This window comes from Candidatus Kaistella beijingensis (genome assembly GCF_020084865.1).
GTDB lineage: Bacteria > Bacteroidota > Bacteroidia > Flavobacteriales > Weeksellaceae > Kaistella > Kaistella beijingensis.
This window is the reverse complement of record NZ_CP071953.1, coordinates 922,743-1,384,115: the sequence shown is the minus strand read 5'-3', so window position 1 is coordinate 1,384,115 and position 461,373 is coordinate 922,743. Positions and strand designations below refer to the sequence as shown.

The window sequence follows — 461,373 nt, the reverse complement described above, 5'->3', positions numbered from 1 at the left end:
TATGTACGCAAAAATGCAACTTTAACAATCGGAAGCGCATACTATAATTTTGTTCGAAATGCGACCTCCAAATTCACTGTTGAAGATGAAGGTTATGTTTTCATTAACAATTATTTACAAAATCTTTGGACAGGTGATGAGAATTTTGCAGGTCTATCGGTTTTCTCCTTTACCAAATGGGATCAGACGCAAAAATTATTTAATAATGAAGTTAATATTACCAATAATAGTTTAGGAACAAAATTCGGTTATTTAGATATTGACATAGGAACTTCTGGGATTGCTGGGAATTGGACGGTCTTCCCAAATGAAACCTTTAAATTGACAAATAAAGATTTTTCAATTAAGAGTGATGATACTTCTAATAATATGAATCTAAACGCCGGTACAATTGACATAGGTGGTGATTTTATTATAAAAGGTGCAGGTACTATACAGATCCAGACTACAACCGGTTCTTCAAAAAATATTAATGTTAATGGAAACTTATCAAAAAGTGGCTCTGGTAAAACAGTTTTACAACTAGCTGGTGGTAGTTTAAAAATGACACTGAACGTATTGAAAAATGTACAATTAGATGGAGGATCAATTATTTTAAGTCAAGTAGCTGGAGGTATAGGAGAACTGAATGTTTTGGGTGATCTAAACATTAATTCTGGTGATTTAGATATGAACAAAGCCAGTGGAACAGGTACGATAAACTTGAGTGGAAATTTAAATTTGAGTGGAAATTTATTTGCAACTTCTAATAGTACTAATACAAAATTTAATTTTGTGCGTAATGGTGGTACCGCAAGTAACGCACAAAATATCAATGCAATAAATCAATTAACTGCATCGAACATTGCGTTTAATGTCAGTAAAGGTTACACAAAATTAATTAATAATAATCTCACTTTGGGCGACAAGTCTACTTTTAGAGTAAGTACAGGCGCAACATTCGATTTTGGATTCAATAACCCTGTTGCACCAAATATTCCCGATCCACTTCTTATCAAATTCAACGGAACTTCGCAAACCTTTACTAATGAGGACAGTAGTACGCTTGTCATCACTTCCCCAGATGGTATCACGAATACTGCAAATACTGGAAATGTGCAAACCCCAGCTGCAGGTAGAACGTATGCAACAAATGCGACCTATCATTATAAAGGAAAAAAGAACCAGTTTACCGGGAATGGTTTGTCTTCTAATTCATCTAGCAAATACGTCATTGTAGAATTAGATACTAAAAATCCACCATTAAACGACGATCTTGAATTCAAATCAAACAACGGAATTATTAAATTTTCAAGTGCCGGAAAACTTGAAATCAGAACAGGAAAAGTTATTGATGATTCTGGTTATGGATTTGCTGATGCTACTGCGGAAGATGGTGAATTAATAATGTCGGGAGGGCGATATAAGATTTATCGAAGTGGTGTTCAGCCAAGTCTCGGTGGAAATTATACTTTGACAGGTGGGATTATTGAATTTGCTGGCGACAAGCCAATTCAAGCAAGAGCAAGCAACCCTCCAAAACAGTACCTCAATGTGGAAGTTTCTGGCTCCGATGTTTCCGCAGGAACCACCTCAACATCAGGACTTACATTTCAGTCGGGCGGTAAGTTTACGGTAAAAGGAATAGATCCTAATAATTCGGCAATTACAGGAACTTTCAAAGTTGCCAATCCCGATGGGTTTTCTGGTGGTTCTACTACAGCGATAAAAGCAACCAACAACCCAACGATAGAACTTTTACCAAATTCAATAATTGAATATAACGGTGTTACAACTTCACCTGTAGAACAAATTGTGACAAACAAAGCAGTTTCCAAACCAGCAGATGCTCATTACGCCAATTTGAAAATTTCAGGTAGTGGTACCAAAACCGCCACCGGCGAAACCATCGTCAACGAAATGACCACCGTCTCTGCAGCCGATGCAACGTTGAAAGTTCCTGCAACTGCCGATTTTAATGGTACAACCGCTCCACAACCCAATGTCTTTTGGGCAAAAGGAGGTATCGACAATACCAATGGAACCACCGGAAATTTCTTTTTAGATAACAACGCGATACTCATGCAGAATGATAATGCCGATAATTCCAAAGCCAAAATCGAGCAACACCGCTTCTCTTTAATGAAGCGGCAGGAATATACGTATTGGGGTTCGCCTGTACAGGGACAGATTTTCAAAGGTTTCTCGCCAAATACAATTTCTACGAGATTCTATACCTACAATGAGATAGACGGATCGTTTGCTTCTGTGCCGAATTATGCCACCACCTCGTTCGTTCCAGCCAAAGGATATGCGATTCGGGCACCAAACAACTGGAACACCAATACTCGAGAATTTTGGCAGGGAAAATTCATCGGAAAACCAAATAATGAGAATGATAATATTACTTTTCCACTGGAATATCATGCAGCAATCCCATCACCTAACGGTAGAGAAAGGGCTGGACTTAATATGGTTTCCAATCCGTTTCCTTCAAATATAGATTTAAGCAAACTAGTTGCCGAAAACACATCCGTGGTTGATGGAGTTTTCTATTTCTGGACAAATACCAATGCGGTAACCGGTACCGTTATATCTACAGGAAATGGCTCTTATAGCAATTATACTGCTAATAATTACGCAACTTTAAACTTTCTAGGGGGAGTTCCTGCGGCCGGTAGTGCAAGCGGCTCATCGGCATATCCTACTAAAATTGTGAAACCAGGACAAGGATTCCTTATTCTGGCAAAACCTGCAGTTGAAAATATGAATGCAGATGAGAAAAAGCTCAAGTTCAATAACAGCATAAGAACCAAGGAAAATATAGATGGTTCAAAGTATTCTGTGTTTTTCAACTCCAGATCTGCGAACAGCAATTCGACCGATCGTTTTTGGCTCTACCAAACTTCACCCGTTGGAAACAAGAATATATTGCTAATCGGTTATGCAGAGGGAAGCTCAAACGATTTTGATCTTGGATATGACGCACCTGCAATGAGCTCAAACGATAGCTTTTACAGTTTGGTGGATGATCAAAAATTGGCGATTCAGGGTAGAATTTATCCACTCTTAATTGACGATGTAGTACACCTGGGATCCAACAATTTCAGCGTAGGAACTTATACCATTGGAATTGAATATAAAGAAGGTATTTTTGCGACCAACCAGAAAATATATCTTAGGGATAAATTGCAAGGAATTGTAACAGACTTAAGTGAAGGTTCATACAGCTACACCGCAAATGAAGGCGAGTTGCTGAACCGGTTTGAGATAATCTACAAACCCCAAACTACTTTAGCAACTGGTGAAAATTCAAATCAAAATGTAATGGTGTACCGCAATGGGAAAGATTTTGTAGTGAAATCTTTGAATAAGCAGATCAACAGTGTTGAGGTTTTCGACACGGTTGGTCGCCTAATCATTCATAAACGAGGTAATAGCAAAGAAGTCATCATTAGCGGTAAAGATATCGCCGCCGGAGTTTATATTTTAAAAATTAATCAGGGTTCATCAACATCAATTAGGAAAATTAGAAATTAAAAGATGCATAATGGTAGAACACCTCCACCATTAGTATTTTATTGATTTTCTAATTGAAAGTAAAAAACAGAAATATAAAAAGTGTTATTGTAAAATTAATTAATAACATATTAAATGATTTAACTGATATAAAGACTCTAAACATCTTGATAAATACGTAATAAAAATTTTAATAAGAAAAAAAAGAATTTGATTTTTTTTTAACATTTGTTTTAGATTAATCATTATTTGATATATTTGCATCTGATTATTTACAATGAAAAAAACACTTTTTATATTAATATTGCTGATTTATGGGTTCTCCCATGCACAAGAGGAAACGAACCGATTTAAGGAGTCAGAAAGCACTGGAGCATCAGTTAGTGCAAACTCTTCGGCTCCAGCTGAAGAGTTTAAAGGCCCTCCGGGAGACGATGATTTACCCATCGACGACTACATCCCCCTTCTTGCCATTACGGCAATAGGCATTATTGTATATGTATCTTACCGAAGAAAATCGCTCGCTAGATAGACTCAAAAACCGAAATAAGGATCGGGTTTTTTCACCAAAATATCTAACCAAACCATACTGAATGTACGAATCTCAACTCAAACCCCTTATCGACTTTCTGGTAGCTTTTACTGCACTGATCATATTCAGTCCGCTGTTTTTGGTTATTGCGATTATGTTGACGGTTTGCAACGGGGGAACACCTTTTTTTCTACAGAAAAGACCTGGGAAAGACGGTAAGATTTTCAATATCATCAAGTTCAAGACCATGCGCGACCAGAAAATGGTGGGCGGTAGAATGCTTACCGATTATGAAAGGCTTACCTTTGTGGGAAAAGCCGTAAGAAAAACTTCGCTGGATGAGATTCCACAGTTGATCAATGTGCTGAAAGGTGAAATGAGCTTGGTAGGTCCACGTCCGTTGTTGCCGGAATATCTTTCGCTCTATAATGAAGAGCAGCGGAAAAGGCATTATGTAAAACCCGGCATTACAGGTTGGGCGCAAGTGAATGGCAGAAATGCACTTTCATGGGAAGAGAAGTTTAAATATGATGTGGAATATGTAGAGAAAATCTCGCCAAGTCTGGATGCTAAAATTGTTTTGGTGACCATGGAAAAGGTGGTAAAAAGACATGGCGTGAATGCCAACAACTACATGACGATGGAGGCCTTTAAAGGAAACGTAGCATGATCTTATACGGAGCGAGAGGTCAGGCAAAAGTCATTTACGACCTTATTCTTTCAAATAACCATCTTTTGGAATATTTGGTAGATGACCATCCACCAAAAACCTTTCCTCACAATCTAGCTGTTTACCAGCCTACAGACGATTTGCTTCGCAACCAAAAAGTGATCATCGCTATTGGAGTAAACAAAATCAGAGAGAAAATTTACGAGAAAATAAAAGACCTTTGCGAATTTGAAACCATGCAGCATCACAGCGCCTACGTTTCCAGATTTACAGAGATGGGAGAGGGAACGGTGATCATGCCTAAAGTCTGCATCAATGCCGAGGTAAAAATAGGTAAACACTGTATTATCAACACTGCAGCAGTTATTGAGCATGAGTGTGTGATTGGCGATTTCGTGCACATTTCGCCCAACGCTGCACTTGCAGGAAATATTACGGTAAAGAAGGGTGCACATGTTGGATTGGGTGCCAATATTATACAGGGAATTACAATTGGTGAACATGCGATAGTAGGAGCTGGAGCGGTAGTGTTGTGTGATGTGCCCGATCATGCGGTAGTGGTGGGAAATCCTGCACGTATTATTAAAATGAATGAAGCAGAACATGGATAAGAAAATATGGCTCTCTTCTCCCCACATGGGTGGAGCAGAGATGAAATATATTCAGGCAGCCTTTGATGAAAACTGGATCTCTCCTTTGGGTCCCAATGTAAATGGCCTTGAACAAGATTTGGAACGATTTCTTGATGCCAATGTGCATGTTGCAGCTTTAAGTTCCGGTACTGCAGCACTTCATCTTTCACTTATTTTGCTAGGAATTAAAGCGGGCGATTACGTGATCTGTCAGTCCCTTACTTTTTCAGCATCTGCCAATCCGATTATCTATATGGGAGCAATTCCAATTTTTGTGGATAGCGAGAAAGATACTTGGAATCTTTGTCCGAACGCAGTAGAAGATGCCATCAAATTTGGGATTTCAAAAGGGAAAAAGCCTAAAGCAATTATTGCAGTATCGCTTTACGGGATGCCCTATAAAGTGGATGAGATTAAGGAGATTTCCGAGCGTTATGAAATCCCGGTTATTGAAGACAGCGCCGAATCTTTGGGAAGCGCCTACAAAAACCAAAAGTGCGGAACGTTTGGAGATTTGTCGGTTTTAAGTTTTAACGGAAATAAAATCATCACCACTTCTGGTGGCGGTGCGTTGATCGTGAAAAACAAGGAATTTAAAAATAAGGCGGTTTTTCTTTCTACACAGGCGAAAGATGACGCTCCCCATTATGAGCATACCAACATTGGTTACAATTACCGCATGAGTAATATCTGTGCAGGAATTGGTCGCGGACAAATGGAAGTGCTGGAAAAGAGAATTGCGAAAAGAAGAGAAAATCACAACATCTACAAAAGAATATTTAAAGATGTTGAACATTTTACTTTACATACAGAACCGGATGCCGATTACTTCTCAAATCATTGGTTGAGTGTGGTATGCATAAATCCAAATGGTGATATCAACAGCGACGCCATTAGGCTTAAATTTCTTGAAAAAAACATAGAAACGCGACCAATATGGAAACCCATGCATCTGCAGCCTGTCTTTAAGGACACTCCTTATTTCGGATCAGGCCTTTCCGAAAGACTTTTCGAGAACGGTTTATGCCTTCCCTCTGGCTCTAATTTGGATGCTAATGATTGGGAGCGTATTAAAGATTCATTTGATATGGTATTTAAATCATAGTTATTAAATAATAATTATGACTTAATATTTCGTAAATTTGCCACATCATTAAAAAAATCACATAGAATAAGATGAAAAAAAATCTATGTTTCTAAACAAAAAAAATAACGGGTACTCAATATGAATTATCGTAAAAACTTTACTAAAAGAATCTACGGTGGCGATAATATTGTAAACCTTTCAGACGTAAGATATCTACCCCGATGGATCATTTTGGCAATTGATATTGGTCTTATATTTCTTGCCACGCTTTTTTCCTGCTACATTATTGAGAAATTAAGTTATAATAAGGATGTTTTTTATAACAATGTGAACATGTACGCTCTGATTATAGGAGTGAATTTAGTTTACATGTATTTATTCAGAACCTATGCGGGAATCATTCGACATTCTACTTTTATCGATCTTTTTAAACTTCTGTTAGCTACTTTCTGCAGTACTGTAACAGTTGCTGTAATTAGTTACGGTTACTACTTGTTATTTGGCATAAAACTCATCATTGCACACATTCCTTTTTTGAGTATATTTTTTGCCTCGTCGTTCATGATCTTATTTATGTTCAGACTTTTTGTAAAGGAGTTTTTCCATATCGTGCGTGAATTTAGACGAAGTACACTTAAGAAAAGGATTTTGGTTTTAGGTGTTGACGAAACCTCCATTGCCATTGCACGTGCTGTTTTGGATAATCCAAATTTGCCGTATCATATTGTAGGATTCCTTACCCAAAGGCACGATTCCAGGCGAGCTCACCTTTTGGGGAAACCTATTTTCAGTAAGGAAAAAATTGAACGCAACGATAAAGAAGATCTTGCATTGGACGGTGTTTTGATTATTAAAGAAATGATGTCCAAAGAGGAAATGAACTCTTGGGTGAATCTTTTTCTGGAAAAAGACTTGCAGGTCTTTAAAGCACCTTCTGTTCAGAAATTGCGCGACAGCGATTTAGGAGCTTCGATTAAAACGCTGCAAATCGAAGATTTGCTGAATAGAAAACCGATTAAGATTGAAAATGAAGAAGTAAAAAGAAGACATTTCGGCAAAAACATCCTTATTACAGGCGGAGCAGGCTCCATTGGAAGCGAAATTGTTAGACAGGTTTCGCAATTTGAACCTGAATTGGTTGTAGTACTGGATCAGGCCGAAACTCCCCTCTATGAAGTTGAGCTGGAAATGCGAGAAAAATTCCCAAACATTCACTTTAAATTTGTTTTGGCAGACATCTCGAATCGACACAGGATAGAACCACTTTTCCAGAAGTACAATTTTTCAATGGTGTATCATGCGGCGGCGTATAAACACGTTCCCTTGGTTGAACAAAACCCACATGAGGCTATTTTAGTTAATATTTTGGGAACTAAGAACTTGTCTGTACTTGCCAGCAAATATAAGGTCAACCGTTTTGTGATGATTTCAACCGATAAGGCGGTAAATCCAACCAACGTAATGGGCGCATCCAAAAGGGCGGCAGAACTTTTCGTTCAGGCATTACAGAAAACGGAGGGTAATACAACTAAGTTTATCACGACGCGTTTTGGGAATGTTTTAGGCTCAAACGGGTCTGTAATTCCCCATTTCAAAAAACAGATTGAAGCAGGCGGTCCTATCACGATCACCCACCCCGATATTGTACGTTATTTTATGACTATTCCTGAAGCGTGCGACCTGGTTTTACAGGCAGGGACAATGGGGAATGGTGGAGAAATTTTTGTTTTTGACATGGGGGAACCTGTGAAAATTCTAGATTTGGCAACCAGAATGATCAAGCTTTCCGGATTTGAACCCAATACCGACATTAAAATTATCTACACGGGTCTTCGTCCGGGTGAAAAACTTTACGAGGAGCTCTTAAGCGATGACGCTAAGACCTTACCAACGCACAATGAGAAGATCATGGTATCTAAAGATCCTACCATGGCGTTTGATGAAATTGAACAGTATGCAAACCGAATTACCAAAGCCGCTTTAAGAAGGGAAAAAGTAGAAGTGGTACAGATTTTGAAAAGCATTGTTCCCGAATTTAAAAGCAACAATTCAATCTACGAAGTTTTGGACAAGTAAGATAGAATCGTATATTTGCAAAATATTTTTTCTAAAAAATCATAATGAACAAAAACATAATATGGATGTTTGTTTGCTCATTTTTTTTGTTGACTTCTTGTAAGACAAAAGAAAAGACAAGTGAGCTGAACTACATGCAGAATGCGGAACAGATTGCTACTGAAGCATCATTGAAAAGTGCAGTCTCGACTATTCAGAAAGGGGATCAGCTGCTGATTATTGTCACTGCAAAAAATATGGAGGTGGTAAAACCTTTCAATCAGAATTACTATAATACTCAAGGGGTTACATCGCCATCATCGCAAAATGTTGAAAAACCCTATATCGTTGATTCCGAAGGAGAAATAGATTTCCCAGTTTTGGGCAAATTAAGTACTACCGGAAAAACGCTGGAAGAATTTAAAGGAGAACTCAACGGGAGAATTTCTCAGTATGTAAAAAATCCAACGGTTACCGTTCGTCTTGCTAACTTTAAAGTTACCGTACTGGGTGAGGTTGCCCGTCCCGGACAATATACAATTCCAGAAGGACAGACCACTTTGCTTAACGTTTTAGGTTTGGCTGGAGATTTAACCATGTATGGAAAAAGAGATGATGTCTTGGTTGTAAGAAATGTTAACGGTGAAGTGACCAAAGCAAGGATAAACATTTTGGATGCCAATTTTTTTAGTTCCCCTTATTTTAATTTGAAGCAGAACGACGTGATTTATGTTTCTGCGACGGAAGTTAAAGAAAAAACCGCACGCCTTGATCCTAATACAGGTACTTATATCGCTATTGCAAGTATGGTGTTGGGATTGGCCGGTATCTTCATCACCATCTTTAAAAAATAATTTTCATTTTATAAAAATATAAATGGCTCAAGTCTCAAATGCTGAAGTTGAAACTTCGAAGGATATTAATCTTAACGAACTTATAAAACCTTATTTGAAGAAATGGTGGTGGTTTGTGCTATCTGTACTTGCATTTCTCGTACTTGCCATTTTCTATATTAAAACTTCAACTCCAGTATACAGTGTGCAGTCCACTGTATTGATTAAAGATACAAAAAAGGCTCCTTCTTCTGAAATGGGCATGCTGTCTGAACTTGGTGGTTTCGGAAGCATGGGAACCAATAGCATCGAGAATGAAATGGAGGTCCTTAAATCTAAAAAATTGATGAAGGACGTGGTAAACGGTTTAGGGCTGCAAACTTCACTAATTTCTGAGAAAGATTTTAAAAAAAATGAACTTTACGGTAAATCTTCTCCTGTCATCATCAGAGTGATTAATGACAAAGAATATACAGAACCAATCAAGAAGCCATTGGACTTGAAGATTTCGGGTGATAAACTGGAGATTTCTTCGGAAGAACTTCCACAAAATATTGTTACCACTTACAATAAAACAATCAGCCTACCTTATGCCAATATCATGATTTCTAAAAATCCTGAGTACCGTCCCTCCAAAAAGGAAGATCTTGGCGACTTAAAAATTACCTACTCTTCTGCGGAAGGCGCTGTAAGCGGCTATCAAAAAATGACTAAGGTGACTTTGGTTAACAAAGACGCAACGGTAGTTAACTTGGCAATTAATCATCCAAATATCGATAAAGCGAAAGACATCGTCAATAAACTGGTAGAATCTTATAACAACGACGCTATTAACGACAAAAATTCTGAATCAAAAAAAACCAAGGACTTTATTGATGAAAGAATCACCATTATCGCTAATGAATTGGGTGAAGTCGAAAGTGAAAAAGAAAGATTTAAAGTTGCCAACAATATTACCGATATCCCAACAGAAGCGCAAATTAATTTGGGATCTTCCGCAAGTTCAAGAGCCCGTCTTTTAGATGTTGAAACTCAGCTGCAGGTTGCCAATGATTTAATTGGTTACATGAACAAATCTGGAGGTAACCAAACTCTACCATCGAGTGTTGGTTTAGGAAATCCCCTCGCAGCAGCCAATATTACTGCCTATAATCAGCTTATCCTGGAAAGAAACAAATTACTGGAAAATGCTACACCCCAAAACCCTTTGGTAATTGATCTTAACAAGCAAATTGCCAATTTGCGCGCTTCAGTAATGGATGCCTTGGTGAAAACCAGAGTAACTCTACAGGTAACTAAAAATCAGATTGAAGGCGAACAGAACTCAATTGCATCCAAAATTCGAAAAATTCCTGCACAGGAAAAACTTTTCAGAAGTATTGAAAGACAGCAGCAAATCAAGGAAAATCTATACTTGCTACTTTTGCAAAAAAGAGAAGAGGCTGCAATTTCTCTCGCCATTACTGCACCGAAAGCTAGAATAATAGATTATGCTTATGCTTCGGATCAACCTGTAGCTCCTAAGAAAATGATTATTTTGGCCGCCGCGCTGCTGTTCGGTTTGCTGTTGCCGTTTGCCTACATTTATTTAAGAGAACTGTTCAACAATAAGATTCGTTCTAAACATGATCTCGAGAAACTTACAACCGCTCCAATTTTAGGAGAGTTGCCACGTGTGGATAAAGGTGAAAGCGAGATTGTGGAGCTTAATGATCTTTCCCCGATGGCAGAAGCATTCAGAATTTTGAATACCAACGTAATGTTCATGCTCCCTAAAAGAGACAATGGAAAAGTTATCTTTGTTACTTCAACCGTTAAAGGTGAAGGTAAGACTTTTGCCTCTGTTAATTTGGCACTAACTCTAGCCACTCCTAAAAATAAGGTGATTATAATCGGAGCTGATATTAGAAATCCACAGTTGCAGAGATACAATCCGGCGAGAAAAGGATTAAGTGGATTGACAGAGTATTTATATGATGACAGTACCACGCTGGAAAGCATTACTCATGTTTCAAGTTTTAACCCTCATCTGGATGTTATTTATTCAGGAAGTATCCCTCCAAATCCTACAGAATTATTGTCAAATGGCAGATATGAACAAATGATTAATTTACTGAAGGATAAGTACGATTATATAGTTGTAGATACTGCTCCATTGATGCTTGTTACCGATACTTTCCTTACTTCTGATGTTGCAGATGCTACATTATATGTAACAAGAAGCGGATATACTGAACAGTCTTTGATTGATTTCGCAAACAAGCAAATCGACGCCAAGAAGATTAAAAACGTTGGATTTATTTTAAATGACGTAAGCAAAGACTACTTTGGCTATGGAAATAAATACGGTTACGGTTATACCAACGAGAACAGAACCTGGTTCGAAAAATTGAAAGACAAGCTGTAGAAAGGTTGTTTTAGATTGAAGGGATAAAGTATCATCCAACCTTTGTTTTAATAAAGAAACACCGCAAGTTTTTTTATTCAGTATTTCGAAAGCGGTTATTTATTTACATTATGAACAACAATAATTTTGGAATATAAAAATAAAGATTTAATCAGGGGTTTTGTTTGGAGCGGTTTAGACAAGTTGGGCGTGGTTTTCCTCCAGTTGGCTTTAGAGCTTATTCTTGCGAGATTGCTGTTACCTAAAGATTATGGTGTAATTGGAGTAGTTTTAGTATTCATTTCATTAGCCATTACTTTTTCGGAGGGAGGATTCAGCAATGCTCTTGTACATAAACTTAACCGTACCGAAACCGATTTTTCAACGGTGTTTTACTTCAACATGATTACATCATTTTTGATAGTAATCATCATCTTTCTTATTGCACCAACAGTTGAAAAATTTTTCAATATATCGGGTCTCACACTTGTTCTGCGAGTAATTTCGGTTAGCATCATACTTAATTCTGTTGTGCTGATTCACAAGGTGAAACTTAGTATCGCCATGGATTTTAAATCTCAGGCTAAATATTCTCTTGCAGCCGTGTTTTTGTCTGGTATTATCGGGGTTTATCTCGCTTATCACCAATATGGAGTTTGGGCCCTTGTTTTTCAGAATGTAGCGATGGCTTTTTTCAACGCAGTTTTTCTGTGGATTGGTTTTCGATGGTTTCCAAAGTTGGAATTTTCTGTAGAATCCTTGAAGAGTCTTTTTTCATTTGGATCAAAGATTTTGGCTTCATCATTATTGCAGGCTGCTTATTTTAATTCATACCCTTTCTTAATTGGAAGGGTTTTGTCGACAAGGGATTTGGGACTTTATGCCAAAAGCAACCAGTTTACACTGATGCCCTCGTCGGTTCTGACCACTGTACTGCAACGAGTTTTATTTCCTTATTTTTCTTCACATCAATCGGATGATGAAAGAATTTTTGGGCTTAATCAGCTTTATACGAAATTATCTTGCTTAATCTTCTTTCCACTTTTCTTTGTCATGGCAATGGTTGCGCAACCACTCATTATTATTTTGTTTTCTGAAAAGTGGCAGGATATGACGGGTATATTTGTAATATTTTGTGTAGCCTATACCTTTTATCCGTTGATAGTAAATAATATGATGATGTTCCAGGTGAAAAATAAAACGTCCCTTTTTTTGAAGATTGAAATCTTAACTAAAATTATAGGTTTAGTCTTTTTACTTGCCACCATAAACCGGGGTTTAATTGCAATTGCTTACGGAATTTTAGCGCAGCAAATCACCCAGTTTATCATCACCTCTTTCTTCGTTCAGAGTGTATTGAACAAAAACTGGTTGGAGCAGATTAAAATTATTTTGCCTTTCTTTTTCTTTTCAATTGGTTTGTTGTTTTTGATTCGTATAGGATTGGATGCGATCCCGCTTTCATTAATATGGAAGTTGTTCTTAGGTTTGGTTTTTGCCGTTGTGGGTTATATGGTATTTTATTTTATTTTTTACAGAAAAGACATTATGCTTATTCCAAAAATGATCCGTGGCAATTAAATTAATTAATTAGGAAGATTATGCTGGTTACCACCTTATTTTTAATAGGACATTTTTTTATTAATCAATTTCAATTGTTGGTTAACAGGAAGGTCGTTTATTACTTTTTTGGATTTATAGCCGTTGCCGTTTTTCTTTATTATGCAACACAAATTACCTATACTGCTGATTATGATATGTATAACAGTCTTTATGACTGGGAGTTTGAGGACACCGATATTTTGTTTCGCAATATGGTGTTGAGCTTTAAAGCCAACAGTTGGGGTTTCCACGCCTTGTTTGCCACCCATTTAGCGGCCTATACATTACTTTATTATTTTTTTGTACTTAAGTTTAATCCAAATGCATTTTACATTGTTACCATGTTTATTGCTTTGATGTTTGTTCCGTACATCAACCAAATAAGGTATTTTTTGGCATTTGCCTTCTTCTTGTTTGCCGCTTATTATCTTCTTTATAATCGTAAACTCATCCTTTTTGCCCTGTTTGCGGTTTTAGGGTTTATGTCCCATTCGGCTGTTGTCGTTTTATACATTTATTTTCTTGTATATCTTTTTGTACCTGAAAAGCTCTATGAAAAAGTGTTGAAGTTTAGTACCGTCATCCTTTTTGTTGCGAGTTATGTGGTTTCCAAAACCGCTATTGTGACTTACTTTGAACATTTCGGGGGCTATATGTCGGATGAAAACCAAAGTTCAGTTTTAGGTGGTATTTTCAACATTTTACCTGTCGTGGCGATTGTTTTTCCGATTTACTTATTGGATAGAAGATATAGGGGAGACCGCACGAACAAGACCTATATTTTCTTGAAGAAAAGCACTGTTTTTTCCGTGATCATGGTTCCGGCCTCAATTTTTATCCAAATCATCGGTCAACGCTATGTGTTTCCTTTTTTAATAATATGGATTATTTTCTTCCTTTTCCTGATTAAGGACAGAAGTTATCCCACAAGAGTCAGATATATCATTTTTTCCTATATCCTCATAGCTTTGGTGCTGTACTTGCAATATGGGCTTGCATACGTAATTTTTGGCGAATCATTTTTTGTGGAAGAACTTGTGAAATCTATTGAATCTATTGAGTCTTTAAAATAATTTGCAGAATTGCAGTTAAGAATTCAAACTTTTGAATTATGAAGAGCTTCTCTTTTGTTGTTGTTACTTACAATTCGAATCACTTGATTGAGAACTGTGTTTCTTCTATCCGTAAGTTTAGTGAAAAATATCTTGGGGATGTAGAGGTTATCATTGTAGATAACAGCACTACTGAAACTTATAACGAACTGACTCAAATCTGTGAAAGAATAAAACCCGATCAACTCATCCATAATTCAAAAAATGGAGGCTATGGTCAAGGAAATAACGTGGGGATAAATGCATCAAAAGGAGAAATTATAGCGATAATGAATCCAGATGTTATTCTTACCCAGATCGACTTTGATAAGGTGAGTAATTTATTTTTGAGAAATAAAAAACTTGGGATTGTGGGAGGCAGACAATTCGGTGGACAAAACCTCTCATTTTGGGTGCGTCCTGAATATGATTTTTCTGTCTTTTCAAGTCCTTTGTTTACAATACTTAATCGGCTGGGTTGGTTTTCAGATCGGTGGATGTTCCTTTCAGGTGCCTTTCTTCTGCTCGACAAAAAAAAGTTTAAAGAAATAGGCATGTTCGATGAGAACATATTTCTTTATTGTGAAGAATCAGATATTACCTTAAGAAACAATAGTAAAGGTTATAAGGCTGAATTTATAAAAGATGTTACCTATCAACATCTGATTAATGATAGGGAGAAACTAAATCCCAAAACACTTGAAATATTTTATAAAACCTTAAAATATTACATGTCTAAATATCACTTCAGTTTGAAGTCCTACCTTATGAGAAGAATAGTGTCCTATCAAATTATGCTATTTATTTTTAAAGTAACTTTTAGGAAGGATCTTTATCAGCAGTATAGTGAAAACCTAGCAGAGTTTAAAAAATTACTGTCCTATGATTTTAATTGATTCTGTATTTGTACATAATGGTGGTGGAAAAGTGTTGTTAAATTATCTCATGGCCGAACTTTCGAAACAGACTTTACATCAGATCTGTTTTCTATTTGATTCACGCATGAAAAGTGAAATCAATAAAATCGAGGGCTCTGAATATTTCTTTGCGGATGGTTTTAAAGACCGTTGCAAATTTTATGATCAACACGGTAATCGATTTAGAAAGATTTTCTGCCTCGGAAATATTGCACCACATAAAAAGCAAAGAGGGTTTGTCATCAATTATTTACACTCCAGCTTATATTTAACGGCAAACCTGCAAAAAGGCATTCTGGGCAATATCTCAATGTTTGCTAAAAAAGTGGTTTTTAATAAACTAAGAGGCAATGTAGATTTATGGATGGTGCAAACAGAAGTAATGAAAAGGATGCTTACTGAAAGCAAAAATGTAAAAAATGATAAAATCCTTGTGATTCCCTTCTATAAATCTTTGTTTTCTTTATATGGTGAAGAATCATTAAGCACTACAAAGAGAATAAAAGATACCTTCCTTTTTCCAAGTATTCCATCTGCACACAAAAATCATGATCGATTAATTGAAGCGTTCTGTAAAGCTTACGATCTAAATAAAAAAGGCGAGCTTCAGTTGACAATTGGTTCACAATACCCTGAGTTTTATCAAAAAATTAAGGAATTGAACGAGAAAGGTTATCCTATTACGGATTTAGGTTATTTGGATCGTCCATCTTTATCTAAACATTTTGCTGCTGCCGAATTTGTAATTAACCCCTCCCTTCGTGAAAGTTTTGGACTGATTCTTATTGAAGGATGTGAGTTTGGAAATAAAATAATTTCATGTGATGAACCTTATGTGGGCGAAATTTGCAAACCGTCACTAAATTTTAACGCACACGATGCAAATGACATCTCACGCGCCATTACAACCGCTATGGAAACGGAGCTTCCTGAAAGTAAGTTGCTTATACAAAACGAGATGGAGAAACTGGTTGAAAAGATATTGGAGAGTTAATGAATTTTTCACGTATTAAATGTTTTTGCAGTTATAATAAAAAGCGATAAATTTGGAGAAAAGGTTTTTAATTACATCTAAATAGGTCTTTAATATCCTGTAACTACACTTTATAAAATATAATTTTGAAAAATTTTAAAAAGATAGCTTTTATTTCAGCGCTACTTGTTTTATTTATGGGGTGTAAGTCTCAAAGTGATTTCCAGTACAGAAATATTCCTGCTGAATATGAATATCTTTATAAAGACACCCCAACAAAAAGAGCAGAGACCTTAAAGAATCTTAAGAATCCATATTATATTAAGACGGCGCTCCCAAAAAATTACGACACTACCGGTAAAAAAGATTATACCTCTATTTTTCAGTCTGCATTGTTTAATAATCGGGAAGTAGTGTTTCCGAAAGGAAAATTTTTTATCAATAAAAAGGGCTTAACGATACCCAGTAACACCAAAGTTTATTTTGAAGAAAATTCTGTGCTTCATTTCGAAAAGAACAATATGATACGGTATGAGATTCTGCGAATTCACGAGGTAGAAAATGTTCAGGTATATTACGCCAACATTGTTGGAGACCGCAATACGCATACTGGTAAAGACGGAGAGTGGGGATTCGGAATTTCTATTCAGGATTCCAAGAACGTGCTTCTTTACAAACCAATCGTTAAAGACTGTTGGGGAGACGGCATTTTCATAGGCTCTGAAGGAAAGATTAAGTCTCAAGATGTAACAGTGGATGGAGGTTTAGTAGATAATAATAGAAGAAATGGTGTTTCCGTAACATCAATTATAGGACTAAAGCTTTCCAATCTTATAGCAGCAAATTCCAACGGAACTTTTCCCAAATCGGGAATCGACTTTGAACCCAGCCTTAACTGGGAATTTATGGAGGAGGTAAATGTGAACAACATTGTGACTTTTAACAATCAAGAAGATGGTTTGCTTATTGTTCTCGTTAACTTGAAAGCTCCGCGAGAAAAGAACGTTTCTATAAATATCAACCAACACACTGATTTATATTCTAAATATGGAATGGGTTTAATGTTGGAGAAAAAAGAGTTACCGGGTAAACTTCCTTTAGGCTTTATCAATATCCAAAATGTAAATTATAAATACAACATCAATGGGGACATTCGAAATTATTCTCTAATTCCAGATAACAAGATAAAGATTATGATTAGCAACCTGAAGTCTAATAATAAAACGGATCGTGTTTTCAACAGCCAGGTCGTCCCAAACAACCTAACCATTAAAAATAGTGGCAAATAAAATCATTAGGGTAGCTACAATTCCCTTATCGCTCAACATCCTTCTCAAGAACCAGTTCAGTTTTCTGAGCCAATACTACAAAGTTATTGCAGTATCGAGTCATGGCAACGATTTGGAGGAGTTAGGATCTAGAGAAAACGTTAAGACTCACGCCATCGAAATCAAAAGAAAGATTTCGCTTATGGAGGATCTCAAGTCTTTATGGAAGCTGTATTTTTATTTTAAAAAAGAAAAGCCGCTCATTGTTCATTCCATAACTCCAAAAGCAGGATTGTTATCCATGATTGCCGCAAAAATGGCCAACGTACCCATTAGAATGCACACTTTTACCGGATTGATTTTCCCAACCAGAACGGGGCCTATGAAAAAGTTGCTCATCACTATGGATAAATTGCTTTGCTACTGTGCAACCCATGTTTATCCCGAAGGAAACGGCGTAAGAAACGACCTGATTAATTATAAAATCACCACAAAACCATTAAAACTTTTAGCCAACGGAAATGTAAACGGAATCGACCTAGAATATTTTGATCCCCAAATTATTTCAGCGGAAGAAAAAACTGAACTCAAGAGGAAAAATGATATTCATCCGCATGATTTTGTGTTCTTATTTATTGGCAGACTTGTAAAAGACAAGGGTATTAATGAACTGATTAAAGCATTCAAAAAATTTGACGGCAAAAATGTAAAACTCTTGTTGGTAGGTCCTCTGGAAACTGAACAAGATCCACTTTTGCCAGAAACGTTACGCGAAATCTCGGAAAATAAAAATATTGTCGCAGTAGGATTTCAGAAAGATGTGAGACCTTACTTCGCCATTTCGGATGTGTTGGTTTTCCCAAGTTATCGTGAAGGTTTTCCGAACGTGGTGATGCAGGCGGGAGCTATGAATCTGCCATCAATTGTAACAGATATTAATGGTTGCAACGAAATAATCATCAATAACCAAAACGGAATTATTATTCCTGCAAAAAATGACTTAATTTTGCAGCAGGCAATGAGCAAGATTTTTGAAGATGAAGAATTTAGAAACCTGCTTGAAAAAAACTCCAGAAAAATGATTGCAGACCGTTTTCAGCAGAAGGTTGTTTTAGAGGCATTGCTCAACGAATACCAAACTTTGGAGAATAATGTACAGAAATTTTCTTAAAAGAATTTTAGATTTTACTGCATCCTTATTTGGCTTAATCATTTTAAGCCCCATTTTTCTGATTGTTACCATCGGGCTTTTCTTTGCCAATGGCGGCAAACCATTTTTCTTTCAGAGAAGACCGGGGAAAGACGGGAAAATTTTCAACATCATCAAGTTTAAAACGATGAACGATAAAAAAGATTCCTCAGGAAAACTTTTACCGGATGCAGACCGTTTGACGAAGATCGGTGCTTTTGTAAGAAAAACTTCACTGGATGAAATCCCCCAATTAATCAACGTCCTTAAAGGTGAAATGTCGCTCATTGGACCCAGACCTTTGCTTCCGGAGTATCTATCTCTATATAATGACACCCAAAGAAGAAGAAATGAAGTAAGACCGGGAATTACAGGTTGGGCTCAGGTAAACGGAAGAAATACCATTAGTTGGGAAAAAAAATTTGAGTATGATGTTTACTATGTTGACCATTTGAGCTTTTTAATGGACTTGAAAATTTTGTTGATGACGGTAAAAAAGGTCTTTGTTTCAGAAGGTATTACTCAGGAGGGACACGTAACTTCAGAAGAATTTAAAGGTAATATTTTATGATAATTTTTGGAGCAAGTGGTCATAGTAAAGTGGTGTTGGATATTATTTTTGCCAATAACCAAACTGTAGATGTAATTGTGGACCATCACCCAAAAATTAGTGAATTATTTGGCATCCGTGTAACTTGCGATGATGAGATTGATGCTAAAGAAGATGCAATAATTGCGATCGGAAATAATAAAACCAGAAAAATAATATCGGAAAACTACGCTTTAAATTATGTTACTGCATTTCACCCTAATTCGGTAATCTCAAAATATGCAAAGATAAATTCAGGTACAGTGGTGATGGCAAACGTAGTAATAAATCCGGATGCTGAAATTGGCAGACATTGTATCATCAACACATCCGCGGTCATTGAGCATGATTGTAAAATTGGAGATTTTGCACATATTTCGCCCCACGCTGCTTTGGCCGGAAACGTCACCGTTGGTGAAGGTTCCCATGTTGGAATTGGTGCGTCTGTGATACAGGGTGTTACTATTGGCAAGTGGGCAACTATTGGTGCAGGTTCCGTCATTATAAAAGATGTCCCTGATTTTGCGACCGTGGTAGGAAATCCGGGCAGAATAATTAAAATAAATAAAAATATTCAGAATAATGAACGCTAAAATATGGCTCTCCTCGCCTCATATGGGAGGTACTGAACTCGATTATATTCATGAAGCTTTCGAACAGAATTGGGTTGCCCCACTTGGACCAAATGTAAATAGTTTTGAAGATGATTTGAAAACATATCTGAATGAAAATGTCGAAGTTGCTGCCTTAAGTGCAGGTACAGCAGCTTTGCATCTTGCTCTGATTATACTTGGAGTTAAGTATGACGACGAGGTTATTTGTCAGAGCTTTACCTTTTCCGCCTCGGCAAATCCCATAACTTATGTAGGTGCAAAACCAGTCTTTGTTGACAGCGAGCCAAAAACCTGGAACATGTGTCCAAAAGCTTTAGAAACTGCCATTAATGATAGAATTACTAAAGGTAAAAAGCCAAAAGCCATCATCGTGGTACATCTTTATGGAATGCCTGCGAAACTTAATGAAATTACAGAAATCGCAAATCGTTACGAAATTCCTTTGATTGAAGATGCGGCGGAAGCTCTAGGTTCTACGTTTAAAGGTCAAAAATGTGGTACTTTTGGTGAAATGTCCATCTTAAGTTTTAACGGTAACAAAATTATCACCACTTCAGGGGGTGGAGCATTGGTTTGTAAAACTAAAGAACAAAAGGACAAAGCTGTATTTCTTTCCACACAGGCAAGAGATAATGCACCGCACTACCAACATTCGGAAATTGGCTACAATTACAGAATGAGCAATATTTCAGCGGGTATCGGAAGAGGTCAGATGAAAGTTTTGAACGACCGAATTGAAGCAAGAAGAAAAAATCACCAGTTTTATCTGGACCTGTTTGAAAATTTTGAAGGCGTTACTGTTTTTAACGAACCCAACTCAGATTACTTTTCTAATCATTGGCTGTCTGCCATAGTGATTGATGAAGAAAAAGCAGGGTTCAACCGCGAACAACTGCGTTTAGCGCTAGATCAGGAAAATATTGAATCCAGACCTTTGTGGAAACCGATGCACCTTCAGCCGATTTTTGAAAGTGCACCTTATTTCGGTGGTAATGTTGCGGAAGAATTGTTTAAGAACGGACTGTGTTTACCATCTGGATCAAACCTCAATGAGGAAGATTTAGAAAGAATAAAGAATGTAATTTTAAGCTTTAAAAATTCATAATGAAAATTAAGGAAACACCTCTAAAAGATTGCTATATTATTGAACCCACCGTTTTCGAGGATGACAGAGGTTATTTCTACGAAAAATTCAATGAAAAGAAATTTGAAGAACTAACGGGAATGAACGGTCATTTTGTACAGGACAATATTTCAAAATCTTCCTACGGTGTTCTGCGCGGTTTGCATCTACAGAAAGGCGAACATGCACAGGCAAAACTGGTGTCCTGTCTGGAAGGTAAAGTTTTTGATGTGGCAGTAGATCTACGTGAAGATTCTCCCACCTTCGGTAAATGGTATGGTGTAGAACTTACCGCTGAAAATAAAATCCAGTTCTATGTTCCAAGGGGTTTCGGACATGGATTTTCAGTGCTCTCTGAAACAGCTGTGTTTGCCTACAAATGCGATAATTTTTATAATAAAGAAGCAGAGGGCGGCGTTTTGTGGAACGACCACGATTTAAATATTGACTGGCAACTTCCGGCAGAAGACGTGATTCTTTCTGAAAAAGACAAAGTTCAACCGACCTTTGCAGAGAAAAATTTTTAAAAAACATTTATGAAAAATATAATCATCACCGGTGGTGCCGGATTTATCGGTTCTCACGTAGTTCGGGAATTCGTAAAAAATAATCCAGAAAGCAAAATCATCAATCTTGATGCCCTAACTTATGCCGGAAATCTTGAAAATTTGAAGGATATCGAAAACGAACCCAATTACGTTTTCGAAAAAGCAGATATCACCAAAGTTGACGAGCTACGAAAAGTTTTTGAAAAATACAATCCCGATGCGATCGTACATTTAGCAGCAGAATCTCATGTGGACAGAAGTATCACCGATCCAAACGCATTTATCAACACAAACGTTATTGGAACTGCAAATCTTTTAAATTTAGCAAGAGAATTTTGGACTTTAAACCCAGATCATCAACACGGAAATTTTCCTGATGAGCCGAGAACCAACTTGTTCTACCACGTTTCTACCGACGAAGTTTATGGTGCTTTAGGTGAAACAGGATTCTTTACAGAAGAAACCGCTTATGACCCGAAATCTCCTTATTCCGCCTCTAAAGCGGCTTCTGACCATTTGGTAAGAGCGTACGGAAATACCTACGGAATGCCGTTCATCATTTCAAACTGTTCCAACAATTACGGACCGAATCATTTTCCGGAAAAATTAATTCCGCTTTGTATTCATAATATTTTGAATGAAAAACCGCTTCCAATTTATGGTGACGGGAAATATACAAGAGACTGGTTATACGTAATCGACCACGCAAAAGCAATCTACCAAATTTTCAACGAATCAAAAACGGGAGAAACTTACAACATCGGTGGTTGGAACGAATGGCAGAATATTAACCTGGTGAAAGAATTAATCAAGCAAGTTGACGAGAAAATCGGTAAACCTGCAGGTTATTCAGAAAAACTAATCACTTTTGTGAAAGACAGACCTGGACACGACAAACGCTATGCAATTGATGCTACAAAACTTGCCAATGATTTAGGCTGGAAACCAAGCGTAACTTTCGAAGAAGGCTTATCCAAAACTATTGATTGGTTCCTTGAAAACAAAGAATGGTTGGATCACGTGACTTCAGGTGATTACCAAAAATATTACAACAAGCAATATAATTAATATGAAAGGGATTATTCTTGCAGGAGGTTCTGGAACCAGACTTTATCCTTTGACGATTGCAGTTAGCAAACAACTCATGCCGGTTTACGACAAACCGATGATTTACTATCCGCTTTCAACCTTGCTTTTGGCGGGAATTAAAGATATTTTGATTATCACAACTCCGCATGACCAAGAAGGTTTTATTAAACTTTTGGGCGATGGTTCTTCAATTGGTTGTAATATTCAATATAAAGTTCAGCCAAGTCCGGATGGTTTGGCGCAAGCTTTTATTTTGGGAGAAGAATTTGTGGGTGATGATTCGGTTGCGCTCGTTTTAGGAGATAACATTTTTTACGGAGCAGGATTGCCGCAACTTTTATCTTCAAAAACCAATGTGAAAGGAGGCTGCGTTTTCGCTTACCAGGTTTCTGATCCTGAAAGATATGGTGTGGTAGAATTTGATGAAAATTTTAAAGCCATTTCCATTGAGGAAAAACCTGAACATCCGAAATCTAATTTTGCAGTTCCAGGTCTTTATTTTTATGATAATTCGGTGGTAGAAATTGCAAAAAATCTAAAACCATCACCAAGAGGAGAATTAGAAATTACCGATGTAAACCGAATTTATCTGGAAAAAGGTCAGTTAGAAGTCGGTGTAATGTCGCGTGGAACAGCTTGGTTGGATACCGGAACTTTCGATTCGCTTCATGAAGCTTCAGAATTTGTAAAAGTTTTAGAGAAAAGACAAGGTTTCAAGATATCTTGTATCGAAGAAATTGCCTACAAAAAAGGATTCATCAACAAAGAGCAACTTTTGGAAGCGGCAACAAAATATGGTAAATCAGGTTACGGAGAGTATTTGAAATCCATTATTTAACGAAATAAGAATTAAAATTGAAAAGACTTTAAACCAAAATTTAAAGTCTTTTTTTATTCCTAAATTTGCACCCTGAAAATCAAACTACTTCAAACGAAGACAAACAAAATCAAACTGAATTTAGATGCGAACAAAATCAACAGGAAAGAAAAAAATCAATATCGTGACTTTAGGATGTTCCAAGAATGTGTACGACTCCGAAGTTTTGATGGGACAACTCAAAGCCAACGGAAAAGAGGTGGTTCATGAAGATCGCGGCGACATTGTGGTAATCAACACTTGTGGATTTATTGATAACGCAAAAGAAGAATCAATCAACACGATTCTGGATTTTGTTGAGGCCAAAAACAGGGGAGAAGTTGAAAAAGTTTTCGTTACAGGTTGTCTTTCCGAAAGGTACAAACCAGATTTGGTGCGAGAAATTCCAGATGTTGACCAATATTTTGGAACAAGAGATTTGCCAATTTTATTGAAACATTTAGGTGCAGATTACAAACACGAATTGGTTGGGGAACGACTGACGACGACTCCAAGACATTACGCTTATCTAAAAATTTCCGAAGGTTGCGACAGACCTTGTTCCTTCTGCGCAATTCCTCTGATGAGGGGAAAGAATATTTCCACCCCAATCGAAAATTTGGTGATTGAAGCTGAAAAGCTCGCAAAAAAAGGCGTTAAAGAATTAATCTTAATTGCGCAGGACCTTACCTATTACGGGTTAGACATCTATAAAAAACGTGCACTCGGCGATTTGCTTTTAAGGTTGGTGAAAGTAGAGGGAATCGAGTGGATCCGTCTTCATTACGCTTTTCCAACGGGTTTTCCGGAAGATGTTTTAGAAATTATCAAGAACGAACCAAAAGTTTGTAACTATATTGATATCCCGTTGCAGCACATCAATTCAGATATTCTGAAAGCGATGAAACGTGGAACTTCGTATGAAAAAACGAATGCGCTTCTAGACAAATTCAGAACTCAAGTTCCGGATATGGCGATCAGAACGACTTTAATCTGCGGTTTTCCAGGAGAAACAGAAGAAAGATTTCAGGAAATGAAAGAATGGGTGCGTACACAACGTTTCGATCGATTGGGTTGTTTCACTTATTCCCACGAAGAAAACACTACTGCTTTCGAATTGGAAGACGATGTTCCGCAAGAAGTAAAAGAAAGAAGGGTAGAGGAAATCATGGAATTGCAGTCCCAGATTTCCTGGGAGAAAAATCAGGAAAAAATCGGAAAAGTTTTCCGCTGTATCTTCGACAGAAAAGAAGGAAACTATTTCGTGGGAAGAACAGAGTTCGATTCACCGGATGTTGACAACACCGTTTTGGTTTCTGCCGAAAACACCTATTTATCTATTGGAGAATTCGCTGATGTTAAAATTACTTCCGCGGAAGAATTTGATTTGTACGGCGAACTGGTTTAAGAAAAAGCAAAAATTCAGTTTATTTTTACTAAAAATACATATTTAATTAAGCAAAAAACTTTCAGAATTTCTGAAAGTTTTCATTTTGTTATCAATACTGATTATCAGTAGCTTTGCGTTGATTTAATGGTGTTGTTATGCGACAATTAGTTAATAATCTTAACATTTATCAATTGATTTTAACACTTTTTAACAATCTTTGTCGATTCCCATTATCAGCGGCGAAACACGGTTTGTTAACAAAATTTTAAGAATTCGTTAAGAGACTTTAACCAACAAAGTGTTGCAGGTTTAAAATTCAGGATAAATTTGCAGAGTCAAAACCAATAAAATAATTCAAAATGATGAAAAGAGCTATTCTCGTAATCATAATGATGATTTCAACACTTGGTTTATTCTCTTTCAAGAATAATGCCACAGATGCTAAAAAAACAAGTTTTGCATCGTACTACCACGATAAGTTTAATGGTAGAAAAACAGCAAGCGGAGAGATTTTCAGTAACTCGAAACTTACCGCAGCTCACAGAACGCTTCCTTTTGGTACTGAAATAAAGGTAACCAATTTGAGGACAGGAAAAAGTGTAGTAGTAGAAATTAACGACCGAGGTCCGTTTCATTCTTCCAGAGCACTTGATCTTTCGAAAGCAGCGTTCAATTCGATAGGTAATCATAAAAATGGTACAATGCCTGTTGAGTATGAAATTGTCGACAACGATTAACATTACGATTTAAATGTAAAGCCGGTTCAGTAGAGCCGGCTTTTTTTATTTCATCTTTTATTGTCTTAATGAAGTTCTACCATCACCGGACAGTGGTCGCTGTGTACGGCTTCCTTAAGAATTACTGCGCGCGACAGTTTCTCCTTTAACGTATACGACACGAAATTATAATCCAATCTCCAACCTTTGTTTCTTGCCCTGGAATTTTGCCGGTAACTCCACCACGAATAATTTTCGGGTTGATCATTAAAAAACCTAAAACTGTCAATCAATTCGCACTCATCAATAAATTTGCTCAACCATTCTCTTTCAATCGGCAGAAATCCTGAAACATTTTTCAAACCTTCCGGATTGTGAATGTCGATCGGCTTATGGCAAATGTTGAAATCGCCAGAAATCACCAAATTGGGAACTGTTTTTTTTAACTCTTTAATATAGTCTAAAAAATCATAGCAAAACTGAAGTTTAAAATCTAATCTTTCAATATTCGAAGCAGACGGAACATAAACCGAAATCACAGAAAAATCCTCGAAATCTGCACGAATAATTCTTCCTTCTGAATCGTAATGTTCAATTCCGCAACCGTATTCAATATGTTTGGGTTCAACTTTAGAGGCGATCCCAACTCCGGAATAACCTTTTCGTTGTGCAGAATGCCAATAACTTTTGTAACCGAGTTTTTCTAAACTTTCAATATCGATTTGGTCATTTCCCGCTTTACTTTCCTGAATGCAGATAATATCGGGATCAGCAACTTTAAGCCAACCCAACAAATCTTTCGTAAAGGCAGCACGAATTCCGTTGACGTTGTAAGAAATAATTCTCATTAAAAAAATTGTTTCTTCAAAAATACGGAAAATGATGGAAGGTGGAAGTTGGAATATGGACGATGGAAGCTGGAAGATGGAAGCGGATTTGGATAAATAGAATAGATGAGCTTCTATCTTATAATCCTCGAAACCCGAATCTATCACCTCTAATCAGGTAATTCGAATCTCGAAAACCGCACCTCGCAAAAAACAGGGCGGAAAAAACCGAAGCTTTTTCCGCCCAAAGAACCCAAATCAAATAAACTATGAAAAAAAACTATTTGGGCTCCAAAATACTGATCGGAATAATGCACTCCTCCAGTGAAATTCCGCCGTGTTGATACGTGTCTTTGTAGTAATTTACAAAGTGATTGTAGTTTTTTGGGTACGCCAAAAAGATGTTATTCTTGGCGAAAATATATTTAGAACTCAAATTTCCTTTGGGTAAAAACAGTTTTTCTGGGTTTGAAATCGCCCAAACATCGCTGTTTTCGTAAGTCAGACTTCTTCCCGTTTTGTACCGAATGTTGGTTGAGGTTTCTCTGTCGCCCACCACTTTGCTCGGTTTTTTCACGTAAACCGTTCCGTGATCAGTGGTAATCACCAACTTGAAACCGTTTTCAGCGGCAGTTTTGATAATCTTAATTAAAGATGAATTTTCAAACCAATTATAAGTCAATGAACGGAAGGTCTTGTCGTCACGAATCAACTGATTCACAATCACATTATCCGTTTTTGCGTGAGAAAGAATATCGATAAAGTTGTAAACAATAACGAGTAAGTCATTGTTTTTGTGTTGGTTAAAATCATCAAGAATTTTTCTTTCAAAATCCGCATTTAATATTTTCAAATATTTCATTGATTTGGAGGAAAGTCCCAATCTTTTCATCTGATCCTCTAAAAAGTCGCGTTCGTGCTCGTTTTTGTTACCTTCCTCATTGTCATTAAACCAATATTGCGGAAATCTCTTTTCAATTTCAGACGGAAGCAAACCTGCAAAAAATGAATTTCTCGCATATTGCGTCGCAGTCGGCAAAATTGAAAAATAATAGTCCTCCGAAGTTTTGTTATAAAATTTCGTAAAAAGCGGTTCAATTACTTTCCATTGGTCATAACGTAAATTATCAATCATTAACAATAAAACCTTTTCCTTCTCAACCTCGCTCTTCACCTTGTCCTTAAAAAGAGTATGGCTCATCATCGGTTTGTCACTTCCATGAAGCCAGTCTTCATAATTGTTTTCGATAAATTTGGAAAACTGAATATTCGCTTCCTCTTTCTGCGACTGCAACAAATCGGAAAAATCGTTATCAAAGACTTTGTCGAATTTAATTTCCCAATTCAGGATTTTCTTGTAATATTCCGCCCAATCTTGGTAGGTTTTCAGATAAGAAAGTTCCATGGAAAGATTTCGGAATTCCTGTTGATATTCCAAAATGGTTTTCTGCTCTACCAAAGTATCTTCCTGAAGATTCTTCTTTAAAGACAGCAAAACCTGATTAGGATTTACCGGCTTTAAAATATAATCGGCAATTTGCGAACCGATTGCCTGTTCCATGATTTGTTCTTCCTCGTTTTTCGTCACCATCACAATTTTGATGGCAGAATCGATATTTTTAATCATTGGAATCGCTTCCAACCCTGAAATTCCGGGCATATTTTCATCGAGAAGAGCCAACTGGAAGTTTTCTTTTTCAATCATTTCCAGAGCTTCGTTGACGTTGTTTACGGGTGAAACATCGTAACCTTTGTTCTCTAAAAATACAATATGGGGTTTCAGTAAATCTACTTCATCATCGATCCAAATCAGTTTTGACATATATTTTTGTTTAAAGTTTAAAGTTGAATGTTTAAAAAAAACAGCAGTTCCAACCTTTTAAATTGCATCAAAAATACAACCAAATTTTGCCAAGTTTTCTTTAAAAACACGTTAAAATTGAGTTAAAGTGAACGGTCTTGCAATTCCAATTGAAGTTAAAATCAAAATCATGGCATATTTATTTAAATTTGTGGCTGGAAGATGGAAGATGGATGCTGGAAGATTTACAGCTGCATATAAATTTCAAATTTCAAACATCAAATTTCAAAATCAAGGCATGACCAACAAATTCAAAATTATCAACGATCCTGTTCACGGTTTCATCCAAATTCCACACGAAATTATTTTTGATGTGATTGAACATCGCTATTTTCAGAGGTTGAGAAGAATTTCGCAAACCGGATTACTGAATTTGATTTTTCCGGGTGCGACTCACACGAGATTTCATCACGCTTTAGGAGCGATGCATTTGATGTTTACGGCGTTGGAAACTTTAAAATTGAAAGGTGTAAAAATTTCCAGAGAAGAAGAAAAATCTGCAATGTTGGCGATTTTGCTTCACGATATTGGTCATGGTCCGTTTTCGCACGCTTTGGAAAATATGTTGATGGACGATTGGCATCACGAAAAACTTTCGCTTTTGCTGATGAATAAAATGAACGGGGAATTTGGCGGCGAACTTTCAATGGCGATGGAAATGTTTCAGGGAAAATATCATAGAAAGTTTTTTAACCAACTAATTTCTTCCCAACTCGATGTTGATCGACTCGATTATTTAAAGCGCGACAGTTTCTACAGCGGCGTTTCCGAAGGAAATATCAACACGCAAAGAATCATTTCGATGATGAATGTTTCGCATGAAGAATTGGTGATTGACGCCAAAGGAATTTACTCGATTGAAAATTTCCTCACGGCGAGAATGTTCATGTATTGGCAGGTTTACTACCACAAAACTTCGGCTTTGGCGGAACATCTCTTGGTTAAAATTTTAGACAGAGCTAAAAAACTCGTTTCTCTCAGAAAAGACTTACCTGCTTCTGAAAATTTGAAATATTTTCTCCACAAGAACGATTTTGAGAGAGCTACCGAAGAAGACATCCGACGATTTACCGAACTCGACGACAACGACGTGATTCAGGCGATGAAATTTTGGACGAAAAATGAGGATTTTATTTTGTCTTATTTATGTAAATGTGTGATTCAAAGAAATTTCCCGAAAACGATGATTTCATCGAAGCCTTTTGATGAAGCATTTATTCAAGAAAAAGTTGAAAAAACCAATGAAAAATTTGGAATTGAAAACGGAAATAAATTGGTGGATGAAATTTCAAGAAGCCTGCTTCCCTACAATTCCGAAAAGCAGCCGATTTACCTTTTACAAAAAAACGGTGAAAAAATTACGCTTGAAAATTCTGAAAATCAAATCCTTTCTTCATCGATTAATCAGTTGAACACGAAGTATATTTTGTCATTTCCGAGAGAAATTTAATCCTTAAAATTCCCAAAATTATATAGCGTATTTCATAATTTCTTATCTTTGCAGGATATGGAATTTACTGCATCTCAAATTGCAAGTTATATCAACGGGAAAATTATTGGTGACGAAAATGCCGTGATTACAGGCGTTTCACCAATTGAAAGTGGCGAAGAAGGTCATCTTTCTTTTGTTGCCCAAGATAGATTTGCAGATTACATCGGCTCTTCGAAGTGTTCAGTTCTCATAGTTTCAGAAAAACTTTTAACCAAAAACAGTTACTCGAAAACCATTATCGCTGTTGAAGATGCTTATCTTTCTTTTCAGGTTTTAATGAACCTTTACAAAGAAATGCAGGGCAGAAAATCAGGCATCGAAGACGGAGCGGTTTTTCACGAGACTTCCAAAGTGGGTGAAAATGTTTATGTAGGAGCATTCACCTGCGTTTCAGAAAAAGTTAGAATCGGAGACGGAACACAAATTTACCCCCAAGTTTTTATCGGTAAAAACGTAAAAATTGGCAAAAACTGCATCATTTATAGTGGCGTTAGAATTTACGATTACTGCGTGATTGGTGACAATTGTATCGTGCATTCCAATACGGTAATCGGATCGGACGGTTTTGGTTTTCAGCCCACAAAAGACGGTTACCAAAAAATCCCGCAACTTGGAAATGTGGTGTTGGAAGACCATGTAGAAATTGGCTCCAATTGCAGTATAGACCGTGGTACAATCGGTTCAACGATTATTGGTAAAGGAACCAAAATCGATAATTTGATTCAAATCGCACACAACGTAAAAATCGGGCAGAACAACGTCATTGCTGCACAAGCTGGAATTGCAGGTTCAACTGTAATTGGTGATTGGAACCAAATTGGTGGTCAAGCTGGAATTGTGGGTCATATTCAAATCGGAAACCAAGTGAAAATCCAAGCGCAAAGTGGCGTAAATAATAGTACTAAAGACGGCGAAATTCTCTACGGCTCACCTGCAATCAATGCAAGTGATTACCGCAGAAATTATGTTCATTTCAGAAACTTCACCGAAATTGTAAAACGTTTAAATAATCTTGAGAAAAACTCAAAAGATAAAACTAATGAGTGATAAACAAAAAACTTTAAAAGAGGAAGTTTCACTTTCAGGAATTGGACTTCATACCGGAAGAGAAGTTACCTTAACCATAAAACCTGGAAAAGAAAACACAGGTTTTGTGTTCGTGAGAACCGATTTAGAAGGCAATCCGCAAGTGGAAGCCGACGTAAATTACGTGACTACAACTGAGCGCGGAACAACTCTAGAAAAATTGGGCGTAAGAATTCACACTTGCGAACACCTCCTTGCCGCTTTGGTTGGTTGTGATATCGACAATGCTGTTCTTGAAATGAACAGCGCAGAACCACCAATTTTAGATGGTTCTTCTAAATTTTTCGTTGACGCAATCGAGAAAGCAGGAATTGAGGAACAAAATGCGCCAAGAGAATATCTGGTCATTAAAGAAGTCTTAAACTATGTTGATCCCGTTACAGGTTCTGAATTAACGATCATTCCATCAGATACTTATGAAGTTACAACGATGGTCGATTTTGGAACGAAAGTTTTGGGCACTCAAAATGCAACTTTAAAAGACATCACTGAATTTAAGGATGAAATTTCAACGGCAAGAACATTTAGTTTCCTGCATGAACTTGAAATGTTGCTGGATGCAGGTTTAATAAAAGGCGGCGATATTTCCAACGCAATTGTTTACGTTGATAAAGAACTTACCGACGATACCGCCGAAAAATTGAAAAAAGCATTTGGCAAAGAACATCTATCCATTCGTCCAAACGGAATTCTGGATAACTTGACCTTAAATTTTCCAAACGAAGCTGCACGTCATAAATTGCTCGATGTAATCGGTGATTTGGCGTTGGTTGGGGTTAAAATTAAAGGGAAAGTCATTGCCAATAAACCGGGACATTTTGTGAACACCCAGTTTGCAAAAAAACTCAACAGACAGTGGAAACTGCAAAGAAAAAAGAACGTTCCAGATATTGATATTTACAAGGAGCCGGTTTTCGACATCAATGGAATTATGAGATTGATGCCGCATCGTTATCCGTTTCTTTTGATTGATAAAGTTTTGGAACTTTCCGATACACACGTGGTGGGATTGAAGAATGTAACATTCAATGAACCATTCTTCGTAGGACATTTCCCCAAAGAACCTGTAATGCCCGGAGTTTTACAAGTTGAAGCTTTGGCACAAACGGGAGGAATTTTGGTTTTGGCAAGTGTTCCGGATCCTGAAAATTACTCCACTTACTTTATTAAAATCGATAAAGTAAAATTCAAGAAAAAAGTCGTTCCAGGCGACACCATGGTATTTAAAATTGAATTAATCTCTCCCATCAGAAGAGGAATTGTTCACATGCAAGGTTACGGATATGTTGGCGATAGCGTAGTGGTTGAAGCAGAATTGATGGCACAGGTTGCAAAAAATAAACCCGAGTAATGGTACATCAGTTAGCTGCAGTTGATAAACGTGCAAAAATCAAGAAAAACGTAATCGTAGAACCATTTACCACCATCGCAGGTGATGTGGAAATTGGTGAAGGAACTTGGATTGGTTCCAACGTTACGATTATGGATGGAGCAAGAATCGGTAAAAACTGCAAAATTTTTCCAGGAACGGTTATTTCAGCAATACCGCAAGATTTGAAATTTGATGGCGAAGATACACAAACCATTATCGGTGATGGAACAACTTTAAGAGAATGTGTCACGATTAATCGGGGAACAAAAGCACTTGGCTATACAAAAGTAGGCAGCAATTGCCTGATTATGGCAACTTCTCACGTAGCACACGACTGCATCATCGGAAATAACGTGATTATTGCAAACGGTTGCGGAATTGCAGGTCACGTAGAAATTGGTGACTTTACAGTAATGGGCGGTTTATCCGCAGTACAACAATTCGGAAAAATAGGAAAGCACACGATGATTTCAGGTGGTTCTTTGGTTAGAAAGGATGTTCCGCCTTATATCAAAGTGGGACGGGACCCGATTTCTTACGCAGGAATTAATTCTGTTGGACTAAGAAGAAGAGGCTACACCAACGAGAAAATCTTCGAAATCCAAAAAATTTACCGATACCTTTTCCAAAGTAAAATGAATGTTTCACAAGCAACAAGCATCATCGAAAAAGAAATGCTTCCAACTGCTGAACGTGATGAGATTTTAGAATTCATCAAAAACTCACCAAGAGGAATCGTGAAAGGTTACGGAACAGGGAAGGAGTAGGGACAAATCGTGAAACCTAACCAAGTGGTTCGACGAAGTCAATTGTCCAGAACACAAAGTTTTCTAAACCCGAAACAAGAACATAATAATCAGTTCAAGACCTTAAACCTTGAACATCAAACTTTAAACAAAATTTTTTAGATGGCAACAAGCAACGATATCAAAAAAGGACTTTGCATTGAATACAGCAACGATATCTACAAAGTAATCGAATTCTTACACGTAAAACCAGGAAAAGGTCCTGCTTTCGTAAGAACAAAACTAAAATCAGTAACCAACGGAAAAGTAATCGACAATACCTTTTCAGCAGGTCATAGAATTGATGAGGTGAAGGTAATCACCAGAAAATTCCAGTATCTTTATGAGGATGATAATGGTTTTCACTTTATGAATAATGACGATTTCTCTCAGATCTACATCAACAAAGAAATGATTGAGAACGCACAGTTCATGAAAGCAGGTGAAGAAGTAACTATTATTTTGAAAGAAGCGGATGAATCTCCACTTTCTGCCGAAATACCACCAACGGTTTATTTGGATGTGGTAGAAGCTGATCCAGGTGTTAAGGGAAATACTGCAACCAACGCTTTGAAAAATGCCATCGTAGAAACCGGAGCAAGAGTAATGGTGCCTTTGTTCATCGAAGCTGGTGACAAAATCAAAGTAAACACAGAAGACGGAAGTTATTTAGAAAGAGTGAAATAGTTTAGCTGGAAGATGGGTGCTGGAAGATGGATGCAAATCACGATTCTTTTAGCACCCATCACCCAACTACCAACACCCAACATAGGAATGAGATTCAACCAAGCGCAGACTTTAAAGACCATTGCTGAATTAACCGGCGCCAAAAGGATTGGCGACGAAAATTTTCAGGTTTTGGGAACAAATGAGATTCACATGGTAAAACCAGGTGAAATTGTTTTTGTGAACCACCCAAAATATTATGACAAAGCATTAAATTCTCCTGCAACCATCATTCTCATCGATAAAGAAGTAGATTGTCCGGAAGGAAAAGCACTTTTGGTTTCAGACGATCCTTTCAGGGATTTTAATAAAATCAACACTCATTTTACAAGAATCTACAATTTTACAGAAGAACTTCATGATATAGAAGTGGGTGAAGGAACAAAAATTCATCCTTCCGCAGTTATTGGAAACGAAGTGAAAATTGGCAAAAACTGTCTGATTTTTCCAAATGTTGTGATTGGTGACCGGACCGTAATCGGTGATAATGTGATTATTCAAGCCAATACCGTTTTAGGAGGTGATGCTTTTTATTACAGAAAATTGAACGGAAATTTTGACCGTTTAATTTCAGTCGGAAATGTGGTCATTGAAAATAATGTGGAAATCGGAAATGGCTGTACCATTGATCGTGGAGTTACGGATTCAACGATTATTGGTGAGGGTTCGGTTTTAGACAATCAGATTCAAATAGGGCACGATACCATTATCGGAAAAAGATGTTTAATCGCTTCACAAACGGGAATTGCAGGTTGCTGTGTGATTGAAGATGAAGTTACGATTTGGGGACAAGTGGGAATGGCTTCTGGAGTTCGTGTCGAAAGCGGGACGGTTCTTCTGGCTAAATGTGGCGTGAACAGAGATTTGAAAAAGGGAACTTATTTCGGTTCAATTGCTGAAGAATTCAGAGAATATTTAAGAAAAGAAGTGAAGATTAAAAATCTGAAATAGATTTTTGTACTCGCAGGAAATCAAATTTATTGAGTAAATTTGTAAGCATTAAAAATTTTAAAATAAATTATAAAAAATAAAAAATGTCAGTATTAGTAAACAAAGATTCGAAAGTAATCGTACAAGGTTTCACTGGAAATGAAGGAACGTTCCATGCAGGACAAATGATTGAATACGGAACCAACGTTGTAGGCGGTGTAACCCCGGGAAAAGGTGGTTCTGAACATTTGGGAAAACCAGTTTTCAACACCGTTGCAGATGCCGTGAAAGAAGCGGGAGCAAATGTTTCCATTATTTTCGTACCACCTGCATTTGCTGCAGATGCGATTATGGAAGCTGCAGATGCGGGAATTAAAGTGATCGTGGCAATTACGGAAGGAATTCCTGTAGAAGACATGGTTAAAGTAAAATCTTACATTGCTGACAGAGATTGCAGATTAATCGGACCAAACTGTCCAGGAATCATTACTTCCGACGAAGCGAAAATCGGAATTATGCCTGGTTTCGTTTTCAAAAAAGGTAGAGTAGGAATTGTTTCAAAATCAGGAACTTTAACTTACGAAGCTGCAGATCAAGTGGTAAAAGCAGGTTTCGGAGTTTCTACTGCAATCGGAATTGGAGGTGACCCAATCATCGGAACCACGACAAGAGAAGCTTTGGAACTTTTCATCAATGATCCTGAAACTGATGCGGTGGTAATGATCGGAGAAATCGGTGGTGGATTAGAAGCTGAAGCTGCAAGATGGTATAAAGCCAACGGTTCTACAAAACCTGTCGTTGGATTTATCGCAGGACAAACCGCACCGAAAGGAAGAACTATGGGACATGCAGGTGCAATCGTAGGTGGAGCTGAAGATACGGCACAAGCTAAAATGGCAATCATGAGAGAAAACGGAGTCCACGTGGTAGATTCACCCGCGGAAATCGGTTCCACGGTTGCTAAAGTTTTAGGATAAAACCAAACACAAACAAATATGAAAAAAATTATTTTCAGCACTGCGATTTTAGCATCAACTTTACTCTCGGCGCAAATTGACTTAAGCAGTACGCGTTACGGAATTACAGCCGGTCCAACTTACTCCAGAGTAACAAATGCACATAATCCGTCCGGACCGAGATATTCACTGTATGCAGGACTTCTTGCGTTAATCCCGATTGATGACAGCTATCAATTCTATATTCAGCCTGAAGTGGAATATTTAGGAGCCGGTGAAAGTGGGAAAGACAAAAATGCAAAAGGGGTTGATGCCTACAACGCGATATACGGAAACCATTATGTAAGTGTTCCTATCTATTTTAAAGGGTATTTCTCGGAAGATGAATCGGAATTTTTTGGAATGGTTGGACCCAAGTTTAATTTTTTGGTTGGACAGAAATTTAACAGTTCCACTCCACAACGCTACACCGCTGAAGGCGATCCAACCACCGGAATAAATGGTAAAGCATCCAGTTTTAATTTTGCAGTTGGTTTGGGAATTGGATATTCTTACAAAAGACAATTGGAACTGGCTTTGAGATATGACTTAGGAATTACAAATACCTATAAAGGTTTGATGAATGAACTAACTAAAGATCCAAATACGGCAAAGAAAAAATCAGAACAGGTAATTAGTGTAGGTTTAAGCTACATTTTTGAATAATTAATTCTAAACTAAAAAATCCCGTCATAAGCTATTATGACGGGATTTTTTTATCTTACCCTCAACCTCAACCTCAACCTCAATTTCAACCTTAACCTAACTTCTAATCCATTTCCAAAGTTCTTTTGCACTGGCTTTGTTTCCGTACATTAAAATTCCTACACGATACACTTTCGCTGCGATGTAAATCATCAACAAAGTGGAAAGAATCAATAAGATCATGGAAAGCGCAATCTGCCAAATCGGTACTCCGAACGGAATCCTCGCAATCATTGCGACCGACGAAGTAAAGGGAATGATCGACAACCAGAATCCAAGCGGTCCTTCCGGATTATTCATGATGGTAAAACTTCCGTACATTCCCAACATTAAAGGAATAATTGCAAATAGGGTAAATTGTTGTGTTTCCGTTTCGTTGTCAACCGCAGAACCAATCGCTGCATACATCGAACTGTAGAAAATATAACCGAGTAAAAAGAAGACGATAAAAACGAAGATAATCAACGGAAAATTCATTTCCAAAAGAATGTGCGAAACTTCTGTCGCCATTTGTTTAAAATCAAATTTTTGAACCATTTCTGCAGATTGCGCACCACCGGGAATTTGGCTTTGCATCGCAGCAAATCCTGTATTCAAAAAAATCGCGCCAATCACAGCCATGGTAATCCAAACAGAAAATTGGGTCAAAGCCACTAAAGTCACGCCCAAAATTTTTCCCATCATCAGTTCAAATGGTTTCACCGATGAGATAATGATTTCTACGACTCGGTTGTTTTTTTCCTCCAAAACGCTGCGCATCACGCGAACTCCGTAGATGATGATGAACATGAAAACTGCATACATCAAAACCATACTTAATCCCGATTTCACACCGAAAGAAAGATCGTTATCGGCACCTTTTTCATCCACCACATTTTTGGTGTTGAGGTCGAAGTTTTTATCTAAATCTTTAATCTGATTTTCGGACAAACCAAGTGTTTTGATTTTTTCTTTTTTAATAACTCTGGAAAGATCGGCGATAACGCTCATTTTGGTGTCGAATCCAATCTTTTTGTTAATCAGGAGTTTAGAGTTCTTTTCAAGTTCGTCGTAATTATTGTCTTTTAGTTCAGGAATGATGAGTAGTCCTTCGATTCCGGTCATGTCTTTTAGCGTGGTGGTTAAAGCGCTCTCATTTTCCTGTGGAACGAAAACGTACTTTATTTTTTCATCACTTTTAAGATTTCCTACAAAAATTCCGCTTTTATCTACAATGTTAAAAGTATTGGAACTTTCATTCGCTTTGAACATAAACGCAATTAAAGCCCCAAAACCAATCATTAAAACTGGCGCAAGAAGGGTGAGAATAACGAAAGATTTCTTTTTTACCTGGGTAAGATATTCGCGTTTGGTGATGAGGAATATGTTTTTCATAATTATAATTGATAATCGATAATTGAGGAATGATAAAATTGACTGCTTTAAAATCAATGATCAGTCATCAAAAATCATTTATGATTGTACTGCATTGATGAACACTTCGTTCATGCTCGGAATTTTCTCGTCGAATGAGCGGATTTTTCCTATTTTCATCAACTCGTTTAGCAATGAATTTTGGTCTTTTTCATTTTTAATGTCGAAAGAGAGAAGTTGATTTTCAGTGGAATAATCTTCAATCTGAAATTGATTTTGAAAGTTTTTAAATAATTCGCCGTCCACATCAGAAAGTGTCACTCCAAAAATGTTTTTCTTGAATTTTTCGCGCACATCAAATACTCTTCCGTCCAGTACTTTTTTAGAATTATTAATTAATGCAACGTAATCGCACATTTCTTCCACACTCTCCATTCGGTGTGTTGAAAGAATAATCGTGGTTCCCTGATTTTTTAAATGAAGAATTTGATCTTTTATCAAGTTGGCATTCACTGGATCGAAACCAGAAAACGGTTCATCCAAAATCAGCAATTTAGGGCGGTGCAAAACAGTAACTACAAACTGGATTTTCTGTGCCATTCCCTTGGAAAGTTCGGCAAGTTTTTTCTTCCACCACTGATCGATCTGTAGTTGCTCGAACCAATATTTAGCCTGATTTAGAGCGTCGTTTTTGCTCATTCCCTTCAATTCGCCGAAATAAAGAATTTGGTCTCCTACCGTCATATTTTTGTACAATCCGCGTTCTTCCGGCATATAACCGATTTGCTTGATATGTTCCGGATTTAACTTTTGATCATTGATAAAAACCTCTCCAGAATCAGCCTGCGTAATTTGGTTGATGATTCTGATGAATGTAGTTTTTCCGGCACCGTTTGGTCCAAGAAGACCGTAAATGCTTGCTTTCGGAACATTGATGGAAAAATCGTCAAGCGCCAATTTTTTTCCAGCGTTGTAAGTTTTAGTTACATTTTCTGCTTTAAGCATGAAAGAATTTTAGAAAGTTAGTCGTTGAAATTTCTTGAAAGTTACCGTTTGGAACTTAAAATTCCAAAAGTTTAAAACAAAGATGTTTGCAGAAATTAATTGGCAAATTGAAAATTTCGGTAAAACTCGTCGGCTTCTGCAATTACTTGATCCATTTCTTCTAAAGTAAAGATTTCCAAGAACTTCATTCGCCATTCCTTGAAATGTGGAATTCCACGGAAATAGTTGCTGTAATGTTGACGCATTTCGATCAATCCAAGTCTTTCGCCTTTCCATTCTGCACTCCATTCTGCGTGTTGACGAACGGCTTCTAATCTCTGTGAAATAGTTGGTTCAGGGAGTTTTTCTCCAGTCTCAAAAAAATGTTTGATTTCCTCGAAAATCCATGGATATCCTATAGCGCCACGACCAATCATTATTCCGTCGCAATCATATTTTGTTCTGTACTCTAAAGCTTTTTCGGGAGAATCCACATCGCCGTTTCCGAAGATTGGAATTTCGATATTCGGATTGTTTTTCACCTTCGAGATGTAATCCCAATCGGCTTCACCTTTATACATCTGCGATCGCGTTCTTGCATGAATCGTCAATGCTTTAATCCCGGCTTCCTGAAGTCTTTCGGCGACCTCCATGATGTTGATGGTTTCGGTGTCCCAACCAAGTCGGGTTTTCACCGTTACAGGAAGATGGGTTGAATTTACAACCGCTTTCGTTAGACGTACCATTAAATCGATATCCTTTAAAACTCCTGCTCCGGCTCCTTTGCAGACGACTTTTTTTACCGGGCAACCAAAGTTGATGTCTACCAAATCTGGATTCACCGTTTCCACAATTTTGGCAGAAAGTGCCATTGCTTCTTCATCGCCACCGAAAATTTGAATTCCTACAGGCCTTTCATAATCAAAAATATCCAATTTTTTACGGCTTTTCATCGCGTCGCGAATGAGGCCTTCAGAAGAAATAAACTCAGAATACATCAAATCTGCACCATGCATTTTGCACAATCTTCTAAATGGAGGATCAGAAACATCTTCCATCGGTGCAAGCAAAAGAGGGAAATCCGGTAATTGTATATTGCCGATTTTTATCATGGTGCAAATGTAGAAAAACTTGGTGAGTTTTTACGAGTGGGGATTTGAGGGTTTGAGGGTTTGAGAGTTTTATTAACAAGACAATAAACTCATCATTTTTATCCCGAATCCCGTAACATAACTCGAATCCCGTAACTGGTATCTCGGGAATCAATCAAAATCGTGGTGGGTGTCGTCTTTGGAATTACGGTGTACGAACCACATTCCGATTGTCAATCCTACAACTCCTGCAACTGCGGTCATTAAGGCACGACTTGACTTGTCTGGGTAGTCGCTTCCGATGTAATTCATCAAAAATAAAATGATGAAGGTGATTACAGCGATTACTAAAAATTTTTTGCTTTTTATGTCCATTATTTTAATCGGTACGAAATCATTAAACCTCCTTTGTATGGAATAAATTCCCCACTTCTATTCCAAGGCCTTTCTGCGTCATCATATCTAATGTCTAAACCTTTAACATACCCGTGATAAAACCCTTCAGAGTGACCACCGCCCACAAAAAGATCAAGATTCCACTGGTCGTTGATTTGCCATTGGTAGCCAATTGTTGCACCTAACATAATTGAAAATCCTCTCTGGTATAGATCGGACAATCTGTAAAAAGGTGAATTTGGGTCGTATTGCGCTAACCTATCGCTCCAGTAGCTCCATTTTTGCATATTGAAAGCTGAAAAATGCAAATTACCACCAACATACCAATGTTTAAAAGCTTCATTAAAGTAATACCGTCCTTCAACACCGCCCATGTAAATTTGAGCATACTTCCCCATAAAAGATTTCCAGGGTGAAACGAAAACCTCTCCCTGAAGCGTCCATTTTTTGCTCAACTGGTGTTCTAGACCAAGATTCAGCATTCCTATGGGAAGAAAAAGTGCATTGGCTTTTAGGTAGGTTTTTTTTCCTGAGGCGGAATCCGATGTTTGAGCACTTGCAAATGTTACAAAAGAAAGGGCCAAAACAAAAATGAATTTTTTCAAAGTGACTTATTTTAATGTTTCTAAAAGTTTTTTTGCTAATGTGGCGTCTTTCCCCTGAGTTTCTGCAAGGTGCTTTGATAATTCGGCATACATTACTGCATTTTCTTTTTTTCCTGCTTTTGCATAAAGCTTAGCCAGAATGTAGGTGTTTTCTGCGGTTTCGGATTTCATGACCGATTTTTCAGCCCAATCCTGTGCTTGCTTTAGGGAAGAAGGATCAGATACATGTTCGCTAAAAATCCAAGCTGCCTTCAGCAATTCTTCAGGATCAAAATTTTCTGAATTTTTATAGTAACTCACGGCAGCTTTTTCATAGCCCGCAAAATTTCCAATATTGGGATATAGAGTTATCTTCATTCTGTTCAGAGCAGTTTCTGCCTCTGTTTTTCCTACTAATGGAATGGCGTCTTGGTAGAACAGTTCATCATTAATATTTCCTGTTTTCTGATCGAAAGATCGCTCCATCACACTTGAAAGCTTGATGTTTACATCAAATTGCTTGTAGATATCCTCGGACATAACAGCCACAATTTCAGCCCTTCTGCCGGTGAAAATTTTATAATTTTCGTCGGTCGGAGATTTCAAGAAATAAAGTAATAATCCAACTTCTTCCCGCGTCATTGGCTCATTTTTTCGGGTTGAAAAATACCTTTCCGACACTTTTTTTGCCAACGGATAATCGCTGTCGGAATATAATTTCATCATATTGATCAAAAATTCCGGATCTGTTTCGCCTTTATCGAAAAGTTCTTTGTAGGAATTGTTTTTCAGTTTGGGATTGTTGGCTTCTTTGGCAAAAGACAGGAATTGGTTTTCGTCCATATAACCATAAGATTTAGAAACTACCTCTCCGTCGCCATTCAGAAATAAGAAGGTAGGGTAGGAACGGATACCATATTTCATGGCAATTTCTCTTCCTTCTCCTTTTTCCATGTCAAATCTGGAATTAATAAAGTTGGCGTTGTAATACTCTTTGACCGACTTAATGGGAAAAATATTTTTTTCCATCATTTTACAGGGACCGCACCAAGACGCAAAAGCATCCATAAAAACGAGTTTTTTTTCTCTTTTAGCTTTTGCTAAAACTTCTTTGAAAGTGGTGGTTTGGAAATCAATGCTTTCCTGCGCAAAAAAAAGTACAGAAAAACTTAATAATATGATAGAAAATAGCTTTTTCATTGTAGAAGAAAAAATTTGTTGCGAAGATAATTATAAAAAAATTACCATACCCGAAATCTTAAAATTTATAATATAATTTAACGGTTTATGATGTTGAATCGCTATATTTTCAGAGTTGACAGATTCGGCGAGAATATTTTTTGTAGGAGCTGATCGTAAAGTTTCGATTGCTATATTTGCGGTATGGAAATCTTCGACATCATAATCATCGGTGGTGGACCAATTGGTTTGAACTGCGCTTTGGAAGCTGAAAAACATCAACTTAAATATTTGGTTATCGAGAAAGGGACGATTGTCAATTCCCTCTATCATTATCCACTTTATATGCGTTTTTTTTCGACGGCCGAAAAGCTTGAAATTGCTGAAATTCCATTTATCACTACTTCGCCAAAACCCGGAAGACAGGATGCTTTAGAATATTACCAAGGAATTGCAAGACAAAGAAATATTAATATTAAGCTTTACGAAAAAGTGCTTAAAGTTTGTAAAAATCAATTTTTTGAGGTGGAAACTTCCAGACAAACTTATTTGGCAAAAAATGTTGTGATTGCCACAGGATTTTATGATATTCCAAATTTTCTTAATATTAAAGGTGAAGACTTACCGAAAGTAAAACATTATTATACCGAACCATATCCTTACTCAAAACAAAAAATTGTCGTAATTGGAGCAAGTAATTCAGCCGTTGATGCCGCATTGGAAACCTACAGAAAAGGAGCAGAAGTTACGATGATTATTAAAAGTTCAGAAATTTCAAAATCCGTTAAGTATTGGGTAAAACCTGATATTGAAAATCGAATTGCAGAAGGAAGCATTCTGGCTCACTTTAACTCTGAAGTGGTTGAAATTAAAGAAGATTCCGTTATTTTTAAAGATAAAAATGGTGAAACTCATGAAATTAAAAACGATTTTGTTCTTGCGATGACAGGTTATTTGCCAGATTTTGATTTTTTAAGAAATAGTGGAATTGAATTAATAGGAGAAAATCTAAATCCAATTTACAATCCCGAAACCATGGAAACCAATATTGAAAACCTTTATTTGGCAGGCGTTGTTTGTGGTGGCAAAGACACTCATCTGTGGTTTATAGAAAATTCCAGAGTTCATGCAGAAATGATTGTGAATAATATTTTAAAATGTATTTAATTGATTATTAATATTTTCTTATCGTAAAGAATAAAAATTTTCTGTACATTTGAAATAACCAAATCAAAATTATTATGGAGACTTTTATTAAGGAATTAAAACGGAGTTGTGAAAATATTTTGAAAACAATTAAAAATGCTATTTTCGTAAAGGGCATCATTTAAAACAAAAAACTTCGGAATCCCGAAGTTTTTTTTATGTAATTTTTTCACAGAAATTTATTCTGGTTTGTAACCATCTTTTAAAGTCACCGTTCTATTGAAAACCAATTTTTCATCTGAAGAATCTCTATCCTTTGTGAAATATCCAATTCTTTGGAACTGATATGGTTGCCCAACTTCGGCATTTTTAAGGCTAGGTTCTGCGAATCCTTGGGTAACTTTCAAACTTTCCGGATTGATGAATTCCATGAAATCGACTTCTTTTTCTGCATCGGGTTGTGGAGTGGTAAACAATCGGTCGTAAATTCTTACTTCTATTGGCAAAGCATGTTTTGCCGAAACCCAATGCAAAGTTCCTTTTACTTTTCTCAGACTTTCCTCGGTTCCGCTACCAGATTTTGATTTGGGATCGTAGGTGGCATAAATCGTGGTGATTTCACCATTTTCATCCTTGTCAACTCTTTCGGCTTTAATGATGTATGCTGATTTCAAACGAACTTCACCGCCTAATTTTAAACGGAAAAATTTGTTATTGGCTTCTTCCTTGAAATCTTCTCTTTCGATATAAAGTTCTCTGCTGAAAGGAATTTCACGAGTTCCTGCGTTCTCATCTTCGGGATTATTTTCGGTTTCCAGCCATTCTTCAGCATTTTCATCATAGTTCTCAATTACCAGTTTTACGGGATCAACAACAGTCATCACTCTTGTTGAGATCTTATTCAAATCTTCACGTACAAAAAATTCCAATAACTGGATATCAATCAAGTTCTCACGTTTTGCGACACCCACTCTTTCAATGAATTTTTTAATGGAAGTGGGTGTAAATCCTAATCTTCTCATCCCAGAAATTGTAGGCATTCTTGGATCATCCCATCCTGTCACTACTTTTTCTGCAACCAATCGTTGAAGTTTTCTTTTGGAAGTGATCATGTAAGAAACGTTCATTCTTGCGAATTCGCGCTGTTTATTTCTCACTTTGGTTTCATCATAAACCTGATCCAAATACCAATCGTACAGTGGACGGTGATTTTCGAATTCTAAAGAACAAAGAGAGTGGGAAATTTGCTCGATGTAATCCGACTCTCCATGCGCCCAATCGTACATTGGATAAATTTTCCATTTGTCGCCTGTTCTGTGGTGAGGTCGTTTCAAAATTCTATACATCACCGGATCGCGCATGTTCATGTTCGGAGATTTCATGTCGATTTTTGCCCTTAAAGACATTGCTCCTTCTTCGAATTCGCCGTTTTTCATTTTCTCGAAAAGCTCCAAACTTTCTTCAACTGGTCGATTTCTGAAAGGAGATTCAATCCCTTCCTCAAAAGGATTTTTTCTTTGGGCGGTGATTTCTTCGGAAGTTTGCTCGTCAATATAAGCTTTTCCGTTCTTAATCATCTGGACGGCCCAATCGTAAAGTTGGTCGAAATAATCGGACGCATACAATTCCTTATCATATTTAAAACCCAACCAATCAATGTCCGCTTTGATGGAATCCACAAATTCCTGTTCTTCTTTTTCAGGATTGGTATCGTCGAAACGTAGATTTACGGGAGCGCCATATTTCTCGCCCAAACCAAAGTTGATGCAGATGGCTTTGGTGTGACCAACATGCAGATAACCATTTGGTTCCGGCGGAAAGCGGAAGCGGAGCTTATCTTTCCCAAGTCCGTTTGCTAAATCGTCTTCTATAATTTGCTCAATAAAATTGAGGGATTTTTTCTCTTCGTCCATTGTTTAGAATTGTTGGGTGCGAATTTACGGATTCTTGGGGAATAGAAAAAAGTTATTGGTTTTACATTCATCATGTTAGAAAATATTGATGTGATCATGTTTTTTTTTAAAAATACCGTGTTTTCACGGTGGTTTGTTTTGAAATTCAGTATTATTTTTAAAGAAAAATTAATATCATGAAATTTCTTTTTCTGTGGGTGGAAAAGCTCTATAATACCATTCGAGGGAATGGTTTGTTTATAGCCATTGCTGTATTTTTTCCTTTCGTAATTTATCAGCTTGATGCGGGACGAGAAATTTTGTATTTCCTCAACAATGATGAAAGCGGATTGAACTTATCATTGATCATTTTTTCTTTTTTTATGCTGAGTTTAAGTCTTTGGTGCATTCCAGCTTGGTCCATAAAACTTTTTCAGCAATTAACGGCTATAGATTTAAATGAGAAAGAGATTCATCGGTCGGTGAGCGATAATTATTATGGTTATACTTCGTATAAAGTTTGGATTAACAACTAAATTAAAAATAACCCATAAAACTTAAAAACATGTCAGTATTTATTTTAAGCAATAGAAAAATCATTAACGAAGCTGGTAAACAATCCTTCTCCAATGAAGAGTATTCAGTGCCCAACTTTCGAATTGCCAAGTGTAATTTCGATAGGTGGATAGAGCCCACCAAAGCTGAAATAAAAAAGAAAGATTACACCGGTAGAAAAATTTTGGACTACAAACTTCTCTCCGAACCGGAAATCCAAGGTTATCAGCAGGTTCTTGAAGTTTTAAGGAAAGAAAAGAACCTTGGCGACTCAAAATTAACCTCCGCAAATCTTGGTGGTACACAAAGAATGTTTTACGACCTCTATAAAGAAATGTCGGCTACGAAAGAACATAGTGATGTTTTGATTTTCATCCATGGATTTGCGTACACTTTTGATGATGAACTTAAAGCCATTTGTGCACTGAAAAAAATGTATATTGACGATCCGAAATGTCCAGTCAACCATATTCTCTTCATCAGTTGGCCGGCTTCAAGTACTGTTTTTCCTCTTACCTATTTTGATGATAAGGCAGCGAGTATAAATTCTGGAAACTCTTTACTTCGTCTTTTCTATTTATACACACAGTTTTTGAAAGATATCTTTTCCGACGGCGAATTGAATCCCTGCAACCAAAGAATTCATATCATTGCTCATTCTATGGGAAATCGTCTTTTGCAAAGTATGCTATACAGTCTGAAAACAAGTAATATTTCACGGGTAATCGATCAGGTGGTTTTGTTAAGCGCAGATGTGAGCTACCGTGTTTTTGATGAGGTTGAAGACTCATTTATAAAATTACCTCTATTGGCAAATCGAGTAAGTATTTATGTGAACCGTAAAGATGCGGTTCTAGGAATTTCGCAATTCTCAAAGAATATATTATCGCCCCGTCTTGGAAAAATAGGTCCAGCCGATATCTCTAAATTCAAAGCCGTAGTTTCTGTCATTGATTGTACCGGCACAAAAAACGATTTGGAAGATTCATTCAAATTTAAATACGGTAACCACTGGAATTACCTGTCAAGTTCGGCTGTACAATCTGATATTGTTTCTGTTTTGGGAGGAACCGACCAAAATCTTATCGCAAAAAGAGAAAAAGAAGGGACGAATATATTCACTTTAGCTTAAGTTCGGTTCCTTTTGTTATTGACCTGCAAACCAGTTTGGTTCGCAGGTTTTTTTATTTATTTTTTAGCTGAAGTTAATTTTATTAATGATAATTAATGGTTAATTTTTTAAACAAAACGTCTTTGTAAGCGGAAAATCATTAATTTTATAGACTTAAGAGAATTGTTAGGGCAAACCTCTGATAATCGCACCTGCAATTTTTGAGTAATTATTTTGAAAGAAGAGCTACATGAAATAAAACTTTATGTTTTCAACTTATCAGCAAATTGTTTATACGGTTATCATTTATCTATGTCTTTTTCTTTCATTCTTCTATAGAAACAGAAACGGAATCGATTTATTCATTTATTTCACGGTAGTATGCACCATAGAAATATTGCCAATTATACTGGGTAAAGAATGGAGTGGTAGAATCTACTCCGTTGCATCCTTGATGTACATTGGTTTTTTTACTTATTACTACGGCAAATTTATGCGAAACCAGAAGAAGCTAATCTATGTGTTGGGACTAATTTCAGGTTTAGTGTGTTTTTATTTTATGCTTGGTTCCTCAAAAAATTTCGCAGTTGGATTAGGGGTCACGCTTGCCTTATTTTATATATTCCTTTCGCTCAGTTGGCTTTTTAACGAGGTTAGAAATGTTGATGAGGATTTTATTGCCAAAAAGCAGGTTTTTTGGGTAAGTTCTGCCATTCTTTTATGGAGTGTTTTCTTCCTGTTCAGGATTGTGCCTATGTATTGGCTTGAAAAAAATGATCTTGCGTTTTTAATTATGCTCGACAAGATTTTCAGGATTGCTGTTACAGTCACCTATATTATTTTTATTATAGCAATAACCTGTAAGAAGTAGATGTAGTGAAAGAGATCCCGTTTGAGTTGAAGCTCGGTTATGTTCTTGCCATTGTTTTGATGGTCACTTTGGTGGTCTTCATGATTTTTATTGTTGTTCTATATAGCCGGAGACAAACGGTTTTGCAGAATGAAAGGAAACTGAAAGAGGTAGAATATCAAAACTTGCTTTTACAAAAGGAATTAGAATATCAAAAGATTGCAATTAAAGAACGAGAGCGAATTTCTCACGATATGCACGATGATTTCGGGGCAGTAATTTCTGCACTAAAATTGCAGATTAATTTTTTGAAGCACAAAATCAAAGATAAGGAAACAGTGAAAAACATTCATGAGCTTTTGGAAACTTGTGATGAACTGAATATCTCTATGCGAGAAATGCTTTGGAGCCTCAATTCCGAAAACGACAGTCTGTTCAATTTGATTGAATACATCTCCAATTATGCCGAAAACTTTTTCTCTAAAACCGATATAAAAGTTCATTTTAACAATAGCAGTACACTCGATATGATGATCTCATCTGAAGTGAGACGCAATCTGTTTCTGTGCGTTAAAGAAGGACTGAACAATGTCTACAAACACGGCCAAGCAAAAAATGTTTACCTCCACTTCAATCAAACCGAAAAAGAATTCTCAATCGATGTTATTGATGATGGAATAGGGATAAAGCAAAGTCGAAAAGATGGAAACGGTTTTTCCAACATGCATTGCAGAATGACTTCACTAAACGGAATTTTCAAAACCATGTCTGTGGAAAAAGGTGCGCACCTCAACTTTATTATTCCATTATTAAGCAAAAGTTAAGAAGTGAAGTAAATCTTGAAATTAAATTACTTTCACTTGAATATCATGAAAAATTTTAAGTGAAAAAACTGTTTATATTAATGGTGGTCTAAAACCTTTGTAGTAGGGTTGTTTTTGGCATCATTTTGGAAAGCAACCTCGCATCACTTATTAACACTTAAATAAAATTCTATGAAAGCGATGAAAAGAAAGTTTGCAAATATTTTGCAAAGTTTAAGAAGAAGTATCTTCGTAGAGAACGTAATTTAATCTTGAAAAAGTTAAATTAACAAAAGTCTGAAAATCTATTTTTCAGACTTTTTTCATGGAAAGTTGGTCGCCATTCAACTCCAGAACAGAATCAAAATTATTGGTGAAAAGTCCGCCTGTTCCCAAACCTTGAGGAATTTTTGGTTTTTTGGTGAAAGTATATTGCGCAATCGAATTCAAACCAATATTGCTTTCGAGCGCAGAAGTAATCCACCAACCGATCTCAAGATTTTCGGCTAAAGAAATCCATTCATCAGTTCCCGAAAATCCTCCGACCAAAGAAGGTTTCAGAATTATAAATTGAGGTTTTATAGTTTCTAAGAGTTGTTTTTTATCCTCAAAATCTACAATCCCAATCAATTCCTCATCCAAAGCAATCGGAACTGGAGTTTCCGCACAAAGTTGCGCCATCAAAGAATCTTCGGACTTCGGACTTCGGACTTCAGACTTTTTTATCGGCTGTTCAATGGAATGAATTTCCAAATTCGCGAGTTCTTTCAATACGTTTTTTGCTTCCTCAAAAGTAAAACCACCGTTTGCATCAACTCGCAATTCCAATTTTTCTTTCGGGAATTTTGTACGAAGTTTTTTTAAAATCTCTCTTTCAGAATTCCAATCCACACCGATTTTCAGTTTGATGCAGTCGAAACCCAATTCGAGTTTTTCCTCAATCTGTTGTTGCATGAAATCAGCATGACCCATCCAAATCAAACCGTTGATTTTTATGGAAGATTTTTCATCGGTAAATTCACTTGGAAAATAAAGGCTTTCGCCATGTTTTAAATTCAAAATCGCCTGTTCGTAGCCAAACCAAATCGATGGAAAATATTTCAATTCTTGTTTTAAAAATTCCGCATCTTCATTGATGTTTTCACAAAGCCAATTCAATTTTTCCTCATATTCAGGAACATCGTCGTAACTCAAACCACGGAAAAGTCCGCATTCCCCGATTCCTTTTTTTCCGTTTTCAGAAATTTCTAAGATGAATGTTTCTTTGGTGTGCAAAACTCCACGGGAAGTTCCGCTTGGATTTTTGAATTCTAAAATGTATTTGAAAAATTTGGCTGATTTCATTGCGGTTATTTCTCTTAATTCAGTAGGTCTTCCAGTGAATCATAAAGTTCAACAATTTCATCTTTTTGCGTATTGCTATTGTTGATGATTAATGAGGTGTACAACAAAATATCTTCAATTTTAAGAAGATGGTCAATTTTGCTTATTTGGTTTTTTAGTTCACTGTTCATGTACCATCTATTGAAAGTGTTGAAACGTTTTCGTTGTTTTTTGTCAAAACATGAGCAAAAGAAATATTGGCGTTTTTTCTTGGCTTAAAAATTTTTCGATAATATCTCTTATTGTGAGTGAAACGGCGGTGTCGAAAATATCTTCTTCGGGAGAAACTTTCGTGACTGCAATTTGAAAATTATTATTGAATTCTTCGCTTTTCGAAAAGGTGTTAAAGGTTTCGTCTCTTGAAAATGAAACTAAATAAGAAATACCATTTATTGTGGTAAAATGGTATTCAAATTTATTGCGTTCAATTATATTTATAGGGCTTTTTCAAGTGTAATTCCTTTCTTTTTCAAATCTTCAAGCGTAATTTTTCGCTGATCACAGTTCATTATCATCTCCTGTTTTAAAATCGCCTTCCTTAATAATTTCTACGGCTTCTTCACGAGTTACCGCCAATTTTGCTTTGCTCATATTATTGCAAAATTAATAATTATTTGATTATCAGCAAAAAGGAAACCGTTTCTATTAGTTTTCAGCATTCCTCATAAACTCCTCCGCTTTTTCCACCATTTCCAAACTTCCGCAGAAAAACGGAACTCTTTGGTGAAGTTCGGTTGGCTGAATTTCCAAAATTCTGGTGAAACCATCGGTACATTTTCCGCCTGCTTGTTCCGCCAATAAAGCCATTGGATTGCATTCGTACAACAGTCTCAATTTTCCGTTGGGCGATTGTGAAGTGGATGGGTAAATGTAAATTCCGCCTTTAATCATATTTCGGTGGAAATCGGAAACCAAACTTCCGATGTAACGCGAAGTATAGGGACGATCTTCTTCCTCTCTTTGACAATATTTAATATAATCTTTCACACCTTGCGGAAATTTCGCGTAATTTCCCTCGTTGATGGAATAAATTTTTCCTCTTTTAGAAAAAGTCATATTCGGGTGAGAAAGATAATACGTTCCCAAACTTGGATCGAGTGTGAAACCGTTCACGCCATTTCCAGTCGTATAAACAATCATGGTGGACGAACCGTAAACCACATATCCTGCCGCAGCTTGATTCACCCCTTTTTGCAAGAAATCTTCCAAAGTTACAGGAGTTCCGGGTTCGGTAACTCTTCGGTAAATGGAGAAAATAGTTCCAACGGAAACATTCACGTCGATGTTGGAAGAACCGTCCAAAGGATCGATCAACACGACATATTTGCTTAAATGTGCATTCGAACCACACTTGATTTCAATAAAATCGTCGCTTTCTTCAGAGGCAATTCCACAGACAACTTCTCTTTGAGAAAGTGCTTCGATGAAAATTTCGTTCGCTAAAACGTCGAGTTTCTGCTGTTCCTCACCTTGAATGTTTTCATTTCCCGCTTTTCCGATGATGTTTGCAATTCCCGCTTTATTTACTTCACGGTTCACCACTTTTGATGCAAGACGAATTGCACTCAACAATCTCGAAAGTTCACCCGTGGAATATTGGAAATCCTCCTGTTTATCGATAATAAATTCACCAAGCGTCTGAAAATTTTCTGCCATGTTTATACTTTTTGATTTCTTACAAATTTCGGAAAATTCTTTGGATTTTATCTCATTACTTTCAATATTAATGACCGAAATCAGTATTTTTAAACAAAACCATCATTAAATAAACTCATAATACAATACATCGTTTTCTAGTTCCGTTCGAAATTTATAATTTTGAAAATTGTAATTTTTTCTACGAAGGAAAAATTTGTTATTAAAATGTTGAATTTTAAATATTTAGATGAAGGTTTTTAAGTTTGGTGGTGCATCGGTAAAAGATGCGGAAGGTGTAAAAAACGTTTCCCTGGTTTTGGAAACTCAAGGTTTCGAAAACTGTCTCTTGGTAGTTTCCGCGATGGGAAAAACTACGAACGCACTAGAAAAAGTGGTGCAAAATTATTTTGATAAAAACGATTATCAAAGCGAAATCGAAAAAGTCAAACAAAACCATTTGGAAATTTCCAACGGACTTTTTCAAGAAAACCATCCCGTTTTTGCAGAAATATCTTTGTTTTTTGATGATATTGAATCATTTTTAAGAAGAAACAAATCCCCGAATTACAACTTCGTTTATGATCAAGTCGTGAGTTGTGGCGAAATGATTTCCTCTAAAATTTTAAGTGAATATTTGAATGATATTCAGTTTAAAAATACTTGGCTGGATGCGAGAGATTATATTAAGACCGATAATTACTACCGCGAAGGAAACGTGAATTGGGAAGAAACGGAAAATAAGATTGCGGAACTCGATAAAAATCTTTGTTATGTGACGCAAGGTTTCATTGGTTCAGAGGATAACAATTTTACCGTAACTTTGGGAAGAGAAGGGTCCGATTATTCGGCGGCGATCTTTGCGTACTGCTTAAATGCAGAAGCAATGACGATTTGGAAAGATGTTCCAGGCGTGATGACAGGTGACCCGAGAAAGTTTGAAAATGTTTCACTCTTGTCCAACATTTCCTACGAAGATGCGATTGAAATGGCATATTACGGCGCATCGGTTATTCACCCGAAAACTTTGCAGCCGTTAAAACAGAAAAATATTCCATTTTTTGTAAAATCATTTGTAGAGCCAAAGAAACCGGGAACCAAAGTTGGAAACGGAGGAAACTTTCAGAAAGAGGAATCCTATATTTTAAAGGAAAATCAAAACTTATTACGAATTTCGACACGCGATTTTTCCTTTATTGCAGAGGAACATTTGAGTAAAATTTTTGCACTTTTAGCGAAAAATAAAATCAAGATTTCTTTGATGCAGAATACGGCGATTTCTTTGGAACTTTGTTTAGAAGATAAATACGGAAACATTGATGAACTCAATAAAGAGTTGCAAAAAGATTTCCAGACCGAATTGCTAAAGAATCTTTCACTTTATACGGTGAGAAATGCAAAATTAGAAGATTTGGGCGATTTCTATAAAAATAAAAACATACTTTTAGAACAGAGTTCAAATAAAACCATTCAGGTCGTAACCAACTGATAACCAATGAGTCTAATTTCTAAAAACGATTTAATTAAAGCATCGGGATTAAGCAAAATCGGATTTCTTAAAAGTCCGGTCGCTTCCGCAATTATGCGCTTAACGAAAATCAATAAAGTAAACGAGCTTTATGATATTCTGAAAGACAAAAGTGGAAAAGACTTCTTCGATTCCTTCGTGAGAGAAAGGGATTTGAAATATGTCGTTTTTGAGGAGGATCTTGCGAAAATACCAAAAACGGGACCTTTTATTTTGGTTTCCAATCACCCATTGGGAGCGATTGACGGGATTTTGATGACAAAAATTCTCACGGAAATCCGTCCTGATTTTAAAATTATGGGAAATTTCCTTTTGGAAAAAATCAAACCAATGGAGCCGTTTGTGATTCCCGTAAATCCTTTTGAAAGTCGAAAGGAAATAAGAAACAGCTCAACCGGAATGCGTGAAACTTTAAAGCACGTTCAAAATGGTGGTTGTGTCGGAATTTTTCCTGCAGGTGAAGTTTCTAACAGAAATAATGAGTTCAATGAAATTCTTGACAAAAAGTGGGAAAAACCAGCTTTGAAATTAATCAAGATGGCAAAAGTTCCGGTGGTTCCAATGTATTTCCATGCCAAAAATAGCCCACTTTTTTATCAAGTTTCAAAGCTTCATCCTGATTTGCAAACGTTGATGTTGCCTGCGGAAATGATGAACAAACGTGAAAAACCAATTCGCATCAGAATCGGGAAACCTGTTTCTGTGAAAGTGATGGAAGAACATGATACGACAGAAGAAGTGGGGGAATTTCTTCAGAAGAAAATCTATATGTTGAAATCGTACTATGACAAAAGAAAAACAATTGCAGAACGCTTAAATATTCCGAATCTTAAACTCAACTTCCCCCTTTTAAAGGAAGAAAACGTTGTACAAAACATTATTGATGAAACGCCACAGGAAGATATCGTAAAAGAAATCGAAGCGCTTTATAAAAAAGATAAAATGCTTTTCCGAAACGGGAATTACGAAGTTTTCTTTTCGTCTTATTCGGAAATTCCTTCCATTATGAGGGAAATCGGGAGACAGCGTGAACTGACTTTCAGAAAAATCGGGGAGGGAAGCAATTTGCCTTTCGACCTTGACGAATACGATGAACATTATCACCACCTTTTCCTCTGGGATAATTCCGCGAAAAAATTAGCAGGAGCATATCGAATGGCACTTGGTGCAGAAGTCATGAAAAGATATGGGATTGATGGTTTTTACACCAGTTCACTTTTTGAATTTGATCCGGAATTGCAACCGTTTTTCCGTAAGGTGATTGAAATGGGGAGAGCGTATATTTCTACTGAATACCAGCAAAAACCTTTGCCTCTTTTTCTTTTGTGGAGGGGAATTGTTCATGTTTGTCTAAGAAATCCTGAACATAAATTTTTGATGGGCGGTGTAAGTATTTCTGATAAATTTTCCGAGTTTTCAAAATCCTTGATGATTGAATTTATGCGTTCTAATTATTACGATTCTGCAGTTGCGCAATATATTCACCCGAAAAAGGAATTTAAGGTAAAGCTGAAAGATCGTGACAAGCATTTATTCTTCGATGAAGTAGAGTCGGATCTCAACAAACTTGATAAAATTATTGACGATTTGGAGCCTGAAATGCGTTTGCCGGTTTTGATTAAGAAATACATCAAACAAAATGCAAAAGTGATTTCCTTCAACGTTGATCCAAGTTTCAATGATGCAATTGATGGTTTAATGTATATCCGCATCAGCGAACTGCCAGAAAGTACCATCAAACCTGTGTTGGAAGAAATGAGTGAGCAAATGCGTTCGGAAGAAAATAATTCATCTGAAAATCAATAGGTTTTTGATTTTAATTAAAAAAGTTTATGAAAAGTTTGTGTAATCCCGCAAAAGTTTCTATTTTTGCCGCACTCAATTACCAAACGGTTTCTTAGCTCAGTTGGTAGAGCAACGGACTGAAAATCCGTGTGTCCCTGGTTCGATTCCTGGAGAAACCACGAGAAACAACAACAATTTGTTACAAAAGCCCTTAAATCCTAGTATTTAAGGGCTTTTTTGTTTTTTGAGAATTTCAAAATAAATCAAATATTCTCAAAAATTAGGTGACCTTTTCGGTGACCTGCCATTTTTTGAACTTTATAGGTAACCGAATTCTTTGTGAAAGCCTATCAATAAAGGTGTAGAGCAATTGAACATCTTGTGTGATAGGTCACCAAAAGGTAATTTTAACCCCTAAAGTCATCACTATGAATGCAAAAGTTTCGGTATTATTTTATGCCAGAAAGTCAAAAGCGAAATCTAGTTCCAAAATCCCGATTTATATGCGGATTACTGTAGATGGACAACGTGCAGAGTTTTCAACAGGAAAAAGTGTTGAGATTAGCAAATGGAGTCCTGCACAAAGCCGTTTAAAGGGCAATTCCGAAGAATCAAGACTCATCAATAAACATTTCGATGTTCTGCAGGCGAAAGTCCTTGAAATTGAAAACAGACTTGTCTTTTTAGGCGAACCTTTCGATGCTTCGGATATCAAAAATCTATTATCTGGTAATAAAGTTGCCGAAAGAACTCTGATTCCTATTTTTGAGGAACACAATTCCAAAATGGAACAGTTGGTTGGAAAAGAATATGCCATTGCAACACTCAAAAATTTTAGAACTTGTTTATCTCATTTAAAAGATTTCTTATGGAAGTTCCACAAAAAAACGGATATCAATATTCAGAAATTGGAACCTTCATTTCTCAATGATTTTGATTTCTTTCTACGAACAAAAGCAAATATCAACAATAATTCTGCGGTAAAGCACACCAAAAACTTAAGTAAGATTTTAAAAATCTGTTATCAAAACGGTTGGATTGAAAAGGACTTGGTGATTTTTTACAAAGGCAGATTTAATGAAGTGAACGTAAATTTCCTCACTGATGAAGAACTTTCATCAATTCGCGAGAAAGAATTTTCGGGAAAAGGTTTGGAACTCGTTCGTGATATGTTTGTTTTCAGCTGCTATACAGGTTTGGCTTACATCGATATTTTCAACCTTACAAAAGAACAAATTTCCAAAGGAATTGATGGAAATCTGTGGATTATTACGAACCGACAGAAAACCGGAAGCGCGTCAAATATTCCTTTGCTTCTTGTTGCTGAAGAAATTATCAAGAAATACGAAAATCATCCTGTTTCATCCAATTCTGGAAAACTACTTCCAGTTTATACCAATCAAAAAGTGAATGAGTATCTGAAAACTATTGCGGAAAATTGTGGCATCCATAAGAAACTTACGTTTCACTGTGCAAGACACACTTTTGCTACTACCGTAACTTTAGGAAATAATGTTTCTATGGAAAGTGTGAGCAAAATGCTTGGACATAAAAGCATTAAGACGACTCAACATTATGCGAAAATTTTAGATAAAAAAGTGAGTGAGGATATGGGGAATTTGAAACTTGTATTACAGAAAAAACATGATGTTCAGACAGAAAATGATAAAAAACTCGGTTCGTAGCCGAGTTTTTCTAACCTCATATTTTTTCTGATTTTTACACTCAAACAACAAAATTTGATTATTTCACTAATATGATTTTGAAAAATCTCAATTATTTGATATTCAGATTTTTAATCAAATCTTTAAAATAATTCTTCGTCCAAATATCCAAAGTTTTTGGATCAGAAATAAATCTTTTTGCATCGTTTTTAGCGGTTTCAAGATTTACGGTTTCTATTCGATCATTCAATAATTTTAAGAATTCTTCTTCGGTCATTGTTTCTTTTTGCCAATCACCGCTGTCTTTTGCTCTCAAAAGAAAGTGTTCGAGATTTAAGGAAGTTCCTCGTCGGATATACCATTCCATATCGTACCAATCCCTGCCTTTTACATTTTTTCCCCACTTTCTAAAAAGTAAAGCATGCATCTTTCCTGCAAACAAATCTTCGATGACGAAACATTTTACGTAAAATGAAAATGGTTTCAGTAATAATTTTTCTTCTGTTGCAAAACCTAAAGGTGGTTTTGTATCAACTTCGATTTTAATTTTAAGTCCAATGGATTCTTTTAGTCCAAACTGAGGCAAAATGGTTTCTAAAACCAATTCGCTCCATAACGTTTCTGATTTTAAGAATGCAGATTCCACATTGGATTGAACAGATTTTACCTTAGTTTTAATAGAAACAGACATTCCTTGTGCAGTGAATTCGTCTTCTATTGCTTTCATGTAGTTTTCTAAATGAAAATTTTCATCGCTTTGCAATAGAGAAAAATCCAAATCTTCAGAAAAACGGTTCAACCCGTAAAATATCCTTAGAGCAGTACCACCATAAAACGCTGCCTTCTCAAAAAAACCACCACGATACAATCCAGCCAATGTAATTTGCTGCATAATCTCGCGCAATGCCTGTTTGTAGTCTCGATCCGTTTTCGGTTGATATTCGGCAATCCAATCTTTAATCATAGTTCTTCAATTGCTTTAATGACAAATTCTAATGACTCTCTTTTCGGTGCATCAGAAATCCACGATGCCATTTCTTTTGTATTTAATAATTTTAATTTATCCTCATCCATCCTCATATTTTCAATCAGAAAAACTCTTGCGGATTCAATGCTTCTGAATATTGTTGCCGAAGTTGTTACAACTTTATCTAAAATCGCTTTTTCTGCTTTTGCCATTAATGAAAATTGATTTTCCCGCAACTTAATCTGTTGAATTCCGAATGCATAATAAGGAGATTGAAGTTTGATATATTCGAAATTTCCAAAAGAATTGTTGAAGTTTTTGGAGTTTTTCAAGGTCATTGAAACGATGGAAAAAACCTGTTCAGGAATCAAACCATGATATGAAAGTGCCGATTCTGCAGAAACATAACTTGGGCCATACAAAACATTGGCAACAGAGAATGGTTCAGGTAAAATTTCGGAGTTCCAAAGGTATAAACCTCTTTTTAAAGAGATTAGATTTTCTTGTTTTATCAGCTCGTGGATTTTGTCGTTAGGTCTTTTATAGTCCTTTAAAAGTGAGACTAAAACCTGATGAGAAATCGGTTGTGATTGGTAGGATGATATTTGATTTTCTAAATTCACTATACAAATGTAAAAAAAATAATAGATAATCGGATTATTTCCGATTATCTATTGAAAAATTTACAGATTATATCTCAATTATCTGTTCTTTAACGTAACCATTGTCTGGTTCATCAAGATATCCATGTGGATTGCAAATTACTTCTGTTTTGTCAATTGAATATCCGTTGCGAGAATAGCAGTGCCTCTATGTTTTGTAAAAATAGTAAATATTCTAAAAAAAATCAACTATCCACAAAAACAATGACCAATTTAATCCAATCATTTCAGAAATCTGCGTAATTTGAACACAGGGTTCTACTGAACGTGAGTAAATCAGCCACACCCAACTTGCAAACCTGCGTAAAAAAGATACAACCAAAAGCCAATCTCTTTCTGTGTTTTTTCTTTAAAAGCCAATCAATTTTAAAATTAAGGAGACAAAGCCAAAAACTAGCGTCCATAAAGCATTTTCAGACCTCTGAAAAATCTTCATCTTGCTATAAGAATTTTATTGCAAGATGTGTCTTTGTATATACAACTTTTCAAGTTGCTGATACAAAAACAATCTTGCCTTTTGAAAAAGGGGAAAAACTGCGGAACTTGTTTTTTCTTTCAAAAATTGGGTTCAAGAATCTAAATTCATCTTAATTATTCTTTTTTAATCTTCCGAGATTCCAAACTCGTCTAAATTGTTCTTATTTAGCCCACACCGCATGAACACTATTGTTTTAGAATACAAATCGATTGAAATTTGCATAAAAAATATTATGGCTGTAGATATAATTACGAAAGAAGACCTAAAAGAATTTAAAATTGAACTTTTGGAAGATTTGAAGAAAATGCTCTCCCAAAAAGCGCAGGATAAAAAATGGTTAAAATCTAACGAAGTTAGAAAACTTCTGAAAATTTCCTCTGGAACTTTACAAACACTTCGCATCAATGGAACTTTACAGTATTCCAAAGTTGGCGGAACGATTTATTACAATTATCAGGACATTGAAAAAATGTTGAATCAGAAATAATTTTGGTATGAATTACATTTTTCATCTCACTGGTTTTTACGACAAGATACAGGAAGATAACCGACTGAATCCTACTCACATCAGTCTTTACCTTGCTTTGTTTCAGTTTTGGAATCTCAATCGTTTTCGAAATCCAATCAGTATTTCGCGAAACGAAATGATGAAACTGAGCAAAATTTCTGCTTTTGGAACTTACCATAAATGCATTAAAGAGCTGCAAGAATTTGGATATATTGAATACATCCCATCATTCAATCCATACAAAGGGAGTTTGGTGAACCTATTTAGTTTTGATAATTCTGAGGCAATTCAAAATTTGAATATGAAGCGTATCAAAAAACAATCAGCCTCTGAACAGGTAGAGAACAGGATGCATATCAAAATCGATACAGGTTCTGAACAAGCACTGATACCTTCTATAAACAGTATAAACTCTTTAAACAATAAACATTTTAAAGACAATGAGGACTCAAGAATTTTTGATGAAGAAAATTTGCTTTTAAAGAAAAAAAATAGGTCGGTTGAAGTTCCACCGAATATTTCAGAAGTTGAAATGTATTTTCTGGAAAAGGATTCCACAAAACTTGAAGCCGAAAGGTTTTTCAATCATTACGAAAGCAATGGTTGGCTCGTCGGCGGAAAATCCAAGATGAAAAATTGGGAAGCCGCTGCGAGAAATTGGCTTTTAAATTCGAAAAAATTCAATAATAACGCAAATTTCACAAGTTCCGTGAACGGAGTGGAGTTAAAAGCAAATCATCTCAATGCAACTACCAATAAATCCTACAAAGATGAGTTATGATTACTCTAAAATAGTGGAGTGGCTCTTAAAAGTGGGAACAGAACATCTAGGAAAAAATTTCGAAATTCCAAAAAACGAAAAAACCATCATTTTGTCAATGCTCGCTTGGTTTCTTGAGGACGAAATATTGGCGAAAGAAATGAATATCGACCTCAAAAAAGGCATTATGCTTTCGGGACCAATCGGCTGCGGAAAAACCACACTCTTCCAACTGATGCGAAAATTGCCTAAAGGAAGAAAAAATTTTCTGATGGCTTCTACACGCCAAATTGTTTCAGAATTTATGCAGTCTGGTTACGAAATTTTGGAAAAATATTCTCGTGGTAGTCTATACAATGATTATCGCACTCCAAAAAACTATTGTTTTGATGATCTTGGTAGCGAATCTGCCTCCAAATATTTCGGCAACGACTGCAATGTAATGGCGGAAATTCTCCTAACGCGCTACGATATTTTCAAGGAAAAAGGAATCATAACTCATCTCACCACAAATCTTACCGCCGGAGAAATAGAGTTGATCTACGGGAATCGTCTTCGCTCCAGAATGAGGGAGATGTTTAATCTTTTTGGGTATGATGAAAGCTCGGGTGATAAGCGGAGATGAAGTGAAGTATTTCCTGAGGTTCTTACTCCGAAAACACCACTTTTCCTCCTTCAAATTTCACTTTTCTTGCCAACGACATGGTCTTCTCATTAGCGAATAAACTTGCATCAAAATTTCTTCTCAGAAGTTCATTGTGCAGACTGCTCAAATACGCCGCTCTTGCATTTCCCCAGCCTTGATTTCCAACCTCAAGGTTGAAGCGTTCAGTCAGCTCCTGATTGGTGAGTTTTGCTAAAATTTCTGCGTATTTGTAGTTTTGATTTTCCATTTTATTTTCTTTTTTGCAATTTCTTTTTTTTCGTCGCAGTCATTTTTTTGGTCCGCAACTTTCTGAGTTTTTTCAAAGGGTTTTAAACCCGGTATAAATCTTTCTTTTACGGCATTTTCATTATCAGTATTTAACAAAAATTCTAAATCATCTTTGGAGCATTCACTTAACATTATGACGATCCCATCAGTTAATCGAATGGTAGCCTTATTTCCTGTGTTGGTAAATTTCATGAGTTTTTTAATATATTTTTTTTAAAATTTTCTTTTAAACTGTTCGTTTAGGCTTCATTTTCAATATCTGTTGAGCCACCATTGTTGCAAAAGATCATTATACCCTGTGTTTTTGCCATTGATCATTTGGTTATAAAGATTAACTTTTATTGTATCCTGCAATACGTTAAATTCTTTAATTCGCTTGTTATTCTGTAGCCATTCTTTGGCCAAATCGAAATACGGATTCCAATATTCCCTGTCTGTCCGTTCGTTATAAAATGATAATTTTTCGGCCATTGGCTTCTTTTCAAATTCCTTTCTTAATAGATCAGAATGGGTTGTTAAACATACATCGGGATAGGAATATGAAGATTCTGTCAAGGCAAGTGCGAGTTCATAATCAGGATCATCACCGCCCTTGAATTCTAATTTTTTGTGGAAATTTTTTAGTTCCCGGTCAAACCTCCTGTCGCATAAATAAATGTAAACTTCCTTTACTTTTTGTTTCAAAATAATGCTTTTCATCTTATTAATAGTCTTCTCACGCTCCATTTCAAAATCTTCTGCAATGAAATTTTGGGTAGGATTTTGAAGACAGTGATTGATTCGGGTCATCATGTTTTCAATGGTTTTCTTACTGAAGAACTTTATATAATCTTCTTCCCACCAATGATGTTTTTCTTGATGTACCAGTTCCACTAACTGTCTTCTTGTAGCCCCATTCGTAAACCAATTGGGATCCTGTATTTCCGTCTTCCATATCCTTTGTCCGGTGGCTATTTGCAGGTGTATAAAAACAACCCTGTTAATGAAATTCTTAATAATCCAACAGTTTTCTTCATTGGTGAAATCTACATCCTCACTGAAAAAGTCTCCCTTAATAACACTAAATGGATATAGTACTTCGAATTCCACAAAATGCTTTTTGTGATAGGTGACCTTGGCAACTAAAAACTGTCCGAACATCCATTGTACAAATATTTTTTCCATTGTTTTGACTATTATTGATTTTCGCTATTTCGTTCTTCCCACCATTCCTGAAGATATTCGTTGTATCCTGTATTTCTTCCAGTTATCATTTCGATATAAAGATTCATTTTTCGGTCTTCGGGTAAATTCAAAAACTCATTGTATTTCATAGTTTCCGCAAAACCGTCCAAATCAATTTCATCCATTTTTCCCATCAATAGAAAATTCTTTACAAATGATGCCGGATATTGCGCACGATATTCAAATTTGCCTTCTCTCAAAAGTGACCTAAGCATTTGGTCAATTTGTCTGCGGAGATGGACGCTGATGTGTTGAGGTTCAAAATGTCTTAGCATCCAATAGGCAAGACGTTTTCTGTGTAACTTTTCAATCTTAACCCTGCTTTTTTTTCCTTTGAACTTCTTGACAGCCTTTTCGAAATTTTCTTTGAATCTGATTGTATCGCCATTACCATAAATGAAATCAAAAGCGTAGAAAAGTCCAGTCATCAGGTCATAAACGGTTTGTGTTTTTTCAAGTAAATTGAAACCTTCTTCTCTATAAAATTCTACGGTCAAACCGTTGAAAGGACACAGAAATTGCAGTTCTATGTAGCGGTCGTCATCCGACTGATTGACGGCGTAACATTCTTCCGTTTCGCGCCAATAGCCGCTTAATGTCATTCGGTAAACCTGTTGTGTTTTGTTGATATTTTCTGTCATTATTATAAATTAATTGTTGATGAGAAATTCCTGTGATAAAAACCAACTGTATTTGCTTTTTTGATTGTTGATGATGTGCTGTGCAAGCAATTCAATTCTTTGTTCTTCGGATTTTGTAAGATATTCTTTCAGTAAATTTTCAAGTGATGCAAATGGAGGTGGTTCGGGTTGATTTTGCATCAAGGAAGAAAGATTCAGTTCCACACATTTTCCATTCAAAGCAAAATAAGTGTTGAGAAAAATAAAAATCTGCGTTCCGTAATCGTCTTGCATTGAATCATTTCCACAAAGTTCACTGAAGTGTGTCCGGAGAAAAACCCGCATCAATTCATCTCGGTTTCGTGCATAATCTTCAGATTTATGATTGTTAAAAGTGTTCAGATTATGAAGTAACTGATGAAAATCCGATTTGATCAACTGCTTTTTATTTTCCATCAATTGTGAAATTTTGAAACAGTCGAAAAGAAGTCTTTCAGCATTTTCTTTTTGTTGATCTTCGTTCCATTCTTCTTGATCCAAAGATGAAGCGCAGAGCGTTAATCCTGCATAAGGTGAAATTATTTTAACTTCCACCAAATGAGAAAGTCCGATATTGACGTTCCCGATGAGATGATGCTCCTCTTTTTTCACATAAATAATGCAGTCTTTCATAGGATTTTGTTTTAAAAAATCATTACAAAAATCATCAGGAAACCGCAGAAACATAAGGAAAATAACCTTTTTTTGGCAGGTCTGCCCTCATTCTTTACCACCGTGGAAGGTTAACTCTCGGTTGGTGTTCCGTCTTGGCGGAATCTCCTGATGATTACGTTGCAAAGATAAAGTGAAAATCCTTTTTTTGAAATATTGCAAGGTTACAAAGATAGTTACATTACGAAAAAAGTTTGGATTGTGCAAGGTGTTTTTCTTGTTTGTCAATTTTTATGCGGCAATTTGCAAAACATGTTGTTGATCTGACAATTGTTCATTTGCACAGCTTTCTTCTTCATTTTCTTGATAGTCATTAATAAAGTGCTTGATAAACTCATTTAATGATACTGATGTTTGTGACATCATCGAAGACGAAACATACAAGAAAAGGTCGTTTGTAAAAGAATCTAATTCTTCTTTAGATTTTAGAACTTCATTAATTTTGATTTTGTTTTCTGGGCTCAATTTTTCAATGAATCCAGTGAAACGAAAATACAAGTTTGTTATCTCACTTATGGTAAAAATAAAATTCGGTCTTCGCTTGTAGAAACCACTTTTAGCGGGATTAAACACATTGCTTGCTGTTCTGAATTTTAGCGTATTGCTTTGTCTTTTGCTCATAAAAGTAAATTTTGTGGTTAAATTTATTTTTATCAGCAGGAAAAAAGTAATGGGATGTTACCTTATATTTTGGCGGTTGCCCTCATACTTTACCACCGTGGATTTTGGATCTCTCGGTTGGCGTTCCGTCTTTGCGGAATCTCCTGATGATTGTTCTTGTTTTCTATTGCAAAGTAAAACAGATATTGTGCAGCAGAATTGCACTACAAAAATATTATTTGAAATAATGGTTGTGCTGATCTGAAACCCTCAGTTTCAAAGCGTCCACCAATGATTGTGGCTCCAAAATTTTAATTCGCTCTCCATAGGAAAGGAGCAAAGTCTCTAATTCCTGATTGTGTTTTACATTAAGTGTAAGAATATTATCTTTTATTTTTTGTGAACCATGCATCGGTTTAGTTACAATATATGGAGCAACTTGATCGCTTAACTCGATGATTACTTTTATAGGTTTTTTGCTTAAATCATTTGTTACGCCTATTATATCTTCGAAATATTCTTCGAAATCTACGGTAGATTCACAATATGGATGTTTAGACGGTGAAAGTTTTTTAATCCTGTCCAATGCAAGGTTTTGAATGCTTTTAAATTCGTGATTTTCACCAAATACAAACCATCGGTTGTTGTATTGTTTCAGATATTGGGGTGAAAAGATGATATGGATTGGCTTTTCGCTTCTGAAACTTTTATAGGATACTTTCAGTGCATTTTTGTTAAGTATCGATTGATAAAGAGGACTTAAAAACTCGGTTCCTACAAGGAATTCATTTTCTTCGAAACTTATAATTTTTCGCTCAGAGTGCTGCAAATCAAGGCCCGAGTTTATTTTAGCCGAAATAGAATCTACCCAATCGAAACCGGGCAAATTTTTCATCCTGTTCAAGATTTGAAGTGCTTCATTCAAACTCTCCATTTCTTTAGTGGAAAGTGGCTTTTTAAGAATTGAAAAATCAGGATCTTCATATTGATAATATACTTTTTTGCCGTCGGGAACCGAAATAATTGGAGCGTCGTATCCAGCCAAACTTCTCATGAATTTAATGTCATCCAGAATTGTTCTTCTTGAAACAGTGACTTCATACCCAAAATGTTCAGAAAGTTTTTCACCGCAAATTTTGATCAAATCACTAATGAAGAATTTCCTGTATGGATTTGAAAAACAGGAATCCAGAATCTTGTATCGTAAAACCGCATTTTTATTGGTTGCCATGGATTAGGATTTTTTGCCCAAGTGTTCTGTAAAGTTAATTATTTTTGTGCAGATATACCGCACAGGAGTTTTGTAAATTTGGAAGATTATGATTTGTATATCTCCAATTTTACTAAAACACTTTCATTCCGTATATTTACAGTTTTAAGTTTTTTCAAAAATGAGTTATAATCTTGGATTTACAGCGGGGGCATTGCTTTATAGTGAGGCAAAAATTTACGTGGAGAACATTTCCGATTTCACTGATTTTCTTGATGGAACAGAAAATGTGAATCAATTGGTTATCCCCACCAATTCTGAATCTTCCAAGAAAAGAATTAAAAGCGAACTCGATAAAAGACTGAAAAATTTACAAATCCATTATCTTCACGCATTCCAATCACTTTCGGTTGTAGATCAAAAAATTATTTTGTTTTTAGCCATTTGTAAAACTTACACCATAATTGCTGAATTTGCTTTGGAAGTCGTTTATCAGAAATGGAAAACTTTCGATTATGATTTGCAGACTTATGATTTTCAATATTTTTTATCTCAAAAGTTAAGTGTTGAGGAAATTGATAAAATCTCTGAGAACACAAGATATAAACTTTCGCAGGTTGCCATAAAAATTTTTAAGGAAGTGGGAATTTATAGTAAAGAAAAAATTATTGCAGTTGAGCCATCATATGATTTAATGAGAATCATTTCCGAAAATAATGAGCAATGGTTCTTAAACTGTCTGATGTTGAACAGTCAAATTCTAAAATAATTCATGCCAAATAATATCAACGATAAAATTTTTTCGCTTCTTTCCGAAGAAGAATTTAAGGATCCCGATACAGGTTTGCTTTTCTTTCCTGTATATATCTATACCTATAATCCCGAAAAGGAATTTCAGATTAGAGAAGAAATAAAGGAACTTGACCGTAAATTACAGCGTCCATCAAATAACCTCAATTGTCTTGTGTTGAACATTTATAACGAGTTTATAGATTATTTGAAGCACAATATATTTATGGGCAGCAGTCTTTTGGAACAAATTTTTGAACTGGAAGAAATTGATGAGGAAAACGCATTAGACTTTATCGCTGAAAAAGCGCAGGAAAAAAATGATAATGATGCGGTTGAAAAAGGATTTATCAATCATATAGGCGAGAAACTCAAAGCTTATTTTGACGAGAAATCTCCCGATCGAGTGTACCTCTTACTTTACGGATTCGGATCCATTTTTCCATATCTGCGGCTTTCCGAATTTTTGAAAAAGACGGAAGAATATGTGAGAAATTATAAATTAATTGCATTTTATCCCGGCGAACTCAAGAATGATCACTATTCACTTTTCGGTATTTTTGGAGATGAAAATGTGTACAGAGCCAATCACCTAAACCAACTGATATCACAATAAATTAGAATCGAATGAAGTTACAATCTATTTACTTAAAAGAAATTGATCGCCATATTAATCCTGCAGTGGTTGTAGGTGATATGGATTCCGAACATATCAAACAGGAAATTGAAGAATATGTTTTTACAAAAGACATCATCAAAAATCTTTATAAATTTCTAAATGCAGTTGTAAACAAAACCGAAGGAAAAACCGGAATTTGGATCAGCGGTTATTACGGAAGCGGTAAATCGCACTTCATCAAATATCTTTTTTATTGTTTGAATTTAGATACTCGCGAAAAAGCTTTTGCCTGTTATAAAGATGCAATTTCAAATAATAAGGAGCTCGATGTTTTAGATGAAGTTACACTTTCCAATGTTTCAGTTATCGAAAGTAAGCTGAACAAAATGGAAGTAGAAGAAATCATTTTCAATATCGATGCGGTTTCAGAATCGCAGAAGAATAATGATACTATTACTAGGATTTTGCTCAATCAGCTCAATGCAAAAAGAGGATTCAACTCTTCCAACATCACTTTAGCACAACTTGTAGAAAAACACCTGCAAAAAATTGGAAAGTTTGAAGATTTCAAAAACAAGATAAAAGCTGATTTTGGTGTGGAATGGAGAGATGGAAACATCAGCAATTTTGTAAAATTAAAAAGGGATTTACTAATAGATACTGCTCACTTTTTCGATGCCGAAATTGATAAAGAATCATTGAAAGAATCGCTAAAGGATAAAACAGATTTCACCATCGCAGATCTCATCCACGAGCTGAAAGAATACGTAAAAGAAAAACCGGAAAATTATCGTCTTGTTTTTCTGATGGACGAAGTTTCGCAATACATCGGAACCAACACTTCACTTTTGCTGAATCTTCAGACGATTGTTGAAGAAGTAGGCAAAGCACTCGGTTCCAAAGTGTGGATTGTGTGTACTGCGCAACAGGATTTGAGCAATTTGGTTAACAATACTGAAAACAAATCTGATGGTTTTGGGAAAATTATGGGGAGATTTGAAACGATGATTTCTCTCGATGCTCAGGATGCAGCTTATATTGCACAGAAAAGGCTTCTTGAAAAAAATGCTTCCGGAAGTACAGCATTGATTGATTATTACCAAGACAATAAAGGCGGCATCCAAAATCAGTTTGTGTTTGATCACGATTTGTATAAAAATTATCACAGTCCTGAAAATTTCTATTTGGCTTATCCTTTCGTTCCTTATCAGTTCAGGTTGATTTCGGATGTGTTTCAGTCCTTTTCTACGGTAGGTTTTGTAGGTGAAGGTGTAAGAAATACTGAAAGAGCAATCCTCGGAATCACTCATTTTACTGCAAAAGAACAAATGAATCAGGATGTAGGATATTTCATTTCTTTTGATAACTTCTTCAATGATCAGCTGAGCAAAAATCTTACACACGCTGCAAATTCAATCCTCAACAGAGGTTTTAATATCGATTTTGATGATAAAGCTTTTGCAAACAGAGTAATGAAAGTACTCTTTATGATCTCAAATTTAGATGAATCACTGAAAATAAATTTTCCTGCAACGGTAGAGAATCTTGCACTTTTGTTGATCAACGATATCAAGACGGTGAAAATTGAACTACAGCAGAGAGTTCAAAAGATTTTGGATATTTTGGTGGACAAAAACATCGTTCAAATGAGCGAAGGAAAATACCGATTTTTGGATAACGACGGTATTCAGGTCGCCAATTCCATCACCGCAACCACTGTTAATAACGGAATCCTTTTAAAATATTTTTACGAACAGTTCATCAAGAGGTATCTCAATCCGCAACAGAACATCAATATTGGAAACCGAAATATAAAAATAAACCTTTCCATTGATGACAAAGAGGAAAGTACAGGCGGCGAATTCAACGTGAAATTCGTGCTTTACGACGGTACCGATCTTCATCAAAAAGCAATGAATATTCCTTCGTCTGAACTGAATGTGAATATTGCAGAATGGTTCAATCAAAATCCCGATTTCAAAAAAGATTTCCTCACTTATGCAAGGACCACCAAATATTTGGAAGACAACCGTGGAAATGCAACAGGAGAAAGAGTGAAAACCATTGAAGAATTTGGAGTTAATAACATCAAATTACTTCGCGAACTGCAAACCCGTTTTGAGAAACTTTTTGCACAAACTTCTTATACGTCACAAAATCAGGTGATTGAAGGCAACAGAATTAGCACTTCCAATCCTGCAAACCGTTTTCAGGAAATGCTGCAAAACCACGTGAAATCGGTTTATAAAAATCACGATTGGAGCAACCAATTTGCAAATACCAATGACGATTTGAAAAACGCCATTGCAAAATCTTTGGTAATGCCGGAAACCGACAATTCCCTCAACCTTGCAGAACAGGAAGTTAACAACAGAATTACCAATTCCGGAAACGCTATCAATCTTTCAGAATTGGTGAAACAGTTCGAAAAAGCACCGTATGGATGGAAGGATTTGGCGACACTGCATATAGTTTTCAATATCGTTCGCAAAAAGCACCGCAGTTTTTACTACCTGAATGACGAACTCGAATTGAAAAACTTTTTTGATAAAGCCATCAATTCCGCTTCTAGATCAGGTATTGAAGTAAAAGCGGTGAAAGATTATAATCAGGATGAAGTAAAAGAGTTTCGCAATGCTTTGAAAGACATTTTTATCGGCTACCAAATTCCTGAAGGCGAAGAAGTGAACGAAACTGTACAAGGTTTCCATCAGTTTTTGGGAGATCAGTTATTGGCTGTAAATAAATATCGGGAGGAATACGAAGGTTATCCTTTCAGCAATTCCATCAGGCAATACCACAAGTCGCTTGCAGAACTACGGGAGACAAAAAGCAACGAAAAAGTAATCTCTAAAACCGTAGCCGAAAAAGAAATCCTTCAGCAGCAAAGAGACCGTTTCACTGCGATTAAAGACTTTATTGATCATCATTTTAATAATTATTCCGAAATCCGAAAGTATATTTCCGATGAGAAGGCAAATCTTGAAAAATTAGATGAAACGCACGAAAATGCAGTGTCCATCATCAATGCGTATATGGCGACAGATGCAGATCCCGGAATTCAGTTTCCTGCAATTCTGAAATATTATAAGGATCTGAAAAAAGCGGTTGCCCTTCTTTTAGAGGATTTCCGAACCAAAGTTTTGGAAAAATACAACGCCGTTTTCGATGAGCTTGAAGAACGAAAAACCGAATTAAAACTTGAGGAATCCCACATTTTTGCAGACCGAAAGACCATACTTCAAAAATTAGAAAACTCCAAAAGCATCAGCGAACTTGAAATTGCCGAACTGAGAGCGCACGATTTTAAGCTCGATAATATTAAGCTTCTTGTGGATGAGCACAATAAAAAGCAGGTCGCAGAAAAAGGTGGCGAATACGGAAAGCATATTACAACCTTCTCCGTCTCCAAAACCATTTCCGGCGAAACCGTTTCCACACCGGAAGAAGTAGATAAAATCATTGATAAGCTCCGAAGCAGGATAATGATAGAACTCTCCAAAAACAAAAACGGAAAAATTATTTTGAGTTAGAAGAAGACGGAAGTCCGAAGTCCGAAGACTGAAATCTCGAATCTCAAATCTCAAATCTCAAATCTCAAATCTCAAATCTCAAATCAGCATGAACACCGCCCCTATAAAATCTTTCGCCCGAATTTCCCGCCTCAATCTTTGTGAAGCTGTCAGCAATCAGCTGAAATATTGGGGATTTGATGAGAAAGGGAACATTCACGAGCAGCCGGTTTCTGTTGCCGGTGGTTATTCTTTCCGTGGAAATGTGTACAACGATGTTACGGTAGTTCCGAAATGGGAAAACTTGCGCCGAAAAGTCTCCGCTTCCAAAGAAAGCTTCAAAGATGTGGTGGAAGAAGCAGCATATACTTGGTTCAACCGATTGACGGCGATTAAGATTTTGGAAGAAAACCAATTTATCGCACCGGTTTTGCGTTTTCGCGAGGGCAGCACCGTTCCCGAAATTTTGCAGCAGGCAAAAGCAGGAAACCACACCGTAACCAATACTGCACAGCTCAAAAATCTGCAGGAAGCGTTGCTCAACAATCAGGATGAAAAAGCATTTGCCATTCTCATCATCGATTATTGCAGCAAAAACCAACTTCTAAAGGAAATTTTCGGAAAAATAAACGATTATACCGAAATCCTTATTCCGCAAAATTTGCTGTCACCCAATGGATTTCTGGGCTTGCTGAATGACGAGAAAAATATTTCTGAAGCCGATTTCCGGGAGGTGGAACTTATCGGTTGGCTTTATCAGTTCTATATTGCCGATAAAAAAGATGAGGTTTTTGCCGGTTTCAAAAAAAATAAAAAGGCGCGTCCCGAAGATATTCCCGCTGCCACACAAATCTTCACGCCAAAATGGATTGTGAGTTATATGGTGGAAAATACCGTGGGAAAAATGTATCTCGATTTTGAGGAGCAATCTGTGCTGAAAACAGAAATGAAGTATTTGGTAGAGAATGAAGACGACAAAAATCCTGCACTCATCAATGATATTACAGAGCTGACCTTAATAGATCCGGCTTCAGGTTCCGGACACATTTTGGTCACCGGTTTTGCGTGGCTTTTCAAAATGTACCGGGAACAGGGTTACGCCGCAAAAGCGGCGGTAGAACACATTTTGCATCACAATCTTTTTGGGCTCGATTTGGATGACCGTGCGATGCAACTCGCGAGATTTGCCGTTTTGCTGAAAGCCGCGCAACAGCTAGAACAAATTACTGCAGGACAGGGAACCGAATTTTTGGCACAAAAAGCCATCCCAATTCCTCATGTGTACGCATTTCCCGAAACGCATCATTTTACCTCGGAAGAAATTGCGCTTTTTACCGAAAACAAAAGCGTAAACGAAATTTTTACCGCCCTTAATCTTTTGCAGCAAGGAAAAAACATTGGTTCTGCCTTGAAACTTACTTTGAGCGATGAAGCGCGGGAAGTTTTAGAAACCAATCGAAAAATTTGGGATGCCGACGCCGAAAAAGGAATATTGGATATTGAAAAAACCGGTATTTGGGAAAACCTGAAAACCTATGTGGAAGTGGCTTTGGTTTTAACCAAAAAATATGCGGCAGTAGTGGCAAATCCGCCGTATATGGGAAGAAAGTCGATGAATGGTGAATTAGCAGGATATTTAGATAAAAATTATCCCAATTCAAAATCGGATTTGTTTGCGGTTTTTATTGAAAAGATGATGGAGTTGGTGAAAGATGATGCAAGAATGGGATGCATTACAATGGAATCTTGGATGTTTCTTTCTTCCTATGAAAAATTACGCAAATCGCTTATTGATAAATATTCTATCGTTAGTTTAGGACATTTTGGATGGCATATTTTAGGAATTGCTTTTGGAACTGCAATGGTAGTTTTAGAAAAATCTAAAAACATAAAAATTGGGGAATATTCTTATCTGAAAATTGAAGATGTTGACAGAGAAATAAATGTTCCATATGTTTTCCCTAAAAAGGACAACGGAAGGTATGCAAGAATCCCACAAACCAATTTTGATAAAATTCCCGGAAGTCCGATTGCGTATTGGGTGAGTGAAAAAATATTAAGTCTTTTTTCATCCAATCTTTTAGGAGATCAAGGTGAAATTATAACCGGTTTAACTACAGGAAATAACAATGTCTTTTTAAAGGTTTGGAGTGAGATTTCCAAGAATAGTATTGCTCTTAATCTTCAGGATATATCAGAATATACTGCTGATAGAAAGTGGATACCATATACAAAAGGAGGTGGTTTTAGAAAATGGTTTGGTAATCACGAATTTCTAGTAGATTGGAGCCGAAAGAATGAATTTAATCGATCTAAAACTACACTACAGTATTTATATTTTAAACAAGGCTTTACTTGGTCATTTATTACTGCAGGTAAATTTAATGCTAGATATTTACCATCAGGTTTTATTTGGGATGTTGCAGGATCTCCCGCAATTTTTAATAGTGATATTTTAAATAAGTATGCTTTAGCATTGGTTAATAGTTCATTTGCACAAGATATTTTAGAAATTTATAATCCAACAATGAATTATCAATCAATTGATGTCCAAAATATTCCCTTTAAAAGTAGTGACAAAATTAGTAATGCTGCAAACTTAACAACTGAGAATATTTTCCTCTCCAAAACCGATTGGGATTCCCGTGAAACTTCTTGGGATTTTGCCATAAATCCTTTGGTGGCGCAAAATACAGATTCGCTTCCTGCCGCATTTTCAGCGTGGCGGCAAAAAGTGTCCGCAGATTTCTTTCAACTCCACCAAAATGAGGAAGAACTCAACCGTATTTTTATAGAAATCTACGGGCTTCAGGACGAACTCACTCCCGAAGTCGCTTTAAAAGACATCACCATTTTGCAGGACGAACTAAAAGCAGATGATCTGAACGCTTTAGAAGATTCGTTTAGAAATTCAGAAAAAGAAGTCTTGCTTCCGTTCCAGCAAGATGTGGTGGTAAGTCAGTTGATGTCTTGGTTGATCGGGGTTTTACTCGGCAGATACCGTTTAGACAAAACCGGTCTTCACATTGCACATCCCAATCCTACAGAAGAAGAAACCGCAGCTTATCCTGTAGAGAATGTGGCAATTCCGTTCACTTTAGAAATAGATGACGACGCGATTATTCCTTTAATGGGAAGCAACTGTGCATTTCCGGATGATGCGGTGCGCAGAATTGAAGATTTGGTGTACCACATTTGGGGCGCAAAATCGCAACAGGAAAATATGAACTTCATCAACCGAAGTTTGGGGATGCCATTGGAAAAATGGATCACAGAGAAGTTTTGGGACCACCATATTTCCGGCAAAATGTATAAGAAAAAACCCATTTATTGGCTCTTCTGTTCCAACCCGAAAAAACCGCAGCAATCTGCTTTCCGCGTCCTCGTCTACATGCACAGAATGGACGAATATACGGTGCAGAAAGTGATGCGCCAATATTTGCATCCTCAACAGGAATACCTGCGTTCTAAATACGAGGAAATGCACGCAAGAGAAGCACTCCTCACCACTGCAGAAAAGCGAGAATTCGAAAACCTGCAAAAGCAGCAACACGAACTGAAAGAATACAACGAAGCCCTAAAAAAACTCGCCGACCTGCAAATTTCCTTCGATTTGGATGATGGTGTTTCGGTAAATTATGCCAAGTTTGCAGGAATTGTGGCGGTGATATAGGAAATGAAAATCAATTTCTTTTCCCCATCCCTAAAGGGCGGAAATTGATTTTCAATAAATTGGAATAAGAAAAGCTTATAAAAATTCACCAAAAAATCTCCCTTTAGGGTTGGGGAAAATTTTTTGGGGAATTTTGAATAAAGAAAATATTATTAAAGGTCTAATTAAAATTCCGTAATAAAAACGATATTTTGACAGATTTAAAGTTGTACTTAAAATATGTCAGTAAATTAAATAAAATGATCACCGAAAAAATAAAATCAAAATTCAACGAAATCTCCAACGATATCCTTCTTCTTTTCGATCCCGAAAAAGAATATGAGGAAGAACTGGATGCCTACAAAGGCGACGAATTCCGGATTTTGAGAGTAAACAACAACTATTTCCGCATCAAATACGAAGTAGAATTCCGACCGGAAAACGAAAAGATTTTGCTGTATCACGCATTCCCACAACCGGAACCAAGAGAATACAAAAATTATCCGATCACCGATTTGCTTCTTGCCGGAAATATTTTGGCAATCGACGAGATGTCGGAATTGATGGATCGTTACCAAATTCCGGTGCAGCAGAAAAACTTCATCGCTTCTCTGAAAAGGTGGATTAAGCCAAAAAAAAACGAAAGCAGACTGATGCCGTTTTTAGCCGCGAAACCTTTTAACGAAAATGCTTTGGCTTCTGCGGTAATCTCGATTATTTTAGACGAAAAGAAAACCGGAAAGAACACGTTCAACGCCATCCGAATTTTTGAATTGATGAATGAAAGTGAAGAGGATTGGGAAAACAAATATTTGCAGATTTACAAAGCCGGACTTCAGGAAAAATTGCTGAATCAACTCAACACACTTTTCAGCACCGATTTGGATTATCTTGGTTTCGAATCGTTGAAAACGCTTTTCCTGAAACTGAAATACAACGCAATCACCGCCTTTGTTCCGGAAGTAAAATCAGAAGATGAATACGGTAAACTAAGGTTTGGAAGCGAAATTTCGAAAACCAAAACGCTCAATTTTTTTAAGGATTGGGAAGACGATAAAAACAAATCGAAATTGGTTGAGCCAATTTTAGAAAATCTTGGGGAAGAAGTAAATGTTCAGAAAATCATAAACATCTACGGAACCGATCAGGAATATGGAATTACCACTTCTAAAAGTTTGGAGATGATTTTACTTTCGGCAGTGGAGAAATTAGAAATCAATCCTTCCGAAATTATTCAGCAGTACGGATCATGGAAGAACAGTCTGGATGATTATGCAGGTCACGAATACCAAATGGAATTCTTGCTGAATGCCGCGCACTTTTATGATCTCAGGAAAAGATATTCAGATTTTGTCTTCAATAAGGCAGATGATTATCTTTCCATTTATTCCAAAGAATTGTACCGCTTGGATTTGTATTATCGCAAAGCTTTTATCGCTTATCAGAAATTGGGAAGTTCTGTTCACGAAAAATACAGCAAAGTTTTCGATCGGTTAAATAAAGCTTATGATCAATATCTAATCGACCTTAATAATCCTTGGGTGAAGGAACTTGATGAGCTGGAGTTCAATATGCATCCTTTGAAAATTACAAAACAGTTTAATTTTTATAAGGAATTTGTAAAGCCGGTTTCCACCAAAAAAGTAGTGATTATTTCCGATGCATTTCGCTACGAATTGGCGCAGGAATTGGCGCAGGAACTGAATGCTGATGTGAATAATTCTGTGAGCTGCAAACCAATGCTTTCTGCGATTCCATCTTACACCAATCTTGGGATGTCTAATTTGCTTCCGAATGATGGAATTGTTGCTGAAATTTCTGAAGGAAAAATTGACTACAGCATCAACGGAATAAAGACCTTAAGCACTTACCGTGAAAAAATTCTTCAAAATTTTGACGAAAATACTTTTGTGATTGATTATGCAACCTTCAGCAAATTCAATCAGGAACAGGGAAGAGCATATCTGAAAGATAAGCACACGGTTTACATTTATCATAATTGGATGGATTCTGTAGGAGATAAAAAAGCATCAGAATTTTATACTTTTGAATCTTCGGAGCAATGCATCAGTCAATTGCACAGGCTGATTAAAAGTCTTTATACAAGTTTAAATATCACCACGGTAACGGTAACGGCAGATCACGGATTTTTGTTTAATTATCATAAAATTTCGGATGCTACTTCACAGCCATTTCCTGCAGTGAAAGATATTTTGAAAGAACACACACGGTTTTGTATTACCACTGATGAACTTACTACAAAAGACACCTATGATTTCTCCTTGGCAAATACCACAAATATTGAAACCAATGTGAAAGTGATTGTTCCCAAAGCTATCAACAGATTCAGAAAAAAAGGAAATTTTGGGGTACAGTTTGTTCATGGTGGCTGTTCTTTGCAGGAAGTGGTTGTTCCTGTTTTAGAATTCAAGAGAGGACGAAATGATAAAGCGCAGGATGTACCGTTTGTGCGGATAGATCAGTTGAAAACAATAACTTCGGGCATTGTAAAATTGAAATTTTTGCAGTCCGAACCGGTAGGAAATTTATATAAACCACTTGCGGTGAATTTCGGGCTATACAGTATTGACAATGAGTTGATTTCAACAGAAGCCGAGATCGACTTTAACGTCGCTGCGGAAAATCCTACAGACCGCCAATTTGAAATAAAACTGGAACTCACTTCAGCAGGATCCAAACAAAAAGTAGGTTATCTGAAAGCATTTAAAGCCAAAGAAAAGGACAAATTAAATACTTTGGTGAATGATATGATCAAAATTAATATTTTAGAACTTGATGATTTTAGTTAAATTGTGAATCTATAAACACATTGAATGAACGAACTCGACCAAAAAATAGTTGAACATTTCGAAGGAAAAGTAGTACGAAAAGATTTAACCAAGTCATTAAAGGGAAACGCCGTAGTTCCAACTTATGTTTTGGAATATCTTTTGGGACAGCACTGTTCTACAAACGATGAAGAAATCATAAAAGACGGCATCGAAAAAGTAAAAAATATTATTGCCGCTCACTTTGTACATCGTGATGAAGCGGAATCTGTAAAATCAAATATTCGTGAGAAAGGCAGTTTCCGAATTATCGATAAAATTTCTGTACGCTTAAATGACCGTTTGGACCGTTATGAAGCAAAGTTTACCAATCTTGGGTTGAACAATATTCCGGTTAATTCAGAAATTGTAACAGCAAATCCAAAATTATTGTCCGAAGGAGTTTGGTCGTTGATTAATGTGGCTTATGTTCCTGTAGAAGAAAAAAACACTTTGCCGTGGATCATTGAAAGTCTAAAGCCAATTCAGATTTCGAATATCGATTTGGATGAATATGTGAATGAGAGAAAATCTTTCACCCTGAATGAATGGATGGATTTGCTGATGCAGACCATTGGACTGAATCCGGAAGAGTTCTCACAGAGATCCAAACTCATTCAGTTAAGCAGATTAATTCCTTTCGCAGAAAATAATTACAATTTGATAGAACTCGGCCCGAAAGGAACGGGGAAATCACATATTTTTTCGGAAATGTCTCCGCACGGAATTTTACTTTCAGGCGCCGAAGTTTCTAAGGCCAAACTATTTGTAAACAACGCTACAGGAAACATAGGATTAGTCGGTTATTGGGATGTTGTTGCTTACGACGAATTTGCTGGCAATACGAAAAGAGTTGAAAACGGATTGGTTGACATCATGAAAAACTATATGGCAAATAAGTCCTTTTCTCGTGGAACTGATGTTTTGCAGGCAGAAGCATCCATGGTTTTCGTTGGAAACACAGATCGAGGCGTGGCGAATATGGTAAAACACAGCGATTTGTTTATCTCACTGCCGAAAGGTTATTATGATACGGCATTTTTGGACAGGATGCATCTTTATCTTCCGGGGTGGGAAGTTTCAAAATTGCGGAATGAACTTTTTACCAACGATTTTGGTTTTGTGGTAGATTATCTTGCCGAAATACTGAAACTTCTTCGTAAAAAAGATTTTGGAAAGTCATACCAAAAATATTTCACGCTTTCGGATACGATTTCTACAAGAGACAGAACCGGAATTGAAAAGACATTTTCAGGGTTGGTGAAAATCCTTTTTCCTGATGGTGATTTCACGAAAGAAGATGCTAAACTAATGCTCGATTTTGCTGTTGAAGGAAGAATGCGTGTAAAACTGCAGTTGCAGAAAATGGATGAAACATTCAGCGATGATGTGGTAAAGTTTGAATATAAAGATGCAGAAGGAAATATATATCAAGTAAATACTTTGGAGGAACAGGAATACGGAGAAATATTGGAAAATAATTCGGTTGAAACATCTTCACAAACTATTAAACAATCTCCAAGTGAAATTTCTGAAAAAAACTATGAAGCAGCATCTGAAAGTTTGTTTGGCATCAATAAAACCATCCGTGAAAATCAAACCAATATTTCCTACGACCGTTTATTCGGTCATTATTTGGAAGGAGCAACGGAGTTTGTTATTCAGGATCCTTATATCAGAATGCCACATCAATTTAAAAATCTAATAGAACTCTGCTCGCTTATCGTAAGAAAAAATGCAGAAGCAGAACAATTGAAAATTCATTTGATTACTTGGAATGAAATGGAGTATCAGGAAGTTTCAATCACATCTTTGCAAGAAATTCAGTCATCTCTTGAAGAATTGAATGTAGAATTTACTTATGAATTCAAGGAAAGCGCACACGATCGTTCCATCAGTTTGAATAACGATTGGAGAATTATTCTAGGTAGGGGTCTTGATATTTGGCAAAAATCTTCAGGAAAATATGATATTGCAGAAGTAATGCAGGAAAAGCGGAAATGCAGGGAGTTTGAATTAACTGTGATAAAATCTTAAGCCATTAAATTATTATTAAGGAACACTGCAAAAAAATTGCGGTGTTTTTTTATGCCTTATTTTGTTGTGCAGATATGTTGCATATATCGTTTTTTACTTTGCAGAATAATTTTAAAACGTATTGTTATGAAAGAGCATTTATCACATTTCCATGTTGCAGGTTTCACATTTTACGACGGCGTTGATGTTTTCAACAAACTGAAAGTCGGCAAAAAAGTAAAATTCAAACTCGAAGAAGACAACAAGTGGGATCCAAGAGCAGTCGCGATTTATTTCAAAGGCGTAAAAATCGGCTTCATCCCAAGAACCGAAAACCGAATTTTCTACAAACTTTTGAAAGTTGGAATTACCCAATTCGAAGCCCGAATTCAGAAGATTGATCCGCAGCAACACACCGAAAGACAGGTAGAAGTTGTAGTCCATTTAGTTTCACAAGAAGAAGTTGTTTACTAAAAATACCTTGTCAAGGTTGATTAAAAGCAAGTTCTAAATTAAATACAGTTCTTAAAATTTCTTTTAACCGTCGCAATTGTTGGAATAGTATTATTAGTTTTCACCATCATTTTTGGATTTCTGGTGGAAGCGTTTCCGGATTTTGGAGGTATTTTGGCAATTGTTGTGGCGTTATTTTTTGTTTGGCTATTCATAAAGGCAAATGAAAATGAGGATTTCACCAATCATTAAAAAACAAAATCATGAAAAAACAGCTTTATCTTGTTCTGCAAAAACAATGGTTCAACGAAATTCTCGCCGGAACAAAAACCGAGGAATACAGAAATTTCACTGATCATTTTATCAACCGTCTTTGCATTTTAGACGAAAAAGAAGAAATTATAGGTTTCAAAGATTATGAAACCGTGAAATTTCAAATGGGTTACAACAAAGACGCCCCTCAAATGATTGTGGAATGCAAAGAAATCTACATCGCCCAAGACGATGGCGTTGAAGAAAAGGATTTGAAGCCGGAGCATTTTTTCTTTGTAATTGTGCTGGGAAAAATCTTGGAGAGAAAGAATTGTTGAGGGATTAATTTGCTAATTTTATAAAATCATTAAGTAAGGCTTACTAAAATAAAATATGGATAAGAAAAAAATCATAGAAGTTAACACGATCATTACTTCATTTTATAGTCGAAAAGGATTTATTACACCAAATGATTATACACTTACACTTTTTTTACTTTGTATTTATAAAGATGAAGTGGTTGCTAAGAATAGGAGTATTTCAGAACTTGTTTACCAATTGAAGCAAGCGGCAGAATACAATAATCCTTCAGAATTGTTCAGATTATTACCGCACTTTCGTGTCTTAAGTTTTTTCTCAGCTGATGATCTCGCTCAAATATTTTCTTATTTTTCTTTGCTTGAAAAATCATATTTTGAAAATCAATTTCCGGCTTTGTTTGATTTTGTTTTTAAGGTAATTACGGAATCATTGTCTTTCAAGAACGGTGCATTTATCGTTCATCCTAAATTGATGAAATTGGTTTTGGATGTTGCGCATGTTGAAAATGCAAGACATGTTTACAATCCATTTGCATCTAATGTAGAAATTGTTTCCGAATTATCAGGAGAAACTGAATATTTTGGACAAGAATACAATCCGGAAATTTGGCGAGTTGGAAAGTTGCGACTTTGGGCACACCATAAATTAAATTTCGATTATGTTTTAGAAAGTAGTATTGAAAACTGGCCTTCAGAGGAAAAATTTGATCTTATTTTTTCTAGATTACCTATTCTTAACAGAATTGATGTAAAAAATAGTTTTGGTGATAAAGTCGATTTAGAGCATTTCGTTATAGAAGAATCGCTGTCATCTATTAAAATTGGCGGAAAGATTATTCTTTTCGTTCGACCGGCGTTCCTTTCCTCGGGACGAAAAACAGAAAAAGAACTTTTCAAAAAATTGGTAGATGAAAATCTTGTTGAAAAAGTACTTATTTTTCCGACAGGCGTATTCCGTCATACCAATATTGCAATAAATGTTTTGGTGCTAAATACGGAGAAACCAAGTACTAAAATAGAATTTATTGACTTTGATGATTATCTATCAAAGTCTAAAACTAGGAAATCATATATAGATTGGGACAACTTTGAAACGAACAACTTTCTTTTTCAACCTTGGGAATCGGTTCTCGTTGATGCGGAAGAGATAAGAAATAGAGATTATAATCTTCAAGGCAAAGTGTATTTTTTGGAAGAGTTGGAAGGAACTCCTCTCTACGAATTAGTAGAAGTTGCTAAGCGACAGAAACCAGAGAATTTTACTGATATTTCTAAGATTTTAAACGTTCGAGATCTGGGACATGATCCAAATATATTGCCCTCTATTAATTATGATTTGCTAGAACCCATCTCCACAATAGAAAATTTGATGTATTACACAGTTCTGGATGAAGAAGGTGTTTTGGTTTCATTAATCGGTGGAAATTTGAACGCAACCTACTTTTCGGGTAAAAAAGCTGTACTATGCCATCAACGAATTGTATTATTAAAAATTATGGATGAAGATGTTATTTCTTACAAGTATTTAATAAATGAGTTGAACAAAGATTATGTTCAAAAACAGATAGAAGCTCAGGTTTTTGGTTCAACTGTAAGAGATATACGAGTCAATGATTTGATGAATGTAAAAATCAATTTGGTTTCATCAGATTTACAAAAGGAGGAAATTGAAGAACAATTAAGTTCTGCAATTAAAGAACTTCAAGATGAGATTCAAAAAGTTGATAAAGACTTTCAAAGCATGGAAGCTGAAAAAAACGCAATACTAAGACATAAAATTGCAGGTTCAGTTTCTAATTTGGAATTTTTTGCGTCCAATATCAAACAGATTCTTGAAAGAAAAGTGTTGCCGAAATTTCCACAATTATTTTCTTTAAAGTTGAATGATAATCAATTGTTAAATCTAGGAGAATTGATTGATAACTTAATTAAGGATTCTAAAAGGATTACTGAAGAAGTCAGAAGCCAAACAGAAGACTTTATTCCAAGTGAATATCCTGTTTCACCAATTGAAATTGTGCCATTTCTGGAAAACTATTTTAAGAATGTAAGTGAGAAGAACCCCAATATTTTATTTGATATCAATTTGAATGATATTAAGAGTGATGACTTCAAAATCTTCACCTTTGCGAATGAAGATCTATTATGTTTTCTACTTGATAATCTAATCTCGAACATTAAAAAGCACGGGTTTAATTGGAACAAGGAGGAGGTAAGAAGAATTGAAATCTCGACTTCAATCCTTGAGGAATTTGAAACCTTTACAATCTTTATTTCAAATACAGGAAATCCAATGCCGGAAAATTTCACATTTGATGATTTTAGATCCAAGGGAATTAAAAAGGGAAAAAATGGAGGAAGTGGAATGGGAGGTTACATCGTTGATCAAATTATTAAATATTTTGGTGGTGATTGGTATATTGTTGACGAAACTGGTCCAGAAGGTATAGGCGAAACTGATCTTGCGACAACTTTTGAAGTATCACTTCCTTATCAGCAAGAATTTGTAAATTTAGACGATTTACAAATTGACAATGAAGAAATATAAAGTATTTTGGGTAGATGATGAATATCAGTCGCTTTTCAGTATCCGACAAATGGCAATTGATGCTGGAATTGAACTGATTCCTTTTGATAATGCAGAAACTGCAATTGCCGATTTGAAGGAAAATTTTCTTTGGTATGATGGAGCAATTCTCGATGGATTATTTTATAATACATCCGAAGAGGAAGGAGTTGCAACAAGACAAACAGCATTGATGAATGTGGTAAATTCTTTGAAAGAAATTCGTCCTAAAAAATATATTCCATGGTTCATTCTAACCGGTAAAGAAAAAATAAAAAATGATAACGACTTCATACAATCTGAAGGAAAAGAAGATTGTGTTTACGATAAATTAGACAATAATCAAATTCGGAACCTTTACGCAAGATTGAAAAGCGAAGCCGATCAACAATACGAAACCCAACTCATTCATCAATATCAAGATTCTTTCAAAATTTTTGAATCGCATTTAGAGTCTGAAACCAAATATGATTTATTGCAGATTCTAAAAAAGCTTTTTTCTGAAAGTACCATTCAGTTCGACGATTACAATTCAATACGAATGATTTTCGAGAAATTGTTTGATGAATTAAAGCTTTTAAGAATAATTTCTCCAGACATTAAATCGTTGAACGGTTGCAGTTTATTCTTGAATTGCAGACATAATGAATTTGAATTTTCAAAAGAAATCATACATCCTGTCATTGGAGAATTAATTTACCGCACCCTAAATTTAACTCAAGACGGATCTCATAGCGGTGAAAAACTTAATTTTCGGGTTCAAGAATATTGCTCAAAAAATCAAGCAAAACATCTTTATGCTTCCACCGTGCATTCCTTACTAGAAATTCTCAATTATTTTAATCTGTATTTGAATGATTGGAAAAAAACTACTGAAAATAAGGAAATAGCGTGGCTAAAGAAAAATATTCTTTCGGGAGAGATTACAGAAGTTTCCGCGAATGGTTATGCTACTTTTATTTCTGACAATAATCTTCGGTTTTCTGTTCCTCCAAAACTTGGTGAGCAATTTTCTCTTTATGTAGGTCAAAAATTAAAAATTGAACCTAAAGAAGATAATCCGCTTCATATTAAGTACATTTTTGTAGATTAAATCCATCTGTGCAAATCTATTGCACATGTCGTGCTCATCTTTGTACTGTTAATTTAAAAACGGTGCATTATGACAGATTATCAGAACTATTGGAATCAGGAAATTAGAAATTTACTTGATGAGTTGGATGCTCCTGCATCACTCCACACTAATATTGTGGATACGCTTGCAAATTCTCAAAGAACAGGTATTTTTGAGAATCAGATTATAAATGCTTTAAGATTGGGACTTTCCATAAAGGAAGGAAATCAAAATATAGCATTTGTTGCATCAATGCAAAGTGGTAAATCAAAGACCATTTATTTTCTATGCAATTATGTATTACCTGCAATCGGTTTGTTGAGCGGTCATGAAAATGTACTGTTTGTAACAAGCATGCGAGATACTGATTTGTATAATCAGAACAACCGAAATTTGGAAGCAGATTTTTATGACGCTTCCGAAGGACAAATGAAATATTCGCGAATTAAGGTGATTAAGATGAATGAGTTCTTTAATTATCCGAATCCGTTCAAAGCTGTACGCGATCTTAAAGTTCAACTTATAGTTAGAGATGAGGATCAGTACGGATGTGGCGAAGAATCTTCTTTCCAATTTGCATTTTTCGATAATTTAAGGAGCAAGCTGCCGGAAATTGGTCTGGTTGCTGTAAGTGCAACACCTTATGATATTTTAGATGCTCATTTTACCAAAAGTGCAGACATTGATGTTGTAGAAGGAGTAAGACCACCTTCCTATTTCGGAATTACAGAGATGTTGAGGGAAAATATGATTGATGATTTGCCATTAGATTTCTCACCACTGCAAGATAACAATGGAGAATATGTTGTTCATCCAAATGTTATTGAATATGTTCAGCATTTATTGAGTTTTGATGATGGATTGGGAATTATCAGAGAATCAACTACGTTGCGAGCATTGGAATTAAGAAACTTGTTGCGAACAAAACTGAAACACAATGTTGATGTTTTAGTTATTGGATCTGATTCTGCGTGTGATTTTTCAATAAATGAAGGTCTTTCTGAAGTAGCAAATTTAATTATGAGGATGGGAAGAAGGGTGATTCTAATAATTGTTCAAGCTTTAACCGCCGGAAAGGATTTAGGCAAATTAAAGGAAAAAATAAGGTTTGGAATTGAGCCGAGAGACAAACAACTTGCAAATGGTGCTCAAGGAATTGCAGGAAGATGTTGCGGTTACCATAATAACCGAACATTTAGAATAATGGCAAGTATTCCTTTGCTTAGTAATTATGCAAAATTTGAGCAAGATTGGGAGATTTTCAGCGATCCGGAATGGAAAGAAGAATTGATTGATAATTCAATTCGAGGACTGACAACACAAACCAAATTTGCGATCACTCAAGTTGAAGGAATCTTTACTTCTATAGACGATATTTTTACAGTTTCCGTAGAAGAGCTATCGACAGAAGAAGGAAGAAATAAGTTATCATTTCTTTCAGATGAAGTCTTTGATAGACTAGATGGGCTTTTTGATCCAAATGCCTACAATGGTTCTACAAAAGGAACGAGATTGAATGCGAAAGATGTTACAGTTCGTATTGCATCAAGTTATAATATGAAAAGCAATAGAGTGTATAAAAACTGGAACGCAGATTTAAGTGCCGATTTCGGCAGTGTATTCTTCAAAAAGAATGATTATAATTATGGTTTGTTGATTTCAAATTTTCCAGTTGAAGATGACCGAAATAAATTGGGTTTCTGTGGGATTAAAGTTTTTGTTTCCGGTGAGAAGGTATTTCGTGAAAGAGAAAGTGAAATTGTAAATACGTCCATGTATAATGCAGACTAATTCTAAGACCGTCTATTTGTTATGGACGGTTTTTTTTTTAGATTGAAGTTTAGATGATTAATGCAAATTGAAATATGACTCGATTTATGCTTGACAAGAAACAACTGATAATCTCGGCTTTTGAAAATCTAGATGTAAATTTATTGGATGTTCTATTGGATGATGACAAAACTTTTAGCAATGTCTCAAAGAAAACGTTTGTTGCAGTATATGCTCGTTTTGTTCGATTCATTAAAAGAATACCGGAATTCGACACTACATATAAATCCTACAAAGCATTCTGTGATCTTGAAGATGAAAGACGTGAAGGTATTGCATTTGTAAACAATGATGGCATTTGTTATATCAAGTTGATTTTCACCTATCATGAAGATGAAATTATAGACATTAGACAGTGTAAATCCTTGGAAACTTCAGAAATTGAAATTAGTAAAACAATGATTGGAATATCTTTTTATAAAGATGAGGAAAAGTGCTTTAAAGCTGACAAAGATTTTTATGAAATTACCACGACTTGTCAAGATGCTGTTAATATACTACAAAACCATATCGAGGAAGAAGGCGCATTGTCGATGAGTTCCATAAGGTCTTGGTTTTTAGCCCATGAAGATTTTTATATTGAAAAAGTTTTGCCTTGTGGTTATTCTTATTCAGAATGTGCGGAATTTATCAATTATTTTACTTTATTTCGAAAGTACAAGACTTCTGATGAGGTTGAAGAACTGTCAAAAAAGTTTTGCCATGAATTCTATTCTTTTCCAATTGTACATAAACGAAATATTAGTGATTGGCTCGAGAGAGTAAATAATGAAATTGTCAGAGCTCAAAAAGGATTTTGGCTGGAATGTGATTTTAGAAAAGGATTCTTTCTGGAATCACATGTCAAAGTTTTTTTACCAGATTTCTATTATACGCAGAATTTAGGAATAATCATGAATAAGTACAGGGAGTGGATTCCTGCATCATCATCATGTGAAATTAGAATGAAATGAGGGAGAAAATTCTTATAATTAAAATTGTAAAATGAATTCAATTGATGTGTGGAATCATTACGACATTTTTTTAATTATTTTTTACTTCTGAGAGCTGTATCTTTAATTTAAAGAAATAAAAAAAACAAAGCAAATTTCTGTTCACGAAAATATGCAGCAATATCAAGCCATAAAGGTTTTTCAGAAAACTTTTGTGGCGGTAAAATTTAGCCCCAAAATTTTTCTGAAAAAATATTGCATCACATTTTCCTTCCACGAGAGTGGACGACTTTCTTTTTTTTCTTTTTCTTTTGAAAAATTTTTGACAGATTATTGAAGTTAACTAATAAAATCTGAAAAAATCTCCAATTCTTACAACCTGCGAAAATGAAGTATCGTTTCAGAATTAACCTGCGTAATTGAACCACAGGGTTTTGCTCAACCTGGGTAAAATTGTTACACCCAGTCCCAGAACCTGGGTAAAAAAGATACAACCGAAACTCATCTCTATTCCTGATTTTTTTTCTTAAAAAAGCAAATCCGTCCTAATAATGTGTAAAAGCGCTAAAACGCCCATCCACATTACGTTTTCAGACCTCTAAAAAAATCCGACCTTATTACAAAATTTTTGCTGCAAGATGTGTCTTTGTACCCACAATTTTTCAAATTGGGCTTCAAAGAATTCTTGCCATTCCTATCGGAAGGGAGTAGAAAAAACTCGGAACTCGTTTTTTTTTTGAAAGGGTGATTTTTCAAAAATAAATTTCTGAAAAAAGGATTTAAGAAAAAGGAACTACCCACCACAGAAAATTGGAATATAAAATGAGATAAAGACATTAATTTTAAGTGCATTTAATTCAAAATATATTCTTAATTTTACATTCTAAGATTTAAGAAAAAAATTGTTGTATTTCACATGGTGGAATATTCGGTTACCTTAAGAATCTCCCTTTCTAGAAAATTACCTATTAATCGGTGTTTGGAAAGATATAAATATTCCTGGAGAAACCACTTTATAAACCCTTAATTAGCTCATTTGCAGTTCTTTAGGGGTTTTTTGTTTGTAATTGTGGCGACATTTGTGGATACATCTTTTAAGTCTGTCTAATCTAAGGCAATAACTTTAGCGATATTCTTTTCTTATTTTTATTTCTTTTTCACTATATTAGATATCAACGGTAAATAAAATCTAATAAAAATGGATGCAGACATTACATCACACAAAGAATTTCAAAAAGTATTAGAGGTATTAAAAGGTTACACCGATATTTTTTCGGGAATAAGCGAGAGTTTAAGTGCATCATCACAAATCACAGAAGCTATTAAAAAAGCCGCTGAATTAAACACTTTTCCTTTGTCTGACGAATTCATTGAACAGATGAAAAAACTTTCCTCACCATTAATAAAGAATGAGCAGGCAAAAGGTATGATCCCTTCAGGTGGATGTTCACTGCTTAATTATGAAAGTAATTTCAATAATTTTGAACCTTTACCAATGCGTATCAGGATTGTCATCGATAATGATTAAGATTTTTAATAGTATTCCGCTTTATTGTCTATAGGTCAAACCCAGAGTTATTGATTATACCAATAGAAACGCCATTAAAAACATTGTTCGATTTTAAGACAGGGATTTATTGTCGTAGTCGATGTGAACGCCTTAAATCAAACGTTTCGTAATATTTAGGAAACAAAACATAAAAATTAAACAAATGTTTGATATATAGTATAAAGGTTTTTAAAACTATAATCTATTTTATATTATTTCGGACTCAAGTCTGTATCACCACTAAGGAATATTTCATACATAAATTCGTCTTGAATTTTTTTATAAAGTTTTGGATTATTGAGTCTTAAACTGTCTAAAAATTTCTCCAAGTACTGTTGCTCTTTATTTTCTTTGAAAGACTTATAGATACGTAATGAATCTATAGTACGTTTTTTTAGAATCTCGTTTTGTTCTTTTAGTTCGCGAATCTCCTTTTTCAATTCAGCATTATTACATGATAGCAGCATTGAAAACGGAAGAAGTAAAAATGTTTTTATCATTTCTTTGGTTTGTATTTTTTACTTGTTGCATTTTTTATATCTACCTCTAAATATTTTTTGGTATTAAGTTCACCAAAATAAATCACGCCTGTACTTGTGTCAAAAATTACAACTCCATTAGATTCACTCTTTAAAAAATATCTTCCATTATCATTCTGTGTCTTGCCTAATAAGAACCCTACGCAAAACAATAGTAATGCAGCGATAAAATAAATAATCTCTTTTTTCATCGTTTAAGTTTTAAATTATATTTCCCTTTAATCATTTGGTGATATGCTTTGCCTAAATCGTCTTCGTTTTTAAATTTTTCCCATACATTATAGGGTAGTTCATCAAATATATAATCCTTTCCTTTCATATTAATAATTAGATAGCCACTGTTTTTATTATTCGCATAATATTTAGCTTCTCTAATCCAATTGTTTGCAGACCTTCCATCTGTTTCTGCTTCTTCTTGTATACTTAAATCAGCACTTCGCACTATTTGTTTAGCTTCGATATAAGAATTAAATTCATTAGGAATTTGGGGACTCTTTTTGCATCCCAAAAGAAGTAGAAGTCCAAAAAGAAAAATTTGTTTATTCATAAGATTATTGTTTTAGACAAACTTCATTATAAATAATTTTCTCCGATTCATATTCAATATCCTTCAAGCCTAAGTCAGTAAAATACTGCGGGTGAAAATTTTCACTTAACATATTGTTTTTACTATTATATGAGAATAAAACAATAGTGCCAATTTTATGGTTATTACAATCAATCATATATTTATTGATATGATATCCGGTTTCAAAAACCACATTCTCCATTTTCATCTGTTTTACCTTACCAGTCTCTGGGTCGAAAACTGTCATTTCCTGTCCTTCTTCAGGTATAAATCTATCTTCATTGGTCATACTTTTTATCCATGCAATTTTATAATTTCCGTTATCTTGTACTTTCCCTAAATAAAAATTAAAACCATCTTCGCTATTTCCAATTAATTTATTGTAAACCAAATCACTACAAGAAAAATCAAGAATTAATTGCTCGAGTGTTTCATTATCTACTCTTCTATAATTACCATCGTGTGTGATATTTTTAATTAAATTATCAGAACAATTACATCCGTACAATTCTTTTAACTCTTCGCCTTTTACCGTAGTGGTTTTGCCATTTTTTAATTTTATTTTTTTCTCTGGTTGTACAAATTTTACCCAAACTTCATTGTTGGACTCTCTTTTAGCATAAAATTCTCCCTCTTTTCCATTGCCATAAAGAAAATTGTAATCTATATCTTGACAACTAAACACTTGTCCGATTGATAAAAAGCATATAAAAATCATTTGAATAAATATTTTTTTCATATCATTTAGTTTTACACAAATCTACCTCTAATTTCTTATATACCAAAAGTTTAAATACATCTATACTGGCGGCATAAAAAAACGGGTGAAGAAGTTTTTAAAAGACCTCCTCCCCGTTGTTCCGTTGCGGTTTTAAATTTGAAATTTGAAACTGATTTATGTAGCCAGTTTCATTTCTCTGATATAGTTAATACATGATACAATTTTGTTTTGAGGTATCGCTTTCCATAAGTCCAGTAGTGAAGTATCTTTAAATGTCTCGTACCTCTCAGCGAACCTGTTAATAATAAAATTAACTTGCAGAATGGTTCTGACTTCCTGCATTGTTAAGTTTTCTTCTTCCGCAATTTTGAAAATTTCTTTCATTTTGTTTTGTTTTAAATTGTTATTATAATTTGTTTTTTGTGCATTTTCCACCTTTAACAGTATTGAAGATTAATTCTGTTTTATGCTTCCTCTGTATTAATGGGGATTTCCTCTGTGGAAAATGCATTTTCTGAAATTTCATTTATTTTGTCAATAATTGCACATTTTATTAAGTGATGCATGTTGTAATTTCTTTCAAGGTTATTGTAATATTTTTTCTTTTCATCATTTAATTTATTACGAATACGGGCATAGTTATTCCATTTGTTAAGGCATACCTCATCAGTATCATTAATGATTACAACCATCTCCCACTCATTTATAATTGATTGAAATAAATTTTTATAAACATCTATTTTTAATAAATCCGAAATAGTTTCAATCCCTAACTTGTTAATGTTTTTGCTTTCCTTGCTTCGGACTTCAAAACGAAAAGTGTCTGGGTGAATTTTATACTGTGGAAAATTTAGAAATTGTGCGCCTTTACCGTATGCCTTAATTTCTTTGTACTTTGTAGTATCAGAAATTTTATTTGTACTGTATCGGTTAGTTTTAAATTTTTTCGTTGAGGTAAAAAGTATCCCATCAATTATGTTCTGAATAGGTCTGTCAATTAATATATTTAATCCATATTCTACATTAATAACCTTGAAATGGCTTAAGTCCTCTTCTGTAAATCCCAACTTATTGAAGCTGTTTTTAATTGTTTTGATACAGTCAATAATTTTTAAATCATTTCCATTGTGTAAATCTCTATTAAATATATAATGAGGACTAAAGCAAAAATCCACGTGTCTAAACCCTTCAAATTTGCCCCTGTAAAATACCTTCTGAAATTCCAAACGGAAGCGGTTAAACCCATCGGAGAAACAAACAGTGTTATTTCTTTTGGTTTTGTGCGGTTTGAGATTAGATAAACCATACTCATATAAAATGCCTATATGAGTTTGGTTCTCGTTCCTTGCTTTCGTAAAGTCTATCAATGTGATTGTTATATAAGAAGTTCGTTTGACGGGCGTGGGGGTGTTTTTGGTGGTGATTTTGCCCACATAATCAATTCTTCTATAAAGCTGTCAATCGCTTCAGTTTGTGCGTTAAAACCCTCTCTTAATTCCAGTTGTAATAACTCAGACTTTAAGTTAATTATGTCTTCGTACTTCAATGGTATGTCGTGTCTTATTTCGTCCGTATCGGTGAAATACATAGACTGTATTTTATAAAGTAACATTGATAATTCCATTATTTTAATTTATTATCGTTTAAAATTTTTAAAATTTCTGAACGGAAATAATAATATGTTCCCGAGATATTTGATGGCTTGATGATTCCTTCGCTTCTCCATCTTCCTTCTGTGCTTCTGCTGATTTTAAGTAAAGTGCAGACCTCATCGATTGTAAGAAGCTCATCGGGTTGTTTAGGCTGAAATTGTTCAGCTAATTCAGCTTTAAGTTGAGGAAGTAGTGCAGCCGTTAATTGGTTTACTAAATCTTCTGGGGTGGTTTGTAAAAATTGAATTGTACTCATTATAAATTTTAATTGAGTGTTAATATTCTTTACAGCGATAACACTGCGATACAAACATACAGTAGTGATTAAATTTCAAATAGTTTGCTTAACTCGTTTTGCCGTTTTTTTACTCATTTTTTTCGCGAATAAATTAAACGCTTGTTTGTTTAATGGTTTTTTTATAGTATTACGTTTCTTTTTAAAATTTATTAATTTGTTGATATACAACGATATAAAAAGCCACCCTAAAATTAAGGTGGCTTTTGTGTGCGTGTTGATAACTTTTTTAATGCATTTCTATGCTCTGTAATTTTCCGTAAGCAAATCGGCTGAATATTATTTTTTTCAGTTAGTTAGCAATTTTTTTGTCTTCAATTTCTTTAAATGTTTTAGCGGTCTGCATTGCATGGTCTGATGAATTCTTGCCAATGTAGGACAAAAAGACTGTTTCAGTAGCATGTGAGGAAATAGCCATTAACTGTGGCGTTGTAAATCTTTTATCGCCATAGAAATTCGTACAAAAGCTGCGGCGGCAAATATGGCTCGATACCAACTTGAATTTCTCGGTTTCGGTAATTTCATTTCTTTTTGTATCATCATTAAATACTTTGCCCTTTACTTTGTTATCAATTCCTGCCAATTCGCAGACTTTTTTAATGTGCCTGTTAAACAGAACAAATTTGGAGTCTCCTTTTTTGCCAAAAGTTGGCGGGAAGTTTCCATCATACTTTTGTAATATTTCCTCAACTTCGTTATGTATTGGTATCGTAACCTCTGCGCCTGTTTTTTCCTGCGTTAATTCGATGAACCTGTACTGTTGCCCCTCAGAATCAGTTTTGGTGAAAATCATTTCTTTTGTCATTCGCAGAAGATCGGAAACTCTTTGCCCTGTATAGCATCCTATTATTAGCCAGTCTTTAGCGTTTTGTAGGTCAGCTCCAATAATGTGTGTGTTTTTGATTTTTTCAATTTCTGCAAATGATAAAAATATTTTGACGGCTGGAATGTTCTCGATGCTAAAGCTGTTAATTTGGTGGTTTATAATCTTTCCGTTATCTCTTGCATCTAATAATACTGTTTTGACATTCTTTAAGGTTCTGTTTGCGGAAGATTCCATCATTTTAAAATCATCAATCAAAAACCTTCTAAAATCTAATAAAAACTTTTTATCAATTTCAGATATGAGATATTTTGATGTCTTTTTTTTCTCATATTCTTTAAACTTGGTTTGAAGTTGTACAAATTTTTGGTCTGTGGATTTCTTTGTTCTTGAATCTATTTGTCTTTGGTCAGAATAGTTCTTTAAATAAACAGAAAACAAATTGTCGTCTTCTTCCGCTGTTTGGGTTGGTCTGTTGAAATACTCATTAATAGTGTCTTTCAGCCACTGATTAGAAAATCGAACTCCTTTAGTATAGTCTAAATTATATTGGTTCTCTATGTGTGAGCTTAATTTGGTTAAATCAGCTTTTAATTTATTGTTTTCCGCTAAATTTCGCGGTTTACCATTATCAATAACCTTTTTTACTTTATTGCCATTATTATCAGTTGTCGTCTTCTCGGTAAAATGCCATTTAGCAGAATCTATTTTTAAACCTGTTGCTGTGCGCATTCTTAAGGTTCTCGATAATTGATAAATTACTTGGATTGTGCAATTTTCACCAGTAGAACGAAGATAAAATTTAGGAGCAGCCATAATGTGTGATTTAATACATATCAAAACTAAACAATTTATATGATTTGTGGATACATTTGTGGATACATTTGTGAAACAATTTGCTGTAAGTTGAATTAATTTAGGATTATAATGTCTTTAAATCACTTTTAATAAATGGTTTGGAAGTATTTATTAATCCATTTGATTTTTCATTGTTTCATTGTTCGGGTTCTGGAGAAACCACAAACCACTCTATTTGTAGGGTGGTTTTTTGTTTTTTAGTCGTAGAAAATATCGCCGTTTAAATGTATACCGGCCGACATATCTGGCTTTATGATGAATTATTAAAAATTAGGAAAGTTTAAGATTTAACCTTTTAAGCCAATTTAAATTAAATTCTCTCGAGCTCATCTCCCGAAATTTGAGTCTTGAACGATCCGTAATTCACCGTCACCTTCTGGTTTTTATCAATTTTTTCAATCGTACCCACGGAAGTTGAACCTGCAATTCTCACACGTTGACCCACTTTCAGCCAAACAGCACGTTCTTTTTTACGGCGGTCTTCCAATTTTTCGTTGGTTTCAGCAATTTTTTCCTGAACGTTTTCCTTTTTCAGTTGTTGTGTGATTTTTCGCTTTATTACCTGAAGTTTCTTCGTCTCATCTTTATCAGAACCGAGTTTGCGGAATTTTTCCTGCTCGAGTATCTTCACGAAATCTTTCACGACATCTTTGCGCGATTTCCCTTTTACATAAGAATCGATGAAGCCTTCAATCTTGTTTCCAAACTGAAGTTTGCGGTGCTCTTCTTCGTATAATTTTTGAAAGTTAAAAAGTTTTTGCTGAAGTTGCTCGTTCAGTTTTTCTAGATTCTCTCGCTTGTTTTGGGTAGATTCTTTTTGCTCTGTTAAATTCGATTTTAATTTTTCGACCTCAAATTTTTCCTGCTGAAGTTTTACAATCGTTTTGTCAAGGTTCACAATATCATGTTCCACCTTTTTTTTGGCGGAATTAATGATGAAACGTGGGATTTTATTTTTCTCGGCAACTTCGAAAGTGAAGGAACTTCCGGCTTGTCCAACCTCTAATTTGTAAAGCGGCTCCAATGAATATTCATCGAAGAGCATCGCTGCATTTTGTGCGTTCGGAAGTTGCTCGACAACAAGTTTGATGTTCGTGTAATGCGTCGTGATAATGGCAAAACTTTTCTTGTCGTAGAAAAATTCGAGGAAACTTTCCGCCAAAGCTCCGCCCAATTCAGGATCAGAGCCGGTTCCAAATTCGTCAATCAATAAAAGTGTTTCTGAATCGGCTTCCCGAATAATTTTAGACATCTTTTTCAGTCGGGAAGAGTAGGTGGAGAGATGGTTTTCAATCGATTGATTATCACCAATGTCCGTCATTAAATTGTTAAAGAAAAACATTTCCGATTTTGGATGAACGGGAACGAGAATTCCGCTCTGAATCATCAGTTGCAGTAATCCAACCGTTTTTAGAGTAATTGATTTTCCGCCTGCATTGGGTCCGGAAATACACAAAATTCGGTTGTGTTCCGTTAAAGTTAAAGTTTGCGGAAAAATCTGCTTATTTTCTTCTTGATTTCTAATCAGCAAAAGAGGATGGAAAGCATTCAACAAACGCAAAGTTTTGTGACGGTTGATTTTAGGTAAAACGCCGCCGACCTTTTCAGCGAATTTTGCTTTGGCCCTTGCTAAATCTAAATCAAAAATATAGTTTTGATAATCAGAAAGTTGTGGTTGGAATTCGGCAATTTCTGCGGTAAGTTTTCTTAAAATTTTGTCGACTTCCTTTTTTTCTTCCTCTAAATTTTCTTTAAGTTTGAATTGATGTTTTACCACCGATTCCGGCTGAATGTAAGTAATGGAACCTGTTTTGGAAACACCCAAGACGCGCCCTGAAACTCTTTTTTTATAACCCGATTTTACCGCCAAAACTCTTTGGTCATCGATAATACTTTCACGAATATCATCCAGAAAATCGGTGGAAGAAAGTGCTGTCAAAGTTCGGTTGAAATTTTCCTGGATGGCTTTTCTGGCGTGTTGAATTTCTGTTCTGAGCGTTTTTAAGATAGGAGAAGCTTCACTTTTCACTTCGCCAAAACGATTGAAAACCTTGTCAATCTTGTCGATGACTTCTTTTCGGTATTCTAAATCTTTAACGTCATTATTGAGGTTCAGAAACAATTCTTCAAATGGCGGAAAAAATTTTTGAAGTTTTCCGACTTGTTCCGTCAAGCTTTTGATTTTAATGAAAGCTGAATTTTCCAACCGGAAATTTTCAATCATCATCAGTTTCAGTTCCGCTTCAATATCTTCATATTCATCAAAGGGAATGGGGTTTTCACTTTCAAAACTCGACAAATATTCTGCAACTTTTTTTAAAGAAATTTCCGCTTCGTCAATTGGAAGGGGACGAAGTTTTTCAATTTTTTCTGCGGTTTTGGCGGAATACGCAAAAGGCGAGATTTCCGCTAATAGCTCCGGAAACTCAAGTTCGTTTAAATCTTCTTTTTGAATGTGCACGAAGCAAAAATAGTGAATTTACAGCATCACAAGAATATATTAAGTTATAAAAACATATTTTTGAAAATCAATATCTGAAATTTGCCACTCAAACACTCAACCACTCAAACAAAAAATGACTTGGACTGAAATTCTTGCCCCCATCAAAAACTCCGAATATTATGAAAATCTTTGGCAGAAAGTAAATGCGGAATATGCTTCCACAAAATGCTTTCCACCAAAAAATCAGATTTTCAGAGCGTTGGAATTAACGCCTTTTGATGAAGTGAAAGTAGTGATTATTGGTCAAGACCCGTATCATAACGATTTTCAAGCAAATGGATTGTGTTTTTCGGTTTCCGAGGAAGTTGCGGCACCACCTTCTTTAAGAAACATTTTCACGGAATTGAAAGAAGATTTAGGAATTGAACGTACCAAAAAAGAACTCGATGATTGGGCGAAACAAGGAGTATTACTTCTGAATGCCACACTTTCTGTAAAGGCACATTCGCCAAATTCTCACAAAGATCTGGGTTGGGGAAAATTCACCGATTTCATTATAAAAGAAATTTCCGATAAAAAAGAAAACGTGGTTTTTGTTCTATGGGGAGCTTTCGCACAAAAAAAGGAGGTACTCATTAATTCCTCCAAACATTTTATTATTAAATCTGCCCATCCATCGCCGTTCTCGGTGTATCGTGGCTTTTACGGAAGCAGGCCTTTTTCTAGAATTAATGATCATTTAAAATCAAAAAATCTCCCACTTATTTCGTGGTAGTTCCACCTCTTTGAACGGTAGTATTTACGGGATCTCCTTTCTCGAATTTTAGTCCAATCTGGTAAGTTCCTTTTAAAGCTTTAAATCCCTTCTCCGACGTGGTTTCAGGAGTAACCGATACTAAAGTAATGTTGTAGCCGTTAAAACTTTGGGTTTTTGTGTAACCTTTGTTGGCATCGTTTATGGTGCTGATTTGCAACGTCATAGGTCGTGTTGCAACTCCCATAAATTCTACATCCGCTGTAGCGACTCCCGCCCAAATACAATTTACATCTTTTGGGCATCGGCTGTCTTCAGACATCTGCTTAAAGGTGACGTTCATTTGGTATTCTTTCACAAATTTATTTTCGCCTTCTTTCAAATAAACTATTCCTGTTTTGTTAGCATTAGTTTTCTCAGCTTCCTTTACTGCATCAGCATCGGGAGGTAATCCTACGGACATTTTCGGCTCCTCGGTTTTTGGGGTAGTTGTACCTGTTGCAGATGTGGAAACATTGGTGGAAGATTTTGTATCTGTTTTAACAGTAGTGGAATGATCTACTTTTTCATTTTCAGTAGAATTTTGAGTGGTTTGGCATGTCGCTAATGTCAAAAAACTGAATGTGGAAAGAACAAGTCGGTGTAACATCATTTTATTATTTAAATAGATCAATTATCACCACCAAAAACATTGCCAAAGCAACCATCAAATTAAATCCAGTTCCGTAAAGGAAACCAATTAAAGCGCCTTTAGTGGAATTCCAGGCTTTCTTTTTGTCGTTTGCGTCATGAAGTAATTCACCGATGAAAACGCCCAAAAACATCCCGATCAAAAAACCAAAAGGTACTGGAATAAAAAACATACCCGCAAAAGTCCCAATCACCGAACCCACGCTTCCCCATCTCGTACCGCCATATTTTCTGTTGGTTCGTGCAGGAATTACATAATTTAAAACTACTGAAATTGCTGTTAAGGCCACAAAAATCCAAACATAAACCATGGAAAGTGGTGCATCGGTACCAAATTTGTAGATGAGCAAACCGCATAAACTTAACAAAAGTCCGGGTAAAACAGGAATGAAAGTTCCCAAGATTCCTAAAATCATTAAAACGACGGTAATGAGATAAATGAAGGTGTAGTCCATCTGAAATTTTTGTTAAAAATACGCATTAATCGATTAAACACAAACAGATTTCTTATTTTTGCGACAATGAACAACGAACTGAAAGATACCAAAGATTTTCTGCAAACCATAAGTGACACGCTTCATTTTTGGTTGAGGGACAATTTTCCCGACAGTTGGGTATTGCTAAGTCAGATCGTGTTCAAGTTTTTACTTTTGATTGGGTTGGTTTACGCCATCGACTTTATGGTTAAACTTTTCTTGAATGGAATTTTCAAGATCTTTTTTAATAAAGATAAATATCCGGTTCTAAAGTCAATTTATCAGTCCCGAATTACCAATTCCTTCTCTCATTTGATTGCGCTTTTGTTCGGAAGTTTTGCGCTGTTTTCCATTTTTTACCGTCATCCCAAAAGTTTCACTTTTTTGGAAAGAATGGTTGGTTTGGCGATCGTTTTTGTGGTGGCAGGAATGCTTTACCGTGGTTTGAATGCTTTTAGAAATTATTTCATCATTCAACAGGATTTTTACAAGATTATTGCACTCAATGCGGTATCACAAACCGTAAAGATTTTTGGAATTTTTGTTTCTTCGGTTGTTGCAATTTGTGTGATTTTTGGGATAAGCGGTTCTGCAATCGTGGGTAGTTTGGGAGCAATTACAGCGGTCTTGGTATTGGTTTTCCGTGATACGATTCTGGGATTTGTAACGGGAATTCATGTGGCAACTTCCAAAAACTTAAAGGTTGGTGATTGGATCGGAATTCCGAAATATAATTTAGAAGGAAATATTGAGGACATCAATCTTCTGACCACAAAAATTCAAAATTTCGATAAAACCATTTCAACGATTCCGACTTATGATTTGTTGACGACGGAAATCAAGAACATTCAAGTGATGTCTGAAAGTAACACGAGAAGGATTAAACGGTCGATTATTTTTAACATCAACTCCTTTAAATTTTTAGGCAGAGAAAGCATCGACAAACTCGCAAAAATTAATCTCATCACTGATTATCTTGGAATTAAAAAAGAAGAAATGATTAAAGAGCGGGAACACATAAAAAATCCTGAACTTTTGATCAATGGAAGACAGCTCACCAACATCGGCGTTTTCCGCGAATATGTTTTTAATTATCTGAAAAATAATCAGTACATCGACCAAAACGGAACCATTATAGTAAGACAACTCGAAAATACTCCGCAAGGAATGCCGCTTGAAATATATTGTTTTACCAACAGTTCGGAATGGTCGAATTATGAAGATATCCAAGCCGATATTTTCGACCATCTTCTGGTGGCTTCCAAGGAATTTGAGTTGGAAGTAGTACAGTTTTCAAAAGTGTAACCAACGGATTTCAAGCTTCAAATCTTAAATGCAAATCATTCACGAACTTTAAAATTTAAATAAATCAATCGTGAGCAAACCTATAATCTAAACACCTCAAATCTCGAATCAAACAATGACAAAACTGAGCGTAAATATCAATAAAATTGCCACCCTTAGAAATGCAAGAGGCGGTGAATTTCCGAGCGTTACAGAGGCTGCTGTAAAATTGCAAAAATTTGGTGCAAAGGGAATTACAGTTCATCCGCGTCCCGACGAAAGGCACATCACAAGAATAGATGTCTATGATTTAAAACCTTTAATTACCACGGAATTTAATATTGAAGGAAATCCACACCGACCTTTTATTGATATGGTTTTGGAAGTAAAACCTGAACAGGTGACTTTGGTTCCCGATGCAGATGATGCGATCACTTCCAATGCAGGTTGGGATTGCGAAAAGAATTTAGAGTTTTTAAAATCGGTGATTTCTGAATTCAAAAATGCGGGAATTAGAACCTCCATTTTTCTCGACCCAAATCCTGAAATGGTGAAATTTGCCGCAGAAACAGGTACGGACAGAATTGAACTTTACACCGAAGCTTACGCAAAAAAGTATCCGATCAACAAAGAGGAAGCCGTAAAGCCCTATTACGAAACCGCAGTTGAAGCTGCAAAATTTGGTTTGGGAATCAACGCAGGTCACGATTTGAGTTTGGACAATCTAAAATATTTCGCAGAAAATATTCCCAACTTACTGGAAGTTTCCATTGGTCACGCCTTGATTTCCGAAGCTTTATATTTGGGGTTGGAAAACACGGTTCAGGCATATTTGAAGCGATTGGCTACTTGGTAATTCGGTAATTCTGCAATGAAGTTTTTGAAATTTCCCACCATTTTAATTTTCTTGTTTTTCTGCAGCTGTCAAGTCAATTATCCAATTTTACAGCCGTGGAAAAATGATGTTTCCAAAAGAAACTTTTCTTGGAAAGAACAAAAAGATTCCATCCATCTGAAAATTTTCAGGCGAAAATCTACAGCCAATTTTCTTTAAAAACAAAGACACTTTGCAGCGCGGTTTTACCATTGAAAGCTCTTATTTTCAAGGAAACCAAGGTCGGAAAATCAACGCATGGCTTTTAAAACCCAAGAAAAATAGTGCTCTAAAATCTGTCTTCGCACTGCACGGAAATTCGGGAAATATCAATACTCATTTCGAAAATTTCGCTAATTTGACGGATTTTGGGTTTCAGGTTTTTATTTTCGATTATTCGGGATTCGGTTATTCCGAGGGAAAAGCAAACAGAAAAAATGCTTTAGAAGATTCTTATATTGCTTTTGAATTTTTCAAAAATCTAAGCGAAGTAAAAAACACTCAAAAAATAATTTACGGGCAATCCATCGGTGGAAATTTCGCAATTCCTGTTGCAAAAAAAAATCAGAACGAAATCGAAGGTTTGGTTGTGGAGGGAACTTTTTTGCAAACCGACGATATTGCGAATCATTATGTGCCTGTTTTTGGGAAAATTATTGTTAAAAATAATTTCGACAACGAAGAAAATCTCAAAAATTTCAGAAAGCCAATATTGGTTATACACAGCAAGGACGATAAGATTGTTCCCGAAAAATTGGGCAGAAAACTTTTTGAAAAAGCTAATCCACCAAAAAATTTTACGCTGATAGAAAAATGCCATGTCTGTGGAATAAGATTTTATGCGGGAGAAATTGCAGAAAAAATAAACAAAGTCATTTTTAAAAATTAGTTTGTATTTTTGAAGAATGGATTCTACAATCACAGTTCATGATTTTTCAGCACACCTTTTTTGGGATGTGGATTTGGAGAAATTTGATTTGGACCAATACAAGGAATTTATCGTTCAGCGTGTTTTGGAATATGGAATGCTGAAGTATTGGATTTTGCTAAAAGATCTGTAGGGAAAAGAAGCTATTAAAGAGATTTCGTTTCTCTTGAAAGATATAATTCCTGTCACGCTTTCGTTCTTGTCAACTATTTTCAATAATGAGGAAAAAGAATTTAGATGCTACACACCCATAAAATCCGAACTGAACTTTTGGAACTCCTAGAAAAAATGGCAACTGAAGAAACTTACTTACCTATTTTCAACAAGCAGAAAATTCTCCAGAACCTGAAGTTTTTGGGGAATTTAATTGGGAAAATTGTAAAGAGGTAATTAGTAATGAGTACTTGAAATTAAAATTTTTATGAATAACATCCTCCACTCAAAAATATACGGACAAGAAAAATCAGGAACGCCGCTTCTCGTTTTCCACGGACTTTTCGGAATGCTCGACAATTGGGGAAGTTTCGGGAAGGAAATGGGCGAACTTTTTCCTGTGCATTTAATTGATTTAAGAAACCACGGCAAAAGTTTTCATTCCGAAGAAATGTCGCACGACGATTTGGCGCACGACATCACCCATTACATGGAACATTACGGAATACAGAAAGCCAATTTGCTCGGTCATTCTTTAGGCGGAAAAGCGGTGATGCAATTCGCCATCAAATATCCTTTAAAAGTCGAGAAATTGATCGTTGTAGATATCGGTCCAAAAGCTTATCCACCGCATCATCAAGGAATTTTGAAAGCGTTGGAAAGTGTGGATTTCAACCAAGTAAATTCACGCCAGGAAGTTGAGGAAATTTTACAGCAATTCATTCCCGAAAAATCTGTCATTCAGTTTCTTGCAAAAAATTTATATTGGAAAGAGGAAAAGAAATTAGCTTGGCGTTTCAACTTGAAAACTTTATCTGAAAAATACAGCGATTTCGTTTCTAATGCGATTAAATTTGGAGTTTTTACCGGAGAAACTTTAGTTATTGCAGGCGAAAAATCAAATTATATTTTGCCGCAGGATGAATTTCAAATCAAGCAGCAATTCCCAAATTCTTCCATTGTTAAAATTCCCAACGCAGGACATTGGGTTCAAGCAGAAAATCCAAAGGATTTTAATGAAGTGGTGAAAGATTTTTTAATGCATCAATTTATTGATTAATTTGAAGATGAATGCGATTGAAGGTTTGAAAATGCATTTTTAAAGCGTATTTTTGTAAAATTCACCATTCACCATTGACCATTCACTGAAGAATATGACACTCGTAACCGGCGCTACAGGAATTCTCGGCAGAGTAATCGTTTTGGAACTTCTGAAACGCGGAAAAACGGTTCGTGCCACGAAAAGAAAAACGAGCAATCTTGAAGAAGTTCGCCATTCTTTCAAATTTTATACGGAGAATCCCGACGAATTTTTCAATAAAATTGAATGGGTTGATATCGATTTTGATGACATAGATTCGTTAAAAATAGCGGTAAATGGAGTAGAAGAAGTGTATCACTGCGCCGCAAAAGTCAGTTTCCATCCCAATGCTCGTAAGAAAATGTATCATAGCAATATTGATGGAACTAAAAACTTGCTTTACGCTTGTGAAAACTCATCGGTGAAAAAATTCTGCTTCGTGAGCTCCATTGCGGTTCTCGACGGATTTAATGAAAAGGGTATGATGGATGAAGATTCCGATTTCAATTCAAAACTCGAACATTCAGCTTATGCAGAATCGAAACATTTTTCAGAAATGGAAGTTTGGCGCGCTTCGGCAGAAGGTTTAAACGTGGTCATCGTAAATCCTGGAATGATTATCGGCAGCGGAAACTGGAACGAAAGCAGTGGATTGATTTATGAAAACTTCACGAAAGGTTTCACTTTTTCGGGCGGAACTTCTTATGTTGATGTTCGCGATGTTGCGAAAATTTCCGTGGAATTGATGGAGAAAAATATTTTCGGGGAGCGATTTATATTGATTTCTGAAAATAAACGATACAGTGAAATGACCAATTTCGTGCGAAATAAATTAGGAAAATCTACTCCGAAAATTCTTTCAAAATTGGTGTTGAATTTTGCTAAAATTTTAAATTTCTACTTTGGATGGTTTATTCCATCTTTGAAAATGGCGAACAAAGTCAACATCGAATCGGTCACAAATTTGAATACCGTTTCCAATCAAAAAATTAGGGAACGTCTTGATTATCAATTTATTCCCATAGAAGAAAGTCTTGATTTTCACTTAAAAAACTATAGACAAGACAAAAAATTGTAGTTGAAAATAATTGAAATAATTCGCCATGAGCCGAATTCAATTTTAAAATGTAAAAATGAATTTCACCCAATTCCTCAATAAAAACACCAAAAGATTTCCCATGAAACCCGCAATAGGTTTCAAAAAAAACGAAGAATGGAAAGAACTTGATTGGAAAAATTTTCGAAGAATGGTTTTCAAAACAGCCAATGCTTTGAAAGATGCGGGAATTGCTGAAAATGACCGGGTTGCGATTTATTCCGACAACTCTGCGGAATGGATTATTTTCGATTTGGCCATCATTTCTCTCGGCGCAATCACGGTTCCGATTTATTCTACAAACAATCTCGAACAGGCGGAATACATTCTAAAAGAATCAGAATCGAAAATGATTTTGGTCGGAAATCAGGAACAGTATGATGCGGCGTTTGAAATTTTGAATAAAAGTCATATTCTGCAAGAAATCATTGTTTCTAAGAAATCGGTTTGGATCAAAACAGAGAACTCACAATTCTTGGAAGACTTCATTAAAAATGCTGATGAACGCTTCAAAATTGTCGAAAAAAATGACGATGATTTAGCCACCATTATTTACACTTCGGGAACAACGGGTGTTCCGAAAGGAGTGATGTTGACTCACGGGAATTTTCAAAAATGTTGCGATGCCCATTTCGATTTCTTTAAATTCAGAAATTTTGAAGGGGAACATTCTTTGGCGTTTTTACCTTTAACACATATTTTCGAGAGAAGTTGGACTTTGCTTTGCCTCTACGGCGGTGCGAAAGTTTCATTTTTGGAAAATACCAAACTCATCGCGACCGCTTTAACTGAAGTTAAACCAACCATGATGTGCTCTGTTCCAAGGTTCTACCAAAAAATTTATGCGGGAATCCAAGAAATGGTTGCAGAAAGTTCCGATTCGAAAAAGAAAATTTTTAATTGGGCCTTGAAAAATGGGGGAGAAGTTGCGGAGTTGAAACGACTTGATAAGTCGATTCCACTTTCATTAAACTTGAAGAATGCTATTGCCAACAAATTGGTTTTCAATAAAATAAAAAACAAATTGGGTGGAAATCTTTGGTTCATGCCATGTGGAGGAGCTTCAATTTCTTCCGAAGTCACAAAATTTTTTGATGCGATGGGAATTCACATTACCGTTGGTTATGGATTGACAGAAACTACGGCTACTTTAACCGCATTTCCCCTGCAAAATTACGAACACGGAACAGCGGGAATCACTCTTGGCGACACCCAAATTAAGATAGGCGAAAACGATGAAATTTTGGCAAAAGGAAGCGGAATCATGAAAGGCTACTACAAAAAACCCCACGAAACCGCCGAAGTTTTTACCGAAGATGGTTGGTTCAAAACAGGCGATGCAGGAGAATTTGACGAGAAGGGAAACCTTGTTATCACCGATAGAATCAAGGATTTGATGAAGACTTCTAACGGAAAATATATCGCACCGCAACCGATTGAAAATATGCTGTCCAACAATAATTTCATTACTCAAGCGATGGTGATTGCAGAGGGAAAACCTTATGTAACCGCATTGATAATCCCTAATTTTGAAGCGTTGAAAGAGCAGCTCCCAAAGATGAATATTAATTTTACCAATTGGGAAGAAGTTGTAAATTTAGATGAGGTAAAGGAATTTTACCACCAAAAAATCAACGAGATTCAACACTCGTTTTCAGGATTTGAGAAGGTGAAAAAATTTGTTTTAATGCCGTCAGAATTCGAGATTGCAAGTGGCGAAATAACACCAACTTTAAAGGTGAAACGAAATGTGGTGATGAAAAAATATTCTGACTTAATTGATAAAATGTACCATAATTAAACAATGACGTAAGAATTCGCTTCTTGGCGAATTCAAAAAATATAAAAATAAACCACAATAGGAACAAAAGAAATCTGTTTATGAATGTCCTACAATTGCAATATTTCTTTCTAATGAGCAGAACACAAAAGAATGAAAATCTGCGATTTTCACTATTGTGAACTTGTTGTGAGCAAATAAAATAAACGCATTAAAATCATAGAACTTTTGTGCCTTTGGTGGTTTTAAAAAGCATTAATCATAATTTTTTCTCAAGTTAATCAAATGAACGAATTTCAAGGAAATCCAAATTTCAATATCTCAAATCAAACCGTTTCTGCCAGCTGTCCCTCAAATATTGCTCTAATTAAATATTGGGGAAAATACGAGAATCAAATTCCTGCAAATCCGAGTATCAGTTACACGCTAAATCATTGTAAAACAAATACTTTTATGGAATTTTTTGCAGATGAAGAATTTTCTGTCCAAACCTATTTAGCGGGAAACGAAGAGAAGAAATTTGCCGAAAAGATTGAGAAATACTTCAAAAATATTGAAGATTTTTTACCTTGGATTTTAAAGGGAAAATATATCATTAGAACCGAAAACACTTTTCCGCACAGTTCGGGAATCGCAAGTTCTGCATCAGGTTTCGGTGCGATTGCAAAATGTTTGATGGATCTTGACGAACAATTTTCAGGAAAAATAGCAGACGATTTAAAAGCAAAAAAAGAAAGTTTTCTTGCACGTTTAGGAAGCGGAAGTGCGTGTAGAAGCCTCTACAACGGATTGGTTGTTTGGGGAAAAACAGACGAAGTGGAAGGAAGTTCGGATTTATACGCCGTTCAATATCCTAATGAAGAAATTCATCCGATTTTTAAAAATTTCAACGATTGGGTTTTGCTGATTCACGAAGGTGAAAAATCGGTGAGTTCTACTGTTGGTCACGGTTTGATGAAAACAAATCCGTATGCGGAAAGGAGATTTCAGGAAGCTCATGAGAATTTTACTATTTTAAAAGAAATCCTTAAAACAGGAGATTTGCAAAATTTCATCAAATTGGTGGAACATGAAGCTCTGACTCTTCACGCAATGATGATGATGAGCGAGCCCGCTTTTATTCTCATGAAAACAGGAACTTTAGAAGTCATCAATAAAATTTGGAATTTCCGTAAAGAAACGGGGTTGGCTTTGTTTTTTACTTTGGATGCAGGTGCGAATGTTCATCTTCTTTTCCCTGGAGATTCCGATTCCGACAAAATCAAGGAATTTATTGTAAAAGAACTTCTTCAACACACCCAAAATAATGGAGTGGTGAAAGATGAAATGAATTTCTAAAAATACGAAGTACGAAGTACGAAATTTGAATGTTGCAACTTGCACCAATTGCACACTGCACCAATTTGCACCTAAAGAAACTATTTTTTCACCGAAAGTTTGCTCATCGAATGCAGCACGAAAACCACGATAATTCCAAGGATTGCAGCCGAAATTGACAAAATAAATTTAGAGTTTTCTTCGTGCCAAAAACCTAAATCCCATTCCATTACGTAAAGGTTGAAGCCGATGAAAATAACGAAAATTGCTAAAAATATTTTATAAAAAAGTTGCATTGTTGAATTTTTTAGAATTTAATATACGTTGTAAACAATTGTGCAAAGTTAGCAGTAAATAATTTAATAGAAATCGCCAAAAGTACAATTCCGAAAACTTTTTGTAGAACTTGAAGCGTAGTTGGACCTAATTTTCGTTCCAGCCAATTGGCCGATTTTAGGACCAAATAAACAAAAAGCGTGTTCAAAAGAATCGCTGCAATGATATTGATGTCGTGGTAATTTGCACGGAGTGAGAGCAAAGTAGTCAAAGTTCCTGCCCCTGCAACAAGCGGAAACGCAATCGGAACAATTGATGCCGCTTTTGGTTCTGTATTTTTGTGGATTTCAATTCCTAAAATCATTTCCAGTGCGATGATGAAAATAACGAAAGCACCTGCAATGGCGAAAGAATTTACATCTACCCCAATAAATTTCAAGATTTTATTTCCGATGAATAGAAATGCAAGCATAATACTTCCTGCAACAAGAGCTGATTTTTCGGAATCTATTCTGCCAAATTTTTGTTTTAAGCCCACAACAATCGGCAGTGACCCTACAATATCAATCACTGCAAACAAAACCATGGTCGTCGTCAATGTTTCTTTTAATGAAAAATGTTCAAACATTTCTTGAAATTTAGAATTTCGCAAAAATATAAAAAATAATTGATTATTTATTAATTTCTGAAAATATGGTTGAAATCGAGTTGAAAAGTTCTTCAATCCTTTCTTCGCTGTGGAAAGGTGCAAATCTTTCAAACTGGATCTGTTCTGATAAAACTCTGTATTGGTCAGCGAACTGTTGACCTTTGTTTTGCTCAAGAAAACGGCGGAAATCGCTTTCAGATTGTATAAGATTTCGTTTTTTTGTTTCGTTTACCAAATCATTGTACACCGAAAAGAATGTTGCGAAATCTTTATTATCTTTTAATTTTTTTAGATATTCTATATTTTCTTCTACAGAATTGTTTAAATCTTTTCGGATTAGATCTTCGGTTTCCGCAATCGAAACAAAGTTTTTTTCGGCAACTTGAGGTTTTAATTTTCGCTTTTCACGTCTTTTTACCACCACAAAGAACATGGCAATAAAAGCCGTCAATAAAGCAAAATTTCCGAAAACAACTTTCCAATTGATGCTGTTTTTGTCTTTCACTTTTAGGTTGTGAGTTTGCAAAACAGGTGTGTTTACTGTTTCTAGAACAGTATTGGTATAATCATTTACTTTCTCTAAAGTCGATTTTGCAGCCGCAATTTCTTCAGGCGTTTTCACATCCAAAGAAATTGATTTTGCACCTAAATCCACATATTTTTTGATGGTTGGATTGAAGAAAGAAAAATCTTCAAAGTTAATAGAAACTAAACCTGCTTTTTTCGGAACTACCACATAATCAGCCGTTACCACTCCCGAAAGTTCGTTTTGATGCGTCGTTGTTCTCGCAGTAATTTTTGGTGGATAGAAAATATAGTCGTTGGAACTTACAATTTTCGGCAAATGCAGTGTCCCAAAGTTTCCTGCTCCCGAAACTTTCATCGTCACATTTACAGGTTTTTGAATTTCAGAAACTTCTGTAGAGTTGTTGTTGACCACTGCAATATCAAATTTCCCAACGGCATTTTTAAAAGTTTCCGGCATTCCGGCCGGAAGTTTTTTTACGTTTAATTTCACTCGGTTGGAGACGATTTTGGCTTCTCTATTGGAATTTGAAATTGAAGCTGTAACCGGATTAATCTCAATATTTCCCTCTTCGGAAGGGAAAATCATGAACACCGCAAGAACCTGCGAATTCATTCCTGCAGAGGACTCAATTTCAGATTTTGCAAAACTTATCGGCTTAATTCTAGCATTTTTTTGCTGCGGAACTTGGATGTTTCCAACATTTCTAAAACTTCCGTAATCGCGGCTGTGTGCTCGAAGAATGGCAATCGTGGATTCGTTCTTATAAACTTCACGGTCCTGAACTTCAAGACTTAAATACAGGTCGTTTGAAGTGGAATTGTCTGCAACAGAAGTTTTTTTCTCCACATCGCGAACGTTGATGTCGAAAGGTTCGGTTTTATAAATTTTACCGTTCACGGTCACCAAAACAGACCCGAATTTAATTTTTCCTGATTGTTTTGGAGATAGAACCCACTGATAAACCATTTGATTGAGAACGTCTCCTTTTTTTGCATCCAAAACAACCGTGTTTTGTTCAGAAGCAGTTCCAATGATGTCGAATTTTGACAAATCAGGCATTCTCAACGGAGTTTCCTGCTGCATGTTTTCACCGCTTATTTCGAGTAAAACAGTAAGATTAAGTCGTTGATTTACTTTGGCGTCTTTAACATCAGAAACCGCCAAAGTGACTTGACCGTGAGCAAAAATCGCGGAAAATAGAGATAATATGTATAAAAATTTCAGTTTCATTACCAATCCTTCTCGTTGCTTTGTGGCATGGAGTAGGAGTTTTTGTTGAGAATCCGTTTTGCGGTTTCCCGTTCTTTGTTTTCTACACGGTTTAAGATGGAGTTTTCTAAATCTTTCGGCATTTTATCGGCGTCGTTGTTCTTACTCTGATCGGGATCGTTTCCTTCACCTTCGCCTTTGTTTTGTTGACCGTTTCCTTGTTCCTGTTTTGGTGTGTTTCCTTTGTCCTGACCTTGGTTTTGGTCTTTGTTTTTATTGTCTCCGCCACCGCCGCCGGAATTGTTTTTTTGTTGTTGCTGTTGCTGTTTTTCCTTTTCTTTCAGCATCGCAATTTCATAATTTTTTCGGATGGTTTCGTTGTAAGGATCTTGTTTTAAAGCCTGTTTGTAAAGTTCAGCTGCTTTTTTGGAATCGTTTTTCTGCATGTACGCATTTCCTGAATTGTAAAGTGCTGCAGATTTGTCTGGAATCGTGGTCGCCAATTTTTCTGCTTTTTCGAATTCAGCTTTTGCTTCGTCGTACATTTTTCTTTTGTACAAAGCATTTCCGAGGTTGTAATGGGCAGTGAAATCTTTTTCGTTCAGTTTGGCAGCTTCCATATATTTTGAGGAAGCATTGTCGTAATTTTTCTTGTCGAACTGTTGGTTTCCTTTAAAAATCAAGGTGTTGTAATTTTCCTGCGCGGAAAAAAACATCAGTCCAAAAATCATTAATACTGCCGAGAAAATAGCATTCGTGTTCATTATTGCAAAATTATTCCTTTAATTGTTAAAGTCTATAATCGAAATTGTTAAATTTCGGTTAAAGTTGCCCTTAAACAGACTGATTTTGAGTTAAATATTAAATTCCCTCTTCGGATTAAAGAGAAAAATAATCAAAAAGAAAAAGATGGAAACCGCAAGAAAATATTGATAATAATGAATGGCGTTATTTGATTTCACGATGCTTTCCGACGAAGTTGAAGTTTTTCTCAAGCCATCGATAATTTGTGAAGTGGCGTTGTCTAAATTATTTCCGTCCACATAAGTTCCACTAGTTTCGTTTGCGATATTTTGGAGTGCACGAATCTGTCTTTTAGAAATCACGGTTTGTCCCGAAACGTCAGTTTTATAACCCATCAATTGTCCAAAAACATATTCAGGAATTGGTGCACCTTCTTCGGAACCGATTCCAACACTGATGACGGAAATTCCTTCTTTATTGGCTAATTTGATGGCTGCCTTTTCATTTCCTTCATTGTCTTCCCCATCACTTAAAAGCACGACTTTTCTAGAACCTTTTGCGACGTTTTTAAATTTATCGGCAACTGTTCTCATTCCGTTTAAAAAGTCAGTTCCCTGAATTTTCATCACGTTCGTTTCAATTCCGCCGATGTAAGTTTCAGCCGCTGTAAAATCCGTTGTTAAAGGCATAATCGAAGAAGCTTCACCCGCAAAAACCACGATTCCTACCTTATCGTTTCTCATTTTGTTCATGGTTTGAACCATGATGTTTTTGGCTTCATCCAAACGATTCGGTTCCACATCCTGCGCATTCATCGAGTTGGAAACATCGAGGAGGAAAATCACATTGTTCATTTTCTGTTTGGATTTCACTTCTTCCGAACCGCTCAATAAATCCACGATAGAAAGAATTAAAAACAAAGTCGCAATCAAATAAAGCAACGGTAAAATTTTAGAGAATCCCGATTTCTTTTCAAACAATTCATTTTGAAAACGAGCTTCGGCAAAAACATTTTTCTTGCGGTTTTTCCACTTCACGTAATTGAACAGAACAATCCCGAGCCACGGCAATAGCAGCAGCAAAAGTAAGTACCAATAATTTCCTAAATACCAATTCACACGTAATTGTTGTTTAAAGTTTGAAGTTTAAGGTTTCAAGTTCCATGTTCCAAGTTTTTGTCATTACTCATCAACTCAAGACTTTATAAAAAACCCACCTCAAAGCCGCATCCAAAATCAAAATTCCCAAAGCAATCCACAGGAAAAATCTAAAATATTCTTCGTAATTATACAATTTGGTCGATTTCAATTCGCTTTTTTCAAGTTGGTTGATTTCGTTATAAACATCCTCCAAACTTTGGTTGGAAGTGGCTCTAAAATATTTTCCACCCGTTGTTTGCGCAATTTCCCGCAAAACGGGTTCGTCAATTTTAACCTCGACTTCATTAAAAACCAAGTCGCCGAAAATATCGGTCTGTGTCGGCATCAAAGCATAGCCATTCGTTCCAATTCCGATGGAATATACCTTAATATTATTTGATTTTGCGAGTTGTGCACCAACTTGAGGCGGCATAGCATTTTCTATGGTATTTACACCGTCGGTCATTAAAATAATGATTTTCGATTTGGCTTTGCTGTTCCGCAAATGACTCACCGCAACAGAAAGTCCTTCTCCGATTGCAGTTCCGGGCTGTAATTCGAGCGGATTAAGATTCTCGAGTTCATCCAAAACTACGGCGTGGTCGGAAGTTACGGGAACTTTCGTAAAAGCTTCTCCCGAATAAGTCACCAAGCCAATTCTGTCGCCTGGTCTTTGATTGACAAATTTTTTGGCGATTCCTTTTAAAGCCGTTAATCGGTCGGGTTCCAAATCTTTTGCCAACATACTTAAAGAAACGTCAACAGAAAGCATGATGTCGATTCCTTTGCTGTCGTCATTGTCTTGCGAAATGGTGAAAGTTCTTGGACGAGCCATCGCAATAATCAACGCCGAAAGAATCATGTATTTTGAAATTTTCAGCAGAGAGAGAACGAAGAGAATTCCCTTGTTTTCCTGCATATTTTTGGTAGTAGGGACTTTTATTCCCGTTCGTCTTTTCTTCTTTAAATCTAAAATGAAGAGCGGAATGAACGCCAAAAACAGCAGCAAAAACCACGGACTGTAAAATTCAAAATTCAAAAAATCTAACGTCATTTTATACTCCTGTTCTTAATTGTTCGGCTTCCAAATCTTTTGAGGAACGTTTTACGAAAGCTTTCATATCTTCAAAATCCTTCGACATGGTTTGCTCATCAGGAAAAGTTTTGGCAAATTTCACCAAGTCGCTGCGAAGAAAAACATCTTCCACGATTTTTTCGTTTTCGGGTGAAATGGCATTGTTCACTTTCATTACACTAATCAAATCGTCGGTCAATAAAACATCTGCAGGGATTTTATATTGCTTCGTGATGAAGTTTCTTGCAATCTCAATCAATTCCACATAAAACGAACGGTAATTTCCTGATTCGATGTACTTTTTCTTCTTTAAATTGTCTAATTCTTTCAGCGTCTGATTCGTCATCACGACAGGAGAATTTTTTCTGCGTCGTCCGTATTTTACAATTTGCCAAATCAAGAAAATCAGAGCGAGAAGAATCAAAACACCCAGAATATACCATTTATAAAGTTCCCAATAATCTTTCACATCGAGTTTTACCTCTTTGTTTTTCATGATGTCGTTGATTTGGTCGCCTTTCTGTGCGGTGTTCAAGACTTCAACTTCGTACGGAATGGTGTGGTAAACTTGTCCGCCAATTTTAAAATCTAAAGCGGGAATCGTAAATTTTCCTTCCTCAAAAACTTGGAATTCAATTATTCTTTCGTATAAATCGGGTTGTTTGCTGATGCTGTCTTTGATTTCCTCAAAATGAAAAGGAAGCAACTCATTTTTCGGCGCTGCAACCACATCTTTCCCCTGAAGATTGGAGATATTGACTTTAAAAACCCCGACTTCTCCCAAAGCCAAGGTTTTCTTGTCGAGTTTGGAACCCAATGTTTGCGAATAAGCAAAAACATTGAGGAAACAGATAAGTAAAAATATAATCCTCTCCCCAAATCCCTCTCCAAAGGAGAGGGACTTGCAATGCATTTCACTCGTATTATTTATGTTAAGTTTCATATTTTTTTAATTTGCCCAAATTCGGAATTGTGTTCCGCGCTGCGTTTAACTCAATATCCCAACGAGATGATGACATGGAGATTGTATTATTCAATTTCTCTTAATATTTCCCTGTTTCGTAAAACAATATTTCTCCATCATCATTCATCAACGATTTTCGCAATAATTTTCAAATTAAACGATTCTCAAATTTTAAAATTCACTCACCGCTTCCTAAAATACTGATACAAAAACTTCGAGTAATCTTCTCCTGTATTGATATTCATAAAACTTGCCGAGGAATTTTCAAAATCTTCGGTTACCTCTTTTATTTTTTTCTTCTGATGTTCTGCATAATTATAGCGCCATCTCGAATTCGATGTATTTGCCCAAACTTGTTTTCCTGTTTCAGCATCGTGGAAAAGTGCATAACCAATATCGGGAATTTCATTGTCTTTGTCATCAAAAACACGCATTCCGAGAAGTTGGTGTTTTTTCGAGGCAACTCTTAAAATTTTTAGATCATAAGAATCCTCAAAATCTGAAAATATAAAAGCCATTGATTTTTTCTGGAAGACACTCATCATAAATTGCAATGCTTCATCGATTTTTGACTCTGCAGGAACGTATTCAGAAGTCAAAATGTTACTGATTATCGCCAAAATATGTTTTCTTCCTTTCTGTGGCGGAATCACTTTATACACTTTGTCGGCAAACAAAATCAATCCCACTTTATCGTTATTTCCCGCTGCGGAAAAACCTAAACTTGCACAGATTTCTGCTACAAATTCACGCTTCAATTGAGTTTTCGTTCCGTAATCCATGGAGGCTGAAATATCCACCAAAAGCATCATCGTCAATTCGCGTTCTTCTTCCATAACTTTCACGAAAGGTTCACGAAATCGGGCGGTTTTATTCCAATCTATTCTACGGATTTCATCACCAAATTGATATGGCCGAACTTCCGAAAAGGTCATTCCCTGTCCTTTGAAAGCGCTGTGATATTGCCCCATCAAAGTAGCCTCCGACTTTTTTTTAGTCCGAATCTCAATCTGCTTTACTTTCTTGATGATATCTTTAATGTCCATGATTGCTGACTGATAAATGATGATTGATAATTGAGGGTGGCTTGAAAAATTTCTCACCAACACACCCACAAAATTTACGGTGCCTGAACTTTCCCCAAAATCTGATTCACGATTTCATCGGCCGTAATTTCTTCCGCTTCCGCCTCGAAACTCAATCCGATTCGGTGTCGAAGAACATCTTTCGCAATCTCTTTCACATCTTCAGGAATAACGAAGGCGCGGTTTTTCAGGAAAGCCAAAGCTCTTGCTGCAATTGCCAAGTTGATCGACGCTCTCGGTGAAGCCCCAAAACTGATGTAATTTTTCAAATCGGAAAGTCCGTATTTTTCTGGATATCGTGTTGCGAAAACCATATCGAGAATGTATTTCTCAATTTTTTCGTCCAAATAAATTTGGTTGATGAGCTCTTTAGCCTCAATAACATTTTGTAAAGAAATCACAGGTTTAATCACAGGTTGGTGTGAAGTTGCCACCATCTGCATAATTTTTCTCTCGTCCTCGAAATCAGGATAAGAAATCGTGCATTTGAGCATGAAACGGTCACTTTGCGCCTCAGGCAAAAGGTACGTTCCTTCTTGGTCAATCGGGTTTTGCGTGGCTAAAACTAAAAACGGTTTCGGTAATGGCATGGTTTCATCACCGATGGTTACTTGCTTTTCCTGCATCGCTTCAAGCAACGCCGACTGCACTTTCGATGGAGCACGGTTAATTTCATCCGCCAAAACGAAATTCGCAAAAATCGGTCCCCGTTTAATCGAGAAATCGTTGTCTTTAATGTTATACATCATCGTTCCCACCACATCCGCAGGAAGCAAATCGGGTGTAAACTGAATCCTCGAAAATTCACCATGCACCGCATCCGCCAAAGTTTTAATCGCCAAAGTTTTCGCCAATCCCGGAACGCCTTCCAAAAGAACGTGCCCATTTCCGAGAAGTCCGATTAACAGGCGATCCACCATGTATTCCTGACCAATAATTGCTTTGTTAATTTCCTGCTTTAAAAGCGAAAAAAAGTAATTCTGTTCCCTTACTTTTTCGGTGAGTTGTCGTATATCTTCGGCTTGATGTAGTTCTGACATAGGTTCATATAAATTTAATCCGTAAATTTCTAATAAATAAGGACACTAATCAACACAATTAATGCCAATAATGAGTTAAAGTTTGTTAAAAGAAGGGAGATGGAAGCGCTAAGTCGCAAGTTTAAAAAAAATTGGCAAATTCTCAAATCCTCAAAACCCTCAAACTCGCAAACCCTCAAACAATTATTTGGAGCCGGGAACCTGCTTACGCTACTCGCTTTTTTTCGGCGGCGGCGAAGCCGCCGCCGAAAAAAGAGCTCAGACATACGGCTCAATGGCTAGTTACCATTCCGCTTCCGCCTAAAATTATTTGAAAATTGAAAATATTTTCTACCATCTTCGGACTTCCTACTTCCATCTTCCCGCTTTTTTCCCTACTTTTGAACATTAAAACACCCCAAAATGAACTATCATTTTCAGGCACACCGACAAGTACGAAAAAATCTTCTCGAAATTTTGCAGAATAATTCTTTGCAGGATTTAATGCTGATTCCCGATGGTTTCAACAATAACATGTATTGGAACATTGCGCACACCGTTGCAACGCAGCAACTTCTTTGTTATTATTTGAGCGGAAATCCCTTCCGAATCGATAAATATTGGATTGAAACCTACAAAAAAGGAACGCTTCCCAACTTGAACGTTCAGCAATCAGAAGTGGATGACTTGGCATTTCTATTAATAGAAACTTCAAAGATTTTGTTGAAAGATTACGACGCCGATTTTTTTTCAGATTACACTCCATACACCACAAGTTTCGGACTTGATTTGAAGAATATTCAAGACGCCATTATTTTCAACAACATGCACGAAAGTTTGCATTACGGTTACGCAATGGCGCAGAAACGGGCAATTTTAGGGGAAAAGTTTTAGAACAATTCATAATTAATAATTATAAATGAATAATTAATAATGAGAGCAAAAAGATTATTAATTAATTATTCATTATTTATGTGAAACACATGAAAGACGACTTTATATTTGGTTTGCGACCGGTAATCGAAGCCATCGAAGCAGGAAAAACCATCGACAAAATATTTTTGCAAAACGCTTTGCAGGGACCAATTTATGCCGAACTGAAAATACTTTTAAGCAAACATAAAATCCGCCCGAATTACGTTCCAGTAGAAAAACTGAATCGTTTCACGAGAAAAAATCATCAAGGAGTTGTTGCCTTTATTTCGGATGTTCCTTTTCATTCGATTGAAAATATTTTGCCCGAAATTTTCGAATCGGGAAAAACACCTTTTCTTTTAATTCTAGATAGATTGACGGATGTAAGAAACTTCGGTGCAATCTGTAGAACTGCTGAATGCGTTGGAATTGATGCAGTAATTATCCCCGAAAAAGGAGCTTCGCCCATTAATTCAGACGCGATAAAAACTTCAGCCGGAGCAATTTACAATATCAAAATCTGTAAGGAAAAAAATCTTGCACACACGGTGGATTTCCTTCAACAATCGGGAGTTCAAGTTTTTGCCGCGACAGAAAAAGCGCAAAAATTAATATACGACGTGGATTTCACACAACCTTGCGCTTTAGTAATGGGAAATGAAGAAACCGGAATTTCAAAAGAAGTTTTGCACCATTCCGACGAAAAAATCAAATTGCCGATTGAAGGAAAAACACAATCTTTAAATGTTTCCGTTGCTTGTGGGGCAATTTTGTACGAAGCAGTGCGACAGAAACTGTAGGGACAAATTGCGATTTGTCCAAGCGTGTGATTTGTCACATCCTGATAAGTATTGAAAACGGTATCAAACAATTTCAAATAATTTCAAACAAATTCAAATCAAACCCAAATTTCCGATTTAAAAAAGATTTTTATCTTTATTAAAAAATTGGGAAATATGCAGAAGAGTACTATTTCAAAAAGTGACGTTAGAGCACATATAAAAGATATCATCGTCGGGAAAATTGAGAAACTTGAAAAATTTATCGAGTTTACTTTAGAGGCGAGTCGCGAAATAAAGAAGACGCCAAAATACGATTCCATTCGTGAGGAAATGCAGGAAGAGATTTATCAGATGCAAAGACAACTTGCAGCACTAAACGATTTGCGAAGAAATCTCACCAAAGTTTTGAATAAACCCACCGATAAAATTCAGTTGGGTTCAATGGTTTTTACGAATAAGGCGAGATTTTATATTTCGGTTTCTTTGGGTGAATTTTTCTTTGAAGGAGACCGCTTCTATGCCATTTCCGAGGAAAGTCCGATGGCGAAAATTATGCACGGAAAAAAACCGGGAGATTCTTTTGTACTTAATAATATCAGTCAGACCATTGTAGATGTGATGTGAATTTTAGAAGTTTGTTTAAAAATAGTTTCAGCTATATATTAAAATTTTCTTCTATTAGTTCGATACCTTTGTCGTGAGACAAAAGTATCCAAAAAATCAAGACTGGATATTTTTGCTAAAAAATTAAAATTTCTTTCAAGAAAATTTGCAGAACTCGGGCGGAAAGTTAAGTTTCGATTGTAAGAAAATGTATTACCGCCACTCAAACAATGGAAATTTTAATTTTGTTATAATCAAGAGAATTCTGGCAGTAAGAAATTTCAATTTTTCTTAACGCAAAAATCTCCTAGGTCGTTTAGAACTAGTATTCTTGGAGAATTAAATGTAAAAGGATGAATAAAGCAGCAGTTTTAAAGGAAATTATAGAATGCAGAAGAAGTATTTTTCCGAAAGATTATTCCGGTGAAAAAATTGAAGAAGGGGTTTTAAATGAAATTTTAAACTCTGCCAATTTCGCTCCCAATCACAAGAAAACAAAACCGTGGCGTTTTCAAGTTTTTAGAAATGAAAAAAAATTAGAACTTGCCAACAAACTTGCTGAAATCTATAAAAACACAACTCGACCCGAAGTTTTTCTAGAAAAAAAATATCTGGACATTACGCACAAAATTTCAAACACAGATACGTTAATCACAATTTCTGTCAATTTCAGCGGCTTGGTTCCAGAATGGGAAGAAATTGCAGCAACGGCGATGGCTGTCCAAAACATGTATTTAACTTCCACCGTTCACCAAATCGGCTGTTATTGGAGTACACCAGGAATGATACAGCATTTGGGCGAATTTCTGAATTTGGAAGAAAATCAAAAATGCATCGGTTTGTTTTATTTGGGGAAAATAAAAACAGATTAAGTTTTAGCCAAAAATAATTGTGACCAAAACAAAAATCGGAACAGGAACTCCAATTGCGGCAATTAGGTAATTTCTATTATTCACCTTAAAAACTTTCCTGAAGATTAGAGCAAACAATTGCTGAACAAGAAAAATGATTGCCGCATAAATAATGAAAACGATCCAGTTTCGCCAAGATTTCATCCATTGAAAATTATAATAACCTTCATCAATGTAGAATACAAATAAGGATGCAACAAACTGAAATAATCAGAAATAAATAGGAACTTGAAAAATTTTTAATTGGTCGATTTTATTTAACAACGAAAAAATTTCATAAAATATTAGTGGTTTAAAAGAATCGCTGCTTCTTTCGCCGCATACGTGAAAATCATATCCGCACCTGCTCTTTTAATGCAAGTCAAGCTTTCAATAATTGCTTTGTCGTTATCGAGCCATCCGTTTTTTGCTGCGGCTTTTAACATGGCGTATTCACCACTTACATTATAAACTGCAATCGGCAAATCGATGGTTTCGCGAACTTTGGAAACGATGTCCAAATAAGGCATTCCTGGTTTAATCATGATGATATCGGCTCCTTCTGCAACGTCTTTCAACACTTCGTCAATCGCTTCACGGGAATTGTGAAAATCCATTTGATAGGTTTTTTTGTCTTTCGGAATTTCTACATTTTCTTTCGGCGCAGAATCCAAGGCACTTCTGAAAGGTCCGTAAAATGAACTCGCATATTTTGCGGCATAACTCAAAATTCCAACATCAGTAAAACCACTTTCTTCCAATCCCGTACGAATCGCGGCAACTCTTCCGTCCATCATGTCACTTGGTGCAACGATATCTGCACCTGCTTCTGCGTGAGAAACCGACATTTTTACCAAAGCTTCGTTGGTGGCGTCGTTGTCAATTTTTCCGTTGGTGATTATTCCGTCGTGACCGTAAATCGAGTAGGGATCGAGTGCAACATCGGGCATTACAACCATTTCCGGAACTGCGTCTTTAATAGCTTTAATCGTGTTTTGCATCAATCCGTTTTTGTTCCACGCTTCAGTTCCTTTGTTGTCTTTCAAATTTTCAGAAACTTTCATGTACAGATTGACCGCTTTTACTCCAAGTGAATACAATTCCTGACATTCTTTCACCGTAAGATCCAAAGTTCTGCGGTAAATTCCCGGCATCGATGGAATTGCTTCCTGATTATTTTTCCCCTCCATCACAAACATCGGCATTACGAAATCGTTGGTGGTTAAAACGGTTTCCTGAACTAGACTTCTAATAGAGGCATTGGTGCGTAGTCTTCGGTTTCTTGAATAGATAATCATTTTGGAATGGTATTTGAGATAACTTGTGCAAATTTAATTATAGTTTTATTAAAAAGCTATTGCATATTAATTTGAAATTCTTACTTTTGTAAGGATATTTCTAAATAAAAAGTTATTATCGGTGAAAAAATTATTCTTTTCTATAATATTTATCGGCAGTTTAACAGTTTTTTCGGAAAAAGTTTCCGCTCAATCTGTTCAAAGAGAACCGATGGCAACTTCTCAAAAATCTGATGACGGAGTGATGGTTGCGTACCCAAATCCAGCCAAAGATTTTATTATTGTGAAGTCAAAAGATGCTTCATTAAAAATAAAGTCGGTTACTTTTTATTCTATTTTAGGGATGGAAGTTGCTCAGTACGCTGTAAATATGAACTCGGGCGAAATCCGTTTGGATCGCTTGAGACCCGGAAAATACTTGATGAAATATACATTAAGTGACAATACTCAAAAAGTTACCCAAATCGTTAAACAATAACTCAATTCCCTGAAAATTTTTCAGGGTTTTTTTTTCGCATGCTTTAAACAAAATCAACTATAAAAATTTCAGTATTTTTGTTCCTATGGAAACAAGGGAGAAAATTGTGATTATTGGTGGCGGTTTTGCAGGGCTTCAACTTGCCAAGAAACTCAACAACAAAAACAAGAAAATTATAATCATCGACAAGGTAAATCACCACATGTTTCAGCCGTTGTTTTATCAGGTGGCAAGTGGAAGGATCGAGCCTTCTAATATTTCCTTTCCTTTTCGTAAAATTTTTCAGAATTCTAGGAACATCCGGTATCGAATGACAGAAGTTCTCAAAATTCTTCCCGAGGAAAATAAAATCATCACTTCAACCGACGCAACAGAATTCAGTTACGATAAATTAATAATTGCGACAGGTTGTAAAACCAATTTTTTCGGAAATGATAAAATGGAAACTCTCACCTTTGGGATGAAAAATACACAGGAAGCAATCGCCATTAGAAACCATGTTTTATTGACTTTCGAGAAATTAATTATTGAAAGAAAACGCAGTGATGACGGCAATTGGAACATCGTTATTGTAGGAAGCGGGCCAACCGGAGTAGAATTGGCTGGAGCTTTTGCGGAGATGAAAAAGGACATTCTTCCCCGCGATTATCCGCATATGAATTTTGATGATTTGAAAATCATTCTCATCAGTTCTACAGAAAAACCTTTAAGCGTGATGAGTCCGGAATCGCAGAAAATGTCTGAAAAATATCTGAAGGAATTGGGAGTTCATTTTATGAGCGATGAATTCGTTACAGGTTATGACGGAGACAAAGTGATGATGAAAAGTGGGAAGGAAATACCATCCAACAACGTGATTTGGGCAGCAGGAGTTACCGGAAATGTCATCGCAGGTTTGAATCCAGAAATAATGGTGAGAAATCGCTACAAAACCGACCGTTTCAGTAAAGTTTTGGGTTATAAAAATATTTTTGCAATAGGCGATATTTCTTACATGGAAACTCCGAAATATCCTCAAGGTCATCCGCAAGTTGCCAATGTTGCCATCAATCAGGGAAAAAATTTAGCAAAAAACCTTCTGAAAAAATCTGAAAAAGATTGGGTGGAATATGAATACGAAGACAGAGGAAGTATGGCAACCATCGGAAAACACAAAGCGGTTGTCGATTTGCCGAAGTTTAGATTTCAGGGAACTTTTGCATGGTATTTCTGGATGTTTCTGCATTTGATGCTGATTTTAAGTGTACGAAACAAACTTGCCATTTTCTTCAATTGGATGTGGAGTTACTTCAACAAAGATTCCTCCTTGAGATTGATTATCATCCCAACTAAAAAGAACCGAACCGAACAATGAGAATAGATATTATAAGCGTTTTACCCGAATTGATGGAAAGTCCGTTCAAAGCATCAATTCTGAAAAGAGCGATGGATAAAGGTTTAGCGGAAATTCACTTTCATCAGTTAAGAGATTTTGGTTTGGGAAAATACCGCCAAATCGACGACGAACCTTACGGAGGTGGAGCTGGAATGGTGATGATGATTGAACCTTTGGACAACTGTATTTCTCAACTGAAATCGCAAAGAGATTATGATGAGGTAATTTACCTAACTCCCGACGGAGAAACGCTTAACCAAAAAATTGTTAATACGCTTTCCATTAAAAATAATCTGATTTTTCTTTGCGGTCATTATAAGGGAATCGATCAGAGAGTTCGCGATTTACATATTACTAAAGAAATTTCCATAGGCGACTATGTTTTAACCGGCGGTGAATTGGCTGCCTGTGTTTTGGCAGATTCGGTGATAAGACTTTTACCAGGTGTTTTAAATGATGAACAATCGGCTTTGACCGACAGTTTTCAGGATGATTTACTTTCACCACCCATTTACACAAGACCCGATGAATACAAAGGTTTGAAAGTTCCCGAAGTTTTGTTGAGTGGTAATTTCAAAAAGATTGAAGATTGGCGTCATGATGAAGCAGTGAGAATTACCCAAAAAAAAAGACCAGACTTGTTGGAGTAAATTTAAACATAACCAATTATTTTTATTAAATTTACAATCCAAAAAAATGAAGGAGACAAAAACTCATTAATGACAAACAACGATTCCAAAGAGCTGATTGCTTTCTACAACGTAGAAAACCTTTTTCTTCCAGACCCACCTCCTGTTCACAAACTAGATCCAACAGTTTCTGGGTTAAGAAATTGGGACGAGAAAAGGTACAATAATAAACTCTTCAAAATTTCACATGTTTTTCAACTGATCAAAGAATCGGAAAATGCATTGCCGATGTTGATTGGTCTGTCCGAAATTCAAGGCCAAAAACCTTTGGACGAATTGGTAAAAATGGATCCGTTCAACTCAAATTATGGCGTGATACATTATGATTCCATGGATGAAAGAGGGGTGGATGTTGCACTGCTTTATGACAAATCTAAAATTGAAGTCATTTCTTCCGAACCCATCACTTATTTTTTCGAGATTGATGATGAAGATCCAGCGAATTATGATACAACAAGAGATATCTTATTTTGTAAAGTGAAATATTCTGGCGAAATGATCAACCTTTTTGTGGTTCACCTCCCTTCCAAAAGAGAACGTGACGTTAACAAACCAAAACGCGATTATATCTTAAAGGACATCAAGGAAAAAGTTTTGAAACTAAAATCAGAAAATGAAGCGGTCATTATTTTAGGTGATTTTAATGAAAATCCTGATGATGAAAATTTAAAGAATTTGCTTTATGATGAAAATTTTAATAAAATCTTAACAAATCCATACGTCGATTTATATAATAACAGAATATTTTCAACGTTCCATTTTAAAGATGGCTTACTTTTTGACCAAATTATTTTATCTGATGAATTTTATGATTCAAATTTTCCATTTTCATTTAAAGATGCAAAAGTTTTTAATTCCGAAAAATTGAGTACTTGGAATAGGAAATTTTCAGGAAGACCATTCAGAACTTATGCTGGAACTCGATATTTGGGAGGATACAGCGACCATTTTCCGGTATTGACAGAATTTATCAAGCGCAACAATTAAAGAAAAAAGAAAAAAAAGTAAAAAATTAGAAAATGAAAAATGCAGCAAATACGGGTTATCATCTAGATTCCGTAGATAAAGAAATCATTTATATGTTGATGGATAATGCAAAAACTTCATTGGCACACATTTCAAAAAACGTAGGGATTTCTACAACGGCGGTTCACCAAAGGATTAAAAAATTAGAATCTGCAGGAGTTATCGAAAATTCAATTTCCTTTTTAAATCCAAGAAAAATTGGTTTTAAAGTAGTTTCCTACATCGGTGTTTTTTTAGATCAACCCAGTCATTATCATGATGCAATTAAAGCGTTGAAGGATGTGAATGAAGTGGTTGAAGCACATTACACCACGGGAAATTATACCATATTTTTAAAAGTTTTATGTAGAGATAATGACCATTTAATGGAAATTCTTAATAAACTACAAAAACTAAAAGGCGTAACAAGAACAGAAACATTTATTTCACTGGAACAAAGCATCAACAGACAATTGAAAGTTTAATGCTGTTTTGAAAAGTAAAAGTGAAAAGACATTGTCGAAGAAGATGATGTCTATTCTTTTTTTTGGACTATATGTTAAAACTAATAATTCTTAAAAACAATTCCTTAATTGCCAAGAATTGGTTAATTTTACAATCCTTAATTTTAATAGAAATTTTCTGATTAAATTTATTCGTTTATGGAAAAAGTTTTGGAAAAAAATCATAAAAAAGTGAATCAAAATCATACCGAAGAAAGAAACGAAGGTTTACCTTTCAATACCAAATATTTTGACGCCATCAACATCAACCGAAGTGCGATTGAAAGACGCGTTGGAACTTTGACAGGTAGAAGAAGCGTGAAAAAGGAATTCCAGGCAGCATGGTTATTGAAAGCAATCTCTATGATTGATTTGACGACACTTGCAGGCGACGACACGCGCGGAAATGTTCTCCGTCTTTGCGAAAAAGCAAAACATCCTGTTCGTGAGGATATTTTACAAAAACTTGGAATGCAGGACGCAAATTTAACAACTGGAGCAGTTTGCGTTTATCACAACTTAATTCCCTACGCAAAAGAAGCTTTAAAAGGAACTAATATTCCAATTGCAGCGGTTTCCACTGGTTTTCCAGCTGGAAAGATTTCTTTGGAAGAGAAAATTACGGAAATTAAAAAATCTGTCGCGGCAGGAGCAAAAGAAATCGACATTGTGATTTCCAGAGATTTGGTTCTCGAATCAAAGTGGAAAGAACTGTATGAAGAAATTAAACTTTGCAGACAAGCTTGTGGAGATGCACATATGAAAACCATTCTCGCAACAGGAGAAATTCCAACGTACACGAAAGTGGCAAAAGCAAGTTGGGTCGCCATGATGGCGGGTTCCGATTTCATCAAAACTTCCACCGGAAAAGAATCGGTGAATGCCACTTTGGCGGTAAGTTTAGTCATGATTCGCTGCATCCGAGAATATTACGAATTGACAGGAGTAAAGGTCGGCTATAAACCTGCAGGTGGAATCCAAAAAGCAAAACAGGCACTCGACTATTTAATCCTAATTAAAGAAGAACTCGGAAACGAATGGTTAAATCCAGACTTATTCCGTTTCGGTGCAAGTTCACTTTTAGGAGATATCGAAAGACAACTCGAACATTACGTAACTGGAAGATACAGTGCGAATTTCCGTCATCCGATGGCATAAAAGGAGTTTGAGGTTTTGAGAGTTTGAGATTTTTTTTGGGTGAGTTGGTGAATGGGTGTGATGCAGGGTTTTATTTTCAAATTTTCAAATTGCTACATTTTCAAATTGTTACATTATTACTAAATCATTTATCAATCATCATTTATCAATTATATCGTGATGGAAATCAAAGAAATATACGACTCTATGGTTTACGGTCCCGCTCCTGAAACTGCAGCACCCGCTGTGGAATTTTTAGAAAATCACAAGAGAAGTTTCGACCTTTTTATTGGCGGAGAATGGGTAAAACCAAATTCAAAGAAATACATCGACTCCACCAATCCTTCCAACAAAGAATTTTTGGCAAAAATTGCAGAAGCTGACGAAAAAGATGTGGACAATGCAGTAAAAGCGGCTAACAAAGCACTTCCGGAATGGGTGAAAATCGGCGGTTTCGAGAGAGCGAAATATTTGTACGCTTTGGCAAGACAAATTCAAAAAAATTCTAGACTTTTTGCAGTTTTGGAAACTTTGGACAACGGAAAACCCATCCGTGAAACCCGTGATATCGACATTCCAATTGTGGCGAGACATTTTTACAGTCACGCAGGTTGGGCAAAATTGATGGATACCGAATTCAAAGATTACAAAGAAGTTGGAGTTATCGGACAAATCATTCCGTGGAATTTTCCATTAATGATGTTGGCCTGGAAAGTCGCTCCAGCTTTGGCAATGGGAAACACCATCGTTTTAAAACCTGCGGAATACACTTCTTTAACCGCACTTCTTTTTGGAGAAATCTGTGAAAAAATTGGACTTCCAAAAGGTGTGGTAAATGTAGTTACAGGAAAAGGAACCGTTGCAGGAACCGCTTTGGTAAATCATAAAGACATTCAAAAAGTAGCATTCACTGGTTCCACGAAAGTGGGGAAAATATTAAGAACAGAAATTGCGGGAAGCGGAAAGAAGATTTCCCTTGAATTGGGCGGAAAATCACCATTCATCGTTTTTGAAGATGCGGATTTGGATTCTGCGGTGGAAGGAATTGTTGATGCGATTTGGTTCAATCAAGGTCAGGTTTGCTGTGCAGGTTCCCGACTTTTAGTTCAGGAAAGTATTGCCGAAAAATTCTACAAAAAATTAAAGAAAAGAATGGAAACGCTCCGAATCGGCGATCCTTTGGATAAGGCAGTCGATATGGGCGCAATCGTGGATAAAGTTCAGTTGAAAACCATCGAGGAATTGGTAAAACTTGGCGTTGAAGAAGGTTGCAAAATCTATCAACCAAAAAACGGAGTACCAAAAAATGGTTGGTTTTTCCCACCGACTTTGTTCACCGACGTTCCGACAAGTTCCGTGATTGCGCAGGAAGAAATTTTCGGGCCAGTTTTGGTGGCGATGACTTTCCGTTCGCACAATGAGGCGGTTGCTTTGGCGAACAACACGAGATACGGTTTGGCTGCAAGTATTTGGACGGAAAACATCAACCTCGCTTTAGATGTCGCTCCGAAAATCAAAGCAGGCGCAGTTTGGATTAACTGTACGAATCAGTTTGATGCGAATGCGGGTTTCGGTGGGTACAGAGAATCAGGTTTCGGTAGAGAAGGCGGAAAAGAAGGACTTTACGAATACATGAAACCGAGAATTGAAGACGAGTTCGCTTCAAAACCGATTCTTCCGAAAGTTGAAAAGCAAAGTAAGGAAAAGTCGGGACTTGTCCACCAAAAATCAATACTTGCCAATATCGACCGAACCACGAAAATGTACATCGGCGGAAAACAGGTGCGTCCCGATGGAGGTTACAGCATGGAAATCAAAAATGCGTTCGGTGAATACATCGGCGAAGTTTCCGAAGGAAATAGGAAAGATCTCCGAAACGCCGTAGAAGCAGCGCACGCCGACAAATCGTGGAGCGGAATGACCGGTCACGGAAGAGCGCAAGTTCTTTATTATATCGCAGAAAATTTATCAATTCGTGCCGAAGAATTTGCAGAAAGAATTGTGGAAATGACCAACCAAAGTTTAGAATCCGCAAAAGAGGAGGTAGAAAAATCTATCGAAAGAATTTACACTTATGCCGCGTTTGCTGACAAATACGATGGCGCCGCTCATTCTACAGTTCAAAGAATGGTGACTTTGGCAATGCCTGAACCAGTGGGCGTGATGGCGATTATCTGTCCCGACGAAAATCCGCTTTTGGGCTTTATTTCGACGGTGATTCCTGCAATTTCCATGGGAAATAACGTGGTGGTGGTTCCTTCCGAAAAACATCCGTTTTCAGCGACCGATTTCTACCAGATTTTAGAGACTTCCGATGTTCCTGCCGGAACGGTAAATATCGTGACCGGACACAAAGAGGAACTCGCAAAAGAATTGGCAAAACATTACAACATCGATGGAATTTGGTATTTCGGAACGAAAGAAGGAAGCAGGGATATCGAATCGCTTTCCACCGATTCCATGAAACGTTCTTGGGTAAATTTCGGAAAATACAGAAATTGGCTCGATGTTTCCCATGGTGAAGGTCAGGAATTTTTAAGACACGCCACAGAAATTAAGAATATTTGGATTCCGTATGGTGCGTAGAAAATTCGAGATTTAAAATTCAGAATTCAATATTAAAAATCTGCAAAAGTTTTGCAGATTTTTCTTTCCCAAAAAATCATAATCCGCCAAAACTTAAAAATAAATAGCGGTTTGGCGGATTATATTTTAAGTTTAAAAATAGAAAGTAAAATTCTATTTTTGCAAACCCATGGCAAAACGCACCGTAAAAAGAAAAACCACCCGAAAAATCCACAAAAACCGCAAGAAACATTGGCTTTTGCGTCGGGAAATTCTGTTGCTCATTTTGGCGGTGGCTTTACTTGGAACGGGTTTTTACTTGAAAGAAAAAATTCAGTTTTATTATGCGATGTATTTCAACAAGTTTGAGCATAAAAAACTTTCCAACTCTGAATTTGAAGAAAAGAGAATCAACCGAATTATTGGAGATTATGCCGACAAAACTTTCGGAATCGATATGTCGCATTACCAAAGGAGGGAAGATATTGAATGGGATAGCTTAAGCATTGGAAACCGTTCAATCCCCATAAAATTTGTGGTATTACGTGGAACGATGGGCAATAAATCTACCGACAAACATTTCGACGAGTTTTGGAAATTGGCAAAAAAACACAACCTTATTCGTGGTGCCTATCATTTTTACCGAGCCGATGAAGATCCTGTAATGCAGGCTAATAATTTCTTGGCCAACGTAAAATTGGAAAGTGGAGATTTGCCGCCGATTTTAGACATCGAAAAAATTCCACGCCGTAAATCGAATGAAAAGTTGATCGAAGATTTAAAAATTTGGTGCAGAATTGTGGAGGAAACTTACGGCGAAAAACCGATTATCTACACCTATTATCATTATTACAAAGACTTTTTGAAAGGTCATTTTGATGATTATCCGCTTTGGCTCGCCAATTACAACGATGTTTCGCAACCTTCACCAAACGACGATTGGGATTTTTGGCAGTTCACCGAAAACGGTATCGTTTACGGAATCAATACCAAAGTGGATGTGGATATTTACAACGGCAGTTTGTGGAGTCTGAAAAGGATGACTTTGGATTAAATCATTCGAATCATTCCACGATTCAAAAATGATTTCCGTATTTTCGCAAACGCTAAACACCCAACACCAAACATCCATCATCCAACAAAAGAATGAATTACGTTTCCGCAGAAAATCTTTCCAAATCTTACGGAGTTAAAACTCTTTTTAAAGACATCACCTTCCACATCAACGAAGGCGATAAAATTGCGATTGTCGCCAAAAATGGTACCGGAAAATCGACTTTATTAAAGATTTTGATGGGAAAAGAAATCGCAGATTCGGGAACGGTTTCCATTAATAAAGACATTCAAGTCGTTTTATTTGACCAGGAAATTGATTTTGAAGGCGAATTGAATGTGGAGGAATTCATGATGACACTCGATTCTGCGCCGATTCTGGCCTTAAAAAATTACCATCATGCGCTTCATACCGAAAATCCAAACGATATGGAAAAAGCGCTGACCGAAATGGAAATCCACAAAGCATGGGATTTGGAAAATGAGATGAAGCAGATTCTTTCGCAACTGAAAATCACCGATTTGGAAGCAAAAATGAAAACGCTTTCAGGTGGACAAATCAAACGCGTTGCTTTGGCGAAACTCCTTTTGGAAACCCGTGCAGAACATCGTCACACGCTTTTAATCATGGACGAACCTACGAACCATCTCGATGTGGATATGGTGGAATGGCTTGAAAATTATTTGTCGAAAGCAATGGTTACCTTGCTTCTCGTGACACACGATAGATATTTTTTGGATGCGGTTTGCGACACGATTTGGGAAATGGAAGACTTTAATCTTTATGTTCACAACGGAAGTTACGCGACTTACCTCGAAAATAAAATGATTCGTGAAGATAACTTGAACTCGACCATCGACAAAGCCAACAATCTTTACCGAAAAGAATTGGAATGGATGCGGCGACAACCAAAAGCGAGAACCACCAAATCAAAATCAAGAATCGACGCGTTTTACGAAACCGAAAAAACAGCAAAAACCGATACAAGAAAACAAGGTTTGGAACTCGATTTCGAAATGAAACGTTTGGGGAAAAAGATTCTTGAACTGAAGAATATCGATAAAAAATTTGGTGAAAAAGTTTTGCTGAAAGATTTTTCCTACCAATTTCAACGTGGAGAAAAAGTAGGAATCGTCGGGAAAAATGGAGCAGGAAAATCAACTTTGCTTAATATTATTCAGGGTTTGGAACCTTATGACAAAGGCGAAATTGAAACAGGTGAAACCATAAAATTTGGGTATTTTTCTCAAAAGGGTCTAAATTACAATGAAAACGAAAGAGTCATTGATTTTATCAAAGAAATTGGCGAGAATTTTCCTTTGGCGAATGGAAGAACCATTTCTGCATCGCAGTTTTTGAGGTTGTTTTTGTTTGATGACCAAACGCAATATTCACCGATTTCCAAACTTTCGGGTGGTGAAAAACGTCGATTGCATTTGATGTATGTGTTGTATCAAAATCCAAATTTTTTGATTTTCGATGAACCGACAAACGATTTGGATTTGCCGACTTTGACTGTTTTAGAGAATTTCCTGCAAAATTTTCAAGGTTGTTTGATCATCGTTTCGCACGACCGATATTTCATGGATCGAATTGTAGATCACGTTTTGGCGTTTGAAGGCGACGGAAAAATCAAAGATTTTGTCGGGAATTTTTCAGAGTACAGAGAAAGCCGAAAGATGGAAGAGGGAAGATGGAAGTCAGATCATCTCAATCAAAAAATCGAGAATTTTAAGGAAGCGGAAGCTAAACTTCCAGCATCCAGCTCCCAGCTTCCAGCCAGAAAATTATCCTTCAAAGAACAACGCGAACTCGAATCCATCGAAAAAGAAATGCCCGAATTAGAAAGGAAAAGAAACGATATTCTTGAAAAGCTCAACAACGAAGCCGATTACGAAAAGATTTCTGTATTGTCCAAAGATTTAGAAACCATTTCCGAAAAATTGGAAGAGATGGAAATGCGTTGGCTGGAACTGCAAGATTAGATTTCAGATTTTATACTTTAAATTGCTCCTTACTAACTACACATTGCTCATTAAATATGACAGAACAAAAACTTGAAGCCAAATACGGACTTTTCACCGCCATCGCAATGGTCATCGGACAAGTCATCGGTTCCGGAATTTTCTTCAAAGTCGATGACGTACTTTCTGCAACGCAGGGAAATAATTTTGCTGGACTTTTGGGATTTTTAATTGTAGGAATCAGCGTAGTTTTTGCAGCGGTTTCGATGGCAAATTATGCGGAAGTATTGCCAAAAGACGGCGGAATAATAAGTTACGTGGAATACCGTTTCGGGAAAAAAGCAGCGGCGTTTGTGGGCTGGATATATTTGAGTTTGTTTTATCCTTTGCTCACAGCGGTTTTGTTTACGGTTTCGGGGATTTACATTGCGCATTTAATTGCGGAATTTGTCAATTTTAAGCCGACATTTTTGCATTTCACTTTGATTGGATTGGTCAACTCGTTGATTTTTTTGGCTTTAAATATATACCGTCCGAAATCAAGTGGAATTTTTCAGCAAATGACGGCAACTTTAAAACTGATTCCATTGATTTTAATTTCATCTTTAGGAATAATTCTTTTGCTGAAAGGAAATGTAGAAGAACAAAGAACATTTTCTTACGCAGTTAATCATCTCAAAGAAAGCCAAAGTTTCTGGCAATTGGTTGCGGCGAGTTTTGTCCCGATTGCGTTTGCTTTTGACGGATGGTACATTGCGACGCAAATTTCTGGCGAGGTAAAAAATTCTACCAAAAACCTTCCAAAAGCTTTGGTTATTGGAACGATTACGGTTTTAGTGGTTTACGTTTTATACTATTGCGGAATTGTTTTGGGAATGGGAAGTGATGAGGTTTTGAAATTGAAAGACACTTATATCACAGAATTTTCTAGAAAAATGGCTTCGAATTCGGGCGCGATTTTCATGCAATTGTTCATCATCATTTCAGTTTTGGGAACTTCCAACGGACTTCTTTTAGCGACTATTCGTGTTCCATTTCAGTTTTATAATCTCGATAATTCCAAGAAGTTTTTCAATTTGGGAAAAGTTGACGAGAAGACAAAAATGCCCATTAATAGTGCGATTTTTGCTTATGTTGTGATTTTATTTTACCTGCTAATTTATTATTTCACCAACACGAATCCTTACTTTACTGATATAGGATATGATGTTTCAGCCATTCCGATTGCTTTTATTTATATGGTGAATGGAGCGCTTTTCGTTGGTTTAATCGGACTTTTAAAGAAGAATATTTTTAAAGGAAATAAATTTCTAAAAACCGCAATGGTCGCAATTGCGATTCTCGGAGTTGCGATTGTTTTGATAGGAACGGCAACTGCTCCGAACGGAATTTCCTACATTTTAATCAGTGTTTTATTTATTATTGCGGGCTTCTTTGCGGTGAAAACTAAATAATGATAAAAGTCAGTTTTTCTAAAATCTCCTCATTTCCAAAGAATTAAACATTCGTTTTAATTTTTATTTAGAATAATTCAAAATAAATTTTGTCAGAAAAAATTCCTTTTCTACATTTGCAGCGTTATTTTAATTCATTCTAAATAAGAAATCGAAAATGAAGAAGCCAATTTTTACGCTTGGAATGCTTGTAATGGCAGTTTCTGCAAATGCGCAAATGATTTACAAAGCGGAAAACGACACTTTACGAGTTCAGGATATCGAAGATATTCAGATGCATAAAACGGGAAATCCAAATCAGGCGAGAATCTCTTCTTCAAAATCTATGATTTCCTCTATCGAAAATCCACAACCAATTTCTATTGTTGCTCACGAAATTATAGAACAACAACAGTCTAAACAGTTGAGCGATGTTATTAAAAATGTAAACGGAATTTATATAACTTCTTCAAGAGGCGGTTCACAAGACAGTTTTGGTGGACGTGGTTTCACTTTCGGAAACGAAAATATTTTTAAAAACGGAGCGAGGGTAAACAGCGGAATTTTCCCTGAAGTTTCTTCTCTGGAAAGAGTAGAAGTACTGAAAGGCGCAAATGCAATGCTTTACGGAAACGTTGCTCCCGGTGGAATTATCAATTTAATTACGAAAAAACCACGTTTCAATTTTGGCGGAAGTGTCGCTTTAAATGGCGGTAGTTGGAATACCTATAAACCGATTGTCGATATTTTTGGTCCGCTTTCAAAGAAAGTGGCTTTCAGAATCAATGGAACTTATGAATATGCAGACAGTTTCCGAGACGTGGTAAATTCTCAAAAACAGTATTTCAATCCTTCTTTTGCCTTTAATATTGGTGAAAACACACAGGTTATTGTGGAAGGTGATTATTTGAAACAACAGTTTACCCCCGATTTTGGGACAGGAAGTTTAATGGACAGTAAGACGGGAATTTCGTCTTTCGATACAGGAATTAACAAAAAAACATTTCTTGGCGAAGATTGGAACAATCAAACCAATCAAATGGCAACTGCGGGAATTACTTTGAATCATCAATTGAATGATAAGTGGTATCTGAATTCTGTGGCCTCTTATCAAAATTATACAAAGGATTATTTTTCAGTGGAAAGAATTCAGTGGGTTTATGACGGAACCAATCCAAATTCTAACCCGACTTGGAAAAGAGTGTTGAATAAAACCTATAACGAACAGAATTACAGTTCTTTACAGTTCAATTTGAATGGTGAATTCAGTACCGGAAAATTGCTTCATAAAATTTTAATCGGAGCGGACGGAGATTATGGAATTGCCGATGCTTACACGTTTTTTGACCCAAAGACAAATAAAACTTTTGGAACTTCTTACACCGTTGGAAATTGGATTTTGAATAATCCGAATACTTGGAATCATATCGAAATGGCTGATTCAGCCAAGGAAAAATTAACGCAGATAAAAACCCAACGTTACGGAATTTACCTTCAGGATTTTGTGGAGTTTTCGAAATATTTCAAAGTTTTGGCGGGAATCCGTTATTCGAATATTGAAAACAAAGACACTTTTGAAAAGAACTATAAAACTTCAACCGAAACAACCAAAGACAATACAGGAAATAAAGAACATGCGTTTTCTCCAAAAGTTGGTTTAATTATTACACCTACAGAAAACTTCACAGTTTACGGAACTTACACCAACTCATTCGCTCCCAATTCAGGATTTGATATGGACAATGCGTCTTTAAAATCTTCAAGAGTTGACCAATACGAAATTGGTTTGAAGAAAAATATTTGGAACAATACGGTGGCTTTCAATTTAAGCGCGTATCAAATCAATAACAATGATACTTACACTTCGCCTTATTTGGCTTCGGGAGCGACTGCGGCATATAAAGTTTATGCGGGTAATATCCGAAGTCGAGGTGTTGAACTTGATATCACGGGAAATCCAACTCCTCAATTATCGTTAATCACAGGAATATCTTACAACAATTCTGTTTACACGAAAACGCCTGAAAATGGTTTTGTAGAAAATCAAAGATTGGTTCGAACTCCCGCGACAACAGCGAATGCATCGGCTTTTTACAAATTCGACAAAGCACTGAAAGGTTTCATAGTAGGAGCGAGCGCATTTTATACAGGCGACCGACAAGCAGGATGGAACGACGTGAAAGGGCAGCCACAAACTACAAGAATGGTCGATTTGAAGGGATTTACAACTGTTGATTTTTCATTGGGTTATGATTACAAGAATTTCTTAATCCAGGCAAAAGTAGGGAACATTTTCGATGTTGAAAATTACAATGTTCACGAAAACTATTCTGTAAACCCGATTACGCCTAGAAATTTCTATTTTACTTTAACATATAAACTTTAAAAAGACCGTAGTCTGAAGACGGATGTCGGAAGAAATTCACACATCAACTTCGGACTCCCGTCTTCGGACTCCCGTCTTCGGACTTCAAACTATAAAAAGCTATGGACAGAATTCATAACACAAAATCTTTCATGCGAATCACGCACCGTTATCTCGGATATTTTATGGCGGGAATTATGACGATTTATGCAGTGAGCGGCGTTTTGCTCGTTTATCGCGACACCGATGTTTTGAAAAAAGAAAAAAACTACGAGAAAGTTTTTGAGAAAAATCTTGATGAGAAAGCACTCGGGAAAGAAATCAAAATTAAAGGTTTTGAAGTAGAGAAAACGGAGAATGGAATTTTGTATTTCAAAGGAGGAACCTATAATTCTGCCACAGGTGAAGCGAAATATGTAAAAAAGGAACTTCCGTATGTTTTAGATAAAATGACGAAACTTCACAAAGCCCCGTCAAAAGAAAAACTCGGTGGATTGAATACGTTGTTTGGAATTTCATTGTTCTTCTTTGTGGTTTCAAGTTTTTGGATGTTCAACCCGAAATCAAAAGCGTTCAAAAGAGGAATGATTTTCACGGGAATTGGACTAGTGGTTTCAATTATTTTGCTTTTGATTTAAATCTATTCAGATTAATTTGGTAAAAAACACCCTTTCAAAATCTTTGAAAGGATGTTTTTAATACTTGGCTCTTTTTACTTGGCTGACCCGTCCTAAAATAAGTTTACACCAAATAGACTTATTATGGAAAATCGAGAGAAGACAGTAGAAAAGCGTACACAACAAGATTACACAATGGCTTTTAAATTAGGTGTTGTGAGTCGTGTAGAAAAGGGCGAATTCACTTACAAACAGGCACAACAACATTACGGTATCCAAGGCAGAAGCACCGTTTTGGTTTGGCTCAGAAAATATGGTAATTTAGATTGGAGCAAACCCACCATTCATACCATGTTACAATCCAAAGAAACACCCGCCGAAAAGATTAAAAGATTAGAGAAAGAATTAGCTGATGAGAAACTGAAAACCAAAGTTCTCAATATGATGATTGATATCTCCGACAAGCAATACGGCACACAGATCCGAAAAAAGTTTACGCCCAAACAGTCAGACAACTCCAAGAAAAAGGATTGAGTTTATCCAAAATCTGCAGATTGTTTGGGATAAGCAGACAAGCCATTTACCAGCAGCGCCAAAGATTATGTGTTCGGGAAAAAGAATTGGAGAAAGTTAAACGATTTGTTGAGGAGGTTCGTTTAGAACAGCCCAGAATAGGAACAAGAAAACTTTATTATTTGCTTAAAAATAAGTTCAGGCTTGAAAACATAAAAATAGGCAGAGATGCGCTGTTCAATTATTTACGAAGAGAAAACCTGCTTATTTATCCTAAGAAAAGATATACAAGAACAACTTTCTCCAAACACTGGCTCAGAAAACACCCCAACCTTTTGAAAACGACTTGCCTAAAAAGAAAAGAACAGGTATTTGTAAGCGATATCACTTATATAAAAACCAAAACGAATGTCTGTTATTTATCTTTGGTTACGGATGCTTACAGCAGAAAAATAATGGGTTACGAATTAAGTGAAAATATGAATGCTGAAAATGTAGTCAAAGCTCTGAAAATGGCCGTTAAAAACAGAACAACACATCTTCCGCTTATTCATCACTCAGACAGGGGATTGCAATATTGCTCAGAAGTGTATCAGAAAGTACTTGTTAAAAACAAAATAAAACCTTCAATGACAGATGGCTATGATTGTTATCAAAATGCTTTGGCAGAAAGAATAAACGGAATATTGAAGCAAGAATTTTTAATTTATAAATGCAAAAACATTCAGGATTTAAAACAAATGGTTAAAGAAAGTATTTATATTTACAACAACAAAAGACCACATCTTAGTCTGAAGATGAAAACCCCGGAAACAATCCACAAAAAATCCGGAAAATCAATATCTTCCGGATTGGTATCTTAATGTAAAACTTGTAAACCTATTTTAGGATTAGTCAGGCACTTATTTATTCGGTTGCGGTGTATATCGCAAATATGGTTTCAGTTCCGTCACCCCTTTCGGGAAAATTCCGCGTGCATCTTCGGTGGAAATTGCGGGTGGAACAATCACATCATCACCATCGTTCCAATTTACGGGAGTTGCCACTTTGTAGTTGTCGGTTAATTGTAAAGAATCGAGCACACGAAGAATTTCATTGAAATTTCTTCCAGTTGAAGCGGGATAAGTAATGATTAAACGAACTTTCTTTTCAGGGTCGATGATGAGAAGCGAACGAACTGTTGCCGTTGCAGAAGCGTTTGGATGGATGAAATCGTACATTTCGGAAACTTTTTTGTCTTTATCTGCGATGATTGGGAAATCTACGGCGCAGTTTTGGGTTTCGTTGATGTCTTTAATCCAACCACGGTGGTCTTCTGCATCATCTACAGAAAGCGCGATGACTTTGGTGTTTCTTTTATCGAACTCACTTTTCAGTTTGGAAGTCATTCCCAATTCTGTGGTACAAACCGGAGTGTAATCTGCAGGATGGGAAAACAAAATCCCCCAAGAATCCCCTAAAAAGTTATAAAAATCGAGTTCTCCCAAAGAAGAATCAGCTTGAAAATTCGGTGCGATATCGCCTAATTTAATTGACATATTCTTGTATTTTTAAAAATTAAAAATCAAAATTAGTAAACACTTGTTTAAATTTGTAATCGAGGTGATTGATTAACATAAATTTAACTATGGATAAAGTAAATTATATTTAATTTAGAAAAAACTCTTCAAATACTGTAAAAAAATTGATTAGAAGTCGAATCGTAACCAGCCCTGATTGAACGACATGTTTGAGCTCTTTTTCTTAGAATGGCTTCGGTGATGCAAGAAAAAAGCGAGTAGTGAAAGCAGGTTCCCGGCTCCTAAAAAACTTCCATCTTCCCGCATCCATCTTCCCACAAAAAGTTTTGAGCAACAAAATTTTTTCATATCTTTGCACCCTTAATAATTAATCGGGACGAGCTCCCACAAAATCAAACATTTATGTCAGTAAAAATTAGATTACAAAGACACGGGAAAAAAGGGAAACCTTTCTTCCACATCGTAGTTGCCGATGCAAGAGCAAAAAGAGACGGTAAATTCATCGAGAAACTGGGAACTTACAATCCTGTTGCAAATCCTGCAATTATCGACCTGAACGTGGATTCAGCGGTAAAATGGTTGAACAACGGTGCACAACCGAGCGACACAGCCAGAGCAATCCTTTCTTACAAAGGCGCGCTTTACAAAAAACACTTGATGGGTGGAGTTGCTAAAGGTGCTTTCGACGAGGCTGAAGCTGAAAAAAGATTCAACGCTTGGTTGGAAAACAAAGAAAAACAAGTTGAAGACAAAAAATCTTCGTTGTCTCAATCTAAAGCGGATGCTAAAAAAGCAGCTTTAGAAGCAGAAGCTAAAGTAAATCAGGCAAGATTAGACGCCGTTGCAAAAGCAGAAGCTGATGCAAAAGCAGCTGAAGAAGCTCAATTGGCAGAAGCTAAAGCAGCAGAGGAAGCAGCAAACACTCCTGCTGTAGAAGAAACTACTGAAGAAGTTGTAGCTGAAACAACTGAAGAACCAACTGCAGAAGCAGAAGGAGCTGAAGAGCCACAAGCTTAATAAATTTTTTACAGAAATTGATGGAGACGCAAGTGATTGTGTCTCTTTTTTGTTGGATTGCAAAAAAAAAAGGGTTTATCAAAAAAAGATTCCTGGCTTAGCTTGGGATTAAAAATTACTCTAACTAAATTAGAGGTTCATTTGGAGCGGCGGCGAAGCCGCCGCTCCAAATGCAACCTTATATCAACAAAAACCGTGGTCATTCCGAGCGAAGCGAGGAATCTCATTGATTTTACATATTATTTTCTACATTTCAACAACAACTAATTAAGTCCTTACAAACCCACTATTTTTAATTATTTTTGCAAATCTTTGAAACTGCACCGTCTTTGTCACGCTGAGGTTCTCGAAGCGTCTTAAATACATAAAACTCCCAAACAATGAAAAAAGAAGACTGCTATTTTCTAGGAAAAATCACGCGAAGACACGGATTACAAGGAAATGTTTTCCTGAAACTAGACACCGACCAACCTGAAATGTACAACAAACTCGACTCTATTTTTATTGAAATCAATGGTTTGTTGGTTCCTTTTTTCGTTGCCAAACAATCTTGGAGTAAAGGCGATACGTTGATTATTTCGTATAAAAATTCCACTGAAGCTTTAGTTGACCAAACTATTGGTAGAGATGTATTTATGCCACTTTCTGCGCTTCCGAAACTTTCAGGGAACAAGTTTTACTATCATGAAGTAATTGGTTTTGAAATCAGAGAAGTAGACGGAAAAACTTGCGGTAACATCGTTTCAGTCAACGATCAAACTGCGCAACATTATTTCATCCTCGATTTGGCGGGGAAGGAAATTATTATTCCGATTATCAAGGACTGGATTCTTGAATTGAACCGTGAGCAAAAGTATTTAAAAATGCAGCTTCCCGAAGGTTTGATGGATGTTTTCCTGGTACCGTCGAAAAAGGATGAATAAAGATTTTAGTAAATTTTGAAGTCTTGATTTGAATCATTTTTTTGATGAAAATCAAGGGATAATTTTGCATTATCAATTTTAAAATTTACGATCATGAAAAAGCTACTCATTATTTCAACACTCATTTTTTCATCATTTTCTTTCGCACAAGATTCTCTTTCGATAAGGAAAACTAAAGTGATTGCCTTTTCGCCGAAGAAGTTTATCGCAGACAATGCAAACGGAATCAATTTTGGTATTTTGGATGAATATGACCATCAGAAAATCAACGGAATTAATTTTCAATTGAATCCTTTCGTTTTAATTTACCCCCTGCTTCCGAAAGGAATTGATGTTCCAACTGAACAAAATGCAACGGTCACCGTAAACGGTTTAAGCATTTCAACCGGAGGAATGACCGATGGAAAAAAACTGAATGGCTTTGCTATTTCTGCGTATCATCACGCAATGATTACCAACGGAATCAGTGCAAATTTCTACAACAATACTTCAGGAAAACTCAATGGAATCCACGTTTCAGGTTTTGCGAACAATTCCGACAAGGGAGCGGGAATCACGGTTGCCGCAATGGGAAATTATTCGGAGAACTTTAGCGGAATTCAGCTGGCTTTTTTCAATAAGGCAAAATCAATGAAAGGCGTTCAAATCGGTTTGTCTAACAAATCCGACAAGCTCAAAGGTTTACAAGTCGGATTATGGAACAAAAACGGAAAGCGCAGTTTGCCGATTTTTAATTTCTAGATCATTTACTTTTAAGGTTTATTACCATTAATTTACGAATTAGCTGCGTTGAAGCGAGTTTATCCGTGCATTAGTGGCATTTTAGCAAAAATAAATTCGTCGTCTGCATCAAAAATTACGCCAATTTTTTTTACATTTGCATCTATTGATACAGATATAAATGAGAACGACGATTAAAGAATTACTTACTGATTACAAAAAGCTTTTACATCACGACATCACCGTTCAAGGTTGGGTCAGAGCTTTTCGTTCGAACAGATTCATCGCTTTGAACGATGGTTCCACGATTAACAACATTCAAATCGTGGTGGATTTTGAAAATTTTGACGAGAATATCATTAAAAATATTTCAACCGCCTCTTCACTAAAGGTTGTAGGTGAAGTAATTGAAAGTCAGGGAAGTGGGCAAAACATCGAAATCATCGCTAAAAAAATTCAGATTCTTGGCGACAACTTTACCGAAGAAAGAGACAAAACCATTCTTCAGCCCAAAAAACACTCACTTGAAGTTCTTCGTGAGCAGGCGCATTTGCGTTTCAGAACCAATCTTTTCGGGGCAATTTTTAGGGTGAGAAGTGCGGTGAGTTTTGCAATTCATCAGTTCTTCAACCAACATCAGTTCATGTATATGAACACGCCGATTATCACAGGAGCCGATGCAGAAGGAGCAGGAGAAATGTTCGGAGTAACCAATTTCGATTTGAATGAAATTCCAAGAGATGAAAACGGTGATATCGATTTTGAACAGGACTTTTTCGGGAAGAAAACAAATCTTACTGTTTCGGGTCAGCTGAATGTGGAAACGGCGATGATGGGATTGGGAAGAGTTTATACTTTCGGCCCAACTTTCCGTGCCGAAAATTCTAACACAACGCGTCATTTGGCGGAATTTTGGATGGTGGAGCCCGAAGTTGCTTTCAACAATTTGGAAGACAACATTGATTTGGCGGAAGATTTCTTGAAGTACGTCATCGGCTACGTTTTGGAAAACTGTAAAGACGATTTGGAATTTTTAGATAAAAGATTTGCGGAAGAACAAAAGCAAAAACCTGAGAAAGACAGAGCTGCAGAAGGTTTGATTCAAAAGCTGGAGAACGTGATTAAGAAAAGATTTAAACGCGTTTCTTACACGGAAGCTATTGACATCCTTAAAAATTCAAAAGAAAATAAAAAAGGAAAATTCCAGTTCCCAATTGAAGAATGGGGTGCAGATTTGCAAAGTGAGCACGAAAGATATTTGGTGGAAAAGCATTTTGAAAGTCCTGTAGTTTTGTTCGATTATCCGAAAGAAATTAAGGCTTTCTATATGAAACTGAACGAAGACGGAAAAACGGTTGCCGCAATGGACGTGCTTTTCCCAGGCATTGGAGAAATTATCGGTGGTTCGCAGAGAGAAGACAAATTTGATGTTTTAACAGAGAAAATGAAGGCGATGAATGTTGATGCACACGAACTTTGGTGGTATTTGGATACGAGAAAATTCGGTTCCGTTCCACATGCAGGATTTGGACTTGGTTTGGAAAGACTGGTTCTTTTCGTGACGGGAATGACCAATATTCGTGACGTAATTCCTTTCCCGAGGACGCCTCATAATGCGGAGTTCTAAAAATTTTCTTATATTCATCTTCAATATTTTTAAAACTAAAAACCAATACTAAGTATTAAAAAATAATCATTCGGAATCGACGAAGGAGAAATAAAATCCAAAAATGTTAAAACAAAACCTACAATTACGTCTCGGGCAGAAATTGGCGCCACAGCAAATCCAACTCATGAAGTTGATACAGCTTCACACCTTGGAATTTGAGGAAGAATTGGAGCGCGAACTCGAAGAAAATCCAGCTTTGGAAAAAGTGCAGGAAGAATCAAAAGAAGAGGACTATTCATCTCTTGACGAAGGTTTTGAAGATGAAGGAACCGACAGCATCGACACCGATTTCGATGTTAATGAATATATTTTTGACGACGAACCTGCCTACAAAACCGCATCAAGTAATTATTCTGCGGATGATGAAGAGTTTGATAACCAGTCACTTTTAACGGAAGGTCAGTCGCTTTACGATTATCTTTTAGAGCAAATTCGCCTCATCAATATCGAGGACGAAGATTTGAAGATTGCAGAATACATCATCGGAAACCTTGATAACGACGGCTATCTTAGAAGAGAGGTAAAACAGATTGTGGATGATTTGGCATTTTCACAAGGTGTTTATTCGACGAAAGAAAAAGTAACCGATATTTTAGAAAATTACGTTCAGAAGTTGGATCCACCCGGAGTTGGTGCGCGAAATCTTCAGGAATGTCTGCTCCTTCAAATCGAGAAAAAAGTAAGTGCCGATAAAGCGGTGATTTTGGCGGGAAATATTCTGCGAAATCAGTTTGATGCATTGACCAACAAACATTACAATAAAATTATTCAGAAATACGATATCGAAGAAGAGGATTTGAAAGATGCATTGGAAGTCATTTCAAAACTTTCCCCAAAAGTCGGCGGAAACTTCGATACACAGACGATTACCATTAATCAGGAAATTATTCCCGATTTTGTTATTCAAGTTAAAGAAAATGGCAAAAAAGGAGTGGATGTTATTCCATTATTGAACAGCAAGAATGCTCCGACTTTGCGTGTGTCCGATGAATACAAAGATATTTTGACAACCTATTCCCACGATAAAACTTCGGCGGAACATAAACAGGCTGCACTTTTTATCAAGCAAAAATTAGATGCGGCGAAATGGTATATCGACGCGATTAACCAAAGACAAAACACTTTGCTTCAGACGATTTCTGCGATTGTAAAACTGCAAAAAGATTACTTCATTACAGGTGACGACAAATCTTTAAAACCTATGATTTTAAAGGATGTTGCAGATATTACAGGTTTCGATATTTCCACGATTTCACGTGTGGTAAAAAGCAAATATGCAGACACGCCGAATGGAATTGTTTACTTAAAAAATCTCTTCTCCGATTCTTTAACCAATGACGACGGTGAAGAAGTTTCTACCAAAGAAATTAAAACCCATCTTCAAGAAGTCATTAATAGCGAGAACAAGAGAAAGCCTTTAACAGACGACGCTTTAGTTGGTTTGTTGAAAGAAAAAGGGTACAATATCGCAAGAAGAACGATTGCAAAATACCGCGAACAGTTGAATATTCCTGTGGCGAGATTGAGAAAAGAACTGTAGTTTTTGTAGGTGAGTGGGTGAGTTTTTGTGTGGGTGAGAAAAGTTGTGATGATCGTGTGTGTTAAATTTAATGGCAGGAATTTTTTTACGGACCAATCGTGATTTGTCCATGAAACGAATTATCATCAATAAATTTCACCATTCTTGGCGAAGCGAATTCACAACATAGTTAATCGACTTTGAACAGAAATTATTCCACGCTTTCCATTTTCTTCAACTCATCCAGATTTTTCCCCAATCTCTTCATGATAATTCCGTACACAATTCGGTAATAAAGCCAAATCAAAACAATGCTAAGTATCGTCATTAAAACGGTTCCCACAATAAAACCAATTAAAGTTGGGTGACTTAACTGAATATGTTGTTGTGACAAGATATAAAAGGTAAAAACCGTAAGAACTGCGGTAAAGAAAACCAACAGTAAGATATTCGCAAGGATAAAAATATTCACCGTTTTCTTGAAACTGATGATTTGCAGTATGAATTTCTTGAGGTTCGATTCTACGTTAATTTTTTTATAATTTTGATAAAACAAAACCACGAAAACGCCTGTCAACACTAAACTGACGAATTTTAAAACAAAATAAAGATGGGCAAAATCTGCTTGTAAATCTACGGTGTTTTCAATGCCGAGTTTTCCAAGAATATTCATGAAACTTTCAGAGTCATCTCCGATAAAAGAGTAATAAAAGTTCAGACCCAGAATCACCAAAAATTCAGCAATACTAATCCACAAAATGTATTTCACATAATTTCGTGAGGATTTATTCAGCATCGCCTCAATTTGCGGACTGTCATATTTCGGCTGAACTTCCTGTTCCTGCCAAGTTTTCTTTAAGTGGTCTAAATCAAATTCAGCCATGTTTTTCCATCAGTTCTTTTAAAGTTTTTTTCAGTCGGTTCATTTTCACACGTGCGTTCACTTCGGTAATACCCAAGTTTTCTGCGATATCTTTGTAAGGCAAATCGTCGAGATACATCGTCACAATCGCTCTTTCCACGTTTGGCAACATTTTGATGACCTTGTAAAGTGTTGAGATTTGCTGTTGTTTTTCCTCATCGTCTTCCACAAAATCCTTATAATGAAAATCTTGCAGTTCGTCTGTTTGTGGTGATTTTGTTTTCTTTCGGAAAAGGGTTATTGCCGTATTTAAAGCGACACGATACATCCATGTCGAAATTTTCGACTGACCTTTGAATGTGTCGTAAGAACGCCAAAGTTGTAACACGATTTCTTGAAATAAATCCTGCTCATCTTCGATCGAATTGGTATAAAGCCGCGAAACCTTGATAATCAAACCTTGATTATCCTTGATTAATTGTGAAAATTCTTTTTCTTTCGCGCTCAAAACCCTTTCAATTTTTTCCGAAGCGAATTTAAGGAATTTGTTTAATCTTTCAGGTTTGATGTGGTTTGAAATTGTTTGATGTAATTTGAAATTATTTTACAAACACATTCACTCAAAAACTCCTCACTCAATCACTCCGACTCTCCAACTCTCCCACAAAAATTATATATTTGCCAAATGATTCTACGCGGAGAAAATTTAATCAAAGAGTACGGCCCGAAGAAAGTTGTAAAAGGCGTTTCAGTGGAAGTTTCACAAGGAGAAATCGTTGGACTTCTCGGTCCAAACGGTGCCGGAAAAACCACTTCTTTCTATATGATTGTAGGTTTGGTGAAGCCGACTTCCGGAAAAATTTTCCTCGATAATAAAGAAATTACCAACGATGCGATGTATCGCCGTGCTCAAAAAGGAATCGGTTATCTTGCACAGGAAGCATCCGTTTTCCGAAAACTTTCCGTGGAAGATAATATTTTGGGAGTACTGCAACTCACGAAACTCTCAAAGCGCGAACAGCAAATGAAATGCGACGAACTGATTGAAGAGTTTTCTTTGCAACACGTCCGCAAAAACCGAGGCGATTTACTTTCAGGTGGAGAAAGACGTAGAACTGAAATCGCGCGCTGTCTCGCAACAAGTCCGAACTTTATTCTATTGGACGAACCGTTTGCAGGAGTTGACCCAATCGCGGTAGAAGACATCCAAAAAATTGTGAGAAGTTTGGTGGATAAAAACATCGGGATTTTAATTACCGACCACAATGTTCAGCAAACTTTGGCGATTACCCATAAAACGTACATCATGTTCGAAGGTCGAATTTTAAAGGAAGGACTTCCCGCAGATTTGGCAAATGATCCGCAAGTTCGTGAAGCTTATCTTGGTGAAAACTTTGTTTACCAGGACATTTTGAACAAGCCGAAAAAGAGATCTTATGTTTATAATATTTGGGCAGGAAATTTCGACAACAAAAATCAGTTCCAAGATTTCGTGGATGAAAATTTTGTTGGACAGGATAATTTGCGTTTGATTTACGGTTTCGAGGACATCAGTTTTGCCTCGCTTTCCAATTCTGAGATTGAACATGTTTTCAATAATGTCGTGGATAAAACTGCGAATAATGCGTTTCTTTTCCAGCGAAAGGAAGTAAATTCCACTTATTCGCTCGAACAAGCCGAATCGGATTCGAAAGTTGCCAGCAAACCACAACTTCACTATTTGACGAGTTATTCGTTTGACGCGTAATTCCCCTTCTCTGAAAGGGTAAACTCTCTTTGGACGAAGACGGGGTAGTTTTTAATTCACAATATTTTATTTTCTCGCTGATTAAGCTGATTGCGCAGATTTTCTTTTACGTAATTCAACCATCCACCGCCGAAAGCCGAAAGCAGATTGCCGAAAGCCAAATAAATGGTTAGATTTTTGTTAAATTAGACCGTCAGTAAATTTATTTCGTTTTCAAAAATGCCGAAACCTTTCAACAGAACCATCACACTTTACCACATTTATCAGCAACTTATTCCGTTCATAAAAACTTATCGTTTAATGATTTACGGAACTTTGGTGTTGACTTTTTTAGGTGCGTTAATGGCGCAAGTGAATCCGTTGGTTTTAAAATATACCGTTGATGAAGTAACGCATTTAACCCAACTTCCGAATCCGATGCAGGAAGGAATTCACGTTTTGGTCATTATTTCCGCAATTTTATTGGGAAAAGAATTGTTGAATATTTTCATTCAGTTTGGGCAGAAATTTTATGGCGAGAAGATTAGGATAAATGTAAGTTCTGTTTTGGCACAATCCGCCATAGACAAAATTTTAACCTATCGTGTTGCCTATTTTAATGACGAGAACCACGAATCGGGAAAACTGCAAATCCGCATCGACAGAGGAATTGAGAGTTTGACGAAATTGGTTCAGAACTTTTTCATCGATATTTTGCCGCTCTTTTCCAATGCGATTATTGCGCTCGTTATTATGTATATGCAGAATGTGTACGTTGGTTTGGTTTCCACCGTGGTTGTTCCTATTTACTTCTATGTCAGTTCATTACAGGCAAAAAAATTGTCGGGAGTTCGTCGCCAGTTGAGAAATCAACGGGAACAGAAAACTTCGGGACTTTTAAATTTAATCAATTCAATTATGGTGATTAAAAGTTTCGTCCGTGAAAAATTTGAGGGAAAGAAGCAATACGATTTACAGATGCAATTGATGGAAAGTCAAATGTTTACACGAAGAACCAATTTTATTTATGATGGTTTAAAGACTTTTATCGAGCAATTCGGCGTGGTTTTAATTATTTTGCTCACCGTTTATCTCGTTCTCGATCAACAAATGACGATTGGTGCGATTATGCTTCATATTTTGTTGTTTAATAACGTTTCTGCGCCGATTCGGCAACTTCACCGAATTTATGATGATATGAATGATGCAATGATTTATGCAGAAGGATATTTCGACATTTTGAATGCCGATGAAGAAACCGAACCCAACGGAAAATTTATTGAAAATGACATCAAGGGAGAGTTTGAATTGAAAAATGTGGACTTCACGTATCCAAACGGAACGAAGGCTTTAAACAACGTTTCCATGCTCATTGAAAACGGAAAGACTACTGCTTTGGTTGGCTTAAGCGGTGCAGGAAAATCTACAGTCATTAACCTTTTGTGTAAATTTTATCTTCCCGATTCGGGCCAAATTTTGTTGGATGGCGTGAATTTGAACGATTACGAAAACACTTTTTTACGTGACGATATTGGTTTGGTTTTACAGAAAAACCATATTTTTAAAGGAAGTATCGAAGACAACATCCGTTACGGAAACATGAACGCGAGTTTTGAGGAAATTGAAACCGCCGCAAAAAAGGCCTATTTACACAACCAAATTTTAGAATTACCTGATCAGTACAACCACGATGCAACGCAACTTTCCGGCGGACAACAACAGCGGATTGCGATAGCAAGATTGTTCCTGAAAGATCCACCCATTATCTTTCTCGATGAACCTACTGCAAGTTTGGACGCGATTGCCACGGAACAAATCAAAAATTCTTTGGATGCTATTAAAGCTGGTAGAACGGTGATTATCATTTCGCATTCACTATCTCAAATTTTAGACAGCGACAAGATTTATGTAATGAAAAAAGGGGAAGTGGTAGAAAGCGGAACCCACGATGAATTGATCAATATGAACGGAACTTATCGCGAAATTTTTGATGCTTCGGCCAGAAGTTTGAACTTGGATAAACTCGTAAGTTCGTATCGGGAAAATTAATTTTGCCACTAATACCCAAATAATTTTATCTTTGGGTGAAATTTTTGAAGCGATACAGAAATCGACAGGAACGGACTTTATCAGTTTATTAAATTTTAGAGTCCAGTGGCTTTGAGCCGAAAACTTAAAATAAATGAAAAAAACACTTTTAGCAATCATTGCAGCAACAACCTTGATTTCTTGTAATAAAATAGAAGAGATATTCACTCAAAGTGTAGATTCTGCAAAAGAAAAAGCGCAACAGAAGGCGAATGAAATGATTCAGGAAACCGTCAGCGAACAACTCAATAAGTATGTCAACGCAAAATCTGTTAAGTTCGACAGCATTTTCCCCAATCAAAATAGTTTGCTCATTGAAAATGAAGTCGGGAAAAGAGTCGCATTCCCGAATGGAACTCCATTTTATGTTTTTAAATATAAAGCAACCCACAAAGATTTGCTGCTAAAAACTTTGGTGGAACAACCCACTTCCGACGAAGCAAAATCCAAAAAAGAATTTGAAAAAATCGACGGTTCCACAATCGTTGAAAAATTGACTTTCTTTGAAAAGTTCCTTCCCGCCAATACGATTGACACGAGTTTTTTGGATGATATTAAAAACGATAAAAACATCGAATATTATAAGGTGAAACGTTTCCCGAATTCGAGCACGATTATTTTTAACCCTAAAAATCAGATGGTTTATCAGTTTGTGGAGGTGAAGAAATAGGATAAGAAACTTTGATTATAAATCTTTTTTATTGAATTTTATCAAAGACAGAACAAAAGGAACAATCGCCCAAATCAACATCACGACAATCGAGATTCCCATTCCGCCTCCTGAACCGAAAACCTGTTGAAAAATCGCTCCCGAAGCTCCAAGCATCGCGGAAATATTAAGTTGCAGCAATACGAAAATTCTTGCCAAACCTACAGGATTTAATCCTGCCAAAGTCGCCATAATGCCCTCGATAGGATAATCCGCAAATTGGAACATCAAAACCAAAAGAATTCCATCATAAATAATGGCAAAAAAGACCCAAATGAAAATGGAAATCCCAATTCCTTTGGCTTTGTCTCGGCTTGAAATGGCAGAAAGCATCGCAAAAGAGGTGAAAATAGTAGAGAGCAAAATTCCTACAATCATTAACGAAAATCCTGTTTCAATCGAAGAATAAAGCAAAATCGGAACTCCGCAACCAATGATAAACGCCAATACCAATGCGCTCGAAAGTCCAAGGAAAATATTAAACCAAACCTTGGTTCTCGGAACGGGTTGACTTAAAAGCAACTCCACAAACTGACTGCTATTGTAAACATAAATTGTTGAAAATATAATACTTACTAAAGGAACAACCAACAAAACCACATTCAGCAAACTCAAAGTAGCTTTGGTATAATTACTTTCTAAACCAAGAACTGACCAAGAAAGAATGAACAGCAAAATGGTGTAGAAAATAATGATTTTGTTCTTTAAAATATCGAAAAATATAAAACGTGCGATTTTGTTCATTATCATATATTTTGGCTGATGCCAATTGGAATTTATTTTTTTAACCAGCGGGCTAAAGCCCGCTCCTATTGATGAAATAAGTATTTTACTTTTTCATTTCCTTTAAAATAGTCACAATCGATTCTGAAATTTTTTCCGAATTGGTTTGGTATAACAAATCTTCAACCGATTGATGGACAAGGATTTTCCCTTCGTTCATGAAGATGATTTCGCTCACAATGTCATCGAGTTCGCTTAATAAATGCGAGGTGATGATGATAAGTTTACCTTTGTTTTTTTCTTTGATGATTTTCTTTTTCAAAATTTCCGAAGCAAGTGGATCAAGTCCTGCAGTGGGTTCGTCGAGAATGATGATTTTCGGGTCAAACATAAACGCCAAAACGGCACTCACTTTTTGCGTGGTTCCCCCAGAAAGATTACCCATTTTTTTGTCATACATTTTTTCCAACTCGAAATCTTCAAGAAGTTCGGTGTCTAAATGTTCTTCCGATAATTTTCGGGTGTCCTTAATCATTTGGATGGTGTGACCAATCGTCATGTTTTCAGGGTATCGCCCGATTTGAGGCATATAACCGATGTTTTTTCGGTAAAGATAATCGTCTTTAACGCTTTTTTCGTCTACGAAAATATCGCCGTTTTCCACCACATTCAATCCTAAAATACATTTTATTAAAGTGGTTTTTCCGCAACCGTTCGGACCGATCAACGCGATGGAATGACCGTTTTGGAAAGACAGATTCACGTCATCAATAGCTGTGAATTTGCCGAATTTCTTGGTGAGATTTTTTACTAATATCATATCTTTTGGCTGGAAGATGGGAGATGGAAGTTTACAAAAGAACTTCTAAAACTCGCCCATTAATTTTCATTATTAATTTCTAAATGCAATTATTTGGTTCATTAAATTAAAACACTTGTCATAGTTTTCTTGAAAGAATTTCTTCGCCAAATTCCATCGACTTTTGCCAAATTATTAATTTCTCAGATTTAAAACTCATATCTCTAAATTTTTACTTTTTTTCTTCCCGCTTCCATCTTCCCGCCTTAAATTTTAATTTTCTTCATCAGTGGCTCCTCATCCACAAAACTTTCGGGAGTGAGACTTGGAATTATCTTTTCCGTTTTGTCAAGCAAATCCACAATAAATGTTTTAAATAAGAGCATTACCGACGGATTTTTTTCCACGAGATAAGAATATAGACTTAAAGGATGAAATTTCACGTCTCCTGTTCCGTCTTTGTTGAGGTCGTAACCTTCATATTTGTCCCAATAATTTTTCTTGAAATCGTTCATCACCATTGTTCCGTTGGTGCTTACATCGAAGGTGTTGTTGATGAAATTATTGTTGATGACGCGGTTTTCCATACAATTCGCATTGATTTTCATTCCCCATCCGTTGTTTTCGAAATCATTTTTATAGAAATCGATTTTTGTGGCTCCGTCAAGGAAAATGGCGACCGTGTTACTCTCAAAAATATTGTGTTTGATTTTACTGAAAGAAATGTCTTTTAATAACAACCCATAACTTCCATCGCCCCAATTGTTGACGAATCGGTTTCCTACCATTCCCACATTATTGCTGTACATCACGGCAACTCCAGCATTGTTGTTGTCGAAAGTGTTGTTCACATAAACATTGTCATTCGCAAACATAAAATGCAAACCATACCTTAAATTTTTTACCGAATTGTTGTGGTAAATGTAGGAATTGATGACCTTTTCAAGGTAAATTCCGTCTTTGTGACCTGAAATGTAATTATTTTTAATCCAAATTTCCTGACTTACCCATGCATGAATTCCATCGCCGCTCCCTTCTTGAGATTTTGCACGAGTGGAAGTGATTTTGTTGTTCTTAATCAAACATTTATAACCACGCTGAATGTAAATTCCAAAATAATTATTCTCGAAAATATTGTCTTCAATGGTGGTGTACTGGCTGTTGTAAAGACGAATTGCACCAATATTTTCCACCTCGTCTTCGCCTGAATTGATGATTTTAAACCCCTTCAAAACAATGTGATTCGCGCGGAAAGACAAAATTTCATATTTCATTTCGCCATCCAAGACAGGTCTTCCAATTCCAATAATTGTCAAAGGTTTGGTAATGTTGATGTTGCCTTCCTTGTAATGGCCACTTTCCACTAAAATACTGTCGCCACTTTGTGAGGAGGCGACAGCGCTTTGTATGGTTTTAAATTTTTCGTTCTTCCCGACTTTTAAAATGTTTGAAAAAATAAAAATGGGGAGAAACAGAAACAATACTCTGAACATCAATAACTTATTTGGTTAAACTTGCGCCCAAAGTTGCTGCTGCTTTTTCTGCTGCCGATTTGTTTTGATAAGCCTGTGTATTTCCACCCATTGGTGATTTGATGTTTCCACCTTTAATGAAAGTCGCTTTCGTGGTTTCCAAAAATTTTTCGGATGGGAAATCAATTACATATTTTTTGGCGTTGGTTGCTTTGTCGGGATTGGAGCTTTCGTACATCGTCATACAGCTGATGTCGTCGAATTTGTAAACCTTTCCTTTTTGGGTGATTAATTCTGCCGCATATTTCAGTTCGGTAATGGTCATTTTGCAGTTGTCGCATTGGTCTTTACCAAGAAGAAAATCTTTCGGACCTGATTGTTGACAAGACATAAATGCCAAAACTGAACCTGCAATGATCAAACTTTTTTTCAATTCCATAATACTTTGAATTATTTTTTAAGGGATTAATTTCATAAAATTTCAGGCAGTTTTCGCTTTTCTGAATTCAATAAAAGCTAAGATAATCAAAATCGCTGCAACTGCAAACATGATGATTCCGCCAATATCGGGATAAGAATATGCACCAAAATTGAGAAGCTGTTTAAAGCCAATCAATGGCGGCTGATAACTCATTCCAGGAACTACAATCGCTGCATTTGGATCGAGATTGTGACCATAATCGTACTCCCACATCCAAAAATCTACCATAAACGCAACTCCGAAAATCAGAAATAAAACAGTTGTAAGGTACAGCCAAATTTTCTTGTTTAAAAATGCTGCAACCAAACATATTATCGCAAAAAATCCGAGGGCATAAGGAAGAACTTTAAATTCCCAAAAATCTTCCTGATGAATGGTTTTCATTCCGATATAGTGATTCAAGCCGTTGATGATTTCGTAATCACCCGTGATTTTGTTGGACCATAGAAACATTCCTAATCCTTCCGGATATTGCGGAGCTTCTAGATAAATTGCCCACAATGGAACAAAAATGCTTACTATCAAACTTATTCCGCAAACGATAAGCAGTATTCTTGACAGTTTTGATAATGAATAATTTTTCATTGTTTTTTAATTTTACACTTTTAAAAGTGTGTTTTGTAACCTATGTTACAGAAGTAAAAAAGGGCAGTGAAAACCGCCCTTTATTTTTATTCTGTTTATTTGGTTTCACCTTGTTTTACAGGACCTTGTGCATTGTCTTTCTTATTATTCAGTGAATAAATTAAAGGAGTGCTGCTTCCTGCAGGTGATACTCTTACGTAACCTTGCATTTCTTGGTGTAGTGCAGAACAGAAGTCGGTACAATACATCGGATACATTCCTGCTTTTAGAGGTTTCCAAAGTAGGGTGCAAGTTTCTCCAGGCATAATTAAGAGTTCGGCATTTTGTGCGCCTTTGATTGCGAATCCGTGTGGAACGTCCCAATCTTGCTCAAGATTTGTAACGTGGAAGTAGACTTCGTCACCGACTCTGATTCCTTCAATATTGTCGGGAGCGAAGTGAGAACGGATGGAGGTCATATAAACATGAACTTTGTTTCCTTCTCTTACCACTTTGCTTTCCGCTTCACCTTTAGTTGCATAAGGGTGCTGATTTTCAGCAATCTTGAAGAATTTCACCTGATTTTTAGAAATTAAATCTCCCGGACAAGCTTGTGCATAATGCGGCTCACCAAAAGTAGGGAAGTCAAGCAAAAGCTTCATTTTGTCACCACTAATGTCGTACAATTGTGCAGATTGCGCCAATTCAGGACCTGTTGGTAAATATCGGTCTTTGGTAATTTTATTATACGCTACCAAATATTTTCCGAAAGGTTTTTTGCTGTCTCCACCTGGAATCATCAAGTGACCAACGGAGTAGAAAGTAGGCTGTCTGTCAAGAACTTTCAAATCTTTGATGTTCCATTTCACCACTTCAGAAGAAACGAACATAGAAGTGTAGGCATTTCCTTTTCCGTCAAACTCGGTGTGAAGCGGACCTAATCCCGGTTTTTGAACCTCACCGTGAAGAGCGGCTTCATATTTAATAACAGTTACACCGTCATAATCTCCACTAAACGCTTTGTCAGCAATTGCTTTCTGAATTTTATCAAAACTGAAAACAGGGATTAAAGCTGCCAATTTACCTGAACCAATGATGTATTCACCAGTTGGGTCAACGTCACATCCGTGAGGAGATTTTGGACAAGGAATTAAATACATTGCTTCCTTCATATCTTCCACAGAAAGTACAGTAACTTCTTTTTTCATGGTTGAAGTTGCGGTGTGTGTTTTCTCGTCGAATTTATTGTGAGCGTATTCAGTTTGAACTTTTCTACCTTTGCCTGCTTTCACCAATTCGGCTGCTTTTTTCCAGTTCACCGCCATGATAAAGTCTTTATCATTTTGGGAAGCGTTCACTTCAAGAAGCGTGTTTGCTTTCTCAGAATTGTAGCAAGAGAAGAAGAACCAATCAGTAGATTTTCCTTTACCTGCGTGAGAAAGGTCAAAGTTAATTCCCGGAGCTTCAATCTGGAAAGATAAATCCATATCTCCGCTGTCTTTATTAATTCCGATGAAAGATAAAACGCCTTTGAAATTTTCTTTCATGGTATTGATAGGAACGTCACCGTTTTTATCATCCGTTGGAACTGCGAAACGTGTTCCTGCAACAACATACTCTGTATTTTCAGTCAAGAAAGGTGAGGAGTGATTTCCCGCAGAATTCGGAAGTTCTAAAATTTCTACTGTTTTGAATGTTTTCAAATCAAGACGAGCCACTCGCGGTGTATTGTTCGCATTCGCAAACAACCATCTTCCGTCCACTTCACCGTTGGTTTGCGAAAGTGAAAGGTGGTGTTGGTCATCCCAAGGAATAAATCCGTGGGAAGTCTGAAGCATCGGTTTTGTTTCTTCGCTGTATCCATAACCGTTTTCAGGGTTTTGGGCGAAAACTGGAAGAACTTTTAGCAATCTTCCGCTCGGTAATCCGTAAACGTTTACCTGTCCGTTGAAACCGCCACTCACGAAGTTATAAAACTCGTCGTATTTTCCTGGAGCAACGTACACTTTTTCAGCGGCGTCGCCACTTACGGCGTTTTCGGTTCCTTTTGGTTTGCATCCTGTCAAAACTGTAATGGCAGCAATGACAGAAAGTCCAAATAATTTTAAACTTTTCATTATATATATTGATTAATTGTTTCTTGAGAAGGAATTACTTCGCTCCGTCGATTTCTCGCATGTATTCGAGAACTTCGCGTGCTTCAGTATCGTTCAAACCTTGGTTTGGCATTCTTACCAAACAAAGTTCTAGTTGTTTTTGTAATTCAGGATCTACATCAATCATTGGATCAGGATTAGAAATAAAATTCATAATCCATTCCGGAGTTTGTCTTGTAGTAACGCCTTTCCAACCCGGACCCACTAATTTTTCTTCCGTAGGTTTGTGGCAAGAAGTACATTTTACGTCAGCGATTTTTTTACCGGCTGCAGCCATTGCAGGATCGAATTTGCTTACATCAACATTTTCGTGGGGACCAAGACCTCTTTTCGGATCATAAGAAGAAGGACTGGAAGAACTTGCGGTAGTTTCTGTTGTAGCACTAGTTTCGCTAGATGCGGTCGGAATTGAGTCTTTCTTGTCGCCACCGCAAGATAGAAGAGCGAGAGTTACAGCTGCAAAAGCCAATGTTTTTAATGATTTCATATTTTTAATTTTTTATATAACCAAAAGTACCACGTTTTTACTTTACGGGGGTATGATTAGAATCATACACTTAATATGACTTTTATCGTGAATTTTGTTCTCGAAAAAAAGTCATAGATTTGTTAAAATTTAATAATAAAAAGATGAGAAAATTTCTAATTCTAGGCGTTTTAGCTGTTACATTTTCCTGTAGCAAAAAAGTGGAATCCAACGCAGAAAGCAACGTAATGCTTGAAGAACCTGCAGTGGTAGCAGTAGATTCAGCAGCAGCTGGAAAACATGAAGGTTTAGCCCTCATAGAGGGTGCAGATTGCTTGACTTGCCATAAAGTAGACGCTAAAGTTGTGGGTCCTTCATATCAAGAAGTTGCGGACAAATATACCGATGCAGACATCGATATGCTTGCCACAAAAATAATCGAAGGCGGTAAAGGAAATTGGGGCGAAATCCCAATGACTCCACATGCAGGAATGAGCAAAGAAACTGCAAAAAAGATGGTGGAATATATTCTGACTTTGAAGAAATAAGAACTTTATATACTTAAACTAAGCACTTCATTATTTTAAATGAAGTGCTTTTTCTTGACACCTATACAATAACCCCAAATAAAAAAAGAAGTTGTCCTCAGTGAAGACAACCCCTTTTCCTTTTTAAACTTAAATTTATCTCTTAATCAATTTTGCTGTTTTTACATTTTGACCATCATTTATTTTAAGAAGATAAATACCCGCAGAAAGTTTTCTAATGTCATAAGATTCACTATAGTTAAATGACTGTATTAGTTTTCCTGCGGCATCGTAAACGAAAACAATGGTGCTTGCCTTTTTGCTTTCAGGGGGTAAGTTCAGTTTAAAATAATCTTTCGCTGGATTAGGATAAAGCACAACTCTATTGTCGTATTGCAAGTTTTCATTAGTTCCTAAAACAGTATAATTGATAATAAAAGGCATATCCATTGTGTAATCTGGTGCCGATGATGGATTTCCAGCATCTATGAGTGGAGTCCAAGTTGAAGTTGCACTTTGGTATTGAACTGCATTGAAAGTAGCTAATCCTCTCGTTCCCGGCAAAGTTACCGGAGGAGCAAAGTTTCCTGTCGCACCTGCGTCCAATTGAAATTTCAACCAGTATGTTCCCGCAGCAAGAGTTTTTGAAGCGGTTCCTATCACTTTCCAAATTCTTCTCGTCGTTCCCACTGGATTACCTGGAGCAGGTACACTGGAATTGAAAATTCGATACATCATACCATCACTACTTGATGCAAATCGATTGGTGGTATCGTCCCCAAAAACACTAACCGCTCCTGCAGCCGAAGGATTAGAAGAAAAAATGTTTAGAGTAACCCCCGTAAAAGGGCTTGTTGTGCCGGAATAACCTGTTTGATATCCGAAAAGTTCAATGGAGCTTATTGTCCAACTTTGTCCTGCAGGAATAATAAAATCGTCCGCACAGAAATTGGAATTTGTTCCAACTTTTTGGCAGCCTACACCTGCAGTAGTATTAGATTCGGTACTGTTACCTGTATTGTTTTGTACTTCAGACCATGTGTAACCAGCGGGTGCGGCTGTACCATTGTTAGAAGTTGCGCCCGTGCTTAAGCCACCGTTGTTGTATTGTGCAAATGTGATGATTGGCAATAAAGCCATTAAAGAAAATAGTTTTGTTTTCATAGATAGGATTTTTTAAAATTAATGTAAAAATAATATAAATTTTTTAATATTTTATTGTATTGTATATTGATTTTGTATATTAATTTATAATTAATTATTGATAATATAAATAAAAACGAGGATGTTTTGATTTACAAAATATGAATAGTTTGATTTACTAATTCTAAAAATCAAAAAGAATGTCATTTTGTCACAAAAATTTCCTTGGTATAAAATTGGAGAAAGGATTAGCAAATCTTAAAATTAAAATTAAAAAATATAAATATTATGAGTAAAATAATTGGAATCGACTTAGGTACGACCAACTCTTGTGTTGCCGTAATGGAGGGTAAAGACCCTGTTGTAATTCCTAATGCGGAAGGTAAAAGAACAACGCCATCTGTTGTGGCATTCACGAAAGACGGAGAAAGATTGGTAGGAGATCCTGCAAAAAGACAGGCGGTAACCAATCCTCAAAATACGGTATATTCTATCAAAAGATTTATTGGAACGCACTTTAAAGACGATGCTTCTGAAATCGGAAGAGTAGCCTACAAAGTAGTTTCCGGACCGAACGATACGGTAAAAGTAAAAATTGACGACAGAGAATATACGCCGCAAGAAATTTCTGCAATGATTTTGCAAAAAATGAAAAAAACGGCAGAAGATTATCTTGGTCAGGAAGTAACAAGAGCGGTAATTACAGTTCCAGCTTACTTCAACGACAGCCAAAGACAAGCCACCAAAGAAGCCGGAGAAATCGCAGGTTTGAAAGTTGAAAGAATTATCAACGAACCAACGGCTGCAGCATTGGCTTATGGTTTGGATAAAGGACATAAAGACCAAAAAATCGCGGTGTACGATTTAGGTGGTGGAACTTTTGACATCTCAATCCTTGATTTGGGTGACGGTGTTTTCGAAGTTTTGTCTACAAATGGTGACACACATTTAGGAGGTGACGATTTTGACGATGTAATCATCAACTGGTTGGTTGACGAATTTAAAAATGAAGAAGGGGTAGATTTGAAAGCGGATCCAATCGCACTTCAGCGTTTGAAAGAAGCGGCTGAAAAAGCAAAAATTGAACTTTCTGCAACTACGCAAACAGAAATCAACCTTCCTTATATCACAGCGACTGCGACAGGTCCAAAACACTTGGTAAAAACATTGACGAGAGCGAAATTTGAGCAACTTTCCGAAGATTTGGTAAGACGTTCAATGGAGCCTTGTAAAAAAGCGTTATCTGATGCAGGTTTGCAAACTTCTGACATTGATGAGGTAATTTTAGTGGGTGGTTCTACAAGAATTCCAATCATCCAGGAACAGGTTGAAAAATTCTTCGGTAAAAAACCGTCAAAAGGCGTAAATCCTGACGAAGTTGTGGCTATTGGTGCCGCAATTCAGGGGGGAGTTTTAACCGGTGATGTGAAAGACGTTCTTTTATTAGACGTTACGCCACTTTCATTGGGTATTGAAACGATGGGTTCTGTTTTCACCAAATTAATTGAAGCGAACACGACTATTCCTACTAAAAAATCTGAGGTTTTCTCTACGGCAAGCGACAATCAGCCTGCAGTTTCCATTAGAGTTGGACAAGGAGAAAGACCAATGTTTAATGACAATAAAGAAATCGGAAGATTTGATTTGACCGACATTCCACCGGCTCCAAGAGGCGTTCCACAGATCGAGGTAACTTTCGATATCGACGCAAACGGTATTTTGAGCGTTTCCGCGAAAGATAAAGGAACAGGAAAAGAACAATCGATTAAAATTCAGGCAAGTTCAGGACTTTCTGACGCTGAAATTGAAAGAATGAAACGCGAAGCCGAAGAAAATGCTTCTGCCGATGCAAAAAGAAAAGAAGAAGTTGAACTCTTCAACAAAGCCGACGGTTTGATTTTCCAAACTGAAAAGCAATTGAAAGAATTTGGCGACAAACTTTCAGCTGACAAAAAAGCAGCCATCGAAACTGCCGTTGCAGAATTAAAAACCGCTTTCGAAGCAAAAGATGCCGATGCTACGAAAATCAAAACCGAAGCTTTAGACGCAGCTTGGATGGCCGCTTCAGAAGAACTTTACGCAGCAGGACAACAAGCGCAAGGTGCAGAACAAGCACAAGGAAATCCTACAGGAAACGCAGGAGCAGCAGAAGATGTTCAGGATGCGGATTTTGAAGAAGTGAAGTAATTCTGGATTGAATGACAGATTCTCATGAAGAATCAACAAATAATTGGAAGTCCCCACTTTGGTGGGGATTTTTTGTATTTTTAACGAAATAATTATCCATGGGGTTTTTGGCAATGAAGTATCCTAAATTCTGGAGGCCTTCAGGATTTCAGTGGAAAAGTTCAGAAATGTTCCTTTGGATGTAAGAATTGTAAGTTACGGAAATACAGATCCTAAAGTTGCCAATTTTATAGAATGTTATAATTGTTTTCAACTCAGTGCGAATCCTTTCGCCAACATTTCATACTCTTTCAGTTTTAAATCCTGTGCAAATTGGAATTGTACGGACTGTCAGTTCGTCAAACCGGTGCACTTGTTGTTTTTTTTGAGTTAATCAACCACCTCATTTATTTCTCCTCGGATGTGCCATTTTTTATTCTGCTCAATAAAGCCGTTCTCCATCCTGTAGGATTTGCGACCACATTCTGGTTGAAATAATCCTCACCGTTTTCATCGTTCATTAAATGTAAAGTTTCCGAGAATTTTTTATAAAGATCCTGAAAACGTGTGTCTTTGCCTTCAGATAAAGCCAAAATGGATTTTCCGTAGCCGCCCGGAGCGCGTCCTGCACCAAAATCAATTTTGCCCGGGGCGTAAGCGGATAAAGTTTTGAAAGTCTCCGCCATTTTGTACGGAGAATAATTCATCATCATTGTTCCGCCCGTTCCCAAACGAATTTTTCGGTTTGTGCAGTGAGCGTCGCGCATTTTTCCCAACGCTTTTTGTGGCGTTTTGTCCTTGTGAAATTGCACCTTGATCTGGTATGCAGAGTTTCATTTATCTATACGTTTATTGTATTTAAAAAAGGATTTTTTGATGCAATCAATTATTTTTTTGCTCTTTTAATCACATATTCTTCAAACCTTAAAAATTTTTGTGACTTTTTAGTTTTCCAGTATTTTTTAAGAAAGCAAATTTCAGGCAATTTTAAATGGCAATGAGTGGGTTGTTTCTAATTTAATCATTTATCTTTGCACTTCAAAAATCTAAAAATGCTCTCCAAAATAATCGTCCACAAAGTCGGAAACAAAATCAATCAGGAATCTTTAATTCTCTCACAAGAAGAGTTGAAACTGGAAGATGATATGAAAGTACTTCTGCAAGATTTTTTCCTGAAAAATTTCAAATCAGAAGAGCAGTTTCGTTTCTACAGCGATTCTTATTTGGTGAACAATCCCGTTTATTCCTCAGTTTCCGAAATTTTTGAAGACAAAAATAAATTCGTTTGGGAAAGCGAGAATTTGGCAAAACATCTTTACGAAATCACCGAAAATCCGCGTGTTCAAAGCGGTGAACTCTTCATCGTTTATTTTGAAGGGGAGGAAAACGCGGACGGAAATAAAATAGACTCTATTGGAATATTTAAAACAGAAAATAAAAATCCTTTCCTGAAAATTTTCCCTCAAAACGAAACCTTTGAAATTGAAAAAGATTATGGGATCGGACTTTCAAAACTGGATAAAGGTGCGTTGATTTATAATACGGGCAGAGAGACCGGTTATGCAGTCTCCGTGATTGACAACAACAAAAACGGCGACATCTATTATTGGTTCGAAGATTTTCTAAAAGTAAAACAACGCGACGACGAATATTTCCACACCCAAGAAACACTCGCAGTTTACAAAGATTTCATCACCAAACAATTGCCAACAGAATTCGAGGTTTCAAAAGCCGACCAAGCCGATTTCCTCAACAAATCCATCAACTTTTTCAAGGAAAAAGAAAAATTCGATTTCGAGGAATTTACCAACGAAGTTTTAGAAGACAAAAACGTCATCGAAAGTTTCAGCAACTTCAAATCCGATTACGAAAACGATATGCAGGTTTCAATTTCAGAGGATTTTGCGATTAATGAAGCGGCGGTGAAAAAGCAGAGCAGGGGTTTCAAAAGTGTCATCAAACTCGATAAAAATTTCCACATCTATGTTCACGGCGACCGAAAGATGATTGAGACAGGGCAGGACGAAAAGGGAAAATATTACCGACTTTATTTCGAGGAAGAAAAATAGCAGATTTTAAAAGATTAGCGGAATAATAATTTCTGTTGACCAGCAAATTATGTTAAATAAAAAGTTATCTTTGGTCGGTTAAAAAACTATGAAGGAATTTTTAGACTGTCACGAGGAAGAAATTCACATTCCGGGACACATTCAGAGCTATGGTTACCTGATTGGACTTGATGCCGAGACTAAGACCATAAAATTTTACAGCCAGAACATTGCAACGCTTTTTCAAATAGAAGGTGATATTTTTGGTGCGGAAATCGAAAGTTTACCTCAAAGTTTTTCACAAATTGCCGAATCTGAACTCTATCAGAACCTCGAAAAATTTACCCAGAAAGAAAATGATTATTTTGTTGATAAAATTATTGTCAACGGCATTCCGCATCATTTTTTAATCTATAAATTCAGTGGAAATATTTTCCTGGAATTTGAACGATTTATCGACAATAATTCCCAGAAAGTTTACCTTTCAAATAAATATGCCAATCCAAGCAGCCTTTTAAGTTCAGAAGAATTATGGAAAAATCTGGCGCGGTTGATTTACGATGTGGTGGGTTACGACAGAATTATGGTGTATCGTTTTTTGGAAGACGGCACCGGAAAAGTAATTGCAGAGCACATCAATCCCGGTCTGGAAAGCTACATGAATCTTCATTATCCGGAGAGCGATATTCCAAGACAAGCCAGAGCGCTTTATTTAAAAAAACGCGAACGTATTTTCAGCGATGTGTATTCTGAAATGGTCCCGATTTTTAGCAAAACCGACGAAAAAATTGATTTAACTTATTCTTCAGTTCGGGCAATGTCGCCAATTCATGGGCAATACTTGAAGAATACGGGTGTCGCTTCAAGTTTCAGCACTTCGATTATTATCGACAATCAACTTTGGGGTTTGGTAACGTGTCAAAATATTGAAGCCAAACATATCGATTTAGCCAACAGAATTCGGGCAGAAGTTTTTACCGCTTTGGCAGCAAACTCCTATATGTCATTCAAATCTCAACAGAAAATTGATGATATTAATGAGTTCAACAATAAAACCCGTTTTTTAAGGGAGCAGTTTCTAAAACATAACACTTTAAAAGATTCACTTTTTGAGAATATTGAAGTTTTAAAAAACATGGTGGAATCTGATGGTTTGGCGATTATCATGGGGGATGGGTTGAAGACTTTTGGAACGGTTCCGGCCGAAAATGCAATTCGCAAAATTGGTGAATGGATGCAAAGCCAACCGGAAAAAATGTTTTACAGTAATTCATTTTTGAAGGATTTTAAAGAGCAGTTTGATGTAGACCAAAATGCTGCAGGAGTTTTTATTGCCAATCTCGACAGTTTGAAAACACAAATGTTGATATGGTTCCGAAAAGAATACACCGAACACATCAATTGGGCAGGTTATGAAGAGAAAAAACCCGAAACCGTCAATCATTACGGTACAGAAAAAATCATGATTTCGCCAAGAAAATCTTTCGAGATATTTTCGGAAGACATCAACGGAAAATCTAAGCATTGGCAAAATAAAAACATCATCGCCGTAGAAAAGCTGATTCCCGTGATTTTGGAAACTTCGATAAATCTAAGCTCAAAAATCGTGGAACTGAATGACCAATTGAAAAAATTGAATGAAGAACTCGACAGTTTTTCACATACCATTTCTCACGATTTGGGAACGCCTTTAACCGTTATGAAGCTGAACGCACAGTTGCTCGAAAGAACCCAAAAAGAAAATCCAGACGTTCAGAAAAAAGTCAAGAAAATTATTGAAGAAATCAACAGCATGGAGGTGATGATGCGCAACGTTCTTGATTTAAGTCGTGCGAAAACCTCTGAAATCCATCTAGAAAACATGGAAACACTTTCGTTGATTGATAAAATTATGTACGATGCTAAATTCACTCTGCAAGCTGAAAGTACCGAAGTCATTAAAGGTGATTGTCCAAATGTTTTGGCCGATAAAACCATGTTGAAACAGGTTTTACAAAACGTAATCGGAAATGCGATAAAATATTCCTCCAAAAGTGAATCTCCGAAAGTGGAAATTCATGGTGAAGTTTCAGGCGAAAGCGTCATCTATAAAATCAAAGACAACGGAATCGGAATTGCGGATAAAAATAACGAAAAAATGTTCAAAATCTTCAGCCGAATGGAAAATGCGAAGTCATTCCAGGGAAATGGCGTAGGACTTTCAATCGTATATCGACTGATGAAAAGGCTTGGCGGAAATATCTCGTTTGAAAGCAAAGTGAACGAGGGAACTACATTTATCCTTACTTTTCAAAAACCTTGATTTATAGTAGCATTTATCAATAGGGACGGGCTTTAGCCCGTTTTTTAATATTAAAAATCCGAATCAGGCTTTAGCCGAAACTTACAAAACCATATGATTTCACAAACCTTAAAAGAAAAAACAAAATCCCTTCACGATAAGTTGGAACAGCAATTCCAATCCTCAAAAATCTTCGATAAAACGTATACTTTAGATAATTACCGAAAATTAATTCATTTCAATTACCTTTTCCTTTTGAATTTTGAAAGTGATGTTTTCAAAACACTTTCAAAAGAAACGGCGCAGAATTTACATTTAGAAAAAAGGAGAAAACTTCCTTTAATTGAAAAAGATTTGTCTTCTTTACATATAGAAAAATCCAAACCTGAAAATCTGCCAGAAATAGTAAATGAAGCCGAAGCATTCGGTTTTCTTTATGTGATGGAAGGTTCCACTTTGGGCGGAAATGTCATTGCAAAACAACTCGCAAAAAGTCCTGAATTTCAAAATATTTCTTTCCATTATTTTAATTGTTATGGTGAGGATACCGGAGTTTTATGGAAAAATTTCAAAGAGTCGCTTGATGAAAATGTTTCTGAACATCAATACGATGATGTTTTAAGGGGAGCCATGAGAGCTTTTGAATTTTTACTCGGATTATTTTGAGGAATATTTTATAATTCTAAATTGGCAGTAATTTCAATATTTCGTAAATTTGGAGTTCTAACAAAGACATTAAAAAAATATAAAAATAATAGTATTATGAAAGTTACCGTAGTTGGAGCAGGAGCAGTGGGCGCGAGTTGCGCTGAATACATCGCGATGAAAAATTTCGCTTCAGAAGTTGTTTTGGTTGATATCAAAGAAGGATTTGCCGAAGGTAAAGCAATGGATTTGATGCAGTGCGCTTCTTTGAATGGTTTTGATACCAAAATCACAGGAACAACAGGCGATTACAGCAAAACTGCAGGTTCAAAAGTCGCCGTAATTACTTCGGGAATTCCAAGAAAACCGGGAATGACAAGAGAAGAATTAATCGGAATCAACGCCGGAATTGTGAAAGAAGTAACGGCGAATTTGGTGAAACATTCTCCAGACGTCATCATCGTCGTAGTTTCTAATCCAATGGATACCATGGCTTATTTAGTTCACAAAACTTCGGGTCTTCCAAAAAATAAAATCATCGGAATGGGTGGTGCTTTAGATTCTGCACGTTTCAAATACAGATTGGCAGAAGCTTTAGAATGTCCAATTTCTGATGTGGACGGAATGGTAATTGCCGCTCACAGCGACACAGGAATGTTGCCATTGATGTCTAAAGCAACTAGAAACGGTGTTCCAGTTTCAGAATTTTTGAGCGAAGAAAAACAAAGCTACGTTATCGAAGAAACTAAAGTTGGTGGTGCGACTTTAACAAAATTATTAGGGACATCAGCTTGGTATGCTCCAGGTGCGGCTGTTTCTGTAATGGTTCAAGCAATTGCTTGCGATCAAAAGAAAATGATTCCTTGTTCATTGATGTTAGATGGTGAATACGGACAAAGCGATATTTGTCTTGGTGTTCCTGCAATCATCGGTAAAAACGGAGTTGAAAAAATTGTTGAAATATCTTTAACAGAAGCTGAAAAAGCAAAATTTGCAGAAGCTGCAAACGCTGTTAGAGAAGTTAACGGAGATTTAGGATTTTAAGATTTTTTCTAAACAAATACTGTAAGAAACGTACCATTTGGTACGTTTTTTTATTTGTTGCAAACAGCGTTTGAAAAACAAAAAGAATTAAATTTGCAAATAATTATTAAAAATGAAAAGATCTGTTTTTATTGCATTACTGTTTATAAGTCAATTGTTGTTTTCACAAAAAATTGGTTTTCAGGTTAAAATAAATCTGAAAGATGTAAATGAAGAAAAATTATACTTAAGTTACTATAACGGTTCATTGGGTAAAACTACAGCGGTCGACTCTGCTTTAGTCTCAGGAAAAAACGAGGTTGCATTTATTCAGCAGAAGAAAATTATTGGTGCGGTTTATCGGTTGAGTTTCAAAAAAAATGACAAACTTAATTTTGCAAATATTGATTTGGTAAACGGTTCAAACCTTGTCTTCAATCTTGATAATAGTGTTCTACGATCAATGACAACTTCAGACCCTTTGAATAAGGCATTATTGCTTTCCCAAAATGTCATTAACAGGGAACAAAGAGAAACAAACTTGAAGGCAATCGTCCAAAATTTTCCACTTTCAGCCGCAGCTTTATACGCAAAATTAGAACTGAAAGAATTGACCATCCCAACAGAAGAGTTACAACTAAAAAATTTCAGAAATCAATATTTTAAGGGGATAGATCTTAATGATAAACGTATTAAGTTACTTCCAAATATTTATTCATCGCTTTTCAATTATGTTAAAGTATTACCTATAACTAATGAAAACTATAAGTCAAACGTAGATATTTTACTGAAAGGTCAAACTTGTAAAAGCCCGAATTATTTGTACTACCTAAAATGGGTTTTCTTGAATTTGGATTATTTAAATAAATACAATCTGAATGAGACTTACAATTATGTTTTCAACAAATATCTTAATTCAGTTGATTGTATGAAAGCAGATGAAAAACTTTATCAAACGACCTTGGTTAAACTTAAACAGAATGAAAAATTACCATTGGGTTCTGTAATTTCGGATATTGCAATGACCGATTTTAGCGGGATAGATACGAACTTGAAATCAATCTATCCAAACCATGATTACACTTTGATTATTTTTTATGATCCTGATTGTGTACATTGCCAAGAGAAAATGCCTGAAATTCAGAAATTCCTAAAAGAAAATCAGTTTACAAAAGATGTTAAGATTTTAGCATTTCTAAACACAACAACTGATCTACAATGGAAAAAATTTGTCGAAGATCATAAGATGCAAGATTGGCAGAATGTTAAAAGCAAGAACAACAATGCAAAGTATCAAGAGGAATTAGGGGTTTTTTCTAACCCAAGTTATCTACTTTTGAACCGTAAAGGTGAGGTGGTCTTGAAGAGCTATAACACCGAAGAATTTAAGAAACTATTTCAATAATAGTTTTCTTAATTTTGTGAAAATTTATATAGAATAATATTTTAAAATTATGTTCAAAAAAGCGAGCCTTATTGCATTGGCTGTATTCTCCATAGGAATCAATGCGCAAAAAGCAAAAATTAACCAACCGAATCGTCCAAAATTAGTTGTAGGTCTAGTTGTCGATCAAATGAGATGGGATTATCTATATCGTTATTACAGCAAATATGGCAATGATGGCTTCAAAAGACTTTTGAACAAGGGTTTTTCCTTGAATAATGTTCATATCAATTATGTTCCTACAGTGACAGCTTTAGGACATACATCGATTTATACAGGTTCTGTTCCTGCAATTCATGGGATCGCTGGAAACGATTGGTATGACAAGGGCACAGGGAAAAATGTGTATTGTACAACCGATGAAACTGTAAAACCGGTTGGAACCCAGAATGTAAAAGTAGGAAGTCATTCACCAAAAAATTTGTGGTCCACAACAATTACAGATGAATTAAGATTGGCTACCAATTTTCAGGGAAAAGTTGTGGGTGTTTCTTTGAAAGACAGAGCCTCAATTCTTCCAGCAGGACATAATCCGACTGGAGCATATTGGTTTGATGACTCTTCAGGAAATTTTGTAACGAGTTCGTATTATATGAATGATCTTCCGCAATGGATGAAAAATTTCAACGCCCAAAATCTGCCTGAAAAATTAGTCGCAAATGGTTGGAATACTTTGCTTCCACTCAACCAATATACCGAAAGTTCACCAGATAATTCTCCGTGGGAAGGACTTTTAGGAAGTGCAAAAACACCAACTTTTCCATACAATAATTTAGCGGCTGATTATCAGGCCAAAAAAGATAACATCCGCTACACACCTTTTGGAAATACCTTGACTTTGAAAGTTGCTGAAGCTGCAATTGAAGGAGAAAGTTTGGGAAAAGACAATATTACCGATTTTCTTGCCATCAATATTGCTTCAACTGATTATGCAGGACACAAATTCGGACCCAATTCTATCGAGGTTCAAGATATTTATTTGAGATTAGACCAAGATTTGGCAGAATTTTTTAAATATTTAGATAAAAATATTGGCAAAAATGAATATACGGTTTTCCTTTCTGCGGATCACGGTGGAGCTCACGCCGTAGGTTTTATGCAGGAACACAAAATGGCGACAGGATTTTTTGGAGAAGGCGCAGAAAAAAGTTTGAACGAAAAATACAAACTCAAATATGGAGTTGAAAATCTGTTGACCTCAATTGATAATTATCAAATTTATTTGGATCAAAGCTTGGTTGAAAAAAACAAGCTAGACATGACCAATGTTGTTGATTATTTGGTCGATGAACTCAATAAAGACCAATCAGTTTTATTTGCAGTAAATCTTAAAAAATTAGGACAAGCTCCCATTCCTGAACCGATTAAAACTAGAATTATCAACGGTTACAATTGGCAGAGGAGCGGCGATATTCAATTAATTTCACATGATTCCATGCTTCCTCCTTATGCAAAGAAGGGAACGACTCACAGCGTTTGGAATTCGTATGATTCGCGTGTTCCATTGATTTTTATGGGATGGGGAATTAAAAATGGTGAAAGTAACAAAGAATACAATATGACCGATATTTCACCAACAATTGCATCACTTTTAAGAATTCAGTTTCCAAGCGGAAACATCGGGAATCCTATAGTAGAAGTGATCGGTAAATAATTTTTGAAGTAATGTTTTTCGGCGGCGGCGAAGCCGCCGCCGAAAAGAACTAAAGATTTTTTTAACAACAAAAAAACCGCCATCAAGCGGTTTTTCTGATATATAGAATTTGTGTTACTTCCCTTTCTGCGGTGGGTAATTGGCCATAATCTCGGCAACAATTTCAGGAATTTGTTTTTGTTTAGCTTTCGGGGAATCTACTGAAATTCCACTTCCGATTCCTTGCCAAACTAATTTTTGGGTTCTCGCATCGATTAAATCCAAAACCAATGCTCCTTCGTTATAATTTGAAGTCCAGGTTCTGTTCATCCCAACTCCCCAACCGAAAGGACCGCCCCATCCGTACATTCCGTAAGGTCTTGTCGATTGAACGTCTTGAATTTTTTTGTGGTTGGCTTTCACATTCACAATTAAATCAGGATTGTCGGAGACGCTTAAACCTTTTGACTGCAATTGTTTTGAAACCTCGTTCAGTACACGGTCTTTATCGATATCGTTCAGTTTTAAATCGTCAATTCTTAACTTATAAGTTTTGTACGTGTTGAAGTTTGCGGTTTCCGCATAGTCGGATCTCACCTGAAACGGACTGCAAGAAGTTGTAAGTCCCAAAGTTGCAGATGTGAAAAGCAAAAGAAAATATTTTTTCATTTTTTTAAGTTTGTTTTATTAATCTTAAGGAAAGTGTCTGTCTTTTTATCATAACCATAAGGACAGTGTTTGCAGCCGCTCTTACAGCAATAACCACGCTTTAAGTGGAATTTCTCCGTAAAAACTTTATAACCCTGTTCGTTATAATAAAAGTCTTCATGCTCTTTGATGATATTTGCGCTCATTGGTTAAAATAAATACCCAAAAATTTTATATTTGTCACATGATAATCGTGTGCCAAAATTTACTCAAAAATACAAAAATTAACGGCATTACTCTTTTTCCCTTTATTTTGCTGAAAAAACCGCAAGACAAGAACAACAAGATTCTCATTAATCATGAAAAAATTCACCTTCGGCAACAGCTAGAATTGTTGGTGATTTTCTTTTACCTGTGGTACGTCATCGAATATTATTATTGGTATTTTCGTTTGAAAGACAGTTTTCTTGCCTACAAATATATATCGTTCGAAAGAGAAGCTTATGCAATGGAAGACGACTTGAATTATTTGGAAACCCGCAAAATTTGGAGCTTTTGGAAATATTTAGCAAATTAATTACTTCATTTCCTTCGAAATTTAAATAAAAATGTTTTCAAATTGTATTTTGTTTGTAATTTAGTCACTACAAATATTTAAAATATGAAAACAAATTTACTTTTTTTAATCCTTGCATTTTTCTTTGGGAATGTGATTCTCAAATCTCAACAGTCAATTTTGGTAATGAACTCTACAGCCAAAACGGTAGCACAACTTAATGCTGCAGATGGATCGGTGATTAATTCTGGGTTTATCAACTTAACATCACTTTCGGCAGGAACCATAAAGGGTATTGTGCAGGTTCAGGACAAAATTTGGATTTCGGATCAGACTAATAATCGAATTTACACTTTCGCACTCGATGGGACTTATGTGTCCACAATCCCTTCAACGGTTGGTTTAAGTAACATTCGCGGATTGAATGTGGTAAATAACGAAGTTTGGGTAACCAATGCGGGAAGTACAAATGGAGCAATTGCCAATTCTGTGAGAAGGCTTGATTTTGCAGGCAATTCACTTGGTGCCTACAACACAATTGCGGATCCTTTTGATGCGATTGATAATGGCGCTGGGAAAGCATATATTACCTCTTTCGGAAGCAGTGGAATTCAAATGATGAATTATGACGGAACAGTGGCGGGAAATTTGGTTGATGCAGGAATTTTGTCAGGAATTGAACAAATCAATAAAACTTCGGCCGGAAATTATGTACTGGCCGTATTTAGTAGCAATGCAACCTCCGGAAACACAAGCGGACTGTATGTTATTTCGCCTACAGGAAATATCTTAAACAAATGGAATAATGTTACGGGTTTACGTGGAGCGATACAGACTTCTAATGGCAACTACTTGTGCTCCAACTCAAATGGTGTGCAAAAAGTGGACGCAGCTACGGGAGCATCAACACAGATTATTGCTGGAAATTACCAATACTTTACTTTGATTAACGGTAATTTGGCAGTTGATAACATTGCCGCAAAATATGTTTCAGTATTTCCAAATCCTACAACAGATTATATTAATGTAGAGACAGAAAGCAAAATAAATACGGTGCAATTATTCTCTGCTTCTGGTCAGCTGGTAAAACAGTTTAAAAATATTAATGAATCTAAAACAAAGCTGAACTTACACGATTTGCCGGTGAATGTTTACATTTTGAAAGTGGATACTCAACAAGGAGTCAAAACGCTGAAAGTTATTAAGAAGTAGTAGGATTTTATCTTCAAGCAGATTAAAGGGTGTATTGATATGCACCCTTTTTTGTTTTTGATTTTCTTTCGAATAAATTTGTAACAATGAAAATTCCTGATACTCAGATTCCAATAATCGAAATTCCTTTAAAGGGAAACATTCAACTTTTTATCAAAAGAGAAGATCTCATTCATCCCCAAATTTCAGGAAACAAATATTGGAAGCTTTTATATAATATCAACAACTACTTAGACGAAGATCCAACAAATCCTTCTATCATTACTTTTGGTGGCGCTTTCTCAAACCACATTTCCGCAGTTTCAGCTTTAGGAAAAGATTTAGAGATAAAAACTTTAGGGATAATTCGAGGTGAGGAATTGCAAAGTAAATGGCAGCAAAATCCAACCCTAAAATTCGCTCACGAAAACGGAATGGATTTCAGATTTGTTACAAGAGAAGATTTTCGTGACAAAGAGATTTTAACTAAAAACTTAGAAATAGAATTTCCAAACGCATTAATTATTCCAGAAGGCGGAACTAATGAATTCGCTTTAAAAGGCATTCAACACCTACTGAACAGCGATACGAAAAGTTTTGATTATCTTTGCACCGCAGTTGGAACAGGCGGAACCGTTGCCGGAATATCCAAATTTGCAGAGGAAAATCAGAAGGTTTTAGGTTTCAAGGTTGTTGATGATCATTCATTGAATGATAGTGTTTTAAAACTTTCCGAAAGAAATAATTTTGAACTCATCGAAGCACACGACGGAAGTTACGGCAAAATAACTGATGAAAATATCCGTTTTATCAATGATTTCTCGGAAAAGTTTGGAATTCAGTTGGAACCCATTTACACAGGAAAAATGATGAAGAAGGTTTTTGAATTGATAGAAGTAAGTTATTTTCCTGAAAACAGCAAAATTCTCGCATTTCACACCGGCGGATTACAGGGAATTGAAGGCGCCAACGAAATGTTGAGGAAAAAGAAAAGAGATTTAATAATCAATAGGAACGCACTTTAGTCCGTTTTAATAAAAGGTAAATAATTATTGGCTTTAGCCAAAACTTAAATCCATTTATGAAAAAAATATTTTTTGCATTCGCAATACTTATTTTATCAAAATTCCAAGCCCAAACTTGGAAAACTGAAGACCAATACATCCAAAGATTTGCAACCTACGCCGTCGAGGAAATGGAGAAATATAAAATTCCCGCCTCCATCACTTTAGCGCAAGGACTTTTAGAAACCGGTGGTGGACAAAGCCGACTCGCCATTCAAGGCAACAATCATTTCGGTATCAAATGTAAAGAAGAGTGGACCGGAAAAACCATGAAGCACACCGATGACGCTCCCAACGAATGTTTTCGTGTTTATGACGATCCGAGAGAGTCCTACGAAGACCATTCAAAGTTTCTGGCTTACCGAAAATATTATCAGAATCTCTTCAAACTTGACATGAAAGACTACAAAGCTTGGGCGCATGGACTGAAAAAAGCAGGATACGCTACAAATCCGCGTTACGCTTACATTCTTATCGATAAAATCGAGCGATACAAGCTTTACGAATTCGACAATACCAATTCAAAGGAAGTCCTTTACGCAGTCTTAAAAATGTATCCCGATTTGAGAAACGACAAAATGTTTATGGCGCAACTCGACCAAAACAAAGCCTCCTCAAAACCTGTCACAGTAACGGTTCCTTATCAACAGACTTCTTATGCTCAACAACAAAAAAACGTTCAGAAAATTGTTACAAAAGCAGAAACCCTCAATTCAATTTTAATTAAAAGTCATCCCAACGAAAACAAAAAGTTTGTCATTATTCCTGATAACGTTGATTTAGCTTCAATTTCTAAAAAATTCGGAATCAGTGAAAGTCGTTTGATGAAATGGAACGAACTCGATGGAAATCAATTGAAAAGAAACGATATTCTCTTTTTAGAATCGAAATCTTCGAACGGAAACATCGCTACTTACAAATCACAATCCGGAGAATCTATGCACGATATCGCGCAAAAATTCGGAATAAAGTTGAAAAAATTATATTCCAAAAACCGTATGGATTTCGGGCAACAACCAAAACCGGGACAATTAATTTATCTACAGGAAAAAAAACCAAGAGGATAATTTTGGTGTATGGTCAATTTGCTTCGCTGCAATTTCTTTGATCGAATTTTTCTGCGTACATGATCCATCACCCAACATCCAGCCAAAATATTACTCATTACTTATTACCCATTACTCATGATTTACCAAAGAAGTTCGGCCTTATTCCATGAAGCCCAAAAATATATTCCCGGTGGAGTAAATTCCCCGGTTCGCGCCTTTAAATCTGTTGGCGGAGTTCCAATTTTTATGAAATCTGCAAAAGGAGCATACATGACCGATGTGGACGATAATGTTTATATCGACTACATCAATTCTTGGGGACCCGCAATTTTGGGGCACACTCATCCCGAAGTTTTAGAAGCCATTAAAAAGCAGGCAGAAAATGGTTTTTCTTACGGAACTCCAACTGAATTGGAAACTGAAATCGCAAAATTCATCGTAGAAAATGTGCCAAACATCGATGAAATCAGAATGGTTTCTTCAGGAACTGAAGCATGTATGAGTGCGATTCGTTTGGCGAGAGGTTTTACCGGAAGAGACAAAATCATCAAGTTCGAAGGTTGTTATCACGGACATTCCGATTCTTTTTTAATTAAAGCGGGAAGTGGTGCTGCAACTTTCGGGAATCCAAATTCTCCCGGAGTTACCGCCGGAACTGCGAAAGATACTTTGTTGGCGAGATACAACGATTTCGAACAGGTTGAAGATTTGTTCCGTTTGAATCAAGGTGAAATTGCAGCAATCATCATCGAACCTGTTGCAGGAAATATGGGATGCGTTTTGCCGGAAAATAATTTCCTTCAAAAATTGAGAACCATTTGTGATGAAAACGGAGCATTATTGATTTTCGATGAGGTAATGACAGGTTTTCGTTTGGCTTTCGGTGGCGCACAGGAAGTTTTCAATGTGAAAGCCGATTTGGTGACTTACGGAAAAGTCATCGGAGGCGGACTTCCTGTTGGTGCTTTTGCGGGAAGAAGTGAAATCATGAATCATCTTGCTCCACGTGGCGCGGTATATCAAGCCGGAACTTTGAGCGGAAATCCTTTGGCGATGAGGGCAGGTTTAACGACTTTGCAGCTCATTAAAAATGATGAAAATTTCTACCAAAACATCAATAAAACGACAGAAACCTTAGATTTTGAAATTGGAAAAATCTTAAATTCTAAAAATATTCCACACCGAATTAACAGAAAAGGTTCGATGATGAGTGTTTTCTTCCACACGAAATCGGTTTCTAATTTTGATGAAGCGGCAGATTCCAATCATGCTCTATTCAACAATTTTTTCCACCAACTTTTAGAAAAAGGAATTTATCTTCCACCAAGTGGTTACGAAACGTGGTTTATTTCCGATGCGATTAAAGATCAGGAAATCGACAAGACTTTGGAAGTCATCAGAAAATTTGAATATTCGTAAAAGCATTTAGAATAAAAAGATCTGCGCAATACCCATAATTTCCGAGAAAATAAAATACAAATCCGCTTCAAATTTAGAAGCGGATTTTTTAGAAGGTTTCAAAAGTTGACAAGGTTAAATTCTCGCTCTTTCATATTGATGCGGAAAAAAACATTCTCCTTTTTCATTAAAAGAATTCTGTACCGCTAAATATGGATTTCTCAAAATTTCTCGTGCCACGAAAATTAAATCGGCTTCCTCTTTCTGCAGAATTTCTTCGGCTTGTTCAGCGGTTTTTATCAATCCAACTGCGCCGGTTTTTATTCCTGATTTTTTCTTGATTTCTGCCGCGAAGGAAACTTGATAACCATCAAATAAGGTGATTTTTGCGCCGTGAATATTTCCACCGCTTGAAACATCGATTAAATCGACGTTTTTAGTTTTCAGAATTTTTGCGAGTTCCACACTTTGTTCTAAATCCCAACCGTTTTCCGCATAATCTGTCGCAGAAATTCTTACAAAAAGTGGGTGGTTTTCATCTAAAACTTCATTCACAGCATCAACAATTTCCAATAAGAAACGAATTCTATTTTCAAAACTTCCGCCATATTCATCGGTTCTGATATTCGATAATGGCGACAAAAACTGATGAACTAAATAACCATGGGCAGCGTGAATTTCCACCAAATCAAAACCAGCATTAATGGAACGTTTTGCAGCATCTCTAAAACTCTGAACCAAACTTTTGATTTCTTCAGTTGAAAGTACATGTGGAATTCTTTCGCTTTCATGATAAGCAATCGGTGATGGAGCCACGGTTTTCCAACCTTCCTCCAAAGAAATCTGTTTTCCGTTCCAGGTTGAAGCTTTTCTTCCTGCATGTGCTAACTGAATTCCGATTTTGCTTTCCGAGTTTTCATGAACAAATTTTACAATTTTTCGAAATGCTTCAACTTGTTCGTCATTCCAAATTCCGGTGCATTTGTTGGTGATTCTTCCTTCGGGAACAACGCCGGTTGCTTCCACGATGATTAATCCAGTTCCACCTTGAGCACGACTTCCGTAATGAACGAAATGAAAATCATTCGGAACGCCATTTTCTGCTGAATACATACACATCGGGGACATTACCCAACGGTTTTTCAGTTCTAAATTTCTAAATTTTATTTTTGAGTATAACATAAATTGATGCAAGATGCAGTTGGTGCAAGTTGCAAAGGGTGAATATTGGTACAGTTAGTACAACTTTTCACAAAGTTACTAGTAATATCTTATTGACCAACAATTGAAATGATATTCAGTGAAAACTTATTAATGAGAACGCTCAAAACCATTTGCAACTTGCACCTACTGCACCGAATTATTACTAATTTTTTCCTATATTTACTCCCCGATTTTTAAAAATGGAAAAAGAATTTAAAATCACTTTCGAAGCCATCAGGAATTACGACGCGCTTGATGAAACTGAAAAAAAATTATTTGATGCCGCCAAAAAAGTTCGTGAAAATGCTTATGCTGCCTATTCCAACTTTCATGTTGGTTGTGCGATTCTTCTTCAAAATGGTGAAATTGTCACAGGAAGCAACCAGGAAAACGCGGCTTATCCTTCAGGTTTATGTGCGGAAAGGACTACAATTTTTTGGACATCCGCCAATTATCCTGGAGTGAAGATGAAAAAATTATTTGTAATTGGAGCACCGAAAGATGCCATTTCATCATCACCAATTCCTCCGTGTGGAGCTTGCAGACAGTCGATTTTAGAATACGAAGCGAAACAGAAAGAAGAAATCGAAATTTATTTTGCATCTCTTGATGGCGAAATTTTCAAAACAAAATCCATTAGAGATTTGCTTCCATTTTCATTTGATTCTTCTTATCTTTAGATATTAAATTTTTTCAGACTTATGAAAATCGCCGCGATCGATATCGGAAGTAATGCTGCACGACTTCTCATCAATGAAGTCATAGAACCTAAAAAAGGCAAACCCGAATTTACCAAACTCAACTTGTTGCGGATTCCGTTGCGATTGGGAATGGATGTTTTTACGAATGGCGAAATTGGTCCTGAACGGGAGAAAATGGTGGTCGATTCCATGAAAGTGTTTTCGGATTTAATGAAAATTTATGGGGTTGAACATTATCGAGCGTGTGCAACTTCGGCGATGCGTGATGCGAAAAACGGCGTGAAGATTCGTGAATTGGTAAAAAAGACTTCCGGAATTGATATCGAAATTATTTCCGGCGACGAGGAAGCTTCATTGGTTTATGAAAACCACGTTGCAGAGGGACTTGACAAAGATTTTTCTTATTTGTACATTGATGTTGGAGGTGGTTCAACCGAACTCACTTTCTATGAAAACGGAAAGATGAAATACAAAAATTCCTTTAATATCGGAACCATCCGGTTGCTGAACAATCTCGTTACAGAAGATCATTGGAAAGATATGAAAGAGGAAATACGCAAAAATATCAACAGTAAAAAAGCGGTTGTAGCAATTGGATCGGGCGGAAATATCAACAAAGTTTTCTCCATGAGCAAAACCAAGGACGGAAAACCTCTCTTTTTATCGGGCTTAAAAAACACCTACAAAGAATTAAGTTTGCTATCTGTAACGGAACGAATGGCGAAACACAATCTGCGAGAAGACCGCGCGGATGTTTTGGTTCCTGCCTTAGAAATTTTCACCAAAGTGATGACTTGGAGCGACATCAACAAAATCTTTGTTCCGAAAATCTCCGTTGCGGATGGTTTGATTCATCAGATTTATGATGGCTTAAAGAAGAAATGATTTGTGGGAAACTAATCTCCACCTTCATCATCTGATTCATCGTCATCATCTTTAAAATCAAAACCATCGAGATTAAAATCGTCAAGGTCAATTTCAGAGGCATCAAAACCGAAATCCAGTTCGTCATCATCTTCGTCTATCCAATTCAGTTCTACACCGTCCTGCACGTAATCTTGCGGAATTCCAGGCGGATTGAAAAGTCCCCATTCATCCACAATAAATTTTTTTGGGTCAAATGAAGCCACCCAATCTCTGAACAGCAAACGAAATTCCTCCAATTGTTTACGAACAATCAAGTAATAATGCGCTTCATCAAAACCGAAAGAGGTCAAACTGTGATACAAAACCACCAATTCTCTTGCGCATTTTCTAATGATGGCGGCGTTTTCCATTTTGATGTCCCAAAGATTCACTGCTTCTGCTCCCGAAATTTTCGCCTGAATCACCATCGTATTTTCCATCAAATGCATTTTGGTGTGCTGTAAATATTCGTTTTCTTCGGGAATTAAATCGCAAATTGTTTTTACAGTTCGGTAAATTTCTTCCGATTTTTGGTAAAGCGGCATTTCGCGCAGTTTCTTTCTCATGGCTTGTTATTTATTCAAAATTACGAACATTCAGAAATTTGTCATTAATCATTACTCATTACTTATTGCTCATGAAGTTAGCGTTTCCCCAACTCAATCACTTCCAAATTTTCGATCTTTTCCCCATTAATTTCAAACCGCATCATCGTTCTCACTTTATGCCATCCTTGATTTCCCGCTGCACCTGGATTCAAATGAAGTAATTGATTTTTTTGGTCAAACATCGCTTTTAAAATATGCGAATGTCCTGAAATAAATACTTTCGGCGGATTTTCTGCAATTTCTTTTTTGGCTAAAGGCGAATATTTTCCCGGATAACCACCAATATGAATCATCAAAACTTCCGCTTCCTCGCATTTAAATCTTAAAACTTCGGGAAAAATTTTTCGGATTTTTTCGTTGTCGATATTTCCGTAAACACCGCGAACAGGTTTAATTTTTTCTAATGCTTCAATCACTTCCAAACTCCCGAAATCGCCGCAATGCCAAATTTCGTCGGCATTTTTGGCATATTCAAGAATTCTTTCGTCCATATAAGAATGCGTGTCGGAAAGGAGTAAAATCTTTTTCATGGGAAAGCAAATTACTCGATTTTTCTTGAATTTTACGGATTAAATTTTAGAAATTTGCATCAATGAGATATTTCATCGAATTTTCATACCACGGTAAAAATTATTTCGGCTATCAAATTCAGCCAAGAGAAATTTCGGTTCAGCAAGAACTTGAAAAAGCTTTGTCTACAATCCTTCGCGAAGAAATCAAAACGACAGGAGCGGGGAGAACCGACACCGGAGTTCACGCCAAAAAAATGTTTGCGCATTTTGATACCGAACAGATTTTAGATGAAAATCTTCCACACAAACTCAACAGTTTTCTTCCACCCGATATTTCGGTGAAGACAATTTTTAAAGTCAAAGATGATTTCCATGCAAGATTTGATGCAACTTTCCGAACTTATGAATATTATATTTCTTTAGATAAAAATCCTTTTACTCAAGATTCTTCTTGGCAAATTTGGAAGCGGAATTTAGATATAGATAAAATGAATGAAGCCTGCAAAATACTTTTTGAATTTGAGGATTTCACAAGTTTTGCCAAACTTCACACCGACAATAAAACCAATAACTGCAAGATCTACAAGGCATTTTGGGAACAAAACGGAACCGAATTGAAGTTCACCATTTCAGCCGACAGATTTTTGAGAAATATGGTTCGATCGATTGTTGGAACCATGGTTGAAATTGGCAACGGCAAACTTCAACCCGAAGATTTACGAAAAATCATAGCAAAAAAAAACCGCAGTTCCGCAGGAACTTCCGCACCACCTCAAGGTTTGTTTTTGGTCGACGTGGGTTATGATTTTGTTTGAGAGTTTGAGCGTTTGAAAGGAAATAAACATCTCTACACAATCTTTTTTACCGAAAATCGCATCTCGAACCCCGTATCTCGAACCTCGCAACTTTTCCTTATTTTTGCACAGCAATTTTCTAGAATTTAAATGAAGAAACAAACGACTTGGGATATTATTAGGAGGCTTTTTGTGATTGGGATGAAATTCCGGTCTTGGTTTATTGTTACGCTTCTAATTTCCATTGTACTCTCAGTAATTTCCACGTATCGACCGTATCTCACGATGCAGATTGTGGACGTTGACATCATTCAGCTCAAAGACAAAGAGTTGATGATGAAACACATCTATATTTTGGTGGCTTTGGTTTTTGGGGAAACGGTTTTGAACTTTTTCTTGGTTTATTTTTCAAACTTTATTTCTCAAAATGTAATTCGTGATATTCGGGAACGGCTTTATCATAAACTCATCTATTTCCGAACTTCATTTTTTGACAAAACGGCAATTGGTCAACTCGTCACCAGAGCAGTGGGAGATGTAGAAACCATTGCGACGGTTTATACCGATGGATTTTTGATGGTTTTCGGGGATATTCTTCGAATCATTTTCGTTTTGGTCGCTATGTTTCAAGTTGATGTTCATTTGAGTTACATTTCATTGGCGATTCTTCCGTTAATGGTGATTATTACAAGATTTTTTCAGAAAAGATTAAAGAAAGCTTTTGGTGATGAAAGAACTTGGACGGCAAATCAGAATTCTTTCGTTCAGGAGCGACTTTCGGGAATGACTTTAATTCAGGTATTTAACCGTCAACAGGCGGAGTTCAAAAAGTTTGATGAAATCAACATTACCTTAAAATCGGCTTTATTAAGAACGGTTTTCATTTTCTCATTGTTTTTTCCTGTTGTTGAATTAATTTCTTCACTTTTCCTTGGATTTATCTTGCTTTACGGCGGATTTATTACCATCAAAGCAGGAGCGGTGATTGCCTTCATTCAATATATTTCGATGTTGATCCGTCCTTTAAGACAAATCGCGGACCGATTCAACAATATTCAACGAGGAATTGTTGGTGCAGAGAGAGTTTTGGGTGTGATGGATGAAGATTTCACATTACCGAATCAAGGAGAAATCGTTAAAAACCACTTCGACGGAAAAATTGAATTTCAGAATGTTCATTTTGCCTACGATGAAAAACAGGAAGTTTTAAAAGGAATAAGTTTTAAGGTAAATCCGGGCGAAACCGTGGCAATTGTTGGTGCAACAGGAGCAGGAAAATCAACGATTATCAGTTTGATTACACGACTTTACGACATCAATTCAGGGAAAATTTTGTTGGATGATGTGGATTTAAAAGATTATGAACTCTATAATTTAAGAAGTCACATTGGAGTTGTTTTGCAGGATGTTTTCTTATTCCACGGAAGTATTTTTGAAAACCTTTCTTTTGGCGATGACACGATAACTTTAGAAAAAATCAGGAAAATTGCGAAAGAAATAGAAGTGGATGATTTCATTGAATCACTTCCTGGAGGTTACGATTATGTTGTTCGTGAAAGAGGTTCCTCCATTTCTCTGGGACAAAGACAGCTTTTGTCATTTTTAAGAGCTTATCTTTCTGACCCGAAAATTCTGATTCTCGACGAAGCGACTTCTTCCATCGACCACGAAAGTGAGAAACTGATTCAAAGAGCGACAGAAAAAATCACCAAAAACCGAACTTCCATCATCATTGCACACCGACTTTCCACCATCGAAAAAGCCGATAAAATCATCGTCATGGAACACGGCAAAATCGTGGAAGAAGGTAAACACATGGAACTCCTCAACAAAAATGGCTATTACTCAACTTTGTACAAAGCGCAACTAAAGCATGAAGTAGAGGAGAGTGAGTAAAGAATTTGCGAATTGTTACTCACCCCAACACACCAAAATAATTTGGCTCCTGATTAATTTCCCACAACCGTCTTCACCGTCACAAACTCCTTCAAAGCAATCAGCGAAAGCTCCGTTCCGTAACCCGAAGATTTTGCTCCGCCAAATGGCAATCGTGGGTCAGAACTCGATTCCTTGTTTACACTCACCGTTCCAGATTCCAAGTTTTCAATAAAAAACTGCTGTCTTTTTTTATCCTTTGTCCAAACAGAATTTGAAAGTCCGAAAGGAATATCGTTCGCCAATTTCAGCGCTTCTTCATCATTTTTAGCAATCATCACCATTCCAAGCGGACCGAAAAGTTCCTCTTCCAAAATCGGATTTCCTGATTTTACTTTAATTAAACCCGGCATAAATTCATTGGGTGAGATTCTTTTCAACGGCAAAATAACTTCCGCTCCGTTCTTGAGAGCTTTCTTATATTGCATTTCCAATTCATCCGCCAAATCGGGACGAGCCATTCCTGCAATTAAGGTGTCTTTTTTCAAGGGTTTTCCGGGAATGTATTTTTGATATTCTTTAATGAAAATCGGCAAAAATTCTTTCTCAATATTCTTTTGGATGATGAATCGTTTTCCGGCATTACACGCTTGTCCGCAATTTTGAAGTCTTGCTTTAGCGCCACTTTCCGCCGCTTTTTTGAAATTAGCGTCATCCAAAACAATGAATGCGTCGCTTCCTCCTAATTCCAAAAGAGATTTTTTAATATTTCTTCCTGCAGTTGCTGCGACTTCAGCACCGGCTTTTTCACTTCCTGTTAAACTTACTCCACGAACAATGGGATTTTCTAAAACTTTCGTCACCTCTTCATGACCGATTTCCAGATTTTGAAAAATTCCTTTTGGGAAACCTGCTTCAAGAAATAGCTTTTCAATTCGGTTTCCACTTCCAAAACAAATTGAAGCGTGTTTCAAAACCACCGCATTACCTGCAAGAATCGCAGGAACTGCAAACCTTAAAACTTGCCAAAACGGAAAATTCCACGGCATCACTCCAAGAATAACCCCTTTCGGAACATAATGGATTTCGGAAATTCGATATTCGGTTTTTATTTTTTCGGGTTTCAAAATATTTTCTGCGTTCGCATAATAACTGCACATTAAAGCACATTTTTTAATTTCGGCAATAGATTGTGAAATGGGTTTGTTCATTTCTTTGGTAATAATTTTACCTAAAGACTCTGAATTCTTTTCAAGTTTATCGGCTAATTTCAGCAGAAGTTTCTGTCTATTTGAAAAAGGGACTTTCTTCCAACTCTCAAAACTTTTTTGAGCGGCATTTAATTTAGATTGTAAATTCATTGTTTGGAATTTTTGACCTTATTATATATAGGGTGTAAAAGTGATATGAACAAATATAGCAAAAACGATGCAAAGCACTTTTTGAAAACCAATAAATTCTCTTTTGAAAACATTGATGAAGAAAATCAGAGAATCGTTTGCCGTTTTATATATATCGAACTTTCAATGAAAAATGAAATATCTTAAATGGAGTTCATTTCGACCTAGGAGATTTTTGGGTTAAGAAAAATTGAAATTTCTTTCAGCGGTAATTCACTAAATTATAACTAAATAAAAATTTCCATTGTTTGAGTGGCGGCAATTCATTTTCTTACCATTCAAAACTTAACTTTCCGCCCGAGTTTTTCAAATTTTCTTGCAAGAAATTTTATTTTTTTTAACAAAAAATCCAGTCTTGATTTTTTGAATACTTTTGCATAAAGCCCAAAGTATTGAATAAAAAAAATATTTTAAATATCTACTATTTTAGGTAGAAATAGAATATTTTCTTTAATTTTGAAAAAATAATAAAAACAGATAAAAAATGAACACACCGTCTGAATTAAAGTACACCAAAGACCACGAATGGGTTAGAATTGAAGGAAACATCGCAACCATCGGAATCACCGATTTTGCACAAAGCGAGTTGGGCGACATCGTTTTCGTGGATGTAGATACTGTGGATGACGAACTTTCTGCGGGAGACGTTTTCGGAAGCGTGGAAGCTGTGAAGACCGTTTCCGACTTATTCTTGCCATTATCAGGAAAAGTTGTAGAATTTAATACAAAGATTGAAGACGAGCCGGAACTACTAAACACCGACCCGTACGGAAACGGATGGATTATCAAATTAGACATCGGCGAAGGTGCAGATACCTCACAACTCCTTTCAGCAGAGCAATACCAAGCATCACTTGGATAAAATATCAAAAATATTTACGAAGATTTTGCCCATTTATTGGGCATTTCTTACTTATATGCTCCTCAAACCCGGCGTGGAAAACATGGAGTATCCCTTTATGTTCCAAGGAATCGACAAAATCTTGCATTTAAGCATCTTCGCGTTATTGGGATTCTGTTTTATGGCAGCATTCCCAAGAACAAAATTCATCATTTACATTCAGATCATGCTCTGTTACGGCATTCTCACCGAAATCCTACAGGAAGAGATGGCTTTAGGCAGGTCTTTGGAAGGGCTCGATTTGGTCGCAGATACAATAGGAGTTCTCATCGGGTATTTTGTCTTTCAAAAGACTAAAGCAATCAATTTATAAATATTTTTTTTGGGCGGTTCCCTGGCCAATGCTTACCAACTTACTCAAAATTTTCCCTCAACTCGGGTCGGGCTATTCGTTGCAACTCCTCGTGCCACTGCCAAATTTCCATGCAACTGCGGGGTTTCCACTTCTATCCCTACCGCGGTTTTCCGCTAATTTGATAATGTGGATAACTTTTTGAACGATTATACGGTACTTAAAACCAATATTTTACGAACACATTTTTACACATCCCAAAAATTTACTTTAGTTTCCATTTGGAAGTTAATAATTAATTAACATACTTTTGCACCCACCATTTGAGATATAGTGGTAGCGAAGTAGAAAATATAAATAAAAAAGGAGATTTGTTGAGGAAAGAACCTCGGCAACTTTTTAAAAAAAAGTTTTGGTGTATTGAAAAATCTTATTATCTTTGCAGTCCCTAATCGGTAGAGTTTGGGGTAGCGGAGTAGAGGATTTGGTTATGAATTTGGTAGGAGTTAAAATCTCTGAAATTTTTCGCACTGAATTTTAAGCAGTTAGAAAATATTTTAAATTTTTCTCCAAAAAATTTTGCCACATCAAAAATAGTTCATACTTTTGCACTCGCAAATCGGAACAAACGACAGAGAGAGTTTCCGGGGCGCGAAGAGAATACAAGTTCATTGACATACAAATAACAACCAAAAAAGTAAGGAAAAAACTAAGGCGTAAACAACTTTGAGCGAGTCAAGACAAACATACAATGGAGAGTTTGATCCTGGCTCAGGATGAACGCTAGCGGGAGGCCTAACACATGCAAGCCGAGCGGTAGAATCTCTTCGGGGATTTGAGAGCGGCGTACGGGTGCGTAACACGTGTGCAACCTGCCTCTATCTGGGGGACAGCCTTCCGAAAGGAAGATTAATACCCCATAATATAATGATTGGCATCAATTATTATTGAAAACTTCGGTGGATAGAGATGGGCACGCGCAAGATTAGATAGTTGGTGGGGTAACGGCCCACCAAGTCGATGATCTTTAGGGGTCCTGAGAGGGAGATCCCCCACACTGGTACTGAGACACGGACCAGACTCCTACGGGAGGCAGCAGTGAGGAATATTGGACAATGGGTGGAAGCCTGATCCAGCCATCCCGCGTGAAGGACGACGGCCCTATGGGTTGTAAACTTCTTTTGTACAGGGATAAACCTCCCCTCGTGAGGGGAGCTGAAGGTACTGTACGAATAAGCACCGGCTAACTCCGTGCCAGCAGCCGCGGTAATACGGAGGGTGCAAGCGTTATCCGGATTTATTGGGTTTAAAGGGTCCGTAGGCGGGCCCGTAAGTCAGTGGTGAAATCTCGCAGCTTAACTGCGAAACTGCCATTGATACTGCGGGTCTTGAGTGAATTTGAAGTGGCTGGAATAAGTAGTGTAGCGGTGAAATGCATAGATATTACTTAGAACACCGATTGCGAAGGCAGGTCACTAAGATTCAACTGACGCTGAGGGACGAAAGCGTGGGGAGCGAACAGGATTAGATACCCTGGTAGTCCACGCCGTAAACGATGCTAACTCGTTTTCGGGCCGCAAGGCTCGGAGACCAAGCGAAAGTGATAAGTTAGCCACCTGGGGAGTACGTCCGCAAGGATGAAACTCAAAGGAATTGACGGGGGCCCGCACAAGCGGTGGATTATGTGGTTTAATTCGATGATACGCGAGGAACCTTACCAAGACTTAAATGGGAATTGACAGATTTAGAAATAGATCCTCCTTCGGGCAATTTTCAAGGTGCTGCATGGTTGTCGTCAGCTCGTGCCGTGAGGTGTTAGGTTAAGTCCTGCAACGAGCGCAACCCCTGTCACTAGTTGCCATCATTCAGTTGGGGACTCTAGTGAGACTGCCTACGCAAGTAGAGAGGAAGGTGGGGATGACGTCAAATCATCACGGCCCTTACGTCTTGGGCCACACACGTAATACAATGGCCGGTACAGAGGGCAGCTACCACGCGAGTGGATGCGAATCTCGAAAGCCGGTCTCAGTTCGGATTGGAGTCTGCAACTCGACTCTATGAAGCTGGAATCGCTAGTAATCGCGCATCAGCCATGGCGCGGTGAATACGTTCCCGGGCCTTGTACACACCGCCCGTCAAGCCATGGAAGTCTGGGGTACCTGAAGTCGGTGACCGTAAAAGGAGCTGCCTAGGGTAAAACAGGTAACTAGGGCTAAGTCGTAACAAGGTAGCCGTACCGGAAGGTGCGGCTGGAACATCTCATTTTAGAGCGTCGTTCGACGTTAAACAGACAAGTGCCTCGGCACGAAAGAACTTGCTTGAAGTTCGCTTTAGTTTTTTTACTTTGGTTGGTATTTAAAAATAAACCCACTAGAAATTAGTACAGGGAAGAGATTAATAGCAAGCAGTCTCGTAGCTCAGCTGGTTAGAGCGCTACACTGATAATGTAGAGGTCGGCAGTTCGAGCCTGCCCGAGACTACTAATTGATAGAGGGGAATTAGCTCAGCTGGCTAGAGCGCCTGCCTTGCACGCAGGAGGTCAAGGGTTCGACTCCCTTATTCTCCACAGTTTCGGGGGCCTGGTTTAAAGGTTACGGATGGAGCCAAAAACAACATCTGTTCATCAGGACGAAGAAAAGACATTAAGATCATTGACATTAACGGTAAAGACATCACAAAGAGAAAACCGAGCGCCTTCGGGCGCCGAGTATAAAAATATACTAATATAACAATTAGGAAGGAAATCGTTAAGGGCGTATGGCGGATGCCTAGGCTTTCAGAGGCGAAGAAGGACGTGGTAAGCTGCGAAAAGCCGCGGGGATCGGCACACACGAATTGATCCGCGGATGTCCGAATGGGGCAACCCAATACATTGAAGATGTATTATCCCGCAAGGGAAGCAAACCCGGAGAACTGAAACATCTAAGTACCCGGAGGAAAAGAAATCGAAGAGATTCCGTAAGTAGTGGCGAGCGAAAGCGGATTAGCCCAAAAGCTTTTATATGTTTAATAGAATGTTCTGGAAAGAACGGCCGTAGAGGGTGATAGCCCCGTACATGAAAGGCATACATAAGTGATAAATGAGTAGGGCGGGACACGTGAAATCCTGTCTGAATATGGGGGGACCATCCTCCAAGGCTAAATACTCCTGAAAGACCGATAGTGAACAAGTACTGTGAAGGAAAGGTGAAAAGCACTCCGAATAGGAGGGTGAAAGAGAACCTGAAACCGTACGCCTACAAGCGGTCGGAGCCCACAAGTTGGGTGACGGCGTGCCTTTTGCATAATGAGCCTACGAGTTAATTTTGCCAGCGAGCTTAAGCACTTCAGGTGCGGAGGCGGAGCGAAAGCGAGTCTGAATAGGGCGCTTAGTTGGCAGGATTAGACGCGAAACCTTGTGATCTACCCATGGGCAGGTTGAAGCTTTGGTAACACAAAGTGGAGGACCGAACCGGTTGACGTTGAAAAGTCTTCGGATGACCTGTGGGTAGGGGTGAAAGGCCAATCAAACTGGGAGATAGCTCGTACTCCCCGAAATGCATTTAGGTGCAGCGTCGCGATAAGTTTATTAGAGGTAGAGCTACTGATTGGATGCGGGGGTTTCATCGCCTACCAATTCCTGACAAACTCCGAATGCTAATAAATGTTGCGCGGCAGTGAGGGCATGGGTGCTAAGGTCCATGTCCGAAAGGGAAAGAACCCGGACCAACAGCTAAGGTCCCCAAATCTATACTAAGTTGAAACAACGCGGTTGGACTGCATTGACAGCTAGGATGTTGGCTTGGAAGCAGCCATTCATTTAAAGAGTGCGTAACAGCTCACTAGTCGAGCGGTCCGGCATGGATAATAATCGGGCATAAGTATAGTACCGAAGCTATGGATTTATATCGTAGGATATATCTGGTAGGGGAGCATTCTGTCTGCGCCGAAGCAGTGTCGCGAGGCATTGTGGAGCGGACAGAAAAGAAAATGTAGGCATAAGTAACGATAAAGGGGGCGAGAAACCCCCTCACCGAAAGACTAAGGTTTCCTCAGCCATGCTAATCAGCTGAGGGTTAGTCGGGACCTAACGCGTACCCGAGAGGGGAAGTGGATGGACAGCGGGTTAATATTCCCGTACTTGCTCACACTAAAAAGGGGACGGAGCGCCGTACCTGCTGGAGACTGACGGAATAGTCAAGGCCTAGCCTCCGGGCGAAGCTGCTGCAGGGAAAGCGCTTCCAAGAAAAGCCGAAGTGAAGCAACCCGTACCAAAACCGACACAGGTAGTCGAGGAGAGAATCCTAAGGTGCTCGAGTGAGTCGTGGCTAAGGAACTAGGCAAAATAGTCTCGTAACTTCGGAAGAAGGGACGCCTCCCCCAGGGGAGGCCTCAGTAAAGAGGCCCAGGCGACTGTTTATCAAAAACACAGGACTCTGCTAAATCGAAAGATGCTGTATAGGGTCTGACACCTGCCCGGTGCTGGAAGGTTAAGGAAGGAAGTTAGCGCAAGCGAAGCTTTTGACTGAAGCCCCAGTAAACGGCGGCCGTAACTATAACGGTCCTAAGGTAGCGAAATTCCTTGTCGGGTAAGTTCCGACCTGCACGAATGGTGTAACGATCTGGGCACTGTCTCAGCCACGAGCTCGGTGAAATTGTAGTATCGGTGAAGATGCCGATTACCCGCAATGGGACGAAAAGACCCTGTGAACCTTTACTATAACTTCGTATTGACTTTGAGTAAACAATGTGTAGGATAGGTGGGAGGCTTTGAAGCCGGCACGCTAGTGTCGGTGGAGCCGACGTTGAAATACCACCCTTTGTTTACTTGGAGCCTAACTTCCTAAGGGAAGGACACTGCGTGGTGGGTAGTTTGACTGGGGTGGTCGCCTCCAAAAGAGTAACGGAGGCTTTCAAAGGTACCCTCAGCACGCTTGGTAACCGTGCGCAGAGTGTAATGGCATAAGGGTGCTTGACTGTGAGACCTACAAGTCGATCAGGTGCGAAAGCAGGACATAGTGATCCGGTGGTTCCGCATGGAAGGGCCATCGCTCATAGGATAAAAGGTACTCCGGGGATAACAGGCTAGTCTCCCCCAAGAGCTCACATCGACGGGGAGGTTCGGCACCTCGATGTCGGCTCGTCACATCCTGGGGCTGGAGAAGGTCCCAAGGGTTGGGCTGTTCGCCCATTAAAGTGGCACGCGAGCTGGGTTCAGAACGTCGTGAGACAGTTCGGTCTCTATCTATTGCGGGCGTTAGATGTTTGAGAGGGCTTGAATCTAGTACGAGAGGACCGATTTGAACAAACCTCTGGTGTATCAGTTGTACCGCCAGGTGCACCGCTGAGTAGCTACGTTTGGAAAGGATAAGCACTGAAGGCATATAAGTGCGAAACCTGCCTCAAGATGAGACATCTTTTAAGGGTCGTGGGAGATGACCACGTCGATAGGCTGCAGGTGTAAAGACAGCAATGTCATAGCCGAGCAGTACTAATTACCCGTAGATTTATGGCCTGGTTGGGCACCCGGGGGCAAGCGCAGGTTTGCTCTTTGTGAAAGTTTTTATCGATAAAAATTAAGAATTTTAAAGATTGGTGTGTTGAGGGATTGCCAATATCCTGACACCCTAATCTCTTAATCTCCTAATTATAATAATATTTAGGGTGGTTTTAGCGGAGGGGCTCACCCGTTCCCATTCCGAACACGGAAGTTAAGCCCTCCAGCGCCGATGGTACTGCGTAAGCGGGAGAGTAGGCCGCCGCCAGTTTTTTTTCAGAGTCCCCAATTACGAATGTAGTTGGGGACTTTTTTTGATTTATGTTATATGTAAAGTTTTTATTGGACGAGAAGCTATACAAACAATCCGACGAAAGCTTTCATCGGATACAAAAAATGTATTTTAAAAGATTAATTAGTTATAAATTTCCTGCTATTTATGAGGTCTGCAATTGCTAAAATGTCGTCCCCAATCAAACGGTCGTCTTCTAGTTTTGCGACTTTAGATCGAATTAAATCATAGGTGTTTTCTACAAATTTTGAGCATTTTGCAGGTCTTCGGAATTCTAAACCTTGTGCACCGAACATCAGTTCAATCGCTAAAATATTTTCAAGATTTTCTAAAACCTGATTGAATTTTCTACCCGAAATACTTCCCATCGAAACATGGTCTTCCTGTCCCAAACTTGTAGGGATGGAATCTGAAGATGCAGGAAAGCATAGTGTTTTATTTTCAGTAACCAGTGCAGCTGAAGTATATTGCGGAATCATAAAACCTGAATTCAAACCCGAGCTTTCCACCAAAAGTTTTGGCAACCCAAATTGTCCTTCTAATAAAAGGTAACTTCTACGGTCAGAAATATTACCGATTTCCGCCGCGGCTAAAGTTGCGTAATCTAAAGGTAAGGCTAATAATTGTCCGTGGAAATTTCCTCCTGAAATAGATTCTTCGGCACTTAAAACGACTGGATTATCGGTTACGGAATTCAGCTCAGTTTCAGCTAAATTCTTTAAATGTTCAAAAGCATTTCTACTTGCACCATGAACTTGTGGAACACAACGCATCGAATAAGGATCTTGAACACGGTCGCAGAATTCATGAGCGTGAAGATTTTCTGAACCTTTCAAAAATTTCAACATTCTTGCCGCTACTTTTTTGCTTCCTGCAAACGGACGGATTTCATGAAGTTCCTTTTTAAATGGACTTGCTGAACCGCGATAGGCTTCTAAACTCATTGCCGCTGTCAAATCTGCCAAATCTAACAAGTATTCAAACTTATCGATGCCTAAAATGGCGTGAGCTAAAATAAATTGCGTACCGTTAATTAAACCCAAACCTTCTTTTGGACCGAGGACTAATGGTTTCAACCCGTGTTTTTCTAAAATTTTTGAAGTTTCAACAGGTTCATTATTTTCCCAAACTTTTCCCAAACCGAGAAGCGGTAGGACCAAATGCGCAAGCGGCGCCAAATCTCCTGAAGCGCCTACCGATCCTTGTTCGGGAACTACAGGAATGATGTCTTTTTGCAACATTTCGATGAGTCTTTCAATCACTTTCAAAGACACCCCCGAAAATCCTTTGGAAAGGGCGTGAATTTTAGAAATCATCATCACTCTAGATAAATTTTTGGAAATGGGTTTTCCAACTCCTACTGCATGGGATATAATTAAATTATGTTGAAGTTTCGCAGTTTCCTCTTCAGAAATTTTCACGTCGCAAAGCGGCCCAAATCCTGTGTTAATCCCATAAACAGTGCGGTCTGATTCCACAATTTTCTGTACATTTTTTTGGGATTTTAGGATTTTATCTTTGGCTTCTTTGTTGAGTTTTGCTTTTTTGGGATTATCTAAAATCGCCATCACATCGGAAATGGTGAAAGTGTCTACGCCGTAAATCATCATGAATTATTTGGTCTTAAAAGTAAGGAAATTTTGAAGATTACTAAAATTGAATATATGGAGTAAATTTCACTATCATAAAAAATAGAAAATGGCAAATGTATATTCAAAAATCATTTCCCTATTTTTGTAACATGAATTCCCACCTCGAACTTCAACTCAAAACTTTGCCTTCTGATCCCGGTGTTTATCGTTATTACGACAAAAACGGTCAACTTCTTTACGTGGGAAAAGCCAAAAATTTGAAGAAGAGGGTCCTTTCCTATTTCAATAAAAATCTTTCCGGTTACCGAACCAAAATCATGGTCGGAAAAATTTACCGCTTGGAGACAACCGTGGTAAACAGCGAATACGATGCACTTTTACTCGAAAATAATCTGATTAAGGAACATCAACCGTTTTATAACGTGATGATGAAGGACGACAAATCGTTCCCATGGATTTGTATTAAGAATGAAGATTTTCCGAGGATTTTCATGACGCGGACTTTAATTAAAGACGGTTCCGAATATTATGGTCCTTATGCGAAAGTTCGTCCTGCAAAGGTTTTGCTTGATACGATTAAACATATTTACAAAATCAGAACTTGTAATTTGAATTTGGCTCCATCAAAAATTGCGGAAGGTAAATATAAAGTCTGTTTGGAATACCACATCAAAAATTGTGAAGGTCCTTGCGAAATGTTGGAAAGCAAGGAAGATTACGACCGAAAAGTTGAGGCAATTCGTGGAATAATTAAAGGCGATTTTCGGAAAGCTAAAGAATATTTGGTGAAGCAGATGATGAGATTTGCAGAAAATTTAGAGTTTGAAAATGCGCAGGCTGTTAAGGAAAGAATGGATTTGCTCGAAGATTATCAACACAAACACACGGTGGTAAATCCTAATATTGATGAAGTGGATGTTTTTGGAATGACAAGCGACGAAACAGCGGCTTATGTGAATTATTTCAAAATTCAAAACGGAAATATCATCCAAAGTTATACTACGGAAATCAAAAAAGTTTTGGAGGAAAGTGATGAAGATATTTTGGAAGAAGCCATTATCGAAATTCGACAAAAATTTCTTTCAGATTCTAAAGAAATTTTAATTCCTTTTCATCTTTCATTTGAAATTCCGAATGTGAAATTAATTGTTCCAAAAGTCGGCGACAAAAAACGTATCGTGGAACTTTCCGAAAAAAATGCGAAAGAATATCGAATCGAAAAGTTAAAGCAAGTTCAGATTGTTGATCCCGAAAGACACACGAACAGAATAATGGCAGAAATGCAGAAATTGCTGCGAATGCCGACTGAACCGAGACATATCGAAGGTTTCGACAACTCCAATATCCAAGGAACAAATCCTGTTTCTGCATGCGTGGTTTTCAAAGATGGAAAACCAAGCAAAAATGATTACCGAATTTTTCACCCAAAAACCGTAGTTGGAGCGAACGATTTTGCGACAATGGAAGAAGTGATTTATCGCCGCTACAAAAGACTTTTGGATGAAAACGAACCGCTTCCACAATTAATTTTAATTGATGGTGGAAAAGGTCAACTTTCTTCCGCTGTGAAAAGTTTGAAACTTCTCGGTTTATACGGAAAAATAACCATCATCGGTATCGCAAAACGTTTGGAGGAAATTTATTTTCCTGAAGACTCCATTCCGCTTTACCTTGATAAGAAATCTGAGACGTTGAAGATTCTGCAAAGAGTTCGTGACGAATCTCACCGTTTCGGTGTAAAACATCACCGAACGAGAAGAAAGAATTCAACCATCAAATCCGAACTCGAAGAAATTCCCGGAGTGGGAGAAAAATCGGTGGAACTTTTGCTTTCCAAATTGAAATCGGTGAAAAGAATCAAAGAATCCTCATTGGAAACCTTGGAAGAAATCTTGGGAAAATCAAAAGGGAAAGTAGTTTGGGAGTATTTTAATGGAACGGAATAATTATTTTTTTGAAAAAACCTCTCTTTTGAAACTTCCATCAGAATTCGGGATTTCCACCACAATTTTGCCATCTTCCCAATAACCTAAAGTTGGAGTTCCGTTCTCAAGCTGCACCCGGAAAACATCTTTCTTAGCAGAAGCGTTAAAAACCGCATATGGAACAGAATTGTTTGGATTTGCAAGAATAAACTGGTTGGCTGAAATATTAATTTTAGTTAGATTCAAAAGTCCGTTGGTGTAGATTTCGGCTTTATTTTGAATGGTTGTATTGGTTTTCAATTCCGTTTTTGGCGCCGACTTTTCTGTGATCAAAATCTTTTCATCGCTTTCAACAGATTTTGGAGTTTCTTTTACAGCTACTGATTCTGTGGGTTTTAGATTTTCTTCCAACTTCTTTTCCACAGGATTGGAAGCAGCAATACCTTTCGCTGCTTTTTCCAGGGCATCAATCATTCCAGGCTCAAATTCTTTGATGAGCGATTTTCCGACAAATGAAGCCACTGTGATGTTTTTACAGTTCTTAAAGTCAACTTTCACCTTGTTGGTGAACATATTGCTAATGTCAGAAATTTCCGCATGTAAAATTTCACAGGGATTTACCTCAGAACTTTCATTGATGACGAATTTTTTGGTTTTCAGTTTGGAAGCCAGTAAACCGCCTAATCCATATTGATTGATTTTGGAATCTGCAAATTCTTGTGGTATGTAAATATGTTTGTAGTCGGAAATATTTTGGGCAAAAAGGATTAACGAAAAAAGCAATCCAAAAATCTGTAAAAACTTTTTCATAATTTTTTATTTAATTTCTGAAATCCCCCATATCCAATTTCAGGGAGAAAAAATTGGAGTAAAAGTTGGAGCCACCCACTCCGGAATTGGTGATTGCGTAATCTAATGTTAAGCCTTGATATTTAATGCCGATTCCTGCACTTGGCTGAAAGGAAAGTTTACGCTTCAAATTTTCAATATCGGTCACCGTTTGAAATCGGTTCAATCCAACGCGCACAAAGATCATATCCTGAAATTTCAACTCAGCTCCTGCATAAGGCGTAATGCTCGCAAAATCGGTAGAAATCAAAGCTGCAGTTTTCGCAAAATCAATATTTAATCCCGCTTCTGGAAGAAGTTCCAAGTCGCGGTTGATCTCAAAATTTCGGCTCATTCCTAAATTCAGTTTTGGCATCGTGAGTTCCATCCTGTCTTTCGGCGCAGGGTTGAATTCTTCACCATTTACAACGGCTGAAAGTTCTTTTTGATTCACTGTCCAAAAATTCACGGTTGTTGTGGCGTCTCGCAACATTGCGCCATATTTCCAACCTGTATCGGAATTATAGAGCATTCCCAAATCAAACCCAAATCCGAAACCGTTCGCAAATTTCCCTACATTTCGGTAAACCAATTTAGCATTTACACCTACGGAAAGTCGGTGATTTCCACCCGGACGAAACGCATAAGAAACCAATCCTGCATAATCCGACTGCGAAAAACTTGTAATTTTATCGTAATCAATATTTCCTTCCGCATCAATCATTTGGGTGGTGTTCAAAATATTGTCAACGCCTAACCGAACCACCGAAATCGCAAAAACACCGCCCTTGTTGTCGAGTGGTTTTGCATAGGCGAGATAATCATATTTGGCAATGGATTCAAAATATTCTGCGTGCATTGCAGCGCCCTGCCAATCACGGTCGATTCCGATCAATCCCGCGGGATTCCACATTGGGGAATAGACATCTTCTTGGTTGGAAATTACCGCGCCTCCCATCGCTAAACCTCTTGCTCCAGCTCCAATGTTTAGAAATTCGTTGGAATATTTTCGTATGATTTGTGCTTCAGAAAAAATCCCTGAAAGAATGAAAGCTGTAAAAAATATTTTTTTCATCAAAATTCTACTTTTTTGGTGGCTGCATTTTTTCTTGCCTTAATCACGCCGTTTGCAATAATTGCTAAAATCATTATTAATGAAGCGATATAAAAAATTGGGCTCATTTGTTCGGATTCCCCAAAGATAAAAAAAGCAAGGATAATTCCGTAAATAGGCTCCAAATTCACGGTTAAAATTAAGGTGAAAGGTGAAATATACTTCATCAAATTCACCGACTCCAACATTGGAAATGCCGTGAAAACACTTGCCAGTAATATGATTAACGCCAAATCACGGTAACTTATTTCATTCACCTGGAAAATTTGTCCCGTTATCAAATAAAAGACGCTTAAAATAAGAAATCCTGAAAAAATCTCATAGAAAATAATATTTCCCGAACTTGTCTTGCCAAAGATTTTCCCGTTAAAAACCGAGAAAATCGTTCCGAACAGTGCAGTGAGGATTCCGTAGAAAATTCCTTCCTTGTAATGAAACTCTGTTTTGAAAATCAGCCCCATACAAATCACAATCACGATTCCCATCACCACTTCCGAAATATCGATCTTCCTTTTAAAAATAATCGGTTCTAAGATCGAGGCAAAAAGTGTTGATAACGACAGACAACTCAACGCAATAGAAACATTGGAAACTTTGATGGAATAGAAAAAACACAACCAGTGAAAAGCCATAAACCCACCAATCGCCGCAAGTTGAATCAAAAGTTTTTTGGAAATTTTTAAACTTTCCTTTTTAAAAAATCGGATGAAAATATACAGAAACAGAGCCGCAAAAGACATCCTGTAAAAAACTAAAACCTGAGCATTCGCCTGAATTAATTTTCCTAAAATAGCTGTAAATCCCCACAAAAAAACAATGAAATGTAATCGAAAAAGTTCGGATTTGTTGACCATGATAGATGTTGCTTTAAGTTTGCGAATTTACGAAATTGCTTCGAGATGCGGGAGGCGAGTTTTTTTGTTTGAGGGTTTGAGGGTTTGATTGTTTGAGGGTTTGAGGAAACTGCTCATATTTGAGATGACTTTAATTAGCTTAGAAGAAATTCTTTACTTTTTCTTTATCCCGAATCCCGAATCTCGCAACGCGTATCCCGCATTTCGCATCTCCTACAAAAAACCCCGAAAATTTTTTAAACTTTCGGGGCCTTCAAATAATAAACTATTAAAAAAATAAACTAGGAACAGAATTTCAAAAAATTCATGAAACTATTTTAGGATTTGTATATTTAACGGAATCATCAACAAAATATTTTGAGATCTTTCGGCTGTATGTGTTAAATTTTCTTAACAGTAAATATTTATGCTTTAGCAGTTTTTGTTATTTTCTTTTTCCCCACATATCGCAGTAAAGAGTACCCTGCAAAACCTGAAATCAATGATGCTACAAGAACAGCAAATTTTGCTTCATCCTGAATTTCCGGATGACCTTTGAATGAAAGCAGGGCTATAAAAATCGACATGGTGAATCCAATTCCGGCCAGAAGTGCAGCGCCCATAACCTGCGTCCATGAACTTTGATCAGGCAAAGAACTGATTTTCAGTTTGATAAAGATCCATGAAAAAAACGTAATTCCAAGAAGTTTTCCTAAAAACAATCCTAAAATAATTCCGTACCCGAAATTGGTGAAAAGCCCGTCCACCATTCCCGACTGGAATGTAATGTTGGTGTTTGCCAGAGCAAAAATCGGCATGATTAAGAAGTTTACGGGAAGATGAAGTTTCTGTTCTAATTTTTCAAGCGGCGAAATTTCTGTTGTCGAGATGTTGGTAGGAATAGTAAATGCCAACAAAACTCCTGCAATGGTCGCATGAATTCCGGAGTGATGCATGAAGTACCACAAAAATAATCCCGGAATAATATAAAAAATGTGTTTTTTGAAGTTGAAGAAATTTAGTGCAACAAGAATGGTCACCATCAAAGCTGAAAGTCCCAAATAATCCCAATGAATTTGGTCGGTATAAAAAACCGCAATCACCAGAATCGCTCCCAAATCATCCACAATCGCAAGTGCCGCCAAAAAAATTTTCAGGGAGAGTGGAACTTTTCTTCCCAACATTGAAATAATCGCCAATGAAAATGCAATATCCGTCGCCATAGGAATTCCCCAACCTTTTGCGTATTCCGTTCCGTGATTGAAAAGGAAATAAATTGCTGCAGGAACTATCATTCCACCAATCGCAGCAATAATGGGAAGCGACGCACTTTTGAAATTAGAAAGTTCGCCTTCCACAATTTCACGTTTAATTTCTAAGCCGACCAGTAAAAAGAAAATCGCCATCAAACCATCATTAATCCAAATGCTTAATGGATAATTCAGGTGAAAAAGTTCGGTGCCAATATTTTTATCGAGCAAATTCTGGAAAGATTCGCCCAAAGAGGAATTGGCAATTAGCAACGAGATCGCAACGCAGAGAATCAATATTATTCCAGAAGATTGAGAACTGTGGAGAAATTTTTTAAAATAATTGGTGATGGTCAAATGTTTGTATTTTAAAAATTAATAATGAAAAATTAAAAATGGAGTACAAATACGAATTACAAATCTCGAACCTCGTATCCCGTAATTCGCTAAAGTCTTTTCACCCGCGAAACTCCATTAATGTTTTTTAGTTGTTTAAAGGTTTCCTCAAGCTGGCTTCTGTTTTTCACTTCAAGGTTGATATTCCCTAGAAAAACGCCGTTGTTGGATTCAATCGACATGCTTTTCATGTCCATGCTCATATTGTTGCTGATTACGGCGGTAATATCGTTGATCATCCCCATTCTGTCCAGACCTTCGATTTCAATTTTGATACGGTTTTTGAAACTTTCCTCATTCACCCATTTTGCGGGGAGAACTCGGTAATCGTACTGTGCACGTAGATTGATGGCATTGGGACAGTTGTCGTTGTGTACTTTAATACCATCCGAAATCGTGATAAATCCAAAAATTTTATCACCTGGAATCACGTTGCAACATTTCGCAAAGGAATAATTCATTTTTTCCTCATCTTTCCCGAAAACAATCATGTCGAGATTGGTTTCCGGAGCTTCCTCGTACAACTGATTTTTTGTTGGAGACTTTCTTAATCTGTTGAGAAGATTGTTGAAAACACTTTTGCTCTCAATGTATCTCCTAAGGTCTCCCGTATCCAAAGTTCCATCCTGAAAAGCCATAAACAATTCCTGCGAAGTCTTCAGGTTGAAAAATTTTTGCATCTTGTTGATTTCCTCATCATTGAAGTTTATTTTCGCATGCCGCAATTTTCGCTGCAGGGTTTCTTTTCCTTCTTGCGACGCCTCATTTTTATGGGAATTGAGGTAAGCCTTGATTTTAGATTTGGCTTTGGAAGTAACCACGATATCCAACCAATCCAATTTTGGTTTTTGATTTTGGGAGGAAAGGATATCAACTTGATCACCGTTTTGGAGTACATAAGAAATCGGAACGAGTTTCCCGTTCACTTTTGCGCCCAGACATTTTGTGCCTAAATCGGAATGAACTGCAAAAGCAAAATCAAGCGCGGTAGAACCAATCGGAAGAATTTTAATTTCACCTTTTGGCGTAAAAACAAAAACTTCTTTGGAATAAAGGTTCAGTTTAATATTATCTAAAAGTTCCGTGGTAGAAAGCTCTTGCTGGTTTTCTAAAACCTCGCGGATTTCTGTAACCCAACGCTCAAAATTTTTCTCGTCGGTGTTTTGCCTGAAACCTTCCTTATATTTATAATGTGCTGCGACACCTTTTTCAGCGATATCGTCCATTCTTTCGGAACGGATTTGCACCTCGATCCACTTTTTGTCGGGACCTAAAACGGTTAGATGCAAACTTTCATAACCGGTGGAACGCGGCTGCGAAATCCAATCCCGCATTCTTTGCGGATTACTGTGATAAAGGTCGGTTACGATGGAATAAATTTTCCAGGCAAGAAATTTTTCGTTCTTGGCATCCGATTTATAGATGATTCGAATCGCATAATTGTCAAACACTTCATCGAAAGTCACGCCCTGTTTAAGCATCTTTCTGTAAATCGAGGAAATTGCTTTTGCACGGCCTTTGATGGAAAAATTCAAGCCTTCTTCAGCAAGTTGTTCCGAAACTTCTTTGGTGAATTCCTGCACATATTTTTCACGGTTTTCTTTAGCAAGTTCTAACTTTTCAGAAATGTCCCAATAAACATCAGGATTATTAAACTTTAAAGATAAATCTTCAAGTTCCGATTTAATATTATAAAGTCCCAATCGGTGGGCAAGAGGAGCATAGATGTAAACCGTTTCCGAAGCAATTTTTTTCTGCTTTTCGGGCGTCATGCTTTCGAGCGTCCGCATATTGTGAAGACGGTCTGCAATCTTAATTAAAATCACCCGGAAATCTTCCGAAAGGGTAAGCAAGAGTTTACGGTAATTTTCTGACTGAATCGAAATATTCTGATGGTTCATCACCGAAATTTTGGTGAGTCCGTTCACAATATCGGCAATCTTTTTCCCAAATATTTTTTTGAGGTCTTCGTAAGTATAGTCGGAATCTTCAATAACGTCGTGAAGCAGTGCACAAGCAATAGAAGTCGCACCCAAACCGATTTCGTTCGCGACGATTTTTGCCACCTCAATAGGATGGTAAATGTATGGTTCGCCGGTTTTTCTGCGCTGATCTTTGTGTGCATCCAAAGCAATATCAAACGCTTTGCGGATGAGTTTGTTCTGTTCCTCATCTAACGTTCGGTACGTATTGGAAATCAAGTCTTTATAACGGGCGAGAATTTCTTTGTTTTCCTGTTCTAAATCGTAAACCATTTAAGAAAGCCAATTTATACACGAAAATAAGAAAAAATAGGGAATTTTTTGGATTAAATCTTTATAAAATGAATGCGGATTTATTTTCAGAAAGAATATTACCATTAATTATGATATTCGTCTTATTGATTTCTGATTTGAAATGATAAAGTCTCGCAGATTTAGCAGATAAAATGGCTTTAAAAAATATGCGCAATCTGCTAAATTTGGGAGAATAATGACTTGATATGCAAATTTTCGAGAAAAATTAAAACAATGAAAAATCCGCTTCAAAAATGAAGCGGATTAAAGAAAATGGTTACTTAATTTTTACCGAAAAAGACTTCCGAATTAATGCCTCTGGATGTTTTTCTTGTTTGTATTTCCGGTGAAGAAAATATTTCTGATTTCGCCCGTAACGAGGCAATTCTTTTCAGGTATTCCAGTGATTTTGCATCTTCAAACCTCATGTTTTCGAAATAGTTTTGATGAATGCTTTCGTTTTGCCTGAAAATATCCCGTGCAATTTCTGTCGAAACAGGGCCTCTCACTTTTACGCTTACCACCAAACTGTCGTCGTCCAAGATACGGTTGTCGTTAAAAAATGACTGCCAAACTGAGGTTTTTACCTCCTTGGAAATTCCTGCATCGGTAAGATACACAATGTAGTCGGAATTCCTAAAACCTGCACGCTCTAAATCATCAGAAATTTTCTGCGACTGACTTTGGCTTTTGAACAAGCCGGTAATAATTGAAGCCATAATAACATGTTTTTATATATTCCGTACAAAGTTTACGAAAAATTTATGAATTTAACAAATTTTTCAGCTATTATTTTTTAAAATTTTATTATTTTTTAAATATGTTGTGAATATTAATGATGCAACACAAAAAAGATTATTTCGTTATATTTGAAAATAAAATTCATACTATGAAGCTGATTCCTATTCTATTGCTCGGTTCACAAGTTTTCTTTGCACAAAATATCGCGCAAAAGTTAGATGCAGCCACCAAAGATCTATTGAATTCTACACCCGCTTATTCTGCAAATCTCTCGGTTTATGTTGCCGACGAAGCGGGAAATTTCATTTATGAATACAAAGGAAATCAGGGACTTTCAACTGCTTCCACACAGAAAATTTTCACGGCTGCAGCGGCTTTGGAAACTTTAGGAAAAAATTATCAGTACACCACGACGGCTTCTTATTCTGGAAATATTTCAGCTGGAAATCTGTCGGGAAATATTTTCATCAGTTCCAACGGAGATCCCACATTGGGAAGTTGGCGCTACGATAACTACAAACCAGAAAACTTTAAACAAAAATTAATTGATGCCCTTAAGCAAAACGGAATTTCAAAAATTTCCGGTGATTTGATTTTGGATGATTCTTACTTTGATTTTCAGACAACTCCCGGAGGTTGGCCGTGGAACGATATGGGGAATTATTACGGCGCCGGAGTTTGGGGATTGAATTGGCGTGAAAATCAGTTCGATATCAATATGAACGGTAAAGAAATTAAAAATTTGAACGTTGATTTGCCAAACGTAAAATGGGTAAATGAAGTGAAAACGGGAGGAAGTTCCGACCAAAGTTTGGTTTTTACAGCGCCTTATTCCGACGTCGCTTATATCAACGGAAATTTGCCTGCAAAAGCGGTTACTGTTTCGGGAGCAACACCCAATCCGCCTTTAACTTTAGGAAGCGAAATTAAAAATTGGCTGAAAGAAGCGGGAATTGATTTCAATGGAAAAATCACTTCCACCTCGATGCAGAAAATTAATGGTGAATATATTCTGGCTGCTCCGAAAAATAACGTACTACTCGAATACAAATCGCCGACTTTGGACAAAATTATTTTTTGGTTCATGCGAAAAAGTGTGAATTTTTATGGCGAAACTTTAATTAAAACATTAGGAAAAGAAAAGAAAAATTCGGGAAGTTTTGATGCAGGAATTTCTTATCTAAAAGATTTCTGGAAAGGAAAGGGAATCAATTCCGCAATGATTAATTTTGCCGACGGAAGCGGACTTTCTCCTCAAAATTATGTTTCAGCAAGAGCCGAAGTTCAGTCACTTTTATGGAGCAGAAAACAGCCTTGGTTCAATGAATTTTTCGATGGTTTCCCAACGCAGGGAAACGGCATGAAAATGAAAAGCGGCACGATGAAGGACACGAAATCTTTTGCAGGTTACCACACTTCCAAAGACGGTAAAAAATATGTTTTTGCAATTATCATTAACAATTATCAAAATTCAAACTTGAGCGACGCGTTGTACAAAGTGTTGAATGTATTGAAATAACAAACATGAGGAAACGGAGTTTTTTTTCGAAAATAAACAATTGGGTCCTTTATATCCTTTTTACCGCAATTGTTTTCGGGATTGCGCTCTATTCCGTGTTTCTGATTAATGAACTGAGACAGCGGGAAACCAACAGAATCAGTGTTTTTGCGGAAGCAATGAAAATTCAGCAAGCCAACAAGGTCATTGATTCAGATACCCAGAATTTACTGTTTACCATTTTTAGGGAGAACGACAAGCTTCCCATTATTGTTACAGATGGAAATCACAAAGCGATAATTGCTGAAGGTTTTTATAGAAATATTCCTGAAGAGATTGTTAACGACCCCAAAAAACTTCAGTGGTTGATTGCCGATATGGAAAGCCGCTACAAACCCTTTGAGCTGAAAATTTCGCAGACCCAGAAGCAGTTCGTGTACTACGACAATTCCCAACTGCTTAATAATTTGCGGTATTTTCCGTACATGTTGGGACTGTTTATTTTAACCTATATTTTCTTTTCGTTTTGGTTTCTTCAGACGATTAAAAAAACCGACGAAGGTTACGTTTGGGCGGGATTGGCAAAAGAAACCGCACATCAAATCGGTACGCCGCTCTCCTCGATGATTGGTTGGATTGAGATTCTGCGCTTGGAAAACGAAAACAGCGAAGGCGTAAAAGAAATCGAAAACGACATCAACCGACTGAAAACCATTTCTGAAAGATTCTCGAAAATCGGTTCTGTTCCGGAACTGAATGACTTGAACATCAATGAAACCTTGCAACAGAACTACGATTACCTGAAATCGCGAATTTCTAAAAAAGTGAAATTCATGTTGGTTCTGCCGCAACAAGAAATCTTGATTCCGCACAACCGAATCCTTTTGAGTTGGGTGATTGAAAATATTGTGAAAAATGCCGTGGATGCAATGAAAGGTGAAGGACGTCTTGAAATTAATCTATACGAAAAAAATAAAAACGTCCTAATCGATTTTAAAGACACCGGTTCCGGAATGACGAATTTCCAGGCGAGAAACGCCTTCAAGGCAGGATATTCTACCAAAAAACGTGGATGGGGATTAGGTTTGTCTTTGGCGAAAAGGGTGATTAAGGAATATCATAAAGGCGACATCAAAATTGTGCACACCGCCGTTGGAGAGGGAAGTACGTTTAGGATTTTGATGAAGAATGGGTGATGGAAAAGATTGTAAAAAAAATTAAATTGCGCCGGAAATTCTTTTTTCTAAAATAGGAAACGAAGAATCAATCCCCAAAAACTGATTTGCCAATTTTTTTAAAGTATTACATCTTTTTATACTCTACATAATAATTCCCGTCCAACTCCACCGCTTTTTTAGATTTCAATTTCAAAGTATGCCACTTTTCAGTCGGCGAAATTTTCTGATTTCCATTGATTATTAAAGGAAGTTTGAAGTTTTCCACTAGATTCGTATAGCGGTATTTTAATACTTTTCCTTTTTGAGAATATTCTAAAATTGGAATTTTGGTCGTCCTTAAATATTGGTTGAAAACAGAGGAGAAGTCGATTCCCGATTTTAGGTTGATATAATCTTCAATCTGTTTCGTGGTCACGGTTTGGTGGTAGAAATCTTTATTCAAACCACGCAAAATTTGTCGGAATTTTTCATCATCATTAATTACTTGGCGAATCGTGTGCAGCATATTTGCGCCTTTGTAGTACATGTCGCCACTTCCTGCTTTTCTCACGCCGTATTTGCCGATAATTGGGACGTCGTTTCGGATGTTGTGTCGCAATCCTTGAACATAAGTTTCTGCCGATTTTTTGTCCATGAATTTTTCAGTGAAAAGCGTTTCCGAATAACAGGTGAAACCTTCATGAATCCACATATCGGCTTGATCTTTTGCAGTGATGTTGTTCGCAAACCATTCGTGACCGCTTTCGTGAATGAGGATGAAATCCCAATTCAAACCAACTCCTGTTCCCGATAAATCTCTTCCCAAATAACCATTTTTAAAGCCATTTCCATACGCAACATTCGATTGGTGTTCCATCCCAAGATGCGGACTTTCAACCAATTTGTAGGAATCTTCGTAAAACGGATATGGGCCGAACCAATATTCAAATGCCTTCATCATCGGTTTTGCTTGGGTAAACTGTTTTTTTGCCTTGTCTAAATTGTAATCCAAAACCCAATAATCCATGTCGAGTTTTCCTTTTTCGCCATCATAAACTTCATTGAAATTCACATATTTCCCAACACTTGGAATAATGGAGTATGTGTTGATTGGATTTTTAACTTCCCAAGTGAAAATGTTTTTACCGTTTTCAGTAGCTTTAGAAATCAATCTTCCGTTTCCTACGCCGACCAAATCTTTTGGAGTAACAATTTTCATCGCGATTCCGTTGTCGGGTTCGTCGCTCCAAATATCTTTTATCGGCAGCCAAACAGAAGCTCCGATTCCTTCCTGTGCAGCGGTGATCCAGGGATTTCCGTTGTTATCTTTTTCAAAAATCCAACCTCCGTCCCAAGGTGCGCGTTTTGCAATAGTTGGATTTCCCGAATATTGAATGGTAAGAAAATGCGTCTCTCCTTTTTTTAAATTTTGATTGGTTTGTATGAAAATAAAGTCTACGTCGCGTTTTTCAGAAGAAATTTTCAAGTCAGAATCAAGGATTTTATATTCCATCGGTTGCTGCAAATCGATTTGAAATGTTGGATTTGAAACATTATTAATAATTGAAAATGTAATTTTATTGGTTCCTGATACGGATTTCTTTTCAAAATTCGGCTCCACGGAAAGTTCATATTTTTTGACATCCCAAAAATTTCTGAATTGCGTATCAGAACCTTTCAAAGTATCTTGTTTACTAAAATTCTGCGCTGAAATAAAGGTTGAAACGAAAACGAATAGAACAAGCAAATTCTTCATTGAAATAATTTTATTACAAAGATAAGATTTTTGTTTACGGTGAATGTACGAATTTAATTTTCAGTCTTTAATTAATTCCTGTATTGGAGGCACAAAAACCACAGCATTTCATTAAAAATTTTAGGCTTATTTTTTGTTGCTAAAAATCAGTATTTTTGGAAAAAATTTATTAATGAAAATCAGAGTTCTTTTAGCTGTTTTTGCTTTCACGTTTCTCATTTCCTGTAACAAGGACAAAGAAATTCTCAATACTTTAAACGAATACAACACCTCGATGGAATCGAAAGGTTATCATTTTGGCGACCGACTGAATTTACCTAAAGAAGTAACCGATAACGCGGAAAGCATTTCCATCAGTTTCGGCGATAAGGAAACCTCGAATTTGGTGGTTGATCCAAAATTTTTCACTTTGGGAGATAATGCCGTAACTTTTAACGTAAAGAAAAAAAGTGGTGAAATTTTGACTCAAGACGCAACCATCAACGTTTTTGCAAAAAATTCGGAAGCAAAACTCAATTATAAGATTGTGAAGGAATATCCGCACGATCCGAAAAATTTCGTGCAAGGTTTTCAGTTAGATGGAAATATAATCTATGAATCCGACGGACAAAACGGTGAGTCTAGAATTTTGAAATATACTTTGGGAAGTACCACTCCAATCGCGTCAACTTCTCAACCTGAAGATGTTTTTTCGGAAGGTGCAACCATTGTGGGCGACAAAATTTATCAGTTGACTTGGCAAAATAAGAAGGGATTTATTTACGATAAAAATTCCCTAAAACTTTTGGGCGAATTTGCTTATCCAAACGTGATGGGAGAAGGATGGGGTTTAACGTATGACGGCAAAAACCTTATCGCTTCCGACGGTACCAAAAATATTTATTTCCTCGACGTTTCTGATCCGTCAAAAATGGTTCGCTACATTTCGGTGGCAGGAAATACCGAAGCTTATGACCAACTCAACGAATTGGAATACCACAAAGGTTTCATCTACGCTAACGTTTGGCAAAAACCAATCATCCTAAAAATTAATCCACAAAACGGCGAAGTCGTGGGGAAATTTGATTTCACCGAAATTGCAAAACTGCACACCAAAGATCCAACAAACGACGTGTTGAACGGAATCGCTTTTAAAGGCGACAATATGTTGGTGACGGGAAAATTATGGTCGAAGATTTACGAGGTTTCGATTGATTAGTAAAAATGTTGGTGCGTAGGTGTGTTCGTGAATGGGTGTTTTAAGAGTGATTTCATTAAGCGGCGAAGCCGCGAAATGTTGGTAGAAAATAATTGGTCTATAATTTTGAGGTGCGAAGCACCGAAATGTTGGTTGAAAAAAATCTTTAAAATATTATCCATCTTTCTTTTCTGCACCATTTCTGCGCAGAAAATCACCTCGATTGATTCTTTGAAGTTAAAAGATGCAAACGATTTATTCGCCGACGATTACGGAAACATCTACCTCTACAAAAACAAAGATTTTTCCTTTACCAAATACGATTCTCTCGGAAAGCAACAGGGGAAATTGTTGCTCACTTTACCCTTTAAAATTCAATTGGTTCAAAATCCGTTAAATATTCCATCGTTTTCTGAAAATGCACAAGAATTGAAATTCTTTGACCAAAATTTGAATTTAATTCAAACCGTCAATTTTCGTCAAAAATTTGGTTTCATCAAAGAACTCTATGTAGAAGATTTACAGCAGGTTTGGCTTTTGGATGAAGCGACAAGAAGATTGATTCAGTATAATTTCAGGACCGACCAAATCATCAATTCTTTCTCGTTTAACATTGATTATGAAAATGTTGCCGATGTTTTGGTTTTTGACAATAAGTTTTATCTTTTGACTAAAAGACATTTTTCTGTTTACGACTTTAAGTCTACAAAACTCTTTGAATCGCCCCTCGAAAATGGAAAACAACTTCGCCGAGAAAACGAAAATATTTTAATCATTGGGAAAAATACCATTCAGAAACTTGAAAATAATTCACTGATAACCATTTTCAAAGCTGAAAATTCACAAATTGTGGATAAAAACTCTTCGGCTTATTTTGAAATCAAAGGCAACAAACTTTATCTTTACCGAATCAATAAGTAATGAATAATCAGCAATCGGTAATAGGTAAAATTCTGCTGAATTTCTTAATTTCTTAATCACTTAATTTTTATTTTAGGCATGCACATTGCGGTTACAGGAAATATCGGCGCAGGAAAAACTACTTTAACTACCATGTTGTCAAAGCATTACGGTTGGGATGCGCAGTTTGAAGATGTAGATCATAATCCTTATTTGGAGGATTTTTATGGCGACATGAGCAAATGGAGTTTTGCGCTTCAGATTTATTTTTTGGGAAGCCGTTTCCGGCAGGTAAAAGAAATTCGTGAGAGTGGAAAAAACATTATTCAGGATCGTACCATTTACGAAGATGCCCACATTTTTGCAGAAAACTTGAATGACATGAACCTGCTTTCTGACCGCGATTTCAAAAATTATTCTTCTGTTTTTGAACTGATGAAAAGTTTTGTTTCTGCGCCTGATTTATTGATTTATCTAAAATCGGATGTTCCTAACTTGGTAAAGAAAATTTACAAGAGAGGTCGTGATTATGAAGCGTCGATATCCATTGAATATCTCTCCAAACTCAACCAGAAATATGAGAAATGGATTTCCAGCTACAAAGAAGGAAAACTACTAATTATCGAAGTTGATGACTTAGATTTTGTGGAAAGACCTGAAGATTTCGGCTATATTTTAGAAAGGATAGAAACGGAATTGCACGGTTTGTTTTAATGAGCAATGAGCAATGTAATAAGTAATAAGCATTGGGATGATTCTTAAAAAACATCCAGCTTACATCACCCAACATCCAGTAATCCAATGATCAAAGTTCTTCACAATAACTCATGTTCAAAATCACGTGGAATTTTAGAATTTCTCGACGAAAACAATGTTCCGTTTGAAATTATCGATTTTGTTGAAAATCCTTTAACGGAAATTGAAATGAAAACCGTTCTGAAAAAATTGAATATGAATGTTCATGAAATCATCAGAAAAAACGAAGCTGTTTTCAAGGAAAAATTTGCGGATAAAACTCTTTCCGATGAAGAATGGATCAAGGTTTTAATTGAAAATCCCGAATTGATACAGCGACCAATTCTCATTAAAGGTTCCGTTGCCATGGTTGGCCGACCGATTGAGAATGTGAAATTTTTTATTGAAAAATGAGGGAAGTGAATTTGCTTCGCAGTGAATTTGAAAAATTTTTAAATTTCTTTTTACGATTTAAATTCACCATTCACAGCAAAGCGAATTGACATTTCACATCAAATCCTCAAACGCTTTTTTAATTTTGTCATATTTAAATTCAAATCCATTCGATTTGATTTTCTCGTTTGACGCTCTGGTTCCTTCCAAAATAATCGAACTCATTTCGCCGAATGCCAATTTCATCACAAAACTGGGAACATTGATCGGAAGAAAAAACTTCTTCGAAACTTTCGCCAATGTTTTCATGAACATTTCATTCGTAGGAATTTCATCGGCAACAGCATTGAATTTTCCATTGAGTTCCGAATTTTGCAACACGAAAATATACATGTTTACCAAATCTTCAACGTGAATCCAATTCATCCACTGCTTTCCAGAACCAACCGCAGAACCTATATTGAAATCAACCGTTTTTTTGAGCATCGGAAAAGCTCCGCCATTTTTTGCCAAAACCATTGAGGTTCTCAAACAAACGATTCGGTCGGAAATTTCAGAGAAATCTTCAGCAGCTTTTTCCCATTCAACACAAAGTTTGGCCAAAAAATCATGTTTTAAGATTCCTGAATTCTCATCCAAAACCTGATCGGAAGTAAAAGTTCCGTAGTAATTAATTCCCGAGGCGGAAATGAATGATTTCAGATGTATATTCCTTTTCTTACAATATTCTTTCAAAAGGTTTGCAGAGTCAATTCGGCTTGAAAAAAGTTGTTTTTTATAGCTTTCAGTCCATCTTTCGCTGATGTTTGCTCCAGACAAATGAATGATGGAATCAAGGTTTTCAAAAGCTTTTTCATCAATGAATTTCTCCTCAGGATTCCAATAAAACTCCTCAGGATTTTCAGTTTTCTTCCGAGTCAAAATTTTGACATTGTGATTTTTTTCTTTCAGTTTTTTAACCAAAGACTTTCCAATTAAACCGGTTCCACCCGTGATAAGGATGTTCATTTTTTATGAGTAATTAGTAATGAGTAATTAGTAATGAGTAATGAGCAATACGCAATGAGCAATACGCAATGAGCAATAAGTAATAAGTAATAAGTAATAAAGATTTTGAGGTAAAAAAAATTATCAATGCATAAGTTATCTTTAAATTTCGATCTCTAGACTTCCATCTTCCCGCTCTACAACATCATCACTCCCGGAATTTTGCCGACTTCTTTGTAGATTTTAATAACTTGATCCGCATCCAAAACAAAGGCATTGATGGTAATTGAAGTGTATTTCCCGTTTTTGCTTTCCTTGGTATTTAAGGTAAATTTTACGTTATCGAAAACACGATAAATTTCTGTGTGTTTGGAATCTTCATTTGTAACGATAAACTTAAACATGTAATCTTCAGGAAAATCGTGGGTTGCTTCCAATTTTTCTTTTAATGAAGCGTAAAATTCATCGGGATTTTGGTCTTTTTGATCTTCTAAAATATTCATGTGATTTGTTGATTTAAGGTTTAAAAAAAATTCCGGATAAAGCCCCGGAATTTCAAAAATAGTTAAATTATTTTATTTCATTCCTCCCAACGAATTTAGAATTTGAGTGGAATTTTGTTGCTCATGACTTTCAATAATATTAAAAAGTCCATTTACCATTTGCTCCGAAGCAAATTTGCTAATTCCGCCCGTAACTGAACTTCCAGAGTTTTGACCTCCTAAAATCGTACCCAAAATATTTGATCCAGCCAAAGCCTGATTAAGTGTTTTCACAATACCAAATTCATTGAGTTTGGCATCCACTTTGGGAGCGATTGCCGCCATTAATTGTTGAGAAGACCTTTCTTTTAAAATTTGTGTCGCAGCACCGCTTCCGCCTTGAACAATTCTTGCAGCATCTTCGGCTGTTAAAGAATTTACTGCATTCACCAATATTGGTTTTGAAGTTTCTACCGTGAAAGCTGCAGCTTGTGCGATATACTGTTTTTCTTTCTGTACCAAATTGCTCAATCCTAAATTGGTAAGCGTGTTGTTGATGCTCTTTAATTGCTGCGGCATTGCAGCTTCAATTAACTGGTTTGCCATAAAACTATTTGGATCACTGAAAATATTCAGTCCTTTAGTGATGCCCCCCAAAAGAATTTGCTTTAAAACGGCTAAACCTACACTTGAAGTTGCCAAAGCAAGGCAGGATTGTGTAGTAGTTCCTAAAGTTGCAATGGCCATGGTAGCAACTAGAATAGTATTTCGTCTCATTGTGATATTTTTTATAAAGTTAATGAATTTCAATCTTCTCAAATATTACGCCAAATATTAAATTGCTTTTGTTTGATGGCGTTTTAACAAAAAATCGCTGCAAGAAGGAAAAGTAACCCAGGCTGAAATCGATTTGGCGGCAAAAAGAATTCTGGAGGCTAAATATGATTTAGGACTTTTCGACAATCCTTATAAATATGGTGATGCAAAATTGGCTCAGAAAGAAGTTTACAGTCTAGAAAACCGAAATATCGCAAGAAACACTGCGGCACAATCGATGGTTTTGATGAAAAATGATAACAATGTACTGCCATTAAAAAAATCGGGAACAGTTGCAGTTATCGGACCTTTGGTAAATAATTCGCTGAACATGGCAGGAACTTGGAGCGTCGCTACAAAACATGCGAACGCAGTTTCGTTGATGAAAGGTTTGCAGGATAACTTTGGGAAAGACGTGAAGTTTCTATCCGCAAAAGGCGCAAACATTGATTACAGCGAAAAACTCGAAAGCATTTACGCAGCTCACGGAAAATTGACGGACAGAGATAATCGTCCCAAAGAGGTTTTGTTAAAAGAAGCTGTAGATATTGCCAATCAATCAGATGTCATTGTTTTGGCAATCGGTGAGTCTGCCGAAATGAGCGGCGAATCCTCTTCAAGAACAGAAATTACCATTCCGCAATCTCAAGTTGATTTGTTAAATGAGTTGAAAAAAACAGGAAAACCAATTGTAATGGTACTTTTCACGGGGCGACCTTTGGCTTTAACCAATGTTAAAGAAACTCCGGATGCAATTCTGAACGTATGGTTTGCAGGTTCAGAAGCCGGAAACGCAATTTCGGATGTACTTTACGGAAAAATAAATCCTTCTGCGAAATTGCCGGTGACTTTCCCAAGAAGTTTGGGGCAGGTTCCAATTTATTATAACCACAAAAATACAGGTCGGTCTTTAAGCCAAGAAAAAACGGACAAGTGTGAATTTGAAAGATTCCGCACCAGTTATATGGATGAATGCAACACGCCACTGTATCCGTTCGGTTATGGATTGAGTTACAGCAAGTTTACCTATTCGCCAATTTCTGTTTCCAATACAAATCCTGTCGGAAATCAAACGATTCAAGCGTCGGTAATTGTTACCAATTCAGGAAATTTTGATGGAGCAGAAGTTGTTCAACTCTACATTCGAGATTTGGTTGGAAGCATAACAAGGCCTGTAAAAGAGTTGAAAGGTTTCCAAAAAATCTACTTGAAAAAAGGAGAAAGCAAAAAGGTAACTTTCAATATTTCAACAGAAGATTTGAAGTTTTACAACAATTCCTTGAAGTACGACTGGGAATCGGGGGAATTCGACATCATGATTGGTACCAATTCAGAGGATGTTCAACACCAAAAAGTGACCTGGAGCAGATAATTAGCACAATTTTTTTCGTAGAGAAATATGCCCTTTCTTATGGAAAGTTAAATTTTTATATGCTTTACTCATGATTTTTTTTATGATTAATTAGAATCTTAAAATTTTCCTTAAATTACTGATAAACAATAAAATGCTTCTTTATGAAAATGTTTTTTTCATTGGCTTTTTATTATTAATTTTACGGAATTCATAAAAATTAGTTTTGTAATGAGAGACAAATTCATCAAGTGGGGAATTGTATTTCTAATTGTGATTTGGGCAATTTCGTTGCTAATCAAGGCGCATTATTGGATTCCTATTTTATTAACATGTATTTATGCATTGGGATTGTATAATGCATATCAAACAAAACATGCCATCCTTCGGAACTTTCCCGTTCTTGGATATTTCCGTTATTTCTTTGAAAGTATTTCGCCAGAAATGCAACAATACTTCATCGAGAGAGAAACCGATGGAAAGCCTTTTCCAAGAAATGAGCGTTCTGCGGCTTATCGTAGAGCAAAAAACATCAGTGATACCGTTCCTTTTGGTACGCAACTTAATATCAACAACAGAAAATACGAAGGAATCAAACATTCCATCTACGCAAAATCTCCGAAAGAAGAATTGCCTAGAGTCTGGGTAGGAAACGAGCAGTGTACTCAAAAATATCACGCCTCTATTTTTAATATTTCTGCAATGAGTTTCGGCTCGTTGAGTGACCGTGCGCAGATTTCTTTGAACAGAGGTGCGAAAAAAGGAGGGTTTTTCCACAATACCGGTGAAGGGGGGATTTCTCCTTATCATTTGGAAGGAGGCGATTTGTGTTGGCAAATTGGGACAGGATATTTCGGATGTCGTGATGAACAGGGAAAATTTTCACCTGAAATTTTCAAGAAAAATGTTTCCATTCCGAATGTGAAAATGGTGGAAATTAAACTTTCACAGGGAGCAAAACCAGGTCACGGTGGAGTTTTGCCGGGATCTAAAAACACTCCGGAAATTGCGGCGATTCGTCACGTGCAACCAGGATTGACAATTATTTCTCCGCCATCGCATTCCGCGTTTTCAAATGCTGCAGGATTATTGAAATTTGTGCAGGAATTAAGAGAATTATCGGGTGGAAAACCAATCGGATTCAAACTGTGTATCGGTGATACGAAAGAATTTGAAGACATCTGCGTTCAAATGAATGTGTTAAAAATTTACCCTGATTTCATCACCATCGATGGAGCAGAAGGTGGAACCGGAGCTGCACCGCCGGAATTCTCAGATGGAGTAGGAATGCCGCTTGAACCTGCCTTGATTTTCGTGAACCGTACTTTAAACAACTTTAACTTAAGAGATAAAGTAAGAATCATCGCAAGTGGAAAAGTTTTGACTGCATTGGATATTTTACGAGCCATCGCAATGGGAGCGGATATGTGTAACAACGCAAGAGGATTTATGTTTGCATTGGGTTGTATTCAGGCTTTAAGATGTAACAACAACAGTTGTCCGACCGGAGTTGCAACACAGGATAAAATGCTCATCAAAGGTTTGGATGTTACCGATAAAAGTGAGAGAGTTTACCACTTCCATAAGAATACGCTTCACACTTGCAACGAATTAATCGGGGCTGCAGGAAAAGATTCTTACGAAGAAGTAGATGCGTCGATGTTTATGAGAGGTGATGAATTCGAGAAATTATCTGATCTTTACTTCCCCGATATTTTAGGAAATGTAAAAATTCCTTCAACAAGATATTAAAACTAATTCTTAAAACCCTTTCAATTTTGAGAGGGTTTTTTATTTTTAATCATTTTTCCTCTTTTCGAAGTTCTTCGAGATAAGTGTTTTTCAGCGAATCGTATAAGGAATTTTTACTCACCATTAAAGAAATCAGCGACGAAACCATTCCTGCAAGCATCAAGTGAAAAATTAAGGAATGTCGATCCGTCATTTCCAAAACGATGATGGCAGAAGTAAATGGCGCTCTTGTAATTCCGGTGAGAAATGCGACCATTCCTGCTAAAATTACGACGTTGGTTTCATTTGGTGTTAAATGAATCCAACCGGAAATTACGGAACCAATACTTGCTCCCGCTGAGAGTGCAGGTGCAAAAATTCCGCCCGCTCCACCGGAGGTAAACGATAAAGCAGGACCAATCATCCTAAAAAAGGGAACGTACCAATCTTCATGTTTATTTTCAGTAAAAAGGGTTCGCTCCATAATTTCTTTTCCAGAACCTAAAATTTCTCGGTTCACAAAATAAGCGAGTGAAGCAATGATTAAGGCGGAAATGACCAGAAAAATAATGTGGGCTTTGTTGGTTTTCAATCTTTTTTTCCATGAACTTATTTTCAACATCACTACCGAAAGCTGACTTGCAAAAATCCCAGAAATTCCAGCCACTAAAATCACGGGAAACATTACAGTAAGGGCAACATCCGCCGTTTTGGGATAGCCTAAATAAAGGTAAGATCCTGCCAAAGTTTGCGCCGTTAAACCCGCAATTATTACCGCCGTAAACAAAGCGGTTTTAAAATAATTGATGTGTGTTTTGGATAGTTCTTCCACCGCAAAAACAATTCCGCCAAGCGGAGTGTTAAACGCCGCAGAAAGTCCTGCCGCAGCGCCCGTCATAATCATATTTTTCTTGGAAATTTTCGGCCACCAATCAGGAAGATATTCATTAACTTTACGGAAAACAGAACCTGCAATTTGAATGGTGGGTCCTTCTCGACCAATCGCTCCACCTCCGATAATTAAAGCCAAACTCGATAAAATCTTAAAAACAAGAATTTTTAAACTCAAAAGATTTCGGATTTTGGTGTGTTCTTTCGGATTTGCCAATTCTACTGCCGCCATCACTTGCGGAATGCCACTTCCTTTTGCATACGGTGCAAATTCTTTAACCAACCACCACGAAAGTACAAAACCAATCGGAGCTATAATAAAAATCATCCACGAATTCCAGTCCATGATGAGGTTCATCAGTTTTTCGCCCCACATGAAAATTTTGGCGTACATCACTGCGAAAACTCCCGTAATCAGCGAACCAATCCAAAACGGAATGGCCTGCAACAGGTTATGTTTCAGTTTTTCATTCCGAAGATTGTCGAATGATTTTTTTATACTTCGCCGGAAGTAAATGAAAAGTCGCAGCATCAAACAAATTTATCATTTATTTTTAGAAAATTCGACTGCTTAGATTAATAAACAAAATATCCGATAAAAATAATTTACCGGATTTATATTGATGGGTTCCCCTTTTTCAGAGGGGTTTCTATATCGGAGATTTAGACGAGTTGTCTTTAAGCTTCTTCAGTAGTGGCTTCAGTTTCTTCAACTTTTTTAGGAGCTGGAGCTGCTTTTGGAGCAACTTCAACCGGAGCGTCAGAAACTACGTCGAATTCGAAATTGTGCTCTACATTTCTGTGAAGTCTGATTAATGCAGCAAATTTACCTGTTCTCTTAATCGTGTTTCCAGGAATTTTGATGTATTTTTTATCCACTTCAACACCTGCTTTTGCCAATTCTTCAGAAAGGCTTGCATTGTTGATTGATCCGAAAAGTTTGTCACCTGCACCAACTTTGGTAGCGATCGTGATGTTGGTTTTCTTCAATTGATCTACGATTGCGTTTGCAGAAGCAACCAATTTAGCTTCCTCTTCTTTTCTTGCCTCTAAAGTAGCTTCAAGATTCGCTTTGTTTTTTGGAGTTGCCAAAACTGCCAAACCTTGCGGTAAAAGGAAGTTTCTTGCGTAACCAGGTTTTACACTTACGGTATCGAACTCAAGTCCTAAGTTTTCTACGTCTTTTTTTAGAATAATGTCCATTGTTGTCCTTTTTGTATTTAAAAGTTAGGTGCGTTTTTCGCAACCAACAAATTATTTAATAATTTTTAAAAGCTGACAGCTGATTGCCGAAAGCCGGTTGCATTTTACTTAAGCAAATCCGCTACATAAGGCATCAAAGCCAAATGTCTTGCCCTTTTGATTGCAGAAGAAACTTTTCTTTGGTATTTCAAAGAAGTTCCGGTGTATCTTCGTGGAAGGATTTTTCCCTGCTCGTTTACGAACTGAAGAAGGAAGTCTGCATCTTTGTAATCTACATGCTTGATTCCGTATTTTTTGAATCTACAGTATTTTTTTTCAGATTTTGTGTTGATATCAAGTGGAGTAAGGAATTTTACTTCAGATTCACCTCCAGCTGAGGCTTGTTTAGCCATATCGTCTATTGCCATTTCTTTAAATTTTTTAGAGGGTTAAAATTAAGCTTTTGCAGTTTTTACTTTGGTTCTTCTTGTTACCGCATAATCTACTGCGTGTTTATCAAGTTTTGTAGTAAGGTAACGAATTACTCTCTCATCACGCTTGTAAGCAGTTTCTAAATCTGCAACTACATTTCCTTCACCTTTGAATTCGATCAAAGTGTAGAATCCATTCTTTTTTAATTGAATCGGATAAGCCAATTTTTTCAGTCCCCAATTTTCTTTGGCAACGATTTCGCAATTGTGCGACTTTAGTAAGTCTTCAAACTTTTTTACTGCTTCCTCCACCTGTGCGTCAGATAGAACGGGAGTTAAAATGAAAACAGTTTCGTAATTGTTCATAATGTTAAATAAATTTGTTAATTATTTCGAGGTGCAAAAGTAGTAATTATTTTGTGATCTCACAAGGTTTCAGTACAATAAATAAAAAAATAAAGCTCTTAAGAAAATCAATTTCCACCGTTCAGGGTCGGGACTAAGAAATTGATTTTCAAAATTTATATAATAAAATTGATACTGACTTAAATACGATCACAAAAAAAGATCTGCATTTCTGCAGACCTTTCGTTGATATTAAGAGTTAAAGTTTATTTTTTAACAATTTTCACGGATTGCGTTCCGTTTTCAGTTTCAATGTTTACGATGTAAACTCCCGGTGATAATTTTGATAGATTAACCTGAGATTTCACAGCGTTCAAAGTGTGAGAAGAAACTGCTTTTCCTGAGAGATCATATACCGAAAGCGATATCACTTTAGAGGCCGATTCTACATTCAAAACATCAACTACAGGGTTTGGATAAACTTTTGCCTGTGCTTTGTTGGCATTAGAAACTGCCGCACTTCCAGAAACTACTAAGCTGTAATCTTCAGCCTGTCCGAAAGATGCACCTAAACAAGGATTGAGGAAATTAGTCGTTCCAAAAATCTTTTTAACTCTCAGTCTTGTTGTTCCATTGAGTGCTGTCGCAGGTACCGCTAAAGTTTGAACGGCCTGTACACCATCTGTTCCGTTGGAATTTACAATAGTTTGGGTAATTTCATAAACTTCACCTGGATCATTTAGAACGCCATTTTGATTCCAATCTGCAAATACCACGAATCTGTTGGTATAGTTTCCGTTGGTGTTTCCTTTTAATGTAATTGGATAAGAGTTCCCTGCAGTAACACTACCCGAAATGGTTGTGAAGTTTTCGTGTTGTGTCGCACCTGCTGTAGCTGCTGAACTGGTATTATCAATTCCTGCGAAATTTACCAAAGTAATAGGCTCAACGGTAAATGTAAATGGAAGTGGTCCACAATAAGGTGCAAATGGATTTGCTTTTGTAGTGAATTTGAATTCCGAACATCCTGTTGAATTTCCTGCGCCGTTTTTAGACTCTACTCTCCAGTAATAAGTTGTTGAAGGGGCGAGACTTGTAATTGGTACTGAAGCAGTTGTAGTGGTCACATTAGTTAACAATGTGGTCGGATTAGCTGTTGTACCGAAAAATACATCGTAACTTGATGCGGTTTGTCCACCCACAGGAGCGGTCCACGACAATGTAACAGGAGTCATGTAATCTACGTCAATTGCGTTATTTGATGGAGATGTAAGTGTTGGACAACCTGGAGGTGAAGTCGGAGCCAATTGAACAGAAATATTGTCAACCAACAACACAAACATATCATTGGAGTTATTCACGAACGCAATGCGCACATTTGTACCTGCGTAGGCAGCAAGTGAAATAGTTCTGGTTGTCCAAGTGGAATTTTCTGCAGCAATGCTGAAGAGCTGTACCGTAAAATCTGCCACGGTATTTCCTCCGTTGGGTGCAAGCATTACTTTATAACCATCTTTGTATTGTGGATCTTGTGCCTTTGCATCCCACTGTAAAAATGCTGCAGCAGCAGGGAGTGTAATTTGTGGGGAAATGAGCCAGTCGTTTGAAGTTCCTGCAGGATCATACCATGAGGAGCTCATTGCAGCAAAGTCTCCGTCGGGACCACCATAGTTTGGGGTGGGTCCACCTCTGTCTTTTCTAATCCATGCACCTGCATTAAATTCTGCTACATTCGCTGCGTGAGTAAGGCCGTCTACATCAATCAGGGTCCAAGCCGCGAAACCGGGACCTGCGCCATCAAAATTTTCCTGAAAAATCTGTCCGCTTCCGAAAAACGGGATTGCCAAAAACGAGGCAATAAGTAAAAGTTTTTTCATAATGTAATAATTGTTTTGGTTAAACTTGCTTTCAAAGTTAACAAACAAAAACGAATTATACAACATAAAATTTAGTTATTTGTGATATATGCAATTAAATTAAATTTTAAATATTAAAAAAGTAAAATTAAAACAATGCAATGCATATTATATTGAAAATCAAAAGATGAAATCTTTCACCCTGGAAGTCGCCAATTCATTTTCATTGATCCAACTTAAAAAACTTTCGAGTTTATCCTCCATTTTTCGTCCGTAATTGTACTTTCGGTAAAAAGGGATTTTAAACCCGAACTTATCAAAATCGGTAAACTGCCAGGAATTTAAATAAATAAGAACAAAATCATCCTTCTTAATGGTTTCAAAAACCATATTCTTATAATACGTCAACGGTGCTATTTGAAAAACAAAGTCATTATAAGGAATTTGGGAATAGGGAGAAATGCTTTCAGGGATAATACTGATGCCATTTTTTTCAATAATTTCCGTGCTTCTTTCTAATCTTTTAAACGGAAAAAGAATATTGGCATTATCGATGTTTGAAATGTAATTGAATCCCAAACTCTTGATTGCACTCTCTGAAAATTGAGCATCTTGTTGCCGGAAACCGCGAATAAGTTTTCCAGTGAATTTTTCGGTCTTGATTTTTGCGCTTTCAATTTCAAGTAAAGTGGAAAACTCGTTATAAAAAGCGATTTCATGACCTTTTGAAATGATTTTCTTTATTAGAAGTTGCGTTTTTTCTGCCAGTGAAACTTCAATGAAAAAACTAACCAAAATATTGTGGTTTTCTAGAATCCGCAGAATCGCTTCCGTGTTGTCTACCGTAATTTCGAGAATCTTTTCATCATCAATAGAGAAGTTATTTTTAAATTTCTTCTCGTTATTGGTAATGTTGAAACTCAGTAAAATCATTAATGTTTAATTGGCGTTCAGTTTTATCTTAAGATTTTTGAGCATGTCTTTCGTCATTTCAGAAATATCAAAATCATAGGAAAGTCCCCAATCTTTTTTGGCGACCGAATCGTCAATTGAAGCTGGCCAGGAATCTGCAATCGCCTGTCTGAAATCCGTTTTGTAGTCAATGCTAAAATCAGGCATCTCTTTTTTAATTTCCTCTGCAAGTTGTTTTGGAGTGAAGGACATCCCGCCCAAATTATAAGACGTGTGAACCGTGATTTTGTCTTTTGGAGCCTCCATTAATTTCAAAGTTGCATTAATCGCGTCGTCCATATAAAGCATCGGCATTGCAGTGTTTTCAGAAATAAAACTGGTGTATTTTCCTTCTTCCACGGCTTCATAGAAAATTTCTACTGCATAATCGGTTGTTCCGCCTCCTGCCGGAGTTTTCCAGGAAATTAATCCAGGATAACGGATGCTTCTTACATCTACGCCAAATTTATCGTGATAATATTCGCACCATTTTTCTCCCGCCATCTTAGAAATTCCATAAACCGTTGTCGGATTTAAAACTACGTCCTGTCCAACATTTTCTTTCGGAATTCCTTTCCCAAAAACAGCAATCGAACTTGGCCAAAATATTTTTTTAATCAAGCCTTCTTTTGCCAATTCACAGAAATGGAGTAGAGGTTCAATGTTTAATCTCCAAGCAAAAAGCGGCTGTTTCTCGGAAGTTCCCGAAAGCAAAGAAGCCAAATGATAAACGGTGGTAATTTCATAATCTTTGATGACTTGGCGAACGAGTTGGGTATTTGTTACGTCCATCCTTTCATAAAATCCTGCGGAAGTTAACTTTTTGTCCCATCGGTCAAGTCCGGAAGCGACTACGTTTTCTGCGCCGTGAATGGCAACTAATCTATTGGTAAGTTCGGTACCGATTTGTCCGAGTGCGCCTGTGATAAGAATTTTTTCCGTGTGGGATTCCATTTTCGAGATTTAGATTTACGCAAATTTAAAAAAATTGAAATGCTTTCCGAAACAAATCTGTAATTTTGATTAAATTTTAAAAATGAAAAAATTTCTCCTGCTTTCTGTTCTGTTTTCACACCTCGCTTTTTCACAATTTACTGATATCAATATTGTAAAAGAGATCAGGACGAAAGACAAAGGTTTGGTGGTTTCCGCACATCCACTTGCAAGTGAAGCCGGAGCAAAAATAATGAAAATGGGCGGAAATGCTTATGACGCTGTAATTGCGACGCAATATGCTTTAGCCGTAGTTTATCCACAAGCAGGAAATATTGGTGGTGGTGGTTTCTTGGTTGGTGTAAAAAATAATGGCGAAAAATTTACCATCGATTTTCGTGAAACGGCACCGGAAAAATCTTCAAGAGATATGTACCTCGACAAAAACGGAAAAGCCAATACCGACCTTTCCCAAAACGGAAGATTAGCGGTCGGAATTCCTGGTTCTGTTGCAGGATTTTTTGCCACTTTGAAATATGCGAAACTTCCGATGGAAAAATTAATTCAGCCTGCAATTGATTTGGCGGAAAAAGGTTTTGCGATCACCGAACGAGAAGCAAACTTGCTCAACAATCAGATGGAATTTTTTAACCAACATAATAAAAATAAAACTGTTTTTCAAAAAGATAAATGGAAACAGGCCGATATTTTGGTTCAAAAAGATTTGGCGGAAACTTTAAAACTCATTCAAAAAAATGGAGCGAAAGGTTTCTACGAAGGAAAAACAGCAGAATTAATCGTCGATGAAATGAAGCGCGGAAACGGAATAATCACTTTAAATGATCTAAAGAACTATAAAGTTGCCGAAAGAAAACCCATCGTTTTCGATTATAAAGGAAATGAAATTGTCTCGATGCCGTTACCTTCAAGCGGCGGAGTTTTGTTGGCTCAAATGCTGAAAATGTCTTCTTTTGAAAACCTTGAAAAATACCAACAAAATTCAACCGAAGCTGTTCAAATTATGGTGGAAGCTGAAAGACGCGCATTCGCAGACAGAGCCGAATTTATGGGCGATCCCGCTTTTATTAATGATCAAACTTCGATGCTGATTTCTGAAGAATATCTGAAAAACCGTTGGAAATCTTTCCATAAAAATCAGGCGACACCTAGTTCCGAAGTTGGAAAAATTATTCCTCAACCAAAAGAATCTACCGAAACTACACACATTTCAATCATCGACAAAGAAGGAAATGCAGTTGCAGTCACCACGACTTTGAACGGACTTTATGGAAGTAAAGTTGTCGTTTCTGGTGCAGGATTTTTCCTCAACAATGAAATGGACGATTTCTCCATCAAACCGGGCGTTCCCAATATGTTCGGCGCAGTTGGCGGTGAAGCGAATAAAATTGAGCCGGGAAAAAGAATGCTTTCCTCCATGACTCCGACCATTGTTTTGAAAAACGGAAAACCTTTCATCGTCGTTGGAACTCCAGGTGGAACTACGATTCCAACTTCTGTTTATCAGTCGATCGTGAATGTGGTGGATTTTAAACTGAATCCAAATTTTTCTGTCAATCTTCCAAAATTTCATCATCAATGGCTTCCGGAAATTGTTGCGGTAGAAAAACATTTCCCTGAAACCACCATTTCTAATTTAGAAAAACTCGGTTACAAAATTGAAAGATGGAACCAAATCGGCAGAACCGAAATGATTGTGATTGATGAAAAAGGAAACGCAACCGCAGTCGCAGATGGACGTGGCGATGATTCTGTCGCAGTGGAGTAGTGTTGTGTGAGAGTTTGAGCGTTAAAAGGGTATAAATCTAGTCAGCTTCAAAAATATTTTCAAGAATTTTAAATCGACTTTCAAAAATAAATTTCACCTTGTTTCTCACATAATTTCCTGCCAATAAATCCCCCAAAATTCCAAAAGGAAGTTTAAAGTTGACAATGTCGGTCATCAAAACTTCTCTATCAGAAATCTCTTGAAAATGATGTTCGTGATGCCACATTGCGTAAGGTCCGAAACGTTGTTCATCCACAAAGAAACTGCTTTTATGATCATTTTTATTTGGGCTTTCAAAATGGGTGATTTCGGTAATCCAATTGCTTTTAATAAAAGGTAAAATGCCGATTTTATAGGTGATGATTTGTCCGAGATACGTTTTTGCAGATGGATTGTTCGTGATTTCGAACTGCATTTCTTTCGGCGTAATTCTGTCCAAATTGGTAGGAAGCGTAAAAAACTCCCAAGCTTTTTCCAAAGAAATCGGAAGCTTCTGTTCGGAAGTCAAAGTATAGATTCCCGACTGTTTGGTAAGGTTGATTTTCAAAATATTTTTATTGATTTGTTAGGAAACCTATAAGGTTTAATGAAGTCAAATTTAAACATTTAATTCTTTATGCCATGAATAAAACTTTTGGCTTTTTCTTCAAAACCCTTATTTTCAAGCAATATTTTTACAAATGCAGTTCCGATAATACCACCTTCCAAATGTTCTGTAACAGATTCAAAGTCAATTTTGTTCTTAATCCCAAAACCAACATACACGGGATTTTTTAAGTTTAATGTTGAAAGTCTTTCCAAATATTCTTCATTCTTCACATTTGCATTTTCCTTCCCTGTTGTTGATGAACTTGAAACGGCGTACAAAAAGCCCGAACTCAAAGAATCCAAGTATTTAATGCGCTCTTCAGAAGTTTCTGGTGTTACCAAGAAAATGAAATTCAATCCATAGTGCTCCAAAATTTGCTGATACTTTTTTTCAAATTCAAAAGGCGGCAAATCAGGCAAAATCAATCCGAAAATCCCAACTTCCTGACATTTTTTGCAGAAATTTTCAAATCCAAACTGAATTACAGGATTTAGATATCCCATTAAAATTTTAGGAATCGTGACGGATTCTTTTATTTCCGCCAACTGCTCGAAAAGTTTTTTGATGGTCATACCGTTCTGTAACGCTAAAACGTGTCCTTCCTGAATTACAGGTCCATCAGCAACCGGGTCGGAATATGGAATACCTATTTCCATCATATCTGCACCTGAATCTTGGATTAATTTCGCAATTTTTCCCGTGTCTTCCAAATTCGGAATTCCTGCGGTGAAATATATATTGAGTTTTTTTTGAAGCCCGAAGTCCGAAGTCCGAAGTCCGAAGTTATCTTTGTTCATAAAATTTAGTTTTAAAAGTTTTTGGATTTCTTAATCTTTATTTTTCCATCTTCCATCTTGCATCTCCCATCTTTTGCAAATACGTTTCCATATCCTTATCACCACGTCCGCTCAAACAAATTACCAATACCTCTTTTTCTCCAAACTTTTTCTTGTCCAAAACCGCCAAAGCGTGCGCGCTTTCCAAAGCAGGAATAATTCCCTCCAACTTTGTCAGTTCAAAAGCGGATTTCAACGCTTCATCATCATTAATGCTGAAAAATTCCGCACGATTTTGCTGAAATAAATTCGCATGAAAAGGTCCGATTCCCGGATAATCCAAACCTGCGGAAATGGAGTGTGGTTCGATTACTTGTCCGTCTTTATCCTGCATCACCAAACTTTTGCTGCCGTGTAAAACACCGAGAGTTCCCAAAAAAGTCGTCGCTGCAGATTTACCCGAATTTATTCCAAAACCGCCTGCTTCTGCGGCAATCAACTTCACATTTTCTTCATTCACGAAATGGTAAAAAGTTCCTGCCGCATTGCTTCCGCCGCCAACGCAAGCGATGACATAATCAGGGTTTTCTCTGCCGATTTTCTCATTAAGTTGTTCCCTTATTTCCTTAGAAATCACACTTTGAAACCGCGCAACCAAATCAGGAAAAGGGTGCGGACCAACCACGCTTCCAATAATGTAGTGAGTAGTCACAGGATTATTAATCCAATCTCGAAGTGCTTCATTCACCGCATCTTTCAGCGTTTTTGAACCTGATTTTGCAGGAACAACTTTTGCACCAAGCATTTTCATTCGTGCGACATTTGGTGCTTGTCGAGCAATGTCGATTTCTCCCATATAAATAATGCATTCCAAACCAAGCAAAGCACATGCAGTAGCCGTCGCAACGCCGTGTTGTCCGGCTCCCGTTTCTGCAATTATGCGATTTTTACCTAATTTTTTAGCAAGCAAAGCCTGACCTAAAGCGTTGTTGATTTTATGTGCTCCTGTGTGATTCAAATCTTCTCTTTTCAGATAAATTTGGGCACCATATTTCTCGCTCAAGTTTTTGGCAAAATAAAGTGGTGTTGCGCGACCAACATAGTTTTTCAGCAAATCCTGAAACTCTTTTTGGAACTCTTCAGACTCAATAATTTCTAAATATTTTGATTGCAATTCGGCAACATTTGGATAAAGCATTTCGGGAATAAATGCGCCTCCAAATTCGCCGTAATAACCGTTTTCGTCGGGGTTTTTATAATTCATCTTGTAATAGTGTTTTAATTTTTTTTACTTTTTCTAAATCCTTAATTCCAGGTTCTGTTTCAAATTTTGAGTTGATGTCCAAAGCAAAAGGTTTTTGGTTTAAATCTTTAATGTTTTCAAAATTCTCAAGTGAAATTCCGCCGCTCAAGAAATAGGGTTTTGGAATTTCTAGATTATTTAAAATATTCCAATCAAAAGTTTGTCCTGTTCCGCCAAAAGATTGGGAATCGGTGTCGAACAGGAAGTAATCGGTTGGTTTCAAGTTCCAAGTTTCAAGTTTTAAGTTTTGTGTTCCGACTCTGAAAACTTTAATTATTTTGATGTTTTCATTTAATTTTTGTCTTAGATTTAAAATGAAGTGTTCGTCTTCATCGCCGTGAAGTTGAATATAGTTTAAACCACCCCTTTCCGCTATTTCAATAATTTTTTCAATGGATTCATTGACGAAAACTCCAACTTTTCCTTTATGATTTATAGATTTTATTTCATCAAAACTTAAATGATTTAAAACAAATCTCGGGGATTTTTCGTAGAAAATAAAACCAAGAAAATCTACATTCAAATAAATTAATTCCTGAATTTGATTCAATTTCGTTAAACCGCAAACCTTTAACTTGATTTGAGATTGGAGATTTGAGATTTGAGATTTTTTTTCCACAGTGAATTAATTAAGAAATTATCTCATTGGAAAATTCCGCAAATTTTTCCGCAGGATTTTGGTCTTTCATAAAATGTTCTCCCATTAAAAATCCGTCGAATCCTTTTTCCTTTAAATATTTAAAATCTTCAACGCTGTAAATTCCACTTTCGGCAACCGAGAGAGTATCTTTTGGCAAGAGATTTTTGAGATTAACCGAATGTTGCAAATCTACTTTGAAATCTTTTAGATTTCGATTATTAATGCCTACTAAATCAATGTTTTTATTGAAATGTTGCAACTCATCTTCGGTATGAATTTCCAACAAAACTTCCAAATTGAGTTCGTGCGCCAATGCTGTAAATTCCTGAACTTGATTTGGTGAAAGACAAGATGCAATCAACAAAACAACGTCTGCTCCGATTGATTTGGCTTCATAAAATTGGTATTCATCAATCATAAAATCTTTGCGCAAAATCGGAAGGTTGATGGAATTTCTAACTTTCAAAATATCCTGAAAATTTCCGCCAAAAAAGTCGGGATCTGTAAGAATTGAAATTCCGCTTGCACCAAATTTTTCATACGCAGAAACGACTTCCAAAGGCGACACTTTATCATTAATTATTCCTTTTGACGGTGATTTCCGCTTAAACTCGGCAATAATTCCTGATTTGGTTTTTAGGGTTTCTTTCAGGGAAAAAGTTGGCCTTCCAAAAAATTCTGAATTTTTTAGTTCTTCAATAGAAATTTTGGATTTTGCTTTTGCAATTTCTTCTTTTTTTCTTGCTATTATTTTATCTAAAATGGTCATATTTTCAATGCAAAGTGATTCAACATCTTAAAAATTATTAATTTTTCATTGTTAATTATTAATTATTTGTCGAAGACAATTCAACGCTTTTCCACTCTCCAAACTTTCTTTTGCAAGAGCAAGACAGTCTTCATAATTACCAAATTTTTCTGTGGTTTTCAGTGCCATTGCAGCATTTGAAATCACAACCGAATTCTGTTCATCCGTTCCATTTCCTTGTAATATATCCATAAAAATTTTTGCGGAATCCTGTTTGGAATTTCCACCGAAAATACTTTCAGGAACAATATTTTTAAACCCTAAATCTTGAGCAGAATGGATATGTTCACCCTTTTTGTCGAAAATTTTCGTGTCGGAAGTTAACGAGATTTCATCGTAACCGTCCAACGCGTGAACTAAGGTGAAATTTTGGCTGCCTTTCTGCAAAAGATACTGGTAAATCCTTGCGATTTCCAAATTGTAAACGCCAATAAGCGCATATTTTGGTTTAGCGGGATTTACAAGTGGACCCAAAATATTGAAAAAAGTGCGCAAACCAAGACCTTTTCGGAGTGGTGCAACCGATTTCAAAGCGGGGTGAAAAATCGGTGCATGGAGAAAACAAATGTTTCCCTTATCTAAATCCCTTTGCAAATCGACACTGTTATTTTTAAATTGATAACCCAATTCTTCCAAAACATTGGACGCTCCGGAAATCGTGGAAACACCGTAGTTTCCGTGTTTCGCCACCTTTTGTCCTGTTCCTGCCACCACGAAACTTGCCAAAGTAGAAATGTTGAAGGTGTTTTTTCCATCGCCGCCTGTTCCCACGATGTCGAGCAAATCATCTTTTTGCAATTCAACGGGAAGCGAAAGTGCAAGAAGCGCCTCGCGAAATCCTTCCAGTTCCTCCAAAGTAATACTTCTCATCAGGAAAACGGTGACAAAAGAAGTGACTTCATTTTCATTGAATTTGTTCTGCGCAATTTCAATCAGAATTGCTTTTGCTTCGGCTTTTGAAAGCGTGTTGTGGTTGAATAAATATTGTAAAATCTGTTTCATTAGAATTGTTAGTGGTTAATTGTTAATGATTGATTCAAAAATTCGAAATATTAACAATTAACAATTTATAATTAACCATTAAGAAAGTTTTCCAAAATCTGCTTTCCTTTTGGTGTTAAAATACTTTCGGGATGATATTGAACTGCGTGAACATCGTAGTTTTTGTGTTTCAAACTCATAATCATTCCGTCTTTGTCGATAGATGTGATTTCCAGTTCTTCGGGAAAATCATCGGGATTTACCGCCCAAGAATGATAACGCCCAACTTCCAATGTATCGGGCAAATTTTTGAAAATTTGATGTTCCTTAACCTGTTTGGATTTCGTTGCAACGCCATGAAAAATTTCGGAAAGATTAATCAGACTTCCGCCAAATGCTTCCGCAATCGCTTGCTGACCAAGACAAACGCCGAAAATAGATTTTTCAGGTGCATATTTTTTATTAAATCCAATAAAATACCTGCTTCTTCGGGAATTCCTGGACCTGGAGAAAGTATAATTTTGTCGTATTTTTCAATGTCTTCCAAAGAAATTTGGTCGTTGCGGAACACATCTACTTTTTCGCCCACAATCTGCTCAATCATCTGAACCAAATTGTAGGTGAAACTGTCGTAATTGTCAAAAACTAAGATTTTCATTATATTTAATTTACCAATTTACCAATGTAAAAATTTACCAATCCTAAATTTTCACATTGGTAGATTATTACATTGTTATATTATATTTTCTGCTTTACTAATCGCTTTTTTTAACGCACCTAATTTATTGTTCACTTCCTGCAATTCACTTTCTGCGGAGGATTTAGCAACAATTCCTGCACCTGCTTGATAAAATAGCGTGTTGTTTTTGCTTAAAAAAGTCCGAATCATAATCGCCTGATTACAGCTGCCGTCAAAACCGACAAAACCGATGCAACCTCCGTAATAACTGCGTGAAGTTTTTTCGTAACTGTCAATCAGTTCCATCGCTTTAAATTTCGGTGCACCGCTCAAAGTTCCCTGTGGGAAGGTGGTGGCAATCATTTCAAAAGGATTCTGATTTTCTGAAACTTCCGTCACGACTTCCGAAACCATGTGAATGACGTGTGAAAAAAACTGAATTTCCTTCAATTTTGAAACTTGAGTATTTTTTCCACAAATGCTTAAATCATTTCGCGCCAAGTCAACAAGCATCGTATGTTCCGCGTTTTCTTTTGGGTCTTTTTTAAGTTCTTCTGCAGAATCCAAATCCTTTTCTACATTTCCTGTTCGCTTGAAAGTTCCCGCGATAGGATGAATGATGGCTTGTTTATTTTTGATAATCAGTTGACTTTCAGGACTTGAGCCAATTAATTTATAATCACCGTAATCAAAGAAAAATAAATAAGGTGAAGGATTGATATTTCGCAAAGCACGATAAACATTGAATTCGTCGCCACGAAATTTTTGTTCAAATCGTCTGCTCAAAACCAATTGGAAAACGTCGCCTCGGAAACAGTGTTTTTTCGCCAACTCCACCGAATTTTTGTATGCTTCATCTGTTAAATTTGAAGTTTCGTTCCCCATGATTTCAAAAGGAAAAACGGGCGCATTTTTTTGGTTGATTAAATTTTCAATAGTTGAAATTTCAGATTTTAAACCCTTGATTTTGTTCTCAATCAAAAACATTTCGTCATTGTGATGATTGATGGCAATCACATACTGATAAAGTCGATACCGCAACAATGGAATTTTATTCTCTTCGGAAATCTCTTTGAATTTGATGTTTTCAAAAAAAGGAATCGCGTCGTAACTTGTATATCCAAAAAAACCTTGCGCCTGTTTCCCGATGTCATGTTTTGGGATTTCACACTCAAAAGTTTTTGAAAAATTTTGAAGCAAATCGGTAAGTTTTTCCTTTTCAATATTGATTTTTTGAGGACTTTCTAACGGGAATTTTATCTCGGCTTCCACAAAGTTTCGGATTTCAATTCCTGCAATGGCATTCACCGCGATAAATGAGAAAGAATTTTCAGAATTTTGGTTTCCCGCACTTTCCAAAAGAATCGTGTCACGAAAGTGGTCGCGAAGTCGCACATAAATCCCAATTGGCGTGAAAAGGTCGCTTAAGGTAGATTTTACGGTGGTTTTTATTTTGGTTTTTTGGATGAAATTCATTTTAAATTAAAGTTTAAAATATTTTAGTTGGGTTTGCTACGGTTCGCTCGCAATGACAAAAAAAAGGCTTCAACATATATGTCAAAGCCTTTTTCTAAATTTTTGGTTTCAATATTTTTAAGCAAAAGAAGAGTGTTCAAGACCTTGAGAGTTTTGAAGCCACCACCAATTGTTGTTTGTTGTTTTCATTGGGACAAATATAGAAATGATTTTTGATTTTGAAAACATTTTTTAAAATTTTTCATTCAAAATCTCAATTCATTAAGTTTTACGCAACATTCACCCCGAAAAGATATCCAACCAAAGCAGATAAAATCATTGCGATGGTTCCCCAAATAATAATTCTCATAATCGCTTTCATAATACTTGAACCACCAACTTTTGCGGAAACGGTGCCTAAAATTCCAAGGAAAACGATGGTAAATCCGTACAGCCAATATTCCATATTTTGAACGGGAGCAAAAAGGGTGACCAAAAGTGGAAGAACACCTCCAACAGTGAAAGCCGCTCCCGAAGCCAGAGCCGCCTGTAAAGGATTTGCCTGACTGATTTCGTTGATGCCCAATTCGTCGCGAACATGAGCTGCTAAAGCATCAGTTTCGGTGAGTTCTTTGGCAACAAGCAGTGCCGTTTCTCTTTTCAGTCCACGGTTTTCATAAATTTGTGCCAAAATACTGAGTTCTTCTTCCGGCATTTCTTTCAGTTCTATTTTTTCGCGTTCGATATCGGCTTTTTCAATGTCGGTTTGTGAACTTACGGAAACATATTCGCCTGCGGCCATCGACAATGCACCTGCAACCAAACCTGCAACGGTCGCTAAAAGTATCGGTTCCCGTGTTGAACTTGCCGCTGCAACACCAATCGCCAAACTCGAAATTGAAATAATTCCGTCGTTTGCACCCAAAACAGCGGCTCGAAGCCAATTGCTGCGGTGGATTTAGTGACTATCCATGTAGTTTTCAATTGTTAGTTTATTTTCCATTTTGTTTATTTTAATTGCAATTTAAATTATTTGAATGTATTTTCTTAGTGATTTTACAGATTTTCACAGATCATATAAAGTTAATTTTTCAGATTAAATTTTTCTAAAAATTCCTGCTCGTAACTAGCCCTGATTGAGCGGCGTGTCTGAGCTCTTTTTTCGGCGGCGGCGAAGCCGCCGCCGAAAAAAAGCGAGTAGCGAAAGCAGGTTCCCGGCTCCAAATTATTGTTTGAGAGTGGTAGTGTTTGAGAGTTTTTGAGATTTTTTAATCTTCAGATTTCGGTTTCCCGACTTCAAACTCTTTATTCTTCCACGTTTTTCAAAGCCATCAATAGGTGATAAGCGCCTTTGGTGACGAAGGTTTTGTTGGCGTTTCGGATGTGGAAATTGACCAATTGCGTGTAGCCGTTTTCGGAATTTCCGATCGTTATGGGAAACATTTTATAGGTTTTTGGCTTGATTTCCTCGAAAATATACTGCTTGTTTTCCCAAGTGACAATCGCGTCGTCGGGAATGATGAAACCTTCGGTTGCACCGACTTCAATCTCCGCATTCATAAAGGTTCCGGGAATGAGCGAGGCGTCCTTATCGATGAGCTGACAGTGCACCAAAACGCTGCGGTCTGGCGTGAAATCTTTGCCGATTAATGCGACGGTTGCGGCGTATTTTTTCTCCGGATTTTGGTTGGTAAAGCCGTAAACTTTTTGTCCGAGGGAAATTTTGTTCAAATCTTTTTCAAAAACTTTCAGGGCGAGATGTGTTTCACCGTTGTTCACGATTTCGTAGAGCACTTCCGCAGGCGAAACGAACTGTCCGAGCGTGACATTCACCTTGGAAACATAACCCGAAATTGGCGCAACAACTGCAACCGATTTGCGAATATTTCCATTGGAAACAGAACTCGGATTGATGCCGTAAGATTTTAATTTTGAGGCAATTCCGTTCACGGCGGCGCTTTGATTTTGGGCTTCACTTGCGGCGCGTTGCGTTGCTTTGTCGGAACTTGCCTGGTACTTGTTCAAATATTTTTGGCGTTCGTAATCTTTTTGAGCGTAACCGAGATTGGCTTTTGCCTGAAGATAATCCTGCTGAAGTTGCGCCATTTCAGGATTTTCCACCACCGCCAAAGTTTGTCCGCGCGACACATAATTTCCGGGCATAAAACGGGCAACTTTCACAATTCCACCTGTTGAAGCGGATACTCCCGCCATTCCTGTTGGTGGAACATCGATTTGTCCGGTGAGCAAAATTTTGTTGCCGATGTTTTGGTTGTTGAGGGTGGTTGTTTCAATTCCGGCTGTTTTTTTCTGCAAATCGGTGAGGGTGATTTGGTTGCCGGAAATGGCGAAGGTTTCTTCGGTTTTGGCTTCTTCTTTTTTCGAGCAAGCGAAAATTAGAAAGCCCGAAAGTATGATGATTATTGATTTTTTCATTATTATAAATTCTTTAGTTTAATATAATTTGAATTGGTTTGAAATTGTTTGATAATTGGCAATTCAATAATTCAAATTCTTATTTTTAAATTCACTATTCACAGCGAGACGGATTCACTATTCACTTTTCAAACTGTTCAGTTCTATAATTTTTTCGTTTAAAAGTTTCTGCGCATCAATGTATTTGTTTTGGATGTCCAAACTTTGGTTCACGAGCATTGTGTATTCCAAATAGTTGATTTCGCCTTCTTTTTGGAGTAAATTAGCGGTAAACATTATGGTTTCTGCGTTTTTTAAACCTTTGGTTTTGTAATATTCGATTTCTGATTTTAGTTTTTGATATTCTCCGTAGGTTTTTGCGTATTGGTTTTTTAGGTTGCGAACCGTCAATTGATAGTTGTTTTCGGCAATTTGTTGGTTGATTTTTTGTCCTTCAATCAACGATTTTTGGGCAGAATTGAAAATCGGCAAACCAACACCAATCACGCCTGATTGAAAGCGGTGCATTCCGTCGTAATTTTTGTCATCGGCTCCGTTTCCTCGCATTGTCATTGATTTTAGTCCGACATTAAAGCTTGGTAAAAGTTTCTTTTTTTCGGCTTCCAATCTGGCGTTTTCGATGTTTTTTTGCTGCTCCAACTGTTTTAAAACCAAGGAATTTCCGGCATAGTTTTCATCAAAAATTAAATTCATATTGTAGAAGTCTTCTTTTTGATTGGTGTAAATTTCGCCATCATTAATGAGGTAATTGAATTGATAAAGCGCAACGTCACGGTCTTTCAGAAGACTTTGGGTTTGGATTTCCGCCTGACTTCGATAATTTTCTGCTGTCGTTTTTTCTAAAATATTGCTTTCGCCCGCTTTCAAACGAAGTTCGGATTTTTTGTAATATTCTGAATAAATATCCTGCGCTTTTTTTAACAGTTTTTGCTTTTCATCATAATAATTTAAGCTGTTGTAAATCAAAGCAATTTCACGCTTCAGTTGCCATTTTTGAACATCTAAAGCCAGCGCTGCATTTTTCCATTCTTCCAACAAAACCTGTTTCTGACTTTTATAAAAAGCAGGTAAACGAAGCGTTTGATTAACAGAAATTCCATTATCCACATACGCCGAGTTCATCTGTCCGATTTCTCCGGAAATATTCAGCGGGTCCATAACGGCGTAGGAATTTTTTATTTTGTCCTGATAATTTATCCGTAATTGTCCTGATTTTACGTTCAGGTTGTTGTTAAGGGCTTTTTCATAGGCGGTTTCCAAGGAAATTGGAGTTTGCGAAAATCCAATTTTGAAAACCGAAAAAGTGAGTATTATTAATAGTTTTTTGTTCATTTTATTTTAGATTTTAAACCACAAAAGGCACAAAAGTTATTATTTTTTGAGGTGGAACGAATTGGTTTTAGAAGTGCACATAAATTTTAAAAATCGATTTTATTTCTAAAATTTTACTTTCAAAGACGGCAAAGAAGTTTTTCATCTTCCGTCTTCGGACTTCGGTCTCCCAACTTCCAACTTCCAACTTCCAACTTCCTTACAACTCATATCCATCCTCTGCATCACTGATTTCTTTTAATTTTCTGCGTTTATCCGGCAAATGGGTTTCAAACCAAATATACATTACCGGCAAAAGATAAAGCGTGAGATAAGTTGCGAGCAAAAGTCCGCCGATTACTACGGTTGCGAGTGGTCGCTGAACTTCGGCGCCTTCTCCGGTGGAAGTTGCCATTGGCAAAAATCCGAGAGAAGCAACGAAAGCCGTCATCAAAACGGGACGCAAACGTGTTTTTCCGCCGATTTTTACGACATCGCGCAAATCTTTGTGGAATTCTTTTTGGCGGTTAAATTCTGCAATTAATACAATTCCGTTCAATACAGCAACACCGAAAAGTGCGATGAAACCTACACCTGCGGAAATACTAAAATTCATATCGCGCAACCAAAGCGAGAGAATTCCGCCGATTGCCGAAAGTGGAATTGCTGAGAAAATCAGCAAACCGTATTTGATGGAATTGAAGGCGAAATACAGCATCAATAAAATTAATAATAAACTCACGGGAACAGCAATTCCAAGGCGTGATTTTGCCTGTTGAAGATTTTCAAATGTTCCGCCGTATTTTATGGAATAACCTGATGGAAGTTTCAGATTTTTTTCGACACTTGCCTGTAAATCTTCAACGGTGGATTGAATATCTCGCTCACGAACATTGAAACCGACGATAATTCTTCGCATTGCATTTTCTCGCTGAATTTGGTTGATACTTTCCTTCAACTCAACATTGGCGACGGAACTCAACGGAATTTCACTTCCCATCGGTGTTGAAATCAGCAAATTATTGACATCTTCTACATTTTTTCGTTTTTCGCCGCTCAAACGAACGACCAAATCGAATTTTTTCTCGCCCTCAAAAACGGAACCGGTGGCTTGTCCCGCAAATGCGGTGTTCACGATGTTGTTCACATCATTTACATTCAAACCAAACTGCGAAAGTGCTTCTCTTTTATAGGTAATTACAATTTGCGGCATTCCCGAAACGGGTTCCACATAAATATTTTGTGCGCCGTCGATTTTTTTTGAAATTTCGCCTAATTTTTCAGCGTAAACCTTCAATGTATCGAGGTTTTCACCATAAATTTTACAAACCACATCTTGTCTTGCACCCGTCATCAACTCGTTGAAACGCATCGCAACAGGATATTGAAAAGAGTAGGTAACGCCAATCATATTTTTCTTGAGTTCGGCGGACATTTTTTCGGAAAGTTCGTTGTAGGATTTCGCGGAAGTCCATTCATCACGAGGTTTTAGGATTATCATCATATCACTCGCATCAATCGGCATCGGGTCGGTCGGAATTTCGGAACTACCGGTTTTTCCTACAATTTTTTCGATTTCAGGGAATTTTTTCAATAAAATTTGAGAAGATTTCTGAACGGCATCCGTTGAAGTTTTCAAATTACTTCCGGGCAAAACTCTTGTATCTACCGCAAAATCACCTTCAGGAAGACTTGGAATAAATTCGCCGCCCAATCTCGTCATCACAAAAATCGCTACGAAAAACAATCCAACCACACCGAAAAACACGATGTTTGGAATTCTCAACACTTTATTTAATGAAAAATCGTAAAGCCTTTCCAATTTTTCCATCATTTTGTCGGAAAAGTTTTTCTTATGCTCAATTTTTTTGGAAAGAAACAGCGTACTCATCATCGGAATGTAAGTCAACGAAAGGATAAATGCACCCAACAAAGCGAAAATTACCGTTTGCGCCATTGGTTTGAACATTTTTCCTTCAATTCCTTGAAGCGTGAGAATTGGAAGGTAAACGATAAGGATAATGATTTGCCCAAAAACAGCAGAATTCATCATTTTACTAGCAGAAGTATAAACTTCATCATCCATAAATTTTTGGGAAATGGTTTTTCCCTGATAGATTTTTAAGTGCTGCAATCGGTGTAAAACCGCTTCCACAATGATAACAGCTCCATCGACAATCAACCCGAAATCGAGCGCTCCCAAACTCATCAAGTTGCCGGAAACACCGAAAATATTCATCATAATGATGGCAAAAAGCATCGCTAAAGGAATTACGGACGCCACCAAAAGTCCTGCACGGAAATTTCCAAGGAATAAAACCAACACGAAAACTACGATTAATGCACCTTCCATCAAGTTTTTTTCTACTGTTCCAATCGCGTTGTTCACCATTTTTGTGCGGTCGAGAAATGCGTCAATTTTCACACCTTCAGGAAGTGTTTTTTGAATTTCTTCAATTCGGGTTTTTACTTTGGCAATCACCTCGTTGGAGTTCGCGCCTTTCATCATCATCACAACTGCACCCGCAACTTCGCCTTCGCCGTTGTAAGTCATGGCACCGTAGCGAATGGCTTTTCCGTATTGAACGGTTCCGATATTTTTAACCAAAATTGGTGTTCCGTCGGGAAGATTTTTCACGACAATATTTTCGATGTCCGAAATTTTTCCAACCAAACCTTCGGTTCTAATGAACAAAACACTCGGACCTTTTTCAATATAAGCGCCGCCTGTATTTTGGTTGTTTTTGGAAAGTGCGTCGAAAACTTCGGTCATCGTAACGCCCATCGATTGCAGTTGGGACGGATTTATGGCGACTTCATACTGCTTCAAATCGCCACCAAAACTCGCAACATCGGCAACACCTTCCGTTCCCACAAGTTGTCGGCGAACTACCCAATCTTGAATAGTTCTGAGTTGCATCGAGTTATAACGGTGTTCGTAACCTTTTTTTGGACGAACAACATACTGGTAAATTTCTCCCAAACCTGTGGAAATCGGCGCCATTTGTGGAGTTCCCAAACTTGTGGGAATGTCTTTGGAAACCTGTTGCAATCGTTCTGCAACCTGTTGACGCGCCAAATGCAAATCAATATCGTCCTCGAAAACTATCGTAATGACGGAAAGTCCGAAACGTGAAAAACTGCGCATTTGTTTAATCCCCGCAATATTATTATTCGCCTGTTCCAACGGAAAAGTGATAAACCTTTCCACATCGGGAGCGCCCAAACTTGGCGAAACCGTGATGATTTGCACCTGATTATCGGTGATATCAGGAACCGCATCAATCGGTAATTTTTTAACTTCAAAAATTCCGTAAATAATTAAACCCAAAGTCATTAAAATGATGATGAGTTTGTTTTTTATGGAAAATTCTATGATTTTGTTTAACATTTTTTATAGTTTTTTGCTCACTGATGACACAGCTTTTCACGGATAATTTCATTTTAAATTTTTTCACTCAGATATTCTATCTAAAGGTAACTGTGAAAATCTGTGCAAATCCGTGAGAGGATTAATCTTCGTGGTTTTCTTCGCCTTTTTGATTGTTTTCGCCACCGTTTTCATCATGGTCGCCGTTTTGAACGGTTGCGCCGTTGCGAATTTCCGTGTGACGAATTTCTCCGCCTGTATTTCCTGCTTTTTGTGCAAAATATATGGCAGTAACTGCAACGATCAAAGTAATAAATGGGAAAAATTTTGAAAAAGTGAAGTTTTTGAAACTTGATAAAAGTCCAATCAGTGAAATTCCACCCAAAAGATAAGAAAATGCGGCGAAAAGTTCTGCGGCTTCTTCGTGAGTTTTTATCAAACTTTCGGAAACTCCGGAAATGTTTTCTACGCCTTCTTCAGCGCCTTCTCCGGTTGCCATCGCTGCAATAGAAGCGATTGCGCCAAGAATGAAAATTAGGTATGCGTTTCTTTTTGAAACCTCGGACTTTGTGAAAACTCCGATTAAGAGAATGATAATTCCTACGAATGGAAATATGATGGGCAAATGGTTGACAACCAAATGCAAGTGTGCGTTATTCATTTTGATAAAATTTAAAAATTTGCTTTTGTATAATTTTAAACGATGTCAAATCAATAAGATAAGACACAATTTATTATCGAAAAAATTTTTAAATTAAATCTTAGGCGGTTGCCAAATTTTTTGAAAAACGGAAGGATAGAATGTTTCAGAATAAGCGAAATTCTGCTTTTTCTCTACGAATAATTTTTTCTGTTCAAAATTGAACTCAATTTTCTTCGGCGGCACTACCAAATTGATAGAAATTGGCGATAAATCGTGCGTTTTAAACGGCAAAGACATATCCTGATTGTAATCTGAATCCTTCACAGGAGCATCCAAATAATGCATCTTGATAAAAGAATAAAGTGTGGTGTTTTTGTCGCGAAGTTCGTGGGAAATATAGTGTTCAATAAGGTTGGGAAGTTTCAAGACCTGTCTTGCTTCTGTGAAGGACAGAAGGTAAAGCGAAAGTAAAAAATAGGTCAGTAACTTTTTCAACGCTATGATTTTCTCCTACAAAGTTATAGAAATAAATTATTCAAAAAATATTTTCCATAGAAATTAGAATGATTAAAAACATGTTTACTAAAGTTTCTCTTATTTTTGCGCAAAAATAAATTTAAAATTATGAAAAAATCAGTATTTGTATTATTTGGAATTGCAGTTTTGGTAAGTTGTTCAAAGAAAAATAAATCTTCCGAAAGTAACGTGATGATGGAAGAACCAAAAGTAGAGGTTACAGATTCTGCATCAGCAGCGAAACCTTCAGACCAAGCGGTTGTTAAAACGGATGCTGTTGCAGTTAAAGTGGATTCAACAGCAAAAAAATAGTTTTTGTTGAGGTACAATCTCAATAAAGAGACGGCTTATTGCTGTCTTTTTTTATGAAAAAATCCGTATTTTTGCACGTTTAAAAAGATTAAGAAAAATGTCGTTATCAGAACAGGAAATTATCCGCCGCGAAAAATTGCAGAAACTCACTGAATTGGGGATTGATGCGTTTCCGGCAGCCGAATATAAAATCACCGATACCACAAAATCCATCAAAGAAAATTTCGAGGAAGGCAAGAAAGTCATCATCGCAGGTCGATTGATGAGCCGCAGAATTCAGGGAAAAGCAAGTTTTGCGGAATTGCAGGATTCGGAAGGAAAAATTCAGGTGTATTTTAACCGTGATGAAATTTGTCCGGGCGATGATAAAGAACTGTATAACGATGTTTACAAACATCTTTTGGACATCGGTGACATCATTGGTGTTGAGGGCGAATTGTTTAAAACTCAGGTTGGTGAAATGACGGTGATGGTGAAAAATTTCACGCTATTAACCAAATCTTTGCGTCCACTTCCCCAAGCAAAAACTGATGAAAATGGAGTAGTTCACGATGCTTTCAATGACCCGGAATTACGTTACAGACAGCGTTACGTCGATTTAACGGTAAATCCGCAAGTGAAAGAAGTTTTTGTAAAAAGAACAAAATTGTTCAATGCGATGCGAAACTTCTTCAATGACGCAGGTTATTTTGAAGTTGAAACCCCGATTTTACAGTCGATTCCGGGAGGAGCTGCAGCTAGACCTTTTATCACGCATCACAACGCTTTGGATATTCCTTTATATTTAAGAATTGCGAACGAACTGTATCTGAAAAGATTGATTGTTGGTGGTTTTGACGGCGTTTATGAATTCTCCAAAAATTTCAGAAATGAAGGAATGGACAGAACCCACAATCCGGAATTTACGGCGATGGAAATTTACGTTGCCTACAAAGATTACAGTTGGATGATGGATTTCACTGAAAAATTGCTCGAAAGTTGTGCAGTGGCCGTAAACGGAACGACAGAATCTCAATTTGGAGAACATAAAATCAATTGGAAAGCGCCTTATCCCAGAGTTTCGATGACGGAAGCTATTGAAAAATTTACAGGTTTCGACATCACCGGAAAGTCTGAAAAAGAATTGTACGATTTCGCAAAATCCATCGGAATTGAAGTGAATGAAACGATGGGCAAAGGAAAATTAATCGACGAAATTTTTGGCGAAAAATGCGAAGGAAATTTCATTCAGCCGACTTTTATCACCGATTATCCAATCGAGATGTCGCCTCTAACCAAAAAGCATAGAAGCAAGGAAGGTTTAACAGAACGTTTCGAATTGATGGTTTGCGGAAAAGAAATTGCAAACGCCTATTCCGAATTAAACGACCCGATTGACCAAAGAGAGCGTTTTGAAGCACAATTGGCGCTTTCAGAACGTGGTGATGATGAAGCGATGTTTATCGACAACGATTTCCTCCGCGCTTTGGAATACGGAATGCCACCAACTTCAGGACTTGGAATTGGAATGGACCGTTTGATTATGTTTTTAACGAATAATGCATCGATTCAGGAAGTGCTCTTTTTTCCGCAGATGAAGCCTGAAAAAGTCCTCACCCCGACCCTCTCCGAAGGAGAGGGAGTAAAGCACGTTGAATTGGGAGAAGACGAAAAAGTGATTTTAGAAATTTTAAATTCTCAAGAAGAGCCGATGGAATTGGCAGAAGTGAAGAACCGCAGCCAACTTTCAGGTAAAAAATGGGATAAAGCATCGAAGAATTTAACGAAGAATAATTTGGTGAAAGTGGAGAAAATCGACGAAAATTTATTGATGAGTTTGATTTAATTTTAAATTAGTACTTATTATCTATATATCTAGGCAGTCGTGAGATTGCCTATTTTTGTAGAATTATTTGAATATGGAATTAAGTAAAATTAGAGAATTGGTAAATCATTACGAAGACAAAATTATTACAAATTTTGAAGAAAATTTCAGTCGTCTAGTGTTAGAAGATTTTTATGAAGGAGGATTCGAAGAAAGGATTGAGGACGAATTTTATTACGAAGGATACTTTAGAACTTATGAACAAGGAATCATTAATTTGCTGTTGGAAATTGAAGATTGCTTTGATGATGAATGTCAATCAATGAAATTACGGTTAATCCGAATGAAGCGAAAAATAGATACTTATATGTCGAAAGTGAAGAAAACCGAAGATGAAGAAGTGAGTTTTAAATATAAAAGAAAATCTCAATTTCTTTTAAATTCAAATATTGATCAGGAGTTTTTTATTAAAACCTTACATCAGAAATTATCTGAAAACAAACTGCTTGTTGACGATTTTGAAACTTTCAAAAAACATTTCAGTATTGATTGGGACAAGAAAATTCAATGGTTAGGAACAGAGTTACAATTATCAAACTTAATTTTTCTTTTAATTCAAGACAAATATTTAGATTCAGAAACAGATACTTTTCGGCACAAATTAGTTTGCTCTCATTTCATTAATAAGAAAGGTAATGAGTTTAAAGAGAAACAATTGAGTTCAGTATTTGCAGAAAAGAAGGAAACGATTCCAAAAGACGATGTTGTTTACAAAATACTATATGAATTGGGTACTGAATTATGAGAAAATTAGCACTCATCGAAAATAATTATCTCAATATTATCTTTGTTTAACAAACTAATTTTTATCTATACAATTATGAAAAATTTTGATCAAAAAGAAATGATTGATAACGGTTTTACAGGATTTAAAACTATTGCTGAATTACTGGTTAATAAGAATTTAATTCCAAAAGAACATGGAGTTTATTTGATTCTTTGTTTGGAGAAAGAATGTAAGTTTCTTGAAATTGGTACGGGTGGATTTTTTAAAGGAAAGGATCCAAATGTTAACTTGGAGACTTTGGAACAAAATTGGGTAAATGCAAGTAATATAGTTTATATAGGAAAAGCAACAGATTTACAGAAAAGATTAAATCAATATTTTAATTTTGGAAATGGAAAAAATGTAGGTCACTATGGTGGTCGGCTTATTTGGCAGTTGGAAAACTCAAAAAATTTGCAAGTTTGTTGGAAAGTGACAAGCGAAGATCCAAGAATAATTGAAGCAGAATTGATACAAAAATTTTCAACAAAATTTGGAAAGCGACCATTTGCAAATCTTGTAGGATAAATAGTTTGTATTAGCGTAAAACTACGCTTTAAAGTAAAAACTCACTCCAACCAAATCCTCAAAATTCCGAGGATTTTTTTGTGGAAAACTTCTCCCTTTTCTAACACTTTTTAACTTTCATATCCCGATAATTTTCAGTATTTTTGTTGGTCTTTGCAAACCGCAAAAACAATCAGAAAATTTAAACAAAATCATCAATTGCTGAAGGCAGATAGCCGAAAGCAGATTGCAAAAATTATGAGTCAAAAACAATATACAGCAGACAGTATTCAAGCATTAGAAGGAATTGAACACGTTCGATTGAGACCTTCAATGTACATCGGTGATGTGGGGACAAGAGGTCTACACCACTTGGTTTATGAAGTAGTAGATAACTCTATTGACGAGGCTTTAGCAGGACATTGCGATACGATTGCGGTTACCATTCACGAAGGTGAAAGTATTTCCGTAAAAGATAACGGTCGTGGAATTCCCGTAGATTTTCACCAAAAGGAACAAAAATCCGCTTTGGAAGTAGTCATGACGAAGATTGGTGCAGGTGGAAAATTCGACAAAGATTCCTATAAAGTTTCCGGTGGTCTTCACGGAGTTGGGGTTTCTTGTGTGAATGCACTTTCAACTTCTTTGATTGCGACCGTTTCCCGAAATGGAAAATTATATCAACAAAAATATTCCAAAGGAAAAGCCTTGGCTGATGTTGATGAAATCGGAACTTCCGACCATACCGGAACTGAAGTTTTCTTTCAACCAGACGACACGATTTTCCAAGACTTGGTTTACAATTATGATACTTTGGCGGCAAGATTGCGCGAGTTGGCGTTTTTGAACAAAGGAATTACCATTACTTTAACCGACGAGAGAAATAACGACGAAAACGGTGAGCCAAGATTTGAAAAATTTCATTCGGAAGGTGGTTTAAAGGAGTTTGTTGAATATATCGATGGAAACCGTGAAGCCATTATGCAAAACGTCATCTTTATGGAAGGCGAAAAAGACAGCATTCCGGTGGAAGTTGCGATGCGCTACAACACTTCCTACAACGAAAATCTTCACTCCTATGTGAACAACATCAACACGCACGAAGGTGGAACTCACCTTGCAGGGTTCAGACGTGCTTTGACGCGTACTTTGAAGAAATTCGCGGACGAACTTGGACTTCCTGCAAAAGAAAAAGTGGAAGTTACCGGTGACGATTTCCGTGAAGGATTGACTGCCGTGATTTCCGTGAAAGTAATGGAACCTCAGTTTGAAGGGCAAACCAAAACAAAACTCGGTAACTCCGAAGTTTCGGGCGCGGTTGATAAAATCGTGGGCGAAATGTTGACCAACTTTTTGGAAGAACATCCAAACGAAGCAAAATTGATCGTACAGAAAGTAGTTTTGGCTGCAAAAGCGAGACAGGCAGCAAAAAAAGCGAGAGAATTGGTTCAAAGAAAATCTCCGATGGGCGGAAGTGGACTTCCCGGAAAACTTTCTGACTGTTCCTCCAAAGACCCTGAAATTTCTGAAATTTTCTTGGTTGAGGGTGATTCCGCAGGTGGAACCGCAAAACAAGGTCGTGACCGTCATTTTCAAGCGATTCTTCCGTTGCGAGGTAAAATTTTGAACGTGGAGAAATCAATGCTTCACAAAGTGTACGATAACGAGGAAATCCGAAATATTTACACCGCACTTGGAGTTTCCGTAGGAACTGAAGAAGATTCCAAAGCATTAAACATCAGCAAATTACGTTATCACAAGATCGTAATTATGACCGATGCCGATATTGATGGTTCCCACATTTCAACCCTGATTCTGACGTTCTTCTTTAGATATATGAAGGAATTAATTGAAAACGGTTACATTTACATCGCACAACCTCCTTTATATTTATTGAAAAAAGGAAATAAAAAAGTGTACGCTTACAACGAAAAAGAGCGTGAAGATTTCACTTTGGAAATGTCTCCCGACGGAAAAGGTGTTGAAGTTCAACGTTACAAAGGTCTCGGTGAAATGAATCCTGAACAGCTTTGGGAAACTACCTTAAATCCTGAAGGAAGAATTTTAAAACAAGTTTCTATTGAAAGTTTGGCAGAAGCAGACAACGTTTTCAGTATGTTGATGGGCGACGAAGTTCCACCAAGACGGGAATTTATCGAGAAAAATGCGATCTACGCAAAAATTGATGTTTAATTTCTTAATATAGAAAATTTAAACTTCGAAATATTTTTTTTAAAAACCGTTCAAACTTTTTGTACGGTTTTTTTGTGAACAAAATGTATTTTTTTATATTTAGAAATGCGAAAAATGAAATTACATTATCTATTATTTACAGCGCTGTTCATCGCCTGCAATAAAGCAAAAGTTGAAACAAAATCCGCCATTGAACCAGAGAAAATGGAGCTTCAAAAAACAGCTTTATCTGCAATTGATTCGGTGTCGGTAAACGATTCAGTGAAGGTTAATGAAAATTTAGTGGTTGCTTTCAAATCAAAAGCTTTGGTTTTTGAAAACATTAAAAACAAAGGTGTTCTTGACAGTATTTATGCCGTAAAAAATATCGATTTGGATGAATACACTTCAGAAAACATCCTTACAGCACTGAAAAAACAACAGCAGAATTATTTCGAGCAAAACAAAAAAGACGCAGCAGATTTGGTACGCGACTTTGCACAAACTTGGTACGAAAACTCAGACATGAAAGTCCATTCAAACGAAAATAATTTACTGACCATTCAATATACAAGTGACGGATTTTCAGGCGGTGCACACGGTTTCTACAACGAAATTTACAAAGTTTTCGACTTGAAGGAAAATAAAACGGTACAACTTTCAGATATTTTGATGACACCAGATTCTAATATTTGGAAACTCGCTTTGATGGACAATTTCCTGAAAAACGATGCCGGAAAAGGACAAAGCGAAATGCTTTTGGTAAAGGAAATTTCACCGAACAACAATTTCTATTTTGACAAAGAAAATTTGTACTTTCTCTATAACCAATATGAAATTACCGCTTATGCAGCCGGCCCAGTTTTGATCAAGATTCCATTTTCAGACATAAAACTGATGGTAAAGCCTGAATTTTTAAAAAGAATCGCAGTACAATAAATTTTCAAAAAGCAAATCAATTTGATTTGCTTTCTTTATTTTTGCAGTACATGGAAAAAGTTGCCTTCATCATTAATCCTTTTTCGGCGAAAAAAAATTATCAGCCTTTTCTGGCCTCGTTGAAGAAAAAGGTGCAAAATCCTTATTACATTATTTCCGAATCGATTGAAGATACGCAGCAATACATTCTGAATCATTTTGATGAGTTTGATATTTTTGTGGCAATTGGCGGTGACGGAACGATTTCTACCGTTGCAAAACACCTTATCAATACTGAAAAAATCCTCGCCATTTTTCCTGCGGGTTCTGGAAACGGATTTTCGAACGAGACCAATTTTCATAAAAATTTAGATGAACTCTTAGAAAAAATCAAAGGCAAAAAATCAAGAAAAATTGATACTTTCACCGTGAATGACAAATTATCCATCAATGTTTCGGGAACAGGTTTTGACGGAAAGGTGGTGAAAGAATTTGAAAAAACCGAGCGTGGTTTTAAAAATTACATCAAAGTTTCCATACAGACTTTCTTTAATTACAAACCCATTAAAGTGAAGTTTCTAGATGAAAATTACCGGCAATACAACGGGAAATATTTGATGTTGAATATAGCAAACACCCGCCAATTCGGAAACAACGCGTACATTGCACCAAAAGCCAGTAAAAGTGACGGTTTGGTAGATTTGGTTTTGGTGAAGAAATTTCCGATCACCTATTCTCCTTTTTTTGCGTTCCGAATGTTTACAAAACGTTTAAAGGACGACGATTACGTTACTTATCTCCCTGTTTCAGAAATCGAATTTAAAGTTTCCACAAAAAATTGGCATCTTGATGGTGAATTTAATAAGATAAAATCGCCGGTTCATGTGAAGGTTTTGCCGAAGAGTTTGAAGATTTTAATTTAAAAAAAACCTTATAGGTTTCCTAAATTTCAAAAATGACCATCACCCAAAATAAAAAGACAGAATTCCGCGAACTTGGTTTAATGGATTACGAACCGGCTTTCAATTATCAAGAAACTTTGATGAAATCCATCATCGACTTAAAATTGAAAAACCGTGACAGAACCGACGGAATTTACGAAGAAACACCTAATTATCTCCTTTTTGTAGAGCATCCACACGTTTACACGTTGGGAAAATCGGGACACGAAGAAAATATGCTTGCAAATACTGAGAAACTGAAGGAAATCAACGCCACTTTCGTGAAAACCAATCGTGGTGGAGATATTACGTATCACGGTTTCGGACAGATTGTGGGTTATCCTATTGTGGATTTGGATAACTTTAAATCTGATATTTTCAAATATATGAGAGATTTGGAAGAAGCGATTATCAGAACAATTGCAGAATACGGTTTGAAAGGCCAAAGAAGTGAAGGCGAAACTGGAGTTTGGTTGGATGTGGGAAAACCTTACGCAAGAAAAATTTGCGCAATGGGCGTGAAAACATCAAAATGGGTTACAATGCACGGTTTTGCGTTGAACGTGAATACCGATTTACGCTATTTTGAATACATTATTCCCTGTGGAATTAAAGATAAATCAGTAACTTCTTTGGCTAGAGAGTTGGAACGAAAGTTTTCTGATGTGGAAGTTTTGGAGGTGAAAGAGAAGATTAAGAAACATTTTTCGGAGGTTTTTGGAGCCGAGTTGGTTTAAGATATCAACAATTTCCTAAATAAAAAAGAGCGAAAATTTTCGCTCTTTTTATATTTTATTTAAAGATATTTACTGATAAACCCTTTGCAAATCAACTTTTCTTTTCCGTTATGTTAATGGTGATGTGCCACGGTTTCCTAAAGTTCGATGAGAAAAAAATAATTTAAATTATTGAATTCGTAATTTTGGTAGGGAAATTTTTAAATTCTTTAAAAAATTTTATCTTTGTGAAAATCCAATAACTAAAATGGCAGAATATAAATTATTACTTCCCTCGATGGGAGAAGGTGTGATGGAAGCAACAATCATCAGTTGGTTATTCAATGAAGGCGATATGGTGAAAGAAGATGATTCCGTTGTGGAAATCGCGACCGATAAGGTGGATTCCGACGTTCCGACACCGGTTTCGGGAAAAATTGTAAAGATTCTGAAACAAAAAGATGAGGTGGCAAAAATTGGGGAGGCCATCGCAATTCTAGAAGTTGCAGGCGAAGGTGAAGCCATAGCAGAACAACCACAAGAACCAAAATCCCACGCTGAAGTAAAAACAGAATTGCCAAATGTGGAACCAGAAATCGTAAAAGGCTTGGAAGAATCTATGGAAAGCGCAAAGATTTCTACAGGTCTTCCTGCAACCGATTTATATTTGTCGCCTTTGGTAAAATCAATCGTTCAGCAAGAAAATATTTCGGAAGCTGAATTAAACTCAATCAAAGGAAGCGGTTTAGAAGGAAGAATTACGAAAGAAGATATTTTGCATTTCGTGAAAAATAGAGGAACACAAAAGATGGAGGAAAAGGTTGAGGTTAAAGCAAGTCCAGTCGCAAAACCCACTTCGCAAACTTCTGCACCAATTGCAGTTTCAGAAGGTGATGAAGTGATTCAAATGGATAGAGTCCGCAAAATTATTGCAGACGCAATGGTGAATTCAAAGAGAACTTCTCCACACGTGACTTCTTTCATCGAATCCGATGTCACCAATGTTGTAAGATGGAGAGCAAAACACAAAGATATTTTTGAAAAAAGGGAAGGGGAGAAACTAACTTTCATGCCGATTTTCGTAAGAGCCGTAGTAAAAGCAATCCAAGATTTCCCGATGATCAATGTTTCTGTAGATGGCGACAAAATTATCAAAAAGAAAAACATCAACATCGGAATGGCAACTGCACTTCCTGATGGAAACTTGATTGTTCCCGTGATTAAAAATGCAGACCAATTGTCACTTTCAGGTTTGGCGAAGGCGATTAACGATTTGGCGTACAGAGCGAGAAACAAAAAACTTCGTCCGGAAGATACACAAGGAGCGACTTACACGATTTCCAACGTGGGAAGTTTCGGCAATTTGATGGGAACTCCGATTATTCCGCAACCACAAGTGGCGATTTTGGCGATTGGCGCTATTGTGAAAAAACCTGCAGTTTTGGAAACCAAAGATGGCGATGTAATTGCGATCCGTCAGTTGATGTTTATGTCGCATTCTTACGACCACCGAGTGGTGGACGGTTCTTTGGGCGGAATGTTCCTGAAACACGTTCACGATTATTTGCAGAATTGGGATATGAACACGGAAATATAAGTAATCAGCAATAAGTAATTAGATATTATTTATTAGTAATTAGTAATATGAAACCTTCGATTTTTTTTCGGAGGTTTTTTGTTATTTTTGATGAAAGTTTATAAATATGTTTGAGATCAGAAAGGCCATCGAAAAAGATATTCCCACGATTTTTGATTTGATTAAAAAATTGGCAGTTTATGAAAAGCTTGAAAAAGATGTCATCACTTCTGAAAATGAGTTGAAGGAAAATATTTTCACCAAAAATTTTGCAAAAGTCCTGATTGCCGAAGAAAACGAAAAACCTGTTGGTTTTGCTTTATACTTTTATAATTTCTCCACTTTTGTCGGAAAACCGGGACTGTATTTGGAAGACCTTTTCGTGGAACCAGAATGTCGTGGAAAAGGTTACGGAAAGGCCTTACTCATCGAACTTTCAAAAATTGCGGAAGCTGAAAACTGCGGCAGATTTGAATGGTCGGTTCTGGATTGGAATACGCTTTCCATCGAATTCTACAAATCACTTGGCGCAAAACCTATGGATGAATGGACGGTTTTTCGTTTGGATAAAGAGGGAATTTCAAAGTTGGCGAAAAAATAATTTCTACAAAATCCCCGCAACTTCCCCACACAACCATTCCAACATTTCTCGGTCTTCTTGCGTAAAAGGATTCAAGGTGTGCGAATCAATATCAATCTGACCGATGTTTTCTCCGTTTTTAATGATGGGAACTACGATTTCGGCTTTGGTATCGATGGAGCAGCTTAAATAATTGTCCTGCTCATGAACATCTGGAACCACGAAAGTTTGGTTGGAAACGGCAACCTGTCCGCAAATTCCCTTTCCGAAAGGAATCACGGTGTGGTCGGTTGCTGCACCAACATAAGGTCCTAAAATCAGTTCTTCCTTGTCACCGTTTTTAAAATAAAATCCCGTCCAGTTGAAATAAGGGATTTCCTGGTCGAGCAGGTGACAGATTTTCTGCAATTTATCGGTAGTATCGTGGTTGGGACTTTCAATAATTGAAGAAAGCCTTTTTTTAATTTCTGACATTTTTTTAATTTTTTAAATTTTAGGGATGATTCTTTGTATTGCTTTGATAAGCAAAAGCGCCTTTGTTTAGCATAAAAGCAGAATCATATTTTTTAATCCTTTGTTGATCGTTGCGTTATGTTTTTTCCACGCAAAAGAAACAGGGAATTGATGAAAAGGAAATTTTGATTTTAAAGAAAAGTTTTCCTTATTTCCTACGAAAACTCCTTCAGTTTAAGTTCTTCCTTATAACCAAACATTCCGCGCTCCTTAATCATCTCTGCAACGCCGAACGGAAGCTGTGTTTCCCAACCCTGTTCGTGGTTTGCAATCTTGTTGAGGATTTCACGGGAATAAATTTCGGAGTAATCTGGATTGTAGTTTTGGATATCGACAATCCTTTTGTTGAGTTTAAAATATTTGTAAAGTTCCTTCAAATTATCTTGAACTTTCAAGTTGTTGGAAGTCAATAACTCGTGTGTTTCCGGGTCTTTGTAAGGATAGAGGTAAACCCTCATATCCTGTCGGAAGAACTTACCGAACGCTTCCAAAATTCCACCCGAAAGATTTTTGTAATAGTTTTCATCGAAGACATCCAACAAATTGTTCACGCCCATTGCGACACCGATTTTTCCGTTGGTATAGGTTGCAAAATAATCAATCAGTCGGTAATATTCAGAGAAGTTTGAAATAATGACTGTATAGCCCAATTTCGCCAAAACATCCACTCTGTCAAGAAAATCTCTTTCATCAATATCACCGGAAGCTCTTAAATTAGAAATGGTGATTTCGAAAAGTACTTCGGTTTCCTCTTCCGTGCATTCCCAATCTTTTTTGAACATTTCCAAGCCTTTCATGAACATATCCGTATTTACCAACGTTACAGGACGGAAACTCCCGCGGACCGCAAAAATATTTTTCTTGTACAAAATATCGGCAGGAAGCATATTGTTTCCTTCGGAATTGAAAATCACGGCATCGGTCATTCCGTTTTTCACGAGCTGCAAACTCATCAAGCGATTGTCAACATAGGCAAAAGCGGGACCGCTGAAATCAATCATGTCGATTTCCACATTGTCGGTAGAAATGTCGTCGTATAAAGATTCAATCAACCTTCTCGGATTGTCGGAATAATTAAAGGCGCCATAAATTAAGTTCACGCCCAAACTTCCCAACGTTTCCTGCTGCAAAGTTGCATCGTTTTCATTGAATTTTACGTGGAGAACGATTTCGTTGTAATCCTCAAATTCATCCAACTGAAAACGCAACCCGACCCAACCGTGACCTTTCATGGTTTTGTCGAAATTGATGGTGGTTACGGTATTTGCATAAGAAAAGAATTTTCTTCCGGGATTGTTTTCGCGCGTTAATCTTTCCTCAATTAAGGCAACTTCATAACGAAGCATTTTGCGTAAACGGTTTTGGGTGACGTATCTGTTTTTAGCCTCTTTACCGTAAATAGCGTCGCTGAAATCTTTGTCATAAGCAGACATCGCTTTTGCGATTGTACGTGAAGCACCACCAGCTCTAAAGAAATGGCGCACCGTTTCCTGACCTGCTCCGATTTCGGCAAAAGTTCCATAGATATTTGCATCCAAATTTATCGCTAAAGCTTTCTGCTTGGGTGTCAATTTTTGCTTAATCACTGCCAATTTTTAATTTTTTGTAAATTTACCAAAATAAACACCAACCTCAAAAAATGAAGTTGAAATTTTTAGGAACGGGAACTTCGCAGGGAGTTCCTGTAATTGGTTGCCATTGTGAAGTATGTGCTTCTCTAAATCCCAAAGACAAACGTTTTCGGTCATCAGTTTTAATAACAACGGAAAATGATAAGAAGATTTTAGTCGATTGTGGTCCAGATTTTAGGTTGCAGATGCTTGATAATCACGAAGACCGAGTTGATGCCGTTCTCATCACACATGAACACAACGACCATGTAATTGGACTCGATGATATGCGACCTTTGATTTTCAGAAATGGAAACGATATGAATCTTTTCTGTAACCAGAGAGTTGGAATGGAAATCAAAAACCGTTTTCCGTACGCTTTCTCCGAGGTGAAATATCCGGGTGCGCCTTCTTTTGAGCTTCATGAAATTGAAAATAAGCCGTTTTCGTTATTCGATGCGGAAATTACGCCCATTGAAGTGATGCATTTCAGAATTCCCATTTTTGGTTTTAAACTTAAGTCGCTTGCCTATATTACGGATGCAAGTTTTATTGCTGAAATTGAAAAAGAGAAGCTGAAAAATTTGGATTATCTCATCCTAAACTGTATTAGAAGGGAAGAGCTTCATCCAGCACATTTCATTCTTCCACAAATTCTTGAACTGAATGATGAATTGAAGCCGAAACAGCTTTTTCTCACCCACATTTCCCATCATTTAGGTCTGCACGATGAAACAGAAAAGGAACTTCCTGAAAATGTGCATCTTGCTTTTGATGGGTTGGAAATTGAGTTTTAAAAGGAAAAAAAATTTGAAAATTTATTTTTCCGAAACAAAAATTAATTCTATATTTGCACACCAATTTAAGCCCAGGTGGCGGAATTGGTAGACGCGCTAGACTCAAACTCTAGTATCGCAAGATGTACCGGTTCGATTCCGGTCCTGGGTACCAAAATCCTCTGAAGAAATTCAGGGGATTTTTTTATTGGGCAGTTTCGATCGCTTTATTAATAATAACAAATTTTTTTTATCCGCAAGGAAATGTTTATATGACTTCTCTCAACATTTAATATCATGTATTTTTTGTTTGTTTAACGATAATTAAAATTTTGCTAAAATTCTTAATTAATAGTTAATAAAACGTTTGTTTAATTACTTATTTCTTAAATTTCGAAAAAGCATCTTCCAATAAAAAATTCAATGCCGTGGTTGAGGTCAGAATGATGAACGTGGTGAAGAAATACAGTGTAGAATTTGGCGAATATAAAAACAGTTTGGTTGGAAACAAAAGATTGAAATTTTCCGACTTCAACATTATTCCACCAAAGAAAATGGGCGGGGTGGTGTTTGTGAAAGACGATTTAGATTTATTTTTCAGTTTGGCGATCAAGGATTAAAAAACAACTCAATCTTCAAAATCAAATTTTTATTTTTTCATAATTTAATATGATGTTGTGTGGAACTCCCTGAAAATGGGAGTTTTTTTATTTTGCAGAATCTCAACCTCAACATCTATTGGTAATGCTGGAAAATCCCAAAATCGCTCGGCGTCCAAAGAGCCGCTTTCTGTCCTGCCGCTTTTAATCCGTTGTTTGACCAGGTGTTACAGGTGTCAAGGAAACTGTAACTTCCTTTCGCGTCATAAAAAGCGTCATTTTTTCCGTAAACCGCGTCGGTCTTAATGAGGATTGGTTTTCCGTTTTGGTCCCGGTCGAATTTATCATTGATGAATTTAATCAAATCCAAATATTGTTGATGTGTTAAATTCAATCTCACACAATCTTTTCCAACGGTCATTTTTTCGTAATATGTGAAGTGCATCGCCGATTCACTTAACCAAAATGCCGCTTTGAAGGCGGTTGAAAATTTCAAATCGGCCCAAGTTGGGGTGTCTAGGTAGAACCCTTTGTCACCCCATCCAATCGCCAAATATTTGAAGTCGGTTCTTTTGGACAAAGTGTTTTCAAAAGGGATTTGCTGACTCCAATCGATTTCGGGAGTTTTTACGGGAACCACCAAATCGGTATGAACACCGTTTGTGAGGATATACGCATCAATATTTTTGGGTTCAGAAACAGATTTTGCCGGAATTTCAATGAAAGGTATCAAATAGGCACAAAGCAGATAAAACGCCACGATTCCGATGATTGCCCAAATTGTTTTTAAAGCCGTCAATATAATTTTCTTCATGTTCCAAATGTAAATAAATTTAATATTTAATTTTTCGCACGATAGTTGTTTGTTTCGAAATAATTATTAAATTTATTAACGAAAATTTTATCATTTATGCAGAAGAAATCTAAATCTCAGAAAAGATTCAAAATTCGTGTAAAAGTTGCGCCCAAAAGAAACCGCTCAAAACGTTGATTTTCATAGAAATTCTTATTTCTTGAAGGTCAATTTTTCTTTTTAGGAACGTCTTTTACTAATAAAATAAATATTGGAATCCATCTTACAGGGCATCAATTTTTAGGTGTCCAAGGAAATTAACCCTCAAATTGGATCAACATCATAACGAAAAAGCAGACCTTAAAAGTCTGCTATTATTTTAGATGCTAATATGAAAATTAATCAACTTTAGTCCAGGTTTGTGACTTTCTTAAGCCCTCGATAAATTCATATACTGCCTGTAAATCTTCTGTTCCGTGTTTTCCGTAATCTTCAATGTGTTTTGAAGTTCCATCTGCAAAAGTAATTTTCAAGTGTGATGTTGGTAAGTCGGTCACGTTTTTGTCTCCGTAATAATTTTTTATAGACTTTAAGTTTAAAGAATCAAGCATCGAAACCAATTTGTTGTAATCGGCTTCTTTAATGGTCGCTTTGAAAACGCCTTCTTTAGTTCCTGAAAAGTCATCTTTGGATTTTCCGTCGGTAAAGGTGAATCTTTCTGCATCAATTACTGCGGTTCTGTCGGGATTAATCGTTATTTTAAACATGGGACAAAACCCGAAACAGGCACCTGCTTCATAGTGAATTTTGGAATAATTAGACTTGTTTTGAGTGGTGCATGAAAAAAGAAAAACCACTGCAATAAGTGCAAGTAAATATTTCATAATTATAAATTATATGAAATAAGGCGTTCAAGAACTGTTCCTAAATTATTTAAAACGATAACCTAAACCAATTTGGAAGAAGTTTGCGCGAACATCGATTCCATTCTCATGGATATTCGAAATGCCAAAATTGTAGCGTGCTTCAGCAAAAATATTTTTATTAAAATCAAACTCAGTACCCACAAACGGAAAAATATCAAGAGTTTTTTTATTCTCAACTTTTCCAGAATTTGGGAATGAACTGAAATCCGAGCTTACTTTACTGTTAATATTAAATGCAAAGTTAAAACCTCCTAAAACACCAAAATTTTTAATAATATGGTATTTCGCAGCTATTGGAACCTGTAGCTGTTGATAACTGTATTTTATATTTGCCGTTCCAATATCAATAATTTCACTGCCGACAAGCTGGTGAAGGTTTACCTTGGTTGTTCCACCCAATTGTGTATAGATTAATTCTCCCTGCACTGAAAATTTTTCAGTAACAGGTTGCAAAGCGAATCCACCGGCATAAAAAAAAGACTGGGAGCTGAAATCGCTATAATCTTCCCAAAAATTGCTTGGTGAAGATTGCCAATTGATGTTAGAATTAATATATCCTGCTTTTACGCCAAATTGAGTTTGTGCGGAAATTCCGGCAAAAAGACTGAGAGCAATGACTAATGAAATTTTTTTCATCGTTGTTTAAAAATTATCCGTGAAGTCTTTTCCAAATAACATCCTTTAATTCCGTCAAACCTTCTCCCGTAACTGCGGAAAAGAAAATGGGCTGTTTGTCTTCAGGAAATTCTTTTGCGATTTCTCTTTTCAGTTCATCATCCAATAAATCCGACTTTGAAATTGAAATAATGTACTCTTTATCCAAAAGTTCAGGATTATATTCCTTCAACTCATTTTCCAAAATTTTGAATTCCTGAAAATGTTCCTGTGAATCGGAAGGAATCAAAAACAGCAGGATGGAATTTCGCTCGATATGTCTTAGAAATCGGTGACCAAGACCTTTTCCTTCTGCCGCTCCTTCTATAATTCCCGGAATATCTGCCATTACAAAAGATTTGTAATTTCGGTAATCCACGATTCCTAAATTCGGAGTTAAGGTTGTAAAAGCGTAATCAGCAATTTTTGGTTTCGCTGCCGAAACTGCCGCTAAAAGTGTAGATTTTCCTGCATTTGGAAAACCAACCAAACCAACATCCGCCAAAAGTTTCAGCTCAAAAGTCACAAAACCTTCTTCGCCGGGAAGTCCGGGTTGCGCATAACGTGGAGTTTGATTCGTTGAAGATTTAAAATGCTCGTTTCCAAGTCCGCCTTTTCCACCCTGCATTAAAACGATTTCTTGACCGTCTTCCAAAATTTCACCGATGATTTCGCCGTCTTCATTTTTGGCAATCGTTCCAATCGGAACTTCGATGTAAACGTCTTCACCTGCAGCTCCGGTCAACTGATTCTTCGCGCCGTTTTCACCACGTTCCGCTTTGATGTGTCTCGTGTAACGAAGCGGAAGAAGTGTCCATTCGTGAGAATTTCCTTTCATGATGACGCTTCCGCCACGACCGCCGTCTCCACCATCGGGACCGCCTTTCGGAATATATTTTTCACGGCGAAGATGCGCAGAACCTGCACCGCCGTGACCACTTTTACAATGGATTTTTACGTAATCTACGAAATTGCTCATCGAGTTTCGGGATACGAGGTTCGTGTTTCGAGTTGATGCGGGACTGAACCTCGAAACTCGCATCCCGCAACTCCTATCTCTATTTTATTTTCTCTACTTCTGCGAAAAGTTTTTCGGAAATTTCTTCAATTCCACCAACGCCATTTACTTCAACATATTTTCCCTGTTGTTTGTAAAGTTCGGCAACTTCTGCGGTTTTTGCGTAGTATTCTTTAATTCTGTTTCGGATGATTTCTTCGTTGGAATCGTCGGTTCTTCCTGATGTTTCGCCTCTTTTCAAAAGTCTTTCCACTAAAATCTCATCATCTACCACCAAAGACAGACAAACGGAAATATCATCATTCAAAACTTCGCTTACGATTTTTTCCAAAGCTTGTGTTTGATTGGCTGTTCTTGGATATCCGTCGAAGATAAAACCTGCTGTTTCCGTAGGTTTTTTCACTTCGTCAATCAACATATCCGTGGTAACTTGGTCGGGAACCAATTCGCCTTTGTCGATGTAGGATTTTGCCAATTGACCAAGTTCCGTGTCATTTTTCATGTTGTAACGGAACAAATCTCCCGTAGAAATCTGCTTCAAATTGAATTTCTCAACTAAATTTTGTGCCTGTGTACCTTTTCCACTTCCCGGAGGTCCGAAGAGAACGATGTTTATCATTTTTATTTATTGATTTGAGATTTGAAATTCGATATTTGAGATTAATTCCGAATCTCAAACTTCAAATTTCGAATTATTTTAGTGATTTATCCTTCCTTCCGCCAATTGATATAAATCCGGAAGATTTCTTCCCAATTCATCATAATCTAAACCGTAACCTAGAACGAATTTGTTAGGGATTTCTTTGGCGACATAATCAATCGTGAAATCTTTTTTGAAAACTTCAGGTTTTAAAAGTAATGATGCTACTTTTAAAGATTTTGGACGTTGCGTGTTTTTGAAATATTCAAAGAGACTTTCAATGGTGTTTCCTGTGTCCACGATGTCTTCCATCAAAATAATGTGGCGACCTTCAACTTCTTTGGTGAGTTCCATTTTTTTGTAAACGATTCCCGTGCTTGTTAAACCTCCCATATAAGAACTCATTTGGATGAATGCGATTTCGCAGTTTCCCGGATAATGTTTCAAAAAATCGGAGAAAAACATAATCACACCGTTTAGAACACCGATGAAAACGGGAGTTTCGTCTTTGTAGTCTTCATAAACTTTGAGCGCTAAATTTTTGATGATTTCCTGAATTTCATCGTGCTTCAAGTACGGCACGAATTCTTTGTCGTGAATTTTGACTGTGTCCATAAGGTATTCCAAAAAGCAAATTTACGAAAAAGTTGGAAGATGGAAATTTTGTGTGGTTAAAATTTTCAGAGTGACGTTGAATTTTCGGCGCGAACCCGAAGTTTCGGGAGAGCGCCAATTTTGAGTTGTCGTAAGGAAAAGTCGCTACTTTTCCTTACGCGGCGTTATTGCGTGAGGGATTGCAGTGGAAATCCCGCAGTTGCGTTGGCTTCAGCTTTGGAACGAGGAATTGAAGCGAAAAGCCCGACCCGAGCTGCGGGAAACCTTGTAGGTTTGCAAAATCTATAAGGTTTAGCTTTGGCAAGGGACACGCCCAAAATATTTTTCCACAAAAATTGCCCGAAACTTTTATTAAAACTATTTTTGTAGAAATCTATAAAAAAAGTAAAATATGGCAACTTATGTGGTTGTGGGTCTTCAGTATGGGGACGAAGGAAAAGGGAAAATTACGGACGTTCTTTCGGCGAAATCCGATTATGTGGTGCGTTTTCAAGGAGGTGATAATGCAGGTCACACCGTTTATGTGGGCGACGAAAAATTTGTTTTGCACCTTCTTCCATCGGGAGTTTTGCAGTGTAAGGGAAAGTGTATCATTGCGAATGGAGTTGTGGTAAATCCAAAATCTTTCATAAAAGAAATTGAACAAATCGAAAGCAAAGGAATGAAAACCGACCATGTTTTTATTTCGAGAAGAGCGCACGTGATTATGCCTTATCACATTTTGCTCGACAAATATCGTGAGGAAGAAGAAGGCGGAACACAGATTGGAACCACAAAAAAAGGAATCGGTCCTTGCTACGAAGACAAAATCGCCAGAGTCGGAATTCGTATGATTGACCTTTTGAATCCTGAAGTTTTAGCCGAAAAGATTAGAAAGAATCTGAAAATCAAAAACTCACTTTTCGAAAAATATTTTGAAAAAGAAGGTTTGGAGTTTGATGAAATTTACAATGAATTCATTGAAATCGGGAAAAAATTGCAGGACAGAATTGTAGATACTGAACTAGAAATCAATCAAGCCATTCAAGACGGAAAAAATATTTTGTTCGAGGGTGCACAAGCTTTAATGTTGGATATCGATTTCGGGACTTACCCTTATGTAACCTCGTCGTCGCCAACAACAGGCGGTGTGTGTTCGGGAGCGGGAGTTCCGCCGACAAGTCTGCAAAATTTAATCGGCGTTGCAAAAGCGTATACCACAAGAGTTGGAAATGGTCCTTTCCCAACGGAATTGGATAATGAATTGGGTGAAAAAATCAGACAGATTGGTTTTGAATTTGGCGCAACCACAGGAAGGCCAAGAAGAACAGGCTGGCTCGATTTGGTTTCGCTGAAACATGCGACGATGATTAACGGAATCAACAATTTGGTCATCACAAAATTGGATGTCCTTTCGGGAATTTCTCCTTTGAAAATCGCCACAGCTTATAAGACAGAGGACGGAAAAATCATCGATTACTTTACATCTTCTACCACCAAATTATATAATTACGAGCCGATTTATGAGGAGTTAGAAGGTTGGGAAGAAGACATCACCAAAGCAAGAAGCTACGACGAACTGCCTGTAAATGCCAAGAAATACATCGAGTTTATCGAGGATTATTTAGGAATTAATGTGTATTTGGTTTCTGTAGGGCCTGAAAGAAGCCAAAATATTATCCGAAAAGAATTATTTTAATTAAATAGAATAATTTTTAGAATTTTTTAAGCAAAGCCATCTCGTTGGAGGTGGTTTTCTTTTGGTGCAGGTTTAAAATTTACATATTGTTATGGATAAAATAATTATTGTGTAAAATATTCAATAAAATGGTGTGTGTTTTGATAAAGTTTTAATGAATTTAAAAATTTAATATTAAACTGATAGTCATGACTAAATGATTACCGAACCAATTAAATAATTTAGTGATGCAAAATTTACTTCAAAACCAAGAAAGAAAGTTTACTGAAATTCTTTTTCAGGGAAGAAACAAAGATTACGGAGCGTATGTAATTCGTACAGAATACGGAAATACCATGATGAAGGCGATGTTTGCAGGTGTTGCACTTTTCGCAGCAGTTGCAATTTCACCTTTAGTTATCAATTCTATTAGAACTCCACCCGTTATTGTAGATAGAATCGGCGATGGTCACGTTTTAAAACCTGTAGATGAAATTCCTGAAACTCCGCCACAAGTAGTGAAACCGATTATTCCTGTAAAACCGATTGTAAACACAGTTAAAATTGAAATCCCTACTCCAACGCGAGATGCAAAAAAAGAAACTCCTGCAACCAAACTAAGCGATACGGAAGACGCAAAAATTGGTACAGAAACAATTGTAGGAACGCCACCTGTAACCAATTACACGCCACCTGTTGAACAACATGTTCCAACACAAGTTCCTGTGGTGGAAACTCCAAAACCTGTGGATAATTCACCTGTGTTAAAAGTTGATGTTTCAGCAGATTTCATGGGAGGAATTAATTCTTTCAGAAGCAAAGTGGTGAATAATTTTGATACTTCAATCATGGAAGGAACAGGAGATTTAGTGAAAACAACGGTGATTTTCATCGTGGAAAAAGACGGAACCATTTCCGATGTGAAAGCAAATGGACCAAATGCCACTTTTAATAAAGAGGCTGAAAAAACCATCCGTTCCGTAAAAGGAAAATGGATTCCTGCAAAACTCAACGGAGAAAATGTGAGAAGTTATTTCAAATTCCCAATTTCCATGCAGTTTGAGTAATTCATGAGCAATAAGTAACAAGCAATAAGCAATGTAAAAATCTGCTCAATCAGCGTAATCAGCGGGGAAATTAAATTTGTTTTTCCAAATGCATTTCAAGGAATTCACTTAAAAAAAATCACCGTTCACAGCAAAGCGAATTCACCATTAATAAGAAATAACACTTATCCACAGAAATCCAATTTTTGTGGATAATTTTTTTGTATGATAAACCATTAATTAACAGTATTTTAACCAAAACACTTTTATTCACATTCATCTAAAAATGATAAAAAAGTGTATTTTTGGAGATTAAAATTCAAAGAATGGCTAAAATTATAGGTGTTGCAAATCAGAAAGGCGGTGTTGGCAAAACAACTACGGCGGTAAATTTAGCAGCGGCACTCGGCGTTTTGGAAAAAAAGATTTTGATTATTGATGCGGATCCGCAAGCAAATGCAACTTCGGGTTTGGGAATCGAACAGTCGGAATTTTCCACCTACAATTTGTTGGAGCACAGTTCCGATGCGGCAAAATGTATCCAAAAAACTTCTTCTCCTAATTTAGACATCATTCCGTCACACATTGATTTGGTAGCCGCAGAAATCGAGTTGGTCGACCGTGAAAACCGTGAATACATGCTGAAAGAAGCATTAAAATCCGTTCGCGATAATTACGATTACATCATCATCGATTGTGCGCCAAGTTTGGGTTTGATTACGATTAACGCGTTAACTGCGGCAGATTCAGTGATTATCCCGATTCAATGTGAATATTTTGCTTTGGAAGGTTTAGGGAAATTGTTGAACACCATCAAAAATGTTCAGAAAATTCATAACAAAGATCTCGATATTGAAGGTTTACTTTTAACCATGTTTGATTCAAGATTACGACTATCTAATCAGGTTGTAGAGGAAGTAAATTCGCATTTTCCTGAAATGGTTTTCGACACTATTATCAGCAGAAATGTACGTTTAAGTGAGGCGCCAAGTTTCGGCGAAAGTATCCTAAACTATGATGCGGAAAGCAAAGGAGCGATTCAATACCTTCAGTTAGCCGAAGAAGTTTTATTGAAAAACGAAAACTTAGTAAAAAATTAAAGCCGAAAGCTGATTGCTGAACGCTGATTGCAATTTATGAAAGACAAGAAAAGAGCAATGGGACGTGGTTTGGGCGCCATTTTAAGTGCCGAATCTAAAGCGTCTGTAAACTCCGCAACCGATGAAGGAGCAGATAAATTTGTAGGAAATATTGTAGAGGTTGCTTTGGAAGATATTTATCCAAACGCTTCACAACCAAGAACTTACTTCGATGAAAAAGCGTTGGAAGATTTGGCGCAATCCATCAAAAATCTTGGGATTATTCAGCCGATTACGTTAAGAAAGGACGGCGATAAATTTGAGATCATTTCAGGTGAAAGACGTTTCCGTGCAAGTAAAATTGCAGGTTTGGAGACCGTTCCTGCATACATTCGTTTGGTGAATGACCAAGAATTACTCGAAATGGCTTTGGTGGAAAACATTCAGCGTGAAGATTTAGACGCTATTGAAATTGCTTTAACTTACCAAAGATTGCTTGAAGAAATCGGGATGACTCAGGAAAACTTAAGCCAAAGAGTAGGAAAAGAGAGAAGTACCATTACCAATTCCATACGATTGTTGCGATTAAATCCTGATGTTCAAAACGCAATCCGAAGCGGCGAAATTTCTGCAGGTCACGGAAGAGCCATCATCAGTTTGGACGATGCCGAAAAACAGGACGAACTTTTCAAGAAAATCATCAAGAATAATTTAAGCGTTCGTCAAGCGGAACAGGAATCCAATTTGCTGAAAACGCCAAAGAAATCTATTCAGAAAAACAAGGCAACTTTACCCAATCATTTCAAAAAAGCGGAAAAAAATCTTGCCGATATTTTGGATGTAAAAGTTGAAATAAAAACATCCGCAAACGGAAAAAAAGGAAAGATCGTGCTCGACTTCAAAAATGAGGAAGAGTTGGAAAACATCCTTTCACACTTTAAATAATGAAGAAACTTACGGTATTTTTCCTGCTGATATTTTCATTCAAAATTTTCGCTCAAGTGAATCCGAACGACACAATTCGTGTGGAGAATTATCCGAAAGATTCCATTTCTGTAAAGAAAAATTCCAAATCTGATGTTCAGGTTTTAACCGATATTCAGGAATCCAACGCTCCTGTTAAAACCGTAAAATATAACCCAACAAAAGCAGGTTTGTATTCTGCAGTTTTGCCGGGACTCGGTCAATATTACAACAAAAAATATTGGAAAATCCCCATCGTTTGGGGCGCAATTGGAACCGGAGTTGGAATTACGCTTTGGAATCAGAAGCAATACACAAGATACCGAAACGCGTTCATTGCACAACTCAACGGGCAGCCGCACGAGTTTTCTGAAATTCCCGGAATCACTGCCGAAGCTTTGGGAAGAACACAGGACAGAGCGAAAAGACAGCGAGATTACGCGATTGCAGTCACGGGATTAATTTACGTTCTGAATATTGTGGATGCCGTTGTTGACGCACATTTGTACGAAGGAAGAAAAGACCCCGATTTGGCTTTGAAACCTGCGATTATTTTTGATGAATTTGGAAATCAATCTTCAAAAGCGGGACTTTCCTTTAATTATAGATTCTAAATTATCAATGATGATTGATAAATGATAATTGATTTCAAACAACATCAAATAAGTTCAAATAATATCAAACAAAATATATGAAGATTGCATTAGTTGGATACGGAAAAATGGGTAAAATCATCGGTGAAATTGCCGAAAGTCGTGGTCACGAAGTTGTAGCAAAACTGAACGAATCTCCAACTTTGGAAAACCTGAACAATCCCGATGTGGTCATAGAGTTTTCTAATCCTGAAGTGGCTTTTAACAATATTAAAATTTGCCTCGAAAATAAAATTCCGGTAGTTTGTGGAACAACAGGTTGGCTCGACCAAAAACCTGAAATCGAAAAAATTGCAACCGAAAACGAGACTGCATTTTTATATGGTTCAAATTTCAGTTTGGGCGTGAATTTGTTTTTTGCCTTAAATGAAAAGTTGGCAGATTTGATGAAAAACTTCTCTGAGTATAAAGTTCAGTTGGAAGAAATTCATCACACCCATAAAAAAGACGCACCAAGTGGAACTGCGATTTCTTTGGCAGAAGGAATTATTAAAAACGACCATCGTTTCGACGCTTGGAAATTGGATGAAACCAAAGGAAACAAACTCGGAATTTTTGCCATTCGCGAAGATGAGGTTCCCGGAACGCACAGTATTTTCTACCGAAGCGAAGTGGATGAAATAGAAATCAAACACACCGCCTTCAATAGAAACGGATTTGCTTTAGGAGCAGTCATTGCCGCAGAATGGATTCAAGGAAAAAAAGGAAACTTTTCAATGAAAGATGTACTTTTTTCATAATTAATAAGCAATCAGCAATAGGTAATAAATTTGATGTTTTTAGAATATTGCTCATTACTAATTACTCATTGCTCATGTTTTGTAACAAAAGCCACAACTAATAAACTAATCTAAACACAACGCCGAAAGCAAATTGCTGAACGCTGAAAGCCAAAAAATATGAATTACTTTCTAATCTATTCCGTTTATGTTATCATTCTTTCACTATTGATGGGGATTTCAACGTGGAAATTGTTCAAAAAAATGGGTTACAATCCGCTTTTTGCGTTTGTGCCGTTTTACAATTATTTCATCATTCAGAAAGAAACCAAGCATCCGAAATGGTGGGTTGCAATGGCTTATCTTCCGATTGTGGGACCGATTATGATGACGGTTTTTCATTTGTTTTTAATGAAACATTTTGGGAAATCGGGTTTTACACAAAAATTATTGACCGTAATTCTTCCGTTTATTTACATGGCAATTGTGAATTATTCAAAAGATGCAGAAGTTGAAACCGAAGACGAACTTTATTTAACCGAAGACGAAAAAAAGGAGAAAAAGAAAGAATCCTTTCTTGGTTCCATCACCTTTGCGGTGGTTTTTGCAACCATCATCCACGTTTTCTTAACCCAGCCTTTTGGAATTCCGACAGGTTCAATGGAAAGAACACTTTTAGTTGGAGATTTCCTTTTTGTAAACAAATGGAGTTACGGTTATAGAATGCCGATGCGACCTTTAGCAATCCCTTTTTTGCAGGGAACAATTATGGATACAGGTCAAAAAGGAAATCCTAAAGACGACCCAAAATCTTACGTCGATGCGGTGAAGCTCCCATATTCAAGATTGTTGCAATTCAACAAGCCGCAGAAAAACGATATTGTCGTTTTCAATTATCCGCAAGATTCGGTGCACACAGCGATTGACAGAAAAGATCCTTATGTGAAAAGATGCGTCGCAGTTGCAGGAGACGTAATTGAAATGAGAGCGGGACGCCTTTTCGTCAACGGAAAAGCTGAAACCGTTTTAGGCGATCAAAAAGTACAGCACAAATACATTGCGCAAACTGGCAGTCAATTAGATGTTCCTGCTTTGTACAACAAATACGGATTTTTGCCGCTTCAGGAAATTCAAACTCAAAACGGTTACCTTTATGATTTTCAAGGTTTGACGGATGAAACTGCGAAAGAAATAAAGGCGCTTCCACAAATTATTAAAATGGAAGAACACGTTTGGCCAAAAGATTCTGCGGCGGTTGGTTATAAATTAAATGCAGAAAGAGATGCGTACACCAAGAAAATCGACACCACTCAATCGATTTTCCCCATCAACAAAAAGTGGAACCAAGATTGGTACGGTCCTTTAAAAATCCCGAAAAAAGGAGATGTGGTGACTTTAAATCAAGAAACTTTACCTGAATATCAGTGGATTATCTCCGAATACGAACACAACAAACTCGAAAACAAAAACGGAAAAATTTTTGTCAATGGTCAGGAAACCAATAAATACACCATCAAACAGGATTATTATATGATGATTGGTGACAACCGCGATGCTTCTTTGGATGCAAGATTTTTCGGTTTCGTTCCTGAAGAAAATATCGTCGGAAAGCCTATGTTTACTTGGATGAGCGTGGAAGGATTGTTTAAAGACGCCGGTTCGTCTTATCAAGCGCCGACCAAAATTCGTTGGGACAGAATGTTCAAGGCAACAAATACGGGAGAAGCCAACAAAACTTCCTATTGGTGGGTTGCTGTTTTGGTTTTGGTGCTGTTTTTCGGTTGGGATTACATCATGAAATTATTCAAGAAAAAAGAAACAGAAGAGTAGATTTTTTAGGAGCTGTTTCCCGCTTTCACTACTCGCTTTTTTGCGCCAAGCTAATATCATCGCAAGCAAAAAGAGCTCAAACACGCCGTTCAATCGGGGCTAGAAAGAAGTTCTGCGATTAAATGAAAGTTTGTCAATCATCAATAGGAACGGGCTTTAGCCCGTTTTTTTAGAAAGAAAAATCTTTGGCTTTAGCCAAAATTTATTAAAAAATGAAAATATTATTACCCCTATTTTATCTCCCGCCAATTTCATGGTTTTCCGAATTTTTAAAGGAAGAAAACGAAATCATTTTAGAACAGTTTGAAAATTTTCCGAAGCAAACTTATCGCAACCGATGCAATATTTATGGAGCAAACGGAAGATTGTCATTAATTATTCCAATAAACCATAACGGAAAAAGAGTGTTGAAAGAACTTGAGATTTCGGACAGAGAAAATTGGAGAAAACTTCATTGGAAATCGATAAAGACAGCTTATCAAAGTTCCCCTTACTTTGAGTTTTACGAAAATAAAATGGAAGATATTTTCAGTTTTCAAACAAATTCTTTAGTTGAATTTAACTTGAACGCTTTAAAAATCATCCAAAACATTCTGAAAACAGAAAAGGCATATTCTTTGAGTGATGAATATGTCAAAAATTTTGAAGGTGAAGATTTCAGGGAAAAATTTTCAGCAAAACAGGCGTCAGAATACGCAATGGATGATTATTATCAAACTTTTTCCGATAAGATGGGATTTGAGAAAGACCTTTCAATTCTTGACCTGATTTGTAACAAAGGACCCGAATCTTTGACTTATTTAAAAAATATCAAAACAAAATAATATAATATGAAAAAAATACTGATTGCGGCTTGTTTTATGACAGGTTTTGCATCTTTTGCACAAACTGCGGAAACGACTTTAGACCCGATGAAAGATAAGGATTTGATGACTTGGTATCATAAAGATTTTTCTGCGGCAAATGTTTACGGAGTAAATACTCAAAATGCATACAAATATTTGGAATCGAAAGGTTTGAAACCAAAACCCGTGATTGTTGGAGTTCTAGACAGTGGAGTAGAAGTTGACCATCCAGGTTTAATCAAAAACATGTGGAAAAATCCAAACGAAGTTCCAAACAACGGAAAAGACGATGACGGAAACGGCTACATCGACGATGTTTACGGATGGAATTTCGCAGGTGGAAAAAATGGAGATGTAGATGTTGATAACATGGAAGTTACGCGTGTCGTAAAAAAATACCAACCGATTTTTGAAGGAGCAAATTCAGCGGCCAACAAAGCAAATCAGGTAAAAATGCCAGAAGAATTTGCAATGTACATGAAATCCAAAGATCTTTTCAACAAGAAAAGCATTGAAGCAAAACAAGGTTACGAAACGTATTCAAGAATTCAGAAAATGATTCCGGGTATGGTTGCCATGTTAAATGGTCAAAATTTAACTCCCGAAGTTGTTGCTGCAATTAAACCAACCACTCAAGAACAGGCAATGGCAGCTTCAGTTTTGGGGCAAATTGCACAAGATCCCTCTGTGAAAGGAAAATCTCCTGCGGAAGTTCAGAAATTTTTGGATGCTCAAATGAAGGAAGCTTTGGATTATTATGGTCCACAAGCTACAAAACAGTATAATTTAGATTACGATCCACGTGCAGAAATCGTGGGCGATAATTACGAAGATTATACCCAGAAATATTACGGAAACAACCATTTCGAAGGTCCTGACGCAAAACACGGAACTCACGTTGCCGGAATCATCGCAGGTTATCCGCAAGGAAATGAAATCCAGTACGGAGTGGGTTACAAAACGGCAAAAATTATGACTGTTCGTGCCGTTCCAGATGGTGATGAAAGAGATAAAGATGTTGCAAACGCAATTCGTTACGCAGTTGACAATGGTGCGAAAATCTTAAACATGAGTTTTGGGAAACCTGTTTCACCGGGGAAAAATGTAGTTTGGGATGCTTTCAAATATGCTCATGACAAAGGTGTTCTTTTGGTGAAAGCAGCAGGAAACGAAAATGAAAATATTTTTGAGAGTCAGTATTTCCCAACCAACTTTAAAGATGTTAATGACGCGAAACCATTCATCAATAACATGATTGTTGTAGGAGCTTCCACCAATGACAATGAATTTTTGAGAGCAAATTTCTCCAACTATAACCAAAAAATGGTGAATGTTTTTGCGCCGGGAGAAAAGATTTATTCAACGGTTCCTGATGGAAAGTATGAATATCTTCAGGGAACTTCGATGGCTTCTCCGGTTGTAGCAGGAGCAGCTTCGGTTCTCTTAGCTTACATGCCGAATTTGAAACCGGAACAAATTATTGAATCTTTGGTAAAAACCGTAAATAAATCTTCTGTAAATGCGATGATTAATTCAAACACCAACAACAGATTCGATTTGATTTCTGAAGCAGGCGGAGTAATAGATTTGAGAAAAGCAGCGGAATATGCTTTCACAAATTTCTACAAAGCTTCACCATCACAGAATGATACAAAACCTACAATGGTTAAAAAAAATGTGAAAAAGCCAGTGAAAAAAGTGGTAAAAAGAAAATAAAGTGAAGATCACTATTTAATAAAGTCCGTTAATTTGGACTTTTTTTGTGGTTTTAATTAAAATGGCACGGTTTTTTGTAAATATTAAAACAATTAATATTACTACTATGAAAAATTTATTACTTAGCGGAATTTTGGCGGCGGCTTTCACCGTTTCTTGTTCCGGTGTGAAAAATGCAAAAACTGCACAGGAAAACAGAGCCGAATTTCTAAAATTGAAAGGTGATTGGGAACTCACAAGTATTGATTACGACAAAAACTTTAAAGTAAAACCATTTGATGAAGGTGCAGATGCACAATGTTTCGTAGGAAGTCACTGGACTTTAATCCCTAACAACTGGACTGGTTCCTACACTTTAAATGGTGGTGGTTCATGTCCAAGTGTAGTAATGCCAATTAAATTTGAGGTAGTAAACGGAAATGAATTCAAATTCAAAAAAATTCTTGAAGGTTCTAAAGCAAAAGCAGTAACTCAAGGGTATTCATTAACTTTACAAAACCAAACAACAGATCAATTTTCTTTGGTCGATAATGTAATGTCTGCTGGTCAAAACGTTACAATCGTATACAATTTTCAAAGAACTTCAATGAAAACAAAATAGAATGGTAGAAGTCTGTTTAGATTTCTTCATTTAATTAAAGAATAATAAAATTTCAAATTATGAAACTTTTTAACAAAACAAATATTGCTGCACTTTTCATCTCAACTTCGTTGGTAATGACAAGCTGTGAAGCAGTGAAAAATTCAAACAACCAACAAAGAGGGACCGTTATTGGTACTGCAGCTGGAGCTGTAATCGGAGGTGTTTTAGGGAATAACATAGGTAAAGGAGGAAACGCTCCAATCGGAGCTGTTCTAGGTGGGGTTGTTGGTGGAGTTGCTGGTAATGTGATCGGCAGAAAAATGGACAAACAAGCCAAGGAAATTAAGGAAACTTTACCAGGAGCGGAAGTAGAAAGAGTTGGTGAAGGTATAAAAGTGACTTTAAAAGAAAACATGGTTAACTTTGCCTTCGATAAATCAGATCTTCAACCATTGGCAAAGGCAAATTTGGATAAACTTGCAGAAGTTTTGATCAACAATCCGGACACTAACATCAATATTTATGGTTATACCGACTCTAAAGGTACCGATGAATATAATTTAAGTTTGTCGGACAGAAGAGCAGCGTCTGTAAAAGCTTACCTTATTTCGAAAGGTATTGCTTCAAGCAGAATGAACACAATGGGAATGGGTGAAGCAAGTCCAATTGCAAGCAACGATACCGAAGCAGGTAGAGCTCAAAATAGGAGAGTGGAGTTTGCAATTACCGCTAATGAAAAGATGATCAACGACGCTCAAGAAGGTAACTAAACCCCAAATTATATCAACAATACTTAAATCCGCTCGGGCGGATTTTTTTTATTTAAAATTCATTAATTTTGTAGCTGATTATAACACGGATGGCGAAATATCTCAAACTATTAAGGATTGAACAATGGGTGAAAAACTTTTTCGTTTTTGCACCTTTGTTTTTTTCCGGCAATATTACCAACTTAGGCCTTTTGATGAAAAGCATTTTTGCTTTTGTGGTTTTTTCGCTCGCAGCCAGTTCTATTTACATCATCAACGATTATTCGGATATTGAATCGGACAAAAAACATCCTGAAAAAAAGAATCGTCCTTTGGCAAGCGGTGCGATTTCCAAAAGCGGTGCAATAGGAATATTGCTTTTTGTTATTGCAATTGGTGTAGGCCTGATATTTTTTGGTGAACAATATTTCCATCAAAATTTCTGGAAGTTTGCCACCATCATTATTTTTTACTTTCTAATGAACATTGCTTATACTTTTAAGCTAAAGCATGTTGCCATTGTAGACGTCTGCATCATAGCTATTGGTTTTGTATTGCGGGTTTTAGCGGGAGGTTATGCAACTGGGATTTTCATTTCACAATGGGCGATTTTATTAACTTTTGTTCTGGCGCTGGTTTTGGCGATCGGAAAAAGAAGGGGAGAGCTCATCAATGCGCAGATTTCAGGCAGAACCAGAAAAGCTCTCGACGGTTACAATGTTCAGTTTGCAGACATTGCGCTTTCTATTAGCTGCGCTTTGGCGATTGTTTGCTATTTGATGTTTACGCTTTCGCCAGAAGTTCAGCAGCGTTTTCACCCACGTGTTTTTTATACGGTGATCTTCGTGGTTTTTGCTTTTTTACGATATCTGCAGCAGACTTTAGTGTATAATAAAACCGAATCCCCCACAAAAATTATCTATAAAGACAGGTATATTCAGGGCACTTTAGTACTCTGGCTGGTTGCCTTTTTACTTCAAATTTATTTCAAATAATGAAACCGAATTTTACACAGAAAGTCACGAATTGGGGAAATTTTCCGGTCGTGGAAAAAGAAGTAAAGTCTGAAGATTCTCTACAGAAAATCAAAGATTTCGTAAAATCAAACAACGAAATCATCGCACGAGGAAACGGAAGATGTTACGGTGACGCATCACTTTCAGAGCACATTTTTTCTACCAAAAGACTAAACAAGTTCATCAGTTTCGATCGCCTAAATGGAATTATTGAGTGTGAATCGGGCGTTTTGCTTTCAGACATTTTGGAGGTCGTTGTTCCACAGGGATATTTTTTGTATGTAACACCGGGAACAAAGTTTATTTCCGTTGGTGGAGCAATTGCATCCGATGTTCACGGTAAAAATCATCATGCAGAAGGCTGTTTTTCAGAGTATGTTATAGAATTTAGTTTGCTGAACGAAAACGGTGAAGTTTTAAAATGTTCCAGAGAAGAAAATTCTGAAAAATTTTGGTCAACAATTGGTGGAATGGGACTTACTGGAATTATCCTTTCCGCAAAATTCAAGCTAAAGAACATTGAAACCGCCTACATAAGACAAGAAAGTATCAAAGCGGAAAATTTGGACGAGATTTTCAAACTGTTTGAAGAAAGTGAATCCTGGACTTACAACGTCGCTTGGATTGATTGCTTACAAACCGGAAAAAATATTGGCAGAAGTATCATGATGCGTGGTGAACATGCATTTAAGCATCAATTGCCAAAAAAACTTCAGGAAAATCCTTTAAGACTGAAAAAGAAATTTAGCCCAACCGTTCCTTTTTATTTCCCCAATTTTGTTTTGAATAATTTGACGGTAAAACTATTTAACTTTCTGTATTTCAATAAACAACGCTCCAAAGAAATTAAGAATTATATTGATTACGAAACATTCTTTTATCCTTTGGATGCAGTTAATGACTGGAATAAAATTTACGGAAAAACAGGTTTCATCCAGTACCAAATGGTGATTCCGAAAGAAAAAGGAAAGGAAGGTATGAAGCGTATTTTAGAAACCATCGCCAAAAGTGGGAACGGTTCTTTTTTAGCAGTTTTAAAACTTTTCGGAAAAAATAATCCAGAAGCTTATAATTCATTCCCATTTGAAGGTTACACTTTGGCTTTGGATTTTAAAGTGAATTCAAAACTGAAAAATTTGGTAGAGAAACTTGATGCAATCGTGGAGGAATTTGGAGGAAGAATATATCTTACCAAAGATTCCATGAGCAAATCTTCGTTGACGAACTATCTGCAAAATGTTCAAAACCCGAAATTCGTTTCACTCCAACATAAAAGAATTATTAATAACAATTAGTAGGTATTGAGCAATTACCAAAATTACTCATTGCTTATTACGCATTACTCATGATTATACTCGGAAGCAATTCAGAAGTCGCACAATCCTTTGTAGAAAAGGTTTTGGAAGCAGGTGGAAAATATTCAACCATTTTTCTTTTTACTTCCAATAAGGAAACTACGGAGAAATTTGCAAAGCATATTGATGTAAAATATTTTCAGCAATCTGAAATCATCGAACTCGATTTGATGAAGGAAATCGACTACACGAAATTTGACGACATCACTTCTGACCTGCTTTTCTGCGCAACCGGTTATCTGGGCGAAGGAACAGAAGAAGGACTTTACGACAATAAAAATACAGAAAGAATCATCGATATCAATTACGCAAAACTTGTTCCCGTTCTCAATTTCTTTGCCGAAAAAATGGAAAGACAACGCTCAGGAAACATGATTGTTTTATCATCTGTTGCAGGTGATCGGGGAAGACAAAGCAATTTCATCTACGGAAGTGCAAAAGCGGGATTAACTGCTTATTTAAGTGGATTGAGAAATTATCTTTACGATAAAAAAGTCCACGTGATGACCGTAAAACCTGGGTTCATGGACACGAAAATGACAGAAGGTCTGCCTCTAAATCCCAAACTCACTGCAACACCAAAACAAGCAGCGGAAAGTATTTATAAAGCATATAAAAGTCAAAAAAACGTGGCTTATGTTTTGCCAATTTGGTCAATCATTATGTTGATTATTAAAAACATTCCAGAATTTATTTTTAAGAAATTGAAGCTGTAGATTCACAAAATATATTACTCATTGCTCATTGCTTATTACTGATGAAAAAGTTGTATTTTTTTGATTTTGACGGAACTTTAACCTACAAAGACACCATGTTTTTGTATCTTAAATTCTACAATTCCGCGAAATTTAATTTTCAGTTTCTGAAACATATTCCGCTTTTTATTTTATTGAAATTAAAATTAGCCAGTGCCGAAAAAGTTAAAAAAAGCTTTATTTCATCCATTTTAAAAGGGCAATCAAAAACAAAAATCGAAGAGAAATCTCAGCAGTTTTTTGAAAAATATTATCCCGAGATCATCAGAGAAAACGCCATAGAATTCATTCAAAATATTGACAGAGAACATACGGAAAGCTATCTCGTTACTGCTTCTCTCGATATTTGGGTAAAGCCATTTGCAGAAAAATTTAAGATGAATTTATTGGCAACAAGAGCAGAATTCAAGAATGATATTTTCACTGGCAATTTTGTGGGAAATAATTGCAACGGTGGAGAGAAAGTTCATAGGATTAAGGAAGCGCTTCAAGGCAAAAAATTCGATAAAACAATTGCTTTCGGAGATACTTCGGGAGACAAGGAGATGCTAGAATGGGCAAATGAAAGTCACTTTGAATTTTTTCATTAAATTAGTTCCCGAAAAATTTCACAAATAAATCAGTTTTTCAATAAAAGTAAAATGGATAAAATATATTTGGATAACGCAGCAACAACGCCGCTTTCCGAAGAAGTAATTGATGCAATGGTGGACGTGATGAAAGTGAATTTCGGTAATCCGTCATCAACGCACAGTTTCGGCCAGGAAGCGAAAATTCTTATTGAAAACGTAAGGAGAGAAGTTGCTGATTATCTTCACGTTACTCCCGCCGAAATCATTTTCACCAGCTGTGGAACCGAGTCCAATAATATGATTATCAAATCCTGCGTCAATCATTTGGGGGTGGAAAGAATCATTACTTCTCCAATGGAACATAAATGCGTTGCAGAAACGGTTTTGGACATGAAGAAAAGACGGGGAGTTGAGGTGGTTTACCTTCGTCCTGATCAGAAAGGGGATCTTGATTTAAATAAATTAGAGGAACTGCTGAAAAATTCTGAAAAGAAAACTTTGGTGAGTTTAATGCACGCCAACAATGAAATAGGAAACTTGATTGACCTAAAAAAAGTAGCAGAAATCTGCAAAGAAAACAAAGCGCTTTTTCATACTGACACGGTACAGTCGATGGCGCACATGAAATTGGATTTTTCTGAAATTCCTTTAGATTTTGCTTCATGCAGCGCGCACAAATTTCATGGTCCGAAAGGAATCGGTTTTGCTTTTGTAAGAAAATCTTCAGGTTTAAAGGGAATTATTACTGGTGGACCACAGGAAAGAACTTTAAGAGCAGGAACCGAAAACGTTTGCGGAATTGTAGGTTTAGGTAAAGCTTTGGAAATTTCATTGAACAATATCACCGAATACGCTTCATACATTCAAGCAATTAAAGATTATACAATTGAGCGATTAAGTGCAGAAATTCCAGGAATTAAATTTAATGGAAGAAGCGCGGAAAAAGATAAAAGTTTATACACTCTTGTAAGTGCATTGCTGCCTTTCAAAGACCCAATGATTGGATTAAAGTTGGATATGAAAGGAATAGCAGTTTCACAAGGAAGCGCGTGTTCATCTGGTGCGTCAAAACCATCTATGGTCATGATGATGATTCTGGATGAGGAAGAAATGCAGAATTCAACACCGTTGCGAATTTCTTTCAGTCATCTGACAACAACGGAACAAATTGATGTTTTGGTGGATGCCTTAAAAGAAATTTCTTCATCCTTTGAAATAGAAAAAACAAATTTTGAACATAGATAAACCGCGTTAAAAATTGGCAGGAAAGTTGTAAATTTGCGTAAGAATTATAATTAAAAAATAGAAAAATGGCATTAGAAATTACAGATCAGTCATTTCAGGAGATGGTTCTGAATTCAGATAAACCAGTATTGGTTGATTTTTGGGCAGTTTGGTGTGGACCATGTAGAATGTTGGGACCGATTATTGAGGAAGTAGCGGCAGATTTCGAAGGAAAAGCGGTAGTTGGAAAAGTAGATGTGGATAACAATCAACAAGTTTCTGTAGATTATGGCATCAGAAATATTCCCACAGTTTTGATCTTCAAAAATGGTGAAGTAGTTGATAAAATTGTAGGAGTTGCACCGAAAGAAACCATTGCGGAAAAACTTTCTGCACATTTATAGAAAATAATTTACTTGAAAATGAGTGCTTTCCTTTTTTGGAGAGCATTTTTTTTGGAAATTATTTGTGGGATATGATAAAAGTTGTATTTTTGCACTCACCAAAAAGAAAGAAACCATATTTCTTGAGGAAGATCCGGTAGTTCAGCTGGTTAGAATGCCGCCCTGTCACGGCGGAGGTCGCGGGTTCGAGTCCCGTCCGGATCGCCACTTAAAAGGCAAAACCTTACAAAACCCTTTAAATCGTATGATTTAGAGGGTTTTTGTTTTTTCGGCATCATAAAAATTACAATTTTTTGCATTTCGTAGGGGATAAATTCGGTTACCCAAAATATTGCCTTATTAGGGTAACCGAATTTATCAGAAACTACCTGTTTATGGGCTGTCCAATAATTGAACGTCTTGTAAATAGGAGTCTTTTGAATTAATTTTAATCCTATAAAGTCACCACTATGAATGCCAAAATTTCTATCCTCTTCTATGCGAAGAGAGCCAAAGCCAGCACTTCTGGTTTAGTCCCAATTTATTTGCGAATCACAGTTGACGGAACACGTATAGAAATCAGTTCCAAACGTTTTATAATGCCCGAAAAATGGAGCCAAAAGCAATGCAGGATGAAAGGCAATTCAGAAGAAGCAAGAGCTCTAAATGCGTATCTTGACATCCTTAAAGGAAAAGTATATGATGCACAGAGGGAAATCGTGCAGGGAGGAAACCTAGTTTCTGCAGAAACGCTCAAAAGTAAATTGCTTGGTACGGAAATTAAGAAAAGAATGCTCATCCCAATTTTCCAGGATCATAATAACCGAATGGAAAAATTAGTTGGTAAAGAATTTGCGAAGGGGACACTTGGGAGATATCAAACCTGCATAAGCCATACAAAGGAATTTCTGAAGTGGAAATTCAATATTTCTGATATTGACATAAAGAAAATTGATTATGCATTCCTTAATGATTTTGAATTTTATCTACGAACCGAAAAATCCTGCAATAATAATTCTGCAGTAAAGTATTTGAAAAATTTTGGGAAAATTATCAGAATTTGTTTGGCAAACGGTTGGCTTGAAAAAGATCCTTACCTCAACTACCCTTCAAAATTTAATGAAGTGTCCAGAGCTTTCCTCAATGAAAAAGAATTAGAAAGCCTTATGAATAAAGATTTCAAAAATGAAAGACTTTTATTGGTACGCGATATTTTTCTTTTCAGTTGCTTTACAGGTTTGGCTTATATTGATACTCAAAAATTAACTCAGGATAACATCAACCTTGGTCTGGATGGAAATAAGTGGATTTTCACCACTCGTCAGAAAACCAAAACAACTTCCAACATACCTTTGCTTCGGCAAGCGGAAGATATTATTCAAAAATACAAGGAACACAAAACCTGTCTCAATACCGGAAAGCTTTTGCCGGTTCTAAGTAATCAAAAAATGAATGCTTACCTCAAGGAAATAGCGGATTTATGTGGAATTAATAAAGAATTAACGTATCACATTGCCAGACATACTTTTGCTACTACGGTTACCTTATCAAATGGTGTTTCTATTGAAAGTGTAAGCAAAATGCTTGGCCATAAAAGTATCAAAACAACGCAGCATTATGCGAAAATCTTAGATGCAAAAGTGAGTGAGGATATGCAAAAACTTAAAAAAATCTTATATCAAAAAGAAGAGAAATCTGAAAAACTTAAACGAAAAATTTCTTTGTAGATGTAAACAAGTTATTTGTATTTGTTTTGCAATCAAACATTTAAACAGATTTATTTTTGAAATAAAAAATAATATGATTAATTCATTTTTTATTAGATTTTCACTTGCAGTTATAATGGCAATGCATGCAATTCCCTCATTTTTAACAGGAAGTGTTGTAGAGTTTGGCAATAATTTTTTAGCAGGACAAGGATTTGGCAGTTTTGGTTTACCCCTTGCTGTTTTAATAAAGTTAGTTCATCTTACTACCATTCCACTACTTTTTCTAAATAAATATATTAAATTAATTTCAGTCCTAAATATTCTTATTTTAGTAGCTGGAATTATTATGATTCATGCGGCTGAAGGTTGGTATGTTGTAGGTGGAGGAAGCAACGGTGTTGAGTTTAACTTTCTACTTATATTTTGCTTTCTGTCTTTCATTTTTCCAAAAGGATTATATAATCTCAAATTACATTCGTGGATTAAAAAACGTAGTTCGTAGATTTGAACCCTAATTTGAAGAAAGAAAAATCATTTTTGTAAGTTTAAATGTAACAGTAAGATATTTTGGAATTAAAGAGAAAAATAAAATATCATTTCTATTTTTGGTTGGCATATTTTGTATTTGAAATAAATGCCCAATTTCTTTATTTACAAGAAGTGTTTAAAAACTTTTCGTTGCAAAAGACTTTATATCTTTCTATCATATCCGAATTTTCTTTTTTGATTACTGAAATTCCTGCATTCTATTTTATTCTTGCGATTGTAGATAATAAATTTAGAAGTTTAAAAAATGTTTATTTAAAATTTTCTGCAACCATTTTAGTTTTTGTAATTTTCATAATATTATATAGGGTTTTAAGCCATGATTTAATATACCCTTACTATTTTAATGTTCAAGAGGAAATTTCTAGATTTTCCCAGTTTGGAATTTTTACTGCTTTAATGAATGTTGTTTTTGCAGTAGCTATAGGATTAGGTTTTGAGAAATTTATCCAGCAAAACGAAATGCAAAAAAAATTGACCGAAATTTCAAAAGAAAAATCAGATGCAGAACTTAAATTATTAAAAACGCAGATAAATCCACATTTTCTTTTTAATACACTTAATAATATTTACGGTTTATCTCTCAAAAAGTCAGAAGATACTCCAGAAATTATTTTGAAGCTTTCCAAAATAATGAGATATAATATTTTTGATTCAGCAAAAGATAAAGTTTCGGTGCAGAAAGAAATTGAAAATATACAGGATTTTATTGATATCCAAAAAATTAGGCATAAATCTGTAAATGTAGAATTTAATCATATCATTGATAATAGCTCACAGGAAATTTCACCATTAATTTTGCTTCATTTTGTGGAAAATGCCTTTAAACATGGAGCATCAGAAAGCAGGTTCAATTCTTTCATAAAAATTAATTTGAAACTTGAAAACCAGATTCTGTTTTATGAAGTAGAAAATTCTAAAGAACATAATGTTCACAAAGACAGTACAAAAATAGGGCTCAACAATATCAAAAGACAGTTAGAATTGTTATATCCCAAACATAGTTTATCAATTAACGACGCTGAAGATCTCTATTTTGTTACCCTCAAAATCCTTTTTGAATAAATGAACCCCCAAAAAAAATACAGCTGCATCATTGTGGAAGATGAGCCAATCGCAGCAGAAATTATAGAAAACTTTGTAAAGCAGGACAAAGAACTGAATTTGGTCGGGAAAAGCTCAGATGTAGTGCATGCAAGTAATCTTCTCCATATTCATAAAGTAGATTTGATTTTTTTGGATCTGCATTTGCCCGTCATAAAAGGATTCGATTTTTTAAGAAAAATGAAAAATCCTCCTTTCGTAATTGTTACTACGGCTTATCATGAATATGCAGTTGAAAGTTACGAACTTGACATCGTTGATTATTTAATGAAGCCAATTCCTTACAGTAGATTCCTTACCGCAATTGGAAAATTCAAGCACTTTGCAGAGGCAGAAGAAGCATTGTTGGAAATTGCTGACCGTGATTTCATCTATATAAATATCGGCAAAAAGAAAATTAAAATTTATTTGGATGATATTTTCTATATCGAGAGTTTTCGTGAGTACATCAATATCCATACTAAAGCCGAAATTTACATTGTAAAAATGCCAATAAGTAGAATTGAGGAGGTATTGGATAAAAAGTATTTTGTCCGCATCCATAAATCCTATATTGTTTCTACTTCCAAAATTCAAATGAAATCAGCATCCGAAATTCAGGTGGATGGTAAAAAGTTGCCAATTGGAAGAACCTACAAACCGGTAATTTTATAAATAAATCTTAACAATCAGAACACTTTCTAATATTCATAGCCAATTAAAGGCAGTTTGTAGATATTTTTTCTTTATTCCTTAACAAATTTTGAATTTTGGTTAACAATAATTTAACAAAAATTCAAAATCATGAAACATCAACTAAAGATTATTGGTATCGCTGTCAGTTTTTTTCTAGGACAAAATTTTACTTCAGCCCAAGAAAAGGACACTCTGAAAACCCAAAATATTGAAGGTGTAGTTGTAACCGCTTTAGGAATAAAACGAGAAAAAAAATCACTCGGGTATTCCACACAGGAAGTTAAAGGTGATGATCTTAACAAAACTCCAACTACAAATTTTCTAAACAACCTATCAGGAAAAGTTGCAGGACTTGAAATAAAGCAATCTACAAATTTTGGCGGATCCATTAATGCCGTTTCAAGGGGTTACAAAAGTATTTTGGGAAATAATCAGGCACTCTTTGTGGTAGATGGAGTCCCTATTATTAATAACAATATCAATTCAAATTTTCAGCAAAACGGAGGTGGTGGTTATGATTATGGCAGTCCCGTTTCAGATATTAATCCTAGCGATATAGAATCTGTAAATGTTTTAAAAGGTGCTGCTGCAACTGCATTGTATGGTTCTAGGGCACAAAACGGTGCAATTATTATCACAACAAAAAAAGGGAAAAAGAATAACACCGGCATAGGATTAGAGTTTTCTAGTTCTATTACAGTTTCTGCAGTCGATAAAGCAACTTTTCCGGAATATCAAACACAATATGGTCAAGGTTATTTAGGGGATGTTTTTGCAACTTATCAAGGAAGTCCAAGAGCATTATTTGGACATGATGCATCTTACGGTGCACCTTATGATCCAAATTTAATGGTGTGGCAATACGATGCATTTATTCCTGATTCACAAAATTACGGCAAAAAGACACCTTGGGTAATGGCAAAAAATGGTCCGATTACTTTTTTCCAGAAAGGAACTAACCAGGTAAATAATATCGCTTTTAGCGGAGGTACTGATAAAGCATCTTTTAGATTAAGCTATGCTAATACCAATGCCACCGATATTCTACCAAATTCTTCATTAATGAAGAATAATTTTGGTGGAAACGCATCTTACAAACTGACAGAAAAGCTTACTGCAAGCATCTTTGCAAATTACATCACTCAAAATACGAAAGGAAGAAATTCTACCGGTTATGGCGATAATATTATGACCAATTTTCGTCAATGGTGGGCTACAAATGTGGATTTAAAAACCCAGCAGTATCTATATGAAAATTTTAGAAAAAATTATACGTGGAACATTAAAAGCGTTTCTAATCTTGCCCCACAATATTGGGATAATCCATACTTTCAGAGATACGAGAATTATCAGACGGATAACCGCGACCGTTTTGCCGGAAATTTCAGTTTGAGTTATGATGTTTCGAAAGATTTTAACATTCTTGGAAGAATGGGCATTGATGGATATAATATGATGATTGAAGAAAGAAGAGCCGTGGGTTCTGTTCCCGCATTTTTTAGTTTTAATCCTTTGGAGCAACCATCTGGTTATGCGGTTACAAATTTAAGGTTCAGAGAAACAAATTATGATGTAATTGCAACCTACAAAAAAACGTTTTTAGATGATTTTAATTTGCAGGCAATTTTAGGGGGAAATATTAATGTCCAGACAAATTATTCAAACGCACAGACAACTTCTGGAGGTTTATATATTCCTAATCTTTATACAATTTCAAACTCTGCTGCAACTCCGGAAAAACCGATTATTTCGGACACATCAAAATATATTTATGGTGCTTTTGCACAGGCTTCTTTAGGGTATAAGAACACATATTATGTTGAAGGAACTTTTAGACGAGACCAATCAACGGCCCTGCCTTCGGAAAAATCTGTTTATTACTATCCATCCGTTTCGGCAAGTATTGTGTTTTCAAATTTAATCAAGGAAAAGTGGCTGAGTTTCGGAAAAATAAGAGCCGCTTATGCAGAAGTAGGCTCTGATACAGGAGCAGACCAGTTGCGAAACAGGTATATTGTGCAGTCGGCATTTGGAGAATCTCCGGTATATTCATTTAATACCACCTTAAGAAATGCAGATTTGTTGCCACAAAAATTAAAAAATTTAGAGGTGGGAACCAATGTTCAGTTATTCAATAACAGATTTGGTTTTGACGTTTCTTGGTTCCGCAATATTGCTTTTGACCAAATCTTGCCTTTGCCAATTTCGCTTGCTAATGGCTCAATCAGTAAAATACAAAACACGGGAGAACTTACAACGAAAGGTTTTGAAGTATCATTAAATATCACGCCTCTTAAATTCGATAACTTTAACTGGGATGTGAATCTCAACTGGTCTAACCCGAGAACTAAAGTTACACAGTTAAGAACTGGTATCGAAAATATCACAATCGGTAGTTTGCAGGGAGGAATTACGATAAATGCACCTTTAAACGGAGATTATGGAAGTATTTGGGGAGCAGACTTTGTATATGATCCAAATGGCAACAAAGTCGTTGGCGAAAACGGCGCTTATCTTTCAACTCCCGATACAAACCATGATTTGGGAAGTTTTCAGGCTGATTTTATTGCGGGTCTGAATAATAGTTTTAAATATAAAAACTTCAATTTCAGTTTCCTTATCGATTGGAAAAAAGGTGGTAAAATATTTTCTTTAGACCAATACTATGGCTACGGAACCGGTATTTATGCAGATTCTGTAGGTCTAAATGATTTGGGGAATCCTATCAGAAATGAATTGAGTAATGGAGGCGGTGTTATTCTGCCAGGTGTAATGGTAGATCCAAACAATCCGAATAATTATATTCCGAATACAATCCGTTTAGACAGATCTATGTCTAGTCAGGTTTTAGGAACGGATCCACCAACAGCGGCATTCGTTTACGATGCGAGCTATATAAAACTAAGAGAAGCGTCACTTTCCTATACTTTCGACAAAAAAGTTTTGGGTAACACCTTTATTCAAGGGTTCACATTAGGCCTATCAGGAAGCAATCTTTGGATTATTCATAAAAATCTTCCTTATGCCGATCCAGAAGCCGGGTTGTCTTCCGGAAATATCCAGGGATATCAATCTGGTGTAATGCCAACAACCCGAAACTATTCCTTTAATCTAAAAGTAAATTTTTAAAAGTTAAAAAAATGAAAAACAAGATAATTTTGTCAATCCTTTTGGGAATTTCACTCTCAAGTTGCACAAGGGATAATGTAAACGAAGATCAGCACGCAACATATGATGTAACATCTGAATCTCTTATAACTTATGCAGAAAAAGAATTGAGTGACTTCCTGAATACACCGAATGTAAATGAAAATAATTTCAGGCTAACCATGCAATATTGGCAAGAGACTACGTATGTAAATGAAAGCAATTACGATTTCACCAATAGAAATGTTGCCAACAATATTTGGACCGATAATTATGTAAATGTTCTCAATAACTTAAATAAAGCAAAGGAATTAATTGCGAACTACCAACCAACACCTTCAGAACTTGCTTCCTGGCCTGTTAAAAAACAAAACCAATTGGCAATCTCAGATATAATGATGGTTTTCACATATCAAACTTTGGTAGATATTCATGGTGATATTCCTTATACGCAGTCCTTAAATAATGCAGAATTTCCACTTCCAGTTTATGATAATGACTCCGATATTTACCCGAAACTCATAACGAGATTAAAAGAGGATATTTCTAAATTGCAAACTGGTGGCGCATTTGGAACGGGTGATGTTTTTTATAATGGAAATATCGGGAAATGGAAAAAATTTGGAAACTCTTTACTGCTCAAACTAGGGATTGCATTAGCAGATGTAAATCCTACTTTGGCACAGACTACCATTTCTGACGCGATTTCTGGCGGCGTTATTACTAATGTATCAGATAATTGTCAGTTTGCTTACTTATCAACTTCGCCAAACTACAGTCCAGTTTACGAAAATGTGTATGCAAAAAACAGAGACGATTATTTTGCCGGAAAACCATTTGTAGATTACCTTAACGCAACTTCTGATGCAAGAATTTCAAAATATTTTCAAGATGTTAATGGTTCTTATATTGGGCAGGTTATTGGCCAACCTGGAGAATTTGCCGATTTTTCTGCACCTGGAGAATTTGCTTATACTCCAACAACTCCAGGGAATATCATAACCGCTACCGAAGTTGCATTTTATCTATTAGAAGCATCTGCAAGATTTGGAATTGCAGGAAACCCCTCAGATTTATATACTTCTGCCGTTACTTATTCATTTTTGGAGTGGGGCTTTACATCTTCAGATGCACAAAACTATATAAGTAATCATCCATATAATTCTACAAATTGGAAAAAATCGATTGGTGAACAAGCTTGGGTTGCCATGTACAGTCAACCTTTAATCTCTTGGAATTTTTACCGAAGATTAGATTATCCACAATTGCAGGCGCCTTCTACAGCAAATCCAAATGCTGAAGGTAAAGTGCCGGTAAGATTGCAGTATCCAACTTTGGAAGCAACTACAAACGGAACCAATTACAGTAATGCTTCCGCGGCAATAGGTGGTGACAAACTAACAACAAAAGTTTTTTGGGATAAATTTTAAAATGCCATAGTTTCTTAATATCAAATTAAATTTTTCACCCACTATGGTTAATCCGCTCCGTAAAGCGGATTTTTTTAAAAATCTTGATTGAATAATGAGTACAATTGATTCGCAATTATATGAAAATAGCAATTCTAATACGGTTTTGATTATTGCTTCCGCAATGGGTGTGAAACAATCATTTTATCAAAATTTTGCAGAGTTTGCCAGCTCAAATTACATTTCTGTTATCACATTTGATTATAGCGGAATAGGAAAGTCATTATCTGGAAATATTAAAAAGCAAAAGGAGTTTCTACACGGTTGGGGGAATCAGGATTTAGAAATGGTAATTAGGAATGCCATTGAAAAATTTCCAAATCATAGAAAAGTAGTTTTGGGACATAGTGTTGGTGGTCAATTAATCGGCTTGGCTCCGTCATCAGTTCATTTAGATAAAATTATTCTGATTTCTGCACAATCAGGATTTTGGGGATTCTGGAAAGGATTTAACAAGGTTAAAATGTTCTTGAATTGGCATTTATTATTTCCTTTCCTGCCGGCTTTTTTTGGATATATGCCTTCTAAAAAATTTAGCAAAATGGAAAATTTACCTAAAAACGTTGCAAATGAATGGGCAAAATGGTGCAGAAACAGTGAGTATTTATTTCGATTTTTTTCTAAAGATCAGCTTTTCTTCAACAAAATAAAATGTGATCTTCTATCAATAAGTATTGATGATGATTTTTTTGCTCCTGAACAATCTGTTGATTGGCTTACCAAACAATATCAGAACACTAAGCTAACCAGAAAACATTTATTTCCTGCAGATTTTGATGTTTCTAAAATTGGACATTTTGATTTATTTAAAACTAAATTCAAAGAAAGTTTTTGGAAATTTTTATTAGAAGAAATTAAAGACAGAAAAATATGAACAAGAATATACGATTTGGAGAAATAGTGAATGGTTATGAAATCCCGGTTCTTAACAACCGCGAAATACGGGCAACTGCAGGAATAATGTTTCTTATGGCCTTTATTTCTTTAGTCTTAATCTTAAGCAATGGAAATTTCGTGCCTGTAAAATATGTATTATCGGTTTTTGTAGTAGAGTTTTTTATTCGCTTATTCATTAATCCGAAGTATGCGCCATTATTAATTATAGGTAGAATGATCGTAAGCAACCAAAACCCTGAATTTGTAGGTGCTGAACAGAAAAAATTTGCTTGGTTTATAGGCTTAACCATTTCTGTGATTATGTTTTTTCTCCTAGTCATTATGAATGCTTTCAGCCCTATTACAGGTTTTGCTTGTCTTATCTGTTTAATTTTGATGTTTTCAGAATCGGCTTTCGGAATTTGTATTGGTTGTAAAATGTATGGTTTTATCAAAAAAGATAAGGCACAGTATTGTCCCGGTGAAGTTTGTGATATTCGAAAGAAACATGATATTCAGCGGATTTCGCTGAGGCAATGGTTTGTAATTGGAGGACTTTTTTTAATGATTGTTTTGCTTTTCGTTTTATTTCAGGACTTTTTTGTCATAAAACCTCATAACCTTTTTATATAATGGATCAGAAAAAAACAGCAAGAATTGCAGGAATTCTTTATTTAATCGTAGTTATAACAGGAATTGTAAGTTTAGGATATATACCAAAACAATTAATAGTTTGGGGAGATAAAGTAGCAACTTTCAATAATATTCTCAAAAATGAAAACCTTTTCCGAATTGGGATTTTTTCGAGTGCACTCTGTTATTTGACTTTTATTTTTTTGCCTTTGGTTTTAAGAGAATTGTTGAAAAATGTCAGTCAATTTGTTGCCAATTTTATGGTGGTTTCTGTATTGGTGAGTATCCCTATTTCATTTTTTAATCTTTATAACAAGTATATTATTTTAGATATCCTTCACAAGGAAGAGTATCTAAAAATTTATAATGAATCTCAACTGCAGTCTTTGGTAATGTATCATCTTAATCAATATGAATATGGCATTTTTATTTCCACTTTTTTCTGGGGATTATGGCTGTTGCCTTTTGGCTATTTGGTTTACAAATCAGGTTTCATCCCTAAAATTTTCGGAATTTTTTTAATGTTGGGATGCTTCGGTTATGTTACTAATTTTTTCGGCAATACTTTATTTGCGAATTATCAAGATATAGGAATTTCAAAAATTATCGGCAAAATTCCTTCTGTTGCGGAGATTGGGATTTGTTTATGGCTATTAGTAATTGGTATAAAAAAATCAAAAAAAAATTATAATGAAAACTAAAAAAACAGAATTTGAAGACTTTAAAATTAATATTAAAATTTTACTGGCCGGTTTGTGGACTTCGGTAATGTTCCTCTACATTTACGGAGATTATTTTGAGCTGTATGTTCCCAGAAAAGTTGAAGGATTAATTAGTGGTAAAAATTTATTGAATACACCATACAAATTACTGTATGCAACCATACTTCTCACTGTTCCTTCATTGATGATATTTCTTTCATTGATTTTAAAACCCAAAATTAACAGAATTTTAAATATCTCAATTGCGGGATTCCTTGCTTTATTTACATTCCTTGTTGGTATTTCATCCATTTCAGAATGGCGAATTTTTTATGTAATGCTTGCTTTTTTGGAGAGTACTCTTACATTCTTCATTGTTTGGAAAGCGTGGACTTGGAAAAGAATCAGCTGATTTTTTGTAATCGAAATTCCCTTTGTATATTTTAAAATGTCTTTGGTAGATAGAATATCTTTTACAATTATGTTTAATTATAATTTTAACCTCAAATAAAAGGTATCAAATTCTAATCATTAAAAATTCTAAAAAATGAAAACATTCAAATCACTATCGGTAATTTTGTTAACCGTTTTTCTCGCGATTTTTTCTAATTCGTGCAGAAGCGACAGTAATGATGATAATCCAAGTGGAAGTACATATCCTAAACAGGTTTCTATAACTTACAAAGTAACCAGTGCAACAACTTCATCTGCATCAATTATCAAATACAAAAATGAAACTGGAGGTGATACTGATGTTGCAAATCCTTCATTGCCTTATTCAAAAACTATAAACAGAACAGTAAATAAAGGTGATGTCCTAACTCTTGCATATGGTACCAATACAAATCAAACTGTGAAATTGGAAATTTTGGTTAATAATGCTTCGGTTTTATCACAAGAATTTACAACCACTTCAGGCGCAATAGTATATCAGTTTCCTTAAAATAACCATCATAATTATGCAAAAAATAAAAAAATTATTTTTTAGTTTTGGTTTTTGTATTTGTGCAGTTTTATCTTTTGGACAAAATAAAATTCTGCCTGGCTCCCAATCAATTAACACTAAGTTAATTAAACTTGGTAACTATACCATGGGATACTATTTTGTAAAAGATGGAAATCCTATGGAAATTTGTAATTATCAAACAGAAGTTTCCACAAATGGAGACCAAGTTCTGTTTAGTTCAAAATTAATTTTCCTAAAAACAAATAAACTTTGGAAAGAACATATTGTTTTGGATAAAAATACACTGAAACCAATTAGCAGAAAATCTGAAAGAGATACACGCACGTTCAACATTAATTTTTCAAATATCAACACGGGAGACTATTTCGATATTGCCACTTATCCTTTACTTCTTTGCGCATTGCCTTTGAATACAGGTTATAAAGCCACAATTCCTGTGATAGATTATGATTCTCCGAATAAAGATAAAATACAGAATGTGAATATTACCGATGTAAAAAGCAATATCTACAATTCTGAACTTACAGGTGAGCATCAAGTTTGGAAAGTATCTGTAAACGAAGAAAGTACAGGAAACATCTATGATTATTTTATTGATAAAACTTCCCGAAAAATTTATAAAATCACGGTTTCTTCAAAAGGAAATAATTTAATGTTGGTGGATAAAGAAACTGATTTTAATCCTTTCAAAAATAAATTTGATAAAGAAGCCACGCTGAAAATGCTCACTAAAGGTAATTCTGTAATTTCGGGAGAAGCATTTGCAAAAGACGATCGTTCTGGTAGAGATGACAGCAAAATCAGGATTGATGTATTAAATATCAATAAAAAACAATTCGCGCCGAAAGGAACTAAAGTCGTTTTGTTGCCTTATACAGAATATTTCAAAGAATGGATGGAGCTTAATAAAAAGCAAAGAAAAATAAAAGGAGCAGCACCAATTCCTCTATCAGAAGACGCAAAATCCTGTGTTTTAACTACGGAAATTTATAACGACAAAGGAAATTTTGAATTTACTAATCTTATGGAAGGAGATTTTTTTGTATTCATTTCGTTCGGTTATACCGATACTTTTTCAAGAAGAGAAATCACTGGAACTTCTGATATTTATGTGAATGGACAATATGCCGGAACTCAACTTAACACCGATATTTTCGACTATGCGCAGACTGGAGATGCAAATTTTCAAAAAATCGTTACCATAAAATCAAATGGCGATACCGTGAAGATTAAACTGAAACGATGGTAATTATTAATTGATTTTAAAAAAAATGAAAACAAAAATTGTAGTAATTATTTTCTTTTTTTCTTATTCTCTGCTTTTTTTAATCAAAGCGCAATCACTTGCAAGCAACAATACTAAACTTGATGCAAGACTGAACAAGGAAAAAGTTTTTGCAGACAGTCAACGGAAAATTTTTAATATTACAAGTTGGGCGGGAGCAAATATTACAGAATTAATCAATAAATGGGGAAATTTTACCAAAAAAAACGAAACTCCAAATGGTTACACCGTTTACATCTATGAAACAAGATATTCTGGAAACGGTGGAAAATATGAACCAGGTTATGTAGTTTCTGACCAATTCGGGAATATTCTGCATCAAGAGGTCTCCAAAGATAATCGGTATTCTTACGACTTTACGGACTTCTATGATTTTTATGTGGATAAAAATAATGTGATTGTAAAAGTAAATATCGGGACAAGATGAAACAAAATTTGTTAATATTGCTTTTACTTTTTTCTGCTACCCTGTTAAAATCGCAGGAATCTTATTTCAAAATTGAACATTTTGGGGTTTATATCCCAAATAAAAGTATAATGCTTAATTTTCCTAATCTCAAAAAAGAGCAAATCAAGGACAAAATTTTCAGATTCATTAAAGACAAAAACTTTGTTTACAAGCCTTTTTTGTCGGGTGAAAGCAGAATAGTTTTCAGGGATTTTTCCTTCATCTGTAAAAAAGACAAATGTAAGGCTGATATTGTCGCCAAAAATTTTTTCTATTTGGATTACGGTGATGGCTTTGTGAAATTAAGTTTTGAAAACGAAATTTACTCTTCAATTGTCGGCGCAGAATTATCGATAAATAATAATGATGATGTGGCATCAGAAAATAATTTGCCATTTGGTTATTACGAATTTTCTGCACCTTACAGATATGAGGAAGTTTATCCAGAATCCATTTTTACCTATAACAAATCCGGAAAAGCCACTTTACGGAACCAGGATACTTTAAAAATATTTTCCGATTTCTATAGTCAATATATCATTGATTTGAATTTGTTTCTAAAGAAGTGACAAATACTATTCTTCTTTTAATATCTGAGACTTTCTTAAATAAAAAAAACTTTTACAATGAAAAAGATTTTAATCAACCTGCTTTTATCAGTTACAATGTTTTCCTTTTTTTCCTGCAGGGAAGAAAAATATATTAATCAACCCGGAAATTTGGTTCCTAAAACTGTAATTGAAGACAATACACTGCCATCTATAGTGGTAAATAATATAAAATTACATTCAGAAGCATTCGGAAATTCCTCAAACACTATGATTATCGCGGTTCATGGAGGACCTGGAGGAGATTACAGGTATATGCTGAATTGTAAAGAACTGGCTTATAAAGGCTACTACATCGTTTTTTATGACCAGCGTGGTTCAGGTCTCTCTCAAAGACTTAACACGGAAGAATACACGCAAAAAGGGGATCAGGCATTAGAAGATATGTATAAAGAGTTAAAAGGGGTAATTGAACATTACAGGACAAGCTCTAATCAAAAAGTAATACTCCTGGGACATTCTTGGGGAGGAATTTTGGTTAGTGCATTTGTTGGGAAATATCCAAATATGGTTAATGGTTTAATTGTTTGTGAACCTGGAGGTCTAAAATGGGAAGATTTGGAAAATTATGTAAAGAATTCCAGATCTTTCAAACTTTGGAGCGAAATATCCAATGACGCAACTTATTTGGATCAGTTTATGACAGGAAAAGAAAATCAACACGAAATACTGGATTACAAACTAAACATCCTGGCTTCAAAAAATGATATTACGGGTGAAGATAACACACTTCCACAAAGTTTTTGGAGATCTGGAGCAGTAATCAATACGGCTTTGTTTGAGTTAGGAGATTCATTAAAGCCCGACTTTTCGCAAAATGTGAAAACAAACTCTCCCAAAACACTTTTTTTATACAGTGAGAATAATAAAGAATATACGACGGAATGGGCAAATAAAATATCTTCCGCATATAGTTCAGTAATAATCCAAAAAATCACTGGAGTCGGCCACAACGGAATATTGAGCGACAAACAGGTTTGGCAACAACAAACGATGCCGAAAGTTATTCAATACATCCAGTCTTTATAAAAAATAAAATGCCTTTTAAATGAAAAGTTTACATGAAATAATCTTTGCACTTTTATTCACTTTATCACTACGTATTCATGCACAAGTTATTAACTGGGAAAATCTACCCCAAAATAACATTGCCAGTGTAAATTTCGGAACAGAGTACGGGATAATATCCGGGTTGACTTACGGGTACAAAATATCCGACGGAAAATTTCCCTTTCTAATAAATACAGAAGTTTCAATTCCTTTCGGTGAAAAAAGATTAGACGATTTTAAAGTGAAATTAGGTGGACAAATACGAGTGTTAAAAGTAAATAATTTTAATATGAGTATTAAAATGCAGGGTATTTTTAGAGTTTACAATAGCGATTTTGTTAAAATTTCAAATTTTGGAAGTGACTTCTCCACGACCATTGGGTATTATAGGGAAAGGTGGTTTACAGGAGCTGAGTTTGGCTTTGATAAAGCAATTGTTTCTCGTTATATACATACCGATTTATATAAATCAAACTTTCCCGATGTCAAAGATGGTTGGTATGAGCCATCTACAGGTGGAAATTACTATTATAATGTTAAAGGTGGTTACAGTTTTGGGGAAAACGACATCACTCTATCAGTCGGAAAAATTACATCTCAGGATTTCAAAACATCACCGTTATTTCCAATTTTTTCACAAATTGGTTATAACATAAAATTTTAGAATATCACGAATTAATTAAATAAAAAAAAATTAGATTACAAAATATTTTAATAGAATTATCAGAACAACTCAATTTCATTGACCTTGAGGTTGATGATATTATTTTACGTTGTGAAAAATCTGTTGAAATAATTCTTAAAAGTTTAGAAAAAATTAAGAGTATAATATACAAATCAGGCTTCAAGACTGAACAAGAAGAAATTACATTCTTCAAAGAAATAAAGCCACAGTTCACATCAAAACTTATTTACTACAATTCGCTTTATAAAATTGAAACAAAAAAACCTTTCGGTAGTCCAAGAATTCTGAAAAAATATTACAATAAGGAACTAGATAAACTCAAATTATATTTTGATAACAATCTTGATTTTTACAAATATTACCGTACCGGAAGCACTTATTTAGATTATAAGTAATTCGTAAGAGGTAAATTTGATATTAAGTTGAGTTTAGATAATTATTACTTTGAAACCGATACCAATTTCACTGCTTCTCACGATTTTAAAGTCGCAAAAATTCTTGCAAATGATTTAATACAACTGTATTTGGAAAATCAATTGGTTCTCTTGGAAAATAAAGAAGACAAACAAAAAACCCAACGCAATCCCAACGCGAAACTCACTTGGACTGGATCAAAAGTTGCACTCACAGAATTACTCTATGCATTGCAAACGGAGGGAGTTTTTAATAACGGAACTGCTGATTTAAAGGATATTGCAGAATACTTTGAAGAAAGTCTCAATATAGATTTGGGACAATACCGCAGAACCTTTCTTGAAATTAGAGTAAGAAAAGAAGACAGAACAAAATTTATTTCCACACTTCGCGAAAAACTTCTCAAAAGAATGGACGATACCGACGAATCCATTTATTAAAAGTCATTACGCTTGATATAAACAAACTTTTGTCATCCGAGAGAAACGAGGAATCTCATTTTTTTAGAAAAATGAATCCCAACGCAATCCCCGTTGTGAAATAAAACAATTCAAAACTTACAATTTTGAGCCATAATATTAAAATCAAATTTATGGCACTCGAAGTTTTAACCAAAGAAGATCTTCAGGAATTCAAAACAGAATTATTGGAAGACATCAAAAACCTGTTTCACATTAGAACCACAGAACAAAAATTGTGGCTTCGCTCTGCAGAAGTAAAAGAGCTTCTCAAAATTTCATCCGGAACGCTCCAAAATCTACGTATTAACGGCACACTCCGCTATTCCCGTGTCGGCGGAACGCTCTACTACAACTATCAGGATATAGAAAAACTCCTCCAATCTGAAAAATAGCAAATAATCTTTCCGACCTAGGAGTTATTTGCGTGAAGAAAAATTCAAATTTCTTCACAACTGCAAGTTCAACTTCCACCGAATAAAAATTCCCACTGTTTGAGCGCGCCAAAATCTCGTTAAGTAATGCAAATATTCAATCGCGCGAGTTTTGGGAATTTTCTTAAAAGAAATTTGAATTTTTTAGCAAATAAATCCAGTCTTGAATTTTTGATTCTTTTGTTTCAAGACAAAAGAATAATAAAGAAAAAAAAATGAACTACATCCGTCACCTTACCGGCTTCTACGACCGCATACAAGAAGACGACCGCCTCAATCCAACGCATATTAGTCTGTACTTGGCTTTATTCCAATTTTGGAATCTAAACCATTTTCAGAACCCAATCAGTATTTCCCGAAACGAAATGATGAGGTTAAGTAAAATCTCTGCTTTAGGAACGTATCACAAATGCATAAAACAACTGCAGGATTTTGGTTATATCGAATATTTACCGTCGTTCAATCCGTATAAAGGCAGTTTAGTGAACCTCTACAATTTTGAAAATTCAGATGTTCAAAGAGTGAACGGGAAGCGTATCAAAAAACAGACTGCTACTGAACAAGCAGTGAACAGCCACCGAATCAAAATCGACACAGGTATTGAACAAGCATTGATACCTTCTAAAAACAATACAAACATATTAAACAATAAACATAGTGTAAACACGCAAAAAAATATTGATGAATTAAATTATGAATTTTCAGAACCGGAAAAAGAAAAGTTGCGCGAAAAGAAAAAGGATTTTGTCATTGCGAGGAGGAACGACGAAGCAATCTATTCAAACGTCACCCAGTCTGTCACGCTGAGCGGAGTCGAAGCGTTACAGAAACCAGGCTCAAAAATTCCTCCGGAATTTCCCGAAGTCCAAATGTATTTTGAAGAGAAAGACTCCACAAAATTAGAAGCCGAGAAATTTTATAACCATTACGAAAGCAATGGTTGGCTTGTCGGTGGAAAATCCAAAATGAAAAACTGGCAAGCCGGCGCCAGAAATTGGCTTTTAAATTCCAAAAAATTCAATACCGTCATTACGAGCGGAGCGAAGCAATCTCACCTCAATGCCACCCACAACAAATCCTATCAAGAAAAATTATGAATCATCTAAAAATCCGACCTAGGAGTTATTTGCGTAAAGAAAAATTCAAATTTCTTGATAAAGGCAATTTCAACTTTCGCCAAATAAAAATTCCCACTGTTTGAGCGCGCTAAAATCTCATTAATCAAAACAAGTAATCAATCGCGCGAGTTTTGGGAATTTTCTTAAAAGAAATTTGAATTTTTTAGCAAATAAATCCAGTCTTGAACTTTTGGTTCTTTTGTTTCAAGACAAAAGAACTTAATAAAAACTCACCGCAACAATGCAACTTCCCAATCATGAAATAGAAATGTCCTACGATTACTGCGAAGTCGTAACCTGGCTCCGAAAAACCGGGAGAAAACACATCGGCAAAAACTTTGTCATTCCAGATAATGAAAAAGGAATTATTTTCGGAATGCTCGCTTGGTTTCTTCAGGATGAACTTGTGGCCAAAGAAATGAATATCGACCTCAACAAAGGAATAATGCTGAGTGGACCAATCGGCTGTGGAAAAACGACGCTTTTCAAACTGATGAGAAAACTACCTTCCGGAAGAAAAAACTTTATGATGGCTTCAACCCGCCAAATCGTATCAGAATTTATGCAGTCTGGTTACGAAATATTGGAAAACTATTCCCGTGGAAACCTTTATAACGACCATCCAGTTCCAAAGAACTTTTGCTTTGACGACCTCGGAACCGAAACCACTTCCAAATATTTCGGCAACGACTGCAATGTTATGGCTGAAATCCTGCTCACACGCTACGATCTTTTCAAAGAAAAAGGAATTATAACCCACCTCACCACCAATCTCACCGCCGGAGAAATAGAATTCATTTACGGAAACCGCCTGCGTTCCAGAATGCGCGAAATGTTCAACCTGTTTGGTTATGATGAAAACTCATACGACAAACGGAGATGATACGGACTTACAACGGACTTAAAGCGGAGGCTCATAGCAAAAAATCCAAGTTGTCACTTCCTCACCCTGCACATTCCGTCATCCTGAGCACAGGACTAGTCCTGCGAACGAAGTTCACGAAGGACGCAGTGTTTGGGATCCGTCATTCCTTTATTAGATTTTGCACACTGCTGAATAACACAAATGTTACATAAAAGTATACAAGTGTAACTAAGCTGTTATGATGTTGATTTCTGAAATTTCCTTTATTTATAAGGTTTAGGAATAATTAAGAGAAAAACTTATATACTTTGTTTAGTTATAAAAGTAACTAAGCTTATTAGTTTTATTGATACTAGAATGATGACACAGCAAATTCAAATATTTTCTAGCCAAATACAACGTAAGCGTACGTTCGTCTTGGTGAATATGAGCCAAGTAATGCTTTGTGATTAGTGACATCAATGGTGACATCACATCACAAACTCTTTAATAGTTGGGACACGACTCGAACGTCTGGCTGTTTACTTTTGCGCCCATCAGCAATTCCCAAATGGTGACATCAATGGTGATATTTTACAATATCTTCCATTCACCACTACGGTTGTTGCCAACTCTTGCAATAATTTTATTTTCCTGCAAATTTTTCAGAGTTCTTTTAATAGTTCTGTCCGTAACATTCAACTCTTCGGCCATTTTTAAAGCGGTTGTTTTGCTGTTAATCTGAATTAATTCTAAAACCCTCTGTTCAACATTTACTTCCTCAAAATTAAAAATCACATAAAAACCGTTATCGTCATATTTGAAAACCGGAATAGGGATTTTTGCAGTTTTCGCCTCATTCAGAATTTTTATTGTTCCGCGTCCCCAGGATTCTATGAGTCCGGCACGGAAAAATGCATTGGCAATGTCCGGATTGTAAGGACGGGACGGATGCTTTACTTTCAGTTTGGCCACAGTCCAGTTTTCAGGTAGTTCTCCTTCATTCCAAACAACTAGTTTGTTATCATAAACGCTGATTTGAATAGGAATTCCGCTTGCGTAATCTTTGTGGACAATTGCATTCAAAACCGCTTCACGAAGTGCAGCAGGTGGAACAGGATAACTTTCTTTTCGTTGCAGTCCGTAATAGGTAATCTGTGCTTTAAGGTATTTAGTCAGAAGCAAATCAATCACTTTTTCTGCCTGTTCTATTAATGGTCCTTTCACCTCATCCTGAAAAGCCAGATCATCATCACTTCTGAAGAACCCAATTTTGGTTGTAGAACCTGTAAAAAGTTTGTCCGGTTTAGGGTGAAAAAGAAGTACACCTGCTTTTTTTAGGTTTCCATCCGGAGCAATAAGATTCAGTTTTTCCAAAAGATCTTGCGAATTGTCGTGCTGTATGTTTTCATCAAACCGTTCGGTTTCAGAAGCCCGTTCTTTGAACAGATCAAAAGCCGCATCTGAAAGATCGGCCGCCTTGGTGTAAGGTTCTGGTGTTCCGTCCCATTTCAAGCCTTGCTTTCTCAGGAGAAACTTGTCCAGTGCGGCACCTTTCAGTTCCTGATTGGTGGCTCCGCTACGGTAAAAATAACTGCCTTTGTAATTTACAGGATATGGATAGGCGTCGGTAATAATTTCAAGGTAATTTTTTCCGCTTTCAGTTTTAATGTTGACATCCACCAACACGCCAAGAATATCTTTCACTTTATTAGGAAGGTCTTCAGCCAGTTTTTTAGCTTCCAAAATACCTTTCACCTTGCCTTTATCATCAATTCCTATATACATTATTCCCCCATTTGCATTGGCAAAACCGCAAATCCACTTAATGTATTCGTCGCGCCAGCTTTCTTTATATTCGGTATTCTGATTTTCCATATTCTGCAGTTTTACAAAAATAAGGATTTTACTTTTCCACAATGTTGCACAGTCACATTTATTTTGGTTATTTTTATACAATAATGTTTTTATAGAAAATGTATTTGCAAAAACTAATAATCGTGAATTATAGAAGTTGTAAAATTTTACAACTTGAACTAAAAGATAATGACCCAAATATTTTCATTGGATTAAACGATTGTGGAAAATCTACAATTCTTCAGGCTATTGATTTACTTTTAGGTGAAAAACCTAAATATAACTCTTTGCAAGAAGGAAATAATAAAAGTGATCTTTCTAATTCAAAATTGTCGTTAGAAGACTTTAATAAACTTCTTGCTGAAAATAATCTCCCCGATGGATTAGAATATAATGAGAATGAAACGATAATATTAGGAAAACTTGTTTATAATGAAGAAGAACTTGAAAGAATTCAGTCTTTAGATATATCAACTAATTTATCATGGTCTTTGGAAAATAACAGCGATCTTGAATTATGGATTTCTAAGAATTTTGACGGAAACACAGTTAGCACTTACATTTCTACCTTTGATTCATCAGGAAAGGATGAATTATGGAGCAAAACATCAACAGATCTTAATAAAATATTAAGGGAACATTCTGTATCTTCAGAAGATATTAGTAATGAGAATGGCAAAGGACGCTTTTCAAATTTGGAAAAACTAAGAGCATTTTATAACAAGGTTGAATTATCGAAAGTTTGGTCTTTGTATAAGCCCGCAAAAAATGATACTGAAATTTTGCCTGTATTTAAATATTTTGATTGGAATTGCTCATTTGAAGATATAAATAATCTAGCGGGAAGTTTAATGAAAGAATATATTGATCCATTTATATCTGATATTAAGAATTCGGCAATTTCAAAAGCTTTAGAAGCTGAAATGAAAATCAATGAAAAATTTGCAGAATTAAAAGATACGATAGCGGAAGTAGCTCCAGAAATAGAAACAATTGAAACAAGAGTGTTTTTTGATGTAAAAGAGAAAATATCTGATATTATGGTTAGAAAATTTTCGAGTGATGGATTAATACACCTTGAAAATCAGGGAGAGGGTTTGAAAAGAAAGATATGGTTTTCACTAATTAAATCAAAAGCCAAAACAGTAACTGAGCAAAATTTCAAGGAGTTTATTTGGGCATTTGATGAACCAGAAACTCATCTTTATCCTGGAGCTCAGAGAGAATTTTTTGATATATTACACTCATTATCAAAGTCTAATGTTCAAGTTTTTGTAAGTACACATTCTACGATTTTTATTGATAAATCAAAAATTGACAATATAAAAAGTATAGCAAAAGATCAATCTGGCTATTCGTATTCTGATCAATGTGAAAATATAGACTCTGTTTTTAGTAGTTTAAATGTTAAAAACAGTGATTTTTTATTCTTTGATAAGTTTCTCGTCGTAGAGGGTGATACTGAACAATATTTAATTCCAGAGTTATATAAATTGTACTTTGGAAAAACTATCTTAGAAGATAATATTCAATTGATAAACATTGGAGGAAAAGATAAGTGGCAGGAGAATAAGAAGATAATCGATAATGTTATGAAAGGTTTCCAAAAAACAGAAGACAAGATTGTGTATCTATTTGATAACGACATGAGTTATGAAATTGGTGAAGCCGCTAAAAGCCCAAGCATGTTTTTTGTAGGTATGCAAGACATTGAAGATAGTATTGAAACTCAAATTTGGTACGATAATATTAATGAATTTTATAATAAAGAAATTGTTACAGTTGCCGAAATAGAATCTATTAAAAGAGATATTCCGAATGTTAAATGTAATTCAAATGAAAAATTTTACAAAAAACTGAAAGCTAAAATTCGTCAAAATTATATAACCACAAATGGCGAAGCTGATTCATTAAAACTTATACCTGACAAGGGTAAAGATTCTGCAGAATTCATCCTGAAAAACTTCAAAGAGAAAAATCAGATCCCATCCAAAATAATAGAAGCATTCAAAAAATTATCAGAATAAAACGATTAGCCCTGTTAAGCACTAGGTGCTGTTGAAGGGTAGTTATAAGTATGACAAAGTTTACACTACTCCCTGTTGTTATTGTATTTTCCATAACAAATATAATAATTTGGAACGTACATTCGATTCATTTACGGAGCAATCCGCGCCGGGGCTAATCTATTTTTTATGGAACTAGAATATTTGTTTACGAGAAGAGAATTGTTAAAAATTTTGTGTAAGAAAAGATGCCTTCTTGCAAAAAAAGAGCATGATAGACAGTTCTATAAAAACATTTTAGTGAAAAGTTCACATGCTAAACAACACGAATTATATGAGATATTTCCACCAAGGAATACGTGGATAAGACTGAGAAAATCAGAAAGGTCTAGTAAAAATGCGACACAGATAAATTCTGAACAATTGGAAAGAACAGTTTTGCTTTCCACTAAAAGATTAACTAAATTTTCCTCTACTGGTTGGCAATCTAAGCTTCTAAGATTTATTGACGAGATAATTTCAAAAGCATTAAGTTCTTCATATTCAATACCAAAACCAAAAATTATTAGCCACTTTAAAGAAGAAAAAAATGGTATAAAAGTATTTCGTCCAATCGCTCATTTTGAATATGTTGATAGAATAATAATTAGTCAATTAAATAAATATCTCACGTATCATTTCGATAGAACTTTTGAAAATTGTTCTTATGCATTTCGTTCTCGAGCCTCTGTAGGAAAGTCATTTTCTCATCATGGGGCTGTGGAAGATATTATTGAGTTCAAAAGGAAAAATAACAAGAAAAACCTTTTTGTTGCTGAATGTGATATAAAGAAGTTCTATGACTGCGTCAATCATGCTGTAGTTAGGTCACACTTTTATGATAAAGTTTCTATACTAAAGCGTAATGGTACAATAATAAACCAGCGGGCTTTAGATTTATTTGAATCTTATTTAAAGTGTTATAGTTTTAATAAGGATGTACTAAGTATTAATCTTGGAAAAGATTGTGAATTTGGATGGGTTGATGAAATAGAACTCAGAGATATTCAATCTGATCCTTCAAAAGAGGAAATAGGAGTGCCTCAAGGTGGTGCAATTTCCTGTTTTATTGCAAATTTATTAATGGATTACGTTGATAAGAAAGTTTTGTCATATGATGACAAAAATTTGTTTTACGCCAGATTCTGCGACGATATGGTTTTGATACATACCAAAAAGAAAATTTCACAAGAAATATTAAATGTTTACGGCACTGCACTTAAAGATATTAAACTTTTGCATCATAATTTCACTACTATTAAGTATTATGATAAGGATTTTTGGAAATCGAAATCAAAGTCTTCCTATAAATGGGGAGATCCTGCTTTATCTAATAAGAATGTCCCCTGGCTTTCATTTGTTGGCTATCAAATTAAGTTTGATTTGAAGATTAGGGTCCGTAAGTCATCAATTAAAAATGAAATATTAAAACAATTAAAGGAAACAGATAAAATTATTGAATACGTAAAAACTAACAAAAAGTTTAAAGTTTCTGAACGTGCAATAAAATATAGGATTACACAGAGATTATTATCAATGTCCGTAGGCAGAAAAAGTATTTTCAATCCAAAGAAGGAAGGACAAATGTGCTGGTCTTCAGGGTTCCGTGTCCTCAAGCAAAACGATAATGTAAAATATCAATTAAGGCATTTGGACAAAAAAAGAGGCAAACAACTTGCAAGATTGGACCGCATAATAAAAAATATGAATAAAAATAATCGTCCAGATAAAAATAGGAAAGTATTGGCAACAAATGAAACTAAATATTATGGGGCACCTTTCAGCTACTACTTTCAATTAAATACTAATTAATTATGGGAAATATTTCACTAAACCAACAACTCAAACGAGTTGAAATAAAAGAATTCGAAATCGAAAACCAAATCGTTTTCAATTATTTTGATAGTCTTCCGGTAGTAGAGAGAGATGAAAAACTACTTCGTGCAATTTACATTGGTGTTCTTGCTATGATGGAAGACCGTATTTCTGCCTTTCTTTCAAAGACAAATAACGAACTCGGAACTGAACTTGAAAGTCTGAAAATGATTTTCGAGATGAAAAAGGAACTGTTTTATAAATCAACAATTAAAGGTGCTTTGGCAGAAGATGAAGTGGCGCAATATCTGAATGAGTTTTTCCAAAATAAAAAACTAAAAGATCGCGCTTATTTAACCGGTAATTCTGCAGGTAATCTTGCTAAAAACAAAACAGGAGATATTCTTTGTGAAATTAATGGAGATTCAAATCAAAGAATAGCCATAGAATGCAAGTTTGATAAGAGTATTAAGTTTGGGGAGATTGAAAACAAGGACATTTTTACTCGTAAATCTGATACCGCGTGGAGTCAGTTGATTGAAGCTCAGGCGAACCGCGGAACCAATACTGCAATTATCGTTTTTGATATTTCCCTTATTGACAATTCAATCTTAAAGAATTTTGACAATGTAGGTTATATTCCGGAGGTTGGATTTGTAGCAGTTATCAATTCGCAGGCAGGAGACTATTCTAATCTTGGTATTGCTTATATGCTGGCTCGCGATATTATTCTGAATGCAAAACAAGTTGATCTGAATAAAGATATTCTTTCAATGATTGTGAATCGGATCATCAAAGATATTGATCAAATTATGCTGATTCGAAACCTCGTTCACAGCAATATTGAAAACAATAAATCTATTCTCAAACAGCTTGAAAAATCAATGCTGTTAATGGAATTCAATCAGGAATATTTATTAAAATTTTTAAAAGATGGAAACTTAACAAAAGAAGATTTGCTTGAGTTTTATTCAGGCGAAGAAGTTAAAGACCGCTATAAACTGATTGAAAAAGAAATAAGTTCACTGTAATCCTCTATGTCAAAATCTCACCTTTCACCACGCCAGTCCCTCAATAAATCATTTCTAAAATTAAAGCCAAACCGCAAGGAAATTGAAAACTTCAAAAGTAGGTTTATTACGCTTTTAGAAGGTATTAATGAAAAAGAATCTGAAGAGTTTCAGAAGAATCTCATTTCAGATTTTCTGAAGAACATTGGCTTTGCACCCGATTATTATATCAACACCAAAGGCAGAAACGATTTGGTTATTCACAACGACAAGGCACATTCCAGTTCTGTTGGGGTGATTATTGAGACAAAACAGTCTGGGAATAATTCTGAGATGGTGAGTTCAAAAAAACTGAATTCAAAAGCACTGCAAGAACTGTTGCTGTATTATCTGAGAGAACGGATTACTCATAAAAATTTGGAAGTAAAACATTTGGTTGCGACCAATGTTTATGAATGGTTCATTTTTGATGCAAACATTTTCGAAAACTGCTTTGCGAAGGACAAAGCACTTATTAAGAAGTTTGAGGATTTTGAAAGCAAACGACTATCAGGCATTAAAACCGATTTTTTCTATTCAGAAATTGCAAAACCTGCTATTGATGACGTAATTGACAGTTTAGAATATACCCATTTCAACCTGAAAGATTTTGAAAAATTTGTCCGAAATGACAGCAAGAAAGACGATAATAACCTGATTGCACTTTTTAAAATATTATCGCCACAGCATTTGCTCAAACTTCCTTTTATCAATGACAGTAATACTCTCGACAAAAGTTTCTATAACGAATTACTGCATATTATCGGACTTGTTGAAACCAAAGATGGCGGAAAAAGATTAATCGAAAGGAATAAACCTGCACAAAGAAACTCCGGATCTTTACTTGAGGATACGATCATTCAACTCGACACTTTGGATAAAGTAAATCGTGTTAAAAAATCGTTTCTGTACGGTGAAACTACGGACGAGAAGTTATTCAATATTGCGTTGGAACTCAATATTACCTGGATTAACCGTGTTTTATTTTTGAAATTATTGGAAGGTCAGCTAATCAATTATCACGGTGGTGATAAATCCTATGCGTTTCTGAACTTTGATAAACTGCGCCAGTATGACGATCTCAACACTTTGTTTTTTCAGGTTTTGGCCAAAAAGTTTGAGGACCGGAATTCTGATGTCCGAAAAGCATTTGAAAAAGTTCCTTATCTGAACAGTTCCTTGTTCGAACCGACCGAATTGGAGCATACCACATTAATGATGAGCAATCTTCGGGATGATAAAAAAATTCCGTTGTTGGGAAATACCGTTTTGAAAGATGGACAAGGTAAAAAAAGAACAGGCGAACTCAATACCTTACAATATTTGTTCGAGTTTTTGGATGCTTATGATTTTGCAAGTGAAGGAACGGAAGAAATTCAGGAAGAAAATAAAACCATTATCAACGCCTCGGTTTTAGGACTTATTTTCGAAAAAATCAACGGTTATAAAGATGGAAGTTTCTACACGCCCGGTTCTATTACAATGTATATGAGCCGTGAAGTGTTGCGAAAAGCCGTTATTGAAAAATTCAACGCTGTAAAAGGTTGGAATTGTCAGGATTTTACTCAACTCTACAACAAAATTGAAGATGTCAAAGAAGCCAATGAGATTGTAAATTCAGTCAAAATTTGTGATCCTGCGGTTGGTTCCGGCCACTTTTTAGTTTCTGTTCTGAACGAGATGATTTCCATTAAAAATGATCTCGGGATTTTAGCGGATAAAAACGGTAAAAAGTTCAAGGACTATAATGTTGAAGTCGAAAGTGATGAAATTGTCATTACAGATACCAACACCAGCGAACTGTTCCGATACAATCCCAAAAACAAAGAAAGCCAGCGCGTTCAGGAAACCCTTTTTCACGAGAAACAGAACATTATTGAAAATTGTCTTTTTGGTGTCGATTTAAACCCGAATTCCGTTAAAATATGTCGCCTACGTTTGTGGATTGAGTTGCTAAAAAACGCCTATTACAAGTCCGAAAATGAGTTGGAAACTTTACCGAATATTGATATCAATATCAAAAACGGAAACTCACTCATAAGTCGTTTTCCTTTGGACAGCGATTTAAAATCCGCCTTCAAGAAATCGAAAGTTACGGTAGAAGATTACAAAAACGCAGTTCGCGATTACAAAGAAGCAGAAAGCAAGGAGAAGAAAAGAAGTCTTGAAGAATTTTTGGTTGCCCTGAAAAATGATTTCAGAACTGAAATCAGCCGAAACAGCAAAGAGATGAAAAATCTTAATCTGTTGCGCGGAGAGTACTTTACAAAATATGGTAGCGAACAACTTTTCGGTGAGGAATTAACCAAAGCACAGCAAAAAGACAAGAAAGACCTTGAAAATAAAATTCAGAAAATTGAAGATGTTATTGAGGAAGTAAAAGGCAATAAGATTTATGAAAACGCCTTCGAATGGCGCTTCGAGTTTCCGGAAGTGTTGGATGATGAAGGCAACTTTATTGGCTTTGATGTGATTATTGGGAATCCGCCGTATATCCAGTTGCAGAAAATGGGTGCAGAAAGTGATACTTTGGAAAAAGTTGGTTTTAAAACTTACGCAAAAACCGGCGACATTTACAGTTTGTTCTATGAACAGGGGCACAATATTCTGCGTGAAAATGGTCTGCTGATGTTTATTACTTCCAACAAATGGATGCGAGCAAATTATGGCGAAAGCTTACGCCGTTTCTTTGTGGAGCAAACCAATCCGTTAACTCTGATTGATTTTTCTGGAAATCAAATTTTTGATACTGCCACTGTGGATACCAATATTCTGATGTATGCAAAGCAAAAAAATCAGTTCAAAACACAGGCTTGCATTATCAAAGAAAAGCTGTTAAATAATTTGAGCGTTTTTGTTAGTCAGAACTCTGTTTTTTCAGATTTCAGAAATTCTGAGAGTTGGGTGATTCTTTCAACTATTGAAAGGCAGATTAAAGACAAAATTGAGAAAGTAGGCAAACCCCTGAAAGATTGGGATATTTCAATTAATTATGGGATTAAAACAGGTTTTAATGATGCGTTTATCATTACGGGCGAAAAGCGAAAAGAACTGATAGAACAGGATCCTAAAAGTGAAGAAATAATACGACCGATTTTACGTGGCAGGGACATTAAAAGATACGGATATGATTTCGCTGATTTATGGTTAATTAATACACACAATGGAATTAAGGAAAAAGGGATAAAGCCTGTAAATATCGAGGATTATCCTGCAGTTAAAAAACATTTGGATTCTTTCTATCCTCAGTTAGAGAAACGTTCTGACAAAGGCGATACCCCTTACAATTTGAGAAACTGTGCTTATATGGACGATTTTTCTAAACCAAAAATAGTTTGGAAGAGAGTTGGCTCAATACTTCGATTTTCATTTGATAATGAGGGAACTTTTGCACTAGATAGCACTTGTTTTGCTACAGGAAAGCATATTGAATATTTAGTTTGTTATTTAAATTCAAAAGTCGGAAATTATTTGTTAAAGGATTCACCTAAAACTGGCACAGGTGATCTTTTGATAAGTGTCCAAGCAATAGAGCCAATATTAGCTCCATTACCGTCCGAAAAATTTGAAAACAAAGTAAAAATTATTTTTGAAAATATGAATGGAAATAATATTTGCGAAGAAAAGCTTAACAATATGTTTTATGAACTGTTTGAATTAAACTCAGAAGAAATTGAATTTATAGAATCTCAATGAAGCCGATAATTTGTTTTTCTTCTTCTGTTAAAGAATAAAGATCAAATATGGCTTCATCTAGTTCTCTTTCAACATCTTTAGAACAAATCCCTTTTGAAGCCAAATCCTGACAACTTAGTACCATATCTTTAAATCTAATATTTTGAAATTCATCAACAGTAATTACCGGTATCTTATCAAGAAAAATTTTCCGTAATTCTCTTGTTCCACCTTGTAATTCTGGAAAATTATCTTTGAAACAAAATTTAAACAGTGATGAATTTAAAAATGCAGTAAGAAAGTAAAGATATTTGCCTGTAATCATAAACGATTTATCATTTTGCATAAAGCCTTTCTCATCAAAATAAAATGGTAAAAACTTGGTCATATTAGGATACATAATTTTCTGCTTAGAAAAATCGTCCTTATAACTTATCGTATCTTGTGTTTCAAACCATTGATTATTAGTCTTTTTCCTTGCGCCAGTATGACCCGTTTGTTTCAGTCGGTCATATCCAAAGCTTAATAAATGAGCCTTAACCGCAGGATACTGCTCAATGTCAATCTTTAGACTGGGAAATGTTGTGATAATATACAAATCAGCAAAATCATATGTATACCGCTTAATATCGCGTCCTCTGAGAATCGGTCGTATTATTTCGGCTGATTTTGGATCTTCCGCAATCAATTGGTTTTTCTTTTTTCCGTCTATAATAAATGCTTCGTTATAGCCAGTAAGAATTCCCCTGTAGATATTAATGTCCCAATCTTTCAAAGGTTTCCCAACCGCTTCTATTTTTCGCTTAATACTTTGCTCAATGGGACTTAAAATCACCCAACTTTCGCTGTTTGAAAAACTACAATTTTCTGAGTTCTGACTAACAAAAACGCTCATTTTCGTTGATGAAAAAATAGCTAAGTTTTATTTTATATGGTTTTGGTTTATTTTAAACACTTAAATTTTAAAAAATTAAACTATGATTTACGGTTACATTAGAGTGAGTACAGACAAACAGACAGTAGAAAACCAACGCTACGAAATTAACCAGTTTTGCGAAAAAAGTATTGTGGTGGTAGATAAATGGTTGGAAGAAACCATTTCCGGTTCCAAAAAACTCGAAGAAAGAAAACTCGGCAAGCTTCTCAAAAAAATGAAAAAAGGAGATGTGCTCATTTGTTCCGAACTTTCTCGTCTCGGAAGAAACCTTTTAATGATTATGGGAATCTTGAATGAATGTATGAACAAAGATATTCAGGTTTGGACGATTAAAGACAATTACCGTTTGGGAAGCGACATCAATTCAAAAGTTCTGGCATTTGCTTTTGGCTTATCCGCAGAAATAGAACGCAACCTCATTTCACAAAGAACCAAAGAAGCATTGGCAAGAAAAAAAGCAGAAGGCGTCATTCTCGGTCGTCCAAAAGGAAGAAAATCAGCAAAAACTAAACTCACAGGACAGGAGAAAAAAATCAAAGAACTTCTGGACAAAAAAGTTTCATATTCAGCTATCGGCAGAATCCTGAATGTTCACAGACTTACGGTTTCGGCTTTTGTTAAGGAGAAAATGAATTAATTCGTTAAATTTGATAAGTTTTAATAAAAATTAATAATGCTGTTATTTACAAACTCAAAAAATTCGCTTTTAGAGCTGAAAGAAAATTCTTTTAAACTCGAGAAGGATATCCAGGTGTTATTCGAAAAAAACCTTTGCTCAATTACCGGCCTTCACTTTGTGAAATCTGAATTTACAATAAAAAGTAATAGGATTGATACTTTGGCTTTTGATGAAGATAGTAAATCATTCGTGATAATTGAATACAAAAAAAGTCAGAATTATAGTGTGGTTGACCAAGGAGTATCTTATCTTAATTTAATGCTGGAATACAAAGCTGAATTTATTGTTGAATATAATGAATCTCAAAAGAAAAGTTTAAAAAGATCAGATGTGGATTGGTCCCAAAGCAAAATTATTTTTGTTTCTCCTTCTTTTAATGATTTTCAAAAGCAGTCTTCAAACTTCAAAGATTTGGCAATTGAATTGTGGGAAATTAAAAAATTTGAAAACGATGTGGTAGTAATTAATCCTGTTAAAAAATCTAAATCTGCACCAAGTATTAAGCAAGTTCAGAAAAATGATAGTTCAGAAATTAGCAAAGTAATTCAGCAAACGAAAGTATATTCAGAAGAAGATCATCTTGTAGGGAAGTCTGATGATACTGTTGAATTATACGAAACCTACAAAAGTGCCATTTTAAACCTGCAAAATGACCTGGATATTAAGCCTAAAAAATTAGAAATCGGATTTACTTCGAAAAATAAAATTTTTAGTGATGTCTGTATTCAAAAAAATGGATTGAAATTTTTTATAAATCTGAAAAAAGGAAAACTGGATGATCCTAAGAAGATTGCTCGTGATGTTTCTTCAGTGGGGCATTGGGGAAATGGCGATTACGAAATAATTGTTGAGGATACTAAAAATTTAGAATATATTATGAGTTTAATAAAACAGGCTATAGAAAAGTAATGGCAGAATTTCTAAATAAAAAGAAACTTTTGGAATGGATTCCAAAAATTATTGAAACAGCAGAAAAAGAACTTATAATAATTAGCCCCTATATTCAGGTTTCAGAAAAAATTTTCTCGTTACTCAAAGACGCTGAAAAAAGAGGTGTTGAAATCACCCTCATTTACAAAGAAGGTGAACTTTCCGACAAAGAAAGAAATAAATTTAATGAAATTGAGAACCTAAACTTACTTTATCATTCCAACTTACACAGCAAATGCCTTTACAATGAGAAATATTTAATGATAACCTCAATGAATTTATATGAATATTCTCAAAGGCATAACCGCGAAATGGGAATCCTTTTTAGAAGGACTGATGAATCCACCAATTGGGACGATTACCGAAATAGCCGTGATGATGACAGTGTCTTTCAGGATGCAATAGAAGAAATTCAGAGTATAATCAACAGTGCAGAATTTGAAAAAGAAAGTTTTGAAACAAAGACCATTGGTTTTGAAATGTCAATTATAAAATCCAACAAAGATTTGGCAATTGAGAAATGTAATCTTCTTAACAAATTTTCTAAAAATAAAAAATTTACAGCTTTCCAAGATGGTGAAGATTGGCTTTGTAGATGTGATGATTTTGTTGATGGAGTAGATTTAATTTTAGAAGGCCATAGGATTTCTTTGAAATTGAATTTTGAAGAAAATCGGATTGAAGAAATTTTCAATAACCTTAATACTACAAAATATTATAAAAACGAAGATTACAGAATAGTAGATTGTTTCAGGATGTTTTGGACATATCACAAATCTTCACCAACCTTATATTCATATTCAAGCCACAATTTATGGGATTATGATTTTGACAGCAAAGAATTTTTGCAGGGATACTTTAATGGATTGAACGAATTTTTTAAATTGTTAAAATTGGAAATTCAAAAAACGAAAAAATAATAGTTGATGAAGATAATGACTTTTAAAGAAGTAGATGAAAAAATTAATCATTATGAAATTGAGCTTAAAAAATGTGTTGATGAAATTGCACAAACCGAACTGTTTTTAGAAAATGATAATGATGAAGTAAAGAATTTGGCAAAAGCTCATAAACTCAAAGTTGAATTTTTTTGTTTTGTAACGACCAGTTATATAGATTGGCTATGTGTTTATAGAAATCTTCAGAGATCTAAATCTGAATGGGAAAATTATTATAACATTAAAATTGCTTATCTAATAGCATATGAGACAATTAATACATATTACAAATTTAAAGGAGAAATTTATAAAACTGTAAAAAAGGATTATGAACAGTTTTTTCATACTTTCTTTGATATGCTTAACAGAGAATTGGCAGAATTTAAATATGAATTTGATTATGACGAAATAATGCCTAAAATTAGAAATAAATCTGTTGCACATTATGACAGGAATTTTTTAGAGTATTATTCTACTTTTTCTTTAATTGAAGAATACAGCCATAAAGATATCATTAGAAGTTTTTTATATTTCTTGAACCCTCTCCATTATTTCACTTATGCATTGATGAATGACGAAATAGATAAGTTTCTCTATCTAAATAGTTGGATGTCTTAATAATCTCCGCTCTGCCACAGCAAGTTACATAATCAAAATTATACGCACATCCATCGCAAAACGTTGCCTTCCACTCCGCAGGCTTCGTTACTGGCAAAATCCATCAGTGCCTATAATTTGAGATTATGTAAAATGCTTTCCTTGCAACGGGTGAAGCCCTTTTGCGCTAACGCCTTCCAGCCGCTCGTGCAGTTATCATTTACACGTTCAGTCCTCCAATCAAAAACCAACAATTCCCCACCAACCCTGCTAAGGATGCAGAAAAATGGTGCTGAGAGTTTCGGGATTTCCCAAGTTCCTACAGCCACTGTATTGCTTTTTTTCAGCGGAAAAGTTTAGTGGCAATACAGTCGCTTTCGTCACCGCACACAGTAGTATTCCATACTGAAGAAAATACTTTCGGCAGCCACCATATTTTCACCACACACCAAAAACACTTCAGTTTCATAGGCAAAGGTTTGTAGTGTGTTTGTGGCGCGTGCTGAAAATTCCTAAGCAAAGCATTTTCTTTCAGCATTCCATACCACTGTCTTTGCAACCGCTTGTTACCATTCCGTCTTGCATCTCGGTTCTCGTATCTTGACTCTGATGTAAGGTACCATTTTCCTGCGAGTCTGTTTCCCCGGTTTGCCAACGCTTTCCCAAGTTCCTCCAGTATATAGCCGTCATTCACTTTACGGTTGCTGAACAACCGTTTTTCTCTGCCGTCTATACACTTCCGTCACCGCGCACAGGAGCATAGCACTGTTCCAAGTATTCACAGCACTATGCACCTGTCTTTTCCATCGCTTTTCCTCGCTTTGAGTGCAGTTGTCACAAGCAATTATCCCCATCAATCGATGTTTTGGAATTTCCTTCGTAGAAAGTTCGGAATAAGAAAAAATAAAAAAAAAGAAAGTAAATTTCTGTTGTCAGGAAAAATGCGCTGACAATATCAAGCCCTAAAGGGTTTTTTGAAAAAAAAGATAGCCGTGAAAAATAGTACGTCCATCTTTTTTGCAAAAAAATATTGCATCGCATTTTCCTTCCACGAGGGTGGAGCACTTTCTTTTTTTCTTTTTTTTCTTTTAGTTAATATTTCGCGGAGCAAAATTTTTTAAACCAAAATTATGCTCGCACACAAAGTACGGACGTACTCAGTCCACAGTCCAGCCCCGAAAACGGCTCTTTACATCCTTTCAAGAGGAAGAAATGCAGGAAAACCGATGTTTGAACCCTGCCCAAACTGCCACATCATTTATGTTACAAGTTCGCAGGAACTCGAAACCTACTATTGGACATTTTATGCATTTTGGAAGCACGGCTTCTTCCATCCACACCTTTGCGGAAGCGTCATCGAAATGCTCCGCCTTTGCGACCTGAAAAGCCTGATGCGGAACTTCATACAACCCGCCTTTGAAAAGTCCTGCAAAACGCCCGAAATGGTTCAGAAAATCAAGTCCACTTGGGAATTGGAGCAGAAAACGCACAAACAGATGCAACTCTTGCAGCAGTTGCGGCATTCGTTAATTAGAAAGTATTATTTATCAATCTAATTTAACAACAAAAGCCTTCCGAAACCGGAAGGCCTTTTTTGTTCCCAAGTCACCACAACTTTTGTTTGGAACGAATATTTTTTAGTTTGCAGATCAAAAATTTCACCACCAGCGTTGCCAAAAAACTTGAAGCGCCACCAACTGCTGCAAGAATCATGGTTTTCAGCAAATCGTTGTGACTGATATTCGCAAATATAGTGATTAATGTTCCGAAAGCCGTGCTCGCTTTCGTGGAGTTATCCACAACATTCATACACTTACTCGTCCCGATAAACCGCTGCCTGACTTACCGCGCTCGCAATTCCGCCTGCAACGGTCAAATATCCTGCAACCGTAACAACAACCGCAGGAAGCGATATTGGAGCCGTAGCAAGCACGCCACTTACAGCCGTGAGAGCCAAGCCCACATTTCTCAAAATCTTAAAAAATTTTGGCGTAGGTTCGAGCATTCTTTCAATTATTTTTCCCATTTCTATGGTCTTTTAATGGTTAATGCAATTACAAATCCTTTCTCCAAAAACGGAAACAGGATTTCCTTCAACTTATCAAAAGCAATCCGAGAGCGGATCCCTTTACCTTCTCCCGAAATTTCGCTTACGGGAGCAATACAGCCATTCAATTCTTTAAGTGCGTTATTGGCAGGATGAAACAGGATGAGGTCTCTGTTTTTAACATCAATAATTTCCAAATGCCACTTAAATCTTTGACTGAACCTTTTCCTGACTCTGTAAACTCCTTCCGGAACACAGGAAATTTTTCTGTGGTTTTCTTTCCAAGGCAACTCAATAGTATCGCAGACTTTTTTACCATTAAAGAAAAGTTCCCCATTCGTTCCGTTTGGAAAATATTGCCGAAATAATTCCAATTTCATGATGAAGAAATGAAATTAAGTTCCAACAACTTTTACAATCTGCAGCGCATTAAATGCTCCGTTTTTCAACGGATATTTTTCGCCATTCACTTCCTGATAGAATTCAATTCCCAAAACAAAAAACAACGGATGCGTTGAATTTGCCGTAAGGTTATTCTCTAGAGTAAGTGGGGCAACCGCAGTTCCATCCCAAGGATGAATAACGCTTTCGCTCAATTTTGCTTCGAAAACTTGGTTTTCAAAGTCAATTCCCATCGCACCGGAAAGAATTTTGAAGTGGGTAGTTCCTCCCGGAGCAGCGATAGAAACCTCCGGAGTAAATCCTTCAATTTCTGCTTTTGCATCACCGGTTACTCTGTCCAAGGTCACAGCAAACGGTGCAAAAAGAGTAGTCCCCAATTTTCCGTTCACATTAAATTCAAAACCCTGCAAAAGTTCTGCTTCGCCATCGATCACATTTCTTTGACCTCTCGGATTGGTCGCATCCATTTGGATAACCTTAACCATATCACGCGTCAATCTGCTTACCATTCTGTAATCAGAAGCCTTCAACAACAAAACCCTGATAGAGTTTCGCAAAACTTTTCCTGCATTTCCTGCACGCCCGAACTCCGAACCGTTTTCTCGGGTTCTTTGAAATGCAGGGTCATTCTTAATTCTAGATGCATCAACACCGCCTTTTTCCCTTGCCAAATAACCATCTTTGGACTTGTAGAAAGTTACACCGCCAATAGTGCCTTTCAGTTTGATAATACTACTTTGCCTTGCCATTTTGTTTAATTTTAAAAAATTGATAATAAAAATGATTTTCCTCTTTCTCCCTTCTCCTTCGGGGAAGGTTCATTTTCTCAAACCTTTGTGAATTCACAGGGCAAAATTTCGCAAAACAAAGATGTGGAGCAAGTTTCCGTGCCGATCACGACACTTTTTGCCGAAACCGCAAAAAGTTTCTATATCAGAAACAAAATGAATAATTTTACATTTGCAGAGTCACCGCAGAATCCGTATAGCAACTCCCAACCAAAAGCAAGGATAGAGTATGAAAAAGCCACCCCAAAGACTCTGCATCTACCCGAAAGACATCGTAAGAATCACCGGCAAAAGCGAACGCTTTTCCCGTGACCTAATCCATCGTATCAGAATTGCCTTGGACAAAAAAGAACATCAATTTATAACAATAGAGGAGTTCTGCCACTATGCAGGCTTCAAAGTTGAAAAGGTACAGGAACTCATAAAAAATTAACCTATGCAAAAAATGAATAAGTTCTTTGCAGAATTGAATAATTTTACTACATTTGCACTCATACGATTTGTATCCAATTGATAAAAAATAGGAGGGGTCAGTTTAGGTTACCTTAATTTTAATACTTTCTGAAAGTATTATGAATAAAGAAAAAATTAAGATAATACAAGTCCCGTCCGGATCGCAAAAGTTTTACAATTTACTTTTCAAAAAAAATTGATCCGGTAGTTCAGCTGGTTAGAATGCCGCCCTGTCACGGCGGAGGTCGCGGGTTCGAGTCCCGTCCGGATCGCAAATATTACAACAAAGTAATACAAAATGCAGTAAAATAGAGGTTTTACTGCATTTTTTTTATGTCGGTACCAAATTGAGCCAATTTTTCATAGTCTGAAAGTGATCTATTAAGTGACCTGTAAAAAGGTTTGATAAAGGTCACTGGAAAGTTTGAAAATGAACCTGTTCACGGGCTTATTCAGAGATTGAATATCTTGTGAGTGCTTTTGTTTAGGATTGGTTTTAAACTCTTTTTTCCAACCCCAACGCAAGTTTAAATTTTTCTCATATAAACGACCACCTCCGTTTCCCCGATTATCTTGTCGGAATTTACTTTGATTTCAGCGTTTATTGCTTTGCACAAATCCCGTATTACGTGCAGACCAAGACCGTTTTTGATGCCAATTTTTCCCTGATCGTTGTATAACGCGCTGAATTTTTCCAAATCGCTCCCGCCACCGTTGTCTTTTATGGAGATTTCCACAGTGTTTCCTGTGCTTTTTGCGGCGCAGACAATTTTTCCGTTTGTTTTATCTGTCAAAATTTTTGCCGAGTTGGCAATAAGGTTTCTCAAAATGGTTTTCAGAAATTCCTTGTCGGAATTTAATTCCAAATTTTCGGGATTTTGAAAGTGTATTATGGTTTCTTCGACCCAAGAAAACTCATTTTTCAGGTCTGAAAACAGGTCCGAAACTGCGAATATTTTTCTTTGGACTTCAAATTTTTCCATCTGACTTTTAGACCAAAGCAAAAGGTCTTCCATGTTTTTCAGCAGTTTTTCGGCAGAAGTTGTCGCCTGCAAATTAAGACGTTTTCTGGTTTCTTCATCCATCAATTCGGGACTGTTCTTCTGAATTTTCAAAAAATTTACCAAAGAAGCAACGGGACTTCGCAAATCGTGATTTAAGATTCCTAGAAATAGTGCTTTATTTTTATTTGCTTTATCCAATTCTGTGTTCAAAATTTGCAGTTTTTTATTTGCTATTTTCCGGTTCCTGCCTTGGTAAAAAAACATTCCTCCGATAATTGCTAATAGTAAACTTCCTATAATGAAGTACTTTTTGTTTTTTTCGGCGACTTCTATTTGCAGTTTTTGAACGTTTTTTTCGGCGGTAAGTGTTTTTATTTCTTGTTGTTTTTTTTCGGCTTCATATTTTCTTAAAAGATTTTCGGTGTTTTCCTGCGTCCTAATTTCGAATAACGAATCTTTGGCAGAAATGGAGGCTTGCTGAAATTGGTAGGCGCTTTTGAAATCGTTCTTATTGGCATACAATTTTGCCAAAACATCATTAATAGAATAAGAAAGTTGTGGATCCGAAGTGGTTTTGGAAATACGAAGTGCTTCGTTGTAATATTTCAATGCGAGTTGTTCTTTACCTTTTTTTTGATAAAGGTCTCCCAAATTTTGACACACGATTTTCAGGCTTGACTTGGCATCGAGTTCCCTACAAAGTTTTTCAGATTTCAACAGATATTTTTCAGCTTCCTTGTCATTATTTTGTTTCTGAAAAAGTCTTCCAAGATTGGTAAGCAAATCGGTTTGCAATAATTTATAGTCAATTTTCTGGGCATATTGCAACCCTTTTTTCAGGTGTGAAATTGCATCCGTGTTTTCATCCATATCCTCATAAAGAGTAGCAATATTGTTTTCGGAGATTGCCATTCCGCTGAGGTTTTTGTTTTGTGTTTCTATCAATAGAGATTTACTGAAATACACCAACGCTTCATCGTATTTTTTATAGAATTTCAAATTTTTCCCGATTTGGTCATAAGGACTGGTTTTCAGCGGATGCAACTTGTTTTTTTCCTGAAAATGAATGAGTTCCATGGCGTATTTCGTAGCGTTTTCCCGATCTCCCAATTGATCGTAGATAATTAAAATATTATTCAGAACATTTTGATAATATTTTTTTTCGAGCTTGTACTTTTTGATGATTTCTGAACATTGTTGAAAATAAAGTAAGGCATTTTCGGGTTTTTGCTTGCTGAACTCGATTACGCCTTTCATATTGGCAACTTTGTAAAAACCTGTTTTGTATTTTAGTTTTTGCGAAAGTTGCTCCATTTGCGAAATCATTTGTTCGGCTTTGTCGTAATCGCCTTCCTGAATGTTTATGAAAGCAAAATCATTAAGTGCCTGAATATAGAGTGTGTCTTTTGCTTGGGTATTGAGGTAAATTTGCAGAGAATCCTTGGATTTAGGAATCTGTGCAAAAATCAGATGGCTGAAAAAAAAGAAAAAGAAAATTTTTTTTAGCATCTTTTAAACAATTTTTTTAAGAACAGGTTTTATAAAAATTTTAAATTCTCGCGGTAACTTCTGCCAATTGGAATTTGAGTTCCGTTGTTAAGCAATAATTCCGAAGTCATCATCTTCTCAATAAAATTTTTCTGCACGGCAAAACTCCTATGGATTCTAATGAAAGATTGAAATTGTTTCTCTTTCAATAAATTTCCAATACTGGCAAGCACGCAGTGTTTTCTCTGTGGAGTAATAATTTTGGTGTAATCCTTCAAAGCTTCTAGATAGAGAATTTCATGCATTTTTACCTTTATTTGGTTGTGTCCTTCCTTTATGTAGATGATGTCGCCACCGATACTTGCTTCAAAAAGTTGGGCTTTTTCCCGCATTTCAAAAAAATCAAAAATTCTATTTGCGGTTTGCTCAAATCTTTGAAATTTAATGGGTTTTACTAAAAAATCCAATGTGTCCAGTTCAAAACTTTCTACTGCAAATTCCGGATGCGAAGTAATGTAAATACAAACGGGAATATCTGCAGCTTTTTTACGGAGTTCAATTCCTGACAAACCGGGCATGTCAATGTCCAAAAATAAGACATCAATCTTGTTTTGGTTGATAATTTCCAGTGCTTCTTCTGTGTTGGAGCAAAATCCCAGTATGTTGAATTCGGGAAACCTTTTGACGAAAGATAATGTCAAAAGCCGGTCTATTTCGTCATCATCCGCAATGATACAGTTTAGGGATTTCATTAGTTTTAGTTCTCATCAAATTTAGAAAAAAATATTAGAATTCATTCGTCTATTTTAAATGCGTTTTGTCTATTTCTGCTTTTGTTGAATTTTACGAAGGAATAATTTTGATGAAAAATTTTACGACATGAAAAATTTAGTAATCCTTTTTCTGATTTCAATAGTCAGTCAAATGCAAGCACAGCAAGCCATTGTTGCTTCTGGCGGAAACTCAAATGGAAGCGGCGGTAGTGCTTCTTATTCTGTGGGGCAAATCGCGTATCACGCTTACAGTTCGTCTTCAGGAATGGTAAGCGAAGGTGTTCAGCAAGCGTATGAAATCACCACATTGTCAACTTCGGAAACACAGAATCTTGTGAAAAACATTAGCCTGTATCCAAATCCCGTACAAGATGTACTGTATGTAGATTTCCATGAAGAGTCTTACAAGAATTCTGAATTTCTATTGTATGATGCACAAGGAAAACTCATAAAACAAGGACAGTTGAACCAGAAAAAAAACGAACTTAACTTGAGTATGCTTCCTCAATCTATGTACATTTTGAAGGTAATGCAAGATGGAAAAAACACCAAAACATTTAAAATTATAAAAAAATGACATCATGAAAAAATCAATTTCAATTATATTACTTTTTTTAGGAATTTTCTATTCCCTCGCGCAAGCACCTAATGCAATGAGTTATCAGGCTGTTGTTAGAAACGCTGGCAACGCACTGATTATTAATCAAAATGTGGGGATAAAAATCTCAATTTTGCAAACGTATGAAACAGGAACTGCAGTTTATGTAGAGAATCAAACCGCTACAACCAATCAAAACGGACTTTTTAGTATTAGTATTGGTTCTGGAGTTCCGTTAACAGGTAATTTTTCTACAATAGATTGGAGTACAAACGCACCGTATTTCATAAAAACTGAAATTGATCCTACTGGAGGAAGCAATTATACGATAAGTTCCACCTCAAGATTGTTGAGTGTGCCCTATGCTTTATATGCTAAAAATGCGGGGAACGCTTCTAATGGATTTTCTGTTCCTTACAGTGGAACTGTTTCTACGAATAATCCTGCTTTCAAAATTACAAATAATGGCATTTCTACTGGAAGTACGGCAATTGTAGGAGATGCTTCGGGAGCGGGAACTGCAGTTAGTGCTTCTGCGGAAAGCGGTAATGCTGTTCATGCAGAATCTTCAAGTGGAAGTGCTGTTTACGGATTTTCTTCCTCTGGAAAAGGCGGGGAATTTGAAACCGATGGAAACTATGCCGGAGTTTCAGGATTTTCCAGTGATGGTCCAGGTGGAGAATTTAGCAGTAATACAGGTCTGGCTGTTAAAGCCAATGGGAATATAGATATTGCTGGAACAGTTAAAATTGCTGGTGGAAATCCCGGTGCTGGAAAAGTGTTGACTTCTGACGCAAGTGGAAATGCAAGTTGGAAATCATCTGCTTATAACAATTTGGAAAGATTTCAATTCTTTTTGTATAAGAAAGCAGGAAATACAAATGATGGAATTCTAGAAACAATTTATAACACAGGAACTGTAATTGCAGGAAGCCAGGCGTCCTATTCCAACCCCAAAAAAAGTTTAATCGTAAATATCAATAACCCAGGGCTTTATCATTTCGAATTCAGTGGGTATGGGAATCCAACGGCATTGACATCTATTTTTTATAGTGTTTCTATGGATTCAAATTTCGTTTTAGATCAAATACCTATTGACAACACCAGTAACGTAAAATATTTTTATGCATCTCTCGAAGTTTATATTTCTTCTCCAAAATCCATTTGGTTTAATGTAAATAATTTTGATGGGGCTTCCACCATGTCATATTACAAATTTGTAGTTAGAGGACACAAAATATCTGACTGAAACAATTTATAAAAAAAAAATTAACAAAATTAACATCATGAAAAAATCAATTTCAATTATATTACTTTTTTTAGGAATATTGTTTTCCTATGCACAAGCACCTCAAAAAATGAGTTACCAAGCCATTATTAGAAATGCTTCGGGACAATTAATCCAAAACCAAAATGTATCTGTATATGTAAGTATTTTGCAGGGATCACCTACCGGAAATTTGGTATATGCCGAAACCCATAACGGAACTACCAACGTAAACGGACTTTTAACTTTGCAAATAGGCAGCGGAACCGTTTTTGCAGGAAATTTCTCTGCAATCAACTGGTCATCAGGAAATTTTTATCTGAAAACAGAAACCGATCCATCTGGCGGAACCAATTACACGATTGCAGGAACTTCGCAATTATTGAGTGTTCCGTATGCAATGTATGCCAATTCTGCAGGAAGTGCTTCCGGATCTTCGCAGTGGTATGTTTCTGGGAACAATATTTATAATGCCAACTCTGGAAACGTTGGGATTGGAATGACCAATCCTACGGAAAGACTGGTAGTTAGCGGAAAAACAAAAACCACCGATTTCCAAATGACCAACGGGGCTGGAGCAGGAAAAGTTTTAACATCTGACGCTTCTGGAAATGCAACTTGGCAAACATCCTCATCAGGATTTTCTTTGCCTTATTCAGGTTCTGGCAACACTTCCAATGTTGCATTTCAAGTTTCAAACTACTACAATAATGGTAATGGTGGAGTCGGAATAAGTGGAAGTTCGTCGGGTTCAAATAGTATAGGAGTACAAGGAAGTTCTAATACAGGAACTGGTGTGAAAGGAAGCTCTATTTTTGCAGGAATTGGTGTTTCTGGAACATCAGACGATGGAATCGGAGGATACTTCAGCAGCTTATCAGGATTGGCATTGCAAACCGGAACCGGAGGTACAGAAATCAACGGAGCGCTCAAAATTACAAGTGGTTCTCCTGGAAACGGAAAAGTTCTCACTTCTGACGCTAATGGAAATGCAACTTGGCAGGAAAATTATAGCAACACTTACCTGCTAATTGCAAAAAAATCAACTAACCAGATCTTCCAAAATAGTTATTATGGTACTGTACAATTTGATAATAATGGCGGTATTTTCCAAAACAATAAATATTACGTTCCCAAAAATGGCTATTATCATTTTGATGTGAATTTAAAATTAGTAAATAATTCTGGGATTGCTTCTGGTTCTGCTTGGAATGACTATGTAAGAATTACACTTTTAAAGAATGGTACAGAAAGCATACAAGATTACATTTTGCCGGGAACAGGAACTAACCAAGTCACGCTTCCTACGATAAGTTTTTCTGCTAATGCATTGCTAAATGAAAATGACTACGTAGAAGTACAGCTGACAAATATTTCTGGTGTTGCAATTACCATAGACGGATCTTATGGCGGTTACAATAGTTTTGGTGCATATTTACTAAGATAGACTATGTTAGCTGCAAAATCTTAAATCCCGAAAAAGATTTCCAATCTGCGGGGTTTTTGATTTTTTTGGTCTCAATAAAATTACTATTCTGAAATATAGACCATTTGTATAACGAGTTTTATAACAATTTTAGATATGCGCATACTATTCGCATATGATAGAGGTCGGGATTTTTAACTTTTTCTGCAACAAACTAAGTGAAGTTTATCCTATGCACGATATTGATAGGGAACTTTGCTATCAGTATTTTGAATATTTTGAGTTGCCAAAAAATACATTGTATGAAAAGCAAGGTGAAATTCCACAGTATCAAAATTACATTTTATCAGGGTTTATGCGTAAATTTCATACTGACGTTGATGGGAATGAAATTACGGTAGAAATCAATAGTGAACCTCGTTTTATTGCTTCTTACATGAGTTTGATGGAGAGGAAACCTGCCACAGAAACTCTGCAAACAATTACGGACTGCAAAATACTGAGAATTAAAAGAGACGATATGGATACTGTTTTTGAAAAAGGTATATCCGTAAAACAATACACCATTCAGTTATTTCAAAACATCATTGAAGAAAAAAATCGAAAAGCATTTGAGTTGGCTACTTTAAGTGCAGAAGAACGGTATGTGAAATTATTAAGAGAAGCTCCACAGATTGTTCAAAATGTCCCGATACAATACATTGCATCACTTCTAGGAATGAAACCCGAAAGTTTAAGCAGAATCAGAAAAAAATTAAACAAATAATAGCAAAATCTTCTAAAATTTAGAAGATTTTTTATTTTCCTAACAAAAGTCAAGAGCACTTTAAATTATATTCTTTCATTTTTGTATAGCGCATTATTTTTTGATGCAAAATGTTAAAACTTCGTGTAAAGATTGATTTTATTAATATAAAGGAATGGTAGGAATTTTTGAAAACGATACAAATTTCGGTTCAAATAAAAGGACAGCAAGAATTGCAGGAATTCTTTATTTAATCGTAGTTATAACAGGAATTGTAAGTTTAGGATATATACCAAAACAATTAATAGTTTGGGAAGATAAAGTAGCAACTTTTAATAATATTCTCAAAAATGAAAACCTTTACCGAATTGGGGTTTTTTCGAGTGTACTCTGTTATTTGGCTTTTATTTTCTTGCCTTTGGTTTTAAGAGAATTGTTGAAAACTGTCAATCAATTTGTTGCCAATTTTATGGTGGTTTCTGTATTGGTGAGTATCCCTATTTCGTTTTTTAATCTTTATAGTAAGTATATTATTTTAGATATCATTCACAAGGAAGAGTATCTAAAAATTTATAATGAATCTCAACTGCAATCTTTGGTTATGTTTCATCTTAATCGATACGAATACGGAATTTTTATCTCTACATTTTTTTGGGGACTTTGGTTGTTTCCTTTCGGTTATTTGGTTTACAAATCTGGTTTTATTCCTAAAATATTCGGAATTCTTTTAATGTTGGGATGCTTCGGTTATGTTATTAATTTTTTCGGCAATACTTTATTTGCGAATTATCAAGATATAGGAATTTCAAGAATTATCGGTAAAATTCCTTCTGTTGCGGAGATTGGGATTTGTTTATGGCTATTAGTAATTGGTATAAAAAAATCAAAAAAAATTATAATGAAAACAAAAAAAACAGAATTTGAAGATTTTAAGATTAATATTAAAATTTTATTGTCCGGTTTGTGGACTTCGGTAATGTTCCTCTACATTTACGCAGATTATTTTGAGCTGTATGTTCCCCGAAAAGTTGAAGGATTAATTAGTGGTGAAAATTTATTGAATACACCATACAAATTGCTTTATGCAACCATACTTCTCACAGTTCCTTCATTGATGATATTTCTCTCATTGATTTTAAAACCTAAAATCAACAGAATTTTAAATATCTCAATTGCGGGATTCCTTGCTTTATTTACATTCCTTATTGGTATTTCATCCATTTCAGAATGGCGCATTTTTTATGTAATGCTTGCTTTTTTGGAGAGTACTCTTACATTCTTCATTGTTTGGAAAGCGTGGACTTGGAAAAGAATCCTCTTTTGGGATAAGTTTATACTGATATGAGTACTCTATACAATGATTGTTGCTGTTCACGGAGAACCAAGTGGAGACTATAGAACATTACACCACCAATAGTGCCTTTCAGTTTGATAATACTGCTTTGTCTAGCCATTTTCTTAAATTTTAAAAAATTGATTTTAGAATGATGAGGTTCATTCTCTCAAATCTTGGTGAATTCACAAGACAAAATTTTGCAAAACAAATATGCAGAGCAAGTTTCCGTGCCGATAACGACGCTTTTTGCCGAAAAGGACACAAGTTTCCTATTTAGTAGGAAAAAGAATAATTTTACCTTTGCATAGTCACCGCAGAATCAGTATAGCAACTCCAACCCAAAACCAAGGATAGAGTATGAAACGACCGCCTCAAAGACTCTGCATCTACCCGAAAGATATCGTAAGAATCACAGGAAAAAGCGAACGCTTTTCCCGCGATCTTATCCAGCGCATCAAACAAAAACTAGGAGAGGAGGAACATCAGTTTATCACCATAGAAGAATTCTGCCAATATGCCGGTCTGCAAGCAGAAATCGTAAAAGAATTAATCCGCGATTAACCTATACATTTATTGCACATGTTTTATTAATTTCTTATCTTTGATAAACCTACAAGATGTTACAAAACGTAATAAAATAGGAGGGGGAAAATTCGGTGTCCTTTTAGAAACACAATTTATAAACGCCCATTGCAAAAGGCAAAACCAAACGTTTTTAAGTCCCGTCCGGATCGCAAAACTCCCTCATATTTAGACTGCACCCAAAAGTTTAGACAAAATTAAACAATATTATTAAAGGAAAGAGTTCGGTACTGTACCGGGCTCTTTCCTTTTAAATTAAGCCTTATTCTGTCGTTGTTGTAATAATCAATGTATTCTTTTATTTCTTTCCTGAGTTCGTCGATAGAACCAAACTTTTTGGTATAAAACATTTCAGACTTCAATGTTCCGAAGAAATTTTCGATTATGGCATTGTCCAGACAGTTCCCTTTTCGGGACATACTTTGAACAATTCCTTTTTCTTTTAATATATTTTGATAAGCTTTCATTTGATATTGCCAACCTTGGTCTGAATGTAAAATGATGTTTTCTGTATTTTTAATTTTCTTTAAACCCTTTTTCAGCATATCTGTAATCTGTGCAAAGACAGGCCTTTCTGAGAGATTATAGCTGATGATTTCACCGTTGAATAAATCGATTATCGGAGATAAATAGAGCTTATTTCCCGAGACATTAAATTCCGTTACATCGGTTGCCCACTTCGTGTTCGGCTGGTCGGCTTTGAAATTTCTTTTCAAAATATTGGGTGCTATTTTTCCTTGTTCTCCACGGTAAGATTTGTATTTCTTTACCCGTATAATGCTTTTCAGTCCTAGCGATTTCATTAATCTCAATACTGTTTTATGATTGATAATAATTCCTTTATCTCTCATTGTCAAAGTAATACGCCGGTATCCAAACCTTCCTTTGTGTTGATGATAAATCTGTTTTATCATTGTTTTTACGTCCGAATATTTGTCGGTTTGAGCCTTGTTTTGATGATAATAGAAACTGCTTCTCGCCATCCCGGTACAATCCAATAATACGGACAGATTGTATTTAGGCCTTAACTCTTCGATGGCTTTTGCTTGTTCTTTTTGAGAGTTAAGGCGTCTAACTTTTTTAGAAAATCGATTTCGGCTCGCAGTCTTTCATTTTCCAGTAACAATTCTTCTTCCCTGGTCAATGGTTTGCCAGACTTTTTCTTTTTACGTTGGTAATCGCTCATAATTGCTGGTCTTCCTTTGGGTTTATTCTGTAACCCTAAAATACCACTTTTTTCGTAAGCGCTCCGCCAATTGGTGATGCTGGATTCTGCAGCGATATTAAACCGTGCAGCAGCTTGCTTTAGAGATAAGTCTTGTGCCTTGATCGTTTCCAAAACTCTTAACTTAAATTTTACGTCATAACGGCGATTGCTTCTGCGTTGCAGTCCTTCAATTCCGTACAAATCATAAAACCTTTTCCATTTGCGAACAACCGTCGCATCCAAACCTACTTCCTGTGCCAAAGAGTGGATCGACAGATCATTTTTCTTAATCTTCTCCACACAACTCACCTTAAATTCTAAACTATACTTTGATTCTCCCATAATAAAAATGCCCCTAAAAAGTGTCTAACTTTTTGGGGGCAGTCCAATTTGAGGGAGTTTTTTTTGTTTGGTTATTCTGATGACTTTTCCGTGTTTTGTCTTAATTTTTTGAAATTAAAAGAGGGAGCGAAAAACCATGAATTATCATGTAATTTTATTTTGCTCAATGGCTAAAAATCAGTAATATTGTTATGTCTCAAGCTGATAAATTAATAACAAAAAAATAAACGATGAAACCCAGCGTAATCTCAATAGTTCTCGGTGGTGGAAGAGGGACACGATTGTTCCCATTAACGTATTCGCGTTCGAAACCTGCGGTTCCCATTGCAGGAAAATACAGGTTGGTCGATATTCCGATATCTAACTGTCTGAATTCGGGTTATAACAGAATTATGGTTTTAACGCAGTTTAATTCTGCTTCTTTGAACTCGCACATCAAAAATTCTTACCACTTCGATATTTTCAGTAAAGGATTTGTAGATATTTTGGCAGCAGAACAAAATGTGGAAAACGATCAGTGGTATCAAGGAACAGCCGATGCGGTGCGACAATCGATGAAACACCTTGATAAGTACGAGTACGACTATATTTTGATTCTTTCGGGTGACCAACTTTATCAGATGGATTTTCGCGAAATGATTGATTTCCACTGCAAAAATGAAGGTGATATCACCATTGCAACCATTCCCGTGAATTCACACGACGCTCCAGGTTTTGGAATTCTAAAATCGGATGATGAAGGAAATATCACGTCTTTTATTGAAAAACCTTCAACCGATTTATTACCCGACTGGAAATCTGAAGTTTCAGAAAAAAGCAAGTCTGAAGGTAAAGAATATCTCGCTTCAATGGGTATTTACGTCTTTAGCAAAAATGTCCTCAAAAAAATGTTTGCAGAAGATCCGGGCGATGACTTCGGTGGCGAACTGATTCCGAACGGTATTGGAACTTACAAAACTTTAAGTTTTCAATACGACGGCTATTGGACGGATATTGGAACCATTCAATCCTTCTTCGATGCAAACCTGGATTTGACGCGGGATTTCCCGAAATTCAATTTATTTACAAAAGCGCCGGTTTACACGAGAGCGAGAATGCTTCCGCCTTCAAAAATTTTGGGTTCTTATGTAAGTAAAGCCATTTTCGGCGATGGATGTATTGTGATGGCGGATAAAATTGAAAATTCGATTGTAGGCAACAGAAGCCGCATCGACAGAGGAAGTACCTTGATGAATACGTACATGATGGGAGCAGATTATTATCAGGACACAAATGAAATTGTTTCCAATGACAGTGTGGGAAAACCAAATCTCGGCGTTGGTAAATATTGCTACATCGAACGTGCAATTCTCGACAAAAACTGCAGCATTGGTGACAATGTGCGAATCATCGGAGGTAAACATCTTCCCGATGGCGATTACGAAACCCATTCTATCAAAGACGGAATTGTGGTGGTGAAGAAAAATGCACAAATTGCTCCGGGAACTCATATTCCCTAATCACAAAATTTTTAATAGAAAACAGCATCCATTCCGGGTGCTGTTTTTTTGATTTTTTCTATGGGTAATTTAAGCATGGGATTAAAATCTCGCGTCTTGTGTCTAAAAATCTCACGTCTATTTCTTACTTTTGCCGCATGCGATTTTTCAAGTTCGGAATTCTGATTGTTCTTTTTTTGGCGGCGGTTTATGCGGTTTCCATGACTTTTGTTGACGAAAGTAAAAACTTTACCATCGAGAAGGAAATCAATTATCCTGTCGACAAGGTTTTTCCTCAGTTCAACAATCTGCAGAATTTTGTAAGATGGAATGCTTTCTTTTCTGATAATAGTAATCTTTCTTTTCAGTTCTTCACGCCTTATGAAGGAAAGGGAAGTTCAATGACGTATCGTGACCGAAAAAGTAGCGGAACTTTCGGTGACGTTTTTATCCGTTACGAAAATCCCAACAGAACTTTGAGGTACCAACTTTTCGAGGGGAAGGAAAACAGTCCGTATCTGATCGACATCAAATTCAGAGGAGACGGTAACAAAACAAAACTCACTTGGTATATCCACACTCCAAAACAGCCGCTATTAAAACGTTCTTTAAACTTAATCTCCAAAGATTATATTGCCGATAATATTGATAAAAGTATGAAAAATCTTTACAATATTTTAGGAAATAAAGTGGATAAAGAAGAACAACGAAAAAATTTGAAGTTTGACAGTTTAATGGTTGAGAATCAGGAAGGTCAATTGCTTTTGGGAATCAACGTGACTACAAAAAATGTGAAAGACGCATTGTTTAAAAACATCGTGATGAACCACAATAAAGTATTAAATTACGTGAAAATGGATTTGGCAAAACGAGATGACGAATACGGCGAACCTGTCCTAATTACCGATGCCGATAACTTCAAAGATAAAGAAGTCTCTTATTATTATGGAATTCCTTTATCGAAAAGAGTAGGAGTTTCTGATAATAATTTCAGTTTCAGAACGTTGAACGCTTCGCGAATTTATGTGATTTATTATCAGGGAACTTATGCAGGAAGAGTGAAAGCAATTCAACAACTCTTGCTAAAAGCAAAACGAGACACGATGCGAACAGGCGATTTGCAGCAAACTTTCTTGGAAGGACCTTCTGTAGATAACAATACCGTAATGAAATTGTCACTGCCTGTTTTTAGATAGTTTTTCGAAAATTCTAAAAATATTTTCCCCATCTTTTTGTATCAAAAATAAGCGAAGCGGCTTTGTTTTATCTTAAAAATATGCAGTACAATTGCGGATAAAATCTTTGTTTTTCCTTGCGTGAAAGAAAGCATTTAGAAATGAGAGAATTGAATCAAAAGATATGATTTTTCATCAAATTTTTTTGATTGTTTTTCTAAATCACTCATCCAAATAAGAATCAATTCTTTTAACTATTTTTAAGGCAATTTCGGCTTTAATACTTCACTTATTTTTGTTAAATTTGTAGTTTAAATAAAAATCAACAGTTTAACCTGTAAATAATGGACAAATTTTCATTCCTGAATGCGGCGCATTCGCAGTTAATAGAAGACTTATACCAACAATATTTAAAATATCCCGACACTTTAGAGCCTTCCTGGAAAGCATTTTTCCAGGGATTTGATTTTGCTTTGGAGAACTATGGTGATGAAATCGGGGGAAATCAACCCGCTACAACTCCGCAAAACGCTGTTCAGTTTGCCAATCAACAAGCCGCAAACGGACAAATTCCGAATGATATTCAGAAGGAGTTTGATGTGATGAATTTAATTCAGGCATATCGGCACAGAGGTCACCTTTTCACCAACACCAATCCTGTTCGTGAAAGAAGACATTATGAACCGACTTTAGATATTGAAAATTTTGGTTTGTCTAAAGAGGATTTGAACAAAAAATTCAATTCCGCCACAGAAATCGGGATGGAAGGTGCAGCCACTTTAGCAGAAATCGTAAAGCGTCTTGAAAATATTTACTGCGAATCCATAGGTACAGAATACATGCACATCAACAATGTGGAGGAGAAAATGTACATCAGAAAATGGTTGCAAGTGAATGAAAACCGTCCGAAATTAAGTGCTGACGAAAAGGTAGAAATCCTCGGAAAATTAAATCAAGCCGTCGCTTTTGAAAATTATCTTCACACCAAATTCGTTGGACAGAAAAGATTTTCATTGGAAGGTGGCGAATCATTGATTCCTGCTTTGGATCAGTTGATTACGCGTTCTTCGCAATTAGGTGTTGATGAAGTGGTTTTAGGAATGGCACACCGTGGACGATTAAACGTTTTGACCAATATATTCGGGAAATCTTACAAACAAATTTTTTCTGAATTTGAAGGAAAAGAATTCGAGGAAGACGTTTTTTCAGGTGATGTGAAATACCATTTAGGTTCTTCAAAAACCATTAAAACGGCAAACGGCGAAGAAGTAATCATCAATTTAACGCCGAATCCATCGCACTTGGAAACAGTTGCAGCGTTGGTGGACGGAATTTGCCGCGCAAAAGTTGACGACAAGTATAAAGATTACAATAAAGTTTTACCAATCGTCATTCACGGCGACGGAGCAATCGCAGGACAAGGAATTGTTTATGAAGTTGCACAAATGATGACGCTTGAAGGTTATAAAACAGGTGGAACAGTACATATTGTGGTGAACAATCAGGTTTCTTTTACGACCAATTATTTGGATGCACGTTCCTCAACTTACTGCACAGATATTGCAAAAGTGACCGAATCTCCTGTAATGCACGTGAATGCAGACGATGTGGAAGCGGTTGTACATGCGATTCGTTTTGCGGCGGATTTCCGTGCACAGTTTGGGAAAGATGTGTACATTGATTTGTTGGGCTACAGAAAATACGGTCACAACGAAGGCGACGAACCAAGATTTACTCAGCCAAATTTATATAAAGTCATTTCAAAACACCCAAATCCAAGAGAAATTTATAAAAATGAATTGATCAAGGAAGGAGTTGTTTCTGATGAGGTTTTAAAGAAAATGGAAACCGAATTCAAAACGCTTCTTGATGCAGATTACGATGCTTCCAAGGAAATCGAAAAAAACACCATGGATATTTTCATGGCAGATGATTGGAAAAATTATCCGATCTGTGCAAAAGGAGCCGTTGAAATCCCTGTAAATACAGGATTTAACATCGATGAGCTAAAGAAACTAGCGGTGAAAATGTCAACTTTACCAGGAGACAAAAAATTCATCAATAAAATTACAAGACTTTTCGAAACCCGCTTAAAGCAAATCGAAGCCAACTCGCTTGATTGGGCTTTAGGAGAATGGTTGGCTTACGCCACACTGCTTACGGAAGGAAGCAATGTGCGAATTTCGGGGGAAGATGTGGAAAGAGGTACGTTTTCTCACCGTCATGCAGTCGTGAAAACGGAAGATACAGAGGAAGAATACATTCCTTTAAGACATATTTCAGACAGCCGTTTTGATGTGTTTAATTCGCATCTTTCGGAATATGGCGTTCTCGGTTTTGATTACGGATATGCGATGGCTTCACCAAATACTTTGACGATTTGGGAAGCGCAATTTGGAGATTTTGTGAACGGCGCTCAAATTATTGTTGATCAATATTTGGTCGCAGCAGAGGAAAAATGGAAAATTCAGGATGGTTTGGTGATGATGCTTCCGCACGGTTTTGAAGGTCAGGGTGCAGAACACTCTTCCGCAAGATTGGAAAGATTTTTAACGCTATGTGCGAATGAAAATATCATCGTGGCAAATGCGACAACTCCTGCAAACTACTTCCATTTGTTGAGAAGACAGATGAAGTGGAATTTCAGAAAACCATTGGTGGTAATGACGCCGAAATCATTGCTTCGTCATCCGAAAGTAGTTTCACCATTAGAAGAGTTTGCAGACGGTCAATTCCAGCCAATCATTGATGATGCAACTGCAAATCCTGAAAAAATTGAAAAATTGGTGTTGTGTTCCGGTAAAATCTACTACGAACTTTTAGCCAAAAAAGAAGAATTGAACTGTGATACGATTGCTTTGGTAAGATTCGAGCAGCTTTATCCGATTCAGCATGATAAAATTGAAGAGATTTTCGCAAAATATTCCAACAGAAAATCATTGCTTTGGGTTCAGGAAGAACCTGAAAATATGGGAGCTTGGAGCTATATTTTAAGAAATTTCAGAGACACGGGAATTCAGGTTGTTTCTCCGGTTCCGAGTGGTTCACCTGCGCCGGGAAGCCACAAAATGTTTGAGAGAAACCAAAACGCCATCATCAACAAAGTTTTCGACCGTGATGATGCACCTGCAAAAAGACCGGTTACGGCTTAATTCAATTAAAATTTTTAAAAATAATAAACAAAAATATTCACGATGTCAATATTAGAAATGAAAGTCCCTTCACCGGGAGAATCCATCACAGAAGTTGAAATCGCATCATGGTTGGTAAAAGACGGCGATTACGTAGAAAAAGACCAGCCGATTGCCGAAGTTGATTCCGACAAAGCAACCCTTGATTTACCTGCTGAAGAAAGCGGAATTATCACTTTAAAAGCCGAAGAAGGTGAAGTGGTACAAGTTGGTCAAGTAGTTTGTTTAATCGACATGGATGCCAAAAAACCTGAAGGTTCAGCTCCTGCTGCAGAAGCTCCAAAAGCAGAAAACGCAGAAGCTCCGAAAGCAGAACAAAAAGTGGTAGAAAAACCTGCAATCGTTCAGGAAGCGAAGAAAGAAGAAGCAAAACCAACGTCTTACGCAACCGGAACTCCATCACCTGCAGCGAAGAAAATACTTGATGAGAAAGGAGTAGATGCATCGCAAGTTTCCGGTACAGGAAAAGACGGTAGAATTACCAAACAGGACGCTGAAACAGCTTCTGTTCCTGCAATGGGTTCACAAACTTCTACAAGTGGTTCGAGAGCATCAAGCACCACGAAACTTTCAGTTTTAAGAAGAAAATTGGCGGCAAGATTGGTTTCCGTGAAAAACGAAACTGCAATGTTGACCACTTTCAACGAAGTGGATATGTCTGAAATTTTCAGAATCAGAAAACAATATAAAGACGAGTTTGCAGCGAAACACGGTGTTGGTTTAGGTTTTATGTCTTTCTTCACGAAAGCGGTAACTAGAGCCCTTCAAATGTATCCTGATGTAAATGCATCGATTGATGGAGATTTTAAAATCAATTACGATTTCTGCGATATTTCGATTGCGGTTTCAGGACCGAAAGGTTTAATGGTTCCTGTTTTAAGAAATGCTGAAACCATGTCTTTCAGAGGTGTTGAAGCCAACATCAAAGAATTGGCAGAAAAAGTAAGAGACGGAAAAATTACGGTGGACGAAATGACCGGCGGAACATTCACTGTTACGAACGGAGGAGTTTTCGGTTCAATGCTTTCGACGCCGATTATCAATCCGCCACAATCTGCAATTTTGGGAATGCACAATATTATTCAAAGACCGGTTGCAGTTGACGGACAGGTGGTTATCCGACCAATGATGTACGTTGCAATGTCTTATGACCACAGAATTATCGACGGTAGAGAATCTGTAGGTTTCTTGGTCGCCGTAAAAGAAGGAATCGACAATCCTGTCGAGATTTTAATGGGTGGTGATGAAAGAAAAGCGTTAGAACTTTAATAAAATTTGTAGATTTTTTCAAATATTTTAAGTCCCGTCTAAAAAAGGCGGGATTTTTGTATTAATTTCAAAAAGCACATGTTATGTTCTCTATAACTACTTTCAACATTAAGGTTTCCGTAATTCCGGAGTATGACATTAAGAATAGTTTTCCTTCCGAAAACCGTTTTGTTTTCCGTTACAATATTTTCATCGAAAACCTTGGTGAAAGCCCGGTCAAACTTTTGAGGAGAAAGTGGCTGATTTATGATGTTGGTTTCGGATTTACTCAAGTTTCCGGAGATGGAGTAATCGGATTGACTCCTGAAATACATCCCGGTGAAACTTTCAAATATTTTTCAAACGTTGCGCTGCGTTCCGGAGTTGGAAGTATGAGCGGAATTTACTTTTGTAAAAATCTTACCACAAATGAGAACATTGAAATTGAGATTCCAAAATTTAACTTAGTGGCGGAAGTTTTGAGTAATTAATTCGAGTTACGTGATACGAGTTATTTGGATTGAAGCAGACTATTATAGTTTGCTTTTTTTTTGTTGGAGAGCTACAAAGTGGCGAAATAATTAGCAAGGATGAAGCCCTTTGAACGGTAAGATGGAGATTATTAGAGAAGCCACGAAGTGCCGAAATAATTAGCAAGGACGAAGCCTTTTGAACGGTAAGATGGAGATTTTTAGAGAAGCCACGAAGTGGCGAAATCATTAGCAAAGGGTGGAGCCCTTTGAACGGTAAGATGGATATATTTAGAGAAGCCACGAAGTGGCGAAATCCTTTGCCTGTTATTTGAATGCATTATTAATTTCTTAAGTATTTCAATGAATAATAAAACTTATCTAAAATTTCCACATAAACTCTAATTTTTACTTTTTTATTCACATTTTCACTTTAAAGCGTAATAATTAATGCTTTTAAAATTCACTTTTCTGAATTATTGCCTCGAAAATTCGGAATTGCGGTTAATTACTGCCAAAAATCATATCCCCACATTCTTTATTTTTTTACAATTCTCTTTAACTTTGTATAACAGATTAAAGATTAAACTATGGCTGAATTACTCGATTTTCAAAGAATTAATACCAAATCGGAATTGTTGAACTTCCTTAATGAACACCGAGAGGAAAATGCAATTTATGATTCGGTTTTGGAAAAATATCTCTACGAAGAAGAACTTAAAAAGTTACAGGCTGAATTGGTAAATCTTCAGAATTGGATTCAAAAAAAAGGGAAAAAAGTCGCAATTATTTTTGAAGGAAGAGACGCTTCGGGAAAAGGCGGTACCATCAAAAGATTTTCCGAGCACCTGAATCCAAGAGCAATGCGACTTGTCGCCCTCAACAAACCGACTGATGTGGAACGTGGACAATGGTATTTCCGCAGATATGTGAAAGAACTTCCAAACCGTGGCGAAATTGTTTTCTTCGACAGAAGTTGGTACAACCGAGCCGTTGTAGAGCCGGTAATGGGTTTCTGTACACCCGAACAATACGAATCTTTCATGGTACAGGTTCCGGAGTTTGAACACATGCTTTATGAAGCGGGAACAATCATCATCAAGTTTTGGTTCTCCGTTAATAAAGATGAACAGCTTTACCGCTTTAACCGTCGTTTGAAAAATCCTTTAAAGATGTGGAAATATTCTCCGGTTGACGAAAAAGGACAGGAACTTTGGGATCAATTTACTTTTTACAAAGACCAAATGTTCAGCAGAACGCACAACGCTTTCTCACCGTGGGTGATTGTGAAATCCGACAATAAAAAGAATGCGAGACTTGAAGCGATTCGATATGTTCTTTCACTTTTCGATTATGAAGGAAAAGATCATGCAACGGTAAGTTTGAATCCTGATCCGAATGTGGTTCAGCGTTATTTCCGAATGGTAAAACAAATCGACCTTTAATGAGTTGCGAGATTCGAATTACGAGTTTCCCAGCGCACCGTCAATCATTATTTATCAATCATCATTTATAAAATTAAGTCATGAATATTTCCCCCGAAGAATTTGAAACTTTAAATACAAAAAAAGGAATTTATGCTTTACTGCAAAACGAAACTCCGGATGCAGAAAAAGCCCACAAATTCATTAAATATGAAAACCGCCTCGCAAAATTGCAGGCCGAACTCATCAAAATGCAGAATTGGGTTGCCGAAAATAGTAAAAGAGTAATCGTTCTTTTTGAAGGACGGGATGCGGCAGGAAAAGGTGGCGCAATCCGAAGAATTACAGAAAACCTAAACCCTCGTCAACACCGGGTTGTAGCGTTACCAAAACCTGATGAAGTGGAGCAGGGACAATGGTATTTCCAAAGGTACGTGAACCAGCTCCCTAAAGCGGGCGAAATCGTTTTTTTCGACCGAAGTTGGTACAACCGTGCTGTTGTAGAACCAGTAAACGGTTTTTGCACCGAGGAACAGTATAGAATTTTTATGGAACAGGTGAATGATTTTGAAAGAATGATCATCACTTCGGGAACCTATCTCTTAAAACTTTATTTCTCTATTTCCAAAGACGAACAGGAAAAACGTTTTGCAGAAATTATTGAAAGTCCGCTAAAAAAATGGAAATACAGTGATGTGGACAAAAATGCTTTAGAATTGTGGGACAAATACACGGAATACAAAGAAAAAATGTTCGATAAAACCAATACCGAATATGCGCCGTGGAAAATTTTCAAAGCCAACAGAAAATCGAAAGCAAGAATTGAATCATTAGAATATATTTTAGAAAATATTCCGTATCAGGTTAAAAATGAAGAGGTTTTAAAACACGAAGATATTGATTAAGCGTAGGAACGCGCCGAAAGGCGCGTTCAATTTTATAAATCATTAAGCTTCTAAACCTTCGCCAAAAACTCTTCAAACACAGGCATCACAGAAACTGTTCCGTCGTTTTCAACTTTATTGAGTTTTAAGAATTCAATTTGGTTAACAGAATTTTCCTCAAAAGGTTTTTGTACGCGAACATAATTTTCGGTAAAACCGTACATTAAACCACTCTTATTCTCATGTTCCCAAAGAACAGGTAAAGTCTTTCCAATCTGGGTTTGATAAAATGCCATTTTCTTTTTCTCGGAAAGAATGCGCAACATTTTGTTTCGCTTTTTTCTTTCGGAAATCGGGACGATTCCATCCATTTCTGCGGCCTCCGTGTTTTCTCTTTCCGAATAGGTGAAAACGTGCAGATAAGAAATCGGAAGCTCGTTCAAGAAGTTGTAAGTCTTTAAAAATTCCTCTTCCGTTTCTCCCGGAAAACCAACAATCACATCAACTCCAATACAGGAATCGGGCATCACTTCACGGATTTTTGCAACTCGGTCGGTGTAAAGTTTCGTCAGATAACGGCGTTTCATTTTCTTCAAAAGTTCATCGCTTCCGCTTTGAAGAGGAATGTGAAAATGAGGCACAAAACTTTTCGATTTGGAAACCAATTCGATGCTTTCGTCTTTTAAAAGATTGGGTTCGATCGAGGAAATTCGGATTCTTTCGATTCCATCCACTTTATCAAGTTCAGAAATTAAGTCAAGAAAAGTATGTTCGTGTTTTTTATTTCCGAATTCACCTTTTCCGTAATCTCCGATGTTTACGCCTGTTAAAACAATTTCCTTAATTCCTTTCGCAGCAATTTCCTGCGCATTTTTCACCACATTTTCGATCGTGTCGGAACGAGAAATTCCTCTGGCCAAAGGAATCGTGCAATACGTACATTTGTAATCACAACCATCCTGAACTTTCAAAAAAGCTCGTGTTCGGTCACCGATGGAATAACTTCCGATGAAAAAATCCGTTTCGTCAATTTCGCAGGAATGAACAATCCCTTGATTTTCAGATTTCTGCAAATCTTCAAGATAACTCAAAATATTGAACTTTTCTTTCGCTCCCAAAACCAAATCAACGCCTTCAATTTGAGAAATTTCTTCTGGTTTTAACTGTGCGTAACAACCTAAAATCACCACCAAACCTTCAGGATTGGCTTTCATGGCACGCTTTACGTGTAGTTTACATTCTCTGTCCGCATTTTCTGTTACTGAACAAGTGTTGATAACGTACACATTTGCTTTATCGTCAAAACTTACCTTTTCGTAACCTGCGGAAGTGAGTTGTCTTGCAATGGTTGATGTTTCCGCAAAATTTAATTTGCAGCCAAGAGTGTGAAAAGCAGCGGTTTTGGTGGTTGAATTTTCCATAAATTAAGAGTGCAAATTTAAGGAAAATTTTTAAGGGATTAATTTTTGAAATTATAAATAAACCATGCCACATAGGCACATAGATTTAAAATCTTTTCTATGCGATTATGTGTCTAAAAAAAATGTACTTCAAAAATATCTTCGAATTGAAAATAAACATTGCCACATAGTCACATAGGTTTAGACTCTTTTCTATGTGCCTATGTGGCTAAAAAAATTGTATTTGAAAAAAACTTCGAATTGAAAATAAACATTGCCACATAGTCACATAGGTTTAGACTCTTTTCTATGTGCCTATGTGGCTAAAAAAATTGTATTTGAAAAAAACTTCGAATTGAAAATAAACATTGCAACATAGTCACATAGTTTTAAACTCTATTTCTATGCGAATGTGGCTGAAAAATTATATTTCAACAACCTTTTGATAAGCCTCATTTTCCAAATTCCACGAACAGGAAGTCGCCTTGTCTGAAAGATAACCGATTCTGCGGTTTTCAGTATCAAAAACTCTTACGCCTTCTAAATTCAATTTATCGGTTCTGTAAATATGCAGACTTACCGAAATTTCATCTGCATTATTAATGATGGAATGAATTCCGCCAAATTCTTCGGGGAAAATGTCGCCTTCATGAGCAAAAGCGCGGGAATCATACTCTATAAAATTGGAATTTTCGCGGTAGCTTACTTCGGTTAGACTGCCTTTCAAAACTTTAATTCTGCCGTCATAATTGCTGTGGTCGTGAATCGCGGTGCAGTTATCAATTCCCCAAAGCATGAGAATTGCCACAAATTCATCATTGTAAACGGGAATTCGCACATAAGTCTCGTTGGGAACTTCCGTTTTCGAAAGTGGGAAAATTCTGTTGAAATCATCGTACTCGAACGTGAAAAGCAAATCACAAATTTCGTTGAAGCTGAGTCTTTTTTTAGTCTTTAAATCGTGTAAAACCTGTTCTAGATTCTGAACACCTGCCATTATTTTCATATCGCAAGAATTTGGTGACATAAAATTAATGACAACAACAAAAAGAGAAATAATAGAAAGTGTTGATTTATATCAGAAGTGATTTATATCAGAAATTTCAATTTTTAAACTCCTCCCGAACTTCATCGCTTTCAGCATAACAAACAGGCGAGGAGTTTTGTTGAATTTCTTCAGGATTTTGCCTTTTCAGCATTTCGATATTGAATTCCTGTGATTGGTTTCTAGCGATGGAAAGTGTTTTCCAATCGTCATTTTTCAACATTTTAGCGATGTAAATAATTTGTCCGACATGATAAGGATAATGCGCAAGTTGTCTCAAAACCGCATCCAAAACGGAATGTTTTTCACCCCGAATCGTGATTTCTTTTTGCCAAGTTTCTTCTTGAATTTGGTTTAAGGCCTCAAAAAAAACCGTCCAACCTTTTTCCCAAATTTCAAGCATTTCCTCTTTTGATTTGATGTTGTTTTCAAACTCGGAATCGCGGTTTCGCCAATTTTTTTCGCCGTCTTCCATTAAAAAATTAGTCCATCTTGAAAGCATATTTCCCGAAAGATGTTTCACAATGGTTGCTATGGAGTTACTTTCAGGATTATATTGCCACAAAACCTGTTCGTCACTGAGTTGAGAAAAAGTTTTGTCACCAAGTTCCTTGTAATATTGGAAACGTTTTGTGAAGAGGTTTTTCATTGGTTCGAGTTGCGAGTTATGAGATGTGGGATACGAGTTATGAGTGGCGTGATGCAAGGTTCGTCAAATGATCCAAATTTACGAAAAATCAATAATGAATTTTCAATATTTAAACTCAAATACGCAATCACTCAAACCCTCAAACACATACACTCACTTAATATTCGTCATATTCCCACACAAGTTTTCCAGGTGAAAAATTTTGTCGAAAGGTGATTGGATTTTTTGCAGGTTTTCTTTATTTTGAATGAAAGTATAGCGTGAAGCAAGGGAATTCATGTCGGAAACAATGACCAACCAACATTCATCCACACTTCGGTCGTAATAAGGGAATTTTTGGTTTTTCTTTTCGATAAGCTCGATGATTTTTTCGGAACAAAGTCCGTCAAAAAGGCCGAGGTTGAAATCATGGGTAATGAAAACATTTCGTCGATGAGGCGATTTCCTAATTTTTTTCACGTAACCGAATGCTTTCTTTTTCATGATGCATTTTTTGATGTTTTGCACCATATCGTCCTGCTTTTCGAGCAAATCGATTTTAGAAAGATTCTGAAATTCCAAAAAATAAACACCACGAAATTTCGAGGTGTCTTCCTGTTCAAGCAATAATTCAGCGTGACGAAAAATTTTATTTAACTGACTTTCTATCTTTTTGATTTCTAGATGATTGATGACTTCGGTAAGTTCAATTCCAATTTTTTTGTCATTAAATTTGGCGATAAAATCCGGACTTTCGCAGGTGAGGTTTTCAAACTGAACTTCGGGGAAATGATGAAGGAAGGAATTGAGTAAAAGTATTTCCGATTTTTTTCGGTATTTATCGCGGTCGTGAAGCGATGAACCGTCAATTTCGCGGTGATATTTTTCCATCGGCTTTTTTTTCAAATGCCCGTTCAAATAATACAGCGATAGATTTTTGGTTAAATCTTCCTCGGAAAATATCCTTTTCATAGTCTTAAATTTTGAAAATCAATATTTTACGATTTTAAAATTAATTAAAAAATCAATACAAAGTCATTTTATTTCAAAAATTTAAAGAAAAATTCACATTGCCCATTTTTTTTAATAACTTGAAAATCAGCTACAAACCTTTATCTGCCTAAATTCTTTAAATTTTTAAACGAATTATTGAAATAACTGAAACTTCGCAGGTTTTTTAAAATTTAATATGAAAAACTTTCAAAAAAATATAAATTCAATACATTTGCAGCTGTTAAAAAATATGTGAAGATGGATTTTAAAAATTTTCAGATGCCTTTCAGCATCAATCCCGATTACTCAAAAAAAGTTGCCTATTTTTCGATGGAGTTTGCTATTGATCAGGCTTTAAAAATATATTCAGGCGGACTTGGTTTCCTTGCTGGTTCTCACATGAGAAGTGCTTACAATTTGAAGCAAAATTTAGTAGGAATCGGAATCCTTTGGAAATTCGGTTACTACGATCAGGCGAGAAATCACGATCAAACCTTACAACCGACCTGGACGAAAAAAATGTACAGTTTCCTTCAGGATACTGGAATTAAATTTCAAATCGAAATTCATTCCGCTCCAGTTTGGGTAAAAGTGTTCTATCTTGATCCTGAAATTTTCCACACGGCGCCTATGTTTTTCCTTTCAACCGATGTTCCAGAAAACGACCACATCTCCAAAACAATTTGTCACCGACTTTATGACGCCAACGAATCTACCAAAATTGCACAATATATTTTGCTTGGAAAAGGTGGCGCGAAATTGTTGGACGTGATGAATTTCGAAAGAGATGTTTATCATTTGAACGAAGCTCACGGACTTCCTGCAGCGTTTTATTTGCTTAAAAAATTCGGTGGAGATTTGGCGAAAGTGAAAGAAAAATTGGTTTTCACCACGCACACTCCAGAAGAAGCAGGAAATGAGAAACACAACATTTTCATGTGTCACGACATGTCCTATTTTTCGGGGTTAACGATTGATGAGGTGAAAACGATTGAAGGAATTCAGGACGACCGTTTTAACCATTCGCTTTGCGCATTGAGAATGGCAAGAATTGCCAATGGTGTTTCGCAGCTTCATGGCGTTGTTTCGCGGGAAATGTGGAATAAATATCCTGGAATTTGTGAAATTAAAGCGATTACGAACGCTCAGGAATATAAATATTGGGCAGATAAACCGCTTTATGACTCGAAAGACGAAGATGATGCAACACTTTTCGATTTCAGAAAGAAACATTTGAAAAAGAGAATGTTCAGAATTGTTGCCGACCAAACAGGAAATTTATTCGACCCGAATGTTTTTACCATAGTTTGGGCAAGAAGATTTGCCGGCTACAAGAGAGCCGACTTGCTTCTTCACGACAAGGCAAGATTTGAAAGATTATTAAACAATCCAAAATATCCCGTGCAAATTATTTGGGCAGGAAAACCTTATCCGATGGATTATTCAGCGATTTCTACCTTCAATACTTTGGTGGAGGAAAGCAAATATTACAAAAATATGGCGGTTCTCACAGGTTACGAATTGGCGTTGAGTAAAGCGTTGAAACAAGGTTCTGATTTGTGGTTGAACAATCCGCGAGTTCCGCGAGAAGCTTCGGGAACTTCGGGAATGACCGCAGCAATGAACGGTTCGGTAAACTTGTCAACTGATGATGGTTGGATTCCTGAATTCGCAAAAAACGGAATCAACGGTTTCGTAACACCACAAGCGGATTATCATAATTTAAGCGTTTACGACCAAGATAATTTCGACCTGGAAAATCTGTATAACGTTTTGGAAAATGAAATTATTCCAACTTATTATGATGATAAGGACAGGTGGAGAAAAATTCAGCAAACCGCGATGGATGATGTCAAAAAGTACTTCAACTCCGATAGAATGGCGGATGAATATTATAAGTTGATTTATGACGACGTTCAGTAAGGACAAATCGTGAAACGTTACGAAGTGGTTCGACGAAGTCAATTGTCCGAAGCCACGAAGTGGCGACATCAATAGCAAAGGGTGAAACCCTTTGAACAAATGAAAAAACAAATTGGATGAAGCCACGAAGTGGCGAAATCAATTTTCTAATTCTAAAACATCAAAACCGTTGAATTAATTTCAGCGGTTTTTTGGTTAAATTTATGCATTAAAAATTTTGAAAATGAATCCAAGTATTTGGGAATTGGAAACCTTTTATAGAAAACGAGACGTCATCATTATTGGTGCAGGTTTCACGGGATTGTGGAGTGCGATTTCCATTAAAGAAAAATTTCCCGAAAAATCTGTTTTGGTAGTTGAAAGAAGTTCTGTCCCAATTGGTGCTTCTACCCGAAATGCAGGTTTTGCTTGTTTCGGAAGTTTTACGGAAATCATCGCCGATGGTGAGAAAATGGGATGGGAAAAAACATTGGATTTGGTGAAGATGCGTTTTGACGGTTTAAAGAAAATCCAAGAATATTTCAAACCCGAAGAAATTGATTTCGAATTATGTGGAGGTTTTGAAATTCTTAATGATGATAAACCTTTACAGAATATTGATGAAGTCAATGACAAATTAAAATCCATTACCAATTTAGACAAAACATACTTTTTAAATCAAGAAAAAATTGCAGAATTTGGACTGGGAAATTCAAAATATTTGATTGAAAATCCGATGGAAGGTTGTTTACATTCAGGGAAATTGTTGCAGAAACTTTTGCAAAAAAGTCAAAATTTAGGAATCGAAGTTCTTTTCGGAACGGAAGTTTTAAAAATTACTGAGGATGAAAATTCAGTCAAAATTCAAACAAAAAGTTTTGAAATCGAATCTGAAAAATTGGTGATTGCAACCAATGCTTTCACAAAAAATCTTCTTCCAAATATTGATTTAGTTCCTGCACGCGGACAAATTCTTTTAACCGACCCTGTTGAAAATTTAAAATTAAAAGGAACTTTCCATTACGACGAAGGTTTTTACTACTTCCGAAATTTGGGAAACCGAGTTTTGTTGGGCGGCGCAAGAAATCAAGATTTTAGAAATGAAGAAACCGATGTACTTGAAACCACAGAATTTCTTCAAAACCATCTTGAAAACTTTTTAAAAACAGTTATTCTTCCTCATCAAGAATTCAAAATCTCGAATCGATGGAGCGGAATAATGGCGATGGGAAATGAGAAATCGCCGATTGTTGAAAAAATTTCGGAAAGACAAATTGCGGCAGTGCGACTTTCGGGAATGGGAGTTGCTTTGGCTCCGAAAATCGGGGAGTTGGTTTGTTTGATGGTTTGAAAGTTTGAGGGTTTGGAAGTTTGAGAGATGAATTAATAGTTGTTTCACTTGAAGAATATTTTCAAATTAACAGATTTTCAAATCTTCAAATTTATATAAATGCAAAATCTCAAATTACTATTTTTGCAAAATGATAAACAGCGACCAAATTAAAGACGCACAATCCCGAATCGGGGAACTCTATAAATTTTTGCAAATCGAAAAAAAGAAAATCGAAATCATCAATGACGAGGAAAAAACCGTCGCTCCCGAATTTTGGGACAATCCAAAAGAAGCGGAAGCTTTTATGAAGCAGCTCCGTTCCAAGAAAAAATGGGTGGATGATTATGAAGAAATTTTTTCACGTTTTGAAGATATTCAGGTTTTATCAGACTTTGCTAAAGAAGATGCCGATTCTGAAAAAGAATTAGACGAATCGTTCCCAATTCTTTTAGAAAAAATTGAGAATCTGGAGTTCAAAAATATGCTCTCCAACGAAGGCGACGAACTTTCTGCCGTTCTACAAATTACAGCAGGAGCAGGTGGAACGGAAAGTTGCGATTGGGCTTCAATGTTGATGAGAATGTACACGATGTGGGCGCAAAATCAAGGGTATAAAATTCGGGAACTCAATTATCAGGAAGGCGATGTTGCAGGCGTTAAAACGGTGACTTTAGAAATCGACGGCGAATTTGCATTCGGTTATCTACGTGGAGAAAATGGTGTTCACCGTTTGGTGAGAATTTCGCCGTTCGACTCCAACGCGAAACGCCACACGAGTTTTGTTTCTGTTTATGTTTATCCATTGGTTGATGACACCATTGAAATCAACATCAATCCAGCCGATATTTCCTTTGAAACCATGCGAAGTTCAGGTGCAGGTGGCCAAAACGTAAACAAGGTGGAAACTGCGGTCCGTCTTCGTCACGCTCCAACTGGAATTATTATTGAAAACTCGGAAAGCCGCTCACAGCTCCAAAACAAAGAAAAAGCGATGCAGCTTTTACGTTCAAGATTATACGAAATGGAACTCGAAGAACGAATGAAGGCTAGAAACGAGATTGAAGCGGGAAAAATGAAAATTGAATGGGGAAGCCAAATTCGAAATTACGTGATGCATCCTTATAAATTGGTGAAAGACGTTCGTTCTGGTTACGAAACTTCGGATGTTGACGGCGTGATGAACGGAAATATAACTCCATTCCTAAAAGCATTTTTAATGGCGGACGGAACAGCAGTTTCAGATGACGATTTGGAATTATAATTTTCATAAACCATTTATTCATCGAAACTTTACGAAACTTTAACAGAAACTTATTCCGATAAGTTACGGCTTTTATTATCTTTGCAAATATGGAACATTTTGAAAGTTGGAAGGATTTATTGAATCCTGAATTTTACATTAAGATGGGTGGTTTTTGGCTCATCTTATTTATTGTTTTTGCCGAAACTGGCTTATTTGTCGGTTTTTTTCTTCCTGGTGACAGTTTACTTTTCGTATCTGGAATTTACGCTGTAGAGCTCGTCAGTGAAACATTTGGCAGTACTGGAAACGATTTCCTGGACACTACAATCTTGGCCACAGCTGTTGCAATTGCTGCAATTATTGGTAATGAAGTGGGATATTGGTTCGGAAGAAAAGCGGGACCTACATTATACAAGAGAGAAGATTCTTTTCTTTTCAAGAAAAAATATTTGTTTCAGGCTCATGATTTTTTTGAGCAACACGGCGCACTTGCTGTAATTATGGCGAGATTTTTACCTATCGTTAGAACTTTTACGCCTATTGTTGCGGGAATTGTGAAGATGGATAAAGGTAGATTTTTAATCGACAATATCATCGGAGCTTTTCTATGGTCATTCTCCCTAATTTTTGCGGGACATTACCTTGATGCACTTTTCAAAACACAATTTAACATTGATTTGAAGGCTCACCTGGAAATGATCATCATTATAATTGTCTTGATTACTACTGCACCAATTATCATCAAGTTTTTCTTTGGAAAAAAGAAGGAAGAAACTCAAGAATAGAAATATTTTATGAAAATAAAAAAAGCAATCTGTAAAGGTTGCTTTTTTGTTTATGAATTGGGAACTTTTTTATTCCTTTATGAATTTCACAATATTGGGATAAACCAAATTTTCCCTTTTCTTTTTAAAAAATCTCGGAGCGTGTCCCATGTTTTGCATGTATACAAATTGATGTGGAATTTTCTTCTCCGTTAAAACCGAATCCAAAGCTAAACCTTGCTCTTTATTAACCAAAAAATCATTTGTCCCCTGAAAATGATGTGTAGGAACATTTGCTGCAACATATATTGGACTTGCTTTTTTGAACGCCTCCAAATCGCTTCCATCATACTTTTCTCCCACCACTTTTTGAAAAGTTTTATATGAATTTTTATAATATTTTGAGTTAAGATATTTCTCTGAGTAAAAATCGGTTGGTCCACTTAAAGAAATGATTTTTTCCACTTTGTTGGGATTTTGATAACCGTAAAGCAAAGCCAAATGTCCACCTGCACTTTCGCCGAGAAGAATCAGTTTTTCCCGATTGAGATTCCATTCTTTTTGTTTAGAATGAAAGGTTTCAACTGCTTTCGAAATATCTTCCAATAAAGTTTTGTAAGTGGTATTTTTGTCAACCAATCTATAATTAATATTTACTGTTGGGATATGATTTTCCATTAAAAAATTTTGAATTGAGCGGACATGAGATTTGTTGCCAAAAACCCAAGCTCCACCGTGAATCAACATCACAATTGGAGTTTCAGAAGAATATTTTTCGGGCAGGAAAACATCCATAATGTTTCTTTTGTCTTCCCCATATTTCAAGTTGTAAATTTTCCTTGCTCCAGAATTTTCAGAAACCACTTTATATTTCGTGGAACAGGAATTAAAAATCATCGAAAGAATTCCAAGTAACCAAAAATGATAGTTAAGAATAAGTCTTTTCATAATATAATTGCTGGAAAGTTTGTGCCACAAAGCATTTTTAAACTTTAGTCGTTATGCTCTAAATAAAAAAAGAGATTTCCTAAAAAATCTCTTTATCGCTATTTAATTGAATAAGTCTCTTACTTTATCAAAAAATGTTTTTTCCTGTCCGGAAGGTTCTGCAACCATTTCGCCGTTGTTTAACTGGCTTTCAAAAAACTCTTTCTGTTCCTTTGAAAGTTTTTGTGGCGTCCAAACATTGATGTGAACGAACATATCGCCTTTTCCGTAACTGTCGATACTTGGTAAACCTTTGCCTGAAAGTCTTAAAATTTTACCGGACTGTGTTCCTGCATCTACTTTTATTTTTACTTTTCCACCAACGGTTGGGACTTCTTTAGTTGTTCCTAAAGCTGCTTCAGCGAACGAAACATACAATTCCTGATGAAGATTGTCACCTTCACGTTTGATGGTTGCATCAATTTCCTCTTCAACCACAACTAACAAGTCGCCTGGATTTCCACCAAAAGGTGCGTCATTTCCTTTTCCGCGAACATTGAGTTGAATTCCTTCTCTAGCTCCTGCAGGAATACTGATGGTTACCTCTTCCTCTTCTTTTACCAAGCCTTGTGCGTTGGCTCCCGAAGGAATTTTATCGGCAACTTTACCCATTCCTTGACAAGTTCCGCAATGAGTTTGGGTTTGCATTTGTCCGAACATCGTGTTCATCACTTTTACCTGAACTCCGCTTCCATGGCAAGTTGGACAAGTTTTGGAAGTTGCTCCAGCTGCCAATTTCATCTTCTTGACTTTAATGGTTTTTTGAGTTCCGTTTACCATTTCTTCAAGATTCAGTTTAATTCGCACACGAAGATTGGTTCCACGAACTTGCTGTCTTTGACCGCCGCCAAAACCACCAAATCCGCCGCCGCCGAAATGTCCACCAAAAATATCTCCAAATTGGCTGAAAATATCCTCCATATTCATTCCGCCGCCGAAACCGCCACCGAAACCACCGTTTCCGCCCACTCCTGCATGTCCGAACTGGTCGTAACGTGCACGTTTGTTAGAATCGCTCAAAACTTCGTAAGCTTCTGCGGCTTCTTTAAATTTTTCTTCGGCAACCGTATCTCCCGGATTTTTATCAGGGTGATATTTGAGGGCCATTTTTCGGTAAGCTTTTTTTATTTCTTCTCCGGATGCGGTTTTGGTAACCTCCAAAACTTCGTAATAATCACGCTTTGTCATAATTGATAAGTGAATTTCTGCGAGTGAATTTCTTTCAGAGTGAATAGTGAATTTTTAAAAATTGACTATTGACAGCGAAGCGAATTCACAATTCATTTTTAATTTCCCGTCACCACTTTTGCGAAACGGATTACCTTGTCGTTCAATGTATATCCTGTTTCAATTACATCTACAATTTTTCCTTTTAATTCAGGAGTCGGCGAAGGAATCTGTGTAATGGCTTCATGTAAATCTACGTTGAAATCGTCGCCTGGTTTTACCTCCATCGCTTTCAAGCCTTTTTCCGCCAATTTATTTTTGAATTTTTGATAGATGAGCTCTACGCCTTGCAAATCAGCATCATTACCGTGTTCAGCAATGTTTTTCAAAGCTCTTTCAAAATCATCCAAAACATCAAGCATTGAAATCATCATGTCTTGATTGGCGTATTGGAAGAAATCCATTTTTTCCTTTGCGGTACGTTTTTTATAGTTTTCAAACTCGGCAAACAAACGGATATAACGGTCTTTTTCTTCTGACAAAAGTTCCTCTGCAGACTGTTCGTTTGTCACATTTTCAACAGTTTCTTCTTCGATATTTGGATTGAATTCCTGCTCCGAATTCAAGTTTTCTTCGTGTAAATCTTTGTTTTCTGACATAATATTACATTTTAATATGCATCATTTCACAAAATTTTTGCCAAAGGAATTTTTAGGACAAAAGGGCAGTATTGTTATTCGTAGGGACAAATCGTGATTTGTCCAATACTGAATCTTTCCGGAATGTTTTTAAAAAATTAATTCCCGATAAAAGTTTGAAAAAGCAAAAAGAGATTCAAGACAATAATAATTCCCGAAATAACCCACGCAGAAATTTTTAAAACAGGTTTATTGACGAACCTTCCCATTTTGAGTTTATCATTTGTAAACATGACTAACGGAACTACCGCAAAACTCAGCTGCATCGACAAAATGACCTGACTTAAAACCAAAAGATTGGTCGTTCCTTTTTCGCCATAAAGTATGGTGACAATCAATGCGGGAATTACTGCAATTAACCTTGTAATCAGTCTTCGCAACCAAGGTTTTAAACGGATGTTGAGAAAACCTTCCATCACAATTTGTCCTGCTAAAGTTCCTGTTAAAGTAGAGTTCTGTCCAGAAGCGAGAAGTGCAATTGCGAAAAATATACTCGCAAAAGTTGTTCCAAGAATGGGTGTCAACATTTTGTAGGCATCGTGAATATCTGCAACATCTTTATTTCCTGTGGTGTGAAAAGTTGCAGCGGCAACAATTAAAATTGCTGCATTGATAAAGAAGGCTAAAAATAGGGAAAGTGTACTATCGATGGTCGCAAATTTAATCGCTTCTTTTTTCCCTTCATTGGTACGTTCATAATTTCTTGTCTGAACGATACTGCTGTGCAAATACAAATTATGCGGCATTACGGTTGCTCCCAAAATTCCAATGGCGATATAAAGCATGGAAGGGTTAGTTACAACTTCTTTCTGTGGAACAAGTCCGCTTAGAATCGGGAAAATATCGGGATTTGATAAAATAATTTCATAAGCGAAACATCCTAAAATAATGAAGATTAAACCCGCAACAATACTTTCCAAGATTCTGAAACCTCTCGCTTGAAGAAATAAGATCAGAAAAACATCAACTACGGTAATCACAACTCCCCAAGTTAACGGTATGCCGAACAATAGATTTAATGCAATCGCAGAACCGATGACTTCTGCCAAATCACATGCTGCAATTGCAATTTCGCAGAAAACCCAAAGTATAAAATTGGTGGTTGGATTGAAATGGTCTCTACACGCTTGAGCCAAATCTCGTTCAGCAACAATTCCCAACTTCAGTGATAAATGCTGAAGAATCATCGCAAAAATATTGGAAATAAGAATCACAGAAAGTAAAGTATATCCAAATTGTGCTCCACCTGCAATATCTGTCGCCCAATTTCCGGGATCCATGTAACCGACGGCAATCATCAGACCGGGACCTGCAAAAGCAAACAGTTTTTTCCAAAAACCCGCATCTTTAGGAATGTTAATGCTTGAAAAGACTTCAGGCAAAGAATTGATGTGCTTTTCTCTTTTCCAGCCGATATTGTTATTCTTCATTAATGTTAGATTAATCTAACAAATATAGTTATTTTAAACTAAAACACAATATTTTAACAAAAAAAATCCCGACAAATTTGTCGGGATCTGTTATTAAATATCTAGAAAGATTATTTTGTAAATCTAATAGAAGTTTTTCTGTCTGCTTCTCTTTCTTTGTCAGAAGCAGTTTCAGCAACAGTTGCAAATTCTTCACCGTAACCTTCAGCTCCTGTAACTTGAGCAGAACCTAAAGCAGCTTTTACAGCATCTGCTCTCTTTTGAGACAAAGCCTTGTTTCCTGCATCGTCTCCTTTTTTATCAGTGTAAGCTCCGATTTTTACTTTAGCATCTGGATAAGCAGCCAAAATCGCTTTCAAGTTATCCAACTGAACTTGAGATTCTGGAGTCAATTTAGTTGTTCCAAATTCGAAGTTTAAGTTATCAAAGTTGAACCACTTGTTTTTCAAAGCAGCTTCGTCTGCATTTTTGTACTCGTCAGAATTCAAGAAAGCGACTACTTGATCTTCGATACCACCTTTGTAAGCGTTCAAAGTTTTTCCACCAGGAAGAGTAACTGTAGTTGATTCTTTTGCAGTTGTAGCTACTACTGCAGAATCTCCAACTGGAGCAGTTACGGCAGCAGAATCGGTTACAACGGCAGCTGAGTCTGTAGTTGTAGTTGTTGTATCTGCAGGTTTGTTGCACTGTTTCCACAAGAACCAACCAGCAAGACCTAACAATAAAAGTGGCAATAACCATTTCCAAATAGAACCACCACCTCCGTTGTCATCATTTCTGTCAACGTTTACGTGAGTGTTTCCTCCTCTGTTTACTTCTACTTTCGGTTGGTCGTAAGACGAAACTCTTACTTTTTCAGTTTCCACGTTTGGTGCAGAATGACCTCCCCAATTTCCAAGACCTAAAGAAGCCAAAGAAAGACCTGCAGGAAGAAGTGAAGAAACAATTCCTTTTTGATCATTCAACAAAGAAGTAAGTCCGGAAGCTCCAAGATTGTTATCAGCAGAATATTTTCCTAAAGAACCAAGAGCTGCACCAGTTACCATATTCAACAAAGAATTAGATGATGAGTTGCTTACTCCTGAAAAACTGGAAATTGCATTTACCAATCCACCAACTTTATCTCCAAAAATTGCAGATAAAACAGTTGAAATTAAAGAATTATTAGAAGAACCTCCTAATAAGTTGCCAAGAAGACCACTAGAAGCAGCTCCCGTAATTGCATCAAGAACTCCTGGTTTATCTGCATTGTTTGCCAAACCACCTACAACAGCAGGAAGTAATCCGCTGATTGCTTTAGATACTCCTGATTCGCTTTCTCCTAATTGAGAAGCAGCTTGTGAAACTAACGCAGGACCTAACTGTCCTTTGATAAGATCAATAACGTTTAATGACATAATAGTTTATTTAAAGTTTAACTAAACCAAAGGTAAGTAAAATTCAATCCATTAATCTGAAAATTGTTAAATTTTATAAAAACATTAACATTTTCAGTACGCTTCGCATAATATTTTAAAATTTAATATGATTTTGCAAAGATAACACGCTGTTTTGAGGGTTTTCCCGTAATCATGGAGACGCCTTCTTCTAACTCATTTTTTAAAGGAATACAACGGATGGTTGCTTTCGTTTCATTTTTGATTTGTTCCTCTTCTTCAGCAGTGCCGTCCCAAGGAGCTGAAATAAATCCGCCTTTATCTTCTAAAACTTTTTTGAATTCTTCGTAAGAATCCACTTTTGTGATGTGGGAATCCCGGTAATTCAACGCTTTATTGTAAATATCTTTTTGAATGGTTGCTAAAAGTTGTTCGATGTAATTATCAATATTTTCGATAGGTTGAACCTCTTTGGTCAAGTTATCGCGTCTTGCAATTTCAACGGTTTTGTTTTCCAAATCTCTTGCTCCCATTGCGATTCTCACGGGGACGCCTTTTAATTCATATTCTGCAAATTTCCAACCTGGTTTGTTTTCTGTTCGATTGTCATATTTTACTGAAATTCCTTTTGCTTTTAATTTTTTCTGAATTTCATAAGCTACTTCATCAATTTGTTGTAGCTGTTCTTCTCCTTTAAATATAGGAACAATCACCACCTGAATCGGAGCTAAACTTGGTGGCAAAACCAAACCTAAATCATCGGAATGGGTCATAATCAAAGCGCCCATCAATCTTGTAGAAGTTCCCCAAGAGGTCGCCCATGCGTGTTCGATTTTCCCTTCTTTATTGGTGAATTTTACGTCGAAAGCTTTTGCAAAATTCTGTCCCAAAAAGTGAGAAGTTCCTGCTTGAAGCGCTTTTCCATCCTGCATCAAAGCTTCTATACAGTAGGTTTCGTCTGCACCGGCAAATCTTTCTGAAGCGGTTTTAATACCTTTAATCACAGGAATTGCCATGAAATTTTCTGCGAAATCTGCATAAACATCAAGCATTTTTTCGGTTTCTTCAATCGCTTCTTCTTTTGTTGCATGCGCAGTGTGGCCTTCTTGCCAAAGGAATTCAGCCGTTCTTAAGAACAGACGGGTTCTCATTTCCCAACGAACAACATTCGCCCATTGATTAATTAAGATTGGTAAGTCACGATAAGACTGAATCCAACTTTTATAGGTGTTCCAGATAATTGCTTCCGAAGTTGGACGAACAATAAGTTCTTCCTCCAATTTTGCTTCAGGATCAACTATTAACTTCTTTGGATTATTTGGATCCGCTTTTAAACGATAATGGGTTACTACAGCACATTCTTTGGCAAAACCTTCCGCATTTTGTTCTTCGGCTTCGAAATAGCTTTTAGGAATAAAAATAGGGAAATAGGCATTTTCGTGGCCGGTTTCCTTAAATTTCTTATCCATTTCGTCACGCATTTTTTCCCAGATTGCATATCCGTAAGGTTTAATTACCATGCAGCCGCGAACTCCGGAATTTTCAGCGAGGTCTGCCTTCACTACAAGTTCATTGTACCATTTACTGTAATCTTCAGCTCTTGAAGTTAATTTTGCCATTATTTTTATCTTTTATTTCTATCTTTGATTTAACTTTTTAGGAACGCCCTTATCTAATCTAAAAAGCGTAATTTTATCCGAGATTTCTACCATTAAATTGGTATAATTTTGGTAGAAAGTGCAAATATAATTCAAATTAAAACTTTTCACATTATCATGAAAAAATTTACCCATAAAAATTTACTTGGATTGCTTAAATCTAAAGCGGTTTTGGCAATTTCGAGTAGTTTGATATTAACTTCCTGCGTGATCCAAACTGGAGGTTACAGCGAAACTGATGGCGTTTATTACGATCCAAATAGAGATACTTTACCAGAAGGAACCGTGATGAACAGCGGAAACAGAGTTGGTGAGTATTACGACTATCAAGCCAATGATGATCAAAATAAATATCTAAATTCGGACAACAGAAATCAAAGTTGGAAAGACAATAAAAACTCTGATTGGGGAAATTATACCGGAACAGATACTTACTATTCCGATAATTGGGGTTATTCACCTTTCGGATATTATTCTGGATTTGGGTTGGGATTGAGTTTCGGTTGGGGTTCACCTTGGGGTTATGGTGGATATTATAGTCCGTGGGGATTTGGGTACAATCCTTGGTATGGCTATTATAATCCTTGGTATGGGTACTACAATCCTTGGTATTACGGATATAATCCTTATTATGGCTACAATCCTTACCATGGGTATAATCCTTATTACTACGGAAACGGATATGGATATGGCTACAACAGCTATCAAGGTGGATTCAGTTATAAGAGAAGCGGTTCTGATACCTCGTTCAGAGATGCTCAAAGAATTTCCAATAGCTCGGGTTTTAGAAATACCAACAATAATAATTCTGGATTCAGGACAAATTCATTGAATGATGCTGGTTTTAGAACTAATAGTTCTGGAACGAGAGCAAATCAAAGCACACAGCAATCTCAGCCAAGAATGAGAAATTATCCGCAACAAAACCAACAACAAAGTTCACCACGTTACGAGCAACCTGTCAGAAGCAATAATGGCGGTGGTTTCAGATCGGGTGGTGATGGTGGATTTAGATCAGGTGGTGACAGCGGTTTTAGATCTTCTGGAAATTCTGGAGGTGGATTCAACAGCGGTTCTTCTAATTCTGGTTCTAGATCTTCTGGTGGAGGAGGATTCCGAAGATAATTTTTTTGCTAAAAAGTATATAATATAAAATGATTAAAAAATCTTTAATGATTTTGAGCATTTCTGCGGCTTATTTTGCAAATGCTCAAGATGTTTCAACCATTCGCAACACTGCTGAAGTTTACTCTAATTCATCTTTGAATGGTTCATCAAAATATAATTCTATGGCTGGTTCGATGGGAGCTTTAGGTGGAGATTTCTCCGTACTTAATTCCAATCCTGCTGGAATCGGAGTAAGTATTGCGAGCGAAATTTCAGGAACATTATCCGTTGAAAACAGTAAAAATTCAACTTCGCTTTATGGAAGTACAATGGAGTACAAAATTAATAATACCGATGTCGGAAATGTGGGAGGTATTGCATCTTTTCAGATCGAAGGCTCCACACCTTGGAAGTTTGTGAACATCGGTGTAAACTATTCTAATCAATCTTTGGAAGATTACTCACAAAGTCCTGGAAATTCCGGGTTGGTTTATCCGATTTATGACCAAAATAATGTGTTGGTTACCAATTTAACTTTCGGTGGGCATGCTTACAACCGTTACGGTGACGTATCAAAAATGTCGATCGGGGTTGGTGGTAATTATGACAATAAATTTTATCTTGGTGCTGGTTTGAATTTTCATAATGCAAATCTTGAGCAATATGATTCTGCAAGATTTACTTCAAGCTCAAATAATGTGACGGAAACATTCAGCAAACAATACACTCCTTTTTCAGAATCTTCCAGCGGTTTTTCTGCGTCAGTGGGTGTTATTGGAAAAATTAATCCGCAATTCCGATTGGGAGCATCCGTTGAAACTCCAACATGGTGGAATATTGCAAGGGTTTACACGGAATATGAAAATCCTACCGATGGGACCTATTCTGAAGACCGCAATCTTACATCACCTATGAAAGCCACGCTAAGTGCAGCTTTTGTACCTAACAAAAATTTCGCTATTAACGTTGATTATTCTTTAGGTCTTACAAAACCTAAATATAAAGTGTATGGTGATGCAGAAACAGAATTGAACAAGTTCTTTTCAGACCATTCAAACAGCCTTTCAGAGATTAAAGTTGGTGCAGAATATAGAATTCAACAATTTCGCTTGAGGGGAGGATATGCATTTTCGTCAAGTCCATTTGACGCGATGACGATTTCTTCGCTTTCAAATATTGGCGACGTTTCGAACACTTCATACAGCAATTTGTTTTTAGGAAAAAGAAACACGATTGGCGCGGGAATTGGCTATGATTTTAAAGCATTTTATATCGATGCAGCTTATCAAAATGTAAGTTCAGAATACAACAGTCCTTTTATCCAAGGATCTTTTGCGAATAATACAGGATATTTTTCCAATAACTACATTGTTGAAGTAAATTCATCAATTGTATCAAACGTTAAAAACAAAAAAGATAATTTCTTTATTACACTCGGCTGGAAATTCTAGTCGGAATTAAGTGAAATAATGATAGGAGACTCCAAAGCAATTTGGAGTCTTTTTTAATGCTGATGAAATAAATGTCCCGTCATCGCCAACAAAATCCCCAAAATCACCAAACCAATTTTCTTCCAATCGATATTGTGATTTTTGCTTCCCTCAAAAATAATCACGGAGGAAATATGCAGGAAAATTCCACCAACCAAAGCAAGGAAATAAACTTCCCATTCAGGATTAAAATATTTGCCTAAAACCATTCCCAAAGGTGAAGCAAACGCAAAAACCGAAATAATAATCCACGCCGAAGTAGAAAATTTATTTTGCTTAATTAAAAAAGCTCCGAGAATAAACGAAATAGGAATATTGTGAACCAAAATTCCCGTTAAATAAGGACTTAAAGTTTGGTCCTGATTCGCAAGTGGAATTCCTTCTAAAAACGCATGAATAAACATCCCAATCATTAAAGCCATTGGGAGAATGCTTTTGCTTTCATGGTGGTGATGAAAATGACCGTGTTCGAAGCCTTTGGTTAAATTTTCAAGCAGGATTTGCAGCAAAACTCCCGCAATCACCCAAATTCCGATATTATGATGCTCGTTGGAATAAACTTCGGGGAAAACTTCGTTTAAACAGATGGTAATTAAAAATCCCGCACTTAAAATCAAAAGATTTTTGGCAAATTTCTCTCTTTTTCCGAAAAACTTTCCGAGAAAAACACCTGCTAAAACGCTTAAAACCAATAAGATGATAATCATTTTTAATAGTTTTAATTCATGTTGTTGTAATCTTCCGACTTCGGACTTCCATCTTCTAACTTCCTGAAAACAGTGATGCAACGTGGTGAGTTTTCAAGATTAAAATTTCCCAACTGATAATCTCCGTAAATTTTTACTTTTTCAAAACCGAATTCGGCACCATAATTTTCAATTTCTTCCATCGTGTGCAGCTTCACTTTTTCAAAAAAATGATAATCTTTTCCTTTGTCTTTAAAAGAAATATCTTTGATGATATGCTGGTTTTCAATTCGCTTTTTGATATGGAAATCGATCCCGCCTTTTGTTGTTACATATTCAGGAACCAACGTATTTTTCACCCATTGTTCATTTAAAAAATCGAGTACGAAATAGCCATGATCTTTCAAAGAATGGTGAATTGATTTGAAAACTTTTCGGTCATCATTTTCACTCTCAAAATATCCAAAACTGGTGAAAAGGTTGAAAACTGCGTCCACCTTTTCTTTAGAAACCGATGGATAAATCTCGTCACGCATATCGTGAACTTCAAATTTCAGATAAGGTTTTGTCAGACTGAGCGGAGCCGAAGTCTCGAATTCTTTATTATGGAAAATACTTTCCTTTGACAAATCGAGCCCTAAAACCTTGTAGCCCAATTTATTAAGATAGATGGAATGTCTTCCTTTTCCACACGCCAAATCAATAATTGCGGAATTTTTTGGAATCTCTAAATCGTTGACTAAAAGGGAAATAAATTCTTCTGCCTCTGCAAAATCCCTGTCTTTGTAAAGAATATGATAATAAGGGGTATTAAACCATTTTTCGAACCACGCCATTGTGCAAAAATAACTAAATTTGTCGATTAATCGCTTTCCGCGGTCAGCTTTCGGCAATCAGTATTTGCAGAAAGCAGAAAGCAAAAGCTGAATGCAATTTATGAATACAGAAAATCTCCTAATACAGATCAAAACTTTTTTCGGTCTCGAAGAAGTTTTGGCTGCAGAAATCAAAAAACTCGGCGGAACAAACGTCGAAGTGAAAAACCGCGCCGTGAATTGTGAAGGCGACCTCGGTTTTCTTTATAAAATCAATTATTCGGCGAGAACGGCGTTGAAAATTATCATTCCTATTCTCACTTTTAAAGCATGGGACGAGAACCGTTTTTACGATAAGCTTTTCGATTTTCCGTGGGATGAATATATGAATGTGGATCAAACTTTCGCGATTGATGCTACGGTTTATTCCGAAAGATTCAAACATTCAAAATTCATGTCTTTGAAAATGAAAGATGCAATTGCTGATTATTTCAAGTTTAAATATAGAAGAAGACCCGATGTTGATCCTAAAAATCCTGACATTAAATTTCATCTCCACATTGACCGAGAATTGGTGACGATTTCTCTCGATTCTTCAGGCGATCCGTTATTCAAAAGAGGTTACCGAAAAGAACAAGGTGAAGCACCATTAAATGAAGTTTTAGCTTCGGGAATGCTGCAGCTTGCCGGTTGGGACGGAAAAGGGAACTTCCTCGATCCAATGTGTGGTTCCGGTACTTTGTTGATTGAAGCCGCCATGATTGCGATGGATTTACCTGCACAGATTTTCAGAAAAAAATTCGCTTTCCAAAATTGGAAAAATTATGATGAAGAACTTTTTCAAAAAATAAAGGAATTCCGAATTAACAGGGTTAAAGAATTCACGGGAAAAATCGTTGGGTACGACATCGATTCCAAAATGTTGAATGCTGCGAAAATCAACATCGAAGCCGCAGAAATGGAAGATGTAATCGAAGTGAAAAAACAGGATTTCTTTGATTCCAGGAAAGAACTTTTCCCTTTGATGATGGTTTTCAATCCGCCTTATGACGAAAGAATTGAAATTAATGACGAAGAATTCTATAAAAAAATCGGCGACACCTTCAAGCAAGGTTATCCAAATACTTTGGCGTGGATGATCACTTCCGATTTGGAGGCGGTGAAAAAAATAGGTTTGCGGCCATCCCGAAAAATCAAACTGTTCAACGGAAAATTAGAGTGTCGTTTCATGCAGTACGAAATGTATGAAGGAACGAAAAAAGTACATAAATTAGAACAAAAGTAAAATTAGAAGGGATTCCCCTCTTTCAGAGGGGTGGCAAAAATTTAGCAGAAATTTTTGACGGGGTTTTTAAGAAATATTCAAACCCTCAAACACACCCACTTACCAACACACCCACAATTTGAAAAAAACCATCTCCCTCATCATCGCCATATTCAACCGCAAAGACGAACTTTTCGAGTTGCTCACTTCCTTGTCGCACCAAACCGACAAAGATTTCGAGGTGATTATTGTTGACGACGGTTCCTTGATTGATTTAAGACCAACGGTGGAACTTTTCAAAGAAACGCTAAATATTCAATTTTTCCGGAAAGACAATTCAGGACCGGGTTTGACGAGAAATTACGGTGCAAGAAGAGCAAAAAACGATTGGCTTGTTTTTGTGGATTCCGATGTGATTGTGGAAAAAGGCTACATCGAAAACATTAAAAAAAATATTTCTGAAATGCCGTGTGACGCGTTCGGTGGTGCAGACAAAGTGCACAAAGGTTTCAACCTCATGCAGAAAGCGATTTCCTATTCCATGACCTCGGTTTTCACAACGGGCGGAATTCGTGGAAGTAAAAAAGCCGTCACCAAATTTCAGCCCCGAAGTTTCAACATGGGCGTGAAAAAATCCGCCTTCGAAAAAGTGGGCGGTTTCTCCGAAATGCGAATCGGCGAAGATCCCGATTTATCCATGACACTTTGGGAAAACGGTTTCATTACTGCGTTTTTCGATAATATCGGGGTTTACCATAAACGCCGCGTCAATTTTGGAAAATTCTCGAAACAGGTGTATCAATTCGGTTGCGCGCGACCCATTCTCAATCAGCGACATCCAAATTATGTGAAAATTTCGTTCGCCTTTCCGTCGCTGTTTTTAATTGGCTACATTCTCGGATTCATCGAGTATTTCCTCTTCGGAAAAGGCTTTATCATGGCGATGTACGGACTTTACACGTTCCTCGTTTTCTTCCACGCACTCTACAAAACCAAAAATATCAGCATTGCTGCAATGGCGATTATTTCGACCTACATTCAGATGTTTTCTTACGGATACGGATTTCTAAAATCTTGGTTTTTACTGAATGTCTTAAGGATGAAACCTGAAGAAGCGTTTCCGACTCACTTTCACAAGTAGTTTTTGGGCGTACAATCAGCTCTCAATACTCGCTTTTTTTCGGCGGCGGCGAAGCCGCCGCCGAAAAAAAGAGCTCAAACATGCCGTTCAAAATGAGGAACGGGTTTAGATGATTCTATTAAAAATATAAAGTAAGAGAGTCAATCTGGGGCGCAATTTCATATTATTTGAAGAGTATTTTTTAAATCAATATCACTTTACATAAAGAAAATCTGCGCAATTCGCCAAATCTGCGAGAACCATAAAATTCTGTATTTTTGCAAAAATTTTCACATGAACAATTACCTAGAATTCAACTTCAAAATTTTCCCACTTCAACCTTGGAACGAAATCCTGATGGCAGAACTCATCGAAATCGGTTTCGACAGTTTCACCGAGGAACACGACGGAATTTTGGGATACATTCAAAAAGATTTGTTCAACGAAAATCAATTAAAAGAAATTAATCTCTTTAAAAATGATGAAGTGAAAATTTCGTATACGTTCCAAGAAATGCCAAACATCAATTGGAACGAGGAATGGGAAAAAAACTTTTCGCCAATCAACGTTGAAAATCAAGTTTCAATTCGGGCGGAATTTCATGAAAATCAAAACCTTACTCATGAAATTATTATTCAACCCAAAATGTCTTTCGGAACAGGTCATCATGCTACAACTTATTTGATGATTCAGCAAATGCTCGATTTGGATTTCCAAAATAAAGCGGTTCTCGATATGGGATGCGGAACTTCCGTTCTCGCTATTTTCGCCAAGCAAAAAGGAGCAGGAAAAACCCTCGCCATCGACATCGACGAATGGTCCGTTGAAAATTCCGTCGAAAACGCTGAAAGAAATGGAGTAGAGCTTGAAGTTTCTCAAGGAACTGCGGAAAATTTAGGCAAAGAAAAGTTCGATATTATTTTAGCAAACATCAATAGAAATATTTTGATTTCCGATATTCCGACTTACGTTTCCGTTTTGAATGATGGCGGTCAACTTCTTCTTTCAGGATTGTGTTTCTTCGATGTAGATGATATTTTAGAAGTTTGCACCCAGCAAAATCTGACTTTGAAAAAGAAACTTCAAAGAGAAGAATGGGTGAGTTTGCTTTTAGAAAAATAATAGTCGGCAAAATAAAATCTGCGTAATTTGCGAAATCTGCGAGAATAAGTTAAGCGTTTTTATTTTTCTTCTCAATCCATTTTCCCAAATATTTTGTACTTTGCAAGCTATGATGCTGCAAAATCTGCCCAAGAAAATTGGCGTTTCTGTGCTTTTCCAAATTGTTTGACATTTCATTTAGTCTTTCCGAAAATTTTTGAAGAAAATGCTCTTTTTTGAAACGTTTTTCAATGATTTCAAATCCTTTTTTCTGTAATTGAAGCCAGTCGGAATCCTTTTGATATAGTGAAACAGATTTTTCAACAAACTCATTTTCATCATCACAAACAAACCCGTTCCAGGGTAAATTTCCATTCATACCTTCTGCTCCAATCGTGGAAGTCACATTAGGTAAACCATATTGCATACTTTCCAATAATTTCCCTTTAATCCCTGCTCCGAAAGGAATTGGCGCAAGTAAAACTTTGGATTCGGAAAATACTTTTTCTACATTTTCAACTCTTCCTTTAATTAAAAAACCTTCTCTTTCATTATGAAGTTGTAACGCTTTGTGAGTGGCGTAAGCTCCGTAAATATGAAGTTCTGCTTCAGGTAATTTACTTTTAATTTTCGGCCACAATTTTTTTAATTTCAAAACGGTTTGCCAATTGGGTTCGTGCAAAAAATTCCCGATGCTGATAAAATTTTTCCTTTCCGAGAAAGAAAATGAAGACGGCTTTACTTCTGCAAAAAGTGGAAGATAGTAAAGAATCTGTTTGTCAATTTTAAATTTTTCGGTGAGCAAATCCATTTCATATTCCGAGATAATTAACGATAAATCACAACGAAGGATTGAAGCGATTTCTCTTTTAAAAATATCGTTCAGCAAATCTTGATCATCAAGTTTACGATTTTGTTTAAAGGCAGTTTCTCTCGCTTTTCGCAAAAAATGCAAATCTTCCGTATCCAAAATTTTCACGGCATTTGGACAGATTTCAGAAACTTTCCAACCAAACTGTTCTTCGGACGTAAACCGGTCAAAAATTACGATGTGGGGATTGAGTTCGGCAATTAAATTTTCAAATGAAGAGTCATTTAGTTTTATCGTGTAAGCTTCAATTTCTTTAGAATTTAAATCAAAACTATGCTCTGAAAAAGAAGCCGCCGATAAAAATGAAACCTTGAATTTTTCCTGTTGAAAAAAATCGATGAGTTGAAGCATCCGCTTTCCAGCAGCGGTAGAATTGGGTTCAGGAAAAACAGTTCCGATGATGACAAGATGCTTCATGAGTCAAAAATAAATAAAAAAACTTTGCAGATTCTGCAAAGTTTTTTGTGAGCTCGACAGGATTCAAACCTGTAACCTTCTGAGCCGTAATCAGATGCGCTATTCAGTTGCGCCACGAGCCCCGATTTTTGGTTTGCAAATATAACACTTTTTTGTTTTCTTTGATGAATGAAAACCTACTTTTTTCTATTTCTCGCACTTTTTTCACTTTTCTCGTGTAAAAAAGAATCCCCAAAAATTTCAAACGATTGGCAAAAAATCTCGGAAAATGTTCAGTTTAAGGAAGATGGAAATGTTCTTAAATTAAAATCAGGAAAGTTTGATTATGAGATTCCGAATTCAAAAATTCCTTTTAAAAAAGTGATGTTACTGAACGCAAGTTTAGTTGGTTATTTCACGGAACTTGGTTTGGAGGGTAAAATTATCGGGATTTCAAGTCCTGAATATGTTTTTTCAGATGAAGTTCATCAATTGATTGATGATGGAAAAATTCTTAACATCGGGAACGAACAGAAATATGATGTCGAAAAAATCATCGCCTTAAAACCTGATGCCATTTTCACCAATTACATCGCAACTTTTGAAAATACCTACGATTTGCTGAAAAAAAACGGAATCGAATTGATTTTTTTGGATGAATATTTAGAACAAAATCCTTTGGAGAAATCGAAATATCTTCTGGTTTTCGGGAAACTTTTAGGTGCGGAGAAAAATGCGTTTTCAAGATTTAACGAAATTGAAAAAAGTTATGATTCATTAAAAACTTTAGCTAAAAAATCCCAATCGAAGCCAACGGTTTTAACCAACGAAATTTATGGAAATCAGTGGTTTCTTCCCGGCGGAAAAACCAATTTTGCACAGTTGGTTTCCGATGCAAACGCCAAATATATAAATGCTGAAAATCGAGAATCAAAAGCGGTTCCGATGAGTTTTGAAGAAGTTTTTACTAAAGCGAAAGATGCACAGTTTTGGGTAAATGCAGGAAATCATCAAACCAAAAAAGAGTTGCTGCAAATCAATCCCAATTATGCAAAAATGAACGTATTTAACAAAGGAAAAATCTACACCGTTACAGGAAGAGAAAAAGGAAAATCCAACGATTATTTCGAAAGTGGTGTAGTTCGGGCCGATTTAATCCTGAAAGATTACATCAAAATTTTCCACCCCGAATTTCTTCCCGATTATATTTTAACTTATATGAAAGAATTGAAGTAATTCAAAATTTAATATTAAAGATTCAATATTCAAAATTTTGTAGCTTAACAAATTTCTTACTTTTGCAGTTATTGCCTATTACCCATTACTCATTACTCATTAAATATGTGGAATAAAATCAAAAAACTAATATACATCCTCATTCTAGCTAATATTCTCTTCATTTTTTGGGGTAAATTTTTTAATCCGCCGATTACTTTAACCCAAATTTCAGGGCTTTTTGAGTTTGGGAAACTGAAAAGAGATTATATTTCCTATGATGAAATGGGCGATCATGTGAAAAGAGCGGTTATTGCTTCTGAAGACCAAAATTTCTTTAATCACAACGGTTTTGATTATAAGGCGATTCAAAAAGCGATGGAGCATAACGGCGCAGGAAAAAAACTTCGTGGCGGAAGTACGATTTCCCAACAAACTGCAAAAAATATTTTTCTTTGGCAGGGTAGAAGTTGGATTAGAAAGGGTTTTGAAACGGTTTATACCTTTATCATCGAATTGGTTTGGGGAAAAGACGTGATTCTTGAACGATATTTGAATTCCATCGAAATGGGACGCGGAGTTTTCGGCGTGGAGGCTGCTTCCGAATATTATTTCAACAAAAAGTCTAAAGATTTAACCAAAAGTGAAGCAGCGTGGATTGCCACGATTTTACCTAATCCGAAAAAATACGACCCAAAAAATCCTTCAGCATATTTGAACAAAAAGCACAATTGGATTATTCGCCAAATGAACAATGTAAGTCTGAAATAATTTATCTTTGCGCAGATATGGCGTTCAAATTCCGAAATAGCGACAGTTTCAGCAACATTCTTATCAAATATTTCAGTTTTAAGAATGAGACCAAATCGATGGAGCCACTCATTGATTTGCTGCCAGTTTTGCGAAATTGCGATTTTGAAGAGTTTCTAAATTTTCTGAAAGAAAATCCTGAAGTTACTGAGAATTTCAGTTATTACATCAAAAATCTCTTTAAAGGGAAACCTTTTAATCTGTCGCTGACCGAAGCGAATATTCTTTCAGAAAACGCTTTCTATCCTGAACTTAAAAAACGTTTGCTCGATAAACTTTTGCCCAATATTGAAAACGAAGATACGATTTGGTATTTGGTGGACAATATTTCGGTGCAGCCAAAAAAGGATTTGGAATTTTTCAGAAGTCTTTCTGCGGAACAGTTTGATGAACTTTTCCTACTTTTAAAGCTAGATGACTATATTACGAAAAAGGAAGTTAAGCGTGAATTGCTGTTTTCTTTAAACATTTTAGCTTGGCGAATCATCGGAAACGCAATGGAAGTGGAGGTTTTGAACATGGCTCCTGAATATCGGAATTTTGACAATCCGTTTCTAGCACTGCAAAATGAAATTGATGTGCTGAATCAAGATTTTAAGGAAAATCCTGATTTTGTTATTGATTCCAAAGATGTCAATTTCAAGCAGATTAAAGTTTATTTGCAGCAATGTTTGGATTTTGTGACCGTTGCTTTTAAAAATTCTGCGAAATACGGAATTTCGGGAAAAATCAATCAGTCTTTGTTGAAAATCAGGCAACAGCTTGAAAGGATGAACGATATTCTTTCGGTGATGCTGATTAATGAAGAAAGTGATGTGATAAAAAATTCTAAACAATTGTTCCTCAATATTTTAGACTATAAATCTCACAAGAATAATTTAAAGGAACTTTTCGCCGATTCCACCACTTTGATGTCGCATTTGATTACCAATCACACCGCAGAAACAGGTTCTCACTACATTACTTCCAATCGGAGAGATTACCTGAAAATGTTTTTTCGAGCAAGCGGAGGCGGCATAATTGTGGGCGCATTGTGCGTTTTGAAGATGCTTTACAGCTATTTTCCAGGAAGTGATTTTTTGCACGCAATCCTGTATTCATTAAATTATGCGATGGGATTTGTGATGATTTATTTGATGAATTACGTTTTGGCGACAAAACAACCTGCAATGACGGCTGCGACGATGGCCAAAGTGCTTTCCGCAGGAGAAAATACAAAGAAAAATTATCAGGATTTTGCACATTTGGTTTCAAGGCTTTTCCGTTCGCAGTTTATCGCATTTATGGGAAATGTTTTGCTTGCTTTTCCTGTGGCACTCGCGATAATTTATGGTTTGGATGTATTTTTCAAACAGAATTTTGCTCTTGAAAAATCGGCAACACTTCTAAAGGATTTGGACCCGATTCAGTCGAAAGCGATTTTCCATGCGTGTATCGCGGGATTTTTCCTGTTTCTTTCGGGTATTATTTCGGGAAATGTTGGGAATAATTCGGTTTTTTATCACATTCCGAAAAGAATTGAGAAGAATCCGTTCTTGAATTATTTCTTTGGAAAGAATTTGGCAAAAGGACTTTCAGATTATTACGCTAAAAATTGGGCGGGAATTATTTCGAACTTTTGGTTTGGTATTTTTCTCGGAATTACAGGTCCAATCGGACTTTTCCTTGGTTTGGATTTGGATATTCGCCACATCACTTTTGCATCCGGAAATTTTGCGCTTGGTCTTTACGGTGCAGATTTTTCGGTAACTGCTTATACTTTTTGGATTTCATTCATCACCGTTTTTCTGATTGGATTTTTCAATTTTCTGGTGAGTTTTGGATTGTCGATGGTTTTGGCTTTCCGTTCGCGAAGTGTGAATTTCGGTGAGGTGAAGGAGATTTATAAAGAAATTTTCAGGTATTTTTGGAGAAATCCGCTTCGTTTTTTCTTCCCGATTCTTTCAAAGGATTTGGATATTCGTGCACAGGAAATGGTCGATACGGTTTCTACAAAATCTGAAGATCACTAATATTTTCCTCGCCAAATTTTTCTTTAAACTTATTTAAAAAGAAAGTTTTCCTCATTCTAAAATCGTTTTTTAAAAGCGGTGATTTTATTTTAATGGAAAGGATTTTCTTGTCCAAATTCACATCGCCAATTTCTTGAAAAAGAGCATCGTTAAGATATTCCTGTAAAAAATCTTTAATTTCGAAAGCCAACAGTTTATCCTCAAAACCATAGATTTTGGCGAAAGATTTTACAAGTTCGGAACTTTGGAATTCGCGTTTTTTTTTCATACGAGGTGCGGGATACTTGATTCGAGATACGAGTTATGTGATTCGAGTTATGAGTTATGGGTTATGAATAATTTGTAAGTTTTTGTCAGGGTTTTCTTTTCCTTTATTCCAATTTTCTCGAACCCATTTTAGTTAATTGTTGATTTTTCCTCCCAATAAATCATATACTGTTTTAAGGTCTTCAAAATTATTTATTATTTCGGGATAAAGCCGAATTATTTTCTCTAAATGTCCAATCGTCTAATCCTTGCTTAAAGGCAAAAAACTAAAAATCGTTCGTATTCTTTTTTATTAACGCTTCTGCCTTGGCCTTCAATAATATTGGCGAAAAGAAGTACGATGAGTTTTGATAAAAAGTTCAAAACTGCTTTAGTAAATATCAAGATTTCTGTAACTCATATCGAATATCTCTTTAAAATTAAACAAAAACTATAAAATTTATTTTATTTTAAATTTAACCCAATCTCGTACCGCGCACCACGTATCTCACATCAAATTTCAAAAATTTTACTTTCGTCAGTAATTTTCCTCACCACATTTTCTGTTCTTTCTTTATGGGTATCGGTAATAAAAATCTGTCCAAAATGTTCCTGATTCACCAATTCAATCAATTGTGAAACTCTGGAATCATCCAGTTTATCAAAAATATCGTCGAGCAAAAGGATAGGAGTTTTTCCTGTGATTTCTTTAATTCTGTTCATTTGAGAGAGTTTTAAAGCAATTAAAAATGATTTTTGCTGACCTTGACTTCCGATTTTTTTTAACAGATTTCCGTTCATCTCAAAAAGCAAATCGTCTTTGTGGATTCCTTTTGAAGTGTAGGTTAAAATACGGTCTTTTTCAAGGTTTTTATTCAGCAGGTTTTCAAAACTTTCTTCATTTAAATCTGAATTATAAATTACCGAAACTTTTTCTTTTCCGTTTGAAATAATCTCATAATAATTTTGGATTAAAGGTAAAATGGAATGTATAAACTCTTTTCTTTTCTCAAAAATTTTGGTACCGAATTTAATTAATGGCTCATTATAAATCTCCAAGCTTTCCGCATCGAAATATCGGTTTTTCGCGAAAGATTTCAAAAGCGCATTCCTTTGCTGAACCGTTTTTTGATACTGAATTAAATTAAAAAGATATTCCGAATCGGTTTGAGAAATCATCGCATCCAAAAACTTTCTGCGGCTTTCCCCTGAATCTGAAATTAAATTGGAGTCGTAAGGAGAAATAATCACGCTCGGTAAAAATCCGATGTGGTCTGCAATTCTGTCGTAAGATTTATCGTTTTTCTTGATGATTTTTTTGGCTTCTTTCGGTTGCTGAATTTTGATGATGTTTTCCTTTTCACCATCGAAAATTTCGCCTTCAATCGTGAAGAAATCTTCTGCCACACTGAGCGGAGTCGAAGTGTGAATGTTGTTTAAATCTGTATTTCCCAAAAAAGATTTCCCAACGGAAAGATAATGAAGCGCATCCAAAACATTGGTTTTCCCAACACCATTATTTCCCACGAAACAGTTGATTTGTGGTGAAAATTCAAATGATTTTGAAAGGTGGTTTTTGAAGTTTTGTAGGGTGAGTTTTTGGATGGTCATAAACCTAAAATATTTTCGAGTTTTTCATGATCTTGCTGATTCTCCCAAAATGCAACGATGTACACTTTTTCTTTATCGACAAAGTAAACCAAACTATAGTTTTTGAAAATTAGAATTCTTTAAGAGTTTGCAAATATTTTTTTTCCTGAAAAGGTTGATCTTTTAATTGGTTGGTCCTGCTCTTAATCAATAATCGTAGTTTCTTTGAATAGAAGGTGCTTTTATTTCGAATATTCCAAAAATGAAAAATTTCATCCCTTTGTTGTTTCGCAAATACGGTCCAAATAATTTTTAATTGAGCCATTCCTCATCCATTTTGTCCATTTCTTCTTCAGTTAGACCGTGTCCATTTCTAACATCTTCCATTCCTCGTTCAATCATTTTCATATAAACAGGATGCAGTTTTATTTCGTCTTCTTTAAAATCATTTTCAACTTCTTCATAGTCACTGCTTTTCACTCTTGTAAACAGATTGAGGTTCAGAAACAATGTTTTTATTTTCAGAATTCGGCATTTCTCAAAGTTTAGCAATCAATTCTCTATCAGAACTTTCGTTGATTGCCCTGATTAATTTATTTTTTAGAAACTCTAAATTTTCCATCGCCAAAATTTTAGTAAAGATAAAGAAAATCGAACTAATGGATTTTGAAATTGAAGTTCTAATTCCCGAAATTCACAAACTGCGGAACTTCCGTGCCAAAAGAACTTAACGGCATTCCGTCATTTCCAAAACTGTTGAATTCAAATCCAGGTTTATTGTCAATCGGAAGTTTCGGGTAATATACGAACGAAACCTTAATTCTGTTGAATACCAAATACGGATTGTCAATCAAGGCACCAATTCCAAACTTTGTCTCCGTTTTGGATTTGAATAAAGGGTCGCCATTTTGTGACAACCAACCCAATGTTGCATTCAAATATGGACTGAAATGGAAATTTTTCCAAGATTTATTGATGAACAATTGCAGTTGATAACGTAGAATGAATTTTTTAGTCCCAATATAATCTCCGTTGTACATTGGGAATTCGTCCCATCCTGAAAGATTCATTCGGTCTTTGTAGGAATATTGATAACGCCAATTTCCGATGGCGAAAGTGGGAGAGAGGAAATGGCGGACTTTGGCAAATTTCCAATCTTGCAGAGGGGTGAAGTAAGTTCCGTCTAAACGAAATTCGTTTTGTCGGTCTTTCTCTTTACTGAAAAATCTCCCATATTGAGCCTTTAAATTAAAATATCCCAAACTATTGAAATCTCCAATGGAAGCCGAGACTCCACCATAAGGAATGGCTTGGTTGCTTCTTGCTAAAAACCCACCTGTTAAACCAAATGATTTCCCATAAGGAATATCTTCAGGAAGATTGTATTGAAAAATATTTTTTTCCACAGAAAATTTCCTGTCCGTAAAAACTGCAGATGCTAAAAAACTATTGGTAGAATGAAAAAAATCTCCACCGTCAATTTCGGGTTTGTCTTTATATTGATAGTTTTGAAACCTTCCCAAAACCGCAATGTTTCTGGAAATTTTTCCATCGTTGCTAATGAATACCGGAAATTGATAACCTCCCCACAAATCTTGGCTGAAAACTTTGATTTGAACTTCAGGAATATTTGATGCATTTAATATTGGCAACCCAACCTTTCGTTTGAAATAATCAAATGTAAATCCTCCTGCCCATCTTGTGAGCGGAGAAAAGAAATCCCGTCTTGCACTGAAACTGACTCTTTCATTATTTTCGAAATCTTTTTCGCCCAAAATAGTCGCATTGATGAACGTTCCGAAAAGATTATTGGTGGTGTAGCTTCCAAAGAAATTATTTTTTTTCTCCTTAAAATTATTGGTGAAATAAAAATTTAATTCGTGACCCAAACCAAGAAGGTTTGCTTCTGTAATTCCTAACCCGATCTTACTTCCCGAGAAACTCATGCGCGGTTTCAAACTCCAGGAATCTAGAACTTTTACATGAACATCGAGAGAATCTTTAGAATCTTCGCTTTCCGAAACATTAATGTTTACACGGTTTATAAAGTTTACGCTTCTTAACATACGCTCAGATTCGTACAGTTTTTGGGAATTAAATTCTTCACCTTCCTTGAAAAAAAGATAATTCCGGATGGTTGATTTTCTGGAATCAATATGGATTTTTTCAGCAAGCCGATCGTACCATTTTGTGTCTTTATTTTTGTTGGAAATCGTATAACCAAAAGGATCCACCGTTTCAATTTCAATGTGCCGAATGAATTTTCCGTTGAATTGTGTCGTGTTTTTTTCTTTAGTATCCGTTTTTACAGAAACTGAATCAGCCTCTCTCCTAAAAATAAAACGGTGCAGAAATTTGGTAACTTTTCTTTTGTCTGAAAATTCTTCAATTTTAGTGTAAATCGAATCCTTTTTCTCTTGCGCCAAAACACAAGAAAAACAAGTAAGCAGAATTACAGTTAAAAGGTATTTTAATTGCAAAAGAATATTTTTTTCCGATAATCGATTATCAATTTATAAGCCAATTTACTAGCCAAAAAGCAAAAGGTAATCCGCTTAAACTTTCCACCCAAAACGAAAAGTAAGAATCTTTGTTAGAGTTTTCTGAAAAATAAATAAGGATATAGGTTAAGATTGAGGTTAAAGCAAAGGAAATTGCAAATTCAGTTTTTAGATAAAAAATGGAAATCATTAAACTCAAAAAAATAAGAAAATAAGCAAGATATTTCGTGTTTTCAACTCCTATTAACCTTGGAAAAGTCACGACATCATCCACTTTCATATCCCGAATATCGAATGGCAAAACCAAAGCCGTCACAAAAAATAAACTGATGAGAAAAATAGTGAAATGAAATTGTGGTAAAATCAGCCAGGAATTGATTAAAGCCCAGGTAAATCCTACATAAAAAACCTTTAATAATGGAACTTTTCTTATATAATTCTCCAAGAAATAACTATTGTAAAGCAATCCCAAAATCACGATGAAGAACCATTTTAAAATTCGGATTTCGTTATGATTAAGAATAATTAATGTTAAAGAAACGATTCCGCAAATGATGTTGAAAATCAATACTTTGCTAAATAAATAATGGTTTTGATATTTGGTGTAAAGATAGCCGCTGAAATACGTAATGAAGATTAAAATCACCGTCGGAAAGCGGAATACATTTTGCTCCAACATGAAAAAAATTGCCAAAAAAGTGCCCATCAAAGAAACATAGATTTCGCTGTCGATCACGTATTTTTTTAGTAATTTTAGAATCTGCATCAGTTGCAAATTTAACCAATTCAAATTTTTAAAATCCATGATATTGTAGAGACGCGATTTATCGCGTGTCACGAAATTATTAGAACATTTTTTATGAAAAAATTCACAACACTTTTCACTTTTTTTCTGTTGTTTATCATAGTTACGCCAATTTTTGGACAGAAATATTACGACGACCAATGGAAAAAAATTGAAACCAATTACAAGCAAGGTTTATACAAATCCAATCTCCCAATTATTTTAGAAATCCAAAAAACCGCCATGAAAGAAAGCAATGCCGTTCAACTCATACGCTCGCTGAAAGCTGAATTCAGTATTGTGAACCAAACTCGAGATGATGAAAAAAATGATTCTTCAAGTCAGTTTTTCAAAAAATTGTCGGAATTGGACCAATCGTTGAAAGGCGAAGAAAAACTGGTTTATCAAGTTCTGTTGGGTGAATTTATCAACGATCATTATCAAGAGGATCAATGGGAAATCGATCAAAGAACCAATATCAACAATCAGGATTTCGCACAAATCGAGACTTGGTCTAAACTGGATTTTAAAAATTATTTGAACAAACATTTTGCCGATTTAGAAAAGCAGAATTCTGAGTTGCAAAAAATTTCGATGTCGAAGTACAAATCTATTTTTGAAGGAACAGAAGATTTGGATTATTTCCCGACCTTGTTTGACTATAATTCGATGAAACAAATTGATTTTCTGAAAGATGAAGATTTATTTACACCGAATGAATTGAAAGTGAACCGTTCCAAAATCAATCAGATTTATGAAGAGTTAATTACTCAAAACTCGGGAAATTCAAAACTCTATTTTCAGCATCAAAAACTGAATTACAACTGCGAATTTACCAATTGCAAAGACCAACTTTCTCAACTTCAAAATCTTTACAAAACCACTACAGAAGGTGATTACAAAGTAATGATTGCGGGTGAAATCATTGACGAATTAACAGAAGACCAAAAATATAAGGAAGCATTAATTTGGGTTGAAAGCGTAAAAAAAGAATATCCAAAATCAAAATTTCTAAACAATATTCTCAATCGAGAAAACCAGATTGTCAATCCAAATCTCACAATTTATTACGAAACGCATACACAGGCAAATCTCCCGATTCATTTGGTGGCACAAGCAAAAAATGTGGACAAATTTTCATTGAATATTTATGAGGTGAAGGACGATTTTCAGAATTTCTTGAGATATATTTCTGATTCTTACGACAAAAATAAATTCAGTGCGGTAAAAAAATCTTTGGTTCGAAAGGAATCGTTTGATTTACAGGATTTAAAGGATTACAAAACACACAACACTTCTTTTGAAATCAAACCACTTCCATCAGGAATTTATTTGGTGGAATATGTGGTGGAAAACGCGATTCAGGAGAATTTTTATTTCATCGTTACAAATTCGCGAATTATTTACAACAAAAAAGATGATCGGAAAACCATTGAAAATCAACTAAAATTAGTCAATCGCGAAAACGGAAAATCAATCTCAAGCGAAGGTTTGAAAATTTATGAATATTCACGTGGAACTAGGATGAATACTTTTCCTTTAAACACGGATAATTCAGCAAACTTTAAGTTTCCAGTTTCCCAAGACAACGAATATTATCGATTTTATCTTGTTCAACAACCCAAAACCAATGATTTCAATTTGATGCAGGTTTATGGAAACCGTTATTATGGCGAAGATTTTAGAAATCAAAACCAAAATTCTGCACAAATATTTTTAGACCGAGCGATTTATCGTCCTGGACAAACCGTTTATTTTAAAGTGATTAACACTCAATTGGTAAATCAAAAGGAAAGTGTTGCATCTGGACTTTCTCAGAAAATATCGATTCACGATGCCAATGGAGAAAAAATTTCAGATCAAACTTTCAAAACGAATGAATTCGGTTCCTACAACGGAAATTTCATCTTACCGAACGGAAAATTGAACGGACAGTTTTCGCTTCAAATTCATGAAAACGGAATTGATACCTACAAAGATTTCCGTGTGGAAGAGTACAAACGCCCAAAATTTGAGGTGACTTTCGAGCCGATTAAAGATGAATACCAATACGGACAAACCATTGAACTGAAAGGGAAAGCGATGATGTTTTCGGGAGTTCCTTTGAGCAATGCGATGGTGAATTACGAGATCAAAAAACACAATATTAGGTGGATGTATTTTTGGTGGTTTCCACGAGGGAATTATAATGAAAACTCCATTCTCGGTGAAGTGAAAACCAATGAGAAAGGCGAGTTCATGATAAAGGTAAATTTGAAAAAAGATGAAACATTAGAAGGAATTCAGGTTGATAATTACGAAATCAATGCTTCGGTAACCGATATTAATGGTGAAACACAATCTGCAAACACAAATGTGAAAGTTGCTTCGGTTTCTCATTACATTAAAACTGATGATATCAAAGACGCTTTTGCAGATGAAAATGTAACGGTAAAAGTGGAAACCAAAAACTACAACGACCAAAATCTGAAGAAATCTTACAATGTGAAACTTTCGAAATTGCTTCCTGATGAAAGAATTTTCAGAAGTAATTTTGAGCAACAAATTCAGGATTTACCGAAATTTTCGAAATCAGAATTTGTTCAGAAATTTCCACACGATTATTATGAAAAAAAGGAAAAAGATTCAAAAATTGACAAAATAATTATCGAAAGAGTTGAAAATCAAACAACTTCAAACGATAGCAAACAACCTCAAACTTTAGATTTAGGAAAATTAAGTGCAGGAAAGTATAAACTCGAACTTTTCAACATCGAAGGAAAAGACACCATTAAAACGGAAAAAGAATTTGAAGTTTACGACAAACGATTTTTGAATGATTCGCAGAAACCTTTCTTAAAAGTGCTTCAACCAAAAGCAGAATTCAACCGAAATGAAAAAGCGAAAATTTATGTTTATTCTGCTGTTCCAAATGCTTTAGTGAATATCTACATTCAAAACGGAAACGGAGAAACGGTGACCGAACAAAAATCTTTCAAAAATGGTTTGGTGGAGTATGAAGTCGCTTTTCCAAAAGATGAAAGTATCGACCAAATCAATGTTCAGTTTCAATTGGTAGCTTTTAACGATGTTCAAACTAAGAGTGTCAATCTGAAAATTGCTTCCGACAAAAAACCACTGCGAATTGAAACCGTGACGTTCCGTGACAAATTGCAGCCGAACGAAAAAGAAAAATGGACGGTGAAAATTTTGGGCGACCAAAACGAAAAAATCAATGCTGAAGTTTTGGCGAATATGTACGATATGTCGCTTGATCAGTTTGCGGTGAACACGTATTCTTGGCAACAGCTTTACCAAAAATATTTCATTCTGAATTCTTACGGAATCAATGAAAATTTGGCGCAGGAAACTTTTAGCAAAAGATATAAATACTTGAACCAAGAAGGAATTCAGTTCCCGAATTTCAGTTGGTTTGATGGAGGGATTTACGGACGTCAATTACGAATTAGAGGTTATGCATCTGTTGCCGCACCAATGGCAGTTGCAAAGGAAGCAGTTGTAATGGATTCGGTTGCAGGTAATGTTTCTGGTGTGCAAGTTGAACAGCAAGGATTAATGGAAACAAAAACCGCATCACTGAAAACAAGTTCAAATGTTGTATCAACAAAAGAATTAGAGAAAATCCCCGTTCGCCAAAATCTGAACGAAACCGCATTTTTCTATCCAAATTTAATGACCGACAAAGACGGAAATGTTTCATTCGAATTTACTTCTCCGGAAGCATTAACACAATGGAAACTGATGTTTTTGACACACACGAAAGATGCAAGAGCCGCAACTTTGCAGAAAGAAGTCGTAACCCAAAAAGAATTTTCTGTAACGCCGAATTATCCAAGGTTTTTGAGAGAAGGCGATGAACTGAATTTGCAATCAAAACTCTCAAGTTTGGTCAATGAAAAATTGATTGGAACAGCGCAATTGCAGATTTTGGATGCTTTTACCAACGAAGATATTACACAAAAATTCGGAATTTCCCAATTGACGGCGGTTGCAGGTTACAACAAAGAACAGACTTTCTCTCTGCATGAAAACGGAAATTCAGTGGTGAATTGGAAATTGAAAGTTCCAAACGATGTTTCTTCCATCATCATTAAAATCGTTGCGAAAGCAGGAAATTTCAGCGACGGTGAGCAAAAAGCAATTGCGGTTTTACCAAACAGAATGTTGGTTACCGATGCCGTGCCGATTTTTGTGAAGGAAGGTCAAACCAAAACTTTCACTTTGGAAAATTTGGCTAAAAATACTTCGACTACGGCGACAAATTTTGCGAATACTTTGGAACTGACGACCAATCCTATTTGGGAAATTATGTTTGCGCTTCCAAGCTTGAAAAACGACCAGAATAATTCTGCGGATGTGGTTTTCAACAAATGGTTTGCCGATGTTTTGGCTTCCGAAATATTTAAAGCCAATCCAAAAATGAAAACTGTTTTTGATGAATATCAAAGCAAAGGCTTGTTGATTTCCAATTTGGAAAAAAATCAAGAGTTGAAACAATTACTTTTAGAAGAAACGCCTTGGGTTTTGGAAAGCAAGGATGAAACGGAACAGATGCAGAAATTGTCTCGAATTTTCGATGCGAACACGATGCGAAATTCCATTAAAAACGATTGGGCAGAACTGAAAAAACTGCAAAATCCTGACGGCGGATTTTCTTGGTATGCAGGTTATCCGAGTTCGTACTACAATTCGCTGTATATTCTGAAAAATTTAGGCAGAATCAATGAATGGTTGAAAGGAAATGTTGCTGATTATCAGGGAAGTGAGCAAAAAGAAATGGTTTCCAAACTGATTTCTTATGTGGATAATGAAGTGAACAAATATTGGGACGCTTCGGCTTCGCTCAGCGCGACAAAAGAGGTATGGAATAATTATGTTTTGGATTATCTTGATACCCGTCATTATTGGGAAAATCAATATCCATTAAAAGGAAAAGGCGCGACGTTGAAAAACTTGGTCATCAAAAAAGCATCAACTGCGAAAATCACCGATTTCACGTTCTTTGGACTACATCGTGCAGCATTGTTATTTGATCAGTATAAACTCACGAATTTGTCGAAAAAGTTGATGACTTATTTAAAGGAAACCTCGACTGAAACGGAAACTCAAGGAGTTTATTGGAAGCAAAATCTGAACGATTGGGGATGGTATTCTTCAAAAACCGTGAATCATGCGGGAGCGTTGGAAGCGTTTAACAAACTCACTCCAAACGACCAAAATTTCATTGAGGAAATGAAGATTTGGTTGGTCACTCAAAAAGAAGTGAATTCTTGGGGAACGTCGCGTGGAACAGCGGAAGTGATTTACACGATTATGAATTCAGGAAAATCTTGGACTTCCAATGAAAGTGACAAAGCAACTATTTTATGGGGAAAACCTAATCCAAATTTTGCACAAGGTAGAGAGCAAAGTGCGACTGGATATTACAAAAAATCAATTCAATCTGATAAAATCGACAAAAATTTAGGAACAGTCACCATTACAAAACCTGGTGCAGGAATTGTTCAGGGTGGTTTATTTTGGCAGTATTACGAAGATTTGGATAAAATAAAATCTTCTGAAAGCTATATTTCCATCACCAAAGAACTTTATAAAAAAATCAAAACTGAGAATGGGGAAGAGTTGTTGAAAATTACCGCTCAAACTCCATTGAAAGTGGGCGATAAAGTAACAGTAAGAATGATTTTGAACACAGACAGAAATATGGAATTCATTCACCTGAAAGATATGCGAGCTGCAGGTTTTGAACCTTTAAATGTTTTGTCCGGTTATCAATGGAAAAACAATTTAGGTTATTATCAATCCACAAAAGATGCTTCCACCAATTTCTATATTCAATACCTACCGAAAGGAAAATACGTTTTTGAATACGATTATGTGTGCAATGCTTCGGGAACGTTCAGCAACGGAATTACCACTTTGCAAAACTATTACGCACCGCAGATGAATGCGCATACGCAGGGAACGAAAGTGACGATTAATGAATAATTAACAATGAAAAATGAATAATTTAGATTCCGCTTCAATTTTTGGGGCGGAATTTTTGGTTTCATTTTCAAAAAGATATTTATCTTTGTTTTACTTCAAAATTTAAACTATGGAAAATATTTTTGACGCGAAAACCGCTCAAAATTATATCGACAGAATCAATAAGCTGACGCCAGAAACCCAAAGAAAATGGGGCAAAATGACGGTTGATCAAGTTTTAGCACACCTGAATGTGGCGTATTCTTTTATTTTTGAACCTGAAAAACATAAAAAACCGAGTTTCATTGCCAAATTTTTGCTTTCTAAATTTGTAAAGCCAAAGATTGTTAACGAAAAACCCTATAAACAAAGTTTGCCGACAAGTCCCGTTTTCATCATTGCAGATCGCAAAAATTTTGAGGAGGAAAAGAAAAAACTCGTTGGAAATATTCAGCGCGTTCAGCAGTTAGGAAAAGAAGCTTTCGAAGGCAAGGAAAACACCAGTTTCGGAATCATGACTTCCCAAGAATGGAACAATATGCTTGCAAAACATTTAAATCATCACTTGGAACAATTTGGAGTGTAGCGGTTTCCCTCTTTCAGAGGCGTGGCGAAAATTTCGTAGAATTTTTTGGCGGGGTGTCTAAATCAATCAAAATGAAAAAACTAATTTTTCTATTTATTTTCATAAGTTCTTTCGCATTTTCCCAAATGCCGAATATTGAAAAAGTATGGCTCAATAATTCCAAACCGTATGTCGGAACCATTGGCAACGACAAGACGGAAATGAAGATGAAAGTCAATATTTCTGAACAAAACAAGAAAAATGACCAGGAATATTTCCTTGCAGGTTATACTTTAGTAGATCGAAATTATACAAAATTCGAAGGGAAACTGACCATCACAAAATACAGAGACGGCAAAAGAAGAAACTTGGTTTTCGGAGAATATGAATTGGCAGAAGAACCAAGCGGAAAGCATTCTGGAATTTTGAAAGGGAAATTTATTTACACCTTTATGTGGAATAAGAAAACCGAAAAAATCGAAAGCCAGTTTATAGAATTAATAGGTGACTGGAAGAGTTATGACGGTAAGTCGAATTATAGAACCAATCTGAAAAACCTATAAAAGAAAAACGGACAGATAAGGGTAGATTTTGAATCTTACAATTAATGCCTTTTTTGAATAACCTTCTAATTTTATTGATACTGAATATCAAACAACATCGACTAATTCAAACAATATCAAACAAAATTCTATGGCACAAGTAAATGCGTACCTTACCTTCAACGGTAATTGCGAAGAAGCGTTCAATTTCTACAAATCCGTTTTCGGCGGAGAATTCCCTTACATCGGTCGTTTCGGCGATATGCCGCCTTCCGAGGACGGAAAACAAGTTCCCGACGAAGACAAAAACAAAATCATGCACGTTTCCCTACCAATTTCTCAGGAAACCGTTTTGATGGGTTCCGACACGGGCGGAGAATGGGCGTCACATCATGTTATAGGAAACAATATTTCAATTTCCATAAATACAGATTCCAAAGAAGAAGCAGACCGACTTTTCAACGGACTTTCCGAAGGCGGAACGGTGACAATGCCACTTGCAGAAACATTTTGGGGCGCTTATTTCGGAATGTGGACAGATAAATTCCGCATCAACTGGATGGTGAATTACGACGATCCTGCTAAAATGCAGCATTAAAATTTTTAGAAGCAAGACAGGATCAACTTCTTTGAGAAGGCAGTCCCGTTTTCCATTACAATCTTTTTTGCGGCGGCGAAGCCGCCGCAAAAAAGGATTTTCATTACAACCGGGGCTAAAAGTTGAGGCGGTTTTTTCTCTCGAAGGTTTACAAAATAACTTTTCGGCGCTCGCTTCGCTCGCGCTTTTTCCTTCATCAATTTAGAACATCCACTGCATCAGTATTTCCAGCATTTCAATATCGATAATGATGTTTCAGCAGAAAGTTCTTATTTCCTCCCAAAAACAAACCTTTCATTTCCTGAAATGTCCTTTTTCAACTCCACTACCGACAAAACATTTCTAAATAAATCCGCAGTTTCATTTCCCAATTTTTGGTTGATTTCCAAAAAAACCATTCCGTTTTCTGATAAATGATTTTTACTGTCTTCGGCTATTTTTTCATAAAAAACCAATGGATTAGCAGTTGGAGAAAACAGCGCCATTTTTGGCTCAAATTCTTTTACAGAATCAGCAATTTCATTTTCCTCATCAATTCCGATGTACGGCGGATTGGAAATGATTACATTATAAACTCCATCCAAATTTTCACACAAATAATCCTGATGAATAAAGTGGATTTCTGTCTTGTGAAAATCTGCATTTTTTTTAGAAACGTCAAGCGCCTTTTCAGAATAATCAATCGCCGAAATTTCCGCGTCAGGAAAATATTTTTTCAACACAATGGGAATAATTCCGCTCCCTGTTCCAATATCAAGAATTTTCAGACCTTGCAACTTGCACCCTGCAACTTGTACCTTTTCAATCGCCAACTCCAAAAGTTCCTCCGTTTCCGGACGTGGAATCAACACATTTTCATCCACAAAAAATTTCAGTCCATAGAATTCAGTTTCTCCTAAAATCTGTTGAAAAGGTTTCCCAGTTTTTAACTCATCGATGATTTTCCCAAATTCTTGAATAACATGTTCTTCAACAATTTCATCAGACGTCCTTCTCGATTCAAATTTACTTAAACCTAATTTTTTTTTGATAAAAATAGAGTAAAGCTCATCTATTTCCGACTTTGAATAAGCAGCCGAAAGTTCAGTTTTGAAAAGTGATTTTAACGCGGCGAAATTCATGTAAATAGAGATGGAATTATTTTTCAAAAATACTTCAAAACTTTTAATAAACCTTCACCAACTTCCGTTAATAAAGGAAAATCATCGCAAAGAACTTTATAATCCCAATAAAATCACTATTTTTGAAAATCAGTAAAGGTAAAATGAAAAATCTCTTTCTCGCAGTTCTCTTGCTTTTGTTTGTAATTTCCTGTGGCTCTTCGAAAAATGTAGTCGTGAAAAGAGAAATTCCAACGAAAACCGTCAAGAAAACCGCCGACTTAAAAACTTTAAATTCCAACTTTTCCGGAAAAGTAAACTCGCATGTTCAGGAAATTTTAAAAGACGCACAAAAATATCTTGGAGCACCTTACAAATATGCCGGAAATACTTCTTCGGGATTCGACTGTTCAGGATTGGTGTGCAAAGTTTTCGATGAAAATAACCTCAAACTTCCGCGCCGTTCTGAAGACCAGTCGAATGCTGGAAAAGAAATCAACATTCGCGATGCAAAACCCGGCGATTTGGTTTTCTTCGCAACTGCAGGTGGAACCAGAGTTTCCCACGTAGGAATTATTCACGATATAGGAAGCGACGGCGAAGTAAAATTTATTCATTCCTCGACTTCAAAAGGCGTCATCATTTCTTCCCTCAACGAAAAATATTGGAACAATGCCTATCTTTTCGTACGAAGAGTGCTTTAGAATCTTGAAATATTTTTTAGCCAAAATCCTGAATTGAATTTGTATTTTTGCACTTCAATCAATTATCAACCATCAATTATCATTTATGTTAAAGGAAACTATCGAAAATATTTGGGAGAACCGAGAATTATTACAGAACGAGGAAAGCCAAAAGGCAATCCGTGAAGTCATTCGTCAATTGGATTTGGGCGAGCTTCGAGTTGCAGAACCCACTTCAGAGGGCTGGAAAGTAAACGAGTGGGTAAAAAAAGCAGTCGTAATGTATTTCCCGATCCAAAAAATGGAAACGATTGAAGTGGGGCCATTCGAATTCCACGATAAAATGCCTTTGAAGAGAAATTATGCAGAAAAAGGAGTTCGCGTTGTTCCGCATGCAGTTGCTCGTGAAGGAGCGTACATCGCACCTGGAGTAATTTTGATGCCGTCTTACGTAAACATCGGTGCTTATGTAGATTCTGGAACGATGGTCGACACTTGGGCGACTGTTGGAAGTTGCGCACAAATCGGAAAAGACGTTCATTTAAGCGGTGGAGTGGGAATTGGTGGAGTTCTAGAGCCTCTTCAAGCCGCACCAGTTATTATCGAAGATAATGTGTTCGTTGGTTCAAGATGTATCGTTGTAGAAGGAGTTCACGTAGAGAAAGAAGCGGTTTTGGGAGCGAATGTTGTTCTCACTGCTTCAACCAAAATTATTGATGTTACCGGCGAAACACCTGTTGAAATTAAGGGAAGAGTTCCGGCTCGTTCGGTGGTCATTCCTGGAAGTTACACCAAAAAATTTCCAGCGGGAGAATATCAAGTTCCTTGTGCTTTAATTATCGGAAAAAGAAAAGAATCAACCGACAAAAAAACCTCTCTGAATGATGCTTTGAGGGAAAATAATGTGTCGGTTTAAACTTTTAATCATACCATCTTGAAAGATAAATTCCTCCAATTTATTTCGAATCCTAAATATATTTTTGGGATTTATCTTTTGATTTCAATAATTTCTGCGATTTCAAAATATCTAGGTGGACCCGGAAGTTATAATAACTATCTTATTTTCAGAAATGTTTTCACCAATACTTTAGCGGAAAAAAATATTTATCTGCAATATCCAGACGTACATTTTGATTCCAATCATTATGGCGTTTTTTTTAGTGTTTTAATTGCTCCGTTTGCGATTTTACCCGATTGGTTGGGAATGGTACTTTGGAACGTTGCGAATACTTTGGTTTTTCTTTTTGCCGTTCACAAACTCCCTTTTTCAAGCCAAAAGAAAGCTTTTTTTGCGTGGCTTTGTTTGCAGGAATTCATCACAGCGGCAGTAAGTTTACAGTTTAATGTTGCTTTGACCGGACTTTTAATTCTTTCTGCTGTTTACATTTACGAAAGAAAAGAAACCCAATCTGCCATTTCAATCCTCATCGGTTTTTTTGTAAAATTGTACGGAATTGCAGGACTTTCCGCATTTTTCTTCATTAAAAATAAAGGAAAATTCATCCTTTCATTGCTTGGATTCGGAGTTTTGTTTTTGATTTTGCCGATGTTGCTTTCAAGTCCGCATTTCGGGTTGCAATCGTATGCGGATTGGTTTCAATCACTTTCAGAGAAGAATATTTCAAATCACACCTTAGGAAATCGCCAAGATTATTCATTAATGGGAATCGTGCGACGGGTTTTAGGAAATCCGGATATTTCCAATATAGTTTTTTTAATTCCTGGAATTTTGGTTTTTGCTTTGCCTTATTTAAGGATTAAACAATACAAAAATTTGGCTTTTCAATTGATGATTTTGGCTTCAACGCTTTTATTCATCGTGCTTTTTAGTTCCAGTTCAGAATCTCCAACTTATATTATCGCAGTTTCGGGAGTGATGATTTGGTTCATCATGCAGAAAGAAAAATCGCCATTTATTATTGGTTTGCTGATTTTTGTAATCGTTTTGACGTGTTTTTCATTCTCGGATTTATTCCCGAAATTTATCAAGGAAAACTACATCATGAAATATTCCTTAAAAGCGTTACCTTGCTGTATTGTTTGGTTCCGAGTGATGTATGAATTAATGACCAAAGATTTCGAAAAAGATTATAAGCTCGATTAATAATTTCCGAAATGAAAAAGATATCCATCGTAATTCCCGCCCACAACGAAGAAGGCAATGTTTCTTTGATCCGTCAGAGAATTGCGGATGTTTTTTCTAAACTTGAACTTTATACGTACGAAATCATTTTTGTAAACGATGGAAGTCGAGACAACACCCAACGAAAATTAGAAGAACTCGCGGCGAAATTTGATGAAGTGAAATACATCGAATTTTCCCGAAATTTTGGGCATCAGCCTGCGGTAAAAGCAGGAATGGACTGTTCCAACGGAAACGCCGTAATCTCAATGGACGCCGATTTGCAACATCCACCGGAATTGATTCCCGAAATGATTAAACGATGGGAAGAAGGTTTCGACATTGTATATACGGTGCGAACTTACCCGAAACAGATTTCTGCATTCAAAAGGAAAACTTCCGATTTTTATTACAAATTTTTGGCAAGTATTTCCGATGTGAATTTAAGTGAAGGTGGCGGTTCAGACTTCCGATTGATGGATGCATCTGTTGTTGATGTCGTTCGAAACATGAATGAATCGGACATTTTTCTGCGTGGATTATCCAATTGGATGGGTTTCAAGCAAACCGGAATTCATTTTTTGGCAGGAGAAAGAGCAAGTGGTGAAAGCAGTTACAACCTGAAAAAAATGATGAAATTTGCGTTCACAGGAATTACCGCATTCAGCGTGAAACCGCTTTATTTGGCGGCTTATCTCGGTTTTCTTTTTTCAGCTTTTGCGATTGTGGGTTATGGAATCTATGTCATTCACTCTTTCTGGGCTAAAACGGAAATTTCAGGTTGGGCCTCCCTGATAATGACGGTGGTTTTCTTTGGCGGAATTCAGCTGATTATATTGGGAATTATCGGAATTTATCTGGGTAAAATTTTTAAACAGGTAAAGGAGCGCCCGAATTACATCATCCGCTCCAAAAATTTTTAATATAATTTTCAAAGAAAAATTTGATGACAAGATGAAGATTGCTTTTGACGGGAAACGTTTTTTCAGCAACAGTTCAGGATTGGGCAATTACTCCCGCGACTTAGTGAGGGTTTTGGCAAATTATTTTCCTGAAAATGATTATATTCTCTTGAACAAAAGCCAAAGTGAAAGAGGCAGGGAGATTCTTGATTTGCCGAATGTTTCTTTTAAACAAATTGCCAAAGGTAATTTTTCGCGACAATTAAAAATGGGAAAAGATGCCCAAAAAATCGATGCCGATATTTTCCACGGACTTTCAGGCGAGCTTCCTTTAAAATGGGACAAAAAACCGATGAAGAAAATAGTCACCATTCACGATTTAATTTTCGAAAGATTTCCGCAATACTACAGTTTTTTTGACCGAAAAATGCACCTGTGGAAATTTAGAAAAGCAGTTGAAAAAGCTGATGTCATAATTGCCATTTCCGAACAAACAAAACGCGACGTGATTCATTATTTAAAAGTTCCTGAAAGCAAAGTAAAAGTCGTTTATCAAGGTTGTCATCAGGCTTTTAAAGAATTTATTTTCCCTGAATTTTTAAATCAAACCAAAGAAAAATATAATCTTCCGGAAAGATTTATTTTAAATGTCGGAACCATCGAAGAAAGAAAAAATCTTCTGAATGTGATAAAAGCACTGAAAGCCACGAAGATTCCGTTGGTTGTTGTTGGGAAAAAGCAGAAGAAATATTTTCAAAAGATTGAAAAAGAAATCCGAAAAAACGGAGTAGAAGTTCAGTTTCTCGAAAATGTCAATATGAATGAACTGGCTGCGATTTACAGACTGGCAGATATTTTTATTTATCCAAGTTTATTTGAAGGTTTTGGAATCCCAGTGATTGAAGCTTTATTTTCGGGAACTCCCGTTATTACAAGTAATGTCAGCTGTCTTCCTGAAGCCGGCGGAAAAAATTCTACCTACGTTAATCCTTTATCGGTAGAAGATATCCGTTCAAAAGTTCTTCACCTTTGGGAAAACCAATCAGAACGAAAAAGACGCCGCGAAAAAAGTTTTGAGTATGTGCAACAGTTTAAGGATGAGGTAATTGCACAAGAGTTGATGAAAATTTATAAAGAAATTTTATAATTTTTCTTTTTAAATTCGGAATTATTTCTACATTTGTACCATAATTAGAACAATGAACACATTTTTTACACATCATCATTATCATTTCTGCTAAGACGGAGTGTTAATGTTATGTAGCTAAACTAAAATATTATAAAACCGTCTGAGTAAGGCGGTTTTTTGTTTTCTATTATTCCCCTTTACTCAGATACAATTTTTAGAAAAATTAAAATGAGTAACTTAAAAATTGCAGTACAGAAAAGCGGCCGGCTTTTCGAAGATTCAGTGAAACTTTTGAAAGACTGTGGTATCTCCTACAACGATGGACGCGACCAACTTAAAGTAGAAGCTGACAACTTTCCTATGGAAATTTTCTTGCTCCGAAACTCCGATATTCCCCAGTATTTGGAAGATGGTGTGGTTGATGTTGCGATTATTGGCGAAAATCTCTTACTTGAAAAACAGAAAAAAATCGATGTAGTTGAGAAACTTGGATTTTCAAAATGTCGTGTTTCTTTAGCCGTTCCCAAAGATGTTGAAAGTGATGATATTGAATGGTTTCAAAACAAAAAGATTGCAACTTCTTACCCGATAACGGTACAGAAATTTTTGGACAAAAATAACATCAAAGCAGATATTCACGTTATTTCCGGTTCGGTAGAAATCGCTCCAAATATTGGATTGGCAGACGGAATTTGTGATATCGTAAGTTCAGGAAGTACACTATTTAAAAATGGTTTAAAAGAGACCGTTACAATTTTAAAATCCGAAGCTGTTTTGGCAAAAAATCAAAATCTTTCTGAAGAAAAACAGCAAATTTTAGATAAATTTTTGTTTAGAATTCGTTCTGTTTCAACTGCAAAAAAATCGAAATATATTTTGATGAATGTTCCCAATGAAAAAATTTCTGAAGTAGCGGAAATACTGCCTGTTTTAAAAAGTCCCACAGTAATTCCTTTGGCAGAAGATGGTTGGAGCAGCATTCATTCTGTGATTGAAGAAAAACGGTTTTGGGAAGTCATCGATGAACTGAAACAAGCCGGAGCACAGGATATTTTGATTATTCCAATTGATAAAATGGTGATTTAAAATGAACATTTACAAATACCCAAATAAAGAATCTTGGGAAAGCCTTGCAAAACGTCCCGTTCTTGAAAAGTCAGATTTGCGAAACGTCATTTCTGAAGTTTTTCAAAACGTCAAAGAAAACGGTGATGAAGCTTTAAAATTTTACACCAAAAAGTTCGACGACACACATTTGGAAACATTTTTAGTTTCTGAAAATGAGGTAATTGAAGCATTGAATTCTTTGGATGATGAATTGAAAAAAGCCATTCAGGTTGCTAAACAAAATATTGAAAAATTCCACCAGTCTCAAGCCGAAAAATCTGAAAAAATTGAAACGGTTGAAGGTGTAATTTGTTGGCGAGAATCCCGACCAATTGAAAAAGTAGGAATCTACATTCCTGGAGGAACTGCGCCGCTTTTTTCTACGGTTTTAATGCTCGCAATTCCTGCACATATTGCGGGTTGCAAAGAAATTATTTTGTGTTCACCTCCTAATAAAAACGGGCAGTTAAATTCTGCAATTCTTTATGCTGCAAAACTTTGTGGAGTTACAAAAATCTTTAAAGTGGGCGGTTCTCAAGCCATTGCAGCCATGACTTTTGGTACAGAAAGTATTCCGAAAGCTTATAAAATTTTTGGTCCTGGAAATCAGTTTGTAACGGCTGCTAAAGAATTTTCTACGGAGTTTGGTGTTGCAATCGATATGCCTGCAGGTCCAAGTGAAGTTTTAGTTATGGCTGATGAACGGGCTATTCCGGAGTTTTGTGCGGCAGATTTGCTTTCTCAGGCAGAACATGGAAGTGACAGTCAGGTGATTTTTTTAGCAACTGCTGAAAATGTTTTTAATGAAACCATTTACGAGCTGGAAAAACAAATTAAGTTGCTACCAAGAAATGAATTTACCGAAAAATCAATTTCCAATTCAAGATTTATTCTTTTAAATTCTATTGAAGAATGTCTTGAATTCAGCAACTTATACGCTCCGGAACATTTGATTTTAGCAATAGAAAATCCTGAAAATCAGATTTCTAAAATTATAAATGCAGGTTCTGTTTTCCTCGGAAATTATTCCTGCGAAAGTGCCGGAGATTATGCTAGCGGAACCAATCACACACTTCCAACCAATTCATTTGCAAGGAATTACAGTGGAGTTTCTTTGGACAGTTTTGTAAAAAAAGTGACTTTTCAAAATCTTTCTGAAAAAGGAATTCAAAATTTGGGAAAAACGATAGAGTTGATGGCAGAGGCAGAAGGTCTTTTTGCACACAAAAATGCTGTGACTTTAAGATTAAATAAATTGAAAAATGAAAAACTTTAATCTCACATCCAAAATTAGAAAAAACATACAGGAGCTGGTTCCTTACGAAAGTTTTAGGGACCATAATAGTTTTGAAAATGCTGTTTTATTGGATGCTAACGAAAATCCTTTTGGTGAAAATAACCGCTATCCCGATTCCACTCACAAACTGTTGAGAAACAAACTTTCTGAATTTAAAAATGTTTCAGCGGAACAGATTTTTATTGGAAACGGTAGCGATGAACTTTTAGAAATCATCATCAAGATTTTTTGTGAACCGAACAAAGACTCAATTTTGATGATGAAGCCTTCTTTTTCGATGTATGAAGTTTACGCCAAAACCAATGCTGTAAATGTAAATTATCTTTTTTTGAATGAAGATTTTGAAATCAATCAGGAAGACTTTTTGAAACAAACTCAAAATCCATCTAACAAAATTTTGTTTTTATGTTCACCCAATAATCCAACAGGAAATTCAATAAAAGATATTGATTTTTATATTGAAAATTTTAACGGAATTGTGGTTGTAGATGAGGCTTATATTGATTTTTCAAGTCAAAATTCTACAATAAATCTGTTGGGAAAGTATCAGAATTTAATTGTGCTTCAAACGCTTTCAAAAGCTTGGGGTTTAGCTGGAGCAAGAGTGGGTTTTGGGATTTCTTCGGGTGACATTGCAAAATGGATTTATACGGTGAAGTCTCCTTATAACGTAAGTGCACTCAATCAAAATGCAGCCTTAAAGTGTTTAAACGATACTGAAATTTATCGCAAAAATTTAGCTGAAATTATTGACCAAAGAGAAATTCTAAAAGAAAAATTTAAAGGAATTTCCATCATCAAAAAAGTTTTTCAAACAGACGCCAATTTTTTCTTAATTGAATTTGAAGATGTAGAAAAAGTTTATCAAAAGCTGTTGAACAACAATATTTTAACAAGTTTCAGGCATCCTTCCATTCCGAATTGCATTCGAATCAATATTGGAACTTCCGCTGAAAATCTAAAACTTGTAGAGATTTTAAACCAAATGTAGCATGAAAAAAGTATTATTTATAGACCGCGACGGAACTTTAATTCTGGAACCACCAACAGATTTTCAGGTGGATTCTTTAGAAAAACTGGAGTTTTATCCTGGAGTTTTTCAAAACCTTTCTAAAATCGTGAAAGAATTGGATTATGAATTGGTTATGGTTACCAATCAAGATGGTTTGGGAACGGAAAGTTTTCCTGAAGAAACTTTTTGGCCGGCACAAAATAAAATGCTGAAAGCCTTTGAAAATGAAGGAATTGTGTTCAGTGATATTTTAATTGACAGAAGTTTTGAACACGAAAATCTCCCAACAAGAAAACCCGGAACTGGAATGATGGGAAAATATATCCATGGAAAATATGATTTGGGAAATTCTTTCGTCATTGGAGACCGAAAAACAGACGTGCAACTTGCAGAAAATCTGGGAACAAAGTCAATTTTTATTTCAGGTGAAAATTTCGAAAAAGCGACTTTAACAACGAAATATTGGTTAGAAATTTATCAGTTTTTAAAACAGATTCCGCGAAAAGCAATAGTAAAAAGAACTACAAAGGAAACCGAAATCGAAATCGAAGTAAATCTTAATGGAAGCGGATTATCTGAAATTTCAACCGGACTTCATTTCTTTGACCATATGCTGGAACAGATTTCAAAACACGGAAATTTAGATTTAAAAATCAAAGTCAATGGCGATTTACATGTTGATGAACATCACACGGTTGAAGACACCGCAATCACTCTTGGAGAAGCCATTTTAAAAGCTTTGGGAAGCAAAAAAGGAATTGAAAGATATGGATTTTTGCTTCCCATGGATGAATGTTTGGCGCAGGTTGCGATTGATTTTGGCGGAAGACCTTGGTTGGTTTGGGATGCCGATTTCAAGCGTGAGAAAATTGGCGACGTTCCTACGGAAATGTTTTACCATTTTTTCAAGTCTTTCACGGATTCTGCAAAATGTAATTTGAATATCAAAGTGGTAGGCAATAATGAACATCACAAAATTGAATCCATTTTCAAAGCATTTGCAAAAGCAATTAAAATGGCTGTAAATCAGACTGATATCAACTTTAATCTTCCATCAACAAAAGGGACTTTATGATTGCAATTATAAAATACAACGCCGGTAATGTTCAATCCGTTCAAACTGCTTTGAAAAGATTGGGTGTGGAAAGCATTGTAACAGATAATTTTGATGAAATTCGAAATGCTGAAAAAGTAATTTTTCCAGGAGTTGGTGAAGCATCGTCAGCAATGAAATTTTTGCAGGAAAAGGGTTTGGATAAACTGATTCCGACTTTGACGCGACCTGTTTTGGGAATTTGTCTCGGCCAACAATTGATGTGCAATAACATTGAAGAAGGCGACACTGTTGGAATGAAAATTTTCGATGTGGATGTGAAACTTTTTCCGCCAAAAGATTTAGTTCCACATATGGGATGGAATTCTTTGAAAAATTTGAAAAATTCTTTATTTGAAGGAATTTCGGAAGAAGATGATGTGTATTTTGTCCATAGTTATTATTGTGAAATTTCAGAATTTACATCCGCAGTTTGTGATTATATTTTGCTTTTCAGTGCTGGTTTACAAAGAGATAATTTTTATTCGACACAATTTCATCCTGAAAAATCTGGAAGTGTGGGAGCAAAAATTTTACAGAATTTTTTAAATCTTTAAATCAAAAAAATGCGAATTATTCCAGCAATAGATATTATAGACGGAAAATGTGTCCGTCTTTCCAAAGGTGATTATGCCACCAAGAAAATCTACAACGAAAATCCTTTAGAAGTAGCCAAAGAATTTGAAGATTTTGGCATAAAATATCTGCATTTGGTGGATTTGGATGGTGCAAAAGCCAAGAATATTGTCAATCAAAAAGTTTTAGAAAGTATTGCTAAAAATACCAATATACAAATCGATTTTGGAGGTGGTATAAAATCTGAAAACGATGTAGCATTAGCCTTTAATTCTGGTGCAAAACAGATTACAGTAGGAAGCATTGCGGTTCAAAACCCTGAATTTTGTTATGGATTGATTGAAAAATTTGGTTCAGAAAAAATTATTTTGGGTGCTGATTGTCTGGATAGGAAAATTAAAACTTCGGGTTGGTTAAAAGACAGTGATTTGGATGTTCTGGATTTCATCAAAAAATATCAGGAAAAAGGAATCAAAAATGTGGTTTGCACCGATATTTCAAAAGATGGAATGTTGCAAGGACCATCAAATGAACTCTACAAAGAAATTTTAGAAAAAACTGATATTCAATTAATTGCAAGTGGCGGAATTTCAAATATAGAAGATTTAAAAAAAATGAAAGAAATCGGCTGTTTCGGAACCATTCTCGGAAAAGCGATTTATGAAGGCAAAATTAGTTTGGTTGAATTAAGAAATTTTATTGAAAATGTTGAAGAATAGAATCATTCCGTGTCTCGATATCAAAGATGGAACAACTGTAAAAGGCGTCAACTTTGTAGATTTAAAAGACGCCGGAAATCCAATAGAATTGGCGAAAAGATATGAAGATGAAGGTGCTGATGAACTGGTTTTTCTGGACATTACAGCAACAGTTGAAGAACGTAAAACTTTTGCAGAATTAGTAAAGAAAATTTCAGAAGTTTTGAGTATTCCTTTCACAGTTGGCGGTGGAATTTCAACGGTTGAAGACGTTCGAATTTTGTTGAATGCAGGAGCAGATAAAATAAGTGTGAATTCTTCGGCTGTTAAAAATCCAAATTTAATTAAAGAATTGACGGAAGAGTTTGGAAGTCAGTGTGTTGTGGTTGCGGTAGATACAAGATTTGTAGATGGAAAAGACATTGTTCACGTTAAAGGCGGAAGAGAAGCAACGGAAATCGAAACTTTGGATTGGGTAAAAAGAATAGTAGAATTGGGAGCCGGAGAAATTCTTTTAACTTCGATGGATGGTGACGGAACGAAAAACGGTTTCGATATTAGAATTACAAAAATGGTTTCTGATACCGTAAATATCCCCGTAATTGCTTCTGGAGGTGCCGGAAAAGAGGAAGATTTTGTAGAAGTTTTCAATGAAACAAAAGTAACTGCTGCTTTGGCTGCGAGTATATTTCACTTTGGGGAAATTCCGATTCCGCAATTGAAAAGTTATTTGAAGCAGAAAAATATTAATATTAGATAAAACTCTCTCTGATTTTACAAGTTAGGCAGGTCTAAAATTCTGAGAAAATCTGTGAGAAATTATAAAACATTATGAATATAGATTTTGAAAAAGTAAGCGGTTTGGTTCCTGTTATCATTCAGGATGACAGGACTTTGCAGGTTTTAATGTTGGGCTATATGAATGAAGAAGCCCTTGAAAAAACCCAAAAAGAAGGAAAAGTCACATTTTTCAGCCGAACCAAAAAGCGACTTTGGACAAAAGGTGAGGAAAGCGGAAATTTTCTATATGTTAAAGATTTAAAAATCGATTGTGATAATGATACGATTTTGATTAAAGTTGTTCCAACCAATGTCGTTTGTCACAAAGAAACTTTTAGTTGTTTTGGCGAAAAAGAAAATAAAGGATTTCTGTATCAATTAGAAGAAAAAATTTCACAGAGAATTGATGAGAGTGATGAAAATTCTTACACCAATCAACTCTACAAACGCGGCATCAACAAAGTAGCACAAAAAGTAGGAGAGGAAGCCGTAGAATTGGTGTTAGAAGCTAAAGACAACAATGAAGATTTATTTAAAAATGAAGCGGCGGATTTGCTTTACCATTTTTTAATTTTATTGAAAACCAAAAATTTCAAACTTCAGGATATTGAAGAAGTTTTGATTTCGAGAATGAAATAGAATGCTTAGGTACGTAATTATTCTAATAACTTATATGAAATTAATTTATCCTTTTGCACTTTTTGCTTTTCAGACTTTTCAGCCTAAACACAACACGATTTATTGCTGTCCCAAAGAATTTACCACACTCAGGTTTCAAGCGCCACAAGTGTAGGAACTTTAAATAATATGAAAAACAGTGCAGAAAATAGCGAAAGATCAAAAATGAGATCGCTTAATGAAAGCTTTGAGCTAAATTATGCCAGAAAAGAAAGGCTTGAATCAAAACTCAAAAAATTGAATGAACAAAAAATCTCCCTGGAGAATAAATTAAGTAGTTCACCAGAGAAAAATAGCTCAACCTTTAATCAAAAACTGACACAAATTGCAACATCAATTGCTGAAATCAATGAGAAGCTCATCCAAAATGAAAAAGAACTGGAAGCTCTTCAAAAGCAATACAGAGAACAAATAATAAATAATCCCGCGTAAAAACACTCGGGATTATTTTATTTATTGATGATGATTTTTCTGGTGGTGGTTTGTCCTTCAACATTAAGTGTTCCGAAATACATTCCCGGTGATAGTTTAGAGACGTCGATCTTCCTGCTATTTTCAGATTTTAATAGTTGTTTGCCGTTCATATCAGTAATAGAAAAAGTGTAATCTCGTAAGTTGTTGTTCAACATTTCGATATTAATAAAATCTTTGGTTGGATTTGGATAAATTTTTAGGGATTCAAACATTTTTTCAGGAGGGCAATCTACAAGTGCAAGATTTTGAGTGCTTGCAACGGCAAAATGCTGTGTAGCTCCTAAAGCGGCTTTAGCGACATTATAAACATAAACAGGATCCATATTCGCATAAGTGTCGTTTGCGGTGTGTGGATAATTGCTCACATTGTACTCATAAAAACCGGTAATTATTTCATTGTTGGCTTGAAAAGGCATATAATCCGAAGCATAGGCATAGGAAAGATTCGTTTGCAGAGGCGAATAAAGTGTCACACAATTCATTAATTCCTGTGTGACTTGATTAGATGCTGCATTATTTGTAGAAGGGGAATTATTAGTATCTCTTTCGCAAGTGATGGTGTTGTTTATCTGTCCCGCAATTCCTCCTACTTCATCGATATTAAAGACCAGTTTGATGTTCATTTTCGGATTGGTAGAATTCACCACAGTGTTTACGTAGTTTTGGCTTCCCAAAAGTCCCTGTTCTTCACCACTGAAGTTGATGAACTTGATGGAGTAATCCGTGGGTACATCTTTCAAAATTCTGGCCATCTCCAGAATTATTGAAGTTCCGCTCCCATTATCATTTACGCCGGGACCAGCGATGGTGTCGTAATGTCCGCAAACAATTACATAGGTATTTGGATAAAGTGTGCCGGTTTTAGTAAGGATTAGATTCTTGGTGGAATTTCCACCGTAGTTAAAAGCATTTTCAGAAATCTGCGCCGCGGAATAACCAAAAGAAAGATATTTGTTTTTCAGCCAGTTGAAAGCATTGTTGTTGTTTGTACTTCCGGTACTTTTCACTCCGAAACTTGCAAATTCAGTAAGATAGGTGTTGATGTTGTTCTGTGTAATTTGATTTACGCGGTTTTGGTATGCTGCAGTAAAGGTCTGCGCTTGAAAACCAAATGACCAACAAACTGATGAAATGAGGAGTAATTTTTTCATTTTATATAAAGTTGCCCAAATTTAATTAAAAAATCCTGAACTTCATTGTTCAGGATTTAATATTGATAACAAAAAATTTTACATTATTTTACTTGATCTACAACCGCTTTGAACGCTTCAGGATGATTCATCGCTAAATCTGCTAAAACTTTTCTGTTCAATTCGATGTTGTTCTTTTTTAGAGCGCCCATAAATTGGGAATAAGACATTCCGTGTTCTCTGGTTCCTGCGTTGATACGCGTGATCCAAAGCGATCTGAAATTTCTTTTCTTCTCTTTTCTTCCGCGGTAAGCGTATTGCATCGCTTTTTCCACGGCGTTTTTAGCTACGGTCCAAACATTTTTTCTTCTACCGAAAAAACCTTTAGCCTGCTTCATTACTTTTTTTCTGCGAGCTCTAGAAGCTACTGCATTTACTGATCTTGGCATAATTTAAATTGTTTTTTTTGAATTGTGCGATGTTTGTTTCAACATTCTTTGGAGCCCCAATTCAGGGTTAAAATTTCTGAATTTTTTTGAATTCTTATAAACCGAAATGATTTATAAAAACTACTTGATTGCTAATTGACGCAAAACGCTTTTCTCGTCCACAGTTGCAACGTAGGAAGTCTGCGTAAGATTTCTCTTCTGCTTGGTTTCTTTCTTTGTCAAGATGTGGCTTTTGTAAGCATTTTTTCTTTTAATTTTACCGGTTCCGGTAAGCTTAAAACGCTTTTTAGCACCTGATTTCGTTTTTAATTTTGACATTTTTTTTGCTTTTATATCTTGTTATCAATGAGTTTGCAAAAGTACAATTTTTTTTTGGAATATATAAATATTACCCATTTATTACTATCATTACAAAAAGAGATTCCTTGCGAAATCTCTTTTACAGTTTGTACCAAATAGTTTAATTTTTATTAATTTAAAATTGCTAAACTGCACTATTTCGCCGCCTTCTTCGGGCTCATCATCATAATCATCCGCTTTCCTTCGAGTTTTGGCAACTGGTCAACTTTTCCTACATGTTCCAGTTCCTGCGCCAATTTCAAAAGAAGAATTTCCCCTTGATCTTTGAAAATGATAGAACGTCCTTTGAAGAAAACATACGTTTTCAGCTTGGAACCTTCTTCCAAGAATTTTTCAGCGTGTTTCTTTTTGAATTCGTAATCGTGCTCGTCGGTTTGTGGACCGAAACGAATTTCTTTTACGACTACTTTTACCTGTTTTGCCTTTAGTTCTTTCTGCTTCTTTTTTTGTTCGTAAAGAAACTTCTTGTAATCTAAAATCCGGCAAATATAAGGTTCCGACTTATCGGAAATTACCACCAAATCTAATTCCTGGTCTCTTGCAATTTCCTGTGCTTTCGCGAGCGGATAAACTCCCGGTTCTACATTGTCTCCTACCAAACGAACTTCTTTTGCCCTAATTTTTTCATTAATTTGGTGCAAATCTTCCTGAACGCGTCTTTGTGGACCTCTTCCTCTGTAGTTAAATTTCTGTGCTATGGGTTTATATTTTTATTGGTTAATTAAATGCGATCGGCTGTCTGCAATCTGCTTTCAGCTTTGTGATTGCGAACGAAGTGAAACTCATTTCGTTCAAACAATTCTTAATTTTATTTTTTTTCTCAATTCGCCGAAAGCTGATTACTGATCGCCGAATGCTTTGCAAAGTAATTGATGAAATCTTCCACGCTCATCGCTCCTAAATCGCCTTCGCCTCTTCTTCTTACAGAAACAGTTCCATTGGCTTCCTCGTTTTCACCTACAATCAGCATGAATGGCAATTTCTTGATTTCTGCGTCACGGATTTTCTTTCCGGTCTTCTCGTTTCGTTCATCAATTAAGCCGCTAATATCGTGATTTTCTAATAATTGTGAAACTTTTTTTGCATAATCCACATATTTTTCACTAATCGGCAAAATGATAAACTGATCCGGAGCCAACCAAAGTGGAAAATCTCCCGCCGTATTTTCTAGTAAAATAGCGATGAAACGCTCCATAGAACCGAATGGCGCTCTGTGAATCATCACCGGTCTGTGTTTTTCGTTATCGTTCCCGGTGTACCACAAATCGAATCTTTCCGGTAAATTGTAATCTACCTGAATGGTTCCCAATTGCCAACTTCTTCCAAGTGCATCTTTTACCATGAAATCGAGTTTCGGACCGTAGAAAGCGGCTTCACCATATTCAACCACCGTTTTCAAACCTTTCTTTTCAGCGGCTTGAATGATGGCATCTTCTGCTTTTTTCCAGTTCTCATCAGAACCGATATATTTGTCTTTGTTTTCCGGATCTCTCAAAGAAATTTGAGTCACAAAATCTTCAAATCCTAATGATTTAAAGACATAAAGCGTCAAATCAATCACGTTTTCAAACTCTGCCAAAAGTTGGTCGGGAGTACAGAAAATATGCGCATCGTCTTGAGTAAATCCGCGAACTCTAGTCAAACCGTGAAGTTCACCTGATTGTTCGTATCTGTAAACCGTTCCGAATTCTGCGAAACGTTTAGGCAAATCTTTGTAAGACCATTGTCCGACTTTGTAGATTTCGCAGTGATGAGGACAGTTCATTGGTTTTAACATAAATTCCTCACCTTCGTTCGGAGTTTTAATCGGTTGAAAACTATCTGCTCCATATTTATCCCAATGTCCTGAAGTTACGTACAAATCTTTTGCGCCAATATGCGGCGACATCACGAATTCGTAACCTGATTTTTTCTGTGCTTCGGAAAGGAACTTTTCTAATTTTTTTCTCAAAGCCGTTCCTTTCGGTAACCAAAGTGGCAAACCTGCACCCACTTTTTCAGAGAAAGCGAAAATCCCCAATTCTTTGCCAAGTTTTCTGTGGTCGCGGCGTTTTGCTTCTTCGAGTCTTTCTAAATATTCGGTTAAATCTTTCTGTTTTGGGAAAGATATCCCGTAAACTCGTGTTAACTGTTTGTTTTTTTCGTCGCCTCTCCAATAAGCTCCCGCGGCGTTTAAAATTTTTACCGCTTTCACAATTCCTGTGGACGGAATGTGACCGCCTCGACATAAATCGGTGAAATTATCGTGAGTACAGAAAGTGATTTCACCATCGTTGAGGTTGGAAATCAATTCTGTTTTGTATTCGTTTCCTTCGTATTCTTTTAATGCATCGGCTTTTGAAACTGCGTAAAGATTAAAAGATGCGTCTTTCTTCGCATTTTCCAACATTTTCTTTTCGATTTTCTCGAAATCTTTTTCGCTTAAAGATTCGTCACCGAAATCTACGTCGTAATAAAAACCACTTTCAATTGCAGGACCGATCGTCAATTTAGCGTTTGGATAAAATTCCATAATAGCCTGCGCCAAAAGGTGAGCCGATGAATGCCAAAATGCTCTTTTTCCCAAATCATCGTTCCACGTAAGAAGCTGAATAGTAGAATCCGTTGTGATTGGTGTAGAAATTTCGGTCTGCGTTCCGTTTACAACTGCAGATATCGTGTTTCTCGCTAAACCTTCACTTATTGATTTGGCTACTTCAAGCGGAGTGACCGGGTTTTCAAATTCTTTAATGCTTCCGTCGGGAAGAGTGATTTTAATCATTTTGACCTAAAAATTATAAGTGGCAAAAATACGGATTTTTTGTGAAACTGTGTTTTCGAGGGAGTTTTTTTTAATCCGAAAGAAATACTTGAAATTTTGGCTAAAGCCAAATTGAGTTCTGCTGTTAAAACGGGTTAAAACTTGTTTCTATTGATATTTTGATACTGCTACCAAAAAAACCTAAAAAAGTGAAAATTTTTCTCTCGCAGATTTTGTAGATGGCGCAGAATTTTTTCAAAAGAAGAACTGAAAAGACTTCTAGCCTCGATTGACTCTCTGATTTGTAAATTTTCAATGGTAATGGAAAGCGGGACTGCCCTTCAAACAAATCTCAAAACTTGATGCTTCTAAAAAAAATGAGATTGCTTCGGTTCGCTCGCAATGACAAAAAACCCTCCCAACAAAAGTGCTGAAAGGGTCGCGAAAAATTATGAAAACTATTTTTAGAAAGTGTCTCTATTTCCCATGGAATCCATATCGGAAGTCATCCCACGGTTGGTTAGGCTGTAAGTTCTTGTATCTTCCGTGAAATATAAATCGTTTTTTGCCTTGTTGATGATTCTTGCGCGTTCATCGGCGGTGAGATTGTTATCGGGAGAAACAAATTCTTCGTTATTGTAGCGGTCTTTGGTGAAATCGGTCACATTCACTGCGCCTTGTTCGTTCATGATGTCTCTCGCTTCTTCGGCTCTTTCTAAATCATCGGTGTAAACAGTTACCATGTTACTTTTTGTTCCTGCGTAGCTGTATTTTTGTTTTTCAGTCTCATCGTCGCCGAAAAGCCAATTCCAAAAACCTGTGGTTTTTTCGTCCTCTTCATAATCATATTCTGCATCAGTTTCGTGGCTGCCGGAAGTGGAGTAGCGCGAAACTCTGTAATCTTCCTTGGCAAATCCTGCATTATCTAATTTGTTTGAAGCTTTATCTGCATCCTCGTTGGTTGGGAACATTCCCACAATTGTGTAAGACATAATGTTAAATTTTTAAGTGTTAATATTTTGTGATTTGATAGTTGAAGTTGATCAAAAATGATGACAAAAGGAATGCATCGTATAAAATTTAGAACTATTTAACATAATACTTTTTATTCAAGTGCTGTCTTAACGATTGTTTAACAGCATATTATCTGAATCTGAAATTTTTTTGGATTTTATATTTTACGTTTTCTGAGAATGATCCATTGCGATAGGTTGCTGGTGATATTCCAAAAGATTATTCTGAATTTCATTTACAATTTTTTTGAAAATCGTAGTTTTTCAACTTTAATAATTTGTTGGGAAAACTGATGTTTCATTTTGATAGAAACCGCTCCAATTCTAGACAAAATATTTCTTGCTTTGAAGGCACGATTTAAATTCTTTGTAAAAACGGTCACATAATTTTTATCGATGTGATGGTCTTCAACCAAAGATTCGGGTTGAAGGTGTGCGTTTTGCTTATAACCAAGAAATTCTTTACGATAACCTGCAGCATGGAGTAGTGATGAAGCCGAATTCGCCTCGCTTTCAGTGGCGAAAATAGCTTGGATTTTATAATTCATAATTTTTGTAACAGGACTTTAAAACTTGTTATGTAAGTCATACTACAACGATAATCATGCATTTCAAAGCGTTTTGCAGAGTTTGTGATTAGTTTAACATTTAATAAAAAAAAGGCGAAAAAATTAATTTTCGCTTTTCTCTGTATTGTCGGTTTTTCCGTCATCATGAAGTTTAGAGGTTTCTTTAATTTCCTTTTTCGCCATTTTCTCCGAATGTATTTTTTCTGATGAGGCGGGAATGTTTGGGAAATCCTGATTTTCCTTTTTTATTTCTGCTTCTTTGGTTTTGGTTTGATGTTTCTGCTTATCCATAATCATTTTGTTTAAAGTTTTGAAGTGTCGATTTGACCGGTTTGGTCTTCAATTTTGTAGTTCAAAGCCTTTGCCAAAACAAATATATTATTGAGATTTTCTAAAAGTTGCTTTCTTCCCTCATTTCTTAAACGGTCCTGGTTTACCGTTTTGTAAGCGTTATCTTTCGCATTCTGAGTGATTTTTTTGAAATCGTTTTCATTAAAACGGTCGAAAAAAGAATCGTCCATCGACTGAATTTCCACGCTTGGCGTAATTTTGATGTCTGCATTTGGAAGTTCTTTAATGATGAGTTTTTTATTAACTGAATCCACATCGAGTTTCATTTTATTTAAATCATAAGAAACTTGTGCGTTGGTTTTGGTGAAGGTGATGAGTTCTTTCTCCATATTGGGAAGCATTCCGCCGAGAAGTTGGGAAGTCACTTTCGTTTTTTGCATGCTCGAAAAATCCTGTTCCATCACGACCATTTTGTTCATCTTTTTGATTTGGTTGGTGATGATGTAGAAGTCGTTTTGGATTTTGTCATCTGCTTTTTTGGTGATGGCGTTCCAAATAAAAAACAGGAGCAACATTGCAGCAGCTCCTAAAATGAACGGTAGTATTTTCTGTTGATTTTTCAATTTATTTAAATAAATCTTTGATGGATGAATTGTCTTTTTTAATGATTTCCAAAAGGTCTTTTTCTACATAAAAAGTTTTCGGCGTTTCTACAATTCTACCAATTTCTTTGCCATATTTTTGAACGATGATGGTTGGAACTCTCTGAATATTGTAAATCCCTTCTTCACCACTTGGTGATTCTTTTTTTCTATTTACGGCAATGATATTCAATTTTTGTTCCGGATATTTTAAAGTTTCCAAAAGCTTCATCAATCTGGGAACTTCGTGGTGGCTGTCTTCGCACCAAGTTCCCATCACCAAAGTTATATTATAGGAGTTTAATTTTTCTTTTTTCAATTGGGCAACTGTTGCCTCATCAAGTGTATATTGGTCGTGTTCTTTCGTGTACCAACTGCTGTATGGCTCCTTTAAAAGTTGGCTTTTAGTTTGAGTTCCCAAAAGCATTTTTCCGTCATTCGTAGTGTCTACTTCTCGGTTTACGACTACTTTCTGTGCTTCACAAGATTGTGCCACAAGAAGAATTGTTGCGGCAGCAAAAAGAGATTTTATTATTTTTTTCATTGCTTAAATTTAAAATAAATTAATTTTCTAAGATGGTTTTTAGATCAGCAGGAGAGTAGTATTTGTTCTTCAAAACCTTGTTGTCGGAAGTTCGGTGAACATTGATTTTGTCGCCCGAAACCTCGGAATAAGCATCTTGACCTTTTTCTTTATAGAATTCAATGGTTTCATCCGCTTCCTGTTGTGTTGAACATGCTTTCGACATATTCGAACGTTGAACTTCATTGAACAGTTCCACAAATTTTTCGCCCAAACCAAATTCCAAAACTGCTCCGCTTAAAACGTATTGCAAATCGCATAAAGCATCCGCAATTTCTACAATGTCGTTATCTGCAATGGCTTGTTGGAGTTCGTTTAATTCTTCCTGTAAAAGTGAAACACGCAGATCGCATCTTTCTTTCGACGGGATTTGCGGAGTATCTAAAATTGGGGCATTAAAGGTTCTGTGAAATTCTGCAACCTGATTCAGCGAATCTATTTTTTCCATTAAAATTTAAATTTAAGCAAATATAGAAAAAATGAAACTTTCCTGTACTTAAAAGAAACGAGTAATCTACCCACGCCTTTACCAAAGTTGAAGAAACCGCTTCAGAGTGGTGTAATGAAAAAACCGCCTCAAAAATTAATTTGGGGCGGTCTTAAAATAATTAATAGTACATGTTATTCTTTGATGAATTTTTTAGAAACATTCCCAACCTTGATGAGGTAGACTCCTTTTGGAAGAGCGTTTACACTTACTGTATTATCAGAAATTTTTCCGCTGCTGATTTTTTTTCCGCTCAAATCGTAGATGCTGAACTCGGAAGAATCTGCATTAGTAATATTCAATGTACTTCCTTTAACAGGATTCGGGTAGATTGAAAGTTCTCTCGTTGGATTAACAATTGCCGCGTTTTCTTTTGCCGTTGACATAATGTTTACGGTGTAATCTTCAACTTGTCCGTAAGTGTAAGTTCCACATGGTGAAGTTGGAGCAGTGCTGTATTTCATCATCACTCTCATCCTTGTTGCACCTAAAGTTGCGGTTGCAGGGATAGTAATTGAACCTGTAACAGGGGTTGTTGTTGAACCTGTTTTAGTCCAAACTTTTTCGCCTGAATCTGTGAAAACTCCGTTTCCGTTGTAATCGATATAGACAGAGTACGCTTCATTGTATTTAGATGCTGTCCAAGTCGGAGTAATCGAAATTGCGTAAGCTGTTCCTCGCGTTACGTTTGTAGAAATTGCAGTAAAGTTTTCGTAACCTGCAGCTCCAGTAGATGAATTGTTGATGGTTCCGAATTTTACGTTTCCAATTCTTTCGTCATTGGTATTCGTTGCAGCCGCAGTACAGTAAGTCACAGAATTTGCTAAAGTTGTTACTGAAACAGTGTTGCTTGCTGCTGAAACATTTCCTGCTGCATCTTTCGCCTTTACAGAGAAAGAATAAGTTGTTGAAGCAGAAAGTCCTGAAACTGCATAAGAAGTTGAGGTTGTAGCACCCAATAAAGTTGCTCCTTGATATACGTCATAACCTGTAACACCAACATTGTCGGTTGCTCCACTCCAAGAAAGGTTGGTTGAACTTGAGGTTGTTCCTGAAGCAGCCAAAGTTGGTGCTGTTGGAGCAGTTGTATCAGAAACAGGAGCTAGAGTTGTTACGGAAACCGCATTACTTGCTGCCGAAATATTACCTGCTGCATCTTTCGCTTTTACTGTGAAAGAATAGGTTGTAGAAGCAGAAAGTCCTGAAACTGCATAAGAAGCCGAAGAAGTAGAAACCAATAAAGCTGCTCCTTGGTATACGTCATAACCTATAATACCCACATTGTCGGTTGCGCCACTCCAAGAAAGATTGGTTGAAGTTTGCGTAGTTCCTGATGCGGAAAGTGTAGGTGCAGTTGGAGCAACGGTGTCTGAAGTTCCCGCGGTAACGGTAATGTTTGCTTTGTTTACGTTAAAGAAAACGTGATTGCTTCCTTTCACCATAATTCTTCCTGTGGAAGTCGCTGCATTTGGAATCACTACATTTTGTGAACCGTCATTTGGAGTTGCGGCTAAAAGTGTTGTCCAAGAATTTCCACTATCGGTTGACCAAAGAATATCAACATTGGCAGCGTTCACGCCGTTTGCAGTTGTACCTGCAACGTTCCAAGTCACTGCTTGTGAAGTTCCTCCTGTGTAAGTGGTTGCAGCAGATTGAGAGGTTACGGTAAAAGGTCCTGCAGTTGCATTTACGGTGATTACCGCATCATCAGAATTATTTCCGGAACCGCCTGCTCTGTTATCACGAACAGTATATCTGAAATTTAAAGTTCTTGCTACAGAAGAAAGTGCTTCAACGGTGATTTCCTGACCTGCAGTTGTTGTAGCTCCCGCTAAGACAGATTGCATTCTTGGGAAATATCTTGTTGGTGAAGCGGTTGCCGTCCAGGATCTGAAGTTAGGACCTGAGGTTTTTGTAGCACTTGCCGCAGAACTTGCTCCCGTTTGTGAAGTTGAAGCAACATCCATTTCTTCCCAAATATGGGTTAATGCGTCTCCATTTGCATCAGAAGCAGTTCCTGTTAACATAAATGGTGTGCTTTTCGGAATCGTATAGTCTGAACCTGCGTTTGCGGTTGGGATTGAGTTTCCTGTAGGTGTATTTACAGAGCAGGTTTTTGATTTCACATTATTCGTAATCTGCTGAATGGAAATCGCATGAAAAAGTGCATCAGAATGCGCTTGAATATCTTGCGATGTAATTCCTGCATAACCCATAATTGTTGAGCCAGAACCAGGTTCCATATTTGCACCTGTACTTTCATTGTTCATAGAAAAAGTGTGGTTTCCACCGAATTGATGACCCATTTCGTGGGCAACATAATCGATATCGAAATTGTCACCGGATGGAATATTGTCTGCAGGTGAAGTGATTCCTGAACCTTTTGATCCATTTACACAGATACAGCCGATGCAACCTGCATTTCCACCACCACCGGAAGCTCCGAATAAATGTCCGATGTCGTAATTTGCTTCACCAATTACAGATGTCAACGTTGACTGTAATTGAGAATTCCAACTGCTCATCGAAGAAGCCGCAGAATAAGGGTCGGTTGAAGCATTGGTGTAAATTACCGCGTCATTGTTCGCAATAAGAACCATTCTTACAGAGAAGTCTTTTTCGAAAACACCATTTACTCTCGTCATAGTATTGTTCATCGCCGCCAAAGCTTGCGCTTTTGTTCCGCCAAAATATACTGCATATTCCCCCGTACAAGAAAGGGCAAGTCTGAAGGTTCTCAAAAGACCATCATCTGCATTAGGTCTTGCTGTAATAGTTGTTCCTAATTGAGTTTTTACGTCGTCAATGGTTGTACATTCAAATTTATTTAGGTTGTCTTTCTTGTCAGATTTTTTGTAAACCACATAAGTTGAAGCGTCAGTGGTATAAGGTTCTATGAAAACTGCGGAATTGTCTGCATTGATTTCCATGGATGATAAACCCAAAGGAGAAACACTAAAATAAACTACCTTAGAAGGATCATCTAAACTTTGCCCAACATACGATTTGATGTCGGAATATTTCGCGGCTAAAACAGGATCAAAATTGGAGTGCTCAGAGACTTTGAAATTCTCCATTTTTCCATCTGCGGAAGGAAAAGAAATAATTTTTTCAGATTTTTGATTAACTGAAAGTTTCTGAGGAGCTCCCTTTAGTTGCTGTTTTAAGCCTTGAATGTCTAATTCAAAAAGTTTAGGTGTAGTAATGGAAGTTTTATTTCCAATTACTTGTGAACCTGCTTTTTTAGAAGCTTGAGTCCATAAAGAACCGGTTTGTCCGTAGGAAAAACCGGCAACTGCTACGAAAGCGAGCGACAATAGTTTTGTTTTCATAGATTAACTTTAATTTTTAAATTGTTAATTTCGTTAAAGAAAACCAAATGTATAATTTTTTTTAAAACGAAAATAAAAAAAAATTAAAAAAAATGTTATGATTTGCATAAACTGTTGAATTAAATATAAAATTGGTAGTTCTCATCTATTTTAAGAGGTTGATTAATTATTAGTTCGTAAGAATTTTATTGCCGATTTTTTGTTAAGAATTTTTTCTTGACTACCTAGGATTATCCCACCCACATTAAGGATTTTGATCTCGATATATAAAAAAGAATTCCTAATTAATTAGAAAGGGTTGAGGTTTATCATGTTTAATTTGAATATTTCATAAAATAGTGAGCCAATTCCTTGTTAAATTCTAAATATCTTTAATATCGGGTTTCTTATTTTATCAAATTCGCAATGTTCATAAAATTTGAATATATTAAATTTAAATTTTTTATTTAGAATTTATCATATTGACCAGAAATTATAGTAAATTTGTTTTTTTATTTAAAAACCTTTATACTATGAAGAAAATTTTCTTATGGTGTACCTTACTACTTACATCGTGGCTTGGTGCACAAACAATTTTAATTGATCCATCTGCGGGCGGAGGCTTTGAAAGTGGAACAACACTTTTAAGCAACGGATGGTCATCAGTAGTTCCAACTGCTGATATTTGGGTGGTAGGAGCTGCTCCAGCTCCAACAAGTGCAAATTGTGGATACATCTCCAATGACAATGGAACATCTTGGATTTATTCACAGTTATCTACTTACTCTCACTTATACAGAGATGTTACGGTTCCGGCAGGCGAATTGAAAGGAAAGTTAACTTTTGATTGGAAAGTAGGAGGAGAAGGTAGCACAACTTCTGACTGGGACAATTTAAAAATCTTTTTGGTTCCAGTTACTACTACACCTCTTTCTACGGCAGCCGTATCCACAACTGGTGGTATGCAGCTTTCTGGTGCAGGTGCTGTTAGTGGGATGTACAAGCTAAGTTCTACCACTTGGAATTCAGAGACCATTAATTTTGCGTTCCCTTCTTCGGGATCATGGAGAATAGTCTTCTCATGGAAATCTGATGTTTCAACAATAGCCAATCCACCAGCAGCGATTGATAATGTTTCATTAACTTCAAATGTTCCAGGCAATTTCACTTCGGTGGCGACAGGAAACTGGGGTACAGCCGCTACTTGGGATGCCAATGCTGTTCCAACAGCTGCAGATAATGTCACTGTAGATACTGGTCATACGGTAACCATTGATGCTGCATCGCAGGCTGCGAACAACCTCACAGTAAAAGGAACATTAAATTACGGCACAACTCCAGCTTCATTTGCAGTAAACAACGACCTCAACGTAAATTCCGGTGGTTTGGTTAGTGTTTTCAACGGTACAACCGGAAAAACATTGACTGTGAAGGGAAACATCGTGAATGATGGTGCAATGGATATTTCAGTGGGAGCAACCAGCGCAGGAAACCTTACCTTAAATGGTAGTAATGTACAAACTGTTTCTGGTTCGGGAACCTTCACAAACGGTAATATAAGGAATTTGACTTTTTCCAATACCAATACTTCAATTCCAAATATCAATTGGTCAATGAATGTTGCAATTGCGTACAACTTAAGCATGACCGGAGCAAGAGTAAATCTAGGAACAAGTAAAGTGACATTCGGTTATAATGCAGCAGGGAACACGCTTACTGCACCAAGTGGAACCGGTTTCTTACCAGGAGGAAAGTTTTCTAGATATTGGACAGCAACAGCTACTGGAACAGCAGTAACCGCTGGAGTTGACCCAACAAATACGACAAGTAGATACCCTTTTGTAAATAATTCAGGAAGGGATAGGTCAATGTACATTACGAGAACAAACGCAACTGGAGCTGCAGCTGGCGAACTTGCAGCTGTTTACACTGATGCGAATACAATGACAACCGGATTGAATATCACCGATGGAAGTTATACCATTACTGACCGATACGACGGAAACTGGAAAGTATCCAATGAGGGAACTTCAGTGAACGCATCTTCATATACCGTGGTATTACTTGCTCCAGGTGCTTATCAGGCAGCTAACGGAAATTCCCGAGTGATGGCAGCAAATGCAGCACTTAGTGGCACTCATCAAAATGGAACCACAACTCCGGGCGCTCAGCGAATCACAGTATCACAAACAGATTTATTGAGTGGACCACTTTATATAGGAGTTAATACTGCAGATACTTCATTTGTAAGTATTGCAAGCGGAAACTGGAACGATCCAACTACCTGGAATAAAGGAGTACTGCCTTCTTGCACCGATGGTATCGTTATTGCAAGTCCGCATAATGTAACAGTGAATTCTGCTGCGAATGTTTCTAAAAATATTACGATCGCTAATGGTGGAACTTTAACAGTTGCATCAGGAGATTTAACAGTGGGCTGTACATTAAACAATAATTTCCTTACCAATAATGGAACTTTAACCGTTTCTGGAGGAACATTAAATGTGAATGGTAACATTGCAAATACAGCGACTTCCGTATTTAACCAATCTGGTGGGGATATTAAAATAGACGGAAACGCAGCTGGTGCTGTAGCATCTTCTGTAGCATCAGGTACTCCACTATTTAGCAGTGCTTCAACAAATATCAATCTTACAGGTGGAACATTAACAATTGTTGACCCTCATACTGCAACAACAAATAGTAGTGCATATGCTGTTTATTACAATTTTGGTTCTAACTCACCAAACTCTATTGCTACCTCACCAAATCATACCATCAAGTTTGGCGATGGAATATCAACGGATGGTGGTGGAAACACAAGTGGTTTTTATGTTAATACTTGGAATGGCACTGGGTTTTTAAATTTTGGAAATATAATCGTTGATGGTCCATCAGGAACAAATCGTGGTGTAGTGTCGCAATATCAACTTGCAGCTACTGGAAATGTGGATATAAATTCTGGCGGAACTTTGACAGTAGCAAATACTTTTCTTGGTGGAAACTTAAATGTAAATACAGGAGGAAAATTTGTTAGTACCTCCGGATTGGCAACAGGAATTGTGACTGCAAGTTCAGCTTCAACTCTTACTACAGCTCCTGCTACTTCATCACAAACAATTAGCAATAATGGTACTTTGGGTAATTTGGCAACTGCACCTACAGCTAACTTAAATAATTTTACTGTAAATAATACGAGTACAGGTGGGGTTACTTTGAATTCGCCAGTATCAGTTGGGGGAACTTTAACACTTAACGCAGGAAAAGTAAATACCACTTCAACCAATTTGCTAACTTTAGGTACTGCAACTTTAGCAGGAACTTTAGCTGGAGGTTCAGACGCTTCTTATATCAACGGACCATTTGCCAGAACAATTGCAAGCGGAAATGCCAATACAAACTTCATTTTGTTCCCAGTAGGAAAAGCAGCTTATGCACCTGTTTCTTTAGCACCAACTACCACGGCGGTTGCAAATATGAAAGCGGAAGCTTTTGACAGCAATTCTGGTAGCGCAGGTTCAATGGTTCAAGCGGGAACTGTATCCACATCTAGAAGATGGGAAGCATTCTTAGTTTCTGGTACAATGACGGATATCCAATTAAGAATTGCAGATTCCGGAATTCAAAGTGACCACGTTCCTGCTCAAGCACCTTCTGCGAATGGAGCTTATGATCTAGTCTTTGGTAAAACAGCTACTTACACCGCTGCAACTGCCACAATGCCGAATTCTTTACAGACCGCAACAGCACTTGCAGCTGCTGATTATACAGGTTATTTATCTTATGCAAAATTGGATTCAACATTATCTGTTTCTGGCGATTATGCAGCAAATAAACTGGTAAAAGTTTATCCTAATCCATTTGGAGAGGTCATCAACATTACTAATATTAAGGATCTGAATATGATTTCAGTTGCGGACGCTTCAGGAAGAATTGTGAAAGTAATCAGAAACGCAGGTTCACTTTCCAATATCAACCTTGGAGAATTGAAATCTGGTGTTTATGTTTTGAAACTTGATTACAATACCGGATCAACCAAATCTGTGAAAGTAATTAAGAAATAATATTTAACATGATAACCAAAGAGGCAGCCATTTATTTAAAGTGGTTGCCTTTTTTTTCGTAAAACTCCTGATTGATAACTAATTTACTCTCTGAAAATAAAAATATGCGCGATGCTTTGCCGTTGGATTCCACCCAATCACGTAGCAGTTTGAGTTAATTTATAAAACGAATACCACCTTACTTGTTAGCCAAAATTCTAAAACAAAACAAAAAACACCGAAGATTTCCGGTGTTTTAAATAACATTTTTATGTTTATATTACTTTGAAATTTCTCTTCCGATTACCAATCTCTGGATCTCCGAAGTTCCTTCGCCAATGGTACAAAGTTTTGAATCTCTATAGAATTTTTCCACCGGAAAATCTTTGGTATAACCATAACCTCCGAAAACCTGAACGGCATTGTTGGCAATCCTTACACAAGCTTCAGAAGCGTACAATTTTGCCATAGCTCCCTCTTTGGTCATCGGTCTTTTTGCATTTTTCAAAGTTGAAGCTCTTTGGATTAGTAATTCAGCAGCATCGATTTCGGTCGCCATATCTGCAAGCATAAAGTTAATCGCTTGGAATTGGTTGATTGGTCGCCCGAACTGTTGTCTTTCCAAAGAATATTTTAAAGCAGCTTTGTAAGCACCTCTCGCTATTCCTAAACTTAAAGCTGCGATAGAAATTCTTCCGCCATCCAATATTTTCATTGCCTGTTTGAAACCTTCGCCAACTTCGCCGAGTCTGTTTGCATCAGGAACCCTTACGTTATCGAAAATTAATTCTGCGGTTTCCGAAGCGCGCATTCCCAATTTGTTCTCTTTTTTTCCTGAAGAAAATCCTGGCATTCCTTTTTCAAGTACAAAGGCCGTAGAATTATTTCTAGCTCCCTTTTCGCCTGTTCTTGTCATTACTACGGCAATATCTCCCGAAATTGCGTGGGTGATGAAATTTTTAGCTCCGTTCAAAATCCAGTCATCACCATCTTTTACAGCGGTTGTGCTCATTCCGCCCGAATCTGATCCGGTGTTGTGCTCAGTGAGTCCCCATGCTCCGATTACTTTTCCGGAAGCGAGTTGAGGCAGCCATTTATGACGTTGCACCTCATTTCCAAACTCATAGATATGATTGGTACAAAGTGAATTGTGTGCCGCAACAGAAAGTCCGATTGATGGATCAACCTGAGAAATTTCGTCCAAAATGGCAACATATTCGTGGTAACCTAAACCAGAACCGCCGTATTCTTCAGGAATTACAATTCCCATGAAACCCATTTCGCCAAGTTGGTGAAAAAGCTCAACGGGAAAAGTTTGGCTTTCATCCCATTCCATAATGTGTGGACGAATATTTTTTTCTGCAAAATCACGTGCAGTTTCAGCAATCATATTGATGTTGTGTAGAGTATCGCTATTCATAAATTTTATTTGTTTTCAAAGATAATTAAAATGTAGAAGTCTAAAAATATTTTTTGTGTTGAATTTTTCCAGTATTCATGATATTTTTTTGAAAATGACGACTTTACTAATATTCAATTTTAATAAAATTAACATGAGTTCGGATTTTTTGCATCACTTTATTAAGTAATTTAGCGACCGAAAAAATATTGTAATGAGGATAACTTTACTTTCGCTTTTTTTAGTTCCTTTTTTGGGCTTGGCGCAGATTCCTACAGGGTATTATGATGGCACTTCTGGATTAACTGGTTACGCTTTAAAAACAAAATTGCACGAAATCATATCTGCAAGATACATCAATTGGCATTATGGCGACCTGCAGGAATTTTATAAGCAAACCGATCTGGACGTTTATTATGATCATACACCCTCCAACAATCCCATCTTTAATTCTACAACAAATACGATGGATTATATTTTGTTGGATATTTATTCCGAAAAACCAGCTGGACCAGATGCCTACGAATATACTACTGCAAATTCAACTGGATCTGCAAGCGCCGAAGGACAAGGTTGGAACCGGGAGCACATGATGCCGCAAAGCACTTTTAATAGTAACTATCCTATGTATTCTGATTTGTTTTATGTGTTTCCTACGGATGCCAGGATCAATCAGCTGCGAAGTAATTATCCTTACGGAATTTCTTCTACAACACCGTCTTTGGTTTATTATAATTTTACCAATACGTCTAAAATTGGAAAGAATGCAACGCCAAATTCTGGTTATACGGGGCGTGTTTATGAACCTATTGATGAATTTAAAGGCGATATCGCAAGAAGTTTGCTTTATTTCGCTGTTCGGTATGAAGGGAAATTAAATAACTTCAATTTTTACAACGGAACTTCTGCTGCAAACGATACAAGCCCGCTCGACGGAACAGAGGAAAAAGCTTTTGAAGATTGGTATGTTGCGATGCTGCTGAATTGGCACAACCAAGATCCTGTTTCGCAAAAGGAGATCGACCGGAACAATGCGGTTTTTGGGATTCAAAAAAATAGAAATCCTTTTATCGATCATCCTGAATGGGTTAACTTAATTTGGAATCAGACGCCAAGTGTAGTTTCTCCGTCACAGGTTACCAACTTGAATGTTGCACAGAACAGCGCATACTTCGTAAATTTGAATTGGAGCACTCCATCTGATCCGTCGATTTTAGGTTTTAAAGTTTATCAGAACGGAACTTTGATCGGTACTGCTAAAAATAACTCTTTCGTTGCAGATCATCTTACGCCTTCAACTCCCTATACCTTTTCGGTAAAGGCTTACAATAATAATTATGCCGAATCTGCGGAAAGTAACCTAGTTACGGTAACTACTCTAGATGCTGATATTTATGCAAAAGATTTAATGATTACCAAATATTTGGAAGGTTCTTCCAACAACAAAGCCTTGGAAATTACCAACAAAACAGGACATGCCGTAACTCTGAATAAGTACCGAATGAGTATCCAGTTTTTTAACGGTACGCAATACTATTTTCCTGCACCCTATGAATTGGAGGGAATTGTGCAAAACAATGAGACTTTTGTTATATTAAATCCAAATGCGACTTTCACCTGTATAAACAATGATCAGGCAAGATTTGTTACTGCGGCGCCACAACTTACTTTCAGCGGAAGTAATTATATTGAGTTGCGGTATGCGTCAACCACGGTTGATGCGGTTGGAGTAAAAGATCAAAGCAATTCTGCAATATTGGGAAATGTTTCGCTCTACCGTCTGAATTCTGTAAATCAGCCAAATTCAACCTTTACACTTTCAGAATGGGAACAACATCCTTCCAATTATTGTGAAAATATTGGAACATTAGTGGTTTCCGATGCACAGATATATGCCGAAAATGATTTGTCAATTTATCCAAATCCAGTGGTTGGAAATGAATTGTTTGTTAAGGGTAAAAAAATCGGCAATATTAAAAACGCTTCAATTGTTGATCTTTCAGGAAAGTTAATTCAGCAGGAAAATACTCCTTTTAAAAATAAAAATTCCATCAATGTACAAAAACTAAATCCGGGAGTTTATATTTTGAAAGTGGATGATCAATCGGTTAAGTTTATTAAAAAATAATTGCCCTTATAGTTTAAAAAAATCAGCTTCCAAGGAAGCTGATTTTTTTTATTTTAAATACAGTTTCATTTTCTCTTCCGCTTCTGGTTTGATATTCATCGTTTTGAAGAACTTCTTTTCATTGGTAAAGGAAATTCGGTAATAGATAATTTTATCAGCATAATACTTGAAGTAAGGGTGATTTTTCAACCAAGATTCCGGCGCGTCCGCTAAAGTGTATTTTTGAACATTTTCCGTATTTAAGGGAGCTGTATAAACCAAACGTTGTGCTAATATTTTGTCAATATTATAAGTGTCGAGAATCTGATTTTTATTGATGAATCCACCCAGTTTATTTCGGAACCCAATGAAGCTTGCCGCGCTTTTATCATCAAAGCCATACTCGATAAGTTGTTTAAAAGTAATCACATTCAAGTCTGTTTTACTGAAATCGGTTTTGGCTTCATAAATTTTTGAGGATGAATTGTTATGAGGAGGGTTGCTGTTGTTTTGAGCCGGTTTAAACGTCTCCGCATTCAAAACGATGTACGGTTTCAACTCTTCAAATTTATCTGCGGAAATCACGAAGCATCTTTGAATGTCTTCTAAACTTTTGAAACTGCCCTTTAAATTTCTATCTCTATAATTGATGATAACTTGAGCTTGTTTTTCAGAGAATCCCAAATTTTTCCACCCTTCCAAATCAGTCATGTTTGGATCAAAGTTTTGATAATTGACTTTCGCTTTCTCTGTTTTGGCGTAAGAATCTTGGAAATTAGGTTTTGACATCACATACTTTTCCGGCGTTTTTTCCGGAAGCAAAAGGTAAGGCTCCATTTTCCGGTAATTTTCGTCACTAATGATAAAGCAATTTTTGAATTTTTCTTTGCTAATAAAACTTCCTCCCAAATAATTTTTGTATTTTAGAATAGAGTTTGCTTGATTTTCAGTGAACCCCATCTTAATAAAATCGGTCACTGAAAAGTGATCAGGATTAAATTTTCCGGGAACTGTTAATGACTTCTTAACATAATGATTTTTGAAGCTAGAATTTTGATAATAATTTCTACGATTATAATTCGATTCGTAATTTTTATAGGAAGAAACCGAAGTCTCAGGAAGTAAGATGTAAGGTTCCAACTCTGCGAATTTCTCGCCCGAAATGGCGTAGCACTTTTTTAATTGCTGTTTCGAAGTAAAATTCCCGCCAACAACATTTTTATATTTTAAAATGGTGGCAGTTTGTCTTTCAGAAAATCCCAGCATTTTCCATTCATTTTCGGTCAAACTATTTGGATCGAATTCCTTTAACTGAATTTTTTCTGCTGCGACATATTCCGCTTCCGAAAACTTGGTAGTTGATCCTGCATCTTCATTGCCTTTACCGCTAAAGTAGAGTAGCCCCGAGAATAAAATTGCTCCCGATGTAACGAAGCCTAAAAAGTAGTTCTTCGCTGCTGAAAGTTGGATGTGTAGATTCATGATGTGTTTTTTATGCAAACATATTGCATAAAGCATCTCGCACTATGGGTTAAAACACGGTATTTTTTAGGGTGAAATCACCCAATTTTGTAAAATCGTGTTAACGGATTAGAAGAAATGTAAACTTGCTAAAGTGGTAGAAAAAGTATTTATTCAGGCTTATCCACCAAAGATTCCTTGAGTTTTTGTAATTCTGCTTTTACAAATTCCAGGCGGTCGATCATGGTAATGGTTTCAGAAATTTTCGAGTTGGTGGTTAAAGCAATTCGGGCACCGTCTAAAGTATAGCCTTTCTCTTTCACCAAATGATAGATAATTTTCAGATTTTTTATGTCTTCCGGCGTGAAATATCGGTTCCCCTTCTTATTTTTTTTAGGTTTAATAATAGGGAATTCCTGCTCCCAATAACGAATGAGCGAAGCATTTACGTTAAACGCTTTTGCTACTTCACCAATAGAATAATAAAGTTTGTCCGGAAGATTAATTTTCATTTTTTAGTTCGAAAATTTGAATTTCAAAGATAGCAATTTTTGACAGAATTTTGGAGACTTAAATGTTTAATAAAAATTTCACTGAAACAGATTGTAACTCAAATATTTTCAGTAATTTTGCACCACTTTTTGTGGAAGCATTTGGCGAGGTTAAAACATTTACAATTAACATCTTCCGTATTTTTCGAGAGCCACATTAAGCCAAACATCGAAAAAGAAAGAATACAAATTATTTAATTATGTCAGAAACGACAGTAAAAGAAGAGGTTCTTTTGAACCAAAACGTAGCACCGGAACAATTTGACTGGGATTCATTCGAGTCTGGTCTTGATGCTGATGCAAGAAAAGAGAAAAGCGATCTAGAAGAAATCTACAACGGTTCTCTTAACAACTTGAGCGACAACGACGTTCTTGTAGGAAAAGTAGTAAGACTTACCGACAAAGAAGCGATCGTTGACATCAACTTCAAATCTGAAGGTGTTATTTCTCTTAACGAATTCCGTTACAACCAAGGATTGCAAGTTGGTGATGAGGTTGAAGTAATGGTGGACAGAAGAGAAGACAAATCGGGTCAGTTGCAACTTTCTCACAAAAAAGCTAGAACGCTTAAAGCTTGGGATAAAGTAAACGAACTTCACGAAACAGGTGAAATCGTAAACGGATTCGTAAAATCCAGAACTAAAGGTGGTATGATCGTTGACGTTCACGGAATTGAGGCATTCTTACCAGGTTCTCAAATCGATGTGAAACCTATTAAAGATTACGATCAGTTCGTAGGAAAAACAATGGAATTCAAAGTAGTGAAAATCAACCCAGAATTCAAAAACGTTGTAGTTTCTCACAAAGCGTTGATCGAAGCAGATCTTGAAGGTCAGAAGAGAGAAATCATTGGACAACTGGAAAAAGGACAGGTTCTTGAAGGAACTGTTAAAAATATTACTTCTTACGGTGTATTCGTAGATTTAGGAGGAGTTGACGGATTGATCCACATTACAGACCTTTCTTGGTCTAGAGTAAATCACCCATCAGAAATCCTAGAAGACGGACAAACTGTAAAAGTGGTAATCCTTGATTTCGATGACGAGAAAACAAGAATCCAATTAGGTATGAAGCAATTGGAAGCTCATCCATGGGATGCGCTTTCTGCTGATTTGAAAGTTGGTGATAAAGTAAAAGGAAAAGTGGTTGTTCTTGCTGACTACGGTGCATTCGTTGAGGTTGCTCCAGGTGTGGAAGGATTGATCCACGTTTCTGAAATGTCTTGGTCAACTCACTTGAGAAGCGCAGGAGATTTCGTAAAAGTTGGTGATGAAGTAGAAGCTGAAGTTTTGACTTTGGACAGAGAAGACAGAAAAATTTCTCTTGGTATGAAGCAACTTAACCAAGATCCTTGGGCGAACATCGAAACTAAGTATCCAGTTGGTTCTAAACATGTTGGAACTGTTAGAAACTTCACAAACTTTGGGGTTTTCGTAGAATTGGAAGAAGGAATCGATGGTTTGATCTATATTTCTGATCTTTCTTGGACTAAGAAAATCAAACATCCATCAGAATTCTGTGCAGTTGGTGATAAGTTAGACGTTGTAGTTCTAGAATTGGATACTGCAGCAAGAAGACTTTCATTAGGACACAAGCAATTGCAGGAAAATCCGTGGGATAAATTCGAAACTAAATATGCAGAAGGAACTGTACATACAGGAAAAGCTACTGAAGTTTTCGACAAAGGTGCACAAGTTCAGTTCGAAGACGCTGAAGTTGAAGCGTTCTGCCCATCAAGGTTGTTAGAAAAAGAAGACGGTTCTAAAATCAAAAAAGGAGAAGAAGCTCAGTTCAAAGTAATTGAATTCAACAAAGAATTCAAGAGAGTGGTAGTTTCTCACACGGGAATCTTCAGAGATGAGGAAAAGAAAAACGTGAGAGATAACGCTTCAAAACCTGCTGCATCTTCCAGCAACGAAGAGAAATCAACTCTTGGTGACCTTGACGTTTTAGCTGAATTGAAAAAGAAAATGGAAGGCGGAAACTAATTCTCGAATTCTTTTAAATATTTAAGCCACCGTTGAAAAATGGTGGCTTTTTATTTTTTCTAAATTGTAGTTTATTTGCGTTAAAATTAGTTGTAAGGTATTTGCGATATTTTAGTGTTAAAAATTTAAAACATATTAAAATATTTTATATATTCGATGCCAAATAATTAATATATATGAAAAATAGAAATTTACCCTTGAAAATTGCGGCGGTATGTTTGATGTTTTCTTTCGGTAGTGCAAATGCTCAGGATTTTAAATCCATCATTCAGAGCCACATGAATTCGAAGAATACCTTCATGAAACCCAACCTCAATAATTTTGAAATCATCAGCAAAGAGGTTTCAAAATCAATGAATTCGAATGTAGTTATGGTTCAGCAGTCCTATAACGGTATTCCAATTTACAATGCGGTAGGAACGGCTTTGATCAAAGATCAGAAAGTGAATTATTTCAATGATGGATTTACTAAAGATTTCAAATCTGTCTCTTTGCCGAGTTCAGCCCGAAGCAACAAAGCTGTTTTTGCTACTGTTGCGCAAACAATGAATTTGAAGAATTCCACAAATTATCAGTTAATTGCAATTGATGCAGCCGATTTAGATACTCCTTTTGCAAAAACAAGACTTATTTATTTTCCTGCTGAAAATGGTGATTTAAGACTTTGCCATGAATTTATGTTCGAAGAAAAAGGAACCTCAAATTATTGGGATGTACTTGCGGACGCAACAACTGGTGAAATATTGAGCAAGCAAAACCTTACTCTTACGTGCAATTTCAAGCATGATGCTTACCACCACGACTATTCAGCACATACGCCAGAAGGATTTGCGGTAAATTTCAATAATGATCAATCTTCAAATGGAGAAATAGCAAAATCTTTTGCCGCTGCAGCACCTTTGGATGCAAGTTATAACGTTTTTGCACTCCCGCTGGAAAGTCCGAATCACGGCTCCAGACAATTGCTGAGCAACCCTTGGTTTTTAGATGCTTCACCTGAAGGTTGGCATACCATTTTGGGAGGAACGTATGTAGGAAGTTATAATACAACACGAGGAAATAACGTAATGGCGTATGACGATAGAAACAATGCAAATGCAGCTGGTTCTTATGCCGATGGTGGAGCAAACAGAGTTTTCGATTTCCCTTTTGTAGTCAATGACACTCCAGGTAATTTGAATGCTGCAACAACTAACTTATTTTATGTAAATAACAAAGTTCACGATATTTTCTACCGTCTCGGATTTAATGAACTCGGAAGAAACTTCCAGGCATGGAACTTTGGAAAAGGAGGTTCTCAAAATGATTATGTGATGGCTGAATCCCAAGATGGAGGAGGAACAAATAATGCAAACTTTTCATCTCCTATCGACGGTTCAAGACCCAGAATGCAGATGTATCTTTGGGATCCGGGTGTAATTAGAAGGGTATTTTATAACGCACCTACAGAAGCGGTTAACAGAATTGTAGCCAGTCTTATTTCAACTACTTTTGGTCCAGCTCTTACACCAACCGGAGTTACTGCAGATGTTAAATTATCACCTGTTTTGGATGCATGTACACCTTTACCAGCAGGTTCATTGGCAGGTAAAATCGGTTTAATTGCAAGAGGAACCTGTGAATTCCAAGCAAAAGTACAAGCAGCACAAGATGCAGGAGCAGTTGCGGCAATTATTTACAGCCAACCAGATTCTACACCAACAGGAGGTATGGGCGGAACTAATCCTAATATCACAATTCCGTCCGTATTAATCGAAAATCCTGAAGGTGTTTATATGAAAGGTTTGTTAGATGCAGGAACCAACGTAAATATTACGTTGAGATACAATGCCAATGAACAGCCAACTAGAGACGGAAGTTTCGATAATGGAGTTATCATCCACGAATATGGTCATGGTATATCTAACCGTAGAACAGGAGCAGGTTATTCTTGTTTAAATTCTGCGGTAAGTAAAGAGCAGATGGGTGAAGGTTGGTCAGATTTCTTTGCAGTGATGCTTACCAACCAACCAAATGCGACAGCAGCGGTACCACGAGGAATCGGAACTTATGCCACATCAGAACCAATAGATGGACTGGGAATTAGACCTGCACAGTACTCTCCAAATTTTGCCGTAAATAATTACACTTATGGAAGAACTAACGGGATGGAATATACCAATACAGCAGGAGCAATTGTACCAGACGTGCATTCAATTGGATTTGTTTGGGCAACAATGCTGTGGGATCTTCATTGGAAGTATGCTGAAAAATATGGATATTCTTCAGACGTAATGTCAAATAATACAAACGGTAGTACAAGAGTATTACAACTTGTTTATAATGCTTTGGCTTTACAAGGCTGCAACCCTGGATTTATTGAAGGTAGAAATGCGATCCTGGCTGCAGAAGCTGCAAACACAGAAACAGGAGGAGCAGATAAATGTATGATTTGGAATGTTTTTGCAAAAAGAGGTTTAGGAGTTAATGCAGCTGCAGGCTCAAAAACCAACATCAATGACCAGGTGGAAGATTTTACTGTACCTACTGAATGTGCTACTGCTGCAACGAGTGAAACTGGAAACAATGCTGCATTAAGCATTTATCCAAACCCGGCTAAAAATGAGTTTTACTTCAAATCAGCTAAAAATATTCTAGGAAAAGTAAACGTTGAAATTTTCGACGCATCAGGGAAATTAGTTTCCAGCCAGAAAATGTCGGCTACAGAAGCTGTAAACACACAAAATCTTGCAAACGGAGTTTATGTGGTAAAAGTTTCAGGATTGGGCGTAAACTATTCTTCAAAACTGATGATTAAAAAGTAATTTTTTAATTCATAACTTTATAACCGCCTTGAGAAATCATGGCGGTTTTTTATTTCCCTTCTTTTAAGACGGGCTAGTTAAATCATCAACAATGAAAATTTCAAATACATCAAAATCAATCTCCAACCAGTTTCTACAATTGGACCTTTTCGATTTTTTCGCAGCAGCTGAATATGTTAAAAATTTACCTTACAAAAGAAATTTACAAAAAGAAAACCCGCTCTCCGTTTTCCAAGACAGCGGCGGAACTTGCAGCACAAAGCACGCTCTATTAAAAAGACTAGCCGATGAAAATAGTTTCGAAGAACTAAAATTAATGCTTGGAATTTTTAAAATGAACGGTTCAAATACTCGAAAAATCAAACCTATTCTAGAAAAGTACAGCCTAAAAGAAATTCCCGAAGCACACAATTATTTAAAAATAGAAAACCAAATCTTCGACTTCACCCGTAAAAACTCCAAACCCGAAGACTTCATCAACGACTTAATCGAAGAAATAGAAATCCAACCCGACCAAATCATCGACTTCAAAATCCACTACCACAAGAATTTCCTCAAAAAATATCTTAAAGAAAACCCTCAAATTCCCTACAATCTCGATGAGTTTTGGAAAATCCGCGAAGAATGCATCGCCGAGTTGCAAAAATGAAAAACCCATCAAAAAAATTCTGATGGGTTTCTCTATGGTTGTTGTCTGAATTACTTTTTGTAGGCAGCGTCTTTAATTCTCGCTTTTTTACCTCTAAGGTCTCTGAAATAGTAGATTCTAGCTCTTCTCACTTTACCTCTTCTATCCACCTCGATTTTTTGCAAAGCAGGCATGTTGATTGGGAAAACTCTCTCTACACCCACATCACCGCTCATTTTTCTGATGGTGAAAGTTTTGGTAGCACCCGTTCCTCTCAACTGAATCACCACTCCTTTGAAGAACTGTGTTCTCGTTTTCTGGCCTTCTTTAATTTCGTAATACACAGTGATGGTGTCACCGGCTTTGAATTCAGGGAATTCTTTTTTCGTAATGTACTTATCCTGTACGTACTTTAATAAATCCATTTTTATAATAAAAATTTTTTGTCAAGTCAAGCAACATTCACGTCCTTCGTCAGAGGTTGATTAACAGGCTGCAAAAATAAAACAATTTTTCCTCACACACAACAACTTACCAAAATTTTTGTTCAAAGTTCACTGTTTTTCAACTCTCAAACCCTCAAACTCGCAAACACACCCACTCCCAAACTCACCCATTCAATCGGGGCGTATCCTTCACACGGTCATTCCACTTCGTTGCAGTCACTCATTCGGGTCGGGCTTTACACTGCAATTCCTCGCTCCTTCGCTGAATCCATCGCTTGTTGTGGGATTTCCGTTTCAAATCTCATTTTATGAGATTCAACGATTTCTTTGAAAAAATATAAGAAATAGAGTTAATCCCTTACTCGGAAAGTCCGCATTCTTTTTAAATTAACAGAAAAAAAAAGAAATCAGCTTAATCTGCCAAATCAGCTAGAAAATCAAAAGTAAAATCCCATGAAAATTCCAAATTTCACCAACTCCCAAAAAAAACGTAATTTAAGGCCTCGAAATTTTAGTGAAAAATGATTGACAAAAGAGTAAAAAACGCCAAAGAAGCCATCCAGGGAATCCAATCCGGAATGACCGTCATGTTGGGCGGATTCGGACTTTGCGGAATTCCCGAAAACTGCATCAACGAAATGGCAGCAAGTGATCTAACCGATTTAACCTGTATCTCCAACAACGCTGGAGTTGACGATTTCGGTTTGGGTTTACTGTTGCAAAAACACCAGATCAAAAAAATGATTGCTTCGTACGTAGGCGAAAATGCCGAATTTGAAAGACAAATGCTTTCCGGCGAACTCGACGTAGAACTTACACCTCAAGGAACTTTAGCAGAAAAATGCCGCGCCGCGCAAGCCGGAATTCCTGCATTCTACACACCAACCGGTTACGGAACCGAAGTCGCGGAAGGGAAAGAGGTGAAAGATTTTAACGGAAAACCACATATTTTGGAACATGCTTATGAAGCTGATTTCTCTATTGTAAAAGCCTGGAAAGGCGACTATTCAGGAAATTTAATTTTCAAAGGAACTGCAAGAAACTTCAATCTTCCGATGGCGGGAGCTGCGAAAATTACCATTGCGGAAGTAGAAGAATTGGTACAACCGGGTGAATTGGATCCCAATGAAATCCATATTCCGGGAATCATGGTGCAAAGAATTTTCCAGGGAGAGAATTATGAGAAAAGAATCGAGCGTGTAACCACAAGAAAAAAAGAATCATAATGCTGACAAAAGAACAAATCGCACAACGCATATCCAAAGAAGTTAAAGACCGTTACTACGTCAATCTCGGCATCGGAATTCCAACGCTTGTTGCAAACTATATTCCCGAAAACCTTTCCGTAGAATTCCAAAGCGAAAACGGAATCCTCGGAATGGGACCATTTCCTTACGAAGGTGAAGAAGACGCTGATTTAATCAATGCAGGAAAACAAACCATCACCTCGCTTCCGGGCGCATCATTTTTCGATTCTGCATTCAGTTTTGGGATGATTAGAAGCCAAAAAGTGGATTTAACCATTCTTGGTGCAATGGAAGTTTCCGAAAACGGCGACATCGCCAGTTGGAAAATCCCAGGAAAAATGGTGAAAGGAATGGGCGGTGCAATGGATTTGGTTGCATCTGCACAAAACATTATCGTTGCCATGATGCACACCAACAAAGCCGGAGAAAGTAAGGTCTTGAAAAATTGTACACTTCCTTTAACGGGAGTTAAATGCGTTAAAAAAATTGTCTCCGATTTAGCCGTGATGGAAGTTACCGATAAAGGGTTGAAGCTTTTGGAACGAGCACCCGGAGTTTCGGTAGAAGATATCGTTAAAGCAACCGAAGCCAGATTAATCGTGGAAGGAGAAATTCCTGAAATGCAGTTTTAACACCAAATTAAATCATGATAGAAATCCCTTTCAATTCTAGACTGCACCCAAAAGTTTAGACAAAATTAAACAATATTATTAAAGGAAAGAGTTCGGTACTGTACCGGGCTCTTTCCTTTTAAATTAAGCCTTATTCTGTCGTTGTTGTAATAATCAATGTATTCTTTTATTTCTTTCCTGAGTTCGTCGATAGAACCAAACTTTTTGGTATAAAACATTTCAGACTTCAATGTTCCGAAGAAATTTTCGATTATGGCATTGTCCAGACAGTTCCCTTTTCGGGACATACTTTGAACAATTCCTTTTTCTTTTAATATATTTTGATAAGCTTTCATTTGATATTGCCAACCTTGGTCTGAATGTAAAATGATGTTTTCTGTATTTTTAATTTTCTTTAAACCCTTTTTCAGCATATCTGTAATCTGTGCAAAGACAGGCCTTTCTGAGAGATTATAGCTGATGATTTCACCGTTGAATAAATCGATTATCGGAGATAAATAGAGCTTATTTCCCGAGACATTAAATTCCGTTACATCGGTTGCCCACTTCGTGTTCGGCTGGTCGGCTTTGAAATTTCTTTTCAAAATATTGGGTGCTATTTTTCCTTGTTCTCCACGGTAAGATTTGTATTTCTTTACCCGTATAATGCTTTTCAGTCCTAGCGATTTCATTAATCTCAATACTGTTTTATGATTGATAATAATTCCTTTATCTCTCATTGTCAAAGTAATACGCCGGTATCCAAACCTTCCTTTGTGTTGATGATAAATCTGTTTTATCATTGTTTTTACGTCCGAATATTTGTCGGTTTGAGCCTTGTTTTGATGATAATAGAAACTGCTTCTCGCCATCCCGGTACAATCCAATAATACGGACAGATTGTATTTAGGCCTTAACTCTTCGATGGCTTTTGCTTGTTCTTTTTGAGAGTTAAGGCGTCTAACTTTTTTAGAAAATCGATTTCGGCTCGCAGTCTTTCATTTTCCAGTAACAATTCTTCTTCCCTGGTCAATGGTTTGCCAGACTTTTTCTTTTTACGTTGGTAATCGCTCATAATTGCTGGTCTTCCTTTGGGTTTATTCTGTAACCCTAAAATACCACTTTTTTCGTAAGCGCTCCGCCAATTGGTGATGCTGGATTCTGCAGCGATATTAAACCGTGCAGCAGCTTGCTTTAGAGATAAGTCTTGTGCCTTGATCGTTTCCAAAACTCTTAACTTAAATTTTACGTCATAACGGCGATTGCTTCTGCGTTGCAGTCCTTCAATTCCGTACAAATCATAAAACCTTTTCCATTTGCGAACAACCGTCGCATCCAAACCTACTTCCTGTGCCAAAGAGTGGATCGACAGATCATTTTTCTTAATCTTCTCCACACAACTCACCTTAAATTCTAAACTATACTTTGATTCTCCCATAATAAAAATGCCCCTAAAAAGTGTCTAACTTTTTGGGGGCAGTCCATTCTGTATTGAAGGGGATTTTTTAATTTTTGAAATTTTGAAAAGAAATTATTGCCGATACAAAAAATTATTATATCTTTATGATATCAAAATAATATCACAATTTAAAAATAAATAATTATGGAAAAAGTTTTAAAACCAATGTCAGGATATCTTGCGTTAGTCATCTGTCTTTTGCTTTTTGCAGCGGGACTTTACTTCCTTATCAATGGAGTTGACCAAAATGTAAGTTTCGTAATTTTGGGAGTTCTGTGTCTGATTACGTTTGTCTTTTTTATGAAAGGTTTGATGATTATTCAACCGAATCATTCACGAGTTCTGAATTTCTTTGGGAAATATGTAGGTTCTGTAAAAGAAAACGGTTTGTTTTTTATTAATCCACTTTATTCATCACAAAAAATTTCGCTCCGTTCGGAAAACCTGCAAGGACAAACTTTAAAGGTGAACGACAAAATGGGAAATCCCATCGAAATTGGTGTCGTAATCGTTTGGAAAGTCGGAGACACCTACAAAGCTGCTTATGATGTGGAACGTTACATGGATTTTGTTAAAATGCAGAGTGAAGCGGCGGTTCGTCATTTGGCGATGAGTTTTCCGTATGATAATTTGGAAGACGACCACGCTCCAATTACGCTACGTGAAGGTGGTGAAAAAATTAATCAAATTTTGGAACAGGAATTAACTGACCGATTGGCAAAAGCAGGAATCGTCATTCAAGAAGCGAGAATTTCGCATTTGGCGTATGCTTCCGAAATTGCAGGTGCAATGCTTCAACGACAACAAGCCACAGCAATCGTTGCAGCGCGAACAAAAATCGTTGAAGGTGCAGTTGGAATGGTGGATTTAGCCCTGAAAAAACTTTCCGAGGAAAATATTGTGGAATTGGATGACGAAAGAAAAGCGGCGATGGTTTCCAATTTAATGGTCGTTCTTTGCGGTGAAAAAGCGGCGCAGCCGATTTTGAATGCGGGAACGCTTTATAATTAATAAGGAACAATTAATAATTTATAATTAACAATTAATAATAATTTTGGGAAACTCGAAGCACGAATCACTCAACACGTAACTCGTATCTCGTAACTCGAACTCGATGGCAAAAAAAAGTTTTGTTTTAAGGATTGATGACGCCACTTACAAATTGTTGGAAAAGTGGGCAAATGACGAATTCCGTTCTGTGAATGGGCAGATTGAGTATTTGCTCCATGAAAATCTAATCAGTTCGGGGAGAAAAAAGAAGGAAATTCCGAAAGAGAAAAGCGAAAAAGAAAAATAATTCAGGCAGGAAATTTTCCTGCCGTTTTTATTAAATTTGAATTTCAAATTCCAAATTCAAAACTTTAAATCTCAAATGATATGAAATATAAAATCCAAAAATCACCTTTTGTAGTTCCCACAAACGATGGAAAACTCATTGAAGAAATTTGGGGAAATTCAACAGGAAATTCCAATATTTCAATTGCACACATGATTGCGCCACCGAACTGGAGCGAACCACACCAAACTCCAGAATTTGATGAATTTACCTACATCATCAACGGAAAAAAACAATTTGAAATCGATGGAGAAACGGTGGTTTTAGAAAAAGGACAAAGCATTCTGATTGAAAAAGGTGCAAGAATCCGCTACAGTAATCCGTTTGAAGAATCGTGTGAATATATTGCAATTTGTCTACCTGCCTTTTCAATGGAGTTGGTAAATCGGGAAGAATTGTAACTGCGAATGCCAAATAGAAAATATTTTGCCACGACTAAACGAATAATTTAATTCGTGCATTCGTGGCAATTTTAATCAATTAAAGTCAGTGCACTTCCTTTATGCGCCGCAATATGGTCAGATTTGTCGCTCTTGATTTCGTATTGAGGTTCGTCTTTTGTCGCGTGATGCGTTTAACCTTTACAAAGAAAATCTTTTGTGTGGATTTTGATAATTGTTCCTGAAACCATGCCTGCTTCGGAATTCCATTTTACGTGTCACCGATTTTGAAGTTTTTGCTCATGTGTTTAAATTAAGATGTTCATTTCCATCAAAAATAAAGCCTCAAAAAATCAATTTAATCTTTTTTCCTAATTAACCACAACCCAAAGAAAGTAATCAATCCATTAATAATCAACAATTCCAAACCAATTTTGAAGTCGCCAAAGAAATTTTCCTGATATTTATCGATGAAGAAAGAAATCAGTGGAGAAGCGATGCAAACGTAAGGAACCAACTTATCCTTCACCTTAAATTTCGTAAAAATTCCGAAAGAGAACAATCCCAGAAGAGGGCCATAAGTGAATCCTGCCATTTTCAGAATCAAGCCTATCATCGAATTGTCGTTGATGATTTTAAAGATAATCACCATCAGCAAAAATGCGGCTGCAACAATAAGGTGAACTCTTTTTCTAAATTTTTCCTTTTCTTTTTGTGAAATTTCTTTCTCCTTTAATCCAAAAATATCAATACAAAGAGAAGAGGTTAAAGCTGTCATTGCTCCGTCCGCAGACGGAAAAAGTGCCGAAATTAAAGCGATAATAAAAATGATTGAAATAAATGGCGGCATGTGATTCAGCGCAATATCCGGAAAAAGTTGGTCGCCTGAAGTTGCCACGTGCTCCACATTTCCGTAAAGATGTAAAAGTCCGCCCATAAAGAGAAACAGCGAAATTACCACTACCAAAATAAATCCGAGAGTCACCATGTTTTTCTGCGAATCTTTCAGTTTTGTTACTGAGAGTGATTTCTGCATCATTTCCTGGTCAATTCCGGTCATTGTAATGGTGATAAACGCACCCGCCAAAATTTGTTTGAAAAAGAAAGCCTTACTGTTTACATCAGTATTGAAAACTTCAGTATAACCAAGCCTGTTCATTTCTTTTAAACTTTCAAAAAATCCTAAATTCATGTGATTCAGCATATAAGCTGAACAGATAATCAGTCCTAAAAGCATACAGGTTGTTTGTAAAGTATCGGTCCAAACAATGGTTTTCACACCTCCTTCATAGGTGTAGAGGATAATCATCGCTAAAATCACCAATGTTGTTACAATAAAGGGAACGCCGAGTGAATCCAAAATCGTCATCTGCAAAATATTGACTACCAAATAAAGTCGCGCAGTCGCGCCCACCAAACGTGACACAATAAAAATCCACGCGCCCGATTTATAGGAGAGCTGTCCCATTCGATGTTGCAGATAACCATAAATTGAGGTGAGTTTTAAACGATAATAAAGTGGAAGAAGAATATACGCAATGACCACATACCCAATTAAGTAACCGATTGTAATCTGCAAATAATGGAATTTATCTGCACCAACTGCACCCGGAACCGACACAAAAGTCACGCCCGAAAGCGAAGTTCCAATCATCCCAAATGCAACGAGCATCCAGTTGGATTTTCGGTTTCCGATGAAAAAACTGTCGTTGTTACTGCCTTTTCCGGTTTGATAAGCGACCCAGAGTAAAAGTCCAAAATAGGCGATAATGATGAGCAACAAGACAATCGGATTCATAGAGTGATTTTTTTAATGTGAGCAAATATAGAGAATTTCGGCTGGATGTTGGAAAGTGGATGCTCGAAGTTTTTTTTAGTCAAAATAAAAACCGCCACGAATACACGAATTCTAAAATTTATTCGTGAATTCGCGGCGAAAAATAGTATTTAGTGAAAGCGTTTTAAGACAAAACATCCTGAAATTCAGGTGTTTTCGCAATTACTTTTTTTGCAAATGGACAAAGCGGAATCACTTTCACATTTTTTTCTCGAGCGTATTCAACTCCCGCTTTTACCAAATCTTTTCCTAGTCCTTTTCCGCCATATGCTTCATCAACTTCGGTATGGTCGATGATGAATTTGTCGTCTCCTGCCCAAGAATAGGTCATTAATCCTGCTTTTCCTCCGTCGTAATACAATTCGAAAACTCCTTTCGATTCGTTGTTGGTGTGTTTTATTTCTACCATTTTTTTTTAATTTTAATGATCAGTTTGTTTATTCATTTCATAACTCAAAGCTCCGGAAGGACAATTTTCAATCTGATTTTTGAGTTCTTCCGTGGCTGCATTTTCCGGTTTGCACCACGGTCTTTCTTTCGGGTTGTAAACATGTGGCAACATGTTCACGCGAATTCCCGAATGGATGCTCAATCTTGGTTGTCAAAACACGGTAAGTTCACCATTCGTATATTCATGCAGTTCCATAATTTTTGACTTTTATAAAGTTAATAAAAAAATAACAGCCAAATTTCTTCGGCTGTTACTTTAACAAAATTTATTAGAACTATGATTTCGTCGGCGCCCATTTATTATAAGGAGTTAAATCAAAAGCATTCACTTCATCCATCGAAAGTCCCAAAGCTTTTGCAACGCCTTCTCCGTATTCCGGATCTGCTTTGTAGCAGTTTCTGATGTGGCGGATCTGAACAAATTTTTCTGCTCCGCCAACTTGCGCCGCCGTATTTTTAAAGAGCAAATCGGCTTTTCTGTCGGCTTTAATGATTCGGAACAAATCTCCAGGTTGGGTGAAATAATCTTCGTCATCATCACGAAAATTGTACGCAAATGCATCGCCTTCTAATGCTAAAGGCGGTTCTTTTGCACTTGGCTGTTCCTGCCATTCGCCGTAACTGTTTGGTTCGTAATGTTTTGTGTCACCGTAGTTTCCATCAACTCGCATTTGTCCATCTCGGTGGAATGCGTGATACGGACATCTCGGTTTGTTTACTGGAATTTGAAAGTGGTTTACACCGAGACGATATCTTTGTGCGTCACCATAAGAGAACAATCTTCCCTGAAGCATTTTATCAGGCGAGAATCCAATTCCGGGAACGATATTCGTAGGATTGAAGGCGGCTTGTTCTACATCGGCGAAATAATTTTCAGGATTTTTGTTCAGTTCAAATTCTCCGACTTCAATTAAAGGGAAATCTTTTTTGGACCAAACTTTCGTTAAATCAAACGGATGGAAACGGTAAGTTTTCGCCTGTTCTTCCGTCATGATTTGAACGAACATTTTCCATTTCGGGAAGTTGCCTTTTTCGATGTTGTCGAATAAATCTCTTTGTGCGGATTCTCTGTCCATTCCGATGAGTTTCGCTGCTTCGTCATCCGACAAATTCTCTATTCCCTGCTGCGTTCTGAAATGGAATTTCACCCAATGACGAACATTGTCTTTGTTGATAAAAGAGTAGGTGTGACTTCCAAAACCGTGCATGTGACGGTATCCGTTCGGAATTCCGCGGTCGCTCATCACAATCGTTACTTGATGCAAAGATTCGGGAAGTAAAGTCCAAAAATCCCAATTATTTTGGGCACTTCTCATATTGGTTTTCGGGTCGCGTTTTACGGCGTGGTTCAAGTCCGGGAATTTCATCGGGTCACGGAAAAAGAAAACCGGCGTGTTGTTTCCCACCAAATCCCAAATTCCTTCATCGGTATAAAACTTTAAGGCAAAACCACGGATATCTCTCTCTGCATCGGCTGCTCCACGTTCACCTGCAACGGTAGAAAATCTTGCAAACATTTCTGTTTTCTTGCCGATTTCGTTGAAGATATTGGCTTTCGTGTATTGTGAAATGTCGTGAGTTACGGTAAAAGTTCCAAATGCGCCGGAACCTTTTGCGTGCATTCTTCTTTCGGGAATTACCTCTCTGTCGAAGTTTGCCATTTTTTCAAGAAACCAAAAATCCTGCATCAAAAGCGGTCCTCTTGGTCCTGCTGTCTGTACATTCTGATTGTCAGGAACTGGTGCTCCTGTTTGTCTCGTAAGTTTTTTCTTGTCTTCCATTTGAATATGATTTATAATTTGAGTTGTAAAGCTATTTAGATTTTATAAATCGATACGACAATCATCGATTGATAAATTTAATAACAATGATTTGTTTATCTGCCATGAATTTAGGAAATATTTTCGAGATTTTGTAATAGATGCAGATGATGTTTAACATAGTTTAACGAAAGCAAGATCCGTCTTGCATAGTTTCTCAAAATAAAAAAGCAGAAAATCGAAATTCTCTGCTTTATAAAAATTCATTAGTAAAAACTAATGATTAATACCTATTGATTTTGAATTATTCAAGATATCCAAACTTCCCATTATTAAAATCATCAAACGCCTGAATAATTTCTTCCCTCGTGTTCATCACAAAAGGTCCGTGCGGATAAATTGGTTCGTTTAAAGGTTCACCGCTCAAAATCAAAACGATGGAATCTTCTGCTGCTTCAATGGTGAAAGTTTCGCCTTCATTTTGGAATAAAACCAAATGGTCAGTTGGAACTTTTTCTTCCCCATTCACCATGATGTTTCCTTCGATAACCAAAGCTGCGGTGTTGAAATTTGCAGGAAAACTGAATTCCGCTTTTCCGCCTGATTTCAATTTGGCATTCATCAAATTCACCGGACTGAAAGTGGTTGCAGGTCCTTTTTCACCATTAAATTCTCCCGCAATCACTTCTATGAAACCGTTTTCACCCAAATCCACATTTTTCATCTCTGAATTTTTGATGGCTTGGTATTTTGGCGGGCTCATTTTATCTTTTGCGGGAAGATTCACCCACAGTTGCACCATTTGGAAAATTCCGCCTTCTTTTGCCCATTCTGTTTCGTGGAATTCTTTGTGTAAAACTCCCGAAGCTGCAGTCATCCATTGCACATCGCCCTGTCCGATGATTCCGCCACCGCCGGAACTGTCGCCGTGTTCTACGCGACCTTGATAAGCAATCGTCACGGTTTCAAAACCACGGTGCGGATGAACGCCGACTCCTCTCGGTGTATCGGTTCCCGAAAAATGGAATTTGGAATTGTAATCCAACATAATGAACGGGTCCATTCTCTTCATATCCAAATGATAACCGCTCGGAATGAAGTTGTGCACTCTGAAACCATCTCCTACGAAATGCGCAGGTTTTGGCGCTGCTATTAATTCGACTTTTTTTGTTGCCATTTTTTTATCTCATTTTTTTTTGATCAAAATTCAATCCCGAATTCTCGCGACAAGAATTCAATATTTGAGGTTCTGAATTTTATGGTACAAAAGTACGGGAGATAAAGTTGGAATACATTGATGTAGGGTAAGAATGAAACTAAAAACTTGACTGCAAATTTCTCAATGCTCCGTCTTCATATTCTCCCCATCTTTCTCATGCAACCTCCTAAAAACAAACCCCGAAAGTATGGTTAAAAATCCCACCACAAAAAAAGTGTAGCGAAAAGCGAGATGGGTATTTCCCTGAATTAAAGTCGGTTCATTTTCAAATAACTTCAAGACAATCAAGCCGAACGCGATTCCAAAACCAATCGCAATTTGTTGATATACTGCAAGTAAAGAGTTTCCGCTTGAAGTGTGGGAATTTCTCAAATCAGCAATTGCAATTGTATTCATAGAAGTAAACTGAATCGAGTTGAAAAATCCAAGAATAGAAATAATTGGAATAAACCAATAAATGTTAGTGTTAATCCCAGGAATTCCAAGGCAACAAATCAGAAATCCGATGATAAAAGTATTGGTCATCAATGTTTTTCGGTAGCCAAAATAATCGAGAATTTTAATGACATACGATTTTCCGAACATGGCGGTTAAAGCCATTGGTGCGACTATCCAACCCGAAATCACGGCACTTTCTCCATACGCAATCTGAATCATCAAAGGCAATAAAAGAGGTATTGAACTGATGCCCAATCTCGTGGCCAAATTCCCCAAAATTCCCACCCGAAAAGTTCTCACCTGAAAAAGATTTAAAGGAAAAATAGGGTTTTCAGTTTTTTTGGCGTGTCTGTAATAGAAATAAATCATCATGAATCCGCAAATGAAAATCACTAAAACAGGCGTAATATTTTGAGCGGTTCCAAAGCGTTCAAGTGCAATGGAAAGTAGGAGAGAAGCCGAAGCGAAAATTAAAAACCCCTTAAAATCAAACTTAATTTCTTCGGATTTATAATCGGGCATAAATTTTAAACTCAGGAAAATGCCAATCAATCCAATTGGAATGTTGATGAGGAAAATCCAATGCCACGACAGATAATCAACCATATAACCACCGACCAATGGTCCTAAAACAGGTCCGATAAGTGCAGGAACAATTGCGAAATTAAGCGCTTTCAGAAGTTCATTCTTATCATAGGTTTTGATTAAAGCCAACCTGCCGACAGGAGTCATCAAACTTCCGCCAATTCCCTGAACGACGCGGGAAATCACCAATTGTGTCAAGTTTTGGGAAACCGCACAGAATACGGAACCCAAACTGAAAACAACCAACGAAAAAATAAAGATTTTCTTTGTCCCAAATTTATCCGCCAAAAATCCCGAAACCGGCATGAACACAGCCAAAGTCAAAACATAACTGATAATGGCGTTTTGCATATTGAGTGGCGACTCGTTCAAATCTTTCGCAATAGAAGGGAGCGAAGTATTCAGAATCGTAGAATCGAGCATCTGCATAAAAATTGCCGTCGCTAAGATGAACGGCAGAATTCTTTTGGTCGTGGTATCAAATGTTTTAAAAGTATCGGGCATGAAATCTGTGGAACAAAAAGTGAACCTTTAAAATAAAGAATGTCCAAATTACGAAAAAATAATTGAAAAAAAATTCCGACAAAATCAATCAAAAAGTATCAATGAATTGTAATGTTTAACGCAATGACGCAAAGAAAAATGACTTAAAGACTCTTTATTTAGGGCGCAAAGGCGTTTCATTTAGCAATTGGAAACCTCCGAAGTTTTACTTTTTTTTTAAAAACACAAAAACATGCTTGACAATACTTTTAAGCAACTTCGCTTTGCTGAGTGAAACGCCGTTGCGAACATTTATACAGAATAAATTGAAGAAAGTCTTTACATCATTGCGTTTTAATAATTTAATTTCACTTTTTGACAAATGTCAAAGGAATTCATTTCTCGTCGTCGTAACTTTGCACCGTCAAAACAAACAAAAGAAATGAATACTTTTAAAAATAACTTTAGCAAAATTTTGGTTTTTCTGCCCTTGATTTTCTCGGCGCAAACTGCACCCGATTTGCAGGAACTCATCAATGCAGGTCTCGCAAAAAATCATTTGTTGGAACAGCAAAAATTAGAAACAAAATACACCGAACTCGACCAAGAAAAATTGAAAGACATTTTTCTTCCAAAATTGGAAATCAGTGGCAAGTTTGGTTATATGAATACGACCGCTCATTTAACTTCGCCTGAAATTTCAATTCCGAAAGTTCCGCCCGTTTTTCCCGGAATGACGGTTCCTGAAAATAAAAATTCCTACAATGTTTCCGGATTTTCGGGAAGTGCAAAAGCAGAAGCTAGTGTTTTGCTTTATTCAGGAGGAAAAGTAAAATATTTAAATCAGGCATTAAATGAAAAGAAACTTTCAGAAACCGCTTTGATGCAGAAAACGATAGATGAGGTCATCACCGAAATATCAAAAGCGTACGATCAATTTGCCCTTGTTCACGAATCGAAAAAAGTTTTAGACGAATCCAAAAAACGTTTGGACATCAACAAAAAAACAGCGGATAAAGCTTTAGGTTACGGATTAATCACTCCTTACGACCACAAAAAAATTGAATTGGCTCAAGCAAATTTAGACTCCAAAATGGTGGAATATGAAGGAAAAAAGGAATTGCTTATCACTCAACTTCAAATTCTTACAGGTTTGGAACGGGAAAAAATTGCACAAATCAATCCGGAATTGGTTCCCATTCAATACGAAGTTTTAAATAAAAATGTAGAAAACCGCGCTGAAATTCAAGCATTGGAACACGGTATCAAAGCATCGGAATTCAAGATGAAAGCCGAGAATCAGTGGTGGCAACCAAAAGTTCAGGCGGTGAGTTCTTTGTCCTATTTCGGATTGTATGATAACCTCATTACTTCTTCGGAAAATATAGCTCCGTTCATTCCAAAAAAATTGAATTGGGCACCGAAAGACATCAATATTTTACCAATGTTCCAAATCGGAATTGGCTTTAAATGGGAAATTTTTGATGGGAAAGAAGGAAAGTCTGCCGTTGAAAAAGCGAAAATCGACAAGGAAATTTTGCAAAGTAAAAAATCCGATGCAATAGACAAATTAGCCCTGAATTTAGCCAACAACCAAACCAACTACGACATCGCCAATTCGCAAATCGCAACCAAAGCAAAAGCACGACAAATCGCAAAATTGGCATTAACTCAAGCTGAAAAAGAATTCCGTTATGGAACCATCAAATCTTCCCAGTTAATCGAAGCCGAAAACGATTTGGAAACCGCCGAATTGGATTATCAAACCGCCGTTTTTAACCAACGAAGAAGCGCGGTGGAATTGATGAAATCGACGCAAAACTTACATATAGACGAGTTATAAGAGCCAAGTAAACAGAGCCAAGAGCCAAGGAAAGTGAATGGTGAATTCGCTTCGCTGTCAATAGTGAATTTTTTAATCATTGAACCTGAAACCTGAAACTTGAAACAAATTCAAACTATTTCAAATTACATCAAACAAACAAACTTTAAAATGAATACTTTATTAAAAACTTTATCTCTCGCAACTGCTTTCACGGTTGTTGCCTGTAAAGAACCCGCTTCCGAAAAACCTATTGACGGAAAAGCAAAAAAGGAAACCGTTTCATTCGCCCCAAAAGTGACGGGCAGAATTTTAGAAATCTATGTGGAAGAAGGACAAACGGTAAAAGCAGGGGACACGCTCGCAAAATTGGATATTCCCGAAGTTTCCGCAAAAATCTCACAGGCAACCGGAGCCGTAAAATCCGCAAAAGCACAAGCACAAATGGCAAAAAATGGCGCAACAGCCGACCAACTTCGTCAATTGAAAGCCAAACAAAAAGGTTTGCAGGAACAATATCAATACGCCCAAAAATCCTTCAGCAGAGCAAAAAATATGTACCGCGACTCATTGCTTTCGCCACAAAATTATGATGAATATTTTGCGAAATATCAAGGTGCAAAAGCACAATTGGATGCGGTAAACGCAGAATTGAACGACGTGGAAAAAGGAACCCGTTTTGAAAAAATCGAAATGGCTCAAGGTCAGCAAAATCAAGCGATGGGCGCGCTTCAGGAAGCGAATGTGGCGTATTCCGAAAGATACATCATCGCAACCAACGATATGGAAATTGAAACCATTTCCCTCAACAAGGGCGAACTCGCAACTGCAGGTTATCCGCTGTTTTCGGGCTACATTCCGCAAACATCTTATTTCCGTTTCACTATTCCGGAAAGTAAAATTGCGAATTATCAAAAAGGAATGCCAGTGAAAATGATGGTGAATTACAACAAAAAAGAAATCGCAGGAAAAATTGTTTCCATCAAACAGTTGACGAGATATGCCGATATCACCACTGCTTTCCCCGATTATCAACCGGAAGAAGCGGTTTACGAAATCAAAGTCGTTCCCGAAAACCAGACTTTGGCAGACAATATTTTGGTAAACTCAAACGTGACCTTAAAATAGTTATTAAACCACAAAAGTTACAAAAGATGAAAGGATATGAATGCTGTGGAATAGCGCACAAAAGTTCTGAAAATCTTCGATTTTCACTTTGTGAACTTCTAAAGCCCATTCAGTTCCATCTCTAATGTGAAAAAAAACTGTTGTGCCTTCCGTGGTTAAAAAAATGCAGTCAAAAGTCTGATATCTGAAATCTGCCAGCTAAAATCTAAACTAATGAAACAACTAAGATATTTACTAAAACGCGAATTCAAACTGTTCTTTACCAACAAGACATTGATTTCTGTCTTTTTTGTCGCGCCGATTTTCTACGCTTTACTTATCGGTTTTACCTACCAAAAAGGAAAAGTAGAAAACATTCCCGTCATCGTCATCAACCACGATAACTCCGCGATGTCCAACCAAATTGTGGAAATGCTTCAAGACAATAAAACCATCAATGTGCTGAACTACATTGATGAACCTTCCAATCTAAAAGATGAGGTCATCAAAACCGAAGCATCCGCAGTCGTCATCATACCCGAAAGATTTGAAGCAATGATGCTCCAAAAAAAATATCCCGAAATCAATGTTTATGTCAATACCTCCAATGTTTTGACCGCAAATTTCGCCACAAAAGCATTGCAACTCACTTTTGGAACATTTTCCGCAGGTGCTGAAATTAAGGCGTTACAAAAAAAAGGAATGAACGCTGAAATCGCCAAAACCCAATACGAACCGCTGAAAACCAATTACATCACGCTCTTCAACACCACGAGTAATTACTTGGTTTTTATGTGGCCTGCAATGATGGCGGTGGTTTTGCAGCAGGTGATTTTACTCGCAATGGCGGTTACATTTTCCGAAGAATTTAAAAGAGAATCTTTCATCAGAGATTTCGCCGGAAAACAAAAATACGCCGTTTTAGTAATGGCAATCAAATGTCTTCCGGTATGGATTTTCGCCAATTTCAACATCCTGTTTTTCTATTTGTGCAGTCTGTATTTCAAAATTCCGGTGCCCGAAAACGTTTGGAATTTTTTCCTCGTCACTGCCATATTCGTGGTTTCGGCAACCAATTTGGGAGTTTTGGTCAGCATCCTCATTCCCGATGCGCTCAAAGCCACTCAAGTATTAATGGTCATCGCATCTCCCGCGTTCATCATCAGCGGATTTACGTGGCCCACTTCTGCAATGCCCGAATTTATCAGGAATTTCACCGCAATTATTCCATTAACGCCTTATTTGGAGGCGCTCAAAATCATGCTCGTGCAAAAAGGTTCCGATTTTCTCACCAAAAAATACTTCCTGCACCTTTTTATTTTGGGATGGATTTACTTCATTTTGGCTTGGATTGCCCTAAAAATCAAAATCCATTTCCTCTTCAAAAAATACCGCATCAACGAAGAAACCGGGGAAGAAGAAACCGCCATAACTGCAACAACATAGTTTATTTTAATGTTAAAACAGTTTTCATTTACTGTTTGTTTGTTGGGAGCGTCCGAAGTATTTCGGGCGTTCTTTTTTTTCAAAATTAAGGGCCATCCCGATAAAAAATTCCAACCAATCCCAACGCCATTTTTTGTCGGGACCGCGCTTGGAGTTTTTGCTGAGCGAAGTCGAAGCATTGCAATCTTTTTGTTTTTTTCGCACCTTTTCCCATTCTAAAAAAACAGAAAGGATTTCCACTGCAAACCGAGTACGCGAGGTTCAACTATTCCATTAAAAAAATAGAAAAAGTATGAGTTAATCGCTTGTCCGTAATACCACGCAATCGTAGCACCCATCCATAAAAATGAAAATTCGTGAATTTCTGGGAATAAAAATTTAGAACCAAGATGTCGCACCTTCGGCGCTCCGCTATCTTCAAAAATGTGTCTTTCTAACAATATCTCGTCGCTCTGCAACTTTTTACACTTGCTTATTTTCACTTTAAAGAATCGTCTAGCAAAACTTTTGTGACTTTTGCGGTAGAAATAATAAAACCCTATTTTTGTAAAAAGTCAACACCGTGAAACTTCTCGAACAACTTTCTAAATACATAAAAACCGACTCCGAAACCGAAAATTTTTTCCGCAACGAAACCGAAACCAAAGTGTTCGCAAAAGGGGAATTGTTGAGCAAACAAAATACCTTTAACCGCACCGTTTTTTTTATGGAAGAAGGTTTGGCAAGAATGTTTTATTACGAAAAAGGAAAAGACATCACGACCAATTTTTTTTCCGACGGAAAAACATTTGCCAATCTCGACACTATTTTCGCAGCAGAACCAACGCGTTACAATATTGAAACTTTAGAAGAAAGCACCATCACTTTCTGCCATTACGACAAATTGGAAGCATTGTGTTCCGTTTCTTTGACTTCCGCCAATTTCAGCCGTTTCATCCTCGGAAATCTGATGTCGCAAATGGCGAAAAGAATCAACTCGCTACAATATATGACCGCGAAGGAAAAATATGCCCAACTTCTAGAAGAGAATCCCAACATTATTCTTCGAGCACCTTTAGGAATGATTGCAACTTACCTGGGAATTTCGCAGGAAACATTGAGTAGAATTCGTAGCGAAATTTAGCTGTCGGCTTTCGTCGATCTGCAATCTGCATTTGTAAATCGCAAAAATTTTGGAAAAAAAATCCTGCGAAAAAATAATCGCAGGATTTTTACTTGGCTCTTGGTTCTTTTTACTTGGCTCTTTAATAACTGTCCTCATGTACAGAAACCACCGCTCTTCCGCTCGGATCATTCATTTTTTTGAAGGCTTCATCCCATTCCAAAGCGATCGGAGTAGAACAAGCGACGGAAGGGACAGAAGGAACCGTAGCTGCCGCAGTTTCACTTGGGAACAATTCTTCGAAAATAGTTCTGTATCGGTATTCTTCCTTATTTTGAGGTGTGTTTAATGGAAATCTAAAACGTGCATTTTCCATCATTTCATCAGATACTTCTTCTTCCGCTTTCGCTTTTAAGGAGTCAATCCATGAATAGCCAACTCCGTCAGAAAATTGTTCTTTTTGTCGCCAAGCGATGGACTCAGGCAATAAATCTTCGAATGCTTTTCTCAAAACCCATTTTTCCATTTTTCCTTCAGCTTTGTTGACCATTTTGTCTTTAGGATTTATCGTCATCGCCACATCGATAAATTCTTTGTCGAGGAATGGAACTCGTCCTTCAACGCCCCAACTCATTAAGGCTTTATTAGCTCTCAAGCAATCATAAAGGTGAAGTTTTCCTAATTTTCTTACCGTTTCTTCGTGGAACTGTTTCGCATCGGGAGCTTTGTGGAAATAAAGATATCCTCCAAATAATTCATCTGATCCTTCACCGGAAAGTACCATTTTAATTCCCATCGATTTGATGACTCTTGCCAACAAATACATCGGAGTTGAGGCGCGAACTGTAGTCACATCATAAGTCTCCAAATGATAGATGACGTCTTTTACTGCGTCCAAACCTTCCTGAACGGTGAAATGAATTTCGTGGTGGATGGAACCGATGTGATCGGCCGCTTTTTGTGCCGCCACTAAATCAGGAGAACCTTCCAAACCAACTGCAAAACTGTGCAATCTAGGATACCACGCTTCTTGGGTGTCGCCGCTTTCAATTCTGTTTCTCGCATATTTCGCAGTTACAGCAGCAATAATCGAAGAATCCAAACCGCCGGAAAGTAAAACGCCATAAGGAACGTCGCTCATCAACTGACGGTGAACTGCGTCTTCCAAACCTTTTCTGATGGCGGAAATATCGGTTACATTGTTTTTTACGTTTTCAAAATCTTCCCAATCTCTGTGGTACCATTTCTGCATTTCGTAGCCGTCTTTGCTGTAAAGAAAATGTCCAGGAAGAAAAGATTCGATGGTTTTGCAAACGCCTTCCAGTGCTTTTAATTCGGAAGCAACATAATAATTTCCGTTTTTGTCCCAACCTTGATAAAGGGGGCAAATTCCCATGTGGTCACGACCAACCAAATAAACATCGTTTTCAGTATCATATAAAGCGAAGGCAAAAATTCCGTTGAGCTTTTCCAAAAAATTTTTACCATACTTTCTGTATAAAGCCAAAATTACTTCACAATCAGATTGGGTTAAAAATTCGTAATCAGGGAACTCTTTTCTTAGTTCTTGATGGTTGTAAATTTCGCCATTCACCGCCAAAACTACTTTTCCGTCTTTGGTGAATAGAGGCTGTTTCCCTGAAGTTGGATCCACAATCGCCAATCTTTCGTGAGAGAATATTACTTTTTCGTCCTGAAAAATTCCGCTCCAATCTGGGCCGCGGTGACGGATTTTTTTGGACATTTCAAGGATTTGAGGTCTTAAAAGCTCGGTTTTTTGTTTCGCATCAAACAGGCATACAATTCCGCACATATTTATAAATGATAAGTTATAATTGATAATAGATTAAAATTCTGATGCAAACATAAAGTTTTAGTTTACAAAACAAAATAAAAATTTTAGTCTAAAGAAAAATATTCTATAATTTAATTTAAAAAAGGAAAAATTTAAGTTAATAATGAAATTTTAACGATCTTGCTTGAAAAAATTCTTTAACCATTAATAAAAAAGCAGTCCAAATCTGAATTGCTTTCTTAGTTAATTTTTGTATTAAGTTTATTTCCTTCCAATCAACGCCATATAAAATCCGTCATAACCTTCACTCGGCATGATTTTTTCCTCTTTAATTAGAGAAAATTCAGGATTGTTTTTCAAGAAAATTTCGACTTGCTCGTTATTTTCAGAAGGTAAAATGGAGCAGGTTGCATAAATCATTTTCCCTCCCTTTTTCAAGATTTTAGAATAATCTTGAAGAATTTGCTGTTGTTCTTTTTTAATTCTGTCGATGAAATCTTGGTCGATTTTCCATTTAGAATCAGGGTTTCTTTTTAAAACTCCCAAGCCGGAACAAGGTGCGTCAATCAACAATCTGTCTGCTTTTTCATGAAGTCGTTTGATGACTTTATTATCTTCAATAAAACGGGTCTCAATATTGTGAGCTCCTGCTCTTTTTGCTCTACGTTTTAACTCTGCTAATTTCCATTCAAAAATATCTAAAGCGATAATTTGACCTTTATTTTTCATTAAAGCGGCCAAATGCAAAGTTTTTCCACCTGCACCTGCGCAAGCGTCAACAACGCGCATTCCTTCCTTCACGTCCAGAAGTTCGCCGATTTTTTGTGAGGAAGCATCTTGAACTTCAAACAATCCGTCTTTAAAAGCAGAAGTCAGGAAAACGTTTTTCTTTTCCTCTAGTTGAACAGCGTCTGGATAATTTCTAATTTGAAAACTTTCCACATTTTCATCCTTTAAATCAGAAACCAGTTCTTTTGCAGTGGTTTTTAAAGTATTTGCACGAAGAATTGTTGGCGCTTGTTCGTTCAACGCGTCCATTTCTTTTTCCCAATTTTTGCCGAGTTCTTTCTCCAACGTTTCAGCCAACCAATCGGGAATAGAGTATTCAATCGCTTTTGTGGGAACGGTGTTTTTTTTGAGTTTGGTTAAAACATCTGCAATTTTAATCCCGTCAAACTCCTCAAATTTCTTGTAATGGGTTTTGCTCCATAGACAATAAGTAAGGATGAGTTTGTAAACATTGTTCGGTTTCACGCCTTCTCCCATATAATATTCGAGTCGTTTTTTCCAGCGGATGATGTTGTAGAAAATCTCGGAAACCACTTTTCGGTCTTCGCTTCCCCATTTTCTGTGGGCTTTCAGAAGTCGTTCGATGACTTTGTCTGCGTATTTTTTATCCTGAAAAAAAGTTTCCTGTAATGCGTCGTGAATTCCGATAAGGAGATTGCGGTGAATAAGTTCCATAATTTTGCTTTCAGCAGTCTGCGATTGGCTTTTCTGCGATTAATTTGCAAAAATACGTTTTTTTGGATGGATGATTATTTCAAATTCTCCAAAAAAGAAATACAGTTATAAACCTGCATTTCCGAAAAATAAAAATCCGAAACGTCTTCGGTAATAATGATTTCGCAACCGGAATTGATGGCGGAATAATATTCCAAACCATCCTCAAAATCATATATTGCAGGATTTTCAGAAACTAAATCGACCGTTTTTGAATCAATTCTCGTTATTTTCAATTTTTTTGAAAGTATACTGATTTTATTTTTCGCCAATTCTGTCCCGCTTTTCTTTTCGGCAAAATAGAAAGCAATCGCAAGACAAATAGGAGAGGTGAAAACTTCAAATCTTGGATGGTCAACTAAACTGATAATTCTAGCCGCATAAGTAAAAAGCGGATATTCCCGATTCAAAACCGCAACCAAAACATTGGCGTCTAAAAAGATTTTCATTTCTTAGATTCAAAAAATTCTGACTTCATTTTTTTCCTAGAATTAGGTCTACCGTATTCAGGTCGTTCTTCTGCGACAGCATTTACCCAATCGGAAATCGGTAAATCATCGATAGTTTGGTGATTTTCTGCAGTCATCTGCCGAAAAATCATCTCTGTAAGACGCGACAAGCTCACGTTGTTCCTTTTTGCAAAGGCTTTTGCTTCTTTAATAACTTGTTCATCAAACGCTAATGTGATTTTTGCATCCATCATTTTAATCTATACGACAAAGATATAAAAATTATACGTAGTTTTAACAAACGTGTTTAAATTTAGAATTTTGTGCTTTAAACCATCCAGCATCCATCACCAATCATCCAACCAAATCTTTACCTTTGCAAAAAATTAAAAACAATGAGCGACGCGATAATTTGCCCAAAATGTCAATCGGAATTTACTTATGAACAGGACAATATGATGGTTTGTTCCCAGTGTTTCCACGAATGGGATCCAAAGGAAGTTGAGAATTCTGACAAAATTTTTGATTCTAACGGAAACGAACTTCAAAATGGAGATTCTGTAGTTGTGATTAAAGATTTGCCTGTAAAAGGTGCTCCAAAACCAGTGAAAGCAGGTACGAAAGTGAAAAATATTCGTTTAAGACCAGATTCCGATCACAATATCGACTGCAAAATTGACGGTTTTGGTTCTATGGCACTGAAATCGGAATTTGTGAGAAAGGCATAAAAAAAAGGAAAGATTTGGACAGGGTTCCATTTCGAAGACTTGGTTGTCGCGAAGATCCGGACTAATTTCGTCTTAAAGGCAGAAAGAGAATTAACCAAAAATTTCCTTAGTTGGGATAGGTAAAGTTAAGAAAAAATTTTCAAAATTAATGCCAACCTTATAATAAAAACAAAGTTGATTCTAATTTTAAAATTCAAGATGTGTTTTGCCGGATATGGGGTTTGTTGTAAAAATGACCAGGTTTTTTTCATTCAATAAAACCTTGTTCCAATAGTGGTTTCCTGCGAACCGACTTTCCAAAACTCGAGCTTCTTTTCCGTTTTCTGTAATTTTGATCTCGTTGGGATACCAAAATTTTTTGGATAGATTTAAAGAATTTTGTTCGTTATCAGAAAAAACATTCACTTCACCGAAAAGTTTGGCGACATATTCATTGTACGGATTTCTGTACGTTTCCTCCGGGTCGTCATTTTGAATCAGTCTTCCATCCTGAAGAACAATAATCTGATCCAGCCAGGGCATTACTTCCTGAATTTCGTGCGTGGAAATAATTAAAGAAATATTTTTCTCCTTTACATAATTAAAAAGTCTTTCGCGAAGTTCTACTTTTCTGCTAAAATCAATGTTACTGAAAGGTTCGTCTAGTAAAAGAAGCTTCGGCATCACAGAAAGCGCTCTTGCGATAGAAACTCTTTGCTGCTGTCCGCCGCTTAAATATTTAGGCAAAGTTTCGGCATATTCTTCAAGCCCTACGACCTGTAGAAGTTCTTCAATTTTTGCTTTTTTTTCGTTTAGATTAATGTTGGATATAAATTTGCCCACGTTTTCAGCAACCGTTGCGTACGGCATTAAATCGTAATTCTGAGCCACCAACTTCATTTCGTTTTCACCGGGAACAATGTTCTTTTTTGGACCAAAAACTGGTTTTCCATCAAAAATAATTTCTCCTTTTTCCCAATCCAAAAGTCCGTAAATCAAATTAATCAAAGTCGATTTTCCGCAACCGCTTTCGCCGGCAAGTGCTATAATTTTTCCGGCTTCAACCTTCAAATTGAAATTATGGAAAAGTCTTTTTTCAGGTGAATGTGAAAAATATAACTGGTTAATTTTTAAAAGCATGTTGCAAAAATAATATTTTTGTGATTAGTATTAATTTTTTTACTATTTTAGCCGTGAAATAAGAAAAAAAACCAAATTTTTGATGAATAAAATGTTTTTGAAAGCTGTATATCCAGTTCTGGTTTTAGGAACTTTAGTCGTTTCCTGTGGTAAAGATAAGCCTTTAGTAAGTGACAACACTGAAGTAACCACTACTAAAGATGGAAACGCCTTTGTGGTAGACACTTTAAATAGTAGGATAGAATGGAAAGGATATAAAGTTTTCAAAACCGATAATTCAAGTCATTTCGGAACCATAAAATTTGAAAGCGGCGATGTAACCATCAAAGACGGAAAATTGGAAAGCGGGAAGTTTGTTGCCGATATGAATTCTCTTGAAAATGTAGATTTGAAGGACGATGCAGAACAAAAAGCAAAATTAGAAGGTCATTTAAAAAGCGGTGATTTCTTTGAAGTTGAAAAATTTCCAACAGCGTCCTATGAAATTACAAAAGTTTCACCCAACGAAGCTGGAGATTACAACACCATTTTGGACGGTAATTTAACCATCAAAGGAATTACAAAACCAATGCAGTTCAACGCAAATGTGTCGGTGAAAGAAGGCGAGGTAAGTATCGCAACCGAACCAAAAGACATCAACAGAGAAGAATTTGGAGTGAAGTTCCAAATGCCTGTTGCAAACGGCGTAATCAAAGATGAGGTGAATATCCAAATTTTGATCAAAGCCCTGGAAAAGAAATAAAAATAAGTTTTTTATTTAAGTGTAATAAGTGATGTTAATCCGTTTCATTTTATGGAACGGATTTTTTATTTTGGCAGCGAATATCCAACAAATCCATCATCAAAAACACACAAATTTTCCTTAAATTTGCAATCTTATAAAAGCTTCCAGCACCCAGCTTCCAGCTTCAAACTTAATAATATGACTTCACAACAGATACGCCAACAGTTTTTAGATTTTTTCAAAGAAAAAGGACACCAAATTGTTCCTTCCGCACCAATTGTTCTGAAAGACGATCCCACTTTGATGTTCTCCAATTCGGGAATGACGCAGTTCAAGGATTTCTTTCTGGGCTACAAAGAACCATCGAATGTAAGAATTGCCGACACTCAAAAATGTTTGAGAGTTTCCGGGAAACACAATGATTTGGACGATGTTGGTCGCGACACGTATCACCACACGATGTTCGAAATGTTGGGAAACTGGTCTTTTGGAGACTATTTCAAAAAAGAGGCGATTGATTTTGCGTGGGAACTGCTGACCGAAGTCTATAAAATCCCAAAAGAAAACCTTTATGTGACCATTTTTGAAGGTGATGCTTCCGAAAATTTGGAACGTGACCAAGACGCTTACCATTTTTGGAAATCCCATATTCACGAGAGCAGAATCATCAACGGAAATAAAAAGGACAATTTCTGGGAAATGGGCGAAAGCGGACCGTGCGGACCTTGCTCCGAAATTCACGTGGATTTGCGTTCGGAGGAAGAAAAAGCAAAAGTTTCTGGTTTAGATTTGGTGAACAACGACCATCCGCAAGTCGTGGAAATCTGGAACCTCGTTTTCATGGAATTTTTAAGAAAAGCCGACGGAAGTTTAGAAAAATTACCGAAGCAAAATGTTGATACCGGAATGGGTTTCGAACGTTTGTGTATGGCTTTGCAAGGAAAAAAATCAAATTATGATACCGATGTTTTCACGCCTTTAATTGCCAAAGTGGAAGAACTTTCCGGTAAAAAATATACCGGAATTTTAGAAGACGAAAAAGATATTGCAATTCGTGTTGTGGTGGATCACATTCGTGCGGTGGCGTTTGCAATTGCTGACGGACAACTCCCTTCCAACGGCGGTGCAGGTTACGTGATTAGAAGAATTTTGAGAAGAGCGATTTCGTATTCTTACCGATTTTTGGGAATGAAAGAACCATTCCTTTATCAGTTGGTTGCCGTTTTGAAAAACGAAATGGGACAGTTCTTCCCGGAACTCATCAAACAGGAAAAATTGGTTACCGAAGTGATTAAGGAAGAAGAATCTTCATTCCTTAAAACCATTGAACACGGTTTGAAAAGAATCGATCTAATCATCAACGAAACCATTTCCAAGAACGAGAAAACGCTTCCCGGAACGGAAGTTTTCGAGCTTTACGATACTTACGGATTTCCTGCCGATTTATCAAGAATTATTGCAGAGGAAAAAGGTTTAACCGTAGATGAAAAAGGATTTGATGAAGAAATGGAAAAGCAAAAGCAGCGTTCCAAAAAATCATCCGCGTCCAAAGTTCACGATTGGGTAATCTTAGAGGAAAAACCTGAAACTTTCGTGGGTTACGACCAAACGGAAACAGAAACTTATATTACCCGTTACAGAAAAATAGAAAACAAAGACGGCGAGTTCTATCAAATCGTTTTGGCGAAATCTCCGTTTTATCCGGAAGGTGGTGGTCAAATTGGCGATAAGGGAATTTTAATTCCAAGTTATACGGAAGGTTTTGATATTTCCAACCCAAGTGTTTTTGACATCACAAATTGTTCGGACATCATCGAAGTTTTGGATACCAAAAAAGAAAACAACCTGATCATTTCATTAATCAAAGATTTGCCGAAAGATGCAGGTGCGGTATTCTACGCGAAAGTTAATCATTCCGAAAGAAAAAATACACAGGCAAATCACTCGGTGACGCACCTTTTACATGAAGCGTTGCGTGACGTTTTGGGAACTCACGTGGAGCAGAAAGGCTCTTTTGTGGGACCGGATTACCTTCGTTTCGATTTCTCACACTTCTCGAAAATGAGTGAAGATGAATTGAAACTGGTAGAGGATCAGGTAAATGCTAAAATCAAGGAAAATATTTCACTGCAGGAATTCCGTGACCTTCCAATCGCGGAAGCAACGGAAAAAGGGGCGATGATGCTCTTCGGTGAAAAATATGGTGACCACGTTCGAATGATTCAGTTTGGTAGTTCTAAAGAATTGTGTGGCGGAACCCACGTAAAATCAACGGGGGAAATCGGTCATTTCAAAATTCAGACAGAAAGTTCAACTGCGGCGGGAATTCGCAGAATCGAAGCGATTTCCGGTGATAAATCTTCGGAATACTTTAAAAATTTGGAAGCACAGCTGAAAGAAATTTCCTCCTTATTAAAGTCGAAAGATTTGACAAAATCTGTCGAAAGATTAATCGAAGAAAACCAATCCCTAAAATCCGAAATAGAATCCCTTAAAAAAGAAAAAGCAAAAGGAGAAACTGCCAACTGGAAAAACGACTTCCAAGAAAGCGGCGATAAAAATCTTTTGGTGAAAAAAGTTTCTTTGGACGCAGGTTCTGTAAAAGATATCGTGTTTCAACTGAAGAAAGAAATTCCGAATTCTGTGACGGTTATTATTTCTGATGCAGACCAAAAACCCATGATCACCGTGGGAGTTTCCGCAGATTTGGAATCGAAATACCACGCCGGAAATATCGTGAAAGAATTGGCTGCAGCAATCCAGGGTGGAGGAGGAGGAAACCCGGGTTTCGCCACTGCGGGCGGTAAAAATCTAGACGGAATTGATGCCGCTGTAAAAAAAGCGATGGAGCTGTAATTTCTCAAGTTTCTATAAAATTTTTACCGCACAATTATGAGCAACGAAAACAAATTCACAGAATTATCCAACGAAGAATTACAGAGCGAGTTTGCCACCAGCAAAAAATTATGCTATCCCGCAGTAGGGATTCTGCTGTTCATTTTTGCGATAGGGATTTACGCGGCAACGCATGGCGGAATGGGATTTTTCAAATTGATTCTCTTCATGGGTTCCTGTATGATCTGTTTTAAATACATCATCAAATATTCTAACCTGCAAAAGGAAATGAAAGCCAGGGATTTGTTACCCTAACATCTCTTCTAATGGGTGAAAACACCCTTTTTTAAAGACATTATGTTTTTGGTGCGAAAAAGTTTTTAACTTTAAATCACTAATTTAAAAAACACAATGTTATGCCACTAACCAACCTCAACAGCGCGCACCTTACCGAAGCACAGGTAACCGCCGCACAGAACGCCCTCACCGAACTGGAGAACGCACTTGCCATAATCACCGTGCAGCTCACCCCGGAAGACCGCCAAAAATACGGCAGCATCAACGAGCAGAACAAACTCCTGGTCAACAAGGTGAAAGATTTCCGCCAAAGCAACCCCAACCTTTCCGTATCGGATGTAGATTGGGACGAGTTCGACAAAGATTTTGCAAGCCGCAATGTTTTCGAGAGTCTCATCAACCGCCTGAATGCGTTGGCCATCAAACTGCAGGGAGCCAAAATCCTGCACGATTACGACAATTATCAGGCAGCATTAGACGATTATGCGTACACCACTTACCGCGCCGCGACAGGAGCAGATGGTTATGAAAACAAATACAACGAACTGAAGCAGTTTTTTGGAAGAACAACCAAAAACTTTAACCCGCCCCCACCAAATCCTTAAAAAACCGAACCGCCTACAAAAAGGCGGTTTTTTTTTAGGTGCATTCCGGTCTTTAACCGGTACGAACCACTAAAGAACCGAAACGGTAGGGTTCGGAACCCTAAACTTACGGTCCGGAACCGAAAATTTGGGGTTACCCAACCGGAAGTTTGGGGTTCCGGACCGCAATTTTTCGGTTGGCAACCGAAACGGAGGAGTAAAAGACCGAAACGATTGTGTTTTTTGAAGTAACCCAACAATTAATTATATTTGGGCATGGCAAAATCCCTCAACAAAAACCTGCACAGCGCAAAAAGCAATAAAAAAGACGAGTTCTATACCCAAATTGCTGATATAGAAAACGAACTGAAACATTACCGCCACCACTTTAAAGGCAAAACCGTTTTCTGCAACTGCGATGATCCCAGAGTTTCCAACTTCTTTCATTATTTCAGCCACCGCTTCGAGGATTTGGGGCTGAAAAAACTTATCACCACCTGCTACAAAAATCAGGACATGGATCTCTTCAGCACCCACGAAAGCGAAAAAGCCGTAATGTTGGTGTACGAAGGCGACAAAAATGGCGACCGCGTGCCCAATGCCGAAGAAATTGGGATTACCGAGCTGCAGGGCGACGGCGACTTCCGTTCGGCGGAAAGTGTTGCCCTTTTGAAAGAAGCCGATATTGTGGTAACCAACCCGCCGTTCTCGCTATTCCGGAAATATGTGGCGCAGCTGATGGAGTTTGATAAGAAGTTTATTATTATTTCAAACAAAAATGCCATCACTTATAAAGAAGTTTTTAAATTAATTAAAGAAAATAAATTATGGGTTGGCGTTACGCCAATGAGCACTGATCTACTATTTGACTTACCTAAAGATGAAATCGAATTTTTATTAAATAATAAAAAAGAAGGCAGTGCATATAAAGTTGTAAATGGTGTTGTAAAAGGTAGAGCACAAGCCATTTGGTTTACCAATCTCGATCATTCCAAGCGTCATGAAGATTTGGATTTATACAAAACCTATACTCCGGAAGAGTATCCGAAGTATGATAACTATGATGCTATTAATGTTAATAAAACTAAGGATATTCCCAAAGATTATGCCGGAGCTATGGGCGTGCCGATTACCTTTTTGGATAAATACAATCCGGAGCAGTTTGAAATTATTAGTTCAAATGATTATCGCATTAATGAAACAATTCCTTTCAAGGAACATGGATTAATTAAAGACAAAGATGGAGCTATAAATGGCAAGCCAACTTACGCAAGAATTTTAATCAAAAACAAAAAACTCTAAAAATTAAATCATGGATATCACTTTATTTGAAGTCAATGTTGCCGCCCTTGTCAAAGGTTATCAGGACAAAGGCGATGATGGTGTAATTGCCTATAAAGGCAAGCTGGATGTGCGGCCGCCTTTCCAGCGCGAGTTTGTGTATGATGAGAAGCAGCGTGCCATGGTCATCGATACGATATTAAAAGGTCACCCGCTGAACGTGATGTATTGGGCGGTGCGGGATAAAATTGAAGACGGCGAACCCGAATACGAAATTATCGACGGGCAACAGCGCACAATTTCTATCTGTCAGTATGTTGCCGGAGATTTTTCTGTAAATATTGGTGGCAAAATGCTCGCCTTTATGAACCTTCAGGACGATATGCAGAAAAAAATTCTCGATTATAAACTCCTCGTTTATCTATGCGAAGGCGAACCCAGCGAAAAACTGGAATGGTTTGAAACCATCAACATTGCCGGAGCCGTTCTCACCAAACAGGAACTTTTGAACGCCACTTTTGCAGGCCCTTGGCTGAGCGATGCCAAGAAATATTTCAGCAAACCGAGCGGTCCGGCTTTCAACAGAGCCCACGATTTGCTCACCGGTTCCGCAAAACGGCAGGATTATTTGGAAACCGTGTTGAAGTGGATTTCCAAAGACAACATCCAGAAATATATGGGCGAACATCAGCACGATCCCAACGCCAATGCACTGAAACAGTATTTTGAAGCCGTGATTGGTTGGCAAAGAAATACCTTCAAAAAATACCGCTCCTCCATGAAAGGAGTAGATTGGGGATTTTGGTATGACCGTTATAAAGATGAGATTTTAGATACCGACGCCATAGAAAAACAAATCGCAGAACTGGTGGAAGATGACGAAGTGAAAAGCGAGAAGGGAATTTATCCTTATGTTTTAACGGACGATGTGCGGTATCTGGATTTAAGGACGTTCGACATCAAAACCAAACGCAAGAAATATCAACAGCAGGAAGGGATTTGCCCGGTCTGCAAACAGCACTTTGAATTTGAAGAAATGGAAGGCGACCACGTCATTCCGTGGAAAGACGGCGGACTTACCGTTGAAGATAACCTTATGATGCTTTGCAAAAAAGACAACCGCATGAAGAGCGGCAAATAATCCATTTAAATAATATGAGCAACTTTATCCACTTCGGTATCGCTGAGAAGATGTACAGCGAAAATCAGAATAAAATCACCTCACTTTTCAATATTAAATATCCCATTATTCAGGGCGGGATGATTTGGCATTCCGGGTGGAGGCTGGCTTCGGCGGTTTCCAATAATGGCGGTTTGGGTTTGATCGGGGCAGGAAGCATGTATCCCGATATTTTGCGGGAAAATATTCAGAAATGCAAAAGAGCGACGGAGCAACCTTTTGGCGTGAATGTTCCGATGCTTTATCCTAACCTGGAAGAAATCATCCAGATTATTTTGGAAGAAGGGGTGAAGATTGTTTTCACCTCCGCCGGAAATCCCAAAACCTATACGGAAACTTTACAGAAAGAGGGAGTAAAGGTTGCGCATGTAGTTTCCTCCACCAAATTTGCCATGAAATGTGAAGAAGCCGGAGTTGACGCGATTGTTGCGGAAGGTTTTGAAGCAGGCGGTCATAATGGTAGAGATGAAACCACCACTTTTTGCCTGATTCCGAATGTGAAAAGGCACATTTCCAAACCCCTCATTGCTGCGGGTGGAATTGCGCTCGGTTCCCAAATGAAAGCGGCGATGATCCTGGGTGCAGACGGCGTTCAAATCGGTTCCCGTTTTGCGATGACCCAGGAAGCGAGCTCCCACGAAAATTTTAAAAATAAGGTGATTTCCCTAAACGAGGGCGATACGCAACTTACATTAAAAGAACTTGCACCGGTTCGTTTGGTGAAAAATAAATTCTTCCACGATCTGGAAAAACTTTACGAATCGGGAAGAAATGTTGAAGCTTTAAAAGAAACATTGGGAAGAGCCAGAGCCAAGCGCGGAATGTTTGAGGGTGACCTGGAAGAAGGCGAACTGGAAATCGGTCAGGTTTCCGCACTCATCGATGAGATTTTGCCGGTAGAGCAGGTGTTCAAGAATTTAATCAAGGAATTCCAACAGTCACAAACAGGCTTTGATTTCTAGACCGTTAAACCTTATCATTATCTATTGTTTTCGTAATACACTTTTGCACGGTTGGTTTTATAATCCAGCCAATTAAACCGCTCCAGGAAATCAATTGCCGATTCCACACCTTTCAAAAACAGGGCTTTTTTGTTTTCTTCGCTCATGTTGAAATCCAGCCAATTCGCTTTGGTGAGATAGGTGTCAATATCTGCGATGCTGTATTTTTCGTAGAAATTGTTTTTCGTAAGAAAATCTTTATCGTAGTTGCTTTTCATGGTGTTTAGAATTCTTCCGGCATAATTCCCGAGAGTTTTGATTTCGGTATCAGGATTGGGTTTTACGTCATTAATTCTAATTCCAAAAACAGGTAAGCGCGGAATAATAATTTTTTCATTATGGAAAATATTGATTGGAAAGTTTGAAATGGATCCTCCGTCCACAAAAATTCCCTGGTTAGGTATTTCGTGTTGGTTGACAAAAATCTTAGCCCAGTTTTCAATAATTTTGACATCTGAACGGTCAATCTGTTGGATAACCGGCTCGAAGAATAGCGGAATCGCCATTGAAGAACGAACGAAAACGGCAGGATTTACATCAAAGTTAGGATTGCTCCAGTAAAGTCCGGCTTGTGCAGGAAGTTCGATTTTTCTTTCGGAGGATATGTCCACCGTGATAAAGGTGTAATCTGCCTGTAAATTTTTGAGGGTAAAATTGTACTGACGGTTGGTGTGATATTCTTGATTAAGAACATCGATGATCTTTTGATTTTCGGCAACATTCTCACTTCTGCCGTAAAATTTATAGTTTGAATTTCCTTCCACAGAACCGTCCTCATTAATGATGAATTTTGCAATTCTATCCAGCTCAAGTTTGGTCGAAATATTTTTCTTCTCAAGATTTTTTACTAAAAATTTTAAGAATTCCTTTCCAGAGTTAACGCCATATTTTGCTTTTTTAAAACGCAGATAAAGATAAACATTGATTCCGACGAAAATAAGGAAGACCGCCAAACCAAGTAGATACACGCCGTTACCAATTTCGCCGAATATCGAAATGAGCGGATAAAAAATCATCAGAAACAGAACCAAAACCACAAAAGCGAAAATCGTACTCTTGAGCCAACCATCTTTGGAGATTAAACTTCTGATTGCTCTTTTAGCAATCCAATGTCCATCTACAAAGGAAAACATATCCATGTTCCTCACGATTTGGAAAAGTTCAGGTGTTGAACAACATTCCTTATTTTTACCCAATGCTGCCATAAAAAGAGTATTGATGGCTCCTGCGCTTGTTCCGGCAAGTTTCAGAAAACGGATACCGCAATATTCGAGAACAAAACAGAATCCAACCAGCGAAATTCCTAATGTTCCACCTCCTTCCTGAACCAATTCCACGAATTGTAGTGTGTTTCCATCTGCATCAATGGTATAAACGTCCGAAAAAATTTTATTTTGTTCTTTTACACTTTGCAGTTTTTGAAGTAAATCATCGCTATTGTGATCTTGGGAGATGTACTGCAGAATTTGTGTGAAATCAGATTCGTTCATGGCTTCAAGTTATCTATCATAAATCAAAATTACCAAGATGCTGTTGAAATCAAGCAAGTGAAATCACCCTTTTTTATTGAATGAAAAAAATGAAATGCAGTGAGATGAACTCTAGAAATAAAAAAAACCTCAAAAATGAGGTTTTACTTAAAGCGCTGTATTTTTCGCCATTGCTTTTTCCTGTTGTTTCTTTGCTTGTTTTTGCTCGTATTTTTTAACGATATAGCCAATTGCTAATGGAGCAACCCACATAAGGAGTCTTCTTAAAAGTACTGGATTCATAATTTTTTTTGTTTCTACAGTTTTAGCAATTAGTATTCCAAGTTTCAATTTTATGAAAATTTTTATTGCAGCTTCAAAGAATAGGGTGATTTCACGCTTGGCTATTGATTTTGTTTCTTTTTAAATTTGTTCTCGGGAAGTTGAAAATGATCAAACATTAGGAACCTACAGCAACTATAATAACCTAAAAACAAAATACTATGAGCTCAACACTTTTTAAGGAGGACATCGTCTTCTACCAAAGATTTTTAAAAGCAAACGGTTTCTATCCTTACGAAATCGATGGAAAATGGGGAAATAAAACTAATAATGCGGATATCGCTTTTACCCGAAAGTCAGATGAAATTAAGTCCGATTATGGCGCATTTGATGCGCGTAGCGAATCAAACATTATTACCTTGACGCCGAAAGTGCAGATTTTGGTCAGGAAATTTCTTAAAATTTTACGTACTGATCATCGACTGGATGTAAGAATTCTATCCGGTACCCGTACTTATTCGGAGCAAAATGCTCTGTACAGTATTGGAAGAACTACACAGAAAAACAGATCTGTAGTTACCAATGCTAAAGGTGGACAAAGCAATCATAATTTTGGCTTAGCATGGGACATCGGTATTTTTCAAAATGGCGAGTACATCAAAAAAGACCGGGAGTACAAAGATATTGCACCGTTTGTTTTGCCTTTTTTACCAAACCTGGAGTGGGGCGGGAATTGGAATTCTTTTAAAGATTTTCCTCATTATCAACACAAATCTTTAGAGCCCACTCTCGCTTCTACCAGAAGACATTTCGAAACAGGAGAAGTGTATGTCTAAAAAAATCCGCTTCAATTTTTTGAAGCGGATCTTTATTTTTAACCTTGCTGTTCAGGTTTTTGTCCTTCGTTATTTTGAGGCCTTTCTTCTCTCGGTTTCTGCTCCGGTCTTGGTGGACGCGGCAATAAAACTTTTCTGGAAAGTTTCATTTTCTTGCGGTCATCGTAACCCATGAATTTCACTTCCACTTCATTGCCTTCTGCGTAAGGAACTTTATCTAATCTTCTCCACTCGATTTCAGAAATGTGAAGTAATCCTTCAGTACCTTTTGCAATCGCTACAAACGCACCGAAATCCATCACTTTCACTACTTTTCCTTTGTAAACTTCGCCAACAACAGGAACGAAAGTGATTTCGTTAATCGCAGCAATCGTTGCGTTGATATTTTCTCTGTTTACGCCAGAAATTTCGATTCTTCCGATTTCGCCGATTTCTTCAATCGCAATCACCGTATCGAAATCTTTCTGCATCTGCTGAATGATTTTTCCACCAGGTCCGATCACTGCACCGATGAATTCTTTTGGAATTTCCAAAATTTCCATTTTCGGAGCGTGAGGTTTTACGTCGGCTCTTGGTTTATCGATGGTTTTCAAGATTTCATTTAGAATATGTAATCTTCCGTTTCTTGCTTGGTTTAATGCAGTTGTCATAATATCCATCGTCAATCCTTGAATTTTGATGTCCATTTGACAAGCCGTGATTCCGTCTGCAGTTCCGGTCACTTTAAAGTCCATATCACCTAAATGGTCTTCATCACCTAAAATATCGGAAAGAACGGTGAATTTACCTGATTTTGGATCGGTAATCAATCCCATCGCAATTCCGGAAACCGGTTTTGAAATTTGCACACCTGCATCCATCAAAGCCAAAGTTCCTGCACAAACCGTCGCCATAGAAGACGAGCCGTTTGATTCCAAAATATCGGAAACAATACGAATGGTATAAGGATTTTCGGCAGGAATCATGTTTTGCAGCGCTCTTTGCGCCAAGTTTCCGTGTCCTACTTCTCTTCTGGAAGTTCCTCTCAAAGGTCTTGCTTCACCTGTTGAAAATGGTGGGAAATTATAGTGTAAAAAGAATTTTTCGTCGTGTTGAGAAGCAACAGAATCCACCATGTTTGCATCTTTAATAGAACCTAAAGTTACTGCAGTTAAAGATTGTGTTTCGCCTCTTGTGAAAATTGCGGAACCGTGTGCTCCCGGAAGGTAATCGATTTCGCTCCAAATTGGACGAATAGTTTCCGGATCACGACCATCCAAACGGATTTTTTCGTTCAAAATCATTTGACGCATCGCTTCTTTTTCTACATCATGGTAATAAACTTTTGCGTATGGTTTTACAGTTTCCAATTCTTCTTCAGAATATTGATAAAGGAATTCTTCTAAAACTGCTGCAAAATTATCGTGTCTTTCTTCTTTTGTAGATGGCGTTTTTGCTACTGCGTAAACTTTATCATAAGTTTCTTTCCAAACTTTTTCACGAATTTCTTCGTTGTGATCTTCGTGGGAGTATTCTCTTTTTGGGAAAGCTTTTCCAACTCTTTCAGCCAATCTTTCCTGTGCTTGAATTTGAACTTTAATTTCATCGTGAGCGTACTGAATTGCTTCAATCATTTCCTGCTCAGAAATCTCGTCCATAATTCCTTCTACCATAACGATGGAATCTTTAGTCGCGCCAACCATGATATCGATATCTGCTTTTTTCCAGTTTTCAAAACTTGGATTTACGGAAAGTTGTCCGTCAATTCTCACCACTCTCACTTCAGACATTGGTCCGTTGAAAGGAATATCGGTAATTGCGATGGCTGCGGAAGCGGCTAAACCTGCCAAATCTTCCGGCATTGCTTCTTTATCATAAGAAATCAGGGAAATCATCACCTGAACTTCTGCGTGGAAATCTTCGGGAAAAAGCGGACGAAGAACTCTGTCCACCAATCTCATCGTTAAAATTTCCTCGTCTGAAGGTCTTGCTTCTCTTCTGAAGAAATTTCCAGGAATTTTACCTCCTGCGTAGAATTTTTCTCTGTAATCTACCGTTAATGGAAGGAAATCCACTCCCGGATTTGCGTCTTTGTTGGCTACAACTGTTGCAAGGAGCATTGTTCCGCCACATTTTACTACTACAGAACCGTTCGCTTGTTTTGCGAGACGACCTGTCTCAATGGAGATTTCTCTCCCGTCTTTTAATTGAAATTTTTCAATAATTGCTTCTGGAGCACTCATAAAATAAAAAATTTTGTTGCTTTCTGCCGTTTGCTTTCGGCTTTCAGCGAATCTGCGCAACTTCTTCAGGCAGATTTTCTTGTTAATACTTCGTTTTTAATCGGCGCAAAGATACGCATTTTTGTCGAGTTTGAATCAGTCTGAAGTCAGTTGATTTTGTTTTGAATGAAGTGAATTTAAATTCAAATATGGAATTTCAAATCTCGAAATATTCTATTTGTGGCATAATTTTAGAATTTAAGAAAATACAAATCATTAAAAATTTAAAGTTATGGGAATTTTATGGACACTTATTATCGGCGCAATCGCAGGTTGGCTTGGCGCGCAAATCTTTAAAGGCGGTAGTCTTGGATTAATCGGAAATATCGTAGTAGGAATCGTAGGCGGTTTTATTGGATATTGGTTGTTGGGAACAACTTTCGGTACTGAAATTATCGGACAGATTCTTACAGGAGCAGTGGGATCAATTATTTTACTCGCTATCGTGAATTTACTGACACGAGGAAGGGCGGTTTAAATTGACCCACTTCAATTACTACACCCCGTCTTCAAGAAGTTGAAGACATTCCAATTAAAGAGGAAAAAAAGCAACCCATTTCTGAGTTGCTTTTTTCTTTTTTTTCGGAAAAGATTATTTTCTTAAACCAAGTTCAGCGATAATCGCTCTGTATCTTGCGATGTCTTTGTTTTTCAAGTAATCTAGCAATCTTTTTCTTTTACCTACCAACTTCACCAAAGACTTTTCCGTAGCATAATCTTTGTGGTTTTTCTTAAGGTGTTGAGATAAATGATTGATTCTGAAAGTGAAAAGGGCAACTTGTCCTTCTGCGCTTCCTGTGTCTGCATCAGACTTTCCGTGTTTTGCGAAGATTTCTTTCTTCTTGTCAGTTGTTAAGTACATTCCAATATTATTTTAATGATTATTATGTAACGGGTGCAAAAGTACGACAATTTTTTCTACAGACAAAATATCGTGATTGATTCTGTGTATGGAAAGGCATAGAAAGAATGTTAAAAAAATCTTAAAATTTTCTTTGATAATCCGTTGAATGGCAGTATTTTTGCAACAACGCACATTAATGAGAAATCTTTATTTACTGAGTTTTACTTTTACGGCTTTCATACTTTTGACCGGCTTTCATTCTGTTTCCGCACAAAACAGTGTCTTTAATAGAGATTTAAAAATTCAGAATGTCATCTATTTCAATCCCGAAGTTTTTCCCGATATTGATGAAATAAAGGAGCCTACTTACTCCGCTTTTTACAGCGCAGTTTCCGATCGAATCAGCCATTTTAGAAATTATAAAATGTTGAGAGTGGATGCAAATCTAACCTTTGATTCTGCTGATGTAAAAACCTTGAAAGAATTTTGTGACAACAATAACGCACAATTCGCAGTAGTTCCAAAAGTAAAATATTTTAAGGTTGGACTTGGAAAATATGTGTTTTCAAATCAAGTGATTGTGAGCTTGAAACTGTATGATTCGGAAGGAAATTTCATCACAGAAACCGATTACGATACTTATAAAAAAAACGCGCGACTCCTAGGTTCCGCAGAAAACTCCATTAAAATTGGGACAACAGGCGCAATGAAAAGTTTGGGCAAAAACCTTAGGAAAATCAAAAAAGATTACGTTCTTCCTATTGAAAATTAAAGAACATTAATTTTTAAATCGTTCATTTATTCGGTAATTTTAAGTTTTTAGGCTAATTTTGCAATTCCCTAAAAAATAGAATTGTGGAAACTCAGGAACTTATTTTCAATCCGGCAGATATTGCCGAAAGACTGAGCGAACTGCCCGCAGATGAGCGGCTTTTGGCGTTTCTGAAAGTTCCGAAACAATACAAGGCAGAAGTTTTCTCACACCTTGATCCCGACTTTCAGGAAGAAACCATTCGAAGCATCGGAAGCGAAGAAGTTTCCGAGATTTTGAACGCGATGACTCCCGATGACCGAACCGCGTTGTTCGAGGATTTTCCCGATGAACTTATTAAGTATTCCATCAATCACCTTAATCCGCAAGAACGAAGAATTGCCCTGAAACTTTTAGGTTATCATGAAGATTCCATCGCTCGTTTGATGACGCCCTATTACATCCAAATCCGAAAAGAATGGACGGTGAAAAGATGTTTTGCACATATCAAAAAAGTCGGCAAAAAAGTAGAAACCATGAACCATCTTTACGTGGTGGATGAAAGAAACCGTTTGATAGACGACATTGCGATTGGTTCAATACTTTTGGCAGAAGAAGACACTTTGATTTCAGATATTACCGACAATCATTTTGTGGCGATTACCACAACGACTTCCAAAGAAGATGCAGTTCCTTATTTCGAAAAATATGACCGCGCTGCATTACCAATTGTCACTGAAAATGGCGTTTTGGTAGGGATTGTGACCGTGGATGACATCATTGACCAAATTGAGGAACAAAACACGGAAGACATTCAAAAATTTGGTGGGGTAGAAGCGTTGGACGAACCGTACATTCAAACTCCATGGTTTGAAATGATAAAGAAACGTGGATTGTGGCTGATTGTCCTTTTCTTTTTGCAACTCATAACCGCTTCTGTGATGGGGTTTTATGAAAATGAAATTGAAAAAGCGGTGGTTTTGGCGCTATTCATTCCATTAATTATTTCGAGTGGTGGAAACTCCGGTTCACAAGCTGCAACATTGATAATTCGTGCAATGGCGCTACAGGAAATCACTTTGAAAGATTGGTGGACCGTGATGCGAAAAGAATTGGTGACCGGTTTGTTTTTAGGAAGTTTGCTTGGAATCATCGGTTTTTTCCGAATTATGTTGTGGCACAAAATGGGTTGGTTCGATTACGGGCAATATTGGTTTTTTGTGGGAATAAGCGCAGGAATTTCTTTAGCAATGATCGTACTTTGGGGAACGCTTTCCGGTTCGATGGTTCCATTTATTTTGAAAAAATTCAATCTTGACCCTGCAACTTCTTCTGCGCCCTTTGTCGCAACTTTGGTGGATGTAACCGGTTTGATCATTTACTTTTCGATTGCGGCACTTTTTCTTACAGGGAAAATTTTGTAATAACGGCTTATAACCATTAAGAGATTATGGTTCATTAAGATTGAAGTTAAAAGTCTAAATTTATCTTTTCGGTAGTTGAATTATTAACAAAACTACCTTAACTTCTTAATGGTTTAAAACATAATTCTCATTGATGAAAATAATTTCTCTTGTTCCAAGCATCACCGAAACTCTTTTCGATTTTGGGTTAACTGATACCGAAATTATCGGTCGAACCAAATTCTGCATACATCCAAAAGGTTTAGTAAAAAACGTTGAAACTATCGGTGGAACCAAGAACTTGAATTTAGAGAAAATTAAGAATTTAAATCCTGATCTTATTATCGCCAATAAAGAGGAAAACGAAAAATTACAAGTTGAAGAATTGATGAAAGATTTCAAAGTTTGGGTAACTGCTATTGAAACTTTAGAAGACAATTCAAGATTTTTAACAGAACTCGGAACGCTTTTAAACAAAGAAAATACAGCCAAAAATTTCAATCAAAAAATTTCTGATATTATCAATGGTATTAAAAATCAAGAATCCAAAAAAGTATGTTACCTGATCTGGAAAAATCCGTACATGACGATTGGTTCCGATACTTTTATCCATGAAATTCTCGACAAACTTGGTTTTGAAAATGTTTTTAAAAATGAAAAAAGATATCCCGAAATTTTAGTTGAGGAAATGAAGAAGGCCGATTTTATTTTCCTTTCTTCCGAACCATTTCCTTTTCAGCAAAAGCATATTGATGAACTGCAAAAAGAACTTCTAAATTCAAAAATTGTTTTGGTAGATGGTGAAGCGTTTTCTTGGTATGGAACGCATTTGGCGAAATGTGGTGAATATTTTTTTGAATTGGTAAAATCATTGGACTGAATTTAACGAGAAGTCCCCAAAGTTTTATGACTATGCTGTCTTGCGTAAAACTTTTAAGTTCGCAAATCGAAGGTTAGCCATTCAATAAATATTGTTAAATAAGATGAGGCAAAGGCGTAACACTTAACAAAGTCCGCAAAGAATTCTTTTATTTAAGTCACATAAAAAAGAACTTTTGAAAAAAGTCCTTTTAAATTATGATATTCCCAAACCCGCGACACGAATCTCGTAACTCGAACCTCGTATCAAATCTTCGCCATTTCCGCCTTTATTTTTTCCTGCAAACCTGCGCTTGCTGCAACCAACGGAAGTCTTAAATAATTTTTGATAATTCCTTTTTCCGCCAAAACGGTTTTAATTCCTGCAGGATTTCCTTCAGCGAAAATCAATCGGGTGATTTCCACCAATTTATTGTGGATTTCATAAGCTTCTTTTACTTTTCCGTCAAAAGCCAATTGAACCATCGTTGAGAATTCTTTCGGGTAACCTTGTCCAATCACGGAAATTACACCGTTTCCTCCCGCTAAAGTTACGGGAAGTGTGTATTCATCATCACCGGAAACCAAATTAAAACCATCAGGTTTTTGTCTTAATATGTCGAAATATTGTAAAATATTGGGTGCGGCTTCTTTAATTAAAAATAAATTCGAGAATTCCTTGGCCAAACGCAAAGTGGTGGAAGCTTCAATATTTTGTCCGGTTCTTGAAGGAACGTTGTAAATAATGATTTTCTTTCCTGTTCCGGCCAAAACTTTATAGTGTTGATAAAGCCCTTCCTGATTAGGTTTGTTGTAGTATGGTGAAACAGAAAGAACTGCATCGAAAGCAGAAAGGTCGGCTTGCTCAATCTGTTTTTTAACTTCCATCGTGTTGTTTCCGCCAATTCCAAGAACCAAAGGAAGACGTCCGTTATTCACCTTTACGATATGTTCTGTAACCTGTTTTTTCTCCTCTTCTGAAAGCGTCGCCGCTTCTGCGGTTGTTCCCAAAACCACCAAATAATTAGTACCGTTCTCGATATTGAACTCGACCAATTTGGTCAACGAATCAAAATCTACCGACAAATCTTCATTGAAAGGCGTTACCAAAGCAACACCAACTCCTTTTAAATTGCTCATTCTGAATTAAATTAATGTTTTCAAAAATACGAAAATTTAGATGAGAATTTGTGAAAAAATACTGCATAAAAACAAAAAAATTATGTAAACCACAAAAGTCACAAAAGTTTAATTGTTCCTTAATTGGTGAAATTAGTACACAAAGTGAAAAATCAAAGATTTTTAAAGTTCTGTTTTCTAAAATTGTTGTGTTTTTTCAATTGGACAAATGAGATGACGTAGGAGATTTTTTAGGAAAAATATCCAGTCTTGATTTTTTGGATACTTTTGTATCAAGACAAAAGTATCTGAATTACTGAAAAACCTAACTTTTGATTCTGTATTTTGTATAAAAATATTTTCACCTACCTGGAAAAAATTATCACAACTTTATATTCATATCTTTATATTTGCAACTCAAGATTTTATCTCAATGAAAAACAGATTCCTCGTTCTTGGTTTGGCAATTTTGTCGCTTTCTTCGTGTAGAACCGCGTTGAGTGTGGCGAAAGTAAGTGCCGAGAAAAATATTTCCCTTTCCAAAGATTTACCGGAAGACGCAGCTTTTACAAAAGTCATCGAACCTTATAAAGCTGAGTTGGAAGGAAAAATGAATACTAAAATTTCTTATACAAATGTCGATTTGAACAAACAGGGAGACAACAGTAATTTGGGAAATCTTCTGGCAGACTTTACTTTTGAAGGTGCAGACGATTGGGCGAGAAAAAACGGAATCCCAAACGGAGTAGACGCAGCCGTAATCAATGTGGGCGGAATACGCTCTACTATTGGGAAAGGCGATATTTTGACTAAACATATTTACGAAGTAATGCCGTTTGAAAATGAAGTGATGATCGTGAAAATGAAAGGTTCGGATTTGAAAGGCCTTTTCGATTATTACTTGAAGACACAGAAAAACAATCCTGTTTCTAGACTTTATATTGAAACAGATAACGGAATGTCGGTGAAGGAATTAATCAACGGAAAAGAAGTTGATCCTGCAAAAACTTATTACATTGCAACTTCTGATTATTTGGCTTTAGGTGGCGATAATATGGCGTTTTTTGGCAAAGGTGAAATGATTTCGACCGGAATTAAATTGCGTGATTTGTTCCTTGAAAAATTTAAGGCAAATCCGGAAATTGTGGCACCGAAAGACGTGCGTTTACTTTTTAAAAACAAAAAAAACAAAACTAATGGATAGAAAGCAGTTTTTAAAAACGATTGGTGGCGGAACTTTGGCGATGACTTTAGCCCCGAATTTGCTTTTGGCTGAAAACCTGAACTTTTTAGAAAAAAATTCTGCCAACAAACTCACGATTCTTCATACCAACGATCAACACAGCAGAATCGAGCCGTTTGATTCTAGTTACAGCCGAAATCCGAATCAAGGTGGTTTTGCGAGAAGAGCAGCATTAATCCAAAAAATCAGAAAGGAGGAAAGTAATGTGTTGCTGCTTGATTCGGGAGATATTTTTCAAGGAACGCCATACTTCAACTTTTTCGGTGGTGAATTAGAATTTAAGTTAATGTCGATGATGGGTTATGATGCAGCAACGATGGGAAATCACGATTTCGACAATGGTTTGGAAGGATTTAAAAAAGTTCAGCCGAATGCGAAATTTCCTTTCCTCTGCTCTAATTACGATTTTAAAAATACCATTCTTGAGGGACAAACAATTCCGTACAAAATTTTTAATAAAAACGGAATTAAAGTCGGGATTTTCGGGGTGGGAATTCAGCTTGAAGGTTTGGTTGGGAAGAAACAGTATTTAGAAACGAAATACCTCAATCCAATTGAAATGGCGCAGCAATATTCCGATGTGTTGAGAAATGAGAAAAAATGTGATTTGGTGATTTGTCTTTCACACATTGGTTATGATTATAAAGATGACCCGAAGAAAGTTTCAGATAAAATTTTAGCTGCGCAAACCGAAGGGATTGATTTAATACTTGGTGGTCACACTCATACTTTCTTACCTGAACCACAAAATTTTATCAATAGAAAAGGCAAAAATGTTTTGGTGAATCAAGTGGGTTGGGCAGGACTTCTTTTAGGAAAAATCGATTTTTATTTCGATAAAAACAAAAACGTGAAAAATATTTCATGGAACAATCAAGTTATAGATGACAGTATATTAGTTTAAAAAAATGATGAAAAAAATAATACCTTTTTTACTACTCCTTTTTTCGCTGCAATTTTCCGCGCAGATTATTTCCTCGAGCAGATGGAGCGATTTGTTCTCTTATAATAATGTTTTGGCGATTCGAGAGGACAACGGAAAACTCATTGCTGCTACAGAAAACGGAATCTTCTTTTACACGCCTGCAACTGGCGAAATCACCAAGTTGTCAAAAGCGAACGGACTTCACGAGGTGAAAATTAGTGCATTTGATTACAACCCTGAAACAAAAATAGGTTTGGTTGGTTATAAAAATGGCGCGATGGATATCATCACACCTGAAGGAATCACGTACGTAGTCGACATTCCAATTGCGGCTGGTTATAACGGTGAGAAAAGAATAAATCATATTTCAATCACGGGCAATTTAGCAGTGATTTCGGTAAATTACGGTGTTTCGATCTTCCGTTTGGATAAAAAAGAATTTGGAGATTCGTCCTTTTTTATAAACAACGGTGTTTACGAGGCAGCGAAAGAAGCGGTGATTAAAGATAACTCCGTTTATGTGGCTACTGCAACCGGTTTGAAGTCTCACGAAATGAACGTGACATTTCCAATCTTTTCCTCGTGGAATACCGTAAATGCTGGAAACTTTAGCCAGATTTCTGTGGGAAGTACCATCGCTTATTCCAATCTAAATACGGTTTATTCCGGAAATGGGACAACTTTTACTGCTTTACCAAAAGGTTTCAATTCGATAAGGGACATTACAGTTACCCCACAAAATATTATCGTTGCAGACGCTCTGGAAATTTCAATTTTCACTTCCACCGGTGCTTTTGTGAAAAGCTTTGATTTCGGGGAACAGCTCAATACCGGATTCTTCAGCAATTCTAAAATTTTCGCAGGAACCAAGACTTCCGGGATCAAAAACGAAGCGGGCGACTTTTTGAAACCAGACGGACCGTACAGCAATACTTCCTATAAGATTGATTTGTTGGGAAATCAGGTGTTGATCTCCAGTGGAGGCAGAGATGCCTACGATACGCCGGTCTTCAATAATTTTGGCTACTATCACTTTAATGGAACCAATTGGGTGTACCCTAATTTTTTTAAAACTTTTCCGGGCCCACTAAACGTGATGGATGCAGTGATGAACCCTGCAAAACCTTCTGAAATATTTTTTGTGAACTGGACTCCGATCGACGGGCAAAAAGGTATTTACAGAATGGAAAATGATGAATATAAAAATATTTATGCGAGTACAGGTAACTGGCTTAACCGTGTTGCTGGATTAACTTTTGATGAAAATAACCAGCTTTTTGTCTCTTCTGCGGCCAATTCTGATAAAATTGGATTCTATTATTACATTCCTGCTTCCGACAGCTTTAATTTGGTGAATGTGATTAATTCTGGATCTACCCAAAAACCTTTTACCAAAAACGGAATTTTATACATTCCCGCTCCATTTTTTGGAGGAGGAGGTTTGCTGATTTACGACTACAAAAATACGCCTACACAACTTGGCGATGACCGTTTTAAAATGATTAGGAAAAATAATAATCTTCCTGCAGATGGTGTTGTTTCGGCTGCGATTGACAAAAATGATGATGTTTGGATCGGAACAAGAATTGGCCTCCGTATTTTGCAAAATCCTTCGGCAGCAATCGACGAAGATAATCCACGGACAGAACCGATCATTATAGAAGAAAATGGTGTGGGTGAAGAATTATTCAGGGATTCACCGATTTTACAGATTGAAGTAGATGGTGGGAACCAAAAATGGGTTTCTGTAGATGAAGGCGGCGTGTTTTATTTAAGCTCGGATGGCCAAAAAACGTTCAATCATTTTACCAAGCAGAATTCACCGTTACCAACAAACAGTGTTACAGACATTAAAGTCGATAAACAAACAGGGAAAGTGTATTTTGTGACCTTGGACGGTGTGATGGTTTACCAGGGAGATGTTTTAAATGTGAATGAAAATTTCGGGGAGGTCTTGGTATACCCAAATCCAGTTGTTTATGCTAATTACAAAGGAAATGTACGAATTCGAGGACTGGCTGAAAAAACAAATATAAGGATCACCGATGCGGCAGGAAACCTTGTTCACCAAGCGGTGGCAAAAGGAGGCTATTACGAATGGAATCTCAATAATCAGCGTGGAGTACGTGTTGCTTCGGGAATCTACTTTGTTTTGATGACCAATTCAGACGGAACCGATACTGCAACGGCAAAAATAGCGGTCGTAAATTAATGGTAAACATCAGCGGTTTTCTGCTTTCTTATCTTAAATATGGCGATAATCATGCAGTGCTGCATTGCTTCACCTCCGAAAATGGATATCAAAGTTTTTTTGCGAAAGGCATTTATTCCGCGAAAAGTAAGAAGAAGCCGTATCTTTTCCCATTAAATTTACTTAATATCACTGTTTCCAACAGTAAGGTTAAAACGAACGTGCAGTCGATTTCTAACATAGAGTTGATTTCGGGTTTTTCGGAAATGATGGGGGTGAAGAGCAGCTCACCACTTTTTTTTGTGGCCGAATTTTTAAACAATGTTCTGCGGGAAGAACAAAAAAACCGTGAACTGTTTGATGCTATCCTAAAACTTCAGAACGAGATTTTTCAAAACAACATCACTTCATACGCTTCTTTTCTCTTTCATTTTCTAATCATATCGGGTGTTTCTCCCTTACTAAAGAAAGGAGCTTACCTTAACCCTGAAACTGGAATTTTCGGAGACGAAATCTCTCATCATCTTTTTGATGAGCAAACATCAGCAATTTGGAAAAAGTTTTTAACCGAAGATATTTATCAGATCCAGTTGAAAAGAACTGATAGGAATTTATTCGTAGACTCTTTGATGGTGTACTTCACCTATCACTTTAGTGAATTTCGAGTTCCAAAATCATTGGAAATCCTTCGTCAAGTGTATGAATAGAAAAAAAGACTGCTTTTGATGCAGTCTTTTACGTTTTAAGAAGTCGAAAATTTTTAGTCTTCTGCCGCCGTTCTAGCTTTTGTTTTATATATCTGGACAGCAAAAACAAAAGATCTATTTCTATACGACATTCCGGAGCTATAATGTATATCTCTACCGTAAGCAGCCCTTGAAGGAACAATGATTACACCCTGCAGATTATAGCCCGCTTCATCGGATAAATCGAAGGCTTTAAATTTTTGTATCGCTTCACGGAATCCCTCAATCTCAAAAAAAGAATGGTCGTAACTTGTTTTGTATTTTGTATTGAATGCAGTGATGAAAGAGTTCTTTGTATAAAAATAATAAGGATCCGCTTCCGGAGTTCCTGTTGTGGAGATTGTATTTCGAAAATTTACTGCGCTTTCAAACGTAACCTTGTCATCTGTTTTCGCAGCAACATAAGAATTACTGATGCTCATTAATCTAATTACGTCATTCGTTCCAATAGGATTTCCGGGGGTTGGTTGTGCTCCAGCTCTAATGATATAAATGACCCCCGAAGGTAAAATTACCGGGTTAAGTTTTGATAGTTTTTTGTTTACCGTGTCAGTTTCCACGTAGTCTTTAATCTTACCCTTCTCATCAAGGTAATGTGTTTCTAGAAAATGTTGGGCGGCCTGATCGTCGTAGCTGTTCTGCGTATCGATACTTACTTCAGGAATCTCTTCTACGACACCATCTTTTCGGCAAGAAATGATTGCTAAGGAACAGAACGCCATATATAAAAATATTTTCTTCATTTTAATATAATTGTTAAATTGCTAAAATTTTAATCCAGCAAAAGTATAAATAAAATATGAGAATTGATAAATTTTTGTGGAGTATACGTTTTTATAAAACAAGAAGTATTGCCGCTGACGAAATTAAGAAGAACAAGGTTTCACTTGGGGGAAATGTGGTGAAATCTTCGAAAGAAGTGAAAGAGGGTGATGTGCTGAAAATCAAAAAAAATCAAATCGAATATCAAATCAAAATATTACAGGTGCCTAAAAGTAGAATAGGGCCAAAATTGGTTCCCCTGCACATTGAAGATAAAACTGATAAACAACAGTATGAAGTTTTGCAGCTAAGGAAACTTAATCAGGAATATTACCGCAACCGCGGAGAAGGGAGACCTACAAAAAAAGACCGCCGTGATCTGGAGGATTTTACCGGTGGCGTAGATGCTTCGCAAATGGATAAGGACGACTGGGAACTATTTTTCCGTGAGGTCGATGACAGCAATGAAGATTAAAGTAAGTCGCACAATTCTTCAACGACCATTTCCGGGGTTTTGTCGTCAGTATTTACGGTATATTTTGCTTTATTGTAGAAAATATTTCTTTCAAAAAGGTGCTTAGCGATAAATTCAGGCAGATCTTGGTCTGAAATATTTGCAATCAACGGTCTTTTGTGCTTTTGTTTCAATAGCCTTTCTGTAAGATTTTTTACAGACGTCCTCAAGAATATGCTTTCGGAATTTTGATTGATTAACTCCATATTGTTATAGTACGCAGGAGTACCACCACCCAGACTTAAAATGCAGCTGTCCTCGGTGGCAACAATCTCTTCCAAAAGTGCTCTTTCTTGCCTTCTGAAGAAAATCTCCCCTTTTTTTTGGAACATTTCAGCGATGGTCATTTTATTTTTTTTAGAAATTTCTTTATCTAGATCAATTAATTTGATCCCAAGTCTGTCGCTCAAAAGTTTGGCAATGTGCGATTTACCGCTGCCCATGTAACCGATAAGAGAAATTATCATTTTTGAATTTTTCACAAATTACTAAAAAAATTTTGAGATTTTAAAAAAAGCCTTATCTTTGCACCACTTTAAAAACAAAATGATGTTGAATTTAGTTTTAACAAATTGTTTAATGAAGTGGCCGACCTGGTAGCTCAGCTGGTAGAGCAATACACTTTTAATGTATGGGTCCTGGGTTCGAATCCCAGCCAGGTCACAAGCAAAAATTACCCGTAAATTTTACGGTTTTTTTTTGCCTGCGTGGTGAAATTGGTAGACACGCCATCTTGAGGGGGTGGTTTCCTATGGATGTGCTGGTTCGAGTCCAGTCGCAGGCACCAAAACCATAAATCATGGATGATAATTAATAAATGATGGCCGAAATTTGTCAATCATCGATTATCAATCATTATTTATAAAAAAAGACCGACCTGGTAGCTCAGCTGGTAGAGCAATACACTTTTAATGTATGGGTCCTGGGTTCGAATCCCAGCCAGGTCACAGATTTACTTTTTAGGAGTAAATTTTTTTCATATTAATATTTTGTGATTTGGTGTCCAAAAGCCTTCTTCTTGAAGGCTTTTGGCGTTTTTCTTAATCAAGATGCATATTGTCGATCAACCTTACTTCACCCACAAAAACCACAATAAAAGCCCTGTAATTTTTGTCCTTGTAGAAAAAATCGGTCTCTTTTAAAGTAGATTCTTCCGCAATCTCAAAGTATTCCAGGACCATTCCTCTTTGATCTTCAAATATTTCTTTTACTCGGTCATAGATTTCTGAAACTGTGATTACCCGAAACCAGTCGTTAACTTTTACTAAAGTCTCATGGATTATTTTGGCAGCATCTCTTTGGCTGGAGCTCAACCTTTGATTTCTGGAGCTCATGGCAAGTCCGTTATCTTCTCTATAAATTGGGACGCCATGGATTTGGATGGGCAATTTCAACTTTTCAACCAATTTTCTAATAATGGCTAATTGCTGATAATCCTTTTCTCCAAAATACGCATTGTCGGGATGTACTTGTCGTAATAATTCTTCCACTACCGTACCCACTCCGTTGAAATGTCCTGGGCGAAATTTCCCTTCCATCTCATTTTCCAATCCGTCGAAATCATATTCTTTGCTTTCTACTATTTCCGGATAGAGATCTGCAACTTCCGGGATATATACCGCATCTACAAATCCTGACTCCTTCAGTATCCTAATGTCATTTTCAATATTTCTGGGATATTTTTCCAGATCTTCAGGATTGTTGAACTGTGTAGGGTTGACGAAAATAGAGGAGATCACAAGATCGTTTTGCTTTCTGGCGGTTTCATAAAGTGAAATGTGGCCTTTGTGCAGCGCACCCATTGTAGGAGCAAATCCGATTTTTTTTCCCATTTCCTTCTGCCTTTCAATGTAATCCTGTAGTGTTTTACGGGTTCTGAAAATTTCCATAGTTTATCATTAATGTATGTAAAAATAATAAATTCAATTAAAAAAAATGCGATATGAAAAAAATATTTTGTCGATGAATCAAGCTTTTCAAATTATAATTATTAAAATGTGTTAATTAAAAAATATTAGCTTAAAATTTTGTAATTTTGCACCGTAGAATATTCTGCTTACAACTTAAGAAGAAG

Annotated in this window: 410 protein-coding genes, 10 tRNA genes, 3 rRNA genes, 8 pseudogenes and 2 riboswitches (1 of these 433 cut by a window edge); of the genes and pseudogenes, 262 read left to right on the top strand and 169 right to left on the bottom strand. The window is 36.5% G+C overall.

Annotation, left to right across the window (positions count from 1 at the left end):
• From J4771_RS06435 to J4771_RS06330, 22 genes are all read left to right on the top strand, one after another.
• Positions 1 to 3,519 carry the 3' portion of a YDG domain-containing protein gene (locus J4771_RS06435; protein WP_224137689.1) on the top strand. It extends 2,502 nt beyond the left edge of the window, so 3,519 of the gene's 6,021 nt are visible here — the last part of the coding sequence; the start codon falls outside the window, past its left edge; the stop codon is at positions 3,517 to 3,519.
• A gap of 256 nt (positions 3,520 to 3,775) precedes the next feature.
• The gene (locus tag J4771_RS06430; RefSeq protein ID WP_224137688.1) at positions 3,776 to 4,030 is read left to right on the top strand and encodes a hypothetical protein; all 255 of its coding nucleotides are present in this window, start codon (positions 3,776 to 3,778) and stop codon (positions 4,028 to 4,030) included.
• A 61-nt stretch (positions 4,031 to 4,091) separates the two neighbouring features.
• Positions 4,092 to 4,700: a sugar transferase gene (locus J4771_RS06425; protein ID WP_224137687.1), complete on the top strand. Its 609-nt coding sequence runs from the start codon at positions 4,092 to 4,094 to the stop codon at positions 4,698 to 4,700.
• Entirely contained in the window at positions 4,697 to 5,311 is a 615-nt protein-coding gene (locus J4771_RS06420; protein WP_224137685.1) for an acetyltransferase, read from the top strand. Before J4771_RS06425 ends, J4771_RS06420 begins: the two co-directional genes overlap by 4 nt.
• Positions 5,304 to 6,437, top strand: a complete 1,134-nt coding sequence (locus tag J4771_RS06415; protein WP_224137780.1) for a DegT/DnrJ/EryC1/StrS family aminotransferase — start codon at positions 5,304 to 5,306, stop codon at positions 6,435 to 6,437. The genes J4771_RS06420 and J4771_RS06415 overlap by 8 nt, the downstream gene beginning before the upstream one ends.
• A 120-nt stretch (positions 6,438 to 6,557) precedes the next feature.
• Positions 6,558 to 8,495: a polysaccharide biosynthesis protein gene (locus J4771_RS06410; protein WP_224137683.1), complete on the top strand. Its 1,938-nt coding sequence runs from the start codon at positions 6,558 to 6,560 to the stop codon at positions 8,493 to 8,495.
• A 44-nt stretch (positions 8,496 to 8,539) separates the two neighbouring features.
• The gene (locus J4771_RS06405; RefSeq protein WP_224137681.1) at positions 8,540 to 9,328 is read left to right on the top strand and encodes a polysaccharide biosynthesis/export family protein; all 789 of its coding nucleotides are present in this window, start codon (positions 8,540 to 8,542) and stop codon (positions 9,326 to 9,328) included.
• Between the two features lie 22 nt (positions 9,329 to 9,350).
• Entirely contained in the window at positions 9,351 to 11,714 is a 2,364-nt protein-coding gene (locus J4771_RS06400; RefSeq protein ID WP_224137680.1) for a GumC family protein, read from the top strand.
• A 126-nt stretch (positions 11,715 to 11,840) separates the two neighbouring features.
• Positions 11,841 to 13,274, top strand: a complete 1,434-nt coding sequence (locus tag J4771_RS06395; RefSeq protein ID WP_224137679.1) for a lipopolysaccharide biosynthesis protein — start codon at positions 11,841 to 11,843, stop codon at positions 13,272 to 13,274.
• 20 nt (positions 13,275 to 13,294) lie between these two features.
• On the top strand, positions 13,295 to 14,368 hold the full coding sequence (locus tag J4771_RS06390) for an EpsG family protein (RefSeq protein ID WP_224137673.1): 1,074 nt from the start codon (positions 13,295 to 13,297) through the stop codon (positions 14,366 to 14,368).
• 38 nt (positions 14,369 to 14,406) lie between these two features.
• On the top strand, positions 14,407 to 15,282 hold the full coding sequence (locus J4771_RS06385) for a glycosyltransferase (protein ID WP_224137671.1): 876 nt from the start codon (positions 14,407 to 14,409) through the stop codon (positions 15,280 to 15,282).
• Positions 15,269 to 16,297 (top strand): glycosyltransferase, encoded by a 1,029-nt coding sequence (locus tag J4771_RS06380; protein WP_224137669.1) that lies wholly within the window; start codon positions 15,269 to 15,271, stop codon positions 16,295 to 16,297. The genes J4771_RS06385 and J4771_RS06380 overlap by 14 nt, the downstream gene beginning before the upstream one ends.
• Positions 16,298 to 16,473: 176 nt before the next feature.
• On the top strand, positions 16,474 to 17,565 hold the full coding sequence (locus J4771_RS06375; protein ID WP_224137667.1) for a hypothetical protein: 1,092 nt from the start codon (positions 16,474 to 16,476) through the stop codon (positions 17,563 to 17,565).
• Entirely contained in the window at positions 17,555 to 18,715 is a 1,161-nt protein-coding gene (locus tag J4771_RS06370; RefSeq protein ID WP_317196375.1) for a glycosyltransferase family 4 protein, read from the top strand. Before J4771_RS06375 ends, J4771_RS06370 begins: the two co-directional genes overlap by 11 nt.
• Complete coding sequence (locus J4771_RS06365) at positions 18,696 to 19,304, top strand: sugar transferase (protein WP_224137665.1); 609 nt, start codon at positions 18,696 to 18,698, stop codon at positions 19,302 to 19,304. The genes J4771_RS06370 and J4771_RS06365 overlap by 20 nt, the downstream gene beginning before the upstream one ends.
• Positions 19,301 to 19,915, top strand: a complete 615-nt coding sequence (locus tag J4771_RS06360) for an acetyltransferase (protein WP_224137664.1) — start codon at positions 19,301 to 19,303, stop codon at positions 19,913 to 19,915. The genes J4771_RS06365 and J4771_RS06360 overlap by 4 nt, the downstream gene beginning before the upstream one ends.
• The gene (locus J4771_RS06355) at positions 19,905 to 21,041 is read left to right on the top strand and encodes a DegT/DnrJ/EryC1/StrS family aminotransferase (RefSeq protein WP_224137662.1); all 1,137 of its coding nucleotides are present in this window, start codon (positions 19,905 to 19,907) and stop codon (positions 21,039 to 21,041) included. The genes J4771_RS06360 and J4771_RS06355 overlap by 11 nt, the downstream gene beginning before the upstream one ends.
• A complete protein-coding gene (gene rfbC, locus J4771_RS06350) occupies positions 21,041 to 21,586 on the top strand; it encodes a dTDP-4-dehydrorhamnose 3,5-epimerase (RefSeq protein WP_224137660.1) in 546 nt (181 codons plus the stop codon). The genes J4771_RS06355 and rfbC overlap by 1 nt, the downstream gene beginning before the upstream one ends.
• 9 nt (positions 21,587 to 21,595) lie before the next feature.
• Positions 21,596 to 22,675, top strand: a complete 1,080-nt coding sequence (gene rfbB / locus J4771_RS06345; protein ID WP_224137658.1) for a dTDP-glucose 4,6-dehydratase — start codon at positions 21,596 to 21,598, stop codon at positions 22,673 to 22,675.
• Position 22,676: 1 nt separating this feature from the next.
• Entirely contained in the window at positions 22,677 to 23,534 is an 858-nt protein-coding gene (gene rfbA / locus J4771_RS06340; RefSeq protein WP_224137656.1) for a glucose-1-phosphate thymidylyltransferase RfbA, read from the top strand.
• A gap of 124 nt (positions 23,535 to 23,658) precedes the next feature.
• Positions 23,659 to 24,960, top strand: coding sequence for a 30S ribosomal protein S12 methylthiotransferase RimO (rimO, locus tag J4771_RS06335; RefSeq protein ID WP_224137654.1), 1,302 nt, complete (start codon positions 23,659 to 23,661; stop codon positions 24,958 to 24,960).
• Between the two features lie 341 nt (positions 24,961 to 25,301).
• Entirely contained in the window at positions 25,302 to 25,679 is a 378-nt protein-coding gene (locus J4771_RS06330; protein WP_224137652.1) for a septal ring lytic transglycosylase RlpA family protein, read from the top strand.
• A gap of 65 nt (positions 25,680 to 25,744) precedes the next feature.
• Here J4771_RS06330 and J4771_RS06325 read toward each other — a convergent pair whose 3' ends face one another.
• Positions 25,745 to 26,506, bottom strand: a complete 762-nt coding sequence (locus tag J4771_RS06325) for an exodeoxyribonuclease III (RefSeq protein WP_224137650.1) — start codon at positions 26,504 to 26,506, stop codon at positions 25,745 to 25,747.
• Between the two features lie 259 nt (positions 26,507 to 26,765).
• Entirely contained in the window at positions 26,766 to 28,307 is a 1,542-nt protein-coding gene (gene porX / locus J4771_RS06320; RefSeq protein ID WP_224137648.1) for a T9SS response regulator signal transducer PorX, read from the bottom strand.
• 277 nt (positions 28,308 to 28,584) lie between these two features.
• On the opposite strand from porX, the gene J4771_RS06315 reads away from it, so the two are divergent.
• The 8 genes from J4771_RS06315 to J4771_RS06280 all read left to right on the top strand — a co-directional run bounded on the left by J4771_RS06315 (position 28,585) and on the right by J4771_RS06280 (position 36,398).
• A complete protein-coding gene (locus tag J4771_RS06315) occupies positions 28,585 to 29,796 on the top strand; it encodes an HD domain-containing protein (RefSeq protein ID WP_224137776.1) in 1,212 nt (403 codons plus the stop codon).
• A 57-nt stretch (positions 29,797 to 29,853) separates the two neighbouring features.
• On the top strand, positions 29,854 to 30,885 hold the full coding sequence (gene lpxD, locus J4771_RS06310; RefSeq protein ID WP_224137646.1) for a UDP-3-O-(3-hydroxymyristoyl)glucosamine N-acyltransferase: 1,032 nt from the start codon (positions 29,854 to 29,856) through the stop codon (positions 30,883 to 30,885).
• On the top strand, positions 30,878 to 32,275 hold the full coding sequence (locus J4771_RS06305) for a bifunctional UDP-3-O-[3-hydroxymyristoyl] N-acetylglucosamine deacetylase/3-hydroxyacyl-ACP dehydratase (RefSeq protein WP_224137644.1): 1,398 nt from the start codon (positions 30,878 to 30,880) through the stop codon (positions 32,273 to 32,275). Before lpxD ends, J4771_RS06305 begins: the two co-directional genes overlap by 8 nt.
• Entirely contained in the window at positions 32,275 to 33,063 is a 789-nt protein-coding gene (gene lpxA, locus J4771_RS06300) for an acyl-ACP--UDP-N-acetylglucosamine O-acyltransferase (RefSeq protein WP_224137641.1), read from the top strand. The genes J4771_RS06305 and lpxA overlap by 1 nt, the downstream gene beginning before the upstream one ends.
• Before the next feature lie 141 nt (positions 33,064 to 33,204).
• Entirely contained in the window at positions 33,205 to 33,768 is a 564-nt protein-coding gene (efp, locus tag J4771_RS06295; protein ID WP_224137638.1) for an elongation factor P, read from the top strand.
• 87 nt (positions 33,769 to 33,855) lie between these two features.
• Positions 33,856 to 34,758 carry a UDP-3-O-(3-hydroxymyristoyl)glucosamine N-acyltransferase gene (locus J4771_RS06290; RefSeq protein WP_224137774.1) on the top strand — a complete coding sequence of 301 codons (903 nt, stop codon included), beginning with the start codon at positions 33,856 to 33,858 and terminating at the stop codon, positions 34,756 to 34,758.
• A gap of 83 nt (positions 34,759 to 34,841) precedes the next feature.
• A complete protein-coding gene (sucD, locus tag J4771_RS06285) occupies positions 34,842 to 35,714 on the top strand; it encodes a succinate--CoA ligase subunit alpha (RefSeq protein ID WP_224137634.1) in 873 nt (290 codons plus the stop codon).
• A gap of 18 nt (positions 35,715 to 35,732) precedes the next feature.
• The gene (locus J4771_RS06280; protein ID WP_224137632.1) at positions 35,733 to 36,398 is read left to right on the top strand and encodes a porin family protein; all 666 of its coding nucleotides are present in this window, start codon (positions 35,733 to 35,735) and stop codon (positions 36,396 to 36,398) included.
• Between the two features lie 96 nt (positions 36,399 to 36,494).
• Here J4771_RS06280 and J4771_RS06275 read toward each other — a convergent pair whose 3' ends face one another.
• The 6 genes from J4771_RS06275 to J4771_RS06250 form a co-directional block, all read right to left on the bottom strand.
• Positions 36,495 to 37,811, bottom strand: a complete 1,317-nt coding sequence (locus J4771_RS06275) for an ABC transporter permease (RefSeq protein WP_224137629.1) — start codon at positions 37,809 to 37,811, stop codon at positions 36,495 to 36,497.
• 78 nt (positions 37,812 to 37,889) lie between these two features.
• Positions 37,890 to 38,795, bottom strand: coding sequence for an ABC transporter ATP-binding protein (locus J4771_RS06270; RefSeq protein ID WP_224137626.1), 906 nt, complete (start codon positions 38,793 to 38,795; stop codon positions 37,890 to 37,892).
• Positions 38,796 to 38,890: 95 nt separating this feature from the next.
• Positions 38,891 to 39,886: a tRNA dihydrouridine synthase DusB gene (dusB, locus tag J4771_RS06265; protein ID WP_224137624.1), complete on the bottom strand. Its 996-nt coding sequence runs from the start codon at positions 39,884 to 39,886 to the stop codon at positions 38,891 to 38,893.
• A gap of 150 nt (positions 39,887 to 40,036) precedes the next feature.
• Positions 40,037 to 40,240, bottom strand: coding sequence for a hypothetical protein (locus J4771_RS06260; protein WP_224137622.1), 204 nt, complete (start codon positions 40,238 to 40,240; stop codon positions 40,037 to 40,039).
• Complete coding sequence (locus tag J4771_RS06255; protein ID WP_224137620.1) at positions 40,240 to 40,866, bottom strand: DUF3575 domain-containing protein; 627 nt, start codon at positions 40,864 to 40,866, stop codon at positions 40,240 to 40,242. The genes J4771_RS06260 and J4771_RS06255 overlap by 1 nt, the downstream gene beginning before the upstream one ends.
• A gap of 6 nt (positions 40,867 to 40,872) precedes the next feature.
• Entirely contained in the window at positions 40,873 to 42,045 is a 1,173-nt protein-coding gene (locus J4771_RS06250; protein WP_224137618.1) for a thioredoxin family protein, read from the bottom strand.
• Positions 42,046 to 42,228: 183 nt separating this feature from the next.
• Between J4771_RS06250 and J4771_RS06245 the strand changes: the two genes are divergently transcribed.
• Positions 42,229 to 43,191, top strand: a complete 963-nt coding sequence (locus J4771_RS06245) for a YpdA family putative bacillithiol disulfide reductase (RefSeq protein WP_224137616.1) — start codon at positions 42,229 to 42,231, stop codon at positions 43,189 to 43,191.
• A gap of 218 nt (positions 43,192 to 43,409) precedes the next feature.
• Here J4771_RS06245 and J4771_RS06240 read toward each other — a convergent pair whose 3' ends face one another.
• Positions 43,410 to 45,083 carry a glutamine--tRNA ligase/YqeY domain fusion protein gene (locus J4771_RS06240; RefSeq protein WP_224137615.1) on the bottom strand — a complete coding sequence of 558 codons (1,674 nt, stop codon included), beginning with the start codon at positions 45,081 to 45,083 and terminating at the stop codon, positions 43,410 to 43,412.
• Positions 45,084 to 45,259: 176 nt separating this feature from the next.
• Here J4771_RS06240 and J4771_RS06235 point away from each other — a divergent pair, with 176 nt between their 5' ends.
• The 4 genes from J4771_RS06235 (at position 45,260) to J4771_RS06220 (ending at position 48,402) form a co-directional block, all read left to right on the top strand.
• Positions 45,260 to 45,598 (top strand): hypothetical protein, encoded by a 339-nt coding sequence (locus J4771_RS06235; RefSeq protein WP_224137614.1) that lies wholly within the window; start codon positions 45,260 to 45,262, stop codon positions 45,596 to 45,598.
• 29 nt (positions 45,599 to 45,627) lie between these two features.
• Positions 45,628 to 46,749: an alpha/beta hydrolase gene (locus tag J4771_RS06230; protein ID WP_224137613.1), complete on the top strand. Its 1,122-nt coding sequence runs from the start codon at positions 45,628 to 45,630 to the stop codon at positions 46,747 to 46,749.
• 244 nt (positions 46,750 to 46,993) lie between these two features.
• A complete protein-coding gene (locus J4771_RS06225; protein WP_224137612.1) occupies positions 46,994 to 47,599 on the top strand; it encodes a hypothetical protein in 606 nt (201 codons plus the stop codon).
• Positions 47,600 to 47,604: 5 nt separating this feature from the next.
• Positions 47,605 to 48,402, top strand: a complete 798-nt coding sequence (locus tag J4771_RS06220) for a sensor histidine kinase (protein ID WP_224137611.1) — start codon at positions 47,605 to 47,607, stop codon at positions 48,400 to 48,402.
• A gap of 291 nt (positions 48,403 to 48,693) precedes the next feature.
• On the opposite strand, the gene J4771_RS06215 is transcribed toward J4771_RS06220, so the two are convergent.
• From J4771_RS06215 to fbp, 3 genes and pseudogenes are all read right to left on the bottom strand, one after another.
• A complete protein-coding gene (locus J4771_RS06215) occupies positions 48,694 to 49,725 on the bottom strand; it encodes an o-succinylbenzoate synthase (protein WP_224137603.1) in 1,032 nt (343 codons plus the stop codon).
• Between the two features lie 14 nt (positions 49,726 to 49,739).
• Positions 49,740 to 49,901, bottom strand: a pseudogene (locus J4771_RS06210) (hypothetical protein); the annotation flags it as partial.
• A 508-nt stretch (positions 49,902 to 50,409) separates the two neighbouring features.
• Positions 50,410 to 51,420, bottom strand: coding sequence for a class 1 fructose-bisphosphatase (gene fbp / locus J4771_RS06205; protein WP_224137600.1), 1,011 nt, complete (start codon positions 51,418 to 51,420; stop codon positions 50,410 to 50,412).
• Between the two features lie 229 nt (positions 51,421 to 51,649).
• Between fbp and J4771_RS06200 the strand changes: the two genes are divergently transcribed.
• The 4 genes from J4771_RS06200 (at position 51,650) to J4771_RS06185 (ending at position 56,397) form a co-directional block, all read left to right on the top strand.
• Positions 51,650 to 52,888: an aspartate kinase gene (locus J4771_RS06200; protein WP_224137598.1), complete on the top strand. Its 1,239-nt coding sequence runs from the start codon at positions 51,650 to 51,652 to the stop codon at positions 52,886 to 52,888.
• A gap of 6 nt (positions 52,889 to 52,894) precedes the next feature.
• Positions 52,895 to 54,733: a lysophospholipid acyltransferase family protein gene (locus J4771_RS06195; RefSeq protein ID WP_224137592.1), complete on the top strand. Its 1,839-nt coding sequence runs from the start codon at positions 52,895 to 52,897 to the stop codon at positions 54,731 to 54,733.
• A gap of 85 nt (positions 54,734 to 54,818) precedes the next feature.
• Positions 54,819 to 54,891, top strand: a tRNA-Phe gene (locus J4771_RS06190).
• Between the two features lie 249 nt (positions 54,892 to 55,140).
• On the top strand, positions 55,141 to 56,397 hold the full coding sequence (locus tag J4771_RS06185) for a site-specific integrase (RefSeq protein ID WP_224137590.1): 1,257 nt from the start codon (positions 55,141 to 55,143) through the stop codon (positions 56,395 to 56,397).
• Between the two features lie 91 nt (positions 56,398 to 56,488).
• On the opposite strand, the gene J4771_RS06180 is transcribed toward J4771_RS06185, so the two are convergent.
• The gene (locus tag J4771_RS06180) at positions 56,489 to 57,340 is read right to left on the bottom strand and encodes a nucleotidyl transferase AbiEii/AbiGii toxin family protein (protein ID WP_224137588.1); all 852 of its coding nucleotides are present in this window, start codon (positions 57,338 to 57,340) and stop codon (positions 56,489 to 56,491) included.
• The gene (locus tag J4771_RS06175; protein ID WP_224137586.1) at positions 57,337 to 57,966 is read right to left on the bottom strand and encodes a type IV toxin-antitoxin system AbiEi family antitoxin domain-containing protein; all 630 of its coding nucleotides are present in this window, start codon (positions 57,964 to 57,966) and stop codon (positions 57,337 to 57,339) included. Before J4771_RS06175 ends, J4771_RS06180 begins: the two co-directional genes overlap by 4 nt.
• Before the next feature lie 749 nt (positions 57,967 to 58,715).
• Here J4771_RS06175 and J4771_RS06170 point away from each other — a divergent pair.
• The 3 genes from J4771_RS06170 to J4771_RS06160 are packed head-to-tail and all read left to right on the top strand — an operon-like array spanning position 58,716 to position 60,376.
• Complete coding sequence (locus J4771_RS06170) at positions 58,716 to 58,970, top strand: helix-turn-helix domain-containing protein (protein WP_224137584.1); 255 nt, start codon at positions 58,716 to 58,718, stop codon at positions 58,968 to 58,970.
• 7 nt (positions 58,971 to 58,977) lie between these two features.
• Positions 58,978 to 59,772: a transcriptional regulator gene (locus J4771_RS06165; protein WP_224137582.1), complete on the top strand. Its 795-nt coding sequence runs from the start codon at positions 58,978 to 58,980 to the stop codon at positions 59,770 to 59,772.
• Entirely contained in the window at positions 59,735 to 60,376 is a 642-nt protein-coding gene (locus J4771_RS06160) for an AAA family ATPase (protein ID WP_224137580.1), read from the top strand. The genes J4771_RS06165 and J4771_RS06160 overlap by 38 nt, the downstream gene beginning before the upstream one ends.
• Before the next feature lie 22 nt (positions 60,377 to 60,398).
• On the opposite strand, the gene J4771_RS06155 is transcribed toward J4771_RS06160, so the two are convergent.
• The 6 genes from J4771_RS06155 to J4771_RS06130 form a co-directional block, all read right to left on the bottom strand.
• Positions 60,399 to 60,644, bottom strand: coding sequence for a hypothetical protein (locus J4771_RS06155; RefSeq protein ID WP_224137578.1), 246 nt, complete (start codon positions 60,642 to 60,644; stop codon positions 60,399 to 60,401).
• A 293-nt stretch (positions 60,645 to 60,937) separates the two neighbouring features.
• Positions 60,938 to 61,849, bottom strand: coding sequence for a hypothetical protein (locus J4771_RS06150; protein ID WP_224137574.1), 912 nt, complete (start codon positions 61,847 to 61,849; stop codon positions 60,938 to 60,940).
• Between the two features lie 11 nt (positions 61,850 to 61,860).
• Positions 61,861 to 62,550 carry a hypothetical protein gene (locus J4771_RS06145; RefSeq protein ID WP_224137572.1) on the bottom strand — a complete coding sequence of 230 codons (690 nt, stop codon included), beginning with the start codon at positions 62,548 to 62,550 and terminating at the stop codon, positions 61,861 to 61,863.
• A gap of 9 nt (positions 62,551 to 62,559) precedes the next feature.
• Positions 62,560 to 63,201: a hypothetical protein gene (locus tag J4771_RS06140; protein ID WP_224137570.1), complete on the bottom strand. Its 642-nt coding sequence runs from the start codon at positions 63,199 to 63,201 to the stop codon at positions 62,560 to 62,562.
• A gap of 58 nt (positions 63,202 to 63,259) precedes the next feature.
• A riboswitch (SAM-I-IV-variant riboswitch) is annotated at positions 63,260 to 63,360 on the bottom strand.
• A gap of 111 nt (positions 63,361 to 63,471) precedes the next feature.
• Entirely contained in the window at positions 63,472 to 63,861 is a 390-nt protein-coding gene (locus tag J4771_RS06135) for a hypothetical protein (protein WP_224137568.1), read from the bottom strand.
• Positions 63,862 to 63,916: 55 nt separating this feature from the next.
• A riboswitch (SAM-I-IV-variant riboswitch) is annotated at positions 63,917 to 64,016 on the bottom strand.
• 59 nt (positions 64,017 to 64,075) lie between these two features.
• Positions 64,076 to 65,071 (bottom strand): helix-turn-helix transcriptional regulator, encoded by a 996-nt coding sequence (locus J4771_RS06130; protein ID WP_224137566.1) that lies wholly within the window; start codon positions 65,069 to 65,071, stop codon positions 64,076 to 64,078.
• A gap of 160 nt (positions 65,072 to 65,231) precedes the next feature.
• Here J4771_RS06130 and J4771_RS06125 point away from each other — a divergent pair, with 160 nt between their 5' ends.
• The 13 genes from J4771_RS06125 (at position 65,232) to J4771_RS06065 (ending at position 87,461) form a co-directional block, all read left to right on the top strand.
• Positions 65,232 to 65,819 carry a BrxA family protein gene (locus tag J4771_RS06125; RefSeq protein WP_224137564.1) on the top strand — a complete coding sequence of 196 codons (588 nt, stop codon included), beginning with the start codon at positions 65,232 to 65,234 and terminating at the stop codon, positions 65,817 to 65,819.
• Positions 65,820 to 65,822: 3 nt separating this feature from the next.
• The gene (locus J4771_RS06120; protein WP_224137561.1) at positions 65,823 to 66,455 is read left to right on the top strand and encodes a BREX protein BrxB domain-containing protein; all 633 of its coding nucleotides are present in this window, start codon (positions 65,823 to 65,825) and stop codon (positions 66,453 to 66,455) included.
• 11 nt (positions 66,456 to 66,466) lie between these two features.
• Positions 66,467 to 69,991: a BREX system P-loop protein BrxC gene (gene brxC, locus J4771_RS06115; protein ID WP_224137560.1), complete on the top strand. Its 3,525-nt coding sequence runs from the start codon at positions 66,467 to 66,469 to the stop codon at positions 69,989 to 69,991.
• Between the two features lie 88 nt (positions 69,992 to 70,079).
• Positions 70,080 to 73,643 carry a BREX-1 system adenine-specific DNA-methyltransferase PglX gene (pglX, locus tag J4771_RS06110; RefSeq protein ID WP_224137558.1) on the top strand — a complete coding sequence of 1,188 codons (3,564 nt, stop codon included), beginning with the start codon at positions 70,080 to 70,082 and terminating at the stop codon, positions 73,641 to 73,643.
• Between the two features lie 239 nt (positions 73,644 to 73,882).
• The gene (gene pglZ, locus J4771_RS06105) at positions 73,883 to 76,432 is read left to right on the top strand and encodes a BREX-1 system phosphatase PglZ type A (protein ID WP_224137556.1); all 2,550 of its coding nucleotides are present in this window, start codon (positions 73,883 to 73,885) and stop codon (positions 76,430 to 76,432) included.
• A 24-nt stretch (positions 76,433 to 76,456) separates the two neighbouring features.
• Positions 76,457 to 78,487, top strand: a complete 2,031-nt coding sequence (gene brxL / locus J4771_RS06100) for a BREX system Lon protease-like protein BrxL (protein WP_224137554.1) — start codon at positions 76,457 to 76,459, stop codon at positions 78,485 to 78,487.
• Positions 78,488 to 78,613: 126 nt separating this feature from the next.
• Positions 78,614 to 78,940 (top strand): HIRAN domain-containing protein, encoded by a 327-nt coding sequence (locus J4771_RS06095; RefSeq protein WP_224137550.1) that lies wholly within the window; start codon positions 78,614 to 78,616, stop codon positions 78,938 to 78,940.
• Between the two features lie 242 nt (positions 78,941 to 79,182).
• Positions 79,183 to 79,509: an ASCH domain-containing protein gene (locus J4771_RS06090; RefSeq protein WP_224137548.1), complete on the top strand. Its 327-nt coding sequence runs from the start codon at positions 79,183 to 79,185 to the stop codon at positions 79,507 to 79,509.
• A 55-nt stretch (positions 79,510 to 79,564) separates the two neighbouring features.
• Positions 79,565 to 82,039 carry an N-6 DNA methylase gene (locus J4771_RS06085; RefSeq protein ID WP_224137547.1) on the top strand — a complete coding sequence of 825 codons (2,475 nt, stop codon included), beginning with the start codon at positions 79,565 to 79,567 and terminating at the stop codon, positions 82,037 to 82,039.
• Entirely contained in the window at positions 82,026 to 83,150 is a 1,125-nt protein-coding gene (locus tag J4771_RS06080; protein WP_224137534.1) for a response regulator, read from the top strand. Before J4771_RS06085 ends, J4771_RS06080 begins: the two co-directional genes overlap by 14 nt.
• Positions 83,151 to 83,219: 69 nt before the next feature.
• Positions 83,220 to 84,962 carry a hypothetical protein gene (locus J4771_RS06075; RefSeq protein WP_224137532.1) on the top strand — a complete coding sequence of 581 codons (1,743 nt, stop codon included), beginning with the start codon at positions 83,220 to 83,222 and terminating at the stop codon, positions 84,960 to 84,962.
• 86 nt (positions 84,963 to 85,048) lie between these two features.
• A complete protein-coding gene (locus J4771_RS06070) occupies positions 85,049 to 85,954 on the top strand; it encodes a hypothetical protein (RefSeq protein WP_224137531.1) in 906 nt (301 codons plus the stop codon).
• 1,177 nt (positions 85,955 to 87,131) lie between these two features.
• Positions 87,132 to 87,461 carry a hypothetical protein gene (locus tag J4771_RS06065; RefSeq protein ID WP_224137529.1) on the top strand — a complete coding sequence of 110 codons (330 nt, stop codon included), beginning with the start codon at positions 87,132 to 87,134 and terminating at the stop codon, positions 87,459 to 87,461.
• Between the two features lie 233 nt (positions 87,462 to 87,694).
• Here the strand turns inward: J4771_RS06065 and J4771_RS06060 are convergent, their stop codons facing one another.
• The 9 genes from J4771_RS06060 to J4771_RS06020 all read right to left on the bottom strand — a co-directional run bounded on the left by J4771_RS06060 (position 87,695) and on the right by J4771_RS06020 (position 95,399).
• Positions 87,695 to 87,982: a hypothetical protein gene (locus tag J4771_RS06060; RefSeq protein WP_224137527.1), complete on the bottom strand. Its 288-nt coding sequence runs from the start codon at positions 87,980 to 87,982 to the stop codon at positions 87,695 to 87,697.
• A complete protein-coding gene (locus J4771_RS06055) occupies positions 87,979 to 88,212 on the bottom strand; it encodes a hypothetical protein (RefSeq protein WP_224137525.1) in 234 nt (77 codons plus the stop codon). Before J4771_RS06055 ends, J4771_RS06060 begins: the two co-directional genes overlap by 4 nt.
• Positions 88,209 to 88,568, bottom strand: a complete 360-nt coding sequence (locus J4771_RS06050; protein ID WP_224137523.1) for a KTSC domain-containing protein — start codon at positions 88,566 to 88,568, stop codon at positions 88,209 to 88,211. Before J4771_RS06050 ends, J4771_RS06055 begins: the two co-directional genes overlap by 4 nt.
• A 4-nt stretch (positions 88,569 to 88,572) precedes the next feature.
• Positions 88,573 to 89,328, bottom strand: coding sequence for a hypothetical protein (locus tag J4771_RS06045; RefSeq protein ID WP_224137521.1), 756 nt, complete (start codon positions 89,326 to 89,328; stop codon positions 88,573 to 88,575).
• Between the two features lie 156 nt (positions 89,329 to 89,484).
• The gene (locus tag J4771_RS06040) at positions 89,485 to 89,694 is read right to left on the bottom strand and encodes a hypothetical protein (protein ID WP_224137519.1); all 210 of its coding nucleotides are present in this window, start codon (positions 89,692 to 89,694) and stop codon (positions 89,485 to 89,487) included.
• Between the two features lie 80 nt (positions 89,695 to 89,774).
• On the bottom strand, positions 89,775 to 90,743 hold the full coding sequence (locus tag J4771_RS06035) for a hypothetical protein (RefSeq protein ID WP_224137517.1): 969 nt from the start codon (positions 90,741 to 90,743) through the stop codon (positions 89,775 to 89,777).
• A 190-nt stretch (positions 90,744 to 90,933) separates the two neighbouring features.
• On the bottom strand, positions 90,934 to 91,218 hold the full coding sequence (locus tag J4771_RS06030; RefSeq protein ID WP_224137515.1) for a helix-turn-helix domain-containing protein: 285 nt from the start codon (positions 91,216 to 91,218) through the stop codon (positions 90,934 to 90,936).
• Between the two features lie 331 nt (positions 91,219 to 91,549).
• On the bottom strand, positions 91,550 to 92,896 hold the full coding sequence (locus J4771_RS06025) for a phage integrase SAM-like domain-containing protein (RefSeq protein ID WP_224137513.1): 1,347 nt from the start codon (positions 92,894 to 92,896) through the stop codon (positions 91,550 to 91,552).
• Between the two features lie 352 nt (positions 92,897 to 93,248).
• Positions 93,249 to 95,399: an endonuclease MutS2 gene (locus J4771_RS06020; RefSeq protein WP_224137510.1), complete on the bottom strand. Its 2,151-nt coding sequence runs from the start codon at positions 95,397 to 95,399 to the stop codon at positions 93,249 to 93,251.
• Positions 95,400 to 95,514: 115 nt separating this feature from the next.
• Between J4771_RS06020 and J4771_RS06015 the strand changes: the two genes are divergently transcribed.
• Entirely contained in the window at positions 95,515 to 96,156 is a 642-nt protein-coding gene (locus J4771_RS06015; RefSeq protein ID WP_224137508.1) for a uracil-DNA glycosylase, read from the top strand.
• Here J4771_RS06015 and J4771_RS06010 read toward each other — a convergent pair.
• The gene (locus J4771_RS06010; RefSeq protein ID WP_224137506.1) at positions 96,143 to 96,748 is read right to left on the bottom strand and encodes a hypothetical protein; all 606 of its coding nucleotides are present in this window, start codon (positions 96,746 to 96,748) and stop codon (positions 96,143 to 96,145) included. The two genes, J4771_RS06015 and J4771_RS06010, sit on opposite strands and share 14 nt — an antisense overlap.
• Before the next feature lie 43 nt (positions 96,749 to 96,791).
• A complete protein-coding gene (locus J4771_RS06005; protein WP_224137504.1) occupies positions 96,792 to 97,280 on the bottom strand; it encodes a DUF456 domain-containing protein in 489 nt (162 codons plus the stop codon).
• Positions 97,281 to 97,346: 66 nt separating this feature from the next.
• On the opposite strand from J4771_RS06005, the gene J4771_RS06000 reads away from it, so the two are divergent.
• The 8 genes from J4771_RS06000 to J4771_RS05965 all read left to right on the top strand — a co-directional run bounded on the left by J4771_RS06000 (position 97,347) and on the right by J4771_RS05965 (position 105,835).
• On the top strand, positions 97,347 to 98,606 hold the full coding sequence (locus J4771_RS06000) for a mechanosensitive ion channel family protein (protein WP_224137502.1): 1,260 nt from the start codon (positions 97,347 to 97,349) through the stop codon (positions 98,604 to 98,606).
• A gap of 115 nt (positions 98,607 to 98,721) precedes the next feature.
• The gene (locus tag J4771_RS05995) at positions 98,722 to 99,441 is read left to right on the top strand and encodes a pyridoxine 5'-phosphate synthase (RefSeq protein ID WP_224137500.1); all 720 of its coding nucleotides are present in this window, start codon (positions 98,722 to 98,724) and stop codon (positions 99,439 to 99,441) included.
• Between the two features lie 211 nt (positions 99,442 to 99,652).
• On the top strand, positions 99,653 to 100,348 hold the full coding sequence (locus J4771_RS05990; RefSeq protein WP_224137498.1) for an alpha/beta hydrolase: 696 nt from the start codon (positions 99,653 to 99,655) through the stop codon (positions 100,346 to 100,348).
• A 16-nt stretch (positions 100,349 to 100,364) separates the two neighbouring features.
• A complete protein-coding gene (locus J4771_RS05985; RefSeq protein ID WP_224137496.1) occupies positions 100,365 to 100,520 on the top strand; it encodes a DUF6922 domain-containing protein in 156 nt (51 codons plus the stop codon).
• Positions 100,521 to 100,808: 288 nt separating this feature from the next.
• Positions 100,809 to 101,600 (top strand): alpha/beta fold hydrolase, encoded by a 792-nt coding sequence (locus J4771_RS05980; protein ID WP_224137494.1) that lies wholly within the window; start codon positions 100,809 to 100,811, stop codon positions 101,598 to 101,600.
• 94 nt (positions 101,601 to 101,694) lie between these two features.
• Complete coding sequence (locus tag J4771_RS05975) at positions 101,695 to 102,699, top strand: NAD-dependent epimerase/dehydratase family protein (RefSeq protein ID WP_224137492.1); 1,005 nt, start codon at positions 101,695 to 101,697, stop codon at positions 102,697 to 102,699.
• A gap of 55 nt (positions 102,700 to 102,754) precedes the next feature.
• Positions 102,755 to 104,518, top strand: a complete 1,764-nt coding sequence (locus tag J4771_RS05970) for an AMP-dependent synthetase/ligase (protein ID WP_224137490.1) — start codon at positions 102,755 to 102,757, stop codon at positions 104,516 to 104,518.
• 264 nt (positions 104,519 to 104,782) lie between these two features.
• Positions 104,783 to 105,835: a diphosphomevalonate/mevalonate 3,5-bisphosphate decarboxylase family protein gene (locus J4771_RS05965; RefSeq protein ID WP_224137487.1), complete on the top strand. Its 1,053-nt coding sequence runs from the start codon at positions 104,783 to 104,785 to the stop codon at positions 105,833 to 105,835.
• An 80-nt stretch (positions 105,836 to 105,915) separates the two neighbouring features.
• On the opposite strand, the gene J4771_RS05960 is transcribed toward J4771_RS05965, so the two are convergent.
• The 9 genes from J4771_RS05960 to J4771_RS05920 all read right to left on the bottom strand — a co-directional run bounded on the left by J4771_RS05960 (position 105,916) and on the right by J4771_RS05920 (position 114,524).
• Positions 105,916 to 106,110, bottom strand: coding sequence for a hypothetical protein (locus J4771_RS05960; RefSeq protein WP_224137485.1), 195 nt, complete (start codon positions 106,108 to 106,110; stop codon positions 105,916 to 105,918).
• Positions 106,111 to 106,121: 11 nt separating this feature from the next.
• Positions 106,122 to 106,718, bottom strand: coding sequence for a MarC family protein (locus tag J4771_RS05955; protein WP_224137483.1), 597 nt, complete (start codon positions 106,716 to 106,718; stop codon positions 106,122 to 106,124).
• Positions 106,719 to 106,761: 43 nt separating this feature from the next.
• Positions 106,762 to 108,498, bottom strand: a complete 1,737-nt coding sequence (locus tag J4771_RS05950; RefSeq protein ID WP_224137480.1) for a BatD family protein — start codon at positions 108,496 to 108,498, stop codon at positions 106,762 to 106,764.
• Positions 108,498 to 109,241, bottom strand: coding sequence for a tetratricopeptide repeat protein (locus J4771_RS05945; protein ID WP_224137478.1), 744 nt, complete (start codon positions 109,239 to 109,241; stop codon positions 108,498 to 108,500). Before J4771_RS05945 ends, J4771_RS05950 begins: the two co-directional genes overlap by 1 nt.
• A 90-nt stretch (positions 109,242 to 109,331) precedes the next feature.
• Complete coding sequence (locus tag J4771_RS05940; protein ID WP_224137476.1) at positions 109,332 to 110,339, bottom strand: vWA domain-containing protein; 1,008 nt, start codon at positions 110,337 to 110,339, stop codon at positions 109,332 to 109,334.
• Positions 110,340 to 110,409: 70 nt separating this feature from the next.
• Positions 110,410 to 111,414 carry a vWA domain-containing protein gene (locus J4771_RS05935; protein ID WP_224137473.1) on the bottom strand — a complete coding sequence of 335 codons (1,005 nt, stop codon included), beginning with the start codon at positions 111,412 to 111,414 and terminating at the stop codon, positions 110,410 to 110,412.
• 1 nt (position 111,415) lies between these two features.
• Positions 111,416 to 112,348, bottom strand: a complete 933-nt coding sequence (locus tag J4771_RS05930) for a BatD family protein (RefSeq protein ID WP_394369786.1) — start codon at positions 112,346 to 112,348, stop codon at positions 111,416 to 111,418.
• 233 nt (positions 112,349 to 112,581) lie between these two features.
• Positions 112,582 to 113,445, bottom strand: a complete 864-nt coding sequence (locus J4771_RS05925; protein ID WP_224137469.1) for a DUF58 domain-containing protein — start codon at positions 113,443 to 113,445, stop codon at positions 112,582 to 112,584.
• A gap of 74 nt (positions 113,446 to 113,519) precedes the next feature.
• On the bottom strand, positions 113,520 to 114,524 hold the full coding sequence (locus tag J4771_RS05920) for an AAA family ATPase (RefSeq protein ID WP_224137467.1): 1,005 nt from the start codon (positions 114,522 to 114,524) through the stop codon (positions 113,520 to 113,522).
• A 402-nt stretch (positions 114,525 to 114,926) separates the two neighbouring features.
• Between J4771_RS05920 and J4771_RS05915 the strand changes: the two genes are divergently transcribed.
• The 4 genes from J4771_RS05915 (at position 114,927) to J4771_RS05900 (ending at position 117,675) form a co-directional block, all read left to right on the top strand.
• On the top strand, positions 114,927 to 115,397 hold the full coding sequence (locus J4771_RS05915; protein ID WP_224137465.1) for a DinB family protein: 471 nt from the start codon (positions 114,927 to 114,929) through the stop codon (positions 115,395 to 115,397).
• Positions 115,398 to 115,486: 89 nt separating this feature from the next.
• On the top strand, positions 115,487 to 116,218 hold the full coding sequence (rlmB, locus tag J4771_RS05910; protein ID WP_224137463.1) for a 23S rRNA (guanosine(2251)-2'-O)-methyltransferase RlmB: 732 nt from the start codon (positions 115,487 to 115,489) through the stop codon (positions 116,216 to 116,218).
• 156 nt (positions 116,219 to 116,374) lie between these two features.
• Positions 116,375 to 116,824 carry a GreA/GreB family elongation factor gene (locus J4771_RS05905; protein ID WP_224137461.1) on the top strand — a complete coding sequence of 150 codons (450 nt, stop codon included), beginning with the start codon at positions 116,375 to 116,377 and terminating at the stop codon, positions 116,822 to 116,824.
• A gap of 332 nt (positions 116,825 to 117,156) precedes the next feature.
• Positions 117,157 to 117,675, top strand: coding sequence for a nitroreductase family protein (locus J4771_RS05900; RefSeq protein ID WP_224137459.1), 519 nt, complete (start codon positions 117,157 to 117,159; stop codon positions 117,673 to 117,675).
• A gap of 323 nt (positions 117,676 to 117,998) precedes the next feature.
• Here J4771_RS05900 and hemB read toward each other — a convergent pair whose 3' ends face one another.
• The gene (gene hemB / locus J4771_RS05895) at positions 117,999 to 118,991 is read right to left on the bottom strand and encodes a porphobilinogen synthase (RefSeq protein WP_224137456.1); all 993 of its coding nucleotides are present in this window, start codon (positions 118,989 to 118,991) and stop codon (positions 117,999 to 118,001) included.
• 121 nt (positions 118,992 to 119,112) lie between these two features.
• On the opposite strand from hemB, the gene J4771_RS05890 reads away from it, so the two are divergent.
• The 13 genes from J4771_RS05890 (at position 119,113) to J4771_RS05830 (ending at position 135,552) form a co-directional block, all read left to right on the top strand.
• Positions 119,113 to 119,469: a T9SS type A sorting domain-containing protein gene (locus tag J4771_RS05890; protein ID WP_224137454.1), complete on the top strand. Its 357-nt coding sequence runs from the start codon at positions 119,113 to 119,115 to the stop codon at positions 119,467 to 119,469.
• Positions 119,470 to 119,554: 85 nt separating this feature from the next.
• Positions 119,555 to 120,823, top strand: a complete 1,269-nt coding sequence (locus tag J4771_RS05885; protein ID WP_224137452.1) for an NAD(P)/FAD-dependent oxidoreductase — start codon at positions 119,555 to 119,557, stop codon at positions 120,821 to 120,823.
• Entirely contained in the window at positions 120,820 to 121,494 is a 675-nt protein-coding gene (gene trmD, locus J4771_RS05880) for a tRNA (guanosine(37)-N1)-methyltransferase TrmD (protein ID WP_224137449.1), read from the top strand. The genes J4771_RS05885 and trmD overlap by 4 nt, the downstream gene beginning before the upstream one ends.
• 69 nt (positions 121,495 to 121,563) lie before the next feature.
• Positions 121,564 to 122,520, top strand: a complete 957-nt coding sequence (locus J4771_RS05875; RefSeq protein ID WP_224137447.1) for an endonuclease/exonuclease/phosphatase family protein — start codon at positions 121,564 to 121,566, stop codon at positions 122,518 to 122,520.
• A 32-nt stretch (positions 122,521 to 122,552) separates the two neighbouring features.
• A complete protein-coding gene (locus J4771_RS05870) occupies positions 122,553 to 123,023 on the top strand; it encodes an Lrp/AsnC ligand binding domain-containing protein (RefSeq protein ID WP_224137446.1) in 471 nt (156 codons plus the stop codon).
• Between the two features lie 177 nt (positions 123,024 to 123,200).
• Entirely contained in the window at positions 123,201 to 124,199 is a 999-nt protein-coding gene (gene deoC / locus J4771_RS05865; RefSeq protein WP_224137445.1) for a deoxyribose-phosphate aldolase, read from the top strand.
• A 159-nt stretch (positions 124,200 to 124,358) separates the two neighbouring features.
• Positions 124,359 to 126,764: an aldehyde dehydrogenase family protein gene (locus tag J4771_RS05860; RefSeq protein WP_224137434.1), complete on the top strand. Its 2,406-nt coding sequence runs from the start codon at positions 124,359 to 124,361 to the stop codon at positions 126,762 to 126,764.
• A gap of 169 nt (positions 126,765 to 126,933) precedes the next feature.
• Positions 126,934 to 127,797, top strand: coding sequence for a glycoside hydrolase family 25 protein (locus tag J4771_RS05855; RefSeq protein ID WP_224137431.1), 864 nt, complete (start codon positions 126,934 to 126,936; stop codon positions 127,795 to 127,797).
• A 92-nt stretch (positions 127,798 to 127,889) separates the two neighbouring features.
• Positions 127,890 to 129,782, top strand: coding sequence for an ABC-F family ATP-binding cassette domain-containing protein (locus J4771_RS05850; protein WP_224137428.1), 1,893 nt, complete (start codon positions 127,890 to 127,892; stop codon positions 129,780 to 129,782).
• A 56-nt stretch (positions 129,783 to 129,838) separates the two neighbouring features.
• A complete protein-coding gene (locus J4771_RS05845; RefSeq protein WP_224137425.1) occupies positions 129,839 to 131,215 on the top strand; it encodes an APC family permease in 1,377 nt (458 codons plus the stop codon).
• 157 nt (positions 131,216 to 131,372) lie between these two features.
• Entirely contained in the window at positions 131,373 to 133,580 is a 2,208-nt protein-coding gene (locus J4771_RS05840) for a TonB-dependent siderophore receptor (RefSeq protein ID WP_224137420.1), read from the top strand.
• Between the two features lie 101 nt (positions 133,581 to 133,681).
• Positions 133,682 to 134,197 carry a hypothetical protein gene (locus J4771_RS05835; RefSeq protein WP_224137419.1) on the top strand — a complete coding sequence of 172 codons (516 nt, stop codon included), beginning with the start codon at positions 133,682 to 133,684 and terminating at the stop codon, positions 134,195 to 134,197.
• A 123-nt stretch (positions 134,198 to 134,320) separates the two neighbouring features.
• A protein-coding gene (locus J4771_RS05830) for an IS3 family transposase (protein WP_224137418.1) occupies positions 134,321 to 135,552 on the top strand; the annotation gives its coding sequence in 2 pieces (ribosomal slippage) (positions 134,321 to 134,669 and positions 134,669 to 135,552; 1,233 coding nt in all).
• Between the two features lie 39 nt (positions 135,553 to 135,591).
• On the opposite strand, the gene J4771_RS05825 is transcribed toward J4771_RS05830, so the two are convergent.
• Positions 135,592 to 136,227 carry a peroxiredoxin gene (locus tag J4771_RS05825; RefSeq protein ID WP_224137417.1) on the bottom strand — a complete coding sequence of 212 codons (636 nt, stop codon included), beginning with the start codon at positions 136,225 to 136,227 and terminating at the stop codon, positions 135,592 to 135,594.
• Between the two features lie 150 nt (positions 136,228 to 136,377).
• Complete coding sequence (locus J4771_RS05820) at positions 136,378 to 136,557, bottom strand: hypothetical protein (RefSeq protein ID WP_224137415.1); 180 nt, start codon at positions 136,555 to 136,557, stop codon at positions 136,378 to 136,380.
• 54 nt (positions 136,558 to 136,611) lie between these two features.
• Here J4771_RS05820 and J4771_RS05815 point away from each other — a divergent pair, with 54 nt between their 5' ends.
• The 5 genes from J4771_RS05815 to rpoN all read left to right on the top strand — a co-directional run bounded on the left by J4771_RS05815 (position 136,612) and on the right by rpoN (position 142,078).
• Positions 136,612 to 137,226 (top strand): 30S ribosomal protein S16, encoded by a 615-nt coding sequence (locus tag J4771_RS05815; RefSeq protein WP_224137413.1) that lies wholly within the window; start codon positions 136,612 to 136,614, stop codon positions 137,224 to 137,226.
• Positions 137,227 to 137,606: 380 nt separating this feature from the next.
• Positions 137,607 to 138,149 (top strand): ribosome maturation factor RimM, encoded by a 543-nt coding sequence (gene rimM, locus J4771_RS05810; protein ID WP_224137411.1) that lies wholly within the window; start codon positions 137,607 to 137,609, stop codon positions 138,147 to 138,149.
• A gap of 93 nt (positions 138,150 to 138,242) precedes the next feature.
• Positions 138,243 to 138,890, top strand: coding sequence for an LA_2272 family surface repeat-containing protein (locus J4771_RS05805; RefSeq protein WP_224137409.1), 648 nt, complete (start codon positions 138,243 to 138,245; stop codon positions 138,888 to 138,890).
• Positions 138,891 to 139,050: 160 nt separating this feature from the next.
• Positions 139,051 to 140,496, top strand: coding sequence for an asparagine--tRNA ligase (gene asnS / locus J4771_RS05800; RefSeq protein ID WP_224137406.1), 1,446 nt, complete (start codon positions 139,051 to 139,053; stop codon positions 140,494 to 140,496).
• Positions 140,497 to 140,599: 103 nt separating this feature from the next.
• Positions 140,600 to 142,078: an RNA polymerase factor sigma-54 gene (gene rpoN, locus J4771_RS05795; protein WP_224137404.1), complete on the top strand. Its 1,479-nt coding sequence runs from the start codon at positions 140,600 to 140,602 to the stop codon at positions 142,076 to 142,078.
• Positions 142,079 to 142,268: 190 nt separating this feature from the next.
• Here rpoN and J4771_RS05790 read toward each other — a convergent pair whose 3' ends face one another.
• Both J4771_RS05790 and J4771_RS05785 read right to left on the bottom strand, forming a co-directional pair.
• Entirely contained in the window at positions 142,269 to 142,940 is a 672-nt protein-coding gene (locus J4771_RS05790; protein WP_224137402.1) for a beta-carotene 15,15'-monooxygenase, read from the bottom strand.
• Positions 142,933 to 143,427: an RNA polymerase sigma factor gene (locus J4771_RS05785; protein ID WP_224137400.1), complete on the bottom strand. Its 495-nt coding sequence runs from the start codon at positions 143,425 to 143,427 to the stop codon at positions 142,933 to 142,935. The genes J4771_RS05790 and J4771_RS05785 overlap by 8 nt, the downstream gene beginning before the upstream one ends.
• Positions 143,428 to 143,604: 177 nt before the next feature.
• Between J4771_RS05785 and lptB the strand changes: the two are divergent.
• From lptB to J4771_RS05770, 3 genes and pseudogenes are all read left to right on the top strand, one after another.
• Positions 143,605 to 144,330: pseudogene (gene lptB, locus J4771_RS05780) on the top strand (LPS export ABC transporter ATP-binding protein); the annotation flags it as partial.
• Positions 144,331 to 144,966: 636 nt separating this feature from the next.
• Positions 144,967 to 146,694 (top strand): ABC transporter ATP-binding protein, encoded by a 1,728-nt coding sequence (locus tag J4771_RS05775; RefSeq protein WP_224137772.1) that lies wholly within the window; start codon positions 144,967 to 144,969, stop codon positions 146,692 to 146,694.
• A 133-nt stretch (positions 146,695 to 146,827) separates the two neighbouring features.
• Entirely contained in the window at positions 146,828 to 147,403 is a 576-nt protein-coding gene (locus J4771_RS05770) for a hypothetical protein (protein ID WP_224137396.1), read from the top strand.
• A 15-nt stretch (positions 147,404 to 147,418) separates the two neighbouring features.
• Here the strand turns inward: J4771_RS05770 and J4771_RS05765 are convergent, their stop codons facing one another.
• The 7 genes from J4771_RS05765 to J4771_RS05735 form a co-directional block, all read right to left on the bottom strand.
• Positions 147,419 to 148,186 carry an ABC transporter permease subunit gene (locus J4771_RS05765; protein ID WP_224137394.1) on the bottom strand — a complete coding sequence of 256 codons (768 nt, stop codon included), beginning with the start codon at positions 148,184 to 148,186 and terminating at the stop codon, positions 147,419 to 147,421.
• Between the two features lie 85 nt (positions 148,187 to 148,271).
• Positions 148,272 to 148,985, bottom strand: a complete 714-nt coding sequence (locus tag J4771_RS05760) for an ABC transporter ATP-binding protein (RefSeq protein ID WP_224137392.1) — start codon at positions 148,983 to 148,985, stop codon at positions 148,272 to 148,274.
• 245 nt (positions 148,986 to 149,230) lie between these two features.
• Positions 149,231 to 150,457 carry a nitrous oxide reductase family maturation protein NosD gene (locus tag J4771_RS05755; protein WP_224137390.1) on the bottom strand — a complete coding sequence of 409 codons (1,227 nt, stop codon included), beginning with the start codon at positions 150,455 to 150,457 and terminating at the stop codon, positions 149,231 to 149,233.
• A gap of 7 nt (positions 150,458 to 150,464) precedes the next feature.
• Positions 150,465 to 150,875: a nitrous oxide reductase accessory protein NosL gene (locus tag J4771_RS05750; RefSeq protein ID WP_224137387.1), complete on the bottom strand. Its 411-nt coding sequence runs from the start codon at positions 150,873 to 150,875 to the stop codon at positions 150,465 to 150,467.
• A gap of 42 nt (positions 150,876 to 150,917) precedes the next feature.
• A complete protein-coding gene (locus tag J4771_RS05745; RefSeq protein WP_224137384.1) occupies positions 150,918 to 151,502 on the bottom strand; it encodes a hypothetical protein in 585 nt (194 codons plus the stop codon).
• 95 nt (positions 151,503 to 151,597) lie between these two features.
• On the bottom strand, positions 151,598 to 153,598 hold the full coding sequence (gene nosZ, locus J4771_RS05740) for a Sec-dependent nitrous-oxide reductase (protein WP_224137382.1): 2,001 nt from the start codon (positions 153,596 to 153,598) through the stop codon (positions 151,598 to 151,600).
• Between the two features lie 34 nt (positions 153,599 to 153,632).
• Positions 153,633 to 154,124: a c-type cytochrome gene (locus J4771_RS05735; protein ID WP_224137367.1), complete on the bottom strand. Its 492-nt coding sequence runs from the start codon at positions 154,122 to 154,124 to the stop codon at positions 153,633 to 153,635.
• 143 nt (positions 154,125 to 154,267) lie between these two features.
• On the opposite strand from J4771_RS05735, the gene J4771_RS05730 reads away from it, so the two are divergent.
• Complete coding sequence (locus tag J4771_RS05730; protein ID WP_224137363.1) at positions 154,268 to 154,651, top strand: c-type cytochrome; 384 nt, start codon at positions 154,268 to 154,270, stop codon at positions 154,649 to 154,651.
• A 135-nt stretch (positions 154,652 to 154,786) separates the two neighbouring features.
• On the opposite strand, the gene J4771_RS05725 is transcribed toward J4771_RS05730, so the two are convergent.
• Complete coding sequence (locus J4771_RS05725; RefSeq protein ID WP_224137359.1) at positions 154,787 to 155,794, bottom strand: T9SS type A sorting domain-containing protein; 1,008 nt, start codon at positions 155,792 to 155,794, stop codon at positions 154,787 to 154,789.
• A 267-nt stretch (positions 155,795 to 156,061) separates the two neighbouring features.
• On the opposite strand from J4771_RS05725, the gene dnaK reads away from it, so the two are divergent.
• Positions 156,062 to 157,960, top strand: a complete 1,899-nt coding sequence (gene dnaK / locus J4771_RS05720) for a molecular chaperone DnaK (protein ID WP_224137356.1) — start codon at positions 156,062 to 156,064, stop codon at positions 157,958 to 157,960.
• 386 nt (positions 157,961 to 158,346) lie between these two features.
• Here dnaK and J4771_RS05715 read toward each other — a convergent pair whose 3' ends face one another.
• Positions 158,347 to 158,751: an LLM class flavin-dependent oxidoreductase gene (locus J4771_RS05715; RefSeq protein WP_224137353.1), complete on the bottom strand. Its 405-nt coding sequence runs from the start codon at positions 158,749 to 158,751 to the stop codon at positions 158,347 to 158,349.
• A 240-nt stretch (positions 158,752 to 158,991) separates the two neighbouring features.
• Here J4771_RS05715 and J4771_RS05710 point away from each other — a divergent pair, with 240 nt between their 5' ends.
• The 6 genes from J4771_RS05710 to pafA all read left to right on the top strand — a co-directional run bounded on the left by J4771_RS05710 (position 158,992) and on the right by pafA (position 167,034).
• Entirely contained in the window at positions 158,992 to 160,008 is a 1,017-nt protein-coding gene (locus J4771_RS05710; RefSeq protein WP_224137349.1) for a nucleoid-associated protein, read from the top strand.
• An 88-nt stretch (positions 160,009 to 160,096) separates the two neighbouring features.
• Complete coding sequence (locus J4771_RS05705; protein ID WP_224137346.1) at positions 160,097 to 162,289, top strand: ATP-binding protein; 2,193 nt, start codon at positions 160,097 to 160,099, stop codon at positions 162,287 to 162,289.
• A 93-nt stretch (positions 162,290 to 162,382) separates the two neighbouring features.
• A complete protein-coding gene (locus tag J4771_RS05700) occupies positions 162,383 to 162,934 on the top strand; it encodes a biliverdin-producing heme oxygenase (protein ID WP_224137342.1) in 552 nt (183 codons plus the stop codon).
• A 96-nt stretch (positions 162,935 to 163,030) separates the two neighbouring features.
• A complete protein-coding gene (locus J4771_RS05695) occupies positions 163,031 to 163,957 on the top strand; it encodes a malate dehydrogenase (protein WP_224137337.1) in 927 nt (308 codons plus the stop codon).
• 112 nt (positions 163,958 to 164,069) lie between these two features.
• Positions 164,070 to 165,341 carry a TlpA family protein disulfide reductase gene (locus tag J4771_RS05690; protein WP_224137335.1) on the top strand — a complete coding sequence of 424 codons (1,272 nt, stop codon included), beginning with the start codon at positions 164,070 to 164,072 and terminating at the stop codon, positions 165,339 to 165,341.
• Between the two features lie 49 nt (positions 165,342 to 165,390).
• On the top strand, positions 165,391 to 167,034 hold the full coding sequence (gene pafA, locus J4771_RS05685; protein ID WP_224137332.1) for an alkaline phosphatase PafA: 1,644 nt from the start codon (positions 165,391 to 165,393) through the stop codon (positions 167,032 to 167,034).
• Positions 167,035 to 167,148: 114 nt separating this feature from the next.
• Here the strand turns inward: pafA and J4771_RS05680 are convergent, their stop codons facing one another.
• Both J4771_RS05680 and J4771_RS05675 read right to left on the bottom strand, forming a co-directional pair.
• The gene (locus tag J4771_RS05680) at positions 167,149 to 167,682 is read right to left on the bottom strand and encodes a DUF4136 domain-containing protein (protein ID WP_224137329.1); all 534 of its coding nucleotides are present in this window, start codon (positions 167,680 to 167,682) and stop codon (positions 167,149 to 167,151) included.
• On the bottom strand, positions 167,679 to 167,867 hold the full coding sequence (locus tag J4771_RS05675; RefSeq protein WP_224137324.1) for a DUF5522 domain-containing protein: 189 nt from the start codon (positions 167,865 to 167,867) through the stop codon (positions 167,679 to 167,681). Before J4771_RS05675 ends, J4771_RS05680 begins: the two co-directional genes overlap by 4 nt.
• Before the next feature lie 38 nt (positions 167,868 to 167,905).
• Here J4771_RS05675 and J4771_RS05670 point away from each other — a divergent pair, with 38 nt between their 5' ends.
• From J4771_RS05670 to hemL, 5 genes are all read left to right on the top strand, one after another.
• Positions 167,906 to 168,238, top strand: a complete 333-nt coding sequence (locus J4771_RS05670; protein WP_224137306.1) for a hypothetical protein — start codon at positions 167,906 to 167,908, stop codon at positions 168,236 to 168,238.
• Between the two features lie 84 nt (positions 168,239 to 168,322).
• Positions 168,323 to 169,429 carry a T9SS type A sorting domain-containing protein gene (locus J4771_RS05665; protein WP_224137301.1) on the top strand — a complete coding sequence of 369 codons (1,107 nt, stop codon included), beginning with the start codon at positions 168,323 to 168,325 and terminating at the stop codon, positions 169,427 to 169,429.
• Positions 169,430 to 169,515: 86 nt separating this feature from the next.
• Complete coding sequence (locus J4771_RS05660; protein WP_224137285.1) at positions 169,516 to 170,433, top strand: 1-aminocyclopropane-1-carboxylate deaminase/D-cysteine desulfhydrase; 918 nt, start codon at positions 169,516 to 169,518, stop codon at positions 170,431 to 170,433.
• A 56-nt stretch (positions 170,434 to 170,489) separates the two neighbouring features.
• Positions 170,490 to 171,539 (top strand): glucosaminidase domain-containing protein, encoded by a 1,050-nt coding sequence (locus J4771_RS05655; RefSeq protein WP_224137280.1) that lies wholly within the window; start codon positions 170,490 to 170,492, stop codon positions 171,537 to 171,539.
• A 117-nt stretch (positions 171,540 to 171,656) separates the two neighbouring features.
• Positions 171,657 to 172,940 (top strand): glutamate-1-semialdehyde 2,1-aminomutase, encoded by a 1,284-nt coding sequence (gene hemL / locus J4771_RS05650; RefSeq protein ID WP_224137278.1) that lies wholly within the window; start codon positions 171,657 to 171,659, stop codon positions 172,938 to 172,940.
• 114 nt (positions 172,941 to 173,054) lie between these two features.
• Here the strand turns inward: hemL and namA are convergent, their stop codons facing one another.
• Positions 173,055 to 174,101 (bottom strand): NADPH dehydrogenase NamA, encoded by a 1,047-nt coding sequence (gene namA / locus J4771_RS05645; protein ID WP_224137275.1) that lies wholly within the window; start codon positions 174,099 to 174,101, stop codon positions 173,055 to 173,057.
• A gap of 221 nt (positions 174,102 to 174,322) precedes the next feature.
• On the opposite strand from namA, the gene cdd reads away from it, so the two are divergent.
• Together cdd and J4771_RS05635 are read left to right on the top strand one after the other, a co-directional pair.
• The gene (gene cdd / locus J4771_RS05640) at positions 174,323 to 174,802 is read left to right on the top strand and encodes a cytidine deaminase (RefSeq protein WP_224137273.1); all 480 of its coding nucleotides are present in this window, start codon (positions 174,323 to 174,325) and stop codon (positions 174,800 to 174,802) included.
• A 21-nt stretch (positions 174,803 to 174,823) separates the two neighbouring features.
• Complete coding sequence (locus tag J4771_RS05635; protein ID WP_224137270.1) at positions 174,824 to 175,708, top strand: Ppx/GppA phosphatase family protein; 885 nt, start codon at positions 174,824 to 174,826, stop codon at positions 175,706 to 175,708.
• Positions 175,709 to 175,719: 11 nt separating this feature from the next.
• Here the strand turns inward: J4771_RS05635 and J4771_RS05630 are convergent, their stop codons facing one another.
• Positions 175,720 to 176,295 (bottom strand): hypothetical protein, encoded by a 576-nt coding sequence (locus tag J4771_RS05630; RefSeq protein WP_224137268.1) that lies wholly within the window; start codon positions 176,293 to 176,295, stop codon positions 175,720 to 175,722.
• Between the two features lie 77 nt (positions 176,296 to 176,372).
• Positions 176,373 to 176,867, bottom strand: a complete 495-nt coding sequence (locus J4771_RS05625; protein WP_224137266.1) for a metallophosphoesterase family protein — start codon at positions 176,865 to 176,867, stop codon at positions 176,373 to 176,375.
• A gap of 62 nt (positions 176,868 to 176,929) precedes the next feature.
• Between J4771_RS05625 and truA the strand changes: the two genes are divergently transcribed.
• The gene (truA, locus tag J4771_RS05620; protein WP_224137264.1) at positions 176,930 to 177,664 is read left to right on the top strand and encodes a tRNA pseudouridine(38-40) synthase TruA; all 735 of its coding nucleotides are present in this window, start codon (positions 176,930 to 176,932) and stop codon (positions 177,662 to 177,664) included.
• Between the two features lie 129 nt (positions 177,665 to 177,793).
• On the top strand, positions 177,794 to 179,539 hold the full coding sequence (locus J4771_RS05615; protein WP_224137259.1) for an ABC transporter ATP-binding protein: 1,746 nt from the start codon (positions 177,794 to 177,796) through the stop codon (positions 179,537 to 179,539).
• 53 nt (positions 179,540 to 179,592) lie between these two features.
• Here the strand turns inward: J4771_RS05615 and J4771_RS05610 are convergent, their stop codons facing one another.
• Positions 179,593 to 180,879: an aldehyde dehydrogenase family protein gene (locus J4771_RS05610; protein WP_224137256.1), complete on the bottom strand. Its 1,287-nt coding sequence runs from the start codon at positions 180,877 to 180,879 to the stop codon at positions 179,593 to 179,595.
• Positions 180,880 to 181,402: 523 nt separating this feature from the next.
• On the opposite strand from J4771_RS05610, the gene gcvH reads away from it, so the two are divergent.
• From gcvH to rrf, 7 genes are all read left to right on the top strand, one after another.
• On the top strand, positions 181,403 to 181,780 hold the full coding sequence (gene gcvH / locus J4771_RS05605; protein WP_224137254.1) for a glycine cleavage system protein GcvH: 378 nt from the start codon (positions 181,403 to 181,405) through the stop codon (positions 181,778 to 181,780).
• Positions 181,781 to 181,805: 25 nt separating this feature from the next.
• Positions 181,806 to 182,132 carry a VanZ family protein gene (locus J4771_RS05600; RefSeq protein WP_262900193.1) on the top strand — a complete coding sequence of 109 codons (327 nt, stop codon included), beginning with the start codon at positions 181,806 to 181,808 and terminating at the stop codon, positions 182,130 to 182,132.
• A 727-nt stretch (positions 182,133 to 182,859) separates the two neighbouring features.
• Positions 182,860 to 184,376: ribosomal RNA gene (locus J4771_RS05595) — 16S ribosomal RNA — on the top strand.
• A 141-nt stretch (positions 184,377 to 184,517) separates the two neighbouring features.
• Positions 184,518 to 184,591, top strand: a tRNA-Ile gene (locus J4771_RS05590).
• A 12-nt stretch (positions 184,592 to 184,603) separates the two neighbouring features.
• Positions 184,604 to 184,677, top strand: a tRNA-Ala gene (locus J4771_RS05585).
• 171 nt (positions 184,678 to 184,848) lie between these two features.
• A 23S ribosomal RNA gene (locus tag J4771_RS05580) occupies positions 184,849 to 187,605 on the top strand.
• 145 nt (positions 187,606 to 187,750) lie between these two features.
• Positions 187,751 to 187,858 (top strand): 5S ribosomal RNA (rrf, locus tag J4771_RS05575).
• Together the 16S, 23S and 5S rRNA genes with 2 tRNA genes alongside form the textbook arrangement of a ribosomal RNA operon.
• A gap of 140 nt (positions 187,859 to 187,998) precedes the next feature.
• Here rrf and hutH read toward each other — a convergent pair.
• Entirely contained in the window at positions 187,999 to 189,486 is a 1,488-nt protein-coding gene (gene hutH / locus J4771_RS05570; RefSeq protein ID WP_394369782.1) for a histidine ammonia-lyase, read from the bottom strand.
• Between the two features lie 134 nt (positions 189,487 to 189,620).
• Between hutH and uvrC the strand changes: the two genes are divergently transcribed.
• Complete coding sequence (gene uvrC, locus J4771_RS05565) at positions 189,621 to 191,417, top strand: excinuclease ABC subunit UvrC (RefSeq protein ID WP_224137247.1); 1,797 nt, start codon at positions 189,621 to 189,623, stop codon at positions 191,415 to 191,417.
• On the opposite strand, the gene J4771_RS05560 is transcribed toward uvrC, so the two are convergent.
• The 6 genes from J4771_RS05560 to J4771_RS05535 form a co-directional block, all read right to left on the bottom strand.
• Positions 191,418 to 192,206: a hypothetical protein gene (locus tag J4771_RS05560; protein WP_224137245.1), complete on the bottom strand. Its 789-nt coding sequence runs from the start codon at positions 192,204 to 192,206 to the stop codon at positions 191,418 to 191,420.
• Between the two features lie 10 nt (positions 192,207 to 192,216).
• Positions 192,217 to 193,299 carry a putative type IX sorting system protein PorV2 gene (locus J4771_RS05555; RefSeq protein ID WP_224137244.1) on the bottom strand — a complete coding sequence of 361 codons (1,083 nt, stop codon included), beginning with the start codon at positions 193,297 to 193,299 and terminating at the stop codon, positions 192,217 to 192,219.
• Positions 193,299 to 194,192, bottom strand: a complete 894-nt coding sequence (locus tag J4771_RS05550) for a DMT family transporter (protein WP_224137241.1) — start codon at positions 194,190 to 194,192, stop codon at positions 193,299 to 193,301. Before J4771_RS05550 ends, J4771_RS05555 begins: the two co-directional genes overlap by 1 nt.
• A gap of 404 nt (positions 194,193 to 194,596) precedes the next feature.
• The gene (gene nhaA / locus J4771_RS05545; protein WP_224137239.1) at positions 194,597 to 195,778 is read right to left on the bottom strand and encodes a Na+/H+ antiporter NhaA; all 1,182 of its coding nucleotides are present in this window, start codon (positions 195,776 to 195,778) and stop codon (positions 194,597 to 194,599) included.
• Between the two features lie 89 nt (positions 195,779 to 195,867).
• Complete coding sequence (locus tag J4771_RS05540) at positions 195,868 to 198,072, bottom strand: RelA/SpoT family protein (protein ID WP_224137236.1); 2,205 nt, start codon at positions 198,070 to 198,072, stop codon at positions 195,868 to 195,870.
• Between the two features lie 302 nt (positions 198,073 to 198,374).
• A complete protein-coding gene (locus J4771_RS05535) occupies positions 198,375 to 198,812 on the bottom strand; it encodes a DUF5312 domain-containing protein (protein WP_224137234.1) in 438 nt (145 codons plus the stop codon).
• Positions 198,813 to 198,982: 170 nt separating this feature from the next.
• Between J4771_RS05535 and dacB the strand changes: the two genes are divergently transcribed.
• Both dacB and J4771_RS05525 read left to right on the top strand, forming a co-directional pair.
• Entirely contained in the window at positions 198,983 to 200,353 is a 1,371-nt protein-coding gene (dacB, locus tag J4771_RS05530; RefSeq protein WP_224137231.1) for a D-alanyl-D-alanine carboxypeptidase/D-alanyl-D-alanine endopeptidase, read from the top strand.
• Between the two features lie 5 nt (positions 200,354 to 200,358).
• Positions 200,359 to 201,528, top strand: coding sequence for a sensor histidine kinase (locus J4771_RS05525; protein ID WP_224137229.1), 1,170 nt, complete (start codon positions 200,359 to 200,361; stop codon positions 201,526 to 201,528).
• A gap of 106 nt (positions 201,529 to 201,634) precedes the next feature.
• Here the strand turns inward: J4771_RS05525 and J4771_RS05520 are convergent, their stop codons facing one another.
• Positions 201,635 to 203,245: a M1 family metallopeptidase gene (locus tag J4771_RS05520; RefSeq protein ID WP_224137227.1), complete on the bottom strand. Its 1,611-nt coding sequence runs from the start codon at positions 203,243 to 203,245 to the stop codon at positions 201,635 to 201,637.
• Between the two features lie 172 nt (positions 203,246 to 203,417).
• On the opposite strand from J4771_RS05520, the gene J4771_RS05515 reads away from it, so the two are divergent.
• From J4771_RS05515 to J4771_RS05500, 4 genes are all read left to right on the top strand, one after another.
• Positions 203,418 to 204,443 carry a glutaminyl-peptide cyclotransferase gene (locus tag J4771_RS05515; protein WP_224137225.1) on the top strand — a complete coding sequence of 342 codons (1,026 nt, stop codon included), beginning with the start codon at positions 203,418 to 203,420 and terminating at the stop codon, positions 204,441 to 204,443.
• A 132-nt stretch (positions 204,444 to 204,575) separates the two neighbouring features.
• Positions 204,576 to 205,343 (top strand): hypothetical protein, encoded by a 768-nt coding sequence (locus J4771_RS05510; RefSeq protein WP_224137223.1) that lies wholly within the window; start codon positions 204,576 to 204,578, stop codon positions 205,341 to 205,343.
• Between the two features lie 78 nt (positions 205,344 to 205,421).
• Positions 205,422 to 206,036, top strand: coding sequence for a deoxynucleoside kinase (locus tag J4771_RS05505; protein ID WP_224137221.1), 615 nt, complete (start codon positions 205,422 to 205,424; stop codon positions 206,034 to 206,036).
• An 87-nt stretch (positions 206,037 to 206,123) separates the two neighbouring features.
• A complete protein-coding gene (locus J4771_RS05500; protein WP_224137219.1) occupies positions 206,124 to 206,471 on the top strand; it encodes an ArsC/Spx/MgsR family protein in 348 nt (115 codons plus the stop codon).
• A 93-nt stretch (positions 206,472 to 206,564) separates the two neighbouring features.
• Here the strand turns inward: J4771_RS05500 and J4771_RS05495 are convergent, their stop codons facing one another.
• The 3 genes from J4771_RS05495 to J4771_RS05485 form a co-directional block, all read right to left on the bottom strand.
• The gene (locus tag J4771_RS05495; RefSeq protein WP_224137217.1) at positions 206,565 to 207,458 is read right to left on the bottom strand and encodes a TIGR01777 family oxidoreductase; all 894 of its coding nucleotides are present in this window, start codon (positions 207,456 to 207,458) and stop codon (positions 206,565 to 206,567) included.
• A gap of 176 nt (positions 207,459 to 207,634) precedes the next feature.
• Positions 207,635 to 207,940 carry a DUF493 domain-containing protein gene (locus J4771_RS05490; protein ID WP_224137215.1) on the bottom strand — a complete coding sequence of 102 codons (306 nt, stop codon included), beginning with the start codon at positions 207,938 to 207,940 and terminating at the stop codon, positions 207,635 to 207,637.
• A gap of 72 nt (positions 207,941 to 208,012) precedes the next feature.
• Positions 208,013 to 208,696 (bottom strand): DUF4197 family protein, encoded by a 684-nt coding sequence (locus tag J4771_RS05485; protein WP_224137214.1) that lies wholly within the window; start codon positions 208,694 to 208,696, stop codon positions 208,013 to 208,015.
• Positions 208,697 to 208,784: 88 nt separating this feature from the next.
• On the opposite strand from J4771_RS05485, the pseudogene J4771_RS05480 reads away from it, so the two are divergent.
• Both J4771_RS05480 and J4771_RS05475 read left to right on the top strand, forming a co-directional pair.
• A pseudogene (locus tag J4771_RS05480) lies at positions 208,785 to 210,107 on the top strand (glycoside hydrolase family 3 C-terminal domain-containing protein); the annotation flags it as partial.
• 210 nt (positions 210,108 to 210,317) lie between these two features.
• Complete coding sequence (locus J4771_RS05475) at positions 210,318 to 211,838, top strand: FMN-binding glutamate synthase family protein (RefSeq protein ID WP_224137213.1); 1,521 nt, start codon at positions 210,318 to 210,320, stop codon at positions 211,836 to 211,838.
• A gap of 49 nt (positions 211,839 to 211,887) precedes the next feature.
• Here the strand turns inward: J4771_RS05475 and J4771_RS05470 are convergent, their stop codons facing one another.
• The 7 genes from J4771_RS05470 to J4771_RS05440 form a co-directional block, all read right to left on the bottom strand.
• The gene (locus J4771_RS05470) at positions 211,888 to 213,240 is read right to left on the bottom strand and encodes a chloride channel protein (RefSeq protein ID WP_224137211.1); all 1,353 of its coding nucleotides are present in this window, start codon (positions 213,238 to 213,240) and stop codon (positions 211,888 to 211,890) included.
• 146 nt (positions 213,241 to 213,386) lie between these two features.
• Positions 213,387 to 213,911, bottom strand: a complete 525-nt coding sequence (gene rplI / locus J4771_RS05465; RefSeq protein ID WP_224137209.1) for a 50S ribosomal protein L9 — start codon at positions 213,909 to 213,911, stop codon at positions 213,387 to 213,389.
• Between the two features lie 104 nt (positions 213,912 to 214,015).
• Positions 214,016 to 214,318: a 30S ribosomal protein S18 gene (gene rpsR, locus J4771_RS05460; protein WP_034675795.1), complete on the bottom strand. Its 303-nt coding sequence runs from the start codon at positions 214,316 to 214,318 to the stop codon at positions 214,016 to 214,018.
• 27 nt (positions 214,319 to 214,345) lie between these two features.
• The gene (rpsF, locus tag J4771_RS05455; RefSeq protein ID WP_224137207.1) at positions 214,346 to 214,687 is read right to left on the bottom strand and encodes a 30S ribosomal protein S6; all 342 of its coding nucleotides are present in this window, start codon (positions 214,685 to 214,687) and stop codon (positions 214,346 to 214,348) included.
• A gap of 245 nt (positions 214,688 to 214,932) precedes the next feature.
• Complete coding sequence (locus tag J4771_RS05450; RefSeq protein WP_224137205.1) at positions 214,933 to 216,543, bottom strand: T9SS-dependent choice-of-anchor J family protein; 1,611 nt, start codon at positions 216,541 to 216,543, stop codon at positions 214,933 to 214,935.
• 159 nt (positions 216,544 to 216,702) lie between these two features.
• Positions 216,703 to 217,455, bottom strand: a complete 753-nt coding sequence (locus tag J4771_RS05445) for a polysaccharide deacetylase family protein (RefSeq protein WP_224137203.1) — start codon at positions 217,453 to 217,455, stop codon at positions 216,703 to 216,705.
• 6 nt (positions 217,456 to 217,461) lie between these two features.
• Positions 217,462 to 218,427, bottom strand: a complete 966-nt coding sequence (locus J4771_RS05440; RefSeq protein WP_224137201.1) for an NAD-dependent epimerase/dehydratase family protein — start codon at positions 218,425 to 218,427, stop codon at positions 217,462 to 217,464.
• Between the two features lie 82 nt (positions 218,428 to 218,509).
• Between J4771_RS05440 and ggt the strand changes: the two genes are divergently transcribed.
• Entirely contained in the window at positions 218,510 to 220,192 is a 1,683-nt protein-coding gene (gene ggt / locus J4771_RS05435) for a gamma-glutamyltransferase (protein WP_224137199.1), read from the top strand.
• Between the two features lie 37 nt (positions 220,193 to 220,229).
• Here ggt and J4771_RS05430 read toward each other — a convergent pair whose 3' ends face one another.
• From J4771_RS05430 to J4771_RS05365, 14 genes and pseudogenes are all read right to left on the bottom strand, one after another.
• Entirely contained in the window at positions 220,230 to 220,739 is a 510-nt protein-coding gene (locus J4771_RS05430; protein WP_224137198.1) for an SRPBCC family protein, read from the bottom strand.
• Positions 220,740 to 220,798: 59 nt separating this feature from the next.
• Positions 220,799 to 221,578, bottom strand: a complete 780-nt coding sequence (gene trpA / locus J4771_RS05425) for a tryptophan synthase subunit alpha (RefSeq protein WP_224137197.1) — start codon at positions 221,576 to 221,578, stop codon at positions 220,799 to 220,801.
• Positions 221,579 to 221,615: 37 nt separating this feature from the next.
• The gene (gene trpB / locus J4771_RS05420; protein ID WP_224137196.1) at positions 221,616 to 222,821 is read right to left on the bottom strand and encodes a tryptophan synthase subunit beta; all 1,206 of its coding nucleotides are present in this window, start codon (positions 222,819 to 222,821) and stop codon (positions 221,616 to 221,618) included.
• Positions 222,811 to 223,410 (bottom strand): phosphoribosylanthranilate isomerase, encoded by a 600-nt coding sequence (locus tag J4771_RS05415; RefSeq protein ID WP_262900192.1) that lies wholly within the window; start codon positions 223,408 to 223,410, stop codon positions 222,811 to 222,813. The genes trpB and J4771_RS05415 overlap by 11 nt, the downstream gene beginning before the upstream one ends.
• Before the next feature lie 79 nt (positions 223,411 to 223,489).
• Entirely contained in the window at positions 223,490 to 224,269 is a 780-nt protein-coding gene (gene trpC, locus J4771_RS05410; protein ID WP_224137195.1) for an indole-3-glycerol phosphate synthase TrpC, read from the bottom strand.
• A 51-nt stretch (positions 224,270 to 224,320) separates the two neighbouring features.
• Complete coding sequence (trpD, locus tag J4771_RS05405) at positions 224,321 to 225,310, bottom strand: anthranilate phosphoribosyltransferase (protein ID WP_224137194.1); 990 nt, start codon at positions 225,308 to 225,310, stop codon at positions 224,321 to 224,323.
• A 71-nt stretch (positions 225,311 to 225,381) separates the two neighbouring features.
• Positions 225,382 to 225,947 (bottom strand): annotated as a pseudogene (locus J4771_RS05400) (anthranilate synthase component II).
• A 75-nt stretch (positions 225,948 to 226,022) separates the two neighbouring features.
• On the bottom strand, positions 226,023 to 227,444 hold the full coding sequence (locus J4771_RS05395) for an anthranilate synthase component I family protein (RefSeq protein WP_224137193.1): 1,422 nt from the start codon (positions 227,442 to 227,444) through the stop codon (positions 226,023 to 226,025).
• Between the two features lie 268 nt (positions 227,445 to 227,712).
• Positions 227,713 to 228,381, bottom strand: a complete 669-nt coding sequence (locus J4771_RS05390) for a VIT1/CCC1 transporter family protein (RefSeq protein ID WP_224137770.1) — start codon at positions 228,379 to 228,381, stop codon at positions 227,713 to 227,715.
• Between the two features lie 347 nt (positions 228,382 to 228,728).
• Positions 228,729 to 229,859 carry an efflux RND transporter periplasmic adaptor subunit gene (locus J4771_RS05385; RefSeq protein ID WP_224137192.1) on the bottom strand — a complete coding sequence of 377 codons (1,131 nt, stop codon included), beginning with the start codon at positions 229,857 to 229,859 and terminating at the stop codon, positions 228,729 to 228,731.
• A gap of 117 nt (positions 229,860 to 229,976) precedes the next feature.
• Positions 229,977 to 231,191, bottom strand: a complete 1,215-nt coding sequence (locus tag J4771_RS05380; protein ID WP_224137190.1) for a TolC family protein — start codon at positions 231,189 to 231,191, stop codon at positions 229,977 to 229,979.
• A gap of 199 nt (positions 231,192 to 231,390) precedes the next feature.
• On the bottom strand, positions 231,391 to 234,561 hold the full coding sequence (locus tag J4771_RS05375; RefSeq protein ID WP_224137188.1) for an efflux RND transporter permease subunit: 3,171 nt from the start codon (positions 234,559 to 234,561) through the stop codon (positions 231,391 to 231,393).
• A gap of 121 nt (positions 234,562 to 234,682) precedes the next feature.
• On the bottom strand, positions 234,683 to 235,201 hold the full coding sequence (locus J4771_RS05370) for a hypothetical protein (protein ID WP_224137186.1): 519 nt from the start codon (positions 235,199 to 235,201) through the stop codon (positions 234,683 to 234,685).
• Between the two features lie 93 nt (positions 235,202 to 235,294).
• Positions 235,295 to 235,678, bottom strand: a complete 384-nt coding sequence (locus J4771_RS05365) for a hypothetical protein (protein ID WP_224137183.1) — start codon at positions 235,676 to 235,678, stop codon at positions 235,295 to 235,297.
• A 129-nt stretch (positions 235,679 to 235,807) separates the two neighbouring features.
• Here J4771_RS05365 and J4771_RS05360 point away from each other — a divergent pair, with 129 nt between their 5' ends.
• The 10 genes from J4771_RS05360 to J4771_RS05315 all read left to right on the top strand — a co-directional run bounded on the left by J4771_RS05360 (position 235,808) and on the right by J4771_RS05315 (position 246,072).
• A complete protein-coding gene (locus J4771_RS05360; protein ID WP_224137182.1) occupies positions 235,808 to 236,011 on the top strand; it encodes a hypothetical protein in 204 nt (67 codons plus the stop codon).
• 97 nt (positions 236,012 to 236,108) lie between these two features.
• On the top strand, positions 236,109 to 237,836 hold the full coding sequence (gene lysS, locus J4771_RS05355; RefSeq protein ID WP_224137181.1) for a lysine--tRNA ligase: 1,728 nt from the start codon (positions 236,109 to 236,111) through the stop codon (positions 237,834 to 237,836).
• A gap of 73 nt (positions 237,837 to 237,909) precedes the next feature.
• The gene (locus J4771_RS05350) at positions 237,910 to 238,620 is read left to right on the top strand and encodes a hypothetical protein (protein WP_224137180.1); all 711 of its coding nucleotides are present in this window, start codon (positions 237,910 to 237,912) and stop codon (positions 238,618 to 238,620) included.
• Between the two features lie 75 nt (positions 238,621 to 238,695).
• Positions 238,696 to 239,169 carry a GIY-YIG nuclease family protein gene (locus J4771_RS05345; RefSeq protein WP_224137179.1) on the top strand — a complete coding sequence of 158 codons (474 nt, stop codon included), beginning with the start codon at positions 238,696 to 238,698 and terminating at the stop codon, positions 239,167 to 239,169.
• A gap of 237 nt (positions 239,170 to 239,406) precedes the next feature.
• Positions 239,407 to 241,341, top strand: a complete 1,935-nt coding sequence (gene gyrB / locus J4771_RS05340) for a DNA topoisomerase (ATP-hydrolyzing) subunit B (protein WP_224137178.1) — start codon at positions 239,407 to 239,409, stop codon at positions 241,339 to 241,341.
• Positions 241,342 to 241,455: 114 nt separating this feature from the next.
• Entirely contained in the window at positions 241,456 to 242,259 is an 804-nt protein-coding gene (locus J4771_RS05335; RefSeq protein WP_224137177.1) for a DUF3298 and DUF4163 domain-containing protein, read from the top strand.
• 50 nt (positions 242,260 to 242,309) lie between these two features.
• The gene (locus J4771_RS05330) at positions 242,310 to 243,161 is read left to right on the top strand and encodes a diacylglycerol/lipid kinase family protein (protein ID WP_224137769.1); all 852 of its coding nucleotides are present in this window, start codon (positions 242,310 to 242,312) and stop codon (positions 243,159 to 243,161) included.
• 32 nt (positions 243,162 to 243,193) lie between these two features.
• On the top strand, positions 243,194 to 243,916 hold the full coding sequence (gene lipB, locus J4771_RS05325; protein ID WP_224137175.1) for a lipoyl(octanoyl) transferase LipB: 723 nt from the start codon (positions 243,194 to 243,196) through the stop codon (positions 243,914 to 243,916).
• A 247-nt stretch (positions 243,917 to 244,163) separates the two neighbouring features.
• Positions 244,164 to 245,492: a dihydrolipoamide acetyltransferase family protein gene (locus tag J4771_RS05320; protein ID WP_224137174.1), complete on the top strand. Its 1,329-nt coding sequence runs from the start codon at positions 244,164 to 244,166 to the stop codon at positions 245,490 to 245,492.
• A 106-nt stretch (positions 245,493 to 245,598) separates the two neighbouring features.
• Entirely contained in the window at positions 245,599 to 246,072 is a 474-nt protein-coding gene (locus tag J4771_RS05315) for a GNAT family N-acetyltransferase (protein ID WP_224137172.1), read from the top strand.
• A 3-nt stretch (positions 246,073 to 246,075) separates the two neighbouring features.
• Here the strand turns inward: J4771_RS05315 and J4771_RS05310 are convergent, their stop codons facing one another.
• Complete coding sequence (locus J4771_RS05310; RefSeq protein ID WP_224137171.1) at positions 246,076 to 246,525, bottom strand: GAF domain-containing protein; 450 nt, start codon at positions 246,523 to 246,525, stop codon at positions 246,076 to 246,078.
• 194 nt (positions 246,526 to 246,719) lie between these two features.
• A complete protein-coding gene (locus J4771_RS05305; RefSeq protein ID WP_224137170.1) occupies positions 246,720 to 248,156 on the bottom strand; it encodes a TonB-dependent receptor in 1,437 nt (478 codons plus the stop codon).
• Between the two features lie 47 nt (positions 248,157 to 248,203).
• Between J4771_RS05305 and J4771_RS05300 the strand changes: the two genes are divergently transcribed.
• The 3 genes from J4771_RS05300 to J4771_RS05290 all read left to right on the top strand — a co-directional run bounded on the left by J4771_RS05300 (position 248,204) and on the right by J4771_RS05290 (position 249,570).
• A complete protein-coding gene (locus J4771_RS05300; protein ID WP_224137164.1) occupies positions 248,204 to 248,971 on the top strand; it encodes an MBL fold metallo-hydrolase in 768 nt (255 codons plus the stop codon).
• Between the two features lie 69 nt (positions 248,972 to 249,040).
• Positions 249,041 to 249,125, top strand: a tRNA-Leu gene (locus J4771_RS05295).
• A gap of 253 nt (positions 249,126 to 249,378) precedes the next feature.
• The gene (locus J4771_RS05290) at positions 249,379 to 249,570 is read left to right on the top strand and encodes a hypothetical protein (RefSeq protein WP_224137161.1); all 192 of its coding nucleotides are present in this window, start codon (positions 249,379 to 249,381) and stop codon (positions 249,568 to 249,570) included.
• A 115-nt stretch (positions 249,571 to 249,685) separates the two neighbouring features.
• Here J4771_RS05290 and J4771_RS05285 read toward each other — a convergent pair whose 3' ends face one another.
• The 6 genes from J4771_RS05285 to J4771_RS05260 form a co-directional block, all read right to left on the bottom strand.
• Positions 249,686 to 250,363, bottom strand: coding sequence for a TIGR02117 family protein (locus J4771_RS05285; protein ID WP_224137158.1), 678 nt, complete (start codon positions 250,361 to 250,363; stop codon positions 249,686 to 249,688).
• A 377-nt stretch (positions 250,364 to 250,740) separates the two neighbouring features.
• Positions 250,741 to 251,226 (bottom strand): DUF6438 domain-containing protein, encoded by a 486-nt coding sequence (locus tag J4771_RS05280; RefSeq protein ID WP_224137156.1) that lies wholly within the window; start codon positions 251,224 to 251,226, stop codon positions 250,741 to 250,743.
• Positions 251,227 to 251,271: 45 nt separating this feature from the next.
• Positions 251,272 to 251,904 (bottom strand): porin family protein, encoded by a 633-nt coding sequence (locus J4771_RS05275; protein WP_224137154.1) that lies wholly within the window; start codon positions 251,902 to 251,904, stop codon positions 251,272 to 251,274.
• 13 nt (positions 251,905 to 251,917) lie between these two features.
• The gene (gene obgE, locus J4771_RS05270; RefSeq protein WP_224137152.1) at positions 251,918 to 252,901 is read right to left on the bottom strand and encodes a GTPase ObgE; all 984 of its coding nucleotides are present in this window, start codon (positions 252,899 to 252,901) and stop codon (positions 251,918 to 251,920) included.
• Between the two features lie 79 nt (positions 252,902 to 252,980).
• Positions 252,981 to 253,559, bottom strand: a complete 579-nt coding sequence (locus tag J4771_RS05265) for an adenylate kinase (protein ID WP_224137151.1) — start codon at positions 253,557 to 253,559, stop codon at positions 252,981 to 252,983.
• A gap of 78 nt (positions 253,560 to 253,637) precedes the next feature.
• Positions 253,638 to 254,195 carry a phosphoribosyltransferase gene (locus J4771_RS05260; RefSeq protein WP_224137149.1) on the bottom strand — a complete coding sequence of 186 codons (558 nt, stop codon included), beginning with the start codon at positions 254,193 to 254,195 and terminating at the stop codon, positions 253,638 to 253,640.
• Between the two features lie 391 nt (positions 254,196 to 254,586).
• Here J4771_RS05260 and J4771_RS05255 point away from each other — a divergent pair, with 391 nt between their 5' ends.
• The 38 genes and pseudogenes from J4771_RS05255 to J4771_RS05070 all read left to right on the top strand — a co-directional run bounded on the left by J4771_RS05255 (position 254,587) and on the right by J4771_RS05070 (position 290,550).
• Positions 254,587 to 255,873 (top strand): adenylosuccinate synthase, encoded by a 1,287-nt coding sequence (locus tag J4771_RS05255; RefSeq protein ID WP_224137147.1) that lies wholly within the window; start codon positions 254,587 to 254,589, stop codon positions 255,871 to 255,873.
• A 227-nt stretch (positions 255,874 to 256,100) separates the two neighbouring features.
• Complete coding sequence (locus J4771_RS05250) at positions 256,101 to 256,919, top strand: energy transducer TonB (protein ID WP_224137145.1); 819 nt, start codon at positions 256,101 to 256,103, stop codon at positions 256,917 to 256,919.
• A 305-nt stretch (positions 256,920 to 257,224) separates the two neighbouring features.
• The gene (locus J4771_RS05245; protein ID WP_224137143.1) at positions 257,225 to 257,998 is read left to right on the top strand and encodes a ParA family protein; all 774 of its coding nucleotides are present in this window, start codon (positions 257,225 to 257,227) and stop codon (positions 257,996 to 257,998) included.
• A 36-nt stretch (positions 257,999 to 258,034) separates the two neighbouring features.
• Positions 258,035 to 258,922 carry a ParB/RepB/Spo0J family partition protein gene (locus tag J4771_RS05240; RefSeq protein ID WP_224137142.1) on the top strand — a complete coding sequence of 296 codons (888 nt, stop codon included), beginning with the start codon at positions 258,035 to 258,037 and terminating at the stop codon, positions 258,920 to 258,922.
• A complete protein-coding gene (locus tag J4771_RS05235; protein WP_224137141.1) occupies positions 258,922 to 259,554 on the top strand; it encodes a DUF5683 domain-containing protein in 633 nt (210 codons plus the stop codon). Before J4771_RS05240 ends, J4771_RS05235 begins: the two co-directional genes overlap by 1 nt.
• A 77-nt stretch (positions 259,555 to 259,631) precedes the next feature.
• On the top strand, positions 259,632 to 260,333 hold the full coding sequence (gene dapB, locus J4771_RS05230; protein WP_224137140.1) for a 4-hydroxy-tetrahydrodipicolinate reductase: 702 nt from the start codon (positions 259,632 to 259,634) through the stop codon (positions 260,331 to 260,333).
• A 159-nt stretch (positions 260,334 to 260,492) separates the two neighbouring features.
• Positions 260,493 to 262,142 (top strand): signal peptidase I, encoded by a 1,650-nt coding sequence (gene lepB / locus J4771_RS05225; protein WP_224137139.1) that lies wholly within the window; start codon positions 260,493 to 260,495, stop codon positions 262,140 to 262,142.
• 212 nt (positions 262,143 to 262,354) lie between these two features.
• The gene (locus J4771_RS05220) at positions 262,355 to 262,966 is read left to right on the top strand and encodes a WbqC family protein (protein WP_224137138.1); all 612 of its coding nucleotides are present in this window, start codon (positions 262,355 to 262,357) and stop codon (positions 262,964 to 262,966) included.
• 6 nt (positions 262,967 to 262,972) lie between these two features.
• Positions 262,973 to 264,703, top strand: coding sequence for a S8 family serine peptidase (locus J4771_RS05215; RefSeq protein ID WP_224137137.1), 1,731 nt, complete (start codon positions 262,973 to 262,975; stop codon positions 264,701 to 264,703).
• A 106-nt stretch (positions 264,704 to 264,809) separates the two neighbouring features.
• Positions 264,810 to 265,304 (top strand): lipocalin family protein, encoded by a 495-nt coding sequence (locus J4771_RS05210; RefSeq protein WP_224137136.1) that lies wholly within the window; start codon positions 264,810 to 264,812, stop codon positions 265,302 to 265,304.
• A gap of 59 nt (positions 265,305 to 265,363) precedes the next feature.
• Positions 265,364 to 266,056: an OmpA family protein gene (locus J4771_RS05205; protein ID WP_224137135.1), complete on the top strand. Its 693-nt coding sequence runs from the start codon at positions 265,364 to 265,366 to the stop codon at positions 266,054 to 266,056.
• Between the two features lie 89 nt (positions 266,057 to 266,145).
• Positions 266,146 to 267,030: a decaprenyl-phosphate phosphoribosyltransferase gene (locus J4771_RS05200; RefSeq protein WP_224137133.1), complete on the top strand. Its 885-nt coding sequence runs from the start codon at positions 266,146 to 266,148 to the stop codon at positions 267,028 to 267,030.
• A complete protein-coding gene (locus tag J4771_RS05195; RefSeq protein WP_224137131.1) occupies positions 267,030 to 268,346 on the top strand; it encodes an FAD-binding oxidoreductase in 1,317 nt (438 codons plus the stop codon). Before J4771_RS05200 ends, J4771_RS05195 begins: the two co-directional genes overlap by 1 nt.
• Before the next feature lie 50 nt (positions 268,347 to 268,396).
• On the top strand, positions 268,397 to 269,122 hold the full coding sequence (locus J4771_RS05190; RefSeq protein ID WP_224137129.1) for an SDR family NAD(P)-dependent oxidoreductase: 726 nt from the start codon (positions 268,397 to 268,399) through the stop codon (positions 269,120 to 269,122).
• Positions 269,123 to 269,163: 41 nt separating this feature from the next.
• Positions 269,164 to 269,751 carry an HAD-IB family hydrolase gene (locus tag J4771_RS05185; RefSeq protein ID WP_224137126.1) on the top strand — a complete coding sequence of 196 codons (588 nt, stop codon included), beginning with the start codon at positions 269,164 to 269,166 and terminating at the stop codon, positions 269,749 to 269,751.
• A 51-nt stretch (positions 269,752 to 269,802) separates the two neighbouring features.
• Positions 269,803 to 270,978 carry a cysteine desulfurase family protein gene (locus J4771_RS05180; RefSeq protein ID WP_224137116.1) on the top strand — a complete coding sequence of 392 codons (1,176 nt, stop codon included), beginning with the start codon at positions 269,803 to 269,805 and terminating at the stop codon, positions 270,976 to 270,978.
• Positions 270,979 to 271,043: 65 nt separating this feature from the next.
• Positions 271,044 to 271,361 carry a thioredoxin gene (trxA, locus tag J4771_RS05175; protein WP_224137113.1) on the top strand — a complete coding sequence of 106 codons (318 nt, stop codon included), beginning with the start codon at positions 271,044 to 271,046 and terminating at the stop codon, positions 271,359 to 271,361.
• 130 nt (positions 271,362 to 271,491) lie between these two features.
• Positions 271,492 to 271,568, top strand: a tRNA-Asp gene (locus J4771_RS05170).
• 242 nt (positions 271,569 to 271,810) lie between these two features.
• Positions 271,811 to 273,067, top strand: coding sequence for a site-specific integrase (locus J4771_RS05165; protein ID WP_224137111.1), 1,257 nt, complete (start codon positions 271,811 to 271,813; stop codon positions 273,065 to 273,067).
• Between the two features lie 73 nt (positions 273,068 to 273,140).
• Positions 273,141 to 273,551: a DoxX family protein gene (locus J4771_RS05160; protein ID WP_224137108.1), complete on the top strand. Its 411-nt coding sequence runs from the start codon at positions 273,141 to 273,143 to the stop codon at positions 273,549 to 273,551.
• Between the two features lie 65 nt (positions 273,552 to 273,616).
• Positions 273,617 to 274,660: a sensor histidine kinase gene (locus tag J4771_RS05155; RefSeq protein WP_224137106.1), complete on the top strand. Its 1,044-nt coding sequence runs from the start codon at positions 273,617 to 273,619 to the stop codon at positions 274,658 to 274,660.
• Positions 274,661 to 275,353, top strand: coding sequence for a LytR/AlgR family response regulator transcription factor (locus J4771_RS05150; protein ID WP_224137104.1), 693 nt, complete (start codon positions 274,661 to 274,663; stop codon positions 275,351 to 275,353). It abuts the gene before it with no gap.
• Between the two features lie 129 nt (positions 275,354 to 275,482).
• On the top strand, positions 275,483 to 278,503 hold the full coding sequence (locus J4771_RS05145) for a SusC/RagA family TonB-linked outer membrane protein (protein ID WP_224137102.1): 3,021 nt from the start codon (positions 275,483 to 275,485) through the stop codon (positions 278,501 to 278,503).
• An 11-nt stretch (positions 278,504 to 278,514) separates the two neighbouring features.
• Positions 278,515 to 279,951: a SusD/RagB family nutrient-binding outer membrane lipoprotein gene (locus J4771_RS05140; protein ID WP_224137100.1), complete on the top strand. Its 1,437-nt coding sequence runs from the start codon at positions 278,515 to 278,517 to the stop codon at positions 279,949 to 279,951.
• 94 nt (positions 279,952 to 280,045) lie between these two features.
• Positions 280,046 to 280,864 (top strand): alpha/beta hydrolase family protein, encoded by an 819-nt coding sequence (locus J4771_RS05135; protein ID WP_224137098.1) that lies wholly within the window; start codon positions 280,046 to 280,048, stop codon positions 280,862 to 280,864.
• Positions 280,861 to 281,499 carry a DUF4395 domain-containing protein gene (locus J4771_RS05130; protein ID WP_224137096.1) on the top strand — a complete coding sequence of 213 codons (639 nt, stop codon included), beginning with the start codon at positions 280,861 to 280,863 and terminating at the stop codon, positions 281,497 to 281,499. Before J4771_RS05135 ends, J4771_RS05130 begins: the two co-directional genes overlap by 4 nt.
• Complete coding sequence (locus J4771_RS05125; protein WP_224137094.1) at positions 281,499 to 282,200, top strand: DUF4386 domain-containing protein; 702 nt, start codon at positions 281,499 to 281,501, stop codon at positions 282,198 to 282,200. Before J4771_RS05130 ends, J4771_RS05125 begins: the two co-directional genes overlap by 1 nt.
• A complete protein-coding gene (locus J4771_RS05120) occupies positions 282,190 to 282,612 on the top strand; it encodes a DUF6326 family protein (RefSeq protein ID WP_224137092.1) in 423 nt (140 codons plus the stop codon). The genes J4771_RS05125 and J4771_RS05120 overlap by 11 nt, the downstream gene beginning before the upstream one ends.
• Before the next feature lie 135 nt (positions 282,613 to 282,747).
• Complete coding sequence (locus J4771_RS05115) at positions 282,748 to 283,143, top strand: hypothetical protein (protein WP_224137090.1); 396 nt, start codon at positions 282,748 to 282,750, stop codon at positions 283,141 to 283,143.
• A gap of 148 nt (positions 283,144 to 283,291) precedes the next feature.
• Positions 283,292 to 284,416, top strand: a complete 1,125-nt coding sequence (locus J4771_RS05110; RefSeq protein WP_224137088.1) for a DUF3108 domain-containing protein — start codon at positions 283,292 to 283,294, stop codon at positions 284,414 to 284,416.
• Positions 284,417 to 284,438: 22 nt separating this feature from the next.
• The gene (locus J4771_RS05105) at positions 284,439 to 284,879 is read left to right on the top strand and encodes a hypothetical protein (protein ID WP_224137086.1); all 441 of its coding nucleotides are present in this window, start codon (positions 284,439 to 284,441) and stop codon (positions 284,877 to 284,879) included.
• Positions 284,880 to 284,989: 110 nt separating this feature from the next.
• Complete coding sequence (locus J4771_RS05100; RefSeq protein ID WP_224137085.1) at positions 284,990 to 285,469, top strand: hypothetical protein; 480 nt, start codon at positions 284,990 to 284,992, stop codon at positions 285,467 to 285,469.
• A gap of 57 nt (positions 285,470 to 285,526) precedes the next feature.
• Positions 285,527 to 286,537, top strand: a complete 1,011-nt coding sequence (locus tag J4771_RS05095) for an alpha/beta hydrolase (RefSeq protein ID WP_224137083.1) — start codon at positions 285,527 to 285,529, stop codon at positions 286,535 to 286,537.
• A 19-nt stretch (positions 286,538 to 286,556) separates the two neighbouring features.
• The gene (locus tag J4771_RS05090; RefSeq protein ID WP_224137081.1) at positions 286,557 to 287,222 is read left to right on the top strand and encodes a hypothetical protein; all 666 of its coding nucleotides are present in this window, start codon (positions 286,557 to 286,559) and stop codon (positions 287,220 to 287,222) included.
• A 29-nt stretch (positions 287,223 to 287,251) separates the two neighbouring features.
• Positions 287,252 to 288,097: pseudogene (locus J4771_RS05085) on the top strand (RteC domain-containing protein).
• A gap of 152 nt (positions 288,098 to 288,249) precedes the next feature.
• Positions 288,250 to 288,510, top strand: coding sequence for a helix-turn-helix domain-containing protein (locus J4771_RS05080; protein ID WP_224137079.1), 261 nt, complete (start codon positions 288,250 to 288,252; stop codon positions 288,508 to 288,510).
• A gap of 254 nt (positions 288,511 to 288,764) precedes the next feature.
• Positions 288,765 to 289,646 carry a transcriptional regulator gene (locus J4771_RS05075; protein WP_224137076.1) on the top strand — a complete coding sequence of 294 codons (882 nt, stop codon included), beginning with the start codon at positions 288,765 to 288,767 and terminating at the stop codon, positions 289,644 to 289,646.
• 262 nt (positions 289,647 to 289,908) lie between these two features.
• On the top strand, positions 289,909 to 290,550 hold the full coding sequence (locus J4771_RS05070; RefSeq protein WP_224137074.1) for a P-loop NTPase family protein: 642 nt from the start codon (positions 289,909 to 289,911) through the stop codon (positions 290,548 to 290,550).
• Between the two features lie 555 nt (positions 290,551 to 291,105).
• On the opposite strand, the gene J4771_RS05065 is transcribed toward J4771_RS05070, so the two are convergent.
• Positions 291,106 to 292,389 (bottom strand): ATP-binding protein, encoded by a 1,284-nt coding sequence (locus J4771_RS05065; RefSeq protein WP_224137072.1) that lies wholly within the window; start codon positions 292,387 to 292,389, stop codon positions 291,106 to 291,108.
• Positions 292,390 to 292,511: 122 nt separating this feature from the next.
• On the opposite strand from J4771_RS05065, the gene J4771_RS05060 reads away from it, so the two are divergent.
• From J4771_RS05060 to J4771_RS05045, 4 genes are all read left to right on the top strand, one after another.
• Entirely contained in the window at positions 292,512 to 294,395 is a 1,884-nt protein-coding gene (locus tag J4771_RS05060; protein ID WP_262900191.1) for an AAA family ATPase, read from the top strand.
• A 168-nt stretch (positions 294,396 to 294,563) separates the two neighbouring features.
• Positions 294,564 to 296,225, top strand: a complete 1,662-nt coding sequence (locus J4771_RS05055) for a reverse transcriptase domain-containing protein (RefSeq protein WP_224137057.1) — start codon at positions 294,564 to 294,566, stop codon at positions 296,223 to 296,225.
• A 2-nt stretch (positions 296,226 to 296,227) separates the two neighbouring features.
• The gene (locus J4771_RS05050) at positions 296,228 to 297,259 is read left to right on the top strand and encodes a hypothetical protein (RefSeq protein WP_224137055.1); all 1,032 of its coding nucleotides are present in this window, start codon (positions 296,228 to 296,230) and stop codon (positions 297,257 to 297,259) included.
• Positions 297,260 to 297,265: 6 nt separating this feature from the next.
• Positions 297,266 to 300,973, top strand: a complete 3,708-nt coding sequence (locus J4771_RS05045; protein ID WP_224137053.1) for a DUF7149 domain-containing protein — start codon at positions 297,266 to 297,268, stop codon at positions 300,971 to 300,973.
• On the opposite strand, the gene J4771_RS05040 is transcribed toward J4771_RS05045, so the two are convergent.
• A complete protein-coding gene (locus J4771_RS05040) occupies positions 300,957 to 301,847 on the bottom strand; it encodes a TaqI-like C-terminal specificity domain-containing protein (RefSeq protein WP_224137051.1) in 891 nt (296 codons plus the stop codon). The genes J4771_RS05045 and J4771_RS05040 overlap by 17 nt on opposite strands.
• Positions 301,848 to 301,929: 82 nt before the next feature.
• Here J4771_RS05040 and J4771_RS05035 point away from each other — a divergent pair, with 82 nt between their 5' ends.
• From J4771_RS05035 to J4771_RS05020, 4 genes are read left to right on the top strand one after another with little or no spacing between them, the layout of a single operon-like run.
• Positions 301,930 to 302,526, top strand: coding sequence for a master DNA invertase Mpi family serine-type recombinase (locus J4771_RS05035; RefSeq protein ID WP_224137048.1), 597 nt, complete (start codon positions 301,930 to 301,932; stop codon positions 302,524 to 302,526).
• Between the two features lie 36 nt (positions 302,527 to 302,562).
• On the top strand, positions 302,563 to 303,477 hold the full coding sequence (locus tag J4771_RS05030) for a DUF5655 domain-containing protein (RefSeq protein WP_224137046.1): 915 nt from the start codon (positions 302,563 to 302,565) through the stop codon (positions 303,475 to 303,477).
• On the top strand, positions 303,477 to 304,418 hold the full coding sequence (locus tag J4771_RS05025; RefSeq protein WP_224137044.1) for a phospholipase D family protein: 942 nt from the start codon (positions 303,477 to 303,479) through the stop codon (positions 304,416 to 304,418). The genes J4771_RS05030 and J4771_RS05025 overlap by 1 nt, the downstream gene beginning before the upstream one ends.
• Before the next feature lie 6 nt (positions 304,419 to 304,424).
• A complete protein-coding gene (locus J4771_RS05020) occupies positions 304,425 to 305,054 on the top strand; it encodes a hypothetical protein (RefSeq protein ID WP_224137042.1) in 630 nt (209 codons plus the stop codon).
• 322 nt (positions 305,055 to 305,376) lie between these two features.
• Here the strand turns inward: J4771_RS05020 and J4771_RS05015 are convergent, their stop codons facing one another.
• On the bottom strand, positions 305,377 to 305,745 hold the full coding sequence (locus tag J4771_RS05015; protein ID WP_224137040.1) for a hypothetical protein: 369 nt from the start codon (positions 305,743 to 305,745) through the stop codon (positions 305,377 to 305,379).
• Positions 305,746 to 306,163: 418 nt separating this feature from the next.
• On the opposite strand from J4771_RS05015, the gene J4771_RS05010 reads away from it, so the two are divergent.
• On the top strand, positions 306,164 to 306,589 hold the full coding sequence (locus J4771_RS05010; RefSeq protein WP_224137039.1) for a DUF6943 family protein: 426 nt from the start codon (positions 306,164 to 306,166) through the stop codon (positions 306,587 to 306,589).
• A 49-nt stretch (positions 306,590 to 306,638) separates the two neighbouring features.
• On the opposite strand, the gene J4771_RS05005 is transcribed toward J4771_RS05010, so the two are convergent.
• The 4 genes from J4771_RS05005 to J4771_RS04990 are packed head-to-tail and all read right to left on the bottom strand — an operon-like array spanning position 306,639 to position 308,231.
• Positions 306,639 to 306,842 (bottom strand): hypothetical protein, encoded by a 204-nt coding sequence (locus J4771_RS05005; RefSeq protein ID WP_224137037.1) that lies wholly within the window; start codon positions 306,840 to 306,842, stop codon positions 306,639 to 306,641.
• Positions 306,843 to 306,846: 4 nt separating this feature from the next.
• Complete coding sequence (locus tag J4771_RS05000; RefSeq protein ID WP_224137035.1) at positions 306,847 to 307,059, bottom strand: hypothetical protein; 213 nt, start codon at positions 307,057 to 307,059, stop codon at positions 306,847 to 306,849.
• A gap of 2 nt (positions 307,060 to 307,061) precedes the next feature.
• Complete coding sequence (locus J4771_RS04995) at positions 307,062 to 307,460, bottom strand: DUF5675 family protein (protein WP_224137033.1); 399 nt, start codon at positions 307,458 to 307,460, stop codon at positions 307,062 to 307,064.
• 15 nt (positions 307,461 to 307,475) lie between these two features.
• On the bottom strand, positions 307,476 to 308,231 hold the full coding sequence (locus tag J4771_RS04990) for a hypothetical protein (RefSeq protein ID WP_224137031.1): 756 nt from the start codon (positions 308,229 to 308,231) through the stop codon (positions 307,476 to 307,478).
• A 690-nt stretch (positions 308,232 to 308,921) separates the two neighbouring features.
• On the opposite strand from J4771_RS04990, the gene J4771_RS04980 reads away from it, so the two are divergent.
• Positions 308,922 to 308,995, top strand: a tRNA-Asp gene (locus J4771_RS04980).
• Positions 308,996 to 309,250: 255 nt separating this feature from the next.
• On the opposite strand, the gene J4771_RS04975 is transcribed toward J4771_RS04980, so the two are convergent.
• Together J4771_RS04975 and J4771_RS04970 are read right to left on the bottom strand one after the other, a co-directional pair.
• Positions 309,251 to 311,236, bottom strand: a complete 1,986-nt coding sequence (locus tag J4771_RS04975) for a tetratricopeptide repeat protein (RefSeq protein ID WP_224137027.1) — start codon at positions 311,234 to 311,236, stop codon at positions 309,251 to 309,253.
• A gap of 29 nt (positions 311,237 to 311,265) precedes the next feature.
• A complete protein-coding gene (locus J4771_RS04970) occupies positions 311,266 to 311,967 on the bottom strand; it encodes a LytR/AlgR family response regulator transcription factor (RefSeq protein ID WP_224137025.1) in 702 nt (233 codons plus the stop codon).
• 127 nt (positions 311,968 to 312,094) lie between these two features.
• Between J4771_RS04970 and J4771_RS04965 the strand changes: the two genes are divergently transcribed.
• The 6 genes from J4771_RS04965 to J4771_RS04940 all read left to right on the top strand — a co-directional run bounded on the left by J4771_RS04965 (position 312,095) and on the right by J4771_RS04940 (position 317,921).
• Positions 312,095 to 312,565: a T9SS type A sorting domain-containing protein gene (locus J4771_RS04965; RefSeq protein ID WP_224137023.1), complete on the top strand. Its 471-nt coding sequence runs from the start codon at positions 312,095 to 312,097 to the stop codon at positions 312,563 to 312,565.
• A gap of 4 nt (positions 312,566 to 312,569) precedes the next feature.
• On the top strand, positions 312,570 to 313,835 hold the full coding sequence (locus J4771_RS04960) for a hypothetical protein (RefSeq protein ID WP_224137021.1): 1,266 nt from the start codon (positions 312,570 to 312,572) through the stop codon (positions 313,833 to 313,835).
• 37 nt (positions 313,836 to 313,872) lie between these two features.
• On the top strand, positions 313,873 to 315,300 hold the full coding sequence (locus J4771_RS04955) for an autotransporter outer membrane beta-barrel domain-containing protein (protein ID WP_224137019.1): 1,428 nt from the start codon (positions 313,873 to 313,875) through the stop codon (positions 315,298 to 315,300).
• Positions 315,301 to 315,454: 154 nt separating this feature from the next.
• Entirely contained in the window at positions 315,455 to 316,045 is a 591-nt protein-coding gene (locus tag J4771_RS04950; protein ID WP_224137017.1) for a Crp/Fnr family transcriptional regulator, read from the top strand.
• A 154-nt stretch (positions 316,046 to 316,199) separates the two neighbouring features.
• The gene (locus tag J4771_RS04945) at positions 316,200 to 317,369 is read left to right on the top strand and encodes a DUF4386 family protein (RefSeq protein ID WP_224137015.1); all 1,170 of its coding nucleotides are present in this window, start codon (positions 316,200 to 316,202) and stop codon (positions 317,367 to 317,369) included.
• Between the two features lie 348 nt (positions 317,370 to 317,717).
• Positions 317,718 to 317,921 (top strand): hypothetical protein, encoded by a 204-nt coding sequence (locus tag J4771_RS04940; RefSeq protein WP_224137013.1) that lies wholly within the window; start codon positions 317,718 to 317,720, stop codon positions 317,919 to 317,921.
• Positions 317,922 to 318,139: 218 nt separating this feature from the next.
• On the opposite strand, the pseudogene J4771_RS13300 reads toward J4771_RS04940, so the two are convergent.
• A pseudogene (locus tag J4771_RS13300) lies at positions 318,140 to 319,491 on the bottom strand (IS3 family transposase).
• Positions 319,492 to 319,721: 230 nt separating this feature from the next.
• Between J4771_RS13300 and J4771_RS04925 the strand changes: the two are divergent.
• The 7 genes from J4771_RS04925 (at position 319,722) to ppk2 (J4771_RS04895) (ending at position 329,382) form a co-directional block, all read left to right on the top strand.
• On the top strand, positions 319,722 to 320,990 hold the full coding sequence (locus tag J4771_RS04925) for a glucose-1-phosphate adenylyltransferase (RefSeq protein ID WP_224137011.1): 1,269 nt from the start codon (positions 319,722 to 319,724) through the stop codon (positions 320,988 to 320,990).
• Positions 320,991 to 321,127: 137 nt separating this feature from the next.
• Entirely contained in the window at positions 321,128 to 322,165 is a 1,038-nt protein-coding gene (locus J4771_RS04920; RefSeq protein ID WP_224137009.1) for an SRPBCC family protein, read from the top strand.
• Positions 322,166 to 322,488: 323 nt separating this feature from the next.
• Entirely contained in the window at positions 322,489 to 325,296 is a 2,808-nt protein-coding gene (locus J4771_RS04915) for a 2-oxoglutarate dehydrogenase E1 component (protein ID WP_224137008.1), read from the top strand.
• Positions 325,297 to 325,338: 42 nt separating this feature from the next.
• A complete protein-coding gene (gene odhB, locus J4771_RS04910; protein WP_224137006.1) occupies positions 325,339 to 326,604 on the top strand; it encodes a 2-oxoglutarate dehydrogenase complex dihydrolipoyllysine-residue succinyltransferase in 1,266 nt (421 codons plus the stop codon).
• 83 nt (positions 326,605 to 326,687) lie between these two features.
• On the top strand, positions 326,688 to 327,074 hold the full coding sequence (apaG, locus tag J4771_RS04905) for a Co2+/Mg2+ efflux protein ApaG (RefSeq protein ID WP_224137004.1): 387 nt from the start codon (positions 326,688 to 326,690) through the stop codon (positions 327,072 to 327,074).
• 569 nt (positions 327,075 to 327,643) lie between these two features.
• Positions 327,644 to 328,498, top strand: a complete 855-nt coding sequence (ppk2, locus tag J4771_RS04900; protein ID WP_224137001.1) for a polyphosphate kinase 2 — start codon at positions 327,644 to 327,646, stop codon at positions 328,496 to 328,498.
• A gap of 80 nt (positions 328,499 to 328,578) precedes the next feature.
• On the top strand, positions 328,579 to 329,382 hold the full coding sequence (ppk2, locus tag J4771_RS04895) for a polyphosphate kinase 2 (protein ID WP_224136999.1): 804 nt from the start codon (positions 328,579 to 328,581) through the stop codon (positions 329,380 to 329,382).
• A gap of 50 nt (positions 329,383 to 329,432) precedes the next feature.
• Here ppk2 (J4771_RS04895) and mtaB read toward each other — a convergent pair whose 3' ends face one another.
• From mtaB to J4771_RS04875, 4 genes are all read right to left on the bottom strand, one after another.
• Entirely contained in the window at positions 329,433 to 330,782 is a 1,350-nt protein-coding gene (gene mtaB / locus J4771_RS04890; protein WP_224136997.1) for a tRNA (N(6)-L-threonylcarbamoyladenosine(37)-C(2))-methylthiotransferase MtaB, read from the bottom strand.
• A gap of 403 nt (positions 330,783 to 331,185) precedes the next feature.
• Positions 331,186 to 331,758: a cysteine dioxygenase gene (locus tag J4771_RS04885; protein ID WP_224136995.1), complete on the bottom strand. Its 573-nt coding sequence runs from the start codon at positions 331,756 to 331,758 to the stop codon at positions 331,186 to 331,188.
• A gap of 106 nt (positions 331,759 to 331,864) precedes the next feature.
• Positions 331,865 to 332,455, bottom strand: a complete 591-nt coding sequence (locus J4771_RS04880) for a DUF1572 family protein (RefSeq protein WP_224136994.1) — start codon at positions 332,453 to 332,455, stop codon at positions 331,865 to 331,867.
• A gap of 153 nt (positions 332,456 to 332,608) precedes the next feature.
• Positions 332,609 to 333,406, bottom strand: coding sequence for a hypothetical protein (locus J4771_RS04875; protein ID WP_224136991.1), 798 nt, complete (start codon positions 333,404 to 333,406; stop codon positions 332,609 to 332,611).
• A 279-nt stretch (positions 333,407 to 333,685) separates the two neighbouring features.
• Here J4771_RS04875 and glgP point away from each other — a divergent pair, with 279 nt between their 5' ends.
• From glgP to J4771_RS04855, 4 genes are all read left to right on the top strand, one after another.
• Positions 333,686 to 335,350, top strand: a complete 1,665-nt coding sequence (gene glgP / locus J4771_RS04870; RefSeq protein WP_224136989.1) for an alpha-glucan family phosphorylase — start codon at positions 333,686 to 333,688, stop codon at positions 335,348 to 335,350.
• A gap of 223 nt (positions 335,351 to 335,573) precedes the next feature.
• Positions 335,574 to 336,680, top strand: a complete 1,107-nt coding sequence (locus tag J4771_RS04865; RefSeq protein ID WP_224136987.1) for an NAD(P)/FAD-dependent oxidoreductase — start codon at positions 335,574 to 335,576, stop codon at positions 336,678 to 336,680.
• Positions 336,681 to 336,810: 130 nt separating this feature from the next.
• Entirely contained in the window at positions 336,811 to 337,923 is a 1,113-nt protein-coding gene (prfB, locus tag J4771_RS04860) for a peptide chain release factor 2 (RefSeq protein ID WP_224136986.1), read from the top strand.
• An 89-nt stretch (positions 337,924 to 338,012) separates the two neighbouring features.
• Entirely contained in the window at positions 338,013 to 338,690 is a 678-nt protein-coding gene (locus J4771_RS04855; protein ID WP_224136985.1) for a DedA family protein, read from the top strand.
• 69 nt (positions 338,691 to 338,759) lie between these two features.
• Here J4771_RS04855 and J4771_RS04850 read toward each other — a convergent pair whose 3' ends face one another.
• The 6 genes from J4771_RS04850 to proS all read right to left on the bottom strand — a co-directional run bounded on the left by J4771_RS04850 (position 338,760) and on the right by proS (position 345,946).
• Complete coding sequence (locus J4771_RS04850) at positions 338,760 to 339,617, bottom strand: alpha/beta hydrolase (RefSeq protein ID WP_262900190.1); 858 nt, start codon at positions 339,615 to 339,617, stop codon at positions 338,760 to 338,762.
• Positions 339,618 to 339,719: 102 nt separating this feature from the next.
• On the bottom strand, positions 339,720 to 340,844 hold the full coding sequence (gene dnaJ, locus J4771_RS04845; protein WP_224136983.1) for a molecular chaperone DnaJ: 1,125 nt from the start codon (positions 340,842 to 340,844) through the stop codon (positions 339,720 to 339,722).
• 98 nt (positions 340,845 to 340,942) lie between these two features.
• Positions 340,943 to 341,482, bottom strand: a complete 540-nt coding sequence (locus tag J4771_RS04840; protein WP_224136982.1) for a nucleotide exchange factor GrpE — start codon at positions 341,480 to 341,482, stop codon at positions 340,943 to 340,945.
• A 137-nt stretch (positions 341,483 to 341,619) separates the two neighbouring features.
• Positions 341,620 to 342,951 (bottom strand): Nramp family divalent metal transporter, encoded by a 1,332-nt coding sequence (locus J4771_RS04835; protein WP_224136981.1) that lies wholly within the window; start codon positions 342,949 to 342,951, stop codon positions 341,620 to 341,622.
• Between the two features lie 110 nt (positions 342,952 to 343,061).
• Positions 343,062 to 344,348 carry an OmpA family protein gene (locus J4771_RS04830; RefSeq protein ID WP_224136980.1) on the bottom strand — a complete coding sequence of 429 codons (1,287 nt, stop codon included), beginning with the start codon at positions 344,346 to 344,348 and terminating at the stop codon, positions 343,062 to 343,064.
• Between the two features lie 122 nt (positions 344,349 to 344,470).
• Positions 344,471 to 345,946 carry a proline--tRNA ligase gene (gene proS, locus J4771_RS04825; protein WP_224136978.1) on the bottom strand — a complete coding sequence of 492 codons (1,476 nt, stop codon included), beginning with the start codon at positions 345,944 to 345,946 and terminating at the stop codon, positions 344,471 to 344,473.
• Positions 345,947 to 346,102: 156 nt separating this feature from the next.
• Between proS and J4771_RS04820 the strand changes: the two genes are divergently transcribed.
• Positions 346,103 to 347,110 carry a DUF5320 domain-containing protein gene (locus J4771_RS04820; protein WP_224136976.1) on the top strand — a complete coding sequence of 336 codons (1,008 nt, stop codon included), beginning with the start codon at positions 346,103 to 346,105 and terminating at the stop codon, positions 347,108 to 347,110.
• 29 nt (positions 347,111 to 347,139) lie between these two features.
• Entirely contained in the window at positions 347,140 to 348,543 is a 1,404-nt protein-coding gene (locus J4771_RS04815; RefSeq protein ID WP_224136974.1) for an OmpP1/FadL family transporter, read from the top strand.
• 53 nt (positions 348,544 to 348,596) lie between these two features.
• On the opposite strand, the gene J4771_RS04810 is transcribed toward J4771_RS04815, so the two are convergent.
• Positions 348,597 to 349,289 (bottom strand): ZIP family metal transporter, encoded by a 693-nt coding sequence (locus J4771_RS04810; protein ID WP_224136973.1) that lies wholly within the window; start codon positions 349,287 to 349,289, stop codon positions 348,597 to 348,599.
• Positions 349,290 to 349,300: 11 nt separating this feature from the next.
• Positions 349,301 to 350,104: a class I SAM-dependent DNA methyltransferase gene (locus J4771_RS04805; protein WP_224136972.1), complete on the bottom strand. Its 804-nt coding sequence runs from the start codon at positions 350,102 to 350,104 to the stop codon at positions 349,301 to 349,303.
• Between the two features lie 100 nt (positions 350,105 to 350,204).
• Between J4771_RS04805 and J4771_RS04800 the strand changes: the two genes are divergently transcribed.
• The 3 genes from J4771_RS04800 to prmA all read left to right on the top strand — a co-directional run bounded on the left by J4771_RS04800 (position 350,205) and on the right by prmA (position 353,589).
• Positions 350,205 to 351,368 carry a THUMP domain-containing class I SAM-dependent RNA methyltransferase gene (locus tag J4771_RS04800; protein WP_224136971.1) on the top strand — a complete coding sequence of 388 codons (1,164 nt, stop codon included), beginning with the start codon at positions 350,205 to 350,207 and terminating at the stop codon, positions 351,366 to 351,368.
• A 118-nt stretch (positions 351,369 to 351,486) separates the two neighbouring features.
• Positions 351,487 to 352,488, top strand: coding sequence for a glycosyltransferase (locus tag J4771_RS04795; RefSeq protein WP_224136970.1), 1,002 nt, complete (start codon positions 351,487 to 351,489; stop codon positions 352,486 to 352,488).
• A 273-nt stretch (positions 352,489 to 352,761) separates the two neighbouring features.
• Positions 352,762 to 353,589: a 50S ribosomal protein L11 methyltransferase gene (gene prmA, locus J4771_RS04790; protein ID WP_224136969.1), complete on the top strand. Its 828-nt coding sequence runs from the start codon at positions 352,762 to 352,764 to the stop codon at positions 353,587 to 353,589.
• A 49-nt stretch (positions 353,590 to 353,638) separates the two neighbouring features.
• Here the strand turns inward: prmA and J4771_RS04785 are convergent, their stop codons facing one another.
• Positions 353,639 to 354,856, bottom strand: coding sequence for a glycosyltransferase (locus J4771_RS04785; protein WP_224136968.1), 1,218 nt, complete (start codon positions 354,854 to 354,856; stop codon positions 353,639 to 353,641).
• 48 nt (positions 354,857 to 354,904) lie between these two features.
• Positions 354,905 to 354,978, bottom strand: a tRNA-Arg gene (locus J4771_RS04780).
• Between the two features lie 46 nt (positions 354,979 to 355,024).
• On the opposite strand from J4771_RS04780, the gene J4771_RS04775 reads away from it, so the two are divergent.
• The 3 genes from J4771_RS04775 to J4771_RS04765 all read left to right on the top strand — a co-directional run bounded on the left by J4771_RS04775 (position 355,025) and on the right by J4771_RS04765 (position 358,872).
• Positions 355,025 to 356,071, top strand: a complete 1,047-nt coding sequence (locus J4771_RS04775; protein ID WP_224136967.1) for an ABC transporter substrate-binding protein — start codon at positions 355,025 to 355,027, stop codon at positions 356,069 to 356,071.
• A gap of 105 nt (positions 356,072 to 356,176) precedes the next feature.
• Positions 356,177 to 356,821, top strand: coding sequence for a monofunctional biosynthetic peptidoglycan transglycosylase (gene mtgA / locus J4771_RS04770; RefSeq protein WP_224136965.1), 645 nt, complete (start codon positions 356,177 to 356,179; stop codon positions 356,819 to 356,821).
• A gap of 17 nt (positions 356,822 to 356,838) precedes the next feature.
• A complete protein-coding gene (locus tag J4771_RS04765) occupies positions 356,839 to 358,872 on the top strand; it encodes a site-specific recombinase (RefSeq protein ID WP_224136954.1) in 2,034 nt (677 codons plus the stop codon).
• Here the strand turns inward: J4771_RS04765 and J4771_RS04760 are convergent.
• The 5 genes from J4771_RS04760 to J4771_RS04740 all read right to left on the bottom strand — a co-directional run bounded on the left by J4771_RS04760 (position 358,850) and on the right by J4771_RS04740 (position 363,975).
• The gene (locus J4771_RS04760) at positions 358,850 to 359,140 is read right to left on the bottom strand and encodes a hypothetical protein (RefSeq protein ID WP_224136953.1); all 291 of its coding nucleotides are present in this window, start codon (positions 359,138 to 359,140) and stop codon (positions 358,850 to 358,852) included. The genes J4771_RS04765 and J4771_RS04760 overlap by 23 nt on opposite strands.
• Before the next feature lie 491 nt (positions 359,141 to 359,631).
• Complete coding sequence (gene recF / locus J4771_RS04755; protein WP_224136951.1) at positions 359,632 to 360,729, bottom strand: DNA replication/repair protein RecF; 1,098 nt, start codon at positions 360,727 to 360,729, stop codon at positions 359,632 to 359,634.
• A 291-nt stretch (positions 360,730 to 361,020) separates the two neighbouring features.
• Positions 361,021 to 361,218: a hypothetical protein gene (locus tag J4771_RS04750; protein WP_224136949.1), complete on the bottom strand. Its 198-nt coding sequence runs from the start codon at positions 361,216 to 361,218 to the stop codon at positions 361,021 to 361,023.
• Between the two features lie 170 nt (positions 361,219 to 361,388).
• The gene (locus J4771_RS04745; RefSeq protein ID WP_224136947.1) at positions 361,389 to 363,188 is read right to left on the bottom strand and encodes a BamA/TamA family outer membrane protein; all 1,800 of its coding nucleotides are present in this window, start codon (positions 363,186 to 363,188) and stop codon (positions 361,389 to 361,391) included.
• A 28-nt stretch (positions 363,189 to 363,216) separates the two neighbouring features.
• Positions 363,217 to 363,975 carry a UbiA prenyltransferase family protein gene (locus tag J4771_RS04740; protein WP_224136945.1) on the bottom strand — a complete coding sequence of 253 codons (759 nt, stop codon included), beginning with the start codon at positions 363,973 to 363,975 and terminating at the stop codon, positions 363,217 to 363,219.
• A 93-nt stretch (positions 363,976 to 364,068) separates the two neighbouring features.
• On the opposite strand from J4771_RS04740, the gene J4771_RS04735 reads away from it, so the two are divergent.
• The 4 genes from J4771_RS04735 to J4771_RS04720 all read left to right on the top strand — a co-directional run bounded on the left by J4771_RS04735 (position 364,069) and on the right by J4771_RS04720 (position 371,665).
• Positions 364,069 to 369,981, top strand: coding sequence for an alpha-2-macroglobulin family protein (locus tag J4771_RS04735; RefSeq protein WP_224136943.1), 5,913 nt, complete (start codon positions 364,069 to 364,071; stop codon positions 369,979 to 369,981).
• A 109-nt stretch (positions 369,982 to 370,090) separates the two neighbouring features.
• Positions 370,091 to 370,546, top strand: coding sequence for a DUF1569 domain-containing protein (locus J4771_RS04730; RefSeq protein ID WP_224136941.1), 456 nt, complete (start codon positions 370,091 to 370,093; stop codon positions 370,544 to 370,546).
• Positions 370,547 to 370,617: 71 nt separating this feature from the next.
• The gene (locus J4771_RS04725) at positions 370,618 to 371,088 is read left to right on the top strand and encodes a hypothetical protein (protein WP_224136939.1); all 471 of its coding nucleotides are present in this window, start codon (positions 370,618 to 370,620) and stop codon (positions 371,086 to 371,088) included.
• Between the two features lie 130 nt (positions 371,089 to 371,218).
• Positions 371,219 to 371,665, top strand: a complete 447-nt coding sequence (locus tag J4771_RS04720) for a VOC family protein (protein ID WP_224136938.1) — start codon at positions 371,219 to 371,221, stop codon at positions 371,663 to 371,665.
• 5 nt (positions 371,666 to 371,670) lie between these two features.
• Here the strand turns inward: J4771_RS04720 and J4771_RS04715 are convergent, their stop codons facing one another.
• Both J4771_RS04715 and prmC read right to left on the bottom strand, forming a co-directional pair.
• Positions 371,671 to 371,862 carry a hypothetical protein gene (locus J4771_RS04715; RefSeq protein WP_224136937.1) on the bottom strand — a complete coding sequence of 64 codons (192 nt, stop codon included), beginning with the start codon at positions 371,860 to 371,862 and terminating at the stop codon, positions 371,671 to 371,673.
• A gap of 72 nt (positions 371,863 to 371,934) precedes the next feature.
• Positions 371,935 to 372,786, bottom strand: coding sequence for a peptide chain release factor N(5)-glutamine methyltransferase (gene prmC, locus J4771_RS04710; protein ID WP_224137768.1), 852 nt, complete (start codon positions 372,784 to 372,786; stop codon positions 371,935 to 371,937).
• Between the two features lie 143 nt (positions 372,787 to 372,929).
• Between prmC and J4771_RS04705 the strand changes: the two genes are divergently transcribed.
• The 14 genes from J4771_RS04705 to J4771_RS04640 all read left to right on the top strand — a co-directional run bounded on the left by J4771_RS04705 (position 372,930) and on the right by J4771_RS04640 (position 385,274).
• The gene (locus J4771_RS04705; RefSeq protein WP_224136935.1) at positions 372,930 to 373,469 is read left to right on the top strand and encodes a C40 family peptidase; all 540 of its coding nucleotides are present in this window, start codon (positions 372,930 to 372,932) and stop codon (positions 373,467 to 373,469) included.
• An 85-nt stretch (positions 373,470 to 373,554) separates the two neighbouring features.
• The gene (locus J4771_RS04700) at positions 373,555 to 374,364 is read left to right on the top strand and encodes a 2,3,4,5-tetrahydropyridine-2,6-dicarboxylate N-succinyltransferase (RefSeq protein ID WP_224136934.1); all 810 of its coding nucleotides are present in this window, start codon (positions 373,555 to 373,557) and stop codon (positions 374,362 to 374,364) included.
• Between the two features lie 18 nt (positions 374,365 to 374,382).
• The gene (locus tag J4771_RS04695) at positions 374,383 to 375,552 is read left to right on the top strand and encodes a glycosyltransferase family 87 protein (RefSeq protein ID WP_224136933.1); all 1,170 of its coding nucleotides are present in this window, start codon (positions 374,383 to 374,385) and stop codon (positions 375,550 to 375,552) included.
• Positions 375,553 to 375,563: 11 nt separating this feature from the next.
• The gene (locus J4771_RS04690) at positions 375,564 to 376,493 is read left to right on the top strand and encodes a glycosyltransferase family 2 protein (protein ID WP_224136932.1); all 930 of its coding nucleotides are present in this window, start codon (positions 375,564 to 375,566) and stop codon (positions 376,491 to 376,493) included.
• Between the two features lie 31 nt (positions 376,494 to 376,524).
• Positions 376,525 to 377,619: a glycosyltransferase family 4 protein gene (locus tag J4771_RS04685; protein ID WP_224136926.1), complete on the top strand. Its 1,095-nt coding sequence runs from the start codon at positions 376,525 to 376,527 to the stop codon at positions 377,617 to 377,619.
• Positions 377,620 to 377,829: 210 nt separating this feature from the next.
• Positions 377,830 to 378,687, top strand: a complete 858-nt coding sequence (gene hisG, locus J4771_RS04680) for an ATP phosphoribosyltransferase (protein WP_224136923.1) — start codon at positions 377,830 to 377,832, stop codon at positions 378,685 to 378,687.
• Between the two features lies 1 nt (position 378,688).
• Positions 378,689 to 379,984, top strand: a complete 1,296-nt coding sequence (gene hisD, locus J4771_RS04675) for a histidinol dehydrogenase (RefSeq protein WP_224136921.1) — start codon at positions 378,689 to 378,691, stop codon at positions 379,982 to 379,984.
• Positions 379,971 to 380,996 (top strand): histidinol-phosphate transaminase, encoded by a 1,026-nt coding sequence (hisC, locus tag J4771_RS04670; protein ID WP_224136919.1) that lies wholly within the window; start codon positions 379,971 to 379,973, stop codon positions 380,994 to 380,996. The genes hisD and hisC overlap by 14 nt, the downstream gene beginning before the upstream one ends.
• Position 380,997: 1 nt before the next feature.
• Positions 380,998 to 382,092, top strand: coding sequence for a bifunctional histidinol-phosphatase/imidazoleglycerol-phosphate dehydratase HisB (gene hisB / locus J4771_RS04665; protein WP_224136917.1), 1,095 nt, complete (start codon positions 380,998 to 381,000; stop codon positions 382,090 to 382,092).
• Positions 382,089 to 382,667, top strand: coding sequence for an imidazole glycerol phosphate synthase subunit HisH (gene hisH / locus J4771_RS04660; protein ID WP_224136914.1), 579 nt, complete (start codon positions 382,089 to 382,091; stop codon positions 382,665 to 382,667). Before hisB ends, hisH begins: the two co-directional genes overlap by 4 nt.
• Before the next feature lie 9 nt (positions 382,668 to 382,676).
• Positions 382,677 to 383,405, top strand: coding sequence for a 1-(5-phosphoribosyl)-5-[(5-phosphoribosylamino)methylideneamino]imidazole-4-carboxamide isomerase (gene hisA / locus J4771_RS04655; protein ID WP_224136912.1), 729 nt, complete (start codon positions 382,677 to 382,679; stop codon positions 383,403 to 383,405).
• Positions 383,392 to 384,144, top strand: a complete 753-nt coding sequence (gene hisF / locus J4771_RS04650; protein ID WP_224136910.1) for an imidazole glycerol phosphate synthase subunit HisF — start codon at positions 383,392 to 383,394, stop codon at positions 384,142 to 384,144. Before hisA ends, hisF begins: the two co-directional genes overlap by 14 nt.
• A gap of 71 nt (positions 384,145 to 384,215) precedes the next feature.
• Positions 384,216 to 384,803, top strand: a complete 588-nt coding sequence (gene hisIE, locus J4771_RS04645; protein ID WP_224136908.1) for a bifunctional phosphoribosyl-AMP cyclohydrolase/phosphoribosyl-ATP diphosphatase HisIE — start codon at positions 384,216 to 384,218, stop codon at positions 384,801 to 384,803.
• A gap of 168 nt (positions 384,804 to 384,971) precedes the next feature.
• Positions 384,972 to 385,274 (top strand): hypothetical protein, encoded by a 303-nt coding sequence (locus J4771_RS04640; protein ID WP_224136905.1) that lies wholly within the window; start codon positions 384,972 to 384,974, stop codon positions 385,272 to 385,274.
• A 17-nt stretch (positions 385,275 to 385,291) separates the two neighbouring features.
• Here J4771_RS04640 and J4771_RS04635 read toward each other — a convergent pair whose 3' ends face one another.
• The 12 genes from J4771_RS04635 to J4771_RS04580 all read right to left on the bottom strand — a co-directional run bounded on the left by J4771_RS04635 (position 385,292) and on the right by J4771_RS04580 (position 396,911).
• Entirely contained in the window at positions 385,292 to 386,467 is a 1,176-nt protein-coding gene (locus tag J4771_RS04635; protein WP_224136903.1) for a M28 family peptidase, read from the bottom strand.
• 83 nt (positions 386,468 to 386,550) lie between these two features.
• Positions 386,551 to 386,895: a 50S ribosomal protein L20 gene (gene rplT / locus J4771_RS04630; protein ID WP_048498227.1), complete on the bottom strand. Its 345-nt coding sequence runs from the start codon at positions 386,893 to 386,895 to the stop codon at positions 386,551 to 386,553.
• A gap of 120 nt (positions 386,896 to 387,015) precedes the next feature.
• A complete protein-coding gene (rpmI, locus tag J4771_RS04625) occupies positions 387,016 to 387,213 on the bottom strand; it encodes a 50S ribosomal protein L35 (RefSeq protein ID WP_048498226.1) in 198 nt (65 codons plus the stop codon).
• 176 nt (positions 387,214 to 387,389) lie between these two features.
• Positions 387,390 to 387,896, bottom strand: coding sequence for a translation initiation factor IF-3 (infC, locus tag J4771_RS04620; RefSeq protein WP_224136901.1), 507 nt, complete (start codon positions 387,894 to 387,896; stop codon positions 387,390 to 387,392).
• A 179-nt stretch (positions 387,897 to 388,075) separates the two neighbouring features.
• Entirely contained in the window at positions 388,076 to 390,016 is a 1,941-nt protein-coding gene (thrS, locus tag J4771_RS04615; protein WP_224136899.1) for a threonine--tRNA ligase, read from the bottom strand.
• A gap of 443 nt (positions 390,017 to 390,459) precedes the next feature.
• A complete protein-coding gene (locus J4771_RS04610; protein WP_224136897.1) occupies positions 390,460 to 390,987 on the bottom strand; it encodes an SIMPL domain-containing protein in 528 nt (175 codons plus the stop codon).
• A gap of 257 nt (positions 390,988 to 391,244) precedes the next feature.
• Positions 391,245 to 391,556 (bottom strand): hypothetical protein, encoded by a 312-nt coding sequence (locus J4771_RS04605; RefSeq protein ID WP_224136895.1) that lies wholly within the window; start codon positions 391,554 to 391,556, stop codon positions 391,245 to 391,247.
• Between the two features lie 123 nt (positions 391,557 to 391,679).
• Positions 391,680 to 391,874: a hypothetical protein gene (locus tag J4771_RS04600; protein WP_224136893.1), complete on the bottom strand. Its 195-nt coding sequence runs from the start codon at positions 391,872 to 391,874 to the stop codon at positions 391,680 to 391,682.
• Positions 391,875 to 391,879: 5 nt separating this feature from the next.
• Positions 391,880 to 392,491 carry a DUF4230 domain-containing protein gene (locus J4771_RS04595; RefSeq protein ID WP_224136891.1) on the bottom strand — a complete coding sequence of 204 codons (612 nt, stop codon included), beginning with the start codon at positions 392,489 to 392,491 and terminating at the stop codon, positions 391,880 to 391,882.
• A 1-nt stretch (position 392,492) separates the two neighbouring features.
• Positions 392,493 to 393,053: a TlpA family protein disulfide reductase gene (locus J4771_RS04590; protein WP_224136889.1), complete on the bottom strand. Its 561-nt coding sequence runs from the start codon at positions 393,051 to 393,053 to the stop codon at positions 392,493 to 392,495.
• Between the two features lie 19 nt (positions 393,054 to 393,072).
• Entirely contained in the window at positions 393,073 to 393,540 is a 468-nt protein-coding gene (locus J4771_RS04585) for a pyrophosphohydrolase domain-containing protein (protein ID WP_224136887.1), read from the bottom strand.
• Between the two features lie 173 nt (positions 393,541 to 393,713).
• On the bottom strand, positions 393,714 to 396,911 hold the full coding sequence (locus J4771_RS04580; protein ID WP_224136885.1) for a reprolysin-like metallopeptidase: 3,198 nt from the start codon (positions 396,909 to 396,911) through the stop codon (positions 393,714 to 393,716).
• Positions 396,912 to 397,423: 512 nt separating this feature from the next.
• Between J4771_RS04580 and J4771_RS04575 the strand changes: the two genes are divergently transcribed.
• Positions 397,424 to 400,954 carry a beta strand repeat-containing protein gene (locus tag J4771_RS04575; protein WP_224136883.1) on the top strand — a complete coding sequence of 1,177 codons (3,531 nt, stop codon included), beginning with the start codon at positions 397,424 to 397,426 and terminating at the stop codon, positions 400,952 to 400,954.
• Between the two features lie 259 nt (positions 400,955 to 401,213).
• Here J4771_RS04575 and J4771_RS04570 read toward each other — a convergent pair whose 3' ends face one another.
• A complete protein-coding gene (locus J4771_RS04570) occupies positions 401,214 to 402,353 on the bottom strand; it encodes an acyl-CoA dehydrogenase family protein (protein WP_224136881.1) in 1,140 nt (379 codons plus the stop codon).
• Between the two features lie 193 nt (positions 402,354 to 402,546).
• On the opposite strand from J4771_RS04570, the gene J4771_RS04565 reads away from it, so the two are divergent.
• Positions 402,547 to 404,460 carry an endonuclease gene (locus J4771_RS04565; RefSeq protein ID WP_224136879.1) on the top strand — a complete coding sequence of 638 codons (1,914 nt, stop codon included), beginning with the start codon at positions 402,547 to 402,549 and terminating at the stop codon, positions 404,458 to 404,460.
• A 48-nt stretch (positions 404,461 to 404,508) separates the two neighbouring features.
• Here the strand turns inward: J4771_RS04565 and J4771_RS04560 are convergent, their stop codons facing one another.
• The gene (locus tag J4771_RS04560) at positions 404,509 to 405,921 is read right to left on the bottom strand and encodes a helix-hairpin-helix domain-containing protein (protein ID WP_224136877.1); all 1,413 of its coding nucleotides are present in this window, start codon (positions 405,919 to 405,921) and stop codon (positions 404,509 to 404,511) included.
• A gap of 149 nt (positions 405,922 to 406,070) precedes the next feature.
• Positions 406,071 to 406,412, bottom strand: coding sequence for a MerR family transcriptional regulator (locus J4771_RS04555; RefSeq protein WP_224136876.1), 342 nt, complete (start codon positions 406,410 to 406,412; stop codon positions 406,071 to 406,073).
• Positions 406,413 to 406,651: 239 nt separating this feature from the next.
• On the opposite strand from J4771_RS04555, the gene rpsA reads away from it, so the two are divergent.
• From rpsA to J4771_RS04540, 3 genes are all read left to right on the top strand, one after another.
• A complete protein-coding gene (rpsA, locus tag J4771_RS04550; protein WP_224136875.1) occupies positions 406,652 to 408,439 on the top strand; it encodes a 30S ribosomal protein S1 in 1,788 nt (595 codons plus the stop codon).
• 176 nt (positions 408,440 to 408,615) lie between these two features.
• Entirely contained in the window at positions 408,616 to 411,243 is a 2,628-nt protein-coding gene (locus tag J4771_RS04545; protein ID WP_224136874.1) for a T9SS-dependent M36 family metallopeptidase, read from the top strand.
• Between the two features lie 91 nt (positions 411,244 to 411,334).
• The gene (locus J4771_RS04540) at positions 411,335 to 411,892 is read left to right on the top strand and encodes a hypothetical protein (protein ID WP_224136873.1); all 558 of its coding nucleotides are present in this window, start codon (positions 411,335 to 411,337) and stop codon (positions 411,890 to 411,892) included.
• 50 nt (positions 411,893 to 411,942) lie between these two features.
• Here J4771_RS04540 and rplS read toward each other — a convergent pair whose 3' ends face one another.
• Positions 411,943 to 412,296, bottom strand: a complete 354-nt coding sequence (rplS, locus tag J4771_RS04535; RefSeq protein ID WP_224136872.1) for a 50S ribosomal protein L19 — start codon at positions 412,294 to 412,296, stop codon at positions 411,943 to 411,945.
• A 542-nt stretch (positions 412,297 to 412,838) separates the two neighbouring features.
• Here rplS and J4771_RS04530 point away from each other — a divergent pair.
• Together J4771_RS04530 and J4771_RS04525 are read left to right on the top strand one after the other, a co-directional pair.
• Positions 412,839 to 413,543, top strand: coding sequence for a CoA transferase subunit A (locus J4771_RS04530; protein WP_224136871.1), 705 nt, complete (start codon positions 412,839 to 412,841; stop codon positions 413,541 to 413,543).
• The gene (locus tag J4771_RS04525) at positions 413,543 to 414,196 is read left to right on the top strand and encodes a CoA transferase subunit B (protein WP_224136869.1); all 654 of its coding nucleotides are present in this window, start codon (positions 413,543 to 413,545) and stop codon (positions 414,194 to 414,196) included. The genes J4771_RS04530 and J4771_RS04525 overlap by 1 nt, the downstream gene beginning before the upstream one ends.
• Positions 414,197 to 414,261: 65 nt before the next feature.
• On the opposite strand, the pseudogene J4771_RS13295 reads toward J4771_RS04525, so the two are convergent.
• Positions 414,262 to 415,613, bottom strand: a pseudogene (locus J4771_RS13295) (IS3 family transposase).
• A gap of 165 nt (positions 415,614 to 415,778) precedes the next feature.
• On the opposite strand from J4771_RS13295, the gene J4771_RS04510 reads away from it, so the two are divergent.
• The 3 genes from J4771_RS04510 to J4771_RS04500 all read left to right on the top strand — a co-directional run bounded on the left by J4771_RS04510 (position 415,779) and on the right by J4771_RS04500 (position 417,371).
• Entirely contained in the window at positions 415,779 to 416,645 is an 867-nt protein-coding gene (locus J4771_RS04510; protein ID WP_224136866.1) for an SPFH domain-containing protein, read from the top strand.
• 103 nt (positions 416,646 to 416,748) lie between these two features.
• Positions 416,749 to 416,931, top strand: coding sequence for an Arc family DNA binding domain-containing protein (locus J4771_RS04505; protein ID WP_224136864.1), 183 nt, complete (start codon positions 416,749 to 416,751; stop codon positions 416,929 to 416,931).
• A gap of 80 nt (positions 416,932 to 417,011) precedes the next feature.
• Positions 417,012 to 417,371 (top strand): cupin domain-containing protein, encoded by a 360-nt coding sequence (locus J4771_RS04500; protein WP_224136862.1) that lies wholly within the window; start codon positions 417,012 to 417,014, stop codon positions 417,369 to 417,371.
• A 71-nt stretch (positions 417,372 to 417,442) separates the two neighbouring features.
• Here J4771_RS04500 and J4771_RS13290 read toward each other — a convergent pair.
• The 7 genes and pseudogenes from J4771_RS13290 to J4771_RS04465 form a co-directional block, all read right to left on the bottom strand.
• Positions 417,443 to 417,601, bottom strand: a pseudogene (locus tag J4771_RS13290) (DUF2945 domain-containing protein).
• Positions 417,602 to 417,708: 107 nt separating this feature from the next.
• On the bottom strand, positions 417,709 to 419,148 hold the full coding sequence (locus J4771_RS04490) for a sodium:solute symporter (RefSeq protein ID WP_224136860.1): 1,440 nt from the start codon (positions 419,146 to 419,148) through the stop codon (positions 417,709 to 417,711).
• 163 nt (positions 419,149 to 419,311) lie between these two features.
• Positions 419,312 to 419,596, bottom strand: coding sequence for a GNAT family N-acetyltransferase (locus J4771_RS04485; RefSeq protein ID WP_224136859.1), 285 nt, complete (start codon positions 419,594 to 419,596; stop codon positions 419,312 to 419,314).
• Between the two features lie 12 nt (positions 419,597 to 419,608).
• Positions 419,609 to 419,779 carry a (4Fe-4S)-binding protein gene (locus J4771_RS04480; protein WP_224136857.1) on the bottom strand — a complete coding sequence of 57 codons (171 nt, stop codon included), beginning with the start codon at positions 419,777 to 419,779 and terminating at the stop codon, positions 419,609 to 419,611.
• A 133-nt stretch (positions 419,780 to 419,912) separates the two neighbouring features.
• Positions 419,913 to 421,418 carry a catalase gene (locus J4771_RS04475; protein WP_224136855.1) on the bottom strand — a complete coding sequence of 502 codons (1,506 nt, stop codon included), beginning with the start codon at positions 421,416 to 421,418 and terminating at the stop codon, positions 419,913 to 419,915.
• Between the two features lie 283 nt (positions 421,419 to 421,701).
• The gene (locus J4771_RS04470) at positions 421,702 to 422,574 is read right to left on the bottom strand and encodes a pirin family protein (protein ID WP_224136852.1); all 873 of its coding nucleotides are present in this window, start codon (positions 422,572 to 422,574) and stop codon (positions 421,702 to 421,704) included.
• Between the two features lie 162 nt (positions 422,575 to 422,736).
• Positions 422,737 to 424,143, bottom strand: a complete 1,407-nt coding sequence (locus J4771_RS04465) for an MFS transporter (protein ID WP_224136850.1) — start codon at positions 424,141 to 424,143, stop codon at positions 422,737 to 422,739.
• Between the two features lie 421 nt (positions 424,144 to 424,564).
• Here J4771_RS04465 and J4771_RS04460 point away from each other — a divergent pair, with 421 nt between their 5' ends.
• The 3 genes from J4771_RS04460 (at position 424,565) to J4771_RS04450 (ending at position 428,497) form a co-directional block, all read left to right on the top strand.
• Entirely contained in the window at positions 424,565 to 425,965 is a 1,401-nt protein-coding gene (locus J4771_RS04460; protein ID WP_224136848.1) for a TolC family protein, read from the top strand.
• Between the two features lie 150 nt (positions 425,966 to 426,115).
• Positions 426,116 to 427,072, top strand: a complete 957-nt coding sequence (locus J4771_RS04455; RefSeq protein WP_224136837.1) for an HlyD family secretion protein — start codon at positions 426,116 to 426,118, stop codon at positions 427,070 to 427,072.
• A gap of 213 nt (positions 427,073 to 427,285) precedes the next feature.
• On the top strand, positions 427,286 to 428,497 hold the full coding sequence (locus tag J4771_RS04450; RefSeq protein ID WP_224136835.1) for an ABC transporter permease: 1,212 nt from the start codon (positions 427,286 to 427,288) through the stop codon (positions 428,495 to 428,497).
• A gap of 24 nt (positions 428,498 to 428,521) precedes the next feature.
• Here J4771_RS04450 and J4771_RS04445 read toward each other — a convergent pair whose 3' ends face one another.
• Entirely contained in the window at positions 428,522 to 428,737 is a 216-nt protein-coding gene (locus J4771_RS04445) for a hypothetical protein (protein ID WP_224136833.1), read from the bottom strand.
• A gap of 322 nt (positions 428,738 to 429,059) precedes the next feature.
• On the opposite strand from J4771_RS04445, the gene J4771_RS04440 reads away from it, so the two are divergent.
• Positions 429,060 to 429,620 carry a Crp/Fnr family transcriptional regulator gene (locus J4771_RS04440; protein ID WP_224136831.1) on the top strand — a complete coding sequence of 187 codons (561 nt, stop codon included), beginning with the start codon at positions 429,060 to 429,062 and terminating at the stop codon, positions 429,618 to 429,620.
• Between the two features lie 121 nt (positions 429,621 to 429,741).
• Here J4771_RS04440 and asnB read toward each other — a convergent pair whose 3' ends face one another.
• From asnB to J4771_RS04420, 4 genes are all read right to left on the bottom strand, one after another.
• Complete coding sequence (gene asnB, locus J4771_RS04435) at positions 429,742 to 431,412, bottom strand: asparagine synthase B (protein WP_224136829.1); 1,671 nt, start codon at positions 431,410 to 431,412, stop codon at positions 429,742 to 429,744.
• Positions 431,413 to 431,655: 243 nt separating this feature from the next.
• Positions 431,656 to 432,858 carry a methyltransferase domain-containing protein gene (locus J4771_RS04430; protein WP_224136827.1) on the bottom strand — a complete coding sequence of 401 codons (1,203 nt, stop codon included), beginning with the start codon at positions 432,856 to 432,858 and terminating at the stop codon, positions 431,656 to 431,658.
• Between the two features lie 74 nt (positions 432,859 to 432,932).
• On the bottom strand, positions 432,933 to 433,346 hold the full coding sequence (locus tag J4771_RS04425) for a PIN domain-containing protein (RefSeq protein WP_224136825.1): 414 nt from the start codon (positions 433,344 to 433,346) through the stop codon (positions 432,933 to 432,935).
• A complete protein-coding gene (locus J4771_RS04420) occupies positions 433,343 to 433,600 on the bottom strand; it encodes a DUF6364 family protein (RefSeq protein ID WP_224136823.1) in 258 nt (85 codons plus the stop codon). Before J4771_RS04420 ends, J4771_RS04425 begins: the two co-directional genes overlap by 4 nt.
• A gap of 141 nt (positions 433,601 to 433,741) precedes the next feature.
• Here J4771_RS04420 and J4771_RS04415 point away from each other — a divergent pair, with 141 nt between their 5' ends.
• On the top strand, positions 433,742 to 434,074 hold the full coding sequence (locus J4771_RS04415) for a zinc ribbon domain-containing protein YjdM (protein WP_224136821.1): 333 nt from the start codon (positions 433,742 to 433,744) through the stop codon (positions 434,072 to 434,074).
• Positions 434,075 to 434,260: 186 nt separating this feature from the next.
• On the opposite strand, the gene J4771_RS04410 is transcribed toward J4771_RS04415, so the two are convergent.
• On the bottom strand, positions 434,261 to 435,193 hold the full coding sequence (locus J4771_RS04410) for a sulfate/molybdate ABC transporter ATP-binding protein (RefSeq protein WP_224136819.1): 933 nt from the start codon (positions 435,191 to 435,193) through the stop codon (positions 434,261 to 434,263).
• An 82-nt stretch (positions 435,194 to 435,275) separates the two neighbouring features.
• Between J4771_RS04410 and J4771_RS04405 the strand changes: the two genes are divergently transcribed.
• The 7 genes from J4771_RS04405 (at position 435,276) to J4771_RS04375 (ending at position 443,056) form a co-directional block, all read left to right on the top strand.
• Positions 435,276 to 435,935: a YceI family protein gene (locus J4771_RS04405; RefSeq protein ID WP_224136817.1), complete on the top strand. Its 660-nt coding sequence runs from the start codon at positions 435,276 to 435,278 to the stop codon at positions 435,933 to 435,935.
• Positions 435,936 to 436,115: 180 nt separating this feature from the next.
• The gene (gene alaS, locus J4771_RS04400) at positions 436,116 to 438,773 is read left to right on the top strand and encodes an alanine--tRNA ligase (RefSeq protein ID WP_224136815.1); all 2,658 of its coding nucleotides are present in this window, start codon (positions 436,116 to 436,118) and stop codon (positions 438,771 to 438,773) included.
• Positions 438,774 to 438,809: 36 nt separating this feature from the next.
• Entirely contained in the window at positions 438,810 to 439,067 is a 258-nt protein-coding gene (locus J4771_RS04395) for a hypothetical protein (RefSeq protein ID WP_224136813.1), read from the top strand.
• Positions 439,068 to 439,168: 101 nt separating this feature from the next.
• Entirely contained in the window at positions 439,169 to 439,654 is a 486-nt protein-coding gene (locus J4771_RS04390) for a hypothetical protein (RefSeq protein ID WP_224136811.1), read from the top strand.
• A 255-nt stretch (positions 439,655 to 439,909) separates the two neighbouring features.
• Positions 439,910 to 440,935, top strand: coding sequence for an adenine-specific methyltransferase EcoRI family protein (locus tag J4771_RS04385; protein WP_224136809.1), 1,026 nt, complete (start codon positions 439,910 to 439,912; stop codon positions 440,933 to 440,935).
• Positions 440,936 to 440,945: 10 nt separating this feature from the next.
• Positions 440,946 to 442,055, top strand: a complete 1,110-nt coding sequence (locus J4771_RS04380; protein ID WP_224136807.1) for a GmrSD restriction endonuclease domain-containing protein — start codon at positions 440,946 to 440,948, stop codon at positions 442,053 to 442,055.
• A 14-nt stretch (positions 442,056 to 442,069) separates the two neighbouring features.
• Positions 442,070 to 443,056 (top strand): NAD(P)H-dependent flavin oxidoreductase, encoded by a 987-nt coding sequence (locus tag J4771_RS04375; protein WP_224136805.1) that lies wholly within the window; start codon positions 442,070 to 442,072, stop codon positions 443,054 to 443,056.
• A 17-nt stretch (positions 443,057 to 443,073) separates the two neighbouring features.
• On the opposite strand, the gene J4771_RS04370 is transcribed toward J4771_RS04375, so the two are convergent.
• The gene (locus J4771_RS04370; RefSeq protein WP_224136799.1) at positions 443,074 to 444,585 is read right to left on the bottom strand and encodes a patatin-like phospholipase family protein; all 1,512 of its coding nucleotides are present in this window, start codon (positions 444,583 to 444,585) and stop codon (positions 443,074 to 443,076) included.
• Positions 444,586 to 444,732: 147 nt separating this feature from the next.
• Complete coding sequence (locus J4771_RS04365) at positions 444,733 to 444,915, bottom strand: hypothetical protein (RefSeq protein WP_224136797.1); 183 nt, start codon at positions 444,913 to 444,915, stop codon at positions 444,733 to 444,735.
• 152 nt (positions 444,916 to 445,067) lie between these two features.
• On the opposite strand from J4771_RS04365, the gene J4771_RS04360 reads away from it, so the two are divergent.
• Positions 445,068 to 445,682, top strand: a complete 615-nt coding sequence (locus J4771_RS04360) for a M15 family metallopeptidase (RefSeq protein WP_224136795.1) — start codon at positions 445,068 to 445,070, stop codon at positions 445,680 to 445,682.
• Between the two features lie 38 nt (positions 445,683 to 445,720).
• On the opposite strand, the gene J4771_RS04355 is transcribed toward J4771_RS04360, so the two are convergent.
• On the bottom strand, positions 445,721 to 447,904 hold the full coding sequence (locus J4771_RS04355) for a polyribonucleotide nucleotidyltransferase (RefSeq protein WP_224136793.1): 2,184 nt from the start codon (positions 447,902 to 447,904) through the stop codon (positions 445,721 to 445,723).
• Between the two features lie 271 nt (positions 447,905 to 448,175).
• Between J4771_RS04355 and J4771_RS04350 the strand changes: the two genes are divergently transcribed.
• Complete coding sequence (locus J4771_RS04350) at positions 448,176 to 448,421, top strand: GlsB/YeaQ/YmgE family stress response membrane protein (RefSeq protein WP_224136791.1); 246 nt, start codon at positions 448,176 to 448,178, stop codon at positions 448,419 to 448,421.
• Positions 448,422 to 448,535: 114 nt separating this feature from the next.
• Here the strand turns inward: J4771_RS04350 and rpsO are convergent, their stop codons facing one another.
• Positions 448,536 to 448,805 carry a 30S ribosomal protein S15 gene (rpsO, locus tag J4771_RS04345; RefSeq protein WP_224136788.1) on the bottom strand — a complete coding sequence of 90 codons (270 nt, stop codon included), beginning with the start codon at positions 448,803 to 448,805 and terminating at the stop codon, positions 448,536 to 448,538.
• Positions 448,806 to 448,983: 178 nt separating this feature from the next.
• Between rpsO and J4771_RS04340 the strand changes: the two genes are divergently transcribed.
• The 3 genes from J4771_RS04340 to J4771_RS04330 all read left to right on the top strand — a co-directional run bounded on the left by J4771_RS04340 (position 448,984) and on the right by J4771_RS04330 (position 451,821).
• A complete protein-coding gene (locus tag J4771_RS04340; protein ID WP_224136786.1) occupies positions 448,984 to 449,559 on the top strand; it encodes a pyruvate decarboxylase in 576 nt (191 codons plus the stop codon).
• Between the two features lie 83 nt (positions 449,560 to 449,642).
• Entirely contained in the window at positions 449,643 to 450,962 is a 1,320-nt protein-coding gene (gene mgtE, locus J4771_RS04335) for a magnesium transporter (RefSeq protein ID WP_224136784.1), read from the top strand.
• 133 nt (positions 450,963 to 451,095) lie between these two features.
• Complete coding sequence (locus J4771_RS04330; protein WP_224136783.1) at positions 451,096 to 451,821, top strand: ABC transporter substrate-binding protein; 726 nt, start codon at positions 451,096 to 451,098, stop codon at positions 451,819 to 451,821.
• A gap of 245 nt (positions 451,822 to 452,066) precedes the next feature.
• On the opposite strand, the gene dapA is transcribed toward J4771_RS04330, so the two are convergent.
• On the bottom strand, positions 452,067 to 452,939 hold the full coding sequence (dapA, locus tag J4771_RS04325) for a 4-hydroxy-tetrahydrodipicolinate synthase (protein ID WP_224136782.1): 873 nt from the start codon (positions 452,937 to 452,939) through the stop codon (positions 452,067 to 452,069).
• A gap of 412 nt (positions 452,940 to 453,351) precedes the next feature.
• Between dapA and J4771_RS04320 the strand changes: the two genes are divergently transcribed.
• Genes J4771_RS04320 through recO form a run of 4 tightly spaced genes read left to right on the top strand, consistent with a single transcriptional unit; the run spans position 453,352 to position 457,984 of the window.
• Entirely contained in the window at positions 453,352 to 454,122 is a 771-nt protein-coding gene (locus J4771_RS04320) for a 5'-nucleotidase C-terminal domain-containing protein (RefSeq protein WP_224136781.1), read from the top strand.
• Positions 454,115 to 455,065, top strand: coding sequence for a bifunctional metallophosphatase/5'-nucleotidase (locus J4771_RS04315; protein ID WP_224136780.1), 951 nt, complete (start codon positions 454,115 to 454,117; stop codon positions 455,063 to 455,065). Before J4771_RS04320 ends, J4771_RS04315 begins: the two co-directional genes overlap by 8 nt.
• Positions 455,066 to 455,069: 4 nt before the next feature.
• On the top strand, positions 455,070 to 457,298 hold the full coding sequence (gene porZ, locus J4771_RS04310; protein ID WP_224136779.1) for a type IX secretion system anionic LPS delivery protein PorZ: 2,229 nt from the start codon (positions 455,070 to 455,072) through the stop codon (positions 457,296 to 457,298).
• A complete protein-coding gene (recO, locus tag J4771_RS04305; RefSeq protein ID WP_224136778.1) occupies positions 457,298 to 457,984 on the top strand; it encodes a DNA repair protein RecO in 687 nt (228 codons plus the stop codon). The genes porZ and recO overlap by 1 nt, the downstream gene beginning before the upstream one ends.
• 53 nt (positions 457,985 to 458,037) lie before the next feature.
• Here the strand turns inward: recO and J4771_RS04300 are convergent, their stop codons facing one another.
• Complete coding sequence (locus J4771_RS04300; RefSeq protein WP_224136776.1) at positions 458,038 to 458,745, bottom strand: hypothetical protein; 708 nt, start codon at positions 458,743 to 458,745, stop codon at positions 458,038 to 458,040.
• A 77-nt stretch (positions 458,746 to 458,822) separates the two neighbouring features.
• On the opposite strand from J4771_RS04300, the gene J4771_RS04295 reads away from it, so the two are divergent.
• Positions 458,823 to 459,260 carry an RNA-binding S4 domain-containing protein gene (locus J4771_RS04295; RefSeq protein WP_224136774.1) on the top strand — a complete coding sequence of 146 codons (438 nt, stop codon included), beginning with the start codon at positions 458,823 to 458,825 and terminating at the stop codon, positions 459,258 to 459,260.
• On the opposite strand, the gene J4771_RS04290 is transcribed toward J4771_RS04295, so the two are convergent.
• Positions 459,257 to 459,766, bottom strand: coding sequence for a shikimate kinase (locus tag J4771_RS04290; RefSeq protein ID WP_224136772.1), 510 nt, complete (start codon positions 459,764 to 459,766; stop codon positions 459,257 to 459,259). The two genes, J4771_RS04295 and J4771_RS04290, sit on opposite strands and share 4 nt — an antisense overlap.
• 123 nt (positions 459,767 to 459,889) lie before the next feature.
• Between J4771_RS04290 and J4771_RS04285 the strand changes: the two genes are divergently transcribed.
• The 3 genes from J4771_RS04285 (at position 459,890) to J4771_RS04275 (ending at position 460,246) form a co-directional block, all read left to right on the top strand.
• Positions 459,890 to 459,962 (top strand) — tRNA-Lys (locus J4771_RS04285).
• A gap of 38 nt (positions 459,963 to 460,000) precedes the next feature.
• Positions 460,001 to 460,086: transfer RNA gene (locus J4771_RS04280), tRNA-Leu, on the top strand.
• Positions 460,087 to 460,173: 87 nt separating this feature from the next.
• Positions 460,174 to 460,246 (top strand) — tRNA-Lys (locus J4771_RS04275).
• Between the two features lie 93 nt (positions 460,247 to 460,339).
• Here J4771_RS04275 and panC read toward each other — a convergent pair.
• Positions 460,340 to 461,188, bottom strand: a complete 849-nt coding sequence (gene panC, locus J4771_RS04270) for a pantoate--beta-alanine ligase (protein ID WP_224136770.1) — start codon at positions 461,186 to 461,188, stop codon at positions 460,340 to 460,342.
• Positions 461,189 to 461,373: the final 185 nt, after the last annotated feature.

What these genes read in the sequence shown, in the direction of transcription:
- J4771_RS06430 (WP_224137688.1), top strand. Translation starts at nt 3,776, where the DNA reads ATGAAAAAAACACTTTTTATATTAATATTGCTGATTTATGGGTTCTCC.
- J4771_RS06425 (WP_224137687.1), top strand. Translation starts at nt 4,092, where the DNA reads ATGTACGAATCTCAACTCAAACCCCTTATCGACTTTCTGGTAGCTTTT.
- J4771_RS06420 (WP_224137685.1), top strand. Translation starts at nt 4,697, where the DNA reads ATGATCTTATACGGAGCGAGAGGTCAGGCAAAAGTCATTTACGACCTT.
- J4771_RS06415 (WP_224137780.1), top strand. Translation starts at nt 5,304, where the DNA reads ATGGATAAGAAAATATGGCTCTCTTCTCCCCACATGGGTGGAGCAGAG.
- J4771_RS06410 (WP_224137683.1), top strand. Translation starts at nt 6,558, where the DNA reads ATGAATTATCGTAAAAACTTTACTAAAAGAATCTACGGTGGCGATAAT.
- J4771_RS06405 (WP_224137681.1), top strand. Translation starts at nt 8,540, where the DNA reads ATGAACAAAAACATAATATGGATGTTTGTTTGCTCATTTTTTTTGTTG.
- J4771_RS06400 (WP_224137680.1), top strand. Translation starts at nt 9,351, where the DNA reads ATGGCTCAAGTCTCAAATGCTGAAGTTGAAACTTCGAAGGATATTAAT.
- J4771_RS06390 (WP_224137673.1), top strand. Translation starts at nt 13,295, where the DNA reads ATGCTGGTTACCACCTTATTTTTAATAGGACATTTTTTTATTAATCAA.
- J4771_RS06385 (WP_224137671.1), top strand. Translation starts at nt 14,407, where the DNA reads ATGAAGAGCTTCTCTTTTGTTGTTGTTACTTACAATTCGAATCACTTG.
- J4771_RS06380 (WP_224137669.1), top strand. Translation starts at nt 15,269, where the DNA reads ATGATTTTAATTGATTCTGTATTTGTACATAATGGTGGTGGAAAAGTG.
- J4771_RS06375 (WP_224137667.1), top strand. Translation starts at nt 16,474, where the DNA reads ATGGGGTGTAAGTCTCAAAGTGATTTCCAGTACAGAAATATTCCTGCT.
- J4771_RS06365 (WP_224137665.1), top strand. Translation starts at nt 18,696, where the DNA reads ATGTACAGAAATTTTCTTAAAAGAATTTTAGATTTTACTGCATCCTTA.
- J4771_RS06360 (WP_224137664.1), top strand. Translation starts at nt 19,301, where the DNA reads ATGATAATTTTTGGAGCAAGTGGTCATAGTAAAGTGGTGTTGGATATT.
- J4771_RS06355 (WP_224137662.1), top strand. Translation starts at nt 19,905, where the DNA reads ATGAACGCTAAAATATGGCTCTCCTCGCCTCATATGGGAGGTACTGAA.
- rfbC (WP_224137660.1), top strand. Translation starts at nt 21,041, where the DNA reads ATGAAAATTAAGGAAACACCTCTAAAAGATTGCTATATTATTGAACCC.
- rfbB (WP_224137658.1), top strand. Translation starts at nt 21,596, where the DNA reads ATGAAAAATATAATCATCACCGGTGGTGCCGGATTTATCGGTTCTCAC.
- rfbA (WP_224137656.1), top strand. Translation starts at nt 22,677, where the DNA reads ATGAAAGGGATTATTCTTGCAGGAGGTTCTGGAACCAGACTTTATCCT.
- rimO (WP_224137654.1), top strand. Translation starts at nt 23,659, where the DNA reads ATGCGAACAAAATCAACAGGAAAGAAAAAAATCAATATCGTGACTTTA.
- J4771_RS06330 (WP_224137652.1), top strand. Translation starts at nt 25,302, where the DNA reads ATGATGAAAAGAGCTATTCTCGTAATCATAATGATGATTTCAACACTT.
- J4771_RS06325 (WP_224137650.1), bottom strand. Translation starts at nt 26,506, where the DNA reads ATGAGAATTATTTCTTACAACGTCAACGGAATTCGTGCTGCCTTTACG.
- porX (WP_224137648.1), bottom strand. Translation starts at nt 28,307, where the DNA reads ATGTCAAAACTGATTTGGATCGATGATGAAGTAGATTTACTGAAACCC.
- J4771_RS06315 (WP_224137776.1), top strand. Translation starts at nt 28,585, where the DNA reads ATGACCAACAAATTCAAAATTATCAACGATCCTGTTCACGGTTTCATC.
- lpxD (WP_224137646.1), top strand. Translation starts at nt 29,854, where the DNA reads ATGGAATTTACTGCATCTCAAATTGCAAGTTATATCAACGGGAAAATT.
- J4771_RS06305 (WP_224137644.1), top strand. Translation starts at nt 30,878, where the DNA reads ATGAGTGATAAACAAAAAACTTTAAAAGAGGAAGTTTCACTTTCAGGA.
- lpxA (WP_224137641.1), top strand. Translation starts at nt 32,275, where the DNA reads ATGGTACATCAGTTAGCTGCAGTTGATAAACGTGCAAAAATCAAGAAA.
- efp (WP_224137638.1), top strand. Translation starts at nt 33,205, where the DNA reads ATGGCAACAAGCAACGATATCAAAAAAGGACTTTGCATTGAATACAGC.
- J4771_RS06290 (WP_224137774.1), top strand. Translation starts at nt 33,856, where the DNA reads ATGAGATTCAACCAAGCGCAGACTTTAAAGACCATTGCTGAATTAACC.
- sucD (WP_224137634.1), top strand. Translation starts at nt 34,842, where the DNA reads ATGTCAGTATTAGTAAACAAAGATTCGAAAGTAATCGTACAAGGTTTC.
- J4771_RS06280 (WP_224137632.1), top strand. Translation starts at nt 35,733, where the DNA reads ATGAAAAAAATTATTTTCAGCACTGCGATTTTAGCATCAACTTTACTC.
- J4771_RS06275 (WP_224137629.1), bottom strand. Translation starts at nt 37,811, where the DNA reads ATGAAAAACATATTCCTCATCACCAAACGCGAATATCTTACCCAGGTA.
- J4771_RS06270 (WP_224137626.1), bottom strand. Translation starts at nt 38,795, where the DNA reads ATGCTTAAAGCAGAAAATGTAACTAAAACTTACAACGCTGGAAAAAAA.
- dusB (WP_224137624.1), bottom strand. Translation starts at nt 39,886, where the DNA reads ATGATAAAAATCGGCAATATACAATTACCGGATTTCCCTCTTTTGCTT.
- J4771_RS06260 (WP_224137622.1), bottom strand. Translation starts at nt 40,240, where the DNA reads ATGGACATAAAAAGCAAAAAATTTTTAGTAATCGCTGTAATCACCTTC.
- J4771_RS06250 (WP_224137618.1), bottom strand. Translation starts at nt 42,045, where the DNA reads ATGAAAAAGCTATTTTCTATCATATTATTAAGTTTTTCTGTACTTTTT.
- J4771_RS06245 (WP_224137616.1), top strand. Translation starts at nt 42,229, where the DNA reads ATGGAAATCTTCGACATCATAATCATCGGTGGTGGACCAATTGGTTTG.
- J4771_RS06240 (WP_224137615.1), bottom strand. Translation starts at nt 45,083, where the DNA reads ATGGACGAAGAGAAAAAATCCCTCAATTTTATTGAGCAAATTATAGAA.
- J4771_RS06235 (WP_224137614.1), top strand. Translation starts at nt 45,260, where the DNA reads ATGAAATTTCTTTTTCTGTGGGTGGAAAAGCTCTATAATACCATTCGA.
- J4771_RS06230 (WP_224137613.1), top strand. Translation starts at nt 45,628, where the DNA reads ATGTCAGTATTTATTTTAAGCAATAGAAAAATCATTAACGAAGCTGGT.
- J4771_RS06225 (WP_224137612.1), top strand. Translation starts at nt 46,994, where the DNA reads ATGTTTTCAACTTATCAGCAAATTGTTTATACGGTTATCATTTATCTA.
- J4771_RS06215 (WP_224137603.1), bottom strand. Translation starts at nt 49,725, where the DNA reads ATGAAATCAGCCAAATTTTTCAAATACATTTTAGAATTCAAAAATCCA.
- fbp (WP_224137600.1), bottom strand. Translation starts at nt 51,420, where the DNA reads ATGGCAGAAAATTTTCAGACGCTTGGTGAATTTATTATCGATAAACAG.
- J4771_RS06200 (WP_224137598.1), top strand. Translation starts at nt 51,650, where the DNA reads ATGAAGGTTTTTAAGTTTGGTGGTGCATCGGTAAAAGATGCGGAAGGT.
- J4771_RS06195 (WP_224137592.1), top strand. Translation starts at nt 52,895, where the DNA reads ATGAGTCTAATTTCTAAAAACGATTTAATTAAAGCATCGGGATTAAGC.
- J4771_RS06185 (WP_224137590.1), top strand. Translation starts at nt 55,141, where the DNA reads ATGAATGCAAAAGTTTCGGTATTATTTTATGCCAGAAAGTCAAAAGCG.
- J4771_RS06180 (WP_224137588.1), bottom strand. Translation starts at nt 57,340, where the DNA reads ATGATTAAAGATTGGATTGCCGAATATCAACCGAAAACGGATCGAGAC.
- J4771_RS06170 (WP_224137584.1), top strand. Translation starts at nt 58,716, where the DNA reads ATGGCTGTAGATATAATTACGAAAGAAGACCTAAAAGAATTTAAAATT.
- J4771_RS06165 (WP_224137582.1), top strand. Translation starts at nt 58,978, where the DNA reads ATGAATTACATTTTTCATCTCACTGGTTTTTACGACAAGATACAGGAA.
- J4771_RS06160 (WP_224137580.1), top strand. Translation starts at nt 59,735, where the DNA reads ATGCAACTACCAATAAATCCTACAAAGATGAGTTATGATTACTCTAAA.
- J4771_RS06155 (WP_224137578.1), bottom strand. Translation starts at nt 60,644, where the DNA reads ATGGAAAATCAAAACTACAAATACGCAGAAATTTTAGCAAAACTCACC.
- J4771_RS06150 (WP_224137574.1), bottom strand. Translation starts at nt 61,849, where the DNA reads ATGGAAAAAATATTTGTACAATGGATGTTCGGACAGTTTTTAGTTGCC.
- J4771_RS06145 (WP_224137572.1), bottom strand. Translation starts at nt 62,550, where the DNA reads ATGACAGAAAATATCAACAAAACACAACAGGTTTACCGAATGACATTA.
- J4771_RS06140 (WP_224137570.1), bottom strand. Translation starts at nt 63,201, where the DNA reads ATGAAAGACTGCATTATTTATGTGAAAAAAGAGGAGCATCATCTCATC.
- J4771_RS06135 (WP_224137568.1), bottom strand. Translation starts at nt 63,861, where the DNA reads ATGAGCAAAAGACAAAGCAATACGCTAAAATTCAGAACAGCAAGCAAT.
- J4771_RS06130 (WP_224137566.1), bottom strand. Translation starts at nt 65,071, where the DNA reads ATGGCAACCAATAAAAATGCGGTTTTACGATACAAGATTCTGGATTCC.
- J4771_RS06125 (WP_224137564.1), top strand. Translation starts at nt 65,232, where the DNA reads ATGAGTTATAATCTTGGATTTACAGCGGGGGCATTGCTTTATAGTGAG.
- J4771_RS06120 (WP_224137561.1), top strand. Translation starts at nt 65,823, where the DNA reads ATGCCAAATAATATCAACGATAAAATTTTTTCGCTTCTTTCCGAAGAA.
- brxC (WP_224137560.1), top strand. Translation starts at nt 66,467, where the DNA reads ATGAAGTTACAATCTATTTACTTAAAAGAAATTGATCGCCATATTAAT.
- pglX (WP_224137558.1), top strand. Translation starts at nt 70,080, where the DNA reads ATGAACACCGCCCCTATAAAATCTTTCGCCCGAATTTCCCGCCTCAAT.
- pglZ (WP_224137556.1), top strand. Translation starts at nt 73,883, where the DNA reads ATGATCACCGAAAAAATAAAATCAAAATTCAACGAAATCTCCAACGAT.
- brxL (WP_224137554.1), top strand. Translation starts at nt 76,457, where the DNA reads ATGAACGAACTCGACCAAAAAATAGTTGAACATTTCGAAGGAAAAGTA.
- J4771_RS06095 (WP_224137550.1), top strand. Translation starts at nt 78,614, where the DNA reads ATGAAAGAGCATTTATCACATTTCCATGTTGCAGGTTTCACATTTTAC.
- J4771_RS06090 (WP_224137548.1), top strand. Translation starts at nt 79,183, where the DNA reads ATGAAAAAACAGCTTTATCTTGTTCTGCAAAAACAATGGTTCAACGAA.
- J4771_RS06085 (WP_224137547.1), top strand. Translation starts at nt 79,565, where the DNA reads ATGGATAAGAAAAAAATCATAGAAGTTAACACGATCATTACTTCATTT.
- J4771_RS06080 (WP_224137534.1), top strand. Translation starts at nt 82,026, where the DNA reads ATGAAGAAATATAAAGTATTTTGGGTAGATGATGAATATCAGTCGCTT.
- J4771_RS06075 (WP_224137532.1), top strand. Translation starts at nt 83,220, where the DNA reads ATGACAGATTATCAGAACTATTGGAATCAGGAAATTAGAAATTTACTT.
- J4771_RS06070 (WP_224137531.1), top strand. Translation starts at nt 85,049, where the DNA reads ATGCTTGACAAGAAACAACTGATAATCTCGGCTTTTGAAAATCTAGAT.
- J4771_RS06065 (WP_224137529.1), top strand. Translation starts at nt 87,132, where the DNA reads ATGGATGCAGACATTACATCACACAAAGAATTTCAAAAAGTATTAGAG.
- J4771_RS06060 (WP_224137527.1), bottom strand. Translation starts at nt 87,982, where the DNA reads ATGATAAAAACATTTTTACTTCTTCCGTTTTCAATGCTGCTATCATGT.
- J4771_RS06055 (WP_224137525.1), bottom strand. Translation starts at nt 88,212, where the DNA reads ATGAAAAAAGAGATTATTTATTTTATCGCTGCATTACTATTGTTTTGC.
- J4771_RS06050 (WP_224137523.1), bottom strand. Translation starts at nt 88,568, where the DNA reads ATGAATAAACAAATTTTTCTTTTTGGACTTCTACTTCTTTTGGGATGC.
- J4771_RS06045 (WP_224137521.1), bottom strand. Translation starts at nt 89,328, where the DNA reads ATGAAAAAAATATTTATTCAAATGATTTTTATATGCTTTTTATCAATC.
- J4771_RS06040 (WP_224137519.1), bottom strand. Translation starts at nt 89,694, where the DNA reads ATGAAAGAAATTTTCAAAATTGCGGAAGAAGAAAACTTAACAATGCAG.
- J4771_RS06030 (WP_224137515.1), bottom strand. Translation starts at nt 91,218, where the DNA reads ATGAGTACAATTCAATTTTTACAAACCACCCCAGAAGATTTAGTAAAC.
- J4771_RS06025 (WP_224137513.1), bottom strand. Translation starts at nt 92,896, where the DNA reads ATGGCTGCTCCTAAATTTTATCTTCGTTCTACTGGTGAAAATTGCACA.
- J4771_RS06015 (WP_224137508.1), top strand. Translation starts at nt 95,515, where the DNA reads ATGACTTGGACTGAAATTCTTGCCCCCATCAAAAACTCCGAATATTAT.
- J4771_RS06005 (WP_224137504.1), bottom strand. Translation starts at nt 97,280, where the DNA reads ATGGACTACACCTTCATTTATCTCATTACCGTCGTTTTAATGATTTTA.
- J4771_RS06000 (WP_224137502.1), top strand. Translation starts at nt 97,347, where the DNA reads ATGAACAACGAACTGAAAGATACCAAAGATTTTCTGCAAACCATAAGT.
- J4771_RS05995 (WP_224137500.1), top strand. Translation starts at nt 98,722, where the DNA reads ATGACAAAACTGAGCGTAAATATCAATAAAATTGCCACCCTTAGAAAT.
- J4771_RS05985 (WP_224137496.1), top strand. Translation starts at nt 100,365, where the DNA reads ATGGATTCTACAATCACAGTTCATGATTTTTCAGCACACCTTTTTTGG.
- J4771_RS05980 (WP_224137494.1), top strand. Translation starts at nt 100,809, where the DNA reads ATGAATAACATCCTCCACTCAAAAATATACGGACAAGAAAAATCAGGA.
- J4771_RS05975 (WP_224137492.1), top strand. Translation starts at nt 101,695, where the DNA reads ATGACACTCGTAACCGGCGCTACAGGAATTCTCGGCAGAGTAATCGTT.
- J4771_RS05970 (WP_224137490.1), top strand. Translation starts at nt 102,755, where the DNA reads ATGAATTTCACCCAATTCCTCAATAAAAACACCAAAAGATTTCCCATG.
- J4771_RS05965 (WP_224137487.1), top strand. Translation starts at nt 104,783, where the DNA reads ATGAACGAATTTCAAGGAAATCCAAATTTCAATATCTCAAATCAAACC.
- J4771_RS05960 (WP_224137485.1), bottom strand. Translation starts at nt 106,110, where the DNA reads ATGCAACTTTTTTATAAAATATTTTTAGCAATTTTCGTTATTTTCATC.
- J4771_RS05955 (WP_224137483.1), bottom strand. Translation starts at nt 106,718, where the DNA reads ATGTTTGAACATTTTTCATTAAAAGAAACATTGACGACGACCATGGTT.
- J4771_RS05950 (WP_224137480.1), bottom strand. Translation starts at nt 108,498, where the DNA reads ATGAAACTGAAATTTTTATACATATTATCTCTATTTTCCGCGATTTTT.
- J4771_RS05945 (WP_224137478.1), bottom strand. Translation starts at nt 109,241, where the DNA reads ATGAACACGAATGCTATTTTCTCGGCAGTATTAATGATTTTTGGACTG.
- J4771_RS05935 (WP_224137473.1), bottom strand. Translation starts at nt 111,414, where the DNA reads ATGACGTTAGATTTTTTGAATTTTGAATTTTACAGTCCGTGGTTTTTG.
- J4771_RS05930 (WP_394369786.1), bottom strand. Translation starts at nt 112,348, where the DNA reads ATGCATTGCAAGTCCCTCTCCTTTGGAGAGGGATTTGGGGAGAGGATT.
- J4771_RS05925 (WP_224137469.1), bottom strand. Translation starts at nt 113,445, where the DNA reads ATGGACATTAAAGATATCATCAAGAAAGTAAAGCAGATTGAGATTCGG.
- J4771_RS05920 (WP_224137467.1), bottom strand. Translation starts at nt 114,524, where the DNA reads ATGTCAGAACTACATCAAGCCGAAGATATACGACAACTCACCGAAAAA.
- J4771_RS05915 (WP_224137465.1), top strand. Translation starts at nt 114,927, where the DNA reads ATGAACTATCATTTTCAGGCACACCGACAAGTACGAAAAAATCTTCTC.
- rlmB (WP_224137463.1), top strand. Translation starts at nt 115,487, where the DNA reads ATGAAAGACGACTTTATATTTGGTTTGCGACCGGTAATCGAAGCCATC.
- J4771_RS05905 (WP_224137461.1), top strand. Translation starts at nt 116,375, where the DNA reads ATGCAGAAGAGTACTATTTCAAAAAGTGACGTTAGAGCACATATAAAA.
- J4771_RS05900 (WP_224137459.1), top strand. Translation starts at nt 117,157, where the DNA reads ATGAATAAAGCAGCAGTTTTAAAGGAAATTATAGAATGCAGAAGAAGT.
- hemB (WP_224137456.1), bottom strand. Translation starts at nt 118,991, where the DNA reads ATGATTATCTATTCAAGAAACCGAAGACTACGCACCAATGCCTCTATT.
- J4771_RS05885 (WP_224137452.1), top strand. Translation starts at nt 119,555, where the DNA reads ATGGAAACAAGGGAGAAAATTGTGATTATTGGTGGCGGTTTTGCAGGG.
- trmD (WP_224137449.1), top strand. Translation starts at nt 120,820, where the DNA reads ATGAGAATAGATATTATAAGCGTTTTACCCGAATTGATGGAAAGTCCG.
- J4771_RS05875 (WP_224137447.1), top strand. Translation starts at nt 121,564, where the DNA reads ATGACAAACAACGATTCCAAAGAGCTGATTGCTTTCTACAACGTAGAA.
- J4771_RS05870 (WP_224137446.1), top strand. Translation starts at nt 122,553, where the DNA reads ATGAAAAATGCAGCAAATACGGGTTATCATCTAGATTCCGTAGATAAA.
- deoC (WP_224137445.1), top strand. Translation starts at nt 123,201, where the DNA reads ATGGAAAAAGTTTTGGAAAAAAATCATAAAAAAGTGAATCAAAATCAT.
- J4771_RS05860 (WP_224137434.1), top strand. Translation starts at nt 124,359, where the DNA reads ATGGAAATCAAAGAAATATACGACTCTATGGTTTACGGTCCCGCTCCT.
- J4771_RS05855 (WP_224137431.1), top strand. Translation starts at nt 126,934, where the DNA reads ATGGCAAAACGCACCGTAAAAAGAAAAACCACCCGAAAAATCCACAAA.
- J4771_RS05850 (WP_224137428.1), top strand. Translation starts at nt 127,890, where the DNA reads ATGAATTACGTTTCCGCAGAAAATCTTTCCAAATCTTACGGAGTTAAA.
- J4771_RS05845 (WP_224137425.1), top strand. Translation starts at nt 129,839, where the DNA reads ATGACAGAACAAAAACTTGAAGCCAAATACGGACTTTTCACCGCCATC.
- J4771_RS05840 (WP_224137420.1), top strand. Translation starts at nt 131,373, where the DNA reads ATGAAGAAGCCAATTTTTACGCTTGGAATGCTTGTAATGGCAGTTTCT.
- J4771_RS05835 (WP_224137419.1), top strand. Translation starts at nt 133,682, where the DNA reads ATGGACAGAATTCATAACACAAAATCTTTCATGCGAATCACGCACCGT.
- J4771_RS05825 (WP_224137417.1), bottom strand. Translation starts at nt 136,227, where the DNA reads ATGTCAATTAAATTAGGCGATATCGCACCGAATTTTCAAGCTGATTCT.
- J4771_RS05820 (WP_224137415.1), bottom strand. Translation starts at nt 136,557, where the DNA reads ATGAAAAAATTTTGTTGCTCAAAACTTTTTGTGGGAAGATGGATGCGG.
- J4771_RS05815 (WP_224137413.1), top strand. Translation starts at nt 136,612, where the DNA reads ATGTCAGTAAAAATTAGATTACAAAGACACGGGAAAAAAGGGAAACCT.
- rimM (WP_224137411.1), top strand. Translation starts at nt 137,607, where the DNA reads ATGAAAAAAGAAGACTGCTATTTTCTAGGAAAAATCACGCGAAGACAC.
- J4771_RS05805 (WP_224137409.1), top strand. Translation starts at nt 138,243, where the DNA reads ATGAAAAAGCTACTCATTATTTCAACACTCATTTTTTCATCATTTTCT.
- asnS (WP_224137406.1), top strand. Translation starts at nt 139,051, where the DNA reads ATGAGAACGACGATTAAAGAATTACTTACTGATTACAAAAAGCTTTTA.
- rpoN (WP_224137404.1), top strand. Translation starts at nt 140,600, where the DNA reads ATGTTAAAACAAAACCTACAATTACGTCTCGGGCAGAAATTGGCGCCA.
- J4771_RS05790 (WP_224137402.1), bottom strand. Translation starts at nt 142,940, where the DNA reads ATGGCTGAATTTGATTTAGACCACTTAAAGAAAACTTGGCAGGAACAG.
- J4771_RS05775 (WP_224137772.1), top strand. Translation starts at nt 144,967, where the DNA reads ATGATTTACGGAACTTTGGTGTTGACTTTTTTAGGTGCGTTAATGGCG.
- J4771_RS05770 (WP_224137396.1), top strand. Translation starts at nt 146,828, where the DNA reads ATGAAAAAAACACTTTTAGCAATCATTGCAGCAACAACCTTGATTTCT.
- J4771_RS05765 (WP_224137394.1), bottom strand. Translation starts at nt 148,186, where the DNA reads ATGAACAAAATCGCACGTTTTATATTTTTCGATATTTTAAAGAACAAA.
- J4771_RS05760 (WP_224137392.1), bottom strand. Translation starts at nt 148,985, where the DNA reads ATGATATTAGTAAAAAATCTCACCAAGAAATTCGGCAAATTCACAGCT.
- J4771_RS05755 (WP_224137390.1), bottom strand. Translation starts at nt 150,457, where the DNA reads ATGTTCAGAGTATTGTTTCTGTTTCTCCCCATTTTTATTTTTTCAAAC.
- J4771_RS05750 (WP_224137387.1), bottom strand. Translation starts at nt 150,875, where the DNA reads ATGGAATTGAAAAAAAGTTTGATCATTGCAGGTTCAGTTTTGGCATTT.
- J4771_RS05745 (WP_224137384.1), bottom strand. Translation starts at nt 151,502, where the DNA reads ATGAAAAATTATTCATTATCAAAACTGTCAAGAATACTGCTTATCGTT.
- nosZ (WP_224137382.1), bottom strand. Translation starts at nt 153,598, where the DNA reads ATGAAAAGTTTAAAATTATTTGGACTTTCTGTCATTGCTGCCATTACA.
- J4771_RS05735 (WP_224137367.1), bottom strand. Translation starts at nt 154,124, where the DNA reads ATGAAATCATTAAAAACATTGGCTTTTGCAGCTGTAACTCTCGCTCTT.
- J4771_RS05730 (WP_224137363.1), top strand. Translation starts at nt 154,268, where the DNA reads ATGAGAAAATTTCTAATTCTAGGCGTTTTAGCTGTTACATTTTCCTGT.
- J4771_RS05725 (WP_224137359.1), bottom strand. Translation starts at nt 155,794, where the DNA reads ATGAAAACAAAACTATTTTCTTTAATGGCTTTATTGCCAATCATCACA.
- dnaK (WP_224137356.1), top strand. Translation starts at nt 156,062, where the DNA reads ATGAGTAAAATAATTGGAATCGACTTAGGTACGACCAACTCTTGTGTT.
- J4771_RS05710 (WP_224137349.1), top strand. Translation starts at nt 158,992, where the DNA reads ATGCTCTCCAAAATAATCGTCCACAAAGTCGGAAACAAAATCAATCAG.
- J4771_RS05705 (WP_224137346.1), top strand. Translation starts at nt 160,097, where the DNA reads ATGAAGGAATTTTTAGACTGTCACGAGGAAGAAATTCACATTCCGGGA.
- J4771_RS05700 (WP_224137342.1), top strand. Translation starts at nt 162,383, where the DNA reads ATGATTTCACAAACCTTAAAAGAAAAAACAAAATCCCTTCACGATAAG.
- J4771_RS05695 (WP_224137337.1), top strand. Translation starts at nt 163,031, where the DNA reads ATGAAAGTTACCGTAGTTGGAGCAGGAGCAGTGGGCGCGAGTTGCGCT.
- J4771_RS05690 (WP_224137335.1), top strand. Translation starts at nt 164,070, where the DNA reads ATGAAAAGATCTGTTTTTATTGCATTACTGTTTATAAGTCAATTGTTG.
- pafA (WP_224137332.1), top strand. Translation starts at nt 165,391, where the DNA reads ATGTTCAAAAAAGCGAGCCTTATTGCATTGGCTGTATTCTCCATAGGA.
- J4771_RS05680 (WP_224137329.1), bottom strand. Translation starts at nt 167,682, where the DNA reads ATGAAAAAATATTTTCTTTTGCTTTTCACATCTGCAACTTTGGGACTT.
- J4771_RS05675 (WP_224137324.1), bottom strand. Translation starts at nt 167,867, where the DNA reads ATGAGCGCAAATATCATCAAAGAGCATGAAGACTTTTATTATAACGAA.
- J4771_RS05670 (WP_224137306.1), top strand. Translation starts at nt 167,906, where the DNA reads ATGATAATCGTGTGCCAAAATTTACTCAAAAATACAAAAATTAACGGC.
- J4771_RS05665 (WP_224137301.1), top strand. Translation starts at nt 168,323, where the DNA reads ATGAAAACAAATTTACTTTTTTTAATCCTTGCATTTTTCTTTGGGAAT.
- J4771_RS05660 (WP_224137285.1), top strand. Translation starts at nt 169,516, where the DNA reads ATGAAAATTCCTGATACTCAGATTCCAATAATCGAAATTCCTTTAAAG.
- J4771_RS05655 (WP_224137280.1), top strand. Translation starts at nt 170,490, where the DNA reads ATGAAAAAAATATTTTTTGCATTCGCAATACTTATTTTATCAAAATTC.
- hemL (WP_224137278.1), top strand. Translation starts at nt 171,657, where the DNA reads ATGATTTACCAAAGAAGTTCGGCCTTATTCCATGAAGCCCAAAAATAT.
- namA (WP_224137275.1), bottom strand. Translation starts at nt 174,101, where the DNA reads ATGTTATACTCAAAAATAAAATTTAGAAATTTAGAACTGAAAAACCGT.
- cdd (WP_224137273.1), top strand. Translation starts at nt 174,323, where the DNA reads ATGGAAAAAGAATTTAAAATCACTTTCGAAGCCATCAGGAATTACGAC.
- J4771_RS05635 (WP_224137270.1), top strand. Translation starts at nt 174,824, where the DNA reads ATGAAAATCGCCGCGATCGATATCGGAAGTAATGCTGCACGACTTCTC.
- J4771_RS05630 (WP_224137268.1), bottom strand. Translation starts at nt 176,295, where the DNA reads ATGAGAAAGAAACTGCGCGAAATGCCGCTTTACCAAAAATCGGAAGAA.
- J4771_RS05625 (WP_224137266.1), bottom strand. Translation starts at nt 176,867, where the DNA reads ATGAAAAAGATTTTACTCCTTTCCGACACGCATTCTTATATGGACGAA.
- truA (WP_224137264.1), top strand. Translation starts at nt 176,930, where the DNA reads ATGAGATATTTCATCGAATTTTCATACCACGGTAAAAATTATTTCGGC.
- J4771_RS05615 (WP_224137259.1), top strand. Translation starts at nt 177,794, where the DNA reads ATGAAGAAACAAACGACTTGGGATATTATTAGGAGGCTTTTTGTGATT.
- J4771_RS05610 (WP_224137256.1), bottom strand. Translation starts at nt 180,879, where the DNA reads ATGAATTTACAATCTAAATTAAATGCCGCTCAAAAAAGTTTTGAGAGT.
- gcvH (WP_224137254.1), top strand. Translation starts at nt 181,403, where the DNA reads ATGAACACACCGTCTGAATTAAAGTACACCAAAGACCACGAATGGGTT.
- hutH (WP_394369782.1), bottom strand. Translation starts at nt 189,486, where the DNA reads ATGATTTACGGCGTAGACACTTTCACCATTTCCGATGTGATGGCGATT.
- uvrC (WP_224137247.1), top strand. Translation starts at nt 189,621, where the DNA reads ATGAATTCCCACCTCGAACTTCAACTCAAAACTTTGCCTTCTGATCCC.
- J4771_RS05560 (WP_224137245.1), bottom strand. Translation starts at nt 192,206, where the DNA reads ATGAAAAAGTTTTTACAGATTTTTGGATTGCTTTTTTCGTTAATCCTT.
- J4771_RS05555 (WP_224137244.1), bottom strand. Translation starts at nt 193,299, where the DNA reads ATGAAAAAAATATTTTTTACAGCTTTCATTCTTTCAGGGATTTTTTCT.
- J4771_RS05550 (WP_224137241.1), bottom strand. Translation starts at nt 194,192, where the DNA reads ATGGTCAACAAATCCGAACTTTTTCGATTACATTTCATTGTTTTTTTG.
- J4771_RS05540 (WP_224137236.1), bottom strand. Translation starts at nt 198,072, where the DNA reads ATGGTTTACGATTTAGAACAGGAAAACAAAGAAATTCTCGCCCGTTAT.
- J4771_RS05535 (WP_224137234.1), bottom strand. Translation starts at nt 198,812, where the DNA reads ATGGCTTCAATTATTACCGGCTTGTTCAAAAGCCAAAGTCAGTCGCAG.
- dacB (WP_224137231.1), top strand. Translation starts at nt 198,983, where the DNA reads ATGAAGCTGATTCCTATTCTATTGCTCGGTTCACAAGTTTTCTTTGCA.
- J4771_RS05525 (WP_224137229.1), top strand. Translation starts at nt 200,359, where the DNA reads ATGAGGAAACGGAGTTTTTTTTCGAAAATAAACAATTGGGTCCTTTAT.
- J4771_RS05520 (WP_224137227.1), bottom strand. Translation starts at nt 203,245, where the DNA reads ATGAAGAATTTGCTTGTTCTATTCGTTTTCGTTTCAACCTTTATTTCA.
- J4771_RS05515 (WP_224137225.1), top strand. Translation starts at nt 203,418, where the DNA reads ATGAAAATCAGAGTTCTTTTAGCTGTTTTTGCTTTCACGTTTCTCATT.
- J4771_RS05505 (WP_224137221.1), top strand. Translation starts at nt 205,422, where the DNA reads ATGCACATTGCGGTTACAGGAAATATCGGCGCAGGAAAAACTACTTTA.
- J4771_RS05500 (WP_224137219.1), top strand. Translation starts at nt 206,124, where the DNA reads ATGATCAAAGTTCTTCACAATAACTCATGTTCAAAATCACGTGGAATT.
- J4771_RS05495 (WP_224137217.1), bottom strand. Translation starts at nt 207,458, where the DNA reads ATGAACATCCTTATCACGGGTGGAACCGGTTTAATTGGAAAGTCTTTG.
- J4771_RS05490 (WP_224137215.1), bottom strand. Translation starts at nt 207,940, where the DNA reads ATGAATATTTTAGAAGATCAAAAAGACCAAAATCCCGATGAATTTTAC.
- J4771_RS05485 (WP_224137214.1), bottom strand. Translation starts at nt 208,696, where the DNA reads ATGAGACGAAATACTATTCTAGTTGCTACCATGGCCATTGCAACTTTA.
- J4771_RS05475 (WP_224137213.1), top strand. Translation starts at nt 210,318, where the DNA reads ATGAGAGACAAATTCATCAAGTGGGGAATTGTATTTCTAATTGTGATT.
- J4771_RS05470 (WP_224137211.1), bottom strand. Translation starts at nt 213,240, where the DNA reads ATGCTGCGACTTTTCATTTACTTCCGGCGAAGTATAAAAAAATCATTC.
- rplI (WP_224137209.1), bottom strand. Translation starts at nt 213,911, where the DNA reads ATGGACATTATTCTAAAAAAAGACGTAGAAAACTTAGGACTTGAGTTC.
- rpsR (WP_034675795.1), bottom strand. Translation starts at nt 214,318, where the DNA reads ATGGCAATAGACGATATGGCTAAACAAGCCTCAGCTGGAGGTGAATCT.
- rpsF (WP_224137207.1), bottom strand. Translation starts at nt 214,687, where the DNA reads ATGAACAATTACGAAACTGTTTTCATTTTAACTCCCGTTCTATCTGAC.
- J4771_RS05450 (WP_224137205.1), bottom strand. Translation starts at nt 216,543, where the DNA reads ATGAAAAAACTTTTACTTATTGCCTCGTTTTTGGCAATCCCGTTTTTC.
- J4771_RS05445 (WP_224137203.1), bottom strand. Translation starts at nt 217,455, where the DNA reads ATGATTTTACTGAGTTTCAACATTACCAATAACGAGAAGAAATTTAAA.
- J4771_RS05440 (WP_224137201.1), bottom strand. Translation starts at nt 218,427, where the DNA reads ATGGAATCCCACACGGAAAAAATTCTTATCACAGGCGCACTCGGACAA.
- ggt (WP_224137199.1), top strand. Translation starts at nt 218,510, where the DNA reads ATGAAAAAATTTCTCCTGCTTTCTGTTCTGTTTTCACACCTCGCTTTT.
- trpA (WP_224137197.1), bottom strand. Translation starts at nt 221,578, where the DNA reads ATGAACAAAGATAACTTCGGACTTCGGACTTCGGACTTCGGGCTTCAA.
- trpB (WP_224137196.1), bottom strand. Translation starts at nt 222,821, where the DNA reads ATGAATTATAAAAACCCCGACGAAAACGGTTATTACGGCGAATTTGGA.
- trpC (WP_224137195.1), bottom strand. Translation starts at nt 224,269, where the DNA reads ATGACCATTTTAGATAAAATAATAGCAAGAAAAAAAGAAGAAATTGCA.
- trpD (WP_224137194.1), bottom strand. Translation starts at nt 225,310, where the DNA reads ATGAAACAGATTTTACAATATTTATTCAACCACAACACGCTTTCAAAA.
- J4771_RS05395 (WP_224137193.1), bottom strand. Translation starts at nt 227,444, where the DNA reads ATGAATTTCATCCAAAAAACCAAAATAAAAACCACCGTAAAATCTACC.
- J4771_RS05385 (WP_224137192.1), bottom strand. Translation starts at nt 229,859, where the DNA reads ATGAAAAAATCAATAATCATCATACTTTCGGGCTTTCTAATTTTCGCT.
- J4771_RS05380 (WP_224137190.1), bottom strand. Translation starts at nt 231,191, where the DNA reads ATGAACAAAAAACTATTAATAATACTCACTTTTTCGGTTTTCAAAATT.
- J4771_RS05375 (WP_224137188.1), bottom strand. Translation starts at nt 234,561, where the DNA reads ATGTTAAACAAAATCATAGAATTTTCCATAAAAAACAAACTCATCATC.
- J4771_RS05370 (WP_224137186.1), bottom strand. Translation starts at nt 235,201, where the DNA reads ATGAATAACGCACACTTGCATTTGGTTGTCAACCATTTGCCCATCATA.
- J4771_RS05360 (WP_224137182.1), top strand. Translation starts at nt 235,808, where the DNA reads ATGAAAAAATCAGTATTTGTATTATTTGGAATTGCAGTTTTGGTAAGT.
- lysS (WP_224137181.1), top strand. Translation starts at nt 236,109, where the DNA reads ATGTCGTTATCAGAACAGGAAATTATCCGCCGCGAAAAATTGCAGAAA.
- J4771_RS05350 (WP_224137180.1), top strand. Translation starts at nt 237,910, where the DNA reads ATGGAATTAAGTAAAATTAGAGAATTGGTAAATCATTACGAAGACAAA.
- J4771_RS05345 (WP_224137179.1), top strand. Translation starts at nt 238,696, where the DNA reads ATGAAAAATTTTGATCAAAAAGAAATGATTGATAACGGTTTTACAGGA.
- gyrB (WP_224137178.1), top strand. Translation starts at nt 239,407, where the DNA reads ATGAGTCAAAAACAATATACAGCAGACAGTATTCAAGCATTAGAAGGA.
- J4771_RS05335 (WP_224137177.1), top strand. Translation starts at nt 241,456, where the DNA reads ATGAAATTACATTATCTATTATTTACAGCGCTGTTCATCGCCTGCAAT.
- J4771_RS05330 (WP_224137769.1), top strand. Translation starts at nt 242,310, where the DNA reads ATGGAAAAAGTTGCCTTCATCATTAATCCTTTTTCGGCGAAAAAAAAT.
- lipB (WP_224137175.1), top strand. Translation starts at nt 243,194, where the DNA reads ATGACCATCACCCAAAATAAAAAGACAGAATTCCGCGAACTTGGTTTA.
- J4771_RS05320 (WP_224137174.1), top strand. Translation starts at nt 244,164, where the DNA reads ATGGCAGAATATAAATTATTACTTCCCTCGATGGGAGAAGGTGTGATG.
- J4771_RS05315 (WP_224137172.1), top strand. Translation starts at nt 245,599, where the DNA reads ATGTTTGAGATCAGAAAGGCCATCGAAAAAGATATTCCCACGATTTTT.
- J4771_RS05310 (WP_224137171.1), bottom strand. Translation starts at nt 246,525, where the DNA reads ATGTCAGAAATTAAAAAAAGGCTTTCTTCAATTATTGAAAGTCCCAAC.
- J4771_RS05300 (WP_224137164.1), top strand. Translation starts at nt 248,204, where the DNA reads ATGAAGTTGAAATTTTTAGGAACGGGAACTTCGCAGGGAGTTCCTGTA.
- J4771_RS05285 (WP_224137158.1), bottom strand. Translation starts at nt 250,363, where the DNA reads ATGAAGAAAATTATATTGACGGCTTTAAAAACAATTTGGGCAATCATC.
- J4771_RS05280 (WP_224137156.1), bottom strand. Translation starts at nt 251,226, where the DNA reads ATGAAATATTTACTTGCACTTATTGCAGTGGTTTTTCTTTTTTCATGC.
- J4771_RS05275 (WP_224137154.1), bottom strand. Translation starts at nt 251,904, where the DNA reads ATGAAAAAAATTTCATTAGTCATTGCTCTCAGTCTTTTTGCCGGAATT.
- obgE (WP_224137152.1), bottom strand. Translation starts at nt 252,901, where the DNA reads ATGAGCAATTTCGTAGATTACGTAAAAATCCATTGTAAAAGTGGTCAC.
- J4771_RS05265 (WP_224137151.1), bottom strand. Translation starts at nt 253,559, where the DNA reads ATGATAAACATCGTTCTCTTCGGACCTCCGGGAAGTGGAAAAGGTACA.
- J4771_RS05260 (WP_224137149.1), bottom strand. Translation starts at nt 254,195, where the DNA reads ATGGACACAGTCAAAATTCACGACAAAGAATTCGTGCCGTACTTGAAG.
- J4771_RS05255 (WP_224137147.1), top strand. Translation starts at nt 254,587, where the DNA reads ATGGCAACTTATGTGGTTGTGGGTCTTCAGTATGGGGACGAAGGAAAA.
- J4771_RS05250 (WP_224137145.1), top strand. Translation starts at nt 256,101, where the DNA reads ATGCAAAATTTACTTCAAAACCAAGAAAGAAAGTTTACTGAAATTCTT.
- J4771_RS05245 (WP_224137143.1), top strand. Translation starts at nt 257,225, where the DNA reads ATGGCTAAAATTATAGGTGTTGCAAATCAGAAAGGCGGTGTTGGCAAA.
- J4771_RS05240 (WP_224137142.1), top strand. Translation starts at nt 258,035, where the DNA reads ATGAAAGACAAGAAAAGAGCAATGGGACGTGGTTTGGGCGCCATTTTA.
- J4771_RS05235 (WP_224137141.1), top strand. Translation starts at nt 258,922, where the DNA reads ATGAAGAAACTTACGGTATTTTTCCTGCTGATATTTTCATTCAAAATT.
- dapB (WP_224137140.1), top strand. Translation starts at nt 259,632, where the DNA reads ATGAAGATTGCATTAGTTGGATACGGAAAAATGGGTAAAATCATCGGT.
- lepB (WP_224137139.1), top strand. Translation starts at nt 260,493, where the DNA reads ATGAATTACTTTCTAATCTATTCCGTTTATGTTATCATTCTTTCACTA.
- J4771_RS05220 (WP_224137138.1), top strand. Translation starts at nt 262,355, where the DNA reads ATGAAAATATTATTACCCCTATTTTATCTCCCGCCAATTTCATGGTTT.
- J4771_RS05215 (WP_224137137.1), top strand. Translation starts at nt 262,973, where the DNA reads ATGAAAAAAATACTGATTGCGGCTTGTTTTATGACAGGTTTTGCATCT.
- J4771_RS05210 (WP_224137136.1), top strand. Translation starts at nt 264,810, where the DNA reads ATGAAAAATTTATTACTTAGCGGAATTTTGGCGGCGGCTTTCACCGTT.
- J4771_RS05205 (WP_224137135.1), top strand. Translation starts at nt 265,364, where the DNA reads ATGAAACTTTTTAACAAAACAAATATTGCTGCACTTTTCATCTCAACT.
- J4771_RS05200 (WP_224137133.1), top strand. Translation starts at nt 266,146, where the DNA reads ATGGCGAAATATCTCAAACTATTAAGGATTGAACAATGGGTGAAAAAC.
- J4771_RS05195 (WP_224137131.1), top strand. Translation starts at nt 267,030, where the DNA reads ATGAAACCGAATTTTACACAGAAAGTCACGAATTGGGGAAATTTTCCG.
- J4771_RS05190 (WP_224137129.1), top strand. Translation starts at nt 268,397, where the DNA reads ATGATTATACTCGGAAGCAATTCAGAAGTCGCACAATCCTTTGTAGAA.
- J4771_RS05185 (WP_224137126.1), top strand. Translation starts at nt 269,164, where the DNA reads ATGAAAAAGTTGTATTTTTTTGATTTTGACGGAACTTTAACCTACAAA.
- J4771_RS05180 (WP_224137116.1), top strand. Translation starts at nt 269,803, where the DNA reads ATGGATAAAATATATTTGGATAACGCAGCAACAACGCCGCTTTCCGAA.
- trxA (WP_224137113.1), top strand. Translation starts at nt 271,044, where the DNA reads ATGGCATTAGAAATTACAGATCAGTCATTTCAGGAGATGGTTCTGAAT.
- J4771_RS05165 (WP_224137111.1), top strand. Translation starts at nt 271,811, where the DNA reads ATGAATGCCAAAATTTCTATCCTCTTCTATGCGAAGAGAGCCAAAGCC.
- J4771_RS05160 (WP_224137108.1), top strand. Translation starts at nt 273,141, where the DNA reads ATGATTAATTCATTTTTTATTAGATTTTCACTTGCAGTTATAATGGCA.
- J4771_RS05150 (WP_224137104.1), top strand. Translation starts at nt 274,661, where the DNA reads ATGAACCCCCAAAAAAAATACAGCTGCATCATTGTGGAAGATGAGCCA.
- J4771_RS05145 (WP_224137102.1), top strand. Translation starts at nt 275,483, where the DNA reads ATGAAACATCAACTAAAGATTATTGGTATCGCTGTCAGTTTTTTTCTA.
- J4771_RS05140 (WP_224137100.1), top strand. Translation starts at nt 278,515, where the DNA reads ATGAAAAACAAGATAATTTTGTCAATCCTTTTGGGAATTTCACTCTCA.
- J4771_RS05135 (WP_224137098.1), top strand. Translation starts at nt 280,046, where the DNA reads ATGAGTACAATTGATTCGCAATTATATGAAAATAGCAATTCTAATACG.
- J4771_RS05130 (WP_224137096.1), top strand. Translation starts at nt 280,861, where the DNA reads ATGAACAAGAATATACGATTTGGAGAAATAGTGAATGGTTATGAAATC.
- J4771_RS05125 (WP_224137094.1), top strand. Translation starts at nt 281,499, where the DNA reads ATGGATCAGAAAAAAACAGCAAGAATTGCAGGAATTCTTTATTTAATC.
- J4771_RS05120 (WP_224137092.1), top strand. Translation starts at nt 282,190, where the DNA reads ATGAAAACTAAAAAAACAGAATTTGAAGACTTTAAAATTAATATTAAA.
- J4771_RS05115 (WP_224137090.1), top strand. Translation starts at nt 282,748, where the DNA reads ATGAAAACATTCAAATCACTATCGGTAATTTTGTTAACCGTTTTTCTC.
- J4771_RS05110 (WP_224137088.1), top strand. Translation starts at nt 283,292, where the DNA reads ATGGGATACTATTTTGTAAAAGATGGAAATCCTATGGAAATTTGTAAT.
- J4771_RS05105 (WP_224137086.1), top strand. Translation starts at nt 284,439, where the DNA reads ATGAAAACAAAAATTGTAGTAATTATTTTCTTTTTTTCTTATTCTCTG.
- J4771_RS05100 (WP_224137085.1), top strand. Translation starts at nt 284,990, where the DNA reads ATGCTTAATTTTCCTAATCTCAAAAAAGAGCAAATCAAGGACAAAATT.
- J4771_RS05095 (WP_224137083.1), top strand. Translation starts at nt 285,527, where the DNA reads ATGAAAAAGATTTTAATCAACCTGCTTTTATCAGTTACAATGTTTTCC.
- J4771_RS05090 (WP_224137081.1), top strand. Translation starts at nt 286,557, where the DNA reads ATGAAAAGTTTACATGAAATAATCTTTGCACTTTTATTCACTTTATCA.
- J4771_RS05080 (WP_224137079.1), top strand. Translation starts at nt 288,250, where the DNA reads ATGGCACTCGAAGTTTTAACCAAAGAAGATCTTCAGGAATTCAAAACA.
- J4771_RS05075 (WP_224137076.1), top strand. Translation starts at nt 288,765, where the DNA reads ATGAACTACATCCGTCACCTTACCGGCTTCTACGACCGCATACAAGAA.
- J4771_RS05070 (WP_224137074.1), top strand. Translation starts at nt 289,909, where the DNA reads ATGCAACTTCCCAATCATGAAATAGAAATGTCCTACGATTACTGCGAA.
- J4771_RS05065 (WP_224137072.1), bottom strand. Translation starts at nt 292,389, where the DNA reads ATGGAAAATCAGAATACCGAATATAAAGAAAGCTGGCGCGACGAATAC.
- J4771_RS05055 (WP_224137057.1), top strand. Translation starts at nt 294,564, where the DNA reads ATGGAACTAGAATATTTGTTTACGAGAAGAGAATTGTTAAAAATTTTG.
- J4771_RS05050 (WP_224137055.1), top strand. Translation starts at nt 296,228, where the DNA reads ATGGGAAATATTTCACTAAACCAACAACTCAAACGAGTTGAAATAAAA.
- J4771_RS05045 (WP_224137053.1), top strand. Translation starts at nt 297,266, where the DNA reads ATGTCAAAATCTCACCTTTCACCACGCCAGTCCCTCAATAAATCATTT.
- J4771_RS05040 (WP_224137051.1), bottom strand. Translation starts at nt 301,847, where the DNA reads ATGAGCGTTTTTGTTAGTCAGAACTCAGAAAATTGTAGTTTTTCAAAC.
- J4771_RS05035 (WP_224137048.1), top strand. Translation starts at nt 301,930, where the DNA reads ATGATTTACGGTTACATTAGAGTGAGTACAGACAAACAGACAGTAGAA.
- J4771_RS05030 (WP_224137046.1), top strand. Translation starts at nt 302,563, where the DNA reads ATGCTGTTATTTACAAACTCAAAAAATTCGCTTTTAGAGCTGAAAGAA.
- J4771_RS05025 (WP_224137044.1), top strand. Translation starts at nt 303,477, where the DNA reads ATGGCAGAATTTCTAAATAAAAAGAAACTTTTGGAATGGATTCCAAAA.
- J4771_RS05020 (WP_224137042.1), top strand. Translation starts at nt 304,425, where the DNA reads ATGAAGATAATGACTTTTAAAGAAGTAGATGAAAAAATTAATCATTAT.
- J4771_RS05010 (WP_224137039.1), top strand. Translation starts at nt 306,164, where the DNA reads ATGCTCGCACACAAAGTACGGACGTACTCAGTCCACAGTCCAGCCCCG.
- J4771_RS05005 (WP_224137037.1), bottom strand. Translation starts at nt 306,842, where the DNA reads ATGAATGTTGTGGATAACTCCACGAAAGCGAGCACGGCTTTCGGAACA.
- J4771_RS05000 (WP_224137035.1), bottom strand. Translation starts at nt 307,059, where the DNA reads ATGGGAAAAATAATTGAAAGAATGCTCGAACCTACGCCAAAATTTTTT.
- J4771_RS04995 (WP_224137033.1), bottom strand. Translation starts at nt 307,460, where the DNA reads ATGAAATTGGAATTATTTCGGCAATATTTTCCAAACGGAACGAATGGG.
- J4771_RS04990 (WP_224137031.1), bottom strand. Translation starts at nt 308,231, where the DNA reads ATGGCAAGGCAAAGTAGTATTATCAAACTGAAAGGCACTATTGGCGGT.
- J4771_RS04975 (WP_224137027.1), bottom strand. Translation starts at nt 311,236, where the DNA reads ATGCTAAAAAAAATTTTCTTTTTCTTTTTTTTCAGCCATCTGATTTTT.
- J4771_RS04970 (WP_224137025.1), bottom strand. Translation starts at nt 311,967, where the DNA reads ATGAAATCCCTAAACTGTATCATTGCGGATGATGACGAAATAGACCGG.
- J4771_RS04965 (WP_224137023.1), top strand. Translation starts at nt 312,095, where the DNA reads ATGAAAAATTTAGTAATCCTTTTTCTGATTTCAATAGTCAGTCAAATG.
- J4771_RS04960 (WP_224137021.1), top strand. Translation starts at nt 312,570, where the DNA reads ATGAAAAAATCAATTTCAATTATATTACTTTTTTTAGGAATTTTCTAT.
- J4771_RS04955 (WP_224137019.1), top strand. Translation starts at nt 313,873, where the DNA reads ATGAAAAAATCAATTTCAATTATATTACTTTTTTTAGGAATATTGTTT.
- J4771_RS04950 (WP_224137017.1), top strand. Translation starts at nt 315,455, where the DNA reads ATGATAGAGGTCGGGATTTTTAACTTTTTCTGCAACAAACTAAGTGAA.
- J4771_RS04945 (WP_224137015.1), top strand. Translation starts at nt 316,200, where the DNA reads ATGGTAGGAATTTTTGAAAACGATACAAATTTCGGTTCAAATAAAAGG.
- J4771_RS04940 (WP_224137013.1), top strand. Translation starts at nt 317,718, where the DNA reads ATGAAACGACCGCCTCAAAGACTCTGCATCTACCCGAAAGATATCGTA.
- J4771_RS04925 (WP_224137011.1), top strand. Translation starts at nt 319,722, where the DNA reads ATGAAACCCAGCGTAATCTCAATAGTTCTCGGTGGTGGAAGAGGGACA.
- J4771_RS04920 (WP_224137009.1), top strand. Translation starts at nt 321,128, where the DNA reads ATGCGATTTTTCAAGTTCGGAATTCTGATTGTTCTTTTTTTGGCGGCG.
- J4771_RS04915 (WP_224137008.1), top strand. Translation starts at nt 322,489, where the DNA reads ATGGACAAATTTTCATTCCTGAATGCGGCGCATTCGCAGTTAATAGAA.
- odhB (WP_224137006.1), top strand. Translation starts at nt 325,339, where the DNA reads ATGTCAATATTAGAAATGAAAGTCCCTTCACCGGGAGAATCCATCACA.
- apaG (WP_224137004.1), top strand. Translation starts at nt 326,688, where the DNA reads ATGTTCTCTATAACTACTTTCAACATTAAGGTTTCCGTAATTCCGGAG.
- ppk2 (WP_224137001.1), top strand. Translation starts at nt 327,644, where the DNA reads ATGGCTGAATTACTCGATTTTCAAAGAATTAATACCAAATCGGAATTG.
- ppk2 (WP_224136999.1), top strand. Translation starts at nt 328,579, where the DNA reads ATGAATATTTCCCCCGAAGAATTTGAAACTTTAAATACAAAAAAAGGA.
- mtaB (WP_224136997.1), bottom strand. Translation starts at nt 330,782, where the DNA reads ATGGAAAATTCAACCACCAAAACCGCTGCTTTTCACACTCTTGGCTGC.
- J4771_RS04885 (WP_224136995.1), bottom strand. Translation starts at nt 331,758, where the DNA reads ATGGCAGGTGTTCAGAATCTAGAACAGGTTTTACACGATTTAAAGACT.
- J4771_RS04880 (WP_224136994.1), bottom strand. Translation starts at nt 332,455, where the DNA reads ATGAAAAACCTCTTCACAAAACGTTTCCAATATTACAAGGAACTTGGT.
- J4771_RS04875 (WP_224136991.1), bottom strand. Translation starts at nt 333,406, where the DNA reads ATGAAAAGGATATTTTCCGAGGAAGATTTAACCAAAAATCTATCGCTG.
- glgP (WP_224136989.1), top strand. Translation starts at nt 333,686, where the DNA reads ATGGATTTTAAAAATTTTCAGATGCCTTTCAGCATCAATCCCGATTAC.
- J4771_RS04865 (WP_224136987.1), top strand. Translation starts at nt 335,574, where the DNA reads ATGAATCCAAGTATTTGGGAATTGGAAACCTTTTATAGAAAACGAGAC.
- prfB (WP_224136986.1), top strand. Translation starts at nt 336,811, where the DNA reads ATGATAAACAGCGACCAAATTAAAGACGCACAATCCCGAATCGGGGAA.
- J4771_RS04855 (WP_224136985.1), top strand. Translation starts at nt 338,013, where the DNA reads ATGGAACATTTTGAAAGTTGGAAGGATTTATTGAATCCTGAATTTTAC.
- J4771_RS04850 (WP_262900190.1), bottom strand. Translation starts at nt 339,617, where the DNA reads ATGAAAAGACTTATTCTTAACTATCATTTTTGGTTACTTGGAATTCTT.
- dnaJ (WP_224136983.1), bottom strand. Translation starts at nt 340,844, where the DNA reads ATGACAAAGCGTGATTATTACGAAGTTTTGGAGGTTACCAAAACCGCA.
- J4771_RS04840 (WP_224136982.1), bottom strand. Translation starts at nt 341,482, where the DNA reads ATGTCAGAAAACAAAGATTTACACGAAGAAAACTTGAATTCGGAGCAG.
- J4771_RS04835 (WP_224136981.1), bottom strand. Translation starts at nt 342,951, where the DNA reads ATGAAGAATAACAATATCGGCTGGAAAAGAGAAAAGCACATCAATTCT.
- J4771_RS04830 (WP_224136980.1), bottom strand. Translation starts at nt 344,348, where the DNA reads ATGTCATTAAACGTTATTGATCTTATCAAAGGACAGTTAGGTCCTGCG.
- proS (WP_224136978.1), bottom strand. Translation starts at nt 345,946, where the DNA reads ATGGCAAAATTAACTTCAAGAGCTGAAGATTACAGTAAATGGTACAAT.
- J4771_RS04820 (WP_224136976.1), top strand. Translation starts at nt 346,103, where the DNA reads ATGAAAAAATTTACCCATAAAAATTTACTTGGATTGCTTAAATCTAAA.
- J4771_RS04815 (WP_224136974.1), top strand. Translation starts at nt 347,140, where the DNA reads ATGATTAAAAAATCTTTAATGATTTTGAGCATTTCTGCGGCTTATTTT.
- J4771_RS04810 (WP_224136973.1), bottom strand. Translation starts at nt 349,289, where the DNA reads ATGATTATCATCTTATTGGTTTTAAGCGTTTTAGCAGGTGTTTTTCTC.
- J4771_RS04805 (WP_224136972.1), bottom strand. Translation starts at nt 350,104, where the DNA reads ATGGCGTGGTTCGAAAAATGGTTTAATACCCCTTATTATCATATTCTT.
- J4771_RS04800 (WP_224136971.1), top strand. Translation starts at nt 350,205, where the DNA reads ATGAATACAGAAAATCTCCTAATACAGATCAAAACTTTTTTCGGTCTC.
- prmA (WP_224136969.1), top strand. Translation starts at nt 352,762, where the DNA reads ATGAACAATTACCTAGAATTCAACTTCAAAATTTTCCCACTTCAACCT.
- J4771_RS04785 (WP_224136968.1), bottom strand. Translation starts at nt 354,856, where the DNA reads ATGAAGCATCTTGTCATCATCGGAACTGTTTTTCCTGAACCCAATTCT.
- J4771_RS04775 (WP_224136967.1), top strand. Translation starts at nt 355,025, where the DNA reads ATGAAAACCTACTTTTTTCTATTTCTCGCACTTTTTTCACTTTTCTCG.
- mtgA (WP_224136965.1), top strand. Translation starts at nt 356,177, where the DNA reads ATGTGGAATAAAATCAAAAAACTAATATACATCCTCATTCTAGCTAAT.
- J4771_RS04765 (WP_224136954.1), top strand. Translation starts at nt 356,839, where the DNA reads ATGGCGTTCAAATTCCGAAATAGCGACAGTTTCAGCAACATTCTTATC.
- J4771_RS04760 (WP_224136953.1), bottom strand. Translation starts at nt 359,140, where the DNA reads ATGAAAAAAAAACGCGAATTCCAAAGTTCCGAACTTGTAAAATCTTTC.
- recF (WP_224136951.1), bottom strand. Translation starts at nt 360,729, where the DNA reads ATGACCATCCAAAAACTCACCCTACAAAACTTCAAAAACCACCTTTCA.
- J4771_RS04740 (WP_224136945.1), bottom strand. Translation starts at nt 363,975, where the DNA reads ATGCAGATTCTAAAATTACTAAAAAAATACGTGATCGACAGCGAAATC.
- J4771_RS04735 (WP_224136943.1), top strand. Translation starts at nt 364,069, where the DNA reads ATGAAAAAATTCACAACACTTTTCACTTTTTTTCTGTTGTTTATCATA.
- J4771_RS04730 (WP_224136941.1), top strand. Translation starts at nt 370,091, where the DNA reads ATGGAAAATATTTTTGACGCGAAAACCGCTCAAAATTATATCGACAGA.
- J4771_RS04725 (WP_224136939.1), top strand. Translation starts at nt 370,618, where the DNA reads ATGAAAAAACTAATTTTTCTATTTATTTTCATAAGTTCTTTCGCATTT.
- J4771_RS04720 (WP_224136938.1), top strand. Translation starts at nt 371,219, where the DNA reads ATGGCACAAGTAAATGCGTACCTTACCTTCAACGGTAATTGCGAAGAA.
- J4771_RS04715 (WP_224136937.1), bottom strand. Translation starts at nt 371,862, where the DNA reads ATGAAGGAAAAAGCGCGAGCGAAGCGAGCGCCGAAAAGTTATTTTGTA.
- prmC (WP_224137768.1), bottom strand. Translation starts at nt 372,786, where the DNA reads ATGAATTTCGCCGCGTTAAAATCACTTTTCAAAACTGAACTTTCGGCT.
- J4771_RS04705 (WP_224136935.1), top strand. Translation starts at nt 372,930, where the DNA reads ATGAAAAATCTCTTTCTCGCAGTTCTCTTGCTTTTGTTTGTAATTTCC.
- J4771_RS04700 (WP_224136934.1), top strand. Translation starts at nt 373,555, where the DNA reads ATGTTAAAGGAAACTATCGAAAATATTTGGGAGAACCGAGAATTATTA.
- J4771_RS04690 (WP_224136932.1), top strand. Translation starts at nt 375,564, where the DNA reads ATGAAAAAGATATCCATCGTAATTCCCGCCCACAACGAAGAAGGCAAT.
- J4771_RS04685 (WP_224136926.1), top strand. Translation starts at nt 376,525, where the DNA reads ATGAAGATTGCTTTTGACGGGAAACGTTTTTTCAGCAACAGTTCAGGA.
- hisG (WP_224136923.1), top strand. Translation starts at nt 377,830, where the DNA reads ATGAGTAACTTAAAAATTGCAGTACAGAAAAGCGGCCGGCTTTTCGAA.
- hisD (WP_224136921.1), top strand. Translation starts at nt 378,689, where the DNA reads ATGAACATTTACAAATACCCAAATAAAGAATCTTGGGAAAGCCTTGCA.
- hisC (WP_224136919.1), top strand. Translation starts at nt 379,971, where the DNA reads ATGAAAAACTTTAATCTCACATCCAAAATTAGAAAAAACATACAGGAG.
- hisB (WP_224136917.1), top strand. Translation starts at nt 380,998, where the DNA reads ATGAAAAAAGTATTATTTATAGACCGCGACGGAACTTTAATTCTGGAA.
- hisH (WP_224136914.1), top strand. Translation starts at nt 382,089, where the DNA reads ATGATTGCAATTATAAAATACAACGCCGGTAATGTTCAATCCGTTCAA.
- hisA (WP_224136912.1), top strand. Translation starts at nt 382,677, where the DNA reads ATGCGAATTATTCCAGCAATAGATATTATAGACGGAAAATGTGTCCGT.
- hisF (WP_224136910.1), top strand. Translation starts at nt 383,392, where the DNA reads ATGTTGAAGAATAGAATCATTCCGTGTCTCGATATCAAAGATGGAACA.
- hisIE (WP_224136908.1), top strand. Translation starts at nt 384,216, where the DNA reads ATGAATATAGATTTTGAAAAAGTAAGCGGTTTGGTTCCTGTTATCATT.
- J4771_RS04640 (WP_224136905.1), top strand. Translation starts at nt 384,972, where the DNA reads ATGAAAAACAGTGCAGAAAATAGCGAAAGATCAAAAATGAGATCGCTT.
- J4771_RS04635 (WP_224136903.1), bottom strand. Translation starts at nt 386,467, where the DNA reads ATGAAAAAATTACTCCTCATTTCATCAGTTTGTTGGTCATTTGGTTTT.
- rplT (WP_048498227.1), bottom strand. Translation starts at nt 386,895, where the DNA reads ATGCCAAGATCAGTAAATGCAGTAGCTTCTAGAGCTCGCAGAAAAAAA.
- rpmI (WP_048498226.1), bottom strand. Translation starts at nt 387,213, where the DNA reads ATGTCAAAATTAAAAACGAAATCAGGTGCTAAAAAGCGTTTTAAGCTT.
- thrS (WP_224136899.1), bottom strand. Translation starts at nt 390,016, where the DNA reads ATGATTAAAATCACTCTTCCCGACGGAAGCATTAAAGAATTTGAAAAC.
- J4771_RS04610 (WP_224136897.1), bottom strand. Translation starts at nt 390,987, where the DNA reads ATGTCTTACACAATTGTGGGAATGTTCCCAACCAACGAGGATGCAGAT.
- J4771_RS04605 (WP_224136895.1), bottom strand. Translation starts at nt 391,556, where the DNA reads ATGAATTATAAAATCCAAGCTATTTTCGCCACTGAAAGCGAGGCGAAT.
- J4771_RS04600 (WP_224136893.1), bottom strand. Translation starts at nt 391,874, where the DNA reads ATGATTATGGATAAGCAGAAACATCAAACCAAAACCAAAGAAGCAGAA.
- J4771_RS04590 (WP_224136889.1), bottom strand. Translation starts at nt 393,053, where the DNA reads ATGAAAAAAATAATAAAATCTCTTTTTGCTGCCGCAACAATTCTTCTT.
- J4771_RS04585 (WP_224136887.1), bottom strand. Translation starts at nt 393,540, where the DNA reads ATGGAAAAAATAGATTCGCTGAATCAGGTTGCAGAATTTCACAGAACC.
- J4771_RS04580 (WP_224136885.1), bottom strand. Translation starts at nt 396,911, where the DNA reads ATGAAAACAAAACTATTGTCGCTCGCTTTCGTAGCAGTTGCCGGTTTT.
- J4771_RS04575 (WP_224136883.1), top strand. Translation starts at nt 397,424, where the DNA reads ATGAAGAAAATTTTCTTATGGTGTACCTTACTACTTACATCGTGGCTT.
- J4771_RS04570 (WP_224136881.1), bottom strand. Translation starts at nt 402,353, where the DNA reads ATGAATAGCGATACTCTACACAACATCAATATGATTGCTGAAACTGCA.
- J4771_RS04565 (WP_224136879.1), top strand. Translation starts at nt 402,547, where the DNA reads ATGAGGATAACTTTACTTTCGCTTTTTTTAGTTCCTTTTTTGGGCTTG.
- J4771_RS04560 (WP_224136877.1), bottom strand. Translation starts at nt 405,921, where the DNA reads ATGAATCTACACATCCAACTTTCAGCAGCGAAGAACTACTTTTTAGGC.
- J4771_RS04555 (WP_224136876.1), bottom strand. Translation starts at nt 406,412, where the DNA reads ATGAAAATTAATCTTCCGGACAAACTTTATTATTCTATTGGTGAAGTA.
- rpsA (WP_224136875.1), top strand. Translation starts at nt 406,652, where the DNA reads ATGTCAGAAACGACAGTAAAAGAAGAGGTTCTTTTGAACCAAAACGTA.
- J4771_RS04545 (WP_224136874.1), top strand. Translation starts at nt 408,616, where the DNA reads ATGAAAAATAGAAATTTACCCTTGAAAATTGCGGCGGTATGTTTGATG.
- J4771_RS04540 (WP_224136873.1), top strand. Translation starts at nt 411,335, where the DNA reads ATGAAAATTTCAAATACATCAAAATCAATCTCCAACCAGTTTCTACAA.
- rplS (WP_224136872.1), bottom strand. Translation starts at nt 412,296, where the DNA reads ATGGATTTATTAAAGTACGTACAGGATAAGTACATTACGAAAAAAGAA.
- J4771_RS04530 (WP_224136871.1), top strand. Translation starts at nt 412,839, where the DNA reads ATGATTGACAAAAGAGTAAAAAACGCCAAAGAAGCCATCCAGGGAATC.
- J4771_RS04525 (WP_224136869.1), top strand. Translation starts at nt 413,543, where the DNA reads ATGCTGACAAAAGAACAAATCGCACAACGCATATCCAAAGAAGTTAAA.
- J4771_RS04510 (WP_224136866.1), top strand. Translation starts at nt 415,779, where the DNA reads ATGGAAAAAGTTTTAAAACCAATGTCAGGATATCTTGCGTTAGTCATC.
- J4771_RS04505 (WP_224136864.1), top strand. Translation starts at nt 416,749, where the DNA reads ATGGCAAAAAAAAGTTTTGTTTTAAGGATTGATGACGCCACTTACAAA.
- J4771_RS04500 (WP_224136862.1), top strand. Translation starts at nt 417,012, where the DNA reads ATGAAATATAAAATCCAAAAATCACCTTTTGTAGTTCCCACAAACGAT.
- J4771_RS04490 (WP_224136860.1), bottom strand. Translation starts at nt 419,148, where the DNA reads ATGAATCCGATTGTCTTGTTGCTCATCATTATCGCCTATTTTGGACTT.
- J4771_RS04485 (WP_224136859.1), bottom strand. Translation starts at nt 419,596, where the DNA reads ATGGTAGAAATAAAACACACCAACAACGAATCGAAAGGAGTTTTCGAA.
- J4771_RS04475 (WP_224136855.1), bottom strand. Translation starts at nt 421,418, where the DNA reads ATGGAAGACAAGAAAAAACTTACGAGACAAACAGGAGCACCAGTTCCT.
- J4771_RS04470 (WP_224136852.1), bottom strand. Translation starts at nt 422,574, where the DNA reads ATGGCAACAAAAAAAGTCGAATTAATAGCAGCGCCAAAACCTGCGCAT.
- J4771_RS04465 (WP_224136850.1), bottom strand. Translation starts at nt 424,143, where the DNA reads ATGCCCGATACTTTTAAAACATTTGATACCACGACCAAAAGAATTCTG.
- J4771_RS04460 (WP_224136848.1), top strand. Translation starts at nt 424,565, where the DNA reads ATGAATACTTTTAAAAATAACTTTAGCAAAATTTTGGTTTTTCTGCCC.
- J4771_RS04455 (WP_224136837.1), top strand. Translation starts at nt 426,116, where the DNA reads ATGAATACTTTATTAAAAACTTTATCTCTCGCAACTGCTTTCACGGTT.
- J4771_RS04450 (WP_224136835.1), top strand. Translation starts at nt 427,286, where the DNA reads ATGAAACAACTAAGATATTTACTAAAACGCGAATTCAAACTGTTCTTT.
- asnB (WP_224136829.1), bottom strand. Translation starts at nt 431,412, where the DNA reads ATGTGCGGAATTGTATGCCTGTTTGATGCGAAACAAAAAACCGAGCTT.
- J4771_RS04430 (WP_224136827.1), bottom strand. Translation starts at nt 432,858, where the DNA reads ATGGAACTTATTCACCGCAATCTCCTTATCGGAATTCACGACGCATTA.
- J4771_RS04425 (WP_224136825.1), bottom strand. Translation starts at nt 433,346, where the DNA reads ATGAAAATCTTTTTAGACGCCAATGTTTTGGTTGCGGTTTTGAATCGG.
- J4771_RS04420 (WP_224136823.1), bottom strand. Translation starts at nt 433,600, where the DNA reads ATGATGGATGCAAAAATCACATTAGCGTTTGATGAACAAGTTATTAAA.
- J4771_RS04415 (WP_224136821.1), top strand. Translation starts at nt 433,742, where the DNA reads ATGAGCGACGCGATAATTTGCCCAAAATGTCAATCGGAATTTACTTAT.
- J4771_RS04410 (WP_224136819.1), bottom strand. Translation starts at nt 435,193, where the DNA reads ATGCTTTTAAAAATTAACCAGTTATATTTTTCACATTCACCTGAAAAA.
- J4771_RS04405 (WP_224136817.1), top strand. Translation starts at nt 435,276, where the DNA reads ATGAATAAAATGTTTTTGAAAGCTGTATATCCAGTTCTGGTTTTAGGA.
- alaS (WP_224136815.1), top strand. Translation starts at nt 436,116, where the DNA reads ATGACTTCACAACAGATACGCCAACAGTTTTTAGATTTTTTCAAAGAA.
- J4771_RS04395 (WP_224136813.1), top strand. Translation starts at nt 438,810, where the DNA reads ATGAGCAACGAAAACAAATTCACAGAATTATCCAACGAAGAATTACAG.
- J4771_RS04390 (WP_224136811.1), top strand. Translation starts at nt 439,169, where the DNA reads ATGCCACTAACCAACCTCAACAGCGCGCACCTTACCGAAGCACAGGTA.
- J4771_RS04385 (WP_224136809.1), top strand. Translation starts at nt 439,910, where the DNA reads ATGGCAAAATCCCTCAACAAAAACCTGCACAGCGCAAAAAGCAATAAA.
- J4771_RS04380 (WP_224136807.1), top strand. Translation starts at nt 440,946, where the DNA reads ATGGATATCACTTTATTTGAAGTCAATGTTGCCGCCCTTGTCAAAGGT.
- J4771_RS04375 (WP_224136805.1), top strand. Translation starts at nt 442,070, where the DNA reads ATGAGCAACTTTATCCACTTCGGTATCGCTGAGAAGATGTACAGCGAA.
- J4771_RS04370 (WP_224136799.1), bottom strand. Translation starts at nt 444,585, where the DNA reads ATGAACGAATCTGATTTCACACAAATTCTGCAGTACATCTCCCAAGAT.
- J4771_RS04360 (WP_224136795.1), top strand. Translation starts at nt 445,068, where the DNA reads ATGAGCTCAACACTTTTTAAGGAGGACATCGTCTTCTACCAAAGATTT.
- J4771_RS04355 (WP_224136793.1), bottom strand. Translation starts at nt 447,904, where the DNA reads ATGAGTGCTCCAGAAGCAATTATTGAAAAATTTCAATTAAAAGACGGG.
- J4771_RS04350 (WP_224136791.1), top strand. Translation starts at nt 448,176, where the DNA reads ATGGGAATTTTATGGACACTTATTATCGGCGCAATCGCAGGTTGGCTT.
- rpsO (WP_224136788.1), bottom strand. Translation starts at nt 448,805, where the DNA reads ATGTACTTAACAACTGACAAGAAGAAAGAAATCTTCGCAAAACACGGA.
- J4771_RS04340 (WP_224136786.1), top strand. Translation starts at nt 448,984, where the DNA reads ATGAGAAATCTTTATTTACTGAGTTTTACTTTTACGGCTTTCATACTT.
- J4771_RS04330 (WP_224136783.1), top strand. Translation starts at nt 451,096, where the DNA reads ATGAAAATAATTTCTCTTGTTCCAAGCATCACCGAAACTCTTTTCGAT.
- dapA (WP_224136782.1), bottom strand. Translation starts at nt 452,939, where the DNA reads ATGAGCAATTTAAAAGGAGTTGGTGTTGCTTTGGTAACGCCTTTCAAT.
- J4771_RS04320 (WP_224136781.1), top strand. Translation starts at nt 453,352, where the DNA reads ATGAAAAACAGATTCCTCGTTCTTGGTTTGGCAATTTTGTCGCTTTCT.
- J4771_RS04315 (WP_224136780.1), top strand. Translation starts at nt 454,115, where the DNA reads ATGGATAGAAAGCAGTTTTTAAAAACGATTGGTGGCGGAACTTTGGCG.
- porZ (WP_224136779.1), top strand. Translation starts at nt 455,070, where the DNA reads ATGATGAAAAAAATAATACCTTTTTTACTACTCCTTTTTTCGCTGCAA.
- recO (WP_224136778.1), top strand. Translation starts at nt 457,298, where the DNA reads ATGGTAAACATCAGCGGTTTTCTGCTTTCTTATCTTAAATATGGCGAT.
- J4771_RS04300 (WP_224136776.1), bottom strand. Translation starts at nt 458,745, where the DNA reads ATGGCGTTCTGTTCCTTAGCAATCATTTCTTGCCGAAAAGATGGTGTC.
- J4771_RS04295 (WP_224136774.1), top strand. Translation starts at nt 458,823, where the DNA reads ATGAGAATTGATAAATTTTTGTGGAGTATACGTTTTTATAAAACAAGA.
- J4771_RS04290 (WP_224136772.1), bottom strand. Translation starts at nt 459,766, where the DNA reads ATGATAATTTCTCTTATCGGTTACATGGGCAGCGGTAAATCGCACATT.
- panC (WP_224136770.1), bottom strand. Translation starts at nt 461,188, where the DNA reads ATGGAAATTTTCAGAACCCGTAAAACACTACAGGATTACATTGAAAGG.